The sequence below is a fragment of the Pseudobdellovibrionaceae bacterium genome (assembly GCA_023898385.1).
In the GTDB taxonomy this organism is placed as follows: Bacteria; Bdellovibrionota; Bdellovibrionia; order Bdellovibrionales; family UBA1609.
On record CP060220.1, the window covers coordinates 922,743 to 1,384,115 of the forward strand.

Consider the following 461,373-nt stretch of genomic DNA (forward strand, 5'->3'; position numbering starts at 1 on the left):
GGAACCATTCAATGGCAACCGACCCTGCCCCTTGTGGCCTATATCGTTTTTTCGTTCTGGAGCCGCGGCAAAATCAGCAATGTCTTCTCAAGAGCCCAGGATTTTGGTGAACACTTGCGACACCTTTCGCCCACCTTTGATTTTATTGAATCCCGCATGCATCATCCTTCGTTGAAACCGCTGGTTTCAAACATACAAAAAGCCAAGATCTCGCACCGATTGAAATCGCTGGATCGAATCAACGCGGCGTTAAGTGTGCAAGGGCATCCGTTAGCGTACATTGGTTTTAACCTTATTTTGCCGTGGGATTATATTTTCTCTTATAGACTTGAGCGGTGGCGCAAGACGTTTGCACAAGACCTTGATCTACTGATGGATGAACTCTTTGCCCTTGAAGCCAGCATTAGCCTCAGTGTATTTGCCCATTATCAACCAGTCGTGTTCCCTAAAATATCAGCATCCAAGCCGGCACTGTTTGAAACTCAAGGACTCTTTCATCCATTGATTCCAAGGGATCAGGTGGTGCCAAACGACTTCAGTATTCCCAATGATAAACGGCTGATCTTAATCACCGGATCGAATATGTCGGGTAAGTCCACGTTTATGCGCACGGTGGGACTGAATCAAAAACTGGCCATGATGGGGGCCCCCGTTTTTGCAAAGTCAATGACCACCTTTGTGGGAGACGTGAAAACCTGCTTACAAGTCACCGACAATCTAGAAGCTGGGTATTCTACTTTTTATTATGAAGTGAAAACCATCGCTGATTTATTGAAGCAAGCCGAAAATGGAGCCACCTTTATTTACCTTATTGATGAAATATTCCGCGGCACCAATAACCGGGAGCGTCTCATCGGCAGCGAAGCCGTCTTAAAAAGACTTATTTCCGCACAAAATGCCATTGGTTTTGTCTCCACTCACGATCTGGAGTTGGCGCATCTGGCCGATACCCATTCACCGATAAGCAATTGGCATTTTAGGGATGATGTGGAATCGGGTGAGCTTAAGTTCTCCTATAAAGTCCATCCCGGCCCCTGTCCCACCACAAACGCTTTAAAAATAATGGCCAAAGCAGGGCTACCTGTTCATTTACCCAGTTGACCCCCACTTATTTTTTTTCTATTCCAGCAGATATGGAAAATCTAAATAATCATGTACAAGTCACTACGTTTTACAAGTTTATCCCCCTCACTCAGGCCGAGGTCAGCCATCATCGCGATAGCCTTTTAAAGGCCGCAGAAGGTACGGACCTTAAAGGTCTATTTATTATGGGTAAAGAGGGCGTGAACTCCACCTATGCTGGCCCCAGAGAACAAGCTGAAAATTTAAAGCAGGTGATTGAAACTGTTTTTGGCACCTCTGACATCACGTACAAAGATAGCTTTTGTGACAGACAGCCATTTAATGATTTTAAAGTGAAAGTACGGGACGAAATCGTCACTATCGGTCGACCCGATTTGATCCCCCATGAAACAAGACACAATCACTTGTGTCCCGATGAATGGGACCGAGTTTTAAAAGAAGAAGATGTGGTCTGCATCGACACTCGTAACGATTACGAATTTGAGGTCGGACACTTTAAGGGCGCCCTCAATCCAGATATTAAACAATTTACAGATTTTCCGGACTACATCCGAAACGCCAACATACCGAAAGACAAAAAAGTACTGATCTATTGCACAGGCGGCATTCGCTGCGAAAAGGCTATTTTAGATATGGAGGACGCCGGATACACTAATGTGTTTCAACTAGAAGGCGGCATCCTCAACTACCTTAAATCGCACCCGCACCAAGAATGGGAGGGCGAATGTTTTGTTTTTGACTACAGGGTCGCCGTAGACCAAGAACTCAACCCGTCTCACATGTTCAAACTGTGCCCCCACTGTGGTCAGCCAGCCAAAGAAACCATACAGTGTTTACATTGCCATACGGAAGCGGTGGTCTGCGCACATTGTCTTGAAAAAGATGCAGAACTTTACAAAACCTGCTCCAAAAACTGCGCGCATCACTACCATATGGGTCACCGCTACAAAAAGCCCCACTTTGACGCCAAAATAAAACGAGGCGAACTACAAAATAAGTAAAAAGCATCTGTTGACACCCCGACAATTGCCCGATACTTTGCAGCACTCAAATCCAAACCCATGTCGCGGGGTGGAGCAGTCTGGTAGCTCGTCGGGCTCATAACCCGAAGTTTCGAGACTGCGGCAAAAGCTGCCTGCGGCAGGTTTTGATGCGGCTCGTGGCGAAGCCCAATGCTGAAAGCATTGTGACCTTCGGCACAAATTTAAAAACTGAATAGCAAACATGTCGCGGGGTGGAGCAGTCTGGTAGCTCGTCGGGCTCATAACCCGAAGGTCGTAGGTTCAAATCCTGCCCCCGCAACCAATCAACCCAAATTGGGTGATCTCAAAGAGGTCAGCCATTTTGGGTTTTTTGTTATGGGGGGCAGGATTTGAACCTACAACCTTCGGAGTTTTTGTCGAAGCCCCGCTCATAACCCGAAGTTTCGAGCCTGCGGCAAAGGCTGCCAGTGGCAGGCTTTGATGCAGCTCGTGCCGGAGGCTGCGGCGAAAGCCGCATGTTCAAATCCCTTTGTAAAATTCTTGGCAAAGTCCTTAATTAAACAGCCCCCAACATGATAAGACCCAACTCTGTCGGCATTACGGATTTCTACAAAACGAAACTACGGAACTATTTTATTATTAGGTACAACCAATCCGCCATCACCGACAATGAAACTCTTCCCCTAGTGGCCACTTCAACAATTTCCTGCCGAGCGAGCAATGACATGATGTAGCCACAAAAGGAAGCAGGTACCCTAACGCCGGCGTTGCTGCTGCCCGTACCAAAAGGGCATGGCCTGATCGCTGAGGGCTTCATCAGGGTACTCGACGGGAATTACTGAATTGATCTGATCCGGACGTCGAACATAGTCGCTTAAGACAAAGGCTCGCCCCACATCATACGCCGTTGGCTCACTGTAGACAAAACCATTGCTGTCACTTGAAAGCAGTGGGCGCACGAGCACTTTTTGCCCAGACACATGTTGAGCCTGCAGAAAATCCAAGGGGGTCTTAAAATCGCGCAACGATTTCACTCGCCTTGCCCCTTCTTCTGATACGATCAATAGGTCTTTGATTTTTATCCCTCGTTCTTTGAGAAAATTCGAAAAATTCACACGGCTCAACTGCAAAGACGTCATCAATCGGCCGTTGTAAGAAAAGGCTTTTGCCCCATCAAATTGAAACCCCTCTTGCGCCCAAAGTTCACGCCCGCGCCAGTCAGCCAAAGTGGTTATCTTTTTTAGCCCCAATTTGCGCGCCAATGCGTAACTTCGTTCATAAAACGGAAAGCGAATGCCCCGAGTTTCAGAAAAACCCTCGCGGGTCATCAACCCCTCAAACTCCAAAGCCAGATCGTTGGAAAGGTCATGCCAAACGGATCGAATACCGAAACCCACAAGGCCATTGGCACTGTAAAATGCCACCACAACCAAAATCTCATTTCTGGAGTGCTTTCGAAAAAAACCCAGTCGCGACTGCACGGGCAGACCTGAAGAATTCTGAAAACGAAAGTCGTGAAACAACATATAAGCTTCGTCAATAAATCGAGCCCCCGAAACAGGCAAACCTCGGTAGTCCACTTCTAATTTTTTTAAGTCATTAAAGAGCTTGATAAAATCGAGGCCCACCCACGGCAACGACGATATTTCACTGAGATCTTGTTCGCTAAGAAAACTTGGGCCCCAATGGCCCACTATCAGCTGTTGCTTACACCGGCTTTCGCGGCCCCAAGTTGTGGGACTCAATAACAAAAATACAACGACAAGGAACAAGACCTTTTTCAATCTGCTCTCCTGAAATTGGGGTGCGGGACATCCAAAAAGGAGAACTAGGTACGAGAAAATGGCCAAAGATTCAAATGGAATTATTGATGGGGGCCCCTTGTCATTTCAAACAACCAAACCCTGGCCCCCTGTTGAGCGGCACCTACTGCGAGAGACGACAAATAAGATCAAGCCCAATGTTTGGCGAAAACTCTCGCACTGGCATCTGACCAAATGGCACAACAAAAGCTTCAAAAGTCACCGCCACCACCGCCTCAAAGACATGGCCACCAAATACGGCAAAGTCACGATCGCCCAGCGAAGCATGAATATGTACATAGGGGTCGCCATTTTTCAAAGACACATTACCATGCATGGATATCAACTCATACTCATCAACAAAAGTCTTACGAATGTATTCTTTTTTCTCGGCATCGTAATATCCCAGCTCAACGTCCTTAAGGGCACCTATGGCATGTAGCTCCCCGCCTTTCCAGTTATATTCTTCCGCAGCTTGGGTCAGCTTCTCGGCCACCTTCTCTCCTTTTTCGAGCACAACAACAAATCGCCCCTGACTTTCAAAAACATGCATATTAGCTCCTCAGCGCCACTGAAATACAAAACAACAACATTAGGTGATCGCCTCGATTTACCGCAACAAATCCAGTGGAACAAGAGGATTTAATGAAGTCTTAATCAGAACACCCACAAATTGGATTCTCTAAAGAGTATAAATTCCGAACACTTCCTGCCGACGACAGTTCCTTTTCTGTCATTGTTGGTGGAGACATGTGAAATGGTAAAAAGTCGAAACTGTGCCCCAATCAGCCCTTACTGAGGAACCACTCATTACCAAATCAGCCATTGATCATTCAGCCTCGGCCGAGCTCAATCGAACAAAATCGATGGGGCTTACAATACCAATAAGTTTTTTTGTTCTTGGCTCCACCACCAAAACCCTTGGGTCTCGGGTTTTTTCAATTTTAGATATGGCCTTTAGCACGGTGTCGTCGTCTCGAACCACGGCACGAAAAGACTGCATCACTTCGCTCACTTTTTGCTTAGGGTGCTTTGAAGCTAAACGCTGCAACGTCTCACTCGTTAAAACTCCAAGGAGTTGCCGGTCGGCATTCACAACGGGGTAAATGGAGTGACCGTATTGAATAAGTTTATTTGACGCCTCCAATACGGTCATGGATTCATGGGCCAAATGCAACTCCGTAGTCATAATGTCGCGCACCAAGGTGATGGACATGACGTTAACTGAGATGTCATTTACAAATCGAATTCCCTTGCGTTTAAGCTTCAATGAATAAATCGAATCTTTTGAAATCGCCCAAGCCACCTGATCTGCAGCAACACACACAAACATCAATGGCAAAATGATTGAATAATCAAGGGTCATCTCAAAAAGTATAACTATGGCGGTAAATGTGGCCCGTCCTGTTGCTGAAAAAAGTGCCGCCATTCCGACCAAGGCATAACCTCCATAACCCCCAGTCATCCCAGGAAAGTACGAATTCACAAAATATCCAAAGGCCCCGCCCAACATAGCGCCAACAAAGAGCGACGGCGCAAATACGCCGCCAGACCCACCACTGGCTAAAGTTAAGCTGGTTGCAAAAATCTTCAAGAACACAAGCCCCAACATGAGTGGGAATGTGCTCTCTTGCTGAAGGACCGAAGATACCGTTTCATATCCAACGCCCAAGGTTTGTGGAAATATCAGGGCCACCGCAGCCAAGATAATTCCGCCCAGAAGAGGTTTAATCCAAAATGGCCATTTTAAACCCGCAAAGAAATCTTCAAAGCCATACACAGCCTTGATGAGAACGACTCCCACAATGCCAGCCAGAACACCCAGTACCAAATAGAAAATGAGTTCATTGGGGCCATTTAAGTGGTATTGCGGAACAAAAAACGCAGGTTCGTTACCTAAATGAAACCGCGACACTACGGTTGCAAACACAGAAGATATCACCAGAGGCACAAAAGATTTTGTCTTCAACTCTAACACAATAATTTCGATGGCAAAAATCACCCCCGCAATGGGCGCATTAAATGTAGCCGCGACGGCTCCGGCAGCACCACACCCCACGAGTGTTTTAAGTAATTTAGGGTCCAGCTTTAAAAATTGTCCGATCGCCGAACCCATGGCAGAACCAATCTGAACTATGGGACCTTCACGCCCCACAGATCCGCCAGTAGCAATGGTTATGCTCGACGCCAGCGCCTTGATCGCTACAATTCTCCCCCGCATCCGCCCGCTACGAGTCATCACCGCTTCAATGACCTCAGGCACACCATGACCTTTTGCTTCTGGAGCAAAAAACCGTGTCAATAACGTGGCCACCAACAACCCCATTGGAAGAATCAGCAACAACCATAGTCCTCGCACATGGTCCAAAGGCGATATCAAATGCCAGTCCATCTGGTGATGTAAAAATGTGTTCTGAAAGAAACCAATCAGATACCTAAAACCGATAGCCGCATATCCAGCAAATACACCGACTCCAATTGCAATCGTATTGAGATGAAACACCTCTTTGTTGGTCGTGGGCCTGATGTATGTACTACTCAAGCTTTGCCATGTCTTGGGAATCTCGCGAATAGCCGTTCTCGTGATTTTTGGTATGTCTATGATATTTTTCGATTTCATGGGACGTGCACCCTACACCCATTCTGATAAAAACATAAGCGTTGATATTTCAATCTTCAAAAAAAACGCCATCTCTTACATGTTTTAAAACCTGTGGATCGCCCTAACCTCTACCCGGACTCAATAGTAGCGCACCGATCCCACCTTTGACATCGCTCATTTGACACACACAACCCCGCAATTATAGGTCGACAATGGAGTTTCTATTGGCTATGAATGATCTCTCATTGCTCGAGAGGGAGGCGACCCGTGACTGACATAAAAAAGATTATGTTACTTGGATCGGGTGAACTAGGAAAAGAAGTGGCCATTGCCGCTCAAAGGCTCGGGCAAACTGTCATTGCTGTTGACCGCTACCCTCAGGCACCGGCCATGCAAGTGGCTGATCATTTTGAAGTGATCAGCATGCTAAATGGCGACGAACTCGCTCGCGTTGTAGAAAAGCATCGACCTGACATCATTGTCCCTGAGGTGGAGGCCATCCGCACAGAGAAATTAAAAGACTTTGAAGACAGCGGCCTATTTGTGGTTCCGACGGCCGAAGCGACCAACCTCACAATGAATCGCGATGCCATTCGCGAAGTGGCTTCTCGAGAACTCGGGTTACTCACAGCGCGCTTTGCCTATGCCTCAACCGAAGAAGAGCTCTTATTAAAAGCCATCGAGGTGGGATTTCCGTGTGTCATTAAACCTGTGATGTCGTCTTCGGGAAAAGGTCAGACCGTAGCCCACTCCCGAGATGAGATCTCCCACAGCTGGAGTGCGGCGCTATCCGGAGCGCGAGGCGATACAGTTAAAGTCATCGTGGAAGAATTTATCCCCTTTGACCTTGAAATCACTCTTTTAACAATCAAACAAAAACAGGGGCCCACTCTTTTTGTAAATCCCATTGGCCACCGACAAGAACGGGGCGACTATCAAGAATCTTGGATGCCCGCTGACATCTTGCAAGATCAATTGGATGAAGCCCAACAAATGGCAAAAGCCGTCACGGATCGACTGGGTGGCGCTGGAGTTTTTGGGGTGGAGTTTTTTATCACTAAAGACAGAGTGTATTTTTCTGAACTCTCCCCAAGACCGCACGACACGGGGATGGTCACTATGATTTCACAAAACTTCTCGGAATTTGATTTGCACGTCAGAGCTATATTGGGACTGCCCATTCCTGAGATTAAATATTTTGGGCCCGCAGCTTCGCAGGTCATTCTGGCAGACAAAGAAAACCCCATCCCGCCCAAAGTGACGGGCCTTGCTGAGGCTTTAAATGAACCCGGGGTGGACATTCGAATATTTGGCAAACCCAACTCACGCCCCTATCGCCGTATGGGCGTGTCGTTAGCTCTGGGCGATAACATTGACTCAGCTCGCGCCAAAGCTCGAAGAAGTGCCGCAAAGATACAGCTTGATTGATTCAATAAAAGTAGCCGATTCCCATTTGGAAATGGGCATGCTAACCTCTATCTCATGAAAAGCATTCCTGTAAAAAACAAGGTCACCTGGCAGGCACTGATAAAGCGAAGCAACCTCGTTATTCTGGGGCTGGGTTTTTCTGCAGGCATTCCCCTGCTTTTGATTTTTTCATCCCTGTCGCTTTGGTTGCGCGAAGCCGGCGTCGACCGAGGCGATGTGACGTTTTTCAGTTGGGCGGCACTAGGCTATTCCTTTAAATTTGTTTGGGCCCCACTTGTGGATTTGCTGCCGATCCCGATGCTGACCACCACTCTTGGACAAAGACGGGGCTGGCTTATACTTTCACAACTGGCCATCGCGGCCTCTATTTTAGCGATGGCGTTGATTGATCCCAGCGCTTCTGGACCCTATCAACTTATTAATATGGCCCTTGCGGCCGTGGCATTGGGATTTTCCGCAGCCACCCAAGACATAGTAATTGATGCGCTTCGCATTGAAATGGCTCCCCCCGAAGAACAAGCTCTTTTATCAGCCACCTATATTGCGGGCTACAGAATTGGAATGATCACTTCTGGTGCTGGCGCTCTTTTTATAGCCAGCGCTCTGGGGTCGACACTGGGTGCGTACTCTTACAAGGCCTGGATGCTCACTTATATGGCTATGGCATTGACTCTCCTCGTAGGGATCCTATCGGCTCTGGCTTGCCGCGAACCCGAAGTGCGCAAAAAAACCTCCACGCCCCACGCGACCGGCGAGTATTTGCGATTTATCGCCCTGTTCGCAATTGTGGCCGTCATTTTTGCTTTTTCGTTTTTCTCCTCAGGACCAATTATTAACTCGCTTATTGAAAACACTCTCCAAGTGTATAACGATCCCATTCTGGTGGGCTTTTTCTTCAGCGCCTCCAAACTAGTGGGAGCTGTGGCGGTAGCCGCACTCGCCGGCCACCTTCTGAGTCGCATTTCCCTATTTAAAACTGAAATGTTTTCGGCCGCCTACCTTGAACCCTTAAAAGAATTCTTTAGCCGCTATCCTTCTCGACTGGCTGTGTTGATTTTACTGGTCGTGGGTTTTTATCGTGTCTCTGATATTGTCTTGGGCGTGATCTCCAATGTCTTCTATCAAGATCTGGGTTTTAGCAAAGATCAAATCGCTGCCGTAGTTAAGACCTTCGGACTCATAATGACCATTGTCGGTGGTTTTCTAGGAGGCTTTCTCACTCTTCGCTTTGGCGTGATTCGAATTCTCTTACTCGGTGCTATTTTATCGGCTGGGACTAATTTACTATTTCTCGCTCTGGCGCAGATGGGCAACGACTTAAACATGCTCTACGTGGTGATCTCTGCAGACAACATGTCCGCTGGCCTTGCCAGTGCCGCCTTTGTGGCCTTCTTGTCTCGCCTGACCAATGTGTCTTTTACAGCCATGCAATATGCTGTTTTCAGCTCTCTGATGACGTTATTTCCAAAACTTCTTGGTGGATACTCTGGCAGCATCGTAGACACCTTAAGCTACAGTCACTTTTTTGTAATCACCACGCTATTGGGAGTGCCTGTGATACTGTTAGTGTGGTCAGTGCGAAATGCTGTTGATAATTAGGCGGTGTCGCGAAAGCGACCCGCCCAATTAGACCAGCTCAAGGTCGCCCTCAGGCAGTGAAACGCAAGTCAATACGTAGCCGTCTTCCACTTCTTTTCGAGTCAATCCTGAATCTGTAAAGGCTGTCACTTGACCCTTCACTCTACATTTACAAGACCCACAAACGCCCGAACGACAAGAATAGGGGATCTCCTGGCCCTGCTCTTCTAAAAATTCCAATAGGGTTTGTCGTCCATCGTACTGATAGCTTTGCCCTTGGTAAGAGATTAAAGCGCGGCGAGTGGGCAAACTCTGCGGGTCAAAACTTGCGGGCGATACAAATTTTTCAAACAAAATCTGTTCCTCTGAATAACCTTCATCTAACAACTCTTTCGTCAAACCCTCAATGAGCGGCAATGGCCCGCAAATAAAAAACTTCTCTTGCTTTGACAGAGGCACCTTACTTTTTACGAACTGCAAATCTATGTATCCACGCGCCCCACTCCATGACTCGTCATGGGACAAAATCGGTGTGTACGAAAACAACAAGTGGCGCTCACTCAGAGCGAGCAACAATGAATGATAGGCCAAGTCGCTTTGATTTCTCACTCCGTAAAACAAGTGCAGTTCATCGCTTAGACCCGCATCAATATGAGTGAGAATCATCGACAAAATCGGCGTGATGCCCACGCCACCCGCCACATACACTCGCCGCCCTGAACTCGCAGCAGGGTCAACGAAGTGGCCCCTGGGAGGATAGCCCCAAACCATATCACCCACTTTCAAACTATGAAACCAAGGCGAGCCTTTGCCGTCTTTTAAAGCCTTAACCGCCACCACTAGCGACGCGCGGCTTTCACTTGATGATGCAATCGAATAGGATCGAATTAATTTTTCATCCTCACCAATTTGAAAGCTGATGAATTGGCCGGGTAAAAACGAAGGCATGGGCTTATTACCCATGCGCCTTAGACGAAAGCTTTTAATGGTTTCACTTTCATTTACGATTTCCACAATGCGGAGTTGTTCTTTGTTATGCCAACCCTCTTCACTTTTTAATTCAAGAGCACTCTCACCCTGATTTCGACGAGACATCCCTCGTAAAACCAGCAACATGATAAAAAACAAGGATGCACCTGACACCAACATAAAAAGAGCTCGATATTGTTCTACGCCCATCACCGACTCACTTGGTTTGTTGGATTTAAGATTTTTTTAAACTCCAAAGCTTGGACCGGGCAAATATCGATACATCCACCACAGCCAATGCACGGACTATTTTGCAGGCCAAAGCTCGATTGTTTAGGGACTTTATTCTCATGAGCATAACTGGCCACATCAATACCCATGGGGCATTGTGTGGTGCACAAGTTAAGACCCTTACACTTGTCGTTGGCGACAACTTGAAACTTCGACTGCGAGTATTTACCATAAAGGCGCATCATCCCAGCCAGAGGGCAACCATACCGGCACCATATTCGAGTTCCCAAAAACGGGTAAGCTCCCACGCCGATAAGGGCACCAAACATCAAATCCACCGCCAAGTCCTGAAAGGCTCGCAAGGAGGCCACAAGGTCTGGAGCCAAAATCACTTTTGCACCATGCAACAGCAGCACAAGCCCAAAGACCACGGCAAATGCCAGAAACCCATACTGCATCCATTCTAGCTTTCTCGAAGTGGCCCCTCTTGGTGTTTGCTGTGTTACCCACTTATTGCCCCATGAGGTCACCCCAATGGCTTCGGCTAAATTTCCACAGGCGCAAAACCAGGAGCAATAGCGTTTACCAAAAAACCAAACCGACAACGGGACCACCACAAAAATATAGGCAAATCCACCCATGGACGTAAAACCGTTGTAAACATAAACGTAGGCATTTTTATTTAGCGGCGCGTAGGTGTCGGCAAAAAAAGCCTTCCCGCTCATTAAGTAGGGAAGGTAAAAGGGAACCAGGTAAAAAAATATGAGCTGAGCCAAGAAAATGCTCGTGAACTTTTTTTTCTGGTAAGGACTAAGGGGCTTGCGCTTGTCTTTTCCGTAGGGAGTCTTGCCGGTCAGAACAATTTTGCCGGCAATAAAGCAAACAATAAATGTGTAGACCGTGTTGTACCAAAAACTGGTGGACTTGCCGAACCAATAAAATGTGCTCGCCACGTCGGCTTCGGCTACAAACCAAGTGGGGTACTTATAGATTAAATAAAAAAGCACCACAGCTGGTAAAAAAAATAGGATAAACAGTTTTTCTGAAGTCGATCGCAAGTGGCCACCTCTAAAATATACGAAGCAAGAAACCTCTAAAGATTTTCAAGCCTTATCCTACTCCGCTAACCCTTTTAGTCTAAATATAATACGCCTCGTCAATCATGTGGTTTATAGCCCTCATTAGACTTTCGTATTGGCATGACAAAGCACAACATGGTACCCGATGCCCTAGGTTTTTATTCATTCACTAGGGGGGAACTATGCGTTCGTTTTTACTTGGTACAGCTGTATTATTTTTTATCCCAGGGGCCTTTGCCGAAATCAGCCCCATGGTGAAACCTCAATTTCGCAATATAGAAATTGAGCTCTTCACCTACCACGGCCTACAAGTTCTTAATGCCATGGCTCGATATGAAGGGGGCGGCGCCGTGATGGGCGAAGTTGACACCATAGACCTGACTGACGAACCGATGCCTCTTAAAATGTTCTATCTGACCGAACAGAAAGATCTGATCATCGTGGCCGATTGCACGGGCGACGACCAAGAAAACCCCTGCAGCCGACTGCACCTAGACTGGGTGTCTATGCCTTCAGAGGAAATCCAAATGACCTGTGATTTAGATCTCGTTCGAAAAACACCAACTCAATATGAGATGCTTGAGTCCTCCTCGTGCGACACAGACGTAGAGGTGATCCTCATCAATAACCCTTAAACCTCAGGTATAAGGCCTGAGCAATAACTTTAAAGTCAGGCCTTATCGTACTTCTTCTGGCAGCTTTTCAAGTTTAGAGCTATAATTATTAAGTTATGCTTTACGACCAGAAAACAAAGAAATTTAAAGAACTTTTAGAGGATGAACACGACTTCCCCGGCCCTTATATTTTCAAATTTATTGTGCCTGCCAGCCGCACAAATGAAGTGGAAGCTCTGTTTCCTGGAGAAAAAATTGAACTTCGGGCGTCTCGTAAGGGTAACTACGTGAGCGCCACCATTACTATTCATATGGAATCAAGCGATTTAGTGATCGCCATCTATGAACAAGCGTCCCGCATTCATGGTCTTATCGCTCTTTGAGAAGCCCACGAAATCCCCACACCAACAAGTAAACACTGCCCGCCACCAAAATAATACTGGCACCGGATGGCAGATTAAAGTGATACGACCCCCAAAGCCCCAGCATACAAAACAACAACCCAAAGACCATCGAGAGCCCCATCACGTGACGCAAACTTTGGGAAAATAACAACGCCACGGCCGCCGGCAAGGTCAACAGGGCTATGACCAGTATCAAACCCACCACCTGCACCAATACCACTACGGCAAGGGCCACTAGTATCAATAAAAAATAATTAAAAAACTGGGTAGGAATACCACGAAGCCTTGCAAACTCTTCGTCAAAGGCCACAGCCACAAAAGACTTGTAGAAAAAGCCAATGGACACTCCCACAAAGGCTCCCAAAAGCAACATCGACCCCAAAGACTCTCGGGGGATCATCAACACATTCCCAAAAAGATAACTCATAAGGTCTGCATTGTAGCCAGGAGACATGGAGATGAATAACACTCCCACAGCCATACCCACGGCCCAAAGGGCACCCACAGCCACATCGCGACCCTGTGCTGACCCTTTGCCCACAAACCCCACCACAATGGCAGCCAACACGGCAGAGATAAGGCCACCCACTAAAGGTGAAAATCCCACATAATAGGCCACACCCATACCACCTAACATCGTATGCGAAATACTTCCTGCCACATATCCAATGCGCTGAACCACTACAAAGGGGCCGATCATCCCACACACTAGACTGGCTAGCAGCAAACCAAAAATCGCATTCTGCAAAAACTCATATTCTGTGATGGCCTGAAAAAACACTTTACCTACCCCTAATGCCTATGTCCTGAATGAGAGCCATGTTCAATGGCTTCCACCTGAAACCCATAGAGGTTTCGAATCACCTCTCCTGTGAGTTCAGAAGTGTTGTGGCAAACAAGGGTTCTATTCACACAGGCCACTCGGCTTACATGCTCAGAAATAAATCCCACATCATGCGACACGATAATAACAGTGACACCTTGCTTGCGAAAATCACCCAACAGATCAAAAATGTTTTCTTCGCCCTTTGGATCCACACTGGCCGTGGGTTCATCAAGCACTAAAATTTTTGGATCGGAAACCATGGCCCTTGCCAAAAGCAGTCGCTGTAACTGCCCTCCTGAAAGTGAGGCCACGGGCTGATACTTGATTCGATCCAGATCGAGGCGCGATAACAACTGACTAACACGCTCGGGATGGACACCTAATCCCAGCTGCCCCATTTCCACGGCTTCAAGCAGCGAAATGGGAAACTCCCTTGGAAAAGCAGCAAACTGAGGCACATAACCCACGCTCCTAGCGCCGAGATGGGGTTCACGATTTAAGACCTTCACCACGCCCTTTTGCGGCCTCAACAACCCTAATATCAACTTCACCAATGTAGTCTTGCCGCTCCCGCTGGGACCGACCACACCGATAAATTCACCGGCTTGCACTGAAAGAGAAACATTTTCAAGAACCCAATCGCTTCTTCGATAAGAAAACCAAACGTCCTCTACACTAATGACTTGTGAAGCCTGATTCATCGTAAACCTTTTTTAATTGCCATTCCCGCCTGCCATAAATTTTCTGCGAAATTTTCAGCAAGAGGATCAAGGTCAACCAATTTGGCGCCCAGAGCATCGGCCACCGCCGAAGCCGATTTTTTCGAAAATTGTTTTTGTATAAAGATTGTGTCGACTTTCTTTTTTTTGGCCCACTCAATGGTGCTTACGAGGTCTTTTGGGCCTGGCTCTTTACCATGAGACTCTATGGCCACCTGGTTTAAACCATAGGCTTTTGCAAAATGACTCCAGGCCGGGTGATACACCACAAATGAGTTGCTGGGCCCCATTCCCGAAAACAACTGAGACAATTTATCATGCAGTTGCTGCATCTGCTGACTCCATGTGGCCGCACGACCCTCGAAGACGCTTGCGTTTTTTGGATCTCGAGACGACAAAACCTCGGCAACGATACGGCCGGCCCGGGCCATTTCCAAGGGGGACGTCCACCAATGGGGATCTAAATCAGGGTTTTGCACCCCAAGCGGCACAACTTGTAAGTTGGGCACTAGTTTTTGCAGTTTTGGGAGCCATGATTTTTCAAATGGAACACCTGCTGCAAAAAAAATCTTAGTTTTCTGCAAACGATTCATCTCGTGAGGAGTGGGCTCATAGGTTTCAGGACTGTGTCCCGGCTTTACCATAACCGACAGGGAACCGGATTCGCCCGCGATAAACTGAATCATCGACTTTAACGGCAACAGACTCACCGTCATATTAACCGGGGCCGAAGACTCAGCCATGGCCTTGAGAGGTGCTATACAGAAAATAACGGGGAGACAAAAAACTAGAAATTTCATAGCCGGCCAAGCTACCAGATTCTGCCCTCTTTTTGCACTGCAAAAACTTCACTGACGGATAAAAATGAGTCCAACTGGCTATTCCTGCGAGATCTTTGGCTCCCGCAGATACTGTCCACATGCGCCCTTCGCCGACGTTTCCCACCAAAAATCGACTTTCAAATTAAAAGCTGTTAATTCTAATAAAAGCCGACGACACGCTCATTAATATCAATGCGAATTGGAATTGCCAATACTGTTTAAAACCACGCGAATAAGCTCTTCAGGCTTAATGGGTTTACTCAAAAAGTCACTGCAACCGGCCTCTAAACAGCGATCCCTGTTTTCTTTTAGAGCATGAGCTGTAATGGCAATAATTGGCCCATTAAACCCTTTTTCACGAATTCTTTCCGTGGCCCGATATCCATCCAGAACGGGCATCTGAATGTCCATGAGAATCACATCAAAGGGCATGGCCTCAGCCATCTTTATAGCCGCCATCCCATCTTCAGCCACACTCACTTGAGCTCCCTCAGCCGCGAGAATTCTTTGGAGAAGATCCCTACTGTCAACATTATCCTCTACCAGCAGCAACTTCACATCCCTCAACTGAGACACATCGGAAACACCCCTCTCACTTGTACCGTTGTCTTTCCCATCACCGTTTACAAATAAACGCGTGGCCACGCACACCTGAAAGTGGCTGCCCCTACTGGGGCTACTTGAGATAAGGGTCACATCACCGCCAAGCACTTGAGCCAGCCCTCTTGAAAGATAAAGACCCAATCCAGCCCCACCCTCTTTACGGCTGGCGAAATCACCCACTTGAGAAAATGGTGCAAACAATTTTGAGACTTGTTCCTCATCCATCCCCACGCCCGAATCAATCAGGTCTATACAAACTTGATCACCAAGCGTTTTGACATTGATAGTGACTTTGCCACTTTCAGTAAACTTGATGGCATTACTTAAAAGGTTGAGCAGAATTTGTCGCATTCGCGTTTTATCGGTGTACAGTACCGCTATGAGATCTGCACCATCTTCTATCGCCACTTGCAGACCCTTATCTTTGGCGTTAACTTCAAGCATCTGAACGACCTCGCGAATCAACTCCAACAAATCAAAATGAGAGGGGATCGGCGCCACTTCATTAGCTTCAATTTTTGAAACATCAAGAATGCCATCTATGAGATCCATCAGATGGCCTGCATTTCGATGAATGATCTGGGTGGCATTTTGGATTTCACGAGCAGGTAGATCTCCAGATGAAATAAGCTCTGAGAATCCAACAATGACACCGGCTGGAGTTCGAATCTCGTGACTCATGGTAGCCAAAAAATTGCTCTTCGCCTGATTGGCTCGCTCCAGATCTCGTTCTTTTTGATGGTTCACTACGTAGAGATAGGTAAGAGCCGCTACAATTGTGGCTGCCGTTGAAAACACTATTGAATGAAAAATAATCTTAAGAACTAGTGGCGAGAATTCCACTAAGGGTCCTGTGGAGTTGCCCAGGACATTGATTGAAATGTAAAGTGCAACGGTAATCGCGAGACTTGCCACGATGTTTATTCTTTTGCCTGGTTCAAACAGTATGAACGGAAAACAAAGGATGGCTAAAAAATATAAAGCTATACCTGAGGCCTCGCCAATGACTACGGCGTATGACGAAACGGCAAGCCATCCCGCAGACAACATCACATACCGAGCTACCGTATAGTACCCCTTGGCGTTCACAAAAAGGACCAACAGGTATCCAAGAACCACAAACGTGACAAGTGCACCTAAAACAAAACTGCCTGCCAGACTAAAAATGAATATGTAAGGAGTCGTAATAAGTGCGATGGTAAAGGCCAGCTGATTGGTGATAACGATTCTTTTGGCCAAATGAGGGCAAACGGATTTCCTTAATCCCAATGAAGAGATGAACGACCACATTTGACGAAAACGTTCCATGCTTCATATCTAACATAGATCAGCTTTCGAATTCGAGCTCATCATATAAAACAGGACTCTAATCTCGATAAGCCTCGACTTTAATGACTCTCGCTAGACCTCTTAGCCACTAAAAACCCCATTTATTGATCAAAGTGGCCACTAAGGTACCCTCTTCAGCGGCATAGTTACGGCGTGATTCTTCATTAAAGTCGGCCTTGGCTTTAACGCCGGGGGCCCGCATCCAATAGGCTCGACCGGCTGAGCACGGGTCCCAGCGCACTGAGCACATATATGAGGCTGATTCTGTCACTGGCAGCATGGCCCCATGCACGCTTTCACCCTGACATATAGCAAATTGAATCTGTACTTTTTGTTGGTGCTTTAAGGTTACGCTTCCCACCATCACACTTTCTTCTTTTTGTCGAAGCTCCAACTCTTCAAATAACCCTTGATCATCCCACACTCGCATGACCACTTCTTCATCAGGGTATGGCATGGCCCCATCCAGCTCCACGCGCATGGTAATAGTATCGCCGTGAAACTTCGTAGAATCTACAAAGAGCGGATTGCCTTTTTTTGACATTACAACCACAACTCCCTTGAAAGATTCTTGTACGCCTTGGCCGCCTTGCTTTTGGGCGCATGATCCATCACCGGAAGATGATGATGATGAGCTTCTTCCACCGCAATATTATCTGGAATAAAATCATGAAAAACGCGGAGCCCGAACAAATTTTCAACCTCTTTGATCACATCTTTTACGATACGGCGATCGCGATAGCGCGTAATGACGATGCCGCGCACGTTCACTTTGTGACCCAGTCCAGAGCGAATGTTTTTTAAGGTATCTAGGATCAATTCAATCCCCTTCATCGAAAAATACTCTGGGCATATGGGGATAACAATATCTTGAGAGGCCATTAGGGCATTGACTGTAAGCAATCCTAAACTTGGCGAACAATCTATTATGATGGCGTCATATTCATGCCGAATATTGCTCAAACTGCGCTTTAAAAACTTTTCGCGACCAAACTGCGGAGCCAATTGAATGTCGATTCCACTCAGTAGAATTTCAGCGGGGATAACGTCAATGCCGAAAGTCTCTGAAAACTGCACCGCTTCGTTGGCCGGCACTCGGTTTACAATCACGTCATAAATGGTTTTATCGAAACTTTTATCCCCAAAAATAGCTTTGGTGGCCGATGACTGGGGATCTAGGTCTATCAACAAAACCTTTTTACCCATATCAGCCCACGCCGCCGCCACATTCACTGAAGTGGTGGTTTTAGCCACACCGCCTTTTTGATTGATCACAGACACAACACTCATAGATGCAATTTCCTCAGTTGTATGGTCTGATGAAAATTATAGGACTCAATGACAACGAGGTGCAAACAAATAACTCAGCACTGCATCTCGCATTTCATCAGCACATACTCCCAATTGCTGACCCTCAATGGAGTGACACATATCGTGGTTTAAACACTCCTGCGTGTAACTGTAGGCTGTGTGATCTTCGCCTGATCCACACCCGCCGCCACATCGCCCTCGACACCGCGTGGCGACATCGCCCACTGGAGCTAAGATCTGAACCAATTTACTGTTTGCAGAATATTGGGCCCACATTTCATGGCCAATAGCATCACAAATCATTGTCCAAGATTTGTGGTGCTTGCTTTCCTCGTGACTGGCCACATGAAAATCTGAAAAGTCTAACAACTGGAGGGGCAACACTTCCCCTTCGGGCACAAATTTAAGTACCACATCCACCAAAGCGTGTTTTGGTCCCGACAGATAGGGCAAGACTTGTTGCAAATAAGCCCTGTCGTTGTTATCTAAAGACACTCTCTGACCTTGCCGATCTTGAATCTGAATCACCTCTAGGATTTCAGCGTCTTCCGAATAGCGGCCCTGTAAGCATTTGTTTTTTTGGGGTAAGCAAACTGAAATAAATCCCGCAAAAGCCGGTGTGGCCAACATGAAAAAGGCCACCATGAATGATAAATTTCGCATAAAGCCCCCTCGCGATTAAGGATCTATTTTTGCCAATCAATCGACTCACTGACAAGAACTTGTTTCATTCTGCCGAAGGCCCACATCGCTATTGTGGGCTGCGCCTTGCGAAATTGGCACCTTTTCGTCTCCAATAAAAATTTTCTGAAAGTCCGGCCGCAGTGTGCCTTTCGGACACTGGGCGTGATTGAGTGAATTTTATTAGAGCTGACGTGTTGGCATGGATTTGCAGTTGCTTAGCCCCCATACATCGAATACTTTTGCGAAAGGCTCTATTTTGAAATCTGCTAAAAAGAAAAAACGACCCAATGTACCATCCAGGACCAGAGATATGAATGTCACTCACGCTATGCTAGTTGAGGTCAAAGGCGAACTGAGATCTGATATTTTACGCCTCGAGCATAAAACTGAAGCCCGATTTGACCGGATGGAAGCTCGGTTTAATGACATTGATGCACGATTCAAAACCATCGATGCACGGTTTAATGAAATCGACGCTAGATTCAACAAGATCGACGCTAGATTCAACAAGATCGACGCTAGATTTAAAGAGATCGACGCTAGATTTAAAGAGATCGACGCTAGATTCGACAAGGTAGATGCAAGATTCAAAGAAATCGACGCACGCTTCAATAGAGTCGATGCAAGATTGAATGAGATGGATTCAAAACTGCATGAGATCATGGTCGCTGTACACCGAATTCAACTCATTGTGGAAGAGCAAAACACCCGTAATAAAATTGCCCTGGACGGATACCATTTTATTTCAGCTCGTCAAGATGACTTCGAATATCGTTACAACGAATGGAAACAGCAGGTCGAAGCGATAATCACTGCCAGCTAGCATATAGGTTGTCTATCCCCGTTTTAGTGGAACTCCAAGCCAAAGACGATTCTCTTAGAGGTGATTTTACTTTCGCCTCTTTTTAGAGTGAGTTCGCGGCCACTAGGTTAGATGCGCGCCTCCGTATTCAGAATGGCCGATTGCCAAGACTCATTCAGTGCTTGATATAAACATCGACGGCTTCAGCGAAACTTGGACTCTGTGACAAGAACTTGGTATATTAAACTGCAAACAAACGCACACCAGGTGAATCCGATTTGCTGTGGCTTAAAAAAAACGCCGTTAATTTAATCCTGGCACTTGTCTTTGCCTACATATTATCACAGCGGACTCCTGGCTGGATGGCTTCATTTGATGCTGAAGGAGAACCTGCGCCTTCTTTTTCTGTTCTCGCGCTGGATGGTCAGCGCACCACTTTACCTTTGGCCACAGAGACACCGCAGATTCTGATTTTTTGGGCCACGTGGTGTGGACCTTGCAAAATTGAACTTAGCCGTTACAACGACGCCATCGCTGAAGGAACACTTCCTGCCCATCAAATTCTAGCTGTGAGTGTGGGCGAACCGTTAGACACAATCAAACAATACCTTGAATCGCACCCCTACAAATTTTCTGTCTTTGCAGACCCCGAAGCCGCTTCAGCAAGACTTTACCCCGTTTCGGCCACTCCCACCGTTGTTCACGTCACATCTGATAAAAAAATAGATTGGATCGGCACAGGAGTCAGCCCCTTAGGTCTATGGAGAGCGAGACGGTTTCTCCAAAAGGTATCGGATTACTTTTGGTAGCAATCGTGCGTCACCAAAGTGACGCGCCATTGCTACCAAAAGTAATCCGATACCTTTTGGAGTTCATTGCACCTCAATGGAACCCATATCGCAATATCCATTGGCCGGCCTTGGCTGACCCCTTTGATCCTCAGTGACAATACATGAACCCTGCGGAATCACGTCTTTGGCGGCGCTACCCGCATCAAGCATTAGATTTTTAGTTGGCCCGCCATTGAAGTCGGCTGTCCCCGTTGAAAAACCCGCAGACACGGCATTTGCTAGATCACCTGTGCCACTTAGTCCGCAGGTGTTGCCACCGACTTCCATGTTATACCCTTGAGACACGAATGCGCTGGTCGTAAGTTGACAGCCCGTGAGGGTGTTCATAATCACACCAAAACCTTTTACATCTGCGCTTGTGGCCGATATAGCCGCAGTTGTCGAGCTCTTAAATGTGACATGCTGCAAATTTAAACCAAGACTTGAGTGTTGAGTTGGCGAAAATACATCTATTACACTTGTCCCCCCTGAAGTATGGGCATCAAATGTTGAATTGATGATGTAAAAATCTTTCGGCATGGCCGAAGTAAAATAGTACCGAATCGCCGCCCCAGTACTATTAAACGTACTCTCATTCTCACTAAAATATGAGTCTTCTATTGTAACACTTGAGAACCCCGAATATATGGCGCCTGCATAGTAGGCGCTGTTTCCCACAAATGACGTCCCCCTAATAATATTTTCGCCCATACTGCCAAGCTCATAAATCAAGGCTCCGCCATAAAATCCTGTTGCTGAATTATTAATAAATTCGGAGTTCAAAATGGATGAACTATTGTTAGCTCCAAGGTTTAAATAAATAGCTCCTGCGCCGCCATCGGCCACATTGGATTCAAACGCGCAACCATCCACAAAAACATGACTGGCCTGCGCATTGATGGCACCCCCTTTTGCCCCTGAATTTGTCAGTTGATTATTAAAAAATCGACACGACTGAAGTTGAAGCGTATTAGGCAAACCCACTATGAAAATAGCTCCACCCCTCCCCGAATCGGTGGATCTCCCATTTCGAAACTCTATGTCCTTTATTTTCAATGTTCCATGTCGACCCATATCGCTGTAGTACAAGATTCGATCGGTACTGTTACCATCGAGAATCGTTGAGCCAACGCCGTCGCCCTTTAACTCAAAACTTGTCGTGGCCGTAATAACGCCTGAGCTTAGCACATAGGTATTTGATGGCGCATGAATGAACGAGAAAATATTAGGCTCAGCACTGGCCTGTTGAAAGGCCGCTCGCAGACTGCAGTCCCCTAAACCATCCAAACACTCACCATCGGCCGTCGACAAGTCATCTGTATCGTTTACCGTGTCTAAGACAAAATTTTGAGCAATACCAAGGTCAAAGTCTACGCTAGCTGACCCGAAAGCATTGGAGGCTGTGAGTGTATAAGCTTGAACTTCAGAAATTTCTCCTGGATTGCCGCTAATCACGCCCGTATGTGAGTCCACACTTAAACCTGAAGGCAAGGCAGGTGAAACCGAAAACTCAATCTCATCACCCACAACGGCAGGTGATGCCAGCACCATTCCCACATTTTTCGGGTACCACGCCTCTGTCACAGAAAATGTCAGCGCCGACGGGGGCGCTCCCGCTGGAAGTTCACCAATTGAATCACTCGCAATACGGCCACGAATACGATTGTCCGCCAACTGACAACTCGCGCCGAAAATAAAAAACAAAAGCAAAATGCGCATAAACCCCTCTATCTCCAAAAGGTATCGGATTACTTTTGGTAGCAATGGTGCGTCACTTTGGTGACGCACCATTGCTACCAAAAGTAATCCGATACCTTTTGGGTACCTTTTAACTTCACCAAATGAGAACATTGTTTTGAATCAAAGTTAAGGTGATTTTCAATGAACCATACACTTCCAGACGCACTCCCTTCTCCAAAAACCCTGATTCATCTAAGCGGGGAATTGCAGAAACTTTTAAATCAACACCTTTGGGCCAAAATTGTTTTTGGACTAGTATTGGGCTTGGGATTTGGCGTGATTATTGGTCCTGAGATGGGATGGGTTTCGCCCCAACTTTCCTCCACCATTGGCGAGTGGGTGGCGTTGCCGGGCCGCATATTCTTGGCCATTGTGCAGATGGTGGTTATGCCTCTTATCTTTGCCTCTGTTGTGCGAGGGTTGGCTAGTAGCGGCAGCCTTGAAAACTTGAAAAACTTAGGCCTTAAAGTGATTGTCTATTACACGGCCACCACGGTGACCGCTGTGACGGTGGGACTTCTTGTGGCTCAGTTGATTCAACCGGGGCACAGCATTGACCCTGAGAAAATGCAGAGTTTTTTGAATCATTCACAGTCTTCCGCTCAAACACCGCCGCCGGAGGGAAACCTCAACACAGGTTTGTCTATTAATCAAATCCCGAAGACTTTACCCTCTCTGCTTCCGAGCAATCCGCTAAACGCCATGGTGTCTGATCAGATGCTGCAGGTGGTTTTATTTGCCGTATTCATCGGTGTGGCGTTGATTACATTGAGCCCCTCTGTGGCCAACCCCCTCATCCAACTTCTTTATTCCATACAAGAAGTGTGTATGGTGGTCATTCGCTGGGCCATGCGACTCGCCCCCGTGGCAGTGTTTGGACTTATGACCCAACTCACTTCACAAGTGGGATTTGAAATCTTAACAGGGCTGAGTGTTTATATTGCCACCGTGTTACTGGGACTATTTGTCGTACTGTTGATTTACTTATCCATGGTCGCCCTTTTGGGGCGCACAAATCCTTTCGTATTTTTAAAAAGCATTCGAGAAGTGCAGCTGTTGGCGTTTTCTACCTCAAGCTCTGCGGCCGTGATGCCACTTTCGATCAAAACAGCCGAAGAAAAACTTCATGTTCGAACGGAGGTCTCGCGCTTTCTGGTGCCACTGGGAGCCACTATCAACATGGACGGAACCGCCCTTTACCAGGGGGTCGCTACTCTCTTTCTAGCACAGCTTTTTCACGTAGATCTTACGCTCACTCAACTGACCATGGTTGTGATCACGGCCACCATGGCTTCTATCGGAGCCCCAGGCACTCCGGGCGTCGGCATAGTGATACTCTCGATGATTCTGTCTAGTGTGGGCATCCCCACTTCAGGAATTATGCTTATAATGGGCGTTGATCGCCTTCTTGATATGAGTCGAACGGTGATCAATGTCAGTGGTGATATGACGGCCTGCCTTATCATGAATCGTCTCACCGAAAGCTCACCCTCAAAAACTTAAAGGTAAATTATGACCGCCGGAAAACAACACACTATTTTCAACCACTCCCTTGTCATCAAAGAGCACCATTTAGACACTTTTGGCCATGTCAATAACGCCACTTACCTGCAGATCTTCGAGCAGATTCGCTGGGATATCTTGGAGTCCAGAGGCTACGGATTGGGGCGCATACAAGAAACTGGTCTTGGTCCAACAATTTTAGAAATCAACATTCGATTCAAGCGAGAACTGAGAAACCGCGAAAAAATCAAAATTGAAACTCAATATAGCCACACAAAGGGCAAACTGTTTTTCATTGAGCAACAGATATACAATGAAAATAGTGAAATCTGCTGTTCAGCCACTTTCACTATGGGTCTGTTCGACATGAGAAAACGAAGCCTTGTCTCTCCGAGTGATGAGTGGATGCGAGCCATGTCAGACGGAGGAGTTTAAACGCCCTTTGGCACTTCCACCCGAGAGGAATAACCAAAGAGTTCTAATGTTTCTATGAGGGGCCCTCGCATACTGCCCTCCCCACGAAACACCTTGTCGGCATACTGCTGTGATGGTTCCACAAAGAGGTCATGCATGGGCTTTACATACTTTTCAAATTGCCGAGAAACCCCTTCTGGTGTTCGTCCGCGCTCGGCCACGTCGCGCGCAAGCCGCCTTTTAAAGCGTACTTCTTCAGTGGTCTTAATAAAAATACTATAATCTAATAGCTCCCTGATTTCGGGCCGGCTCAAAATAAGAATCCCATCGATTAATATAACTGGCTTTGGCACTTGCACTTGAAAGTCAGCCTTACGCGTGTGGGTGACAAAATCATAATCAGGGACCGGCACAGAGTGCCCCTGCCGCAAAAATTTTAAATGCTGAGCTAAAAGCGAAAACTCAATGGCATCTGGATGATCAAAGTTAATATCTTCGCCACATTTTACAACGAGCTTTCCATGATCCAAATAGTAGGAGTCCTGGTAAACAATGGCGCAAAGTTTTTCGCCAAGCACTCGTTTTAATTCACGGGCAAACGTGGTCTTCCCTGAAGCACTACCCCCAGATATCCCGACAATTAAATGTGTTTTTTGTAAATCCACGCTTCCCTCTTAAGGACCTCTTATGGGTCACAGTTTTTTTACCGACACAGGGCACTTCAGCTAGCCACCAGTGATATGAAATTCCACCCCTGGGTTCTCTTTGGTCAACCAGCGCAAATCCCACTCTCGCTCAAGAAGCACCACGGGTCGACCACTTACGTCTTGATAGATTTTTGCGTTGCCCTTTAAACCCTCTCGCACTGGCTCGCCATTTTCATCGCGAGGCCAACGCGCCACTGACAGCGGCAATTTTTCTAGTTTCACATCCAGTCGATATTCATCGTTAAGTCGATACAGCAAAACATCAAACTGCAATTCTCCGACCACCCCAAGCACGGGGTCTTGTTCACCAACCAAGGGGTCAATAAACACCTGAACGGCTCCCTCTTCTGAGAGCTCACGCACACCCTTTTGCAGCTGCTTTCTCTTTAATGGATCTTTAATAGACAGTCTTGCAAATACTTCAGGCGAAAACCGCGGCATCCCTGAGTATTCTATGTTCTTGCCATCAGTGATGGTGTCGCCAATTTGAAAATTTCCGGTGTCTACGAGGCCCACTATATCGCCTGCATAGGCCTCCTCTACGGTTTCCCGATCCTGGGCCATAAATTGATTGGCATAGGCCAGTCGCAATTCTCGCTTAAGCCGCATGTGCTTCACTTTCATGCCCCGGCGAAACTCCCCAGAGCACACTCTAACAAAAGCCACGCGGTCGCGGTGCTTTCGATCCATGTTGGCTTGAATTTTAAAAATAAACCCCGAAAACCCCTTGTCATGCGGATCAATAAGGCCATCTTGGCTGCGCCTAGCCACGGGCCCCGGCGCGTAGTCGGCAAAAAGATCTAAAAATAAGTCCACGCCCCAACTGAACTTGGCACTGCCAAAAGTCATGGGCGACACTTCACCAGCTAAAAACTCTTCAATTAAAAATGGTCCCAGCGCCCCCTCCAGAAGTTCTAAATCCTCTTGAAGTTTATTAAACAATTCATCACCCACAAGGTCTTTGATTTTTTTATCCTGCCAACCATCAACCGCCACCACTTCTGGCTCGATTTCACCTTTGGTGTAGAGGTACAATTTTTTATGAAGGCGGTGATATAGACCACGAAAACTCTCCCCCATTCCTATGGGCCAGGTGACAGGAAAACAGCGGATCCCCAATGTACTTTCCACATCGTCGATCAGCTCCATGGGCTCTTTTCCATCGCGATCCATTTTATTGGCAAAGGTAAATATAGGCATCTTTCGCAAGCTGCAAACTTCATAAAGTTTTCGGGTCTGAATCTCAACCCCTTTGGCGGCGTCTATAAGCATGGCCGCTGAATCGGCAGCCACCAACGTGCGGTAAGTATCTTCACCAAAGTCCTTATGGCCTGGAGTATCAAGAAGGTTAATGCGCAATCCACGATGATCAAATTGCATCACACTGGAGGTGATAGAAACGCCCCGCTCCTTTTCAAGAGCCATCCAATCGGAGGTGGCCGTCTTCTTGCCGGCCTTGGCTTTCACGTCTCCCGTTTCGCGAATCACACCACCGGCAAAGAGTATGCGCTCGGTGATTGTGGTTTTCCCCGCATCAGGGTGCGAAATAATCGCAAAAGTGCGGCGCCGGTCGATTTCTTGATCCACAGATAAAGTCACAAATTCCCCTTAATTTCTTCAAAAACAACCGCCAATTTGTAACCGGCATTGAGTCTAAGTTCAAGTTGAAGCTCTGCGAGCAACCCTTGAATATAAGTAGACTTTCAGATACCTTAGAAAGGGCGAGAAGGGGCCCTTTAACCCCCACCCACTCGCCAGGAGACTTGCGTGGCTGACAAAGATAACAAATACGACGAAAACACCCCGGGAAAGTACTATGTGGACAAAGAGTGCATTGCCTGCGACGCCTGCGTCATGACGGCCCCAGACAATTTCTCAATGGATGAAGACGACGGACATGCCTTTGTGGTCCATCAGCCAAAAAGCGAAGATGAAGAAGATCTTTGCCGGGAGGCTATGGAGGGGTGCCCCGTGGAAGCTATCGGAAATGACGGCGATTAATTCGCTAAAATAAGCCTTTGCCCCATTTTGACTGGGCCCAACTTCACCTGAGCCAGATCAACAGCCCCCTTGGGATACATCACAATCACAGTGCTCCCCATATTGAACACACCCAGCTCATCGCCCGCATTAACGGGCATTCCGTCTTCTCCGTATGTTTTACTCATCGGCTTTCGAAAGTGAGAAGTATTGGTTCGAATCTCAGGGTCGAAGGCCACGGTGATCTGACCAACATTTGTGGCCCCCACCATAACCACAGCCACTCTACCCAGTGATCCTTCTATCCAAATCACCACACGCTCATTGCGGGCAAACAGATCTGAAACCCGCTTCACACTATACCCATTGACGGGCCACAATTGGCCAGGAACATAATCGACACCCACAATGCGCCCCGAAACAGGGGCATGCACTCTGTGATAGTCCGTAGGACAAAGATAGTAGGTGAAATAACTCCCAGCCTCAAATTCTTGCGGCAATGCCGGGCGAGCGAGAAAATCGCTGGCCTGATAGAGTTTTTCCTTCGCCTGAATCATCAATCCGTTGTTTATAAGCCCTGAAACTGTGAGCTCAGAATCCGCAGGATGCACCAAAGGGCCTTCGATGGGTCGCACACCAGGTTTTAACTGGCGAGTGAATAAAGCATTGATCGTGTGGTATTGGTCAATGGGCAAAGCCGCCTCTAGCAAGTTAATTTTATACCGCTTGGCAAACCATCGCACAGACCATGGCCCCAAGGGCTTGGGCAGCTGAATCTTTGTGAGCTGACCCACCAAAAAACTCAAAATATTTTTGGGGATACATCTCAGTAATAGCAATAAAATGGGCTGTTTCATCTGTTTTTATCTATCAGGTCCCCGGCCGAAAAGGCACTTCTATTGCCAATCAATATTCACCGTGTCGAATCCTCTGCGTCCACTTTTGACCCTTTGAATAACAATCAAAATTGCACCACTAGACACATTAGAAAGGCTGCACTATCGTCGCCCTCATGCTAATTCGAACTCTACTTTTCGGGCTTTTGTCTCTTGCGAGTGCTCCTGTGGGAGCTATCGTTAACATTGAATCACTTCGGATGGAACCGAGTGCGCCCGTACAAGCCGAAGCCCTGGTTTCTATTGACGGAAAAGTGGGGAACTCACAAAAAAATGCTTACAGCTTTTCTGGACAAGTACGAACAGATTCGGGGCCATTTCAAAACTTAGGCCTGATAAAGTTTAAATATGAAACCAGTCAGACTATAAAAACCGCTGACCAATTACTAGCGCATTACCGCTGGAACTATAATATATGGCCAAACTCATCCATAGAATCCTATGTGCAGTGGGAGAGAGATGTATTTAAAAGACTGGCTTCACGATCTCTTGCCGGGGCCGGCCTAAGAACCGCTCTTTCAGAAAGTGAAAGCTTTCGTCTCTATTTGGGAGCGGGAGCCTTTTACTATGAAGAACGCTACGAAGTAGATTCTCAGAATCAGATTGCCGAAATCGAGCAACGTCTGAGGGGAAATTTCTATCTCTCATCAAAAATAGATGTGGCTGAATCCGTCGATTTCAAGACGACCCTTTATTACCAACCGCTTTTTGAGTCGCTTACGAACTCAAAAAACCCACAAGATTTTCGTCTACTCTGGCAAAACTATATGGAGTTTTTAGTCAACAGCCACCTATCGTGGGTTATTTCCTATCAATTGTTCCACGATAGCCAGCCGCCCGCGGGCGTGAAGACCACCGATCAAGAATACGGGACTTCACTGAAGCTTTCGTTTCGTTAGCACTCGGCCCCTCCCCCGAGAAAACAACCGCCTGTCGCCTGTGATCTATTCGGCTGGCCCCCGCCATTTCTATACCCATTCAACAATTTATATTATTTTTAAAGTGGGCCGTTAAAATGCCCCCGAAAGCCCCGCTTTGATCCAATGTTCAACTCATCGATGCCTTGCATCGTGATGGCAAAATTGATACCTTCGCAAAAAGTGGCAGGTGGTATTTGAGTCAAATTTTTCACAATATTAAGATCGGTCTTGATGAGGAGCTTGAAGACCATCTCCAGTGGATGGCCCCCAACTATTCGAGTTATCATATTTTGCGAAAATCCGTGGATGCCCGGCGCCGTCATTCACCGCAAATTGTGTTCTCTGTCGAGGTGTTTTCTGAAAATGAAGCTCCACCCAAAGTGGACTTTGACATTGATCGCGTGGCTTATTCTGGGGCGCCCGTTTTAATTATCGGGTCTGGACCCGCTGGCCTTTTTGCGGCCCTTCGCCTGCTTGAGCGAGGCATCCCTTGCATTGTCTTTGAACAAGGCTCGTCCACCGAACAAAGAATGAAACACATCAATCGATATTGGCGCTACGGAGAACTCAATTCAAGAAATAATGTTTGCTTTGGCGAAGGCGGAGCAGGGCTTTATTCTGATGGCAAACTGATCACACGAATCAAATCACCTCATATACCTTACGTGCTCCGACGGCTCGTGGATTTTGGCGCCCCAGAAGAAATTCTCTATTTGGCTAATCCCCATGTGGGGTCGGATCGATTGCGACGAATTATTCCCCATATTCGCAAACATATTTTATCAAGCGGGGGACAAATTTATTTTAACACTAAGGTGCAAAGCCTTCTATTAGAGCCCGACCGGGTGATCGGCGTACAAACAGAAGACGGCGCCAAGCATTTTAGCGACCACATTATCCTTGCCTGCGGCCATTCGGCCACGGACCTATTTGAACACCTCCAGCAACAAGGCGTGCATATAGAAGGCAAGTCTTTTGCTTTAGGGCTTCGCATAGAGCACCCTCAGAAGCTGATCGATCAAATTCAATATCGCGAATTTGCCGGCCATCCCAAATTGGGCGTAGCCAATTACAAAATCACACACCACGATGACAAAAATGACGTTGGGGTTTACAGCTTTTGCATGTGCCCGGGAGGATACGTTTTATCAAGCGGCACGGAGGCCGACGGCTTGGTTTCAAATGGCATGAGCAACTACAATAGAAACTCTCCCTATGCCAATGCCGCGGTAGTGGTCACGGTGGATCATGAAAAGAGTTTCGGCAATGATCTTTGGGGTGGCATGAAAATGCGGCGACAACTAGAACGTGAAGCCTTTCACCAGGTGCAAAAGGCCGGTGGCATCCGACAATTGCCCGTCCAAAAAATCACCGACTTCATTGATGGAAAACTTGGTAAGGCACTTAAAGGCTCGTGCCCCTCTGGGGTTTTGCCACTCCGCCTTGATGAGCTCCTCCCGCCCACAATCACCAACTACTTGCGAGAGGGGCTTGAGCGGTTCTCTAAAACCATGCCCGAATTTATCACAGACCAAGGACAATTTTACGGCGTTGAAACAAGAACCAGCTGCCCCCTGCGAATCACCCGAGACAAAACCACCCTACAATCCTTGAGTCACCAGGGACTCTACCCCACAGGTGAAGGTGCTGGCTACGCTGGAGGCATCACCAGCGCCGCCTGCGATGGCGTGAGAGTGGCTGATGCAATTTTTTAGATTCAAGATTGACCATAACGCCGATACAGAAAAAATCACTTTTCATTGAGCTTATCAGTTATTATTATGATTCATGGGCTTATATAAGTTAAATCCAGATAAAGAACTCAATGTTTGGGCAAAAAAAAGAAGCCCAAAACATTGTCGATTCTTTGGTTAAAAAGATCAAAGTCAGTGAAGTTTACCTTTTTGGCTCTGTGGCCTCGGACCAATTCACTAAAGACTCTGACATTGATCTGTTGCTGGTTTTTGAAAACCAAGACCTCTTAGAACACGCAAAAAAAATTATTTATGGAAAGCCTCTATCAACCGTGGGTGTTGACTACATACTTAAAACAAAAGAGGAGTTCGACAAACGTAAATCCATTGGTGGTGTTTGCTTTGAAGTTCTCCAGCACGGAGTACAACTCTTTGGCTGAGGACAAAAAGCGTCTTTACAAAAAAGAATACGCCGCTGAATCTGTATTGAAATGGGCTCAGGGTCTTTTAGAATCTTGATAGGTAAAGATTTACCCCTAAACTGGGTTACGGTTCACAATACAAAACCTCTGAGGCCGATGGTGTGGCGGCATATGTGGCACTTTGTAAGGTGGCCTGATCAATAAGTGTGTTGATATCTACATTGGATGTGGTTTCAACTGGTCCCGCACTTTCGTTTAACGTCAAAGTGGAGTCAGTTAAGGTGAAGTCCCACCACTCGGCGCAGTCGTATTGGGCAACGCTGCCATCAAAATTGATTTTAGTAATGAGTGCTCCTAAAGTCACTGAGTATCCAGCAAGCTTAATGGATTGATCTTCAGCCTCGGCGAGGTCGTAAAAAAATGAATCCCTGGACAAACTCTTACCCCATAGAAAACTGCCTGTATCGGACACGCTGATCACTACTGGCTGATTTGAAGAATTAAAACCCACGGCAAAATACTGGCCGTTACTCAACTGTCGAACCCTGTTAAGACCCACGCTGGTTTCCACGGGCCTCCATACCCAAATTATATTGCCGCTACCATCAACTTTTACAATCACCGGCTGCCCACTTATTTCTCCCAACAGAACAAAGTGACCGTCAATGGTTGATGAAATATCCAAAAAAGAACCCAATGTCCCTGGGCCGACATCAAAAACCTTGTTCACCAACGGCACGCCCGCATTTGTTAATTTCAAAAACCACAAATACCGGTCCCCTCCGCCCGTCTCCATGCTACCAACACCTAAAATGTCATCAGATGATCCTGACTGCGCAACCTTATACAGAGCACTATCCTTTGTTGAATCCCCATCGAACCGTTTCTGCCATTCAATAATTCCGGCCGCATTTGTATTTATGATCATGCCTCCATCGCTGCCAGACATTACATTTACTGATTCCCCTACAAGAGTAAGACCGCCATCGCCCATACCCACTGAGTCATAAACATACACTCGACTCCCAAACGTTGAATTAACAAAATCGCGAGCCCATAGCGGCTCCCCAGTATCTAAGTCCAATGCCAGCGCCATACCATAAAACGAGTTCTTTTTCCCGGCCACATAAACAGTAGATCCCATAACAGCGCCATTATCAAAAAAGTGCATCTTCAACGCCCGCTCCCAAACCAACTCTCCGGCGTTGGTTTCGCGACGAACATACACTCTGTTGCCACCGTCTATGTAATAACCCACATATATTTGATCGCTCGAGCCCGGCACGGGAATAATGCGAAATAAACCCGACGATGATCCAAGCGACAGGAACCGAATCGGATAAGGGTACCTCGTGTATTCCACGGTGATAGGATCTGGCAAACCATTGACTGAAATATTGGCCCCGCCAACATAGGAGATGGTCACCGAACCATAGCTCAAGGGTGTTAGAACTAACGTGTACTCGGAACCACTTCCAAGCACTTGTGTTATTGATGCGTTTTGCACATCAAAGTGAGTTTCACTTAATCCACTTACAGGACCAGAAAACTCAACCCGAACTTCTATGGTCGAGCTATAAGTTTTATCTGAAAACGACCCCACAAAAGAAATCTGCGCAGAAACCGCCTGATTTTTTATAGCGCCATTGATCTGGTTGTCCGCCAGCTGACAGGACACAAGAATACATAGAACTATTCCCCCACCCAACAGCTGACTTGTCGATTTCAACCAGTTCACGTCAAGACTCTCCCTAAAAAGAATTTCCAAATTCCATGGCTCCACTGTGATCACCTTTTCTACCCATGCCATGAATTCAGAACTCGGTACGATTAACGGTTTAATTGTCTCACACTTTTGGGCCACCCAACAATAGTGAAAGGTGCCATTTGTCAACATCGCCACCTATTACATCCTGCTGACCGACGGGGCGACGATCACCCCCTTTCTCAAATTTCAACGTCTTAAATTGAGAAAATTTGAGAACCCACCGATGGATTATAACCACGACAATTTCACACTAACTCAGTATGAACATTATTGGTTCTATTTTTTATCTACATGCGGCAGACACCCTAAGCCAATATCCACTTATCAAATCGATTGTGCCATTGGCGAATGTATTTAGGGTCCACAAAGGGCAAATAGGCGAGCGTCATGACCAAGGCAAAAAATGGTAAGCCCATAAAAAGACCAATAAACCCGTGCATGCCTATGCCGAGGAGTAGCCACCAGTATCTAATGCTTGATATCCACACCATCACCGGAAAATAGATTTCAAAAATCAAAGTGGTGAATGTTAAAAGCGCAACCAAAATGGGAGCATGCTGCAAAAAACTAAGATCAAACATCATGGTGTTCATATCACCAATCACATACCAAACAGCCGTGCCCTCCCACCATCCAAACCCCTTTAGCTTTTCAAGGCCCGTGTAGCCGTAAGCAATACACAGCTGCAGTTGGACAAGTCGAATCCCGACACTGCTCAAAATATCTGATTCGAGCAGCTCATGCTTTGCCACTTTCACCATGGGAGTGCGACGAAAAGCCGAACGCCACAGGTTACTGGCATTAAAATACTTGTTGTGATCAACAAAAGACAAAGCCAATAGCCAGAAAGTATTGAAGACGTCCGCTCCGTAGGCCACACCGTAATTTCGCTGCACAAACCCCACATGCAACAAAAGCACAAGCCACGTCAGGGCCCGGCCCACAAGCCCCAGAGCCAAGGCCAACAGCAGCGCTAAAAACAAAACATAGCTCCAATAAATACCCACATCTGACGAAAGAAACAGGGCCCAGGCTGGCCGAACCACTTCCGGAAACAACTTTAAAGCCATGCTGTGGTTTAGAAATCCGCTGTCGGTGTAAAACAATTCAATGTCTTGAAAGCGGATCAAATACATGAAGAACATTACAAAACCAAGCAGTGAGCGAAATAGCGAAACTTGAATAAGGTCTTGAGGCGCAAACCAAAACTGATCCCAAGTGCTAGTGAGGCGATGGAAAAATGCTTTCACAATAACCCCCGCTCACATTCATATTCACGAAAGGGGCCGGGAAACACCTCGTTGAGGTCATACACATCGCCCCTAAGATCTTGGGCCTTTTCAATGCCCACAATCTGCTGTCTGGTGATACGAACGGATAACTTGGTGGCTCCCGTATGCACCTGACATAACCAGGGCAACAAGAAATCTTTAAACTTGACCTCATCACTGGTTGTAAACATGCCGTAAGCCATACGGCGATTGTAGCCTTCTTTTGACAAATACTGAGGCCTTTTTGCCGGCGGAAACCGTAAGAGATCTGGGACTCCGTCACCGTCGCTATCTTGAGATTCTCCATCTTCATCAAGAACTTCGTACTCTACCCATGTGGTCACAGGTGCTGGCGAAAAAAACTGCCAGCTGGTATTTATGGTGAGCCAATTTAAATAAGAAGAATAGTAGGGGTACAGGGTGCGACCAAGCAGTGATCCGCCGTTGGGCCCCACCACCACCGCCATCAGATGGTACAGAATCAGGCCAGAAAGAACAATCTTGGCAACCTTTTTCATTAAAGATCCAGAGGCTTATCTCCGCCGGATCCTGGCTCACTAGGTTCTGGTGGATTTTCATCAAATACAGCAAGATCCTCTGCCAACTTTCCCATCATTTCTGATACCGAGCGAGAAGTGCCTGTTTGTTCCTTCGGGACGTCCTGTTCAGTGGCCGCCGAGGTGTCGCTCTCTGCTTGGGCCAATCTTGTCTTGTCAACCTCTGGTTGGGTATCCTCTTGCGATTCTGAAACTTCGGCTACTTTCACTTCTTCAGAAACTCCATCGCCAGACTCTGATGCTTTTGCGGTCACTTCTTCAGCCAATCGAGCTTCGTATTTTTCAAGCCACCGCTGGTCTTTGTCTTCGACAGGATCACCCATAACCAGAGCTTCACGAATATCCTGAGCCCGCTCGGCGTCTCGCCTTTCTTTTTGTCGGCGCTTTTCTTCTTCGAAAAATTCAGATGAAGTGGTGATGTCGGCCAATTGCTCAGTGATCTTACCTAGCTCTTCTTCACTCTCTGAATAACTCTCTCCCACCTCTTTTGACATGGAATGAGTCACATCTGAGAGAGTTTCCTTTTCGTCCTCAATGTCACCGATGCCTTCAGGGATCAGTTCATCAATTTCACTGAGACTTGGAAGTTCTTGCAGATTTCTTAAGCCGAAAATTTCTAAGAACTTTTTAGTCGTTGCATACAACATAGGCTTACCCGGAGCCTCACTTTTACCCGCAAAGGTAATAATGTTTTTCTCCATCAACCCACGCAAAAGGTGCCCAGACTCCACACCCCGCACCTCATCCACATCGTGTTTAATGCAAGGCTGCTTATAGGCCACTATAGACAACACCTCAAGGGCTGGACCTGAAAGTTTAAAAGGCCGCCCTTTGACTGAACCCTTAATGAAATTCATGTGATCTATTTTCGTTCGCAACTGGTATCCATGGGTGACTTCTTCAAGGGTCACACCACGATTGGGGCTAGCATATTCAATTTGCAATTTCTCAACGGCGCGACGAATATCTTTGGTTCTTATGTTGGTCCCCTTAAAGGGCGCCTTCAGTGCACCTAGTGATTGCGGCTTATCTGTTGCAAATAACAAACTTTCCACAATACCCATTAATGTGTCTTCGTCGACAAACTGGGTTTCTTCCACTTCCGCACTCTCAAAGTCTTCTAGCTCTGTGCCGTCAGCCACGCGAAGATCATCTTGGTCTTCAAGATCATCCGAGGCCTCCATCTCTTGGTCCCCGTCGGCATCGACCTCCGCCGTCATTAGACCCTCGTCATCAAAGCCTTCTTCAAGTTCACTGGGATCTAAAACCAATGTAGTGTCGTCATCAAACACTTCGTCAAACTCTTCTGAGTCACTCATACCATACCCTCGTTATTTTCAGAGCTTGGCCCTTCGCCACGATCGATCGCTTCAAATCGAGCCTCTTCAGCCAAAATATCGTCATCCGTTGCCGCATCCACGCCCACTTGTTCCGGCGGAATTTCTTCTTCAAAGTCATTCGCAGACCATTGCAATTGACCTTCCACGGGTGCCGCCGTTTCATTGGTTTCTTCAGCCGCCTCCAGCTCATACTCTTCAGGTGTGTCTAATAACTGGGCTTCGCCAGTGACTTCGTCCATATTGAGGTCGTCTTCGTGGTTATGAACATAGTCCTCCACGCGACTGATCGCATCGTTTTCGATTTCTTTTTTCGTTTCAATATGAATATCCGCGAAGTTTTCGCTTTGAAAAAGGGCGACAAAGCCTAACTTTGCAAGTTCTAGCAAAGACAAAAACGTGATCAGCACCTGTCCTGTGTATTTTTCACCGGGAGACTCTGTTATCAACTCAGAAAAACGCAAAGTTCGTCCAGCAATCAACCGGGCTTTGATTTCAAGCACCCGCTCACTGATAGACTGAAGCTCCGTACCCACCCGATGGATGGCTTTTTTCATATTTCGCACAGCAAAACGATAGGCCGAGATCAAAGAAAACAACGGATTTTCATCCACAACAATATTGTCTTCATCATTCACTGGCTCAAAAGTCTCGCGCACACCGCGAGAGAAAACATCTCGCCCCAACAGAGGTCGCTCATACAGTTGCTTTGAAACATCTTGAAATTTTTCATACTCAAGTAGTTTTTGAACCAGCTCTTTACGGGGATCGTGCGATTCGTCTTCTTCCCCGTCCTCGTTATATTGAGGCAGAAGCATTCGAGACTTAATATGGATCAGTGTGGCGGCCATGGCCACAAACTCGCCGGCCAACTCTAAGTTGAGCTGCTTCATGGCTTTAATATAGTCGAAATATTGCTTTGTGATTTGGTGGATATTGATATCAAAAATATCCATTTCTTCGCGCCGAATCAGGTGCAAAAGCAGGCCCAGCGGACCTTCAAATTTTTCTATTTGAACATGAATACTCAAAATCAACCCTCAAATTGAATGACCCAAAACCCGTTAAACGCCCACCTCTACGGGCCATTGAAACAATGGCGCCCCTTGATTTCAACAATTCTTTTGGGATTTATCAATCTTTTCATAGGGGTAGAGATCAGTCTCAATCCCCCCTTTGAAGACAAAGGCTTGTGGGAAAAGCCATTGAACTTTGTTGACGCGCAAAGTTAGGAGACTGTCATCACCAGATGAATCACCACATTCACAACACTTGAGTACAGCCAATGAATGGGCACCGCCAAATATCGAAATCCGCCCAGCACAAACATTAAAATAAGTCCCACTTGCAGAATCTGCTGCTGATCCTCTAAGAACTGATTGGCCGCCGGAGGCAAAAATCGAGCAATGACCTTTCCCCCATCAAGAGGGTGAAATGGCAAAAGGTTAAATACGGCCAAAATAAAGTTCAGATAAATAAAAGTATTAACAACCTCAATCCCCGCCCGCACGGCCGGCGCATCGGAATGCGACATCAACAATAAAAAAAGCGCAAGTGCCCCAACAAAGGCCAATAACACGTTTGAAAGTGGCCCCGCTAAAGCGATCCAAAACATATCCTCCTTGGGCCGACGGAGGTTTCGCGGGTTGACCGGCACAGGCTTTGCCCAGCCAAATAAAAATCCCCACTGCGAAGCAATGGCCAAAATGGGGAGGGCCACCGTACCCACAATATCCATGTGAGCCATAGGGTTCATGGTCAATCGCCCCATCATCTCGGCGGTGTTGTCGCCTTTGAGCTTCGCCACAAAGCCATGGGCGTACTCATGAAAACACAGGGCCAATAACAAAGCGGGCCATAAAGACGCCACCTTCCATGCCATCTCAAGTAAATTGAAATCTGCCATGGCATAAAGCTATACTATTTGCGCTATGAAGACAAAGTTATCCCTGATCTTGATTTTAATTTTTATAACTCACCCTTCGGTGGCCGCATTTTACAACTATAATTCGGTCATGATTGGCAGTCGGGCTGCGGGAATGGGCGGAGCGTTTACCGCTCTCACTGGTGATCCGGCGGCAGTTTCTTACTACAACCCGGCCAATCTCGCCCGCATGGAAGGCTCAAGCCTTTCTGCCGCCGTGAACCTTTATAATAAATATGAAACTCTTTTTGGTGAACAGCAGGACTTCACTGAGGCGCCGCTTCGAGTCAATCAAGGATCTATTGTGCCCGTCCCGGCAGCCAGCGGAAACGTGTACACCTTTCATAATTTTGGGCTCGGTCTTTCTATTATATCTCCTGATTTTGAAAACTACATTGGCGTGGTTGAAAGTGATGATCAATCCAGTAGCTTTCTGAACTTGAATGATTCTTCACTTTGGGTGGGCGGCAACTTGGCATTGAACCTCACTCACCAAACCAGCGTGGGCATCACCATTTATTACACTTCTCGCACATTTAACCGCTCGGTGACAGATCAACTCACCTCGGGATCCGATTCTGTGGTCACCAACGAAGAGAAAGTTTTAAAAGATAATTCGTTGGTCTACATGCTCGGCGGGTACCACCAACTGGGCAAAAACTGGTCCACAGGTATCAGCCTGCGATTTCCCTCGCTGCCGGTGAGCGGCAGCGCTGACTACTATCGATCCGTCATCAGCACCACATCTGGCGCCAGCACGCCGGTGAGCTTTAAGCATGTGAGGGCGCAAAGTTTAATCCCGGCAAAGGTGACCTGGGGGATAGGGTATGAAGAAAAAAAGAAAATGACTGTGGGTTTTGATTTAAGCTACTACGCCCCCCTCACCTACAGCGATGTGGAAGAAGAACTTGCCAGCGATACCTTTTATTTTCGTGACACTTGGAACATCAACGCCGGACTTGAGTACTATATTGAACCCTGGATCAGTCTGCGAGGTGGTTTTTTCACCAACCTCTCCTCACAGGTGAAAATCCCAGACAACCCCACTCGCCGCTTTGGGGACCACATTGATATGTTGGGCTTCACTACCAATATTGGTCTGCATACGAGTGATCTGACCACTGTCACCCTCGGTGGTTACTACAATGGGGGCCGCGGTTACTCCACCCAAGAAGTGGGACAACAATTTAAAAAGGTTGAAAAAAGTGTTCAGACCTTTTCTTTTTTAGTGGGCACTTCGTTTAATTTTTAGCGCAGATAGGGGTGGTTTATTTCGTCAAAAAACCAGATGGCCGGATCCCATGAGCCAAACACAGCACTGCTGGAGGAATAAAAATAGCTTGATTGCGGTACGCCTGTGCCGTGACTGAAATTCACTGCGGCACCACCACCTGTATTCTCATAGACTGAACTTTGATCGAAGGCCGAATTGACCACTGTTGCACCTACTGCAACCAACCCAACGATGGGGCCCACTTTATTTGAGGATGAAACACCAGACACATCGGCACGTGACCATGAATCTGAAACAATACCGCTTGAAAACTGATTGTACCCCACAACTCCACCCACTTGATCCCCTCCAGCACTCATGACCTGCCCCACTACATACACCCGCCGAATCTCGGCCCCTCCATTGTAACCCGCGACACCACCCACTTGATAATTATCTGACCAAACATATCCATCAAAAAAACTATCCGCAATCAGGGCTGCCGAGGAATTTTCACCGACTAGTCCGCCTGTGCGATACGACCCATTCACATAAGCATTCACAGCCGAGACCTGACGAATCTGACCACCCGAACTCTTCCCGGCCACTACGCCCACCGAAGTGTTTCCATAAATATTTGGATTTTTAAATCGCACATTTACCACTTCGCCACTAAGGCCTATACCGTGAAATAAACCCACGTAGTCCACACCCGGTGTCCCGACGTAGAGGTCTCTAATTTCGTGCCCCTCGCCATTGAGCTGGCCCACGAACATACTTCCGGTGCCGTGACCGAGAGGATTAATGACCCCCAGCGAAACCAGGTCTAAATCTTGTTTGAGCACATAGTGTTTTTGCAAAGACAGCTCATCTGCACCCATGGCCATCAACTGCGCGGGAGTGCAAATGGTGAAGGCATTGGCCTCTGAAAGCCCATCAATGCCTGCCTCGTTAGAGTTGGCAAAGGGACCGTTTGCTATTCTGGCCGCATCACAATAAGGGGCCGGGCCTCCCGCACTGCCGCCAGATGTATTATCCCCAATCGTTCCACCGCCATTCGGATCAGAAGGGTCAGCCGCGTTGTCATCACCACTTGGAATTTTATTAAATGCAAATATATCGAATTCTGGATCCACATTGGTACAAGCCACGTGGCTCATTCCAAACGCCAGAATAAAAAATAGAAAGGCTATTTTTTTGATCACTGAATTGTATCTTGAGCCCATGTCAGGCCCTCCTTTTTACGTTCCACATCTCCAACTCACTCAACGTCTAGTTTAGCATAAATTTCATGTCTCCCCAAAAAGGAGTCCCCGCCCGTGTATCAACTTGAGAATTCTGCAGCTTTTTTATTGAATATTCTCATTTTGAAACAATGTTCGATCCCCTCCCTATCGCTAAATTCTCAAGTCACCTTCTTTGCAAGCCGATAAATCCACTAATGGCAAAGCTGCAGAAGAAACTTATTTTTGACAACATCCACGGCCACATCACCCTAAATCGGGTGGAGGCCCGCATCCTAGAGACTCCGTACTACCAGCGCCTGCGTTGGATACGACAGTTGGGTTTTAGTTTCTATATTTTTCCAGGCGCCACCCACACTCGCCACGCCCATGCTTTGGGTGTTTTGCACACCATGGACAAAATCTTAAAGAGTATCGGTTTGGCCGTGCCCGAAGAAAAGCTGTTTAACCCCCGAGTGCAGGATGAAAAAACCATCTTTCACCGAACCATGCGGCTTGCAGCCATGTTGCACGACATCGGCACCTTTCCTTTTTCGCACACCATTGAACTGGCTTACATCAATCACTCAAGACAACAGAATCAACATGGCACTAAAAACGGTGTGGACGACCACGAAATCTTGGGCAGCCATATCATTTGCAACACCGACTTTGATGACGGCATCACTCGCATACTAAAAGAAGAAGGCATCGACCCCAAAGAACTTTCTCGAATTGTTAACGGACAGGCCAAGCGCCTGGTGGCCAACCAACTGATGCACTCGGATGTGGATGCAGACCGTATGGACTACCTTTTGCGAGACGCCCACCACACAGGCGTTAAACTTGGCCTCTACGACCAAGAATTCTTGATTCGCAACATGGTCATTCACGAAGATAAAGGTGAAGAAATATTATGTATCAGAGAAGACGCTATGAATGTGGCTGAGTCCTTTTTGATTAGTCGATATTTTTGGTATTCGCAGATCATCAGCGACGGCACAAGCTACAAGTTCGACCTTATAGCAGCAAAAATTTATCAGTATTTCTTAGAAAACGGACTTGCCCACTCGTTTGAGCACTTGATCAAACATGTAAGCCTGCACCCCAATGAATACTTCACGTTTAATGACTCTTACTTTATGGCCCTTTTACACGAGTATCTCGCGGGCCGAATTATGCATCCAATGATCCGAGAGCTTAGCGAAATGCTGGCTCGTCGCATACCTCCGGCTCAAATTAAAATTGATCCAGTCAAACCCACTCTCGTGCAAAGTGTTGAACATCGCAATGAACTTGTTCAAAAAACCACGAAGGCCGCCCATTGGCTAGAGGCCGAACTCAAATCTCTAGATCCCAATGCCTGGATTATTTTTGATATTCCCAGCAAAGATGTGATGTTCACCAAAAATCACGATGCCCTACTGCAAGACTATAAAAAATCGCAACAGCTGCTTGCACCTGATTCAGTGAAAATCCTTACTCGCCACAATGAGCCTAAGCTACTTATCGATGTATCGAATTCCCTGATGAGCGTCCTTAGCAACTACCGAAATTTCTTGCCTCGAATATACGTAAGCCCAAAAACCTATGAACTATTAGAGTCTAAAAAAGTTCTGCAAAAAATGAAGAGCTTAGTAGCATAAGTACCTGCTTCCTTTTGTTGCGACCATGCGTTAGGCGAGGCCCCCAAGCGGGCGCCACCGCTGGCCCGAGTGGCCGCATGTCGTCTTCGGATTGCGTCACTGCGTGCCGCAACCCGGATACGCCATGCACATCGGGATAGCGGTGGCGCCCGCTTGGGGGCCTCGCCTAACGCATGGTCGCAACAAAAGGAAGCAGGTACTTATGAAGGAAGCCGGGTGACCTAACGGGGGATCACACCGGGTTGACCCGGTCCCACGATCACGCCGTCACCGGGCGACGGACGCTTGGGATCAACCGGACGAATACCATCATAATCACCACTGTCGTCTGATGCCACTGACTCCACAAACTCACCGGGAGTTTTTGTAGAATATAAGACCAGTTCGTATTGAGAAAGCTTCGTGCCCCGAATGCGGTATTCAAGTTTCACACCTTCACCTGCGAGCATCAACGCCACATCAAGACTAAATGGTGATGCCATAGCCCCCTTACCCATAAGCGCGTAGGCTTTTGTGAAGGCTTTTGCATGTTGCGAATTCTTTTTCATTTGGGCTAATCCCGAGAACAAATTCAACACCCCTTTATAGGTCTGCTTTGGCAATACAGACCGACAATGCTCATAATCCCAGGCATAATCGTAACAAAGATCATAGGGATCAGTATCGTCCTTTAAATACTGTTCGACCAGGCGCCGCGCCTTCTTTGCCAAAGACACCGCACTGTGCTTTTCAGCCTCAACCATCATTCGGCGAGTTTGACTCTCACTTAACCAAAGCGACAACTTGGCATCAGTGTAGCGAAGGTTTTTATCTTCAGGAATATTCACCCGCACATAATCGTCAAATCCCGTACGGCGAACGATGTATTGAATGCCTCTTTGCAACTTCCAAGAGGAGGAGTGGTCCGCATCAAAAGACCAAGACATTTCACCAAACACACCTGATACGGGGCGCCCACCTTCTTTGGGTTTGGCCGTATAGTAAGCTCCATAGAAGTTTCCCACATTATTGTTGTGACTGGAGAAAGCGCGCCGCCGCTCTTCTTCTCTGAACAGACCGTAGCTCACGTCTATCTGTGTGCCATCAGACAACCGATCCTTTCTTGAAAAACCAGCAATCAAGCCCTTATTGATCTTCACATTCAAAAGAATAGGAATACCAAAAAAGAAATTGGTGAATTTGCCTTTTTCTACAATAGCTTCCGCATCAATGCTATTGACTTCAGGCACCTCAGGATTGGCACCAAACTCTTGAGCAATCTGTAAGTTTCCGTTGACGAGGTCAGAGTAGACTTTTCGGCCCACCTCTGTACCCAATTGAATCTCGAATGAGAACACTTCGCCTTCAGTACTGTATTGATATTGACCACCAGACACGATCACCGAGTGAATCTGCTGATACGATGTAGCGACCTCAAGACTTCGAACTGTCACCAGAGCCGAGTTTTCACTTTGTCTCTGCACTACCGTTTGCCATTTTCCTTCGTCCACCGCACTGGTGGAGCCACCCACCCAACCGAGGCCCAGTCCGGCCAAGTACATCATTCCGCCCGAAGACATATAGCTCACACTGTCTCCCACATTCCACTCGGCCAATTCATCAAGATCTTGTGGCGGCGTTGACAATGAGGGCAGGCTATCTGCAGACTCCAATGTGGGCGCATATCGAATGGATGTGAGTTCACTTCCAAATACGGGAATAAGACCCACGTAGGCCCATAATTTGTCGCGAAGTCCGTCGGCGTTTTTATAGTACCAACGCACTCTCGCCCCCACTCCGCCTTTAATTTCAAAGTGCTCCACCACATTGAAACCATCCCGATAGTCTTCGTAGACCAGCGTGCGAGAGCTTTCTGATTTCAATCCCTCATCAGACTGTTCGGTTTTATTAATAACCTTTTTATATCCGTCAAAATCCAAGTACAAAAGCGGTTCGATTTTAGCCTTTAGCTCGCGAGCCTGCTTTTTGTTTTGAGCTTCTTCCGTGGGGTTTTCGTCATCACCGGGATCTTCGCTGCCAGGGTCTTCATTTCCTGGGTCTTCATTACCAGGATCTTGGTTGCCGGGATCTTCATTGCCCGGGTCTTCGTTGCCTGGATCTTCAAATCCTCCGTCGCCGCCGCCACCGGTTCCGGGGTCACCACCTGTTCCAGGACCACCACCCGTTCCGGGATCACCACCTGCTCCAGGATCACCACCCGTTCCAGGATCACCACCCGTTCCAGGATCACCACCCGTTCCAGGATCACCACCCGTTCCAGGATCACCACCTGTTCCGGGATCACCACCTGTTCCGGGATCGCCACCTGTTCCTGGGTCACCACCACCAGGATTTTCAAATCCGCCGTCATCGCCACCCGAGCCGGGGTTGCCGCTGTCTCCAGGGTTTCCACCATTGCCGGGATCATCTATCACCGGCGGTTCAAAATCATCTATGAGTTGAGCATGTGCTAAAGGTAAACAAATATAAAAGGCTATGACTAAAAAAGAGAAATAAGTCCGCACAGAAATCCCCCCCGAATTATTTGTGTCACTGGACAAAACGCCGAGAACATAACTTAACTTGAAAGGACTGGCAAAAGCATTCGCCTACGATTCTGTCAGGATTTTGTTAATCACTTCGACAATCTGCTGCATCGCAGACCCGGGGCCAAAAACAGCACTCACGCCCAACTCTTGCAGATACTTCGCGTCATCATTAGGAATAATCCCGCCCACAAATACCGGCTTATTCACGCCAGAATCACCGAGCAACCGCAAAATTTCTTTCACTAAAGGAATGTGGGCCCCTGACAGAATAGACAAACCAATGATATCCACATCTTCTTGAATGGCCGCCGTGACTACCATTTCAGGAGTTTGATGGAGCCCCGTGTAGATCACTTCGAAACCGGCATCCCGCAGTCCCCGTGCGACCACCTTGGCCCCTCGATCGTGACCGTCTAACCCAGGCTTAGCTATTAATACTCGCCTAATCTTTTGCATTGACGTGAAGTTACACGGTCATTACCACTAAGGCAAGATCAGCGAGATGCGATTCTTTTTTAGCCGACTTTTTTTGCTTAAGTCTTAAGCGGGAGGACTTCATGAGCACCACACAACCAGCACTCACCACATTAAACGAAGATGAAATTGCTTTTCGCGATGCCATTCGCACTTTTGCTGAAGGCGAAATTCGGCCCCTCGTCAACAAAATGGATGAAGAAGCAAAGATGGACCCTAAACTGGTGCAAAAACTTTTTGAAATGGGTCTAATGGGCATTGAATCCCCCGAAAAATTCGGCGGAGCCGAGAGCACCTTCACCATGGCTTGCCTGGCTGTGGAAGAAATGGCCCGCATCGATGGCTCAGTGAGTGTGCTTGTGGATGTGCAAAACACACTGGTGACCAATGCGTTTTTACGTTGGGCCACAGAATCACAAAAAGATAAGTATCTGCCAAAACTGGCCAGTGAATGGGTGGGCGCCTATGCTCTCAGTGAAAGCTCCAGTGGTTCGGATGCCTTTGCACTTAAACTCAAAGCCGAAGATAAAGGCGACAAGTTTGTATTAAACGGACACAAACTTTGGATCACAAATGCTGGCGAAGCCCACGTGTTTTTAGTGTTTGCAAATATCAACCCCGAACAAGGGTACAAAGGCATCACAGGATTTATCGTAGAGCGCGACTTTAAGGGATTCACTGTGGGTAAAAAAGAAGACAAGATGGGCATTCGTGCCAGCTCCACCTGTGAACTTATTTTTGATAATTGCGAAGTACCAAAAGAAAATGTCATTGGCGAAGTGGGCAAGGGTTATAAAATTGCCATTGAAACACTCAACGAAGGTCGAATTGGCATTGGCGCGCAAATGCTTGGCATAGCACAAGGGGCTTATGAGGCCACTATCAACTATGTGAAAACTCGCGAGCAGTTCGGTCGACCAATCAGCTCCTTTCAGGGTTTGCAATTTCAGTTGGCTGAGATGCGCACATCTCTAGAGGCGGCACGGCTCATGGTCTACAATGCCGCCCGCCTCAAAGATGCCGGCCAGAATTTTGTCAAAGAAGCCGCCATGGCAAAATTGTACTCCTCAAGAGCTGCAGAAAAAATCACTTCCATGGCTGTGGACCTCTTTGGCGGAAACGGTTTCACGAAAGAATACCCAGTTGAGAAGTTCTATCGCGATGCTAAGATTGGCCAAATCTATGAAGGCACGTCAAATATGCAGCTGCAAACCATTGCAAAGATGGAATTGAGTGAGTGAACAAAAAGCCTGATCTCAAAGTGAAGGTGGCCATCATCGGTGCCGGGACAGCCGGCATGACCGCCTTTCGAGAAGTGCAAAAAGTCACTGACGACTGGGTAATGATTCACTCTGGACCCTTTGGTACCACCTGCGCTCGCGTGGGCTGTATGCCTTCAAAATTATTTATTCAAGCGGCCAATGACTTTCACCGCCGACACAAATGGAATGAACTCGGCCTCCATGGCGCCGATCAACTCTCTGTGGATTGGCCTGCCGTCATGAAAAGGGTCCAAACTTTCAGAGATCGCTTTGTGGGCGGCGTTTTAAAAACCATCGATAGCATTTCTAATAAAATCATTCATGGCACGGCTCAATTTGTTGAGCCACAGGTGCTTGACGTAGACGGACAGCGCATTACGGCTGATAAAATAATTATTGCCACGGGCTCAAGTCCCATTGTGCCAGTCCCATGGTTGTCGTTCAACGATCGTATTCTCACCACAGACGAATTCTTCGAACAAACCGAAATCATCGGACCCTATGCTGTAGTGGGTACTGGAGTCATTGGTTTAGAATTAGGACAAGCCCTATCTCGCCTAGGAATTGAAACTCATCTGTTTGGCGACATTCCTTTTATTGGTGGACTCACAGACCCTGTGGTCAACGATTATGCTCTTCAAACACTTAAAGAGGAACTTAACCTCCACCTTGGGCACCGCGCAGAGCTCTCAAAAAGCAAAAATACTATCGGTGTCACGGCTGGTCCGGTATCCACCGAAGTCCATCAGGTGCTCGCGGCCATGGGTCGCAAACCCAATTTAAAACCTTTAAACTTGCAGGCGGCTGGCGTGCCTTTAGACGAAAGGGGTCTACCCAAATTCAATCCCCACACAATGCAAGTTGAAGGCTTACCGCTATTTTTAGCCGGAGACATTAACGGTGATCGACCCATCCTCCATGAAGCCGCTGATGAAGGCCGAATTGCCGGATACAATGCTGTACGCGATGATGTGATCCGCTTTCAAAGGCGAACCCGGCTTGGAATTACCTTTTCAGACCCCAATCTGGCTTACGCCGGACAGTCGTTCGAGCAAATCAAAGACACCGACCATGTGGTGGGTGAAGTGCGTTTTGACGGACAAGGGCGATCCCTCGTGATGGCCAAGGCCAAGGGCATTCTGCGTGTTTATGTCGATAAAGAATCTGGCCTCCTTTTGGGCGCCGAAATGGTCGCTCCCGCCGGAGAACATTTGGCCCATTTACTCTCTTGGGCCATCCAAAAAAAGATGACCGTACACGAAGCCCTGGCCATGCCGTTTTATCATCCTGTTGTGGAAGAGGGACTAAGAACAGCCCTGCGCGAAGCCTCAAAACAAGTAAAAGCCCCACGCCCCCAGCTAGAAGTGCCTGAGTGCCACAAGTTGCCCCATGAGGATTGCAGCTAAAGCCCCCGATAACCTTTAAGAAATCACCACATTCCCGTGGCAAATCCCCCACAAAATGGCGTGGCGTTTGCAGCGTATTTTCTCTTTAAGGGTTATTGAAACGGTGGGGCCCAACGCTTGCAGTTGGGGGGCAGTTTGCAGGACAGACTGACACCACTTTTAACACCCACCATGTAAATTTGTAAAAATTTGCATGAATCAACACTAAACCACGCGGTGAAGGGGCAATAAAGGGAATGACTCAGCAAAAAGTTGTACGTGTATGGTGGTTGGCGAATTCGGGGTTCAGACAACAACTGACTTCTTGGAGCTTAAAGCGCCAACTGGGACGAAGACGCCTTCTCAGTGTCTTAATGAGTGGGATCGTCGCTCTGACGGGATTTCCCACCTATGCCACCCCCAAAGGGCCGGCCTCCCGGCTTCTGGAGCTGGAATCAGCGCACTCTCCCCAAGTTATTAGCGACATCAAACGCCACAATGCCGTGGCTGAAGCTCTTTACAGTCGAAATCTAAATGATATCCCTGAAAACATTATTGACCCGGTCCGGTTGCGTGGGCAGCTTCTCATCGATGAAACAGACAAGCATGTCTACCACCTTGGGGTGGCCAGCGAATACATCCCACCTATTGTTTATGATGGACTTCACTTTGAAGTAAAAGACGGCGGACTCGTCATCCAAGCCATCCGTGATGAACGCATTGTGGGTGTGCATGTTATCCCCAATCTCAATTTAAAATCAGTCATCCGCAGTAAAGAGCTTGTGGTCATGCTCACAGAAGAAGGACATATTGAAGTGATCGATATGGGCCTTGTGATTCTTTACGCCTTTGGCAAAACTCCAGGCCCACTGCCCGTTTTTAGAGCTTACACACGCTCAGAAACCTCTCTCATGGAGTTGCCTGTGCAAACAGACAACCTCAAGATCGCATTTTTGCATAGAGGCCTTAAGCCCTTTGTAGAACAAGAAGTGGCTTCTATTCTAGCTCACCCCGAGACAGCCACATCACGAAAAATCATACCTAGAGATAACAACGGACAACCCCTGATGGCCGCCTACGACGTGGTTGTTTATTCTGAACATGAAAACCACAGGGAATTTCATGGGCTGTTGAGCAAAAGAGCATTGGATCAAAGAGTGCTTGAAGGCCTCACCCATTTGGGCGTCATCACCATGGCGTTTGCTCAGGCGGGTCACGGGCAACGACTGGGTGAAAAGATAGCCAATATTCTGCAAGTGCATCAACAACCTGGAGAAGATGACCCTGTCGGACATCTACTAAAAAACTTAGCTGAACAAAATCAAAAGGCGAAGTCAGAAGAGCTCATACAAAAGCTCTTAACCGGCGACAATCTCACTCGCGAATATCTTGCCAATACCAGTCGCGAAGAGTTTAGAACTATCATCAACCGTCTAGTCACCGTAAAGGGTCGAATGGATCAGGCCAACAGCGGCCGCCCCCAAGATCTTTTCAATATGATGCAATGGATCTCTTCGTTTAAAGTCATCGAAGATCAGGCAAAAAAAGAGCAAGACGCCATCAAGCAGTCCGTTGCGGAAATCGATGCCCAACTGCAATCCATTGAAAAACACAGCTCCCTATTTAGCCGAAAAAAGAACGCTCTCCCGCTTAGAGAACAAAAAGAGGCTCTAGAACATCGGTCGGCTCAACTGGAGCAAGAATCTCAAGACCAACAGTACACGACGTCTTATCAGAGTCTTTTGCGAGATGCGCATAGTGATACGATTTCGTCCACTGTGAAAGAAGAAAAAGTGCGTTGGTATAAAAAATTAGCCAACAAGACCACCGCAAAAATTGCTGCCATCACGAGCAGCGCTGCTCTAGGTACCTGGGCCGCCTACCACACCTCTGATACCGTAGCCACTGAGATGACCCTCATGCTCAACTGGGCCTATCAGCATATTCCTGAAGTCTTACTTGAACCTTCATACGTCTGGCCAGGATTGGCCCTCGGCTTACCTTTGTTGGTTTTGGTGCCCGTGTACGTGCGCATGCTCGGCACCTATTCAATACCAGCGTTAAAGTACATTCAATTGGGAATAGCCAAAAGCCTGCCCATGGCCCATGGGCAATTTAAAGAACGCCTCCGAGTGGCATCAAGTCGTCTTAAAAAAATCGTCGATAAATACGGCTCTATGGACGTGTTAAGCCGACTTTCTACTTGGAACTTCCGGGCCCACGGTTTTGTAGCTGTCCCGCTGTACCATTCGCTGGCCCATATATTAAAGCAGCCCACGTTAGAGGCCATGCGAAAAGGTATTAATCCTTTCAAACGGGTTTATGGAAACTCCAAAGAAGGTGAGATTCTTGGTCTCGACGAAAATGAAAGTCTTGCTGTGGGCTTTAGAAACCCTGTCAAAAAGAGTGCTGAATCCAAGGCCAAGGATGCCAAACAAATGCGCGCTATTGAAGTTTTAGCTGCTGAACAAAGTCGTGCCCGAGTTTTATCTCGAAATCTGGCCGCCCTTGTTCTTTTGCACGAATCAAAAGCCGATAGCCAACACATTTTGGAGCTACTGAAAGGGGGCATTGATCTTTCTGACGTCATTAAGATCTATGACAACAAGTCTCTGCAAAAAAAGTGGGACGCCACCTCAACAGCTCTCGAATCTTACCTCCTCCATTTGCTTGAGACCGACGAAGGCTATGATTTTCGAAATCTATCAATGGATCAGGCGCAAGAGCTCATCCGACTCACTCAAGCTGTCGTTAAACAACCTAAAAGCGCCACTAGCGAACAGGTGAAACAGTTTAAAGTGCGGTGGTCTAATTTATCTCGATCCACACTTAAGGGCATTGGTAATTTTGGCCTCTATGAGTTCTTACTTTCACGAACCCTGACGGCCGACAAAACCATTGCAAAACAACAATGGGAAGAGTTTGTCTCGGACAACTTCCTCGTCGCTGTTGTTTACGCTCTCGTCGGCGAACGGGCTGATTTGAGCCGCCCCGAAGATTTAGCTCACCAGGCCGAATTCCCTTACGTGACGCCACCGCACTTGGCCGATGAAGCTCACAACTGGATTCTCCACTTTTTCATCGCAGGCCCGCGCCGACTGCTGACACTACAAGCGCCGCATGTTGAAAAAGAAAAGAACTACTCACCCATTGAACAGCTGTTGCTCGAGCAAACAGTGCGACCGGAGTCGTTTGGCGTGGGCATGTATCAATGGATTGTGGGATTGTTTCATTTCACGAAGACTAATATGGGAGCCTACTATATTCGGGATAGCTGGAAGCGAATAACCACGATTCAGGCTTATTTTATTTCCTCTGTGTTTTTCCGCCTGGCCTTAACTGACCAGAATTTTCACATGGCTAGTATGGCCTTTTTATTGGTCTTTGTTTGGGCCGAACTCGCCTACGGGTGGCCATGGACACCTATAGGTCGAGGCACCACCTACGAACAAGAGCGTGTGGGTGAAAACCGCCAAAACATGAAAGATCCCATAGATGATCTGGTGTACGCGTTGCGATCGGGCTCTGACGAAGAAATTAAGACCGAACTCCTTCGTGTTATTGAGCAACAAAGAGACATGGACGGCAAGGCTCGCAAAGACTTAAAAAATGAGTTAAACACAATCAACAGCTGGCTGAGTAAACCCAATGACCAAGCCCTTGATGCCTCAAATATAGTGAAAGCCCTGAAGGATGCGGAGCGATCACCTGTATTTGGCGCTCTTTCTGAATTGATGGCCGCCCAAAGGTCCGGAGACGAAGAACTCGCTAAACAAGCCTACTTGCGACTGCAAATTGCTGTGCAAGAGTCTAAGGATTCCGATGGGTTCAGAGCCTTAGTTGAAGAACTACGCCCGTATGCACTGGCGGCTGCAGACCAGGGGTTATTAACACCACCAAGAGCTAATGGCGCCAACGACAACATCTACAAAGTGGCCACCTGGGGATTTGGCGCATTTCTTACCACTTTCCTCTCGATCCCGTTGGCAGTAGCGTCGTTTGACGAGAAGTACCTCACCTGGGAGTATGTGGGTCTTGGGGTGCTGGCCACTTACGTGGTCTTTTTGCCCACAGTATTTGCCGTAACTGGCAAAACGCCCTGGGAAAAAGTGTACATTCCCAGCGCAAAAAAGGCAGCCGCTCAAATTAAGAAGAAAAAACAAGCTGTAGTGAGTTGGTGCTCGAGCCTACTTAAACAAAACAACAAAACTGAATAAAATACCCAAGGCCCACTTTAAAAAACCTTTAAGTGGGCGGTTTCGACTACATTGATCTACTGGTACAAATGCAACAGCCGCTCAATATCACGAGAACTCAGGCCGCCTTGTGTGGGGTTGATGGTTTTGTCAGTTTTAGATTTGAGAGTGATCAGATCCGGCGATTTGGCAAAGCCCGATGCGGGGTACAACATCACCGACTCGTAATCAAATTCAAATACCGACCCCACAAAGTCATGGACAAAACTATCTGGCGCCTCTTCAAATTGAATTTCTCGCCCCGGCTGAATGTTTTCCCAAAGCACCTCAACATACTCATCTCGCCCCTTACGAGCATGCTCATGCACAAATCCTAGGGCGTGCATGATTTCATGCAACACTTCTGTAAACCCGCACTGAGGGGCCAACAAAATGGGCTGATGCCCGCCCACGCTACCCAAATAAGAGTAGCAACCTTCGTCGTCTGGAACAAAGGCGATGGCATCTTCTTGCCCCGAAAAAGGCACTAACTGAACGGCCCCTAAGGAGTTGATGTACTCGACGGCGTCCCGAACCAATTGTTGCTGTTGAACCTCAGGATGAATAAAAAAAGGAATGTCCCGAGTCGCCCACAATCGACGAGGCGGCGGTTTAAAAATACCCACCTTGCCTTTAAACTCGGATTGAATCTTTCCCAGGATCATATCCCCACCGGTGATCGCAAGCCCGTCATCGCGCAGAGAAAAACTCACATGCCCGACCGGCAACGTCACACCGGTTTTTTTTGAAGTCGAAGTGGACGCCGATACCGGCGGCTTCACCGTATCCAGAACGGGTTGATTGGCCACAAGCAGGGATTTAACGGTAAGATCCTTCACAGGAACCGTTTCCACCTTTGCCGCCTTTGGCTTAACCTCCAAAACAGGAACATTCTCCGAACTGTCCACCGGCTCATCAGCATCTTCCAGAAACACGCCCCACAGCAGCCACCCCAACAAGGCAAACACAACCAACATTAACCAAAAATCTCGACTTTGACTCTTCATCAGGACCTCAATGTTAGTTGAAATACCAAAGCAAAACCAGTACGGTAAAATAAATGTGGCAGGACTCCGAGACGTAACCACAACGCATCAAAGAGGGGGGCGCCCGCTCCATCGGCGTCCTCCCGATGTGCATGGCGTATCCGGGTTGCGGCACGTAGTGACGCAATCCGAAGACGACATGCGGCCACTCGGGCCGGCGCCGATGGAGCGGGCGCCCCCCTCTTTGATGCGTTGTGGTTACGTCTCGGGCCCCGTTTTCCATCGAAGGATCTTGAATGACCACTCCCGTGATTGAACTTCAAAATGTCACCATCGAACTCGGTGGACAAATCATTCTTGAAGATATTAGTCTACAAGTGATGCCCGGCGAATGCCTGGTTGTGGTCGGCCCCAGCGGACAAGGCAAGACGGTTTTACTTAAGACCATTGTGGGCATTTATAAACCAAAAACCGGTCGTGTTTTCATCAATGGCCAAGATCTCAACTCCTTTACTCAAAGAGAAAAACGAGAACTCGCTCGTCGGGTAGGCATGCTGTTTCAACAGAATGCCCTTTTTGATTCATTGACCGCTGTTGAGAATGTGGCTTTCCCTATCCGTGAACACACTACGATGAGCGATGTGGATGTGGTGTTTAAGTCCGCTTATTTTCTAAAAGCCGTAGGCCTTGAGGATTCCGCGTTTAAGTATCCCCACGAATTAAGTGGAGGCATGCAGCGACGCCTGGGTATTGCCCGAGCCCTGGCTCTTGACCCAGACATTGTTCTTTACGATGACCCAACAGCAGGGCAAGATCCCATTCGCAGTGATAATATGGCGCAACTGATCTTGAAGTTAAAGCAAAGCAACAACGGTACCATTGTTGTGGTGACCAACGATATGTTTGTGGCCTACGAGATGGCCGACCGAATTATCATGGTGACCCAACGACAAATCATCGACACTGGCACAGTCGAGCAAACAAAATCCTGCCCCGAACCTCGAGTGCAGCAGTTTATTAACGGTCAACTCACTGGGCCTCTCACTGAAAACGGCACTTATGTTCTCTAAACGAAAACAAAAAAACAATGCCTGGACTTGGACGTTTCACCAACGGGAATACTCGGGCCTGAACATACTAGGAGCTTCCATTGCTGGCGTTCACACCTGCTTTATTATACCTGACCTCAAAGTGAGCTTTGATGTGGGACAAGGCCTTCCATTTGCTTTAAATATGCAGACTTTTTTGATTTCACATGGACATATGGATCATGCGGCCGGCATCCCCTACATCATCTCTCAAAAAGCCTTAACCAGTCAAAAACCGGGTCGCTTCTATATGCCCGAACACATGCTTGAACCCATGGACCACATCATGAAGTCATGGCAGCGCATGGAAGGGCATCATTATGAGTATGACTTTGTAGGGAACAAAGCCGAGACCTTCTACGACATCAATGCGATTTATGGATTTAAGATTTTCCCCACTTTTCACCGTATTCCCTCAAACGGCTACACCATTTTCAGAAAAAACAAAAAGTTAAAAAAAGAATTTGAATCACTCAACCGATTTGAACTTATCGAGCTCAGAAAAAAGGGCGTTGAACTTGAGGAACACATAACGAATCCCCTGATTTCGTTTACAGGCGACACAAAAATTGAATTCCTAGACGGATGCTCTTGGCTTAAAAAATCACAAACTCTGTTTCTAGAGGTCACTTACGCTGAGGGCAACAAAACCGTACAAGATGCCAGAGACTGGGGACACATCCATATCGACGAGGTCCTGCCTCGACTCCCCGATCTCGAATGCGAAAAGATTGTGCTCATCCATCTTTCCAGTCGCCATCGCCTAAAAGATGTGGATGATTTTCTATCTCGAAAGCTGGATCGGGAGATGCGAAGCCGCGTTGATATTTTTCCGGTGGAATCGTAAACCAACAATGGTCTAGCTATGAAACATAATAAAGCAAGCACCAAGCAGAACACCAAGGCCACACGAAAACTATAAAAAAAATAACTGAATTACAAATTTCTGCGATACTGTCCGCCCACCTCATACAGGGCTTGCGACATCTGATGAAGGGTGCAATATCTTGAAGCTCGCATTAGGGCCGCAAATACATTGCCGCCACCGATGGCCTCTTTTCTTAAGTGAGCCAATTCACGCTCAGCTTCTGTTTTATGAGCTTGTTGGAACTCTCGCGTGCGGTCAAGCTGCAGGTTTTTTTCTTCAAGGCTCGCTCTGGCTAGCTCAATTTTCGGAGGCACGTATCCATCTTCAAGGGTTTTCGGGTTTATAAAAGTATTCACCCCCACAATAGGTAAATCACCTGAGTGTTTTAAAGATTCATAGTAAAGCGACTCTTCTTGAATTTTACCACGTTGATATTGAGTTTCCATAGCACCTAAAACCCCACCTCGCTCGCTCAACCGTAGAAATTCATCTAGGACGGCTTCTTCCACTTCGTCTGTCAACCACTCTACAAAATAACTTCCCTGCATGGGATTTTCGTTTTTTGCCATTCCGAACTCGCGATTTATAATCATTTGAATGGCCTGAGCTCGGCGCACGGATTCTTCTGTGGGTGTGGTGATGGCCTCATCGTAGGCGTTGGTGTGAAGGGAGTTGCAATTGTCATTGATCGCAATCAAAGCCTGTAGCGTGGTTCTAATATCGTTAAAATCTATTTCTTGAGCATGTAAAGATCGACCGCTGGTTTGAATATGATACTTCAATTTCTGTGATCGCTCATTACCTTGATAAAGATCTCTAATGGCGATGGACCAGATCCTTCGCGCCACCCGTCCAATCACGGTGTATTCTGGATCAAGTCCATTACTAAAAAAGAACGACAAATTAGGGGCAAATTGATCAATATCCAAACCTCGGCTCAGGTAATACTCCACATAAGTGAACGCGTTACTCAAGGTGAGGGCCAGCTGGGTGATCGGATTGGCTCCGGCCTCTGCAATGTGATAACCCGAAATGCTAACCGAATAAAAGTTACGAATGTCATTGCCAACGAAATACTCTTGAATATCACCCATCATCTTAAGTGCAAAGTCGATTGAAAATATACACGTGTTCTGACCCTGATCTTCTTTTAAAATATCAGCCTGAACCGTGCCCCTCACCTGACTCATCGTGGATTTTTCAATGTCACTACGCTCACCCGGAGTGAGCTCTCGCCCCTGCTCGGCCTGTGCTTTTTCGACTTGCTGGTCTATGGCGGTGTTCATAAAAAAAGCAAGCATCATCGGCGCCGGACCATTAATAGTCATACTGACGCTGGTGCGAGGGTCGCACAGATCAAAACCCTGATAGAGCCTCTTCATGTCATCCAGGGTTGCTATGCTCACTCCACTTTCGCCCACTTTGCCGAAGATATCTGGCCGCTCATGGGGATCTTCCCCATACAAGGTCACGCTGTCAAAAGCCGTTGAGAGTCTTTTCACATCACTGTCTTTACTTAAAAAATGAAACCGTCTGTTGGTTCGCTCTGGCGGGCCCTCTCCGGCAAACTGTCGTGTGGGATCTTCGCCTTCCCGCCTTAATGGAAACACACCTGCCGTATAAGGAAATTCTCCCGGTACATTTTCTAGGCGCAAATAGCGCAACCGATCACCCCAGTCCGTTATTCTTGGCACAACCACGCGGGGGATGGGCAGACCCGATAAACTGAGCCGCGTAAGGGGTTGGCGTATTTCCTTTCCGCGGACATGATAGACCAAAGCATCACCCGAGTATTGCTCTTGCAACTTTGGAAATTGATCGAGATCTTCTAGATCTTTTTTTGAAAGTTTTGCCTCAACCTCAGATGTGTCTAATCCGAGCTTTTTGCGCGCTCCCAACTCACTAGCAACTTCCGCTTTTTCATTCACCTGCTTTTTGTATTGGCGCACGGAGTGCGTGATTTCAGCCAAATAGTTTTGTCGGTCCGCAGGAACAATAGTCTGTTTTTGGGAACCTCTAAACTCGGACCGAGCCAAATCCGAAAGTTTCCATCCGGGATCCACGGCCGACACTTGCTTTTTCACGCATTCAGACAGTTTTTCGCAGAGGCCAAAAAATAAATCATTAACGCCACTGTCATTAAAATTAGAGGCCTGTGTGAGAAAAACCGGGACCGTTTCTTCAGTATGAAAGAGCTTTCGAGATCTTTTATACTGCTTGATCACATCGCGGTGGGCATCTTGTGACCCCCGATGATCGGCCTTGTTAATGGCTATAAGGTCGGCATAGTCGATCATGTCGATTTTCTCAAGCTGACTTTGGGCACCAAACTCTGAAGTCATCACGTACAAACTGAGATCTGACACTTCGGTGATGGCCGAGCTGGCTTGTCCTATTCCCGAAGACTCTGCGATCAAAAGATCGAAATCTAGCGTTTTTAGAAAATCTAAAATCGGAGGCAAGGCTTTGGAGATTTCACTTCCTGACCCTCTTGATGCCACAGAACGCATAAAAGTACCTGCGCGACTCAGTGAATTCATTCGGATGCGATCGCCCAACAGCGAACCTCCTGTCCGCCTCTTTGTGGGATCCACGCACACAATCCCGACCTTCACTCCAGGCAAGGAGTTCAATAGTCTTTGCACCAACTCATCCACCAAACTGGATTTTCCAGCGCCCCCAGTTCCTGTGACACCTAAGACCAGTGGTGTTTTTTTATCTGATCGACGAAATGGACCCAATGCTGATTTAAAGCCCTCTAACGACTCCCCATTTTCAATCGCGCTGATGGCTAAGCCTAAATCTCGATGAGGAATGCTATTTCCCAAAAACTCCTTTGGCGCTGCTTTCACCGGATCAACGGATTTCGGAACAACGAAGTCACATTCACGAATAATCATTTCGATCATGCCCTCTAAACCAAGCCTGCGCCCATCGTCAGGATGAAAAATCTGCGCAATACCAAAGGCTTCTAGTTCCTGTTTTTCTTCGTGGATGATCACGCCGCCCCCACCACCGAAAATACGCACATAACCAGCTCCGCTTTGCTCGAGCAGGTCTTTCATGTATTTAAAGTACTCCATGTGGCCGCCCTGATAGGAACTCACGGCAATACCTTGAGCCCCCTCCTGCAGTGCCGTTGTCACCACATCAAAAACAGAGCGATTGTGGCCCAAATGAATAACCTCGGCGCCCATATCTTGAAGCACTCTACGCATGATGTTGATGCTGGCATCATGTCCATCAAATAACGAGGCGGCTGTGACAATTCGAACAGGATGTTTGGGCTTATAAGACATACCAACTACTTTCCCGCAAACTGAGGGGGACGCTTTTCAATAAAGGCTTGAATACCTTCGTTGTGATCTTCTGTAGAAAAAGTATCTGCAAACAATTGAGCTTCAAGCTTCAGTGCTTCAAACTGAACTTTGTCATACCCTTCATTGATCACTCGCTTAGCGAGACCCAAGGCCACCGGCCCCCTAGAGGCGATGGTCTTTGCAAGCTCCATGGCCGTAGGCAACACATCTTCTGGCTCCGTGAGTCTTGCAACCAATCCCCAATTCGAGGCCTCTTCTGCAGAAAACATATTTCCAGTGAGTGTCATCATACGAGCCACACCCTTACCTACAGAGCGAGCCAATCTCTGTGTTCCACCGTATCCAGGAATCAATCCCAAAGTCACCTCAGGCAAACCCATCTTGGCTTTACGACTGGCCACAATAAAATCACAAGCTAAGGCCAGCTCCAGTCCGCCCCCCAGCGCAAACCCATTCACCGCGGCGATGCTGGGGATTTTACAGTCTTCTATCAGCTCCATAACTTTTTGGCCGCGCTCGGCCATTTCTAAAGCTTGCTCCGATGTCATCTCGGCCATTTCTTTAATGTCAGCGCCAGCAACAAAAGCCTTGTCACCCGAGCCTGTAACAACAAAACAACGAATGCTTCCGTCGGCTTTTATTTTTTCAACGCACTCACCAATTTCACGAATCACTTCGGCATTTAAAGCATTCAAGGCCTCGGGCCTATTGACTCGAAGAACTCCTACATTTTCATGTCTTTCAAACAAGAGGGTTTTAAATTCCATACTTTCCTCACCACTTATGAATAACTGTAAAATCCACGTCCCGATTTACGCCCTAGCCACCCGGCCTCCACATATTTAACAAGCAGCGGGCACGGACGATACTTTGTATCCCCAAGCCCCTCGTGCAAAACCTGCATAATGGCTAAACAGGTGTCCAATCCAATAAAATCGGCCAACGTCAATGGTCCCATGGGCTGGTTGGTCCCCAAAGTCATTGCAGAATCAATACCCTCTGGCTCAGCCACTCCCTCGTAGAGAGCATAAACAGCTTCGTTGATCATCGGCATTAAAATGCGATTCACCACAAAGCCGGGCATATCTCTGGCCTCCACAAAGGTTTTACCTAAAGCTTCAGAAAAATCTTTCACTTTTTTAAAAGTGTCGTCTGAGGTTTGCAGGCCACGAATGCCTTCCACCAACTTCATCAGCGGAACTGGATTCATAAAGTGCATGCCAGCCACCTTCTCGGGATGCTTTGTGGCTGCTGCTATTTTGGTAATCGAAATAGACGAAGTGTTGCTGCACAAAATGGCTGAATTGCCGCAGACGGCATCCACCTCAGAAAAAATCTTAAGCTTTAAGTCTACATTTTCGGTGGCAGCTTCAATGACCAAATCGCAACTGGCAAAATCTGAAAGTTTCGTGGTTGTTTTTATGCGGGAGAGCAATTGAGATTTTTCGTCGCCCGACATCTTTTCTTTTTTAATCAAGCGATCACAACTTCCCGCAATGGTAGAAATTCCTTTTTCAAGGGCCGCCTCAGACACGTCCATCATTATCACGTTGACTCCACGGCCGGCCACGACTTGGGCGATGCCATTTCCCATTTGCCCTGCGCCTATGACGCCCACATTTTTAAAACTCATAAACACTCCTTACTAAGGGTAGCGAAGACGCCATCCCGCTTCGAGCCGATCATCAAAGAGATCATTCTGCTCATCCACGTATTTGCTTCCTACAATATAAACACTAGATAGACCATAGCTGCTGTGCCGGGCCAGACCTAGAGAAAAAACCTGCGCAAGGTCGTCCGTCACCAAATCTGAGGCATCAAAGGCCTGGTACCGAAAAAGACCTGTCCACGACTCTTGCGCCTTATAATCTATATCTACATGGGCGAGCCAAAACCCCTCCACGGGGTCTGGCGATTGAATCACTGCCCCCATGGTGCCGGCCATTACAATATCCCAGGACTTTGAATACCACCTCGCATAAGCCTGGCCCATTCGCCATTTGGACTCGGCATTGGGATTAAACCCCACACCCGACCATGAGCTTCCTGATGTAGACAATGGATTCGTCTGGCCCGTCTGTGCCGACACCCCCCACTCGAAATCAAAATTGTTGCGCCGCCCCCAGTGGGCTGTAAACCACAACAACTGGTCTGCATTGGTAAACCCTTCGCCATTGTGGACAATTAATTCTGTGTAATAACCTTGATGCGAAAACTCGAGACTCAACCCCATGTCTCTTAGGCCCATCAGGCCTTTTTCATAGAGCAACGTCCGTGGACGCAGGATTTCTGATTCTTTCTGCTTCCCTTCGTAACCAAAACCCAAGGGCAACAGCCCCATTCGAACCTTGCCGTAAAGCCCCACGTACTCGGCGTATCCTTCGACAAAACCAAGAGCCTCGTCTAAACCATTTTGAGTATAAAACCCAGGTCGACTACGAAGCTCTAGCTCACCTAAGACCACCTTTGCTAGGATCTGATCATCCCAATTGTAAGACACGCCCAGACTTGAATCGCCCACACCAAACTCAGCTTGCCGGCCTTCTTTTCCCTGCAGAGTCGCCCGCACGTGCAGCTCAGAAAGTGTAAACTCCCCCACCGACTCCCGAGCCCATGTCACCGAACTAAAACAAGCCCAAAGGGCCACGCCAACAACGACTATTTGATTCATACTTCACCAGCTTTAATCAATTTCTCACCCTTTTGAAACGCCTCTATCATTTCTTTTTGCACTTGATTTTGCAACTCCGTAAGATTTTCGGCCTTCAATCCTTTGGTGCTGACCGGGGACAAAAACTCTACCGACACAGTTCTTCTCCATTGCCCCCACATGGCAAACAAACGACCCTTTTCAAGCACTCCATGCGCCCCAACAATTACCACAGGCACTATGGGAAACTGCCCATTGATGGCAAATAAGAACGGCCCCACTTTGAATCGAGGACCTACCTCCGGCTTGGTGTGGCGAGTGCCTTCGGCCGCCAATATGAATTTCTCACCCTTTTTTACTCGAGAAATGGCCTCTTCGTAGACTTTAAAAACAGCCTTTTTATCGTGCCTCACAATAGGCAAAACACCGGCCACCCGCATGGCGTGACCAAAAATAGGGAACTTAAAAAGCTCAATTTTTGCTCCAAATCGCACGGTTTGCGGCATGACTGAATGAAAAATAGGAATATCAAAATGACTGGAGTGATTAAAAATATATAAGCAGCCTTCGTCAGGAAGATTCTCTAAACCCCGAACCACCACTTTTATATTGAACATCCACATCATGGATTGCGACCAGGTTCGCACAAAAAAATCGCCCACTTTTTGGCTTCGAGTGACTAAAACCGCAACGATCATACACAATCCGTAGACAGCAATGATCGTCAACGTGGCTATTGAGGCCGTAAAACTGCGCAGGTAACTGATCCACCGAATTAACCACGGCGGCTGCGCACCCGTTGCCATCACTCTTCCCTTTGTCCTGACTCAGCCCACGCAAGAGTTCTCTGCCTGGCCGCTTTTTTCTGGCGCGCTTTGTATTTGTCGTGTGAGGCTTTGCCACTCAAGTTTTCAAGATAGGTTTGATAATCGACAATTTGCACTTCAAAGGGATAAAAGAATGTAAATGCGGGGCCTTGCCCTCCGTCGTTTTTCACACGAATCATACGACGGGTGATAAATTTAATAAACCTGTACTCAAGACTTGAGAAAGAATTCAGTTTCAATAGGTATTTGGCGTCTTCACGATGTCTCTCTAAACGTGCCACCAATCGCTGATCAATTTCTTCGGGAGTGATCTTTTGATCGCCCGTTAAGTTTTCCATCTCCTGTAAAAACAGATTTGTTGGGTAAAGGGTGTTGTTAGACTGATCGGGCACATTGTGAGGAATACACACAATGTTTTTTTCAGATAGATATCGCATCACCCGAAAGGCATCAAACAAATGCTTGGTGATAAACCTCACCCCGACCTTATCGAGAAGACTAAAGGCCACCACGTCAGGCTTTGCCAGAAGTTTTGTTATAGAAGACGAGGAGGTTTTAAACGCCTTCACATCGAACTTTTTAAGCACAATGGATTCAGGGTCAGAGGCCGGCCCCAGGGTCACACCCCGCACAGGATCGTTATAAATATGAGCTTGAATGGGCCGCAAAATCTGCTCTTGAATGGGCGAAGAAAACTTGGTGAACAGGTCACTATCTAAGTGAACCAAAACGTGCATGACCTTAAGCAATGCACAAGCCCAAGACTGCAATGAAGGCTCACGCCCGCCACGCTGGCTGGCATAAACCAACAGGTTACCAAGGTCTCCTAATTTTTTCGGATCAGCCAAAACATCGGGGATCTTCTCGTCTTCTGTGAGAATTTCTGAGCGCATGTAGGTAACAGCTCGTGAGTGGTAGCCATAGACCTTCTGTCGATCTTCTTCATTTCGCAGATCAAAACCATAGGAACGTGCAAATTCATAGGCTTGATCAAGATCATGAACATTCAGTCGAGGGATGGACAGCGAATAAAGCCCCCCCACTAACGAATTGAGTGTGTCTGCATCAAAGTTGAAATTCATGGAAAAAAGTCTAACTCAGAAAAACCAAAGGTGCCAGGTCGTGAGTTTTAACTACGGTGTGTTAGAAAAGGACTCTGACTAAAATATTGGCATCTTTGCACAGCGCATTGACGCCCGCTTTATCATTTTAAGAATTATTTATTCGGCAACGAGTACCCATGATGGGTCGAAGAAATTAAACTGATTCGCAAAGGGGATTTGGTATATTGTGTTGGGCTTTCGCCCACCACCTATTGACATCGAAACAAGTTACAGGCGTTAACTTCAAACCGACCTAATGAGCCTTGAGCCGGCGTGCCGCCATTCCAGTGGGCTGTGTTTTTGTAGCTCACATCACCAGTGATCATTCCACCCGTGCTCAACATGCCATAAAAAGTGACTGTTCCGTAGTTATCACCCACGGTGATTTCCACTTGATTGCCGTTCACTCGCCCGGTGGCATTACCCAAAGGAATTTCCAAACCGTAGCCGCCGTTCTCTAAGGCCACCGAGTCAAAAATAATTAAATTGATTTGACCGCCACGGATTTCGCTATTGGTGTATCCATAGGGATTGAACGACCCATTTTGAAGGTTCAGCTGACCATTAAAATAAAGTCCTGTGCCTTGAATATCCACATAGCCTAGAACCTGAAGAGGATCATTTGTCGCAGAAATAAATCCATCCACTCGATCTTGGAATGTGCCACCGTAGCCGCCATTATTATATATGTATCCTAAAGTGGACATGGAAACTTGGCTACCTGGAGCGCCTGGACTCACCGGACCGCCAACACCCACTCGATCACCGCGATACATATCAATTCGAGTTTTGCTTTTCTTATCTGAGCAAGCCGTAAGGGCTAGGCCCAAAATAGCTATCAATAAAATGTTGAGCGTGTTTTTCATCACTCTTCTCCTCGCATAAGCGTTTCAACAAAGAGAAAGGCAAGGAGCAGGCCTAAAAAAAGGCCTCAAGCCCCGCATAGATTCGATCTGGCGGCCGGTGGGCCAAAAGCCCCTTGGCGCTGCCACAGAGAGGCATCGGGCTGTCCATTTTTTAGACAGCCTATGGCCCCTGTCCATAGATGCGCTAATTCATGGCGGGCCGGCCAAAATATTATTAAATTATTCACACTGTGCTCGCTACCATGCGACACCGAATACACGCTTCGCCCACCATCCTGCCATACCTCAATCTGAAATTTAATTTTCTACCCGGGCAGAATTTTGTTATTTGGCATTGGATTAAAAAAACACTTCGTCAACCATGTGTCCCGCCTGACAAAACCGGAGCTTCACGTCCATATTCAAAATTCGACCCAGAGTTTTGTGTGGCAGCCCACATAAATTTCGACAAAGGCCCGAAGTTGGGCGCGACGAACCACCTATGCACCCAGAACAACTGAGTTTTTTTGCAACACATGATCCTATACACCTTGCCGATAAAAAAGCTGTATTATCAATATATTACACTATATAATGTATAGGATATGGCAGACGAAAAACCCACCCAGTACAGCCTCGAACTCACAGTCAACGGCCACAACGTCGAAATAGTTCTGATCGGACGCCACTATCTTGAAAAGCACGGCAGCTATTTGAACGACCAAATCATCTTAGATCTTGTTATGGCACTTGACGGTGGAGACTTCCCCCCAGACTCCATAACCAACGGCCTTGAGTATTATGCAGCCGACATCGAGTGGGGTGAACCCGCCAAGATCTATCGCCTGATATGGCTGTTTGAAGGCGCGAAACTGGAAATACTAGGCGTGGTGAGCGTCTATCGTCGCAAGACGCGAAAGAAATAATGGGGAATGCATGAAAACAAAATCAAAGCTTGAGAGCTTAACCAAAAAACAAATTGCCGAGATAGAAAGAAGTGCTGAACAACGCACAGACATACCCCTTTTGAAGTCGACACAAGTGAATATGCGTCTTCAGAGTGATACTCTGTTAAAAGCCAAGAAGTTGGCTGAGGCCCAAGGAGTGCCCTATACTTCTTTTTTAAAAAAGCTCTTGAAAGAAGACATTGATCGACTCTGGAAAGTCTTTAAAAAAGCCGAATAAGGCCCGCACCGGCCAATAGCGCACCTTAGACCGGCAACAGGCAAACCAATTGATCCAAGTGCGTAGCCCTTAAACAGTAACCGGCGTTTGCCCTTCTACGGTCTCCACTGGCTTTGCGGCTTCCGCTACACCATTTACTGGTTTTCGATCGCCATAGAAACAGCGATTGGACTTTGCCAAGTTCACAAGTGGTTGCGCCGGACGAAAACGCTGACCCAGACGTTGCGCATAGACTTCAAGTTCTTGCACGATATACTCGCTACCAACGGAATCGGCGTATTTTAACAAGCCTCCTCGAAAGGGTGGAAACCCTGTGCCCATAATCATGGCCAGGTCCACTTCCTGAGGTGTGTTCACGATCTTGTCTTGGATCAAAGCCAAAGAGGCTTCGTTAATCATCTGAAACATCCCTCGCTCCAAACACTCTTTTTCTGTTAGAGGGTCTGTGGGCGCCTTCAGCCCAAGCTCTTGATATATGGAACCATCTACGCCGGTTTCTTTGCCTCTATCATCATAGATGTAAAAACCTTTTTTATTCTTTCGACCCAAACGGTCAGTGGCTGAGAGCTTTTCTGCTAACTCTGACACCTGAATGCGTTCGCCCAATGAGGCTTTAAATATTTTTAAAACCTTTATTCCAACATCCAGGCCCACTTCATCTAGCAAACGATAAGGACCCATGGGCATACCAAAGGTGTGAGTGTAAAAACGATCCACTTTCTCTACACTCATCCCCTCTTCCAATAGGAAAAGAGCTTCACCCATATAAGGTAGCAATAAGCGGTTAACCAAAAAACCGGGACCATCTTTAACCACCACGGGAGTTTTTCCCATTTTCTTTGATAGAGCAAAAATAGTCGCTACCGCACGGTCATTGGTCTGCTCGCCGCGAATCACCTCCACCAGAGGCATCTTATGAACAGGATTAAAGAAGTGCATACCAACAAAATTTTCAGGTCGCGGGTGGCCCTTTGCCATTTCTGTCACACTTAATGAAGATGTGTTAGTGGCAATAATGCAATCCTCAGGACAGTGTTTGGCTGTTTCGCCAATGACAGCTTGCTTGATTTTCATATCCTCGACAATGGCCTCAACCACGACTTGCATATGACCAAATCCTGCATAATCAAGACCACCACTGATATGACTCATTTTTTGCGCCAGCTCGTACTTATTCATCCGTCGCTGCTGCATTTTCTTTTCCCACAGGTCACGGGCCGATTTAAATCCAATGGCCAATGCCTCGTTAGAAATATCCTTCATGCGAACATCAATACCTTTGTCGGCGGCCACATAGGCAATGCCTCCGCCCATCACACCGGCCCCAAGCACGCCCATGTGCTCGACTTTTTCAGGCTTCACCGCTGTGTCAGACACTCCCGTTTGTTTTTTCACGTCTTCCATCATGAAAAACAAATCAATCAAATACTTGCTCACATCTGTGACGGCCACTTTGCAAAAACCCTCAGTCTCGATAGCCAAAGCTTTTTTGCGATTGCCCATTCCGTAGGTTTTTTTAATCACCTCAAGCGCCTTTAACGGGGCTGGGTAAAAACCTTTTGATTGTTTCATCACCGTCTTTTGCGCCTGCGAAAACACCACTGGTCGCCCAACCATAGAATGAAGAAACTTATCCATTGTGGTTTTTGGCTTAAACTGTTTACGCCGCTTGCCCCGCTGACCCGCCACAGCTTCACGGGCCATTTCCATGGCCCGACCTTCAAGGAGCGTTGTCGGGACCATTTCGTCGATCAGCCCCATTTTAGCAGCCTTAAGACTGGGCACAGTTTTACCAGCCAGAATGATATCTAAAGCATTGGGTAAACCAATAATCCGGGGCATGCGCACACACCCACCAAAACCAGGTATGATACCCAACTGCACTTCAGGTAAACCAATCTTTGTGGAGGCATCGTCTGACCCCAAACGATAATCGCAGGCCATGATCAACTCACAGCCGCCCCCCACGCAGGCCCCATGTACAGCGGCAATCACCGGCATAGGCAAATCTTCAAGCCGATTCAAGATGGCATGGGCCTTTTCAATAGATATCTTGAAGTCCTCTTCTTTGGTTATGTTTTTGATTTCATCAATATCGGCGCCCGCTATAAATATATTGGGCTTTCCTGATAACAACACCACAGCCTTACACGAGGACTTTTCAATCTCTGCCAACACTTCATCAAGCCGAACCATCACCGGCGAAGAGAGCTTATTGACTTTTTCGCCTATGAGATCAAACTCAACAACAGCCACACCGTCTTTTTCTGTCCACCGAATACTTTCTTGAATGCTCATGGCCTACGCCTCTCTTTCTACGATCATCGCACCGCCTTGCCCACCACCAATACATAAAGTGGCCAGACCAAACTGCTTATCACTTCTCATCATTTCACGAATCAATGTTAACACCAATCGAGTGCCCGTCGCTCCTACGGGATGTCCCAGTGCGATGGCTCCTCCATTCACATTAAGTTTGCTGGGGTCAATTTCACCAACGGCAGAACCCAAACCCAACTTCTCTTTGGCAAACTGATCGCTGGCAAACGCTTTTTCACAAGCCATCACCTGAGCCGCAAAGGCCTCGTTCAACTCTATGAGGTCCATGTCTTTAAGAGTTAATCCCGCTCGCTTCAATGCCAATGGCGTAGCATAAGCCGGCCCCAGCCCCATTCGCTCGGGCTCCAGCCCTGCAAAAGCATAGCTTCTGATTTTCGCAAGTGGCTTGTAGCCCAATTCATTAGCACGCTTTCGACTCATTAATAAAAGCATGGCTGCGCCGTCCGTAATAGGGCAAGCATTGCCCGCAGTGATGGTGCCGTATCTTTTATCAAAAAAAGGCTTTAGTTTACCCAATTGCTGCATGGACTGGCCTTTACGTGGCCCAACGTCATCAGCAACAATTTTTTTGTATTTGGGAGCCAAAAACACGGGCGTGATCTCGTCTTTTAAGCGCCCCTCTTCCATGGCCTTCACGGCCTTTAAATGACTCTCAACGGCAAACTGGTCTTGCATTTCACGGGTCAAACCAAATTCTTTAGCTAAAATCTCAGCGGTTTGCCCCATGTTGATTCCCACAAAGGGATCGGTCAAACCCTCCATCACCGAAATGCGAGGTTTGAGATAGTTCAGCTTCATTTTCTTTAAAGCACTAAGTTTTTGGCCCACCGTTTTTGCATAGACAAATTCACCAAACACATCGGCAAACTTTTTACTAAAAAGGAGCGGCAGCTGTGACATACTCTCTGTGCCACCCGCCACCACCGTGTCAACGGTTCCGGAACGAATTTTATCGTAGCCCGTGGCCACACTTTCAAGAGCTGATGCACAATTTCTGTGCACAGTGAAGGCTGAGGTTTTCTGCGGAATCCCCGAACGCAACGCAACAACACGCGAAATATTCACTGCATCCGACGGGTTACCGGTATTGCCGATAATGACCTCATCCACCTCAGATACATCCAAATCCGTACGAGCTAGAAGCTCTTTTAACGCCACCGACCCCAATTCTGCCGCATGGACATCCCGCAAGTCCGCACCTGCTTTGGCAAAGGGGGTTCTTACTCCATCGACGATCACCACATCACGTTCACTAGACATTAGGCACTCCTCTTTTTCCCTTTTTGAAGCCTGCCCCCACACACCCTCGTTGTCAATATTGACAGACATGGACACTCACTTCTAACTTAGCTCTACGACAAAGGACCCTTTATGCCAAAAAATTTAGACCGCGAAGCACTTGAATACCACGCCTCAGGAAAACCTGGAAAAGTTGACGTTCGATCCAGTAAAAAATGTGACACAGAGTATGATCTCTCATTGGCCTACTCTCCTGGTGTTGCCGCTCCCTGCCGAGCCATTGCAGAAGACCCGGCGCTCGTCAGCAAGTACACCACACGGGGCAATCTTGTAGCTGTGATCACAAATGGCACGGCCGTGCTCGGATTAGGTGACATCGGTCCCTATGCCGCAAAACCAGTGATGGAGGGTAAGGGCGTTTTATTTAAACAGTTTGCCGGTATTGACGTCTTTGATATCGAAATGGATGCAAAAGATCCCAAAGAGTTTATTGCCGCAGTGAAAGCACTAGAGCCTACCTTTGGCGGCATTAACCTTGAAGATATCGCAGCACCGGCTTGTTTTGAAATTGAAAAAACTTTGTCGGCAGAAATGAAAATTCCTATTTTTCATGATGATCAGCATGGGACGGCGATAATCAATGCCGCCGCCCTGATCAACGCCTGTGAATTGACCCATCGCGCGCTCAAAGAAACCCGTATTGTTTTTAACGGAGCTGGTGCTGCGGCCATCGCTTGCGCCCGACTGCTTGTTCGCATGGGCGCCACAAGAGAAAACATTCTCCTCTGCGACTCTAAAGGTGTTGTCTACGAGGGCCGAAAAGAGGGGATGAATATATATAAATCAGAATTCGCCGCACCCACTGAAAGGCGAACCTTGGCCGATGCCGTAGATGGCTCTGATGTGTTCATTGGCCTCAGTGTGGCCGGAGTAATGACCCCTGATATGCTTAAAACTATGGCACCCTCACCCATTGTTTTTGCCATGGCCAACCCCGACCCAGAGATAGACCCGACGTTAGCTAAAGAAACTCGAGATGATGTGATCATTGCCACGGGTCGCTCGGACTACCCTAACCAAGTAAACAATGTGCTGGGGTTTCCTTCGATTTTTCGGGGCGCCCTTGACGTGCAAGCCACCTGCATCAATGAAGACATGAAAATTGCAGCCGTCAATGCTTTAGCTCAACTGGCTCGTGAAGATGTGCCCGATAGTGTGTCGGCGGTATATGATAACAAGGCCTTTCATTTTGGGCCTGAGTATATTATCCCGAAACCCTTTGACCCGCGCGTATTGATGTATGTAGCTCCGGCTGTTGCAAAGGCCGCCATGGACTCAGGTGTCGCGCAAAACCCCATCAAAAATTTCAAAGCCTACCGGGAACAATTAGAAGCCCTAAACAGCTTTCGCCGCGGTTTTATTAGAACCACGATCAATCGAATTAAATCTCACTGCCGGCGAACGGGCTCTGATATCCCCACATTGATTTTTCCGGAAGGCCGCAGCTCAAAAATTTTAAAAGCCATTAACTCCATTGCTAAAGAAAAAATCTGCCACCCCATTTTACTCGGCTACGAAGACGAAGTGAGGCAGAAAATTGCCGAGATGGAACTTGATGAACTGTCAAACGTGCCGGTGTTTCATCCTTCCCGACATCCTAGATACAAAGAGTTTGTCAGTGCGTTTTATGAAAAACGAAAACGAAAAGGAATTATGTATTCTGAGGCTGAGCGTTTAATGGCCAACCCCTATTATTTTTCGGCCATGGCCGTAGAAATGGGCGAAGCCAATGGAGTGATTTCTGGCGCCACCCAAAATTACGCGGAATGTGTTAAACCCATTTTACAGATTATCGGCACTGGACGAGGGCAGGTGGCTTCGGGATTAAACGTGGTTCTTATTGATGATCGCATGTTGTTTTTTGCCGACACCACAGTGAACATTAGCCCGTCGGCAGAGGAAGTGGCCAATATTGCAATTAATGTTTCACGAGTGGCGAAGTATTTTGGCATTGAGCCGCGTATTGCCATGCTCAGCTACTCCAACTTTTCAGGACGCGGAGAGATTCCGTATAAAATGAAAAAAGCCGCACAAATCGTCAAAAACCTTAAGCCAAATTTGATCGTGGACGGCGAGATGCAGGCCGATACAGCCATTAACCCTGATATTGTGGATCGAATTTTTCCATTTTGTGACATCAAGGGAGGCGCCAACGTGCTTATATTCCCCACCTTAGAGGCCGGCAATATTTCTTACAAATTAGTGCAACAGCTCAGTGGCGGAGAGGTGTTGGGACCTTTTCTAATGGGAGTAAAAAAACCAGCTAACGTACTCCAACGCACTTGCACCGTGGATCATGTCATAAACACTATTGTGCTCACCGCACTTGAAACTCAAGCCTATACGCATGGCCAATAGTTTTTTGACTGAAACAAAAAAAGAAAAAACGTTAGTTGCTGGCATTGGCCTGAAACAAGATGATTTTTCCGAAATCAAAGAGAGTGTGGCCGAACTCGAAGACCTCGTCTATGCCGCCGGCGGCGAGGTGGTTGGGACCATTGTTCAAATTTTGCCCAGCTTCAACCCAAGTACTCTGATGGGATCTGGAAAAGTCACAGAAATCAAAGAAATGGCCGACACCACTACAGCAACGCTTTTGGTGGTTGACCATCAACTTTCGGGCAGCCAGATGCGAAATCTCGAAGCCGAGCTGGGGATTCGTGTCATTGATCGCAGTCAATTAATTTTGGACATCTTTGCCAGTCGCGCCCAAACCTATGAGGGAAAATTACAAGTGGAGCTAGCACAAATGCTCGATCAACTACCTCGAATGGTGGGCGGGTGGCATGGCTCTCTCTCAAGGCAGGCTGGAGGAATTGGCACTCGAGGCCCTGGAGAATCCGCCCTAGAGCTGGATCGCCGGCGCATCAACGAGCGCGTAAAAGTCATTCGCAAAAAACTTGAAGACGTAAAGAAAAATCGACAACAACATCGGGCCAAGCGAAAGCGACAAAATGTGCCCAGCTTTGCCTTGATCGGGTACACCAATAGTGGCAAGAGCACTTTATTAAATAAACTGACTCAATCGCAGGTTCTGGCAAAAGATCAACTGTTTGCCACCCTTGACCCCACAACTCGGCAAATCATGCTGCCTGATGTAGGACTGGCGGTACTCACTGACACTGTGGGCTTTATTCGAAAACTCCCCACCCAACTCATTGAAGCCTTTAAGGCCACCTTAGAAGAGTCGGCCGAGGCTGACATACTCATCCATGTCATCGACCTTTCAAGTCCGCAAATGGAAAGACAACAAGAGGTCGTTCAACAGTTGATGCGAGACTTAAAATGGGACGACAAACCCTTGATTCACGCCTTCAACAAAGTGGATGTGGCACCCCTTGAGAGGCAAATGAGTGTTAAAGCGTTTCCTCGCGTGTTTGTCAGCGCCGTTGAAGGACGTGGCCTTGAAAAACTCAAACACCTCATGGCCGAAGCGGCGAAAAACCTTCAACAAACAGTTGAACTCTATTTTTCAAAGAAAGACGAACATTTGATTTACGAACTAGGGAAAGACGGCCAGATCTTAAAAAGCGAAGCTAGCCCCCATGGTACAGTTTGTACGGTGGCACTCAACCCCACCCAAATATCCAGGTGGGAGTCTTATCTTACGCGGTGACAGGCTCTTCTTTTAGTCATTGTGGCTCATTGCGGGCCGGCTTTTTGCCCAACAAGATATCCAGTTCCTTGTAGATCAGATCCTCATCGAACTTCACAATATAACGTCCAAGTTGCTCATTCTCAATATCCCTTATCAATGCTGGATTTGATAGACTTGAGTTTATCAAAATAGGGATATCCCTGGCTGGCGGACGCTTTTTTAACTCTCGAATAAAGTCGATGCCATTCATAATGGGCATCTCCAGATCTGAAAAAATAAAATCAAACCGATAACTATGCTCTTCTAGCCTCTTCAGACCATCAGCTCCGTTGTCAGCCATAACCGTCTCAAGTCCGAGCTTCTCAAATAATAACTTGGTCTTTTTCTGAAACAACTTGGAGTCCTCGACCACAAGAGCCCGCAACCCCTGAAATCTAGGATGAACATCTTTAGCAATGGTGGATTTATCTAGCATGATATCTAAACTTTCTAAGATAGCCTCTATATCCAATGTATAAACGTATCCCTCACTGGTCTTAATTAATCCATTTACAAACGATGTATTGACTCTCGATATGGCCTCTGGGAGCGGCAAGTGCTCGGAGTTTCTTCGGTCTAAAATTCGCCCGGTACGGCCAATAAAGATGCCCAAATAATAACCCTGAATATCGCAGATTAAAACACGTTTCCTGGGGGCCTGAGCGTGATCATCCCCCACGAATCCAGCCACGTCTAAAACAGGAATAGCTGTGCCGCGCAGATCGATTATTGCAACAAATGGAGCATGCTGTGGCGGCAATGCTGTCATTGAGTATTCTTCTGTTACTTCTTTTATTTTTTGCACGTTAAACGCAAACCATGGTGCATCATCGTTACCAGTTACTTGGAAATGTAGAAATAAGTCCAATTCATCATATTCTAATTTCTTAATGGACCCGTATGCTGATGAGCTCATGCCGATATCTCCATCACTCTAATAAAATCTTCTGCTTTTAAAATCCGAACCGGCTCACCATGAATAGCCACCGTCGATTGATCATAAATCTCAGCAGTTGATATATTCACCTTACCCACATCTTCGGCCATTAAGCACAAACGAACTCCATTTCTGACTTCCACCACCACAAATCTATGAACATGATCATCAGATTTTTCAATAGCGACATCACCCAGAACGAGTCGAGGATCCACTACCGGAACGATACCCCCGCGCAGACTCACCACACCCCTATGGCCCGGAACTTCTACTGGATAACGCACGACTTGGTGACTCTCCACAATTTCAGCAACAAGCTCAACAGGCATAGCCATCACGTAATTTTTCCATGAGAAGTGAATATAGATCCCATTGTTACTTTCAGACTCACGCTGCCTCTGCATTTTGATACCCCTCACGAATTCCGCCTCGCCGCAACAATTCAAACAATCGCCCCATAGACATAACAAAAATAGGTCGTCCATCTGAAAGCACCGAAACACCATTTAAAAACGGTATATCTGGACTGGCTTTTGGAAGTGACTGCAGCACCAGTTCAGTGTTGCCAAACAGTTCAGAAACACAAAATGCTACATACTCATTGTTCTGACGAACCACACAGACCGGAATTTCATGCCTAACGACATCAAACACCCTGGTCTTGGCACAGACAAATTCCTGCTCTAAATCAAAGCAGGGAATAAATTTATCGCGGTACAACAAAAGTTGTTTGTGGCCAGAAACCTTAAACTCTTCCACTGAAAAACGTCTGGCCTCAGCCAAGTCATGAGTGTTTATGGCATAAGTTTGATCACCTATCCCGACCAAAATGACAGGCACCACAGATACACCTGTTGGAATTTGAATGCGAAAGGTCGTGCCCTCGCCAGGCTTTGTAGCCAAGTGAATCTCTCCACCAAGATCAGCTATTGCTGCTTTAACAGCATCCATACCAATACCACGTCCAGAAACATTGGTTACTTGAGCAGATGTAGAGAATCCAGCCGTAAAAATAAGATCTAGGGCTTCGGCTTCAGTACTAATGTTTTCGACATTGAGGCCCTTTTCGCGCGCTGACTGCAGGATATGTGCTGCATCTATCCCTTTACCATCGTCTTTTACCTCTATTAAAATTTCGTTACCAACAGTGTTGGCCTGCAAACGAATTTGCCCTATTGGTGATTTCCCCAAGCCACGACGAACAATACTTTCTTCAATGCCATGATCCATGGCGTTTCTAATCAAATGAACCAGGGGCTCCGCAAGAACATCAGTGATTTTTTTATCTAACTCCGTATCTTCGCCGGCCACATGAAAATCAATGGGTTCTCCACTTTCGTGGGCATACTGCTCCACTATCCTTCCCATTCTCGTAAACAAACCTTTTATAGGCACCATTCTCATGCTCATAGTTGTGCGTTCGAGCTCACCCACTGTGCGCCGAAGTGCCGTATCCAAGACTTCCCACTCTCGTAAGAAATCGTTGGCCCCCTCAAGTAACATTCGATGCCGGTCAACTAAATGTTTGATTTGGTTGCGTATCATAAACGCTTCAAGCACACCACTAAGCGTGTCATTGATTCGCCCTAACGGTACCCGCACAAATTCTTCACCAGTTCGCGCACTCTCAATAGAGACCTCAATATTTTCGGGCTCAACCTTTGGAAACAACATTCCCTCGAGACGGTCAATTTCTTTGCGGATTTGCAATATTATGACGTTATCAACTGGTGCAGGTTGACTTTTAATTTCTGCCAGCTGACTTTCAAGTTGATGGCACAGAGATTCTTCATTCGTCATCTGAAACATGCTAGCTGCGCCCTTTAGAGTGTGTACTCCTCGGAATATTTCAGCCCACGGCTCACTGGTGCCAGGCTGACCTTTTGCGCTATCAATGGCTTGATGAAGGCCATCGATAATATCTCTCGCTTCCTCTAGAAACTCTTGTACTAACTCGTCAAACTCGCCCATGAGTATTCCCTTATGCGGCTTCAGTGTGCTGCGAATTGTAATGACTCCACTGAGCGTCAATAGATCTTTGCAGCTTATCAGCCAGTTCGCGAACTCGATCACACTCACTTGCAACTTTAGCAATGGAGTTTCGGGCGTTCTCTGAAAGTTGACCCACTTCATCAGCGACCACAGCAAAACCTTTGCCCGCTTGACCTGCTCGCGCCGCTTCAATAGAGGCATTAAGCGCCAACAGATCTGTCTTATCGGCTATTTCTTTAACCACTTCTAGAGTTTTTTCTACTCGCGCTACAGTGTCCACCAACTCTTTAGCCGTCTTTTGGGTGGCGCGAGCACTTTGCATTGCCTCTTCTGAGGATAATAGTTGGTTTTTTTTGCCTATTGCAGACATTATCTTGCTCCTTTTTTACGATGCTAAATCACCGACACGTAAATCTTCAATCCAATCTAAAAATCGCTTTACATCCTGACCATGAAAAATACTGCCGTGTTGAGGACATATCATGTCAATGTCCAGCTTGCGCACCCGCCGCAACCATTCATCTCGAGCGTGATTTGAAGGCATCCAGCGTTTGTGGAATTTGGTCATATACTTCACATGTTCATCAAAGTCATCCACCACCATAGGAGCATCCGGCGGAACCAGTGCGGCCCCCATATCTCCAGAGAAAAGTATTTTTGCGTTGGGATCATACAAATGAAAATTTCCCGCCGAATGGCAGTGATGGGCTGGCACTAATATGAGTTGAGCTTGGCCGATACTCACCGTCATACCCTCATCGGGAACTAGCTCAAAGTTGTTTGCGTAGTCATTGCCAAAGTGGGCGACAAATCCTCCCCAAAGCCAAGAGAGGTAAATCTTCGCGTCAGGTGTCAAAGCCATCCATAGAGGAAGTGATGACATGATGTCTGGGTCCTGGTGACTGCACAAGTACGACTTCACATTCTTTAGATCAAACTGCTCAGCCATTTGACTCAAAATCACAGGAAACACCTCTGTGCCGCCAGGATCAAGGATCATTGCCTCTCCATTATTCATAATTACGTACTCATTTGTATCGATGATCGACTGGGCGCGCTGGGGGTCGCGGCCAAAAGCCATCCATGAATGATTGCCGTCATCAAATAGTTTTCTATGCTGCATGAAGCGCCTCCTGCTGTCCGCTAAACTCTTGTCCATGAAGGGCAACTTTTACTAAATTGGTTGCTGAAATAAGATCTGCAAGCTCGGCATCAAAAGTTTCAAGACCCTTATGGATAGCCTCAATTATTGGTAAAAACTGCGTTTCTTCATCGGGTCGCAAATTGCGACCCGCCATACGCAAATTCACCACCGTCACCCACATTCGTTTAGATAAATGCACTAGGCGGTGATGGACATGTTGAATGGCACGAATTTCTGTATACTCAGCTGAAACCATAGTTTGCAAAATATTGTTGCTTACATTGCCACGAGCCTCACGAACGAGGTCTTTATTGGGATTCTGGTCCATGTAGGACAACGCAAGGTCAAATTTTTCAAGCATCAATGTTTTGCTGAAGGCTCGCAGTAACTTATTTGTGGCCAAAGTGGTCTGCATCAACAATTCGGCCAATGTTTCGTCCATCTGTTCAGAATTGCTATTGATCTGGCGGGCTAACTCAGAAAACAGTCGCAAATCACTACCGATCTGTCCGGATGATATGCTCGAATTCATGGCCATTTCACGAAATAGGTCAACCTGTCGGCGCAATCGGTTGGCTCGGTCGCGCAATCGATGGCAATCAACAAAATAATCCAGAATCTGGTTTTGCTGCATACCTGATATATGTCGATTATTTTGACGTCTCTTCATAGAAGCTCTCCTCATGCTCCTTGTTCGGAAATTTACATGAAAAAACTTTAGAGTCTTATTTGGGCGCATTTAGCCCTAATCTTGATTTGGATAAAAAGACAACAAAACTAGCCTTAGATCGCAACTTGTGGAGGCTGCCCTAAAGTAAAAATGGCACTTGCCGATAACTCCTATGTACAAACTTTTTTATGAGGACGATGCATCATGTTTGACCAAAACATTAACATACTTTTAGTCGATGACATGAAAACCATGAGAGCGTTAGTCAAGAAAACCTGCATGAACTTGGGTTTCAAAAATTTCACTGAAGCAGTTGATGGTAAAGATGCCTGGGAAAAACTAACCACTCCTGGCTCCAAATTTGACTTGGTCCTATCTGATTGGAACATGCCAAATCTGCAAGGCATCGAACTCTTAAAGAAAGTTCGCGCAGAAGAGTCCACTAAAAACATCCCCTTTCTTTTGATCACAGCTGAGAACGAGGCCGGACAGGTCCAAGAAGCAATAGTGGCAGGCGTAGACAACTATTTGATTAAACCTTTTTCAGCCAATGATTTGAAGTCACGTCTTGAAGCCATTTACAAAAAACGCTATGGCTCTAATGCCGCCTAGGCACGATCAATGCCAACTTCGATATAAAGCGGCCCCACTTCAGAAGTGAAGGGTATAATAATCGCGGGGCTGTTTGTCATATGTGTCACCTTTAAGTCGTTGCCACGAATAACCGAGGGAATGGCCAAATCTAACCCATAGCCCCGCTCATTTAAGGCGGCCTTGGCTTGACCAAAAATTATGTTTAACAGCTCACCAGCACCGTCTTGCAACTCGTCGTCTATTTCAGTGAATTCTTCCATCAACATATTACTCATTATTCTTAGAAAAACCTGACTCGGAAAGCCCAAGGCTATCGATCCAGTAAATGATGGGCTTGTTAGGCCTATAATTGCCGCAATAGCCAATGGCTCTGACAAGCTCTCTTTCTTAAGGTACGGCTTGCCAGCTTGCACCTCAAAGGAACACTGAATCTTAAGGGTCTTCAATGCAGCATCAATAAATACGTTAATAAAGTCCACGTCTAAAACAGCGTCTTTTTTATTTGGCTTAGGCGCACCCAAACTTGATCGCAATGATCGAATAGATGGCGCAATTTTAATAGCTACATTCATTCCATAGTCTATTAAAAGTTTTTTGACCTCGCGAGGCACATTGACCAAGTAAAATGCGATTCCCATTTCTTTTAGGTCTTTAATTACCGGCATGGCCTGTCGAAAAAACGTATCATCAATTTGCCCTTGGCCGGCCAGATCCACGACGACGGTTTTAACTCCAACTTCCGGGGCCGTCTTAATGGCCTCTTTGAGGGCGTCAACCAGCACGCCCTGACTCTGCGGCACGATCTGCTGGTTAAAGGAAAATACCATCATTGAATCTATATTTGCTGTCCTAAACATTGTGACCTTGCCTTCTGCCATGATGTTATATCCTTCGTGTACTCACCAAATTGTCTGTCAATTTCTGACAAATTTGTACCCTGGACCCAAATAATTTTAGACCTAGGCTAATTCAATTCACAACTTCGTCTTTTCGCTGATCACTAGAAACCAATCTTTTTTGCACACACCAAATCTGACCTTTAGACCAGAACTAAAAACTCATCCGAACGCAATTCCAATTTTCATAGCGCACGCACTCTGCCAGCCAATCATTTTCAAGGACACTCGTTTAGAAGACCCACTCTGGGACGCCCAAACTTCCCGTGGGGATTTAAAAGCAAATGGCTAATCAACCAGACTGAACATCAAAATCCAACCCAGCGCGCGCAACAAAAAGGCCACAACACCTAGATTGCGGTGCAAAGACAAAGACCTGGCCGAACGCAGTGCCCCCCTAAAACGTCGATAACCCAATATGCCCACAGGAATATACAACAGTACCGCAAGGGTTGAAAAAACAACGTGTCCATACTGAAACACTGTCATCGTTTCGGTGAACACCGTATTTATAGCTGAACGTGAAAATTCTAGCGTCAATACAACACCAAAATCCAATGCTATACCTAATCCCATAAAGAGCACGTGCATCTGTTTTTTTGAGCGAACTATTAACCCTATTATTAAGAAACAAAAAGCCATCGTTGCCAAAGTCATGTAAAATGAACCGACTGAATAAACAGCCACACTAGAAACTACGGCCACAAGGGCCATTCCAACCGGGCCCACTTTTTCCGCCAATATCCTAAAAGACCTCGCCATACATCCCCTCAATACCTACATAAAAATTTCATTGAAACTCCAGCCACACTATATTGCCTGGAAAAATCGCTACAAAGAACGTCAATCGCATTTTTTACCTTTTCCCACTTCAATCACCAAAGCCCCTCAAATTAATTGAACTTGAATTTGGTTTTTTTAAAAACTCAGATCCGGCCCCTTCAGCAACCCCCAACAACAGATTTGAATTAGACCCCGGCCCAACAATTCGCTCCAAAATATACGCCTTGAATCTTTGGATTTGCCGCCCCGTAAAACATTAGACATACCGGCTTTTCGCAAGTTGTGTTAAAAAAATCACCACGAAAGATATTTATGATGCATAATTTGGAAGCGCCCCATTCCATTGGTGGCAACGACTATTTATTTCTTGATGACCCGACCTTTAATGGCCCCTACGTTGACTCTGTCCATCACGGCCGTATGCAATTTTTTGTGGAGGGCGTCAGTTGCACTCGATGTGTGCACCGCATTGAACAACTCCCCCAAGAAGTGGAAGGCATTGCTGCCATACGCCTAGAGTTTGGTAAAAACATTGCCACGGTTGACCTTGCCCCTGGCGGCCGGTTTTCTCAAGCCGCCCAAGCCTTGAAGGATCAGGGTTATACTCCTCACCCTATTAAATCCAACGACCAAGCCCAGCTGATACAAAAAAAAGAAAATCGGGAGCTTTTAAGCCGCTTGGGTGTGGCTGGCGCTTGCGCTGGAAATATTATGTTACTGACTATTTCGATTTATGCTGGAGCCGAAGGAGTGCTGGCTCGAATCTTTGAGGGGCTGAGTTTTGCCTTGTTTCTTCCTGTGGTCTTTTATAGTGCCGTGCCATTTTATAAAACTTCTTGGTCCGCCCTAAAAAACAAAAAAGCGTCCATAGACATACCTATTGTGGCAGCCCTCCTCGTTGGCGGGGCGTTGAGCACCTATCACACTGTCAAAGGCCAAGGCGATATCTATTTTGACTCACTGGCCACTTTAGTTTTTTTATTATTGGCGGCCCGCTATTTTCTAAAACGAGTGCAACAAAGTTACCTATCGAGCTCCTATCTGCAACCCTTTTTCACCTCTGAAGAAGTGGAAGCCTGGGATGATAGCGAAGGGGGATATGTCTTAAAATCTCCGGCCGCCCTGGTGCGAGAGAGTCGTATTCGCCTTAAAAAAGGGCAACGGCTGCCGGCTGACGGCATTCTCCTGTCAGCGCAAGCTCACATTAACACAGCGGTACTCACAGGAGAGTCTTACCCACAACAGGTGATAGCGGGACAACCCGTGTATGCCGGATGTCAGGTGGTTTCAGAGCAAGTGGAAATGACGGTTTCAGAGATGGGCCATCGTACCCGAGTAGGGCAAATTTTAGAAAAAATAGAATCTGAACTCAAAAATAAAACGCCGCTCACTTCGCTTGTGGATAAAGTGGCCCAATATTTCACAATCATTGTGCTTGCCGCCGGTTTTTTGTTCTTTGTGGGCTATAGCTTTGTGGATGCCAACGAAGCTGTACGACGAGCTTTGGCACTGGTTATTTTAGCCTGCCCGTGCGCTTTGGCCTTTGCTACACCTTTAACGCAAAGCCTTTCATTGATTAAAGCCGCCAAAAATTCTTATCTCATTAAAAATGCGGCTGTGCTGGAAAAACTTTCTCGAATCAAACTAGTGGCCTTTGATAAAACGGGCACCCTCACGCGGGGTGAGTTTAAATTTCTATGCTGGGACTATGGCGAGCCCAGTCTTGAGCAACAGCAAATCATTCATCAGCTAGAAGCTTCTTCGCAACACCCTATTGCCTTAGCCTTAAAAAAAGAACTGGCCCCCTTCGTGCAATCGCTCCCCGCCATAGCCCTTGAAGATTGGCAAGAAATCGAAGGTCGCGGTGTTTTTGCCACCATCAAAAGTCGCAGGTACTCGATGCAAGCGGCCCCTAGCCGCATACGACAGCGCCGCGAGTTTGACTTTTTTGTGACCCGAGTGGGGCTCTATGCTGACGATCAACTTGTTTGTGTGGCCGTTCTTGGTGATGAGCCCAAGGCCGACGCTGTTCGCACGCTGAGACACATTGAAGAGCTCGGCGCCACACCAATGATTCTCTCTGGCGATGCCAAAGAGGCGGTGCTTGGTTTAGCTAAAGAACTTTCACTTTCTGCTCGCCAGGCATTGGCAGACATGTCTCCAGAAGCCAAACATCAATGGGTTAAAGATCACCCGCAGACATTGATGGTGGGAGATGGCGCCAATGACTCTTTGGCTTTAGCCTCAGCTGATGTGAGTGTCGCCGTTCAAGGCAGCATGGAATCAAGTCTTGAAGCTGCAGACATTTACTTGGCCACTGGCGGAGTCACTCCCATTTGGCACCTTATTAAACTGGGCCAAGACACCATGCATGTGGTGCGACGAAATCTCTATATCTCAATTGTGTATAATCTTATAGGCGGCATTTCAGCCTTATTGGGGCTTATTAACCCCTTGGTGGCAGCGGTTCTGATGCCCATTAGTTCGGCCATTGTCGTCATGTCGTCTCTTTACGGCACTTACTTTTTACGCCGACTTTCGCGCAAAGGTTCTTACTGGCAGTCCAATTCTCTTCCAACACAAGAAATGGGTCGACATCGGGAGCAACTGGCGTGAATATACTGTTATTGATGATTCCAGTGACATTGCTTTTGGTGATTGGATTTGTCGTGGCTTTTTTGTGGGCCACGCGGGACGGTCAATTTGATGACCTAGAAACCCCCGCTCACCGCATATTAGCTGATGAAGTGAATTTGAATTTAAAAGAAAATAAAAGGGATAAACAAAGAAAGGACAGCAACTATGAGCCAAGCATCAACGGCTGAGACTCATTCTGGTCAACTGGAAGAGTTCAGCTATGACGACGTTATCGTCAAAAAATTTGTTTTGGCCACCATCGTGTGGGGAATTGTGGCTTTTTCGGCCGGCCTGTGGGCCGCACTGCAAATGGCATTTTGGCAGTTTAACTTTGACCTCGAGTGGGTCACTTTTGGGCGGCTCCGTCCATTACACACAAATGCCGCCATTTTTGCATTTGCTGGAAATACCATTTTTGCTGGTGTCTATCATTCAACCCAACGCCTGCTGAAAACACGGATGTTTTCAGACGCCTTAAGTAATCTTCACTTTTGGGGTTGGCAGCTTATTATCGTGAGCGCAGCGATCACCCTGCCTCTGGGCTTTTCGCAAAGCAAAGAGTATGCGGAACTAGAGTGGCCCATTGATATTGCCATTGCTTTGGTGTGGGTTATCTTTGCCATCAACTTTTTTGGAACTTTGGCAAAGCGCCGTGAAAAACACATCTATGTGGCCATTTGGTTTTACATTTCGACCATCATCACGGTGGCAGTACTTCATATTTTTAACTCACTCGAATACCCTGTGAGTTTCTTAAAAAGTTACCCTATCTATGCCGGCATCCAAGATGCCTTGGTGCAGTGGTGGTACGGTCACAATGCTGTGGCCTTCTTTTTAACCACGCCGTTTTTAGGATTGATGTATTATTATATCCCAAAGGCCGTAAATCGACCGGTCTACAGTTATCGACTTTCAATCATTCACTTTTGGGCCCTCATCTTTTTGTACATTTGGGCAGGCCCTCACCACCTATTGAATACGGCTTTGCCAGACTGGGCTCAAACTCTAGGAATGATTTTCAGTTTAATGCTTTGGGCTCCCAGCTGGGGTGGCATGATCAACGGGCTACTGACTTTACGTGGAGCTTGGGACAAGCTGCGCACCGATCCTGTGGTGAAATTCTTAGTGACAGCAGTGACCTTCTACGGGATGTCCACTTTTGAGGGACCGCTTCTTTCAATTAAATCAGTGAATTCTTTAGCCCACTACACAGACTGGATTATTGGCCACGTTCATGGTGGCGCTTTGGGCTGGAACGGCTTCTTAGCATTTGGTATGGTCTATTACCTAGTGCCAAAGCTTTGGAGAACAGAGCTCTACAGTAAAACCCTGGCCACTTATCATTTCTGGATCGGTCTCCTTGGAATTTTACTCTATTATATTTCTATGTGGGCTGCGGGAATCACACAGGGCTTGATGTGGCGAGCTTTTGAACCCAATGGACAACTCACCTACCCTGACTTTGTTGAAACCGTCATGAAAATTGTGCCGCTCTATCACGCACGTATTCTTGGTGGAACGCTGTTTGTAGTTGGTATGCTCATCATGATCTACAACATCGCAAAGACCATCAAAGGTGCGCCCAGCGACCAGCAGGATGAAAAGGCGAAAGCCTACTCGATTAACCTTGGCGCTAAAGATAAGAGTGACAAGGGTCACCGTTGGCTTGAAGGGGCTGTGACTCTGTTTAGCGTGCTCGCCTTTTTGGCCATCGTTGTGGGATCTATTGCTGAAAATATTCCCATGATGTCCATGAACAACTTTGTGGATCAAAGTAAGGCTTCAAGGCCCTATAAGCCCCTAGAGTTGGCAGGTCGTGATATCTACATTAGAGAGGGCTGTTACGTCTGCCACTCACAGATGATTCGAAAACTTTCTTTTGATGTGGCCCGATTTGGCGAAGCTTCAACCATTGAAGAATCTATGTATGATCGTCCGTTCCAATGGGGTTCAAAGCGAACCGGACCCGATTTGGCTCGCGAGGGTGAATCCCGCCCCGATTCCATGTGGCACTTTAAACATATGCGAAACCCAAGGGAAGTGGTGGAGAGCTCTCTAATGCCCAACTATCCGTGGCTGTACTCCAAATCCACAGATTTTATGAGTTTGCGAAAAAAGGTTTCAGTAATGAAAACCTTAGGCGTTCCTTATTCTGAGGCTGAAGTGGGAGATGCAGATAAGTTAGCCGAAGAACACGCTAAAGAACTTGCGGCAGAACTTGTAGAAAAAGGTGCTGATGGCGGAGCTGATCTCTACAAAAAAGAAATTGTAGCACTGATTGCTTACTTGAAGTCCCTCGGCACACGAGGAGGTCGGTAGTATGTTGCGCGAATCTTTGCGCCACCTTCCACCAGGGCTTTGGACCCTGGTGGGGCTACTGGTTACTTTCACTATTTTTTTAGGAATTATCTGGTGGGTGTATCGGAAACAACCCAAGAAACACTATGACCAAATGGCTCACTTGCCATTAACCAAGGATGAACAGCATGAGCGAGGATAAAACAAATATCGATGAAAAATTAATCGCTGGCCATGAATATGACGGCATTAAAGAGCTAGACAATCCCCTGCCTGATTGGTGGTTATTTATTTTTTACGCCACGATTATTTTTTCGGCCATCTACTTTTTTTATTATGAGATGGATGGTGGTGGAAAAAGCTCTGATGCCATTTTAGCTGAAGACATGGCCGTAGTACAACAGCAACAGGCTGAGGCCCAGTCTGAAGTGGCAGCCGCCCGGGCCGCCTTGCCGCAAAAAACCGACGCGGATTTAGCGAATTTAGGTCTAGACACCGAGCTTATGGCAAAAGCTGGTGACTCTTACGATAAGAATTGCAAAAGCTGCCACGGAGAACAGTTACAAGGGGGCATTGGTCCGAACCTCACGGACAAATACTGGATTCACACTGGCGGCACAGTCACGGGCATTGTGAATGTGATTCACAAAGGTGTCTTAGAAAAAGGCATGCCGCCTTGGGAGAATATAATTCCTGATGCTGAGATTGAAGGTCTTGCTGCCTATATCTATAAGATGAAAGGCACCAACCCTCCCAATGCCAAAAAAGACGAAGGCACGCTTTTCGACAACTACTAGGACTGCTGCATGGCCAAGAACAAGTTAGAACTTCCTGAAGACCGTCTCGCCTCCCTGGATAAAATGGGGGGGCGTCTTTTTATTTATCCCGCTCAAGTGAGAGGCTTTTTTAGAAAATGGCGAACAGTGACACAGATTATTCTCATTGCCATTTTTCTTCTCCTCCCGTGGATAAAAATCGGCGGCCAACAGGCGGTTCTACTGGATCTGCCGGGTCGCAAGTTTGCTCTTTTTGGTGTGACCTTTTGGGCGCATGATGCGCCCATGATCTTTTTTGTGTTGGCCATACTCACAATGAGCTTGGCACTGATGACCGCCCTGTGGGGGCGCGTTTGGTGTGGCTGGGCCTGCCCGCAGACAGTTTTTATCGATGGCGTTTTTCGGCGCATTGAAGAGTTAATTGAGGGCAATCATATTGAGCGGCGAAAACTCGATGATGCGCCCATGGATGCTAAAAAGTTTTTTAAACGCTCGTTAAAATGGATTCTTTTTACGGCAGTGACTCTGGTCATAACCCACAGCTTTCTAGCCTATTTTGTGGGCGCTGATCGCCTCGTGGAAATGGTTCAACATAAGCCTGCTGAAAATTGGACCAACTTTCTGATTATTCTGGTGACTTCCGGCATTATCTTGTTTGATTTTGCGTGGTTTCGTGAGCAGTTTTGCATTATTGCCTGCCCCTATGGGCGCTTTCAGTCTGTATTGATGGGGCCTCGATCGAAAAATGTGGTCTACGACTACAATCGCGGCGAACCGCGAAAAGGTAAAGCACCTAAAGGCGAAGAAGCCGACTGCGTGAACTGCTATCGTTGCGTTCAAGTTTGCCCAACCGGAGTGGACATTCGGCGGGGCACACAAATGGAGTGCATTGCCTGCACCGCCTGCATTGATGCTTGTGATGAGATCATGGAGAAGGTCAATAAACCCAAAGGCCTTATTCGGTACGACTCAGAACGCAACATCACCGAAAACAGAACCTCTGACGGCTTTGAGTTTCGACCGCGCATTGCTTTGTATGCAGTTTTGCTGGTAGCAGCTATTGCAGGTATGAGCTACTCGCTGAATACTCGTCAAAATTTTCACTTAGCCGTGATCCGCGGCGAGGAGCCATTTAGCCTCATCACCCAATCCGATGGAACTGAAATCGTCACCAATCATTTTAAAATACACCTTAACAATCAATCCTTTGATGATGTGAAGGTCGAGTTAACTCTACCCAAGCAATATGTTGATCAACAACTGGAGTTAGTGAGCCCCATTAACCCTGTGGATGTTCCAGCTGGTGGCGACATGGTGCGAACCCATATTTTTATAAAGTCGCCAAAGTCTTTCACTTTGGGCAAAGGCCAGGCCTATGCCGAAATTGAGATGACAATAAAAGAAAAAGATAAAACTGAAACTGTGATCAAACAAATTTCTTTGTTGGGACCCAACCAATAATTGAAATGACTGAGATATCGCCTCACTGGGAGTGGGGCGATAAAATCTACATTTCTTCTGGAGCTAACGGCTCAGTCAGTCCACTCTCCCAGCGCAGTGTACTGTCATACTCCTCTGGTGGCGCTTTTCGCATAACCAAGCTCGGAATCACACTGGCCACTACCGTGTATAACACCAATCCAGAAATCACACTTGATGGAATACTGAACTGCTCTCTTAGGATAGACGCAATAACCAAACCAAAAATCAACGTGGGCAAGAGCGATACAGAAATTTCATTTCGATCCTCCCAAGAATTGGGAAGAAACAACTTGATTGAAGCCACCACGGACAAATACCGCACAGGCAAGAATATCAACAAGAAGGCCAGCCCATAAAACACCCCTTCCAGCGTGAACATAGATTGAGTGATACTCAAGCCAGCCTTAAAAAAGTAGAACGGCACGAAAAACGAAAAGAACATGCCCACCGCATAGAGCAGCTTTTTTGACTTTTTGTGACTAATAAAATGGGTAAACCGTGCCGCAGTCACTCCCACTAAAAAAGCCCCCACAAGATAATAAGTCCCCAGGTTTCGGGTGATCACTCCACACAAAAGCGCAATAAGGATCAAAAACGCCACCTCTGAGTCAGGTGCAAAGGGGGCAATTCTTTTTAAGAAAAACCGAAAGACCACGGGTAACAAAAAGATCATCGCCAAAATCACAGCCAATGAAATAGAAAATTCGCTCACCGACTCACTCTGAAGAGTGAAAAACAGCAGGCCAAGAGCCACAATCTCCTTGGCAATGGCCGCGGACCGGATCCAATACTCTTGATTGGGTGTAAAATGAAAGCCTTTTAAAGAATTCAAAATAAATCCGGTAGATGGTGTAGTTAACCCTAAAGACAAAACCAGCGCCGCCCGAAAGGGCAGCCCCAAAGCCACATTCAAACCCCAGGCCGATAAAAATATAACGGTTAAACTCGTGTAAAGGTTTTTTAATAAAACATTGGCATCCCGTTTTAACTCATCAACGTCCACCTCAAGACCGGCAAATAAGAACAAAGATGTGATACCCAAAGTGGACAATAGGTAAAGAGTTTGATCCCCCTGAAACCAACCCAAAAAATGCGCTGTCAGCGCGCCAAAGGCCATGGCCGTAAGAGCCGTGGGAATTCCAAATCGTAATAGCATTTTGGGCACTAACAAAAGGGCAGCAAGGAGAATGAAGTACTGAACGTCCACTGATAATTCCATAAAGGAAAGCTACCAGCATCGCCATTACGAAGCAAGGCGTTAAGGCCTCTCGTGGCCCACCGGAACAGTCTTTTTGTGAGCTTTATCGATGTTGAATCCGAATAGCTCTGCGCTTTTTGGCCGCCTCATAGCGCCGCTTTTGCTCTTCGGTTTCGGCGATGACCGGCGGCACCAATACGGGCTTACCATCTACGCCCAGTGCAACAAATGTTAAATAAGCCGAGGCCGTATGAAAACACTGACCTGTAATTGGATTTTCCGCGTCTATTCGTACGCCAATTTCCATGGAGGTTTTATGCGCATAGTTAACACTGGCTTTGAGATTTACCACCCAGCCTTTATAGACAGGGGCCACAAAATTAAGGGCATCCACGCTGGCTGTGACCACGGGCAAAGAAGAATGCCGCTGCGCACAGATCGCAGCGGCGATATCCATCCACGACATAATAACACCACCGAAGATGCTATCGAGTGAATTGGTGTGACCAGGAAGCACCATCTCAGTCATAGTCACAATAGATTTTGAAACGGGCTTCCCATTCATAACAAACGATTGTTTTAACCTAAGTTCTTTTGGCTTAAATACCAAAAGAACCTGTGTTGTGTCCAGAGCCGAAGTTGTTGCCATTTCCAGGAGTGATCGTAGGAATGGTAGCAACACTTTCTGGCTGAGAAACAGTGGCATTGCCAGCAGGAATGCTATTCGCAGCAGGCGCCTGATTAACAACACCAGCATCACCTTGCTCTTTCTCAACAAATTGCATATGTGGCAAACACCATACAATCAACTGAGCGCGAGACTTCACATTCATTTTTTTATAAATGTTAGTCAGGTGAAACTTGACCGTCTTCTCCGTAACAAATAGTTGGTTTGCAACTTCCTTGTTTGACAGACCCTTAGTTACGAGTTCGGCCACTTCGGACTCGCGATTGGATAATCCCTTTTGGATAAGTATATCTCTGAGCATCCTTGCTCCCTCCCCAATATGGTTAACGTTAAACGGCCACAGTCTTTCTTCATAAAAAACTACGACAACCTATATAAAAGTCTGTCAGCTATTTGAAAGTCACGCAAGCCCAAAAACCGTGTCCAAACAAAAAACTGGACTGGATTTTTTGGCAGCGTGAAATAAGATGACTCCCCCATTTTTGGCCTGATTTTCAACCCCGAAGTCGAGCAAAAATACCCTGATTTTAAACGGTTACTGACTAAATGCGGGAGATTTCCCATTTTACTAACCGAAAAAACATTTGCTACTTGATGCGCCCTGTTTATAATATTTCACCGCACTAATCCTGTGTGCCCATCCGCCTGGCCCAAAATTTGGCTGCTAACCATAATTTGAGCGCCACCATATCAAGGAGGCTACCAAAAAAACCACTCAATGAGGGCTAAAACGATGAACACCAACTCCTGTAAAACACGCTGTAACGACTCGCCTGACGGTCACTATGCCAATCGTTTATATAACCCTGAAACTTTCTCACGGCCCCTTGCGAGTCGTAGAATTTGACCAACAACTGTAGTAGTGTCTCATCGTTAAATATTGATCCCGTAATACCAGGAGTCCCCGGATGCGAAAATCCCTCAAATTGTTTATCGCAACCCCCTTAGCCTTTGCCTCATTTCAACTCGCCTCGGCTGAGACTTGCCTCACTCAAAGTACAGCTGAAATCGCTGACCAGGCTGCTAGCATCTCGTTCGCCACACCTGAACAAAAGCAACTTTTCATTGAAATTCTTGAAAACGGCCGACTTTCTAAAATGCTGGATTGCACCTCCGACGGCATCGCCTTGACTCAAGAACAAGTCGAATATGCCATCGAGCGATTTGAAATTTCTCGAAAATCGGCTGTCAGTGCAGCAGAATCCATCATACTGATAAAACAAGATGAATTGCGAACAGCCAAAGGGAAAGAGCGGCAGACCCTTATCGATGTGATTGAACTGCACTCCAGAGAAATCGATAGGGTTAACTCACACTACGACGCTCTCATTGCCCTGGTTTCAAAATAGTTTTTTTATATTTTTAATAACGGTCTGGCCGAACCCGCCGAAATTTGCCTGGACAAAGAATGGTGTGAACATTACTTTGTCTACACAGTAAGAGTGGGATAGACGAGCTTGTTAAGGGTTTATCCAGTTTATTAACTTGCCGACTTTGGGCTCGTTAGCTTACTAGCTTACTAGCTTACTAGCTTACTAGCTTACTGGCTTACTGGTTTGCTGGATTATCAGTTCCTTTGATCATTTGCTCAACGACTCAACGACTCAACGACTCAACGACTCATCGGCTCAACGACTCATCGGCTTATCGGTTTATGGGTGCCAACTTAAACACAAATACATTTCAAAATTTTCTAAACCACTCGATTCGACATTTAAGTCTATACAACAAATAGCACTTTCTGCCCGGGCAGAAAATGGTGCCAGCATTGCTTCGTCTACACAACAAATGTGCGATAGACGAGCTTGTTAAGGGTCTATCTAGTTTATTGACTTGCCGACTTTGGGCTCGTTAGCTTACTGGCTTACTGGCTTACTGGCTTACTGGGTTACTGGGTTACTGGCTTACTAGCTTACTAGCTTATTGGCTTATTGGCTTATTGGTTTGCTGGATTATCAGTTCCTTTGATCATTTGCTCAACGACTCAACGACTTATCGGTTTATGGGTGCCAACTTAAAAACAAATACATTTCAAAATTTTCTAAACCACTCGACTCGACATTTAAGCCTATACAACAAATAGCACTTTCTGCCCGGGCAGAAATTGGTGCCAGCATTTCTTCGTCTATATTTTTAATAACGGTCTGGCCGAACCCGCCAAAATTTGCCCGGACAAAGAATGGTGTGAACATTACTTTGTCTACACAGTAAGAGTGCGATAGACGAGCTTGTTAAGGGTTTATCCAGTTTATTAACTTGCCGACTTTGGGCTCGTTAGCTTACTAGCTTATTGGCTTATTGGTTTGCTGGATTATCAGTTCCTTTGATCATTTGCTCAACGACTCAACGACTCAACGACTCAACGACTCAACGACTCAACGGCTTATCGGCTTATCGGCTTATCGGCTTATCGGCTTATCGGCTTATCGGCTTATCGGCTTATGGGTGCCAACTTAAACACAAATACATTTCAAAATTTTCTAAACCACTCGATTCGACATTTAAGCCTATACAACAAATAGCACTTTCTGCCCGGGCAGAAAATGGTGCCAGCATTGCTTCGTCTACACAACAAATGTGCGATAGACGAGCTTGTTAAGGGTCTATCTAGTTTATTGACTTGCCGACTTTGGGCTTGTTAGCTTACTGGCTTATTAGCTTACTGGCTTATTACCTTACTAGCTTACTAGCTTACTAGCTTACTAGCTTACTGGCTTACTGGTTTATTGGTTTATTGGTTTATTGGCTTATTGGTTTGCTGGATTATCAGTTCCTTTGATCATTTGCTCAACGGCTTATCGGCATATCGGTTTATGGGTGCCAACTTAAAAACAAATACATTTCAATTTTTTTAAACCACCCGATTCGACATTTAAGCCTATACAACAAACTGCACTTTCTGCCCGGGCAGAAAATGGTCGGAACAATATTTTGTCTACACATTTAATAACACTCTGGTAGAGGCTGTCGAAATTTGTTAGCTTGCCGGCAATTTCACCTGTATTAGCCTGGCGTCAAGACGAAATCTTTTTTTAAAATTATTTGACACCATTTTCGACCACCCTAATCGCCCCGTCACAAAGTTTAATCAGACGTAGATTCAAAAAAAGATCACAACCATAAAAACACACCTCTAATAGGCGTCCTCGTCACTCTGACTGAGGTTCACCGTTGCGTTTGACCTCCTTCGAAAACATCATTGCAAATACAGGGTGTATAAAGGTGCTCTATAAAACAAACCGCTTACTTTTACAGAAGGAGTGATCATGGGTTTTAAAAATCTTAGCGAAGCTAAACGCTCTTTGAGCACCAAAGAATTTCGTTCCATTCAAAAGCAAGCGGAAGCCGCAGTTTCCCATTTGCAGCAGTCAGAAATTAATCTTATTCAAACTCTTCAATTGGTTGAAGACAATATGGTTCATAGATGGTGTGGATATAATTCGCTATTTGAATACGCCGTACAATGCCTTCGCCTGAGTCGAGCCCAATCTTATATGTATGTGGGATTGGCAAAAGCCACCCGGCAGTATAAAAAATTGGAATCCGCTCTTGTTAACCAACGGGTGACGCCAAGTAAGGCCGCTCGGATTCTCTCAGTGATTACAACCGATAATGAGCAAGAGTGGGTTTTAAAGGCTGCCAGTCTACCAAAAACCCAGCTTGAAAAAGAAGTGGCAAAAATCAACCCGAAAAAGGTGCCTGGTGAACGCAGTCACTATCTCACTTCTAACGTGATCGAAATGAAAACGCCGGTGAGTGAAGATGTTTATAAAAAACTGGTGCAGGTTCAGGATTTGCTATCCAGCTCAACGGGACTGGCCGTATCTTTGGAAACTGTATTTGAAAAAATGGCCGACCTATTCCTGCAAAAGAATGATCCCGTTGAAAAAGCAAAAAGACGTCAAGATAAAGGCAAGCTATCCATACAGACTTCCTATCCCGCCATCACCGCCATGGGGGATCGTCTGCCCATACCAAAAGAAATCGAGCATCAAGTGAACTTAAGAGATCAACGCCAATGCCAGCACCGTTACCCATCCGGTGAAAAATGCAAATCTAGGAGATGGTTGCATTTGCATCATCGGGTGCCGGTGTCGCTCGGTGGCGAGCACAGTGCGAATAATTTAATGACGCTTTGCCCGGCCCATCATGAACTAGCGCATTTGTTATTGGAGGAACAAGGCCAGTTACCAAAAACCAAGTACGAATATTCTGCCCGGGCAGAAAGTGTTTTTTGAGATTTTTGGGATTATCACTAGATAGGTGAGAAGAGTCGAATTGAATTTGCTGTTGAGAGAGTTGGTCGATATCCCCGTTTTCTGCCCGGGCAGAAAATTAAATTTAGGAATGAGGCATGACAGGATGATGAGCGGCATAGATTTTATGTCGCAGGATGGTTGACATAGCGTGACTGGTATCGGGTGGCGACAAGGACCGCTTGGATCCGGCTTTGCAATGTGACGGGCACAGCATGGATTCGGTGTCGCCTGGTGTCCAATACAGCGCAGATAATTTGATAACACTTTGTCCGACTACACCGTGAACTGGCGCTATTTGCGCTGTCTTTTGGACGAATGGATCAACAATAAACTAGGCCAGTTTATACAAATTTTCTTCCCGGGCAGAAAATTAAACTTAGGAAAGAGGCATAACAGGATGATGAGCGCGGCAAGAATCCAGTGGCGCAGAATGATTGACATAGCGTGGCCAGTATCGCGTGGCGACAAGCAAAGTTTGGATCCGGTATGGCAATGTGACGAACACAGCGTGGACTTGGTATCGCAATATGACAAACACAACCTGGATCTGGTATCGCAATATGACGAGCACAACCTGGATTCGGTATCGCAATATGACAAACACAACCTGGATTCAGTATCACAATATGACAAACACAACCTGGATTCGGTATCACAATATGACAAACACAACCTGGATTCGGTATCGCAATATGACAAACACAACCTGGATCTGGTATCGCAATGTGACTAACACTAAGCTCTAATTGAATCCGGTATCGCAGAGTCGTCAGCACAGCGTGGACAATTTAACAAGACTTTATCTTGCTCACTTAAAATCCTTCATAAGGTCGGCAATCTCCGCCATCGACATCTATTATCTCAGACTTAGGCTCCCAGAAAGAAAAAACCAGCCCTTCTGTCTAATTTTTCATAGACAGTGTCTAGACTTTCGTCAGCGAACTTCAGTCAGCCACCTGCCATTTTCTGCTGGCCGGCCCAACAGTTGCAGTGTCATAATCACAGACGAATAGGCATTTTTGAGACTGGAGGGGGAATATGTCTCAGTTTAATACACTTTCGAAGCGATATCGAAATTTGACTCTGCTGATATTAAGCGTGGGCGCCATCGCATTGGCGTTTCAAAACTGTGCTGAACCACTACAGGCCCCCACTGATGGAAAACTGGATCAGGGCAGCCAGTCTAATAATAACGGCAACAACTCCTCCTCGGGATCATCAAATTCTGGCCCTCCTGTGATTGTTCAAGATCTGGGAGATAAAACCGCCGACAAAGACCGCGAATTGGTTTTGGAAATCGTGGCCAAGCGGGCCACGGGCACCGGCTCACTTGATTACCGCTGGTATAAAAATGGAGAGCAAATCAATGGTGCAACCAGTGCCATTTATAAAATTGACGTTGTGAAAACGGATGATGCCGGTGAATACCGCGTGGATGTGATTGACCCCTCGTCAGGTGAGTGGGTGCCAAGCGCATCCTCATTTGTCACCGTTTACAACCGATTTAGCTGGGATCCGCCAACTGACACCTCTACGTTCACGTGCAGCGGCAATGAATGCCGCATCACCTGTGGAGACGGACAAACAGAGGGTGAACTACAAAAGGGCGGGAAGGGATTTTGTCGAAAGCCTCGCCTTGATCTAGACCTCGCTGGATCGAACGCTACGCACACATTTAACGACTTTACTGGAGACAATCCCAGATCAATCACTTATGAAGCGCAGATCTTTGTGACCATTAATATGCCCCGATTATTTATTCAGGGATCCCCTCAATCTTTTAAATACGAGTGTGACGGCTACGGATCTGGAACAAACTACACTTTATCCATGTTTGTGCACCGATGTCGATACACAAATGGCTCTGGGGTCGTGTCCAATCATGACGTGGTTGCCAACAATGTGGCACCCATGCCTCCGGCGGGCGGACCTATCACGAAAATTGGCCTCTCAAAGGGAACATGGGCGGGGGCCAATTATGGCGTTGCCACGGTGACATCCACCCGCAATTTCAATGAAATCGCTGAGACTATGACTGTGATAGAAGTTTACGAACCGTAAACTTCTATCACACAACCAGATACTTTTTCCGAATGAGATCCAATACCGGCGACGATCCACCTGTATTGGCCACGCAAAAAACATCATCTATTTGCTGCCCCCAGGTGTGCACTCTGGCCCACTTCACTTGTAGGCCCTGTTCGAAAAGCGCGTATGCGGCGGCATACAATGCGCCTGATTGGTTTTTCCCACGAAAGCTAATGATCATCTCATCGGCAGTTTCACTCACTAACGAAATCTTATCAAAAACAACTTGCGGATCCGGGCGTTCTTCAATTTGTATTGATCTCAGAATTTTCTTTAGCTGATTAACATTTTTATTGGTTTTCACCTTAAACCAATCGTAGGCGCCATAGATATCAAAAGTCTGCACAGAAGACTCTCGGACGGCACACCCAGCCCCATACAACATCTGCACAAAGCGCAGAAACAACCCTGGCTCGTCTTTTCTCCGGTGCAGACGCACCCATATGTCGCCAGTCGCCCCCTTCACCACAAGCGGCTCCAGATCCCCCTTGCCTCGACGCAAATACTTGTAGTCGGCCAACAGGTATGACAATGGCAGTTCTTCCACCACCACAGGATCCATTCCTTTTAAGAAATCAGGACTTAGTTTTATTTTTTCCACCTTAGCCATAGCCAGAAGCCGCATAAACTTAGTGGCTCGCGGTGATTCAACGGCTTTTACTAGATCTGATAGCAGTCGCTCTTTCCATTCGTTCCAGGCATCCGGATTGGTGGCTTGAATATCAATGGCCGTAAAAACAGCTAAGCGCCGCAAACGCTTTCCTTTTACCCCTTTTTGATCTAGATCTCGCCACACTGAAGGCGAGTGAGGATTTTGCCGAAAAGCCGCACTCGACAACACAAGGTGATTTTCCACCATCCACTGCACTTCTTCAGTAATCTTCTCAGAAAACTGCCACTGTCGAAAAATCTTCCGTACAAGTTGTGCGCCTTTTTTCGAATGATTGCCACCACGACCCTTGGCTAAATCGTGAAACAGAGCTGCCCAAAGCAAAACTTTCCAATCCCAGTCGGACAAGCCTTTACTCACATGTTTTAGCTCTCTAAATGAAGTGGGGCGACGATACACCCGCACCACACCCTTCACCGCCTGCAGAATATGGGCATCCACAGTGAATCGATGATACTGATCGTGCTGCACAAGACCCTGCACCAACTTAAATTCTGGCAGACACTTGGCGATCACTTGCGATCGAAAAAGAGCCAGAAGCTCTTTTTCACTACAATCCACATGGTAATAACGATGGAGACACTGCCCCACTCGATGCGGATCTTTTTCGATACTGAAGCTACTGTTTCTTACCTTTTCTTGCATGAGAACCGATGAGTTTTGATGGAGAGCTGAAAAAGCATCGGCCAAGGATTGGATCTTCACCTTATCTAGGTTGTCTCGGGTGGCTTTACCAGATTTGGCCCATTCCACAGCCCAGTCGGCATAAAAACTCACTTCACTTAAGTGATTTTGCAGCTCACGCATAAAGTCTTTTACATTTTCAAAACCAAAGGCCTCGGCCAATGGTTTTTGTAATGGCCCCGTGAGTAACTCTTCTCCCCCAAGAACATGCAGCTGTTGTCTGATGGCCAGCAGCAAACTTTTACTGGCCGACAGCTGATGAAGAAATACCATCTTGTCTTTAAATTTTTTAACATCAAGCTCCCACACATAGAGGGCCTGTTGTAGATCGCGCAAACCACCCGGTCCATATTTTATATTGGGCTCTAAATAATTTGAAACAGAGTCATAGCGTTTACCACGACTTTTTCTTTCTTCACTCATGGCCGAACGCAAAGATCGCTTAAATTCAGCCGCCCATGCATGAATTCGCACTTGCTGTTCTTGCAGGGCTTTTGCCGCACTCTCAGAAAAGGGCCTCCCATGTAGGAGGGCTAACACATCAAATGGCGCCACACCCCTTGTCCAATCATTAATATCCTCAGGTATGCGACAACGAAGATTCAACCCCTCACTCAAAGCAGCAGCCGTGAATGCGGCTGCTTTTTTTTCATCTCCCACCAGCAACAAATCAATATCGGATTTTGGACAAAGCTCATTGCGGGCCCAAGAACCTAGGGCAATAGGACCGGCCTCCTTCCAGTGAGGGAGTTGACTCAAGTTTGCCTCGAGTGCTTGGCCCAACCACAAAGAAAATGCGGCACTTTCTTGAGCACCCCGCGGTGCTCGCTCTTTTGATTCAGCGACCTGAGACTTAGTTAAGAAAGTTCTTTTTGCCATTTTGCTATTTGATTTAAAGCCTCTAGGGGTGTGAGTTGTGGCAACGAGATTTCGCGAATCTCGTCAAGAAGCGGACTTGCCTCCGCCTCGGGGTAAGTGGCCCCATCGCCGGCATCAAGTAACGACATCTGGTCGGTATTGCTTGGAACCACACCGAACGACTCAAGGCCTGTTAGAATTCGTGCAGCTCGTTGGGTGACTTTTTTGGGGAGTCCTGCCAGTTGCGCCACCTGAATCCCGTAAGATCGATTGGCGGGCCCCTCTTTGAGCGTATGCAAAAAGGAAATATCCTGCCCCGCATGGGCCGATGATTCATCAATAGCCATGTGAGCATTTTTTATTTGAGGATACTTTCGGTCCAGTTGGGTGATTTCATGGTAGTGGGTCGCAAAGAACGTCATACAACCACATTCAGAAACCAAAAACTCCAATATAGCTTGCGCTAAACTCATGCCGTCGTAAGTGCTTGTTCCGCGACCGATTTCGTCTAACACCACTAGTGAATTTTCACTGGCGTCGCGAAGAATCTCCGCCGTCTCCTGCATCTCCACCATAAAAGTAGACAGACCTTCGGCAAGAAAATCACTCGCCCCAATGCGCGTAAAAATCTGATCGTAAATGGGCAACACGGCCGATCGCGCCGGCACATATGATCCCATCTGAGCCAATAAAACCGTGACGGCCACTTGCCGCATGATCGTACTCTTACCGGCCATATTAGGGCCCGTGAGCAAAAGACACTCACCCGCACCGAGCTTGATGTCATTCGGCACAAAGGGTTTTGAAACTTCCTGCTCGACGACAGGGTGTCGACTTCCATCGAGCTGCAAGGCTTGGATTTTTGAAAAGCTGGGACGTGTGTAGTTGTATTCAAGAGCTAACCAAGCCAAAGAACTGATCACATCAAGCTCGCTCCAATGCCTGGCTAAGTCCATTAGATCCACAGTGGCAGCTAGAATTTTTTGTCGAAGATCAGAAAAAATATTTTGCTCCATCTCCACCCGCTTACTGCGGCTTGAGAGGATTTTATCTTCTAATTCTTGAAGTTCTTGAGTCAAATATCGTTCGGCATTGGCTAAAGTTTGCTTCCTTTTATAATGGTCAGGAACTTTATCCTTATGCGTGTTGGTCACTTCAAGAAAATAACCAAAGACGTTGTTGTATTTAATTTTTAAACTGGATATGCCAGTGGATTCCCGTTCGCGCGCTTCTAAATCGATCAAAAGCTTTTGACTGTTTTCTGATAGCTCTATGAGTTCTTGCAGGTCTTTTCTAAAGTCCGCTCGAACAAAACCACCGTTTTTTGTTTGCACTGGCGGTTCATCAACAAGTGTTCGCTCAACATCATTCACTATACCTAAGGCGGTGTCAGCCTGGTGTCTTTCAAGCCCGGGACAGTAGCCACTCACCCTCAAGCCGGCCCTTAATGCTTGCGCCAACGCCAACACATCGTGAACATGGCAACTGGGATTTGCGATCTTTCCGATTCGCCTTTCTATATCGCCCATGCCTGAGAGAACCTGCCGAACTTCTTTAAGTTTTGGAAGACCCTCTACCCATTGTTGCACCCGATCCTGACGCTCCACAATTAGCTCCACATCGGTGAGCGGAAAGTTCAACCAACTCTTTAATAACCTGGCCCCAGCCGAAGTTTTTGTGCGGTTAATGGCATAAAACAAACTCCCCTTGTCTTCGCCCTTATAGGTTTTAAAAACTTCTAAGTGTCGCAAAACCGTGGGCCGCATCTCCATTCGCTTTTGCAGCTGCCGCTCATCGAAGGTCGAGAGAGTTTTTAACACTTCGGGGCCTTGCATGTACTGGGCATAGGCCACCAAGCGCTTGGCACTTTCTGGCAGCCGCTGAAACCTTTCAGGCACCTGTTCGAAATCATGCACTGTTATGGTCTTGGCTGCCGCCCCTATTTCTTTCAATAGTGTGGATTTCTGCTGGGACGATAGCACCACTTCGGCGGGGCTTAGTACGGCCTGGAGTTTTGTCACATCATCTTTTCGCCGAAGACGAAAATAGAACGCCTCCCCCGTGGAGGCTTCCAGAAAACTCATGGTTTTTTCATCGTAACTACAAAGGTAGTTGGCCGAGAGTTGATCAAGCGTATCTGGATCATACACCATGCCGGGACTCAAGATACGAGTCACGGCCCGTTTCACTATACCCACGGCCAGCTTTGGATCTTCAATCTGATCGCAAATGGCAACCTTGTGACCGGCGGCCAACAACTTCCCAATGGGGCCTGCCACGCTGTGATGGGGCATTCCACACATGGGCGTTTCATCCCCGGATTTTTTGTTTCGAGATGTGAGTGCAATGTTTAATAGGGGTGCAGCCGTTACGGCATCATCATAAAAAATTTCAAAAAAATCCCCCATACGAAACAGCAATATTTTATCTTGGTGCTGAGATTTAATCTCCCAATACTGCTCCATCAAGGGAGTGAGCTTTTTACCCATTGCAACCCCTCACGTTTTAGCGGCGCCCACCCTTTGGTAATGCGGCGCAAAGACAGTACAATGGCGGATCCAATATTGTCTAGCTCGGACGCGGGAGGCTACCCCGCAGATTTAGAACGAGAGGGGGCACTCGCCGGTGACAATTTCTGGGGCTCATGCTGAATATCTAACAGCCAAACCCATTCCAACGGGCGCTGACCCTGGCATGGGTTGTGCTTATTTGGCCCCCTATGAGGCCAATGATTTTAATAGCCATTTTGGTATCTATGTGGGGTCAGATTGCCTTTTCAGCAACTCCGCTCCCTTTTGGAGATGACCACATTCGCCTTTCGCAAGTGGCTACCGACTTCGTCTATCAAAAGCCGGCAGTGCCCCGACGCAATTTATGTAGGACCCTTCTGGCCCATTCGGCTTCTGTTCCTGGCTCGAATGGGACAATGATCTATTCGGCGCCAGACCTTTCTGCTTTCTTTTCCAATCACCGCGATTTTATCGAACCTCAAGATTTAAACACCCTTCGCAGTTATTTCGATCGAAATGATTTCACAAACATCAAAGTAGATGCCGGAGTCCATCACTTAAAATTTGCCATAGTGCCGTTTAAAAATCGACTTATACAGATGGTGACCACGAGCGTGGAGTCGGAATTTCGCGGTGACAACAAAGACTCCTCTCAAAGAATTATGAAAGTGCTGGATCTTCGCGTGGTCTCCATGGACGATCCAAAGCAAGCAAAAAAAATTCGCTACTTCTTTGACCTCATGTATGAAAATCTAAAAGTTCGATTCACAGAGACCCACGCCACCCGCCCTCACTTTTCAAGCTCTTCGACGACGGGTCTTCCGTTTGAACGGGGCCGCGACAGTCACTATCACCAACTTTTTATTGTGGAACCATCTTCGGCCTTTTCCCAAGAGTATTTGTCTATTAACGGTAGTGCCCTGTTGCGCATTCGCCACACGCTGGGCATTTCCAACTCCGACCTGCGCGCCGCATTTTCAGACTACCAAGCCAAAAACCCAGATGGCGCCGCCTTTACGGTGCAAAGCGAATCCAACAGCGGACGAATCACCTATTGGTTTTTAAAAGAAATCAACGGCGAAGTTTATAAAATTTTGCTCGGTGAAAAACCGAGAGTCCGATCCTCCGTGAACCAGCACTGGAAAATCATCGACATCATGCCCGCAAGCCTAAAAGCCCTGCTGCAATTCGAAGCCACCCGACCGTAAAAAAAGTCATCTCAACCTTCAGAACTAGACAGCAAAGTTCCTTCACAGATTCAAACTACGCACATTTTTTATATATTTCGAAACCACGACAGAAAATCTCTCCAATGCAAACAAGTCACAGAGCCTGACTTAAGTGCCTGCTTGTCATTTGAGACATAGAAAATTGATTTTAGGTTTTTTACGATCTCAATTAAATCTGTTGGGTTTCTAGACAAGCGTTCCTCAAGATCGGGATCAAGAGGGTCAAGAATCACTCCGTTGTTGCCTAAAAACTGATCCCTGACAAAGGTGGACTTACCCGCCCCTCTCGCTCCGAACAAAAAAAGCTTCGTGATTTTGATGGGTTAGCTAGTCTCTTGACCATACTCCCAAATTCTATGGGATTTTGGGAGTATGGATTGGGTCGCCTCATTTCGAGACAACCACGAATTATTGGGGCCACACCATCACGATCGTAATTCGCATCGTATTCGTTTTAGCTGTTTTTCGGAACGCCAAAATCCCGAAAGTAAGCCCTTAAAATAACTCGCAACTCTCATTTTGAGGCAATTTGTAACCACAGTTTGTTAACGCACTTCGAGGCGCCCCAAATAAATTTAAAAGTGCGATTTTTTTGCCTTTGGATACTTCAGAAACTGGACCTTTCCGCCGATAGGAATTCATCTTTATTATGAATGGCGTTTTTCCGGGAGATGCATGAGAAAGCTACACCTTTTATTTATTTTTCTAACAAGTGTAATGGTGACATGGACCACGGGTTGTCAGCTTGCGGATAATCGCATCAACGGGCAGTTCAAAGACAACTCAACGACGCCACCGCTTCCACCATCTCCGCCCGCAATCACACCCGACAACTACGCGGGTTCAGACCCCACATTTTTTGGTCATGGTACAGAATCTGACCCGTACGTTCTAGTAACGGCCGCGCAACTAGATGCCTTGGGTGCAGACAACTCCCTTTGGGACAAATTCTTTGTATTAGGGCGCGATATTGACTTGGGCGATTTAGGAGCCAGTACATTTCATCGCATCGGCAATGACACCACTGCTTTTACTGGCCAACTCAATGGCCAAGACTTTTCCATTAAAAACTATGTACTGACAATTGACGGGACTGACAACGTCGGCCTTTTCGGCAAAACCTCAGGCGCCACTTTACAAAACATTCATATCGAAGACTTCACCATCGATGCTGGAGGTGGCAATGTAGTCGGTGCCCTTGTTGGGTTGGCCGACACAGGCTCCAGTCTTATCCGCATTCAACTCAGCGGAGTACATATCACCGGTAGTGGCGACGACTACGGAGGAATGGTCGGCATCATTGATGGAAATGTGTTTAATTCACAAATCGATAGTACAAGCTCAGTGACAAGTACGGGTGATCGAATCGGGGGCCTTGTCGGTTACGGGAAGCCCACGTGTGGCAAGTTTTTCTATGTTTCTGAGGGAGTGTCGTATGCCACGGTGTCTGGAGGTGATGGTGTTGGAGGATTGATCGGGCGGGCCGGATACTATTGCGCTAGCAGCGGTTACGATTACCATGTCACGCTCTCTGCGGCCCATGGCCCCGTAACTGCCACATCAACGGCTGGAGGACTTGTCGGCAATAGCAATGATGCTTTAATAGCAAATAGTCATGCTACGGGCGACGTGACATCTTCGGGTGCCAATGTGGGTGGATTGCTTGGATATGGACAACGGCCGTGGGTGGGTACAACAGTATATGCTTCGTGGGCCACGGGCAATGTGAGTGGAACTGTACAAGTAGGCGGCCTTGTGGGCTATGCCGATGGTTATATTCGCTATTCTTACTCCACAGGGGATGTGGAAGGCGATGAGTATGTGGGTGGCGTGATTGGGCATTCCTCTCTAGATGGACTCATTTATGTGTACGCGCTGGGCACAGTCACAAACCACGTGAATCGGGCCGGTGGTATCGCCGGATACGTCGCAAACGCTACTATTCGGGACAGTTTTTTCGCCGGGCAAACCAATTTTACCGGAGCCGAACAAGGCGGCATCGCCGGCGGGCACTTTAGCTCAGGAGTCATTGAACGCACATTTTGGGATAAAGAATTAAGTGGCATCACCAATATGTGCGGCTTTGCCACAGCCTCTTGTATTAATACTTTTGGTAAAACCACATCTGAAATGAAAACATCTACAACTTTTAGCGGCCCCTACCCCAATGAATGGGCCTTTGCCTCAGTGGTTGGCGACAATCAAGCGTTCTGGCGCATTGATGCGAGTGAGTATCCACGGTTTGCCTGGGTTGATTTCAATCCGTTTGCTGGAGGATCCGGCACCACCAATGACCCGTACTTAATTGCAACAGCTGATCAGTTTAACAGTGTTGGAACAAATATTTTATTTAATGGCATGAATTTTAGAATCACTGCGGACATTGATTTCACATTGCTTTCTGAGCCCTATCTGCCATGGGAAGGATTCAATGGTTCCGTGGATGGACAAAACCATATTTTGAGCCACCTCACTCATGTTACCATAGGCAACAACGCCCTCATTGGCTCATCCAGTACCTACGTCAGAAACAAACCCATGTTTGTAAAAGATTTGAACGTTGAAAACTTCAACCTCTCAGGTGCAACCGGTGGTTCTCACGCCGGTGCTGTCTTTGGTCAAAATGGTGGCGGCCCCGTTCGGTTATTCAACGTGCACCTTCGCAACTCCTCTATTGCGGGCGGAAACTACGTGGGAGGCCTATGTGGATCCTGCATCACCGTTATGGACAGCTCGGTAGAAAACACTTCTATCTCTGGCTCAAATATTGTAGGTGGAGCCGCTGGGCACTCCGCAGAAATTCATCGAGTTACAGTGGATTCAACCAGTACCGTCACGGGGAGCTTCGCGGCCGTCGGCGGAATCCTTGGCCAGAATGGGTTTCTCAATCAAAACTATAATTTTCTCGAAAAAGCTGGCGTCCATCAATCTCGTGCTGAAGCCGATGTCTCAGGAGACAGCCAGGTGGGTGGCCTTGTTGGTAGCCTTGCCTCATTTGCCACAATAATCGCATCCGCATCGAGTGCTACAGGCAGCGTGACGGCGACCACGTCGACGGCTGGAGGCCTTGTGGGTGTCGCCAGAGGTCCCATCGAAAACTGTTTTGCCACAGGAAATGTCAGCAGCCCCAATAAAGCCGGTGGACTCATCGGTGACCTCAATGCGGCACTGACGCTGACGAACACATATTCCTTGGGCGTGGTCACGGGCGCGGGATCCAAAGGTGGATTGATCGGAGCAGAAAGTGGCCAAACCGCCACTTATTCAAGCAACTATTGGAACAACGAAGATAACCCTTCACTGAACGACCGCAGCGAAGGCGATCTAGGTAATACGGCGCAAATCGCGAAAAAGGCCAAGGCTGAACTTAAACAGCAATCCACATTTGTGAACTGGAACTTTATAGACATTTGGTCGATTAATGAAACTGTCAGTTATCCGGAGTTGCGATGAGAATACGAAGTAGCCTCGTGGCGAAAACTCTTTTGCTGATTTTTCTCACAGGTATGACAAACTGCCAGCTTGCGGATAATTCAATAAAAGGCAGCATTCAACAGACTTCCCATCTGCCCCATGTTGTCAATCACGCGCCGGTTTTAGATCCCATCGGTGATGTTCTTGGTCAAGTGGTGGGCACTGCCATCCCTGTCATTGATGCTGCAAGTTCGGGTTATGACGTGGACTCCGACGGCGACGCGCTCACCTACTCGTGTTTTTATGACATGGTCGTTGATGGTGTTGTCTCAAATACGAATTCCTGCTCAGATATTATTGGGTTTTCCTTTGACACCGCAACCGGAGTAATTGACTGGGTTCCTGGATTTTCCATGGTGGGCGACATTGAGCTTAAGATCATTGCCTCTGATGGTGAACTTGATGATTCAGAAGTTTTTAAAGTGGAAGTGGCCAACACGGTGCAGGCATTTACTAGCACCTGGCAGATCGCCACAAATGGTGAAACATTAACTATCCCACTGGTTGATGGTTTTAACTACGATTTCGAAATTGATTGGGGTGATTTGAGTCAGGACCATATCACTGCGTGGGATGATCCGGCTATGTCGCACGTCTACGCTACTTCAGGTGTGTATACCGTAACCATCAAAGGCATAGTGGAGGCGTGGCGACTTCTAGGTGCCGCCCACAGAACTAAACTGTTGACCGTGCCTGAGCTGGGGGCCGTGGGGTGGCGAAACCTAAGCCATGCATTTGCAGACTGTACTAATTTGACCTCCTTCAACGGGGGCGAAACGTCAATGGTGACCAGTATGTCGGGTATGTTTTTCAATTCTGCCTCTGTGACACCCGACACATCTACCTGGGACACCAGTCAAGTGACGGACATGTCAGGTATGTTCGAATATGCAACGGCGGCAAACCCCGACACATCGGGTTGGGATACGAGCCAAGTGACAAGCATGGTAACAATGTTTAGGTTCGCGTCCAACGCGACCCCAGACACTACGAATTGGGACACTTCAAATGTGGAGTCCATGTCCTATATGTTTTCTTATGCCTTTCTGTCCACACCCAACACGGCAAACTGGAACACATCCAAAGTTACATTGATGAACTACATGTTTGACAACACCACGAACGCCAACCCTGTGACTACCAACTGGGACACTTCGCAGGTGACGAATATGCGCGGAATGTTTCAATACGCTGCATCCGCAAATCCTGACACCAGCAGCTGGAATACTTCAAACGTAAACGATATGTCCCGAATGTTTTATGGAGCCACCGTCGCCATCCCTGATACAAGCCAATGGGATACTTCTGGTGTCAGCAACATGGATAGTATGTTCTATTTCGCATCAGCGGCCAATCCTGATACCAGTAACTGGAATACTGCAAATGTAACGACGATGTTTAGAATGTTCCGTTTATCACCGAACGTAGATCCAATTTTCACTTCGTGGGATTTCACCAAAGTTGTAGACTACACTCAATTTCTGAATGCAACCACAATTTCCACCACCAACTACTCAAACCTTCTCATTCGCATTGAAGCCACAAGCCCCTACAACAGCATTATTCTCGACGGCGGCGGGGCCAAATACAACACGTCTGCTGCCACCGCGCGGGCCAATCTCATTGGCCGCGGCTGGACCATCACGGATGGAGGCGCTGAATGACCGGGTGGCCAAAATTCATTACCAAATTATTGTCATTCAAAAACCAAATCTTCCCCCGGTTGTTAAGCCTTCTCTGGATCGCTCTCACAGTACCTTTTATCTTTGGTTGCCAACTTGCCGATAATCGAATCGCCGGAAAAATCAACCCCTCTCAAACTCCACCGGGATTCTCCCCGGTCCCGGCCGTACAATCCATTGCCGATCAGATTTTTTATCGCGGTGATGCTGTCAATCTCACACCCACAGTATTAGGAGAGGTCCATTCATATGCGCTCACACCGGATAACTTACCAACAGGACTTAGCTTTGACACCCGCACTGGAGTTATTTCAGGCACTCCCACTGCGGCGACCACTGCCCTCACCTATTCACTAGAGGCCATGGGTCCGGGAGGTTTTGCCAGCACCCCATTTGCACTGGAAGTCGGCTATCGACTAGTTGTGGACTCAACCGGTGATACGCTACCCAATGCCAACGATGTCGCCTTAGGTGATGAGGCTTGCTTGGACGCTGACAACCAATGTTCCCTGCGGGCCGCCCTGCAGGAGGCCGTAGCGCTCAGTCCATACACCGTGGAAGTTTCAGTTCCCGCAAACACTTACACTCTCACGAGCTCCATTCAATTGAACTCTATCTCAAATAAAATTTTTGTCCGGGGTGTTAATTCATCCTCCACTGTCATCGATGGGGCCAACTCGACAAAATTGTTTTACTTGTCTGCTGTGAATACAAACGCACAAGTATCATATTTCGATATGGCTTTTAAAAACGGTAATGGGTTGGGTAACGGCGGCGCGTTCTACCTGTCGGACGGTTCCTACGAATTCACGCGGTGCCTGTTCGAAAGTAACCTTGTCACCTCGGGCCGTGGGGGAGCCATCTGGGCCGATCCGACAAATCCTGTTGTTATCACGACAGAGCAAAGTCAATTTATCAGCAACTCGGCTAGCAGCATCTCCAACTCAAATGGCGGCGCCATTCATGTGGGTCGCGATGATCACGTTTTGACTGTTATCGACAGCTACTTCTCTGGAAATACCGTGGGTGAATTTTGGGCTGGTGGCTCCATCGGAGGATACGACCAGCCCGGGTCAGAGATACATATTGAAGGCTCCACATTTATTGATAACGGCAAAATCGGCGGCGGAGGAATAGCCTTGCTCGGTTACTGCACGAAAGACCTTACCAAGAATTGCTCTATTAAAAACTCAACTTTTGTAGCTTCCGCTCAAGACAATCATTTAGTTCTACTTAGCTATGTAGCGCCTTTTGGCTCTCCACAAAACACCTGGCGTTTAGAAAACAACACATTTTTGTCTTCGGGCACTCTCTCAATGTTATACAGCGAAGGTGCGGCTAAAATAGATCTTCTAGCCAACGTGTTTCATAATCCACTGAGTTCGAATGCATGCGAAACAACGGTGGGCCTGACAAGCCTTGGGTACAATATCGATCATGCGAACACCTGTGGTTTAAATCATTCCACAGATCTAGCCTCAACAGATCCACTGCTTGACCCAGCAGGCCTGGTCGACAACGGCGGTTATACACCCACAGTTTTGCTGCAATTCGGGAGCCCAGCCAAAGACATCATCCCTTCTGACCAATGTGGCACACTCACCGACCAACGGGGCCTCCCGCGGCCCATCGGATCCGGCTGTGACGCTGGGGCCGTCGAGATGCAACAATAGCCTGATAACCCTTGGGACTCCCACATTTGAAATTCATCCGAATAGAATTGGAGCATTCAAACCCATTTCGTCGCGAAGGCCAATACACAGGTCCATCTAGAACCGCAACAACCCTAATGATCCATCTCAAAATGAGCCGCCAGCTGAAACCAAACCGCGGGTGAATATTATATCCTGGCTAAAGTTTGACCCTTTTTATTTTTCCCCTATCATATATGTAATACAGCATTGAGGTACCTAAATATTTCGTAAATTAGTGCCGTTTAAATTATTTGTTGTCCTGGGGATTTTCATGCACGTATATTTTAGATCGTCTTTGTTTTTTATATTTGCCTTCTTCATGTTACTTTCAACTTCCTGCAAGTTGGGTTCGGCGACCATTAGTGGACGAGTTGTTGATAATAGTGGTGGCAATAACTCTAATCCACCAGACAACAATACCCCTCCTCCTCCACCACCAACACCTCCAGCGCCACCTGCCGGTTTTGACTATGTGTGCGCGGGCACGCCGACTACTTTTACTACTGGAATGAATGCCAACGTCGTTGTTGGACAAGCTGATTTTCTGTCCGCTGCGGCTAATGCGGGTTCAACACCTACGGCGGCGACATTGAATACGCCCGATGGTGTATTTGCCGATCAATCGCGTCTTCTTATTGGTGATAAGAATAACAATCGAGTTTTGATATTTGACACCATTCCCTCGATGGATGGAGCCAGCGCCAACCTGGTGCTGGGTCAGCCTGACTTCGTATCGAACACTGCAAACAATGGTGGACTTGGGCCTTCATCACTAAAAAATCCACGACGGGCCGTGTATGACGGTACTTATTTTGCCGTTGCCGACAATAACAATGCCCGGGTGTTGATTTGGAATGGTCTCCCGAGTACCAATGCCGAAGCCGCCGACACCGTCTTAGGGCAGCCGGATTTTGTTACAAACACAGCCAATAACGGTGGCGTCAGTGCTACCAGTCAGCATTCTGGCTACCCCACTTTGTTTGCTATTCCTGGCGAAGCGCTCGTATTTGCTGATGTATGGAACTACCGGGTCCTATTTTACGAGCATCCGCTGACGGATCAACAGGCGGCCAATCGAGTTGTTTGCCAAAACAATTTTACTTCTGCAAGCTGGGGTGCCACGGCTTCAACCTGTGATGAGCCGGCTGGCGTATGGACGGACGGGACCCGCCTACTAATTGCTGATCGCTACAACCACCGCGTGCTCGTCTATAATAGTTTTCCAACAACTGATGGTGCCGCCGCTGATTTTGTAATTGATCAACCCGACTTGACTTCTCACAGCAGCAATCAGGGTGGCAGCGTTGCTGCCAACACGCTCAGTCAACCTCATGGCGTGGCGTCTGATGGCACGCGAATTTTCATCGCCGACTCCAATAACCATAGAGTTTTGATTTACAACCAATTCCCGACGGCCGATAACGCCAACGCCGACACTGTAATTGGCCAAGCCAATTTTATCTCTAATTCTATCAACCAAGGCGGCGGCGCAGGAGCGCAAACTTTGCGAAAACCGACGGACGTTTATTTCGATGGCTGCCACCTTTTTGTGGCCGATCAACAGAATCATCGGGTGATGATTTATTAAAAAGGACTTTCTTCTCAAGAGAGTCGGCTTAAAAGTTTTCCGTAAATGCCTCCGAAAGCGCCGTTGCTCATAAGGAGAATAACATCGGTTGGCTTTGCGGTAACGCCCAAGTATTCAACGATCTCATCCGCACTTTGAAACACCTTTGATGGCACACCTGCACCCATGAGGCTTGTGACCAAATCACCTGATGAAAACCGATCCTCTTCTTTAATTTTACTTTGATCAAAGGGCTCAGACAAAATCACTTCATCGGCTTGCTTGAAAGCCTCAATGTAGTCTTGTTGAAATACTTTTCTTCGTGAGGTGGCCGATCGGGGCTCGAAAACGGCAAAAACTTTCCGCTTAGGGTAAACCTCTTTCATTGTAGCCAGAGTCAACTTTACCGCCGTTGGATGATGAGCAAAATCTTCAATAACTGTAATTCCATTGGGTTCACCAATGATTTCCTGGCGCCGCTTGACCCCTTTAAACGTGGCCAATCCCTGCAGCACCTCCCCTAAAGGCCAACCCAACTCGCGGGTTAAAGCAAACACGGACAGTGCATTTAATGTATTATGGGGACCAAACTGCTTAATAGCGAGATCGGCCACACGCCCCTCTTTGGTTTTTACAGCAAATTGATTGCGGCCGACCATCACCGCTCGGTCTGCAGCTTGATAATCGCCGCCATTTATACCATAAGTGACAACCCGGCACTTGGCCGAAGTAACAACATCCATGACATTTTTATCATCCGCATTGGCCACAATTAAGCCTGTGGGAGGCACTAGTTCGACCAGCTGGCGAAAGGCCTTTTTAATATCTTCAAGGTTGTTATAAATATCAGCATGATCAAACTCGAGACTTGATACAATCACGTACTCCGGCTTGTAATGAATAAACTTCGGCACTTTATCAAAAAATGCTGTGTCGTATTCGTCACCTTCGATGACAAACCATTCCCCCCGCGGTTTTCGAAATGACTTTTCAAAATTTTCAGGAATGCCGCCAATCAAAAACCCCGGATCTCTGCCACAGACTTCAGCCACCCAGGCCATCATCGACGTGGTTGTTGTCTTGCCGTGAGTACCAGACACCACAAGCGAATGCCGACCTGATATGACCACCTCACCCATGGCCTTTGGCAAACTGGTGTAAGGGATCTCTGAGGCCAAAAGCGCCTCCGCTTCTGGCATGGTACGACTAATCACATTGCCCACAATGACTAAATCAGGCTTCGGCTCAAGGTTTTCTTTTTTGTACCCTTGCATGATCGCTATACCCAATTTCTCTAGCTGAGTGGACATGGGTGGATACACATTCTGGTCACTTCCTGTAACTTTGTAGCCCATCTCTTGCAGGATGCCAGCCAGACTCGCCATGGCTGTGCCGCAAATTCCCATCAAGTGAACATGACTGCCTGGATTCAAATTTTTAAAAACATCGCTCATCGCATAGACTCCCGCACCACTTCCCAAGAAAAATCGTGTATTTTCGGACGAAGCTCAATAAATTTTTTATTCTCGCGACTAGGGCACACTCGATTAGACAAAATCACCACCATAAAATCTCGCCTCGGATCAAACCAAAATGAAGTGCCCGTAAAGCCAGTGTGACCAAAAGACGAGGACGAAAAGTACTGACCGGCAGAGGAACGACCTTCCGTGGGCTTCATAAACCCTAAACCCCAATCCCCGGCACACCTTCTTGTAAACCGACGAACCGTACCACTTCGCGCTAGCTTGGAGCCCCTTGAAGAATAATAACTTTTGCGAAGCTCGAGCCCCCACTTCTCAACATCGGCAATGGGTCCAAATAATCCAGCATGGGGTGCCACCCCACCCAGCGCCCAGGCATTGTCATCGTGAACTTCCCCACGCAAAGATCTGTTGCGCCACGAGCATGACTCGGTGGGAGCATAAAGACTGCGCTCATATCTGGGTTTGTTGCAGTAGTTGAAGTGCGTTTGACCCAAACCCAGGCGGACGGCTTGGTCTTCCCAAAGCTCCTTTAAGGTCTGACCTGTCACCGCCTCTAATACAAATCCTAACAACAAAAAATCAAGATCCGAATACAGGGGTTCAGTTTCAATACAAGGGGTTTGCTTTGCAAGCTCTCCCTTTAAACTGGCCCATCGCTGCGAAGGTTTAGTCCTTCTATTGATCGTTTTATAAAATGGTTTCCACCAAGTGAGGCCCGCAGTATGACTTAAAAGATGGGTGACCGTCACGTTTTGGTGCCGCCACCATGGCAATAAGCCTGATACCGATTGCTTCAAGTTAAAACCGTCATCCACCAGTCGCATCACTGCGCTGACGGTGAAAATCACCTTCGTCAAAGAAGCCAGATCGTAAAACTCATAGTCGGGCCCCATTTTTAAATTGATTTTTTTTCGCCCCTCGAAAAAACCACTTACCTGAAGACTTGGAGTGTACTCTTGCCAATGGTCACCTGTAAATTCAATGATTTTTTGTTCCAGCTGTTTTGTCCACTCATTCATGCCAGGGCCCCAGAGGCCACAACTAGTTTTGGCTTAGCGCCGAGAGTGAGGCAAGCTGGAGTGAGAAAAGGTACGGGCCGCTGTACGGCTCCATGACCGGCCTTCACCCCCCGCAAAACCGGAAACTTCACACTAGAGGCAAATCGCTCGACCGCCTTATTGGTGAGTGAACGGCCATTGGGCTCTTTACCACCGACAATGTCACCAAAGACCACGGCCTTAATACGATCAAAGTGACCGGATTGTTTTAAATGCTCAAGCATTCGATCAATTCTGTAACCACGCTCACTCACTTCTTCAAAAAATAAAATACCACCTGCGGTTTTGGCCTGCCATGGTGTGCCCATAAGGCTTTGTGCCACAACGAGATTTCCACCCACCACTGTGGAAGAAATCAATCGGCTCTTACGGGCTAAAGCATTCAAGGGGCGCAAGCCTGAAAAGGTGATCTCAGGCGACTGACCAAAAAGAAGACTCTGTAGCTCTCGCCGTTCTTTTATTGGCAGATCCGGCGCACCCATTCGGGCGAGCAAGGGTCCATGAATCGTGGACCAGTGCCATTTTTGATTTAAAAAATGATGAAGTGTGGTCACATCGCTGTAACCAATAAAAAGTTTTGAAGCCTTTGGTTTTTTCAATTTTTCTAGCTGGGGCAATAACCGAATGGCTCCATACCCACCACGCAAACACCAAACGGCTTTAGAATCACGGGCATACAGTGCTTGCTTCAAGAACTGGAATCGCTTTTCGTCAGTATTCGAACAAAAAACATCTCGACCAAACAACTTCGCTGGGTAGCGAGGCACGAGGCCCCAAGACTTTAAAAACTGAACGGCGCCTTTTAGCTCTGACGGAGTGCAAGCGGAACCCGGCGCCACAATATCAACGATATCGCCGGACTCTAGCGGCATCCACCGGTGAGCAGATGCCAGTTTCTCCATTAAATTTAACTCTGAAATCAAAGATTGCACGGCCATTTTTTCATGATCCCTCGACAAGGGTCCGTTGTCAAAGATGGGTCTGGTGAAGTGAACACCAAGATGCGAACTCTAGGTTAAACAAAAAGCCGGTAAGAAGCCAGAGTCGCATCCACAAAACGGAGATTCAAACCTGAAAATCCAACCAAAAAGACATTAATCAAGAGACCTGAACAACAAAATCCATAGCAAACACTAGCGCAAGGAAAACACAAAACCAAACTAAGTGAAAAAACAAAATCCGAGTCAAACAGGGGAGGCCAAAGGCGACACATCCCCCTTTCTCTCCGCTTCACGATGTGCATGGCGCATTGATTTGATGTAGAGGCAACCGAAGGTGCCGAACAGCAAATCAATGAACTCAAGTTCGAGCGCTGATGCGTCCGTGCTAATTGCACGGCGCAGGAGGGCACGAACATTCCTTAGAAGGGTTGCGGCACGACAGTGACGCAATCCGAAGACGACATGCGGCCACTCGTGCCGGCGGAGAGAAAGGGGGATGTGTCGCCTTTGGCCTCCCCTGTTTGACGCGTTATGTACACAAATCCCTTGAAACATCCATTTGGCAATACCAATCTCACCAGTCCATGTTAGCATTTTATTAAAAGACCCATTCAACAGGAGATTCACGGATGAAACACTTGGGTGCTATTTTACTTTGCCTACTTTTTACTGCCTGCACCGACAACTCAAAATCAAATGGGGACGGAACCACGGCCCCCAGTGGCAAACTGGTTTCTGGCCTCTCTTTGCTAAAATCCCAATACTCATCAGCTAAACTCAGCTGCCAACTTAAACTGACCGTTGATGACAACCTCGGCAACATAGACAAAGCCACTCGCATTGTGGATGTTGAGCTTCTCGATGATCCACAGTCCTGGCCCAGCATGGCCGGTCTGTCGGCTCATGTGGATCACATGGTGGGCACTTTTGGTGTGGATGACGTCAAGATTGAACTTTTCGAGTGGGTTGATGCAAACAAAGTGGCTCACCAAACACCAGTTGTTGAAATTACGGGAAACGCCGTTGGCAACTGGGCTTATCTTGATACAAAAACAGGTTTTGATCGCCCCATTTATTGGGAGCTTTTCCCCGAAGACCCCAATCAACTCGAGCGGCACTTTCGCCATGAATACTCTTACACAAAAGAAAATGGGCCAGCCGTGATCAACTACTACGATGCCCATTGTCGGCTGTCACTTAAAAGCCTCTCCGAGCAATAGTCTTTCGCAAGAAAGGGCTTTCTAATCTTTTGATGTATTGGTGCTTTCAAATATCTTGTCAGCACTCTGCGCGATAAAACCTGTGTACTCGCTCCCGTTAATTGGAAACCGCTGTGCAAATTCGTAATAACACGATGGAATTTCACGCTCGCCGTCACTAAACTTCACCACCACATGATTGGCCAATGTGGAGGATTGAACTAGACCCTCTTCGGGAGTGCCTTTTATTTTTCCGCCCGAGGAATTGAGACTAACTCCGTGCTCTTCCAAGAAGTCGTTCACTGCCTGAATACTCGGTAGCGTTTTTAATGCGTTTACGTACACCGTAAAATGGTTTGGCCGATACCCAAAGGCCGCAAGCCAAGCGGCATACTCACTTTCACTGAGCAAGGCTTGATAATCCGCGTACGAAAGCGTCCATGGGCGACCCGACATTACAAAGTGAGAGTCTAAAAGAGTTGACTCATCGATCTGATCTACAAAGTGAGCCACCTTGTCTTGCAATCCTTTCGAAAAAGTCTCCACTTTTAACTCACTTATAAACACTTTGGGCGCTCGAGTATCTTTTGCCTCATAGTGTTTGGCGTTGAGTTTTTTTGCCTCAAAGGAATACTGGCCTTTTTCTTCATAACCATTTTCAACAAATACTTTTGCCAACCGATCCATATTCACCTTGGGTAAGTTAAATGTGCGAAGAGCGATGTGATCATTAACCACAGCCTCCCCTCGTTCCGTAAAAAGGCGGTACACCTTCTGCGCCAAAGGGTTGAGCTTTAAATAATCATCCCACATATCACCAAACAGTTGTTCCATAGACGAACCTCCACCCCAAAAGGTATCCCTTTCCTTTTTGCGTTGCAAGCCGGCAAATCACCCCGTCCCCACTCTACAGATACATTAAACATCCCCCCCGTTTATGCGATGAGGACCTGGACGAAGTAATCGAACAACGGGACCTCCCATATCGAAAAGTAAGAATGACCAAAATTAAACCGCGAAAGGCGATGATCAAACCCACTAATGCATCCAAAAATCTAAATAAGGACTGCCCCTAAAAAACCGAATGACCACCCGCAACGCAAAAAGGGAAGGGATACCTTTTGATTAGTCTAGGCCGAATAGGTCTGTGGGGTAGTTGCCGTCGAAGCAGGCGGCGCAATAGCCTGTGCGTTCGCCGCCTACGGCTTGCATGAGGCCCTCGCGACTCAAGTAACTGAGTGTGTCGGCGTTGACGAACTGGCGGATTTCATCCGTACTATGGGTGGCGGCAATGAGTTTTGACCGCTTTGGAGTGTCCACGCCGTAGTAACAGGCCCCCGTTGTGGGAGGTGATGCAATTCGAAAGTGCACTTCTTTGGCTCCGGCCTGCCTGATGAGCCCGATCAGCTTTTGACTAGTGGTCCCTCGCACCAATGAGTCATCCACCACCACCACTCGTTTGCCTTCAAGTACGCGGCGCTGAGGATTGTGTTTGATCTTTACTCCAAAGCTGCGAATAGATTGGCTGGGTTGAATAAATGTACGCCCAATATAGTGATTGCGAATAATACCCAACTCAAATGGAATGCCGCTTTCTTCGCTGTAACCAAGGGCGGCGGGCACGCCACTGTCGGGCACGGGCATAACAATATCTGCTTCTATAGGATGCTCTTTTGCCAAAATACGGCCCATGTTTTTTCTGTTCTCATAAACACTGGTGCCGAAAACCACAGAGTCCGGTCTTGAAAAATAAACGTGTTCAAAAACGCAACAGGCCGTTTTTTCAGGAAGGTCTGCAAAACGCTCGGAATGCTCGCCATCTTGATCCACCCAAAACACTTCGCCAGGTTCTATCTCTCGAACGTAGCGGGCTCCAATGAGATCAAAGGCACAGGTTTCTGAGGCGATCACGTAAGACTCACTACCACCGTCAAGCTTTCGAATTCCCAACACCAATGGCCGAAAACCCCTGGGATCACGCATGGCCACCATTCGATCTTTATTCAAGACCACTGTACTGTATGCCCCCTCAAGTCGTTGGGCCGCATGCTTAAGGCAGGCTATTAAATCGTTGCTCGGGTTTCTTGCCACAAGGTGCAGCAACACCTCGGTGTCATTGGTGCCCTGAAAAATAGCCCCTTCTGCTTTTAGCTGCTCGCGAACGAAGTGGGCATTCACAATATTCCCGTTGTGAGCAATGGCCACAGGACCGTTAAACAACTGGGCCGTTAGGGGCTGGGCATTGGTGAGCTGATTCACTCCCGTTGTGGAGTACCGATTGTGCCCGATGGCCGCAAAACCAGATAAGCGCTCTAAATCATCTTCTTGAAAAACCTCACCCACGTGCCCCAGGCCTTTGTGATGAATGTGTTTTCCCTCACTCAGGCTCACAATACCTGCGGATTCTTGGCCACGATGTTGTTGAGCGTAAAGGCCAAGATAAACCATTCGACTGGCTTCAGGATCACCCCAAACGCCCATGACTGCACATTCTTCACGCCAAGTTCGCAAAATGTTTCTCCCAAGACCCCATATAGGCCTTTTTTAAATCCTCAATGGGACACTCTAAAACACTATTCACCTTTAACTGAGAACCCGCAACAAAACCCAGTTCCGTAGACGTCCAAATATCTAGAGGTGGAAGAGGCTCCTTGCCTGTGACTACAACTTCGTAAAGACGTTCTTCTGCCAAAGGTAAGCTGGTGTTAACCTCACATCCCCATCCGCCTAGACACATGCGAGATAACGCATAGCCAAGACCAAACTTACCCACTACACGGCTTGCTGAAATGGTCCCCTTAAGCACCAACTGTCGCAGCTCGTCCACGGCATCGGCCAGCTGGCTTGCGTTTAATTGACCAAAACCCTGCAAGGCATCGCCTTTATTCTCTGCACGAAGACCATTCAGCGTGAGTTGATTCAGTTGCAGTAAATACACCTTGTCGCCCTCGTTTACGAATTGATCTCTAGGAATATCGCTCACTGAATCACATAAACCCACCACACCCGTGGATGGTGTGGATGTGATATTTTCGCCCAAAGTTTCGTTGTACAAACTCACGTTACCACTGATCACTGGTGCATTAAGAGCTCTACATTGCTCGCTCATTGCCTCAACAGCAGCCACAAACTCACCCATAACATGAGGTTTTTCTGGGTTTCCAAAATTCAAACAATCCGTTACGGCTAATGGCAAAAAGCCCTTTGCTGCGAGCTCTAAAGCCGGATACGCCACGGCATCTTGTCCACCCACTTCAGCATCAAACCGCATCACGTGAGGACGACAGCCCAACACAACGCCAAGGGCTCGGCCTGAGTCGGGCAAGCGAATCACTCCAACAGAAGATTCCGCATCACGAACTGTTTTACCACCCACACGCTGATCATATTGTTGAAAAACCCAATTTCGACCACCGCCCATGGCACTGTTTAAAACCTCTAACAGTTCGCTGCTGTTTTTGTAGGTCTTGTGAGGCCAACTCGCTGGGGAGTCCACCCGATTTTTTGGTGTCCATTCTACAAAAGGACGCTCATAAACAGGAGCCTCATCAACCACTTTTTGAGGTGCAATTTCGGCAAGCTTTTCATTGTGCCAGTGCATTTCAATTACAGGGTTTGCAATCACCTCACCGATGACCTCCGCGTCTAGATCCCAGTGATGAAATCTCGCCTGTAGGGCCGAATAGTTTTCTGGTTTGCATATCAAGAGCATTCGCTCTTGGCTTTCTGACAGCAAAATCTCTTCCGGCGTGATGGAAGAATCGCGCACCGGCACCTTATCTAGATGCAGCTGAAATCCCACGCGGCCCTTGGCCGCCATTTCAAAACTAGAACTGGTCAGCCCTGCCGCTCCCATATCCTGAATACCTTCTACAAGCCCGGCATTCATCACTTCAATACAACTTTCTATGAGGAGCTTTTCAAAAAATGGATCGCCCTTTTGAATGGTGGGTTTTTTACTCTCACTGTCTTCGTCAAAAGACTCACTGGCCATGCTGGCTCCATGCACACCATCTTTACCTGTTTTAGCTCCCACATACACCACGTAGTTGCCTACTCCACTGGCCGACGCCGTAAACACTTTCTCTCCCTGCCGAAATAAACCCAACGCAAACGCATTCACCAGGATATTGCCATTGTAGGAAGAGTGAAATTCTGTTTGTCCTGTAATCGTGGGTACACCCACACAGTTGCCGTATCCACCAATGCCACGGACGACGCCATCAACAAGAGCCTCCATACGGTCCGCCGAAGGCTCGCCGAAACAAAGATAGTTGGCCAGTGCCACCGGCCTGGCTCCCATGGTGAAAATATCTCGAAGTATGCCACCCACTCCAGTGGCGGCACCTTCATAGGGCTCAATGAAACTGGGATGATTATGGCTTTCCATCTTAAAGGCGACTCTTTCGCCTTCACCCAAATCAATAACACCGGCGTTTTCCCCAAAACTTTCAAGAACTCTGTCGTTTTTAGAAAAAAACTTTTTTAAGTGAACCTTAGAACTTTTGTAGCTGCAATGCTCACTCCAAAGGGCTGAGAACACAGGCCATTCTAGACCCTCTGGGGGACGACCCAATATTTTTTCAATTTGCGCATATTCTTGCTCGTTGATTCTGTAATGCTGCAATTTTTCCGAAAGATTCAAAATTCACCTCGCCTTAAACCAAAGTGCTAAAAAACTGCAAACCCGCTTTGCTTCCCATCCAATCCGCAACCGCTCGCTCGGGATGAGGCATTAAACCGGCCACAGTTTTTGTTTTATCCATGACACCGGCAATATCATGGATCGAGCCATTGGGGTTTTCCGTATAAGTCCACCATACCTGTTCATCATCAAACAATTTTTTCAGCTGATCTTCTTCAACATAATACCGGCCCTCACCATGGGCCACAGGCAATCGTAGTTCATCAGCCATTGTAGCGCCCGCCCAATGAGAACATCTATTCACTTGACGAAGCCCCACCCAGCGATCCACAAACCGCAAACTTTCATTACGCACCAAGGCGCCAGGCAACAGACCGGAATCACACAAAATCTGAAAGCCATTACAAATACCCAAAATCGGAACGCCTTGATGGGCCGCCTGCCGCACCGAACTCATCACTGGCGCCTTCGCGGCCAATGCCCCACAACGGAGATAGTCGCCATAACTAAATCCTCCAGGAATGACCAAGCCGGAATAGTTTTTGGCATCAAATTGATCTTGGTACCAAAGCCACTCGGGTTGAAGCCCAGCTAACTCTGCGGCCTGCCAAATATCGCGATCGCAATTGGTTCCTAAAAATCGAACTATCCCCAATCGCTTCTTCATGACAATACTTCCAGCTCGTAAGACTCTATGAGTGGGTTGTAGAGCACAAATTCCGCAACCTCTTTTGCTTTTTCTAGCGCGGCCTCTTCGGTGGGGGCATCGATATCAAGTTGCACGTATTTTCCCACCCGGACCGACTCGAGGGACTTTCCATGATGGGCCAACGTCCGCTCCACTGCCCGCCCCTGTGAATCCAAAACTTCATTCCGTGGCAAAATCTTTACACCTATTCGCATCTGCTCTTACTCCCAACATGCCTTTAAGCGATTTAAAACTTCTTGGTATGTCTCTGCAACATTCCCCAAATCTCTACGAAAACGATCTTTATCCATACGTTCACCACTCACCTTGTCCCAAAGGCGGCAAGTGTCTGGCGTGATTTCATCTCCGAGCACCATTTCACCATTGGCGCTCCAACCGAACTCTAGCTTAAAGTCCACAAGGTCAAGCCCAGCGCTGGCGAAGAAATTCAACAAGATTTTATTGATCCGTCTTGTTCGATCTTTAAGTTCATTTAAGCTTTTTTGCTCAGAAACAGCTTTCAGCATTAACGCCTGATCATCACTGACAAAAGGATCCTGCAAATCATCGTTTTTGTAGTAAAATTCCACAAGGGGTTGCTCTAAGGGAGACCCTTCTTTAATGCCAAACTTTTTCGCCGTTGACCCCGCCAGCCGATTTCTCACCACCACCTCAAGGGGAATGATCTTTAATTTGTCGCCGATCATTTCGGTTTCTGAAACTTGCTCTACAAAGTGGCTGGGCACATCATTTTCTTTCAAAACCTTAAAAGCCAAAGCAGTGATCTGACAATTGATTGCTCCTTTTTTGGCAAAGCTTCCTGTTTTTTGCCCGTTAAAAGCGGTAAGGCTGTCTTTAAATTCTAGCCACAGCTTACCTTCGTCTTCTTTCACTAAGTAAGCGCGCTTGGCCTTGCCCTCATATTGAAACTCACCCTTTGTCCAAGTCACGTCTGGCCTCCTGCAGTCACATTTTGAATCAGTTTCTTAATCTGCTGTTTATGGGCCTTGCCCGAAAAGACCTCATCAATCTCACTTTTAGAAAGCAGATCTCGCACTTCTTTATCGGCATATAACTGATCGCGCAGATGGTCTCCTGGCTGCAAGGCATGGCTTAACCGTTGAACCATTTTGTAAGCTTCTTCCCGAGAAAGACCTTTCTTCACGAGCAACAACAACACGTGAGATGAAAAGAGCTGTCCCTGCGACAAATCCATATTTTTTAGCATACGATCTTTATCGACCACGATATTTTCAATAACGCCAGCCATTCGGTCTAGAGCATAATCACACAAAATAAAGGCATCTGGAAACACCACTCTCTCTACAGAGGAGTGACTGATATCTCGTTCATGCCAAAGTGCTACGTTTTCCATGGCGGCCTGAGCATAGGAGCGAAGCAGCCTGGCCGCGCCCGTCAAGTTTTCACTACTGATGGGATTTTTTTTGTGAGGCATCGCACTGGACCCTTTTTGACCCCTACTAAATCCCTCCGTCACCTCATAAACTTCTGTGCGTTGTAAATGTCGAAGCTCCACGGACACTCTTTCCAGGCCGGCCCCCATTAAGGCGATGGCATTCATGAGTTCGGCATGTCGATCACGGGGGATCACTTGTGTGGCGATGGTTTCTGGTTTTAACTTTAATTTTTTGCAGACTTTTTTCTCAACATTCATGCCGAGGGCTGAGTAGGTACCCACTGCCCCGCTGAGCTTTCCAATCAATATCCCTTCTACGGCACGATCCAAACGGGCTTTGTTGCGTTGGAATTCTGCCAAAAACCCAGCCAGCTTTAGACCAAACGTGGTGGGCTCCGCGTGCATGCCGTGGGTTCGGCCAGAGCATAGGGTGTCTGCATATTTTTTGCTCTGGCGATTTAAGGCCTTTTCATAGCGTTGCATGGACTTTTTCAAAACAGAATAGGCATCGCGTATTTGCAAACTCAGTGCGGTATCAATAACATCTGATGAGGTGAGCCCATAGTGTATATAACGCCCGTGTGGCCCAACGTTTTCAGCTAAGTTACTGACAAAGGCGATCACATCATGTTTCGTCGTTTTCTCAATCTCGGCAATTCTCTCTACAGAAAATTGAGCTTTCTTTTTAATTGCCTGTGCTGCCGCCTTAGGTATCATGCCTAGCTCCGCTTCTACTTCCGCCACGGCAATCTCGACTTGCATCATAGTTTGAAACTTGTGTTCCAAGTCCCAAATATCTCCCATTTCTTTTCGCGTGTACCTATCAATCACAGGCTCGCCTCCTTTGAGGTTTCTTGGGCGGACTTTGCAGAGGCTTTTTCTTTTCGGACTCGCCAGTCAATAATCTGTGACAGCACTTTATCTTGATGGGAAAACTGGCCTGTCCAATCCAAAAGCTCCCACAGCTCAGGACCATCAAAATACAAGTTAGAAGCTACAGTTCGAGAGATATTCTTTATATCCTCTGGCTCATACACGGGAAACCGCGGCGGGCCTAACTCCGAAGAGTCGTATTTGTAATCTTGAGGCATCTCAGAAACTTCAGGCGAAGACCCCGGCAGTCTTTCAGAAAACTGTCGCACCAGTTCATCACCAATGTTACTGAGATACTCTTTTTGAAATCGATGATTTGTGGGCACTCTGACCCAGCAATCAAAATCTCGAGCACTCACAGATTTTTGCACCACACTCAAGTTGGCATGAGACCACGGCAAACAAAGGTCATTAATAAGCACAAAATAACCCGGCATACTGTCAAGGTAAGGCCCTTCTTGTACCCGAAGTCGAAAACGCATCCATCCCCACTTAGGACTGACAAATCCTTTCGGAAAAAGCTGCGCCGTTAAGTTAGAATGACAATGAGCGGTTTCTTCTCCTGTCAGCATCCACACAAAGTTTTCGCCACCTACAAAGCCCGAATGTTTACCTTGAATCTCCACTCCCTGCATCAGCCGACCTTGGATGTTTAAGTCCACCGCCTCTGCATCGCGGTGGACCGTTACGCCAATACTCTCTAGCCAGTCCAAAGATTTTTCTCGACCACGACGAGTCACACGACGGACAAACAAAGGAGAAAATAAAGGTAACGGCCGACCACGAGTCACAGATTGAGCACTAGAGATAAACACAGGACTGGCCAGGTTGTGAGCTAATTGCGCCAACCACGTGGATTGAAAGGGCCTATCTTGAAACATCTGCCGCCATTGGCTCTTTGCTGATTCATTGGCCGAGTCAAAATCCATCAAATAGTGACGAAGCTCATCACTGACATCGAGGCGATCTAACATAAATCCCGTCAAGGGGCCAGTTAGCTCCAATGGCCCCTGCTTCAACCAGACGGCAAAACCCCGGTCCATGGCATCTTGATAATCCTCTTCAATCAATCGTGAAAACTGAGACGGCCGCAACGATTCAGATCGAAAAAGACCAAATGGACCTTCCCAATCTTCCGGAGCCCAACGGCCCATGGACCCTGATAGATCAATTAATGTGACAGAAAAACCTTCATTCTTTAACTCTGCGGCCAACCAATTTCCGCGGCCAAAAACCGACACAAGTACCACATCTGGCTTATGCCCTAGAGTTGCCATTGTTTCTCCTGTCCTGGTGAGGCCACCACCTCTCCAAGGTCAAAACTGGAAAAACCGGAACGGCGCAGAGACTGATGAATGGCGCTGGCCTGAGATGGCGAAACCACCAAGATCATACCAACGCCGCAGTTGAAAGTTTTTAAAAGCTGTTCCTGGCTTAACTGCGCCCGCTCTTGCACCACCTTAAAAGGTTTTGGAATATCCCACGGGCGAAGTATTGCCGAAAACCCATCGGGCAACACGCGCAAAAGATTATCCATACCGCCGCCGGTAATATGTGCCACCGCATGCACTTGATCAGAAACACTCAACACCTCATGCAAGGCCTTCACATACAGTGCAGTGGGTTTTAACAATTCATCTACCCACTCGCTTCGATCCTCTACAAACACCTGGCGCAAGAGCGAATATCCATTACTATGAAACCCCGAACTAGGCACGCCCACAAGGACATCACCTTCTTGTACGCGATGGGCACCAAGAACTTTATCCTCATCCACTACGCCCACCGCAAATCCTGCACAATCAAAATCTTTCCCTTGATACACACCGGGCATCTCAGCGGTTTCGCCACCAATGAGTGCGCAGTCTGATTCCACACAAGCATTGCGTAAGCCCGAGAGAAACACCTTGGCTCGATTCAAATCCAGTTGGCCAACGGCATAATAATCAAGAAAGAAAAGTGGCCGAGCCCCACAGCAAATAAGATCGTTCACACACATGGCCACAAGGTCCTGCCCAATACCCTCATAGCGATCAAACTCAACAGCTAATTTTAACTTGGTTCCCACGCCATCGGTGGCACTGACTAAACACGGTTTTTTCATTTCCGGAAACTGCGCTCGAAACAGCGCTGCAAATCCACCAATACCTGAGACCAAACGCTCTTGATGGGGCTGTGAACCTTGGGATTCTGATTTAAGCCAATCAACCAATGCTTCGCCGGCAGCTATATCTACGCCAGCTTTTTTATAATCAAGGGCCACCCCGCGCTCCTCTTCGAAGGCAAAAAACCTTCACTAAGATCGATGCAGTTCGCCGACAGGATGAGGTCCTCAGCGGAACACCCGCCCAAAACTCATCTCACGATGTGCATGGCGTATCCGGGTTGCGGCAACCTTTGGTTGACGCAATCCGAAGACGACATGCGGCCACTCGTGCCAGATGGGTTTTGGGCGGGTGTCCCGCTGAGGACCTCATCCTGTCGGTGAGCTGCACCTAGTCTGGCCCTCTAACTAACAGGATTGATTTGGGTTTTCAATCAATTAACGGTGTGCTCAATCCATAGGCAAAGTGCACTGGTTCAAGCACCCTGTAGGGATTGTCTGAATACTCAATGAGATACTCTAAGGGCTTTATGTTTTTCTGAAAGACCCTGTCAATATAGCTTTGCCCTGGGTAAAATCCACCCTCCCACATACTGGAGGGGTCCAGTTCGAAGGTGAAACCAATAATGCCGTGCTCCCCGTAGGCCCAATCAACGGTGTCACCGCTAGTCAGGTAGAGGTCGGAACTCTGTTGAGGCGTGTAGTTGTTCCATCCCGCCATGGTTTGAGCCATGGTTTGAAATAGCTCTCGGTCTTTAATATTAGCCACATCATCGTAGGTGTGACCCCAGGGGTAAAGTATGAGTTCTGAAAAGCTATGAAAAGTTAATAGTGTGGTGATATTTGGGCGGGCATCGATAAAATCTCTTACGGCCTTGGTTTCTGGCTCACTAAAAGCTGACGGCCCCCGGTAAGTGTCACTGCGGGGATTGGGGCTTGACCCTACAGTTCCCCATAGATAGCCATAGTTGCGATTCAAATCCACACCGTAGCTGCCCCCCTTGTCTCGAGATCGATTCTTACGCCACATACAGTAACGCGAACAAGACTCAATATCGTACTCCGCGCCATCTGGATTAACTAGCGGTATGATGTACACAATTCGGTTTTGAACCCATGACGCCACCTTGGTATTTCCGTTGCGGTATTCTGACACCAAATACTTAGCTAGGTTCAAAGGTGTTTCTACCGAAAGATGTTCTCTGGCGTGATGGCCTCCCATGAATAGGGCGGCCGGTTTATCCGCACTGTCATCCATCCCAATACGGATAACCCAAATATCACGCCCCTCATGGCTTTTCCCTATGGATTGCATACTAAAAATACTTGGATTTTGATCGCTGAGAGTTTTTATTTCAGAAACTAACTCCGAATAATTGTGAAACTCTTCATCATCACTGGGAAAATCTAAAAAAGATTCGTCCATGGGCTGGACTGAAATCAAAAGACCTTGCTTTCTTATCTGTTCCACCTCGGATTCAATAGCAAAGCCGGTGACCGCTTCATCTCCGACACCCTCAATAGACAAACCCATATTAGACAATTGCGTTCGCTCATATTTATTGGCGGCTTTTGCCTTTACCCAAAAAAGCGAAGGGAGTGGATCGCCGTTGGCCTGGCCTTGCCCAAAAAAAGTCATTGCTATGACTATACAAATCCCGCGTATCATAGGCCCTCCTTGGCTGAAACGTCGAATCTGGATTTCGCACTATCTATTGAACTGCCCTTAGGTGCAGATTGTCAAGTTGGCTTGAAATCAGACCAGACCCAAAAGCCGCCTTCTGGTTTAATTCTTTAAGATTTTCAAGTATCTGTGGTGCCAATCTTAAAGTTTATTGATATGGATAAACCTAGAATGCTTATGTGATGAAAAGCCTTATGTCGGAGGTTAACCATGCCATTACAGAGAATTAAAGAAATTCCCGTCGAAGAGTACAGCACACCCAGTCCCATTTCAGTGAAACCAGACACGATGGTGGGTGAAATTCTGGATATCATGAGAACAGAAGGGATTCGACACGTGCCCGTGATCGACGGCAATCAACCTGTGGGCATAATCAGTGATGGTGATCTTAAGCTAGCAGCCACATTTAAAGAAGCCGGCCGCCTACGGGCCGGAGACATTATGACTGGTGAAGTGTATATTGTAGACCCCAATGTTTCTTTGGATGAGGTGGTTTTTAAAATGTCAGAAAAGAAACTTGGCAGCGCCATCGTACTAGATCCAGAAAATGACTATATGGGAATCTTCACCGTCACTGACGCCCTGAATGCTCTCATCGAAGTTCTAAGGGGCTTTGACAATAATTAACCTAGGCGCACCTCGACCAAAGCAGAGGGTCAACAGCCCAGTATCGCATAAATATGATGCGAGTTCTTACCTGATCTTGCTAACATAAGGACACAAGGGGTTGAATTGCCATGGTCCTAATGAAAAACCGTTTGTTTGCAGCGTTGTTGCTCTTTTTCACTGTGTTGGTCTTTAGCCAAACTTCTTTGGCCTCTTACCGCGCCCTCGGCAACTATGAATTTGCCCAAGCCGAAGTGGACGCCTACGACCCGTTTATTGATTACAGCGAGTTTGACGAAGCCACAGAAGAAGAGGCTGACATCAATTTCTTTCGGCACGGTCGTTTTTTCACAATAGGATTTACCGGCGGCATGCGAATGATGACCGGCGAGTGGCAACAGTTTTTTCAAAACTCCATGACCTTTGGTGTTTTTCTCAGTTACTTCTTTGATCTGCGGTTTGCCTTTCAACTTGGCTATCAAACCGGCAGCAATCATACGGTAAGCTATCAAATTCCCAATAGCAGCACACCCACCATCACTGGCTCAGCCTCTATTTCGGCAATAAGCCTATCGTTGAAGTACTACTTAAACACGCAGAACGTGACCCGCGGTCTTGCCATATTGAATCCCTACTTAGTGGGTGGAGTCTCTCAAGTATCAAGAAAGTCATTTATTGACGGAGCCACTAATTTTGGTGAAGACAAAGCCACTGGGTTTGATGTGGGACTGGGAATTGAGCTACCGCTCATGCGAAGAAAAATGTATCTGGGCCTACAGGGAACCTATCAACTGGTTAACTTTCCGGATGAAGGAACTAATGCTGTCTTAGACACCAACGAACCATTGGGAATCAAATTGGCTGGTGACTTCATGAATGCCAGTGTTATTCTTGGTGTTAATTTCTAAAAAGATGAACAGCCTGTAAACTTAACGACACAATAATAACAGCGGGAACAATCCACTTTAAAGCAAAGCGCCAATGCGAATAAAGTCGTGCCGACACTGGACTTTGCGCATCCACAAATTCTTGGCGTCGCACTTTATCACTCATCCAATAACTCACCAACAGGCTCACTACTAACCCTAGCAGAGGCAAAATCCAGTTGATCAAAGCCGCATCCAACAATTCTAAAAACCCTCGACCTCGATATGTCACCTCACTCAGTGCCGTGGATGACAATGCCGGGAATAAGGCCACTATAAAACAGATCAACCCCATCATCCACGCGGCTTTTGGACGCGGAATACGGTAACAGTCATTTAAATTGGCCACGACTGTTTCTAATAGACCTATACTGGCGCCCAATGAGGCTAAATAGAGACAAAGAAAAAATGCAAGACCTAACCAATCACCACCCGGTATCTGGGCAAAAAAGGTGGGCACAGTTTTAAAAAGCATCTCCGGCCCATCCACTTGCTCAGAAATAGAAAAGACCAAAGGGAAAATCAATAAACAGGCAAATATGGAAATAAAAGAATCTAATGTCGCCACTCGAAACCCGGCAATGGGAATGGAAGACTCTTTTCTTAAGTAACTGCCAAAAGTCACCATTGTCCCAAAACCCAGACTTAAAGCAAAAAACACGTGACCGACGGCATGTCCCAAAGAGGACAGGGTCAACTTTGAAAAATCAGGATACAGCAAAAACCGAAGAGCCACCGTGTTCGTCTCTAAAGTTAAAGACTTGGCAATAAGAGCCAATAACAACACCACAAAGAGCGGCATCATATATCCCACCCATCGCTCAATACCCTCTTCCACATCGCGGGCCACCACCACTATCACCACTAGCAGATGAACGCTAGCCAACAACACCTGCAACCAACCCTTGGATTTTAAAAGATTCAATGCCTCACTGCTTTCCATGGCAATCAGCCCTGGCCAAGCCATCAAGTATTTCATAAAAAAATACAGCACCCACCCACTCACCACGGCGTAATAAGACAACACCACAAGACAAAGAAATAAACTGAGCCGACTCGCATGGGTCACCGCTTTTGAAAGCCACCGGTCCAACGGCTCACCCGAAGGCGGGCGAAAAGCGCCGCCTGGACGATCCCCTTGGGTTTGTCTGGCAGCGGGTACCAAACTTTGCCGAGACAACTTACCGATTAATAACTCGCCCACGATCAATGGGAGTCCAATCAGAAACACCAGGGCCGCGTACAACAAAATAAATGCCGCACCCCCATTTTCTGCAACCACGTAGGGAAATCGCCATAGACTGCCAAGCCCGAAGGCCGACCCAATCGCTGCAAGGTAAAACCCAAGACGGGTGCCCCAATAGCTTCGCCTCATGCCCCACTCTTCATAATAAACATGCGCACAGGAACGCCCTGGAGGCTCCAACGTTCTTTGATTTTGTTGGTCAAAAACCGTCTATAGGCTGGAGTCACTCCTTGCGGATGATTGGCAAATGCAATAAAGCTTGGCGGCTTCTGCTCGGTTTGAGTCAAGTAGTAAAACTTCACGTTTCTTGTGCCCCATACGGGAGCCGGAGCCTGGCGAATCGTCTCATAAAAAAAGTTGTTTAACTCTGAGGTTGATATCTTAAGTTGAATTTTGCTCCACACACTATCAACGCAGGCAAATAAATCTTTCACCCCAGTGCCCGACAAGGCACTTGTAAACACCACCTGGATATCAGGAAAGAAATGAAACTGCTCAGCCACTTTTAGACGGAACCACTTTTTCGGCTCAGGACGAATCTCTCGAGCTAAATCAATTTTATTAGCCACCATGATAATAGGCTTATGTTTTTCGTTGGCATATTGAACAATTTTTGCATCTTGATCCGAAGGCCCTTCAGTTGCATCCACTAAGAGCAAAACTATGTCCGCTCTTTCAATGGCCTCTTGTGACTTAAAAGCAGATAGGATCTCAACTCCATCATCCGTGTTCTTACGTCGAGCTGAACGCCTCAAACCGGCCGTATCTACTAAAATATAATCTCGATCTGCATAGGTGAATTGGGTCTCCACCGCATCCACTGTTGTTCCAGCTTGATCTGAGACCAGAGATCTCTTTTGCTGAAGCAAATAATTACAAAGTGAACTTTTACCCACATTCGGCTTACCCACCACGGCCAGGCGAACACCCTGGCGCACTGTGCTTTCAGAAGCTTCTGCAGAATGACTTTTGATCCATTCAACGATCTCGTCGACCCCAAGCCGTTGCTCAAATGAACAGGGTATCAAATCAATACCAAACTCGTAAAACTCGGAAAGCCTTAGCTGCGCCTCGTGCATCTGATCTATCTTATTAACTGCGACTATAAATGGCTTTCCACTTTCTTTTGCTATACGAACGATATCTCGATCCTCGGGCAGCAGTCCTGTCCGCCCGTCCATTATCACTACAACGAGATCTACACCTTCAAGCGTTGCTAAAACTTGTTCTTTTATGAGCGGAGAAAATACATCGGTAGCATCTGTAATCCCGCCCGTATCGAACACATCAAAACAATTCCCCCACCAGTCGGCGGGCTCAATAAGAACATCACGAGTCACACCAGGCTGATCTTTCACGACCGCTTTTCGACTGCGAGTGAGAATATTGAACAGACTTGATTTACCTACGTTGGGGCGCCCAATCAATGCAACTTGTGTGACGCGACCTGAATTACTGTGCGACATATCCCAACTCCATCATTGTACGTTCGTCAGACACCCAGCCTTTTTTCACTCTCACGTGCAAGTCTAAAAACACTTTTCGGCCCAAAACTTTTTCAAGTTCTTTTCGAGAAGCCGTACCAATTCTACGCAACGAAGTTCCGCCAGAGCCCACAACCATGGGGCGATGATTTTCTTTATTCAGTAAAATCTCTGCAAAGATCTTTACAGTTGGCCCTTCATTTTCAACAAACTTTATTATCTTAACCGCAAGCCCGTAGGGTATTTCTTGATGCAAACTTAAAAAACATTTTTCACGAATAATTTCTGAAGCATATTCTCGCATATTTTGAGTGGTGTAGATTTCTTTATCAAAAAGCGGCGCTTTGGTTTCTGGCAATCTCTCATTTAACGCTTCAAACAGCGGATCCTTAAACCGATCAACCTTTTTTGCTGACCCCGTAAACACAGGCACATTGAGCGCCGACAATTTGTCTTTTATGATCTGCACTCTATGCCGGTACTGAGACATATCCACTTTGTTGATTAACGCCACCCAGGGCTTTTTACTGGCAACCACCATTTCGATCATGTCGTCTATCTTTTCAGGCGACTTCTCGTCCACGCTCACGACCAACAACAAAACATCTGAATCAGAAATAACAGTTTCTAGCTCTTGCTTCAGGAACAAGTTCAGGCCGCTATCTGCCTGCACTTTACCTGGAGCATCCACAAACACAGCTTGCATCTTTTCGTCTGTGTAAACACCTAAAACCTTTTGCCGTGTGGTTTGTGGTTTTCTTGTGACAATACCTACTTTTTCACCAATTAAATAATTAACCAGGGTGCTTTTGCCGGCGTTAGGACGACCGACTAGACCTACAAATCCTGCTTTATAACTCATACAACCACCTTTAGCGCTTCACACGCAGCCGCCTGTTCGGCAGATTTTTTACTATTTCCTGAGCCCGTCGCCAAAACTCGGTCCCCCACTCGGACCTGGGCCACAAACATTTTTTGATGATCCGGGCCACTTTCATCAATCACACTATACTCGGGTGTCATCTGCAGCTGTTGCTGCAAAGACTCTTGCAGGCGCGTTTTGTAGTCTGACGAATAGAGAGTCCTCACCCGATCATCATCTAAATAAGGGGTAAATAACCGCACCACCAGAGCCTGAGCAGGATAGTAGCCCGCATCCAAAAACACACTACCCACCACCGCCTCAAAAGCGGAAGCCAAAAGACGAGGTTTTTTAGCGCCGCCCGATCTAATTTCACCTTTTCCCAACTTCAGAAGTTCATCAAATTGAAACCCACCGGCCATTTCAGCCAAAGTATTTTCATTGACCAAGCTCGCTCGTAGTTTTGACAGCTCCCCTTCTTGAAAATCGGGGAACTTCTCCATCAGATACTGGCTCAAACAAAGATCTATCACGGCATCGCCTAAGAACTCGAGGCGCTCGTTGTGGCCCACTGAATTCTCTCGATTTTCATTGTGATAGCTTTTATGGGTGAGTGCCTGCTCGAGAAGTTCGGAGCGAGCAAATTGATACTGCAATTGCTGTTCTAAGGTCATCATGGGTCCTCTCTATCAATGCCAATATTGATAAGCCCAATAGGGAGAGAATTTCTCTCTCAAATACTAAAAATAATTACGGGCCTTGTTACCAATTTATACGCCTGGCGTCAATCATCGGCGATCAAGGCCTGAAAGATTTCTCAAGATCCGCGCACAGCGCGGATCAGGCCCCTTTTCAGGACTCTGAAACCTCTTGATAGAGGGCTTTCATGTGTTGAAAAAGCACTTCGTGGCGCTTTTTGAAGGCCTCGTGATGGGTGGACTGATGTTGATGACGCTGGCCCTCTTCATCGTGGGCACGGACTAGCTCTCCGGCGGTCTCGCCACTCTCTGTGCCCACCAACATGGCATTTTCATGGCCCCTGATATGAGCTTCATGCTTGATCATTGCCTCTTCATGGTCCTCTAGCAGAGACTCGTAGGTGCGAACTGCGTTTTCAATCTCAACAAGCATTCGCTGCATTTCAAAATGATCCGACCGCCATTGTCCAATGTCTCGCTTCCACATTTCGTGGTCGGCCTTCCACTGTGCATGCTCTTCTTCCATCTGTCGATCTGCTTCGTTTTTCATATTATCGTCTCCTCAATAAACAACTTCACCACTTAAGCACCCCTCAGATCGCGACGCCGAGGAATAGTCATATCCCCTTATCTTCACCGACAATTCTTGTCCAGGCTCCACGTCAGAAGCCTCAAACGCCACAGGCCAATAGTCACGGGCCAATCCCGTTGCGCCATAGGAAGGACTTTTTAAAACCAGAACCTGCTTCATCGATCCCACTTGTAACAGAGCCTTTTCGGCATATCGCCCGTCGCTCAGTTCTCGAAGGCGCTGGGCTCGTTTTAATATTTCGTGGCGAGGCACTGGGTTTTCTAAGCGGGCCGCATAAGTGCCTGGCCTCGGGCTATAGGGGAATACATGAATCCGCGTCCACGGCAACTCACTGAAACAATCGTAGGTCTCCTGAAATTCAGACTCCGTCTCACCAGGGAAACCAACAATCACATCCATGCCCACAAACGCCTCTGGATAGCGATTATATATTTGCATCAGACTGTTTTTGACTTCGACTTGACCGTAGTTTCGCTTCATATCCTTAAGGACTCTTGTCTGCGCACTTTGCATACTCATGTGAAAATGCCGGCACATACGATCATCAGCATACAAATCTAACAGTCTTGGAGTCAGTTCAATGGGCTCAAGACTAGACACCCGAAATCGAGGCATTTTTGTGTTTTTGAGCATCTGCTCAATGAGATCTTCTAAACGGTTTGAGCGGCCACCAGCGTCGTCCTCATAATCCCCAATATGGACTCCCGTGATCACCACTTCGTTGACACCTTGAGTGTGCAACTCGTTCACCTTGGCCACAAGTTGATTTACAGGAATGCTTCGACTTTTTCCGCGAGCAAAGGGAATCACACAAAATGTGCAAAAACTATTACATCCATCTTGGATCTTTAAAAAACTGCGCGTGTGTTGATGTTCTTGTCCCCCGCCAGCCTCTAAATCTTCTTTTTTAAAAATATTTGATTTAAAAACCTTCTGCTCACTGTGTCCGTTGAGGTGATTGAAAATGATTTCGTGCAAATCACCTTTATGACTGTTGGCCACAACCAGATCGGCTTCAGAGAGCTGCTCAAATTGGTCGGTGTCCACTTGTGCGGCACAGCCAGTGACCACCACCAAGGTATTCGGTGATTTTCTTTTAATTCGGCGCACTTCCCTCACGGCTTCTTTTGTCGCTTCGGCGGTCACAGCACAGGTATTTAAAATATATATGGGGCGTTCATAACCCTCAAGCGGCTTGAGTCTTTGTTGCAACAAACCTGTGTCGTAGGAGTTCACCTTGCAACCGTATGTTTTGATGGGGAGAGTTATCTGATCCATCCACCACCTACAAGTTGTTCACCCCGATAAAAAACTGCGGCCTGACCTGGGGTAATGGCCCGCTGGGGTTCTTCAAACTCAATATGAAACGACCCTTTTTGGTTTTTTGTAGTGATATGGGCCCACGAGCCACCGTGGTGAAATCGAATCTTCACTTTAAGGCGCTCACCCTCTTCGACTTCATCCAAAAGATTAGTGTCAAAAATATCGAGTTCTCGGCTGTAGAGACTTTCATCGCGACCTAACCATACCGTAGCTGTGTCTGCATCGATCTTTACAACATAGAGGGGCTCCGAATCTGATACACCAAGACCTTTTCTCTGACCATAGGTGAACCGATGAATTCCGCTGTGTTCACCCAGGATCTCACCTTGGGGATACCGGCGCAAAAGACCCGGCTTGATCGAGTCTGTGGCCAGATGGCGCTCCACAAAATCTGCATAGTTGGTTTTTCCGATAAAACAGATTCCCGTGGAATCTTTTTTGTTCGCCACCGGCAAACCGTGCTCTTCAGCGTACTCACGCAATCGGGGCTTTTCCCAATCCCCAACGGGAAACAACAGGTGCGGAATAATCTCAGGATTTAAAGTAAACAAAAAGTAAGTTTGGTCTTTCCAAGTATCTGCACTGGTCACGATGGCCGGTCGACCTGATACAGGGCTTGGTTGAACTTTGGCGTAATGACCTGTCGCCAAGTAATCACAACCCAACTCACGCATTTTTTGATAGAGATGATCAAACTTTAAATACGTGTTGCAGTTGACACATGGAATTGGCGTACGACCCTGGCTGTAGGATTCAACAAAATCGTCTATCACTTTGTGTTTAAACTTGGCCTCACAGTTAACGACATAAAAAGGTATTTTAAGGTGGTCTGCCACGGCCCGGGCATCATCAACATCAATACTTGAACAACAGGTCCCATGACCTTCTTCCATGGAACACTCGCTTTGAGAGTAATCCCACACTTGCATGGTCACGCCCACAACTTCGTACCCTTGCTCGACAAGCAAGGCCGCCGCCACAGAACTATCCACTCCACCACTCATGGCCACCAGCACTCGCTTTTTTTCAGCCATTGGAAGACTCCTCTGTTCCACCGACAAACGACCGCAGTCGTTCCACGACACTGACCAACGCCTCTACAAAACGCTTAATCTCGCCCTCGGTTGTGCCCCATCCCAGGCTCAAACGCAACGAGGATTGTGCTTCATCTCGACTCAATCCCATAGCCAAAAGCACCGGGCTCGGCTCTGGATTGCCTGAACTGCACGCGGCCCCCGTGCTCACAGAAAACCCAAGGATATCGAGGTTCATCAGAAGACTTTCTCCATCCACACCGGCAATCATCAGGCTCGACGTATTGCCCATTCGCTTGCCTTCGCGGCCGGCAACGGTCACATCAGAAATACTTTCTAAGATAGAATCTTCCATTTGATCCCGGAGTGCTGCCAGCCGCTCTCTTTGACTTGAGACATGCGAGCCCCAATGCTCTACCACGTAACCTAAAGAAGCTATGGCCACGGTGTTTTCTGTTCCCGCTCGCCGCCGTCGCTCCTGGCCCCCACCGTGAATCAGTGACGGCAAATTTAAACCTTTTCGAATGTACAAGAAGCCACAGCCCTTTAATGCATAAAACTTGTGGCCGGAAAAACTGGCCATATCAACTCCCCAACGCTTCACATCCACTGCCGCCTTACCCAGGGCCTGCACGCCATCGCAGTGAAATAAAGCCCCCGCCTGTTCCCGCACCAATTTTGAGATTTTAGCGATGGGAAAACAATGTCCAGTCTCGTTGTTTGCGTACATCACCGAGACCAGAGCTGTCTTTTCGTTAACTACAGAGGTGAGGAATTCAAAATCAAGCTCTCCGTTCCGAGACACCGGCACCCGGTGAACCACTATGCCCCACTCTTGCAACGACTCAGCGGCCTTTACAATACTGGGGTGCTCCACCGCACTGATCACAAGTTCTCGTCTCGGAGGTGTTTCGCCCGAGAGCATTTTTTGCAAAATAGGAAAGAAAACACCCTTCAAAGCCATGTTATTGGCTTCACTGCCCCCACTGGTAAATACAATTTCTAATGAATTCGCACCCACAAATTGAGCCACCGCCTGCCGACTGTTTCTTAGCAGCGCTTTGGGCTCGCGACCCGACCAATGTATGGAACTGGGATTTCCCCACTTCTCCAGCCACTGGGGCATGGCATCGACTATGCCGTGGGCCAACGGGGTCGTTGCATTGTGATCGAGATAGACTCGTTGGGGCTCAGACAAGAGCTTGATGGGGGTTGTCATATCGAGGCAAGCTACCATAACCCGACCTTGGCCTCAAGTTGGGGTGAAAATTCCTCCCACCATATTAAGGTTTCTCGAGGAAATACCGAAGGATAGTTGTATGAAGATGTTAAAGCCATGGGTTGAGCCACTTAAGGTTTCTCCAGAAAAATATGATCAATGGATCCAGGCCACGCCTAAAGGCGTTTCTGTAACCTTCTGGGCTCTGAGCGAGAAGAAGCTGTCCCTGGATCATTATTTGAATTGGGCTCGGGATTTCTACGAAATTCCTAGCGCGGCTAATGAATACTTTCTGCATACTCCTAGCGTAGAGCTTTGGAATACCATTCAATCTGTGGCAAATTGGTCGGCCCAAATGGTGCCGGTGGATCAATGGGATGGTGTGGTGTTTGTTGCCTGTACGGAACCCCCAAAAGAGGTGAATTGGAGCTTTCCTGTACGCTACATCTTAGCCTCACCCCATGCGCTGTCTGATTATTGGAACCGACTCCATGAAGAAATTGAAAAAACAAAAACCATGACGCGCTCCCAGATGCAGGCTCACCAACAAACGGTAACGAAAGCACAAGTTTCTGAATCGGACCTCGATCTCAATGCCATTGATGACAACTCGTTTGAGGGCGTTGAAACTTCTGAGTACACCGAAGTGGAAGCCACTATGGCTGACACTCCTTCCCGCGAATCACAAGTAACCACTAACTCCACGAACAGTGATCCTGCAGCCCTATTTGATCAAGAAATTGAAGCCACTCAAAATCAAATTGAAGTCATGGACGGGCTTGATCTTGGCACCGTCGGCGAGGCTAATTTAGAATTAGCTCCCCAGGGCATGGGCACACCTGATATGAGCCCATCTGCCGCCACGATTGAAGAACTAGAGCCTGAAGGCCTTTCGATTATAAAAACCCGGCTAGATCAGTCAGGGCTGGGTGAATTCTCCCAGTCTGAAACCCATAAACAAAAGGCAAGGCCTGAAGCTGCTGCGGCCCCTGAACCTACCCCCGCGCAAAAGAAACCCGCGCCTGCCGCCACCCTATCCCGAGAAAATTCCCTTGTGGGAATTCCAAACCCAGAGTCAGCCGATGCCGCCAATAACGAGAATGAAGTGGCCTTGTATTTCTTTAACAAGCTTCATAAAAATTTTATAGCCGCGCAAATTCTTGTCTACAACGGAGAAAATCTCAATCTTTGGAAGTGGGACCCCCAGCTGCAGCCCGCCAGCGACGAGGCCTTTCAGCCCGTTGATTTAAGTCGACCTAGCGTTTTCAGAATCGTTCATCGCACGGGTATGCCCTATCATGGTCATATGGCAAAGAGTGCCGCAAACAATCAGTACTTTCAAAATTGGGGTTTTGCCGAATTGCCTGAGAGTTTGACTTTGGTTCCGCTTAAATCTGGAGCCCATATGATTGGAATGCTTTTGTGCATCGGCACAAAAGAAAGTTTCACCAATCAAGTTCTGATTGAAACTGAAAAAATGGCGGCCCACCTTCTAGAAACTATTCAAAATAAATTGGTGAACGCGGCCTAAGCGAAGTGCCTGACCTGCAATATGCGAGTGTCTCCGACTTTTCGATCTGCAATAATCTGAACTTCTACAACAGGCCATTGCGGCGGAAACATATTTTTATCAATGCGATCAGCCCACTCGACCAGTATGTAACCATGATCTTTTTCAAATAGATCCCAAAATCCCATGCTCTCTAAGTCCATCTCATCGCCCAAGCGATAAAGGTCAACATGATCTATAGTCGTGTCTGGCAACACGTACTCATTATGCAAGGCAAAACTTGGCGAACTCACATCGAGCACTCCCAGGGCCCCAGCGAAATAACGCACAAACTGTGTTTTACCCGCCCCCAAGGGCCCACTGAGTAACACCAGCGCATGGGGGCCAATGCGGCCAACAAACTCGCCAACATAGGCTTCAAGGTCCGAAAGCGATGCAATGGATACTGTTTCTTCTTTGTGTAATGTTCGCATAACTACCTAAATCAGTGTTCCGTCAACCATTCGACCCATCAAGAGGGGAAGTTGGTCTCGTAAATCAGAAGCCGTCAATGCGGCCTGATGCTTACCCACTCTCACCCACTCATCGGCCATTCGACCGTGCAAATAGGTGGCTGTAGCCGTTCCCTGAACGGGCTCTAACCCCTGCGCCAATAGGCCCCCGATCATACCTGTAAGCACGTCTCCGGTTCCGGCTGTGGCCAACGCCGCATTACCAGCCGTGATCACCATGTAACGATCTTGATAAGCTAAAATACTTCTATATCCCTTTAACAATACATGGGCGCCACTTTTTTTATGTCCTAGCAACGCCGCATGGTAACGATCTTTTTCAATTTCAGAAGTCTCCATGCCAATAACTCGGGCCAATTCACCAGCATGAGGCGTCAACACCCAAGACTCCGGAAGTGGGAACAAGTTGAAATTCACACAAGCCGTGATCGCATCGGCATCCAAAACCACCTGAGCTTTTGACTGCTTTAACCATTTAATGACTTTGGCCGTCTCCTCATTGATGCCCAACCCTGGCCCCACAGCCACAGCTTGGAAGTGATTACTTTTAACCAACTCTTCACTAATGACGTCTGTGAGTATTTCAGGGGCATCAACGATCTGCCGATGGGGGGAATCAAAACTCGCCCAAGTCACAAGACCGGCACCCACGCGATAAGCCGCTCCGGCTGCTAGTACGCCGGCTCCCCAATGCCCCTCTGAGCCAGCCAACACCAACAACCGACCGTGATCCGTTTTGTTAGACCGCTCACCGTAGCGGGGTAAATATCGTCTGGCTAATTTTTCGGTAAATGCAAAATGAGAAGTGGCCACACCTCTTAAACACTCAAAAGGATATCCGATGGGTAACACCCGAAGGCGTCCCACGTTGTGCGGTCCATCGGCCGTAAAAAATCCCGGCCTGGCTAAACCAAAAGCCAATGTCATATCGGCCTTCGCGACGGCCCCCAACACCACACCGCGGTCACAATCCAAACCCGACGGCGCATCTAATGCCACAAGCGGAGCCCGCACAGAGTTCATTAGGTCTACTAACTGCAACCACTCGCCTTCTAAGGGACGCGACAATCCAATGCCAAAAAGAGCATCTATAAGTAGCGATGAACTTTTGATCTGCTCTAGTTTTTCAGGACTCGCTTGCACATCCACCACGCGCAACCCGTGCAGCTCCGCCCGATGCAGTTGCACTTTAAATAACTCAGAGCGCTGCCCCTCAGGAGCCAAGACAAAGGCTACCACATCTCGATGCCCTGCCGAGTGCAGGTGCCTTGCCAGCACCAAACCATCGCCTCCGTTGTTTCCAGGTCCACATACTATACTGGTGAGGCCCCTTTGCAGTTCGGGGTAGAAAGATTGGTCGATTTCACGCGCCGCCAGTGCACCTGCGGACTCCATTAGAACCTCGCCGCTTAAACCATAAACCTCCATGGCCATTCGATCCACTTCGCGACACTGGCTCACCGTGGCTAATCGCATGCAAAACTCCCCTATCTAATCCGCTAAATGTTTTTGCAGAAAAGAGGCAATCTCTTCAGCATATTGGCTGATCAATCGTTTATCAGGCCCCTCGACGAGCACGCGGACCACGGGTTCTGTACCTGAAAATCGAACAAACACGCGGCCAGCCCCGGCTAGTTTATTTTCAACATCAACAATCAGTTGGTTATATCCGGGCAAGTCGCTCAATTCACGCCGATGACCCACACGCGTATTGATCAATACTTGGGGCAAATCGACCATCAGCTCATTGAGCTCAGCCAATGTTTTATTTTCAGCTTGCATCACAGCAAGCACATTAAGTGCGGCCACACATCCATCACCCGTCGTGCTGTGTTCTAAAAATATAATGTGACCCGATTGCTCTCCGCCCAGCACATAACCATTTCGGCGCATTTCATCCACAACATACTTATCACCCACAGAGGTTCGCACCACTTTCACGCCATATTGTTTGAGAAGATTATCCAAGCCAATGTTGCTCATTTGCGTGGCGACGATTGTCTCTTTTGGCAATTTGTTTTTCTTCGCCAAATGAATCGCAGCAATAGCTAGGATATGATCTCCATTCACGAGATGACCTTTGTTATCCACCATAATCACTCGGTCTGCATCACCATCAAGACTGATGCCCACATCGGCCCGATATTTTAATACAGCCTGGGCCGTTTTATCTGGGTATAGCGCTCCAGTTTTATCATTGATATTGAAACCATTGGGATCATTGCCCAGAACGATCACTTCAGCACCCAATTCTTCAAAAATAGCTGGAGCCACTCGATAAGCACTGCCATTTGCGCAATCCAAAACAATTCTCAAACCATCAAGACTCAAATTTAGGGGAAACGCATTTTTGGCATACACAATGTATCGACCAGCCGCATCTTCTATTCGGCGACTGCGACCAATCTCATCTGGATCAGCCAGCATACCATTGAGATCCACTTCAAACACAAGCCGCTCAATTTCACGCTCCATCTCATCTGGAATTTTAAAACCATCAGGTCCAAATATCTTAATGCCGTTGTCATAATAAGCATTATGGGATGCGGAAATCACAATCCCTGCATCAGCTCGCATATTTTGCGCAACAAACCCAATTCCCGGCGTGGGCAGTGGACCGGTCAGCTGCACGCGCACTCCCATGGAGTTGAGGCCGCTGGCCAATGCCTGCTCAATCATATAGCCCGACAATCGAGTGTCTTTACCAATCAGCACCGTACGAGCCCCACCACCTCGACGACTGGGGTTTTGTCGCAAAAGGTATCCCATGGCCTGGCCGACCTTTACCACCACCTCGGGTGTCATGGGGAAACGGCCCGATGTCCCGCGAATACCATCGGTACCAAAAAGCCTCGGACGTTGTCCGGTGGTAGGTTTATTGGGGACCAACGAATTAGATGTCTTTTTCTTTGAATTACTTTTTGACTCACTCATGCTCTACACTCTCTGTTTGCGGCCCATGCAAGGGCACGCCGATGCTTTCAATAGTTCTCTCATTGATTCGACCGACCAACACGGCTAGCCAAACAATAAAAGCCAATACGAAGGCAATCAATTTATATTGCCAGCTCTCAAACAACCAATGCAACGCTCCCGTTTCTCTGGGTTTCATGAACTCCCCCGCGCCTCTGAGCCCGGCACCATGCCATAAATTTCGTAAAGAAAAGTGCGTAATCCACTATGGTCCAATTCCGTGCTGAGTTTTCCCGACTGAACCCCACTCACTGATTTATTTTCCTCACTCACCACTAATACGACAGCATCGGTCTCTTCTGTGAGACCAATAGCCGCTCGATGCCGGGTTCCTAAATTTTTATCCAAGGCTGGGTTTTTGCTTAACGGCAAAAAGTTGCCGGCTGATAGAATGCGGCCGTTACGCACGATCATCGCACCATCATGTAATGGACTTGCCGGATGAAACAAAGAATTGATCACTGGCGCTCGCACTTCCCCATCAATGGTGGTTCCTGGCTCCACGAAATAATCTAAGGCAATTTCCCGCTCGATCACAATCAAAGCCCCCCAACCCTTCTGAGCCAATTGAATGGACCCTTGCGCCAGTTCCTCTATGACATGAGAGGCTTGAATAGAGGTTTGCCCCCCCATAAACGGTCGACTGCCTATTTGTGCCAACGCCCGCCGGATCTCGCCTTGAAACAAAATAACGGCAACAAGAAAGAGGTTTGAAAAAAACATCTCAAGTATAAGATGAAGTGTGTGGAGTTCAAGCCAACCACTGAGTTTGAATCCCAATGCCAAGACCGCAATCCCCGTGAGGATTTGTATCGCTCCTGAATGCCGAATCAGCAGCAAAACCCGGTAAAACACCAGCCACACCAAAAACAAGTCCAACACGTCCATTAAATGTAACGTTCGACCGATGGTCTCTAGCTGCTCAAACCAAGTTTCTAGCCCCAATGTTTCCCTATGCTGTTATTGGCCCTGGATTTCCCATGGGGTCTCGTCCCCCTTGTGGGTCTTCTTTCTTAGATTTTTCAAGTCGCTCTTGTTGTTCTGCTTTTTCAGCGGCTTCTTTTTGCTCAGCAGCCATCTTTTCTTTAAGGTGGCCCCGTCGCTTTGACATTTCCTCTAGACTCATACCTTCAATAAGAGAATTTACTTCTTCGCCGTCAATGGTTTCATGCTCCAGCAAAGCTTTTGCCAAGTTATGAAGCACATCTACATTTTCCCGAAGAATTTGCTTGGCCTTTTCATGACCCTCTGTCACCAATCGATAAACCTCTTTGTCGATTTCCTCAGCCTTTGAATCCGAATACTCTTTGGACTGGCTTGATTGCATGCCTAAAAAGACCGGTCCTTCTCGACGCTCAAGGGCTAGTGGTCCGATTTTCTCACTCATACCCCACTCGCAAACCATGCTTCGTGCCAAGTCAGTGGCCCGCTCAATATCGTTACCCGCACCTGTGGTGTAATCTTCAAATATAATTTCCTCAGCTGCTCTCCCCCCAAACAAAAACGCAATGGTATTTGTCGCCTTGCTTTTCGTCAGATTGAGAGTGTCTTCTTTCGGAAGTGTCTGAGTCACACCCAACGCCATGCCACGGGGTATGATAGATACCTTGTGAATGGGATCCATGCCCGGAAGCTTCTTGCCCACCAGTGTGTGGCCCGCTTCATGATAGGCGGTGATACGCTTATCTTCCTCGCTAATGACCATTGATCGGCGTTCTGAACCCATCAAGACCTTGTCTTTGGCTTTTTCGAAGTCATGCATGGTCACTTTATGTTTATCTTCACGGGCGGCAATCAAGGCCGCTTCATTCACTAGATTTTCAAGATCGGCACCACTAAACCCAGGTGTCCCGCGAGCCACTTTTTCAAGATCAACATCAGAAGCCAAAGGTGTTTTTCTCACATGCACACCGAGAATCTTCTCGCGCCCGACAAGATCTGGCTTATTCACCACGACTCGTCGATCAAAACGGCCTGGTCGCAACAACGCCGGGTCAAGGACATCAGGGCGGTTTGTCGCCGCAATGAGGATCACACCTTCATTACTTTCAAAACCATCCATTTCTACAAGAAGCTGATTCAGTGTTTGTTCGCGTTCATCGTGGCCACCGCCCATACCCGCACCACGGTGTCTTCCCACAGCGTCGATTTCATCGATAAAAATCAAACAGGGTGCATTCTTTTTTCCTTGCTCGAACAAATCTCGCACTCGGCTTGCACCCACGCCCACAAACATTTCTACGAAGTCGGATCCAGAGATTGTGAAAAAGGGAACATTGGCTTCACCAGCCACCGCGCGAGCCAACAATGTTTTACCTGTTCCTGGGGGCCCCACCAACAACACACCCTTGGGAATTCGTCCACCTAAGCGGGTGAACTTTTTAGGTTCCTTTAGGAACTGAACGATTTCTGCAAGCTCTTCTTTTGCCTCTTCCACACCGGCAACATCTTTAAAAGTCACTTTGTTTTTGTTTTCGGTGAGTAGTCGCGCTCGACTTTTGCCAAAACTCATTGCCTTCCCACCACCAGCCTGCAATTGACGGAACAAGAAAATAAACAAACCGAAAATTAAAATAAGGGGCAGCCAATTTAAAAACACGGAGGTCAAAAGCGAGTTATCAGCTCTTTCATAATTGGGAATGTATCCGTTATCTTTTAAAAGCTTGTACCCACCATCGGTTTCGGTATTCCCAACAATTTGAAAGCGTTTACCGCGGTAGCCTTCCAAGAACGGCGCATCAATTTCGCCAAGAATCTCACCATCGCGAAAGACAATGCTGCCTTCTTTGATTTCTTTATTCTTAACCGCTTGCTCAAACTTTGAGTAATTGAAGTCACGGATTATTTCACGGTTTTGCACTTCATACATTTGATACAAAAGCACAATGACCACGGCAAATATAGCCCACATAGCTAGAGTTTTCTGTGATGTTCGCATATTGACCTTCCCTTTTAAAGTGGCCGTATCTTAGGCCTCTTTAGAATAACACGGCCGCCGAAATGAGCTCAAACTTGTTGTCATTAACTGTACTGGACTCAACGCTGTATAGGCGTGACTGTCACTGTTGTTGGACTCACTTTCCAACTATATTTAAGTAGTGAAAATGTGAAGTCTTTCTGACTTTTGTCAAGGCGCTTTAAAACTTCTTCGATATGGCTTTGCGAGTAATTTTTCATCCCCTGTTGACGCATGAATCGAGCCAATAGCCGTTTTTGCCCACTCACACTCAATTCTAGGTAGAACTGGCGACTGAAACTCGGTCCTGAAAAAACACCCTCTGCCCATGACTCCTCAGCGTTCGGCCCCGCCTCAGACAGTGCTTGCAAGGATTGTCCGAGGCGTTGCACAGCCCCTGGTTGTCGACTCTCCAATTCAGGTAACCATTTATGACGCATCCAGTTGCGAAGGGGCTCCAAATTTTTTCATTTGAGATCATCCAACCCTTAAACCCTGAACGGCGTACTCAAAAGAGTTCCTGGATAATGTCAGTAGAGGTCTTAAAATTTTCCCATCGTAATTCACCATGGCCTGAACCCCTTGCGGACCCACACCGCGAATCAGTCGCATCATACGGGTTTCTAATAAGTCATCCGCATGATGAGCTAAGGTCAGCAGGGGATTTCCTGAAGGGGGCGCCTTTTTCATCGCTTCCTCAAACACTTTAAAACGAATCTCCCGCAGCTCCCCTTCCGCCCGCAGGGGGGCTTCAGGTATTAAAGTCCAAGTACCAGGTGGTTGAAAATTACTATGAAATGGGACTTGATACTCTTTACAGAGAGACTTCACAAAATCATAACTGCCACGCCGGAACTCTTCTTGAGTAGCTGACCCCCTCCCGTGGTGCACGTGAATAACAGCCATCTGACAATCTAAATATGGCACCAATCGATGCATAATATGCATCATCGCCACAGAGTCCAACCCACCGGAAACACCCAAAAACAGCGTTCTCTGAGAAAGCGCCAAAGGCATTAGTGATCTGAGAATAGAATACTCAAAGGCCTCTAGAGGTCTTTTTTCGTTATGACGAGCGCCGTGTTCCATGGGAGTTTTCCTATCACTCCCATGGAGGGAGATCAAAAGTTACCTCTCGCACCTGGCCCCTGGTCAGCCGACCAACAAAATTTGTCACACAAAGCCTATTGGCCCTCATCTCCAATTGGTTTGATCTGGGGTGAGTCAACTAGGCCAATCCATTGCAATACTCTAAAACAACATGTTTGTTTTTTTTAGATTTTTAATATCCCCCATCCCCCTAATTATCGGGCTGGCAGTAGTACTGCCGGCCCTCCCCCTTCTTTCCGCGCAAGGGGCCGTTATGAATAAATCTGACCTAATCAAAGACCTCACCCAAATTAAAACTCGGCACCTGGAACGACTTCACAATATTGAAAAAGAAATCACCTCAACCCTCGCTGCAACAGAAAACACAGCCCCGCCGGAGGCCAAGGTCTTTGACGATTCGCGCTCCGCTCAATTCGTCAACGCTCAAGTTCTAAACCTCAGGACGCTGCTCTTAGAAGAAAAATACCGCCTTCAATTTATCGATCAGCTTATTTTTCAATGCGACAGCCACTATGAGGGACAAGAGCTCTCTGGCTTTTTCCACATCACCCTTCAAAAGATGGCCAAGGTGAGTGCCACGGCAGAACAAGCTCAGGCCTGGAAATTTATCCATCAAACAGCAATGGCCATGAAAAGCCTCTCTGAACGGCGGGAAAATCCGCTTGAGTTTATTTCTGGATACCTCAATACATCGCCTTTTTTAGAGCCGGTAGAAATCAGCCAATACTTAAAACGCCGTGACTACACGAATGCCCATGAAAACTACACGGCTCAGACCATTTCAAAAGAACGAGTCGGCAACTCTGTGCGTGAGCCTCTATCCCAATAACGGGCGCCTCTTTTTTTGAATTAAAGAAAGATCTGAAAGGTCTCAAGAAAAGACAAAATCATTGAGACCATCAGCACAGCAGACATCAATCCCCAGGCGAGGATTCTGTAGTATCGCTCTATTTTCAAAGCTCGCTTTGAAAAATTCGGGACCGACACCAAAACAGCAGGCCGCACAACGGCGCGAGCCAGTTGATGACTACACAGACAAAATAAAATCACTGATGCCAATGAGAGCAGAAAAGAACCCATAACTCTATTTCGGCAAAACAGAGTCAATTCTTATGGTAGTAAAATAGAATCCCTACCCTAGTCCAGCCTTAACCGTAAAGTTCTGCCACTCGTTTGTGATAACTGCTCATCATATTGGGCAGGTTCACATTGACCAAGGCTTTGGCCACTGGACCTGGCACGAACAGATTAAATTTTGCCTCGACCGAATACGTGGCCCGACATTTTCCCGCTTCATCTTCCAGCTCCCAATACCCCTGCAGAGACTTAAATATATCGCCCGACTCAAATGACCAGCTGACTTTTTTGTTTACTTCTTCAGTCATAGCCAAACGGTACGAGAAATTTTTAATCATGGAAACATCATACTCTACTACTTTTTGACCGTTTTCTTCACCCACGACGCGGCACTGCTTCACCTCTGACAAAAACTCCGGATAATTCTCGTAATCTGTAATAATCGCATAAAATTGTTCCACCGTGCATGGGAACACCTCAGTGGTTTTTGCACTTGCCATTATGCCTCCTGTTTTTTCAAAAAAACTTTTTTCAATGCTACAACGCGCCCGCTGGCGGCTCCCCCGTTAATGCTTTTCGAAATTCATCATCTAAGAATTCAGCATCGCTTTTATAGTACTGAGAAAACTCTGTTAAGTAACCGCTTTCTTCATACCACTTTTGTTTTGTGGCCGGGGCGAGTTCATCCAACTCTGACTCAGCTTGATTGAGTTCATCCTGGAGTTGTTCTAATAACTTTGTTAACCTTTGAACGTAATTGAGGTTTACAAAATCAAATTCTCCGATCCGATCTAAATACACTTCTAGGGCAGAAAAATCGCGGTCATACCAATGATCCCATTGCCCCTCACAAGTGGGCCACGTATCAATAAATTGATAAAGAAATTCACTAAGTGCGTTTGCATGACTATCAATAGCCTCAACGGCCTCGGTCCATGCACGCAAAGACTCTCCCAGATTGGTTTTTCCCTTTAAAGTGTGGGGCCAGCCTCCCACCACCGTGGCCACCTGCAAAACATACTGAGCCACTACGGCATCCCCTTGCTTTTTTAATTCAGCATAGAGAGCGGGGACTTCCTCTATATTTTCGCAGTGCAACTCAGTCACCACTTCTGGCATTTGGGGCAGGGGTAAAATTTGAACCACAGGATCGGCATGGGCCACTGCCAGCCACAGCCCATAAAACACAACAGCTTGAAAAATTCGAATTGTACTTTTCAACTTATCCCCTCCCCGATCAAAGTGGAGTTACTCCGATAAAATAGCCGAGTCCAACGAATAAATCTACATCTTGAGGATTTCTTGCACTAGACTTAACCCATGAAGAATCGGTTCCGAGCCACGGCCATATGCATCGAAAAAGAAAGTTTACTTCTCGTTCGTTTACTTGATCATGTCAGTATGAACTATTTTTGGATCCCTCCAGGAGGCGAGATTCAGCCAGGCGAATCACCAGCCACTGCTGCTGCGCGAGAAACCTTTGAAGAAACTGGCTACCAAATAGAAGTGTATGAAAATATCCACGTACAAAAAAGCCACCCCTTTTTTTGGGAAGGCGAAGAGTATTTTTCAACGACCGACTACTTTTTTGCTAAATTGAAGAGTAATACTCCCGACGAAAAACAAATGGACCAACGAGAGCCTTATATTATCGAACACACTTGGTTTCCTATTGCCCAAGGCATAGGCACTCTCACTGTTCATCCTGACATTCGAAGTGCAGCCATTGAAATCTTAACGCAAGCCAAAGACAACGACTGCATCTAGCTTAAAAGCGGCAATAATTTGTCTACTAGAACACTGTCGCTCGTCAGAAAAAGCACCTTCTGCGGCGTTTATCAGGCAAATTATTGTCGCTTTCAGGCTCGCCCTATCGCTCAACGATAAATTCCACCCGACGGTTTTTAGCTCGCCCCTGCCAATTCGTATTGTCAGCTATGGGATGCTCTTCACCACGCCCCACGGCAAAGACTTTTTCTTTCGGAAGTCCAAAATCTTTGATCAAAACATTCCTTGCAGCCATAGCCCGGCGCTCACTTAAATCTTGGTTGTAAGCCGCGGGACCTGTAGAATCTGTATGCCCTTCAATAGTTAACTTTTTAAATACTGGTTCTTTCGATACGTATTCAGCCAGCTGCCCAAGCACCTTCGCAAATTCTGGTTTGACGTCGGCGGAGTCAAATTCAAACAACACATTGCGTGCCACAAAACGTTGTATTCCCAGCTGAGGTGTTTGATTGAATGCTGGTACTGCAGACCCAAAATACCCGTACTCAAGCTGACCTGCCTTGTCTTTGCGATAGAGTGTTGTCTCTTTTGATCGGACCAACATATCAGTGACCCAATTCAGACCGGCATAGATTCGCCAATCTGCAGTTGAGGATCCATGCAGCAACTCTGTTCCGCCACCGGCATGTAAGGCCAAGCTCTCATAGAGATCGTGTTTAATGCCGCCGACGAGTTCCACCGAGGAGAGCTCCCGATCCGAGGCGGTCGCCGATGACTGCGCCGGAAAACCGGCATACACCTCGGTGATAAACTTACTGCGCCAAGATTCAATCATACGACTCACAGCAAACGAAACAATGTACTGATCTTTAAACGGTTCGATTTCTGCCACCACAGACGTGCCGGGGTTTCGCATTCGATAGCCGGCATTTACGCCCACTGCATTTTGCCCCATGGTGGTGTCGTAAATGAGCTGCAAGTTATACGTGGGGCCAGCTCCTTGCCCAGCAAACGGGTTATCAATGATTTGATTAAAATTAACACCACCGGCTATGGCCACGCCGCCCGACTCGTCAGCTCCCCATAGACGATATTTACTATTAAGCCTCAACTCTGTAAGGCCCGTCTGGGCAATTTCTCCGCGAACCACGTCATTTTCATCTTTACTAGATTGCAACAACACCTGGGGGATACTTAAGCCAAAGTCCCAGCGGCCTAAGATTCCCACTCCCATGTTAAAGTCCATACCGGTCAAGCTATCTTGAAATCGGGTGCGCTCTTGGGTGGTGGTGTTTTCGTAGTTCGGCAACACGTTCACTGCGTAATTGAGAAATAGACCTAAATTGATCACGCCAGGCTCAAGAGTTTCAGAGGACTCCACCGTGACAAAATCAAGACCATTTGTTGTAGGATTGAAATTTTGAATGTCCGATCCCACCACATTGGCTTGGGCCCCGCTCGTCATAAGCAGCAAAGCCATTCCTATCCATCGTAACATTCTGTGCCCCCCTGGTTGCTTTCCTTAGTTGTTCTTCTTAAATAATGCCTCAGCCGCTGCCTTTAACTCATCTTGTTTATTTTTCCCTTGCTGATGGCCACCGGGTTCAAAATAATCGCAAAAATTAGCGCGCTCTTTTTCTCGAACCACATCAGCTGAAGGTTCTTTACATTCATTGTAAGAGCCCGTGTCGTAAAACCGACAGTTTTTGCACACATGCACGTCGGCCCCACAGCTGGCACACTCTTCTCTTCGACCCACCACACCGTCCACGGATATTTCAGCGCCGCAGTTAAAGCATTTAATTATATTCGCCATAGCAAGTTCTCCATCGACTTAGGAGTAAGAGGCCTTCACGTTAAAGTTATGTTCCGCCTCCACATGGCGAATGGTTCCGGTTTTTGAACGCATCACCACTGAGTGTGTGGACGCCCGGTTGTTCGGCAACGTCCTCACTCCTTTTAAAAGAGGCCCGTCTGTCACACCCGTCGCACAAAACATCACATCACCAGCCGCCAACTCGTCGAGCGAATAGATCCTATCAAAGTCTTCAATGCCCATTTTACGAGCCCGCTCCTTTTGATCATCCCTATGAAAAACCAATCGCCCCTGAAAATCACCGCCCAAACACTTAAGCGCTGCTGCGGTAATCACCCCTTCTGGTGCTCCGCCGATACCCAACAGCAAATCAATTCCAGAACCCTTCCAACAAGAGGCTATTCCCGCTGAGACATCGCCGTCTCCAATGAGTCGAATGCGCGCACCCAAGCGCCGAACCCGCTCGATCAGCTCTTCATGCCGAGGACGACGAAGGATAACAACCGTCACATCCTCCACCGGCTTATTTAGAGCCTCACTTACAATTCGAATATTCTCTTCCGGCGATTTATCTAGGCCGATCAAACCCTTTACCTGCGGCGGACCAGCAATCTTATCCATATACACATCAGGTGCATGCAAAAAGTTTCCTTTTTCAGCCACAGCAATCACCGATGTGGCACCGTCACTGCCCTCAGCACAAATGGTTGTTCCTTCAAGAGGGTCCAAGGCTATATCTATAGCCGGACAGTCCGCATTCTTTCGCCCCACCTTTTCGCCAATATACAACATGGGAGCTTCGTCGCGCTCGCCTTCTCCGATGACGACGGTCCCTTCAATATCTACAGAATCAAACGCTTTTCGCATCGCATCGACCGCGGCTTGATCAGCGGCTTTTTCATCGCCACGCCCCATAAATCGAGACGAGGCTAAGGCGGCCGCCTCAGTGATACGCACAAATTCTAGGGCCAAATTTCTATCCATGTTTTCCTCCAGAGATGAGTCACTCATCGCAAGCTAAGTGCTAGTGGCCTCTTTATAACGATCTTCAATATAGGAGCGCATTTTAATAGCCACTCTTTGTAGAACCACTTCCAATCCGAAACTCACAAAAAATTTAGGAACGGGCAACTCCTTATATCGATAATCAGCCACCAAAGATACTTCCGTATTCTTTCGACCCACCTCACTAAATCTGACGACCCCGGTCATTCCGGTAAAAACACCCCTACGAATGACAAAGCGAATATCACTCCCCTTTTCGCTTTCACGCAAATCCACTTGCAACCACATTTGTGCCTCATACCCCAACGCAGAAGTGACTAAGTGGAGCATGTTTCGGTGAGTGTCAAATTTGGCCACCTGGATGGTGGAGCTGACTTTTGGCAGGTCTTCGAAGTTTTTAGCCACGTTAAAGGCAAACCCGCGAGACGCACGAATATGCCCGGCCCCTTGCATCAATAATTTACTCGGATTTTTCATGTCTCCTAAATTTTCATCAGACTTGACGAGGACCACCACAGCTCTTTCGTCTTTGATTTTTCGGTAAACGTTTTTCTTCTGCTTCCAAAAGGGAGAAACTTCTGGCTCCACCGAAACAAAACTCGACGCCTGGGAGGCGGCCCGCTCAGGGAGTCCTTTCACATCGGCCACCTGCCGTTCTGCGGCAAACGATGGGCCGAAAAATGCTTGGGTCAACAGAGCGCCTGCAAGAGCTAATTTACGTCCGTGGCTTCTATGATTAATCGTGTGACTTCCTTGTTACGCACCCATATATTGATTGCTTAGATTTTCATACCGGCCCGCCAAGGAGTCAACTTTGCAAAACATCCCGCCATGGAAAAAGCAATTGCCCATGATTGCGACCTACGCTCGCATTTTAATGGCGCCGGTGCTTGTGGCGATTTTGATGTCGCCGCTGCCTCATGCCGGCCTGATTGCCGCAGTGATTTTTATACTCACATCAATCACTGATTGGCTTGACGGCTACTGGGCCCGTCTTTATCAAGCAGAAAGTGCCATGGGCAAATTCATGGACCCGATCGCCGATAAAATACTCGTGTTGACTGTGCTCATCTTGTTGCTTGATGCCCATAAAGTGGATCCCATTATGGTCATTTTATTGTTGGCGCGAGATATTTTTATTGGTGGGTTGCGCTCAGTGGCCGCCAGCAACAATGTGATTATTGCTGCAAAACCCTTTGGCAAATGGAAGACGGGATTTCAAATGGCCGCTATCCCCTGCTTACTTGTCTCGGACGAACTGTTTAAGGATCTCTCATTGCATGATATCGGCTATTACGGCCTATGGATCAGCGTCGTATTAAGTCTAATTTCGGGGGTGGAATACACATGGGGATACTACAAAAATCGACCAGCACTCAACAGGTGACCAGGCTCTAGTATGGAATTTGTAAAACGAAATCTTTGGGAGATTGAGCGGTCTTGGGCGCTTCGGTACTTGGGGGCGGTGCTCGCCATCAGCCATGTTATCTCTGGAGTGACGTGGATCTACACGTCGCCATCCATTTTTAGTTGGACCCGCGGGCCTCAAGTTTGTTGGAGCTTTTTTTCGGGCTGTATGCCTTTACAATATTTATTTCTGCCAGATGCGGCTCCTGTCCTTTGGATCTATATGGGGCTTGCTGTCCTGGCCACATTGGCGTTTTTATTTAACCGTGGCCTTACGTTGGCCTGGTGGATGAGCCTTATTAGTTTTTTACTTCTTGTGGTCTTCATCTTGGGCGACAAACGCCTGGCTAGCAACACTCACACGCTCTTGTTATTTCTAAACACGAGCTTTCTACTGTTCCCAAGTAAACCTCATCTTATGGGTGGTTTGATCGCAGCCTATTATGTGAGCGATGGTGTGTTGAAGTCCAATCTGGATTGGCTCAGCGGATATTGGTTTAAGGACGTTTATTCACTCTCTCATAAAGCTCTTGAGTGGATGGCTGCAGCCTTTGTCATGGCAGAAATCATTGCCGCCCCCATGATCATGTCTCGATCGGGACAAAGACTTTCCGGGGCCATCGTCACCCTGATTGTGGTGAATATGGTTCAATGGAGTATTGGAAAGCCCTTTGGGCCCTTGGTGCTTAACCTTCTCATTTTGTTTTTCATATTTTATTTCATTGAGCGACGCCGCTTTGAACGGGAAACTCTTTACCAGTCTTATGTGCGTCCGGAACCCACAAAAATATGGGTGCCCATTTGGATAGCTCTCTTTGTCGCCGCCCAATCCCTACCCCTATGGGGTTCATACAATAAATCCTTGCGCACCCCAGTGACAATGAATCAGCTCACCATACCGGCTGATTGCCAGCAGTATGGGTATGCCATTTTTGAAAATGGCATTCGGGCGCTGCCCGAAGATTTGTTTAGACCAGAAGGAGACACCTCCCATTGCAACGTTGACCTGCGCCTGCTACATGCCGGAAAGCTCTGCCAACAGCTAGAATCAGAACCTGGGTTTTCCACCCTGGCGACGGTGTTATTAAAACGCGGCTACTCGGAGGCTCAGTATTCTGTGATTTATACCAGTCAAGACGTGTGTCAAAAGCGGGAGGCCCTATGAACCCTCAACCTAGCCGCTTTGGAGTTCTGGTAACTATTTTTTATTTTGCTTACGCTGCAGGCATTGTAGCCTTTGTGTTTTCAAAAAACACCGTGCTTCTAAAAGACGAGGCGTTGTTTACTGAAATGCAGAATTACAAAGACACAACTCCGCAGGCGTGGAAAATCCCACACCGCGAATTTACCCAAAGCGAACCTCCTCCCCATGACCCCAGTGACACGGCCACTTTTGATCACCGCTATTATCGGGAAAATGCCACTATGTGGCCACAACCTCTAAAGGAAACACCCGTAGAGAAACAGTGGCTGTTCTCGTATCCCCACACGCTTTCACTTCTTGATGCTGGGCAAACCTTGCAGCTTGCAAACCTTGTGGGCGAACCTCTTTGGTACTTCAAAACCGCTGACGATTCAGAAAAGATACCGGGGCTTCCTGCGGTGGACTCGAAGCTCGTCATCGTCACAACAACTCAGGGAAGAATCTTTGCTCTTCAAAGGTGGAGTGGAGATGTGGTTTGGATGTTGCCCACCCCTTACGAATTTTTTGGACGCCCCCTCCTCAAAGGAGACACCCTTTTTGCCACGTCTTTTACCCCCGATAGCGGAGCTGATGAATTCTCTTTACTGGCCATTGATGCCGCATCCGGTGCCATTAAAATGGTTTCAAACAGCGTTAAACATGTGCTGAACACCAGCATTGCTGGCAATAAAAAAGGCGACGTCATTGTTGCGGGGACAAAAACCGGGCAAGTTGTAGCGTTGAACGGAAACAATGGCGATGTGCTGTGGGCCTTCAATGCCGAGTCGAAGGGCGTTGGTGACCTCTTAGTCTACGACGGCTTGGTGGTTTTTGCCGACGACTCCGGACAAAGCTATGGGCTAAACCTTTCCACTGGAGAGTTGCGCTGGACATACACGCTTAAATCGGGAACCCAATCTCCATTTGTGGTCATCCCCGAAAGCACCAAAGGAGCCATTCGCACGGATTCGGGTTACTTGCAGGTCATCGATCTAAAAACAGGAGATGGGCACTGGAGATACAACACCAACGACCCCCGCCCTGAGCAAGTGCCACTGCTTGTACCGCTGAGCAAATCCTCAGCCGCCAAGTTTAAAATGCTACCTCAACAAAAGGGCTGGTCTTTATGGAGCCCCTGCTCTGAAAACCGAATTTGCATTAATAACCCTGAAACGGGCCAGCTGCTCTGGCGCATTCGCCTAAAGGGCGAAATCGCCTCGCATTTACATATGGACCCGGTGAACGCCCTTATCTATGCCTTGGTGAAAGACGAAGAAAGCACACCACCGGGAGCACTCTCCATGGCCGCTTACACCAAATACGAAGCGCCAAAGCCCGTCTCACCACAACCAAAATCGGAAACCCAAACAAAGGATCCCTTTGAAATTGATGAAGAATTTGACTGATGGCGTTGCGCAAAAACTAAGTGGGCGATTCGTTGACAACCCATCAGGCGCCCTTTAAAACGATGGGCTCTTGTGTTCAAAGACTGCGGGTGTAGCTCAGCTGGCTAGAGCGCAACCTTGCCAAGGTTGAGGCCGTGGGTTCGAATCCCATCACCCGCTCCATTAATTTCTTTGGCTCTTCTGGCTCTTCTCTCACTTAATTGTTGGTAACCCCAAAAAACTAATTATTATTTCCTTTCCACGGGTCACCATTTAATAGGGGCATAAACTTTTCGTTTAAGAGTTTAAAACCTGTTTCCATATCGTACAGATGACCCTGGCGAAGTAGTGGTTTTATGTCATTTAAGAATGGAGTTGAAGATTTCTTTAAATGTAAATTCTCTTCGAACTGTGCCCTGGAAATAGTTAAATCTTGTTTCGATATGTATTCACCAAAACATTTTATTATTTTTTCTGGATCTACGTTTAATGTGGCGTGAGCAATATCCAGGTCGAAGAGATCACGGCCTTTCTTACGCTGGTACAGTGCGCGTAGTTTTGTCCCGAGAAGTTCGTTTACATCAAATGTTTTAATTTTAGTTTTTCCATAAAACCAAGGGTTTTCAACTTCAAAATCATGCTCTTTGATGCCAAGTATATTGAAATGCTCTTGTGTGCTGATTTCTACTTTCAATTTAAGCTTTTGCACTGGCGGTATCTCTGATTCAAAGTTAAAGCGTAAAATTATCCTTGTAGGTTTTGTATCTACTTGTGGCTTCCCAAGCCAAGGAGATAGAGTGGAGTGGAGCGCAGTGCATCTATTATTGGTCCGTAGTCTTGATCTTCGGTAACTACAAAGTCAATGTCCTCTGAATAGCGACTCTTATCATCAATAAAAAGCTTATGAAGTGCAGTGCCGCCTCTAAAAGCCAGTTGTTGATTTAAAAAGTCCTGATTAAATATTTCAACCAGTGCTCTGGAGATAACAAGGTCTTGCTCAACCTGCGCATCGCTTGGCCAGGGCACAACACTTCTCCAGCTGATGATATGTGCCTGTGGGATCATACGTCGGCCTCCACTACTTCATTAACTTTAATTTTCCATTTTTCATTCATTTTGCCATCTTTTTGTTTTGAGTAGATTGCAAGTGGTATGAACTGTGGCTCTCGTCTTTCTACTTCTTCGTGTATAAAGCGAGTGAGTTCATCCTCTCCGCTATAGGTGTCAATGAGATATCCTAATCTCTGCAATACAGTGGTTTCAAAATGCTTTGAAACTGAGCCTAATTTCCTGGCTCGCAAATCTTTTGAAATTTCAATTATGGTATTTACAACATTGTCTAAATACCCAGATTTTTCGACATATTTTACTAGGTCACAAACAGTGACTTCTTTGGTCGATACATTCATGAAGCCAGTTTTGGTTTTTATTTTTTCTGTAGGAATGTCTGAAATATTCTTCTTGGAGGAAAACAAAATTCTTATTCCATTTAGCTCTATATTTCTGAGGGGGCCTTTGGTGATAACTTGAAACTCCATGGGCTGTTGGTGAGCGGCCCCATGAATTGCTGCTGCTGATAGGCAGCCCACATAGTAAGTCTTATTCAAATGATTCATCAGTTGGTCAATATAGTGCTCAGGTGGGAGGGGGCGGTCTTTATATTCTGGGGGTACAATGGCATAAAATTCCTTTTTAGGGCTTAATAGCATCCCCTTTTTAGAAAGCTCCCTCAGGGCTGCTTGGAAGCTAGAATTACTCATCTGACAGGCTTTTAGCGCCTCAGATCGAATAAAATGAGACCTTCCATTTTTTTGTAAATCAGAAATGTAGTTTTCAAGGTTTATTTTAGACATTTTAGCTAGTTACACTCCAACTTGTGAAATATCCTGTTTTCATTAGTATATAGTATTCATATATTAATGCAAATTAAATATTTTACTCTAATCTATGTTCATGCTAAACGTCTCAGCATGAGGCGTTTAGCATGAGGGCTTATAATCGAGGAAACCGTATTTTAAATACGGACGAAGCTCCAACTTCAGTATCCTCTCCGTGAGCAATAAGCACGGCCGCCGTGCATTTTACGGAGTAAAATGCACACCCACACAATGTTTTTGTTTAAAGGGCCACAACTTAAGCCTGTTCACATGGCCGTGACCCGATTCAGGCGCCCTCTCCTATGCGCTGACGCACTCAATATTGAGACCAAAATACGATACTGTTGCAACGGTGCGCTTCACCTCTTCTTTTTCTCATTTTGATTCAATCACTGCCTAAAAAATTCGCTCACTGACAAAATCAACCGAAGCCTAAAATTTCTGACCGAAATGTAGACTGCGGTTGATGGTGTCAGTGACTTAGGCTGCCTTCATGGTTGTCTCACTTTGGGTATCGGCAGCCAATAATTTTTCTTTAGCCCCGGGTTTTAGCACTTGAGGGTACTGCAAGAGGTACTCGTTAGCAGACTTCCATCCGAGAGCTTTTCGGAGCCGCCAAGAGTTTTTCCATTGGCAATACTGTTCGAGGTATTCATTAAGCTGTTCGATGTTTTGCGGTCTTGCTCGATGGAACAACTCTTCATCGTCCATGCGGTGTGAACGCTCTACAAGCCCGTTAAGCTCTTTTTCTCCTGGAGGTATGAGTCTGTGCCTGATGCCGTGTTCATCGCATAGTTCATCCAAAATATGCGGCAAAGGATCGTCGATTCGTGAGACAAATTTATTCGTAAATTCCACGCCATTGTCTGTCTGAGTGCTGGTTATCCAAAAAGGCACTGCTCTTAGTAGTTCAATCATAAAGCGTTCAGTCTCCCAGTGACCATAACCTTCATAGGCCCTCTTAAACTCCCACCTCGATGCGTGATCAACGAAGTTATAGACGTAACACTTCTTGCCGTTTTCAAGGAGCGTTGTTTGCCAATTAACATCGATCTGCGTGTGCACTCCTGGCAACTCTACCTTCACAACGGTGGTGTGGCTAGACGCCGGCTTTGCACGCCTCTTAGAGCCCACAAGGCCCGCGTTCTTCAAAAACCGATGGATACGATACAGTGACAGCTCCACTCCAAGGTAACGTTTGAGGTGGGCTTGTATCACCTCAGCGCCCCAACCACAGAGTTTGCGCCATCGCCTGATGTGATAAGCCGTCCAGCCAGTGATGTCCTGTGCTTGTCGCCCTGGTGCCTTTCTTGGCGTTAGTTTTCTGTGTCCACCCTCGAGGTAACTCTTTCTCCAGCGATAAACAGTACGGCCAGATTTACCGATTTCCAGACCCACAAGTTCATAGTCTAAGTCCGAAAGGTTGCCAGAATGTTCCCTTTTAGCTAGCTCTATCAACGCAAGTAGTCTCAAAGTGAGAATCTTATCTTTTTTTCGAAATTTCTTGGCTTCTCTTCGCAGTTTATCTAAATTAAGACGCATTGCTAACTCCTTGTTCTTCTTGGTGTTTCTTAATTTGAGACTTTAAATTTCACCAAGAAGACTTGGAGTTTTTCAAGTAAAATCAACGTTTCCCGCCATTTCACTGACAAAATCAACCGAAGCCTAAAATTTCTGACCGAAAGGCCTAAAGATCTTAGCGCTTCTGCCGATAAAGAAAAGTAAACCATTAGCCTTTAAAGCGGAGAGTGTTATGTACGTACCTTTTCAATTCTTATCTTTCATAACAGGGTTTGGCCTCTTGCTCTTTCTAAATATGGGACTCACTGCCTGCAAACTTGGAGAAACAGCCGTTTCAGGGAAATTTAACCCAGACTCATCAAATCCATTGCCAGCCCCCCCTCCGACTCCACCAGTTGAATCAACTCCACTATGTATCATTGCCACAGCCCCAATGATTAACACTACCCTCAATGCAAGTGGTTCATCTGGACAAAGTATTTATGTCAGCGACTCTCATGCCTACTTTGGCACCACTGGAGTTACAACTGGAGTGCAAATCATTGATGTCAGCATGCCAGGCACCCCTGTCAACAAGGGTTATATTGCAACCAACACAGGTCCAGGACAAATTGATCCCTCAGGCAATGATATCCTAGACATCTTTGTAGACAACTCGACTCTCTTTGCAAGTACCTATTCGGGAGGGCTCTTGGTCGCAGATGCTAGTGACCCCCTAACGCCTACCGTTCTCGGAACATTAAATCTTTCCGGCGAAACCTGGTCAGTTGCTGCAAGGGGCCAGTACGCTTATGTTGGCAGTAGTAGTGCCGGCCTCTATGTAATTGATATATCTAATCCCAGTGCCCCTACCATTACAAACACCTTAGGTGGCGCCAACCTGAGACATATTCAAATAGATGGCGATACAATCATCGGAGCCTCAGCCACAGAACTCTTTGTAATCAGTATTTCAGATCCAGTGAACCCAGCTGTTCTTGGCAGCCTCACCGTGCCCAATATTTCAGCCTACGAGATCTATTCCACCAATGGATACTTGTATGGCATTGACAAGGTTATAAAAGTGCTGAACACCTATGATATTTCAGACCCCGGCAATATCACTATCGTGCATACCACTTCGCCCGGCACTTACGATTATCGCTCTATCGATGGCTTCGCAGAAAAACTATTTATTGGTACGGGATCTGGAACCGGTGGCGAGGTACTGACCTTTGATATATCTGATCCTGCCCAACCTTCTCCACTTACGACAACGACCTTGAGTAACAGGTCTTATGAAATTCACTTCTCTGAGGGTTACGTTTTTTCTGCAAACAATGATGGCAATATGGAAATTGTTGAGGTTTGTCCGTGATTTATGGACTCAAAAAAAGATACTAGGTGGAAAAAAGTATTTCACGCTACAGTTCTTCCAGTGCTTCTCTCGAAGTTTACTGAATTCAATGTATTTAGCGGGCACGAAATTATGTTTTTATTGCAAACAAAAATTACCGGCAGAAAACGTTTCAAAATGGGAAGTCACCCTTTTGCATAGAAATTTACTCGCTCGACCTGCGTTTCAAACAAAGAGATCCTTTGAGGCTCTAACTCTGGCCTTTTTTCTATTCAACCCCAGTTTTGGCAGTCAATCTTATGTCACACAACATGCTATGGTGCCGACGGGAGACAGTGAAATAAAGCGGTGCTGAATTAAGAAAGGAGAAAGTGCCCTCTCCAGCACGAGAGTCGGCGAGCCTCGGGGCCATCGGTAGATTTCAAGGACTTGAGACGTATATTAACGAGCACTAGGGTTTAAAACGAAGGACGGCCACATGCTGCAGCTGTACAGCTTCGCATGCCGTGTCCCAGAAGTCCCTAGCTGAACGCTCCCGCCAGCAGAGTTGAGAGCTGCTGCTATGATAAAAAACCAAGAGTAAAAGTGTTAAGTCCCGCATCAGATAAGTCGGGCCGAAGTAGCTCATGGCAACCTAGGGTTTGGCAATTTCAGCGAGTAAATTTCTAAACGGACCGGTTTTTTTCAATCTGCAAAGGGGAGAATAACTCTTTTTTTTAACGACGTTTCAAACTCATGACAGTTATCGGAAATATGTTTCTGAAAATGGATCTGAGGAATTTCACTATGCACCTCTAGTGACTGGCTCTGCCTATTGCAAAGCAAATAAACTTCTCATTCAGTGGACGATCACTACGACGAGCAGTGACAATGGTGAACTTGATGTCGATCGTATTTTAACAACAATATCTGTCGTAAAGTAATCCTTCAGAGGAAGGCGCACGGAAAAAGAATGTTACTGAGTGGAAATTCTGATTTGTGGTCCAAATTGATTTATGGATTTACTCATCTAATTCAGTAGTGGCAGATTTCCAGCTTCAATCTAGCTTCTGGGCCCTTGTTACACAGCCAATTTCCCCTGGAATAACAATGTACATAGTTCGCGCTCTTCGGTCATTCAAAACGATCTCGAGCCTAACCGTACCACTTTTATTCATTGAAAAATGGGTGATCGTATTGGGTAAATCTAATCTATCAGGGATACTATCTGACAAACATTGAGAAACACTCTTGCCAAAATCGTCGATACTGCAAAACTGATCTTTCAACACATGCGTGTATTCTGAGGGACAATCAAACCTCATGGTCGCATTTTGAGACACCAGATTAAGACTAGACAGCTCCACCGCCCACGCGGCACTCGAAAAACTGACGAGTGCGTAAAAAATCAAAGCTATTTTCACAAAAACCCCCTTGCTTAAAGGCTACCAAAAAAAAACACACCTGGGCTGCCTATTGCACGGTCAAAGCACCAAAAACAAGCAGAAATTGGCAAACCATTGCAAAAAAACATCTGGAACCCGCTTTAATCTTTATAGAAAATCATTTTTTGAAATATTTTCTGAACAGATAAACTGTACCTTATTGACTCTACAGAAATACTTAATTGGGTACAAATCAGTCACGTGGACAAGGATAAATCGGGAAAGATCATCACGAAAAAAATGGTCTACCAAAATCATTTCATCGAAAATTATTCGGCGGCACCTAATGTTTTGCTCATTTCTTTCAGTTCATAACCGCAGAAAAAAGAGTGGCAAAAGCTCGATTGTAGAAAAAAAATATGTCTATTTAGTTTTAAGAAATAAATCTATTTACCACTAAATCGAAATCAATTGAATAAAAAAAAGGGTGTCCACGATCAGGCACCCTTTTATCAATATCAATTACTCGTCGCTGCCAGAGTCAGATTCGCTGCTGTCAGAGTCGTAGTCACTGCTTGAGTCACTGTCATAGTCTGAGCTTGAATCAGAATCGTGTGAATCCATAGTGCTATGATCAGAGTCACTGTGTGACTTATCTTTGTGATCGCCGGCATTTGCCAAGCCCATCATTGATACAAAGGCAATTGTGGCGACTAAAATTTTTGATAATTTCATGATTCCCTCCTTAGTTGGGATCGTTAATTAGTTTGCTTTAGTTTTTTGATTTTTCTTTGTCTGTTGCTTATGAGCCTTCTTCGCTTTGGCCTTGGCTTTTTTCTGAGCTTTTTTAGCCGTTTTAGCGTTGTTGGCGACCTTAGCTTTTGCCTTCGGGGCCGCTGCCTTCTTAGCCTTAGCCGGTGCAGGAGCCGCTTTTTTCACTTCAGCCTTCGCCTTAGGTGCTTCAGCCGGAGCCGCTTCTTTCTTCATTTCTGCAGGCTCGTCATTCATATCTTCCATCATCACTTCATCGCCGCCAAAATCGTCGGCAAAGTCTTCGCCGTCTTGCGCCCACGATGGAGTTCCGCCCAGAATCAATGCTGTTAGTAAAAGGTATTTTATCATCTCATTCCCCCTATGGTTTTATGTGTGCTTCAAAACGAAAAACTTTAAAATACTTGTCGTCATCAACTTCATAGATCGTGCCGAATAAAACCATGGTCCTTTGAACATGGTCATACAGCTGCCGGCTCACATCATTGTCTTCAAGGGTGAAGTCAATCTCGCCCGGTGTACACACCTGCAGTTGCGTCGGATTACCCGCCTCATCCCAATCGCAGGGACTAATAATTCCGGCCACCCTCGTTAAACCTTGAACCATACCCTCTCTCTCAAGTGTTACCCCTTCTCTAAGGGCAATTTCTGCGCCAGCTCCAAACGAAATTCGAAGGATCTGGAGACAAAAAACAGGAACCAAAAGTTCTTAAGAGAACCCCCTGTTCCTCCTCTAAAGAATGCAATAGGACTCCACCGTCACCATTAACCCAAAGCACTCAAAACTCACTTCACCATTAATTCGCACTTTTTGCCCCGCCGCTCGCAACAAGGCTTCACCCTTTGGATTGTCCGCCACCAATAGCTTCATGCCATTGTTCAAAACCAGCTCAACAGCCAGGACTGAGCCATCAAGGTCATGGGCGGCCACTTCAAGTTTGCCTGTGAGTTCTTGCTGACCAGCTGCTAAATTGGACATGATTTCGATATTCCCCACCTCAGCTATCGACCTACAGCGTTAAAAAAACTAGCGATGTAACCCGTCGTATTGTCATATGAATTGCAAACAACGTTCCCAAGTGAAAACGCAGTAGAATCCATTTGGCGCACCCTATCGGAACTACCAGATCTTGTTTCTAAAATGCTGTTTTTGCTATCTGGGCTAAAAAGATTTTGGCATACTGCTATCCACATATTGGCTTTGTGGAGTGTTTTCATTGCGACATCTTTTGTTAATCTCATCCGTCACTGAACCATGGAGTCCTCTTGATGAGGATCTGGGCCCCGGCTATCAAATTACCAGGGTGTCCTCTTTGAATGCGGCCCAGAGCCTCCTGCGTGAAAAGCGTTTTGACATGGCGTTCATAGAATTGGCGTTACTTCAGGCAGGCCCCGTTCAGGGCGTTGAAACATTTAAGAACACCTTGAATGAACTGTTGGCTCCCCATGTGGAAACACCAACAGTCATCATCACACCCGATCACCTTGTCCCCTTTGCCGTGGAACTCGCATCAGAAACTGTCTCGGGCTATCTCACTTTGCCCGTAGAAGCTTCTGAACTTAAGCTCATGGCCGATCGACTCTTCGAATCTCGGCTAAAAGAAGCCGAGATTCGATATTTGCGCGATCAATTTTGGAGCCAGGACTACGACAATGTAGTAGCAACCACCTGCCCGCAGATGAAAATCGTATTGGATCGTGTGCAAGATGTGGCCCCCACAAAATCCACTGTACTTTTGAACGGTGAAACAGGCGTTGGAAAATCTTTGTTCGCCCAACTCATTCACCAACACAGCTCTCGAAAGAACAAACAATTCATTAAAGTGCATTGTGGAGCCATATCTGAGTCTCTCATTGAAAGTGAACTATTTGGTCATGAAAAGGGCGCCTTCACCGGGGCCTTGAGGCGAAAATTAGGCAAATTTGAACTGGCCCATGGAGGCACAATATTTCTTGATGAAATCTCTACTCTCTCTCCATCAGCCCAAATCAAATTATTACAGGTGATTCAAGATTCTACTTTTCAACGGGTGGGAGGCGAAACTGATGTTGAGGTGGATATTCGCATCATCGTCGCCACCAACGAGAATTTAAAACTTCTCTCCGATGAAAAGAAATTTCGGCAAGATCTTTACTATCGTCTCAACGTTTTTCCCATTTCGATTCCACCACTTCGAAATCGTATGGCGGATCTCCCCACTATTATGCAGTCGCTCATTGAAAAGCTCAATCGCACCCATCAAAAGCATATCATTGGAGCCGATCCAGAAGCACTTAACGCGTTAATGAGCTACCTGTGGCCCGGCAACGTCAGAGAACTAGAAAACGTGATTGAGCGGGCGTACATTTTAGAACGAAGTAAAAAGATCTCTTTACAAAATCTACCGCTTGAAATTGCGCAAGTGGACCAATCCTCCACAGTTTTGCCCATTGACACCACTCTGCCACTGGCCGAAGCCCGACAAAAATTGGTGAGCCAATTTGAGCGGGCCTACCTGCAAGAACTGCTGACCAGTACCCATGGAAAAATAAACAAGGCCGCAGAAACAGCAGGCATCAGCACCCGACAACTCAACAAGTTGATGAACCGATACAAACTGGCCACCAAAGACTTTAAATGGTCCAAGCTGTCACCCTCGCCGGCGGCCAATTTCGAAAGCTAAGAACCTAAATTTAGATTTTTCGGCAAGCGGGATGGTTTTGGACGACGTCTTCGCTTTGTCTTCTCTGGAACCATGTCCTTCATAAGTTCAAGCTTTCCAAAACAGAGTAAGCGGTCTTCGGGTTCAAGCACCCGCTCGTGTTTGGGATTGGGGATCACCTTGCCACCGCGATAGAGCGTTAAAACATTAATGTCACGATCTCTCAATCCGGCTTCTAATATGGTCTGCCCAATATATTTAGACCCTTTTGGCAAATAGAGCTCTGTCACGCCATAGCCCTTACTCACCGTTAGCCGCTGTCGAATATCTATTTCTGGAAAATCCACTTGCGCCGCAATGTATTCAATAATGGAGCCTGCCACATCCAGCTTCGTGCACCGTTCAATACCCTCTAAACCAGGTGAGGAATTGATCTCCATAATTTGAGGACCCGCCGCACTTTCAAGCATATCCACACCGGCCACTCGAAGACCCATAATCTGTGCCGCCCTTACTGCCGCTTCGGTGTATTTCTCGTCCAATGTCACGGCCTCGGTTCGTCCACCTCGATGCACATTGCTTCTGAATTCTTGCCCTTGCGCCACCCGACGCATAGCCGCCACCACTTGATCACCCACCACAATAGCGCGAATGTCTCGCCCCTTGCTTTCCGCAACAAACTTTTGAATCAACACATTTTGTTTTTGGCTTTGAAAAACTTCAATCATAGAGATCGCAGTCTCTCTAGACTCAGCCAACATCACTCCTATACCTTGAGTGCCCTCAATGAGTTTAATAATAACGGGAACTCCACCCACCCGCTCGATGGACGGAAGTATATCTGACTTATCGCGCACAAATGCTGTCCGCGGAATGCCAATGTTGTGACGACTGAGCGTTTGCAGACTTCGCAGTTTATCTCGGGAAACGATAATTCCATCGGCCGTGTTAGCGCAATACACATTCATTTGTTGAAACTGTCGAACAATGGCCGTGCCGAAATAAGTGACCGAGGCTCCGATTCGCGGCAATACAGCATCAAAATAAGTGATCTGTTTGTTTTTATAGTAAAGGTCGGGATGGCCTTCGTCCAAATCGATAGCGAATTTAAAGACATCCAGAACGTTTACTTTGTAGCCACGCTCAACGGCAGCCTGCTTTAATCGCATTGTACTATAACACTTAGGGCTGCGTGATAAGATTGCCAGTTTCATCTCTCCTCCAGTTCATTACTAAACATCGCTTAAACCCTCGCTCGCTTTTTCACCGCTGGTTTTCCACCACAATAGGAGCGCCCCACATCAACAACAAAACGCCCTCGAAACGACTGCCTCCCCAACAACATTCGAAAGCCCATATTTGCTCGATTGGTCAAAGTCACCTCAATGGGCCAACGCTGCCCCATCATCACAATATCCGTAACAATTACCGGACGTCGCTCCACCTGACCATTAGAACTTTTCACATGGCGATATTCTAATACGGGCACCCGGTTAATTACGCTGCCCAAGGTTCCCCGCTGCTCTGGGTGAACCTCAAATTCAACATAATCACGCCCACGCCGAGTAAACAAATGCATTCTCACTGCGTGCAAACTAGATGTCTGCGCCCCAGTGTCCACCTTGACCTTGATGTGCGGGACATGCAACAAAGGTAACTCCGCCCACTCTCGCCAACCAATTGCATCTAGAGGTTTTTTTCTTATCATCTTATTCCCATTAACTTTTAACTTTTCGCAACAAAACCCAAGCTATGTCGTCGTACTTTTTCCAACCCTCGGGGTCCTGCGCCTGGCTGGTCTCAAGTAAGCTATTGAACGCTCCGTCGAAATCTCCCTTAGCCACAGTATCTTTTAATGCTTCATGGGAAATATTATCAAAAAGCCCATCAGTACCAATAAGCACCGTGTGCCCCTTTTTCATTTCTATGCCACTAGAACCTTCCATTCTGATGTAAGAATCGCCCATAAGATTTGTCACAATATGGCGCTCGGGATCGTCCAAAGACTGCTCTTGCTCAATCAACCCCGCCTCCACACCAAATCCCACTGTGGAGTGAGGGATATTAGAAAAAACCTCATTACCAACAGAGTTCCAATAGACCACTTCCGAATCACCCACTGAAAAACTCCGAAACCAACTGTCATGAATCGTATAAAAGGCCAAAGTGCACCGGGCGCCGGCCTTTAGCGCCAAAACTTGGTCATTGGCCTTCTCCATGACCCGAAAGGGGTTAAGTTCACTATTTTTAAAAAGCTTTGGTTCATTAACTACTGAATCCACAGCCGCCAAGGCCGCGTCTCGTCCCCGTGGATGTCCACCGGCCCCATCGGCCACACCTATGATGATGGCCCCATCTTTCTCTAACAGAAACAGGACATCTTCATTGGCCTTATCATAGGATTTACTTTTTGCGGTGAAGTACCCCACCCGAAAATCACCAAGATCAAACAGCTCGTGCTTGGGCTTATCTGAATTGATAACTTCTTTAAACGGCATCCGACCAATCCATCATCTCTAAATAGGTTCGTAGTGCAGAAATTGATCGGAATCGGTTCAGAATAAGGCTGCGCTTAAGCCCACAAACGATGTATTTAATCGAAGGCGACATTTTATGATAGTGAGCTTGGCCACCTAAAATGTCATAGAAAATCCGGATGATTTTCACTACATCCTCGTCACGATTGTCCTTTTTAGAGTCACCCCAATGATGAAGATCAAATATTTTAACGTCAAACTCTAAACCGAACCGCCGAATCATAATATTATCGACGTGCAAATCACCATGATACTCGCCTTTTTGATGAATAGACTCCACCCCGCGCACGATAGAATATAACAAATGAATGGCCGGAAAAATCCCAAGCCGCTTTCCCTTTTGCCGATTCACAAACTGACTGAGCGGTTCTCCGATAATCAACTCTGAAGTGAGACAGGCCACACGCTGGCCCTTTAGCCAGATCACTTCATGGGACAAATAATCAATAACAATGGGACTGGAGCGAAGCTTATCAAGCTTATTGGCATATCGAATGCTGACTTTAAAGCCCTTGTTTCGATGAGGATAAAAAAGCTTAATTGCACGTTCTTTATTGGTGTAGCTTTCTGATACCTTATAAACTTCACCCTCAAACCCCGATCCTAAGAGTTCAAGGACCTCATAACGCCCACCCACGATGCGTCCCGGTTCAAGGGCAAACTTTTCCAACTTGGCGTCCAAACGTCATACTCCTCTTTGTCCACAGCAATTGACGCCTCATAGTAACCCGGGGCTGCGGACAGAGTCATCATCTATTCGAAAATTAAAGGCTCTCAGTGAGCCGGCGAGGACTCACTTCGGCGACTTTCCGAAGAAATCACGAAGGACATCCTGCTCCACACGCCCCTTACTAAAGCTCGGCACAGGCATTCGCACAACCAAATCCACTTTGCCAGCTTCTGGAAAATGCCAGGCCACGCGGGGCTCGGCCTTTGGGATATCAACGCCCCGTTTTTTAGCCATGGAGCTGAGGCTCTTTGTCGCATCACCCAGATAATCTCGGGACACCCGGTTGGCCGAATCAAGTAAACGTTGACTCGCCTGCCGCCAATCCTGCTCCATATCCATGGGTACGGTGAACGTGTGCAATACATACTTTTGCCGGGAAGTTTCGTTGATCACCGGCGTGGATAAAAATAAACTGTTCGGCACTTCTATAATGCGACCGGTGTATTGGTGAATGCGGCGACCAGGCCCGATCTCATGAAGCGTGGTGGTGAACATATTGGTGTCTACCACATCGCCTCTAAGGTCACCAATTTCAATGCGATCTCCCACTTCAAAGGGGCGAGTACTTCCTTTAAGTACGCCACCCATAAAGCACAAAATCAGCTCTTTCGTGGCAATCACAAGGGCTGCCGCCACCGCCACCATAGAAATGGCCACGGCTTGAATTTGCTCGGCCCAAATCGCAATCAAACCCAGAAATAACAGAGCCAGAAATACATTTCTGGTGAGACGCTCCCATTGGCGCAACACACTTTGACTGGGTGGCTTCGCCCGGCGCACTCGCCGAATGGCCAACCAGCGACCCAGCACAACCAGCGCCACAAGCACGAAGGTTTCAAAGAGGTTCATTAAAAAAGGCGAATTAACATCCCATTCGACCACTGGTATTCTCCACATCGGTCCATCCTTATAACACCATTTGATCTTCGAAGGCAGCCAACGCCGCTTTTGCCCCTTCGCCCATGGAAATCACTATCTGTTTATACGGGACGGTTGTCACGTCACCTGCTGCATACACACCTTCTACATTGGTCCGGCATTTCTCATCAACAATAATTTCACCATATTTCGTAAGCTCAACTACCCCTTTTAGAAAACCACTGTTGGGTATCAAACCAATTTGTACGAAGACTCCATCCAGATCAATTAACTTAATCTCTTCTGTGCTTCGATCCTCATAACTGAGCCCAACGACTTTGTCGCCGTCGCCTCGAACTTCAGTGGTGCGGGCCATGGTGATGATATCCACATTAGGTAACGATTTCAGTTTTTTCACTAAAACCTCATCGGCCTTCAATTTTTCACCAAACTCAACCATGACCACAGACTTCACGATGCCAGCCAAATCAATAGCGGCCTCAACGCCAGAGTTTCCACCGCCCACAACAGCCACGCGCTTACCCTTATAAAAGGGCCCGTCGCAATGGGGGCAGTAAGCCACACCTCGACCCAGATAGTCCTTTTCACCCGGCACACCGAGTTCTCGCCACTTGGCACCTGTGGCCACAATCACAGAACGAGCATCCAAAAACTCACCACTGGTTAAAGAAATCTTTCGTGTCTCACCGGCTTCCATTTTTTCAACTCGCCTATGTTCTAAAACTTGGATTTCGTATTCGGCCATGTGTTTTGCCATTTGCGCTGAAAGCTGTGGACCTTCCGTATATGGAACAGATATGAGATTCTCAATACCTTTCGTATCTTGCACCTGTCCACCCACCCGCTCAGCTAAGACCACAGTCTTTAGCCCCTTTCGAGCTGAATAAATGGCCGCTGACACTCCTGCCGGGCCGGCCCCAATTACGGCCACATCATAGTGCCCAAGGTCTTTTGGCGTTGATATTTGTTGTTTGTCCGTACCGAAAGTCTCTTCTAATATTTCAAGCAACTCCAAAAAACCCGCCTTACCCACACTGATGGCTTTATCACCAGCAACTACCGTGGGGACGGCTTGAATTTTTAATTTTTCTACATCTTCAGTGGCAACGCCACCGTCAACCATTTCATGACGAAAATCAGGATGCACCAATGCCATTTGGTTAAGCGCTTGCACAACGTCGGGGCAATTTTCGCAGGTCAATGAGATAAAGGTTTTTATGTCCACAGGGCCTTTTAAGCTTTTAACTCGATTTAAAAGCATTTCGTCTGGCCACTTACCCAGTCCATCTGCATTCAAAACAGATAGAACCAAAGACGTGAATTCATGCCCACTGGGCACACCACGAAAAGCCACTCCCGTGTCTTGTCCATTATGCGTGAGTCGTACCCCTGGAGAAGGGCTTAACTCAGTGGTTTTCACCACTTCAATATTTGGAGAAGTCTCTGCCAGCTCGCTTAACATTTGCAGTAAATCTGACTGTTTTGCATGCTGACTTTCGCTGACGATGAGCTGTATCTTACCTTTAAGTTTTGCAAAAACAGCTTTTAATTGTTCTTTCATTTGTGAATCGATCATCGCCATTTTCGCCTCCCTTTTGCACGACATCGAGTTTGAGAGGAGATCTCTCCTCTCAACTCCGACTATCTACTTATAGATTAAATTTTACCCACTAGATCTAACCCTGGTTTTAGAGTTTCCTCTCCGGGTTGCCACTTGGCCGGGCACACTTCGTTGGGGTGCTTAGCGATAAATTGAGCTGCTTGCACCTTTCGCATCAACTCATCGGCGTTTCGTCCGATTCCGTTGTCATGAATTTCAGCAATTTTAATCTGCCCCTCAGGACTGATTAAGAAAGTTCCACGGTAAGCCAGACCTTCTTCTTCAATGTAAACGCCGAAAGCTCGTGATAGGTGACCGGTGGGGTCAGCCAGCATGGGGTACTTGATTTTCTTAATGGTCTCAGAAGTGTCATGCCATGCCTTGTGAGTGAAATGAGTGTCTGTACTGACCGAGTACACTTCCACGCCCATTTTTTGAAATTCTGCATAGTGGTCAGCCATGTCCCCTAGCTCCGTAGGACAAACAAAAGTAAAGTCTGCGGGATAAAAGAAAAGGATGGACCATTTGCCGGCAAGACTATCTTGAGTCACCGTCTTAAAGTCTTCGTTGTGATAGGCCTGAGCTTTAAACTCGGGTAATTTCTTGTTAATGAGAGTTTCCATGTATCCTCCTAGTTATATTGATGGAATATTCTTTCTATACATTTTTTACAGTAAATCAAATGATGGATTCTCGCTAATATTTAGATCCAATGGCTCCATAGGCTGTGCCTATTAAAGTACAGTGCGTTAATAGGTTTGATTTGATTTCCATGAGGTGGGCTGCCGACAACTCTGACGCCCTAGTAAATATCCACAACCTCAACTTCTTGACGTTTCAATGATTTAATGGACTTAGGAAGCTGACTCAAAATGAGAGATTCCATGGCTTCTATAATGTTTTCCTTTAGAAAACTGCGACTGTGCACCAAGCTCACTTCGCGAGTGGGAACTGGTTTTTTAAATCGACGAACATGGGCCTGAATTTCTTGTGCGCTGAGTTGATCCACAGCCAACTGAGGCAGCAATGTGTATCCCACATTTTTTTTGATGAGGTTCATTAAAGTTTCTAGATTTCCGCTCGCAAACTCCACATTTTTTAAGACTTTGTGTGAGGGCTCAAGAGAACACACCTTCAGCACCTGCTCACGAAAACAATGTCCCTCTTCTAGCAGCCACAAATCGTGGTCTTCAATATCCCCCTCAGTGACCCACTTTTTTTTCGCAAGCCTATGGTTCTCTGATGCGTACACAGAAAAGGGTTCGAAAAACAAATGTCGTTCAATAATTCGATCGTCGCCCAAGGGTGTCACTAATAAACCCACATCGATTTCGTCTTCAAGCAGGAGTCGCACAATGTCGTCGGTTTTGTATTCATTGATTTTCAATTTCACTTTCGGATATCGACTGGCAAACTCTCCTAAAAACAGCGGCAGCACGTAGGGGGCCAATGTGGGAATCACCGCCAAGTGAAAGGGCCCTCGGGGCTCACCTCCAGCCTCATGGGCCACATCCGATAGCTTGCGATGCTCGGCTATCACTTTCTTAGCCTGATCGATGATTTCTTGGCCAACAGACGTGGTGAGAATAGGTTTTTGGGACCTGTCGAAAACCACCACTCCCAACTCTTCTTCCAGCTTTTGAATTTGCGCTGACAGCGAGGGCTGGGATACATGACAGGCCTTTGCGGCATTGCCAAAATGCCTCTCCCGGTCGACGGCCAATAAATATTCGAGCTGGGTGATTGATGGCACAAGGACTCCTTTTTCAGTTCCATCACTGTGTCGGGGCCATCTTATTAAGACGGCCATAAGTATGGCAACATATTCGCCCAACCTGCTTAAAACCTAGGCAGCCCTGGGCCGGTTAATTGATGACATTTCTCCACCACATCCCTACGATGAATGTCATGAGCAAATATTCGGCATTAAAATCAATTGTGGCCTGTCTCGTGTTAGGGCTCGTCGCTGGCTGTGCCTCTGGACGAGTTCGAGAAAACTGCCAAGAACACAATTGGCAGAAGCGCGGCGGTGATCTTGCCCAGCAGGGCAAAATGATCAACGAAGATTTTTTCACAAAAAAATGTGAGTCTGCCCAGGGCTTTGTTGACTACGCCGCTTTGGATCGGGGATTTAAAGCGGTTCGGGATGACGTTTGTGATCCCAAAAAAGCTCATGCGCTTGGCAAAGAAGGACAAAATTTTAGTTTTCCCATCTGTCGCGACCACAATTACTCTAAGATGGAAAAAGCTTATGAATCCGGGCTCGCCTCGTTCTGCTCCCCGGAAAACGGCATGACTGTGGGGCTTTCTGGTAACCCCTATCAAGGCCATTGCCCCCCAACCAGCGAGGCTGGTTTTTTAACCTCTTACAATCAAGGCCGTAAAACCTATTTAAGTCGGCAGTTGAAAATAAAAAAAGATTTGCTCACAGACCAGACTGAAAGACTCGCCCAAAAACAGAGCCACAAACAACACCTATTGAATCAAATGAAGTTTCGAAAAAGACCCGAGTTAAAGTCTGAACTTGAGTCTATAAATTGGGACATAAGCCATATTTCATCTGAAAAAAACAAAACCGAATTTGAAGTACAAAAAATTTCTGAAGAACTTTCTAAGCTCTGATTTGGGCGGCTAAAAATCTTTCCATCTCGGCCTCAAGGATACCATCTCTCAGGCTAAATGAAGTGGTATACACTTTCTTGCACCCTAAAACTTTTAGAATTTCATCGAGCAACACACAGCCGGCCAATATAAGGTCCACTCGCTTCGCCTCAAGACCCGGCAACAGCAGCAACTGCTCCCGCGACATGGGCAGCATTTCTTCAATCAGCGTGGCAAGACTACTGCGCTTGAATGGGTCAATGGGAACGTCTTTTTTTCTTAAGATTTTGGCAATGGCCCTAATTGTACCGCTGGATCCGATCACAACCTCAATGGATGGCCAGTTTTTCTTTTGCACAAGAGGCGCCACTTGCTCATTTACATAAGCGCGCAAAGCCTCAACCGGTGATTCTCCTGAAGGCAACTTCTGCGGCGGCACTGTATGCAAAAACATTTGCTGTAGGCGATTGGCACCAAGATCAAAACTAAACGAGTCAATCACCGACTTTTTGTGACAAATACTCACTTCTGTACTGCCACCGCCAATATCAATGAGCGCCACCAGACTGGCCGGTAACACCTCATTACTGAGAATGCCTTTGGCAATAAACTCGGCCTCGGTTTTACCGTCAATGACTTCCATATTAAACCCTGTGAGCTTTTTAATCTGACGAACAAAGGCCTTAGAGTTTTTTGCCTGGCGCATTGCACTTGTGGCAAACCCTACAACCCGATCCACGCCTTCGGCTTCGATGAGGTGCTTAAAATCTAACAGCGCTTGAAGTGTCCGCTGCTTAGCCTCTGGCAAAAGTTCAGATGTTTCAAATACGCCATCGCCTAGTCGCACCATCACTTTGTTTCGATAAATTCGTCTTACGGCGTGACCGGCGGCTGATAATTCATAGACATCTAGACGCAGAGAGTTTGTACCAAGATCGATAATGGCCACCTTCATCGGTGCCCACCATGAATTTTTTCGCACAACCTTCGAAGTGTTTTTGGCTGCATCAAGCATTGGAAATGCGCCCGCCCTGGTTTGAGTTGACCGTCAAAATCAAGAACTACAATGGCTCCCTTTTTAATATCAAACATGGGCCTCACCTGACCGGTCAAGAGATAACCCACCAAGTCTCCCAGATGAGGCTGATGACCCACAAGCAAAAGGCAACGGTTGTTTTCTTGCTCTGAAAGCATTGACACTGTTTTTACCGGATCCACCGTTGGCTTTAATAGCGGCGAGGGTTCCATGGGAACATTTTTATAGAATTTTATTAGAATTTCGGCTGTTTGTTGAGCGCGCCGCAACGGGCTTACAAGAAATTGATCCGCTTCCGGAAACAAAGCATGCATGGCCGCTGCGTGATCCGCCATTTTTTCCATGCCCTCCTTTGTAAGAGGCCTCGCCTCGTCACTTTCACCGGTGGCCATAAATGAATCGCGCGACTCGGCGATGGCATGTCTGACAATTAGCAGCCTCACCGTGAACCCCGCTTTTTCTTTTGTTTTTCAGAGCGTTTTTTGTACCTGGCTATAAAACGATCATGCACCCCCAACAAACCCTCTTCCCGCACCGGCGCCGGCGGATGATAGGTTCCGTCTTCAAGAAGCTGCCAAGTCTGTTGCTGATCCTCCAACATATAGGTCAGAATTTTCCAACATTCTTTTTTATTTTTCAAATCTGTCACCGGCAAAATGGTTTCAATTCGGTTGTTTAAGTTGCGATACATCCAATCAGCTGAGCCCATTAAAAACAAACCTTCCAAGGGGTCAGATTTTCCGGATTGAAAATAAAAAATTCGTGAGTGCTCTAAAAAGCGCCCGATAGCGGATCGCACTTGAATGTTCTCACTCAAACCCTTCACCCCTGGCCTAATGGTGCAAAACCCGCGCACAATTAAATCGATTTTTACTCCCGCTTGCGAGGCCTCATAGAGCGCATCACAAATACGCTGGTCTTCAAGGCTATTCATTTTTGCCATGATCCGCGCCGGCCGGCTGTTTTTAGCCTGTTCGGCCTCTGCTTGAATTAAATCTAAAAATCGCTTTTCCATATTTAAAGGGGCGACTAGAAATTTTTTATAGTTTTTCTTTAAGGACAACCCTGTGAGAAAATTAAAAATATCAATCATCTCCGATGTCACTTGCGGATCACAAGTAAAAAGACCGATATCTGTATAGAACCTTGCCGTATCGGCATTGTAGTTTCCTGTGCCAACATGTCCATACATACGGTAGTCTTGACCCTCTCGGCGAATCACTAAAATGATCTTACTGTGAACCTTCTTTCCCACCATACCGTAGGCCACGTGAACGCCGGCTTTCTCTAGCATTTCAGCCCAATAGATATTTCTGGCTTCATCAAATCGGGCCTTCAATTCTACCACTACAACCACTTGCTTGCCTTTTTCGGCAGCCTCAATGAGCAAGGGGATAATGGGAGAATTTTCACCCGCCCGATATAGGGTCATTTTTATCGCTAGCACGTGAGGATCATTCACGGCTTCTTCAATAAATCGCAACACACTGGCATTAAAACTCTCATAGGGGTGATGCACCAACACGTCACGCTCGGCTAGAGACTTAAAAATCGTCACCCCTTCATCATGCAAAGCAGCCGGCACCACCGGATGGTGGGGCGGGTATTTCAATTGCGGCAGCGGCAATGCGGCTATTTCATTCAAAGCATAGTGGTTGAGCTCACCACTCCCCTGATAAATGTCTGCTGGAGTGATCTCAAGTTCTTCTTGCAGCATCTCAAGAATCGGTGTGTCGGTTTGATCGGCGCATTCTAGTCGCACCACTGAGGCCACACGACGCTGCCTGAGCTCTTCTTCGACCACGTCAACAAGGTCTTCAACATCATCACTCAACAGGTCGATGTCGGCATTTCGGGTCACCCGAAAGGGCATGACGTTGAGAATCTCCATTTCGGGAAATAACTCATCGAGGTTATGTGTTATGAGATCCACTAAACTTAAAAGTCGAAAAGTGGGTGGAGAGGTCTCGCCTTCAATTAGCACCCACTGCGGTATCACACTAGGCACCTTGATTCGGGCAAACATGTGGTCTTTTCGCTGAGGGTGTTGCAAACGCACACCCAAAGACACCGATAAATTCGATAAAAACGGAAAGGGATGGGCAGGATCCACGGCAAGTGGAGTCAATATGGGAAACACTTTTTGCCTTGAATAATCTTGAGCGGCTTGTTTTTCTGACTCAGACAGATCTTTCCAGCTCAAAAACACCACGCCCTGCTCTGCCAAGGCGGGCACAATCTCATCGTAAAAACAGTGAGTCCTCACTTCGAGAAGGGCGTGAACCTTTTCGCGAATCAGCCTCTCAAGCTCAATTGGATTTGAACCCTCATGGCCCACCTGCAATAGCCCTCGGCCAATGACCCGCTTTAAGTACCCCACCCGTTTCATAAAAAACTCATCTAGGTTTGAGGTGAATATCGACAAAAACCGGACTCGTTCTAATAGCGGTGTTTGGGGATCGCGAGCCTGGTGCAAGACTCTCTCATTAAAATTTAGCCAACTCAGTTCGCGATTAAAATATCTGATAAATGGGTGTTCTTCGGACATAGCGGGGATATTGTAGCTCCCCGCCTGTCATTGGACAAGAAAGTCGTGTTAAGATGCGCGGTAGCGAGCCACCATCTCGTTAAACACTTCTTCTATTTGATACTTCAAGCTCTCAAGAGCCACGATGGCTACCAGATGGGGCACCTTGCCTGGGTCAAGGCGGGCAATCACATCGTCAATTCGATCAAACACCCGTTCGATTTTACTAAGCACCTTTTCCACGGCCACGTCGATTTTCGTTTCAAACTGATCGAGGTGATCGAGAAGTTCCTGCATGCGGGCAATAGCCTCAGCATGAATGGGTAGCGCCGGATTTAAGCGAGCCATTTGTGCTAAGATTTTCTCTCTCGCCATATGGATTTTGTCTTTGACCACGCCCAGGTTGTCAAAAAGCAGACCAAACACACGCTCGATCACGCCTTTTAATCCCGAAGCACTGCCTGAGGTGGCCGAACCTGGAGATAACTGGTCCACATTCTGTAGGGCATCCAGTGCCTCTTTTAATGAATTGTTTACCAGATCGGCATCAGCTGCGGTAATCCCGAGCTCCAACTCCTTTGCTAACGCATCATCTTCTATCCGACTGGCTGAATTGACCAAAGACTCTTCAGCCTGAAACCCTTGACTGCAGCCCACCGCAGTCACCATTGTTAGCGCCACCATGAGGTGTGCGCACTTATTTATTAGTTGAGTTATTTTCATAACGTCCCTCCCACATTTTTTAAGCCCAAATCCTTTTGACGCGTTAAACGCCTGGGGATTCATGCCTTTAAATTGCAAGAGGTCCTCCAAACCAGATCAAAATAAGCCAGTGGAATGTTGAAGATTTTGTGTTAAGCCCTTGGCCCTGTAAAAACTTAAGGCCTTTTTTTGACAACACGTCACAGGATGTCATGTTCACAATGAAACAAACTTGTCTCAAAAAAATTCAATCACTCTAAGATAGACCTTTATCGAGGGCCTGTTGACTCAGTAAATGCAACTGAAACGCAAAACTTGTAAACAATATTTCAGCTCTCGTGCCGTCACCAGCACTGTCACGACAACATTCATTTGGACCCTCATACTCGCCCCAAATGGCGCTTTGCTTACGAGCCATGGCGTCTTGAGCCAGGTCAATGACCGAATCGCGACCGGGCTTGATCCTTAAATTGTTTCAGGCGATTTAATACGGCTGACGATCCGTTGAGTTGCCCAGCTGGAGACCCAAAGCCACAGCTATCTTGGCAAACATGGCTGCATGTTGAAAATCAGAATCGCTATCTACGATATCTCGCACAGAGTGGATTTTTCGATTGAACGTCTGCAAGCTGGCTTCAAAGGGCAACAACGTCGGATATCCCTGCCGGTACCAAGACACATGGTCACTGCAGCCATATCCACATCGCCCTTCAAGCACGCGAGCCTTAATGTAGTGGCGATTGAGCTCACCAAAATATTCACGAAGCCAACTGCTTGTGTAATCTGTCATTGAACTCATGGTGAACCGCCCCTCGCCGGCCACCATGGTCATATCTAGCTGCAATACTGCCACCACATCTTTGTTGGTCGCGTTGTACTCGCGAGCTATTTCACCTGAGCCAACAAGTCCTGTCTCTTCGCCGGCATACCAAAAAAATTCTATGGTGCGATCAAGCGGCCCATGGGCCAAAATCACTCGCAGGGCCTCCACAAGGTCAGCAGACCCTGAAGCATTATCATCAGCTCCCGGCGCTAAATCCCCCCAACTTTGATTGATCGAATCCAGATGCCCACCGAGCACGATAATTTCTTGAGACCTTTGCAGCCCGGGGATGCGCACCCGAATGGAGTCTTGGCGGGTGGATGAATGGCTGATGCGCTCCACGTCCACATTAAAATCTAAACCTTGCACCATTTGATTGAGTCGCTGAACAAAAGGGTCGATGTGCCTATTTGGAGTACTGCTGAGGTGGTAACGAGTTTCGAATGAAGACAACCACTCCACTGTTTCTTTAATTTTAGTAAAGTCCACCTGCGAAACAGCCTCGGCCACGTCAGCGCTGTAATCCAGAGTCACAGATGAGTTAAATAGTCGAAATCGTTTTTCATAGGCTTTGTTTTTTTGATTATGATCAATGAGGCTTGCAAATAAGGAGGGCGAAGACATGGCCATCCCTTGCATTTTTTGTTGACGGCTTAGAAATAATTTTTCATAGCCACCGCATCGACCATCTGCATGCGCCACTTGCGATATCATTTTTTGCTGATCACTTGTGGCTAAAGCCATTCCCAGGCCCAACTCATTTGATACCGCTTTTGGAGCCACACCGACTTTTTCTAGCATGGATAAATCGGCAACGATCGCCTCGCGCGGCCCTGCATTTTCTAAACTGTGAGCCCAGCTAGTAAAAACTATCACCCCTATGAAAACAGCTAACCGATTTCTCAAAGACACCCCCGCATGCCTTTCACCCTGCACCCCCTGGTTTCAACTGTCACATGAAAACTTCTGTCAAATGCCCTTTATCAGCCCACCAGAGAAACCTAGACTTCTGTCTGGGCTGGGTTTTGGTTTGCGTCTTGACCATAAGCGACTTAGACTTTGTCTGTAATATTAGATTTGCCCACTTTAGTAACTTCAACACTTTCAGGAGGACCTCCATGAAAAAACTATTACACATCAGCGCGTTGGCGCTCACGGTAGCCATTATGGGCTTTACCGCTGAACAAAGCGAAGCCTATATGGGCTTTCATTTTAACCCTGCATTCAACTACCAACAGCAAGCTACTTCGGGTGACTGGGGCAGCGCTGACTCCAACACGCTGGAATACTCGTTAAAGCTGGGATACGGTTTACCCTCAGGGTTGTATCTTGGCGCCATCATGGATGGACACTCGAATACGGTTAACGATCAACCCGTTGGCCCCACAGGGTATGGAGTTTCTATTGGATACCACAGCGGTGGTTTTTTTCTCCAAGCTCACTACTTTCTCAGTGCCACATATCAAACAGGAGCTAGTAACGATTATTCAGGCACAGGCATAGGCGTTGATTTTGGCTACTACTTTATGGTGGCTAGCAACTTTGCCCTTGGCCCCCAGTTGGACTACCGCACTTGGACCTACACTGAAGACGAAAATAATAACACGTTTAACAATGGCCTCTCTGCCCTTCAGCCAAAAATTGGCCTAGCGTTCATCTTCTAATTGAACCGTTAATGGATAAGGCCCGGCCGCAAGCGGCTGGGCTTTTTTTTTGCTTACTTGGACATAAAAATTGAATAAAGAACTGGAAGTTTTTCCTGTTAACATTCAAAATCTGTATCGTCTTGAAGGTATTCTCCCTTTTGCCATTTACGTGCGCCTCATCAATGGCCAAATTCAACGAGTCCTCGGCCCGAAAGCAAAACTAGATGCCTCTTTGGTCGACGATTATATTATGAAAGGCCTTAAAGAGTTTTACGTATTGGAAAGCGATCGCCACGCTCTTCTCACCACTCTCGATCAACAGGTTGTCAAAAAACAATCCGAACGCCCCATAGACTTGCCCACGCTGAAGGGCCTCGTGGATGAGCTCTCAACGCAAACACTAAAAGAGGTCTACGCCACCGGCAACATGACGCCGGCCCATCTTGAACAGTCAAAACATGTGGTAGAAACCTACGTCGCTCTCTCACTGGAACAGGCGGGCAACCTTCCGGTATTTCTAGAGCTTGCCAAGAGCAAGGGATTTTATCTTCGTCATTCTATGATGACGGCCATTTTTTCGATTTTACTAGCCCGCACTATCTTCGGTGAGGCCCGCGACACATTGACTCAGGCTGGTCTCGCTGGCCTCTTGCATGATGTGGGTATGGCCCGCCTGCCGGAGCAGATCTTTGAGTTCGACAAGAGCCTTTCCCACTCGCAAATGCAAGTTCTCACTCAACACCCCGCCTTGGGCGTCGATATCGTCAAGAATCTTTCGAATATTCCACAAGACGTTGTCGATGCGATCTTGCAACATCATGAAGCGTGGGACGGGTCGGGCTACCCCAGCGGCCTCAGGGGGGCTGACATCAATCACCTCGCCCGCATTGTGGCTGTGGCCGACTATTTTGGCAGCATGATCACCCAGTGGGGCAACCACATGGCGCTCACACCACAACTGGCTGGCCTGATGCTCGACCGAAACACTCAGCTCGACCCGCAATTGGTAATGGCATTTAAGACGCTCTTGAATCTCGGCTAAGGCCAATAGCGCGTCTTGATCGAATGATGACGACCTCACGATGCTTCACTCCAAAGAACTAACGTTCAACAAGTTTGAGTGTGTATCAGCAAATTGAAATCAAATCAATAAAGATTATGTAATATGGCCGCCCTCACAAATCCATGTCTACAACACAGACCAATTGAGCTTGCTCAATGAGGGGATCTTGAGGTGGCTTATAAGTTAAACGAGCCTCATAAATTTTCTTCGAGCCCGCGATGGGCCGAAAACCCGCAACCACAGTGGTGTAAGCTGCATTTCTCAGATCATATATCATCAGGTTCACAGCTTGCTTGGGCAGATAGTACATATCCACTAAAAACGAAATCTCTTCTGTCTTGGCGTCGAGAAAATCTTTATCGTAGCTAGCCACATCTAGCGTCAATTTCTCGTAGCTGCCATCCACATAGCTCACAAAACCTACGCACGTTAACTGGTCACGATCCACTGGCGGAGCTTCCATCGCCAAAGCCTGTGCTCCAAACGCTAGAACCAAACTCCACAACACCCAAAACCCTGTTTTAATACTTCGAATTTCACTCACCCCGTAACTCCTCAATTTTTTTCTCTAAGTCTTTATCGACAATTTTTGCTTTTCGAATAATTTCGTCAGTCGCCTTTAAACGCACCACTAAACTTTCTAAAATCGAGGCTGCCCAATCAGGAAGTGTTTCCAGCAGAGACTTGTAACCTTCCGCTGCAATTTTAATACACACTACATCTGTCAGGGCCTGGGCAGTGGCTGAACGAGGTTCTTCAAGCAACAGTGCAAACTCTCCAATGGCCTGGCCGTCGTCCACAACAGCCAGAGGGATTTTGCTCCCCTCATCGTCTGTCATGAAAATTTCAACTTTTCCTGATTTAATGATGTAAAAAAACTGCGTCTCATCACCTTCAATAAAAAGGTAATCGCCTTTTTGAAAATGAAGTTCGTCTATAAAGTCTTCTACCGATTCGAATCCCACAGGTTCATGGTCTCCAATCCTTTAACTTGATGCAATATTTTTCCGCAAAAGGTCTAGGCATCGACGAGCCACGGGCCCCACCACTCCAGCTCCCACGGCCTTTCCTGCAAACTCCACCACTGGCAAAACATCAAGGGTCGTTCCGATTAACATCATCTCTTTGGCATTTTCTATATCTTGCATGGAAATGGAAGCTTCTCTAACAGCCACAAGCTCTCCTGATTTCACAAGTTCGGCGGCTAACAACTCAAGCCTTTTTAACGTGGTCCCTTGCAAAGTATGATCAAAACTCGGGAACAAAAGCTCGTCATCTTCAGACACTAAAGCAATATTCTCTGTGGATCCCTCACCAAGAAGCCCCTCTTGAGTGAACGAAACTGTAAAGTCAAAACCCTTATCCACAGCTTCTTTTTTCATCATCACATTAGGAAGATAATTGCAACTCTTCACCTTGGCCATCCAACCGTCTTTGATTGGCACATCACTTCGCCCCACGCGCACCCCTTTTTCATATTTTTCTGTAACCACTGGTTGATAGCGTGTGGCCACAATATAAATCTGACTGGCCACACACTCATAGGGGTTGGTTGAAAACCCTCCAGGGCCGCGCGAGACATAGAGCCGAAACAGCACGTCTTTTGGGCCGGCAGCCGCATAGACTTGCTTAATCACATCCACCAACGAATTTCGATCCATAGGTAATTCCATTTGAATCGCTTTTGATGATCGCTCCAATCTGTCAAGATGCTCCTTGAGTAAAAAATAATTTCCATTAAGCACCTTAAACGCCTCAAATACGCCATCACCGCGATGAACCAAATGATCATCTATTGGCACCCACATAAAAGCCGGCGATTTCACAATTCCACCCAGCCATGAAGAGTACATGGCCAAATAATTTTTTTGATTGTCGTGGGTCAAGGCCATCATTTTCTGGGTGGCTTCAGATTTAGAAAGTACAGGGACGGACGCCATTATTTCACTCCTGGGCTTCAACTACAGAGTTTGCATATAGAGAATAAGATCCCGCTTATCTTGGGTTGATAATATCTCCTTTCCATTTTTAATAAAGATATTTTCATCATGCCCAATCGAACTCATCCCCGCGCGAGCCGTGTCGTAGAAAGCCTCACTTCGCTGTTTCCAGTGGGCCGGTACATTTTCGGCCAACGGATAACCATTGCACTCCTTATCAAAATCAGTGCCGGGATCATTGGCCGGCCCCGGCCAGTAAGCCTTGGGCCGCTCTTCACTGCGGGTGAGTACCGCACAAAGACTCGGCATGGAATTATTATGCATATAAGGCCACCTTGCCCAAATCCCTACCAGCGGTGGCGGCACGTAGCCTTTTTGTGCTTTAATCACTGTTCCGTGTTTACTAGATATGGCCAATTGATTCAATGCCAGCAACGACCGCATTCCCTGCCACCGAAGCGGATCCGTACCCACATTTTTCACCGGGGTCCGCTCAAGATAGTGCACTTGAACGGTTGTTAGCTGCTCTTCAAGTGACCCACTCTCCGACCCCGGCTGATGGTAACCCTTTTCATACTCCCCGTGGCATTTTGAACAGCGACGAACATAGATTCGCTCACCCCTTTGAACACGATCGAGATCAAAATGTTCGACTGGAAAAAAATCGGTAAATTTTGGAGCTTCTGCACTAAACACGGCCGTTGTCAGCTCTTCTACTATTTCTTCATTCTCACCTAACCAACTTTCTAGCTCGTACAGGTCAGCACCCCGACCTATTTCGTTCCATAAAAAATTCGTGAACACCGGATTGCCTGAGACCACGGATCCATCGGACAAATATCGATTCTTATATTTCACGTTCCACCACACCGCAGGTTTGCTATCAGCAGGCACCTCAGCTAGTGGCTCTGACCGAGGATTTGTGGCATATTCCTCGCTGAACGTGAGATACTCATCTGGGTTTCGGTGGGCCACGGACAAGGCCACTTGCGCTAGTGAAGTGTCAAGGCCCAGCACCTGCGGCTTTCGACTTCCAATAAACTGACTGCGGTACTTGCTTCGTTCAAACATTTCTATTTCGCCATCAGTGGCCCCTGTGGCCATGCGAAACATAAACGAAGAGGCTTGAGTCAACGTCTTGGTGCCAGCCACAAAAAACTCATTGGCCCGTGGAAACCGAGTGGTTAACCCCAAAATAGGTCGCCCAAATAACTTTTCAGCGTGGCACCCCGCGCAGCTGACGGTGAAAGCTGTGTCCGAACCTATCTCTCTCAAGGTTATGCCCATGCGGTAGCTGGGCTTTCCCTCCCTCTCGGGGTAAGGAATGTAATAGGCTCCATCCCCTTCTGATTCAGGATAGTGATAAAGGCCCAAGGCCTTTGCCATTTGATCAAAACTTTTAAATTGCGCCACCCACGGCATTAACTTTCGAAGCCACCGCCTTAATAGATTTTCATCGTTAGATTCATAAAAGTTTTTAAGAGCCTCATAGGGTAACAACAAGCCTGTTGGTCCCACTGGATATCGCAGTCCATGACCACGTCCGGCACTGATGCCTTCAGGAAGTTCTGATTCGGCCAAACCAAAAGGGTTACTTACCCCACCTGAGGGAATTTTTCGCCGCTCAGACCAATCAGCGGCATCACTGAAGTTTGACGAAGTAAGTGCCAGAATGAAAACACCTATGGCTAATGCTGACCGTCCCATTTGCCCCCCAATCAGCGCCAAATGAAAATCCGTCGGCGCGGCTTCTGTGACAGTCTATTGAAGCATGGAATTGGGGAGACAAAAACAAAGGCCCCGACGGAGGTCGAGGCCAGAGTTTAAAAGTTCAAATGATTCTAAAAAATGAGACGAGTAGAAAAACCTAGAGCCGACTGATTAGGGCCTCTAGGGCGTTTGACACAGTGAAAATTCCCACTGGCTTGTTGTTCGCACCCACAACGACGGCACTTCCAAATCGGTGTTTATTCATCTCTTCCGCAACGACCTTTAACGGTGTGTCCGGAGAAACCGAATAGGGATCTTCTGTCATAGCCTCACTCACAGGCAACTCTTCTGAGTTTGAAAAAGTGGAAACCAACTTAATGTCACGATCACTCAATATTCCCACAACTTTTCCGCCATGCAAAACCGGCAAATGCCGACAGCCATATTCGTGCATCATTTCCATGGCTTTTTTAAGCGATAGGTCTTCATTGATTGTGTGAGGCATTTCTGTCATGAAATCTTTAACTGTAGGCGTAGACATATTTTTACTCCTTTAACGAAATTTATTTTGACGCTTGTGCGATCCACACAGGAATTTCACTGCTTCGCAAAACCTGCTGAGCCACGCTTCCCAATAGCACAGAGCTCACTGGTCCCGACTGAGTGGGCAGCACGATCACGTCCATTTTTTGTTGATTTGCAAATTGCACGATGGAATCCGATACGGCCTGCATTTTATCCTCAATCATGACTTTTGCAGGTACACCAGCAGCCTTGGCCAAATCTTGAAGCCTTTTCATTTTCGCGCCAAAGAGCTTTTTCTGACGTTTTGCGTATTCTTTTGCCATCACTTCCCCGCTAGGTGATCGAAATTGTTCGTACTCCGATATGGGAATTAACGGGAATTCCACTTGATGCAAGATTGTCACCTTGCCGCGCATTTTTTTTACCATTGGCAAAATGTTTTTAAACGAATTCACTGATGGCTCTGAGAAATCTGTAGCAAACAAGATGTTTTTAAATTCCGAAGGACTGGCTGTCTTTGGATTCACTACCAAAATCGGAACTGTGGAACTCTGACAAAGAGTTTCAGCAAAACTTCCTAAGAACAATTTAGATAGACCTTTTCGCGAATGGGATCCCACCACAATCATGCTGGCCTTTTGCTTTTTCGCAAAATCCACAAGTTTCTTGACTGCATTTCTTCGGCCCGAATCTTTTGAAGTGAGAACCACCGGTGCTTTGATGTTTTTTAGCTTTAATTTTTTGATTAAAGCCATCACCATGTCGGGGATGGCTGATTCGTAACTCCAAAGTTCAGCCCGCTCCAACATATGAACCAAAAGTTCATTCTGCCGTTCGGTAATCACCGTTACAGGCTTGATCTCCAGGCCCGTTTGCGAGGCCAAAGTTTCAAGCGCGCCGGCCACCTTTTGATTCACCTTTGGGTCTTCGGCCGCCGGGTCCACAGCCCAAATGATCGATCCCGCTGTCAGCTGTTTTTGTTTTGCCATTTCTCAAGCCACCTTTCGACAATTACAAATACAAATTAAACTTCCACCTTTATCGATGAAACTTCTGCCGGGTCACTTCGGCCAAGGCTTGCAAAGAATCAATCACAGTGAAAATTCCAACCAGTTTGTTGTTATCTACAACAAGAGCACTTCCAAATTTCTTTTCAGCCATAATTTCGGCCACTTCATCAATGGTTGCCGCTGGCTCTACGGTGAATACTTCATCTTCACACACATCACCCACTTTTACCTTGGCCGGGTCGGTTCCCGCAAATGCCAACACAGACTTGACGTCTTTATCGCTGAGAAGACCCACAAGCTTTCCGGCTCGAGTCACCGGCAAATGGCGAATGTTGTTTTCTCGCATAAGGGTCTCTGCCTTATCGATGGTTTGCTCATAGTCTACAGTGTGAGGAACCACGGTCATGTACTTACTAATTTGAGGGATTTGTTTCATATTTATGTCCTTTCAATGATTTCACGATGATTAATGACAGTATTGGCAGCCAAAATCAAATTAAACCCCACCCAATGAGCGAAAAACCGCTGGCTTTTGAGTCGGAGTCGGGCCTCATTGCCGCTCCTCAGCAACCACCTAACCTTGTCTTCTATCTACGTCCGCCCTATTCTAACAAAAAAGGGGAATGTTTCTATGAGATACACCGTCTTCCATTGGATTTTTCGACTCGTGATACCCGTTCTACTTTTAACTGTGGTGGCTCGTTGCAGCTCTAAAAGCTCGTCTCCTGATATCCCTGACAGCTCTTGGCAAAGCAACATGCATGGCCTCTCTTCTACGCTCATGGAAATCTACCCACTCGTAGTCAGCAAAGACCAGTTTGAGCAACCTGAAAATTTTCATCGTATAGAAAAGTCCACTGATCGATTGCTAAAGCTTGCTCGAGACTTGAATGAAAACCATGAAAAAGCGGCAGCTATCGATAAAGATCCAAGCCTTAAACTCATTGCAGCAAGCTTTGAAAGAGAGCTCTCGACAGCCGCTGAAGGTTTGCGCTTGGGCAAGCGAAGCTACTCGCGATATGTCCTCAAGAATGCCACCAATTACTGCATTCAGTGTCACACACGTGGCACCTGGGGACCTGAAGTGGCCACCTGGAAAGAAGATCCGCGACTTAAATTGCTTGAACCCAACGAAAAAGCCGAGATCATGTTGGCTGTTCGTGACTTTAACGGTGCACTAGAAGTTTACAAAAATGTCCTGAACGACCCTCGATCCTACGAGAAAACCCCCTTTGCATGGGAACAGGCCGCAAGAAATGCATTGAACTTGGCAATTAGGGTTAAAAAAGACCCTGATCTGGCATTAGCCCTCACCGATCAGATTTTATCTACGCCCAAACGCGCCTTATTTTTAAAAAACGATGCCCGTAGTTGGCGCCGACAAATTGTAAAATGGAAGTTTGATGAAAAAAGACTGAAAAATTTAAAAGACAAAGACAAGCTGGCTGTAGCTAAGAAAATTTTAGACGAAGCTCACAAAAAACAAACCCTAGTGAATCAAGGCTTGTCTTACATTCACTTTTTACGGGCCTCAGGCCTGCTTCATGAATTTCTTCGAAGCCAGCCGAGCAAGTCCCAAGCGGCCGAAGCGTACTTCTTGCTAGGTCAAGCCTATGAAGGTCAAAAATCCGATCGCCTCTCTGCACTGGATGAGTATTACTACAAAGCTTGTATCAACCAACTTCCCCATAGCGAACTTTCCATGAAGTGCTACACCCGCTATGAAGAAATCATGTATTTCGACTTCTCAGGAAGCGGCGGACTAGCCATGCCCCCAAGCGCCCTCACATATCTCAACTACCTAAGGGAGCTAGCCGCACCGAAAAAAGCGGAATAAGGAAAAGGTATCCTCCAAAAGGTATCGGATTACTTTTGGTAGCAATGGTGCGTCACTTTGGTGACGCGCTATTGCTACCAAAAGTAATCCGATACCTTTTGGAGGATACCTTTCCGCTACTTTATGAAAAAGTAATTCATATAGGGGTAGTCTTCTTTAAACTCTGTGGTGGGGATTAAATCCCCTCTTCGATTTAACATATGGGCCATAAAGCCACGATCAGAAAACCACACTAGTATTTCTTGGGCAGAGGTGCCCGCTTGCTTTAAGTTGGGCTCGTTGAGTTCCACACAAAATACGCGAGAGCCCGGCGCCTCAGTAATGGCTACAGCTCCTTGCAACACATGAAGTTCGTGCCCCTCCACATCAATTTTAATCAAGTCGGGAAGTTGATGACCCAGAACTCCTTCATTCCAAAGAGAATCCAGGGTTTTGGCCTGGCACTTTATAGTCTCGCCCTGCCCTCTTTGTTCACCCTCAGAAACTACCTGTCCCCAGCCCGACTCGGACTCACCAAAAGAGGCAAAACTCACCTCCCCTTCTTGATCAGACAAACAGTAGGGAAAGATCTCGTAATGACTGAACTGATTGAGTTCCATGTTGCCGGCAAATTCTTTTCTGTTATTCGGCATGGGCTCGAAGGCCAATATTTGAATTTGTGGGTTCTCACTGGCGGCTAAGGCGCTGAAATATCCAATGTTCGCACCTATGTCGAAAAACACCTGACTTTTTTTGGCCAGTGGTCGAAAGGCCACTTCGGTTTCAGGTTCATGGTTTCCTTTTATGAACATACGACGCTGAATGCGATCCTTGAGGCGAAGATTCAAACGAAAACCAGGTCGCATGGTCTGCGTGACAAAGGCGGATGTCGGGGGGCTTAACTTAAGTAAGGCTCCCCCTAAAAAAAGCTTGCCCGGAAACTGAGGTAACCGGGCATACCACGATAGGTTCATGTTGAACTAAAATTTAAATGAAAGTTTCGCTGTGTACTTGGTGCTATCAAGAACCTGCCCCACTTCAGCCGCCAATCGGAACAACAAAAGATTCAATTGGGCACCCACGAAGTATTGCATGCCTGACTTCGATGCTGAGGCACTTGTTCCGCTGGTCAAACTGGGATCAAAAAAGTCGGCAACAGCAAGAGCATTTGTCAAACTCACGTCACCACTGGCCGAAATAAATCCAAGGCCGGCATAGGGCTCAATTACAACAAAACTGCGGCTCGCCACGGCAGTCAAACCATACGAAGTACTGGCGTATTCCACATCCGTCGCCACTGAGTTAACAGTTTGCGAAAATTTAAGCTCACTATTGGTGTAGTGAAGCCGCAACGCCAAGTCCAGAGGCAAACTCAAAATAGAATCGGTCATCGTCCACTTCACCGCTAAACCCAAGTTGCTCATATTAAAATCACCAGAGTCCATACTTGGAAAATAATTGATTTCGCCTGTGATTCCCATGGGCACTGATACAGCCGCTAGAAGATTCAAGTGAGGAATCCCGGCGATGTCTGCATTGGGATCCACTTGCTTGGCTAAATCATTCACACCCGGTGTTTGAGATAAACCCGCGAGTACACCCACTTCCACGCCAAATACAGTGCCAAGACTGGACGCCGGAGACACCGACGTGAATGCAAAGTTCGATGTGAAATCTCCAACTATTTTTTCAAGATCACTTCCATCAATACTAGTAAACGATGGTGCCGCAGCAAAACTCACCGCAGAATAAATCAGGCCAGCCAAAAACACGAGTAACCGCTTCATATATACCCCCTCATAAAGATTAAAGAATTTTAATATTGCAAATAACGTTGATGCAAGAGATCCGTCACACCCTGCAGCGCAAAAAAACTTCGTCCACGCACTCTATGATTGGCCGAGTAAAATAAAAAATCCAGCGGCAAACAGGGTAAAGGCCCCTAGCAAATACCGACTGGGCCATTCTTTTCGATAAACGCACTCAACAATGGCCGCAAACATAGGACCCGTAATACCTATAGCTGCCACACTGGCCAAATGCCCGCCTTTAATGGCCTCAAGATAAAGCAACAAAGCCAAAAAAGTGCCCGCAAAACTGGCAACCACAATCAACGATTGTTGTTTTTTTGACCACCGATAGAGATTTTTGAAGAGCCCCAAGGGATAAAATTGACTAAATATGAAAAAACCCAACACGGCACTTAAACAGCGATAAAAGTGGCCCTCAATAGCCCCAATGTGAGGAGCGTTATCAAACCCGTATCGACTTAAAAGAACGCCGGCAGAATCAATCAACACCGCCACCAGTGCAAACAATAACCCTTTGATTTCCCAGCGAGCGGTTTTTTTAAAGTTCTCTAGCGAAAACAAAAACAAACAGCCGAGCAAAAACACAATGGCCACAAGTTTACTGGCGTCCATTTCTTGCCCTAGCCACAAATAACCAAAAAATCCTAAAAATACGGGCTGAAAACCAAATAACACCAAGCTGCGAGTGACCCCGAGGCGCACAAAGGCACTGAGCAGGAAAAGATCTCCCACAGCCAGTCCAATAAATCCACTGAGCAAAAAGGCCCCGAGTGAGTTTAAGGCGAGATCATTAAACCCGCCCATCATCAATACGGCAAAGAAGCTGGCTATCAATGCGACAAAAGCTTTAAAGGCATTCATCCAGTAGGCCGACACCTGCCTGGAGAAAGTCATGTAAACCAAAGAGGCCACAGAAAAACTGATATTGGCCCCTAGGGCGAACAAATAGCTGGACATTCTTGTTTACCATTTCGAAAGGTAATCCCCCACTTGGGGGTACCGCGAAATCCTATTTGAAAAGCCTATTTGTTCAGACCAAAAAGCTCACGGATTTTTTTCCGCCGATATGAAAAAATATTCTTCACATCGGACCGCACAAAGGACGAAGCCCCCAGTTGACCCAGGTAGCCAAGGGGCACTTTAAAACTCACTCGGTCCACCAGTAACGTGCCACCAGCCAAATCCTCAAACGAATGCGTGTGATGCCAAAAACGGTAAGGCCCCTTTGTCTGCTCGTCCACAAAACGATCTTCCGGTTGCCACTGACTGATCACTGACTGCCAACGGGCCGGCACGCCGTGAATCTTCAATCGGTAATCAATCAAGGTGCCCTCTTCAATGGCGGACGTGCTTTTACCGATCACATGAAAACTCAAATTGGGTGGAGTAATGGTCTGCAAGTTGTTTTCATCGGCAAAAAATGGAAACACAGTTTCACGTGTTTTATTGACCCACTGTTGAAACTCCAAAACCTGTGCCCCATCGTGGGGGTATAATTCTGAAAGGGCTTCCTCTAATGAAGAGTATCGAAAATCAAAGCCGGCCAATAATGCTTTTTCTGGGGCACACCTTTGACTTCCAAGTAGTACATTGGCCATTTCTCCTTTCAAGAACCGCAACATCATTTGAGGCACAGGCAAAAATGTCCAGCTGTTAAAACGAGCGTTCAATGCCTTAGTAAAATCAAGATTCGAAACCGGATGAGGCGCAACCCCGTTAATCACTCCCCGCACGTCAGAATTCTCCATGGCAAAAACAAAAAGGCGTGCGACATCATCCAGGTGCACCCAACTGATCCACTGCTTGCCACTTCCCAGAGCCCCCAAAACCTGGTTTCGAGCCAAGGGATCGAGCTGAGTTAAGGCTCCGCCGCCATGACCTAGCACCACACCAATGCGGACACTCACCCACCGCGTAGAAGTTTGTGTGAACCCTCGCTCAACTTCGCCCTCCCACGCCTCACACACCTCGGACAAAAATCCATCACCTCGCGCGGTTTCTTCAGCGAGAATTTCATCACCCCGGTCCCCATAAAAACCAATTGCTGAGGCAGACACAAACGCTTTGGGCTCCACACTAAAAGCCTTTAAGGACTGAATGAGATCTTTTGTACCCTGAACTCGCGACTGATGAATCTCAGATTTGACTTTCTCCGACCAGCGCTTATCCGCCACAGGCTCTCCGGCTAAATGAATCACAGCTTCAACATTTTGAACGGCCGCCTCAGGCAACGGGCCTTGCCCCGCCCATTCGTGAACTTCACAGGGCAGATCAAATCGGTCGCTGAAATTCTTCGAAGACCGCGTGAGCACCACCAGACTGTGACCGTTTTTCAGCAAATAATAGGCAATACGTCGCCCCAAAAAACCTGTGGCCCCGGTCATCAATACCCGCATAAAAGTCTCCTTGTACCATTCATTTTGATCCTACGAGCCAATATCGAGTTTTGTCAAATTAACTTAGACAACTATTTGACACCCATGCAGGCGAAAAATAGACTGCCTTTTATGGACAACAAAGCCATGGGTCTATTGACCGTAAACACAGTTTCTCGACTAGCCAATATCTCAGCCCACTCGCTGCGCGCCTGGGAGCGTCGTTATAATGCGGTCACCCCCCAGCGTTCACCTTCAGGTCGACGCTCTTATACAGTGAAAGACGTGGAGCGCCTGCGGATTTTAAAAAATCTTGTGGACCATGGGTTCACCATCGGTCGAATCGCCAACCTCCCCGATAGTGAATTGCTCACCTTAGTGACCCAAATCCAACGAACACCCGAAGCCACCAAGACAAATTCGTCAACCCCATTGACCCTTCCCGCGCCCCGGCAATTAAGTCTAAGTGCTCAGGCCGAGCAATCACCATGGATCAGAGAACTACTGCAAGACCTTCTCGACTACAAACTCACACAGGTGGCCCAACATTTATTTCGTGCGAGAAATCAAATGGCGGCCCGCTCCTTTGTTGTGGAATTTATCTCGCCCTTACTAGCTGAAGTAGGGCACTTGTCTTCAATTGGTGAGCTGTCCGTCTCGCAGGAACACGCCCTCTCAGCTATCTTGCGTGACCAAATTTCACAACTGCATGTGAACTTGGTCGCTGCAAACTTCGATGGCGCATCCGTTAAAATGGCCCTCGCCACCAGAGAGGGTGACCTTCATGAGTTTGGTATCATTTTGTCAAATGTGCTGCTTCGTCATCACGGCATTAGCACTCATTACTTTGGCGCCAATCTTCCAGCCTCGGCACTAGCGGACGCCATGAATGCCCTAAAAATCACGCATGTGGTGTTAGGCAACACGCCTCTTCCTCCTGAGTTAGAAAAGGTTACATTAGGTGAGTACATCCGTGAACTCGTGCATTTGGTGAAACATCCCTTTCAAATTTGGGTGGGCGGAAAAAACACTCAACTTAATTTATATGGCCCCGCGAGCGACCAAGTGGTACTTGTCCCTAGCCTTACTGATCTTGACCAGATGGCCGATGAATTAGTAGCAACACGCCTTAGGACTGCAGGACCCACTTGATGGCATCAAAAAAAATCTCTCGATTAAAAACCGGTGTATTCTCGCGGCAGATGAAACTTGCCAAAATGATTGTCCAATCGGGAGCCCAGGCGGCCGCCACCTCCTTTGATGTTTGGATGAATCAAGACAACAGGGAAAGTCTCACTGAAGAATATCTAAAAAAACAAGCCCGACTTTGGGCTGACGAATTGGGGCAACTCAAAGGCAGCGCAATGAAAGTGGGACAGATGCTTTCTGTTTACGGCGAGCACTTTTTGCCTCCAAAGGCCAATGAGTTTTTGCGCACTCTACAAAAAGATTCACCCGCTGTGGACTGGGCAGTGATGAAAAAGCAACTTCACCAAGAATTGGGAAGCCAACTTGAGGCCCTGGTTGTAGACCCAACACCCATAGGTACCGCATCCATCGGTCAAGTCCACAAAGCCCAACACAAATCCAGTGGCCAGTGGTTGGCGTTGAAGATTCAATATCCCGGAGTCGACAAAGCCGTGCACAGTGATTTGAAAGCACTTAAAACCATGTTGCAACTGGCAAAGCTGTTGCCTAAATCTGAGCGCACCGACTCTTTGTTCGCGGAAGTGAACGAAATGTTAAATCAAGAGATGGATTACACTTGCGAACTCCGCCTCATGGAGCAATATCGGTCGCATTTGGCAGGCAACGAAGACTATCTCATTCCAAAAACCTTTCCTGAGTTTTGTTCTCAGCGAGTGCTCGCCACTGAGTACATCGAAGGGGTCAGCGTGACCAGCCCTGAATTGGGCCAATGGCCGCAAGAGCGCCGCAACAAAGTGGCTGAGATATATCTTAAACTGTACCTTGAAGAACTTTTTTCTTGGGCCTTGGTGCAAACCGACCCCCATGTGGGCAATTACCTAATCAAACCAGGCCCCCACCGTGACCAACTGGTTTTATTTGATTTTGGTGCCACTCGAAATGTGGAACCTGAATTTATAGAACCCTATCGACAGCTGGTTTTATCGGCCGCAAGAAAAGACCGGTCTCAGCTCATGGAAGCCTCAGAGAAAATTGGTTTTGTGCTGCCTGAAGATTCTGATGTTTTACGCCAACACTACATAGATCTTTGTGATTTGATCGTCGAGCCCTTTATGGATGACATCATCTACGATTTTTCAGACTCTGACTTACCTAAACGAGTGGTGCAAAAAGGCCGTGATTTGATCTCTGCGTTTCACCTGCGCGTACCTCCCCACCAAACTATGTTTTTAGATCGAAAACTAGGCGGTTCCTTTACGTTTTTATCTCTGCTCGGCGCTAAGATTGCCCCAAGAAAGTGGCTTGAGCCCTACCTTTAGTTGAGCTCATGCACACTGATATCAAAGGGAAATACTCCGGGATTTGCGTCGCAGGCTTTCATGGATTTCACCCAAATGCGACGACCGGCATCCCATCGAAATCCCATCTTTTTTGCCTCTTCGCGCTCGTCATAGGTCACATGAGACACCACTTCCACATTGGGACTCTTTTGCCGCACCAACACCTCATCAAAATCAAACTGAGACAATAGCTGTAGCATGGTGATCACATCAAAAAGTGCCCGGTGGGAATAGGGATTAAACACACCATAATCGGCAGCCACATGGGTGAGTTTTCTGGATGACACCCGATTCGAAAAAGGAAGATCATACAAAGTGTCGATCCATGGTTTTGATGGATCAGCCACAAATCCACAACGCATCAACTCGTTTTCATAAAAGGACCGATCAAAACTCACATTGTGAGCCACCACATAGTCACATTGACTCACCAAATCCTGCAAACGAGAAAAAGCCGCCACCCCGTCTTCACCAAAGCGGTCTATATCTTCTTGGGTGATCCCTGTCACTTCTGTGATTTCAGGCGGGAGTTGAATATGGGGTTCGGGCTTAATCAATTCTGAAAAAAGCTGCACAGGTCTTCGTCGATCGGTATCCCAAACCACGGCACCGATTTCGATCACGCGATTCTCAGTGGCATCAAGACCGGTGGTCTCAAAATCTAGGCCTAGTATTAACATGAATCCCCCTTTACGCTTAATCAGGCAGATCCTTTTTCTAATGACAAATTCTTCACAATTCAAGATTGAAATTGGTCTTGCACTTCTTGAGGTGGGGCCGAGGGCTTTGACCAAATGTAAACAAGCACTGACACAATCACAGAAACATAGCCCCATCGCGCCCACAACGGCAACGGCACCCAATACAGTGTGCCCGCTGACCCAGCAACAATCACCACGGAGGCCAACACCTTGGCCCGCAACCGGATGACTTTATATTGCTCCCAATCTCGGAGCATTGGCCCTACACGGGGCCGCGTTAAAAGCCAGTGATGCCAGCGGGGCGAGCTTTTTGAAAAAAAGAACGCCGCCACCAGTAAAAAAGGAACCGTGGGCATCACTGGAAGCACGGCGCCAACTAACCCTAAGCCCACAAACAAAAAACCCAAGGCCTTAAAAATATTTCTCTGTATTCTCTTTGTCACCACTGCTAGGAGTATAAATTAAATTCTGTTACGAATCCACTTCGGAGATTAAATGGAATTTCTTCCCATTGGGCATATTGAATCCTGTTTTAAAGAAAAATTTGGCACTCCGAGACAACCTGGTTTAGTGCCTTCGGCCCCTGCCCAGTTGATTTTGCATCCTGATCGATGCCCTGAGGGCATATTAAGCGGGCTTGATGATTTCTCTCATCTTTGGATTATTTTTGTTTTTCATCTTAACTCAAATAAAAATGTTAAGGGCAAAATTGCACCCCCCCGACTCAATGGAGAACGCGTCGGCGTCTTTGCTTCTCGAAGCCCACTTCGGCCCAACCCCATTGGTCTTTCGCTGGCAAAGATAGAAAAAGTCTGTGAAGATAAAATTATCTTAAGCGGAGTTGACATCGTAGACCAAACGCCCGTGCTGGATATCAAACCCTACCTTCCCGAAACAGACGCCCCCCTAAAGGCCCAGGCGGGCTGGACGCGGGTTATTCGTCCGAAGCAATGGCCCGTTCAATTTGGCACCGAGGCGCAAGCCCAACTTGAAAGACTGCAGACGCTCAATCCATCTGTGGACTGGCAAAGTCTCATCACAGAAACCATTCAACAAGATCCAAGGCCACGCATTTACCGAAACACCCACTCCGACGAAAGTCGATACAAGCAAGACTTTGGTGTACAGCTTTTTGACATAAATGTTCGCTTTCGTCTGTACAACAATGAGTGGCACGTCCTGTCCATATCTGGCATGCGCTAATGGCGACTTCCGTCTAGTTTTCACAAATTGTTAAAGTCTTCTCCTAGACCTGTCGAAGAGTTGGGTAAGTTGGAGAAGTTGATGGAAAAAGAACACCATAAACCTGACAGGGAAAATGAGCGAAAGAAAGTGACGTTGCGTGATGACGAACATCAACGCAAACGCATGGGATTTAGCGAATTTTTCAATATCGTTCGCCTGCAGAGAAAGTATATTTACTTGATGGTGGCCATCACTACATTGGGCACCCTCATTGGCCACTTACTGAATCTTCCTGAATTTAAAGCACAAGCCACATTAGTAGTAGAGCCGCCAAAAGGGCCACAAGTTGTAGACATAATGAACCTGCAACGCATGGGCGCCCCTTCTGCCAGCGAACGCATTGATAGCTATTTACACCACCTACAATCAGATACTTTTTTATATAATATTGCGCACCAATTAAAGTTTGACACCAGCTTTGAAAAAATCAACCTGATTGCACCTAAAGACGTCAGTCTGCTCAAACGAAAATACTGGGGTCATTTTATAACCCATGTTATACACAAAAATGTGAAGCTTCCTTGGGATCAATCTCAAGAAAAGATCTACGTTCCCGTAGAAGCCATCGTCAGCTACTTAAAAAGTGTAGTTGAATATGAAACTGACTTTAACAATTTGATTTTTATCAAAGTCACAACACTTGACTCATACACCTCGCAAAAAATTGCCAATACCATTGCAGAAGACATCGTACAGTCATCACAAGAACGCAGCAGCGGCGAAATCACACGACTTGAAGAATATCTCACCCAAAAGATTTCTGACACCACTGCCCGACTGAAAAAATCAGAGTTGGACCTTGTGCAGTTTAAAAAGAAGCACAATATTATTTCTTCGACCCAACAAGCTGACGGCCTTGCCGCTCTCTTGCACCAAAATGAAACCCAGTTAAAAGGTGCTCGACTCCAAATTGAAGAGAACAATAAACTGATCGACTACTTCAGAAAAGAAAGAAAAAACTATTTAAGCAAACTGGCTTCTAGTGGTTCTCAGGCCACATCACTCACTGCTGGCGCTCACATCCCCCTACTTGAAAAGAAGATTGGTGATCTCAAGCGTGAACGAGATTTGATGATTCAACAAGAATACAAAGAAGACCACTGGCGCATCGTTGAAATAGACAAAGAAATTGATCGACATTCTGAAGAATTGGGACGAACTATGCGCGAAGCTCAACGCTCAGGATCAGGCGCCAATTCATTGGCCGCCTCAGAGCAAACTGATGTGGACCCCGAGGAAGCTTTACTTAAAATTAAAGATTTTAAAGAAAAAAACCGCGAACTTGAAGCGCGAATTTCCACTTTAAAAACAGAGCTGGGTCACACCCGTCGCCGCATTGAAACTTTGCCCCGCCTCGAACAGGAATACATGCAACTTGACCAAGCCGTACAGCTTGAATACAGCATCTTCACTGAGCTTAAGAAAAAACTCAGCGATCTTGAAATACAAAGAGCTTCACAGGTGGGCGACATCCGCGCCGAACAGATGGCGTCCCTCCCCGGGGCCACTCCGCAGAAATCACTGATTGTTAAACTGATTTTCTCAGTTTTACTTGGCGTGTTTTTCGGAACAGCCGTTATCACAGCCATTGAGCTGCTTGATCCGTCGGTAAAATCAAGAGACGACGTGGAAGACTGCGGATTTCACTATATGGGCGAAGTTCCCTACATGAGTAAAACAGATATCGTTGGGCATCGGCATGTAAAAGTGGGTTCGCCAAACCTCCTCGTATGCAACAATCGCCCTGAGTCACTGGAAGCCATGGCTTTTAAATATATCCGGGCGCAACTGGAGTCCATTGTAAAACATGGCAACGCGGCAAAAGTATTCACTATTTCAAGTCCCAACCAGGGTGAAGGAAAGTCTTTTGTTTGCAGCAATTTGGCCGTGTGTATTTCCCAACTGGGCAAAAAAACCCTGTTGATCGACTGTGACTTGAGACAACCGGCCGTGGGTCCTTACTTTGACCTGACGGCTCACTTGGGCGTAGCAGATCTACTCAAGTTCAACACCCCTATTAATGAAATTTTAGTCTCAAATGTATTTCCAAACCTCGATGTAATCACTGCAGGATTTGACTTGAGTAAATCCACCGAACTTTTAAGCAGCGATAAATTTCGCCTGCTCATTGAGCACTTCCGTGGTCAATACGACTACATCGTACTTGACGGACCACCGGCCAACGCCGTTGTGGACTCCGCTATTCTTGCGAGTATTTCAGACTTTGGGCTTATGGTTTCCAGTTACCGAAAAACCACGAAAAAACAACTTGTGGATGCCCATAATAAAATCCTGCAACTCGCCTACAAACGCATTTATGGTATCGTAAATAACGTGAAAGCCTCTGAATACATTGTGCCGTATTATGTTCGCCCCTACCACCGCGGATATCATGACCAGGGCCCCACCAACAACGGACATCGCCCTGGCGCTGATCCCGAATTGGCTGACTTTCTTAGCAACATTAAAAACTCAAAAACAGGTTAACTTTTCATGAAGCGGCTGATTGCAATTTTCTTAAGTTTTCTATTTCCAATCAGCCAAGCCTATGCTGCTGACCTCACCACAGGCTTTTCGTTGTCTGATGATATTATTACCGCAAACCAAGGCAGTGAATTTATCTCCGGTCGACGAAAAGGCGCTGTACTGATGAAGGTGAATCTTTGGGGCGCTGTTCGCAGACCCGGCATTCACCACGTGCCTGTGCGCACAGATCTTGTTAATCTATTATCTTATGCTGGTGGCCCCACCTCAGAGGCGCTACTCTCTGATGTAGTGATCAAACGAAAAACTGGCGGGCAAGAAAAAAGAATTGAAGTGGATTTGAATGATATCATTAGTGGTTCAAACACCAACTATTACTCTCTCGAAGCCAATGACATTATCGTTGTTCCCGAAGAAAAAATGTGGATCAACAACAATACTGTGGTCGTTGTGGGTGTCATCAGTACGGTACTCACCATGGCGCTGACTGCTATCTATATCTCAAATCAGGGTAACTAAGCTTTTTCTGCCACAACAAAGACATTATCCGAAAAACGTTGCCCCCCCAACAAACCAAAGGATGCCGTCTGCCAGGTGATGTTTGTGAATTTTGGTAAGACTCCTGATTCGGAGTAATACGTTTGAATATTTTTAAATCCCGCTTCTTTCAATACTCGCTGCAGATCTTGACCTAACAGAGCTGTAATATGGGCTGGATAATCGCGATCTGAAAAGGACACAAAATGCCCCCTTAAAAAAAGAGCCAGCAAAGACCGGAGGCTTTCGTTATTTGGCGTACTCATAATTAAATGCCCACCGGGTCGCAACATCTCAAACCATTGCCGAGCCACAAGCCTCGGATTCTCTAGGTGTTCAATGACTTCCAGTGCAACTACCACATCAAAAGCTTCTGAGGGCAGCCCAGTTTCATTATTTAGATCAAGATGCAGCCACTGAATACTTTCAGGCAATTGACTGGGTCTGGGTAGCAAGTCGGCCCCAGTGACCTTTTGAAATTTTTGTGATTGCCAAAGAACCTCCGAAAAGGCTCCACGCCCGGCACCAAAGTCGAGGGCCTCTCCAGAAAAATCATGCTGTTTTATCAACTGCAGACAACGTTGGTAGATCACATCGTGGCTTCGGCCGTCGCTCATCTCGGACGCCTTCACCCTTTGCTCAGTTAATGTACTGCTCGAACTCACCGGCCTGTTCCTTTTTCTAATCAGGGCAAATCCCAGTTGGGGTGTGAGTTTTTATTTTCAAACACAATGTGACGTTCGTCAATCACTGCAAATTGACTCACGCTCTTTGCAAATCTACTCTTGATAGGTGAGATAAAAAAGTGGAGGCCCCTATCGACCGCAGCGCCAGCTCCGATTCTGTTAAAAAAATATCTATTCTCTATGTGGTCCCCAACTCTGGAGTTGGCGGCGTTGAAACGTTTCTTAAATCCACTTGGAAACACCATGATCCTCAAAAGTTTTCACCTTCTTATGCTGTTTTTCGACCAGGACCCCTCACTGAATGGCTCAGACAGAATAAAGCTCCTGTGTATCAATGCCCCTTTATCCCCCGACTCCGCCGCCCGGATCATTATATAAAAACTGTTTTGTGGTTAAAAACGGTGGCAGAAAAAACGGGGGCCGATCTGGTGCACTCCAGTATGGCCTATGCGGCGTTATTTGCTGGACCTGCGACGTCACTGACAAAGGTCCATCATATTTGGTTTCAACATGGTCCCGTGGGTGGGTGGATGGATCAATTGGCGGCCACCCTTCCCCATAAGTTGCTGTTGGTTAACTCTCAACACACACTTAAAGAACAACAGCGTGTGGAACGAACAATATCTGTTTTTATACCCTCTGGACGGCAAGTAAAGGTCCTCGCTCTTGGAAGCGATGACCCGAGGGACACGCTTTATTTGGCTGATGTGGAGCAAATGAAAAAGACGCTTCAAATCAGCGAAGATGACTTTGTGGTGGGTATGCTCTGTCGCCTGCAACCCTGGAAAGGTGTACATCTTCTTATTGAAGCCCTAAAACACATAAAAAAAACAAAGCCCACTTTGAAAATCGTTGCCGTCATTTGGGGCGAGCCCTTAGATACGCCCTACGCCCAACAACTCATAGCTGAATCTGAATCCTGCGGGCTCAACGTTAAGTGGCCCGGCTTCACGGCCCAATCGTCAACGGCCCTCGCCAACCTCCATGTACTTGTGAATGCCTCCACCACGCCCGAGCCCTTTGGCCTCACTCTAACTGAGGCCATGGCCCTGGGCAAACCCGTTATTGCTCCGAAATCAGGCGGCCCCTTAGACATTGTGAAAGCCCCTGATACGGGTTTATTGTTTGAACCAGGTGACGCCCATGATTTGAGTGAAAAGTTGGTTTTACTGGCAAGCTCCCCCGAACGGCGCAAAGAAATGGGACACCAAGCTCAGCTGCGAGCGCAAAAACTATTTTCTGCCGCACGCATGATGAATGATTTAGAAAATTTATGCCTTGAAACCCTGGCGCAAGGGAAAAAATAAAAACACTGCCGTTACTATGGGTATAACTAGAGTGGTGACCGCGGCCCCCATTGCCCCCATTTGAGGGATTAAATAAGCGTTACCCAAGACATTTAAAATCAATTGAACTATATTAAGGCCTGCCAAAAAATGCGTCTTATTGAGTCGAAATAACATTAAGGTCAATGGGTTAAGAAAAAAACCAAAGGCAAATTGAAAAACTAAAATCTGAAATACAATCACCGAACTCTCGTATCGGACCCCTAATATGACCTCGATAATCCATGGGGCCAACATGGCCACAATAAGCCCGCCAAACAAAACAATAGGTAGTAAGACAAATAGTTTTTTGACATAGTTTTTCATTTCAGAAGTATTTTTGTAGGCACTCACCACAGGAAAAAGCACCGTCATCACGCCTGCGTTGATCACCGGAAAGACCGCCGCCAGTCGCTGCCCCCCCACATAACGAGCCACTTCGTCAACGGAGGACAAAGCTTTTAACATAAGAATATCGGCTTGTGAGAACAAAACATTGGCTACCATGGAAATCATCACCCAAAAAATTAACACCCAATGACCAGAGAACGTTTGAAGCAGTGGCGATCGATATCGCAAAAAGGTATGACTATTGACGACCCCGCCTAAAACCAAACTCACAAGTGGCACCATCATAAACGCCACAAATGCCCAACGAAAATCCAATTGAAAAAAACCTAGTGCCATAACGAGAACAGCGAATTTCATTACAGTCGGCACCACTTTTAAAATGGATAAGTGCCGAAATCTTTTTTCTGACTGAAGTTTAGTGGCATAAAAGCTCGCCACAATCGAAGCCACCCCAGCTACCAAAGTCAAACGAATCCACATCGTATGGGCGGCAAGTCCCTCAAAAAAATAGGAGTTCACGAAAGGGGCAAAAATCCATCCAAAAAGCAAAACAACGAAACTCAGTAATAACTTAATCTGAAAAAAACCATTATAAAGCTTTTGCGATCCTTTATGGTCAGAGAGGATTTTCGGTGAGACAATAGCAATAAACGAGCCCGAAAGCCCCAAATCACCAAACTGAGTGGCAATCATCAACAAACTGACTAAGGGATAAAGCAAAGCGATACTTTCGGTGTCGAGATTTTTTAGTACAACAATAGAAATCGCAAAGCCAAGACCAGCCCGTAAAAAATCAGCCGATATGATCATTGAAACGGCTTTCAGTAAACGTGACCTTGCCACTTCATTGAGCGTGGCCTTGAATCCACTGAACTTCACCGAACCACCTCAATAAATAAGTCTCGATATTGCCTAGCCACTTTCTCAGCTGAGAATACTTTGGCTCTCTCCAATCCACATTCGACAAATTGGTTTCTTGTTTCAACCTGCCTCAATGATCTCTCAAGTGCCGCAGCCCAAGCCTCCACATCGCTTTCTGGAACCACTTGCCCACAATTGCCAATCACAAAGGGGATCTCTCCCGAGTTGCTTCCAATCACTGAAACGCCCGATGCGAAAGCCTCAACCAGCATGCGGCCAAATTGCTCTCGCCAGTTTTTTCTTGTTTGACTAGGGACCATCAGCACATCCACTGCCGGCAATCGCGCGGGCACTTCATCATGCTTCAATAACTCCAGACGCAAACGAGAGGCCCAACCCCGCCGCGCGACCCAATCCTTCAGAGTCTTTTCATAAGGCCCCGTGCCCATAATATACAAACTCCAAGGCAGGTCCTTGGGGAGCTTTTCAATGGCCCCCATCAAGATCTCACATCCTTTGTCTTCAGTCAGACGCCCCAAAAACCCTATCACTGGTGCCTTAAGACCTAACTGTGCTTGCAGGTCTTGTTTTTTCGAAGGGGAAAGTGGCAAAAATAAATCTGTGTCCACCGCCAGTGGGATTTCATATCCTTTCGATTGTGGCATGCCCTTTTTCACCATTTCAGAAAATACCAAGTTGCCACAGGCCACCCATGCAGAACACCAGTTCCACACTTTTTTCTCAAAAAAACTAAAGGGTGGCGGATATTTTTTCACAATGTTCTGAGCGGTCCATGCCACAAAGGGAATATTTTTTTGCCTAAAGTAGCGAGCCAGTTGGTAACCTGAAAAAATATATGGCTCTTCCCACACATGGACCACGTCGAATTCTTGTTGCTCCAAAAGCCAATCTAAAAGGCTCAAATCATAGCGAAATAGATGTATTTTTCCACTCCACTGGACCGGGATGCCAACAATATTTAAACTCGACCCCTTGGGCTCGGGTTCTAAATACAAAGATCTCAGCGAGCCGTGAAAGAACTGCGGAGCCACCACAGTGACAGATAAGCTCGGGTCTGCCGCCATAGCCCGCATCACAGATCGGTTGACGGAAACCACATAAGAATGGCCAATGCTTAAGACTCTGAGTTTTTTTTCCAAAACTTATCCGATGAAATCTAGTGTTCAAAGTTCAATCATACCGATATAATTAAACTTCAACCAGGGAGAACTTTTGTCTGAAGCAACTGGCAAGCCCCATCGCATAGCTGTGGTCATCCACGATCTCAACTTAAAAGGGGGACAAGACCGCTGCACGCTTGAGATTGCAAAGCACTTAAGCCATCAGGTACCGGTGGATATTTTCGCCTACACCTTTACCGACTTTCGTCCTGAGCAGTGGGGCACGGTGAGTTTCCATCCTATTAAACCTTTAATCCGAAGACCCCTGCCGATAAAAGACCTTTGGTTTCAGCAAAAAACGGGATGGTTAAAATCCACATTAGCACCCCATACGCAAGTACACGCGGCTGGCGCCTGCACCACGCAGTCAGATGTTATACATGTCCATTTTGTGCAATCCGCATGGAACGAGACACAGGCAAGCCCCTATCATCAGATGCTTAGAAAATACAAAGTGGCCATGGAAAGGGCCATTTTTACCAACGACAAAAAATTCATAGCCATTTCAAGCAACATTAAAGATGAACTGATTCACCACCTCGACATCAAAGCTGAAAACATCGCGGTTATTCCCCATGGCGTGAACAATATTGAATTTCAGCCTCAAGAATTAGCTGACCCCAATGGTCACGAGCGACAGCAGTGGCGTCACCAACACTCCATTGATGAAAAAGACTTTCACGTGCTGTTTGCAGGAGCTCTCAATGAGCGAAAAGGTTTAAGCTTGTTACTACGAGCCTTAGCCCTTTTTCATAACCCTAAAATTAAACTTTCTGTGGTTGGCGGCGGAAACCCTCAAAGTTTTAAAAAGCTAAGTCGTGAACTGGAACTTTCTGATCGGGTGAATTTTTTGGGGCCGCAGTCCACAATGGCCCCCATCTACCGCAGCGCTGATGCGGTGGTCATGCCATCCATGTATGAACCGTTTGGACTTGTGGGCCTGGAAGCCTTGGCATGTGGAGTGCCCCTTGTGGTTTCTGAAAATGCCGGCGTCTGCGACATCCTCACCAATCAGTCAGACAGCCTCTTTCTTCCACAAAATCCTCAACCTCAAAACATTCATGAAATACTTCAAGAACTTTTTGAAAACCCTGAAAAAGCATTATCCTTAAGAAATGAAGGCCTCAAAACAGCCAGTGCCCGACCCTGGTCACTGGTTGCTAAAGAATATCTCCATGCATTTTGATTGTAATATTTAAAGCCAAAGAGTTCGTGCTACTCTCAACTGATATCTTATCCCGCAATAATGACTCAGTCGTCGCTGGATAACCTCATCAAAACACCCGAGAAAAACCAAAAGAAACTAGACTCAGGGTTATAGAGAACGCCTTCGGCTCCGTATAAACCTACAACGCTAGCTGTTAATGCCGACAATATGGCAAGCTGCAAGGATCGCTTTTGTGGGTCTTTTTGATCTCTCAAACTAAAAAATCCTCGAATGAGAATTCCAAACAAGATAAATGTTAAAAGCAACATACCGGGAAACCCTAGCTCCACCAATGAGGCAATCCAAAAATTATCAGCAAAAAAATGATCGGCTGAAAAATAGGGATCGCGGTTTCTTAACTTCTCAAAAGCACCACCGGCAGCCCCCACACGCGCAAGACCCGCCCCAAAAGGAACCTCTACTAAATACTTGGTGAACCGCTCCCACGCTCCCCTTCTGGCATGGCTCATGGAATCATATTCAAAGGTGGTCAACGACCGCTTCACCGCTCGAACGTTCTCAGCGTAGGAGTCTTCGGCGTAGTTGGTCAGCTGTGGTAAAAAGTAAAAGGTTGATCCCACCAATAGACTTGTGAGGGCAAAGTTATATGCGGCCCTTCGCCACGACAGCCGACCTATGCGCACAAGATTGCCCAGGTAATACATACTTACCCCAAAAAGGGTTTTGAAAATAGCCGAGCGCACTTGGCACAGAACAAGTGTTAGTCCCAAAAATGGAGCCGCTAAGATCATCAACACACGCATGAGCTTCGAGCGATTGTTAAAAATCATATATACGACTAGGGGTGTGACTAAGAAAATCCATACGGCGGGAGCCCCGGGCAAATTAGTCAAACCAAAAGGGCGAAAGGCTTGATCGGCAAACTTTGAAAGCTGAACACTGTACCTAGAGTGTAGAGCCAAAACACTGTCTGGCCCGGTTAGCCCCTGATAAACACCAGTAAATGTATGGACCAACGTGATCCCTATCCAGGGCCAAATAAAAAAGTGTACATCTTTAACCGATTTCACCAAGTAAAAGCCAAAAAAGTAGAGAGTAAACATGGACACATACACTTTAGCGCCCGCCACCGATGAAAATAAGCTCAATGAATAGGGGTGAAAAATATTAATCAGCACCCAAAAAAAGTGGAAGGCAAATAGAAGTGTAAAGGGAGGCAGTCGCTCTGGCTTTCTTCGATACAGATAGTTTTCAATAAGGGCCTTTGCGCAAAGGGCCACCACCAGGATATCGGCCCCCACATGCACGAAGGGGTGATAATTTGAAATCACCTTAAAAAAGCCGTCAAATCCTATATAGAGAAATACAACAAATGTTGCGACTTTGAGCGGTAAAAAAAAAAGCGGCGAGCCCCGAAGCCGCCAGTCCAATCATGGACCAGGATTTGAGATCGAGATAATTAAAAGACAGACCGAGCACAAAAACAATAAATGAAGCTGCGGCAAAAATGTACTGCTGACGTAGATTCATAGGTTTATTCTGCCACAACCGCTCACTATTGAAACTCTCCTAGAGAATTTCTGGACCCTTTTTCTTTTTTAAGAAATAATTGCTGTATATTATGGCAAAACCTTTTCGTCTTCTGATCACAGCCTTCGACTATCGTCCCCGCCTGGGCGGAGTGGCCACCTGCGCCGACCACCTGGCGGAGGCCCTCGCCCGCCGGGATGACATGGACGTTTTAGTCTTAGCCCCTCATCATCCCGACGAAAAGCATCACGACCAAGGTCGACCTTTTCCGGTAAAGAGAGTCACCCTTCCGGACGAGGCGTTTTTAGCTGTCACTCCTTTTTCATGGAGAATTCGACGGGCCGCTAAAGAGTTTAAGCCGAATGCCATACTCAACACCCTGTGGCTGCCCGATGCTCTGGCCACTGCCGCGGCAAATTCACTATGGGGCATTGCCACCCCCTATTACATTTTAACCCACGCCGTTGAAGTTTTAGAATCTAACCGCACACTTAAAAAAAGAATAAGGCAGTCCCTACAGGGCTTGAAATATCGCTGCTTTAGAGGAGCAAAAAAAATTTTTGCCGTGAGTGATTACACAAAACATCTTGTGCATCAAAACACCCAATCACCCCTTGAGAAAATCGTCACTGTATTTAACGGAGTAGATACAAAAGAATTCTATCCCGAAAATGCCTCCAAAAACCTCATAGAGAAACACCAACTGCAGGGAAAAACTGTTTTATTGACCATTTCCCGCCTGGTGCCCAACAAGGGAGTCGATCAAGTCCTGGCGGCGCTGGCAAAGCTCTCTCCCCTTTCTCACTACATGAAGTATTTGATTTGTGGCACAGGTCCAGATGAAAACCGACTGAGACAGCTCAGTTCTAATTATAAACTGGACCGCGTGGTGGAGTTTGTTGGCGCCGTACATCCACAAGATCTCCGAGACTATTACAATGTTTGCGACGTATTTTTGCTAGTCTCAAGAGAGGATCTCAACTTACCGGCCACGGAAGGTTTTGGAATCGTATTTTTAGAAGCGGCTGCCTGTGGCAAACCATCAATTGGAGGAGATAGCGGCGGCATTCCCGATGCTATCAAAAACGGAGTGACCGGCTGGCTTGTGCCCCCCTCAAATCCAGATCAACTAGCCAATACATTAAAGTCAGTGCTGCTTGACCCCGTTGAGCGAAAAAAACGCGGAGATGCGGCCCTGCTGCGGGTGCGGTCTGAATTCACCTGGGATCACATTGCCGAGAAATTCGCCCGCCAGTTTATAGAGGATCAACTGTGAAAGTGGCGTTTTATACCATAGCCACCCATCTAGGCGGCGCCGAACGAAGCCTACTTGATATTGTGACCCGACTGGATCGGCAATCAAATGGCCGTTACACGCCCTGGGTAATTCTCCCGCAATCGGGCGGCCCCATGGTGGAGGTATTAGAAAAAAATAAAATCGAATTTGAAGTACTGCCCTTTCCCGATCAATTTTTAAAGGTGTCGAGACAAAACTTTTTGAATGACACGCTAAAGGCACTCCCTCAGCTCCCCCACATCACTCAATATGTTAATCAGCTGACAAAACTATTAAAAACTTCGTCTCCCCATCTTGTGCATACTTCGGGAATTAAGTGCCATTTGTTGGCCGGCCAAACTTTGCCGTGGCATAAAACGCCTGTGCTTTGCCACCTGCGCGACATCTTGCCGCAGGGTCTGACCTTAAAGCTGCTGCGTGCAATGGCCCGACAAAAAAACTTTCACCTCGTGGCCAACTCGAAAAGCACGGCCCACACTCTCGCCCCACATCCTGCCCATGTGGTTTATAACGGCATTGATGTTCATCGATTTATACCTAAAAAAGGCTCCACATTTAGAGACCACCTCAAGCTTGATGAGTCCACTCCCCTGGTGGGAATCGTGGCCGTTCTAGCTCAATGGAAGGGTCAAATGCAGTTTATCGAAATGACCAAACAACTGGTTAACGAGGGGTCCACGGCTCATTTCATTATTGTGGGTGACCCTATTTATGACACCAGCTCCGACGAAAATTACAAAGACCAACTGACGGCCCAAATTAAATCCCTGGGGCTACAACAACGGGTGCATCTGGTTGGATACATTGATCCACCAGAAGTGGCCATGCAAGGTTTAGATATTGTCGTTCACGCCTCCACAAAACCAGAAGCCTTTGGCCGCGTGATTATAGAGGCCATGGCCTGCGAACGCCCCGTTGTGGCTGCCAATCAGGGTGGTCCCACAGAAATTATTGATCCCGGTGTTACCGGCCTGCTGTACCCCATGGGTGATGTGGATGCCATGGCAAAAAGTGTAAAGCATCTTTTGGACAATCCTGAACGGCGTGAAAAAATAGGTCAAGTAGCGAGGGCTGCAGTGTCGCAAAGGTTTTCCGTTGAAGCTATGGTCGATGGAATTATCAAGGTTTATGATCAAATTGAGCCGTACTAAGTTTTACATGCTAGGTTTTAAAAACTGTAATCTCTTTGATGGGCACCTTATTTTTGCTTATCGACCCAATCTTGCATCAGCTTCTTGATCATTGTCTGGTATTTTACATTATGCAGCTCAGCTTTTTTGCGAAATACTTCTAATAACCTTTCGTCGACCTTTAGGCTGATGAGTTTTGATTTCGAGGGTTTTGTGTGTAGCTTGCGATAGTCTTCCAAAAACCTAAGAATTTCTCTCGGTTTCATTTTTCGACACTGCTCAAGATACTCTTTACTGAAGTACTGGACGGTTTTCATTTCAACGCCTCCAATGCTTTAATATCTTCAAGATCTTGCTTACGGCCCGATTTCTTTTTCATTTTGATGAGGTCGTCAACAGCGAGCACGGGCAAACTCTCAGGGCCCACCTTGACGTTTTTTACACTTAACTTTTTCAAATCTTCAGTCAAAATGATATCTACGATTTTGGACGGATCTTTGTAGTCTATGAATGACCACGCTATTAGGTTTCGATTTTTAATGTACTCCTCACGGAATTGGTAGACTTCCCGCCCAGACACTGGCAGTCGGGGCGTGAGCCCAAGAGATTTCAACGCGGCTTCAGCCTTAACAAATTGTGCCTCTGAAATTTGAATGATTACATCTATATCAACGGTTCCCCGCACAGCTCCATGCAGAGCCACTGCGTACCCCCCAACTATAGCGTAACGAACTTTTTTAGCTTTCAAAGCCCGACAAACCTCGACCAAAAACATGCCTTAAGTATATACTAGTATATACTTATTACTAGCAAAAAAAAATAGCGTAATTCGACAATTATCAAGGCGGCTCTAACAAGGTCAAGCCTGCAAACAGCCCCCTGTCAAATCTGTCTGCGCAACAAATCGCAATACTACTTTGATTTCTGTTCCTAATGGAGTGGAGCCCTAACTGACCTGGCGTAAATCGTTGATCTTTTGTTGTTCTGATAAGCTTTCAAATAGCGCCAAATAACTATTTATCATCTCTGCGGATTGAAACTGCGATTCAAACCGCAGACGCGCGGCTTTCCCCATTTTTGATCGCATTAAATCATCAGATAATAATTTACCAATAGCATGGGCGAGCAGCTTGGCGTTATTGGGTGGCACCTGCAATCCCGTTTCACCATCTGCATTCACAAAGCGCACTCCCGATTCGAGCGATGTTGAAACAACAGGCTTTCCACAAGCCATCGCCTCAACCATAGACATACCAAATGCTTCGCTCTTGTCTATTGAAGGTAAAACGAGTAATTCACAGCCATGTAAAAGTGAAGCAAATTCATTGCTGTCCTCTACCCGTCCTAAAAATTCGATTCGATCGTCGATGCCTAATTCTTTGGCATAGGCCATAAGCGCTGGCTTCTCTGGGCCTCGGCCAACGATAACTAATTTCTGTTCAATGTGTTGCATAGCCTCAAACAAAATATGTAACCCCTTATAGGGCACAAGCCTTCCGACAAAAAGCAAAAATGATCCGAAGCGGTTTTTGTTGTCTTCGAGCAGCTGCTGACCTTGTTCGTTCAGTATCAACGCATCTTCTCGAATACCAAATGGAATGATATCGCACTTGTGGGCATAATCTTTTAGGGTATGACTGTACTCCACATGATACTGGGTGGCCGCTACGATTCTTTGAGATTTATTCAACGCCCGTTTTAGAAATGGCCTATAAAAGGGCAAAAGCCATTTCTGCCTGACAACGTCGCAGTGGTAGGTTGTGACCAAAATGCCACGAAGCTTCATTATACCGAGTGCTAATTCGGCCAAAGGATTTGGCGAGTGCAAGTGAATCACGTCAAAGTCATTTGCAATTTCAATCAGGCGTTTCACGAATGATAGGCTTAATGGTTGGGATGCCAATACCCCCATATGAGACATTCGCTCCACGTGAACACCATTTATTGTTTCTTTATCTGACCGGCCATCTTCCGAATAACACAAGACTGTGACATCATGCCCATGGGCCACCAAGCCCTCAGACAGATCTCGAGTCACCGTCTCAATGCCGCCGAGATGGGGGTAATAATATTTGCCCACGTGTAAAATACGCATAGAAACTTATCGGCAAAATTTTGTTTGGTTTTAACCGCTAAGCGCCGTTTCTCAAAAAAATCAAAGAATAGGCACACACCGACTTTAGACTGTAGTCTCTGTCTTTTAAAAAGCTATAAATTCGACTGGGCGCTTCGGGATGACTCAATGTATATTCGTGATCCTCAACCACCACGACTTTTGGCCTGTAGGATTGCCAATCCATAGACTGCAAAACTTCAAGATCAAAGTTTTCCACATCTACAGACAGAAAATCGATTTCACGACCTTTGGGCACATGAGTATGAAGCAAGTCCCTTAATGGGGCCACATTCACCTCAAGTTTTTGTTGAACTTCTACTCCTCTAGCCTGACAAACTTGCACGTATTCTTGGGAGAACGTATTACATAGGGGATCCTGCATTTTGTAGTAAACAAGTCGAGAAATCTCTGCCCCCACCCCACAATTGAGGTTTGTGTCTCGAGGCCGCATCCGTCGAAATAGTGAAATCACATCCGGATTTGGCTCAATGTTTATCCCTTGAAATTTACGACGACGATAGAAAAAGTAGGTGTTTGAATAATGCCGTGGGTGAAATGCCCCCACATCCACAAAAAACCCTCCGTACTTGTTGTCTAAGAGATAATTGATAATGATGTCCTCACCAAATTGTGAATAATGTAAGCTGGCCCAACCACTGACGTAGTCGTTCCAGGCTTCATACAGTCGCCGGTGATATTTATCTGGCACCATACCTTTTACAATATCTCGAATCATGACATTTTCCCCGCTGCCGGTTTGAGATATCAGTATAACGCTTCCTTTGACCTGAGTCCGGTCCAGTTTATAATGTTTTTATGATAAAAAACGACTCTCTCCACAGTTACTTTCCCATGCTCGATGGCATTCGGGCTATTAGTATCATTTGGGTGGTGTTGCACCACCTCCCCGTCTCGGTTCCGCCATGGCTTGAGGCCATACGACTTCGCGGGGACCTCGGAGTTGAGTTGTTTTTTGCCGTGAGCGGATTTCTGGTGACGCGAAGCCTTTGGCAATGTGTAGAAAGAGCCCCTGAGAACTCTAAAAGAACTGTGCTCTATGATTTCTTCATTCGTCGAACCAGTCGAATTTTCCCACCCTATTATCTCACCCTTTTGGGACTGACGGTGGTGGCTCTCGTTGCCGACAAGTCCCTTTATGCAAAACTTCAATCTGTTTCTGACATTATCTGGTCTTGGCCATTGTATCTATACAATTATGCGAAGTTTCACACCGCTGGCGACATACCCGGCGCACTTAACGTGATGTGGTCTCTCGCATTTGAAGAGCAGTTTTATATATTTATTATGTTAGGATTTGCCCTCTTCAACAAAAATCTTAAAGGCCTCTTGCTTATGACAGCCCTAGGCTCGATTGCTTGGAGAGGAACGCTGGCATTCGCTTCTCCTGAATCCATCACTCCTGCGCAATTGCAGGTTTATAGCCACTTAAGAATGGATGCCATCATTTGGGGATGCCTAGGGTGGATGTATTTCAGTCATATGGCTGCATGGAAATGGGTTCGAAAACCACTCACTCTTTGGCTGTCTCTAGCTGCCGCTCTGCTCACTGCGGGATTGCACCATCTTAATGAAGATGTGTTCTATTGGTCTTTTATTTATACCCTGATTGCACCGGCATTTACCTTTTTTGTGTTGTTGTTGGCACTCAATAGGGACCATAAATTAAGCCGGTGGCTGTCAAATAAAATTCTAGTTGCTGTTGGTGTCGTGTCATATGAAATCTATCTTGTTCACCAAGTTTTTGTCGGCGCGTATGTTCGGTTTGGATTTAGCAAACACCCTTGGCTCTACATTTTGATAGTTATTATTTCAGCAATTTTGGCAGCCCTTCTGTTTCACCGATTGTTTAGCAAACCCGTGCAAAAATTTATCCGTAAGAAATATAGCTCTTAGCCAGTATGTCCCATGAAAAATGCGCATCATAGAACTGCACAATGGGCTCCACGCCCTGCTTCTTTTGTTTTAGTGGCCACCCTTGCTTTAATGCATGAGTCATCTGAATTGAGAACAATTTCGGCTCATGATGCAATAGAGTCATAAAGTTTAAACCCTTAAACAACTCATCTCCTCGGGCCTCTGTTGTCGACAGCACCGGCACACCATGCTGAAGTGCTGCCAACATTGATGCTCGTCGAGTGGTGGCGCCGTCAATGAAGTAAGCCACAAAGCCGTCCATGATTTGTAAAGTATGACTCACCTCCTCGATACTTAAAAATCCCGTACCCACAACAAACTTTTTTGCCGACGCCTGTAACATGGTTGGCAGGTTTTTTAATATATCTTCTGTGGTTGCGCCGACAAAGACCAGCTTTAATGCCGCTCCGCCGGACGCCAAAAAATCAGACAGAGTCTGAATAATGAGTGGATAGTTTTTTGAAGGGTGAAAGGTGCCAAAACACCCCAAAATCATCTCGCCATGGGGAGCGATTTTTTTTCGCCGCTCATTTTTTTCTGCTTCTGAGATTGGGCTCACAGTGACATTAGAGCCCACAGGTAGATGGAAAACCTTGCGCTTTAGTCCAAAAAACAATTTCTTTAAAAACCGCGTGTTATAAGCCGTAGATCCGTAGAGCTGATTCGCCGCACCCCCACTGCCGACCAACATTAGAATGTGGGCTGAGAAAATCACCAGGGACTTCAAATCACCCAACAGCGGATAATGCAACTCATGATACATCACTTGCAATTTTACCCGTTGAATCCAACGCAAATACCAAAGAAAAAAAATAAAAGAAAAGTTAATCCCGCCCCAGGGCCCGTACATGGTGGGGACATACTGCACTAGAACTCTCTCAGGTTTAGATTTTTTAGAAAGAGTCTTAAAACACTGCCTTAAATGCCAAAATTTCCATTTACCAACAATGGGGAAAATCCCCTCCCACGACTTTGTCGCCTCAAAGATCTGGTCATTGTTGCTGGTGAGCACCTGAACAGAGCCTTCCGGAAGCTCGCGCTTAAGAGCTTCAAAAAACTCATAGGTGTAACGACCCAGTCCATCTTCAATGGGAAAAAACTTAGGTGACAAAATCAAGGTGTACGGACGCATATTTTAATACAATACCAGGGCTCACTATCATTTAGGTACTTTGTTCCAATATCAGTAGCCCAAGGTTTCGCGCCGCACCAATGTCGTCAATTACCCAAATGTCCAAGGAAAATGGGCCAAACTCGGGCTATTCAGGTGGTATTTCTAAAAAGTCGGCGACCATGTTAATAACTGTGACCTCTCAAGTGGATACCACCAATGCCAAACCCCTAATCGCGACTCAAAGTGTCGGAGGGCCGTTTCCTGCCCGCGAACTTGCTGGGCCTGTGATTTACGCAAGAGCTGCACTTTTTGGGACGCAATATCCACCGTGCCTTGCCAGCCAAACATTTCTGAATACAAAAATTTGTGTCGGGGCAGAAAAACGATAAAAGTTAACTGGTCAACAAGACAAGAACCATAATTTTATGCTCAGGTACAATATTCTTGCAAGTTTCCTTGCTCATCCCGCCAATTCTAAATCCTAAAATTTTGCCCGGGCAGACAGTCGATGATAAATTGCTGACCAACAAGCCCAGAAACATAATTTTCTGCTCAGGCACAATATTCTTGCAAGTTTCCTTGCTCATCCCGCCAATTCTAAATCCTAAAATTTTGCCCGGGCAGACAGTCGATGATAAATTGCTGACCAACAAGCCCAGAAACATAATTTTCTGCTCAGGCACAATATTCTCGCAAGCTTACTTGCCCATTCCACCAACTCTAAACCCTAAATTTCTGCCCGGGCAGAATATTCAAACAAAGATCCTTCATTTCGATTTTTCTCCTCCATCAAAAGGTGCGCTAGTTCATGGTGAGCTGGACACAGCGTAATCAAATTTTCAACACTGAGCTCACCTCCTTGCAATACTGGTACACGGTGATGCAAATGCAACCAGCGTTTAAATGGGCATTTTTGTCCTGATGGGTAACGATGCTGACATTGACGTTGGTCCCTCAGATTAACCTGATGTTCAATTTCTTTTGGAATAGCAAGGCGATCTCCATTAGCACTGATCGCCGGACGAGAAATTTGCGGGGATAACCCTGCTATATGTTGACGTCTTTTTGCCATTTCGACGGGATCATTTTTTTGCAAGAACAGGTCGGCCATTTTTTCAAATACAGTTTCCATGGATTCGGCCTGACCCGTTGAACTTGATATTAGGTCTTGAACTCTTACCAGCTTTTTATAAACGTCTTCACTCACTGGAGTATTCATTTCGATCACGTCAGAAGTAAGGTAGTGACTTCGTTCACCAGGCACTTTTTTCGGGTTGATCTTTGCCACCTCTTTTTCTAGTTCGGCTTTGGGTAGAGCGGCAGCCTTCAAAACCCACTGTTGCTCACTATCTGCCGGGATCACAAAAAGGACTCGAGCGGCTTTGCTTGGTGTAACCCTCTTCTCTACGAGGGCCGACTCTAGCATACTATATTTACGAGTGGCTTTTGCCAATCCCACATACATATAAGCTTGGGACCGACTCAAACGAAGACACTGAACCGCGTATTCAAATAACGAATTGTACCCACACCATCTATGCACCATATTGTCCTCGACCAGCTGCAGAGTTTTGATGAGATTAATTTCAGAACTTTGTAAATCAGATACAGCGGCTTCGGCTTTCTTTTGGATACGGCGAAATTCTTTGATGTTCAGAGATCGCTTAGCTTCGCGAAGATTCTTAAAGCCCATAATCACTCCCTTTTATAGTTTAGGTTGTTTTTTACGAATTCCTTTATACACCTAATTTTCGCAGCGATTTTTTCAAGAGGGATCATCCTGCAAAGAGAACACCTATTAAAGCGACGAAGTGCCCTTTTAGGGGTGCTTTTGGGCACCATATTCTTTTTTTGAACGTTCGACTGATTATACTTTATGGCAGGCCATTTAGGATCGTCGAAAAAGCTGTCAAATATTTTTGTTAAAAAGTATCTAACTTAACGCCAATGCGCCAAAAGGTGAGTGGCCCCCTGATTCAAAATTTGTGACTCACAGAATCTTGGGCAAATCGCTCGGGTATCAACCTCTGAATCATAGAACTAAAAACTTCCTGATTTCATTTTCTGCCCGGGCAGAAAATGTATCTCTTGTTTCATTTTTTTATCCGAATTCGATCGACCAAGACCTGTTCTGTTCGTGTGGATATTAACTATTGATTTTGCCATGGCCATTGCCTTTATCCAAAACGAACATCGCAGAAAACCCCCATCGGCAAATAAGAGAGGTGACGAAAAATCGATTTGCATTCCCACGGCAGCTGGCTTTTTAAGCCCTTTTTCATGGCAACCAATGAAATCACTTTAAGCTGGACACCAAAGTAAGCCTGTGAATAAACCGTTGCCCAGCTTCCAACTCATTTTGAGAGTCGAGTTAAGATTGATTTCATGTGGTTTTGATGGAACTTGCCTCTCAGTATTTGGTCGCTTAGACTTTCCCTATTCGGGAGGTGTGAGTGGATAAACTGAAACCATATTTTGTTTACTCAATAATTGGCGGAGGAGTGATGCTAGCTGCATTGCTTGTTGGCGAGGAGCTACATGGCCCTATTTTCAACGACTTTCTACACAAACCTTATCTTTGGATTTTTGCGTTTTTAGAAACCCTTTTCTGGGTAATCCCGTTGACCTGGATAGCTTCTGTTTTCATTGATAAGTTTCCAGAAATCAAAGGGGCCTATCTTGCTGGTCTGTCTATAGTTTATTGGGTCGCTCTATCCGTAGGTATTTTTTTAATGTATCAAGTGGTTATTGTAAACACAAGACTACCTCTTTGGAGTGAAGCCAATTTGGGCCTTCCCTATCTATTTGGCTGGTACATCCCAGGGGTGATCACAATATTTTTATTTTCCGCACTGTCACCATTTGTCTTTGAGCGAAAGAAAAATAAATAGTTCTATTATTTTTCTTTTTCCTGCCTGACCCGACGGCCTCGCACAAGTCCAAATTCACATTCCCCACTAACACATCGAGTCGCAGGCCGAAACAAGGTTCCTAAACTCCTCAGAATTCGTTAACTTTTAGAGCTCAAAAAAACAGGAGAATCATTAATGGCCCATGGTAAGTCCTTTCGACCCTCAGATTTTCAAGCCCCTTTGCCAATGGATAAACTCATCGTTAAAAATCCAACGCTCAGTGATGAAGCTGTCCCGTTGGATGTTGTGTTTGTGGGTGCTGGACCGGCCGGGCTTTGTGGCGCCATCGAGTTAGCTCGCCTTGTAAAAGCAGATAATGAATCTGGCGGTGGCCTTGGCGAAATTGAAATTGGAGTACTTGAAAAGGCTGAAAGTTTGGGTGGCCACACTCTCTCTGGTGCCGTGATGAATCCAAAGGTTCTTCAAGATCTTTTCCCCGAAAAACCGCTTAATGAGCTGCCCCTGCGGGGAGCCGTTCAAGGCGACAATGTTTTTATGCTCACGGAAACAGGCAAAGTTCCCCTTCCCACCCCTCCTACAATGAACAATCACGGCAACCAAGTGGCCTCACTTTGTGAAGTGGTTCGTTGGCTGGGACAAGAGGCTGAAAATTTGGGTGTGAATATGTTTACTAGTTTTCCCGCCGACTCGCTGCTCATGCAAGGCGGCCAAGTTGTTGGCGTTCGCACCACAGCTGCCGGCCTGAACCGCGAAGGCAAGGAGACAGATCAGTACATGCCGCCTACAGATATTGCCGCGCAAATCACCGTACTCACTGAAGGAACCCGCGGACCACTGACTCAAGCTTACTTAGCGGAGCAAAAAATCACATCCCCTGCCCCTCAGATCTTTGCTTTGGGCGTGAAAGAGGTTTGGCGAACAAAGAAAGTTCCTAAAAACGTAACCCATACCCTGGGATGGCCTTTACCAAAATCTGCATTTGGCGGAAGCTGGATGTACCCTATGGGTGAAGATCTTGTATCTATTGGACTGGTTGTGGGACTTGACTACAAAGAACACAACCTTGACGTACACCAGATGTTGCAGTCTCTTAAAAAACATCCCCTATTTAGTGAATACCTTGAAGGTGGTGAACTGGTCGAGTGGGGCGCAAAAACTATCCCCGAGGGTGGACTAAACGCTTTTCCAGAAAAACTTCATGGCGATGGATTGATCATGGCCGGTGACTGCGTGGGCATGGTGAATGTGCCCGCCCTTAAAGGTATTCACTATGCCATGCACTCTGGGGTTCTCGCCGCCCGCGCCGCATTTAAAGCATTAAAGGCTAGCGATACCTCCGGCAAAACTTTGAGCAGTTATGATAAATCAGTAAAAGACAGTTTTATATGGAAAGACCTTCATAAGGTCAGAAACATGCGGCATGCTTTTAAATCAGGATTCTATTTGGGAGGCCTAAAGGCCGCCCTCATGACGGCCACTGGCGGAGCCTTCCCCGGGGGTGGGCATGACCATTTGAGCGACGGTGATGAAAAAAAAATATTCAGTACAAATCCTGATGAAAAAAATATTGGGCTCAGTAAAGTGGATGCTGTTTATCAATCAGGAAATAAAACCAGAGATGATATTCCTCAGCACCTAATTGTAGGAAAAGACATCTCTCCGGAACTGGCAGATTTTTATTCTCACATGTGCCCCGCCGGCGTTTACGAGCGAAAGGGGGATCAACTTGTAGTTAATGCCCCCAATTGCGTGGACTGCAAAGCCACTGATGTGCTTGGCCCCCGATGGCTACCCAGAGAAGGTGGCAGCGGGCCAAGCTACACTCTCATGTAATTCACTCGGCCATGGCCTCGAGTAAGACTTCAAAATAGTCTTGCGAGGGCCAGCGGCCAGACTGATACCGACTGAGAGTATCAACTCCCAACTCAAGAACGGCTTTTGACACTCCCGAGCCGTCGACCCCTTCTTGCCCAGACAAATAGGCCATGGCCAACTGAATGTCTTCCTCGCTCGTGGCATCTAGAATTTGCCCCGCCTTCAAACCGCCTATTACTTTCGACGCGATGGAGGCCTCATTGAGGGCTAGATATCTGACTCCAGTGGTTGTATCCACATAGATGTATTCATCAAGATTTCGGCCATCTTGTGGCAATGCTCTTAAAACTCGCAAAGACCGCAGCAAGTGCCGCACTTCTGTAGACACTTTCTCTGATTTGCCCAGAGCCTTGAGCTCTCGGATCACTTGACTACTAAAGTCCACCCGACCCGAAGGCAGCCCAAAGAATTTCGACACGCTTTCTGACAGTGGCTCAGGAATTTCATGGGCTACCGACAACTGATACTCACCCTTGAGCGAAAACCCTTCACCCTCTTTTGTCGCAAAATGAATCACGCCTTGGATTCGATCAAGGACGACTGACTCTACGACGTCCGCAATCTCGCTTTTCAACTCGGGCATTTGCAGGTAAGTATCTTCGTATTTATCCAAAGTGGTGTTGCCAAATGACGTGCCTAGGAGAAATCTTGTAGCCAAAAGTTTATCTATCCAAATTCCTCGCACATCAATCTGATCCACATAGGGATTAATACTATTGGGGTCTTTTTTCGATTGAAACCAACGCCCCCCTTGCCCGATCACACTGTAGCCCGGTGCCAATTGCACGTTTTCAGAATCAAAACAACTCACCGCCTGCGCCGATAAGGCTTGAAGTGGTGCTGAAAACACTTGGTTTTGAGCGGACTGATGAACCACGGCACAGGTCAAATTAGGAGTTTTTATCACCTCAGTGAAAAATTTTGCAGAAAGCAAAGTGGCCTGCTTGAGATCTTTCAGAAATTCATACTGCTCCCACACCGGCGAGTTATCCGGCAAGCTAAACATATTCTTCACTGTTTCATATCTTTCAAACATCATCCTCAAGTTCATAAATTGTCCATAGACAGAACCTGCATGGGAGGCATCTTGATAGAGACTGAAATGGCGTCGTTCATTTCGCATATAAGCTCTGGCGTATCTTTTGTCGTAGCTTTTGATGTAGTGGGCTGCAATTTCTACTAAGCTGGTCCCCTCGTCAAATCGATTGCAATTGGGGTTGGCACCTACGTGCTCATCGGTGCAGTACTGATAGCCCTTAATATCTCCAACATCACCGGCCTTCCACTTTTCAACACTGACATATTGTTCGTCTTTAAGTTGCACCTCTTCTTTATAGGCATATCGAAGGGCTGCCACATCGTACTTTCCTAAAATCGGAAGTTCATTTATTGACGAATAAGCATAGTCCATAATTGAACTGTACTTAAACTCGGATTTAAAACCGTAGTCACTAAGTTCTCTGGCTGAATAAAAATTGTCTTTGTCTTCAGATCCAGCAAAATTATGTCTCAACCCCAGATTGTGGCCAAACTCATGCACTAATGTTGGCACCCAAACATGGGGGAGCAGCCGTTCAATAACTAACTCTTGCTCATCATCTGAAAGGTCTTTCCATGTTTTAAGTCCCACTTTAGCGATTACCTCGTCAATGCCACCATCAATAGCATGATGAAAATTAAAAAGCTCTGCCGGATAGTTCGACGTTCTTGACAAAAACTCAATCCGGTCTTTTAGATCAACTTTATTTTCTTTATAAGAAAGAGCGTCGGTGGCCACAGCTTTGAGCTTTCTCTCGTCGAGATTCGACTCTACGAAATCTCTCTTGTTTGATGACCAACCCTTAAATGATGGCGGCCCTGTTCGTGAAGAATCGCCTTGAGGATGATTGACCGCTGAGGACGACGCCATTAGAGATTGAGTGTTTTGTGCGTTTTTGATTTCGTTGATCCGCTCAAGAATGATATCATTATAGGTGTACTTAATGTACTTTTTGATTGTGCCAAGATACATGACAGTGCGTGCATGAACAATTTCTCCAGTCATTGGGTTTGAAGCATGTGGACCGTACCCGATAACTCCACTAGCCTGTGGATCTTCTACTAGCACAATAGAATTAAACCGGATATCTCCTGGGTCGACATTCGAATCATGATCTCTTAACTCGATCTGAATCTCAGCTCCTGCCTTGACCAGTGCGGCATTGATTGTCTGAATTGCACTTTTGGTGGCTGTCTTAATGTTTTCATATTTTGGATCGGTGAACGCACTGCTCAGGTAATAGACCACGCTTCTTTTTGGATTCCATCGATCCATATATTGTTTTTCACCATCAATAACATCATTATTGTCTACACCTAGCGTGCGCTTTTTTGTTGAGAAAAATCCGAAGGTTCTCTCATCAACGGAAGTGTATTCATAGGGCTTGTAATTTTTCGAAGCCAGCGCGGACAATTTCGCAAATGAGTAATGATATTGAACTTTAAATGTTAAATCCGACAAACTTTCTAAACCGTCAGAAGCACAGTCAATGGACGTTTTAAATGTCTTTTCAATTTTAATGTTTAGAGAATCTTGATCAATTTTCATATCGGCATCAGAAAATTGAGAATCCACTTCATTATAACATGAGCTAAAAAGGTTCTTTAATGTGACGGGAAGAAAGTTTATCTCTTTAAGAGCTAATTTAGCTGGCTCCAGCTTGAAGAAATTGCGTTGTTCCCAGGTTAGAGCACTATTTTGCTCTTCTTGATGTGTGCATTTTCCGTAGGCATCTTCGCGACACCGATAGTCCACATGCTGAATAGGGATAGACAATACAGGTTTTGCATTAAGATTGTTGGCTTGAAAGCGATCGTCCGCTTCGACTTCAATCACGTTAAGTGCATCTTCAGAAAACACAAACCGCACCCGCTTTGCATCTCCCATCCAATAGGGACGAGAGGCCGCTGACGTGCGTGTGGTGTTAACGGTGCTCGGCACATACAAGTAGTCCACTTCTGTATCAATCATTGATTTTGACACATCATCAAACTTGTCTTCAACGGATTGATAGGGAAGCTCTTTTGTACATCCGACGATGAACAGGAAAAAGGCCCCTACTAATTGTGTTTTACCCACGCCCCCTGACATACTATCCTCCCCTATTTTGGATAATCTCTAGAACCTTTTCGATATAGCCCCATAGTATTGTGCTGAATACTGGTCGTACCATTTGATGGTATTGCGAGACCCACTGGCATCTAAGGCGTTGCCACCACTTGATAACCCTATGGCAACTTTTGTATTTGAATCCGGCGCAAAGGCCATACTTTGTCCGGCTGAATACTGAGAATGAAAGCTCCCCTGATAGCTCACTCCAGATATATACTCGAAACTCAATTCCATTTCCCAACGCTTGCTGAACTTGTAGGCTAGAGATAAGCTTTCGGCGGCCGAATATTCAATATTACCTATTCCCTGTGACGAACGATCATACAAGTGCCAGTTTTTTTGAGCTTGAGCCGCTACAGAGGCCGCCCACCGGCCTTTTTGATAAGAAACTGTGGGCACATACGCGATGCCCCCTCGGTACGAACTTTCATCATATTGCTTTTTGTAAGTGGGCAATGTCACACTGAAGCCATGTGTGAGTTTTGCTGTTCCTATCACCTTTTTTGATTTTGTTTTGACCCCCAATACGGCATTTGAGATGTGATATTCATCAAAGCCGCCAAACTGCTGAATCATTGAGGCCACAGCATAGACATCCATTTTGTCGCCTCCTCGCATTAGCGACAAAGAAAGCTTACCGGACCCCTCATGATCCTGTGACTGCCACTCGTAGGCATTGGACATGGCCAAAACTGTGGCCGTCACAGACCATTTCGACTTTTTCAACTTCGCCCCAGTACCCATGGCGCTACCCAAGTCCCCCAACCCTGTGGCCGGACAAAATAACACCACGTAACTCGTGAGCAGAACAAATAAAAAACACTCTTTCCCCTCCCCCAAACGCATAGTGATGAAATCCTCCCCTTCGGACACGGACCTTGTAACAAGGTCGCAAAGGGGACTTATTCAATTAAAGTGCCAAAAAATCGGTGACAAAATGGCGCCACCAAAAGGTATCGGATTACATTTGGTAGCGACCAGGCGTCATTTTTCGTAAACTGGTAGCTATTCACGACGATTGAGACAGAGACGATTGTTATTGTTGATGACTGAACTTCAAAATTTGCCACCAAAAGGTGTCAAAAGGTATCGGATTCTCTTCGGTAGCGACTCGGTATCATTTTTCGTGAACTAGTGATTGTTCACGATGATCGAGATAGAGACGATAGTTATTAATAATGCCTGAACTTCAAAACTTGTAAAAAAGTTCCTAACACACAAGATTCAATACCTAATTTTTGCCTAGAATTGCCAACATGGCATCGTTTATAAAAGTCGATGATCCCTTTGCAGGCATTTCAATACCCCAATCAACTCTACCAATCATAACACATACTTGCTACCAACGGGAATCCGATACCTTTTGGCAATACCCCAATCAACTCTGCTGATCATGACGCATACTTGCTACCAAATGTAATCCGATACCTTTTGGTATTCGGCTTTGGTGTCGATGTCGAATAGCTCGGGAAGATGAATGATGTGTCCTTGGGGGCGGAGGAGTTCTTCTAGCTCTTTTCTTGTGTGCTCGTAGCTGTAGGTGACACCCGTCCAAATTTCCTGAGCCACTGGTTTTGAGGCGGCAAAGAGATAATACCCGCCGTCCTCTGCGGGGCCGATGACAAAATTCTCTCCTGATGGGGACAAGCTCTTTGCGGCATCCGAAAGTGTATTTGTTGGCATATGCGGGCAATCGGCTCCGATTAAAACAACTCCATCATGAGTATTAATCAGATCAGAAAATATTTTGTATTGGCGCTCCCCTAGCCCACCCATCCCTTGATATATAGTTGGGAACTCTTTCCAAAGGGGATGATCACATCCGCTTTCTTCCGCCACCGCCCAAAACGGAAACACATCAGGCTGAGATTCTGCAAACTTTTTCACCTTCATCGCCGTTGTGGCCACACTTTGAAGGTAAAACTCAGCCGCCTTTTGTGCGCCAATACCCTTAGCTAAGCGAGTTTTAATATCCGAAAGCCCTGGCGTTTTCACAAAGATGGCCACTGCAATTCTCATGGGCGTCGCACTTTCTCTTTAATAAGATCCAGCACGTGGGGAGTGGCTTGCTCCACGGTCAGTCGCACATGATTCCATGTGGTGTGGGCCCAGCCAGAACGAGTGTATTTTCTTGCGCTCGTCTTGATAAATACGCCCACCGATCGAACTTGGATCCCACCTTTATGAGCCTGCCAAATCAAGTGATGGTCTTCAGCACAACTCACGCCTTCATCGTATCCGCCTAATTTCCAAAAAATGTGTTTCGGCAAACAAAAAGCCTGATCACCAAATGGCATTCTCAACACTCTTGAGCGAAACATCACGCCCCAATTATTGAGTTTCATGAGCTTAGGACCATCATCACCAAAATGAAGGTCAAAATAACAAAGTGAAATGGGATCTTCGATCAAGGCCCGACTTAAACCAGACAATGCCTCTGCCCCAAACCGAGTGTCAGAATGGACAAACCAAAGGTAATTATTCTTTGCCATTTTCGCAGCGGCATTCATCTGCTTGGCTCGCCCCTTTTCTGAGACGACCCAATGAATTGATGCCTTCAATTTGCCTCTGACTCGATTCAACAAATCTTCATTGGGCTGCTCTGGGCTTGCGATCAAAATTTCACTTTCTGCCGGTAGATCCCGCAAGTCCAATAGCAAACGAGTCCACAGATTTTCAGCCGGCGCCACCGGCACAATCACCGAAACTTGCTTTAGCACCTCATCTCTCACGCCAAGGCTCCACCGCACGAACTCCCCGAGCCGGCAGCACATCCATAGCAATGATCGCCCAACGCGATGGGCTTATCTATGATCTCAGTGAGCGATTGAATATCCCAAATAGATTGTTTTTCAAAAGCCAGCGGAAGATCTAACATTTGGTTGAAATCACAATCATAAAGCTGCCCGTCCCATCCCACGGACACTAAATTTCGACACATCACTTCCTCTGCCGCCTGTGGATTAAAATTATCTAAGAGAAGCTGCATGTAGTCTTCAAGGCGATTTTGCCTTTCAAGATCATGCAAAAATCTTTTGATCGGCATATTCGTGATGGTAAAAAGGTTGTTAAATTCGATATCAAAATGATCTTTCAGTTGCTGTTTATAATCTTGTTCGAGTTTTTTTTGCTCTGGAGGCAAAAAAGCACCTCCAGGGTTGTAGACCAGATTTAACAACAAACCGGTGCCGGATTTTCCGTAACCCAAACTATTAAGCCATTGCAAGGCTCGGATGCTTTTATCAAACACACCTCGTCCGCGCTGCTTCTCCACATTTTCCTGTGAGTAGCAAGGCAGTGACGCTACAACTTGCACACGGTGTTCTCGTAAAAATCCCGCCGTGTCCTCTTGCCCTGGCTCAAAAAGAACAGTGAGGTTACAACGGTCGATCACCTCCTTACCCATCGCCCTCACAGCAGCCACAAACTCGAAAAAATGGGGGTTCAACTCCGGCGCCCCACCCGTAAGATCCACAGTGTGAATGGAATCTGAGCCTCGCAAAAGTTCAAGCAGTCGATCAAAGGTGGGTTTTTCCATCACTTCCGTGCGCTTTGGACCCGCCTCCACATGACAATGTAAACAGGCTTGATTACACAACTTACCCACATTGATTTGAAGTATTTCAATGGGTCGACGACCCAACGACACCCCGTGTTTTTTGGCGGTCACTGCAAAAGCTGGCAATCCATCAACTAACCGATCCACAAACACCCCATTTGCTAAAGATAAACGTTCACCATTATGAAATAACCCAAACACAAATAAAACAATAGTTTAAGATTTATTAAGGTGGGCATAAATAAAGAATTGACTCCCCAACGGCTTGCCGTAACGGCGTGTCAAGAGGCTGGACAGAGCTCCATCAGCAGAGAAAACCACCTCATCACTCAAAATCTCCTGAACCGATTGAACTATTGCGATACAGGCTCTTCAGGAAATAGAAATTGCCGGTACTTGTCCTGGTGACTAAATAGATCCCCTTGCGTGGCAATAGACGTCAGGTAATTGCTCAAATCTACAAGACTATCGAGGGCTGCTTCTGCCGCTTGCTGACGAATCACTTGACTAGGATCTTTCAAAGAAAACCCCAACGTAGACAAAGCTTCTGGAGGGGCCGCAGCATCCGCAGAAGTGTCCTCAAAAGAAAACATGGTCACAAGCTCCGTGGCCAAATCAGTGATCTCACTGTCTAAATTGGCCGCTTCTTTTTCATCCAAACGATGTCCAAGAGGCAAACGATCTATCCAAGCGTGCCAACGCTGCTTTCGAGACTCCAACCAGTCTAAATCCGCCGGTTTTCCCCACTTATGAGGGGCTGTGTCCACAAAAACAGGCTTTAGCACATCATCAAAGTAAAAATCCACGGCCTGATGAATAAAGGGTAACACGCCATCCGGCAGCTCGGCTATTCGATTAAAACCCTCATCATTAAATAGCTCCTCAACAACTTGAGCGTATCCTTTTTGGTATTCGTCATTACGTTGAGCTATATACTTTTCAAACTCATCGTACACACTCTTCTTCCACCAAGACTCAAACCCACCTTGCATTTCTTTTTCATCGATCTCGTAGAATAACGCTTCCACGATACCATCGTACTGACGAGTCCCTTCGCGATTAGAAATATTGTGATACAGGTTGTAGGCCGCGGTGGGCGGAATTTTATCACTCAAACCCACTTCACTGAACTCGCTGGCATCCACATAACCCTTTAGATCGCGACAAAGTTCATCACCCGATCTTAAAGGAAGCCTCGGCACCTCATAACCATCAGACAGCCACCAACTCCACTTAAAACCGGCGTTCTCATTGACTGATGGCCCACAAATGGATTGGGTTAATATATAATGAGTCATATTTTCCATCGGCATGCCATTGACTTCGTCCGGATGCCATCTCATGTCCACGCCAAATTTTTGAAATACGTTGGAAAATGAGGCGAGAAATTTCTGCCCTGGACCGAGGGATTTTGGAGCCACAATCAATTGACCATCCGCTTCTTCCACTCCAAACATATGAGGGTTTTCCGAACCAGCGCCCAAAAACGGACCTTCTGGATGGAAATACACTTTCGTGGAAAGCACTTTTGCATTGATCGCATGAGCCGAACAAAACGACCCTTGCTGACACGATTTTGCCTCTAACTCACGACGTAGTTCAGAAACAGCTTGAAGAGACTTCTCTAAGTCAGCCCGGCTCACCAAGTTTGCAAATCTTCGAGCAAACTGAATGTCTGCTTTGGTCCAAGTGATTTTTTCATCTTCACCTGGCGCACGCGGCACAAGACCTCGCACCTTCAAAAGCTGCAGTCCGCGCACGGTCTCTTTATCCAGTTTTCCTGGCAAAAGGGTGGCATAAACCCACAACCCTAGTTTTTGTAAAAACCGAAGCTGTTTTTCATTTAAATCGATATCTTCAGATTGACCAGGGTCCGCCGAATAATTCACAAGGCCATTATCGTTTAAAGTGATCTCCGAAAAACTGTCTTGCTCCAGCCCATCTAATCCCGTTTTCACAGCAAATAGGGGATGCGAACGAAAGAGTGGTTCATTGGCATCTTTATTAGCCAACAAAGTCTTCGCAGAAAAATGTCCAAATGAGTCCTTTCCCACCACTAATGGCTCACTCACGGCTTTTTTTCTTCGAGAAAACACCTGATCGGCAAGACTCCAGTAAAGTAAATCAGCGGCCATCATTTTATTGACGGCTCCATAGGTTTTTTCTTGCCAAGACTTTAACATGGCATCCAGAGGCTGAATTCGGTAGCCGATCCATGTCTTTGCCCCTTTGAGAGACTGCGGAATCGACTCCGCATAAATCTGCATGGGATCACAATCAGTGCAGTTTGTATCTGGTTCCCACTGCTTGCGCCTTAAACTCATAATCTGCTCGCGAATAGCCTGCTGACTATCACGCCAGTCCTCGCTGTAATTTTTTGAGTAGCGTACATGATCTATGCCCATGCGCACCACCTCCGACACTACTAAAAACGCTGCCAGATAGCCCGAAGTTATTAAAAGAGCCCGGCCATTCCAAACAAATCGAGATTTTTCTAACAATGAAGTGACATCCACACTGGGGCGAGCCGTTGGCATCTGGCCAGACACCCGCTGGCGCACATCCCCTGCCTTCTCAAGCAAAGCCGGTAAAGCATTGATCAATCCTACGGCAACCAATGGCACCACAGTGGCCCACACACCTTCAACAACAAACTCTTGAAAACCTTGATCGCATACTTGCCCCAATCGCTCTCGCTCGTAAGGACTCATGGGTCGGTCCACGACTTTTGATTGAAATGCGGAGACATGTTCCGTAGGTTGGGCGAGTTGATTGATACGTGCATACTCTCTGGTCAAATCCACACAGGCATTGAGGTACGTACCCATCTGATAAACTGTGTAAGCAGAAATAGCGCCAGCCCCGAAAGACCAAAAATTGATACCTCTCATACTGCTTTGTAAAATTTGATTGTACGCCTGGGGACTATAAGCTTTAAGCTTTTCTCCGCTATGACTAGCCAGTTGGTAGACCATGCGGACGTTGTCATTCAACATTTTCGCCTGCAGATGATCTGCCCCTGACTTACCAGCTAAGAATGATGCAAATGCCAAGTGGTACGTGGGTTCGGCAAATAATTTTATATTCTTCTCAAAATGCAATGGATCTCTGTCATAGGCCGTGGTCATCTGATAGGCCGACCACGCAGACAACAACGCCATAAAGCCAGCCGACACGGCCCCAAAGGACATGGCGCCGCCTCCCACCTTCTTTAATAGCTCCGACGGTTTTTCGTCCGAGGGCACATGGGGGGCTCGCAAATACAAATCCTGCTTTTGGCCGGATTCACTGAAATACTGAAGTCGCACTTTTCCGTTTTTGTTGGCTTTCCAAGTTTTTAAAGACATCAACCGAGGGGTGGATACTACCAATCGACCCTGAGGCGCTTTATACTCCAATCGAGCATGGGGATCGCGAAGGGCTAAAGCCGCTTGATTTCTGAGATCAAGAGCCTGTTTGCCAAAGTCACCTTGATATTTTGCAATCACCTGAAAGTGAGCCCTTAAAGACAGTCGCAGGGACTCTTCACTCACGGCCATACGCTCACGGGCATTTTTACCAGCATGGCCAACGCCTGTTTGTTGTTTTAACAAGGAATTGTAGGCCTTCTCAACTTCGCCGCCCTGCCCTGATAAATTGAGACCGGAGGCCTTTTCTAGCAAATAAAGAGATGAACCTGCATCGCGGTACAGTTGCTGGAACCGGGACGACTCTATGGGCTCAGCCAACATTTTTTGAAACTCTGCAGATTGAGAAAAACCACTCTGCAAAAGGGCTTTCGGATTTCGTCGTAGCGAGTCGTTTACGACCTTGTCTGCATCACCCGGTCGAAGTCCGAGTGCGCGATAATAATCAAGAGAGTTTCCATTTGCTGATACACCTGATTGGTACTGAAAATCATGGGGCTCTGAGACCACAGCAACGCCCATAGTGGGCCACACCAATAGTGACTCCACCACTAGCATTATTGAAAGGCTAAAACTCCAGAGCCGACGAGTGATCACTCGGATACCCCTTCTTGTAAACGCGGGGATACATCCATGCGAACAAACTGAAGCTCATCATCAACAATCACCAATCGATAAATGTAACCTTCTACAACCTCACCGGCGTCCTTGGCATCATGTAAAACTTCACTCACTATTTGATCTAAATTTTCAACGGCTCCCCGAGCACTTTGTCCCTCTCGAAGAAATACTCGATTTGTTAGGTATTCAAACACCTCATCAGAAACACTAACTTCAATATTTGCGGCCTCAAACTCATCAAACAATGATCCGCCTTTTCTAAATTGAAGCTGAACCAACTGCGCAGTTTCTTGGGCATCAAGGCCTCTATAGTGAAAGATCGCCGTCATTCGATCCAAGAATGGGTCAGTGAGTTCATGCGCTCCCTCAGCCAATCCACGGGCCTGCTCCGCCTTAACTGCATCTTTTAATATTTGTTTTCGTTCTTCCATTCTCAAATCATAGAATCCAGGGGGAGGTGTCCAATCTTTGAGCGTATTGGCCGTAGCCATCATCATTGCTTGATCGGTAATCATCTCGGGATCAATTTGCCGAGGCGATTGCAAGCGACCTGATTGAATCCAATCCAACAAAAAGTTCTGCAATGATGGATGGCCCTTTTCCACCTCGTCCAATAAAAGAATACTACGTGAGTTCTTAGCAAATGCATTGTAAAGCTTAGAACCTTCTTCATAACCCACAAAACTAGGGGCCGATCCTCGAAGCATTGTGACATCAGATTCACTAACAAAGTCACTACCTCGCTCTAAAACTTCTTTGGCACCTATTACATCAATAAACTGCCTCACGGTTTCTGTTTTCCCCGTACCGGGCACACCTAAAAACAAAAACGATGGCACTTTATTTCTGGCTCGCCCCGATCTCCATATTCTTGAAACCTGTGACCAAAGCTCATCAATGGCGACGCGATGCCCAATGATTCGACTTTTATGCTCTGCCTTTAAGGCCTCAATTTCGTCTTTTGAGATAGACTTCATCACATCTGATTTCTTCACATTAAATTGTTTAACCAGCACGTCTGCCAAATCAGATTTAGTGAAATCAAGTAGATCTTCGGTGGTATATCCAGAGGCTTTCACCAACCCATCTATTTGCTGGCGAAGGGCCTCTTTCTCTGCCGATATCACTGTCCCGACAATACTATCACCGGCGCCGCCCACGGAGCCCGCGCCCTCTTTCTCGGCACCTATATATTTTTTAAGAAGCTCCACCTGTTCAGCGAGCGCTTTTCGACGCTTTTCCAATAACTCCACTCGGTCAGAGGCTATTTTATGCTTTTTCTCAAAATAGGGTCGAGACTCACCCGTGTCTGGATCTTTAAGCCGACTCGATTCAAAATCCAAAACTCCACGAGCGTCGCTAATTTCATCGTCCAAATCTTTGAGCATTAACTCTGGGTGCTGCAACTTCGTTCGTCGGCCCACCATACCGGCTTCTAATAACCACAATGCCCACCCTGGCTGAGGCTTTCCAGCTAAAAACCGATCACTGAGATCCACCACATCAAGCAACATCTCATCACTCACCTTCACCTGGTGCTTGGTTTCAAAAGCAGAGAGTTTGTCTTTAAGAACGCTGTAAATATCTCCCTTTTTTAGAGATTTCAATGTGACGCTAGCAAAGGAATTGGTATTCTTACCCGAAAGCTCCAAAATCATTTTTGGATTCTCTGTTCGAAAAACCACCTTTCCGCCGCTGGATTGAATCATCTCAAAAGCTTCCATGGCCATTGATTTCTGGTGTTCAGGCAAACGGGCTAAAGTATCAATGGAGTCCACATAAAAAATCGTATTCTCCACGTTCTTTTGCATGGCCTCAGCCATAGCTTTGATAAAAGTATTGAATTTTGAAAGGTCTTGCAGACCGGCGGCAAAGTTCACCTTGTGAATTCGGCGTCCATTGAGCCATGGATCAAGCAATTGTTTATCAGCTAAATCCTTCGCCAAGTGTTGGACCAAAGAGTTTCGGCCCGCCTTATCGCCGCCGACCAACATAATAAATGGATACCTATCATCCACAAGTTTTTCGAGAAGCTGCCGATAGGGCTCAGACTGTCCCACAACACGACTGTAACTTTGCGCTTGTGTCGTCATATCCATCATATAGTGCTGAACAAAAGTATCATTAACCACATTGCGCAAACCATCCACTTTGTTCAACGTGGTCGCGCCATGGAGAGGTTTATCCAACCCAAACTTGTTTTTCTTGGCTCCGGGCAGCCAACTGCCAAATGACTCTGTCAATTCTTTCAACCCGGCACTGGCAGAGCCTGAATAAAAATTCACTCCCGACGCTAGTGCAAGACTTGCCGCAAAGATTAATATTTTTCTTTTATTGTGTGGCATGATTCCACTCTCCCTGAGACATTGGTGCCAATCGTGAATCCACATCACCTTCGTTCAGGTGTTGATTCACTGGCTCTTCATTAAATTTTATTTTATTTTTAGATTTCAATTCAGAGTTCATCGACACCCCCGGACCCAATTTCTTAAATTGTGACCAACGGTTTTTCGCAAGGCTCACTAAATCGGTCACTCCACTGCCCGCACCGTACAACAACACTTCCCAAGCCATGCTATCGCCGAGCCCATAAAGATCTGTGACTGTTCTCAATAAATCTCGATATTCTACCGATGCCGCCACTTGCTTAAAGGCCTGATGATAGCGGCCTGATGTGATGGTCAAAAAGGTAGAGTTAGCTCCTATGCCCGTCAACAAACCTATAGCCACACGGCCCACCGGCGTTTTACTCACCAGCCGTCCACTACCAATAGATACGCCCACCACTGCACCAACAAGAGATAAGTCTCCAAACATTTCATATTTTTTGTATCTGGCCAGCAAATCAGACATGAGACCGATCGCCCGATCTTCGGCATAATTCGGGCCCACAATTTGGGCAAATGTTTCAACCTGCGGTGTAAAGGCCAAAAGTAAAAATAAATCTGCATCACTGGTACCATCAAAGAGGTTTGAGAAGAGTTTCTCCTGCATTTTCAAAGAAGAAGCCAGCGCTTCAGCCAAAGAAAGGTAAAGCGAATCATCCAGTTCACTTGCGCCCTTTTCAGGGCGAAACCAAAAAAAGTAAGGATTCTCATTAAACACAGAAAGGTAGGCCTCAAACATTTGCTTTTGAAAAAGGTCCTTTCGCGCAAAAGCCGCATTTTTGGCGTAAAACAAAATACGCCCTTTTAACTCCTTAACTTCTTTGCCATTCACCCACAAGGAAGGGGCCTGTGGAGTCGTATTCGCCCCGCGCTGATCGGTCCACCGAGTCTCCTGCTCGAGCACTAGATCATCCACATACTTTTGAAAAGCCGCCTGGGCCGCCGCGGTCTCTAAGAGTGAAAGTGGATCCATCTTCGGAATACCTGGCAAGTCACCAAAAAGATCCACCGCCCACCGATCAAAAAAGTGCTGGGGATGGGAGTGAAACTGCGTTCTGGCATCTTTCATCATCAACTGCGCACTTTCAGCCCGAAACTGGGGCCGAGCCAAACTGAGAGCCACACGCATTTTTGAATACTGGCTGAGAATTTCAGGCATTTTTTCGGCCCATTTATGACAATCTGACCCCCAGGAGCGCCACTCACCATCTTGTAAGCACTTAATTTCATTGCGTAAATCAAAGGTGCTGGACTGGTGCAGGCCGCGAAGATGCTCGCGAAATTCCATGAGAAACTGGCGCTCCTCATCGCTGAGTTCGAGGACCATTTGGGCCGCCACTTTCACCACCATATCCTGACCAGAAGAGCCCGCCTGGGCCAAAGAAGCCCCCATGAGCCAAGACATCAACGTCATCAGCATCAAAAAATTTCGAAATTTCCAGCAGTTAGCGGTCATATTTCACCCTTCTCCAACTCTAGAAATAGCAAGAACGATACCACCAGAATCAATTAAATAAGGTTTCAACCCCGCCATTGACCCCTTCCATGAATCCCTGGCCCAAATCTGTCACCGCTCTGGCAAAAAAAAAGCCACCCATTAAGGTGGCTTTCTTCAAACTCACGCCCGCGAGGAGGGGCGAGCGTCGTCTTTTTTTCAACTCTTATTTTCCAGCACATGCTGAAGCAATGCGAGTGGCGTTCTTCAACAAGCCCATTTTGTCTAAAGCATAAATCGTGGCGGTGGCCGTATCATGACCAGCCTGACGATAGCTGCTAAAGTGAGTGAAGAGTTCTTTTGCAACCTGCCGAGTCTCGCTATCTAAAGTGAAAACCTCGTTGCCTGTAGCTAGTGAGTACAATGCTAAGGATGCATTTTTCTTGTCTTCTTTTGAAATTTCAGAGGCCAATAAGTCTTTCAATCCATAGCTGGCATCGATATAGGTGCCGAATCGCCCAGCATCTACAGCTTGAAACTGAACCTGACCATCCAAGGTACGAACACTCTTAACTGAGGGAAGATCGTACATGTACCCGATGGCTTCAAGTTGAGCTGAGAAGAGGGCGTTCATCTCTGCATCATCAGCCGTGTTGGAATCGCTATTAATTTCTTTCATTTTATCAGTGATTTTAGAAATCACATTAGAAACTCGAGCGTCGCTTTGAGAAGCTACGACTTTATTGAGGTTATCAAGAGTTTTAGTCATATCGCCGGCACCAAAAACACCAACCGCTTTAGGGCTACGAATATAATCCGCCAACTTGGTTACAGTGGCACTGGGTCGAACCGATTGTACAGGTGAAACACCAGGTTTAACTTCAACACGTGCGGCTGGACGGGCCATGGCCACGCTTCCCGCGAATGCAGTAATAGCAGCAGTAAGGACTACCAACATTTTCATCTTTCTTCCTCCTCGATGACGATGTCATTTGTATATATCACCGAAGTCCGCGTTTCTACGGTAAACTCTTCGGCGAGAAAAAATTACAGTTCAATAAGCCGTAGCTCGAAAACACCTATTCATGCTCTGTGCCAACTCAATTTAGCAGGCCCGACCTTCTATCTGGGGATTGATGCGGCTTTCCGTGTCAATGGACTGTACAGCCATGACAAATATTGCAACGCACGTGTAAAAAAGGGGCCCCGTCGGCCCGATTCCCTTTTTAACGAGTCCCAGAAAATGGGCGGTTTATTGGGATTCGGAATGAGTGGGGTTTAGGTTTGGGCACTCCTTATAGCCTGTTGACGCTATTAGAAGTATAGCTAAAAGATTAGGCACTGACGCTTTCGGATACGTGGTGAAGGCCTGTGACATCGACATCACTGAAAACCGCAAGGTGTACTGCCGTATGATTAACCATAGAAAGCCGGTGAAAACATGACCGCCAATACAGACAACTTTTTGCAGGACCCAAATCCCTTTAATATTTTAACTCAATGGATGAATGAGGCCGCCAATTGTGGCCTAAAAGAGTCCACCGCAATGACCTTAGCGACAGTTAGTTCCCAAGGTCACCCATCTACCCGAGTTGTATTACTCAAAGAGATTCGACCTGACGGTGTGGTATTTTACACCAACTACCTAAGCCACAAGGGAAAAGATCTTGAAGGCCAACCCTGGGCTGCCGCTACACTTTATTGGGATCCTTTATTTAGACAGATCAACCTTAAAGGTCGCACTGAAAAGCTCCCAAGGAGCGAATCACAGAGCTACTGGAAACTACGGGCCCGCGAAAGTCAGATCAGCCAAACAGCCTCAAAGCAGTCGCAGCCGGTAGACAGCCGAGCCACCCTTGATACAGCCTACGATACTGTGGAACAGAAATTTGCCGATCAAGAGATCCCCTGCCCCGATCACTGGGGTGGCTACTTGCTAAAGGTCGAGGATTTTGAGTTTTGGATTGGGCGTCCCCACCGTTTCCATGACCGCTTTCACTACTGGCTAGACCAGGGACTTTGGAAAAATGAGCGGCTTTACCCCTGACCTTTAAACAACAACCATTGTCACCCCGTAAACCAGATGCAATAATATTGAAGGGTTGAAGCCAGTCTTCCGAGCTTTGAGACCGGCCAGAACCCCGCGCCCATGGGTCGACACGAGTGGCCGCATGTCGTCTTCGGATTGCGTCACTTCGTGCCGCAACCCGGATACGCCATGCACATCGTGAGACCCATGGGCGCGGGGTTCTGGCCGGTCTCAAAGCTCGGAAGACTGGCTTCATCGGAATTACTCCCGGGGGGATACCATAGCTAACATCGTTTTGATCGAGCCGGATGCTAAAGTCCGCCGCGAAATGATTCAATACTTGAAAGAGCTGGAGGAACCTCACACGGTGCGGGAGTTTAGCTCCTATGACACTTTTAAAGAGCTCTATTATGTATTAGACCGAACACCATCCCGGTCAACTGACGATATCTCTTCTGAAGATGCCACTGAACCCGTTGATGCTAAGGTCGACGAAGTGGAAGATGAAGATGACGGGGCTTTAAAAAAATTAAGTAACATTGACCTTATCATCTTTCGAAATGACGGCATTCGTGACACCCCCGCCTGGGCCATGGAACTTGAAAAAAACCTAAAAACATACAACCTGTGGCCCGAAGAAGGGTTCACTAAGCTTGTGGCTACCAAGTACGAAGACGACGGCACGGTAAAGGGCAAACTGGTTAGCCCTCTGATCAACGACCTCATCTGTCTGCCGATCGATCGCCTGATTTTCTTGCAAAAAATGGAAATCGTTTTAGCTCTGCCCAAACAAATTTCACCAAGTTTTTTGTTTACACAAAAAGTAGATGCTGAAATTGAGATCTCAAAAAAAACCAAGATTGTGAAACTCTCTGACCTCGGTTTTGTGGTGGACAATGCCGTGCCACTGACAAATGGTGTGGGCAGCCATTTTTACTTTAGGTTCCCTGGACACGAAGAAACCATCGAAGTCTATGCCAAATCCATTGCCTCAAAACCCAATCCTGACACTAAAGGCCGTTACTGGGTTTACTTTATGTTCTTCGGAATTCATCGACATGCATTGACGATGATTCGAAAATACTTAGCCGAAGATCGTTTTTTCAAACCTCTCAAAAACCAAAATGCCGAGGATTTTGAATTTAATCCAGACAATCTATTTATTTCGGACGAAGATCGCCGACCTCGAAACATTGCCATCATCGAAGTGGAAGAGCGCACAGCCGAAAGTATCAGTCAGTCCATTTTAAAAGAAATTGGTCCCGTACAGGTTTTCGTGGAAGATTCCTACTACATGTTCTTAAAGCGGTACTTGAATCCGAAACGAGCCAGCGCAGATTTTGAATCAGCTAACGAACTGATGCAGGCTGAAGATATCTATAGTGACATTCTCAGCTGGACAATCAATAAGGACACTCGAGAGCTGATCACTCTATTGACTCCCCCAGACTCTAAAGAAAAAAAATCTGATACAGAACCTGTAGATACCCCAACAGTTTGTGGGCATGCCGTCGAGGATTTATTTAATTCTTCACGGGGTTGGATGGAACTGTTTGCCAATTCCGAAGCTGAAACACTGCTTGAGGAAATATTCAAAACTCTTTCGGTCAACAAAAAATCAGCTAGAAACATCGGGCTTCAATATGCTGATAAGTCCGCGCGAATAGGGCAAGTGGAAATTTCTGAACTTGAAGACCATGAATCTTTACAAATAAACATTAAGCTGCCGAATCAAGCCGAAATTGAGGCCTATTCTACCTATCACGAGGCCACATCGATAGACATGATCGTGGTCAATCATGTTTTTCTGCCAGAGAATGTTGATTCGTGGATCGACAACGTGAATGAACTTGCGGGCAAAGCTGGCCTACTGCCGCCTTCTGGAAAAATCAAGGTCGTTGTCATCGCTCAAGAAGCTGAAAGCTTTCCTGTTCGTCGATATATCGACAGCAAAGCCTACGGCTTGCTATTCAAACCTGTGGTGAACTCACGCCTGCTGTTTCACATTTCTACGGCCCTCAATGCTTCTTTCACACTTTACAACTTTACGAATATCGGATGGAAAGAGACTTCTATCGTGGCCTATGCCGCAAAACCTGTGCAATTAGAAAGTCTCTCTGAGTATGGCGCCACAATAAAACACCCCAGGCCATTTTCTGATGGCACATTTCTGTACTTGCATGGCAGTATTTTCGAAAAGGCTCCTGATCAGAACCTCTGCGCTAGGGCCTATAAAAGCCAAAAAGATGAGAACAGCAAAAACAGCTATCACTGTTCATTTTTATATTTTGGCATCAACGAGTCATTTTTAAAATACACGCGAAGTTGGATTCGCGAACTTTATGCTTCATCTAAAGAATAACATTAAAAAGGCCAGGTCTGTGAAACGTATTCTTTAAGTTCGGACACCACTTGCCGCTCTCCATTTAGTAGTGCACTAATCACGTGCAAAACGGAAATAAAACCCACCAGTTCGCCCGTTCGCTCTATGACTGGCAAATGTCGAATTTGCTTACTGTTCATTAAACTCAAGCAGTCTTCCACCGATGTTTCTGACGTTACGCTCACCACCGGCGCTGACATGATTTCATGGACAAGAATTTTAGATGACTGTTTGTTTTCAAGCGCTACTTTTCTCGTGTAATCCCGCTCTGAGAGAATTCCTAAAACCTTGCCGCCTTCTACAACGGGTAGAGCCCCACTATCAATCCGAGCTAAGATTTCAATTGCTTCGTACACAGTGGTATCTGGTGAGAGTGTTCTTACCTTCGGCATGTCCAAAGGCAGCAGATCTTTTACCAATAATGCCATTAACGTCCCCCTTTATTTATATTCCCGCCCCAACGGGAAGTTCCCTTCCGATAGGATAGCGCACCCCGACAAATTCCCAAAGTATTCTCAGTCATTAGACTCAAATTGAGATTTCAGCTAAGGGTAGAGTGCTAAATCGAAAAACCCAGGTAGGGCCCCAATGAATGATAAAAAACCAGAAAAAAGTCTTCAAGAAACCTATGCCCCCAATAGTATTTGTTTTGGCTGCGGACCTGCCAATACTAAGGGACTAAAAATTCGAAGTTTTTGTCATGATGACAACACTGTTGCTGAATGGTTGCCAGAGTCTCACCATGAAGCCTTCCCTGGCATGTTGAACGGCGGCATTATTGGTTCGCTTCTAGATTGCCATAGCAACTGGACGGCCGCCATTAAACTAATGAAAGAAAATAATTTAGAGCAACCACCCTGTACTGTGACCGCCGAATATTCAATTAAACTTTTAAAACCCACACCCTCAGACAAAAAGATTCGATTGAAAGCGCGGCCTGTGGAGGCCACCGACAAGAAGGTCGTTGTGGAGGGTGAGCTATATTCGGGTGATGACCTTTGTGCTACCTGTAGGGGTACATTTGTGGCCGTAAAACCGGGGCATCCGGCCTATCATCGCTGGGGATAGAATATCCGAGATTGGAAGCGTTGTTTTGATGCCTCAATGAACCCTAAAAAGGCCACACTCTTTTTAAGCAGCTTCTTCTGTGATTTCTGGCAACTTCGCACCGCAGTTGCCGCAGAAATTTTGACCAGCCTCAAAGGGCGAGTTGCACTCAAGACACTTGGGTTTCTTTTTGACTTTTCTAAGAGTTACATCCTCTTTCATGTCAATAAACCCTTTGTCATTCCACTTATCTATTTCGTAAATGATTTGCCAATAGGAGTGCAGGCGTTGGAACTCTTCGCGGTCAAATGACATAAATACACCCTCTTCACGACTTTTGCGCTTAATAAACAATCCTTTTTTCTCAAGGACGTTAAGGTGGGTGTCTTTAATTTCTATGGCATACTCCTCTTTAAGATCAGAAAGGAGTTTCGTATACTCTAACTCGACGGCGCCATTTCGGTCTGGCTCTGCGCCATCGGAGAGCTCCACAAAGGCCGCTGCCACCTGCACAGCCAAGGGGTCAACATAAATCACCTCGGCTCGGCCGGCTTTGAACAAGTTGTGCTGATAAAACTCACCGAAGAGTTCGATGATCTCCATATTGTGAATTCTAATTTCAGTGATTTCCTCTTCGAGGTCTTCTTCCAGTTTTTCATGTTTCAATGTAAGATAACCAAGCTTTGACAAGATCATCAGGACATTTTCCATTCTCTGATGCGACTCTAAAAACATACGACTTGTATAAATTTTAAGACTGTTCCAGCCCACAATGATATCGTTTTCAGTAAATCGACTGGTGTCGATATTAGACTCCTCTTTGGGTTTGCCAGGAGTGAACCCCTTTGGCTTTTCCACTTCTGGAGATTTGCCCATTCGGTGGGCCACTAAATTTAAGGTAGCAAACAATCGCGGAATAAACCGTTGCGGGCAAGGGCGCGGATCTTGATCCATCTTAAATGACCGAATGGTGTTCCTCCCCCGCCGAATTTCATCAGACATGGCCTTAGATAACAATTTAATGGCTGCGGGAATCTTGTGCGCTTGCGCCTTCAGTACGGCCACAGGGATTTCAAGGGTTTTTGCCTCTGTGGACACCACGGCAGTGAATGGCATTTTAGCATTACCAAAAACAGCAGCTTCACCCAGAATTTGGGAGTTCGCCACTTGATCTAGCTCAATGTTTTTACCGCCACGCTCAATAAGAAGTGTGATGCGGCCTGACTGAATAAAATAAACTTTATCCAGAACATCGCCTTCTTTAAAAAGGATATCGCCCTTTTTAAACACCTTTATGCTGTCGCTCACCCGTAATCCCCTTTTCTACTCAACCCTTGAATCGGCAGAACCTAGAAATTAATTGAGTCCGAATCCACATTTCACTAATGAAACTCAACGTTTTAAGGAAGAATAATACTTCTCCAAGACCTTCGTCCGCAAAACAATACGTGGGCCCAGGCAACCTGACTGTGGCACAGTGAACTAATGAGCTCAGGGCCCCGACTAAAGGTAAAAGACCCCTGAATGACCTGAATTATTTGGAATAGGCTCGCTCAATCCATTGAATACTTCTTGAGACCATTTTGCTGCACAAATCTTGGTGTTGAATGCCAAACTCGACGAAATCTGTAAATTTCGGCTCTAGGGCAATACAAAATTCGAAAAGGGCCTCAAATTCTCCCAAAGACATCCCGCCCTCCACAGGAAATGCTGAAAACTTGAAGTCGGTAGGGTCAATTACATCTACGTCTACGCTGAGGTAAAATGGATTGGCTTCGATAAAATCTCTAATTCTAGATTTCACCTCGTCAAGATTTTCACCACAAGCAACATACTTTACCTTTTTATTCATTTTTTCCGGCTCATGCCGTAAACCCAAGATGAGAACTTCAACCTCATGCATATGCACCAGCCAATCAATGAAACTGTAATGGGAAAGGTGCTGATTAGTATAGGCATCATGATGGGCATCAAACACCACCAACTTCAACTTCTTTGGTGAAAGAAGCGACTTAAAGTATAAAAATGAATAGTAGGTAAGCAGATGTTCACCGCCCACCATCACTTTCGGCTGTTCAATTCCCATAAGCGCCTGAAAAAATTGATCGAATGTTCCGGGATTTGAACCTTTCAAATTCACAACCTTCGCTGACAGCAACGACTGTTTTTTAAACAAATCATACATCAGAATACAAGACCGAGCTGAAATTTGTTTTTTCGAAGTCCCGTCAAAGGGCACGAATAAAACGGACATCAATTAACCCTTTCGAAGACGAGTATCATACGCCACGATTTTTCATCATCTAAAGGGGCCTTTTCAAAGTTGCCATAAACATGCTTAAGGCTCAGGCCACCGCCCACGCTTTCTGCAAAATCCTCGAGTGTGTGAACTCTTGCGTTAAATGTTTCACTAACTACTGAAGTCTTTCCGTTTCGTACAATTTTCATTGACACCAAGGCGTTGTAGCTCTGGTGCAACGACGAGGGAGTGTCTAGGGCCATCCATTTAAATGTCACATTGAAATCTTCTTTTCCCATGGTCCACTCGCTCATGGTCGTATCAACAAGGTCTAAACTTTTAGGATGGGCCGCCTCCACTACGTACAACCCACCTTTTGAAAGGTGATTCGAAACTGCTGCCAAGTGCAACTTCAAGTCGTTCAGTTCATGAATATGACTTACGGAATCCACCATGTTTATTATCAAGTCGTACTTTTTATCCAGTGAGAACCGAACCATATCTGCCAAATGGTAATTAATTTTTAACCCATTTTCTGAAAACACCTTTGTTGCATATTGAGCCATTTGAGTAGACAAATCTAACCCCTCAACTTCGAGTCCTCTTTGAGCCAGCTGAAGCCCATGACTCGCCGGACCAGCCGCTACCTCAAGAGCGTTTTTAGGCATCTTACCCGAAAAAAGGCTCAACACAAAATCCACCTCGGATTCATAATTTCGATAGCTAAACGCAAGATCATAAGCCTCAGGGAAATCGTAAAGTGATTTAGTAGATTCCATTCTTGTAACTCTCCAAGTAGGCAATATAGTCACCTGTTGCGTTTTTACTAAGGTTGCAGTGCAATTCATCTGGCGAACTGGCATCGCCATGGAGCAAATAGGCATTAGACCGACAGCCACCTCGACAGTCACGAGCCGCCGGACAAATATTAATATTTTTGCACTGAACTCCGCGGTACTTTTCAAATATACTTCCGTTTTCCCAAACATACTTCAATCCTTTACTGACAACATTATCGGATGAAAAACTGCTGCCTTCCGCAGGGGTCATTGTCGGGCAAATAACAGCTTCACCATTATACTTAATGTACATATAGAAACTGCCAACGCCACAATGAGGTGCAAGATGACTCATTTGAATGGGGGAGTCGCAAACTTTGGTCACCGCACTTTGGTTGCCAAAATTTTCAACAACAAATTTATAGAACTCCTGATTTGAGAGTGACCATTCTCTATCTACCAGCGCACGGCCAGCCGGAATCAGCCTATCCAAACCGTAGCCAACGCCGATCTCTCTACTCAAAAACTCAGTAAGGCCCTTGATCTCATGTTGATTTTTTTTGTTTACAACAATGTTTACCTTTAAATTTTTGACTCGATTCTTCAATAACTTAAGACCTCTAACCGATTTTTCAAAAGCGCCTTTTGATTGGCGAAACGCATCGTGAGTCTCAGCAGAGTTCCCATCTAGTGAAATTTGCACAAACTGAATTCCAGCCTCCACAATCTTATCGGCAACCTCTTGACTCAATAGGGTTCCATTGGTGAACAGACTCACAAAAATTCCTTTGGATCTGATATATTTGGCAATCTGAAACAGGTCCTTTCGAAGCAACGGCTCGCCTCCAGTCAAATCGATAGCCAGAACACCCATCCCATGAGCCGCATCAATGATATCTTTGATTTGTTCAAAGGGTAATCCCTTGTTCTGACCCGGTCCAGACTGTGAATAACAGTGCAGGCATTTCAAGTTGCAATTGACATTCAGTTCAATCTGTAACCGCTGTAAGTGATATTTTGACTTGACGACGTTCAAACTCCGTGGCGGGGAAGCATTTATTTTTTTTATGCAACTAGCAGTGTCCCCTTGCGTGAACGACCCGTCAGAATTCAAAATATATCCGACACCTTTTGCGTTGTGAAAAATAAATCGAGGAAATCCCATTATGCCACTCTCTTTGACACTACAAAAACATTCTTGTTGACCACTTGATCGACTGAAAGCCTGTTACCATAGTCATCAAACAATCCCCAAATTTTAAAGCCCTGAGAGCTCAATTGTTTCTGTAAATTATTATAGCTCCAGCGTCGCTGGTTGAACTGAAACGATTTAACTGCCTGTTGGCCGTCAGGCTTTTCTATTTCGGCTTTTAGCTCCTCTTGAGTCAGATGATTATCTATAGGCGACACCGTCCATGAAACATTTACTTTTGTCAGTGTCTGAGTTTTTTTGCTCCGCAAATTGACAGACCAACTTCTTGTTTCATCAAGATTTCCACCTTCATTCATAAAACCGAGGTGAATAAGAAGATCACCCCCCACCCTCAAATTGTTTTTTGCTTTTTCTAAAAACAAATACACCTCGTTGTTTGACAGCAGGTGTCTAAATGTGTTGTTTAGGGTTAATAGTGCATCAAAGTTTGCATTTGACTCTTTGCTTGGACTGCACATGCTGCCCACAAAATACACAGAATTTGCATGTGAGTGTTTTGCTTGTGCGTATCGAATTGCGGTTGAGTTAATATCATAAGCTAGGACTTTAAATCCGGATTCAGCCAACAGGTTTGAAAACTTACCCGTGCCACAGCCTGGGTAAATAACACGGCCCCGCTTCCCAAGAATAGCTGCCACCGCTTTCAAATACACATCGTAGTTGTGACAGAGCAATAGCTCATATAGATCGGGCTTTGAGAAAAGCTCGTGTGACGCCCATTGTTCTGAATCTAAATTTAAACCTTTCACAGACACTCCTTCAAGTTTAGGCCTAACGCAAATTAGGCCTAAATGGGCTTGTTCGATTGAATTAGTACGGCATAGTGCTCGGGGGGCAACGGCCAGCCAGTGTTGTCAGTTCAACATTGGCTTCGCCGAAATACTCGCCGTCCTTGATGAACTCAGCGACATCGCCGCCCTCTTTGATCTTAACCAGCATTTCACCATCATCCATAGCCTGGATTTCAATAGCGAATCCTGCGTCGGCTATTTGTGAAACAGTCTTTGCCAAATCTACCGTCGACACCTTGTAGATTGCTGAATCCGTTTTGGCTTCAACGACCTGACCCACGGTCAACGTAGCAAGAAATGCCAATAGCTTTTTATTTGTTTTTTTCATATTCAACTCCTTTTTGTTGATAGTAGGAGCCACATCTTGCAGTATCCGTACCACGGACAAATCCCACAAAAAAACCTGTTAGTTGAATAGATTTCATTTGAGCACCTACATGTCCGAAATGTGAGACTAAGTCTTAGAAATGAGACCGACATCAGGACCCACCAATAGCCTCCTATTTGCCGGAGGAACTGTCGTCCGAGGTCAGTTCAGACCTCAAGGTCTTCTTTTTTGACACACAGTTTTGCGAGCTTCATGACGGCCAAAATATAGAGTCCCCTTTTCTTGATTCATCAGGGTGACGAAGTGAAAAACGGGCGGCAGCCTGGAGCCCCACGAGAAATAGTGGCCCAGCGACTTCGGCTCTTCGTTTAGATTGGCTAATGAAACGAGGCGTTAGGGTGGTGGAAATCTGAGCCCCAGGCCCTTTGTCTATGTTATACAAAGGGGTCGAGGTGGCCAGTGCCCTGAAAGACTATTGAAAGCACTGGGGAATTTGTTAACTTTTGGATAATGAGTATGCAGATTGCTGTTGTAGGCATTTCTTTTGTGGTGGGGTTTTCGGCCATGTGGCTGATACGGTATTTTGTCCGCAGGAACGTGCGCCGGGTGGCGGAGCGTGAGGCCCAGGATATTTTAGAAACAGCTCAGTGGACGGCTGATCAGTTTATGGCGGAAGCCAAAAAGAATGTGGAGGAGTACGAAGAGGAAATTCGGGGGCAGGCCGAAGAAGAACTTGAATCTCGTCAGCATCAAGTGAGTCAAATTCAAGACCGCATTCAAGATCAGCAAGACGCCCTAGAGCATGATCTTAAGATTAAACAAGACCAATACTCCCAACGTAAACAAAGAGTGGATCAATACGACAAAAAAGTCAGTGATCAACAGTCTCAATATCAAATGTTGAAAGAACGCCTCCGGGAGCTGCAAAGTTCACTGAAGTCAAAACTTGAAACCAAAGCCGACACGCCGGCTGATCACCTCAAAGCGGAGCTCATTGAAAAAATTCAAAGTCAGGCCATCATTCGATCGAGCAAAATGAGTCAACAGATGGTGGATGAAGCTCAGCAGTCTGCTGAAAGGCGGGCCAAGCAGGTTTTAACTACGGCCTTGAATCGATTTGCAAGACCCTATTGCCCAGAACGAGGAACTGGTCACGTACCTTTGTCTGACGACAAACAACGATCGAATGTGATCGGCCCAGAAAGATCTCACCTCAAGGCCATCGAAATGGCGTGTGGCGTGGATCTAGTGTTTGACGAAGAACATAGCACCGTGTCGGTTTCTGGCTTTGACCCTGTTCGCCGTGAATTGGGACGTTTATCGGTGGAGCGCATTTCTCGAGAAAAGAAAATGCGCATCGAAGATATTCCAAGAATTGTTCAAAAAATTAAATCCGAATTGTTCTCAAAAATTCGCAAAGACGGAAATCAAATTGCCAAAGAGTTGGGACTCAAAGATCTGCATGCTGAGATTCGCAACATGATGGGTGCACTTCGGTATCGCTATTCTTTCACTCAGAATCAGTATTTTCATTGTGGCGAAGTGGGTTTTTTGTGTGGCTTACTTAATAGCGAACTCGGTCTGGACCAAAAAGACGGACGACGAGCGGGCATGCTTCACGACATAGGAAAATCCATGGATCACAGTCGCGATGGAGGACACGCAGTTATCGGTGCTGATTTTATCGAGCAACACGGCGAAGCAGAACATATCGTTCATGCTGTACGAGCGCACCACTATGACGAAACGCCCAGTACAGACCTGGCCCATTTGGTCATCGCGGCCGATGCCATTTCGGGAGCTCGCCCTGGAGCTCGTCGATCAACGGTGGTTTCATACGCCCAAAAAATGCAAGACTTGCAGAATATTGCCAGCAGCTTTGAAGGCGTTGTGGACGCTCATGTGGTCAGTGCCGGACGCGAAGTGAGAGTGTTTGTGGACGGACGCAAGGTTGACGATTGGGCGGCGTTGAAGCTCAGCTCAAATGTGGCCGAAAAAATTGAAAACGAGATGGCCTACCCTGGCCAAATTAAAGTCACTGTGGTGAGAGAAACTCAGGCTGTGGAGTACGCCAAATAGGACGCACCCCGAAGGATGCGATTAAACCATCATCTTTAATTGAGCCACGGCCTTCGGGACTACAGCTTCGCCCTCTCCGAGACTCTCTAGTTCAGAGAACAATTGATAAGTGGCTTCTTCATAAGAGATTCCATCATACCCATCATCATGCAACAAATAGAGCACATAGCGCACGGCCCGGTCGATGAGCTTTCCGTTATTTGGATACACCCAGGTCATGAGGTTATTGATATACCGGCCCATGCGCCCCATCACTAATGTTGAGTGAATATTTAAGTGAGTCTTTAAAAGCAGATGCTCTGTCAACGGTGCCCATCCAAGGGATAAAGGCAACTCGGCCTTGATGTCATCAAGTTCAAGCTGAATCCCCCCGCTTTCTTTTTTGATACGAAAGGGCACCTGCATTCGATCCTTAAGTCGCCTCTGCCGAGCCGGTATTCCCGACTGGCCAAAATCAAAACTGGATAGGTAACTCGGCGAGGTCATCGCATTCACTCCAGACCAGTCCAAGGGTCGCGGGGACCTATTGAGTAAACGGTGCCACGCTTCGTTTCGATCACGAGCTGTGGGCAATACTATATAGGACAACGATGGTGTTCGATTGGATAGCTCGTTTTCAAAAGGCATCAAGCTAAAAGTGGGCGCCCGCTCAGTGGTGTCAGTAAAAACCGTAATGGCGTAGTCGTGAGCCTGATACAAAACATTCTCACCCCGCAAATACAAATCTGATTCTTTTTTAATAAAATCACATAAGTATTCTACATTGGCTTGCCCTATGGCCCGCTTTGTTTGTTCCATGGTTTCACTTAAAGTAGATTCATTTTCACTCAACACGGCTAAACCCACAGCCAATTGCAGCACTGTGGAGGCTTGCATGCGCGTGCTGCCCGCCAGTGCCATTGGCCCCACGCAGAGATTTATTTTTTCTATCTTTGGATTTTCAATAACTCGACGAGAACGCTCAACGGTATTGACCAAAACCTCATCAGGATTGCAATAGAGAAAATACGGTTTATACCGAGAAATCTCAGCTGCTTTTTCGGCTGCACCAATCACGTAAGGTGTTTCTCCACCTTCAGTGGTACAAATTAAAAGGTCATTGTCTGTAAATCCCATTTGCATAAGGTGCTTGGCGCCGTACTCTGGAAAATCCTCAAAGCCTTCAATAGAGTGAACAAGAGCCACATCGCCACCCGCCATAAACGCCTGTACCCGTTCATCTCCGGGGTTTTGTTCACGCCAAAGATATTCAAGAGTCAACGACAACCGTCCGGTAGCCCCACAACCACAGAGAAAAACGCGCCCGCCAGAGGCCATGACACTAGAAACTTTTAAATGCATGTGTGATATTTCAGCTAACTTGTTTTCGACCACCTGCAACGCTTCAACATCCAGCTCTTTTAGAACCTCAACGGCGCGCTGCAGATTGGTACTGGCCCACAAAGATAGGCTTTGCGTTTTTTCATGGGGCTGCTCTGTCACAAGAGAACCCAATTTATATTTGCTCGCCTCCGATAAAAACTGATCCGCTCGCTGCCTAAAACTTAGATTTTTTGCTGCCATAGTAGAAACTCCCCAATCTACAATTGTAGGCCCAATGTTTCTTTAAACAAACAAAATGGTGACTTAAAGGCGCTTTCCCTTCATGATTGGCATTTTGTGCAAGCGACAATGCTGTTGAATGTTCGATGGATCATGACCTTGGTCGGGTCACAAGCACTCTTTAGCGTTTGTTCACACACATGTACTGACAATTCATCTTCCAGGAGACCTTTATGAACCCACGAAAAGTTGCCGTAGTTGGCGGTACCCGTATTCCATTTTCCCGGTCTATGTCAGCCTATATGGGCGTTTCTAATGAAGATCTAATGACGGCTGCCCTGCAGGGGTTGGTCGCCAAGTTTTCACTTAAGGGGATGACTCTCGGTGAAGTGTCGTTGGGTGCTGTGATGAAACACTCAAAAGACTGGAACCTCGCAAGAGAAGTGACTTTAAGTTCAGGGTTGTCTGCTCACACTCCCGCCTATGATGTTCAACAAGCCTGCGGCACAAGCCTAGAGACGTCTATTCTTGTGGCCAACAAAATAGCGTTAGGACAAATTGATGCGGGTATCGCCGGCGGCACAGACACCAATAGCGACCTTCCCATTGTGTTCAGCCAACGCTTTGCTCACACCATGCTAAAAAGTTTTAAAGCTCGATCGGCCTTGGAGAAAATGAAGGTCTTCATGAGCCTTCGCCCAAAGGATTTGATCCCCGTTGCCCCTGGTGTGGTCGAGCCTCGAACGGGTTTAAGCATGGGCCAAAGTTGTGAGAAAATGGCTCAGCAATGGAAGATCACAAGAGAAGATCAAGATCAACTGGCACTTGATAGTCACCTCAAGGCGGCAAAAGCCTATGAAGAAGGTTTTTACGATGACCTCATCACTCCGTTTCACGGATTGAGCAAAGACAACAATGTGCGAGGCGACTCCACCCAAGAAAAACTCGCCAAACTAAAACCCGCATTTGATCGAAGTGAGCGCGGCACATTGACTGCCGGCAACAGCACTCCTTTAACTGATGGCGCGTCATGCGTTTTACTGGCCTCAGAGAAGTGGGCGAAAGAACGAAGTCTTCCCATTCAAGCCTATCTGACATTTGCTCAGACGGCTGCTGTGGATTTTGTTGGAGACGAAGGGTTACTCATGGCGCCCGCCTATGCCGTTCCTAAACTATTGGATCAAGCTGGATTGAAACTTCAAGACTTTGATTTTTATGAAATTCACGAAGCCTTTGCGGCACAAGTTTTATGCACTTTAAAGGCATGGGAGTCTGCTGAATTTTGCCGAGAAAAATTGGGCCGTACAGAACCACTGGGACAAATTGATCGCTCCAAATTAAATGTTAAGGGTGGCAGCGTGGCCTTGGGTCACCCTTTTGCGGCCACGGGCACACGAATTGTGGCAAGCCTATCAAAGCTTCTTGCGCAAAAAGGCAGCGGTCGTGGACTGATTTCAATTTGCACGGCGGGCGGAATGGGTGTTACTGCGATACTGGAGCGCCCTTAAGGCGACTGCCTACCAGCACGGCTAATACAATCAATATCATTCCCAAGAAGCTTAACCATTGCACTGGCTCGTCAAAGGCCAGCCAGCCAATGGCCAACGCAAAGACAATGCCTAGATATTTAACGATAACCACATTGGATAGCGGCGCCGCCTGGTAGGCCTTTGTCATATACACTTGTGAAATCTGCGTGCATAGACCGATGGCCAACACCCAGGGCCATTCACTCCATGTGGGCGGGACCCAATAGTACAGGGTCACCGGAGTTATGAGTGGCAATGTCACTAGTGGAAAGTAAAACACCACCACAAGAGCATCTTCATAATCTTTAAGCATGCGCACAAAATTATAGGCCAAAGCTGAAAATGCGGCAGCCATCACCCCCACAACCACTTCGCCCATGCTCACGCGGGCATCAAACCCCTTCACAAACAGCACACCTAAAAACGCGAGAACCAAAGCCAACCATTGCCACTTGCTGGTTTTTTCTTTGAGCAAAAAACCAGCAAACACCAATGCAAATACTGGAGAAAGATGTTGTAAGGTGACCGCCGTCGCCAGCGGCATTTTTTGTAATGTAAAAAAGTACAAGGTTAATGCAACAGCTCCTGCCGCACCTCGTGCCAACAACAAAGGGTAGTGGTTGCCTCGCAGGCTTTTTCTGCGCCATTTTAAAATCGCTGCAGAGACTACAAAGGTGATCAAAGCCCGAAAAAATACCAATTCAAAAAAAGGAATACGCGTGAGGTGCTTCACGCTAGCATGCACGACAGCAAAAAACAGCACTGCCGTCAGCATGTAGCCGGTGGCCCGACTTTTATGAATCGTATTTACATCCAACGGATTTGAGTCTTACTTGCGACCGTATTTCTTACGGAATTTCTCTGCTCGTCCTTCAGCATCGACTACACGTTGTTGACCTGTATAGAACGGGTGAGAGTGGCTTGAGATGTCCATCTTGATTAAGGGATATTCGTTTCCGTCTTCCCATTTGATGGTGTCTTTTGCCTTCAAAGTGGACTTTGTCAAAATAGCAAAGTCACTGGAAAGATCCTTAAAAACCACTGGTCTAAATTCAGGATGGGTGTCAGTTTTCATCGCTCAGGCCCTTTTTCTCAACTTGGAGCTAAAAATAATGGGGAAATATCCCTAACAGGTCGAGCACCTTAACACCATTTTGTGGCCATAGCAATATTTAGATAGAAATTTGGTGCCGGCAAAAAAGCCAGATATTTCAGTCGGTTACCGTGGGCGAGGCTAGTACGAGAAAAAGTGAAAGGAGGGGTAGGCAATAATATCTTTTGGTTTTTCAAGGTTAAACAGGGCAATCACTTCTGTTCGTTGCCCGGTGGCCACATTGAAAACCACAAGATTGGAGTTCTCTACGATTTGGTGAAGTCCCCGTCCAGCGCCGCCTTTTTCTACATTCAACGCCCCGGCTCGACCACCATAACAGCTATCCAGATAATTGAGAATTGTTTGGCCGGTCAATGCGCCAAAGGGGTCAGACACTGAAACGGCCATCAGATTTCCGTCGCAGGCATAACGCAGCAACCCCTGTTCTTCTTTCGGCAAGTGTATCTCTTCTTGCCTGGATAGATGATTATATTTTGCTTTTCCGTTTGCATCCACTGGCGCATCGTAGATGGCATTCATCAACAGTTCTTCTAAAACCGTACGACACTTATCGCGCAATGAGGACCGCAGGCCCAATGATGTGAAGTAATCATCCGCTGCAGTAATCAAGTTTCGCCGACTTTCACTTGAAACCACCGGGTGCTCGTGAACTTCGACACCCCATGAAAGATACTTTTCGAGTCCAAAAATATCCCGGCTCATTAATTTTGACACTGTGGTTACAATATTCTTCACTGTGAATCGTCGGTCATTGGCGTCTCTGGATACCAGGTTTGGCAATGTTTTTTGCCTTTTCAAATCTGGTAAATAATTAGGAATCTCTTCAGATGTCATAAAGACACACTTTGTACTCGGGTTGCTGGCTAAAGCGGCGTCCACCAAAGACAACATAGTTCGATCTACAAATACAATGTTATAACTGTTCTCAGCCAGTTTGGCCTGGCCTTCCTTTAAGGTGCTAACAATATCGAGTTCTGCTCCGGTTCCGCCCAGGGCCAATTTTGCAACGACTTGATCTTTGCGGCTGGGTTCAGCCAAAAGGACACGGGTGTGCTCCATAGCCATTTCACTATTATAGAGGTCAGTGATTGGCTCTAGTAGGCGAGTCACTTCGTCGACTTCTTTTAGGATTTTTTGAAAACCAGGCAAGGCATGGGTGTCTGCTGTTCCCATCATACCGTTGAGTGCAACCTTCAGGGGGCGCAAGTGGTCTTCAAGTAATTCTTCAAGCTTTTTGAATGTGGACTTGCGGGTGCTATAAAGTTCTTCAATTTTATTGTGACTGGCCGTAAGGGCCGCGTTTTGCTGTTCAAGTTTTTGATAGGAGGCCAGCAATGCCTCTGTTTTTTTCTGTAAATCTTTAGTTCGCTTTTCGACCTTTTTTTCTAAAAGCTCATTGGCTTGCTCTAGTTGATCTTTTGTCACATTCAGCTCAGCCATTGTCTCTTCAAGGGCCTTTGCCTTTTGATTGGTGATTCTCAGTTTATCAATGAGAATGGTGGCAAATACGCGATAGAGAATATATTGAACCTTTTCGGCTTTGTCTGGAGTCGTGTTTAAAAATTCTTTTGAGTCAATGGTGATCATTTCCACAGGTGTTTTTGCAATAATTGTGGCTGCGACGGGCTGGTCTGTGATCACTGACATTTCGCCAATGAGGTCGCCAAGCCGACTTAAATTGGCCACTCGACCACCATCAACGAACACTTCCAAATTGCCTGACACTAGAAAGTAGAGCGTGTCGTTTTTTTCGCCTTGATGCAAAACCTCTGTACCCTCAGGCACTCGAACCACTTTCGCCACGCGCTTAAGATGAAGCAGAACATCTTCTGGAAACTCGTCAAATGAACCCAAATCCTCTATGGAAATAGAGCCATAACCTGAATTGATTTTTTTTGCGGCTGAGCCGTCTGACATAAGTAAATACCTAAGGTTAGGGTTCACTGTCTCATCGGAGATACAGTGCCCCTGCCTTAATAGTATTCACTATTCTGGACATTGAGCCAGGCGAATTGCGCCCTACTTAGCTGCAGATGGATCCCGTACATAGGGCTTGGCTGTGGTGGCCGTATAGGCATCCCAGTTAAAGTCATCCACTTGAATGGCATCCCAACGCAATTTTTCAGCTTCAAGCAACTGGGCTTTCTCTTCTTGGCTAATGACACCTTGTGTGGCGGCCATCTCCAACCATTCAGCACCTCGCCCTTTGGCTAGCTTCTTTGCCTTCACTGCTTTTCTGAGTTTTTTCTCTAAACCTTCAGCCTTTTTCACCGCGTGAAAGGCGGCTTCAATGCGGCCCATACCGGTAGAAGTATCCTCGGGCACATAAATACCAGAAGTGAATCGGTCTCGTTGATCGGTATCTGCCAACATCGATGAAACCACCGCCTGACCCAGGCTATCTTTGGGTGCAATACCTATTGTATTTAACCCCGACCACCAGCGAATGGGGCCCTTAAAAAACCAACCCAATAGGGGCACATCAAAATTATCAAAAATACCGTCGAATGACCTTTGAATTTCAGAAAACGCCACTTGCAGAGAATACTCAGCAAAGGGGCGATCTTCTTCCCGGCAACCTTCGGCTTTAAACCGTCTTAATACCGCAGTGGCAATAAACATCCACGAAAGAATATCTGCAAATCGGCCCGTTAGTTTTTCTTTCACTTTTAGTTTTCCACCCAAAAGGCCCATAGCAAAATCGGCCATGATGGCAAAACTTGCCGATGCCCACACTAACTTTTGGAAATAGCGCCCCATACCCTGCCCGTAACCCCGCGAAGCAAACATACCGCGAGTGAGACTTAACACAAATGAACGCGCCGAATTTCGAGTGACATGACCAATGTGCCCCCAAAAGGCCTTATCAAAAGCGTCGGCATTTCCGCTAATGACCGCATCCACTTCACTGAAGGCATAAGGGTGCGCTCGCAATGCCCCTTGTCCAAATACAATCAAGGTTCGAGTCAGAATATTGGCTCCCTCAACTGTCACCGCTACGGGCATCCCGAAGTAAGGAATAGACATCACGTTTCGCGGCCCCATGGAAAGCCCCTGGCCTCCGAGTACATCCATCGCATCTGTGGCTGCCCGTCGACCAAATTCAGTGGCATTATATTTTGTCATGGCCGTAACCACGGGGGGTTTCACTCCCTGATCTAATGCGCTGATCGTGTATTTTCGCAGAGCTTCAATGTAGTAAACCATACCGCCCACGCGAGACAATGGCTCTTCCACGCCTTCGAATTTGCCGATGGGCACTCCGAATTGCTTTCTGGTATTGGCATGGGCCGACAGAACTCGGTAGGCCAACTTCACACCGCCAGTACCCTGTGCGGGCAATGAAATGCCTCGCCCGGCCGCCAAGGACTCCATCAACATCGTCCAGCCCTTGCCGGCATTGGCCACACCACCAATGATGGCGTCCTCAGCTTTCACTACAACATCTTGGCCTTCTGTGGGACCGTTGTTAAATGGTAATCCCATGGGATCATGCCGGTGACCCACCCAAACTCCGGGCGTATGGGAAGGAATTAATGCACAAGTGATTCCTACATCAACGCCTTTACCAAGGATGTTTTCAGGGTCTTTTAAGCGAAAGGCCAACCCAATTAAAGTAGAAATGGGCGACAACGTGATCCAACGTTTTTGCCAATTCAGTTTAAGGTAAACTTCGCCGTCGTCCCCTTTATATAAGACTCCAGTGGACGTGATAGCTCCGGCATCGCTACCAGCCATGGGCTCAGTCAAACCAAAACAAGGGATCTCTTCACCCGTTGCCAATTTTCTTAAGTATCTATCTTTTTGAGCCTGGGTTCCATAGTGGATCAAAAGCTCTGCGGGCCCTAATGAGTTGGGCACCATAACTGTTATACCCGCGGTGATTGAATGGCTTGAAAGTTTTTGTACAACTTCTGAATTACAAAGTGCTGAAAATCCCAACCCACCGTACTCTTTGGGAATAATCATCCCTAAAAATTTCTCTTTTTTGATGTAGTCCATGGCCTCGTCAGAAAGAGTTCTCTCTTTCCAGACCTTCCAATCATCGATCAATTCGCAAAGCCGGTTCACGGGTCCATCAATGAAGGCTTGCTCCTCAACCGTAAGTTCTGGATAGGGTTCATCCATCAGTTTTTGCATATCTGGTTTTCCGGAAAACAAATCAGCTTCACGCCACACCACGCCCGCTTCTAACGCGGTTCTTTCCGTTTCAGAAATCTTTGGCATGATGGGCTTCATGGCCTTCAGCAACGCACCGGAAACCATGGATTTTCTCAGTGGTCGAACGTTAAAAATCACTGCAACGACTGCAAAAGTCAGTGTCAGCCAAAATGGTGCTGAAAAGCCCAACAGCACCGCAAAAATAGCTATGGTCCAAACCAAAAATGGCATGCCCAGGTAAGCAATGGCCACAAATGCCACCACAGCTGCTAAAACACTCCACGACACGTTTGTGCCTAATAAAAATCCACTGACCTGATCCAAAAGTTCCACGATGTCCTCCTACGGGCGGCTTTTTCTGCTTTTTTTTAACATATGTTAAAATTCGCTAAAAATTGAGTCAAAATGTGAGACAATACGAATATGTTCAACATTGGTATTGACACGTACAGGCATGCAAAAGTCCTAATGGTCGCAACACTTCTCGTCCTCGGCGCAGGAGTCAAGGCCAATGCGGACGACGCGCCACCGGTTCAAGAATGGACCTTTGGCTCGAAGCTTGATTTCTTCAAAGTTCAAAATGGCGAGTACGGACCCCAGCTGGGTAAGTCCACCGTAGACCTTGGCACTTTTTCATCATTTGCACCTTTTTTCGGCAAAGAGTTTGCCGATGCCTGTGAGGGTCTCCCCGAGAGACCGGATCTTTCGGTTCGCGCCAAGTCCTTTAATAGAACCATCAAGCGTCATTTTTATATAGAGAAAAAAATCATCAGCAACGGCACCAACTGCCTGACCCTGACCGGGGACGGGATCTATTATATCCCCCTGCATAGGAATTGGTTGTTGAAAAACCAAAAACATCAAATCAACTTAGGCGATCGATTTGTCATTCAAATGCAGGGCCGGCCGCTCCTGGATTTCAAAAAGATCGAGGGCGAATGGCGAAGTCAAGATCCGCAGTTTTCGGTGAACTGGGATTATTTCGTCAATTTTGAAAATGCGATTCAGCAGTACACCCCGGATGTTTATATTCACCCCGCAATCCTCAACGATCCTGACTCTCGAGCCCACGACAACAGTCGATTCACATTGCGAACGGCTGATAAGGAATACAAATTTTATCGAATTACAGATAAACAATGGGTCGTTCAGCGGCCTGGTACGGAATGGCTTGAAGGCACCAATGCCTGGTCTATGTTTCTTGATATGAGTTTGGCCCAATGGCGCGATAGCTATTTTGTGCAGTTAAAAACCATTCGTGATAAAGCTTTAGAATCTGACAAACGCATTGAGGCCATTTCTGAGCTGGGCTCGGCCTGGGGGCTGAGCATCAAGCATGCCATGCAAGAGTTAGTACTTGATCCTGAGGAAAACAACACAGTGAAAATACGCGCCGCTCAGACTTTGCGCCAACACCCCAGTGATGACAACATGAAGGCCCTGGTTGCCGGACTAGAGAAAACCAATAGTATTGAAGTGCAAAACTATTTAACAACGGCCTTGCGCGTGCGAAATCCAAAAGGGCCCATTATCAACGAAGACGACTCCGATGAAGAGCGACAACCAAAACTCCAAGCCTGGAAAGACTGGGCAAAATCACTGGGCGCAAAGAAATAATCGCCAAATTTTAGCCTGGTCGCTCTACGACTTTGCCAACTCGGCGTTTGCCACAACGGTGATGGCAGCCTTTTTCCCTGTGTTTTTTAAAGAATATTGGCGCTCGGGTGTAGAGGTCACACAAAGCACATTTGAACTTGGTATGGGCAACTCAGTGGCTAGTCTTTGCATTGCTGTGAGCGCACCTATATTGGGAGCCATGGCTGATGCCGGCCGCAGAAAGAAAAGATTTCTTGGATTATTCACTGCCCTTGGCGTATTAACCACAGCCGGCCTATTCTTCGCCCCGGCATCGGATTGGCAATGGGCCTTAGCTTTTTATGCCCTCGCGGCCATGGGATTTGCGGGAAGCAATATTTTTTATGACTCTCTTCTTGTCTCTGTATCGGGTCGTCAGAAGATGGATTTTGTTTCAGGCCTCGGCTATGCGCTCGGTTATCTGGGTGGCAGCCTTTTGCTGGTGGTGAATGTGCTGATGGCTACAAAACCCGAATGGTTTGGTTTTTCTTCGGCTGCCGAAGGTATCCGCTATTCATTTTTAACGGTCTCTTTGTGGTGGGCGATTTTTTCATTGCCCCTATTTTTTATGGTGCAGGAGGACGGCGCCGCATCAACGCTGTCCTATGGGCAGTTGATTGCTAAGAGCTATCGACAACTGGCCCTCACCATTCGATCGGTGGGTCAACATAAAGCCCTACTGCTTTTTCTGATTGCTTACATCTTTTATATAGATGGTGTTAATACCATGATCAAAATGGCTGTGGACTATGGTAAAGCACTGGGTTTTCCCACTGACAATCTAATCACGGCACTCCTTATCACCAACTTTGTGGCGTTTCCAGCAACGGTGGCCTTTGGATTTTTTGGCGAACGTTTTGGGGCGCGAAAAGGCATTTATCTAGCGCTGGCCATCTATATTGTCGCCACCTCGTGGGGTCACTACATGCAACAAGTGTATGAATTTTATTTTTTGGCAGGAGCCATCGGCCTTGTACAAGGAGGTATTCAGTCGCTCAGTCGATCCTACTATGCACAGATGGTTCCGGAGGGCCAAGAGGCTGAGTACTTTGGTTTCTTTAATACCGTAGGAAAATTTTCTGCCATATTCGGCCCCGTGCTTGTGGGCTATGTGAGTCAGGCCACGAACAACCCGCGATCATCAATATTAGTGATTCTCGCTTTTTTTGCTGTGGGCATTATTCTCTTAAGATTCCACTCAAAGACATTAAACCAACTCCCTGAAAAAACGCCCTAGGACCACCTGGGCCGCAGTTTTCTGGGAATCTGGTATAACCGTTGCAATCCCTTCGATAAGGTCGGACTCACCGCGTTTTGAGAAATGGATCCTATGAAATTTATTCAGCAAACGATTATTTTTGGAACACTTTTTCTACTATCATGCTCCGCATACGGATGGGGTTCTATCAAACTTGGCGACGAAAATGGAACCGTGCCAAAGGAAAAACCCTATTTTGATGTGTATGTAATCACACCTATTGAGGCTCGATGCGGAGACCTCTTAAAAGCCGATGAAAGTGGAATGGGCATTTCCTATTCTGTATATGCCGGTGAACATGTGGACGATAGCTCGTTAAAAGGGATCACGGCCAACCACCATATCGACCAGATCAAGGCCTACGTTGACCAACTGACCGCTTCACCGCCTGATCCATCGGGGGTGACAGTGGATTCGGTCAATGAAAAATTGGCGAAAATCCTCAAAGCTGGCGAATCTGAGAAAGTTTTAAAAACGGGAAAAATATTAATTTTTGAGACGATTAACGAGAAACGAACATTGATCGTGGCCACCACGGCTTTTATTGCCACAGTACGAGATCTTGACCACTCTTATGGCATAGAACTCGAAGCTCCGGAGACGGCCACCCCCCTTTATATCAATGGATCTGTCAGCCCTGAATATTTACATGAACGCCTTCTCACTCTTTCACAGGCCATTCGATTTATAGATCCTGACCGCGCCAAAGACGGCGTTAAAGATCATTACTTTTACTACACGGCTAAAAAAGGCGACGTCGGCACTGAGGTGGTTTTTGTTTTTGATAATTCTGAGGGGCACTAAAGAACGTTGGAGCTGGGGGTAGCAAATAAAAACTGTTTCATCAGAATCCATCTAGCACCTCGACGAATACCTATCTGCAAAATCAACCCCATGAACTCTATATACAAAAAAGTGGTGTCTTTTTTAAAGGCAGCTGCTTGCGGCGCCGTCAATTTCATAGAGATAACTGAAACTAAATTCAACCGATGAGAATCTGAGTGACTATTCTGAATAGAGAATCCTTACGGCCAACGATGGTCGAGCCCGATTAATAAGGCGTATACATTCAAAGACATACGTGTCGCCCAAATAATTCGGGTTACCCAAATGACTCATTTTGAGATTCTTTCGGTGCCTGTTGTTGAGGCTTGGGCTTGTCGTTCGCAGGAGCTTGTCTTGACACCGCTTTTTTTAAAAAAATTGTGGGGTTTTTAGGCCTCGTGGCTTAAAATAACATTGAACGAAAACATTGGAATTCACCGTCTATTTTGACGTGTATTTAGGTTGATTTGCCATGCTTGTGAACGTCATAAAATCTTTGAAGCTATTAATGAGGCCCGTTCTAGCAGGTGGCTTTGTTCTTTTGGTGGCTATTTTTCTTTCTGCATGCCAACTTGCAGACAACAGAATATCAGGACGAGTGCGAAATACCGCCAGCCCCTCAGCCTTTCCGTTAGCCGTGCCCGGAGTGCCGGCTTTAGTCAATCAACCTATTACGTTGGCACCCACGGGCGGTGTGCCACCCTACCAGTTTGCCATTGCCTCTGGGCCCGGGTCCGTTAACATAACGACCGGTGTCTATACACCGAATTTTTCTAACGGCGATGTGGTGATTGTTGTTACCGACAGCTTGGGCGAAACCGTAGATGTCACGTTTAAGCGGGGAGCTGCCAAAGTGACGTCAAATTCCGCCGCCCAGGGCACAGCATCGATGATTACGCCTTCGGTCGGGTCCTCTATATGTGATCATGGACTGCTATTTACCCAAGACCGAGAGAGTTTAGGGTTTGAACATTTGTATTACATGGATTTTTTTGGTTCTGAAATACGAAAGGTTTCACCGGAAACCCTGATTTCGCCGGGTACAGTTTATGAAATCGTTAGTCACAACCGGATTATTTATCAGGCAAGTATAGCGAGTAAAAGTCATCCCGTCATTTACGTCACGGACTTGAGTGATTTTTCATCAATTATCGTTTCACCTGACCTTCCAGCAGGGCGATCACTTTACCTTCAAAAAGTTTCGGATAATGGCCAAACAATTTTTTTTCGAGCTAATATCGATGATGAAGATATTAGCGATCTTTATTCTGTGCATATTGATGGCTCAACCTTAACAAATTTGTCACAAGGCATGAGTTGCAGTGCAAGTAAAGTATTGTCGAACTCTACAACGGTGATTGCCAGTTGCGCACCCTACCCCCCTGGTAATAGTAGTGAGCTCTACAGATTTGAGGCTGGTACCGCAGGCGGAGTTCGAATCAGTAACGCAGTCACTCCGCCAAATGAATACATTGACGAATTTCACCTCACCCCAGATGAGACTGCCATTGTATATACCCATAGCATGGCGGCGAGTGTCCGAGACTTGTATTCAGTAAACATTGCAGCCCCAAGCCCAGTAAAACTGAATACCAATGTTGCTGGTGTTGGCTACAGGCCAGCATCTGCAAAAATTAGCGCTGACTCCACCCAGGTGATATACTTCACAAACCCTAGTGCCCAGCCCTACATAGATGCTGCCAGTGCCATTATTGGCAGCGCTGCGAGTGAGACACTGCTGAGTAATTCCTCTGCGGGCAGCGTTTACGGCTATCTTTCTTACCTAGAAGTCGGCAACAAAATTTTCTATGCAGCCGATCAGCAGGGCGATTTTAAAATTCACTTGTATACCGCCCAGGCGGGTGTAGCCACCAGCGCTGTGAGACAAAATGACATAACAGCTGCAACCCTTTATCTGTATTTTACGCAAATCAATCCAGCGACCATAATTTATTATGACAACGGAGTTTTTAATAGCTCTACAATCGGCGTTACAGGGGGAACACCCTTAGACCCCGGCAGTACCGGGTATACGTTTCAAAACTACGGCGGCATCCAAGACCCCACAAAAGTTACACTAAAGTCAAATAGCGCCGGCGGCGGGTACCAACTTTATTTCTGGGATATTATTGCCAACTCTATCTCTGGGCCACTGAACCCACCATTTGTCTCTGGTGGAAACATTTATCATATCACGGGCCCAAAACAAGATGGTGATCTTATTTTTTATCTCGCCGATGCCCACATAGATGAGCTCTTTGAACTGTTTTGGGCCAATACATCGAGTCTCACCTATGGCCAAATCAACGACACCACCTATCAGTCCATTGCCATATTAGGTACGACAGACACGCCTAACGGCAAGTTTCTCTTTTACACGGCCGATGACGACAACGATGGCATCAAGGATGTTTTTGCCTATGGGTATTAAGGTGTATCACGACATGGTCGGCTTTTTTTATGGCCGCCCTCCTCTTGCTTGCATTTTCACAAGATTTATCGAGCTCTCATAATTCAATAAATAATAAGCTGGGTCCATCTAAATAAAGTGAGCTGAAGTGAACGCATCTAGCGGCGCTTGGTGACCAGGCCCATTTCCACACCCAGTGGCGCGAATATTTTGTTTAAGGTTGATATGGTGGGGTTGCCTCTTCCCAGTTCAAAGTCACTGATGATTTTTTTACTTACACCCACCATTTGAGCGTATTCGAGCTGGCTTTTACCTAAGACTTTTCGCAACAAAATGAGCGCTTCTGGCAGCTCCAGTTCGCCACTTTGAACACCTTGATTTAACTCTTCTCGCAATTGTTTTCTTGTGGTTTTTTTTGATTTCACAGCGAATCCAGATAAGTTTGAAAAGCAGTCATAAATTCATCATATTTTTTTGTAACAAAACTTAAGGTCTCTTTGTTTACGCCTTTTTTGTGAAGGAGATTCGGTACATTGCCGATTTTTTCGTGCAGCTCTTTAAAAAAGGCCACTACCATATTTTTTTGCACGCCCAGCTCTACCAGTTTGCCCTCAATGCTTTGAAAATTAGGAATGTGGTAAACTTCGTCCTGCCACTTAGATACCCTCGGAATCCCGCTGTCATCTAAAACCATAGGTGCAAAATCAAATAGAGGCGAAAGTTCAATACCCTTTTCTGTTTTGATAAAAGCCGTGTTTCTGCCGTGATTGTCCGTATTACCCATGACTATGTTTAAAAAATCTCTAAACACATACTCTTTCATGTCGTCCACAGGGTTTGTGGAGAATTTCTTGATCACTTCCAAATATTCTTCATTCTTTTTTGAGACTCCAAACTCGGCCACCCCCATAGCTGAAACCAAGCTTTCAAGACCAAATCTAATCACCTGCTTGCTGTCGTTTTTGCCACGATCAAAGCGCGGGATAAACAAAGTGTCTCTATCCCAGATCAAGGGACCAAAAACTCTCACCCCTAGTTCTGTGGCCACTTCATAGTAGATCTGTTCAAGTCTTAGAATTTCATAGTCTCTTTGTTTTTTTCCCCGCGGAAACTTGATTAACCAACTTTTTACAATGGATTCGTCTTTGATGGCTCCATCGCCATGCCACTTGCCGTTTTTGTCCTCTACCAACAAGAATTTTGGAGCCTCCCCTTGTGCGCCACTTGTTCCAGAAACGATCGCCCCCATATTTTCAGCGTACTCAATAAAATCAACGCCTCGACCCACAACCTCTTCATAGTCAAAACCACTGTGGCTGTTAGTTCGAGCAAAAGGATTGTCTTCTGGTTTTACTCGAATGTTTCCTGGAGGATTAATGGCGCCTTTGGCTAGCAGTTCGAAATCAGCTTCAGGTCCATCGTTAAGATTTAACCGCTTGAGCCAATTGAGTCTGGCTACACCCGTTGGAATAAGATCTAGCAAAAATGCCGGCCAATGGGGCTCTGTGATAAATCCGTAATTCAGAGGGTATCTTACACTGGCCGCATAAAGGCCGATGCTATGAAGTTGGTCGATAAACCGATCTAAATAATCCAAGCTGTATTGCAGCTGACCTTTTTCTCTGTAGCTCTTTACAGAAAAAGGCTTTGAGACCTCTACTTCAGCGAGGTCCCACCACTGTCCGTTAACAAAAATTTCTAATTCGATGGTTTTTTCCATAGACTACTTTATTATGCCAAAATTTGTGATTGAGTCAAATTTAGACTACTTAACTAGTCTATTGGTCGGCAAGCTTGGATTGAAAATTAGACCATTAAAATAGTCCAAAAATACTGTTTTTGGCGCAAATGGGCTAATTAAGTAGTCTAAAATAGCCTTTTTTAAGGAATTGACCCCATTTGCTTTTTTTCGGAAGCGCCCTAAACCGACACAATCACTTTATTACGTCCGGCCTCTTTCGCCTGATACAAGGCTGCATCCGCTTGGCGCACCAAAGACCGAGCATCTAAATCTTCCTCGCCAGGAATAGAGAGGGCCACCCCCACACTGATAGTCAGATCAATGGTGTGCTGGCCTTCACGAAAAGTATGACTTTCAACCACTTTTCGAAGGCGCTCGGCAAAGGCCACGGCCCCTTCTTCGCCGGTGTCCGTGAGTACAATTAAGTATTCATCACCGCCATAGCGAGCGGCCAAATCCACTTCTCGCATGGTGGCTGCTATCAATCGACCCATGGCTTTGAGCACGTGACTACCAAACAAATGATCATGCTCGTCATTTACTCTTTTGAAATGATCCATATCCAGCATGATTGCCGCCACTTGCGACTTTTGCCGACGGGCTCGCTTTAACTCGTAGTCAATTTTGTCATACATGGACCGCATATTAAACAGGCCGGTGAGATAATCATGATCAACCATGTCGTGCAATTTTTGATTGGCCTCTAAAAGTTCGCCATGCACCTCGTTGAGACGCAAGCTACATTCGATGCGCGCGATTAACTCTTCAAACCTAAAGGGTTTTCTAATGTAGTCATTGGCACCGGCCCGTAAGGCATCAACTACATAGTTGGTGTCGGTTCTACCGCTAACAAAAATAACGCTGACATAGTTTTTTTGACTCCGAAACTCTTTGAGCATTTGTAGCCCCGTCATTCCTGGCATGTCATTGTCTGTCACTACAAGATGGGGTTTAAAGGATTTAACCACTTCCAAGGCATCTTTGGCCCGATCCACCATTTTCGTGTGATATCCGGCTGCAGAGATGGCTTCGTTCATCAATTCCAGCAAGTTTTCATCGTCTTCAACGATGAGGATCCGAGCCGATGAAGCATCATTTGCATTTACTTTTTCAGATAGGTTCTCTTCATGTTCCACTTTGGTAGAATAACTGCCTCCCCACCAAAAAGGCAACGTCTGCTTTACTCCTTTTGACTAGGTCAGATGGACCTAGGTCTAACGCAAGGAATCTTTATTATGTCCTGGATTTTAGATCCTGTCTGAGAACGCCGAAAAGAGACTGTGGATCGCTATCTCATTTCGGGCGGACTCGCCCTACTTTTATTTGAAGTTTTCATCTTGCTGGCTGACTTGGGCATGCTGCCCACCCCTCTTTTGCCTGAAGGACAACACATATCCACGACCGGCCAGGTCATTGGAAACATCCATGTCACCCACCAACAGGTGCGACGGCGATCACAAAATTCAATGCTATGGCAAAACTCCCAACAAGGTGACCAGGTGCGCGGGTTTGATTCGGTGTTAACACTTGATGGAAGCTCTGCTCAGCTTAACCTTGATGGTAACATCAAAATCCAGCTTCATGAAAACACCCTCATTGTGGTTGAGCCTCTACCAGAAAAAGACACCGGAGAATTTCGATTGAAGTTTGCAAGGGGTGACCTGAGGTCCCGATCAAAAAGAAGTTTTCAACTTTCCACTGAAGACTGGACGCTAAAAGCCCAAGCTGGTTCTGATTTAAGTTTGCGAAGTCGCATTGACGGAAAATTAGAGCTCGAAGTGAGTAAGGGCCATGTTGCAATGGCTAATAAAACTCAACCCGAAAAATCCCAAGTTTTTCACGAGGGGCAACGAGTCACAGTCAACGAAGAGGCCGTGGAACAAACCCAATCCTTGAGTGAAGATCTCAAATGGTTGCCGCCATTAGAGAGTCGAGTTTACACTCATGCCGACTCTGCAACTGTGCATCTGACATGGTCTGGGTCGCCCAGTAAAATCCGCCATGTCTTTGCAAACAAATTGCAACCAAATATTATCGTTGGACCGCAGCACCATGAGGTCGACATGGAGTTAGCTAGAGGCACTCACCATCTGTCTCTAGAAAATGACACCGGTGTGAGTCGCACACTGACCGTTCACGTTTGGCTAGCTGAAAAACTTGTGTATTTCTCACCGCTGCCCAGGCACCGTGCCGATCTCAAATTAGAAACTCTTTTCTCGTGGAGTCCCATTAAACAAGCCGAAAGCTACCGCATCGAAATCGCCCAGGATAGTGAATTTAAAACTCTAGTTCATAGCCAAACCCAAAATGGCAATCATTACTCTTTGCGACTCACTCAAGAGGGTTTGCACTTTTGGCGCGTCATCGGTATTGATGACGAGCAATCTGCCATACCTCCTCTTTACAACAGTCGCCTGTACTCTGTTTCTAACCCATTAGACGCACCAATTCTCCGAGAGCCCGCGCAGGCCACACCAAGCCCGAAAAACGAAAACCCTCCCAAGGTAAAAAAATCTCCCCCACCCCAAAGTCGCCAGCAAATCAATCGTCTGCCTGTCTTCGCTCATTGGATATGGACGCAGATTTTACCCGTGGCCAACGCCACCTCTTCTGTTGAGGCCACGCGCTCTGTGATTTTTCGATGGGATACCGTCGCGGGAGCCGATTACTATGCCATTGAGATTTCATCCACCCCTGAGTTTTTCAACCCCGAAGTGGTGACGGAAGTTTTAGGCAATGAGTTTTTATGGCGCGGATTTAAACCGGGCATCTATTATTGGCGAGTGGCCGGGGGCGAGAAAAATGGGAGAATGGGCCTCTTTAGCCAACCCGAAAAAGTGGACCTAACAAAACCTGAAAATCTACATCTTGACGATGAACCCTCTGCACCGACGGCTCCCCCACAAAAAAGCCTTTTACCTGCAATTGCCACCGACAAACCGCCGGCCGCTGAAGCCATGTTAGTGTCACAAGAGGCGCCCCTTCAAATCCTTGGGTTTATTCGATGGCATTGGCCTCACCTCGTTTATGACTATAGGGCACCGGACAATGTAAATACAAAACTAAGCGGATTCACCTCTCCGGCTTTGACCGCGGCGGTTCAATGGCCCCTTCGAGATCAACACTTCATAGAAACTCGATTGGATTATGCTGAATTCAATTGGAAACCAACCACCCCCAGTGATTTGCCTTTTCAGTCAAATTTGGTTTCGTGGACATTCAATGGCGATTTCTTTTACCAAGATAAAACATCCTCGTGGTCTTGGGGATTGACCTTGAATCACTTACCTCTGGTTCAGAGACAGGGGTTAGAAAGTGTTCACCTCACTGACATTTGGACCTACGGAGTGGGATCACGCACCACAATAGAATTTGAAAAACCCCTTCACTCGGAACACACCTTAAGCCTCAACTACGGTCACCAGTACTGGCACCCTAGAGTAAATAACAACATCTATTACAACCTTGGCATTTGGAAGAAAACACCTTTGTACTTGGGCCTGCTGATAGATATAGACTTCTTATTCGGCCCCGATAGCTCAACGGCCTTCTTGGGACGCTCCAGCGCGTTTTTACAATGGAACTGGTAAACCTGTTTCATGTGGGTGCTTAGAGATGCAAAAGCGGATGCACATCATCCCTAAACCATGTAGTTAAACTCCATCGAGATACTTTTGTCAGCCGCACTTCGTGTACCAACCGACTGTCAAACACCACCAAACGACGCGGACTGGGGTCAAGTGACACGGACGGCCTCCCATCAGAAAGGTACAGCACGAGCTCACCGTCTTGACCATTTTTCCAATCACCCAAATACAAAACTGAACTTAAAACCCGACTGGGATTGGTCTCATGCCGATCGACGTGCTTTAAATAACGAGTACCAACAGCATAATAGGCTAAATGCGACTCGTATCTTTTTATAGGCAAATACAGGCCCCGCTTGGCAAAGGTCAAAAGCTGCTCATACAATTCTTGGCAATAGGTCAGCGCCGGATCGTCCCATTTTTCAATCCAATAGATAAGATCTCCCCGAATCTCTTTGACACGTTTTTTTTGGGCCCCTTTACCAATCTTTGCCGGAATGAATTCACCTTTTTGAAAATGGAACTTAGCGGCTTCCAGCAATGAGGCCTGAGTCTCTTTAGAAATGGCGTCATCCACTACCCAAAACTGGTTATTTTCCATACTTGAAACAAAATCTTCGAAGCGAAAATTCGGAAGGTCTATCACCACGAAAAATCAGTTTTTTGGTTAAACCCTATCTTGGCCACCATTAACTGCCCCCAACTAAGATTCACGATATCACCCTATTGAGACTAACACGTAGCTAAAAGTGGGGTGTGCATTTATTAAGGTGGCTATAATTGGTTCTTGGCCGCCAACCTGATCGACTGAAAGGGTGGGTGATCATGCCTTTTGAGATAAGAAATCGATATCCAAAAAACGAAGCGTCAACAACAACATGAGCGGAAAGATCAAAAAGAAAACCCATCCTATGGGAGGAGGCTGGTCATTGTGAATAGATCCACAACCTGTTGTAAAAGAAAAATCCTCCCGCATGTATCCATTGTAAGTGACGCTTAAGCCGCTCAGGGTCAACGGTGTGGTATCGTCCGTATTATTGACCAAAAGCCGAAACTTCATAAACCGTGTGCGCGGCACCGCATCGATGAAGCTGGAGGCCGCCTGCCAACCCGTGAATGATTCTTCGGCCGTTGATGCCGAAAATGCCAACTCAAAATCCACACTGCCATTGACTGAATTTTCTGAAACGAGAGACGCCGCGGTCACTTCAGGTTGTGTATTTAATAAATCAATGGCGCCCGATATGACCTGATAATCAACGCCCGTCTCATATTTTATTTCGCCAGGTAGATTCAACTGCGTGATGGGTGTTTCAAGGTTACCCGAGGGCACATCCTTATCTTGCACCCAGGTTCGACCATAAGATCCGCGACCACCATCACCACCATTACTGACTCCGCCGTTCCCATGGAGAGCCGATACCGAACCTAAAATGTTTATGTCTCCTGCAGCGAATAGAATTATTGAGCCACCCGCTCCACCGCCGCCACCGCCCGCTTTCAGTGTGCCCAGCGTACCACCTCCGGTGCCTCCATTGGCCAGCACCGACCCGGTGGCTGAAATGAGAATGTTCCCCCCCGAGGCTATGTATATCAATCCGCCTCCGGCTCCGCCGCCACCCCCACTTGAATGATTGGCGGGATCTCCAAGGTCGGTGAATGCACTTCCACCACCGCCGCCGGATCCACCCGACCACGGGGCAATGGCAAAACCATCGTCGCGAAACTGCGTGCCTGCAACCCCACCGGCTCCGCCCGTTGAATCATCACCCTCCACGGCGTCTTCGGCCAAACCAGCCTTTGTGTAGCCACCACCGCCGCCGCCGCCTTGGCCGCCGGTGGCCAACCCGGCTGGGCCCCACTCGCCGCCTGAAACATTCGCACCGCCCGCACTGCCTGCTGTGGGGATCACAATATCAGAACCCCCGTCGCCGCCACGAGCGCCAGCACATCGACCTTCGCCTCCGGAATTAATTTGCGTTTTATTACTTGAAATATCTTCGCCACTCTCGCCACTGCAATTAATGGTGCCTGAAATGACCACGTCACCCTGCACACGGATCACAAGTGGTGAGGCTCCCGTGGGTTGCAAAACCCAACCGGCGGCAAGATCAAAGGTTGTAAAATGCAAACTCGGAAAGGTGTCAGTATTTATGCGAATCACTTGACCTGATAAATCACCCGACTCACTAAATTGAGCGTAAGTATTTATAGAAAATTCCCCGTGGTCGCCGTCACCCACATCGACGGAAGTACTTTGAACTCCACCGCCGTCGTCCCAATCTTTCACGATAATTGGAGGATGCAGAATTTGTTGTTGTTGATTCCATACAAGTTCGGATGAACCAAAATGTTGCCGAGAAGAAAAATCTTCGGTGACCTCCAGAGCCAACACCTCATACGGAGAGGCACAAATAAACAGCAAAGCAAAAATTGCAATGGCAAAAGGTTGATAGAACTGAATGAGTTTAGCCAACCTTTTCACTGTTCTTGTCCTGTTCCCAACCCATTACCGACCATAATTTTTCTTTTAACAGATGAAGTCGAAAGGGTTTAAGAATATAGGCACTGACCTGCCACCGAGCGGCTTGCGTGACTTTAAATCTTTCCATTGAACGCTGGCTTGTGACCATGATAAATCGTAAACGCCGACGCAATGGATTTTTTCGAATGGCTTTTAATAGGGTTAAACCATCGACCTGTGGCATTTCCCAGTCAGAAAGCACCAGCTCCACTTTGAACTCTGGATCTTGCAGTAATTTTAATGCATGAGTAGAATTTCTAGCTTGAGTAATGTTTGTCATCCCCAACTCTTTAAGATAATCCACTAGCACATCCATAACCATAGCATCATCGTCAACTACCAGGATTGCCGTATCGCACTTGACCTTACCCATGTTGTCCCTCCTCAATCGCCCTCTTTGGGATGCGCATGACTATTTCTAAACCTTTTGTTTCATGATTTCTTAAAATGAATTGCCCTTGATGATCTATCTCGATGATTTCCTTACAAATGGCCAATCCAAGCCCTGTACCGTTTTTTCCTTTGGTTGTAAAAAATGGTTCAGTGGCTTTTGGAAGAATGTCTTTAGGTATCCCCGGCCCATAGTCGCGAATTCGTATTTCTGCCATGTCGCCATCATCGATGATGCTGTAGTCAATCTGACCTGACTTGTTCATTGCGTGAATGGAATTAATAGAAAGATTGACGATGGCCTGCAATATGCCAGTGGAATTAACCTCGGCCTCGACCCGGTCATTTTTGATTCTACAAACCTTCACATTGTTTGACCGAAATTGGTGCTCCAGTAGTTCAATGGCTTCATCCAAAATTTTGTGCAAAAGCTCAACTTTTTTATGGGCCTCTTCTTCGCCAGTTTCAGACAGATCCTTAAATCGGTCCAGAATATCGCCAGCACGCGTGCAGGCGTCTAAAATCTTATCCAATGCCTTTTTCATTTGCTCCGGCGGCTTACTGCGCGCCACTTCAGCCTGCCCCATAATTTGCATTAAAATATTTCCGAATTCGTGTCCTACTCCACGCGCCACTGTTGCCACAGATGTCATTCGTTCGGCATTGAGCAGACGACGTTGCGCCTCATCCATGTCTTGCTGATGAAGGCGCTTCTCTTCTCGCAAATTCCATAGACTGACAAAGTTTCTGGCCTTTTGCAGAATCTCGCCCGCGGTAAATGGTTTGTTGAGATAATCCCAATGGTCCACGCGATCTATCCCTAGAAATTGATTGATCGAATCAATGCTGCGATCATTGTAAGCCGTTACAAAAACGGCAAAGAACTTGGGGTCAATTTCTTGAACTTTTTTAAAGAGTTCATAGCCATCCATACCCTCACCCAGTTTCACATCGAAGAATCCCATGGCAAAGGGCCGCCCTTCGCCCATGGCCTTTTGCACCTCATTAAATGCCACTTCTCCGCTGTGGCATATGGTCAATTCAAACTGAAAGGGGTTTTCAAGTTGTCCGCCTGTCCCAGAAGGAGCTTTTGCAGTTTCAGACTTCTGCGCCCGTCGACTGGAGCGTGCCATCGATACAACATTGTCAGCGGAAGTGGACACTAAAATTTCTTCGTACCCGGCAGTGATCCCCGGCTCATCATCCACAATGAGAATTCGCTGATTCCAGACCCCGCCAGGCTTTCTTGCTGGAGGAGAGCTCATTGGTCGAAGAATTTTTTTGGCTGGCTGGCTCATGCAGACAACCTCTCTTCTCCAACAGTGGCAAGGGGCAAGGTGATGAGAAATACGGCACCTCGTCCCTGCACCGAAGACTCCAGTGTTAGGTCTCCTCGAAATGCGCGAGTCAATCGGCGACTTATATTCAATCCAATGCCCGTACCTTGCGACTTGGGTTTTGTTGAAAACTGCGCCTTAAATAGTTTATTTTGGTTTTCCGTAGAAATCCCGGCACCATTGTCAATCACACGAATGAACAACTGTTCCTCCGAGTTGGTCATTCTTATAATCACCTTTGGCTGCTCAGTTTTTTCCCAGATTTTTTCATCCATGCTTTGAATGGAGTTTCGTATGAGATTTGTCATAACCTGGATGAACTCGTCTTCGTCCACCATCGCCAAATTGGCCTTGGCTAGATTCTCCACAGCTATTTCAATGCCCTTTTGCTGAGCCAAGTCTTCCATAATCGCTACGGACTGTTGACACAGCGGAAACACAGGAACTTTTACCAAATCACCCTTTATCGCGCTCATCGAACGCATAGAGTTAACAATGCGGCTGATGCGCTGACTTTCTTGCAAAACAAAACCCGTATCATCCACAAGGCTTTTCATAGTACTTTCAAGATTGGCTTCAACGACCTGTAAGTTTGCGAGATCTTCTTCGAGCAAGCTTGCGCCGGTTTTTACCGTAGATTCTTGCTTCCAAGATTGCATGAGCTTTTCAATGCCGCCGGAACTGTAATCATCCCGCCATGCCGAACATATTTCAGAAAGCAATGATATCTCTGCGCTCACATCTTCTTGAAGTTTTCTGCTTACACGAACAGTGCGATTGATTATACTGGTTAGCGGATTTAAAACTTCATGGGCGGCCTGCCCGGCCACTTCACCCACGGCAGCCAGGCGAGTGCTCTTTAACAAAGCCTCTTGCGCTTCTTTTACGGCGCGATTTCTATCCTCAAGATCTTTGGTGCGATCCTTCACTTTCCTTTCAAGATCCCTATTGACTTCTTCAAGCTCTCGACGAGAACTCTCCAGATCAATAATCATCAAATTGAAAGAGTCAGCAAGGCTTGCAATTTCGTCTTGGCTTTTCACTGAGATTCGAGTGGTCAAATCTCCTTGCGAAACTTTTTTCATCCCAGCCACCAACCGCTCAATGGGCTTGGTGAGGGAGCGCGAGAACAAGATGGCCGCAAGAAACGCCAGGGTCACAACAATGGACGCAAATATCATCGACCTATAAACAAGCCTATCGACCACAGCAAAGGCTTGGGCACTTGCAATTGTTGAAAGAACAATCATCTGCCCGCCTCGCGCCCGGGCAAAGGCTCCCAAGTGCCGTTGCCCGTCTGCTGCAAGGTAATCCTGCACTCCCTTTTGCACCGGACTTTTTTGAGATATGGCTAATAGTTCAGATTGAAAGGGTCGTGCCCCCGACATAGTCTGGCTGTCTGCATGGACCAGGACTTGTCCATCGGAGGCAACAATTGCCACTTCATTTTGTTTTTCATCTTGCACCGATTGCAATAATTGATCGGCGTGTACATAAACGATCACTGCAAACTGAGCCACAGGCTGGCCCTTTTCGTTTTCTTCAATGACGTTTTTTCCAAACCCAATGAGGGGTGCCCCGTCTGGTAATGTGGCGGCCCAAACGGCTTCGCCCTTCTCCTGAAGCCGAAGGTAGGGAATGGGCCTTTTTTCTATTAACCCTTTTTTGAAAAAATCTTCGCCTAGGCCATAGGTTTTTAAAAAAGGCTGATCCACATAAAATTCTTTGTCCAAAGAGCTGAAGTCACTGCTCGCGGCCACGTAAACCATGTGCGAGTTTTTTTTCAGAAGATCTTCGATCAATGGCCGCGCCTGCCGGTGCTCCTCGCGAAAAAAGTAAGCCGTAAGGCGCGCCTTGTCTGTCACGCCCTGAAAGAGTGTGTCCACATCAGTGGCCAGGTTCGAAACAAGGCTGCGATGATAGTCGAAAACAAACTCGTTTTTGTCGGATTTGTAGATTTCAGTGGCCAGTATCAGATAAATCCCCACACAAAAAACCAATAGCACTGTGGTCACTGCCAGAAATTTATATCGAATTGAAAACCGAGGTCCTTGCTTCATCATGAATCCAAAAAAACCCGCCCTAAAATCAGGCTTAAAAAGTGTTGCTATTTATATAGAAGTATCGGCAGGAGGCTTTGGAAGACTTTAACTTCAATGGATAATTCAGCAGATCCCCTTCAATGGTCGAGGAGGCGGTGTTTCAATGGGCGTTTAAGAGTTTGACGAAGTTTTTAAAAATCTATTTTTGACAGATGGCTACACTCAACCCCGCCTGCCGCCAATGGCGAGAACTAAAATGGTATTCAGAGGCTTCTGTAGGCGGTTGAGCAAATAGATTCACTATCTCGTCTGGACTTCGGTAGGTGTTGGACGACGCCACCGAATGACCGGCAACTTCTGATTTTTTGCGGTTGGCCCGCTTCCTGAAGCCACCGACCAGGTGTCGCAGATTTAAAAAATCCCAATCAAACAAGAGCTGTGACAAACCCTGCCTTTGACGAAACTGCCCCAACATCGTGACATTTGAAAACTCTTGCTCCAGCGCTTTTTTCAATTCAACAGATCGAAAATTATTAATGTGAAATTCTGGCACCACGACGCCACTTTTTAAAACCACATCGTGATTGGGCGTAGACAGCAATAGCTTTCCCCCAGGTTTCAAAACCGACTTTAAACTGTTGAGAAACAAAGAGGTTTTTTCATGAGGAATATGCTCAATAACTTCAAAAGCTGTGATCGCGTCAAAACTCTCCCCTAGCTTCGACAGGGTAAACACATCCTGACTTTGAAAGGTAAGATTTTCACGGGTAAATACCCGCCGGGCCATTTGAAGAGATTCTTCATTGAGGTCAACCCCCACCACCTGACTGGCCGCCCCCGACAAAATGTACGTGCCATAGCCCTTGCCGCAGGCGCAGTCCAACACCCTCAGGCCCTTGACCTGTTCTGCCGCCCACCAATAACGCGCCACGTGATCAAGAAAAAATGGGGATTCTGGGTCTAAATCCAAGGAATCAGCTTCAAAAGTCTGATATTTATATGCCATGCCCTAGAGGGTATCATGGGGGTTCGGCACCGACCAGGCCAGTTCCATGGCCTTTCTCAGGTCGCTTTGTTGTATGTATTTGATTGGGCAAAAGGATTTGCAGTTTCAGGGGTTTCTTAGTATACGCCTTAAGCTTAATGAACTGGCGAATGACTAATAAGAATTGAGTAGGAAGACTTATGAAAAAACCAGGTAAAGTGGCCCGTTTTAGAATTCAACGCCGATTTGGCACAGAACTCCCAGGACTTGGAAAACCGGGCGCTCTTGATCGTCGTCCTTACCCCCCCGGAGAGAATGGCAACAAACGACGTAAGTTCTCTGATTACGCATTGCGATTGGAAGAAAAGCAAAAAATCCGCTTTCACTATGGATTAAAAGAAGAGCAACTCCGACGCTTTATTCGTAATTCAAAAAAAGGTGCTGGTGCCAACTGGGTGAATAAACTGGTGGGATTACTTGAGCGTCGCTTAGACAATTTGGTTTTTCGCTTAGGATTTGCTCCAAGCATTCGTTCGGCCCGTCAACTTGTGAGCCATGGACATGTTCTTGTTGACGGCAAGCCCGTGAACATCTCTTCGTTTGTTGTGACACCAGGGTCAAAGGTATCACTGAAAGAAAAAGCCTACGAAAACCAGATTGTTTTGCGCGCTCAACAAAATCCACGCCTTGAAGTGCCTGATTTTCTTCGCAAAGAGCAAGAAAACGGCAAAGACGTGGGTATCGTGCACGCTGTGCCTGGTGCCGAGCATGTGCCCTTTTCGTTTGATGCGGGCTTATTCACAGAATATTACGCCGCTAGAAAAGCTTAATCTCACTCTAATTACATTGGCTTCCACTAATTGGAAGCCATCCCCAGCAATTGCTGTCTAAACTCTTTTGAGATGGGCTGTTTATCGTTAATGAACAGTCCCAAAAGATTCTTACTAAATCCCGATGACATGACTTTTCCGGCCTTCGCATTGGGACCTGTTGTAACCACACTCACTTGATCCTCTAAAAATGTCACAGTCATCTTGTTGCCTTTTCGAACATTCACCATCAATCGATTGAACTCCGACAATTGGGTTTTATACACTTGGCAATCCTGTTCAATGCAATTTCCCATGAGCCCCTTTTGCCAGGCATTGACCAAACTTTCGCGATCCACACTTCGCAAAAACTCCATGACTATTTGTTTGGGGCCGCTCATTTTTACGATCTCTGCGGAGTCAGCACTTTTTTGGGGCAGATACAAACCACCCACATAGACTTTGATTGGGATTCCAAACTTATAGACCTTTCTTAAAGCCATTCCGTTTAGAACTAGATTTACTCCCGCCACTGAATCTGAGTCTGACATTTTCACACCATTAAGCTCCCCTGCCCCTGCTATGGTCGGCAAAAAAGCCCACATGAAAACTAAAATTCTAGTCATGGTATCTCCTTTCGCGAAGACAAAGTATAAAACTGAGTGTGGTGGCGCTGCCAGTTGTCTAATTTTAAGTCTGACAACGTCTCTTCTCCGATCAATGAACGACAATCGCGGCAGACCAACACGGTTTGCGCGCCCAACTCCCAGGGCCCCAACTTGAGGTAGGGCAAAGTGACTTTCCTGGCTGATTTCTGACCGTCTAGTGTACTCACCTCAACCACCGCGGCATCCTCAGGAATAGTTAGACGATTTTCAATGACGATATCTTCATCCACTAACGTGTAGGCTTCTTTCGGGGATAAAACAAAAAACCGTGGACGCCCCTGCTCTTTCAATTGCACCGGCACATAGTGATAACGACGATCCAATGAGGGCACATGATAAATGGTCTTTGCCTCATCAGATACAATGGGCTTGCTGTAGAGGCGAGCTAAAAGGTTGTTCCAATGTCCCGAGCCTTCGGGCTTGCCGCTTGTGAGTGAACCTATGAGGCTTGTCGCTTCATAGGGGCGACCGTCGTCAACAAGTTCATGAAAGAGTTCTTTAGCTGAAGATTCATACTCGGAGTTCTGCACCAGCGAGTAATAGAGCCAATCACGACCCCGGTCCAACTCACCTAGATCTCGCAAACTTTTTGCGTACCAATACATCACATCAAATCCTGAGCCCCCCAAAGAAAAATAGGCTTCAAAGTGCGGCTGTGCCTTTTCAGATTTTTCAGTTTGCACATAATTAATGGCAAGATTTGCTAGAGCCGTACGGTCCATGGGATTTTGCTCAACCAATTGAGTAAATATTTTCACTGCGCAGTCGTGCTTTTTTAAAGAATTACAAATGGCCCCGCGTTCAAGTCGATTCTCTCTGGTTTCTTGCCCTAAAAGCATTCGCCCTTGTAAGTAGGTCACTTCAAAGGCATGTGGTCCCCACAACACCAACTGCACGGCCAACACCACCAACACGAAAACAAGTCCCACTATCGCTGACCAACGGCCCACCCGCGCAAGAATCTCCATGGCGGAGTACAGTGACTGCACTTCACTCTCCATCCAACCACAAGAAAGGCACACCACAGACCCATAAGGGTTTTCATTAGAAAGTGATTTTTTGCCACATACCGGACACTGTCGCTCTAACATTTCAAAGCACCTATGCTGAGACAAAAGTCTTGTGATCTATTTTTGCATAGATTATTTGCAGAATACAGAAAATGGTGAAGGAGCCAGTGATGCAAAATGCCACCAAGCCCAATGCAAATCGTGTGGATAAATTGAGCAAACAACATCGTGTGTTTATTGAACGGCAGAATAACTGCGCTCTATGCAGCACTCAGCTTGAGATTTCAGTGGTCACCTACCTTGAAGATTACACTTTAAGAGAAGAGGCCAAGTGCCCTCACTGCAACCTAATCACCCGCGTCAAAGATCATAAAATGCATTAATTCCGTCACCATTTTGGCGGTCAAGCCGCCAAAATGCCAACGCCTCTTCACGTACAAATGGGTCGCAATATGGTCTTCATGTGCCGGGGATACAGTTTAGGCTGTGGATGATCTGTGTTTTTCATCAAACTGTCATTTTCATAGCTCGCCTCTTCTTCGGGTGAAGCCGCCCCAATAGCTGATTGGTATTCATCCTTAAGCCCTAACAGATGTGAAAACTCGTGCGTGATCAAAACGGCTCGTTCAACAAAATCAAAATCCCGGTTCACACCCCAATACACACTCTTCATGTGATATCCGGTGTTACGCCGAATGTAGACCACAAAGCTGTCTTTTTTCGGGGTGTTGTATGAATTTCTGGACGAGCCATCGAAATAAGCATGGTCAAAGGTGATCTGAAGATCAAAGCCGTAAGGAGCATAGTAATCTTGAATCCACTGGCGGGTTTGCTCCATAATGCCTCGAGCTTCTTCAAGCTCTTCAGCAGAAAAATAATGGGAATATCGAAGTTGCACAGTGGCTCGGATCACCCATATCCCGTCTTGCCGACCCAACTCATAGGCCTCGCCACTTTCGCCCGATCGGGTAAACGGGATATTGGGATCCGTAGGGCATACCGCCTGGGCCTCACCGTAGAAAAGAGCCAAATTTAAGAGAACAATTGAAACCACAGCTCGCATAGAGCCCAAAAAAGCCTTAGACGCCCCCATAATCCCCCCCAGATTCTGTAACGTGTTGATTGTTCTACAAACTTAAAGGGGCAATAAAAGTGTGTAAACCCCGTTGTTCATTGAAAATGAAAAAAGGCGCCAGGGGCGCCGTTTAGAGAAAAATTGCAAAAATGTAATTAAGCAATTTGATGTTATCGTTGATATTTTACAGCCACACTGTCGCCAGGCTGCAATGCCACACTGGAGTCAATCACTATCGCATAAGGTTTTGATCGAACCACTGAAAACAATGTTTCGCTCAAGACTTTCTTATTGAGATAAACCATCAGGTGATGCTCTTCACTGGGCTTGTCAGACAGCAAAAACTTGAAGTTGTCATTCGTCAAATAGCTAATATGAAGATTTGTTCCCACTAGCTCCATGGGCGCCGGCAAGAGGAAGTTCATACCGTCGACAGTTGTTAAGTCCATGCCTCGCACATTAAATGAATTGTCCTGCGACCTCACACGAACGGTATTTAACACAGCCTCACCTGGCCATGACACTGAAAAATTATCCGAAGCAAAGCTTGAGTACGAAACGGACACTGAGAAATCTTCCGCCCCCGGTACAATCTGCGGACAATCCAGCAACTTAATGGCGTCAGTGAATACATCATAACAAACACCTTCGGCAACCAAGGCATTGTTGAAATAAACACCTTTAATTTGGTGGAGGTCAGGCAAGGGGATAATCAATCCCTGCATCGCCTGAGGATCCGTGGCATACTTCACCCGCACTTCACTATCTGGTAGATAGGCCACCACAGAGTGGTCCACGATGACCTTATTGTCACCAGGGATAAACGTGTATACCGAAGAATCCAGCTGTGTGCTGCCAAGCCACACACTTACGTCTTCTGCTTGTAAGGCGGCCACTGTGTCTAAGCGAACCTCGAGTTTAGATGGAATACCCACCACTTGGAAACGCCATGGGCCACCCATCCAGTCGCTCACGCAAGAGGATAAACCATAAACCACTTCCGCCATACCGCCGCCTGAAACAGCAGCACACGCCCCTTGATCTACCGAATTCACCGTCACATTGATCGGTACGTGGGTGGCTGATATTTGATTTAATTGAGAGGCCTTTACAAAATTAACAATTACTTTTTTGCCCACGGAATCGATTTTGCCTAAACCTGACTCCGTCAAAGACACACTAGTGAGGGATGTAGACAAGTTATAGTCTGTGCCTTCAACTAACTCGGGACCATTTTCAATCATCACCCTTACACTTTGGGCCACCACTGGCTCTGTTGCCAAGTCTAAAGCTCCAAGCAGACTTACTTTTAACTTAATGTCATTGGCGAATTCAGCTAAATTTGAGGCCAAACTGTTTGAGAAGGCATAGGTTTTGCCGTTAGTCGCCTCAGAAATATCTCTCAACACGTTACCCGTTGGCAAATGCACCACCGAAAAGGTCATGATACCAGATGCGTTTAATTGATTGATGTACGTGGTTTTTGTGGTGTTATTAATGTCAGTACTTCCTGCATCGCCCACATTGCGTTCATCTTCATCGGTTATGGCAAACAAGAATTTTAAAGAATCCTGTCTGAAACAACTGGGTGTATGATCCGCATAAGTCTTAATCCCAAAGTAGATGGGACTTTCACCGTTGACGTTGGTCGGAATACCATCAATGAAGGTTTGAGCTTCAGCAACTACGGCATCACGAGCTGCCACATCAAGCTGTTTGTTTAAATCATAGCAGCCACTAAAGAACGGCTCTTCAGCCACCCGACCGTAAACCACCATCACCCGCAGGTTTAACTGGTCAGTTAAAGTGCTGATAAATGTACTTAACTGCGTTTTTAATTCTTGAATTTCATCCGACATGGAGCCGGAGCTATCAACAGAAATGACTATATCTACATCGGTATATCCCATCAGGGCATTTTCACCTGTGGACTCAGTGGATATAGCATTGGTGACAATCGTCGTATCCAGTATGGTAGAAGATGAAACCAATACGGATTTTTCAGCCGTATCTCGCATGACCGTGGCGGCTTGATCGCTCGCCATGACTCCACGAGACAGAGACTTGCCCTGAACAGAAAACTCTTCGATTCTGTCATTAAACCCCAAACCACCATATTCAGATGGCTTTTCGTATTCTTGAAACGAAACATCACTACAATTATTAAACATGAGTCCCGTTGCGGCGACCGCTAACAACAGTGTCAATACATGCGTTTTGGACATACGGCTCCCCCCGATATTCACATTTATATTGTGCAATCAATATGCCGGCTAATCACGTTATAGTTTCGTATAAAAGCCAGCCGCATGTCTAAGTATAAGACATTGTTGATTCCCTAATCAGGATTATTTTTGACTTTGTCTCATTCTGAAACGCTAATTTTACTTAAAGCTATATTCTAATTTCATCAGAAATCATCAGCGTTACTTTGCCTTTTTTAGCCAGCTCCGCCACTGGCAAAGCTTCACTCGAACCAGTCAGTATCTTTTGAATGATCTCTGTTTTTGCCTCTCCCCTTGCCAATACCAAAACAGCGTTAGTTTTGATAAAATGACCTACCCCGTAGGTGAGCCCCCAGACTGGACCCTGCATATGAAGGTGGGCTTTTGTTTTTTCCGCCAAAGGCACACAACCATAGTTAAAGTTCAGCGGTATATGTGGCTCGTGAAAGGCAATGTGCCCGTTAAGGCCCACACCCAAAATAGCCACCTGGGAGGCCAAGGGCTCATCCCCGAGCGGATGAAATTGTTCTCCATACGAGGGCAGACTCTTTTGAAAAAATCGTTGAAACAGGCCCTTTTGAGAACCGGTAACAATGTCGTCCACCTGCTGAAACCGGGCCTTATTTAAAAATTCTGGTCTATGCTCATCCCATTCAGCGTAGAGGGATGCCGGCGTGTCTCCCGCCGGGAGATGAACAAGTGGCGAATCAAAAGAGGCCATGTGGGCTTCAACCCATTCGTTAATTTGCTTTATCCAGTGTGATTCGTTTTTAGCCCTGAGCACGTCCATAAAATTATACTAGTCGAGCCCGCGACTCCATGTCGACTTCCCATGAACAATCAAGACCTGGCCTTGCTGAACCGCTCGGCCCGTGAAAAGATACCTTTAGGATGGCCATTCAACCCTACAATCTCATTGTCACAGCTCACCCCGATGACGAGGCTTTGTTTTTTTCTGGCCTGATTCTTCAAAACCGAACCCGACCCTGGACTGTGGTCTGTGTCACTGATGGCAATGCGGACGGACGTGGCAGTGAACGCACCGAAGAACTCAAATCGGCCTGTGAGCAATTGGGTGTGACGGATCTTCAACAGTGGCGTTTTCCTGACCTCTTTGAAAAACGCCTTTCAACTTCAGACCTCGAAGCCAAACTTGAAAGCCTTTCCCGCCCGGAAGCCGTTTACACCCACGGCATTCTCGGTGAATATGGCCATCCCCACCACCAAGATGTGAGCTATTCTGTTCATCAAACTTTTTCGAACATCACAACAGTACGGAGCCTCGCGTACAATATCTTTCCTGATTTATCTATCGCACTGACTGAACACCAATTTCAGAAAAAATCAAAGATCATCACTGAAATTTACCAAAAAGAAACACTTCGGTTTTTAAACTTCATACCGATCTTGGCCGTAGAAGGCTTTTGCAATGTGAACCTTTCTGAGGTGACTCATATATACGATTTTTTCACTGGAAAATGTGAACTGAACCTGTCTTGTTTGGAAAAATACAACCATCTTGGCCCCTATTTGCAGCAACAAAAACAGATCTTAAATCGACGGCCGTTTTAACCTAGATTTTCCACTCACTAAATAAACTAGAAGAAAATAGCTCTTTATTCATACAAAATAGTCAACCCGCAAATCAACTTGTGATCGTGGTGCCGTGGAGATGCAGTAGGCACTTGTTCTTTTAAGCCTCTCTCGTAAGGCTTAAATGTTGATGCCGTAGCAAAATGAGATTTCTCATAAAAAGTTGCGCCTCATCTTGAGACAACTACCTGTTTTTTCTAAATAAAATTCACCCCTCTGAGATAAAATAATAAGAGTTGTAGTGGTCCGTTTTTTAAGGGGGTTAACTGATGTTTGACGCAAAAAACACACAACAGCATTTATTCGTTTTAATACTGGCGGCCTTTTTGTTTGTGGGCTGCAAGCCTAAGCCGGCCAATGAAGACTATTTTGCCAGTGAAAGCCAAATCACAATCAGCGGACGTGCTGCACTTGGCCCCATTCAAAATGGATATGTCAACGTGTATCTTCTTAATGCGGATGGCAGCCGAGATCTAAAAATTGGAAATGGTCGAACCTACAGCGATGGTTCTTTTTCTGTAGAACTGTCGTACCCTCAAGGCGTGAGTCGCCACACCTCACCCGTGGAATTGGCTGTCTATGGCGGAAGCTATCGTGATGAAAACTCCAATCTTATGCGAGGCATGGGGGCCAACGAAGAAATTCGAAGCTGGCTTCCGGGAGTTGGCGACTATCACCGAAATGACCTAGGCGTGACGATCATCACCGAAATGGCCGCACAAAGTGCTGCCGCTAAACTATCCATTGAAGGAGCCTCCAGCTCTGCCAATTTGCGTGACAATATACAAGGGGCCAATGCTCTTTTTAGTGCAGCCTTTGATGTGGATATTTCAAGAGCGCCAGGCAACATTTTCAGTGGTGGATTTGATGCGTCTACTGATGCCGGAAAAATGGCCAGTGCTCTTGCAGGACTTGCCGTGGCAGCAGCCGACCTAGATATGGACCATGCCAGTTTGGCGTCTATCTATGCTTCTGACTCGTTAGATGGATCTTTTAATGGACAGGTCTTTGATGAAATCATTGTGGTGGCAGCTTCAGGCGTTGATGTGAGTTTTGCCGATAGCCAGCACTCACCCATGGATATTGTGGACCATAGCATTCGCAAATTCTGGAATAAACCTCACGCGCCCATAAATGCCAGCTACTCTGACTTTTCTTATTCGTTTAATCCAGCGCCGACAGGTGGCAGCCTCTATCAGGTGGATGATAGCACCTCTGCTTTTAGCGATTGGAAAACTGATTTTTCACAACAAAGTATAGGAATCGACCTTGATGCAGCCTACAGTGGTGGCTCAACCGATGATCTGGGAATTTTCTACGACGCAAATGATAGTGGCGCCGTGGCCCCTACTTACCCCAATGGCTGCGATCCTTCCAACTTTGACCTAAGCACATGCCAAAGCAGCATTGATAATATCGGTGGCGCCAGTGGCGGCGGCGGCAGCCCCGCACTCTTGTATGTTACGGGCGGTGGCTTTGCTGACTTCGGCACCGTCAACATTGGCAGTCTCGGGCTCACCCAAGTGACCATTACTAATGTGGGTGGAGAAACAGCAACGGGTATTATGGCTTCGGCGTTGGCCACCCCATTTAGTTTTAACGGAGGCAGCTATCCCGGAAACATGGGAACTTGCACATCAAATTTAGCTGCTGGCGCAAGCTGCACCATTGACCTCACATTTAATCCCATTTTGGCAGGATCAGCCACTGACTTTATTCATGTGGACTACAATGACGGATCAGTGATTTCGGTATTAACGATTGATGTGGTGGGTGTGGGTCAATAAACTCTCACTTTGAATAATTTTTATTTTTATTTTTTAAAAAAATACGGGTGCCCGACAACTAACAGGGCACCTATCACATGGACCGCCGGCCCCAAAAGAAGGGCCGTGGTTAAGGAGAAGTTCTCTGTAAGAACTCCCGCCACAAAATGCATGGCCACAATAAACAAAGCACTCAATGACATACAGTAGGCCAAAGCCGCCACAGCTTTTTTGTGGAAAATCTCTGACACAAAATCCATGGCAATGCCAAAGATGGGCGCCATACCAAGGGCACTTAAACTCAAAAACCACGGCGAGTAAAAGAGGCCCGCGAGCATGGATGCACTTGAAATCAAAAAACCACCGGCCATAATCTTGGTGTTACTCAAATGCCTAAAATGCACAAAAGTAAACAGCAATCGCCCCGCAAGGAGAAACGCAAAGAAAGCGGCCAAATAAAAGGGCGCGTTCACAGCTGACACCTCATGCACCCGCCGCACAAACAACACAAGCCTTGAGGATATCAATAGCTCACCCACCATGTAGGCGGAAAACATAAGCGCCACGTACAAAAAATGCCGCCGCTGATCTGGATCATCGGTGGACGCAGCACTTTTCGATGGCGCGTGAGGAAGAGTCTTTAGCGGAACCGTGTAGACCAAAGCCAATAGTCCCACACCAGCAAATACAAAAAAACTAAAACGCCACCCCATACCCCACTTCACCATAGGGCCCACCACCAAGGGTGCTATCACAGATGAAAACGCATACATACTATGAAGACCTGAAAACAGTCGCCTGCGATGTTCTGGCTTTGCACCCTCTTGAATCGCAACATTCTGGGCCACATTAACCACGCCCAAACCAAAACCAAAGACGGCACAAAACAACAAGAAACTCGCAAAATTAAATGCCATGCCGATTGCAGCAAAACCTCCGGCTAAAAGCAATAGTCCGCCTCTTAACGTCCAGAGCGTGCCCATTTTAAAAATAAAATGCTGAGTCAAGTGGCTGCCGAGAAAAGAAACCAGAGAAGGAACGGCAAAAAACAGTGAAGCCTTCGTGTCAGACAACTGTAGGTCCTCAATGAGGTCGGGGAAAAAGGGGCCCCTGGCATTGTCCATCATACCTAAAGCAAAAAGGCATAAATAACCGGCAGAAATATACGGCCAATAGGTTTTTGATTCTAACTTTGACACTGAGGACACCAATAACTTGACCGGCCACTTTGTGTGGTCTTTCGAATAGGGGTTTTACACTGCTGGCAAGGTTCACCCTGCCGACCATATACGGCCAATTTGTTTTGAAAGTACCCTTCGCTACCGCCAGCTTGTCGAAAATCGCGCAGGGTTGTGCCGCCACACTTTATAGCATTTTTAAGCACATGAGTGATGGCTTTTGCTAATGAATCGTAACGAGACTTAGAAACTTTGCCAGCGGCAACGGCCGGGCGAACTCCTGCCCTGTATAAGGCTTCTGAAGCGTATATGTTTCCAACGCCTACAACTACAGCTTGATCCATTATGAAGTTTTTCACAGCCCCTGTACGCCCCATGGATTTGTTTTTTAAGTAGGTCCCAGAAAACGCCTTCGCATCTAAAGGCTCTGGACCCAGATGCCCCAACCATCGACTTGATACGACCTTATTGTGAGGCAGCCAATCCACATAGCCAAAACGCCTGGGATCATTAAACGCCAACCGAAGTCCGCTTTGCAAATAAATATAAATATGATCGTGGCGGCGCTCATCACCCACCGGAGCCTCACGCCAGGTTCCTGTCATTCCCAAATGATTGAGAAATACACCATCCGGGGTTTCAAACAAGAGGTATTTGGCCCTTCGCTTGATCGCTGTGATTGGCAAGCCCTTAAGTGAACCCGCAAGCTTTGGTGGCACGGGGAACCTCAGGTCAAATCGCCGCACCTCCACTTTTTGAATATGCGCTTGCCGGCCAATAATCTGCTCTAGTCCACTTCGTACAGTTTCTACTTCGGGGAGTTCGGGCATTTGTCCTCTAACTTATTGTAATTATTAACTTTTAATATGGGTGAAACTCCAAATACTCACCCATACTCACCTTTTAAGACTCTGTACCATTTTTATAGCGAAGAAGCGAGACAACATTAGCTGTGTCATGCTCACCTTTTTGCTTTCTAATATGTTCCATCACCTTAATGGCCACTTCCTTTTGATCGTCTTCATCACATTTTGAATAATGATCAGCAAGCTTAATATCTTTATGTCCTGTCATTGCAATAACAGCATCAAGTCCACCTCCCACTTTACGTGCTAGCTTGGCCATACCGTGCCTAAGAATGTGGGTTCCGCTATAAGGAACACCACTTTTTCTTTGGGCCTCTCGGTAATTTACTTGCACAGTACAGTAGTTAATGGGGGAGCCTTCAACATGAAAAACAAAATCATTTTTGGGCATTTTAAAGGCTTTTCTACGAATTAAGATTTCCAGTATTTCGTCTGTAATATAACAGACTCTTGGTTCTTTGTTCTTAGGAAAAGGTTTTAACTCCAAATAGGTTTTATTCGTCATGTCCCAGATACAAGTATGCTTGATGATCATACGACGATTTTTAAGATCAATATTTGACCATTGTAGTCCCGCAATTTCTCCAACTCTGCCTGCCGTATAAAATTGCATCATCGCTAAATCTCGGTACAAAGGTTTTAAGTATTCAAAAAATAAAAAGGCATCTTCCAGATTGATCTGCTTTTTTTTATCAGGCACGGGCTTTATAAATCCTAATTTTTTGTGTTTTCTTTTAATAGGACAAGTAAGTAAAACGGCTTCTTTTTCAAACTGTTCACTTTCTTTGTACCAATTAAAAATAGTGACAAAAAGATTAAGTTCATTGTTGAGGTTGCAACGTCCAGCTTTTCCTCTGCCTGAGCTTTGATAAAAATCAGATTTATAGTGTTCAACTAAATTGTTCACCCATGAAGTGATTCGGGATGGAGTGAGGCGGTCCATGGGCAAATGCTCAATGGATTGCCAAGGTTCGTATCTTCTCTTCCAAATGGCCTTAGTGCTTGTGGCCAATGTAGGAAAATGAACCTTTTGCATAGTCTCCCAAACTTGTTTAAGAGTTGAGTAATCAGATACTCCTTCTTCGAGTGCTACACCATTAAAACGTTTTCTCCATTTTTTGGCTTCAAAAAGTGAAGAAAAAGTCTCTTGAACAACTTTACCGTCAATCTTTTTTCTGGCCATAAAGTTACCAGTGGCAATATGCTTATAAATTCCAGAAACGCCTTGTAGTTTTCTATAACCTTTTATACTCATTTTCGTTCTCCTTTAATCCAATAAAGGATTTCACTAGGAACAAAAAAGAGCTTTCTTCCACATTTTCTATAAGGGATTGATCCTTCACTTACTAAGTTATAGATCGTTCCTCTTTTGTATGTCGTAAACTGACATACTTCTTCTATCGTCCATATTAACTTGTCAAAGAGCACATTACGGTGATGAGTTTCTTCACCGCTCTGTTGTTTAATATCTATCATTTTAACCTCTAAATCAAGTAAAAATTATAAGTTAACTATTTGTAATTCTTTACTTTTTAGACTCCATGGGGGCGTCGCAAAGGGCCTTGTTTAAACTGTTCTGAGGGCGGCTACTTTTTGTTTTACGCTGTTTTTTTACTTTTCGAGAGCCACTTTGAGCTGTTTTTACAAGTTCATCAAAATTGATTTCAGAGCCGTTCTTCTCTGCTTCTAAAAACTTTTGATAAATCCACTTTGCCTTTTGCTTTCCCGTTAATTTTTCTTTTTTAATTTTATCTAAAATTGATGGAGCTAGAATTTCATCTAGCTCCTCCAAGAGAAAATTTAAAAGATCATTTCGTTTAATATTAACCATGCCATGAAATTCTTGTTTGATTTGACTCATCCAGTTTTCAGTCATTTGTTGAGCTTTTCTTGATAAGCTTAATCGGCTGCTATCCTGAACTCTTCTCTTTTTAGGTCTTGTCGTCTCGTCACTCATTTCTGACTCCATGTACTTTGTTCTTCAATGACATACTCCCAATGGCCTCGAATAAATCTCTTGCCCTGAATTTTGTCCTCAACCCATACTCTTTTAATTTTAGGGCGAGTTAAAAGAGGAATAGTTTCTTTAGAGCTTGTTAAAAGCTTTTGTTTTTGTTCTTTGGCTTTTTTGTTTTTGTTAGTTTTATAGGCTAAGTACCCAATGCCAGCTCCTAAAGCTGCACCAATAAGTAATCCTTTATTTGTATTTTTGTGACGTTCATGGCCTCTGCTATGTGCGTTTCCCATAAGCCCACCACTGGCAGCGCCAACTGCTGCACCAGTGATCAAACTATCCTTCAATGAGGCGCACCCTGGAAGAAGTGATAATAGGGTTAGTAGTATAATTAAATTTTTCATGATTTCTCCGTTAATTGATTTGTTGATTTAGATGTGGAATTGAAAAATTCTCCACCAAAGATTCTTACCCCCAAGTAATAAAGGTAAGCTTTTGCTTTTTTTAAGAGTTTAAATAAAGAGTTGTCACGATCTTCATTGATAGCAATGAACATATTTTTTAAAAATATTTGATCAGCTATTTTTCGATACTCTTTTACTTCTCCTAGTGAATACATATAGTCGTGAATATTACAAACTTTGGTAATATTTGTTCCTAGTAAGGAATCAGGAACTAGGTCACCAATAAGTCCTTTTGATCCACAACCATTTGTCTGTTTAGATTTAGACGAGTTGTTCCAATAACTATAGGGAGCAAGGTAGCTTCCATTTTGAGTGATTCTGTTGGGTAATGATGAAATATACATAATAATCCTTATTCAGTGGCAGTTTTGAGATGTTGGTTTAATACCAATGTTTCTCTGTCATTTCGGTAACGTAAGCGATCATTTAGCATGAGTTTGTGTGTATCTTGATACAGGGGTTGTACATGGTTGATACCGGCTTTGTTATAAATGAGATCAGCAATTGTAGTATCTGCATTAGGGCCATAGACAACCTTGCTTTGCCATCCTTGTTTAAAATAATCCTTTAGCATGACCATGTTATGAACTTTATTTTTATCAATGGCCTTTTCTATAGTGGAAGAAAGCCTTCTTTGGAGCCCTTTACCTTCAAGTATCCATAAAACTAAAAAGTTAAGCTTGAACTCAGAGTAAAAGTCTACAAGCTTTTCTAATTGAGCAGTTGTTTTACGACTTTTTTCTAATTCAATGGCAATAGTGGTTTTATGTTCTCCATTGGTCATTCTCATGTAGCCATCAGGTCTATGAGCTTCAGGATTGGGGACCCATGCCGGTAGATCTTCAATATGATAGCGTCTTAGCTGCTGCTCTGTAATGATTTGAACGTTTTTAGGTTGTTCAATTAAAAATTCTCCAAGGTGAATGGCTGAACACCAAAGGTCGTGTCTTATATTTTCTGACCTATACCCCGACTCTTTAAGCTCTGGAAGAAAGTCAATAATGGCTATAAAACCTTTTTTATCCAACATCCAAACCGGGTTCTTGCCATGTATGTCTGTTCTTACCTGTAAAAAGCCGTGTTTTCTAAGCCTATTCAGGCGATTGTAAGCGACTTCTGACTTTACGTTATGAAAATATTTATAGTACAGGCTGGCAGTAGAGGCCACCTTCCACTTCCATAGGTGGATGAGCATGGGGATGTCTCGATGGTCATTTAAAATCAATCGTCCTTTCATTTGTATCTCCCTAAATCTTAAAGCCCGTGTTCGCTGTCAGTGTTAATGTCTTGAGTGCGCTGAGTTTGAGTTGATTTCCCTTTTACCTTTTTGTAGTGCTGAGAAAGCAATTGAACAGCTTGATCTTCGCTAAAGAAGGGAGTTTGAATTTCAAATTGATCCGAACTATTCTGCCAAATGGCACGTCCTTTAATATTTGGAAGTTCAGCAGCTCTTTTGCTATCCATAACTGTCATGCTTGAGGCATTGTTAGGCAGGCGAAAACAAACTTTTCCAGTGAGGTTGGACTTCGTCTGCGGATCTAAGGCAAAACGGTCAGGACGTTGGGTGGCAATAATAATATGCACACCAACAGCTCTCCCTTGTGCCGCAATTTTTGAGGAATGTCTTCTTGCTTTTTTGACATCTTCTTGAGTCGCATGAGCACCAACCATAAATAAATCAAAAGCTTCATCCACGACAATTACATGACGGTCAAAATTGACTGAGAGATAGCGATCTGATGGATATTGGATGTCATTTTTATCAAGTTTTTTGAAGGCAGCGATGTCTTTACAACCATTGAGTTTTAATAACTCCATTCTTTCCTCAATAGTTTTTTCAGCAAGATTTTTTAAAACACCCAAGGAAGATTTCACATTGCATTTTACTTTCACTCTAGGGAGGTTTTCAAAAATTTGAAACTCAAGTCCACCTTTAAGATCTATCAAATCAAGTGAGTAATTCTTGTTCTTCAAATATAAGGATGTGATCAATTGACGTAAAAAGGTTGATTTCCCCATGCCGGTTTGACCAGCAATAAGAAGGTGAGGTGTATCCTCCAGTTTGGCAAATAATTGTTTTGACCTGCCTTTACCCACCAAAAAAGAATCCGAATGAATTTGATCAAAGTCTTTAAGATTAAATAGCTCTTCTAACTGAGAGTGTGAGTAAATAATATCAATGGTGCCATTTTTTCTGTTTTCAGTAATCTCGTCGATAAAAACTTGTAATCCACTTTCAAGATCACTTTTTGAACCCTCAAACTTTTGTAGACTTTGTCCGGCTTTTGAAAGACGCATTCGCCTTGTAAATTTATCAATCGGCCTATCAAAAATAAAACTCGGGAGCTTTCCTGTAAGGCTTTTAAGCCCCGAGTTGGTGAAAATCTCCGTGAGTTGTTTGATAAGCCTAAATTTTAAAACCACTTGGTAGGTACCCCATGCCCATAAAGGAAAAAAAGTTATAATCATACGATAAATAAGCGCTGAGCCTTCACTTGGGTATAGAGCTTCTAAATCAAGTCTTTGATATATGAAAAGATCTAATCGAAAGATTAGGCCCATTTGTAAGACTAAGCTTGCAAGTAAGCAGTGAAATATGGGGGTTCTTTTAGACTTAATTCCATCTACTGTTTCTAACAATGGCTGAAGAAATATGAAACTAATTGCCTTCCACAGCCTGTGAAAATCAATATTTTGAAAATTATTTTGTGTTTTGGATTTTGTCATTTATTATCCTTTGCTAAATACAACAATGATTTCAGTACCTTTTTTAACTTCAATGATTGTCTGTTTGTTTTTAAGTTCTTCTAGTTCTTGTTCGGCCATACCAAGTGCAGCCGTAGAGGCTCCATTCATCAAGGCATTCTCCAATGAGGGCTTTTTGACCGCTACGCCACCAATATTTTGATTGCTTTGCATGGTCTGAAGTGCTCCAGCGACACCAAGGCCAGCACCTGCTAAAAGTTTTTTAGAGGTTCTACCAATAATGGAGCCTTTTAAGCCTAAAATTTCATCATCTTGATCATAGGCATTGGCAAGAATATCTTTACTTACACCATCACTTAATACAGCTTTGCTAAAAATAACAATAAGTCTTTCATCAGTGGAAGCTCCTTTGCCCCAAATGATACTTCCTTCAGGGAGATAAACTTCACCGTTAAAGCTGAGGTCTTCAATAAGTTTGGCCTTTACAGGTCCATTTGTTCCGCCTGTAATCAATTTAGCTCTTGCTTGTGCTCCTAAAGGGATTTTAAGCTTTTCATCTCTTGAAACAATCGAAAGCTTTTCAATTTTCATTTTTTTCTTTTTGTTAGTTGTTTTTGCTTTCTTTTTAATTTCACTGTAAGACTCCAGTTCGATAGTGACAGAGGCATTAATCTCACTTGGCGGTTTAATAGTATTACTTTTTTTAGGAACAACTGTGGGGTCTTCTTGAAAAAGTAAAACAAGGGTAGTTAGTATAAAAAGCGTGGCGATACCGTACTTAGTGTATTCGCTTTTAAAAACCAGCTTATTTCCCTCTTGCCGATAGAAGATGCCTTTGGCCCATTGGGTTTTATATCCATTGTCTTTAGTGACTTTAACTTCACTTTCATTATTCGACATATTTGGCCTCAACTGTTTTTTCTTTTGGATAGAGAACGACCACAATATCGTCGGAATGGGAGGTTGTAGTGATGAGCTTAAAGGCACAACGCTTTTTTCCAAGATAGACAAAGAAATTGGCCCATCCATTTGATTTCAGGGCCTTTATACCGATGTCCTTATCAATGTATTGAAAATCAAAGTCATTTTTCCCAGGCAACGAGTGTTTTGGTTTCTCGGGAAATTGCATGATCATCACATTGTTGAAAGGAACTCGAATGGTTTTTGGATATTTCTGGGGACAAGTAATGTATCGTGCTTTTCCAAAAGAAGGACTTGCAAATCCCAAACTAAAAAACATTAAGATCAGTAGTGTCTTCACTATTTGTCTCCTTTCTTTTTAGGTTTGATTTCTTCTATTTTTGTTAAAATAAGCCCATAAGGATTAGTTTCTGTGCGTGGTTTTGACTCAAGTTTGATTAAGAGCTTTGTTGGAAATGCAGAGCGAACATTTTTTACTGAGTACAGTCTGTCTAAATCAACAACAATTTTATTGTCATTGAAACTTGTGTTTTGAACGACAACAGTTTGCGTAATATCTTTTTCTGACAATAGTCTTTGCTCAGACTCCCTACTTTTTAACTCTTCAGGTGTAAGAAAACCTTCTATGGGCATTGTATTTGAATTCAGCCTTTGTCTTAAGGCCAGTTCAACAAAGGTGATCATTTCCTGTCTTGTGGCTTTGGCAGAAGCTAAATCAAGTGATTTGGAGTAACAGCCACGCTCAATTACAAGTGGTTCAGCAAGAGAAAGTTTCACCAAAGAAAAGCCTAAAAAGAGTGTACAGACCGCTAGTGTTAACAAGGCGACTTTCAAATTAACATTTTGTTTGGCCACTTGGGCCCATGCTTGGGTAAACTTCATAATTTTATCCTTTTTTATTGTTCTTTCGTTTAGCTATAGTGCTGGGTAGTTTATTAGGCATATACTTAAGATAGGGTGATCGCCGTATTGCGCTCTTGTCCATCTTAGCGTATTGCTTATTTACTTTGTTTTGTTCAGCCACATAGCTTGGTAGTTTTTCGGGCGTTTTCGTTAAGCCTGGATTTTCTCGAATGGCCTGATTATCAGCTCGTGTTCTTCTTATGCTGTTAAGTCTTTGCAGAGCCTGTCCAGGTGTAGCTCGTGCACTTTGATTCAGTTTTTTCACAGGAGCAGATGCCGCTATCTTTGAAGCTCCTAACATGACAGCACCTGTTGCAGCTCCGCCGACTTTGGAGGCGGCATTGGCAAAACCGCCGCTAAAGAGCATATTGGAAATAATGGGAGTAAAAAGTAATGAACCTGCTAACATAAGGTTAAACAAGATAATCGTGAGGAAATCCACATTTTGACCGAGCTTTTCCAAATCCATTAAAGCTGCACTCCATAGAAGGGTGGCAAGAACACTCCAAATGATTTTCCATGAGGCCACCTTTAGAATCGAGGTGTAAACCCCCTTTGCGGCCCTTTCTGTTTGGGGAAGAACAAAAAGAGCAAAGCAAAGGGGGGAGAAAATATAAAGGAGGGTCCAGGAGTAAAAATAAATGGCTTCAGAGACATAAACTGAGATATAGAGTACGAAAAATGCTAAAAATGAAATTACAACTATGGACATTTGTTTTACTGAAGTCCAAGACCATGTAAGAGTATCTAGTCGATCTCCCATTTTTTCTAAAACGAATTTAAATTCATTAAGCTGGCCAATTTGCCCGCTCAAAGAGTCTGTAACATCTCCCACTATATTTAAAAACTCAGGAAAGGAGGCCAACATTATTGCTGCAATAAATGAGCGTCCAATAAGTGGACCCACTGACGGAAAACCTCCAATTGAGCTTTTAAAAAACTCTAAAAAAACTCCTATACAAATTAACAAGCTCACTGTGGCGTAAAACATATTTTGAAAAATTAAATGAATGGACTTTGCCTCTGTGGATAACCAACTAAAATCTTGCATCTTAAAACCTCGGTGTTTTGTATTGGGGTTTATATTGCTTCATATTGGCTTTAAGCTTTTTTGCAGAGTCTAGGAAAAAACGAGTTTCCTCCTTGTCTTTTTTATTTTTTAAAGCACTATTTTGCGCTTGCAGCTTTAATATCGCCGATTGAGTTCTTAAGTTTTGGTTTTGAACATGAAGCCCAACTCCAACACCTTGGGCGGTCAGTCTTGCAGCTCCCTTGGGGGAGGCCCTTAAACTTTGTGATTTGATGCTTTCGCCAATACGGTCAATATGCTTGGAGTGTTTAGCAAGCTTGTTATACATGATGATCGCCTCCACAATACTCCGATCTAAATGACCTTGTGCCATCGCATCTTTCGAGTTTACGGCATGGCCATAAATCTCTTCTGCTTTCCTAAAGGCCTGTTGGTAGTTGTTCCAATCTTTGTAAATTTCCAGCTCTGTATCGGGATACACCGTTCTGACGAGATTAAGAACTTCAGTAAGCCCTCTATTAATATCTCGAATTAGACCCAGATTACTTCTTGCCGTTCCCACTATTTCTTTGAGGCGAATGAGTTGTTGAATGGCATTGGACAAAATTTGGGTAAGTACTACAACATCGCCACCAAATAAATCAGCTTTGGCAGACTTTGGAGAGGGGATTATTGTAAGTGAAAGAACCAGGATGAATGTTGTTGTCTTTTTTATTACTTTCATGATGATGCCCCCTGTGGATAGCTCTCTGCCAAAGTAAAAATCAAATCCATTTGATCAATTTCGCCGAGTTCTTGCTTTTTATTTTCCATGAGTGTTAGATCTTTAGGGTCTGTGGTAGCAAGCCAATACTCTTCAGGTGTACTTTCAATGGCCACTACTGATTTTTGATCTTCACACATTAAAAAGGCTTCAGAATAAACACCTTTTTCTTGGTGTAGAGATGAGATTAGACCAACTTCAGCATCATTAAGCTCTAAAACACTTCGGAGTCTTTCCTTGTCAGCTCCTTTTTGTCTTAAAATCCACTTAATAGAGGAGTTCGTCATAATGGCGGAAGAAACAGAGCTTTTGGCAAAGTCATCAATATTTTGTGATATGGCAATACAGCTCATAAAATATTTACGACAAGTTCTAAAAATAGAGCCAATAAAGCTCGCACCTTCACCCTCAAGTAAGGCCCAACATTCATCAAAAACCAAAAACTTCATTCTCGATCTCTCTTTTTGAGAGCTTCTAAGAACCATATCTGATATGATGAGCAAACAAGACTTTTGAAGATCTGGATAGGCTTCAAGCCCTTTAAGATCAAAACATACAATTGAACGGTTGAAATCGACATTGGTTGGACGATCTAGCAATCTTCCATAGGGAGTGTTTCCACACCATGTGGATAAGATTTTTCCTAATCTGACAATTTCTTTGTTGTTATGTTTGAGTAATAGATCTCTTAAATGTGAGAGTTTTGGCTGTTCAAAGTTTTCGTAAACATCTAAAATTGTCTCTTCTAACTCTGATCTCTCAAGCTTTTTTAAATTGTTGTCAGTTTCTTCCTTGGTCATGCTCTCAATAAGAGCTAATAGGAACTTAACTTTTTCACTAGAAGGCGTCACCTCTCCCGGCAAAAGATCAAAAGGATTAATCGCCAAGTCTGAATCTACACCTAAAGGAATGTATTGCCCTGATAAATTGTCACAGGTTTTTTTATAAGAACCACCAATATCCACAATAAAAACAAGTGGGTCTTCTTTTAGCATTTGAATAAGCAATAGATTGGTTAAGAAACTTTTCCCTGAGCCTGACCCTCCCGAAACAATTTGATTGGCATTGGTTAGAGCTCTAGAAAAGGGGTTAAACTTTACTAAGCTTCCCACCCGAGATCTTAAAAGAATCTTGGCCTCCTGGTGGCCTGTCCAAGGTCCATAAAGTGGCAATAAATCAGCAAGATTAGAGCTTTTAATCCTCTTTGTGCGCTCCTTTACATTGGCATTTGGAAATGCGAGTTCTGAATAAATATCAAAGGCCGCAATGGTTTCTTCCATGGCCTCAGCACCACTTAGCTCCCGAATGGTCATAAGAGTTTGAGCGACTTGATCTTCCAGATCATCTAATGAAGTTGAACGCAGAACCACATTCAGTCCGAAATGAAATATTTTTTCACCTTGAGAAATCAGTTCAGAAACTAACCCTTCTAAATCTTCAAGCTTTGCCTCACTTTCAATGTCTGAAACGCCACTTTGTTTTCCATAAACCATAGAAAAGGCAAGCCGCCTTTGAGTTTGGAGACTTTCTATTTCCTTTTGCTGATCTGGCACTTGAATTGAAACGTACAGCTTTGAATCAAAAGGCAATGATCTTAAACAACTGGACATGGTTGAGAAAGTTTGACCAGGCAAAGTTTTTAAAGACAAAACCTTATAATGCATTTTACCCAAAGAGAAATGATCTACGGCTACAACTACATCTGTAAATAATATTGAGTTTCTAATGTCAGATGGGTCATAAGATTCAAATTCAACTTTTCTTAGGGGGTTCCATTCATCATAAAGATACCTAACTACTTCTTTTGATTTAAAACTTTCTACCTGAAAGCCTAGGTTTAAAAACGAAGCCATTAAATCATCTTTAATTCGAACACATTTTTTAATTTCAATTTGCAAGTTGTTTTCAGTTAAATTTGGAAATTCATTTGTTTTTGAAAACAAACCTGTTTTTGAAATTAAATTGGATGATAGTTTTTTTCGCACTATAACTTTAAGTCTATGAACGGGAAGTTGCCCCTTAGAATCAAGAACCTCTAGATTTTCACTTCTTCTTAAAGCTAAATTGCGAATATTTTTATCTTCACATTTTAATGCGAGGTTTTTGTTTTCTAGAATCACTCTATCATTCCCGGACTCAATACACTGAATGAACTGTAGATTTATCCCTGATGGGAGTGCATTTAAAAGCCCCGTTACTCTTTCATGAATATCGTTAAGTCCTCCCTCATCAAAACAACTCACATCTAAAGGTATCAGTTCAAGACAGAATCCCAGACTTCCATCCTTAAAAATGATAAAGTCATCTTCCATGCCCCAAACTTGTAGTTTATCGGCTAGTGCCATACTCATAAAACCTCCTGCGACAATTTGGGCGGAAAGGGGTTCGTCTTTGGCTCTTCAAAGGCAGAATAGATGCCTGGTGCGAACTGAAATCTTAACCAGTGGACAATAAAATTTTCGGGTTTACCTTTTTTCCCGTATCTTAAAAGTAGTGCAAGTAGTGTTGGTGGAAGCCAAACCAAGAGTAATTTCTGATCTGTTTTTCCAAAAAATAAATTCAAGACGGCAAGAAGAATAAAAACTAAAAGTATATCGCCCATTTCAAATCCGAAAATCTTTGTTTTTTTATCTAAACATTTGCTGACAGATGTTGTCGTTAAACTCATTAAATATCCTCCTTTAGTTAACAAGACCTCTAATAAAGCTCACAATAGAAGGGGCTCCAAAGCCGACAATGGCACCAATGATCGCTAGAGTAAGATGTTGTCTGGCATTTTGATTCCCCATGAGAAAACTAAAACCCGCGATGATAAGACCTATAATTGCCAGTACAGGTAATATAGTTCCTATAAACTTCTGTTGAATGGCATTGAGCGTGGATTCAACACTAGCAAGGGCCAATTCCGGGAAGATGAGTGCCATTAAAATTAGTACTGTAGGTAAAATATATTTTTTATTTTTCATTAATTTATCTCCTTTTGATTCTTAGCTATTGCTTTTAAATAATTGGTAAGCTTGACAATTTTTTTAGTTTTTCCACGAAGTCTATTATTTTTTTGACGTTCCTTTTTGGAAACGACTTCAACAAGGTCTTCCAGATGTTTTATAAGAATTATCCGTGATGTGTTTTCCATTACAACCTCGCTTCCAAGGCCAAAAGATGACCTTCAATGATGGCAAAAAGATCAATCAATTTTTCATTTGAAGTGATTTCATCTATTGAAAGTGTGGCAAACCAATCTCGAACTAATTCTTTTATTTTTCGAATTTCCATAAATATTTCTCCTTACAAAAAATAATTAGGGTATTGATAAAAATGTTTGTTAAAGGCTTCTCTTTTAAGCCGTTCGATTTCTTTTTGGCGGATGTAGTGATCCACTTCTTTTGGCTTAAAGAGTGCTTTAAATTTTTTGATGAGTTTTAAAATTTTCATTCGACCTCCTTCAGGTTCATGTGGAGGTACTAAAGCCAAAACCAGACCAAACTTCGCATCTAGGTAAGTTTATGAATTTAAAGAGGAATTTTGTTTTGACGAGGGATCGTCTAAATTGAAATTAAGAAAAAACGACGATTGTTCATCAAAAAAATGAAGTTCTTGTTTAATTTTGATGGTTTAGGTGGTGATGAAAGTTCGACAGTTAAAAACTTTATGTTTTTTAATTTGAGTCTCTATGACACCTTTTTATCTTATCTACTTTAATGCATTTTATTGGCTGTGAGTTTAATTTGTTTCTAACAATTTTCGCGGCTTTCATACCATACTCATCAGCCTCTCTATCTTCCTCATCTCCTTGCCAGACAGTTTCATATCCCCAGCTAAGGAGATTGTCTCTTACTGAAGAGTTAAACAAGATTCCGCGGGAAAAATAATTCCAAAAATGATAAGTAGTACCCGGAGCATCGTAAGTGTTTTCAATAACAGGTTTGACTCTGCTGGCTAACATAGAAGCTCCTGGCCGATCAATCTGGGATTCCCAAGATGACATTAGAGAGATTATTCCTAGTGCGGTCCAAGCATCGCCATAAATTTTATAGGCCAGATCGAATAATTCTATTTGAGTTAAAGAAGAGCGAGGTAATTTAGCTAACTCTAAAAAAAGTGGTGTAGCTAAATGTGTGTAATGATAACCATACTTCAGTATCTCGGTGTTACCAAAAGCTCCTCCGGCAATTGTGCCTGGGGAGCTAGCTCCATAACTGTCTATAATACGTTTTTTACAATTGTTACGTGGAATCTCTAAATTTTCTACTTTCTCTAAATACGGAGTTATTAAATCAATCAGGCTATCTTCACTCAAGTCAACAAGATTCAAAGGAATATCACCACAGTAACCATCTTTAACATCATCTCTTAGTAGACCGACTTCTTTACCCTTCCAGAGGTATGCTCCATATAAGTTTTCTACTGAAGTGGGCGGATTTAAATCTTCCGGAATAAAGGGAATTTGTGTCCAGTAATCAGTTTTTCGAATAATTGGGTTGTCTTGAAGTTTTTCAAAAACAGGTAGTATGGGTACTGAGTTTAGTCTTTGTTGCATTATTTTTGCTTTATCTTCATAAGTCTGATTATTGAGTTCTCGCCCTAAATATTCCCCGACATGCTTTGCAAAAGTATGAACATCAAACTCCTGTGAAAAGGCCTTTGCTGTCCAGAACATTAATGTTATTGTAATAACTAACCAAATTTTATTCATTTTTTCCTCGTCTCAAAGTGAGACAGTTGTCAAAATTCTATACATCAACAATTCGTAAAAACCTCTTATAATCAAGGATATACAAGGGGCATTCCGAACAAATTCAACATATTGGATTACGATGCAAAAACAGAACCAATTTTCATAGTGATTTATAGTAAATTGATCTACTAGCTTCAGGGGTGGATAGCCAATGATCTTCCAGTCGTTCAAATCCAGAATCAATAAACTCTTCAGTAAGACCTGGCCACAATACGGCATCACCATGTTTTTCGAGGGCAGTTTTATCAAAAGGATAACCCTCAATACCAGACCAGCCTAGCTTTCTTCCATAATCAGATAATGCTTTTAAAATTTCAACGGTACGATTCTGACCTCTATGCTTTGGGAACGTGTTAAAACACATAATGCCAGCAGTGCTTTCAGCTTTTTCACCAAGCTTTAAAATTCTTTTCCATGCCCAAAAAAATTGAGGTATTGGGCCAACTGAGATCCACGCGATTGGATCGTCGTTCTCATAGGCGATTACCCCTACATGAAACCCATTTTCAACTTTAGATAAAATGCAATTGCGAAATTTTTCTGGGTTCTTCTTTTTTTCTTCATCGTATTTTTCCATGCTTTCTGGCTTAATATGCCACCAAGAGCAATAACATGGCTTTTCCTTGTCTAGAGTTGTGACAGTTTCATAATCAGAAAAATTATTTTTATCTAAGCGTTTAATTTCGATTCCCATTATAGCGTCCTCATTTTCATAAACTCATGCTTCAGTGATCCAAATAATATTTCGTTTTCAGGTTTTCCATTGATTATGTAGTGCTCTCTCAGCAATCCTTCTCTTCTAAATCCAATCTTATCTAATATTTTACAAGAAGGGATATTTTTATCATGTACATAGGCCATAAGTTTTCTGATTGGTGTTTTCTCAAAAACCATTTCAACAAGACTTTCGACGATTATAGATCCATAGCCTTGTCCTTGAAACTCTTCCCCAACCCCGTAGCCAATTTCAGCATAATTCATCATTAAGTTGATGTTTTTTAAACTTGCATTGCCTACTAGAATTTTGTTTTTTAAAGCAATCCAACGATAAGAAGACTTTTCATTTAAGTTTGAAAGATCACTTTCTTCTCTATTTATATGAATTTTAAGCTCTTCTAGGCTGAAGTTTTTGACTGGATTATGCTTAATCGTTGATGGCTGCCGTCTCCAGCGTAATACAGTTCCAGCATGTTCTTCTTGGATAGGGTGAAGTTCAATCATTTATGCCCCCATTGTGATCCGACGGGTGATTAACTCCATCTTTTACAGGTATTTCCCCCAGCTCAAAAGGGTTAATTCCTTCAAGGCAAGCTACATTAAATGCAAACTGATGAGGATTTGATCTTCTTTGATGATGGGTATAAATACCACACTTTGAGCAAAAGTAGTGTTTGGCAGTCATGGTATTAAATTTGTAAAGGCTCAAACAATCTTCACCTTTAATGACCTTTAAGTTTTCAAGCAATACTGATGCTACAATAGCACCTCTGCGGCGGCACATAGAACAACTGCAACGTCTAAGATCCTCAAGGCCATCAGGTAGAGTTAGCTCTAACTCTACTGAGCCACAATGACAGGTTGATTTATGAATAGGTTTAATTTCCATAATACTTCTATATTCCCATCTTTTTAATAATCTTTTCAGAAATCTTTCTAGCGGTTCTACCCCAAGCTTTCTCTTTGCCAGAAATATTTGTTACAAATACGTACTCTTTGCTTTCATTTTTGTAGTATCCAACAAACCACCCCCAAATTATATTTTTTCCGTCATAATCTGAGCCTGTTTTTCCGCTTATGGCTTTTCCATCTATATTTTTTTTAATTATTATTTCTCGAACAATTTTAATATTTCTTTTTGAAAATGGAAGTTGGTTTTTGTAAAGTCGCTCAATGAAGTCCAATTGTTCGTAAGCATTAATTTTGAGAGGTCCATCTAGCCAAAACCTATCAACAACATTTCCTATGTTGGAGTTTCCGTACCCTGTTTTTTTAACAAGGTCTTGCATTCGAATTGTGCCAACTCGTCTTGCTAATTCTTGATAGTAAGGAACAGCAGATACTCGAATAGCCGACTTTAAAGAATGGTCTTTTTCCCAAGCCTTAAAAGGTTGTTTTTTACCATCCCAAGGGATAACGAAATTTTTATCTTTAATAACTTTTGTCTCTAAACCAATGAGTGAGTTTAAAATTTTGAATGTGGAATTTGGAGTCCATCTTTTTTGACATTGTTCTCGATTATATGACTTTATCTCCTTAGACCCGACTTCCTTAATCAAAAAACATCCAGAATAAGGTCCAAATATCTTATCTAAATCTTTAGGAAGATTATAGGATGCATTTCCCCATATTGAGATTGGACAAAGAAAGATCAAAATATAGAGTGTGCTTCTTAATCTCATTTAATACCTCTTTCTTTTAAGGTCGAAAATATTTTTTCCAAAATATGAGGTGGGCCACAAACTGTGTTCAGAGGTTGGAAGAAGGGTGGCATTAATTCACCTCCCAAGTTGGTTCTAACAGTACGAATCTTCCTGTCATGTGGATCAGGTCATTCGAAACATTTGCCTTTTCTCTTAGTGAAGGAACAATGTTTTTTGAATATTCATCATGGAGTTTTTGTTCAGTCCAAAGTGTAGTAACAATAAATCTATCTTCACAAGGAGATCTATTAAAATTACCACCGATCATTCCTTTGGCCTTTGCCATTTCAGGTATCCAAATTTCACGTTGAACAGCTACAAAGTGGTCAACGTGATCTGGCTTTACTTTACAATCTGCAACTCGCAGATATTTTCCATCACACAAAGAAGTTACTAAATTACTATGTAATCCAGGCATATCTAAAACTGTATCAAACAAGCCTACAGAAATACTCTCGTATGTATTTTCTTGAGAGTTTGTTTCAAAAACATTGTCATGGACATGGTTCATAAACTGATCGTAAGACTCTTTATCCTTCCATAGCCCTAATATACAGGCGTCACCACTATTTTTTAGATCCCATCCCCCAAATTGAGCGATAAAGCCATCCACATCTGATAGTTCCTGCCATGCCTCTTGCGCTTTTGAGAAGCTAGTACGATGTTCTGGTATTACTTTGCAAACGATCCATTTAATTAGCATCTATCGTCCTGAGCTGAATAAGTTGAAAAAGTGGCAAAAAATAGTTCATACAGCCTGAAACCCCATTTTTTTGTAAATAGACAGTGCCGGTTCATTGCCATCAGTTACAAATAACAAACATTTTTTGTATCCCAAATCTTTAAGCCTCATAAGAGCCTCTTTAATCAATTTTTTAGAAAATCCTTTTCCCTTAAATTTAGCTTTCGTCATTGCAAAGGTTATCATTGGTAGGCCACTTTTCTCTAAAATATTACAAACTATAGCCGATGCAATTTCATCTTCAACTTTAGTTTGCAAACAAGCCTCATTGATAATTTTTCCGTATTTTCCCTCAAGTGTTCCATTTACTTCTTCTATAGCTTCCTCTATAGATTCACCACTATAATCAATTGTGCCCAAGTAGGCTTCGTACATCACATGGCCAAGTTCAACATGATCAGCGAGGAGAATTTCTTGCACATTCTCGTCTCTCTCAAAAGAAATTTCTTGTAATTCAAGTGCCATTTTTAATTTTTCCATAGATAGGTCCTTATTGGTTTTACTCTCTTACTTTTAGTAATGGTACAATAGCTTCTACAATATGAGGTGATCCACAAACAGCACTTAGGGGGCTTTGAGGTGATTGGTTTCCTTCTATATCTAAGTAAACCGCCCCTGCCTCCTCAGTGATTATTTTTAGAGGTACGGAATCCCAAACATGAAATGCTGGGTCTATCATCAGGTCAATTTTTCCTCTAGCGACGAGGCAATATCCGTAACAGTCGCCCCAAGTACGTGTGAACTTAAATTTTCCGTTTAAACTATCGTAGATATGTTGTTTTTCATGCATTTTAAAATATTCTTCTCCAGAAAGACAGAAGACAGCCTCACTCATATTACTTGTTTTTGATGCTTGGCACCTTACAAAGCTTTGTGAAATTGGGCTTTTCCAGTATGCTCCCTTGCTTCTTATGGCATAGATTGTTTCATTAAGTGCATGATACTTGATAATACCAAAAATAGGCTGTCCATCATGAATTAGTCCAATCATAGATCCAAAAAAAGGTACTCCATGAACAAAAGCCCTTGTTCCATCAATCGGGTCAATAGTCCAGGTAAAGTTTGAATTTTCTTTGTTTTCATCGGGAAATTCTTCTCCGATAATTCCGTCATCACTAAAAAGATTTTTAATTTTATTTCTAAAATCCCTTTCAGTATTTCTATCAGCCTCAGTTACTTCAGAGTTATTTGATTTTAAATCATAAGTGGATTGATTATAATAAACATCCAAAATGGTAGGAGTGATAGTCTCTATCCATTCCTTTGCAAATTGAATTCTTTTTTCTATTTCATTCATAACTTCGTTCCATAGCACTCTTTTGATGTTTTAAGTGAATACTCTAACAGAGGAAGTTTGCGATCTTCCCTTACAGGCGATTGATATGTTCCAGTTTGTTTGCAGCCAACCTTTAAGTAAAAATTTTCAGCAGCATATGGGTCAGCAACAATTTTAAAAGATTGCCAGTTATTATTCTTAGCAAATGTTAATGAGTGACTCCAAAGTTTTAGACCAATCCCTTTGCCAATATATTCAGGTTCAACAAAAAGACAGATCATTTCAGGAAATTCAGCTTTAGAATCAAATCCATAATAGCCAATAGGCTTGTCATTTTCTTCATAAACATAAACCATTCCTGCTTTTATATGATCTGGATTTAAAGAAAGGTCATCTTTACAATCTTGAATGAACTTTTCATCATATGGCCAATAAGATTTAGACCTCACAGCAAGATCAGATAATATTTTTGCTTCATGCTCTTTGGCAGGTCTAATCACGAAAGCTCCTTTCCACGCCACCAACTAAGAGAATAATTTGTTTCGCTTTTCTTGAATCCTACGGACTCATAAATTCTTGCGGCATGGTATTCAGGGTCAGCTTCAATGACAAGATAGTTTACATCATAATCTCTAAAGGCAATATTTCCAGCTTCATAAACAAGTGTACCGCAGATACCTTTTTTTCTATATTCTGGGTGAGTGCCCACATTTTGATACCGTCCAATGTCGTTTTCATAAAATATCCCAAGGTCACCCACAAGCTTTTCACCTAAGTATGCCCCAAACCAGTTCCCCAATCCATCTTCTGACATTTTTCTATATTGTTTCATTTGTTCAGTTTTAAATGCTTCATAGTAGTCATTAATATATTTAGGATTTGAGCAGAGCATTTGAAGTTTTAAGACATCACTCCATTCTTCATCAGATTCAATTTTTTTAATAAAAATATCATTATTTGGGTATGGAGGGGAATTAAGCGTGGATGTTGTTAAGACAACTCCTGAGTCTAGTTCAAAGCCATTATCAATAAACTCTTGTACGTCATTACAGTGGTTGTTATCACAATCCCAAGTAAATGTATAATGGTGTGGTTCTGAATAATAAGTAAATTCACTATTAAATAACTTTTTCCAGTTTTTTAGATCACCGCCCTGAGGTGGGCGATCAAATATAATGTAATTGCCCCAATGATATCCTGGATTTGAAGGAGTCTTAACTAGCGTATAGAAGCCCTTATCTTCTACAGTTCCTGAGAATCTTGCAAAAATTAAATCTGTTTTTCTCCCTAGAGATCTAATATTCACAGTTTATCCTCTTGTATGATTTCTATAAACTCAATTCTATGACCAAAAGGATCTTCTGTTTCAAGGCGTAACATCCCTGGGAGCTGTACTTGCTTTTTTACGGGGCAATTACTTTCAATAAGGCTTTTTTCCAGAGCCTCTATGTTATCTACAACATAAGCTAGGTGAGCCTTAGTCTTAGCTGGGTCAATGCCTTCTTTTTTCTCATAGCTTAAGTGAATTTGAGCGTTACTTAGTTGCAACCAGAGTCCTCCATTTGATTTTAGGACATCTGGTTTTTCAATCTCGCTAAAGCCTAAAAGATTACAATAAAAATTTCTGGCACTATCCTCAGCACCATTTGGAATAATGATGTCAGCATGGTGTAGAGCTTTAATCATTCTTTTTCCTCACAATACCGTTACCGGCGATTACTTGCCCAGATTTTGCCTCACGATATGTCATAAAAATATTGTTTTCAATTCCTAACTCTTTGCTCAAGGTGCTGGCAGCAATTTCTAATACTTTTTCAATTACTTGTGGACTTTTACCTTCAAAGCAAATGAGTTCACAAATTGGAGGGTGAGTATTTTTTGATTGAATTGAAGCTTCATTTTCACCTTCCACATACCAACCTGGAGTTACTTCATCCCAAGTAGCCCAAACATTGGATGGCGAGCACCCGTAGATCTCACTGATCGCCACAGTAGTCCTTTTAAGGGCGGGCCCTATTCTAGCAGACTCACTTTGTGGCAAGGCTTTTATGTGCAATATAGGCATACTCTCTCCATTTTACGTTTTCTGTATTTCTAACATAGGAATCACAGTTTTGGGGATCAATTTTACGCCAAAATCCTCACAAAACCGTTGAACTTCCCAATCATCAAAGTTATTTGTCACCATGTATATGGACTCTTTATTTTCAATTTTAGAGGCAATATTGAGCCCATTCATGGTATGTTTTCCTAAGTCATAATCTATTAGATAAATCGAATTTTCTGGCAGATTTTCTTTATTAAGTAGCCTTTCACCGGACTCGTGGCCAAAAAAACCAATATTGTTACCTGTTAATATCTTCTTCTTCCACTGGTTAACCACTGAAGGGTCATCGTCGATGGCAACAATATTAGCAATACTTTTGATTGAAATTGAATCAGTGGCCCAGAAGGGCGTTTTATGTATAGGAAGGTTTATAGATATGCTAGTTCCTAATTGGTGTTGAGATTCAACTTTTAAATCGCCACTCCATTCCGTAATTCTTTCTTTGGCCCATGAAATACCTAGCCCTGATCCATTGCTTTTAAGTGTGTAACCCTTAGTTCCAATATTAGGAAGGTGCTCAGGCTTTATACCAATACCATTATCAGTGATTTTGATAGATAAGTTGCTTTCTTGGGCTTGAAAAGTGACATCAATTTTTTTGTTTTTAGATTTCTTCTGATTTATGGCTTCAATAGAGTTATCCAGAAGATTTGAAATAATTCTTTTAAAGTGAAGCTCGTCAATGTCCAAATAAGCCGAAAGAGCTTTTTGGTTGTGAGAAAAATTGATTTTTATGTCCGACTGATCAAAAAGAGCTGACTTTTCAGTAATGATATCATGAAGGGCTGTATAAATATGGATAAGAGCCTCTTTTTGGACCTCTACCTTTTTATCGACAAGATTTATATTTTGTTTGCGAGATTCTGCAATCATACCCTCAAGTCGTTTAGTGGCGGATTTCAAAGTGCACAACTCTAATTCATCAAGATTTTTAGATGAGTCAATGACCGCCTTTATAGCTTGTATGGCCCCCCTTGAGTCATGTTTAATTTGTCGTTGAACCTCTCGCACAGCCGTAACCTTTGATGCCATGGATTCTTGTTCAAAATTCCTAATTATGAGCTTTTTATAGCCTCGGGCTATCGGTAATAAAAAAACAACAAATAAGGCCCAAAAAAGAGTGGCAGTGGGAATAGATTTATAAGGATTAATGGAAAAACGAAGAGTTCCAAATTTTACGTTTTGTTTTTTATCAAAATAAAGATCAATTTCAAAAGTGAGGTATCTAAGACTATCCAAAAAGCTTTGGTTTCTAAAATAAGAGGGGTCAACAGTGGGTGGGAATGTCACAGACCTTGTTCCATCAGACTTGTAGTAACTTATGGCCTTAAACTCATCAATTCGCGCGGAGGATAGAGTTTTCATTACTTCTCGTAGTTGATTTGACTTTAAATTTTCTTCGACAATGTGGGCAATTGTTTCGGCAATGGCCACTTTGTTTTGGTAGTTGTTTAGAGCGATAAAAAAGACTGAGACCAAAAATAGGGCCACCAATACCAAAGCATAAATGGTGTTGAATTTTTTCAATATTTTTTCTAGCTCTTTATTCATCTCTATCCAATACAATGAGGTGTGGGGTTTATTTTCTCATTTTCAACATTTTGGTTTGTAAACTGTTTTAGTCTTCTAAAATTAATTTTATCTTCATGAGTCTCACCATAAAACATAGGCTGAGATTCATTGGAAATTGATCTCATCACAACAAGAGGTAAGTCTTGAAAAAGTGGATTATCCGACTTCATCTCATTAAACTGAGTATCAAATTCCGAGATAGGAGTTTTATCTGGATTTACATTTTCTATTAGTTCAAGAATGTCGTTTTTATATTTTGGTGTTAAAAATAACTTTTTATGGTCAAGTGGTGTTGTTAAAGTGTTTGTTTCTATGTTTTCATTCTTACCTTCATATATATAAGCCACAGTGGATTCTAGACATTCTAGAAACGCTTTATCTAAAGAGCACTGCAGATTGTCAGAGTAGCCTAAGCCTATGATTGAAGAGAAATTGTGATTGTTATTTATTGGTGTCGCCAAGCAAACAACTCCATTCTCATTGGGGGGCGTTTTCATTTGAAGAGCTGTAATTTTGATATTGTTTTCCTTGAGCTTTTCGATGGCTAAGTCAAAACTATGGATTTCTAATTTTCTTACAAAAGGAAAATTTGTTAAGTAATGGCATAAAAAAGCATCTCTTTCCTTAAGCTCATTAGCTGCATGTGTTTTAGCTCCCTCAATATCAGTAAAAGCAGCAACTCCGTTAGTGTGGATACCATTTTCAATACAGTAAGCTCGCTCTATAGCTTCAGCAGCTGATTTAACAAAAGCGAGATCTTGAGATTTGGCCAATCCATGACCTAGAATATTTTGGCTGCCAATTTTAATATTGGAATGAAGGCTGTAATAGCCGGGAACCCAATCCTTTGTCCATGTGGCCTCTTGGACTTTTAAGTTAAGATCATCGGCGTGAGAAAGAACCCACTTAGCAAAGGGAGTGTTTCTCATTTTTTTACCACCGGCCATAAGGGATTATTGGCATATATTTGTGACAACTCAATTGTCCACGGCTTTCTAGCTAAGGCTACATAAGGGGCACTAACAAGAGGGACAATAATGACATCTTTTAGAGTTTTTAAGTGAAGGTCTTTCAGCCTTTTGAGACGCTCATTTTTATCTAGAACATTCATATAATCAGCCAGCCACTTGCTGCCCTGGTTGCGGTCCATTTTAAAAAACCCAGCGTATATAGAATATGAAATCAAACTTATGTCTTCGGTAAAACCTGTATCTGGTCCACCAATAAAGCAATCGGGCATTTCATCTTCATTTTTATATTTAGTAAATGCCGGAGCGTTATTTCCTTCAATTAGTTTTACATCAGGGAAAGCATCTTTTATTGGCTTTTCAAATTGTTTAAACTCACCAAGCCTTACAATAGAAACAAATAAATCCTTTATGGCGACGTCCTCAGAATCTTCATATATTTTTTGAATTTCTGTATTTTCACTGTCAGCCAGTGAGCCATCTCCCAAAGCTGGAAAAAATTGATTTGTTTTTTCATATCCAGAGGTGTTTTCATACATCTTGTGAAATACGGAACGCATCTTTTTACCGATGGCCAAGCGTTCCCTATGGTTGTATTTTTTAAGTCCTTTGTCTGTGAACGTTAAAATAAAGGTTCTAATGTTCATGGTAGAATGTAGTGTTTGGCCAGACTCTTTAGAATAGGCAATAACTTTTTCAGGGTTAAGTTTGTCAATGGTAGTGATAAAGTCTACTTTGTTCTCTTTGAAAAGAGTGATTGAATCTTTAGCTCCATCAATTCCACTTGGAACCAGTTCGATTTCTTGTGGAACATTTTTTGAATAATTATAATGATGCTTATTGGCCAGAAGTTTGATCATTCCATTGCCATTATCATTTTCAACATAATAGGGGCCTGAAGTGTTGCGGTAATCAGTGATCTTAAGAGTTTTTGGGTCAACAGATGATTTTGGCAAAATGGCAAAGTCTATCGATGATAGCATGGCCAATAGAAAGGCCTTTTCACCATTAGACTTTAAGATAACAGTATTACCATCCACAGAAATACCAGAGCAGGCACTTTCTATGGACTCTAGTGTTTCAACGGGGCAGATCAAATCTTTAAAGTTGCCGTGGGTGTTTTCTGATAAAATCAGTAAACGCTTTAATGAAAACTCCACATCTTGTGCCGTGATCTTGATACCATCAACAGTTTGAAGATTTTCCCTAATTTGAAGGTGGAGTTCTCCATCTTTCCATTCAAAACTTTGGGCCACTCCAGCAATGGGAGTTCCATTTTCTTTAGAAAGTTCAACCAAGGGACTATAGACGTTTTCTAAAAATATGTACTCGGGTGCCAAGTGGATTTTGGTTGGTTCATAAGCACTTACAGGTCGATTATATGGAAAAGCTACTCTTAAAGTCATATTACCATCCCGTTTTTTGTTGCTTGTTAGCCAAAAAATGGTCATTCCTAGAAGGACCATTGGCACTGCCAAGAGTACATACTTTTTTAACATTGTGCTTCCCCTTACTTAGAGACATATTGTTCGGTCTCCCATCACTTCGATTTGTTCAAAAATGCCTTTGTCTTTAAGCTCTTCAATGAGTGAGGCTGTATCCTCACTCAGTTCTAGTTTTCCGTCCTCAGAAAAACTCAATATTCCTGATTGGTAAAGCTGCAGAATTTGTCTTTGTGTTTCAAGCTTTGTAGCTTCCTCTTGAATTAATTTATCAGTTGCTTTGTCATTTTTTGTGCATTCATCATGAGCAAAGCTGTTAAACGTGAGAAGTGTTAAAATAGCTGTAAGAATTTCTGCTTTCATAACGACTATCCTCCTTTTTACCCCCTAAGAGGTTGTTTAATATTAATTCCATCATGGTGCCCTTTTTACCTTGCAGTCCCAGGGCCTTTAATTTTGATGAGAGAGTGGTTCGGCTCACTCCTAAAATCCTTCCGGCCTTGGCCACATTATAATTACTTAACTTCATAGCCTTAATGATAAGGGCCATTTGTTGGTTTTTATGCATGAGTTCTAAATCTTCCAATGTAATCAAATCATCATCGCTAGAGCTATAATAGGAAAATGATTTTTGCTCTAAAATATGTTTTGGAAGATCACTTTCTTTTATAATTGATTTATCAACCACTACATAAAGTCGTTCAATTTCTCCGATAAGCTCTCTGACATTACCTGGCCAATTGTAGCTGACTAGTTTATCTAGTGTAGGCTTCATAATTTTTTTATAAATACCTTTGTTTGCTTCAATTTTGTTTTGGGTGTAGGCAATGGTGGGAAGAATGTCCTCGGGTCTTTCTCTTAAAGGTAAAATTGTGAGATCTAGGTGTTTAATTCTAAAATACAAATCAGGCAAAAACTCGCCATTTTCTGAAAGCTCTCTTAAGTTTGGCTTTCCTGCGACAATCAATCTAAAATCAACAGGTATTGGATTTTTACCTCCTACTGGCTGCACTTGTTTTTCTTGAAGCACTCGAAGAAGTGAAGCTTGTTGCTCTAGGTTTAGGTGATGAATTTCATCCAAAAAAATGGTTCCTCCATCAGCTTGTCTAAATTTCCCAGGCTTATCTTCTTTTGCATCAGTAAAAGATCCTTTTACATGGCCAAAAAGTTCACTTTCAAAAAGAGTATTAGTAATGGCTGCGCAATTAACAACAACGAATGCTCTTGAAGCCCGTTGAGAGTTATCGTGAATGGCTCTGGCAATGAGTTCCTTACCTGTTCCTGTTTCTCCTAAGATGAGAGCTGGTTGGTCACAAGAAGCATATTTAATAGCAAGTTTTGAAACCTGCTTAATATTTTCAGACTTTCCCGCAAGCCCAACAAGCTTTTGCTCCTTAGAGGTGTATTTATTAGTTTGTTCTTCAAGTAGGTTGTGATTGTAGGACTCGATAGCATTTTCAGAAATGGCCCGAATCACTTCATTGGAGAGAGGCTTAAATAAAAATTTATCTACACCTGAGCCAAGCCAATCTTTAAGAGCCTCTTGTGAATCTTCACCAGACATGATGATTGTTGTTACACAAGGGTTGATGTCTTTAAGCTTTTTGGCCAAAAGATGTCCAACAGCATGAATTTCATTTTTTTCTTCAAACTGATAATCAATAAAGGCTACACAGTAGTTAAATGGATCAGCTTTAAATTTTTCTATGGCCTCATCATAGCTAAAGGCAAATTCAAACTCGGCCATGCTTTCAACTTCTGATCCGCGGTAGGCCAAAAGAAAGCTGCCATGCACAGACTGCTCATCATCCACGATTAAAATTTTTGGTTTCATAAAAGTTCCCCCTTTAGAAAACGCTTAACCTGCAAAGGGCTATCGCAAAGGGAGTGCCAATGTGGTAACTATGTGGATTGCTTAGACTTCGGTGACTATCTCCCCCTATGATGCAGCATGAGATAAACAAAAAGAAGTGAAAAAGTCAAAGCTAGCGACGAGAATTCGTCGTTTAAAGTGGGAGCTTACAAATTACCAATAGTAAGTCCTTAAGATTCTTAGGGAAAGTTCCTTTAAATGAAATTTGAACGAGCGACGAAGGATCGTCGTATTTTTTTAATTTTCAATTTAACTGCCTAATTTTATTGCACAATAAGAACAGCGAGTTTTCGTCGTCTTATATTGATTTTGTAATATTTTTAGGAAAAAGTGGCCAAAACTAGAGCTGAAAGGGCTTTTAAGGAGTTAGTTATTCTTTTCAGATGTGCTTCCATTTCTCTCATCGGCTCCGGAATCGTGCCCACATCTTAGAATATCCTCCAAAATCTCTAATTCTTCGCCAATTTTCTTAATGAGTAGACCAACTCCATAAAGCTCACCATCCTCAAAAACTGTATCTCGGTTTCCCTGTGTGAAAAGGCCACCGAGACCCCTAAGGGAACCATGGGCATGCCACAGCCTATTGCAAACTACATCAAGTTTTTTCTGGGTTAGATGTTCCATATTGACCTCTTTTATATAATATAATACATGTAATATAAAACTAATAACAAAGTCAATGGAGCATAGTATTCTCTTTTGCATGTCAAAAGAGAAAGAGGCTTGGCTAAAAAATTTAGCTAAAAATATTAAATCACTGCGTAAAGAAAAGGGAATGTCGCAACAGGCCCTTGCTGAAAAATCGCGGTTATCTATTGCTACAATTGCAAAGATAGAAATCTGTGCTGTTGAAAATCCAACATTGGACACGATTGTATCTTTGGGGCGAGCTCTAGGAGTGAAAGATAGTCTTTTACTCTTGCGGTAGTTTTTTTGAATCTAAATAGGAGTTGAAAATGTCAAATGATTCATCGTTAAAGATAAGCAACTTTCTTGATTCTCCACTTGAGTCAGGCGTGCAAATTTTAGCAGCGGAATACTATATACCTGTTTTTTGGCTGGCAATGTTCACCACAGAGGATTTAAAAACTTTTTGGGATATAGATAACGAAGTGGAAGTGCCATACTTAGCCACCACTGTTTCTCGCGCTATAAAAACTTTTGAACATAGAGTTTCAAATCTAAAAAAGATGTTCACAAATATCGACGACTACATACCTGAGTGGACTCAACTACAGAAAAAAATGACTATGAATTATGTGTTGGTAGATTTAGATGATGTTCTAGAAATGGATGAGGATGGTAGAGAGCAACTTTTGCCGGCACTTAAGGCCATAGACGAGCCTGATGTTGACAGTATGGTTGCTTTTGCGAAGCTGACATGTTTTTCAGATATCTTTGATCAATCCTCAGGGACACTCAATGAAGTACATAATCGGCCATCTGTAAAAGAGTATCTTTGTGGATTTGAAAGGTAATCGAAGTCTTATTGCTACTTATCTTCGCTTTTTGTTAGTGTTTTACCAACTCTTAGGGGGGCGTGAAATTAAAAATCATAAGTTTATTTATTACTTTATTCTACTCATTATTTGGTTTTGCAGGAGAGATAAGTATTACAATAGATGATCCAAATCAAACCTTTAAGTGGGATCTTTTTTCAAAGCCTGAAAGAGATAAAATGATACGTGCGGCGCTCTCAAGGTTTCAAGTCAAAGCTGCACTTTTTGTATGCGGAATGCGCGTAGACACTCCCCAAGGAAAAAAACTTTTAGAGGAATGGGACAGGGAGGGCCACCTTATTGCGAATCACACTTACTCACATAAAAACTATCATGGTGTGAGTTATGATTTTTTTAAAAACGATATCCTAGCTGTTGAGCCGTTATTAACAGGGCTTAAAAATTATGAGCGTTATTTTAGGTTTCCACAATTAAAAGCAGGAAACTCTAAGGAGAAAAGAGACAGAATAAGGTCTTTTTTCGATTCTAACGGTTTTAAAAACGGGTATGTAACTGTAGATGCGTCAGATTGGTATATTGATTATCGACTTAGAAATAAAATAAATAAAGACCCAAAATTTGATATTCAAAAATTTAAAAATTATTACTTAAAGCATATTTGGGAAAGAACAAAATACTATGATCAACTTGCAAAAAAACTCACTGGTAGGAGTATAAGGCATACACTTTTAATTCATCACAATTCAATAAATGCATTGTTTCTTGAAGATATACTAAAAATGTATACATCAAAAGGTTGGAAAGTCATTGATGCTAAAGACGCATTTCAAGACCAAGTATTTTTAGTACGACCAAATGTAGTTCCTGCTGGAGAAAGTATTATTTGGTCTATGGCCAAGGAGAAGGGCTTTTCTGACCTGAGATATCCTGCTGAAGATGCTCGTTATGAAAAACCTGAAATGGATAGGCTTGGTTTGTAATAATTATTTGTTTTTAAGGTTATGAAAGGGTCATATTGTCTAATGAAACTTTTTGGAAATATATTATTTGTCCTCTCAATAGTACTAACCGTAGCAACTATTTATACGGCACAAGTTTCTTCGAACGGTTGTGATAATGTAGCCATGTTGAGTTTATTATTATTTTTGGCTATATTCTTTGCGACTATAGGAGCTGTATTTTTGTTTAAGTCCAGTAAAAAAAACTTGAGTCAGCGAATGGCTAAAGTTCTGCTCGTGGTTTTATTAGCTTCCTGGATGGGGGAAGGTGTTCAAATTTACCACCTTTCATCTGCAGCTATTGGGGATTGTTATGAATAATATTTATTACTCTATTGAAAGGATTTTTGTAATGAAAAGAGTATTGTTTTTGTTCTTTGTTATTTTGCTATCATCTTGTGCCACTTCTACAAATAAGACATATGAGCAGGTTAAAATGCCTGAACATGATGGGCTTAGAATTATAATGTACCGAAAACCTGGTGCTTGGGGTTATGCAAATGAAACTTACCTAAGGTTAAATCAAAAGGATGTAGCTCATATTACTAATGGCATGTATACTGTAGTAGATCTTCCAAAGGGAGGAAAATATATTATGGCGATTGCCAATATTCATGAATCTCTTTATGACAAAGGAAGTATTGAAATTAAGGAGAAAAATACGATTTATTTGAGAATCAAGCACAGCTCTGTTTCTCGGCAAATGGAATTTTCAGACTGGCAGACAGTATGGTTAGGCTCCGCTTTTAGTCCTAATAAAGGTAAGAATGTTTACCAAGCAGAAAAAATTAAAGATGGATATGCTTTTTACAACTATGATGTAGTTGCTCCCTCTGCGGCCTTAAATGAAATACGTTCCTTAAAGTTGAAGTACAGTAAACCTAAGTTAGATCCGATACCTGTAAAACTTTAGACCTTTTTTATTTTCTTTTTGGCTTTGCCCAAGACTCTTGAACTCCAGTTAATGCCCTCGAATATGCTCCGTAGCTAGTGAGTCCTTTTTTGTGAGCTTGGGCAGCTTTTTCAGCCATATTTCTAACTGAACAGCCGTTTTGTATAATTGCGAATATAGATAAAATCATCAATCCTTTAAACATATCAGTAATGATACTCATTTTTGCCCCCTAATTTTAAGCTGATTCCAGCTTTACATCATATTTATAGCCCGCTTTTTTTACTGAATCTGATAAGGCCAATTCAATAAAAGCCGCTGGCGGATACCCCAATTTTTTCGCCATCTTCCCTGCTAAAGAGGGAGAGGGGATTCTTTTAGCAGTAATATAATCATGTAAAGACTGAGGGCTCATCCCAAGCTTTTTGGCGCAGGCAGCCCTGCTATCAAAATCCGTCTCAATAACTGCTTCCAAGTGGCTAGCAAAGGTCACTTTTCCAAACTTTTTTGAAAGCTTGTCATAGGCTGGTGTTTTTTTCTTTTTAGTACTCATGTTTATGTACCTCCATAGCTTCAATATGAATTTCTTTTTCAATCTCCTGGTAAATCAAACGATAAGCTTTACTGAGCCTTATGGATCTTTGTCCAGATCGTTTTCCTTTAAGAGGCTCATCGTGATAACCAGGTTTTTTTCTCACTTCTCTAATTCCAAAGCCTTCCACCGTTTTTACCCAAAACAGAGCTTTTTGCTGAATGGCTTTAGGGCATCTTGATAACTGTTTTTCAAATAACTTTGTGTAGCCCACTCGTGTCGACATATCCTACCTCCATTTATAAGGCAAAATGCCTTATGTTGCAAGTTCTTTTTAAGGCAAAATGCCTTATTTTTAAAAATGTGCCGTGAAAAGTTAATAGGTCAATAGAAGAGAGGATGATTTCTAACTGAGTGAGTTCGGGCAAAGACCTATACTCACCATACTCACTTTACTCACCTTTTTTGTGAACTATCATGAAAAAGGATGAATGAAAGTGAAATTGAAAAATGTCTGAAAGCCCTTTAAATACTGCTATCTAGCGGAAACCCTTAGGTTTTTAAAAATCGTTAAATATGCCTCGGGTAGTTCGGGCATTTTCGGTCGGTCCTGCTGCAATTGGGTAGTTTTAAATTGGAAAAATCAAGTGGGCCCACTCGCGGCCCCATTTTTGATGTGCTGAACTATAAACCGGCATTAAGCAATCTTTTTCTTCAAGGCCTTAATTTCCTTCTCCAACTTATCCAAACGGCTCTCCTCTGCCTTTTTTCTAATGAGGGCCTCTTTGAGTAACTTATTTAAAAGAGTTTGATATGGCGCACCGGTGATATTGGGATTTAAAATTCGGCAGCGTCTGGATGCGGATATACTCAGTGAGAGTACATCCACCAGATAATAAAAATGCTGGTCAGGTGATGCACCATTTGATCTAAACCAAAAGCATTCCAGTAGCCCGGCTTAGATTTGTCGTCAAAACGCCCGAGATAGCGGGGCCCAGATTTGATTCGGTCCATAATAAAATGCACCACAAAATCCACTAGGCTCAACCACCACAAGTGCGGCGTGTAGTACAACAATATGGCCAGGGCTAATAATCCATGCACGGCACAGTGAACCGTGAGAGGGAGAAAAAAATCCCAACCCGGCAACACTTTTTTAAGCATGTATTCACGCTGTAGAGGAAAATCACCTACAAAGTGTTTTATTTGAAATAGAATTAAGAGTAAAAACAAGGTCTCAATGCTGATCGTCATGAATCCATCCCGTTCATTTTTTTATTGTCCCCCGATGCTGCCGTCTGGCACAAATAAAATTGTTAGATTTCAAGACTTTGTGCTTGGAAGTCGAACAAACAACCAAAGGCCCACACAACAATGAAAACCACAAACCAGCGCGAAAACCCCTTTATCAATCTGCTTTTTAATATAGTTTTGCCTGTGGCTTTACTTAACCAACTGACCAAACGCCTGGGGGAAGATGGTCCGTTGATTGCCCTCCTTGTGGCTCTTGCTTTTCCCATAGGCTATGGCGCCTACGACTATTTAACGCGTCACAAAAAGAACTACATCTCCCTCCTTGGAGTGATTAACGTGCTGTTCACTGGTGGATTGGCACTGATGAGCCTTGAAGGCATTTGGTTTGCGGTGAAAGAAGCGGCCTTCCCCTTGATTTTGGGAATTGGAGTCTACTTGTCCGCCTACACCCGCCGACCGTTTATGCGATTTATGGTGACCAATGAAAACGTGATGAATTTTGACTTGGTCACAGCCCGCCTTGAAGAAAAAAACCACCAACCGCAGTTTGATCAACACATCCGAACTTCAACTAAACTCTTAGCCACTTCATTTTTTCTCAGCAGCCTGCTTAACTTTTTTTTGGCTCGGTCTATCTTTGTCGATATTGATCCCGCCTTGTCGACCCTTGAGAGAAGTACCGTACTTAACGAGCAAATCGCCGATATGACTTGGCGAAGTTTTATTGTGATCGTGTTGCCACTGATGGTGTTTATGGCCTTTGTGGGGTGGCATTTGATATCGGGAATTAAGAAACTCACCGACCTTGAAATTGATGACATCATGCCGCATGTGGCCGAGAAAAAGCCCACAGCATAGGTCCCAGACTATTGGCCCCCAGAATCAAGGCCCACTTCTGCGTCTTCAGGAATTCTTTTAGCCGTCCTTTTAAGCTTTTCAACATAGTCCCGGTTTTTCACATACTGCTTTCTGGCTTTTTCAAACTCTTTTTCCTGCTGGAGCTTTTTCTGCTCAAACTCTTTTGCACTTTGTATGACCGGCTTAGGGCGGACAAACTGCCGCCGGGCCTCATCCCTCTCCTTTTCTAGCTTCTCCCGCCATCGACGCTGTTCATCAGCCGCTTGTTGGAGCTCAAACCGCTGACGCTTTAGGTCCATCTGCCGTTGGTAAAAATCCCCATAGCGATCATCCAGATCGCGAATCTGATCCATAAGTTCTGGGTCACGGGCGGCATCCACCTGGGATGTCGGCATCAAAATCCCAATAGCTAGAAATAGGGAAACAAATGTTTTCATGAAATCATTTTCTCGCAAAAAAACCCATATGTGAATTTTTCTGTGCCTCACCCCCGTTTTTGCTCGACCAAAATCTCAACTTTCCTTATGGTATCTCCTTATTTAGCGTTAAAAGGAGATCCCATGGACCAGCTGCTCGAAATAGCCGTCTTTGCCGGAAAGATAATTTTGATCGTAGTTGGTGTTGCGGCCATCGCGGGCATCATCGCCAGCCAAGCCATGCGTTTTCGCACTGACAATCGGTTGATCGTTGAGCACCTCAATAAAAAATATGACGCTTTTGCCAATGCCCTTCGCTCTTACATGCTGGATAAAAAAACTTTTAAAGGTCTAACGAAAAAACAAAAAAAATCCTCTAAATCGAAGAAAAAAGAACCTAAAAATCGACGAAACATTTTCGTTGTGGACTTTCACGGCGACATCAAGGCCTCCGCCGTAGACTACCTTCGCGACGAAATCACTGCTGTACTGAGTGTGGCCGAAAAAGGCGATGAGGTGGTAGTTCGACTTGAGAGCCCTGGCGGCATGGTCCATAGCTACGGCTTGGCAGCCTCGCAATTGGCTCGAATTAAAGAACATAAACTTCACCTCACCGTTTGCGTCGACAAAGTGGCCGCCAGCGGAGGTTACATGATGGCTTGTACGGGAAATAAAATTATTGCTGCCCCGTTTGCAGTCCTAGGATCTATTGGTGTCTTAGCGCAAGTGCCAAACTTTCATAAACTTTTGAAAAAACATGATGTGGATTATGAGGAATTCACGGCGGGCGAGTACAAGCGCACCCTCACTCTGCTTGGCGAAATCACTGACAAGAAAAAAGAGAAATTTGTTTCTCAGATTGAAGACACGCACACCCTTTTTAAAGACTTTGTCAGCACTCATAGGCCCCAGCTGGATATGGCCACCGTGGCCACAGGTGAGCACTGGTACGGGACACGAGCCAAAGGCCTTGGCCTTCTTGACGAAATCATGACTAGCGACGAGTACTTGTTCTCGCACAAAGACACCGCAGATATCTATGCCCTTAAAATGGAGCATAAGAAAAAAGCTGTGGAAAAAATATCAGAAGCTTTCAGCAAGGCCATCAGTGAGGGCGTTGAGAAAGCCATTGATTCCGCTCGGGGATGGAAAATCTTCAGTTGATATTGTCGTTGGCCGATTCTCCATCGCCGGGGTCTTTTTCAGGATGAGTCGGCTGGCCTTCCGGACTTTGCCCTACGGGTAAAAGTTTTTTTGCCGTTTCCACCACAGTTTCTTTAATGAGATCGAACCGTGAGCCTTTTTGATTGGCCAGTATTTCTGTCACAAACTCTTGTTTGAGTTGATCCGTAACTGACAGTGACAAATTTCTTTTTGGTTCTTTTTTGGCCAGCGTCTTAAACATTTTTAGACTGGGCAATAACACTGGTTTTTCTGCCTCGCCTGACAAATTCCAGGTGAGCAACTTTAGATGGGGGAAATCGACGGTGACCTCTCCTTCAAGAGCCCCATGGTTCCATTCTCCTTGAGAGGAAAACACTACGGATTTATTCAAACCATTGGCCGAAAGCTTCGACCACTGACCTTTTTGCCTCTCTACCTTGATCGTGCCGTTGATATCAGAAAACGACGTCTCAGGACCAAGACGTTCATAATCTAAAAACAGTGGGCGAATCACTTTTTGGTAAGGATTGTCTTCTCTTAATGTCAACTGACCCACTTGAACCTTTGCCGCAAGAATATCTTCTTTAAAGTCCGTCTTCACCTTCACTGTATCTAAATGCCATTGGTCGTTCTCAATAGTCTTAAAACCAAAGTTGCCTTGCCACAAACTAAACTCCCCAGCTGAAACTACTGCTTTTCCGTACAACTCCATGGGGGCGAGACGTCCCTCCACCAATAAATTTTGAATTGATGGATGGAGTTCAAGCGCCGAAATTTTTGCCTGCACTTCTCCATCAAGAAATTTTTCATCCAAATCAAATGACAAGACCCCATTGAACTGTCCTGACTCCAACTCAACTTCATCAATAATCCCTAAATACCGACCATGTAACCAATGAATTTGCCCATGTACACGGGATACATGTTGGCGGCCTCTCACACCCTTATTGATAAAAAACATCTCTAGGTCATTCACAGCCCCCGTGAAACTCATATCCTGTGTTGATCGAACGGACACTTCGCCGTTTAGCTCTCCAAACTGGCTGAGCGCCCCTCGTGGACCCTGACGTCCTAATGCGTCCACTATTTTTTTGATTTTTAATCCTGAGATTGTCACTAGAAAGGGATCAAACCTTTTGTTCGTCATAGGATACAGTCGCAAATCCTTGGCCACTATTTTGCCCGCATCGCCATTCACCACACAATCTGACAATGTCAAATCGGCCGCCTCCCAGGCAACAAGCTGCCCAGAATAAACGCCAGAACACGATAACCATAAATAGTTCGGGCTCCAGCCCCACTCGGTCAAATTTCGATAACGGGCTACTTGCATAAGGGCATTGACTGGTAAGTTTTTTGCCGAAAAACGACTGGAAAAGAATCCTGATTCAAAATTGTAACTGGCACTGGTTTCAAGATTCCCTTCTCTCACCTGCGCGGTCAGGGATAACTCCAAAGTTTGGGGCGACACCAACCCTTCAAAACGCAAATGATCAAAGGTGGATTCGGGCAACCATGATGGAACAGAGGCAATTTCTGAACGTAATGTCAATATGGGGCTTTCTTCAGGCAAAGTCAGGCGCGTGGATTGAAGTTGCAGAACGAGCGTGTCAGCCCCATCCTGGTGCTCAAACCACTCCAAACTTTCAATAGAGACCCGCGGCAAAATCTGGCGCAAATCCTCTCGATGGGAGCCCCAATTTTTTGAAAAATACCGACGCAATTCATTGGACTTCTGCGTCCACAACTCATGATCTTTCACCACCGTGGAGGATTTTGGTTGCTCTGAAGGTGCCGGCGTTTCCACCGGGGATGGCGATGTCTCTTGAGCCTCACAAGAGCCCCGCCAAGTGGGCTGATAGACTTGGGCATTTGAAATTTCCGCACGGGAAAGACCCACATAGCCTTGAAACAACTGGGCGAGTGCTATTGGAAAATAAACCTTAGAGATTTTTATCTGCAGAGGCTTTTGGCAAGAACCCGGCAGATCAATTTGTACTCCGCCCACCTCAAGCGCAATAGCTGGTTTAATCCCGTCGGCCAAACTCAATCGGATCTGATTCATCTTAATGGGTACAGGAATTTTTTGAAAAGCCGCTGAAGCTTCTATTTTCTCACGAATATGTCCACTTGAAAAAATGAACCGGACGGTACCACCCAGCAACGCGCCAACAATAAGTGAAGCTAAAAATACATACCATCCGCGCTGTGGATTTACTTTCTGGTCCATTCCCCCTCATCACTTAAAGACGAAATTCAAAACCTCATACTCTTTATCGCCTTTAGGACTGCTAAACTCTATCAGATCACCCTTTGATTTTCCAATCATCGCGCGAGATAAGGGCGAAAAAATGGAAATCTTCCCGGCCTTCACATCGGCTTCGTCTTCGCCAACGATCTGATAAGTCACAGTGCCGCCGGATTCTTGGTCTTCCAATGTGACCGTGGCACCGAAAATGATTTTGTCTGACTTTAATTTACTGGGATCCACCACATCGGCAGCGGCCAATTTAGCCTGCAGGTCATTGATACGAGATTCACAAAAGGCCTGACGCTCTTTGGCGGCATCGTAGTCAGCATTTTCACTCAGATCACCGTGTCCGCGAGCCTCTTCGATGGCTCGCACCACTTCAGGGCGTTCCACTTGAAGGAGGTGCTTTAACTCCGCTTCCAGTCGAGCTTTTCCTGTAATCGTCATTGGATGTCTATCGCTAGTCATAGAAATCTCCGCCTATCTAGGGTATAAAAGCGCAGTATTATTATTTAATTCTTTGACCCAGACAACTGCAAAGGCGAATATATAGAAAATATTGGTAAGTCCTTTAAATAATTGGTTATTTATGAAGCTGAATCCGTCTAACATCGGCATTATCAAGCGATTATTGGTGGGCCGAAACAACCGACCCCTGCGATCCATCCTTAATCGCCTGGAACCGGCGGACATTGCCTCACTGTTTAACACGCTCAATCAAAGGGAGCAGAAGCAACTTATCCACGCCCTGATCACCCTCGGTAAATCCAGTGAAGTGCTGGTGGAGCTCCCTGAAACACGCCTAGAAGACCTTTTAGAATCTCTGGACATCACCACCTTTGAACAAATACTTGAAGAAGCTCCCATTGATGATGCCGCTTATTTTGTGGGACTGACGGCTGAGGAAAAACACGAATCTCTGTTAAACCTTTTACCTATCAAAAAGCAGACGAAAATTCGGCAGTACCTGGCCTACCCCGAAGACTCTGCCGGCCGAATTATGCAAACAAAGGTCTTTAGTTTGCCAGTTCGACTCAACGCCAGTGAGGGTTTGGCGGAGTTAAGAAGCCGCGCCCAAGAGGAATCGATCTATTATATCTATTGTGTAGACGAAGATGAACGCCTTGTGGGTGTGGTATCGCTTCGGGCCATGGCCACCGCACCTTCAGAAAAGCCTCTGGTGGAGTTGATTAAAAAAGATGTGATTACGGTTTCACCCATGGATGATGCTGAGGACGTGGCAAAGATGGTGGCCCACTATGACTTTATTGCCCTTCCTGTTTTGGATAAACAACATCGACTGCTCGGCATTGTCACCGTGGATGATGTGGTCGACATCATTCAAGAGTTAGCCACAGCCAACATTTATGCCCAAGCCGGTCTACAAGAGGACGACCGCGTTTACACACCCGCCTTACAAAGTATTAAAAACCGAATTCCTTGGATGTTTTTAAACCTTTTCTTGGCTGGCCTAGCCAGTGCGGTAATTGACTCTTATGAAGAGACCATGAAGCACCTCATTGTACTGGCCACAGTAAAAAACATTGTGCCTGCTCTTGGCGGAAATACGGCCATTCAAACCTTAACCGTAGTCACTCGAGGTCTGGCCACCGGGGACTTCAGCTTTATCAGCTATGCTAAAGCGGTGACGAAGGAAGCCACTGTGGGCCTCACCATTGGTGTATTTACAGGACTGGGCGCTGGCACATTACTTTATTTATGGAAAGGCGACACCCTTGTCTCTGTGGTCATTTTCATTGCCATGGTTCTTAACTCGTTTTTGGCAGCCATTGCGGGGTCTATTGTGCCCATTCTGCTTAAGCGCTTTAACCTTGACCCAGCCACGGGGAGCGGTGTGCTTGTAACAATGATCACCGACATTTTTGGTTTCTTTGCCTTTTTAGGAATTGCCACACTTGGCCTAAAATACATGAGCTAGCCGAAAATGAAAATCTCACCCAAAGAATTAAATTTTACTTTTTCAAAAAGCTCGGGTGCCGGCGGACAAAACGTAAATAAGGTCAACACCAAGGTCACATTGCGCTGGAATATCTTTGAATCCTCTAGTGTTTCACAAAAAGTGATTGACCGATTTTGCGAGCTCTTTCCCAATAAGATCCTTGATGACGGCACAGTGCAGATTTCAAGCCAGCGCTATCGCCTGCAAGCTCGCAACATTGCCGACTGCGTAGAAAAATTGCACGTCATGATAGAGAAAGCCGCGCGCCCCAAAAAGCCGCGAAGGCCCACCAAACCCACAACCTCTTCTGTGGAAAAGCGGCTCAAAGGAAAACGATTACAAAGCGATAAGAAACGCCAACGACAAGGACGAGACGACTAGCTCCTGGATAATTTGGTTTTGGCAAATCCAGCGAGTAAATTTCATTATTTTGGATAAATTTGTCAAAAAATGTTACATATTGACATGTTTGTCCTTTCCGATTACCATGGGACAAACATGTCAGAAATCATAAAGGGGTGACAATATTGTCATTTAGAGAGTTGAAGTCTATCTTAGAAAAAGAGTTGGTCATTAGTGCAAAAGATGCTTCCACAGTTTTAGGGGACCGGAAAAGAGTCTATGCTTTGCAGGACAAAGGTGACCTTAAAAGATGTGGCACGGGTCTTTATACCTTGCCTGGGATAGAAGAAGGAACTGCACAATTTGCTGCCCTAAATAAATACTTTCCAAAGTGTGTAGTTTCCGGAGTGACGGCCCTCTCTCTTTGTGGGTTGGGCCAAGAGTATCTGGATAAGATACACGTGGATATTCCTAATACTACGAATTTATCTAACTCTCTACTCGAAGTTCACCGAGTGACTGCAAAGCGGATAAGTCATGTAGAAAACAGAAAATTTGAAGAAAAAGGCATACCCTTTAAGATTAAAGTCTACTCACCTGAGCGGACACTGTTTGAGGCCTACAAGTACTATGGCGTTGGGACAGATGCATTTATACGGGCCATTAAAAACTATCGAAATCTTTATTTAAATAAAAAATCACCTGGCAAACAGTACGATGTTATTTTGAGTATAGACAAAGAAGTGGGAAGGGAACTGGTTAATTTTTTGAGCATGGGAGATATCAATGGATGAGACCTCTCTTTTATCTCAATTTGAGAAATGGAAGAAGGAGCACGATCAACATGGTCGCATGGCCTTCTCTCGCTTTATCATGCTGACTTTTTTAGACGGCCTCGAAAAAGTCAGCGACGACTTCATTTTTAAGGGAGGAAATCTTCTGTGGCACTACATTCAAACACCGAGAGCTACGGTAGATCTCGATCTATCGACCATAACTTTAAAATCTCATTTGGAGATTAAGCAATGCCTTGAACAGTCCTTTGCTATTCACAAAGAAATTCAATTTTCTATAAAAGAGTTTAGAACCATTCATGATGAGGAAGAAATTGGTGCGGCCATTACTATCACTTATCAGACATATCATGGACAAAAAAATCAATTTGAAATAGATATCGTTTATACATTGCCAACAGATTTGGTCAAAATAAAATCGACTGTTAGTGATAGAAGTTTAACTTCGGCAAGTATAGAAAATATTATTGCTGATAAAGTCAATGCGGCCCACAGATTCGCGGGTGGCAACACCCGCATGAAAGATTTTGATGATTTGTGGAGAATTTCAAAATCAGATATTAGAATTAATAAAAGTAAGGTCAATAGGCTTTTCAAAAAAAGAGTGATTCCTTTCTCATTGGAGGGAACTTGGGTAGAAAATTTAAATCATGCCTGGAAAGGACATGTGAAAAGGTACAAAGACTTGCCAAGTGACATTTTAGTAATATTCGAAGATATCAATTCTTGGCTAAAAGGCTTAAAGAAATGAAGGTTGGGCAGCGATTGCAAAGCGATAAGAAACGCCAACGACAAGGACGTGATTACTGGTCTAGGCCTTTGGCGAATTGAATCGCTTTTGTGAACAGAAAATCGCCGCCGCACGTCAGGTGTCTTGCCCAATAGACCCATGCCACAGCAAAACCCTTAAACTCCACTTCAATGACCTTCGTCTTGTTTATGTTTTTGTTGTATAATCCGATAAGTGAGCACAGAGGTCATCAGAGAATGGACAGTCGGTACCTTAAAAATTTAGAATTGCGACGATTGGTTGAGAAAATCGAAACCGCTTCGTCTATTCTTCTCACCACCCACAAACAGTGTGACGGTGATGGTTTAGGTGCCATGCTCGGGCTCTATCATGCCCTTAGAAAGTTAGATAAGAAGGTTCGGGTTATCACGGTTGACGGAGTTCCGGCTAAATATCGATTTCTGCAACCGGAACTGCACTTACAAAATTTTGACAAACCTCACGACCCCATTGAACCCACAGACCTTTGCCTTATCTTCGACACAAATGACAGGCGCCTTGTGGATCCCTTATTTTTCGAGCTTGAGAAACAATGCAAGCAGATTGCCTTCGTCGACCATCACCCAGTTTTAAATAAAGGCCCTGAACCCACTCCTGGATCGTACATAGATACATCAGCCGCAAGCACCGGCGAAATCGCCTTTTTTATAATAAAAGCCTTAGGCATTCGAATGGATCAAATGATTGCCCGCGCCCTCTACACGAGCATCGCCTTTGACACGCAAATATTTAGGTATGTTAAAAACTCTCCCTCGAGCCATTTGATTGCAGCAGAACTGCTTGAACATGAGAAAAATGCTTATTCGGTACATCGATTTTTATTTGCGACTTACACACAAGAAAAAATCGCCTTTCTTGGTAAAGTGCTCAGCGAAGTGGAGTACTTTGCCGAGGGTCAAGTGGCTGTGGTCAAAGTGAGCCTCTCTGACTTGAAAGATCATGACTTAGATATGGATGATTCTCGTGACGTTATTGATATGATTATGAACATCAACGCCTTGCAAGTGGCGGCCTTATTTCGTGAAGATGCCCCGAATGAGTACAAACTCAGCTTACGCAGTAAAGGCAGCATTGAAGTTTTAGGCATTGCTGAAAGCTTTGGCGGTGGTGGTCATATGTTTGCTTCTGGAGCTCCCCTACAGGGACAATATGAAGACTTAAAACTGAAGCTTGTGAACCAATTTTTAAAACGTCTTAACGGTACCACCAAAGCTAAAAGCTAAGTATGAACCGCTCAGGCCATAACAACAAAAAAGACCCCATTATTTGCTCCTGCAACTTTGTGAAGCAATCCACCATAGAAAAAGCTATCACTGAAGGATGTGACACTTTAAATAAAATTTATGATGAGACCGCAGCCGGTATCGGACCTTGCGGCGGCAGTTGCCGAGTCATGCTTCAGTACATGCTCGACACCTTTAAAACCACAGGCCAGTTTCCCGAAAATCCTCGAATCAAGCGGAGGCGAAAACCACCACCCCGCAGAGGTTAACTCGAAACACGGCCCCCGTCAGTATGGCCCGAATTCACATGAATTGTTTTTCGCAATCGGAACCAAGTTTCCATCTGAATCCCGCCTATTAAAACGGCAACACAGTTACCCTTTTGATTTGGAGCAAAAATAAAAATTTCGTACACGCGAACTATCTACGGGTATCGGAATTCGGTCACTTTTGACTAATCAGCCCAACTTTTCTGTTGGGAGGCCCAACTTGTGCAGGGGCGGCCACCGCCATCGTCGTACTGTTCTGAAGTACACACTCGAAACTTCGCACCATACAAGGAAATATCAAGGTAGGCGGTTCCAACTCCCGCGCTGGCAACTCCTACATTTTGGGGAAAATAACCGCTTTCACCTTTTTTAAACTTGTGTTGCCCACAAGTGGCCAAATAAATGTTTGGAATAGGACTGCAACCTGAATACTTGGGCCATCCATTTTCAACAATCGCAAAATACTTAAAAGATCCTGACTCAAACGTGATTGACCTCCCATTGAGGTAACTCGGGTAGGGTCCCGCACCTGGCGCGAGCCCTTGTTGGTCTGGTTTAGTGTCACCAGGCTTGGTACGGGTCGATGTGCAAATGGGCTCACCACTGGCCGTGTAACCTTCAAGCGTCTCATTTTTCTTACAAGTTGGCAGGACAGAAAATAGCGGAGCGCAAAGACTCTGCCCCTTGGCGTCTATTCCCGTCATGATCTGCCCCTGTGGGCATTGGCCTGCTGCTGATTTGGTAGGCAGGGTGCATGACTTTTCGCTACCATCCCACTTGCCTCCTAAGGCCAAACACGTTTGTCGCATAGCTGAGTTGATAGTTTTAGAAAGCGAACATTTGTTTTTGATAGGGTCATAATCCCCGCCGAGAGAGCGGCAGGTCTCCTTCACCTGGCTTGGCAAGTCGCAAGTTTGTGTGGCATCGTTGAATCGCCCACCTGCAGCTTCACAACTGGTTTTGACGTCATTCGGCAGTTGGCATTTACCTGAGGCATCGTCAAAGGTACCGCCAATGGCGACACAGCTAGCATCAAGGGATAGTCCTGTGCCGGGCTTGTGAATTTCAAAATCATAACGGCTAATGTTAAAAGGCACTTTATTGGAACTCATTTCATATTCAAAGTTCACCTGAACTTTTACAGCTGGACGCTTACACGAAGCTTGATCACAACCACCCAAATCCGTATCGGGCAACCAAGTCACTTTGACGCCAATAGGACATTTGTCACTAACACCAAACTCGGAGCATGATTCACCAGTTCGGGTGAACCCTTTTTTGGCGTCAGTGAAATCAAATTTAACATTTCCTTTAGCGTCTTTGACCTGCAACAGTTTGACTTTTTTGGCATCGCCACCTGCTTCGACGAGCGATTTACAATTAAAGTCGCCAGATAAATCTGTCAGGCAGGTGCCATCTATGGATTGATACCAGGACTCTTCGGCAGTGAGGTAAGAGCGAATGCTGTCACTGATGTTCTGCACTGTCATTCTAAGTTCAACGACATTTTGAGACTTTAGCATTTGGGTCATCATACCTGCTGTACCGGCAACGACAATCCCTAAAATGCCAACGGCCACTAAGACTTCAACAATAGTCATCCCGCGATGATTTATATGTTTCATCGGAATCCCCCAAAAATTCGCCCTGCGAATATACTCCCCACACCTCAAAATTCTAGCATAGATTTTCAACCATCGACGAATCAAATACACTGAGGCCCATAGATTTGATCTGACGTCTCAAAATGATACCCCCGCGTCCCGATCACCGTCGATGGTGATTGATGTACTGAGATTGATCGCACTAATTCCCCAATCGGTAATTGATTATCTCTCGCACATCAGGGCGACAAGTGCCACATGCCGTGCTGGCTGATGTCTGTCGGCTCACTTCTTCTGGAGTGTGGGCTCCGGTGATGATGGCCATATCCACCACACGGGCTGGAACCGCTCGACAGTGACAGAGTTCTTCTTCTGCAAATGGAAAATTCCACTTCCCTTGTGCTTTTAATACCACTTCACGCATCAGTATGGCGGCGGCAGAAACCCCTTGGGGCACTTCTAGTTTTGCCAAAGATCCAGTGAATTTAGGCCGCCAGTCTTCCAGCGCCTGCAATAACTCAGGTCCACCAACACCGGTAAGACGTGAACTCTTAATAACATCGCCACCATCTAGCTTAAGATTTAAATGAATTTCTTCTCGCCCAGGCAGGCCAACACTTATATCTAAGGAATCCATGCCACTCCTCAACTAAAAAAACCAGCGACAATACTCGCCGCCAACTGAATATTTGCTTCTAAGAGTATACCTGATTTTGCCCTGGGTTTGAAACTGTGATCACCGTCGGGCAAATATTCAACGGAAATATGGGCTGAAAGGTCGTAACCCTGCACTTCTTCGGCCCCGCCGAAGGGATCTCGCTCCCCCTGCAGTATCAAGGTGGAGGTTTTGAGGCTTTTTAAGTGTTCCACCCTCAGAGTGCCTGGACGACCTGGCGGATGAAAAGGATATCCCAAGCACAACAAGCCCCTGACCGATAACGAATCAGTAATCATACTGGCCACTCTTCCCCCCATGGATTTGCCGCCGATGATCAGATCTTCAGGCCCACCAACGGCGTCTATAGCCTGCAAAAAACTTGATCGCAACACCGGCATGCGATCAGGAGATCTTCTTGTCCCCCCATTGCGACGTTGACTCATATAGGGAAATTCAAATCGAACCACTTGGAAGTCAAATGCCGCCAGCTCACCGGCAATGTCGTTCATAAAGTCGCTGTCCATAGGGGCGCCTGCGCCATGTGCAAGTAAAATTTTTCGAGTGGATTTCGCAGGCCCATCAATTAAAAAATTCATATTCTCCCAATCAATGCAATTTGGCTTCAATAAACAGCGGTTCGTGATCGGAGCTGTCTACATAATCAAGAATGTGGGAACGTTTTACATCCAACCCCCGCACAAAAATATGATCCAACTCAAAAAAACGATGATCCCTCGGCCACGTCACATGCACTAAGTCCTGTGATTGAGTCATTTTAACTAAAAACTTTCGCCTATCCGCATTCCAGGTGTTAAAATCTCCACCCAACAATATCGGCCCTCTGTGTTGGGCGAGTTCGTTAAACAATTGGCGAATCTGCTTTTTAAAATCTGAATTGGCCACAAAGTTAATCCCGTGAATATTGGCCACCAAAAGGGGTTCTCTTTCGCCTTCAATGGGATACTCCGCAAGCAGCACCATTTTTGGCGTATTAATAATCGGCTCCCTTGGTTCACTTCGTAAAAATTTGAGAGAAGAAATAGCAAATCGAGACCCTGTGGAGACACCCGTTCCTACTTTTTCGTCAAAAAAACTAATGGCCGAATGCCAAGCCATACCGTTCACTCTGTTAAATGCATTTGTGAAAGAAGTGCTGGTCAATGTCTCTTGCAGCAGAACAAAATCACTGGCTTCAGAATAGACCTGTAAGTCCGGCAACAGTCGGTCGCGTTGGCCCTTGTACACATTCCAAACAAAAATTTTTAAACTCGCGCTTTTTTCAAGAAGTTGCGCCACAGCGGGGCCGTCTTCACGCAACACCTCTTCATCCGGTGGGATATCATAAAAAAACCCCAACGGGTCGGCCGCATCCACCACTCCCTGGGGCCACACCGAAGTGGCCTGTACCGGTCCGCCAACACTTAAAATCCACCCAATAATCCAAACAATAATCCACCTTAGGTTCATCCCACCCCTCCCTGGTACTGGAACTAAAAATCAGATCCTTTATTCAAGATCAGTCTTGTAAAAAATGAAACCCATTTTACTTTTGCACCGGGTTATTTTCTGTGGCAGAAGAGAGGGGTGACTCGCCTTAGCGTAAATGTGAACAAAATCGCCACGCTGCGAAATGCGCGCGGACATGATCTTCCCCATCTCGAAACCGTGGCTCGTGATATCGTGGGCTTTGGTGCGGGGGGAATTACCGTTCATCCTCGTCCAGACGAGCGACATATTCGCTATGAAGATGTTTACGTTTTATCGAAAATGCTCCACACCATTAACTTGCAAAACCATGGCCACTCGCTGGTGGAGTATAATATTGAAGGCTACCCGAGCCCGAAGTTTATGCAATTGATGGCAGAAGTGAAGCCCACCCAATGCACGCTGGTGCCCGACCCTCCTGATGCGATCACCTCCAACGCGGGGTGGAACGTAAAAAAGGACAGGGATATGCTCACTGAGGTGATCAGTGAACTCTCTAAAAACGGCATTCGGAGTTCTTTGTTTGTGGATCCTAATGACATTGATACGCAACAAGTAGAAGCCTTGCTGCAAGTGAAACCCGATCGGGTCGAGCTCTATACAGAAGCGTATGCCAATGCCTTTGGCACAGAGTCTGAAGAATCGGTCACCGAACTTTATAACCGAGTGGCTATTGAACTCTATGATCTTGGAATTGGCATCAATGCCGGCCACGACCTAAACCTACAAAACGTTGGCCCTCTTGTAAAAACCATACCCGTTATCGACGAAGTGTCTATTGGCCACGCTCTTATTTCTGAGGCGCTATATTTGGGGCTTGAAGAAACCATCAAACGATACCTGCAAAGACTCGGCCCCAGCACCCCTTCTACTTAGAGAGCATGGCCATGGACGTGCATCTGCTCCCCGCATTTAAAGATAACTATATCTACCTCGTTCACGATCCCCTTAAACATATAAATATCGTGGTGGACCCTGGCGATTCCGACGTGGTGAAAATGTTTTTATCGGATCGACAATGGGACCTCCATGCCATACTCATCACTCATCACCATTGGGATCATATTGATGGTGTCGAAGAACTTCAAAACTCCTTTAAATGCCAGGTCATTGGCTCGGTATATGATCAATCTCGCCTGCCGCCCCTCACTCAGAGGGTCCAAGGAGGTGACTGCCTTGAAATAGGCTCTGCGTCCATACAGGTTTTGTTTGTGCCAGGTCATACCACTGGACACATCGCCTACTATTTTTCTGATCAACAGTGGCTGTTTGTGGGCGACACTTTGTTTTCTATGGGATGTGGTCGCATTTTTGAGGGCACACCGGAGATGCTGTTTAATAGTCTGCAACAGCTTTTGCTTTTGCCTGATTCTGGAAAAGTCTTCTGCACCCACGAGTACACGCTCACAAATGCCAAATTCGCACTTCAGTTTGAGCCAAACAATCCAGATTTGCTTTTAAGAATAAAGCAGGCCGAGGCTTTGCGCGCAAACCACCAGCCCACTCTACCGACGACAATCATGCAAGAAAAGGCGACCAATCCCTTTTTGCGACTTAAAAGCCCTGCAATCAGGCAAAGTTTAAACATGGCTACGGCCACAGACCTTGAAGTTTTCACCCGACTTAGAGAGCTTCGAAATCAATTTTAAAGATCTGTGTACTTTTCAAATCGGCCTTTTGATTTTTCAATGGGGTACTTGGCTGTATTTTTTTGCAATTTATCATAGAAAGCTTGAGTTAAATCAAACTTGTTTCTTTGCGAGAACCGGAGCAAGAAAAACAAAATATCTGCCAACTCTTCACCCACCGCTTCTCGCTTATCAGAATCTTGCAGGAGGTCTTGTGCCCGCTGTTCGTCCAGAAATCGAAAATGCTGTAGAAGTTCGCTTGATTCTGTAACAAGGCCAATAGCCAGATCTTTCGGACCATGAAATTGGTCCCAGTCTCGATCGGTGCAAAATTGAACCACAGATTCAGTCATTTCTTGTAGAGTTTTTTCCATAGCTGGGCACCATAGTCGGGTACAAGCTAGAAGGCAATCCCGGCGTGGCAAGATGCACGACTTCGGTCTTACGACTCGGCGGCAGTCTAGATTTCAAACAGCCTCCTAAAACCTATTACGTTTTAAACACTTGCTACCGATAGAGACTATGAACCTGGAGGAACTCATGCGTCGAAATATTGTTCGCCTAGTAATAGCCATGTGCATATCAGCAGCCGGCTTTTTTGGCACCCATGTGTGGTATGAAAACGGCCGTGTGGCACCTCTTGTGGATCGAAATCAAGCCGTTCTGGCCCGTCTTGTAGAGCACGTAAACGAAGTGGAACGACGCCCACTTTCGCAACTGATGTGGGAAGTTATCGGCCAAAACGAAAACCTCCACGCCGGTGAATCCATTCGAACCACATCTAACTCTGAAGCCCGCATTATGTTTTTAAGCACGGGCGCTGTTATTGAACTTGAACCCGACTCAGAAGTTATTATTGAAGAAAGTGCCGACGGTATCGCCCTTGATTTCTTAAAAGGTAACCTTTTTGTAAAAAGCGGCACCAAAGGTCAAGATACTGGCAAAGGCATTACCCTCAAGTCAGGAAATAGTAAAATTGCTCTTAACAAAGCAGATATCAGTCTTTCAAAAGCAAAAGAAAGCAACAAAGTGGATCTTCAGGTTTTTGGCGGAACAGCTGCCGTAACCCAAGGAGATAAAACCATTCAATTGGACGAAACCAAAGCTGGTACTCTCACCACCACAGGCGTTAAAGAAACTGAGGAGATCATTAATATTCTTGCTCCAACACCTGGTGAGCCTGTTTATTTTGATCCAGACAAAAAAGAAACTGTGACCTTCACTTGGGAAAAATTGCCTAAGGGCTACACAGTAGCTCTATTGGGTGGAGCTCGGCGCACAAAACTTAAAGAAATCAACAATGTTACTGCAAACGGCGAAACCGGAACTCTTTCATTCTTACCTAAAAAAGTGGGCAAGTTTTATTGGCAGTTAGTGGCAAAGTCGTCCCAGCAAGATCTGCCAGAACGAAAATCTAAAACTCTTCCCATCGAACTTGTCGCGAAAACGGCGCCAGTGCCTCTCTCACCCGCACCCAATGAAAAATTAGCTCTTGAGGTGGAACAGCCCAACGTGGAATTCAACTGGACATCTCCCATGCCTTTTGAAAACTACTTTATTGAAATCGCCACAGACTCACAACTTAAAGAACAAGTGGCCAAACAGTCTATTGAAAAGACTGTGACTTCGTTTTCTTTTAAGCCCAACAAATCGGGCAAGTACTTCTGGCGAATCACCGGATATATGAAAATAAAAGGACAGCCCGCTGGTATTTCTAGCGGCATTCAATCGTTCACAGCTCAAGTGGGCATTAAACTGCTGCCTCCTGAGTTGCGCTCGCCCGTGGCTGACCAGGCACTGCCATTTCAACAGGTGCAAGCTAAGGGTATCACTTTCTCTTGGGACTCTGCTGCCGGAGCTGAAAAGTATCGCGTTGCTGTCCAGACCGTAACAAAAGAAGGTCTCTCTCAACCCGAAGTGAAAGAATTTTTCACATCTCCTGGCAAATGGGAGTCAATGAAACCCGGCACTTATAGATGGACCGTAACTAGCCTTGGTGCAAAAAATAAAATTTCTGATCCCTCGCCGGCCCGCCAGTTTACAGTGAACACCCTACCTAAAGTCAATTGGGTGGGCGGCCCAGAACCCAGTGAATTTTTGTACTTTACAAACAAACCCTACTTGCAGGCCCGCTGGATTCCTGATGTAAAAGGAGCAAAAGCCTGGCGCGTTCGATTTGCAGTATCTGGCTTTCTTGATGAAGAAGGCAAGTGGATTAAGACCGACAAACCCTACATCCGAAAATACGTCAATGGCAACGGCACCTTTGATGTGGAAGTCGAAGCTTTAGATGACAATGGACAAGTGATTGCAAGAAGTAGTGTGAAACAAATTGTTGTTAAAGAAAAGCCCCTACTGCCACCACCCAGCTTTGCTAAAAATATCCCCGAAGTTATTAAATCAGATAAAAGCGGTAACTTAGATGTTCAGTGGCTGCCTGTGGACGGGGCTGAATCCTACCAAGTGATTTTGCAATCACCCGATGGCAAAGTGCTGCAAGAAAAAAAGGTCACGAGAAGCTTAGCCTCGCTGAACAAATTAAAACCCGGTAATTATAAGGTCTCTGTAAAAGCCATTGATAAACACAACCGACCCAGTAAGGCCGGAGACACAAAAGAAGTGAATGTGCCAAAGGTCAGTAACATTGCGGCACCAAAGATTAGAAATATTAAGGTTAAATAGTTGAAAACATACAGTGCATATGTATTGACATTAATTTTAGGGATTGGGTTAGCGATGCTGTCGCTGAGTCCTGCCCATGCCGCAAAGGCCCGTCGCTATGTGAACTTAGAGTGGGAACCTGTGGAAGATGCCACACAATATGAAGTGACAATCACCCGCATTCGCAAGGGCGGCGAGCGAGCTAAGCCCAGCACTTTTAAAGTGGGCGAAGCCAAGTGGCGAGGGCAAATTAACCCTGGCAAATACGAAATGCTATTACGCTCCTATGATGACCGCGGGGTGCCTGGCGGCTGGAGCGAGCCGGTCTTGTTTTTGGTAAAAAATCCGCCACCCGCACGCATTTACCCCACACCTGATCTCGTGATTGAAACTAAAGAGGCTTCCACATTCGATGTGGAATTTCAATGGCAATCAGAAGAAAATGACAGCGGCTTTCGTTTAGATATTGAGTCCACCACGGGCGACTTTAAGAAATCTTATAAAGTATCTGGCACCTCTAAGGAAGTGGATTTGCCTGTGGCTAACACATACAAGTGGCGAGTGACCGCTCTAATGGATGCCGATGAAGAAGTGGGCGAAATGAGTGAAGCCATGGACTCTTTCACTCTAAAAGGTCAAAGTCTTGATAAACCCACAATTAAAACTCCCATGTCCTCTATCGTTGAAACACTCAGCTGGAAGCGCCCTGAACACGCCGAACACTACTCTTATGTTTTAAGTACAAAAAAGCCAGACGGCAAATGGAGCGTGGTTGATAAAAATGAATCTTACCAGCTGAACAATCTCCCTTTTGATTTGTCTCGTCCAGCCGGCGAATACCGACTAAAAGTGATGGCGCACGCCCATAATCGGGAGACCTCGTCGGATTCTATAGAGTTTACCTCTGCCGGCAACTTAAGAAACCCTGCCGCCATTGAAGCGGCCAAACTTAAAGAGTCTTTAAATAAACCGACACCCTTTTATTTTATTGCCAGTTACTTTTTAACAAATATGGCCTACCGCGGAGCTAACTTTCAAGAATCCAGCGGCCCGACGGATTTCAGCGCTATTGGCGGAACTGGGCGTTTAGGGATGGGCTATATCCATCCCCGCTCATCTTGGGGTCTATTTGCCATTGCCGACATGAGTGGCTTCACCGTTGTGGGTGAAACATACACCTTTTTATCAACAGAAGTTCATGGGACATGGACAAAAGATCTTCCCGGCGCCAATCGTCTGCAAGTCACTGGTGGGTTCTACTCTAAAGATCTTCCTGAGGCCATTGGGACCGCCTCAATCGGTTCAAGCCAAGGGACATTCAGTAAAATGAACACCCTCACCGCCTACGGTGCCCATGGCGGTGTGATTTACCAACGGCCCATATCGTCTCGCCTAGGAATAGAACTCAATGCCCGGGTATATCTACCCATCGAAGGTGACAACCCGAACGGAGTCACCCCCGAGTCAACGCTCTCTTACCAATTGGGTATATTAGGATCATTAAAACTGAATGACAGAACTACGGGTTATGCTGGATACTCAAGACGCCTCGACACACACTACTATCGAGCCCAATCTACGGGCAGCAACCCCGTCACTGAAGGCACCAATAACGAAGTTGAGATAGAGGGCAACTACCTCAACTTAAAACTGGAATACTCGTTCTAAATCAAATTCACACAGGAACGGCTCAACGTTAGTAAAACCGCACGCGGTTAGGTGATGGATAATTAAGAGGCGCATCTAATACACCCAACTGCCCCTGGCTATTAGAGCCCCAGCAGCGAACACCTAGGTTGACAATAGCACACGTGTGCTCAGAACCCGATGCAAAGCCATTCATTGGCCCAAGGCCACCCACCAATTCCGGGTACAAGGATCGATGGTCATAGCCTCCGAGCTGGCCTCGGCTGTTATTTCCAAAGCAGTACAGGCTGTTGCCACCACCTTCTGCACGACTGATGCAGGTGTGGTTGCGCCCCAAGCTTAGATCATTTGCATTCATTACAGGTGTTTTTGAAATGGCATCCAAAACATTCACGGGTTGGTCAGACTGATTGTCGTTTCCATTGCCCAGCTGCCCATCCCAACCGGCACCCCAGCATTGTACACTTCCATTACTAAGCTGCGCGCAGGTGTGATAATCGCCGGTTTCGACATTAGATGCCGAAGTCATCACATGTTGAGCGTACAATTCATCCATATTGTTATTAACAATGCCTAGCTGGCCATTCTCGTTACCGCCCCAGCAGTAGAGGTTACTACTTTCATCTAAAGCACAGGTGTAATTGGAGCCGGCGGATATTTTTGTGATTTGTTCGAGCTCCACAAATCCACTATCTTGGGCCCAATACGTACCGGGGTATTGTTCCCAATAATCATTCCCCATTCCGTTGGCAAAACGCCCTTGACGCTGCTGGCCCCAGCAGGTGACGCCTCTATCAAGGGTGGGAAATCCCCAAGCTCGGTCGGCCACCAAACAGGTGTGATCACGACCAACGGCAATGTCCTGAACATCCGTAAACGGCTCCCCGCTGGAATTTCGCACTAATCTTGGTGGCGACCACTCGTTTTCGTTGGCGCCACCAATAGATAAATTTTGGAAGTGGTAATATCCGTCATATTGTACGCTGACTAAATCGTCATTGGGCCCGACAGCGACGGCATCCTGGGTCGACATGGATACGGAGTAATAAATGGGTGAGGGTTCGATGTTTTGGAAAACTCCCCCTGACCCCAGCGTCAACTTAAATATTTCACCGCCAGACGAATAGTAATTCAAAATATCTTTGATGCCATTTTTATCAATATCGACAAGCTCAATGGTTCCCGAATTAGAGCCAAGCTCAATGTCTCCGCGAAATATCAGATTTGCGCCATCAAAATTGTACATTTTGGCTCGGCGCTGGGAGTACTCATTAGTTTCCGCAATTATCTCGATGACGCCATCACCATCTAAATCATTGGCAAACACTTTGCTGATCGTGCCCCCCAAATCATCCAGATACGTGCCGACAACATCTACTCCGCTTGATGCGTTGTCGATTCGATAAATTCTCAATTGATAACCAGACGAGTGATATATGGCTGCCACGTTGAGCTTTCCATCTCGATCAAAATCAGACATTACCATCCCGTCAAGATGCCCGCCGCCGCCACCGCCAAGGTCAATGTTCAGTATATTATTGCCACTTGACCCAAAATATCCGGTCCCGTCATTTTCCTGAATGGATATATAATTTGACTGATTAAACACGAAATCCAAATCGCCGTCAGAATCAATATCGCCAACTTGATGAAGGCCGCCACTACTAACGCCACTAGAAGTAGCTGCGCCAAAAGTCCCATCACCATTTCCCGTGACCAATTTGAAGTTCGAGCCCGCTATTGCAGCAATATCATCAACCCCATCATTATTGAAGTCACCCACATGAAAATCCATCACTGAAGAGCCAAAAGCTACAGGTATGGATGAACCCAAATTCGAAAAAGGTGCCAATTTGACATAGGAACCCGAAATCCACGCGACATTTGGATTTCCATCTAACGTGATCGATCGATAAAAGTTCCCACCCGATTGAGGAATGGCCCCGCCAGAGGGATAGATTCCATAATTTCCGACACCCAGAATGCGATTATTGTTGTAGCCCCAGCAATAGGCTTCTTTTGTACCAAAATTATTTGTAATAGCGCAGCCATGATCATAGCCGAGATCCAGCTTCTCCACATTGCCGGGCACTGATCCCACGACCACTGGAGCTGTGGGATTATCTGCATTGTTTTGCAGAGGTGAATGACTCATACCTTGGCCCCAGCACACAATTTCAGAATTTAAGGTCGCTGATTGATATTTCGCCACACAACCGCCATTATCATTGGCTGCCACTTTTGATAATATCTCGCCCGGATTCAATAGGGCTGGCAGCTCGCGATCAGGGTTTCGGTATTCTTTCACGGCCCGACTTCCTACCTGCCCCTCGGTGTCACTGCCCCAGCAGACAACACCTTGGCTTTCACTGACAGCACAGGCAAAGTCAGAGCCCACAGCTAAATGAGTGGCGTCATATAAACCCACAACGAGTTTCGGAAACTTTTGATTTTGGCCATCGGTATGGCCTCGGCCCAATTGGCCACTCCAATTGGCCCCCCAGCAGTAAACTTCGCCTGAGGATTTTCTTGCACAAGAGAAATTTTCGCCCGACGCCACTTGGACTGCGCCCTTAAACTCAGTGCTATTTTCTTCTTTCAGAGCCGTGGCGTACAACTGATGGTTTGAGGACATGGTCGACAGAACCACAGCCGTTGGCCCGGCTGAATACATCTCCCCGGATTGGCTGTTTTCATTGGCGCCCCAGCACAAAATACCAGAGTCTTGCGCTAGCGCACAGGTGTGACGGCCGCCGGCAGAGAAGCTCACTATTCCAGTCAAATTGACGAGATCGTTGTCTTGAACGGCACGAGGAATATAATCTTCGCTGCCATATCCCCCGTCACCAAATTGCCCCTCATAGTTTCCACCCCAGCACTTCACTGAGCTATCTTGAGCCATGAGTGCGCAAATATGCGAGTCACCCACCGCAACCTTTAAGGCTTTTCCTGACAAAGAGTTCACTTTCTCAGGCACCCCGTGACTGGCCCAATTAGATGTATCTTGAGAATACAAGTAGCCCCAGCAATACACATCGCCCGACTCGTCCACCGCGCAACTGGCCTTATCACCCACATCTAAAGATATGACCCGTTCTAGACCTGCCACTTTTACCGGCTTGGAATATCGATCTGGAAGCGTGGCTTGACCTACCTCACCACTGCCACTTTCGCCCCAACAGAAAATTTCTTTTGTATCGGTCAGCGCGCAAACATGGTGTTCGCCAATACTGATCTGACTCACTCCTAGTGTGTTTAGAGTTTGTAGCGGAGCTAGCTCTACTGGCTCAGAGGAGTAATCGCTCAATTTATCATTGTGGCGACCGATGATTTCACCCCAGTTAGATCCCCAACAGTAGGCCATTCGGTCTTCGGTCACCACGCAAGCCGTTCGGTCACCCGCCACCAGAGACTTCACTTTCACGGATTGAGAGAACTGGGTCCCAAAGGTTGGAACCACATTCTCGCAGGCGCCAAAAAGAAGCGGCGCTAACAGCATCCCAAAAAGACGGGCAAAGTATTTTTTATTCACGATGATAACCTCTTGTTCATAAGTTCAAATCACGTACTCACTCAACATTTTTGACCCCGATGTGATTGCTAGTTGTACGCACTTTGGCCTAGATACTTGTCGGCTACTCACTCATCAACTTTAGTCTTAGGGATGAAAATCCAGAAAAAATGACGCGCTCGAATTGATTTCGAGCCAATTTGAGACAAAGGGTCTCAGTCCGACACATGCCGACATGCATTGAGCACATTCTCGCAACATCTGGGTTGTTTTAATTTGATACGGGAGGTTTAAAGCTTTAAATACTTTTTCAACTTTGCCTTAACAGCGATTTGGTCTTTTTTTTCTAAGTGGCCCACCTTTTTTTTGATGAGACCCTCGTCCAAGGTGAAGAGCTTCATTCTCACCTTACATGGCACGTAGAGACCTGATTTCTCCAAGTCAGAGATGGGTACGTCAAATTTCCAAGTGGCGTTGACTGCACTGGTGATCATGGCCAGTGTTCTTGTCTTCTGATCAGACTCTGATATCACCAATGCCGGTCGATTTTTTGTCTCGCGTTTGTCTGTGAAAGGAAATGGGACCACGACAATATCAAATATTTTGTAAGTGCTCAAAGGCTTCCTCGTCTTCCTGTGAGTTCCACTCATCTAGCAGATCTGATACAGCCGAATGCCACTGCAGGTCCAGGCCTTGAGCCTTTCGAACCACCACTTTGTCGTTCTCAATCTCATACACAATGGAATCCCCTGGACCCACAGCCAGAAATTCTCGAATTTCTTTAGGCACGCTCGCTTGATTTTTTGAAGTCAGCTTAACAGGTTTCATTTGGCCATGGTATTACAGTATTACTGTAATGTCAATCCAGCCCATTTAAAAAGAAGATATTTATGAAGCCACTTTCACTTTATCGGCGGATTCGGCTTCGTAATCAGAGTACTCCGTTTGCACTCGAACTTCTTCGCCGTTTTCGATATAGCCGCGAACTTTAAATAGCGTGAGAGGCTTACTTTTACCCTTCACTTCGGCAGATCCTGCCTTTTCTAAAATAAACTCTTCGTGGACGGTGTCGGCAATTTCATCGCTCAAAAGTAAATCCGCACCAAAAGCTTTTGTTGAGGCTTCAATACGGGCCGCCTGGTTCACGGCATCCCCGATCACCGTGTACTCCATGCGCTCATCAGAGCCAATGGTACCAGAAATTACATACCCCGTGTGAAGACCCATACCGATTTTCAATGGCACTTCGCCTCGAGCGGTTCTAATTTTATTCAGCTCACCAAGGGCTCTTCGCATTTCTACACAGGCCCTAACGGCATTGTAAGAGTCTCGATCTGTGGGCTCTGGAGCGCCCCAAACAGCCATGATGGCATCACCCACAAACTTGTCCACCACACCCTTATGACGGTTAATAATTCCCACCATGATTTGGAAATACTCGTTTAACATTTCCACAACTTGTTCTGGAGTGTGACCTTCACTGAATTTTGTAAAGTCACGAATATCACTAAAAAACACGGTCACTTTCTTTCGGCTTCCACCCAGTTGTAAATCACCTTTTAACATATCTTCAGCTACACTGGAGCCATGGAACTTATTTAGAACGTTTTTCATCTTGTCCCGCTCTTGCAGACCCAAGACCATCTCGTCAAATGCAGAAGACAACTGCCCTACTTCATCCCAAGAACGCACATTTGACTGCACAGAAAAGTCCCCTTGGGCTACTTTCTTGGCCGCATCCACTAGCCGCTCAATGGGTGATGTCAGCGTCAGCGAAAAAACGAAAATCACGAAAATCGCCGCCGACAAACCCCAGCCAGTAAACTTAATAGACGACCGCTTCACACTGCGGGCCACTGCGAGAAAGCTATCTTTTGAAGCCTGCACCACCACGATTGGACCAATAGCCGTTCGTGAATAAGCCGCTGTGTATTCTTTGCCCTCTTCTTCGATATCTTGTTGCTGAGATTTTGCCTCGGGATTTTTAAGGGCACGAGCCACCACACCCACTTCAGCCATGGACTTCATATCAAAAACCCACTCCTCTTCAGGGTGAGCCAACAATCGGCCGTCTTTGTCGACCAAATAACTCCAACGAACATCTTTTTTTCGAAACACCTTTTGTAGGCCATCCATACGAATGTTGGCCACAGCAATATGACTCACGTTATTGTAATCATCTTTTATAAAGGGGATGCCCACTGTAAATAACGGAGCACCATTTTTTAACGAAGCATTGCGAATCTCAATGGAGCCAGCAAACACGGCCGCTTCATGGAACGTCTTATATTGTTTCTGGTAGGCCTTGATTTGATCTATATAGTTAGCGCCCAAATTATAACGCTTAAGGAATTCTTCATTCACCACTCGAACAGGATCTTTACCATCTTTAGTAATAACCTCCACCGAAACCAAGTCATTGTCCCGACGAAACGTAAGGTCGAGGGCCTCAGATGACTTCTTACCCGATGTGGCCATTTGCTGCACCAGGGTGGCAATCACCTTTATTTTATCCACATAACTGACAAACAAGCGCTCCACATCGTCAGCGCGAGCCCCGGCCTGAGCAATATTGGTCTGTTTTTGCGACTGCACAAACTCGGCCTCAAACTGCTGCACCGATTTTAGTGCAATGGGCACAGCCACTGCGGCCACGATCGCCATGGTTAGAGTGATTAACTTAAACGAAATTGGAATGTTGATATGCGCTTTGTGTTTCACAAGCCTTTGTTCGGACGGCCACACCCACAGCCTGAGGCCAGTTATTGAGATTTAGACCTATGATGAGTCTGGATTTAACAGCCATCTAATTTGACTCGACTTAAGTTATGGCCTTTAATGGGAAAAGCTTAGCATTTGGAGGGCCAATGAGATATTCCGCCAGTAAATTAAGTAAGATCTTCTCTGCCTCTGAAAATCTCCTTTCCGCTGAAGAAATCCTAGAAGCCGTGAAAAACAACGGGCTCCCCATGCCGCCTGCAGGCAGCAAATCCTGGACGGTAGATCAGGTACCTCGCCTTGGTGAAAAACTGGGCTATCTCCACCGCCCCCTTCGCCCCCAAGTATTTTGCTTTTTCGTAACCAAGGGAGGGGTTCTTAAAAGTTCTCTCACCTTAAACTTCGCCCGAATTTTAGCACTTCATAATATTAAGACCTGTGTGGTGGGTCTTGATATGCAAGGGGACATCACCACATCCTTGGGTTACGACTTAAATCTTGAAAGCGATCTCGACCTTGAAGAAGCCCTTCAGCGTATCGGCAGCGTACGAGGCCTGCCCGACCTATTTTATGGTAACGTTGAGCTCAATGAGATAGTGCTACCCACAGAGCTGCCCTCTTTATATTTTATTCCTGAAACACCTGAGTTAGTTTCACTAGAAAGAAATCTCACTTACAGAAACCGGCGGGAGTTCTGGCTAAAAGACTTTGTTGTAGACCCGCTTAAAGAACAATTCGACGTGATTCTTTTAGACGGCCCACCCAACTGGAACCAACTGATCACAAATGCTTTGGTGAGCTGTGACCACTTGATTTCGCCCCTTGAGTGTAAAATCAATAACTTCCGTAATTTCAAAATGTTCGAGACCTTTATTAAAGATTTCCAAAGGGATCTCAAGCTTCAACTAAACCATATGTTTATACCCACTCGACTCAACCCCAATCGAAAATTGAGCCGCGAAATCAATGATTGGTACCACGATAATCTTACTGGTTGTGTTGTTGGCGCTATTCGCGAGAGCACCCAAGGCGAGGAGGCGACAGCCATGCACCTGTCTGTTGCTGAATACGCCCCTTCCTCACAGGCCGCCCTTGAGATGAAGGACATCGTTGCACAGGTTTGGAAGTCAGCTGAGGCAACCATAAATGGCCTAGACAAAACTTTGCAATCTCACTCGCACCCGTCGCAACAAGAACAGACCAATACTATTGAAGGAGGTCTATAGTGGCGTTGGGATTAAATGACTTAAATCGCGGCAAAAAAAATAAGACCGCCGACCCGAAAAAATCATCAAAGAATCAAAGTTCAACCCGTAAGGCGGAGTCTTCGACTGCGGGTGAACTAAAAAAAGTTGTGACCACTAAAAACTCGGCGGGCCCATATGCACCCCCACCCAGCCCCACCTCCCATGAGCCCCGTGCTGCGGCCAGAGAAATGAAAAAACCCTGGCAAAACCCTGAACCAGATACCCACATTGAAATGACAATGCCCGAGGCCAACGACCCCGCCTCTAAAGCAGCGGCTTCGCCCGACCTGCAAGATGCGGCGGAGTCGGTGATCGATGAGCTCATCGCTGAGGGCGTAATGGCCCTCACCAAGGGGTTTTTGGGATTCGGACAGTGGATTCACTCCATTGAAGTGCAACCGCGCCTGAGGATTCCCGTACCGCCAGTATTTACGCAAAGAGAAGTTACGCGCCCCTCCAAAAACAGCAAAAAGTAGAAACACTTGACTTGGAGCAGTAATTTGCTGATAAACACAACCTCGCCGCAAGGCTGGTTTTGGAGGATTTGGAATGGCTAAGAAAAAAGGCAAAATCAGAATTATCACCCTAGAATGCACAGAGGCTCGAAAAGAAGGCAAGCCGCCAAGCCGCTACACCACAAAGAAGAACACTCAAACTCATCCTGAGCGTTTAGAAAAGAAGAAATACAATCCCTTTCTTCGAAAACACACTCTTCACCGCGAAATCAAGTAAGCTTTCTTTGTCTTGATCGCGGGAAATGCCGCTCTTATTTAGAGGCAGCGGCTTTCGTGTCCCACGCCAAACACTGTTACCTCCCAAAGTAGCTCAGCTGCTGGGGCCGCTGTTCGCGTGAGGGGATCAATCGCCAGTCGATCCGTACTCACCGCCTGCAACGTGAGTGCACCATCTCGGTATTCGCCCTTGGGGCCCGGATGATTTCGCTTCACACAAGCGGGGTCCACATTAATCACCTCACCTTTATTTAAAGCATCGGGCAAAAACAAAACACTTAGTTTTTTTAGCGGGATTTCACCTGGTTTTGGCGAGTCACTCATCGTAAAAATGGGTACGCCTTGCAGACTTGAGCGATTAAGAGCCTTGAGCTTACTTGCATAATCTCTGGCAAAATGAATGCGCCCATTGATTTCCAGCATGGCCCCAGGTGAGTGTTCTTCGTTGGCCACCAAAAGCACAAACGACTTTGGTGTTTTCCATTGATGGGGTGTCAGCGCCGTTAAACCCTCTTCGACTCCAAGAATATCCACAGAACTTCGGTCAAGAAGACTATCAAAGCCCGCCAGATGCCTCAGCACCTCGCCGCTGCTGTAATCAAAAACTCGGTCCGCCACCGTCAGGTCCAATCGCCCCTGTTTCGGTATAGTCTCACTATCTAGTCTTGCCGACGTTTCACTCTCCTCTGCCTTGGCTTGCGCTGCCCCCGCCTCTGACAACAAAGCACTGGTACTATCTGGTCTAATAAAAAAACCAAAACCACCACAGCCTTGATGTATAAAGGGAAAGGACAGAACGACAAATAACCAAGGTAGAGACCACGTACGAAAGTACGCCACCATAAATCCCTCCTCGTTTTCAAACCTATATTTGTGCAAGGGTTAGGCCCGCCAAAGCCCGCTTTTTGCGTTAAAATTCTGGTCCAAGTGTCAATTGGCCACATTCTATACAAAAAATGACCCATTGCGACATACGATTCTGTGCCAGGCCCTAAATCGGGTCACAGGGCGTCAAGATGGCGACATCCAAGGAGAGCGGCGATGCCAGCATCACGATGTGCATGGCGCATTGATTTGATGTAGAGACAACAGAGGTTGTCGAACAGCAAATCAATGAACTCAAGTTCGAGCGCTGGTGCGTCCGTGCCAATTGCACGGCGCAGAAGGGTTCGAACATTCCTTATATGGGGTTGCGGCACGAAAGTGACGCAATCCGAAGACGACATGCGGCCACTCGTGCCGCTGGCATCGCCGCGCTCCTTGGATGTCGCCACCTTGACGCCCTGTGACCCGATTTAGGACCTGGTACCGAAAAGCTCAACCTATTGGCCCCTTTTTCCGATCAAGAGCGCGAAGGGGACTGCTTTAAATTTCAAGAGACCCCGTTACGGCAAAAAACCGTTGAAAGGTTAAACTTTGAGTTTTTACTTAAGGCACTTATTTATTTTTGTAGCCAGTGTGGCCATCCCGTTCAGTATTATGGCTGAAGCGAGCGAGGTGCGGCCCTTGCGATCTGCTGGCACTGATGCCACGCGGAGCCCCGATAGTGAAGCTGAAGGGGGGAGGCCCTTACGGTCCATTGCCACTGAAGATTTGCTGCCTCAATGGACGCCCGCCCCCGTGTTTCCTGCTTTTGAGAAAACCATACCCGCACCGCCAACACCAATTCCATCAAGACAGCGTCGTTTGTTCACAGACAAGCTCATGACCGAGATACAAGAGCGACACGAAGAATTTTTTGGACACAGCTCCACCACTCACCTGAACTTGGAATTTCCTGATTACAGTGATTTTGAATTTGGACATGAAAGTCGCCTTTATCACGGTCGCTTTATTTACGAAAATGAACGCACCCAAGAGTTTGGCACTTACTTGGCGCGACGAGTGGTGGAGTATGAGGCCGATATATTTCTACAAAGCCAATCTCACTTGCGCCCCATTTATAGAATCAAACGAGAAGCCACAAAAGTGGAAATGCAACTCACTGAAGATGTAGGCATCAAAGCTCAGTACTCAGTAGCCGGTCATTTTATTGTTCTCGACGTGGTAAACCCTTGGGTTACATCTTATGTTACCTGGGAGTTTACCGTCAGTGAGATTTCTGAAATCCTTTACACTGTCAAAAAACCCCTTCCCAACAACTATTCAGCAGAGCTAAAGGTGAAGCAAAAAGACGGAATTTTCGCTCTTGTTGGGAAAAAGGCCTTTTCTTCAAACCTTGAGGGCGTGTTGACCGCATCCACTTACTTTGAGCCCACAGGAACAACTGAAAGGGATCGGGTTCTACTTACCGGGATAAATTGGATTTTTTAAACACGCGGTAAAACTTACGTCGATATCGTCGATCCCGCTGATAGGATTTATAGGCAATCACCAATACCAGGGTCAAAAAAGCCAGCAAAAATACCAGACTTCCCAACCCAGCCGCATCACCAATTTCTTTAGGAAAACTATCTAAAATCATTAACCTACACCAATAACAAAAATCTTATGTAACACCTTTTCATCACTAATGATGCAAAAAGTCAAGGTCGATTGTAGCGCAAAAAAAAAACATTCAAGGCCGGGCAAATTTTCACCGATAGGAACTGTGAGTGGAACGAATCATATGAAGGGGCACTAAACCATGTCTATGCTGAGTCGATACAAAAAAGCGGGGGGCTTTGTCCAATTACTAAACCTGATTGAGACCCGCGGGCCAGAAAAGAGAGAAAAGTTCTTACAGATCATCGAAGAAGAAAGCCCCTACTGGGCCGAAGCCATTCGAGAAAAGCTTCTCTCCATCGACCGAATAATGACTTGGGATGAAAACACGCTGGGTGAAATTGCCGTACGACTGCCCGAACTAACTTTGGCTACTTTTTTACATGGCATACAAGAAGAACACCGCGAGAAAATTTTGTCCACGTTCACCCATACCCAGCGCAGGCATATTGATGATTTTTTCGATTCCAAAACCCCAAGCGCTGGGGAGATCAATGCCACGTTGGTTAAGCTCCTCGAGCTCACACGACACATGATCACTGAGGGCGAAATCAAGCTCGACCGAGTAGACCCAGGCCTTGCCATTCATGAAGACATTGAAGAAGAACTAATCAAAAAAGACAACGAAGCAAAAAAAGGCGATGAAGACACGGCTCACTTAGCCAGTATAGATTTGCCTGATGTGGCCTCTGGCCAGAGTGGACCAGGCAACACTATTGATTTGACGAAAATCAAACAAAAGCTGACTCAGCTAAGTAAAGAAAACCACACGCTTAAGCAAGAAAACCGAGTGCTCCAAGAAAAGATCGCGCAAATTCGAAAAATTGTTTAGATGACCCTAAACACCCGGCAGGGCATCTAATGGATCGGGACCTTCTGCGTTCCGACTAGAAAGTCCCGTATGAATCCGGCGCGACAAGCTCCATAGAGATTTAATTCGGCTTGCGATACCCTCCTCATCTATGCGGTCACTTTGAATCCCCTCACTGCAGAATACTTCAATTTCAGAGGCCAATTGACTGACTAGAGGATACCCATAACCACTACCGGCACCTTTAAGCTGATGCGCCACTGACTTGAGCTCCAACCAGTCATGGTTCAATAAAGCTTTATCCAAAGCATTCAGCCGTTTCGGAAGATTGGAAACAAATTTCGGCAAGATGGTCGAAATCACTTCATCTTCAGAATATTCTGACAGCAAGGGCTCTGCTGGATTTGATGGCATTAAAACGCCTCCTCCTGAAGATGCATTTAGTCCATTGTCTTTCGAGACAACAGTCAAGGGATAGGATGACGTTCGGCGCTCTTTGCGCACATGTTTTGCTATGGTTTTTGCGAGATTCATGGGTTTGACAGGTTTACTCAAGTAGTCAGTAAATCCCAGTTGCAGACACCGCCCTTTTTCTCCTTCCATAGCATGAGCGGTCAGCGCGATGATGGGCAGGTGGCAGTGGGCGGACCGCAGCATTTTTGTGGCATCATAACCATTGATCACTGGCATTTGAATATCCATTAGGATCACATCAAAATCTGCTTCTAAATCCAGTGCTTTTGATACAGCTTCGCCACCGTTGCTGGCCACATCCACCTCTGCCCCTTCACGCTCCAGAATCGCTCGCATCAAGGCTTGGTTATCTTCGAAATCTTCTGCAAGCAACACGCGAACATCTGTCAATAAGCGCCCTGGAGAAGGGGCTTTTGGACTTGATGATGGTACCGCAGCCACATGTTCTATGGGACTCGCGAGAGATTCCACGCGAAGTGTGGTTGTGCGAGCTCCGGGATCTAACACCAATGAGAAGGTCGTACCCCGTCCTGGTCGACTCTCTTTGAGGTAGAGATCGCCACCCAGGTGTCTGGCTAGCCTTCGGCTGAGAGCTAATCCTAACCCGGTTCCACCATATTTACGCGATATCGAACTGTCAGCCTGAGTGAAGGGTTCGAAAAGCTTTTTTTGTTGGCTCAGGGTCATTCCAACACCCGTATCTGATACTTCAAAATAGACAAAGGGATATTTTCTGGCGCCACCAGCATCATCTAAACGCACCAATATTCTAATCTCACCTTCATCTGTAAATTTGATGGAATTGCTGATGACGTTGGCCAAAATCTGCTTGAGTCGAACTGAATCGGTGTGAATGAACGTCGGAATCTCACCTTCAATATCGAGCTTTATATTTAAATCCTTATCCCGGGCTTTTAAGCTAAGTTCTGCGATCAGTCCCTTTAAGAAATCCGGAAAATCAAGCTTTCGCATATCTATAAACAGATATCCTGATTCCACTTTTGACAGATCTAAAATGTCATTGATCAAAGCCAATAAATTCTGGCCGTTTCTGCGAATAATATCTATGTACTTGTTGCGTTTTTCATCCATTAACTCTGGATCTAACAGCAAGTCAGAATAGCCAAGCAACACACCCAATGGAGTTCGAATCTCATGGCTCATGGTCGCAAGAAACGTGGTCTTTGCCTTATTTGCTGTATCAGCGGATTCTTTTAGTCGAATCAATTCTTCTTCATATCTTTTAGATTCTGTAATATCGCGGGCAATGCCAGAATAATATTCCACCTGGCCCGCTGCATTTTTATGGGCCAAAATCAATTGGGATACTGCTACTTCTCGCCCTCGCCGACTGAGCAGCGCCATCTCACCGTGCCAGACACCTTCTCGCTGAGCCTTTGGCAATGCCTCTTCATCTAAAATGTTACAGGCCCATTTGGGATAAATGTCGGCAACGGAAAGATCCGACAGCTCATGTGAGTCCTCAAGATCGAGCAGATCTCGTCCAGCTTTGTTGATAAACATACATCGGCCCCTCTCATCCATGAGAAACACCACGTCTGTGGTGGCCTGAAGGATGGCCGCCATTCGGTTTTTCATTTCAATAACGCTGCTTTTGCTTTCTTTTTCTTGGCTCAAGGCTTCCATAGTTGCCGTCAACTCTTGCGTTCGTTCGTCCACAGCCACTTCAAGACTGGCATATGCCGTCTTCAGATCTTCTTCGGCCCGTTTTCTAACATCAATATCAAGCCAGTACCCAACCATCTCTACCGGTTGACCATTTTCATCGTGCACCACTCGTAAACTGTCACGCATCCATCTGTATGATCCGTCTTTGTATTTGTATCGATACTCGTCTGTGTGCTCTCCCTTATCAAATAAAGTCTTCAGCCCCCCTTTCACTCGCAACAAATCATCAGGGTGCACTCGAGACTCCCAAAAATCGGGGTCATTCAAAAAGTCATTGGCATCATATCCCATAATGTCTTTAATATTGGGGCTAATAAACGCGGGCTTAATGGTTTTACCTACGCTCAAAGTGTAAATCACGGCTGGACTATTGGTAATCAGGTATCGAAATCTCTCATCAGAAGAGCGCAGCGCCCGTTCTTGCTTTTTGATGTCCGTTCGATCAAGCACAAAGGCAACGCCCTTTGTTTGTGCAGCATCAATAAACCGCGCTCCAGCCACCACATCAAAAAAACTACCGTCAGCCCGACGGCAAATCTGTTCACAGGGATTAAGTTGCCCATCATTCATCTGCAGCTTAAGATCTTCTATTGACTCAATCCAAATGAGATTGGGCCAAGATACTCCTCCTGCCAATAGATCATCTCGTGTGAATCCGAACATCTCAAGAAAGCTATCATTGGCATCCAACACCTTTCCGTCAGCGGACCATACACAAGAGCCAATAATATTGGCGTCTATTAATTGCCGCGAAAGCTCCACGCTCTCTCGAAGGTCTTTTTCTACTCGCTTTAGATCTGTGATGTCATGACCCACCGACTGGAATTCAATCACCTCACCCATCTCATTGGTGATCGCCGTGTCAGTCCACTGTTGCCAGCCCAGATGGCCGTCAGGATAAGTCACCTGGTGCTCAGCCGTTCTCTGCCCCGGATTGATTTTTAACTGCTCAATTAATCGCCTGAGGCCCGGCCGATCTTTTTTAGGAATAAGTTCAATGACGTTTGAGCCAATCAATTCTTCCCGGGATTTCGAGAAAAATCGGCAAAACGCATCATTCACGTAAGTAATATGTGCTTCGGGGCTATATCGACAAATAAGCTGTTGCTGTGCTTCTAAGATGGTTCGATAGCGTTCTTCAAGTAGACTCATCCTTTGCTCGAGGCGACGCCGGGCCGTCATGGCAATGACCACTGCCAGTGACATCATACACACCATCAACAAAAACACCTGTAAACCCAATGAGCTTTCCACTGGATTGAGAGAGTTGTCTAAGACCGCATGCACGCCAGTGAGTTGATCAACCACAGCCACAAGCACCACAAGAGCTAGTCCTGTAGTACCTCCTCGCTCACCAAAGCGAAAGATTGACCAGAGAACCAAGGGCACCAACAGGTAAGGCCAGCTCAAGTCGGCCAATAACCAGTCACTCACAACCCATGCCGATACCAAGAAAAATACCAACAGAAGGATCATGGCTTCAACAAGGCCCCAGCGCCGCCACTCCGAGCGTTTGGCTTGGCTCCAAACTAGAACCAGAGGAGTAAACACCAATATACCCAAGCTGGTCCCAAATGTTCTCGATACAACGGATATCAAAAAAGAATCTGGCAAAAACTGGGGATTCAACGCAGCCACCTTCAATGTCCCCGTATAGATGGCCCAAACAACACTCACGCCCAATGTAAACAGCAACAGCCTAGAGTACTCACGCAAGCTGGTGATCAATTCCCTGGCTGCCGTGGCCCCAAATTGATGACCCAGCCAAGAGATAATGCCCGTAAAGCCCACAGCCCATAAAAGTGATACCGAACCAATTAACCACCAAACAGCATCTGAGTTGGCCCAATAAAAAAAGTACGCAGCACTGACAAAGCTACCCAGGAAAAGTCCCAAAATCACTCGACGCCCAAATAACAACGACGCAGCTAATGCCATCCCAAAACCCGGATAAATGGCCGACGAACCCACATTGGGCATATACAAATAGGTACAAAGATAACCCGACAACCCCAAAGCTAAAGCTAAAAACAAATTAATTTGAAGATTCACCCGAATTGAACTTATCGATAGAGATTTAAGAAATCGACTCAATTTAGCCCCCGACTAGAAAAACGCATTTCTATGGATGAACCCAAGTGCAAACCCCAGTCCAACTGCGGGTGACAAGGAACACGGCTGGGACATCGGCTCTATCGTTTAACTTGTATCTGAATATGAAGAATGTTCACTTTCAGAACCGCACCGAAGCCAAACACACTCTCCCCTTCTGCAACACCCAGATACACCATGTAACACCCTGAACCAGCACGGGGCGATCAAGAGGCTTTCCTTTCGCCCACAGGTTTTTTTGCACTGGCAAAAAGATTGCCTCTCAAAGGTGGTGATGTATAAAACCAAGTACTACTTGTTGATTGCTTAAAAAGGTCGTCAAATGGAACGTGTGTTGCAGACCAAAAAAATCTGGGTGCCCCGGGTAAGAGACCTCTTTGTATTTTTGGCATTACTCTTACCACTTAAAACTCATGGCACTCCGATCCCGAGTCCGAAGGAGATCATCTGTTCGGCTCTGTTGAGCGGAGATGAGTCTCCTGAGCGAGCTCGATTCTTGAATGCCTACGAAGAACTCTTTCCGCAAATTAATGAATACAATCGAATTTTGCAGAATCAACGATATCTCACCTATGAACTCGCCGTCGCCTCTGTGGCCGCCCGCCCAAAAAACTGGATGGCGATGCTATCCCGAATTTCAGATAAAAATCCAAATATCAAAAAATTAAAAAATCGCATTCATCGAAGCGCCCAACTCCTTGAGCGGGCGCGGCCATTTGTAAACTCTACGGAACAGCAAATTCAAAACATCGTGTCGACCTGGCTGATGGAGGATGTTCCGGACTTTCGATCAAACCACTGGAATATCAAACACCTCTCCTACCTCAGCGAAAAAACATTGGCACTTTCTGAAAAATTGAATCGTGTCTCTAAACACGCCTCCAATGTCTTAAAAAAAATGCCATTGATGAACTTACCTGAGATTCGCCTTTCTGAGGAACATCAGGAACGCCTATCTACAACCCAATCTCATTTTGTTCGGCTGTTAACCATTGCAGAAAAAAAAGGGGCCCACAATATCGAGACTGAAGAACTAGTCGAGTATTTGGAGCAAACCCTATGGAGCCTCGAAGGGCTCAGCGAAGAACTCATGCTCGGGGTGAGAACTAATTCTCCGGGAGAGTCCTATAGCCGGATTCGAAGCGTCACCATTGGCCTGCAGTTTTTACAACAACAAGCCGATCAGCTTCTGGGTGAATTAAACCAATCCATTGAAAAACTAAACCAAAAGCAACAGAAATTTCTGTGTGCCACCCTAGAGCTGTGCGCTGATTACGCTCCTTCATTGAAATAACAGCCATTATCGTTTAGGCTCAACCCTTCACATACAATGGAGGTTTCGTTTGAGCTTTAGTCACGATGTTACCAGCCAAAACTTTGACCAACTGGTTATTGAAAAATCTTTTGAAACACCTGTTTTAGTGGATTTTTGGGCCGAATGGTGTGCGCCCTGCAGGATGCTCAAACCCACTCTTGAAAAACTCGCCGAAGACTACCAAGGTGGGTTTATTCTGGCCAAGGTCAACACCGAGGACAATCCCAGCCTGGCTCAAAAATTTCAAATACGAGGCATTCCCGATGTGCGTCTTTTTAAAGATGGCAAAGTGGTTGATAGCTTCTCGGGTGTTCAAGGGGAGGCGGCCATTAGAGCTCTCCTCGATGCGTATGTGTCTTCACCCGTTGATGAATTTATAACCGCAGCTAAATCCAATAAGGATGTGTTGGCTGCCTTGCTAAAGGGTTATGCTGTACACAAAGAAAATAGTAAATTTTTGTTATCTTTGGCTCAGGAACAACTTCGCCAAAATCAACTGCATGAAGCTATTAACACTTCCCGCCTTATTCCGGCCCATGATGATCTCTACCAGGATGCCAAAGATGTGGAAGTGCTAGCTGACTTTTTGAGTTCCACTCAGAGTTTAGAGAAAGGCACTCAAGCCAGTGCCCATTTCAAAGAAGCGGCAGCGGCCTACGAACGCGGTCAAATTGACGCGGCCATGGACAGCATCTTGGACCATATGAAGCAAGAAGGTGGGCAAACGGCCCCACAGGCCCGCAATGCCATGCTGGCACTCCTTAGGCAGTGTTCAGATCCCGTTAAAACGCGAAAATACCGCCAACAATTTGCAGCTATTATTAATTCCTGATCTATGTTAAAGATTGCCCGTTAGCAATGGCAGGCAATCGCCTGATCTCTCGGGATCAGGAGGAAAGTCCGGACTCCGCATGGCAACACAGGGGGTAACGCCCCTCCACCGTAAGGTGAGGACCAGTGGAACAGAAAGAATGTCCAGAGCTATGATCCTTTAGCCGGGAACGGGAGGCTTTAGGGGAGCTGCTGGAGTGAAAACAGCTAAACTCTGTGTGGAGCAAGATCAAATAGGAAAGTGCTTGAGTGCGGCCAGCACAAGCTTTCGGGTAGATCGCTAAAGACATCAGGCAACTGAGGTCGTAGAGGAATGATTGCCCCAATCTCAAGATTCTCCAGGGCTTGAGATTGAGACAGAATCCGGCTTACAGCCACTGCTAATATACTGGTTTTGTGGGGGCTTGTTCAAAAGGCAGGCCCCCATCTTTTTTGTGAATGGTCACCTTCAGACTTATTTCGATTCATTAAAATAAAGATTTTATCGCTGTCTGTCTAAACGAACTCTCTGTGGAAAACCGGCTGACAAGCTTAAGCCCCAAATCCCCACGAAGGCATCAAGGCTATATACTATCGATCAACTGACTCTCTAAGTTGTCTAATTAGACTTCTTGACGAGGCAAAGTGAGTAGCCACAACGGCGTGCGGAATGAAACGCCCTTGCTGCCGCTCCATATGAACGGCCACCACCACATAGACTTGGCTCATATGACCATTGCCTGATGGGCCAAAATAAAAGTCTTTAGCCACTAACAACTGATAAATCTCTCTATTTCCATTTTTCTGCCGACTGATCACTCGAGCCACAGGAAGATGGCTTGAGAGAGTGTATTTTCTTTGCGTGGGCAAATAGCCTGTAAATAGCTCGAGCTCCTCGGCTAAAAGTCGGTTCATTTCAGCAACGGCATTGATCTGAGCCAACACTCGTGGGTTGTTAGAGGGTGTGGTGATGAGCTTTGGTTTTCCTTTCAAAATCGCAGCCCTTAAATTGATGAGTGGCAAATGGGGCGGCCATATTTTGGACTGATGGATGGTCCCTACGTGCCGGGCCTCGAGCTGGCCCTTTAAGGATCGCACTTCAATGATTTCTATGGTCTCAGGATCAATAAAAATAAAATTATGGTTTAGTGGTTTTTCTTGAAAAGACGATGTTGATTCGCTTCCTGCATAAAATACGCTCACCTGATCCGGCAGGGCGATCGGATGGTTTGAGTCTTCTAACAGGGCAAGCTGTTCATTATTTGCCTTTACTACCTGCGAGCAATCGACGAAGCGGCCAACGTAAAAGCTCTCAGCCTCCGCCCTAAACCGCGCCACTTCCGAAGCACTGATCAGATCGGCACGCCCAATGACAGAAAAAGAGAGGAAAACCCACAATAATGCGATGTATTTCATAAATATGTGAATATTTCTGCAAATTCTGTACAAGAAATTTTTTGGAATTTCTAGTACTGATAGCACTTATATTGGACGTGAACCTTTGTTCCTGCCGGAAGGGCCGGTTCGAAGAACAATTTTTGTCCCTCAAGGCGGTAGGTGATACTACTTCCCGGATTGGGGTCTATCAGCACGACGGGCTCAACCACGGGCGGGCAATCGAGCGGGACGGCATCAAGCGAGCGCTCAGTGACTTGTCCCATGACCGTCAGCTGGTTGGCGTAGCTGGCTGCACAGATATCGCCTGTGACCCCACCAGTGGACTGTGCTAACTCGGCGTGAAAGAACCCGTAGAATGCCGGATCCTGGCTGTCTTGAATATCATAGCAGGCCTTATCCCCAGGTCGAATCACTATAGAATGGTTGGTGTACAGTTTTTCTGGGAACTGCTGACTCACAACCTGCAACAGATGGCCTGGATAGTTCTCGTCCAAAAGGGTCTTACATTGACCCAACTGCCGATCTTGAGTGTAAAGAGATTTATCACACTCACCACCGCTTCGCTCGTCTTCATCGGTGACTATAATCGTAGTCAAAGCCGCGTCGTCTCGAAAGCAATCTGCATTGGTGGATTCCTTTACAGCAAGGCCGATGGCTCGAATGGGTTGCTCATCACCACTGGACTGAGTGTTTTGAATATTCTGTGCTGTAGCTCGAAAAATTTCAGACCGATTGGCGTCGGTCGACCTAAATACTTTGCTACCCAGCTGTTCCCAGGCCATGGCTCGGCCCTTTTGCCCATTCACATTGGAAGTGGTGTAACACATTTGCCAGTCAATTCCGGCTGAATCTAAAATATTAGTGAAATTATCAAAGCGATCGCCAAGCTCCTTATTTTCATCGGACATAGACCCTGAGTTATCGAAAACAATAAATATGTCGACCACATTTGAACTTAAATTAATCTCATAGCTAAGAGTCTTATCTATGATGATTCTATCGTTATTTACAGGAGGCAGCGGATCTCCCGATCTTCGCACGGGCGCACCCAAGGACGAAAACTCAACATCCGAACACGAGTTAAATACCATACCCAGCGCTAAGGCTGCGCTAGCAATACTCCATATAATCGATTTTTTTGCACTTGGTCTGATAGGCATAGTTTCCCCCATTGCTTACCCACATTGTTGTTATTTCAAATTCAAGGCCACCTCAGATGCATCCTGAGGGTTGCCAACCCCAGACTGTGATCAGAAGTTTCACACTTGTGCAAAGATTGAGGGAATTCTCTGAGGGTGCCAACTGGTGTTGGCAGTGATGTCACAGTTGGAACATAGATCCATCGAACGCAAGACTAGGCACATTCACTTAGAAATATGTTCATTAAAATTGGTCGTCCATGGACAACCCACATTGATAGGTATAGGGCTACGTCAATATATGCCCAGGAGGAAAAAATGATGCCACGACTCCTTTTATTATTTTTGCTAGCCTTCCCCACTTTCACCTATGCGGGCGATTCTGAACAGGCCTCGCTTGATGAACTTTATGAACGCAGCCATGTACTAGGTCAGTCGGCTCAACAGTCTCTGCATAAAGCCTATGATGAGTACAACGAGTTCTTGTCGGTGAATGCGAAAATTGCAGAAATAAAAGCCAAGCAGGCCAAAGAAGATCTTGATGAGGCCGCAACGAAACAACGTGAACAGTGGGATACTCAAATTAAAGAAACGCAACAACAAGTGGATGAAGGACTCGCCAAACTCAGCCGAGCCTGGGACGCATTCACAAAAGAATTAAACAAATAGACACACTGTATTTTATCTCATCCTGAGATGTTTTAATCACTAACCCTTCGCAAGCAAAAAATTGCCTTTTTTCTCAAATCTATGAGATAGAGCATCGCCATCTCATTTTGAGCAGCTCTACATAAACCAAAAATATTTTTTTAGAATTAGCGATCGAGCCTCAAGTCTTGGCTACCTTTGCCGATAGGTCTTTGAGCATAACTTTCACCTATTCCACCTTTAGGAGGTCTATAATGTACGTGATCGAAAAATTGTCTTTGCCCGCGATAATGATCGCAGCCCTAGTTTTTACAGGTTGCTTACCGAAAGAAGCTGAAGATGCCGCCAGTGGCGGTGGCGCAGCCATACCCACACTGTCCATTTCATGTGCTTCTCCCCCTTGCTCGGGTGGGCATGACGGAAGCCAGGCCTATTTTGGTTTAATTGATATGAGCTGCGCACAGTTTATGTCGGCACAAAATGGCCCTGTTATTGTGTCATCAGGAATTGCGGCCTGTGACAGCATGAACGGATGCTCAGCATCGTCTATGGCATGGGAGGTGGAGTCGACCCATGAGTCTGTTTCGTCTCTGCCAGCTGGAGTGGTTGGACAGGTCGGATTTATTGACTTTGATGATCAAGACGGCGACGGTCCTCAGCCGGGTGACTACCTCTGCTGCGATGATGCCGTGACTGGGCAGCTTTCAAACTGTGATCTGGTTGGACCGTAATTAAGATTTTAATTAGTTTTTACGTAATAAAAAAGCGCAGGCTTCATTGCTTGCGCTTTTTTTGAGTTGGTTGTCTAATAAGAGCAGGTTTGTGAATCTACTTTCCCTGACCTATGATTTCACCACATGAACCTTTAAGAATTCCCAACATGTGCGATACCGCCTGATGCTGGATGACCAACTTGGAGTCAACAGTATTTGCCAATTTTTCTGCAAGCTTGGTTTCAAGCCTGACCACTTCTTCGATCACCACTGGTAACACGGAAACACTGTTTTCTTCTGGGTACACACCAAAAGAGTGAGCCCCAGCGCGGCGACCTTCTCTGACTAAGAAATCGGGAATTGGCAGTTTTTCGTTGTTTTTTTGATAGCTCCTCATGGCCTCAACTTCCTTCAGGGGAACATAGGCAATGGGGCGCTTAACGATTCGTATCCTTTTTTGATCGTGCCACGGCATAGGAGACGCTGTTATTGCCACTTTTTCAGTATTGACCAAATAGGCTTTAGCTGTCGTCGAGGTGATTTCAAACTTAATGTATGCATCTTCATTGGGCTCGGCAATTTGGATCATTCCGCTATCGGGCTTATCCACGGCTATTCGCTTGGCTACGTCAAAACCCAACTCTGAAAGTCGAACAAGGAGTACTTTAACAACTTTTTTTGCCGCCACTAGTTTGGATGGCCGTGACTTTACTAACTCGAGTATGTCTGAATGATCTTTGTACACATCCTCGTGATTCATTTCACTGAGTGCTTCATCTAAGCTATCAAATTGGAGGTAGGCCGAAGAATAGTTTCCCACCACATAGAAGTCTTTTTTATCGCCAGTCACCTGAAGAATGAGTGGCTCTCCCGCTCGTTGCTTGACGAAATCTTCAAAGCTTCGCTGACGATCTGGAGTGTTCATTCCCCAATAGAGATTATCAATTCCACCACTTAACATAGCCTTTTTAATGAAATCGGGAACTTGACTGGCATCTTTCGGGAGCAAATAAAAAAGCCAAGGCTGTGGCTTTACCCAGTAGGCACCCATAGCTTCGGGATGTGCCGCAAGCGCCTGATACAGACCCTTTATAGTTACAAACTGGGCGGTCTGACCGTTTTGATGAATGTAAGCGTTTCCATCAGCCCCTTTTTCTACTTTGGGAGGATAGGCCGCTCGAGCCGATTGGGCCGAAGTTAAGGCCAGAGTTGAGCCCAACACTAAGGCTGAAGCCGCAACTCCAAAATATCGAGAACAACGGTCTCTGTTATTTGATCGTATATTCAAAATAGATCTCCTCAGATGCCCCACGGGGCGGCCATTAAACCCTGAAAACTAAAACTGGGTTTTTTCCTAACATAGCAGCAAAATAGGGTCCAATGAGACCAGGGACAATGAAAAGGAATTACTTGGGTTTATGGATTTAAATCAGACAACACGAACCTCCCCACGAAATCAGCGCCCCTATTTGTCATCCGTTCGTGTGAACCCTATTCACAACAGACAAACAAAGTGCAAAGCCAAAAGGTGACGGCCGGATTTGAACCTCTCGAGAACGCGTCAAAAAGCCAAAGGCTTTTTGACGTGGCCCGTGGTCGAGAGAACGAAGCGAGCCTTGCGAGCGCAGGGCTCGGAAACCAACAGGGTTCGGCTCCTGTCGAACCCTCCAAATAAAAATGGCCCCAATGGGGCCGCTTGAGTTTGTCCTAACCTCCCTGAAAAGCCGTAAACGGCATCGTGGGGCAACGAATATCCCTCAGCTCTACTTTCGCCTCAAGGCAAGCAAAGAGCCTAATCTGCCCACAATCAGAAGAGTTGTCTTTAATTGTTCAAGCCCTTAAGGACAGCCTCAAAATAACGCCTTGACAATCGTACCAATATAAGGGTACACTGATCTCGTGAAATTAGAGGCCCGATTTTTTCAGACATCATCAGGAGCCGAGCCCACTCGCACTTTCTTAAAGAAGTTAGCGAAGAAAGACCGTGCTCAAGTAGGAGCATTGATTCGCAAGCTTCAAGTAGAGCATTATTTGGAGGCCCCTCACGGAAAAAATCTTGGTGGTGGCCTTTGGGAAATTCGAGCTATAACAGAAGGCGGAAAAATCCGGGTCTTTTATTGTTTTGTTGGTAAGAAATATGTGGTGTTGCTTCACGCAATTTTAAAGAAGACTCCGAAGACACCCAAAAAAGACATGGATCTTGCTCGTAAACGAAAAAAAATAGTGGAGGATGACTATGGCAACAAAAAATAAAAAATCGCCTTTGGGTTCTTCATTCGATGAATGGTTAGATGACGAACTTAAAGACGAAGAATTTCAAGAGCACTTTGACAGTTATAAGGGGCAGCTTGATCTTGGCAATAAGCTTAAAAGCATTGCAGAAGAGCAAGGCTACTCTGTCCGAGGGCTTGCAAAAGCAATGGGCACAAGCCCCTCTCAAGTGCAAAGAATGTTTTCTATCACAGCAACGAAATGTACCCTTGAAACCTTAATGAAGTTTTCTGTGATTACAGGCGTTGACCTTCATCAAATTTTAAAGACTAAGAAAGCTTCTTAGAACCGTATAGATCAAAAAAAAAAGGGGGGGGTACCAACAGTTAAGTGAGAATAGCCTTTATTTGGAGGCGGCGGCCGGATTTGACCCTCTCGAGAACGCGGCAAAAAGCCAAAGGCTTTTTGACGTGGCTCGTGGTCGAGAGAACGAAGCGAGCCTTGCGAGCGCCGGGCTCGGAGACCAACAGGGTTCGACTCCTGTCGAACCCTCCAAATAAAAATGGCCCCAATGGGGCCCTTTTTTATTTGGAGGTGAGGTAGCAAGTCCAATTATTACCACTACTTGCCAGCCTCATCCACCACGAATCCGCCAGGCAGGTCATTTTTGACTCCTATTGAAGAGTTCAACGACCCGTCCCATAGTTTCCTTTCCACTGAGGAGCTTGAGGCCCTTGGTGGCTCCCTGAACCTCGATCCCAGCCAACCTGATATATCGCTGCATGGTCTTGAGATCCTTCCAACCACAGATTTTCATAACTACGGCTGGAGCTACTCCATCCCGAATGAGCTGGGTGGCAAAGCAGGCTCTCAGGGTGTGAAATTTCACTGAAGGGATACCAGCTCCTTCACAAAATTTGCGAAGAATCTGCGCTTGCCTGCCGTCTTTCCAAGACTGATACCTGGGGAGAACAAACTCCCCATGCCTCCGTTTGGTTTTCAGCTCCTTGAGCAAACCTAAAACTTGGCTGCCATCAATGGGAACAGTTCGCCAGTATCTCCCCTTGGTTGGGCCAAAGCCATCCTTGTTTGTCCAATTTCGATGGACATAAATGACGTTGTTGTCAAAATCCACTTGGTTCCATTGAAGAGCGTAGAGTTCGCCACTTCTCATCCCAGTGAACAAGGCAACAGCCCAAACGGGATACCAGCCATGATTGATTTTGAAGGCATACTCCAAGAGGGTTCTAATCTCGGTGAGGTTCAAAATCTCAGGGAGTTTTTCCTCTTCTTTTCGAGTGGACTTGTATCCATCGGTAGGAATGTAACTGATTCCTTTTACAGTTCCTGAAAGAATGGCCCACTTGAACACAGAATCAATAGCTGTTCGCAATCGCTTGCGGCGACTCACTGAAATTTCACGCTCCACTTCATCAAGAGCTGACCAGGCATCTGCCTTGTCAATTTCCTTCACTGGCTTTTCTGCCCAGTGACCAACAAAGCGAGTGAGCACGGACCTGTATTCCTCAATCGTACCCTCTGAAATAGACCTTGAGTGCAGCCTGTCCTCTCTCGCTGACAATTCCCAACGGCCAACAAGATCCTTCCACAGAACACCTCGATGTTCTAATCTCGATACTTCTTGCTGAGCCGTTCTCAAAAGCTGCTTGCTAATGCGTTTGGCATCTTGCTTAGTTTTTATTCCTGATCTTGACCGTTCAATACGAATCGTAGGATCGTATTGGCTGCGAACTGACTCACGCACTTGATATAATTTTTGACCTTGTTTTTCATATTCTCTAATCATCGAAAACCTCCATTTCGTGAGGCTTCAATCAGTCGGTCAAGATCGACACGTTTGAAAAGTAACTTACGTCCACTTCTGTATTGAGGTAGATCGCCACGGCGAGCTTTGGCCCGAACACTGGCAACCGTTGACCTCATATATACTGCGGCTTCAGTGGCAGTAAGATACTTTTGGTTACTGATTAAGTTGTCAAAGAGCACTGCTGATTTCAGCTCTCTTCTTTTACTACGAACTCTTTGTAAATCATTGTTTTTTTTCATTGGAACCTCTCTTTTCACTTTTTTTATTTTTTACTCCTGGGAATCCATAGGACAGTCCTCTTGAGCCACTGATGATCCGAGTCCTCTTGGGACGTTCTGGATCGAGAAATGCCAAGAGAAAGTTGCGGTCAAAAAAGTAGCCGAGCAGCCCTTCCAAATCCTGAGCCACCTCGAACCGTTCTGGGAACACCAAGGTTTCTTGAGGGCCAAGCTGCCGAGCCTTCTTTCTGAACAGCCCAAAGGCTTCCTCTTGAATCAGATAGTGGACGTGAGGGGTGGCACATCTTTCACCAATGCCTATGGTTCTGATGTACTTGCCGATCTTCCCAGACATCGCCTTACTAAGCACAGGGGAGTACCTCAGTAACTTTCCCCAAGGATTTTCACCATCCTGAAGCGGCCAACTCACAATGCAGTGGACATTGATTTCGTACTTTTCAGCAAAGCGAACCCCACTGTTGATGAAGTGGTTACGCCTGCGAAAACGACAGGACGGACAGGTCATGCGTTTACATGGCCAGTTGTCACTGCACCTCAATGGTCGGCGTAGAATTTGTCTGGAATTAAGCGTACTCCCCTCCCTAAAATGGGTAGGGGAGTTTTTCGTTGGGACTTGGGGAGCATTGTTAGGCACAGCTTCCCCCTTCCTCGGTGGTGTTTTCCGAATTAGGCCAGCCCTCACCAAGCCCCAGCGTCGTTGCAAATTGCTGAATCTCCTCTTCAGAAATTTGTGTGCGGCCTGCAACTATATTCACCAGGCGGTCATAACTCAGATTGTAGTGCTGTGATGCCTGCCACAGGCTTCCGAACTGAAATATGAGCTGCCTGCGTAGCTCTGGCAGTTTTGTGCTTCTTTGTTCTCTCATTGTACCTCCTTCAAAAGTAAATTTTCTGAAGAAGAGATACAGCCAACAGGTAGCGATTGTAATGTTCTCGAAATCGCTCTTTCTCGCCTTTTGGGAACAAATTAGCTTAGCAGAAGAAGTATTTGCTCAAGCCTTTTAAGTTGTACGAATCCATCCAGGCCGAAGCCATGCAAAGGGTCACTGTGTTTCTTATAATTTTGGATTTTACGATTCCAGTCCAGATTTACACCAAGGCGACCCAATAATTTTTCACAAAACTCTTTGGCTTGACCTGCACTATCAAAGCATTTTTTTTCATAGAGTGCCTTCAACAGAAATAGGGATGGAATCATTTTCAGTTTTTTGATGTTTCCTTTTTTGCCATACTCCAAAGCTAACCCACCTTCTTCATAGAGGCTTAACAAGATTGATGATAAATAATCAGCAACGTCGTTAACTTGCTTCCCGAGGTGCGAAGATTTATTGAAGTGAGCGTCTAACTCCGTCCGATCTCCCTGAAGAGTAAAAACAAGGATGTCCTGCTCTAAATCAACCACCTTTGTAAACTGTCTAATTCTATCAAGGGCTGGTCTGAACTCGACGAGTCTCATACCTTTGTCTTTACCAACCTTAACACCCATTTCCTTTAGCTTCGCTCCAATGGCGGAGACTGCTTGATTCAGATCAAAATCGACAGCCATGTGTGCAATCAGATAGTACTGGATTAGAGCAAAACGGCTTGAGTCTATAGGCCAAATTTGTCTTAGATCAAATGTTGAAAGTTTACCCTCTAATTCTTTCAAATCGACGACTGAATCTTCCATACTTAGTCTTGGGTGCATTGCAAGTAACTCCTCAGCAGCTTCTGATAGCTTGGACTTTGTAACAGCAACATCCAGATTCAATGGTTGCCCCATTGAGGTGTGCATTAGCCTTTCTGAAACAGCTTTTAGGAGGTCAGCCACATCACTTACAGTTGGTGCTGCCTTCTTTATGACTCCAAAGAGAGCCTTAGAAAGATCAGTCTCAATATGGTCCAAATATGGAATGTCTGGTTTTCTCATGGTCTTTTATCGGTAAAACGGCCTGAAGATAAAATGTCGATCTCTGCGTAAAAAATTGGTACGTTGAGGTATGGCGAGACCGACAAAATATCAGCCTATTTACTGCGAAAAAGTTGTAAAGCACTGTGCTAAGGGTCACAGCTTCGAGACCTTCGCTACCTCAATAGGAGTTTCGAGCCGTACAGTAAGGAACTGGGCAACAAACTTTCCAGAGTTTTCTGAAGCCTGCGAAAATGCCAAAGTGGCAGCCTTATATTTTTTTGAAAAACAACTCCTTTCTGGTATCAGTGGTCGGTCCAAGAAAAATGCGGCATTGCTGATCTTTACTTTGAAAACCAGATTCCACGAAGTCTATGGGCAACCCAAATTAGAGATTGAGGCACAGGTAGGTATTGACCCTCCAGGTACGTTCGAGTTCAAGGGCAGAAAAGTAACTGGGGCTGAGCTTGGCGTTGAAGAGCTTGAAGAAGCCACTCAAGACCTCAAGGATCAAATCAAGGAAAAGGAAGCAAAAATCTATGCCCTTGAAAATGACCCCGATCCACTTACTGAATGTGAGTCCTCTTTTTTATAAGCGGAAAAAACTCCAGGGAAGAGGTTTTTGGGGGAAATGATAAATTAGAAATAGGCGATGCCTATTTCTTAAAAGCCATCATAGGACTGTCAAGCAGGCTAAATGATAGAGGGCTTGACTCTTTCCCTGGAAAAATCAGACTCTTTGCGTCCTCGCCCAACCTATAAACCAGGTGTACGGGTTCTTTTTTGTTTTTCCACACCCCAGCGAAGGACTCGCAATTTGCCTTAGCCTTTTCAAGGTTACTGTAAAAGTCATAGGGCAATTTTTTATCTTTTGGGAGCTCAGTGTTTTCAACCTCACTGCTCAGATAAACAAGTTCCGATTTCAAATTCGCCAGCCTCAGGTATCTATTCGAAGAATCGCCAAGCAATGTGTTGCGTTCTACCAAAATTGTATCTTGAACAGTTGCAGTAACCTTCAACGTACATTCACCTCTACCTACAGAAAACTGTGTACACTCTTTCTTACCGTCGTCATGCTCGTAGCAATCACAGTGTTCGGCATTTGCTGGGCAGCTTTGGACCTCTTCAGAAACGTAGTACTCAAAAAACTCTTTACTAAATTCAAAAGTCAGGCTTTTGGACTCTTGCTCCAGGGACATATATGATTTGCCACACCTTTGCCCAAACACCAGACGAGTGATTTTGTCAGAGGGTTTCCCTGTGAAATAATCATGACAATAGCCTTCCCACTCACCAGTTAGTTTAGGGGTTTCTTCAGCAGTTGTGACAGTTGTCTTTTCTTTTGGGCTAAAATCAGGGGCAATAGGCTTGTCAAAAGTAGGTCCACACGCCATCAAAAGAGAGCAAGTCAAAATCCCCAAGAAAATTTGATTTCGGTTTACACTCATTTAAGACTCACCATTCACTATGACGAAGCAAGCAGGATGCCTCTATTGCAACCTTTTTCTTTCCATCATCACTTGTACAATTTGTCGAAATCTGTAGAGCAGCACCCTTACGATCAATCGTATGGATACAGTTAGTCACATCCTCCGCAAATGTGCCACCCTCAGATTTGACTCCAACTCTTGCCTTGGAATTAGAATTTACCGATTTTTGGGGTCCATTCAGGTCAAGGTTGACGCCGCTAAACGTGATAGACACATAGTCACGGCTCGAATCACTCCCCACAGAATCTCCATCAACCTCAAGGATCATATAGTAAAACTGAAGTTTATCTTCGTTGTTTAGCGAACAATTGATCGAATCATGCAACCCTTCCTGCTCATAGTTTGTTCGACCAGCAACTGTTTTGTCGATTTCAAGATTAGCAAGCCCTTCACGTTCAACACTGGCCTTAATACTCTGCTTGAAGGTCAGTGATTGGGCTGTTTTGGTTGCCAACTTGCTCTCGTTGATACGCTTAAACACATGCTTAACCCCTTGGGGGCTATTCCCCTCAGAAAGAAATTCAAGGGTCAGAGAATTGCTTGAGTAGCTATGAACAACAAAGTCGGTCATTGAGAAATTTTCTTCGTCTATCGTGATAACCTTATTGCCTTCAACTTTGTATGGTAGCTGTGGCTCTGAGAAATGAACAAAATCAGTGCTGATAAGAGTAAGTGTTTTTTCGTCGATTTGGAGCTGAGTCCACTCTGAAACATTTCTATCAGCATAAGGATTGTTGGGGTCGGGGCGATTTGGCTTCATGGATTGACCATTGAAAAACATGGAGTCAATTTCCCAAGCACCAATAATTGCCTTGAAAATCCCAGCCTTACTGTTTCCCGATCCACCTTTTCCGCCGCAACCCACGGCAAGAATCGCTGTGAGGGCTATAAGTATTTTTTTCATGCTTGCCTCCAATTTTGGCATAGGACTCACCCTGTACTGCTAATACAGTCCACTTTGATGAATACTCTTAATTCTAAGTGCTTAAATAGCAAAGGGTGTGCCTGATGACCAGGGCAAAACCTTTCCGCCAACTCTCCACCAGAAATCCGCCATTTTGATTTATGGTGAGTGATGTTCAGTAATGTAAAGTACGTGTCGATCCGACTAACTGATTGAAACCATTTGTTTATAATTTTAGTGATTTACCATTTTTTGAGCCTCGGCCAGGCTGTAAATTACCGAGTAGCCGAGGCAGCTGGCATTACCACCAGCCCCTCAGCCCTCACCGAACCGTACGTACGCGTTCACGTATACGGCTCTCCCAGATTAAAGCAAGCTACCTTGCTTGTGGTCGAGATGATTGGGTATCACACCTATAGGCTTTATAGGTCTCCATATGGTCTTGGCTACCTTCGTCAGTTTGCGCCACGGCACCGGGCGACCGCCTCTCCGGTACTTCCGCTTGAGGTACTGGTAGATTTGGCGGCGTACGGAATGGAGTTCTCGGTAAATGATGCTGTTGCCGTTCGAATACCGAAAGTAATTGCACCAGCCTCGCCATACCGATTGCACCACATCCCGCGCCTCATTCATTGTAAGATGAACGTGGAGCTTCTCCTTGAGACTGGCCTTCAAACTGCGACGGGCCTTTTCTGATGGTTGCCTAGCAATCCAAAATCGCTCAGGGTTATCAGTGAAGGCCCGAAGGTGAATCTTAAACCCCAGAAAATCAAACTTCGATTGATGGCTACGCCGTTCATTGGTCATATCCACCTCTCGAGTCTTACTCTCTTTGAGACTAAGTTCTCCCTCGCGCATCCATATGTATAAAAATCTTCGAGCCGTCTTGAGTTCAGCCTGCGTTTTTGCTGTAATCACAAAATCATCAGCATAACGGAATAGCTTCACCCTAGAGCTTTGCCCATAGACTTCCATAAATCTTTCATCAAGCACATGGTGGAGGTAAACGTTGGCTAGCAATGGCGACAGCGGCCCCCCTTGCGGGGTCCCTTTACCACTGGGCTGCCAAGGCTTACCGGGCTCCTGAAAACCTGACTTAAGCATCTGGCTGATCAACCGGAGAATTCGGGGATCACAGATCTCTCTTGTCAGCATTTTTAAGAGTTTATTGTGACTGACTTGATCGAAGAACTTCTCGATGTCAGCCTCCAAGATGTGTCGATGGCGGTAGACTTGTTGAGCCACTTTGGCTACACAATCTACCGCTTTCCTATGCGGCCGAAACCCATAGGAACAATCATGAAACCTTTGCTCGTAAACCACCTCCAATAGCAGTACGAGCACCCGTTGGACCACGCGGTCCTCCAGGTTAGGAATACCCAAAGGCCTTTGCTCCCCATTGCTTTTGGGGATGTAAGTGCGTTTGACCGGACCCGGTTGATAAGTCCTCACTCTGAGTCGCTCACTCAGATCTTTCACGAAATCCCATTCCTTGCCCTTAACCGACACTACGGTAACTTGGTCAAGACCCGCGCTACCGCGGTTCTTAATCACCAACTCTAGCGCATCAGCCAGGAGGTATGGGTCTGTAAGATAGCGATATAGATCCCACTGCTTACGACCTTTCTTTGCATGCTCGGCCACCCGGATCCGAATGTGTCTTGTTTGTGGGCTAAGGGACATGTACTTCCTAGCCCCGGTTGGATGTTGGTTCATCTCAAGATCCTCATTACATACACAATTGCAAATCCAAGTTCCTTCTGGACCTGACAACCCCTTCCTCTGACTTCGTCCGTTGAGTCTCGACAGGTTTCCTTGTCTTCGTGAGTACTATGGGTGTCTCTGACTTCTTTTACGACACCTGATTGGAGCTTATTGACTTCACTCCTTTGGTTGTGAAGGCTTCAACCTCCTCCACTGTCTTAAAAGATCTCTCCGGTTAACTTCTATGACTCTCATTCACCCGCCCCCAGCCAGTGACAAGGATGCTGCCGTGAGGGCAAACCCAGAGTTCTCCCGCACAGTCTTGCCTTCTACGTCGCCAACCGCTTGGGCCTAGCATCGTCTTCCCAGCGAGATGAGAGCTTCGAAGGAGCGAGGCTCATCGAAGCCGCCTTATTAGCTGTTCACTTGTGTTGAGGCTGATGAATGTTACTTGCGCACAGTACCTCGTGCCGCTTTTCGCCTGCTACTTAACTCCCGTGGGTCACCCCAACCGAAAGCCGCAGGAGGTTTTAGTCGGCGGGTCTGGGCCCTTCCGACACCACTTGCCACAGCGAACGATCTTCGACAAATCGGCTGCGCCGATGTTCGACTCCCGAAGGGGCTTACATCTCGGAACGACTGTGAGTGGTAAAGTCATAGAGTCATCTTCGGACGAAATGGAGGTGGCGGCCGGATTTGAACCGGCGTACACGGATTTGCAGTCCACTGCCTAGCCACTCACAGGGCTTAAATTGAAAAAATCAAAGATTTAAAGGATTGCTAATTTAAGATTTCAACAACATTATATTGTTGTAATATTTACCTTATTTTAGCAATTTTGAGCAAAATAATCCACTTTTAGCTGTTAAATTATCAAATAAATGCTAATGTTATTTTAAATTGTTCCGATAGGTTGTTCTAAAAGGAGATTTGCGTGAAGAACCTCAGCGAAGTCGAAAAGAGCCTCCACGAAATTGTGGCCAACACCCACCCTGATCTAAGGGAGAGTCTGGAGTTCATTCTGAGACACCTTATGGACCGTAAGCGACATAGAGAGACCACCAATGTTCCACAGCTCTATTTCAAGCTAAAAGCTCAAGACGAGCCGAATTTGCCCCCTCTATGGCACTTCAAAGAAGTCTTTAGTCTCTTGGCAGAGGTTGGCGTGGGAAAACTGGATGAAACCACTCGTGATATGCGTTTTATGTTTCTCTATGAAGTTCAGTCCGTCGGGGCCTGTGGCCTGGGAAAAGGACACCTAAAACTAACGCCGAACCAAGCCTCTGATGAAAATACTCAGCCCGAAGAGGAGTTGAGCCCCATGGCTTTGGTCCACAGAACTCTTTCTGTTGAAGTCCCTTTAAAAAACGATCGAAAAGCAAAGCTTACCCTTCCATTGGATCTAACCAATAGTGAATGGAAGAAGATCTATCAAATTGCGAGCAAAGCAAGGGAGAGCCGGATTAAGAATTGACAGCTGTACCACTTTAAAGACTCCAAAAATGAATCAAACCTTTGCACGTTAAAAAAAGAAAATTGCATAGATACAAGGCTATTCTGTGAGAGCTTTAGCTGAAGCAGTGGGGACCAGTCTTTCTCAGGTACAAAGAATGTTTTCAAGCACAGCAACCAAATGCACGCTAGAAACACTTATGAAGTTTTCGGTGATTACTGGAGTGGATCTCCATAGAATTCTTAAAATAAACAAGGCATCTTAAGCCTCAACTCTTTTTATCTCCGCACTCCTCGAATTTATTTCACAGGGGAACTCTTCTGAGCCCTGACGAAACAAAGTTCAAGGGCCTTGGAGGTAAAAATGAAACACTTAATTCTTCTCTTAACACTTACCATTCTGACAGGTTGTGGATCCAAGGAAAATTCACCACCATCAGCTCCACCTGTTGGCATCGAACCTTGTGTTGATTGCATTCCTGAAGATGACCCATTGGGGCGAATAACTAAGACTGATTACACTCTTAATGACCTCTGGCAAGAGGGATTTCCGAAAGACAATCTTGATGCTGAACATCACACATACTTAAAAGGTAATGGTTTTGAGATTGCTCCTATTAAAAACGACCTGTATGGCAGAGCTTTTTACTTAGAAAAAGTTCATTGTGGTGGAATTACTGACCAAAGAACCTATGTTGGCTTCACTGATGAATACACCAAAAACTCACAAATTCTTATTAGAATTACGGGAAATAGGATTGAGCAATTCTCCTACCGGACAACTATTAATTCCAATCCATCAGCCTATGCGCAAGTTGAGAAAATTTCCGAAGAGACTTGGGATTGCGTAGAGGGAGTTTTACATCGACCTGGGGATGTCAATTATGGAACTCCGGACAGCGACAACTATTTGGCTTTGGGATCTATTGCTGTTGGTAAAATAGGAACCTGGTTTGTATTGGCATTTCAAGATAACTCAATCAATCCGACACTTCCTGGCACCACAGAATACTATCAGGTTCTTTATAAAAGTGGTTTTCTACAACCGACAAATAACCAAGAGATTACAATTGGCAAAAATAACCCAGCAAAGCTTATCTACTACGACAACGGATTTATACAGTGTGAATACACAGCGAACTCAAACATTTTTAGCCAAATCATCTCAGGTAATATAAATACAAGAATTTTTACTGCGCACAGCGGGATCCAACAAGAGAAAGCTCACTTTATTCAAATCAAGAATCTTTCCGACAAAAATAATCAACCAAAAGAATGCATTTACGGGAATTTTTCAGAAGATTTAAACACAAAATTTATTGATCTCGTCATGGCTTGCAAATAAGGAGTGTGCAATGTTTTTAGCTAAGCTTATTTATTTTTTATTACTTTTAAGTGAAATAATTCTAACTGCAATAAAAATTCTCACCTTGATAGCCTTCACATTATTCCTAACATCTGTTCCCACTATTGGAGTCGGTCTATTTCTTGACCGAATTCCTTGGCCAGTAGACTTTCCTTTGCTTCTCATAATTGGGGCAGTAGCAACGGCCATGGCACTTTTTAAATTTACAATTGGTCAAGTGCGCAAGACAAAGAACCTTCTAATTGCCATCATATATAATAGAGAAGACTGTTTGATGAAAATTCAAAATCTATTTGAGCGAGATCAAAAACTTAGGGCTTCAATTGAATGCCTAGAAAATGAATTCCAAGCCAAAAAGGTCAAACTCGATGAACAATTGAAAAAGCAAGAGCTGGCCATAAAAGAAGCCAATATTAAAATGGCTCAAAATATAGAGAAGCATAATAACCATATCATAAAGCTAAAAAACAACGTCGATCAGGAACTCCATGCTTATGCACTTAAAAAAGCCATAGAGCGTTTTGCCGGAGATAAGGCAATTGAAAAAGCGGCTCTGAAGAAAACTGGAAACGACTGGGATCATTAGTGGGCATTGATCCAAATAGCAGCGTCGTCAATATGGGGCCAGAGCGGTCGAATTTTGACAATTTTTGTCATTCCAGTCTGGCATTTTTTGTACTTATGATTTGATTGCCTTCAAAATCTTCTTCAGAACAAAAATATCAGCCTCTTAGACGATCTAAACTAGGAATGGAATTTGTAATTACTGCAAGCGTAAATAAAATTGACACGTTTTTGGAGAAAACAATGAAAAAGCTAATTCTTGCAGGAAGTTTAATAGCCTTATCCTCAATATGGGTGGCATGTGATTCTAAATTTGTAGAATCCTCCCCTGATTCTGTCCAGCTCAGTGGTATAACACTTGATGAGCGATTAACTCAAAAGGCTGAGATTGATGAGAGAATCAATCAAATTGACCAAGGAGTTGAAAAGGTAAAAAGAATCATTGATCTGTTTAAAAAGATTCAAAACCCTGATCAAGCACAAGATGTTTATACCCCGATAGATTTTGTACTTGATGTCAATGCAGAACTAAAAGCTAAAATCCCTGAAAACCGAGACGGTCGCCTTGTCCGATATAGCAAAATTGAACTTCCTCTCACAGTATTGTCTGAAGAATGCAGAACACTCCATACCTCCCTCGAATCAAGCGTCATCTACGAAGAGTCCGATGAGGAATCAACTACTGAGTCTACAGAGAAAAAAGCCATCGGTGAGAAACTGACTTATTCTTTTCGTTCATGCGCTTCAGAAGAAAAGTACCTCGTTGCTGTTGAGGCTAACTGGATCGGTTCAAACTTAGAGATTAAGTTGAACAATGAAAATTTAGAAACAATTTTCAAAGACATCGTAGTTAACGAGGTTTTAAAAGATTCCGCATGTAGAATCACTCAAGACTCCGAGAAAATTATCGACACCATTCACTGCTCAAACATTAAGGTTCAACTTTCAAACAGTGAAGATGCCATGGTTAATGATATGATTTTCAATAATTCCGGTGAAGTTCGATTTGAAGCTAATGCCGATATTTTTGAGAATGCTCGCAAAAAAGCAACTTCAGAAATCACAGTCCTTGCGAATGGCGAAGTTAAATTCGATTTAAATAAAATTGAAGAAAATGCCAGTGAGAGCCAGTAAAATGAAAAAGTTGATTACCGCATCCCTTTTAGCTGTAGCTTGCATTGTAATAAATGCTTGCGCCAAGAACGACACTCAGAATAAAAAAGAAGATGTGGTTCTCAAATCTTACCGTCTCATTGACGAGCAAAGAACTGATGAAGCCATCGAATTACTTGAATCAGAATTAGCCAGCGATCCAGATAACTATGAATACAAGATAACTTTGGCTTCAGCCTACGCCCACAAGGGTGGAATGAAAGTTCAAAAATTTGTACCAGCAGTTAGTAAAGCTGATAAAATGAAAGATCTAAAACTTTCTCTAGAAGATGTTGACGACAAAGCCAGCGTAAGTAATCAGGTTAACACCACGGCAATCAATGTTGCTCGTCTCTTAACTCAGTTTGCACAATTTTTTGAAGTCTATGCTGTTATTCCAGTTATCAATTCTGATCAAGCAACCTACATCAAGCATGCCATTTATCTCCTGAACGAGACAGACGACAGATTAAAACCTGAGGATGCTCTCTATCGAGCAATCCTTGGTATCATCATGTTTAAACACATACTAGCAGAAGGTCTAATTGGGGAGTTTGTAAAACCTGAGGGATCAGAAACTTGTCGTTTTGACCTTGGAAATGTGAATGATACCTTTGTTGAGCTAGGTAAAACGCTAATTGGTGTCTTAAATGATATCGGATATGCAAATGATGACCAAGCCAAAGACCTAAAAACTACTAGTGATGAGGTCGCTGACACCGTCTCTAACTTGACTTTAGCCACAACGTCATTGATGGTTATAGATGAAGCTTCGAGCATGTTTTTACAACAAGCGGTAATACAGCATGGATTTGGAAAACTCATTAAATGTGGTGGAGATCAGTAGCTCTATTCTTATCTGTTTCATCAGGAATTTTTTCCACCTCTCCAGCTCTAGCCCAATCCCTAGCCTTTAGTCGCAATCCGCGAACTTTTGAAACTGTTCAGTCTAGTCTTTTCATTAAAGGAATGGCCCATTCCTGCTTGGCTATAAAAAACATCCCCGATGGTATGCCTTGTAATCCAGCCAATGTACCTCTTCAGAAAAAGCCCAAACTTGGGATTGAGCTCTTACTGTCCAACGGGTACTCCTCATTAAATAATGTGAGAAAGTTAATAAAAGGAGAGGTGTCTGATGAGTTGGTGGACACACTTTTCTCTGAAGGAAAAATTATTCAAATAGAGGCCAACGCTGAGCTTGATTTTCAATCAAACCTTTTAAATGCCCGCTATACCCCTTTAACTGTTAAAGGGCTTTCCGTTGTAAGAAATGAAGCCAATCCCGACGTGGAACTCTCTGTCATGGAAGAAAAGGGATTTATGTTCCAAACAGGTATAGAAACCTTTGATAATCTATTTTTAGGTGTACAAGCAAGGTTTGTTGAAAGAAAGTTTATCCGCCAACAATTTAAACTTATTTCTCTTGGCACCACAGCTGGTCGAGATGCTTTAAAAGCTAAAGAGCAAACAGCTACATATATAGAGCCTGGTGCCACATGGATTCTAGCAAAAAAATGGCAACCACGTGTTTCACTGCTAGTCGCCAATTTAGGCTCGGTCTCGCAAGAGTATGACGAACTAAAAGTGCCTGTTGATGTGCAATTTGGTTTTGGTATCAGTCCCCCAGTGAAATGGGGAGAGTTAGAAATTTCTCTTGAGTACAAGAGTTTATCCTACGAAGAAGAAACGGATTTCGAGAAGCTCAGATTTGGTGGTTCTTATAATTTTGGAGCAATGAACCTAGTCGCAGGATTAGATGCCAATGGTATTTCTGGTGGAATTTTCTATGCTCTCGATCAAATTGATGCAGGTGTTTTATTTTCAACAACAAAACTAACAAATGAGGACGAAGATTTCTTTACTCAAACTGTCTACGTACAGCTTGGCTGGCGTATTTAGATCAGCCACTTTTTTTATTCTCTTAGCTTTTTCTGTGCAGGCTATTGCTTTAGAGGAAGTGGAAGTTAATAAAGAGAGAATTTATTGGAAAGACTTTTCCAAAGAGGTGCGCCTATTGAAAGAGGCCGATTATCGCAATGGGCTGAGCTATATCATCAGCGGGACAATAGCTTTAGCGGGAGGTATCTGGGGCGAAAGCATTACCGACGATCCAGCCGAAAAGGGAATTTACACAGTTTTCCAAACAATCGGGATAGCATCGGTTGGTTATGGAGCTTACCAGTGGAAAATTGGAGGAGAGGAACGAGCCCTCTACGATGCCCTCCGATACACTCGTGGCCTATCACCAAAAGACAAGTCTCTTTTCCTGCGAACTTATTATCATCAAAAAAAGCTGAGAGATAAAAGAGAAAGGGTGATTAAAGCTATTACTCATGGACTGGTCGCAGCTCTTAATATTTACAGTGCGACTCAGCAAGATCAAAGTGGAGTTAAAAACGCTCTGTTTTTTGTTGGCGGTGTCAATCTTTTAGCCTCAGCCTCCTACACATTTGAGTTTTAAATAGTTCCTGCAAGAACCATCTTTTTTAACTTTTGCCATTGTCGGTGTGAATTACCTTTTGCCGTCTTTACCTCGTAAAAATTAAAGAAATCAGAGAATAAATCAGTATAAAGATCCCCAAAATTCAAATCGAAAACTGTTTGCAAATGCTTTTTTAAGTAAGATCGGTTCATAACTCGCAATTCGACTCGAAAAACCTTATTGAGGTCCGTCTCTTTTCCGTAAATGTGTTTATAATATTGGTATTTTCCGTCAGAACGATTCTTATTTTCCTCAACCTCAACACCTTTATTATATATATTTAGAAATCTAACTGCGCTTCCTACATATAAGCTTGATAGTTGTGGCTCACCCGATTTGCCAATGCTGTAAAACTTTGAAGCCCTGCACTTTCCCCTCTTCGGTTTAAATGTCATTCCATCCTTAAAATTGAAGACTTCAGAAAGTGAAGAGGAATTGGCTAAGACGTCCATGCAGATATCTACACGGGTTAGTGAGGTCAACTCGGGGAAATTGAACGTGAAATTGTTAATATACGCGTTCAATAATTTCTTATGTCTCGACAGGGTGTAGAATTCACCTTTGAAAGTGGTTTCGACCCCTCGATTGGCCATGAGAACATGAATTCCTTTGCGAGTAAATATCTCCCCATAAATATTGTGCTTACTCTGACCAGAGTTATTCATATCGAAAAGCCTCCGAAAATGTGAATCCCTTGGGATATCTGAGTCCGTTTTTCTTGGCAACCTTTGGTTAATTTTAACCAGATCAAGTCGTCTGGAGAGTACAATCATTTGATCCGCCTGGGGGCATAGAAAAAGCTATCAATTTGATTGGACTGAACTCTTCCTTGCCCTGGCATTTTTAATGAATAGTAATGTTCATCGGAGCCAAAAGCATTTTTATAAGCTTCGAGCTCCTTAACATAAAATGTCAGAACAATAGGAATCATTGCTCTATGAATAGGTGTTGATGCTGATAATTCTTGAATCTTCAATTGTTGTGAAGCGAGAAATGCAAAAACCTGAGAAGATCGACCTATTCGTAGAACTTGAGCAAGAACTCTGAACAGATCCATGGCCTCCTTATCTTTGTTAGCTTTGAACTCTTCGAGGCAGTATCCGATTTCATCAACCACAAAAACTACTTTTTGGGGCGATTCGGGGAACTCCTCTGCTTTTGCTATTGTTTTAAGCATTAGCGTCTTCAATGCATTTAACTGTGTTGCTTCTGTTATATGGAAATATTTATCGCAACAATTTATAAGAGCGTCTTTTTTTGGGCTTGCGTAATATATTTTATACTCAGGACTTTTGCCTTTAATCTGTCGTATAAGATTTTCCATCATTTGAGTTTTTCCCATACCAGTCATGCCAGCCATATAAATACTCTGTATAGGTGAGGAAACCTTTTCCCCAAATTCATTATGGCCGCAATAAAGCTCTCCGACCTTCAACTTAGAAAGTGGCATATCGTAGGGTCGGCAGTTTCGGATTTGTCGTAAAATAATCTGAAATTTTTTTGAACTCCGCTTAGTGTCTTCAACTTTATATCCGTCGGGAGCAAAGGAGTTTATCCTATTCTTGTTAATTTCAAATTCATTGGCTTTAGGATGGGGATGTTTGACTTCGATAATGATCCTCGAAAATCGTTTCTTTAGATTTACCTTAGACTGTTCCATTGCAATATTTAAAATAAATAGATTTTCTATGATCCATATTTTAAGCATCTTTCTCTTAATTAAATTGAAAACTACTATCGTAGCAAAAACCCCGCAGACAATTTCCACGGGGTGATCTTTTAGAAAAGTAAGATTACTTACCAGTCTTTCCATCTCTAACTTCCTTTAAGCCGACAATGGCACCAATTCCTATGCCTTGAAAATTGTTATCTCCCCAAGAAACCTCAATGTCGTAGGTGGCATTCTCTTTAATGTCAGACAAAGAAGTTCTGAATATCCCAGGCAAGTTGGTCGTACTTCCATTTGGCATGACCACAATTTGATACCCAGCCACTTCAAAAGGCTCTTTTCTCTCTTTCTGCTTCTGCTTGAAATAGTCTTCCTGCTCCTGTTTTGTGAATGATCGAACTGACTGTACGAAAAAATTATTAACTGTTTTTTTAAAAATCATTTTATCCTCCTTGATTTTTATTGCGTTGGTTTATCCAACTTTTTTTAAATGGATTTTTAAAAACGTATTTAGAGGCTTTTTTTAAAAAAATTTCTTTGGGTGGTAGATTTTGTTGTAATACGCTATTAGTGTAAGCGTATTACAAACACTTGTTATCAGATCATTCAGGTGGCACTAGCACCGTTGGTGCGTGCCACCAATGCGAAAAAAACACAAACAATATTAGCCGCATACAAAGATTGCCAAATTAGATGAGATTCCGTTTTTTTATCAAACCCCATTGATTCTCTTTTGCGCTAAAAATGCGGATTCTCCTCTTCTTTTGATAACTTCATCAACCCCAGATCTTTGCGACGGGTTGACAGAATTTACCCAAAACAAAGGAGATTAACATGAGCGAAAAGAAAAATGATTCTTCAGAAAAAAGAGGGAATCTTATTTCGATCACCGGCAAACACTTGAGTCGAAACGGTGAATGGTTAGTGATTCGTATAGCAGACAACGCTATACTTTTAAAAGTTAGTGAGCTTAAAGAGCTTTTCTCGAGAAGAGAGAAGGAGTCTAAGCAAAAGGGCGCGTAATGCGCCCCTTATTCTGAAAAATGTTTTTTATAACAGTTTTCCTTGGTTTCCATATCATCTGGGAAGCCAAGGTTTTCTTCTAAATATTCTAATAAATCTTTCTCATAATTCGATAATGGTTCTTCGTTCTTTTCTTTTGATTTCTTTTTAAGAAAAAAATAAAAATTACCCAGAGCATAACGATATCGAGACACCACTGCCTGCAATCCACCAATTTCTTTTTCTAAATCCTTTTTACATTTCATTTTAATGTACCAAAAGAGTAGCTTTCGTTAATTTCAGTCTTTAGTTCTTCAATTGTTGCCTCTTGAAAGTATAGATCTCTCTCGATAAAAATACCTTTCCGCCTTAGTTCTTCAAACTCATCGAGCGAGAAGTATCCCCACTCAAGAAAATCACCCGCAACTAAACCAAAAAACATATTGGTTTCAGCATTAAACTCTGTTGCGTACCAAGTCCAATGGCCACAGGCGTGAAAGTATTTTGCGACAACGATGACTTCTTCGTCAGGTAATCCATCTTGACATCCAATTTTTCTAAATCTTTTTTTTATCGTTTTTGTTAACAGCTTCATTTTTTTCCTCCTAGTTTAAATTAAATGGAAGAATAAAGACGGACTCGATGCCTTTTATGCGAACAAAAATTGATTGTTTTGATTTGTAAATGGTTTTTTCAATTAACAAATAAAAAATAATTTCGGAAAAACGCTTAAAACTTTCTTTAAGGGGTATCTCAAAGGCAACTATGGAGGTACTCTAATGAGTCATAAAATTAAGGTTTTAAGTTTATTTTCAGGAGCAGGTGGGCTCGAGCTAGGTTTAGATGATAGATTTGAAGTAGTTGGCTTTTCAGAAGTCAGCAGGAATTCTTCATCAGTTCTTAGGAAAAATTATCCAGAGATTTCAAATTATGGTGATATAAATAAAATCAAGGTTAAAGATCTTCCTCAATTTGATTTTCTTGTGGGTGGGAGTCCTTGTCAAAATCTATCAATGGCAGGAAACAGATTAGGCCTAAAAGGGAAAAAGTCGTCTCTCTTTTATGAATACCTTAGAATTTTGAAAGAAGCCAATCCATCTTACTTTCTTTGGGAAAATGTAAAAGGGACTCTGTCATCAAATGGTGGGAAGGACTTCATAGAAGTTCTCAAAAAGTTTTCTTCTTTGGGTTATAATTTACAGTGGCAAGTTTTGAACTGTAAAGATTTTGGATCAGCCCAGTCTAGGAATAGAATTTTTGTTTTTGGGTCCAAAAATTTGCAACAATTGCCAGGCTTGCTGTCAATTCAAAGGCAGGACTACAGAACTTCAAAATTAAAGCTGAAGCAATTTTGTGGAAACCTTGTTAAAGAGGGTTATGTTAATACTATTACAGCAAGCTATGGGGTGAAAAGTGGTGATGGAAGTAAGGTTTGTAGTTTTGATCCCACCCTGGAAAACTTAAAAAAATTTAGAAACAATGAAATTGATGGGTTTATCAGACCTCTCAGCCCCTTAGAGTGTGAAAGACTCATGGGTTGGCCAGAAGGCTATACCAGAGTTGGGATTGATAAAAGAGGCAACCACAAAATTCTTTCCAACAATGCCAGGTATAAAATTTGTGGCAATGGTATTGCTCCTAAATGTGTAGAGGCTCTTTTACAAAATTTTGGAAATAAAAAAATGTTCTCAGTTTGTAATGATAAAAAAATGTCATTTAAAGTTTCTGATGGGAGTAAAACTTCAAGAGTTTTTTCAATTAATAATATTACAAGTGATCATTCAAAGGTAGTAGCACCTAAGGAGGGGGTTTTATCTAAAAAAGGTCATCTTCTTGTTGATGAAAAACCCATAATACACCAAAGCACATATGGAAAGGTTTTACTCTCTCAATTCCTTGAAGAGAGGACCAGTGATTTATCTGCTTCTGATATAGAGTATCTTTTTGAAAGGGTTTCTTGATCAAATGAAATTTGAAGTTCAATTCCCTGTGGAAGCTTTTTAGCTCCCTTTTTTTATTTTACTATCAATCAACTGAATAGACTCAGGGGTGAGTTCATAGCCCAAATAAAATTCTTGGCATACTTGCACAGAATTTCCCATAGACTGGGAAATGAGGGAAATACTGACCCCATGATTTAAAAGTCTTATTCCATAACCATGACGCAAATCGTGCAACTTTAAACCAGATTTTTTAGCCCCAAACACTCTCTGACAACTTCGTCGAAAGCGTGCGGAAACCGCTGTTCTGGATATATCTATTTTTTTCTTGTCCTCATTCCATTTCTCTAAGGCTGCAATTCCTTCAGAAAAAATATAGGCTGGACGAGATGAACCCCACTTTGGTTCTGCTTTCTTTCCATCATCCGTCATTTGATAGTTGATTTGGACAAACTTTTTGCATGGAGAGAGGTCAGCAGTCGAAAGGTGAAAGGCTTCCCCAAGTCTTGCCCCTGTATAAAAACAAACTTTATAAAGAGTTTTTATTTCTTCTCGCTTTTCGTCTTCTAGAACTTTCGCGAACTCACTGACTGTAAGGTAATTGACAGATTTTCTAACTTTTTTAGGAAGCCTGAGTTTGACATCCTCGCGTTGCAGAAATTTTAAAATTTGATTTAAGCGTGCAACAATTCTTCTTTGCTTTGGATTATCAAAGTCAGAATTATAAATGGCTGATTCAATTTGCTCCTTAGTCGCACTAACAATGCTCAATGGACCAAGCGCATCTATAGCCCTTCGCAGATCATGACGAGCAGAGTGTTTGGAATTATTTTTTATAGGTCTGTGCTCGTAATTCTTTTCCCAATATTTGGTCAAAACTTTGTCATTAGTGGCATTGCCAGTATAGTGGGTGTATTGCCCAATGTTTGCATTGAGACGATTGCGTAGTTGCTCAACTTCTTTTCTGGCCTCATCCCAAGTCAGAGTTTTTTCACAATACTTTTTATTGATCGCTATGAGATCTAGATTGTCAGTTAAAGCACTTGTCTTCGTGGAGCCGTCGTCTTGGGGAGTCGCGAGAAAGATGGAGAAAGTTTTTCGCTTTCCCTTACCTCTCGACTTACTTGGATTTTTTATGTGATATCTGGCGCTCACGTTTACCTTCTCGCATTTCAATAACTTGTCGGTAAACTTCTAGCGTAGATAAAGTGGTGCTTTCAACCTTTTTGACGATCTCAGTTATGCCTTTGGCTTGTTTATAGGCTTTAAGGTCAATGGCTTTATCCAAGAGACACTCCTGGATTTAAGTGGAGGTGGTGGAGGAAATCGAATCCCCGTACACAGATTTGCAGTCTGCTGCCTAACCACTCGGCCACACCACCATTGAATTTAAAAAAATTAACTCGACTAAAGAGTGGTAAAAAGATAGCCACTATTTTTAAGTCGCTAGCCACCCAGTTTTTAGTCCAGTTAAATTTATTACTCATTTCAATCCTTTATAATTAACAATCTCACCCTGAGCCATCTCTAAGGAGATTTGCAGTCCGCTGGATAGCCGCTCTCCCACGCCACCGACTATCAATTTAAAGAAGTCTGATACAACCAAAATCCCCGTAAGAATTCAACTGGTTGTTAAACGCCTCTACTTTTGACGGAACGCACTATTTTATCCGTCCTCTCATAAAAACAAACGATTCAATGAATGAAAAGACGTTAAGGTAAAGAGCTTGGCTTCTTCTAGATGCTTACTTTTAATGCTAGGGCTATGATCCAAGTCAGCTAGGCTACGGGCCACCCGCAGCAGTGCGCGAAGCCGGCGCCGAGAACCGGAGGTGTCTGGCATCAAGTGATCTCTCACAAAGGGTTCCACTTGCCCCAATAGGTCGTCCACCTGCAACTCGGCGTTCAAAACAGTTTGCCCCCGATCTGTCCTGGCGAAATCTTGTGCGGCTTTCACTTTTTCGAAGATTTCCTTGAGCGGCACGTCTCCGTCCGGTTTCCACTGGTCGCTGAATGACAGCACATCGAATCGATCAAGGATAGGACCACTGAGTCGATCAATATACGAACGACAACGAACTAAGCTCTTTTGGCATTGCATCGCCTTTCCCGGCACGAGATCTCCACAGGGACACAAATTTGTCGTGGCAATCAATTGAAACTTCGACGGGAACGTCTGGCGACGCCCGACCCGAGCCACATTGATTTCCCCTTTTTCTAGGGGCTCTCGAAGGGCTTCTTTGACTCGACTGGGAAATTCTAAAAATTCATCCAACACGAGCACTCCGCCGTGGGCCCGGGTGATTTCGCCCGGCACAGGTGGAGATCCACCCCCAATCATGGCCATGGCCGTGGTTGTGTGATGGGGAGCCACCATGGGCCGCCACGATATGGGTCTCCCTAGAAGCTTTGCAATTTGCTGACTGGTTCTGAATTCTTCAGGGTTCGGGTCACTCAACAATAAGTGTACGGCATCGGCCAATGTGGTTTTGCCTGACCCGGCCGGGCCGGCAAGCAAGGTGGGATGCTCGCCTGTGGCCATGACCGCAATTAGGCGCCCGGCCTTTTTACAAAATGACAAATCCTTTATCGGCGGCCTTTTCATTTTGTATTTAAAATTCGTCCCCTCAATAAACTGCGGATGATGCAAGTCGCGCAGCTGATTCATTGCAAAAATATCGTACCCCAATTCATGCTTGGGCAGCCCTGAATAAATGGGCCAATCTCTGGGGTGAGCCAGCAGAGCATCAATGTCATCTGGAACCGTCACCGCGCCCTCTAATCCCAGCTCGCCATAAATAAACAGTGGCCCTTGCCGGGCCGGCAGCGGCACTTGCTCCGTCTTCCAAAGGTAGGCACATGCTATAGCCAGATCCAAACCCCGACTGCTTTTCTTCATGTAAGCGGGTTTTAAGTTCACCAAGATCTGCTGACGCTTTGGCAGCTGAAACCCCTGATGCTTTAACGCCGATCTCACTCGCAGCTGGCTTTCTTTAATGGCTGCATCTGGCAAACCCATGAGCTGAAGTGTGGGCAACCCGGGCATCAAACTGAGTTCAACTTCCACCGGCTGCAATTCAATGCCGTTTCGAATAAAAGAATATATTTTCATGGGCGTTTGTCACTGCAAACGGGAATGCCAATACAGGCAGCCATTCAGCGCGGTACTGCGTCCGAGACGTTCAGTGAACCGACCCCTTTTGTCCGTGACCGGACGACGAATTGCGCGGCGCATACAAAGAGGACGTAGGCTTATAAGTTGTTCAAGCTACAACTCACAGACTTGACAGTGTTTCTAAAGGCGCGATAGGCCAGGGACCTATCACAAATTCATATTAGGGGTAAGTTCATTGCGCGCAGGGGTGTTATTCGTCGCAATTTGTTGGGGTGTTTTTTCGGTTTCTGAGGTTTTCGCGAGCTCGCGCTGTGCTCTCGCTATTTTGCCTTTTGAAAGCGCTCACTTCAGTGTGGAAGATTCACTGATGCAGGTGGAAGACACCGGCAATGAAATCCTGCGGTTGCTCAATGAAAATAAATTTAAACATGATGTTAACGAAAAAATTCACCAATCCGTGGATAAGCTCACTCATGGCATCGACCATATCATGGAACTTTATATTCATAATCAGCAGGAGTGGACATCCCATCTCCACAAGAAACTCATCGGTTTGGCCAATGAAGCGGCCCACATAAAAGATCACGTGGAGCTTCTCATCAGAAGAAAAAGTGCGAAGCGATACTCCCAAATAGAGGATGAGCCTCTACTGGCTCGGGCCGACTTTGAGTACCTCGTAAACTCTGAGCCCACTGAGTTTCGCATCGCTTTTAACAAAGACATTGTAGAAAAAGTGCTCTGGTACAACACCACCGATGAAGAGCGTCGGGCTCGCGCGTTTTTAAAAGCCGTCCATAAAACTCATGCCGGTGGCATCAAAGCCCTTCGAAATAGCCCTGAGGTCAAAGAACTTCGCCTCGTGTGTAAACACCATGGCAATTGTCGAATCCTCGGGTACATGTACCATTCTACTTTTTTTGCCACGGTGTTTATGGATTCCCACAATCGCCTACGAGACCTGAACGACGGCGCAAAACTTGTGAAAAAAGCCATGCCCACCCATTTGAGCCACGATTAGATCTGGTTAGACGTCCATCTGAGATAAGGGATGATGCTCATCGATTTCTTCTTGCATCTTTTTCGACGACACTGACGTGTAAATTTGCGTGGTCTGAATGCTTGAATGCCCAAGTAACATCTGTATGGATCGCAAGTCAGCGCCACCTTCTAACAACGACGTGGCACAGCCGTGCCGAAACTGGTGGGGACTCACCGTTTCTTCAAATCCGGCCCGTTGCGACCATGCATTCAGCCATCGCCAGATGTCTACACGACTGGGTCTTCGCCCCCGGTCGTTAATTAGGATCGAGTCTGTGGAGTCCACCACCAAATGACCCCGCACGTGAATCAAATAATCTTTAAGCTCTCGCAGAAGCCGTGTGGTCAGAGGTACTAAGCGTTCTTTGTTGCCCTTACCTAAGATTTTTAGCCAACCCTCTGTTTCGTTAAAATCTTTCTGATTCAACTGAATGAGTTCGCTCACCCGGCATCCCAAACCAAATAGCAAAAGCAACGTGATTTGATTTCGCGCCGTACGATAGGCATTGTCTGTGGCACAGGCCTTAAAAAGTTGCTCAAAGTCTTCAACAGAAATGGCCTGCGGCAACTTGGCTTTCACCTTTGGCGGACGCAGTTGACGCAGCTCGGGCACCTTTTGCCCCTGAGCTTCGCAGAACCGAAAATAGGTGCGAAGACTACTAATGACTCGCGCCTGAGAACGAGTGCTTAATTTTTTTCTCTTTAGAAACTCAAAAAACCGACCGATATCTGAACCCGTTTGAGCAAATTCAGCATATAATTCTAAGTCACGACGGTAAGCCATCACCGTGTTCTTAGATCGCCCCCGCACATGCTCCAAATCATCGAAAAATTCCACCCAATATGTCAAAGCCATAGGCGGTAGTTTAGCAAATGAATGCTATCGTTTATCAAGGTATTTAAACGCTTTACGCTACGCTTCTAGATAGGGCTCACTGGTTTTTGCGATCAGTTACCAAAACCAGCAAGGGTGGAGAACTTTCCGATTTCTTCTTGAAAGCCATCTGTATGAACCAATTCCACTTTTAATTGGATATTTCCCGCCAGCTCATCCGCGTACAGATCAGATACATCAAAAGATCGCAATAGAATATGGGCGCCATTGTCTCCGAGCATTTCAACCACAAAGTCGTGATCGGAAAACTGCCCTGGTTGAGCTGAGCGAAAGAAAATCTTTGATGAGGCCAGACCATCGACACTTTGCAATTCGACCATCAATGCAAAGTCTCGCACACCGCTGTCATCGAACCCATCTAAGAAAACCACTCGCGCAAATTTTAGATCATAAGGAGTGTATTCGTAAGGCAATCCAAAGGGACTGAGGTCAATCACCGACACCACACTTTGGGGAGTACCAAACTCGCCATTGGTGTCGGCGTAAAAAATATTTGTATTTGCTCTGCCTAGCAATCCGAGAAACACACTGGCCGCGCTGCCGGAGGCGCCGCTAGCGGCCTCTTTTAAGTTCACATCAAACAAGGTGTTAGTGTCGATGTTGTGGTCCACTTCCCGCCACTGATAAGAGCAGGCCGAAAGCCACAGCCCGCCCAGTATGATGATCCAATTTAAAAAGTGACGCCGTTTCATGACCTGTTCTCCCCTTAGAAGCACGCTGGTTGTGCGCCATACTCTTGCGACATAACTGTCACTGGTACGCCACAGTAGCCGCCGGAGCCAAAGCCTGGGTAACCGTAGGCTGAGTTGTTTGTGCCTGTTTGCTCGATATTAAGCCCGGCAACCAGTTCGTCATAATCAATATTGCTATTGTCACATGCTCGCAGTTTTGGCAGTCGAGATTTAATGGTGCCATTACTCATGCTGACAACCATGCGGCTAGGACCGTTGGCATTTTTCGCCTCAAATACGAGTCCGTTAATCATGTCAATGCCATTGAGTACACCTGGCTGCAACACGCCTGTCACGTTGTAGCGGCCTGGCTCCAGCCCGCAGGGTAGTCCCTGACTGACAAAGACACTGCCTGATACGAACACGCTTTGTCCGGCACCTGCATAGCCCGCACCAGGATAGCCTGATTGGTCTGTGAAAAACTCTAAGGCCACTTGCACTCCGGGATACTCAAATGCGTTACCGAGGGCAAACCCTATGCGAAATGACTCGTTAGGATAGTTCACACAATTGGTTGCCAAACACTGAGGTCCTGGTCCAACCACGCCGCCTCGGCTTTTTGAGTCATCACCACAACCTGAAAGACTGAGTACACTCACGAAAAACAACGAAAACAACGCCATTTTTCCGATTTTGTTTTTATTTATTCTTAAGGCTTTCATTTTAAAACCCCTTGTTTCCTTCCTTTAAAATTCAATTCCATTAAAAGCTTCTGATAAACTTAAGTCCGTAAACTCGCCCAACTTTACATACCCAGCATCTGGGTTCACCGCGCGCTGAGTGGCTAATCCATCGCCACTCTTCCATGCTCGACAATCATAAGGACCAGCATATACAAACCAGCAGCTTGTGGGAGATAGCGGTGAATATTGAAACTCAAAGTTCTTATACCAAACAGAGCCACCCACTAAATCCGATGGTCCTTGACCATCACCTTGATCTTCAATCTGGTCGATCACTAAAACAATGGCTCCAGTCACTTGGCCAGGTGTTTGATAATAGATCGATGGACGCTCATCTTCGAAAAATCCATGCCACACCACTTCGCCGTTGGCTGGGTTTGAAAACCAAATATTATATTGGTTGTTCACATTATTGTTGTCGACGCGCGATCCTGATCGCACCAACGATGTGAATTGCCCAGCGTACGACTGACCGCGATCTGTATAAGTGATTTTCACTTTACCGCCCCAGCCATTGCCGTACTTATTTAAGTTTAAAGAGATTTTGATATCTTGTGGATCATACATAGGCCGTCCGGTGTAGTCTGAAAACGTCGATAAACTCTGAACTGTTAGTTCCGCCGAAGCGCTATCGCCCCAATCGAAAATGGAGGTGCCACTGCCACTGCCACTGCCATCAGGAACAGTATCCGTGCCATCTGTATCCACCGCATTTTGTGGAGCCGGTGTACTCTCAGAAGCACAACCCACCGCCAACAGGGCCGACAAGACCACACTTAACATTAGGTTTTTCTTTTCTAAAAAGCTCATGGCTCTTATCCTTTCTTGCCCCAACCGGGGATGCTCTCACCCTTGTACATAAGCGAGCCATGTGCCAGGCCCAGGAAAATCACCTAAGATACTGTTTTTATTGACTTTTATTGGATTTTTGCCTAGCCTGTGGGCAAATTGAAAAGATGTCAAACTTAGCTGACAGTGCCCATTTTTGTCGTTTTTTAGCCGCCTTTTAAGCCGTTCTGGGGGGCTATCGTATCCCCTGTTGCCAGAACTTGTGACCATTTATTGACAACTTGCCGCTCGTTTCCTCAGATCACCCGGCTCCTTCCACCAATGAGCCTAATATTTGTCGTTGAACCTTGCTTGACGTTACCAGTTGCGAATCCCCACCTATACAAATAGACTCGAGCTAATGAATTTTGATCTTTTGTGGATTGCCAAAACAAAATCTAGGACTTTCACGTGACCTCACCAAATGATAATTTTCCCCAAAATTCACTTCCTGAGGTGGGTTTTCCTTCCGAACAATCGCAGTTTTTTAAAGCCTTCTTTAAACAGTCACCCATCGGCCTTAATCTCTGCCGGATGGACGGTCACTGGGTTGAGTCTAATCCGGCATTTTTGAAAATTATTGGATACTCGGCTGAAGAAGCCGACAATGACAATTTGACTTACTGGCAACTCACTCCTGAAAAATATGCTGAGGATGAACTGGTCCAATTAGAAAGCCTAAAGTCGCGCAAGGTTTATGGCCCGTACGAAAAAGAATTTATTCGAAAAGACGGAAGCCTAGTTCCGGTCCGCCTGAATGGTTTTATTATCAGTAAAGACGGCGAAGATTACATTTGGTCAATGATTGAAGATCTCTCTGCAGAAAAATCTCTCAAACTGCAACTTGAAAAAACGTCCAATTTTTTTGAAGCGACCTTGGCCAATCTGCCGGTAGCCGTGTTTGCCAAGGACAGCCAAGATGACTGGAGATTTATCATCTGGAATAAGCAAAGTGAAAATGTATTTGGCCTTCATCAATCTGCAGTCCTCGGCAAAACAGATTATGATCTTTTCCCCAAAGAACAGGCCGACTTTTTTCGAAAAAAAGATACTGAAACCCTTGCGTCTTTGCAAACTGTGCGCATTGAAGAGGAACCGGTTACTCCGACTGGCAAACAGACCCTATGGTTACGCACTTATAAATTGGCTCTAGCTGACGCAGACGGAACTCCCCGATATTTGCTCGGAATCACCCAAGACATCACTGATGAACGGAATGCCGCAATTGAACTTAAAGACAGCAATACCAGGCTCCGTGATGCCATTGATGTGGCCAACAAAGCTCTGCACGCTCGGTCTACTTTTTTGTCAAATGTGAGTCACGAAATTCGAACTCCGCTAAATTCAATTATTGGCTTTGCCGATCTCCTTTTGAGCACTGATCCGACAGAACAGCAAAATGAGTATTTGCGAATTCTCAACCATGGGGCCCACAGACTGCTTGAAATCGTCAATGACATTCTAGATATGCAAAAAATTGAATCTGGCCTACTCAAACCCAGCTTCGAATGGGAAAACCCCGCCGACGTCATCCTGGCACCCCTTGATTTATTGAAGTCTACAGCCAAAAAGAAAGCCATCCACTTTGACTATGAAATCGAAATGCCATCGAAGTCTCAGATAAAAGTAGACCGCAAATTTATTGATCAAATTCTCACAAATCTTGTTGGCAATGCCATTAAGTTTACTCCAACCGGCGGCACTGTTCAGATTTTGGCGACCGTGAAGTCCAAAGAAAACACTTTGAAAATCGTAGTTAAAGACTCCGGCATTGGAATAGCCGCTGACAAACGAGAGCATATTTTTGAACCCTTTGAGCAACTTGACACATCCACGAGAAAAACCTACGGGGGCACGGGTCTTGGACTGGCCATTGTAAAAGGGCTTGTTCAGGAACTTTCTGGCACGATTGAATTGGCAAGCGAAGAGGGACAAGGAACCACGTTTGAAGTGCAAATTCCTGTGGAAGTTCGACCTATCCGCTGAGCCAAATGCACCTGAATAAGACGGAACGAAGAATTCGAATACACAATTTTATCGACTATCCAACCGTCGATAAAACTCTTCCATAATTCTGTCGTAGAGTGCCTCGCCTAAAAAAGCATCTTCCACACCAGCATCAACATTAGGATTGTCGTTGACTTCGATGACGTAAACTTGACCGTCTTTCTCTTTAAGATCCACTCCGTACAGACCGTCACCTATACTGGAGGCCGCATTGACTGCTGCCTTTACAATTTTTTTAGGTGCCTTATGAACACCAATGTCTTGTGAGTCTCCACTCTTAGTCCCCTTGTTTCCGTGCCTATAAATTTGCCAATGCCCCTTTGACATAAAGTACTGGCATACAAAAAGTGGCTTTTTATTTAATACTCCTACTCGCCAGTCATAGGGTGTGTACATAAACTCTTGGGCCAACACCAACACCGAGTTTTGAAAAAGTTCTTTGCACCGTTCGACAAGTTCTTTCTCGTCTTTCACGAGATACACGCCTTTTGAGAACGAACCATCAGGAATTTTCAAAACGGCAGGAAACCCTAATTGTGTTGTGAGTTCGCTATTGAGATCTTGTCCCGCGTGCAACAAAATAGTTTTAGGCGTCTTTAGTTTCGAGGCTAACAGTGTTTCATGTAAAAACACTTTGTTGGCGCAGCGAAGAATTGAAGTGGGATCATCGATAACAACTAATCCCTCGCTCTCTGCTTTGCGAGAAAAAGCATAGGTGTAATGGTTGATCGCAGTGGTTTCACGAATAAACAAAGCATCATACTCCCCAAGGCGAGAGTATTCTTTTTTTGTAATGGTCTCTGCGAATATGTTGTATCTCTTCGCTGCTTTTCTAAAGTTATCTAGCGCCCGCTTGTTTGATGGGGGCATTTGCTCGTCTGGGTTCACCAAAATAGCCAGATCGTACTTGAAGGTTTTTTTTGATCTCGGCTTTCTCCAAACACGAGCGTTAAATTTTTCTAAACTGGCCGCAAACAAATCTTCTTCTTTGTCGCTGAGATTTTTAATCGAACCCGATTTAATAGACGCCAGATGCCACGAAGAAGAAAACTCAAAGGTTACATTCAAAATAGGAAAGGGAAAGGCTTCAAATATCTTTCGTCCTATATCTGAGAACTCTTCCTCAGCCGTTTGCCCAAAACAAATGGTGAGAGAAAAACCTGTCCCCAGTTTTTGCTTTGATTTTTTTAAAAGCTTATCAAAAGCCTCGTCCAATTCGTCAGTTTGTATGCCATAAATGGCTTTTCGACTGAGATCATTAATGGCCTTTACACTTGGAATAACCTTGTGCCCTCGAGCCTCCGCCAAAAGCGATGTGTAATACCCTTTGGACAGATACTTATAGTTGCGACACAAATTGATTACAATATTCTGCTTAGCTTGAGGCGCTTTAAACTCTAGGTAGTCTCCAAAGTTGACGACAGTCGAACTTGGATAATAGGGGCCCCAGTCTGATTTATCTTCTATTACTGCATAAACGTTTGCCATGAAACAAGCTTCTCGAGTAAATTCAATTTAATATGAGTTTAAATTTTCGCATTGCACGCCTTAGTGACGTCCCACCTCTGATCGAACTTGAAAACCAATCGTTTAAGACCGACCGCCTGTCAGTATCCAGCTTTCGCCACTTTGTTCGCTCGGATAAGTCTGATTTAGTGGTGGCTATAAGTCAACGGAAGGTTTTGGGATACTACCTGTTGCTCTATCGACAAGGCACTGCATTGGCTCGACTTTACTCCCTAGCGATCAGTTCGAAGGTTCGCGGACGCGGTTATGGCCGACGTCTTATGGAACACGCTGTCGAACAAGCAGCTTTGCGAAAAAAATCAGTGCTCAGGCTTGAAGTGCGCCCAGACAACAAACGAGCGATCAACTTGTATCAATCGCTCGGATTTTATAAAATGGCTATTAAACCACATTTTTATGAAGACGGGTCTGAAGCTCTCATTTTTGAAAAGAGATTGATTCCCCGCCAATTGGGCATGAAATTTAAAGTCCCTTATTATTCACAGGGAACTGATTTTACCTGTGGACCCGCCTCACTATTAATGGCCATGGGTGCTCTTTCAAAAAAAGTCCGGCCAAACCTTAAAGCTGAATTGCAGATCTGGCGTGAGTCCACCACGATATTTATGACATCAGGACATGGCGGCTGTGGCCCCAGCGGGTTAGCACTGGCCGCCCATAGGCGTGGTTTTCAACCGGAAATTTGGCTTTCTGAGGATACTGCTCAGTTCATTGAAGGCGTTCGAACGGAGGCAAAAAAGGATATCTTGAAATTGGTTCAAGAAGATTTTCGAAGCCAAGTACGAACAAATCGAATTCCGGTACGCACAAAGCGCCTGAAGATTGGTGATCTCGAGAAGGTCGCCCGGCGCGGCGGCGTCCCGATCATTTTAATCAGTTCCTACAAGATTACTGGCACAAAGGCACCTCACTGGGTGGTGCTCGCGGGTTTTGATGAAAGCTATTATTACATTCACGATCCTGATTTAGATACCGATATTCCCCGAGATGCCTTTGAAGCTGCTATGTCTGTTCCTGATATGGCATTCATTCCCGTAAAGAAAAGTGATTTCCTAAAAATGGCAAAGTTTGGAAAACAGCGGGCCCAAATGGTCGTGAATATTTTTAAGGCTTAGAGGTGCGAGATTCTCACTAGATTTGTCCTACGGTAAATAGCTCCGACGGATAGGTTTTGATTTTAAAAATGCTATGTTTTGCCAATAGTACGCTGACTCTCCGATAAAAACGGGAAAACAGGATTCGCCCTCGTAAAAAATAGTTTGCCCTTCGTAATTCAAAAACAGGGGGTCGCCCTTTTTTAGCTCTTTATAATCTTGCCCCCATAAACTGGGATGTATTCTCGCGGTCTTTTCTTCTTTTTGTGTGGGGTAAAAAACGGTTTCGTGTTCTAGGTATCCGGATAACTCAATCTTACTACCCGATACGGGAAGCAATAATTTCTCGAGCAACAAAAGGACAACCCGTTCCATTTCGTCAATGATGGGGCTGAATTCCACACCCTGAGCCACGGGACCCATCTCCACCAACACGCCATGAGGCGCTAAGCTATCTACAAACCGGCAATCACTGTCTTGGTCTGAATTAAATAACAATCGAATAGACGGCATATCTTCAGTGGCTTTGGCCACTGCATGGGCCGACAGGTAGTCATTTTTAGAAAGCACCAGTGTGGCGCCCATATTAGTTGTTGTGGTGTGCAAGTCTATTAAAAAATAGGGCTCCCCTTGCGCCCAATTCACCAAATCCCCTCGAACCTCTTTGGATCGGGCGGCCTCATACCCCGTGGCCAATTCTCCACCCGGACCAAAACTCCGGTTAAGGTCTGAGTCAACAAATCTCACATTAGCCGCCGTTGCTCTTGGGTTGGCTAACAGGAATTTATATTGGTGACCACTTGGCAATAACTCTGGATGACGTTGCCATTTATTTAAAAGCCAAATTCCGGTTCGCTCATTTCCATGGGTCCCCGCGCAGATGACTACTTTCATAAATGCCTTTCAACATCAGACAGTGGTAAATGATATTCTTGACCAGCCACCTTTAATTTCAACTTGCTATTAATTGAAAGCAATCTCTGCTCAAGCTCTTCCGCCGTTGGGGCTGTGAAAATAATGTGCCCCAACTCCTCCCTCACCGATTCACGTCCGGCCAGCTGTTGTCCGCCGAGTGATTTCATTTTTAGTTTACTCACCCATGGCTGAGATTTTAATTCTTCAACACCGCTGATTTCCTCCAGCACCCCTGGCCCCGGATGCACAATATAAACTCCTGCATGAGTGACCGATTTTTTTGGAAAAATAAAATCTATCCCCAATTCCACAGCTATAAAGGCCTCCCAAGCATTAAAACCGTAGGCCATCGATATCAAATCCATGATGTAACCACCCGGAGGCCGAAGAGCTATTTCACCAAACAGATGCCCCTCTGCGGATCGATAAAACTCAAGGTGAGTTTGTCCCCATTGAATCTTAAGTGCCTTCACCACTGATTCATTCAATTCTAGGATTTGCTGGCACTCTGTATCTGGGTAAGGGGCCGGAACGATATTCACGTGCGTTTTTGAACGATATTGCGTGATGTTTGTAAATTGAATTTGGCCATTTTGAATGAATGATTCAATACTGCCCTCGGGAGCATTTACCATTTTCTCGTAGATACGGGTGACATGCATGGCTGATTTCAGCTCATCAATGGTTTTTGCAAATACCAGCCCTCGCCCGCCGGATTGATCTCGATCTTTAACAACCACAGGAAAACCCAATTTCTCAACAATCGTCTCCACACTGATCGCCCTTGATCCGTCAATAAACCGCGTCATCGGTATATCAAAGTACCGAAGATACTGTTTCATTAAGATCTTGTCCCGACAGTGCAACACCATGGTTTTTTCTGAAAGCCTCGCGTGCACAATTCGGCGTGCTAGTGATGCGGGATACACGGCGCCCTCAGTGGTGGCGATAACATGGCTAAAAGATTGGCTGGGCCAATGGGTTTTTATGAATTTCCGAAGTTCTTCGCGATCCGAATGCATGGGGGCCACAGCTGTTCCCAAGGGCGCCTTCAGCTTGGTCTCTTGATCCGCCCACAGGGCATAGGCGATACCTTTTTTATCCAACTCACTCAATACGGATTTTCGAAGGCCCATGACTAAAACGTTCATAGAATGCCATCATAACAAGATCGAAATGAATTTGTAAGTTTCGAATGCGGGTAAAACCGCCCCTACCTGCATCGTGTTAGAACTTACGCTCGAACTAACGGGCAAGGCGATGCGGCCTCACCATTTCAAGGGACCCGCATTTTCCTGGTTAGATTGAAGCATTCAGAAAAACTTAAAGGAGACTTTGGGCCCCCCTCAAGTACGTACTTTGGCTGAGTGGCCCCCGTTTTTTTTAGTGGGAGTAACTCACAGTGACGATTACGCCAGCGGCTGGTGCTTCGACAAACCGCAAAACCTGACCGTCCACTTCCCACGGAATTTGTGAGCCGTCAGAAAGGACCACTTCCACGGACTCCGGACGAGGCACTTGATCAAGACGGAATTCTTTGTCACGCGATAATTTTTCTACGTCTTCAGCCATTGTATCAAAAAGTGTTTCAAAAGAATTTTCGCAAATGCTGATGCTTGACCCGCCAGTTGACCGTACAAAGGCATCTATTTTTTCAGCGTAAGCGGTAGCAGGCTCAGTGAAGCTTCCACGCTGTTGGTCATAACATCGTTCATCGCCAGGCTGAACATAAACCCCATAGGCTCTCAGGGCCAAGTTCTCTCGTCGAACCGCCATTTGATAGGCGGCAATGACGTCGGCTCCGGTGGCTTCCACATTGTCTTTACCTAAAGTCTCATCTGCGTCAGTGATATACACCACAGCCAATTGAGCGCCGAAGCGATGAAAGCCCTGGTTGGCACTGCCCAATTTACCGATGGCGTCGACGGATGCACTTAGCGGCCGCTCATCGGCAAGTGTGCAGGGATTCTGAATCCAACCCAAAGTGTCGCTGTCATTACATTGAAGCATAGACAGGTGGTCGTCTATCAACTGCACTCGCTTTGAATCTGTGGATCGAATGATAGTTTGGTTACTCATTGGCAACTGGGCAAGTGATCCGTTTAAAGCATGTCCTACGCCCCGATTTGTGGTTGTCATACCCAATTGCCAGTCAACACCTTGTAGTCGGTCAGAAAGAGTGCGAAAACGCTGCCCCATGGTCCATCTATCAGAATGCATTGAAACAGAAGTGTCTTGAACAACTAATATATCTAGTTTTCCGTTACCCGCCGCCTGCGTGAAAGTCTCCACTAATAAAGGCGGTGATGGCTCAATGGGAAGTATGACAATAGGTGGTCCTGGCTCTGGCATCGGCAGAGTCGGAGGCTCAAAGCTGATTGGATCTCCAATTTCTCCGTCGTGTGACATTTTTGAGTCAAAGTGAACGTCGGCAAATTTCACATCACTACAGGCAGTGGCTGCCAACATTAAACCCACTAATCCCGTCCATGCGATAAGATTTTTCATGGTTAATTCCCCCACATTATTTTTTGTTTAGCCCTTCCAACGTCTAGCTAGAGCAAAGTCGGGGCCAGAATCCGCCACCAGCAAAGGTTTTGTCGCGTCGCATGAAGTGCGTGAAATTTTTAAGAGAGTTTCATTGTCGTTTTGATATGAGATTGATGAAAACTGTTTAAGTCGATGAGTTGTCGAAAGAGTTAACAGATCTGAGGATTTTTTTGTGTGCGTTTCACCGGTGCCGTGGAACAGCTACCACCGCCCCATTCAACGAATCGTTTCATTTCGTGAATAGGCTACTTCTTTTGAATCCTCGAAAACGCCAACTGCCGTGGTCACTGCCAACGTGAGTGGGCACTCCTCTGCCCACCGCGGTTGGCGTCTCAAAATAGGACTTCAATAATTTCAACACATTAGGCATTGGCACCAAACCAGCAATAGTTAAGGGTGTGCGCCGCTTGAAGGCGCCAGGGCTGCAAGGAAGTATTTTAATAGTTTTTTAGAATTTTTAACGAACAATCCCCCATATCCCCAATTCACTCCCTAGCCGGTCTCCCCAAGACCGGCTTTTTTTTCTGCGCACTTTTTTGACGCCAGCAGTCTATGACCGCAGTTCTTATTCCACGACTTCTGGTTCAACATTCCTGGCACTTCGAAACCCCTTCTTCAATTGCATTGCCCTGTTGATCAGCTATCATGAACAAATGAGCTTATCCGAAAAGGTTAAACAGTTTTTTAAAGACAGACCAGAAGTTAGCTTAGTCATTCTCTATGGTTCGCAGGCTAAGGGGGACGCTACAAGCACCAGTGATGTGGATGTGGCTGTCGCTGGCGAAGGACCCCTTGATGCCGAGAATCTTGTTCGGTTCAATGTAGAGCTTACAAATATATTAAGGAAGGAAGTAGATATTCTTGATCTAACCCAATCCACGGGAACAATTCTTGAAGAGGCCTTGGCTGGAGGACAACTCTTGCTCAACAAAAACCCCGGCATATACGCCGAGCTCATCAAAAAACTTATTTATGATAAAACCGACTTCCGCCCCTACTACGATCGAATTTTGGCTGAACGACGGAAAAGGTATTTTGGATGAAAAACAACGTCATCAATGAAAAAATAGAATCTTTACGCAAATGTCTGGTACGGCTAGAAGATAAAAAACCCGACGATATTGCTATTTTACGAACGGACATCGATCGACAAGATATTATCTCCGTCAACCTTGAACGTGCTATTCAGATTTGTGTGGATATCGCCTCTTATATAATTTCCAGCCAAAATCTCCCGGCCCCTACAACCATGAGCGAGTCGATTGCGGCTCTAGAAAAGGTTGCATTAATCTCTACAAAAACATCATTAAGTTTGCAAAAAGCAGTTGGATTTAGAAATATTTCGGTACACGCCTATAAGAAAATTGACTGGGACATCGTTTTTAGTATCCTTCATAATCACCTCAATGACTTCAAAGCCTTTGTTCGCGAAATCGAAGAAAACAGAAAAACCTAAGAAAGCGCATTGATGGCAACTCTAGGCCTTGGACGATTAATCAACTACAAAAACAATTGCGCAATGCCATTTGTCCTGATGATTTAAGGCGCCTGCTATGATTCGAGTTTTTACAACTTTGTATGTGGTCATTTCCATTTCAGCCTGTGCCACCATCAAAGACACTCATCAACTTATTAAAGTCCCTACTGATGTGGATGGCGCGATGGCCTACTATCAAGGCGCAAAACTGGGGCCGGCGCCCAATTTTTATAAAGTGCGAAGGCACAAAGCGGCCACCCTGGCTCTGCGCCACCAAGATAAATTCATCGAACAAAAACTTACACCGAAGTACCGATGGGGTGAGAGTTTTGGCAGTAATATGTTGATGGGGCTATTTTTTGGCAACCTGGCTATTGGAGCTGTTGGCGTTGCTGCAGATATGGTTTCTGGTACCGCCTACGACTTTTCCCCTATTGAGCCGTTTGTTTTTTATCCTGACAGAACTCGCCTGAGAGCACCTCGATCCATTGCGGTGGCTCCTCCAAAGTATTCAGACGAATTTATTTCTGACCAGCTCGCATTAAGAGTGAACTCTTTTCTTGAAACCGAATATCCTCAAAAGAGTCTTATCACCTATGCCGAAAATGAAAGAATATTTTTCTCGTATGGGTACACTCATGACCAATGGGCGTCTCCCGTGGTGAGAGATCGGCTCTATCAAACTCTCGGCACGACTCACTTAGCAGAAACTATTGTGAGCGAGGAGCAAGACAGCTTTTCTCTTGAGATCAAGATCACAGATGTCATCACTAATCTTCCCTTTGCTACCCACACCGTCAGCATCAAAAAAAATGAGTTGAGCGCCTTCAACATGGGGCGGGTTTCTAGGTGGTTTCGAAAACTGGCAATAGAAATGGTGCCCAATGCTGCGGGCATTGAAAACCTAAAAGCCTCTTTTAGTATTTCGGGCGATCAAGAAGATGCGCCATTGGACGCTTATTATTTTCTGAATTCCGGTTCACCTGTTGGACTCCTCGGATCAAACCTTTCTGTCACAATGTCAAATCTGCGTCCCGCAAATCGACGAGGAAACTTTGACGGGGTGGTTCGTCTTCAATCTAAGTTTTCGTTTCAATACCAACCGTTTTATGTGGAAGACTTGTTTGGCGATAAGGTCTTTGATTTTGACTGGTGGAATGTGGGGTATGGACTAGGCCCAGAAGTGGGTCTTGATACGATGATTGGCTACCTCTACCTTAACGTTTTATTAACCCCGACTATGCACCATATTAGTTTTGGTTCGCCCGTTCCCGGAAAAGACATTTCTCGAATGTACATGGATGGCCAGGCTGAATTTGGTTTCAGCACTTTTCTCGCTACCCATTGGCACATGCGATTTTTTGTAAGAACTCGAAATCACTCTCCAGAAATGTGGCATGAAATTCTTAACCAAGGCGCGGATGTCCCCCGTGGCAGTGAACCCGATGTGGCACCATTCTACAACTACTCCGGAATTGGAATTGAATACTACCTTCCCCGAGCCCGCAAGGAAGCCAAACGCTGGCTCAATCCATAGGGTTCCAGGTCCTAAATCGGCTCACGGCGTGTTAACTTAATGCCTTCGTTTTTTCTAGATGATTATTTCATCCAACACGCATTGAGCTTGATGCTGCTGCTTCACTCTCATCGAATTCATTCATCCCATCCTTTGGATCTAATAAGGCAGTTGCCCACCGAAAAACTCTCAAATCGAGTCATTTGGACCGCCGAAATAACTCGGACAAATTAATGACCGGAAAACCCTGCAATGATCTCTGACTAAACCGTAGATTTTTTATCTGATGAATAAAATTTTCTAGAAACACCGATACTTCTGCGATAACACAGCGTGACCAGGTTTAGGACCTGGTACCTTATATTATGAAATATATTTTTTTTAGTTTGTTGTTGCTGTTTTCTTTTCCTCTCCTTGCCCAAGATGGTGCCAATGAGTATCTATGGCGACTTTTATGTGTGGGCCAAGAGAATAATTTGTTCTTTAAGGGCCATGCTATTGAATTAGAAGTTCGTGATACTGGCTTTATTCACCTAAAAATAGCTGGACAGGATTATCAGACCTCAGGTCCGATGATTTTTGATGAAGTTCTCTTTTCTCACTACCAGGGATCAGTGAAAGAAGACGGCATTTTCTTTTCTGTGGTTCGAAAAACTGGGGCACAAGGGCCGGTCATGCAGTATGAAGGTGAACTCAGTATCGATGCAAAAGTTGAGTTTGCCGGGGAGTACCGGCTGTCTTGCGATTACCACCCGTATATCTGCAAATACAATCCGCACTAAATCACGTAGACGTACCACCCATTTTACGAATAGAGAAATAGAATCGCTGTGATATTTTTGACGCAATATTTCTTGCGGCGCCGAAGTCGGGTCAAACCTTTTGGTCTGCAAACACGAGAATGTGTTACTATAAAAGGTATCCCTTTCCTTTCTGCGTTGCTCTGCAACGCAGAAAGGAAAGGGATACCTTTTAGGGGATGTACTCACTTAGATAGTCCATCCACCTGAGTTTTGGGGTGTCCACCCCTTCGTCTATTCGCCAGATTTCGTAGAAATCCCAGCCGACAAAAGTGGAGCGTTGCATGAGTTCGGCCATAGATTTGGCTTCGCCGTCAGTATTGGTGCAGTTCGGGGTACAGGTGGCTGTGTCTAGCACAAACACAGGGCCATTCGAGAGTGATGGAGGCCGGGAAAATACCGGGCCGACATGTACTGGAGGGGCCGTGGCCGTGACGTTGGCAAGTGAATAGGTATAACGTGGCTGCGCGAAAACGTGCGAGGCAATGCCGCCCACATCATCAACCCCTGTCACCGTCCCAGTGAAATAGCTGTCGCGTGGTGCGACCCAGTTTCCTATTCCAGCAGCGTCATCCAAAACTCCCGTGGAAACCACGTCTGCATCACTCGTACAATATTTACAGCTGTCCCCGGCTGTACCCCGAATGATACCATAGGCGGCGTGTCCCCCTGTAACAGTGCCGTATGTCGCGACATTGTAGACATCACCGCCGCCTAGTCCATAGGCATCACTCTGTGCCACTACATCTCCTGAAAACACGGAATAGTAGATGTTCGGGGCACCATGACCGACGATACCACCAGCATTATTAAACGGAGCCTCCACCCGACCCGATACGTATACATGCCGAATCTCTCCACCCTGCGACCAACCTACGACGCCTCCTGCCGGATCGCTGGGCGACCTAAAGTTCACATTGGTCATCCGAACGTTCGAAATAATGGCGATAGTAGAACCAAAAAGACTGGCATAACTACAATTTGTGCAATCAAGACCATCTATGGTATGTCCATTACCATCAAATACGCCTTGAAAATTATTTGTCCCATCCCCAATGGGCGTCCAATTGTTCGAACCAGAGGCTGATATGTTCTGATCAAGGATGTAAAATTGAGTAGCATCATTAGCCGCCATTGTTTGTAGTGTGGCTAAGTCAGACACCAATGTGGGCGGATTGGCCTGTAAAGTTTTGTAGATCCACGTTCGCTTTGGTTGAAGCGTACTTTGTTTGGCATAAAAATGAATTGTATTCGCCACGGCTGTAGCCGAGAGGTACGGTGCGGTAGTGTCGTAGTTGTAGTTTACGCTAAAAGTCCCGCCCCCCGTTGCCAAACACGGTGTTGTCACTAGAGTGGCCGTGGGGCTGGTGATCGTCACATCGCCCAAGGACACATCGCAGTTTCCGGTGAGCTGCCACCCCGGGTCATCCGTCTCAATAACAATACGAGAGGCAATACTTGCAGAAGGTGCCGAGTTCCCCGTGAACGATAACCGAGGATCCACCACTGAAAATGTAGATTGGGTTGAAGACAGCGGTTCTCCGCCCAACAATGCAGATACAGTTTTTGCAGAACCCGTTGTCTCATTGAAAAAATCAATCACATATGTGCCATCGCCGTTGTCGATCAACTCGTTCAGCCATCCTTCCGCTGTGCCCCCAGAGACCGAAATATCAACAACAAAAGACGGATCGTAATAAAGATTTCCATATTGATCGCGAGTCGACACCGTGATCTGCATCGGCGTGTTTTTTATACCCGTGCCGTTGGCCACCTGGAAATCGCTATTAGCAAAACTAAATACCGGAGGAGCTGGTGGCTCGATGGGACCGGATGACTCTACAGACTTGATTTGGCCATTAATCCGATTGTCTGCCAGCTGGCATCGACCCACTGATATTATCAATAATAGGCAAGCCGTCGCAGCCGGGAATATCCGTCCTACACGCCCAGAATTATTCACACCTTGATTTAAATCACAGGCTATAGCCCGCAGAGATTTTAGCATTTCAGTCCTTTGCCAATTGGTCTATTTTCCTATCGGCAGGATTCAATATTTTTTTAGATTTTTAAATCGTATTGTTTAAATCGTATTTATATGAGAATTCACACAAATCCCGTGCCCTTTTACCTCTGACTTAACCTGGAAGTCTTAAAGTGAGTGGGTTTTAACCGGTGTGGTGTGGTGTGGTGAATCTTATCTGATGGTTTTTTGTGCCGCCCCCATTGTTTCTCAAAACCTCCAACTCTCGACATTAACTCCCTATTTTAATTGGCAACTCTCATTCCGAGGCGAAGCGCACAGTCTCAACATGAGACACCGCCAACAAAAGTTTGCAAAATGTAGACTGCGGTTGATGGTGTCAGTGACTTAGGCTGCCTTCATGGTTGTCTCACTTTGGGTATCGGCAGCCAATAATTTTTCTTTAGCCCCGGGTTTTAGCACTTGAGGGTACTGCAAGAGGTACTCGTTAGCAGACTTCCATCCGAGAGCTTTTCGGAGCCGCCAAGAGTTTTTCCATTGGCAATACTGTTCGAGGTATTCATTAAGCTGTTCGATGTTTTGCGGTCTTGCTCGATGGAACAACTCTTCATCGTCCATGCGGTGTGAACGCTCTACAAGCCCGTTAAGCTCTTTTTCTCCTGGAGGTATGAGTCTGTGCCTGATGCCGTGTTCATCGCATAGTTCATCCAAAATATGCGGCAAAGGATCGTCGATTCGTGAGACAAATTTATTCGTAAATTCCACGCCATTGTCTGTCTGAGTGCTGGTTATCCAAAAAGGCACTGCTCTTAGTAGTTCAATCATAAAGCGTTCAGTCTCCCAGTGACCATAACCTTCATAGGCCCTCTTAAACTCCCACCTCGATGCGTGATCAACGAAGTTATAGACGTAACACTTCTTGCCGTTTTCAAGGAGCGTTGTTTGCCAATTAACATCGATCTGCGTGTGCACTCCTGGCAACTCTACCTTCACAACGGTGGTGTGGCTAGACGCCGGCTTTGCACGCCTCTTAGAGCCCACAAGGCCCGCGTTCTTCAAAAACCGATGGATACGATACAGTGACAGCTCCACTCCAAGGTAACGTTTGAGGTGGGCTTGTATCACCTCAGCGCCCCAACCACAGAGTTTGCGCCATCGCCTGATGTGATAAGCCGTCCAGCCAGTGATGTCCTGTGCTTGTCGCCCTGGTGCCTTTCTTGGCGTTAGTTTTCTGTGTCCACCCTCGAGGTAACTCTTTCTCCAGCGATAAACAGTACGGCCAGATTTACCGATTTCCAGACCCACAAGTTCATAGTCTAAGTCCGAAAGGTTGCCAGAATGTTCCCTTTTAGCTAGCTCTATCAACGCAAGTAGTCTCAAAGTGAGAATCTTATCTTTTTTTCGAAATTTCTTGGCTTCTCTTCGCAGTTTATCTAAATTAAGACGCATTGCTAACTCCTTGTTCTTCTTGGTGTTTCTTAATTTGAGACTTTAAATTTCACCAAGAAGACTTGGAGTTTTTCAAGTAAAATCAACGTTTCCCGCCATTTCACTGACAAAATCAACCGAAGCCTAAAAAAAGTTTGCAAAAGGGCTAAAGTTTCTGGGCTTTTGTCCGATAGGGTATGCATGATTGAAAATGCTGAACTTCTGCAGCTTCTAAACCAAATTTCTGCTGATGTTTTCGACCGTGAAAAATCAGATGAGCTCGTAGAACGCATTCTAAAAGTGGCCTTGAAACTGACTGAGTCAGACCGGGGCACGGTTTTTCTTGTGAAACCTGCACGACTAGGAAGCCACGAAAAAGTTCTCAACTCTCTTTTTGCCACAGGTCTTAATGGCGAAAAAATCCATATGAATGCGGATCGTGGTATTGCTGGAAAAGTATTTAGAACAGGAGAGCCTGTCATAATCAATGATGTGAGCACGAGTTCTGATTTTTTCCCTGCGATTGATAAACAAACGGGATATCAAACCGAAAATATTCTAGCCGCGCCACTTAAATCACCAAAACACGAAACTTTGGGTGTGATTGAAATTCTGAATAAGAAATCAGGCGACTACAATGAAAAAGATCTGCAGATCGTGCAAGTGTTATCAATATTTGCTGGCATCGCCCTTGAGCATAAATTTGACGTGGAAAATCTCGTCGAATCAAAAGAAAAACTAAAACAAGTGAACTACTCGTGGCTTAAAAAGGCCGAGTTCTTATTACATCAATCGCTTAATCCAAACCTCCAAGCCATCTATGAAAAAATAGAAGACTATGCCATGAGCGATAGCGCCGTCCTTATACAAGGCGAAAGCGGCACCGGCAAAGAGGGAATGACTCAACTTATTCACATAAAAAGCCAAAGAAAAAATCAACCCTTTGTTGCGGTAAACTGTGCCGCCATCCCAGAGAGTCTATTTGAAGCAGAACTTTTTGGAGTGGCCAAGGGGGCCGCCACTGGCACTGCCGAGCGCCGTGGAAAGGTTGAGCTAGCTCATGGAGGCACACTATTTTTAGATGAAGTGGGTGAGCTTCCTTTAAAAGAGCAGGCCAAACTTCTTCGTGTGCTACAAGATCATAGCGTGACGAGAGTGGGATCTGAAGAAGAACCCACTCACGTAGATTTTCGACTTGTTTGTGCCACAAACCGCGATCTTCGCGACATGGTGAACGAAGGTCAATTTCGTGAGGACCTTTTTTATCGATTGAATGTGATTCATTTGAAAATCCCTCCTCTGCGCGATCGACAAGAAGATATTCCAAGCCTTGCCGTTTCTATTTTGAATCAACTCTCAAGAAAATCCGCCTACTTTCGAGATAAGAAACTCAGCGACAAAGCCATTGAGTACTTAAAGACTTACGACTGGCCGGGTAATATCAGAGAACTGCAAAACAAAATAGAAAATGCAGGTATTGTCAGTCGAGATCGCTCGTTGATTGAGCCAAAAGATTTTCAACTCACCCCAACCCAGCGCGCTCCAAAAGTAGATGAAGATAGCCCTACTGCTATCGTGCTCAACCTGCATGAGGCTAAGGCCCAAGCCGAGCAAAGAGTGATTGAACAGGCACTTAGGATAGCTGACGGCAACAAAACCAAAGCTGCAGAAATTCTGGGGATCTCTCGTGAAGGCCTACGCAAGGCTTTAAAGAAGGCGGGTTAATATCTTTTTTTCGCCGTAATAGTGTTGCAGAATTTGCCGGTACGATTGGCCCCGTTTTGCCAAATACTTAGCCCCATATTGACAAAGACCTACGCCATGCCCGTGACCCCGTCCCTCCACAAAGAGTTCTGCCTCTGACAATTGAACTTTAAAATAGGCACTTTTCACTTTGTTAAATCCCAAAACTTCACGAAACACTTGGGCTGACAGCTGGTGATTTTCGCCATTTGCAAAACTCACTTTCAGCTGATCCACCCGACCCGAACCCGTGTGTCCAGCAACGGTTAGATCTTTAATTTTTAAATCTTTGGCGAGCCCCAGGTACCCATTCAACTCCCTACGCAGTTGGCCCCGATCCATGTGCCACTTCCATGAACCATTGGGACTAAAGGAACTGTGAGAATCTTTCACCATGACCCCGCCAGGCTCAGAAGAATTCCAGACGCTTTTTGGCAACTCTGTCTGTCCGCCACAATCGGCGTGATAATAGGCTTTCAAAGTGTGCCCTTCATTGTCCTTGAGATACTCACCTCGAGTTTCTTCAATGGCTTTTAAGATTTTATTTTTGGTCCCCTGGTCGGCATTTAGGTGATTGGAAAGGTTGTAGACTTGATCTTCAACACTCGACTCAAGATGAAAGGGCCGCCCCCGTCGATCCTCTAGCATAGACATGGCATAAGAACGAGACGCCACAGCCTGAGCCTTCAGCGCCTCTAGTGGCCAAGACGCCGGCATTTCAGAGGGAATCACTCCCTCAAGATACTTTTCAAGTGGCAACAGGGCAATCGCATCCATCCGCAATCGAGAAGAGGCGTTGATGCTAAATTCAATGTTCTCCGGCACCAGTTGCCCATTCAAATGCATCATCTCACCTGATACAACAACCTTAAATCCTAAATTCAACAAAGGTTCAGGTAGATCTTTAGAGTAGACAGACAAACCGTTTTCGGAAGGTACCAAATGGAGCGCCATACGTTTAGGCAAGTGACTGAGGCGAGTCTTTTGGCCTTTCAGCGAGACCGCCAAATCAAAACCCGCTAAAGTCACCTGATCGATATTTCGTTTGATACGTACTCGCACCTGATCCTGGCCAAAAACTGGCCAAGATAAAAACAAGCTCAGAATGATCCCCCCCAAAAGTCTCATCAGTCTCCTTTAAACAGAAATGGCTTTATCAAGTCGATGGGCAAAGGCAGTATCACTGTGGTTTTACCCTCACCACTCACTTCTTTAAGCGCTTGTAAATAGGCCAACTGGAGAGCCGATGGAGATTCAGCTAACTTTAAAGAAGCGTCTTTTAACAGCTCTGAACGCTGCTTTTCACCTTCAGCACTGATGACCTTCGCTCGTCGCTCCCGCTCGGCCTCGGCCTCTTTGGCCATGGCTCTTTGCATTTCTTTCGGTAAATCTATATGCTTCACCTCAACCACAGTGACTTTAATTCCCCATGGCTCAGTGGCTTTATCGAGAATCTCTTGCAAAGAATGGTTGATCTTATCCCGGTTGCTCAACAAATCATCCATCACATATTGGCCTAACACCGACCTTAAGGTGGTCTGTGCCAACTGGCTTGTGGCAAAGTAGTAGTTTTCTACTTTTGTCACGGCCATTTCTGGATTCATCACTCGAAAGTAAATAACAGCGTTAACTTTCATACTGACGTTATCTTTTGTGATTACATCTTGGGGCTGAATATCCATAGTGATGGTACGAGTATCGATCCGAATAATTCTTTCAATCCCGGGAATTAAGATAATTAAACCCGGCCCACGCACGCCGATACTTCGGCCAAGGCGTAGCACAACGCCTCTCTCCCACTCGGGTAAAACTTTGACCACAGAGGCGATCAGCACAAACAGGATGACGCCAATAACTATATAACTAAAAGGGGGCATATTTTTCTCCTTGTCAATTAAGTGTCAGATTTCAATTTCACATTTAAGGTGAGTCCCTTATGTCCAATAACCTCGACCAAGTCGCCCTCTTTCAGAGCGTGATCGCACTTCACTTTCCAAATTTCTCCCACCGTCTCTACCAATATTTCTTCGTGGGGCTCCGTTTTTACTTCGACTACACGGCCTTCTTGGCCGATCATGTCACTAAACTCACCGCGCTTTTTCACACCCAGTGTTTTGTAGGCCAAATACGACAATCCCATCATAATCAACCCCACAATGGCCGTTGTCACAATCAATAAATCCATAGGCAGAGCCACCCCGGAATGACTTGGATCAAACAAAAACACACCTCCTAAAAAGAAAGCGGCTATTCCACCAATGCCTAAAATCCCAAAACTAGGAACAAAGGCTTCGGCGATCATTAAAACAACCCCAAGGAGCATCAAGGCGAGCCCTCCCCAGGTGACGTTGAGTTTGTGCAATGAAACCATAGAAATTACTAATCCCACTCCACCAATCACGCCTGGCACCAGGGTGCCAGGGTGAGTGATTTCAAAATACAATAATGCGAGGCTTGCCATCAAAAGCAGATAGGCTATTTGTGGATCCGTGAAAAAAGCCACCACCTTGTGCCTCATATCTGGGGCAAAGGTCTTCAATGCTCCAATGGAAACGGCCTCCACTTGGTCACCAGGCATTTTGACTTGTCGGCCATCGGCGAAATCTAAAAACGCCTTCTTGGTTTCAGCCACGTGGTCAATGGCATTGATTTTTAACGCTTCTTCAGCCGATACCGCTTTGGCTTCTGTCACAATATCTCGGCCAAATTGCTGATCGCGCCCACGAAGTGTCGTGAGTCCATCAATCCAGCTGACCGTATCGTTAATTAATTTTTTTCTCAAATCCTCAGGAATCTGCTGTCCCCCACCTGCGATGGGAGTGGCCGCCCCTATGTTGGTTGCCACCATCGCTCCGTTTACATGACAAGCCTGCATGATAATGGCACCAGCGCTTCCCGCATGGGCTCCTGAGGGATAAATTAAACATAATACCGGACGAGGTGATTGCAGAATTTCTTCCACGAGCATACGAGTGGTTTGTAAGCTCCCGCCGGGCGTGTTGATCAAAAGTAGGAGTGAACCGCAATTTTCAGCGGCGGCTTTTTTATTGGCCCGTTCAAATAAATCTAGTGTGGCGGGTCCAATGGCTCCATCAATACCGACTTCCAATGTACACGTATCGGAAACCGGGCTTGTTTTTTGCGCGCCCGCTTGAAAAACCGCCATCGCACTGACCACAAAGAAACCCAGGTAAAGGCTCAGTCGAAATACCTTCTTCATTGCACCCACTCCTGCATTAAATGTTTCAGATGGTTCCAAGTCACCTGCTTGTGACCCCTCACTTGTTCAAAGTCGCCAGTGAGCATGGACTCAATACTGTGAGTTACCAACCAGCGAACACCGGACACCTCTACAATTCGCCCAAATAGGTCTGAATACTCATATCCATCAACGCCCAATAACAAATAGGCCTCCTCACCAAAGGCGATACCAAAAGGAGGTGTGGCTCCGGCCAACTCACCTCGCAACTGTTGTTGCCGCTCTATGGAAGAGTGTTCCCTTGCCCTGCCCGGGTCATACTTCAGCGTGAGGACTTGGTCTTGATGAACGGCTTTTAGCATTTTTTTTAGTAAACTAAGAGCTTCAAAGCTGAGATGGTTGGGGATTAACACGGCCAATTGCACCTGCGTCACCGGGTATTGTGTTTCGGGATTTGCCACGCCTTTTTCACTAACGGCCCGGCCACCGTCCCTCACCCGAGGTCCAGCTGAGGCTTCAGGCAAAAGCACCTCAGAAATCCCTAAGACGTCTATAAGATAATGCAATTGTTCGTAACCACACTCAGCCATAACCACTCTTTCTCTGCCGTTTAAAACTAGTTAAATCAGAGCGTTGGGTCATGCACTTTCGAAAAACCGCAATGCGTTATTTGAGAGATGAGTGTTCGGCAAAATTTTCCTCGATCCAAAGACCAATTTTCAAGGATTTTTTGGGCAATGTCTCAAGTTGAGACAGGGGTCTCCGATAGAGGTCATAGAACTTCAAAAGGAGTAATTAGCGATGGATCGCACAAAAGAGAACAAGGATGTTCAACATCTTGAAGGGGCTCAGGATGGGCCTCAGGTCATAGCCGAAATCCGCATAGTGCCACCACGGAACCGCCATGAAGAAATACTCGAGGAGTACAATCACTGCGCCCTTTGCGGAACAGAATTGCTTTTCACCCACGTCACTAACTTTGTCTATATGAGTGTGGACGAAGAGGCGCACTGCCCCTCTTGTAGCGTTCGCACCATTAAACAAGAGCACAAATTACACTAGACATCGGGCTTTGTGCCCGGCTCGTGCTCCCGTTGAGATGCCGCCACTGATGTATTGCGACACACAGGTGCGGCACTAGCTTCGCTTCAAACCAAAAAAGCCAGATAAAAATAGCCCAATCCGGCTTCGCAGGTTGTCAATCTCTCCTAATATTATTAGTGTGCGTACCTTAAAAAAGGGGCACCAAATATGAGCAACAAAAATGGTCATCTCGAACTGCGTAACGCCACTGTCAAAGACATCGATCAAATTGTCTCTCTCGCCACTCAAGTTTACGGCCCGTTAAGCTCCTACAAACCGGGCATGATTCGAGGTCAAATTTCTTCTTTTCCAGAGGGATGCTTTGTTGTCACATTGGATGAAAAAGTCGTGGCCTATTCGGCAAGCCTTTTGATTGAAGAAGAAAAGGCCCTGGCCCCGCACAGCTGGAGAGAGATCACCGGCAACGGCTATGGCGCCACCCACTTTCCCGATGGAGACATTCTCTATGGATATGAAACATTTGTCGACCCCGATCTTCGAGGCCATCGCATTGGTCAGCGGCTTTACAATGCCCGCCGCCGCCTAGTCACATTTCAACACCTCAAGGGAATCGTATTTGGCGGAAGAGTTCCCCTATTTAGAAAACGCCAAAACAAAGTGAAGGATATTCAGGACTACATTGAAAAGGTTCGCAACAAAGACATCAAAGACCCTGCCCTTGGGTTTCACCTGCGAAACGATTTTCAAGTGATCGGCGTTTTAGAAAACTATCTCCCCCATGACACAGAGAGCATGGGCTTTGCCGTTCACCTTAAGTGGAATAATCCTGAGTATTCCGAAGGCCGCAGCACAAAAAGTCCTGCATTAAGACCTAATTCTGTTCGCATAGCTACAGTACAATATGAATTGCGGCCGCTGAAAGATTTTGAAGAGTTCTCAAGAATTGTTGAATACTATGTGGACGTGGCCGGAGATTACAAAGCTGATTTTCTGCTTTTTCCTGAGCTTTTTACCATGCAGCTGTTATCCATTCGCAATGAAGAAGTGGCTCCCGATGTGGCTATTCAGCAAATGACTGAATACACTGAAGACGTAAAAAATCTGTTTCAAAAGCTGGCTGTAAAATACAACGTGAATATTATCGCAGGCTCCCACCCCACGATGACAGGAAATACCGTAAGAAACATTTCGTATGTGTGTCTGCGCGACGGTACTGTTCACGAACAGGCCAAAATTCACCCCACACCTGATGAAAGGTATTGGTGGAAGATCGAGGGTGGCGATGAGGTGAATGTCATTGACACTGATTGTGGCCCCATTGGCGTACTTATTTGTTATGACAGTGAGTTTCCGGAGTTGACCAGACACTTGGTCAATCAGGGCATCTACTTTTTGTTTGTGCCATTTTTAACAGACAATCGCCAGGCCTATTGCCGAGTCAAATACTGCTGCCAGGCTCGCGCCGTAGAAAACCAGATTTATGTGGCCATGGCTGGCAATGTGGGTAATTTACCGAAAGTCAAAAATATCGACGTGCAGTATGCTCAAAGTTGTATCCTCACTCCCTGTGATTTTCCATTTGCCAAAGATGGAATTGCTGCTGAAACCAGCCCCAACGTGGAAACTGTAGCCATTGCCGATTTGCGCATTGATAGTCTACTTGAGGCCCGGGCCAATGGAGCCGTTCGAAACCTCAAAGATCGAAGGCACGATCTGTACTCTGTCGTATGGAATAAATAACGTCTATGAAGTCTTTGGCTGCAACGACGAAAGGTCGCCGCCTTTTATTTTTTCTGCTCTATATTAGCGAAGGTGCCCCCATCGGATTTATCTGGTGGACTTTACCGACTCTTATGAAAACAGCTGGCGTTGATACGGCTGACATTGCTGAGCTGTCGGCTCTGCTTGTGATACCATGGACGCTTAAAATTTTCTGGGCTCCGGCGGTGGACGTTCTGCAGTTTAAAAAATGGAATCTACGAATGACCATTGCCGTATGCCAAATAATCATGGGGCTTACTATTTTGCCTCTGGCATTTATGGACCTTGGCACCCAACTCGGATGGGTGAAAATCATTCTCTTGGTGCATGCGCTTTTTGCCGCTACCCAGGACGTGGCTATCGATGCGTGGGCCATTAAGACTACAGACCCCAGCGAGCACGGTCGAATTAACGGTTACATGCAAATGGGCATGCTTACAGGACGATGGATTTTTGCGTCCGGCTTTTTGCTACTTTCGTCGGTGCTCTCCACAACACTAGTGGTATTTTCTTTGGCCTCAGTGATTTGGCTTTTGGTTTTGGTTGTTTTATTTAATCCAGACCCCAGCCTCACCGTGGCATTGCCTCGCAGTTTTAAAGATCGGTTTTTTGATTTTCATAAAAACATTTGGCAAGTGTTTACACGAAAACGCACATGGGCTGGATTGGCGTTTGCTGGTGTTGCTGGCACCGGGCTTCATGCCACCACAGCGGTACTTGGCCCCTACTTTATGGAAAAAGGTTTAGCCGAAACGGCACTGAGCCATTTTTTTACATTTAATTTGGTCACGTTGTTCATTGGATCTTACCTAGGTGGTATTGCCGCAGACCGCTTCGGCCACCGAAAAAGCACCGGTTATTTTTTGGTATTAATTGCCGCCATTGCATTTGTCATCTCAGGCGCTGATCACTTCATAAAAGCTGGCGATTCGCAACTATATTTACTATATGGCCTGTTTCAACTCATGCACTTCGCTATCGGGCTATTTACAGCTTCCTCCTATGCCATGCTCATGGATTTAACCGACAAAGACGTGAGTGCCACGCAGTATTCGGCCTATATGGGTGCTGTGAATGCGTGCGAGTCATGGACGGGCTATTCTTTTGCGGCTGCCTATCGCAGCACAAGTTCTTATGCCTTTAGCTTTTCCCTATTTGCGGCATTGTCATTGCTGGGGCTTCTGATATTGCCGATCCTGCGGCGGTTAAAGGCAAATCGCTAACGCCCTGTCGCCGCAAAAGGAAGCAGGTACCTGGTGTTGAGGGTTGTTGTTCCGGCCTCTACGTTTTGGGTGAGTAGCAGTTCATCCACATTAGCTTTTGAATCTAGCGTGATCATGAAACTACTTCCGCTAAACGCGCTGGGAGTTGATTTTTCACTGCGATCAAAAACCCAATACAGCACTTGGTAGGCTACCTGTTCTTTTTTGTTGGGTCCTATTTTTTTAACCACTAGATGGACATAGAACTCTTTATGTATGCCTCGGTCATTTTTGCATTCCACCAGCCAGTCATCGTTAGCCTTCGGAGACCGATCGAAATCACAGGGCATCTCCCAAGAACCATCTTCTGAGGCGTAGGTAAAATCGAATGGCTTTCCGATGGGTGCGACAGCGGGTTTTGCAGCTCGTGCGACAGTTGAAAAAAGCATCATACATGCCATTAACAGGACCAGCGTATCAGCTTGTATTTGTCTAACCATCGTCACAGTATCACTTCCGTTCTTTTTTTGTTTTTTGCTCCACTTCTCGCAAATAAACAGCTCGGTCTGCTGTAATGGGGTGACTGGACAGTATGCCGAGCATTCTATGAGTTTCTTGATTCTCATTTTTGCCTTTAGCGTGAAACTCTTCCATTTTATTAAGAGCCGAAATGAGTAAGTCTACGGACAGGCCTTCTTCGGCTAATTTTTTTGCCGCAAACACATCCGCCTCTTTCTCGTGGTCGCGAGAGTACGAAGCGGACATCAAAACCAACGGAATGTTGCTAAAATCACTAGCGCCCACAATAAGCGACAAAAACACCATAAGGCCCGTCTGCTGAATCACCATTTGCAGTCCATGCCGATGCTGCACATGCCCCACTTCGTGCAATAAAACCGCATACACCTCATCAGGATTGTTTTTACAAACATTGAGCAAGTCCGTTGTGATATAGATGGTTCCCGCAGGCAGAGCAAAGGCATTTGGCCCGATTCGCTCAGACTGTATGGGCCTAATATTCACTTTCTTGTCTTTGTACTTCTCTTCAACCTTCTTAAATAATGCGGGCGCCCACGGCCATTCAGCCAATGAAACCTCCTCAGATGTGAGGCCAAAAAACTGTTTTATTGATTTATTCGTGCCCTCTTCCACAAACTCGGCCCACTCTTGCGGCACCATATGGGCCGCAAACTTCGCAGCCCATGGCAACCCTTCCTTGTAGAGCATCCATGACAAGATCAAGACAACAATAGTGGCCAATATGGCCCACCCTAGCTGGGATTCGATTTTGTGAATCAATGACCACAGGTTTTGCGGCGGAAACAGTGTCTCCATGGCAGAAAGTTCTCGGGATTCAAAACGCGATCCATCGGGAAGATCCACAGTGCGGGCCACCTGGGCCAGGGGTTCGGACACGTTCACCTGCTTAAGCGGAAAAACTCTTAGCGCCCCGTCCACTTCAACATGCACCTGCCCCGCCCGCACAGAGATTTGTGCAGACACACGATTCGAAGTCTGTCCATCATAGAGCCAACCAGAAACAACCATTAAAATCCCAGATCAATATCCCAAAAATCAACGGCCGCATCAGCCACGCTGCCTTCGGCGGCTTGAGCATCGCCGGTGATTTGTTGAAGATAGTTGCCGTTCGGCGCTATGAGTTCCAGGTGTTCAATGCGGTATTTTCTTGTTCGATGCAAGGCCCATGGAGTGGCAAGACCAAACGAGGAGATCACAGCCAATAAGTTGACAAAATAAATGCCCGCCATGGCCCTGGCCTCAAGCTTTCCACGAAATTTCACATCGCCAATACTCAAATCACGAGCCATTAAATTAGTCAGACTCGCTTTTAAAATGCCCGACGCCACCGCCATACCGCCGTAAATGAACACCGGAGCAATAACCATCGTCAGTGGGCCCAACACTGAATTTAACAGGCCAACAATCGCCACCCCAACAACTGAAAATAAAACAATTATCCCGATGGACAAATAGATTGCCCCAAACCAAGGCCCGGGCCGCCCTGCATATTTGCCAGAGGCTTTTCCATAGCTTACGTGATTCATAATAAAATCAGTGTGGCGATAAAGACCGTAGGGATAAGCCAAACCCAACGAGAGTAAACTCACAAAAAAACTCTCCAGATAGGTCAAGTAGGATTTCTTGTAGTCTTTTTGAAAGTTAAAGCGCAAATTTCGATAGGAAGTGTTTCGAAAGTTGAAGATCGCACCACGCACCACAATCCACGGAAATAACAGGGCAAAAAGAAGGCCCGCGGCAATTCCAATAAATGGATTAAACTGGGGCCCCACAGAATAAGCCAAAAACAGGATGCCTAAAATAATCCGCCCCTTTAAAATCTTGATGGGGTCGGCGTGATAGTCCAAACTGGCGCCATCGAGTATCGTATTTTTATAAAAGTACTTTCTAGTTCTGACTTTGGCCCACGCGGAGTAAATGCCCAATGTGACTACTGTCAAAAGTACATTTACGATCCAAATTTTAAAATATTCGCCGGCTTTGCCACGAAATTCCAGGGAATAGGTCTTTTCTTGCATCAAACTGGGGTCACTAGAATCAATGGGTGAATCACTCATGGGGCCGCTCCGCTTGTTGAGGTACCGAGTTCTGTGGACAGTTAATAAGGATGGTACTTGAAACAAACCCTCATCTCAAGAAATGCCCCGTGAATTTATCCTCGTGCAGACTCGAGTCCAGCCTGAAAATGACAGTCATTGACGGCACTAAAACGGCTTCAGCGTTCATGCTAGCCTTGTGGACAGTACTCATTTAATGAAATCCTGTGCACAATAAAAAACATGATTATTCGAAAACTCTCCCTCACTGCATCGATCGCCCTTTCACTTTTAGCTACCTTCGCGCCAGCACAAGAATATGCGGCCAGCTCCCCAGGGGGCGGAGGAGGGTTTTCCGCCTCGCTGGGCCTTTACCAAGCAGATAGCAAAGTGCAAAGCCCTAGTGGCAGCGAAGACTCTGACCCCTACTCCGTGGGGATAGCCATTGGATACGATTTCGACTTCTATTGGGGTCATCTTTTCTCGCCTCAGCTGGGTTATATTCAACACGCCGTGAATTCAGAAGACGATTACGGCAGTTATAAAATGACCACCATTTATGTGTTGTATGATTTTGTCTATAAACCCAGCTGGTTTGCGCAAAATATGTCCGTAAGATATGGCGTTGGCAATTTCATTAAAAAAATTGACGGCGATGGCGGCACCGTCACTGTGCCCAACGGATCGGGCACCGCCACAGCCTATCGACCCGAGTCCTCCACTAGTCATTCAGGAACCTTTAATCTCGGATTGCAGTGGGATTTTGGGGCCATTCAAAAAACCTGGGGAGTTCGATTTTATGCTTTTGCATTTGATGTTTTGGATTCAAAAAAAATGCAACTTGCCTATCAACTTAATGGCACCTATTACTTTTAAAGGACGGTCACTTTGAAACTCACAACCCTTTTTTCGCTTGTTGTTTTGTTTCCCCATTTCGCCAGCGCCTTCATTCTTGTTGACCCTGACTACCACCTCTCTAAACCCGATGATACGGTGATCAATCTTGCCAGTGGCGCTTGTCGGGCCAATGGCGTCGCTGACAGTGAATTGCGCTCTGCCATTAGTGATGCGATCAATCGTTACTGGAACACGGTGCCTGAAAGTCGGTTGAAGTTTAAGCTAGGGTCCGAGGTTTCAAGACTCATCACCGACGTGGCCGAACCCGGCGAGGTACTTGTGGGCTGCCAAGACCTCGGCGGACTCAGTGGTCCCTCTGGAGTGACTGTGCCAAACAATGGCAATGGCTCTGCCACTGTTTCTCTAAATAAAGACATGTTCGTGCCCAGTGGCTACCTTTATGAGGGCATGGTCTACGTATTGGCCCATGAACTCGGTCACGCCGTGGGCCTGGCCCACTCTGACGACACCGCTTCCGTTATGACGTACAACTCTCACGAGTGGCAACTCCCCGCTAAGTACCTTTCTCAAGATGACAAAGATGGCGTGGTCTACCTGTATCCGAACAGCGCCTTTATGGGGGCCTTCGGAGGCTGCTCCGCTGTGGCGGCTACTCCCCACAGCAACGACCCTACCCCTCAGCCCGAATGGGCCTGGTTCTTGTTCCTACTGCTCCCTTTAGGAATTCGATATCTACTGAATTACGATCTACGCAAAATATATTCGATGCTCAAATGAGTTTCTTCAAACCCACCGCGGCCCCACTGAAAGTTCTTTTGCAGACTCAACAGAAAGTGGCTGTATGCGACCTTCATCGTGAGCTTTTGTGGCTTATCCAACAAAAGCTCTGACGCTGATGTCCTCATCCAGCTTGGGCCAGTGAACCCCATACCCACTGGGCGAAATTTCAAATTCTGCAATTTCTTCAGAGCTTGCGGACATCAAACGGGGAAACCAAGCAATAGGAATAGACACGATTCTTCCATCGCTAATCTCGGCAGTTAGCTGATCATCTCCCACCTTGAGTGAAATAAATGAAAGCTCATCAATCGAAACTTTTCTAGCTGTCTGACTCATGCCATTGCCTCCAACTATCCAACAAAAACGCTTTGTTTTCATTAACGATTTCAACAACATTCTTTTGGTCTTTTGACTTAAGATTGTAAACTTTAGAAACGGAAACAGGGTCCAACCAGACCTTCATTTCGCCATTTCTGCCAATCACGTGAATATGAGCAGGCTCATTCCCCTCTCGAGAGTAAAAGAAAAATCTAAATCCATTTTTTCTCAAAACAGTTGGAATGACCCACTCCTTTTTTACTTCTAACACTTCAAAACTAACCAATCTTTCAGGCTTGGTCAGTAAATACGAGAGACCAAGGCCCTTTTTTTCGGGTCGGCGCATCATGGATCATTCTAACTTGATATCTTTTGAATTTGAGAAAGAACCTTTTTTGCCAATGATTCATTAAATCCGGGAAGCTCTGCCAAATCACTGGCCGTAGCACTTTTAATGGCGTCCACTGATGAAAAGTATTGCAACAAAGTTTTTTTGCGCTTTTCACCGAGCCCCGCAACCAGGTCCAACTCACTTTCAAAACTCACTTCGTCTCGCAATTTCCGATGATAAGTGATGGCAAAACGGTGCGCCTCATCTCGAAGACTCACCAAAATCTGAAGTCCTGACGAATGGTTCGAAAACATCACCGGATTTTGCCGGCCGGGAAGAAAAAACCGTTCTCGCGATGACGCCACATCTGAGTCGCTAAACTCCCCCTGAGTTCTAGCCTTGGCCAGGCCCACCACCGGCACATCTTCTCTGCCAATGTCTTTAAGCGCCTGCAACGCCATTTTCAGTTGGCCTTTGCCGCCATCGATGACCACTAACTGTGGATCATCATATTCCGTGTGTTTAAAACGACGAGAAAGCACTTCTTTCATACTCGCAAAATCGTTGCTCCCCGTCACGGTTCGGATTTTATAACGACGGTAGTCTTCTTTTTTAGGCAGCCCTTCTTCGAAAACCACTTGGCTGCCTACACTTTCTAATCCTTGGAAATTGGAAATATCATAGCATTCGATTCTTTGGGGCAACTCTGGAAGCTTGAGCTTACTTTGAATCTCTTCCAATGCCACTAGCCGGTTGTCTCGCTTAGTGGTGTGGTCTTTAAAGTGGCTTTCCGCATTAGCCTGGGCAATTTCCATCAGCTTCAACTCACCTTCGTCATGGGCATGGACGAGAAGGGGCTCCTTGCCCTGCCGCTCTCTAAATACAGCAGTGAGAAGCTTTCTGATATCGCTGCCCAAGTCTACTGGTAGAATGATTTCATCGGGAATAATGTTATCGCTATAGTATTGGTTTAAAAATGACGTCATCCACTCTTTTGGGTCTTCATCCTGCGAGGCTACATTGAGCCGAGGGATAAAATGCGGACGATTGCCGATCATACGACCTGCGCGTATATGCACAGTTTCAATAAGCGTTCCCGAGGTGTCTCCGAAAAAGGCAATCACGTCTTGATCTTTATCGAGGGCCGTACTCACGACCGATTGTTTTTCCCAAATCGCTTTCACAGCCTCAATACTGTCGCGCAATTTGGCCGCCGCCTCAAAACGCTCTTCTTTGGCCGCTGTTTTCATTCGCCGCTCTAATTGTTTGACTACTTTTTTATCATGGCCTCGTAAAAATTCTAAAGAATCGGCCACGTCATCTTTATACTCTTGAGAGGTGACATAATTAACACAAGGAGCCGTACACCGACCAATTTGATAGGTCATACAGGGTCGTTTTCTATTTTTCATATACGCATCTGAACAGTCACGAATCTTAAAAGTGCGATTCAAAAAACGGATGGAATCGCGAACGGCCAGACCGCTTGTATAGGGGCCAAAATAAATGGACCCGTCACGAACCACTCGTCTTGCTAAATAAAAACGCGGAAAATCCTGCTGCATAGTGCACTTAATATACGGATAGGCCCTATCGTCTTTGAGACGAATATTGTACCGAGGCCTATACTTTTTAATCAAACTGGCCTCAAGTAAAAAGGCTTCCACTTCTGTTTTTGTTAGCAAATAGTCGACGTGATCAATCTGCTTCACCAAATGCAGAGTCTTAACACTGTGGCCTTTGCTATTTGTAAAATAGGAACTCACTCGGGCGCGCAGACTTTTGGCCTTGCCCACATATATGACCTTGCCGCCCAGGTTTTTCATCAAGTAAACCCCGGGGGACTTTGGGAAATCCTTAACTTGGTCTCTTATGTCATCAATTTTTTTCTGGCTCACTATCGCCGTCCATCACATGGTGACTTATATCTTCCACTTCACCTGACAACATTCCAAGCTCAATGAGCTCAAGCCGTTTGATCTCATCTCTTAGCTTAGCCGCCTCTTCAAACTCTAAATTGTCAGAGGCCTTTTTCATTTTTCGACGAAGCTTGACCACTTCTTTTTTCAAACCCTTCGGGTCTGACTCATATTTTTCAATGGTCGATGCCACAACGGAGTAATTTTTCTCTGATGTCACCTCAAGAAGTTCGTATCCGAACACCTCGTCCAAAGACCCTCTGATTTGTTTTATCACTGTTTTTGGCGTGATTCCATGAAGCTTATTGTGTTCTTCTTGAAGAGCTCTTCGCCGTAGGGTTTCTCCGATGGCTTTTTCCATAGATTGGGTTCTATGATCCGCATAGAGGATGACTTTTCCCTCGGCATTTCGAGCTGCCCTCCCGATGGTCTGAATTAAACTTCGCTCAGAGCGCAAAAAACCTTCTTTATCTGCATCGGTAATGGCCACCAAACTCACCTCAGGTAAATCGAGTCCCTCTCGCAGCAGGTTGATCCCAATGAGCACATCAAAGACTCCCAAACGCAAATCGCGCAAAATTTCTGTGCGCTCCACAGTCTTAATATCGCTATGAAGGTACTTCACCTTAATACCCAGGCCCTCATAATATTCAGTGAGGTCTTCGGCACTCCGCTTGGTCAGTGTGGTGATCAGCACTCGCTCATTTTTTGCCACCCGCTTTCGAATTTCACCCAGAAGATCATCCACCTGAAACTTCGCCGGCCTCACTTCCACCTGTGGATCAAGTAGACCTGTGGGGCGAATGATCTGCTCCACAACGAGGCCGCCGCTTTTTTTCATTTCATACTCACCGGGCGTTGCTGACACGTAGACCACCTTGTCCACATACCGCTCAAATTCTTGAAAATTCAAAGGCCGGTTATCAAGAGCTGAAGGAAGTCTAAAACCATGTTCCACGAGGGTCAGTTTTCTCGCCCGATCGCCTCGGTACATGCCTCCAATTTGCGGAACTGTCACATGGCTTTCATCAATAAATGTTAAAAAGTCTTGAGGGAAATATTCTAAAAGCGTAGGTGGCGGCTCGCCGGGCTGCCGTCCTGTGAGATGGCGCGAATAGTTTTCAATGCCCGGACAAAAACCCATCTCACTTAAGATTTCAAGATCATACAAAGTCCGCTGCTCAATCCGTTCTGCTTCTTTATACATCACTTCATTTTTATAGTGTTGTATTCTATCGCGAAGTTCATCCCGTATGGTCTCAATGGCCATGGCCACTCGTCCCTCACCCGTTACGTAGTGACTTCCGGGATATATGGAAACCTCAGTGAGACCCTGCACAGTTTTACCAAGAAGTGGATCAACCCATGAAATGCGATCGACAAAATCACCGAAAAACTCAATGCGAACCACGCGATCTTCTTCGTAAGCAGGATAGACTTCGACAACATCTCCGCGCACCCGAAAAGTACCTCGATGAAAGTCAACGTCGTTTCGACGGTATTGGATCTTTACAAGGTCTTTTAACAGGTGATCGCGCCGCAATTCGCTATTGGCCTGTACATGGATCACCATGTTTTCATACTCTTCCGCACTGCCAAGACCATAAATGCATGAAACACTACTCACTATGATCACATCCCGCCGCTCAAACAACGACCGTGTGGCCGAATGCCGCATGCGATCGATTTGCTCGTTGATGGCAGAGTCCTTTTCAATGAATGTATCCGTAGATGGCACGTAGGCTTCGGGCTGGTAGTAATCATAATAAGAGACAAAATACTCAACAGCATTATAGGGAAACAGTTCTTTGAACTCTGCATAAAGTTGGGCCGCAAGCGTTTTATTCGGCGCCAGCACCAATGCGGGCAGGTTGAGCTCTGCTATGGTGTTAGCCATAGTAAAGGTTTTCCCCGAGCCGGTCACACCCAACAACACCTGGTGATACTCGCCTTTGTTGATGTTATCGACCAGGCTGGCAATAGCCCTTGGCTGATCTCCGGAGGGACTATGATTTGATACCAGCTTGAATTTGTCGTCGGCCTTCATGCTTCCTATTTTGCCACTTCCCAGCGGCTGCCGTCGACCCCATCTTGTACATTAATGCCCATTTCGACCAATTGGTCGCGAATTTCGTCAGATTTTTTAAAATCCTTCTGCAAACGAGCCTCCGATCGGTCCGCCACCAACTGGTCCACTTCAGATCGACTCAGGCCCTTTTGCCGCAACAACATGTCATCCAATATTTGTAGATACGCCGCAGGCGGCTCTTGAAAGAGCGCCAACACCTTTGATTTGTCACGCAACCAATGAAAATACGCCTCGGCCACTGCTTTTTGCTCGGGCCGAATTTTACCAGGCTTTCGGCAAAAACTGTTAAAGGCGCGAGTGACCTCAAAAAGACGAGCCATTAACTCAGGCGTGTTGAAATCATCGTTCATGGCTTTTTCAACACCCTCTTCGGCCTCGCTTAACAGTCGCTCGAACTCTTCCGGCACAGGAGCTAGCGGCGCTTCCGTCTGCATCAGGTTTTCTGCAAAGGCCAGAGCCGAATAAATTCGCGCCAACTGCGCCACCGCCTGATGAATCTGCTCCTCACTGAAGTCGATCAGGCTTCGATAGTGCACCGAGAGCATCATGTATTTTAAAATTTCACCGTTATACTCTTCAAGAAATGATCGTCCCGTTCGAATATTACCCAAAGATTTGGACATTTTTTGATTACCAAACTCGAGCATATTATTGTGCATCCAGTATTTTACATAGGGATGCCCTGTACAACCTTCGCTTTGGGCAATTTCATTTTCATGATGGGGAAACACCAGATCGATACCCCCGCCATGAATGTCCAGGCTATCTCCCAGTAAAGCCCGAGACATGGCCGAGCACTCAATGTGCCATCCCGGCCGTCCCTTGCCCCAAGGTGAAGACCACGCTGGCTCGCCCGGCTTGGCACTTTTCCAAAGCGCAAAATCCGCAGGATTCTTTTTTCGTTCATCGGCGGATATGCGAACTCCGGAGGCTAGATCTTCCACATTTTTGTTACTGAGCTTCCCATAGTCGGAAAAAGTACTGACATCGTAGTAGACATCGCTATCCACAACATAGGCATGCCCCTTTTCTTTCAGACTTGAAATAAAATCTATGATGTTTTGCATATACTCTGTCACACGGGGATTGCTCGTGTGCGGTCGCAAGTGAAGACGTGCATAGTCTTTTTGAAATTCATCAATATAGCGCTCAGCCAAGGCCTGTGGATCCTCCCCCAGCTCGTTGGCCCGGTTGATGATTTTATCATCCACATCGGTGTAGTTATAAACGTAGTTAACCTCGTAGCCTGATTTTTCAAGCCAATTGCGAACGGCATTAAAAAAAATGGCGCCGCGAAAGTTACCCACATGCAAAAAATCATATACCGTGGGACCACACACATACATCTTTACTTTGTTTGGCTCTAAAGTAACAAAGGGCTCTTTCTTTTTGGTCTGAGTATTGTAAATTTCTAAACTCACTGAGAACTCCTTAAAAGGCCAATGCCTGGTCCGCACGAGAAACAAGGGTAGATTTATCTAGTAAGGGTACTAAAATTTTTAGCTCAGCCCCATGGGGCTTGCCAATCACGGCCACACGAATGGGCATAAACAAAAACTTACCCTTAACTCCACAAGCCTCTTTCACCTCGTCTTGGATTCGCGAAAAATCATCTTCACTGAGATAGTCTCCGGTGAACGATTGGACCTTTTCACGCCAGGCCTGAACCACCAATTTCGAGCTTTCCCAATTCATGGTTTCTTTTGCCGAATCATCAAAACTTAAAGCTTGACTGGAAACGGGCCTAAAAAGCTCAACAGCGTCGACTAAAGTTTCCATTGCGGTTTTAAAAACACTCAGTGCTCGGCTCTGCCAATCTGGATCTTTTGGCAAAATCAGTCCCGCTTCGTTTAAGAATGGTTCTACTCGGCGCCAAAGCTCACCATGATCCAAAGCCCGCAAATGTGTGGCATTCACCCACTTCATCTTATCTTCGTCAAAAACAGCCGGAGCATGGTGCAGACGATCTAGGTCAAATTGCTCCTGCAACTCTTGCATGGACAGAATTTCTTGCCCCTCAGGAGAGCTCCATCCCAAAAGGGCCATAAAATTGTTAAAGGCCTCGGGCAAGAAACCACGTTCTCTGTAGTCATTCACACTGGTCGCCCCATGCCGTTTGCTCAATTTTTGACGATCGGAGCCCAAGATGATCGACATGTGACCAAACTGAGGTTTTTCAAATCCAAGAGCCTCATAAATCATCATCTGGCGAACCGTGTTGCTTAAGTGCTCTTCGGCCCGTAAAACATGAGTGATTTTCATTAACGCATCATCCACTACACAACAAAAATTATAAACCGGCATCCCCGTGGATCGCAGAAGGACAAAATCCCCCACCATATCGGAAGGAAACGTCACTTCACCGCGGACCAAATCATTTAACACATATTGCCGGTCCACTTTGTCCACTTTAAATCGCACCACGGCCTGATCACCGGCCGCCATTCGAGCCCGCGCCTCTTCTATGGACATATCTCTATATGGACTGTCCACTTGCGGAGGGCGCCCTTCGGCTTTTGCCTGGTCGCGCTGTTTTTCAATTTCTTCATCTGTTAAAAAACAATAATAGGCCTTACCACTGGCCACGAGTTTTTCTGCGTACTCAGCATAAATATCAAGGCGCCGAGACTGGCGGTAGGGACCGTAGGGCCCGTGGTCTTCTAGCTCAGGAAAACTCAAACCCTCATCCCAGTGAAGGCCCAGCCAATTGAGATCTGCCATTTGCTGCCGCATACTCTCATCTGTGCTGCGCTCAAGATCTGTGTCTTCAATACGAAGAATGAATTGCCCACCGGTTTTTTTTGCATAGAGGTAACAATACAATGCGGTACGGGCTCCGCCCACATGCAAATAACCCGTGGGACTCGGAGCAAAACGGACGCGAACAGTAGATGAGTTAGACATGGTTCTCTTCCTGTATGTTGTGTGCGAGCGTGGCGGAAAGGAGCAGTGAACGACTCTCTAGCCTCTATGCTCAAAAAATACTCCGCTCCGAACGCACGAGTCTTCGATTATTAGAGGCTGATTGTAGGTTTGACTAGAGAAATCAAAAAAAATGCCGCTTTTTGAGCGGCATTTCAAATCAACATTTAAAGCAGAACTTAAAGTTCGAAGATATCAGCCATTTCAGCACTGGCTTTAAGCTCTTCTGGTCCCTTTGCCAACGAGAGCTCTCGCAACAACAAGGTGCGGGCTGTGTCGAGCATTCGTCGCTCACCAAAACTGAGTTCTTTATCGACTTTTAACAAATAGAGGTCGCGCAAAACTTCAGCAATTTCATACACTGAACCCGTTTTAATCTTTTCCATGTACTCACGATAGCGACGATTCCAGGTTTGGTTGTCTACTTTGACTTCTGTTTCCTTCAAAATAGCAATCACCTTGTCCGCTTCTTCGTTGCTAATAATAGGACGCAAGCCCACCGACGCAACATTGTTTTTTGGCACCATAATCTTCATGCCTGTCTCTATGATTTCGATGGAATAAAAAGTTTGCTTGCTTCCAAGAATTTCTTTTGTTTCGATAGCTTTAACCTGGCCCACACCGTGTCCTGGATAAACGGCGTTATCGCCCACACTAAATTCAGCCATTCCTGCCATGCATTTCCTCCAAAGACCCAAGCACTAGGGATTTCACGAATTTGAAAATCGATGGCAAAGTTATAGCATTTATGACACAACTTATCAAATATAATGGTTACAATAAAACTTACAAAACATGGCGAAATCACAGTCTCAACGCCAATACGTCATATTGACGGGCCCCAATGGGAGATTGGCCGCACCCGCCAGCAAACGGGGGCGACCCTGCTGGCTCCAACGCCCGCAATTTGGCGCAATGAATCAAGAATTTTGGTGAAGAGCCCTTAAGCGCTGATTAAATTTGTCACTGAAGTTTTTTTGAGACTGAAAAAAAATCTGAGATTTACCGTGTAGATTTAACAAGGGCCCCTGTGGGGCCCCTGCCGATTGATACTCTTAGCGAGATACTACGAGTGCAAAGGGAAGGACGCCGTCACGCCCTTGTGGAATATTCACACCGCGAACAACCACTTCAGAAATCTCACCTTGTTGAGCCACGATTTGCTCGGAGTTATTCAAGGTGCTGGTACTCTTTAAGATGCGACCATCGTTCATTTTAACCTCAAGATCGAGATTGTTGACCAAGGCCTTTGCCGAAGCACTGGATCCGGGGGCATCCGTGTACACTAAAGTTACCTTGTGAATGCCACCCGATACGGCATAGGACACACTCTCACCCTGAGCTACACCGGGAGCATCCAACACCATGGTGTAGTATTGGTTGGCTAGTGGCGAAGTGGCGGTTTCCATATTTACACGACCATATCCTTGATCCACGTTAGGCCCAGGGACAAGCAGTTCTTGTCCGTTTTGGCGACCAATTTCACCGTATTGACCTGGATAGAGATCATCCGCCGAGTGCATCAACACTGCTTTAACGAGAGCGGCTGATGGCTCATTCATTTTGTGTTCATTAGCCAAGTACTCTCTTACCACAGCGGCCGCTCCAGCCACGAGTGGCGTGGACATAGATGTGCCACCTGAGTAGCAATAATCTTGGTTGTAGTTGCCCCATAGTGGGCTTGCGCCTTCCACTTGCGAACAGTTACTCACAATGTTTGTTCCGGGAGCCACAACATCTGGCTTTAAACGTCCATCTGCTGTTGGACCGCGAGAACTAAAAGCCGCAATACCATTAGCATTGTCAGACAAGCGATCGCCGGCCAATGGCTCCACCGACCATGCATCGCCGCCTTTAAGTTCACCCAATTTTCTTTGAATACCACCCTCAAGAAGATAGTTTTCAGAGGCACCTACCGTAAGCACATTCTTGGCTGAGGCCGGTGATCCCATAGATAGCTCATCTATACGACCATCTTTGTTTTCATCAACACCACTGTTGCCGGCTGCAAACACCAACAACATGTCAGGATGTTGCCACATGTACTCGTCAGCCTGCTGGGCAAAGTTATCATAGGCTCCGGCTGCGTCTTTACCCCAAGAATTGGTGTGAACGCGAGCTCCATTCTCATAGCCATGCTTGAACAGGCGCTCTAGCTGAGGGGGAACAGTGAGGCCTTTAAGCATTTTTGACCACATGCCCTGAGCCACCATTTTAGCATTGTAGGCTCCACCCAGAAATAATCCACCAGAGGCTGTGCCGTTGCTCAACACCGAACCCGCTACGTGAGTCCCGTGTCCCATGGGGTCTTCCCATGAATCTGTGAATAGACCAAAGGCAAAACCTGTGAAAAAGGGAATAAGAAAATCGGAATGCAGAGTCTTCGTGTCGCCACTGTCGAGACCTGTATCAGCCATGGCCACCTTTTGCCCTTGACCCGTGTATCCACGATCCCAGGCTGCTTCAAAGTTCATAACCTTAGTGCCGGTTTCATAGCCACTGGTCTTGTCGTAGCCACGCTCTTCGGCCAGAGCTGACATTTGCAACTCATCAAGTGGCATATCCATCAACTTGACTTGTCCCAGGGGTTGCACCCACTCCACACCATCAAGCTTGGCTAACGCCTCCACTGCAGACAACAGGGTCTCTGCGTAGATCACTTTGCCGCCCGCATCGAGCACTTCTACTCCAGAGATGTTCTCAATGGCTGACAAAGTGGCCTCTAGGTCTTTTTCAGCAAACAACTTAATAGATACTTTGGCTCTTTTAAATTGCGAGAACACACTGGCTGGCTCCAGGTCTTCACTCATTCGAAAGCCGTGTAAGTAAGGTATCACTGCTCGTACTGACTTATTCTCTTCTTGCCAGTGAGCCACGGATTCTGGTGACGCTTTCACGATCAAAGCGTCTTCAGGAATGTAGCGCAGAATTTCTGCACCCTTTTCAGCAATAAATGCTTTATCCGCTTCAGTAATCACTTCTGAAAACTGCACGATAAAGTACTTAGTGCTCATTGCTTCTTGTAGGGTCATCTGAGATGGCATGACCTTATTAATAGATTCGGTGTGCGTTGGATCCACACTTCCCCGCTTGAGGTGGATCATTTCGCCCGCTGTAGCCAAACTTCCTATGAGCCACAAAGTTGCGCTTACGGCCCCCACCATATAGCGCTGTATCATCCTTAATTTCATGGTTCCCCCTTGGTGATGAGAAATAGTGAACCATGAGCTTTTTACATATCAAAGTAAAAAATTCACATGCGCCCGCGAAAGGCTTATGTGAAGCGGAATCCAGCGCCTCAGGAACCCTGGCAGAAATTTTAGGAAACGCGTATATGCCCGCAAAACGGGCAAGCTAACTGATTTCAGGGCCGACTTAAAACCCAATATCAGGTTGATATTTCTGTTGAATCTGTCTTGGCATCTGCAGGGGGGGGCGAATATCTGTCACACCCTTACAGTTTTTGGGGTTTTACGCGCAGTGCTTCATGCTTTTGGAAGGTATAAGAAAAAATTGCAACTATCCGATGATAGCTGTGCGTGTGAGCTCCAGATCTTGCCGTACTTTTTCATGTTCAGGTTGAGTCAACTGAGGATCTTTTTGGATCAACGCAAAGGCGGCCTGACGAGCATCCTGCAGAATCTTAACGTCACGAACCAGATTGGCCATTTTAAAACCAGGCAAACCAGACTGTCTTGTTCCCAAAAACTCGCCGGGGCCTCTCATTTCCAAATCCGCTTCCGCAATTTTGAAACCGTCTGTACTCTGCTCCATAATTTCAGCCCGCTTGGTGCCATCTTCAGATACAGCATAGCCCAAAAGCAGCACACAATAACTTTTGTGCTGGCCTCGGCCCACTCGCCCCCGCAATTGATGCAATTGGGAGAGCCCGAACCGTTCGGCATGTTCAATCACCATGATGTTAGCGTTGGGTACGTCCACTCCCACTTCAATCACGGTTGTGGCCACCAACATGTCGATGTTGCCGTCACGAAACTCCCGCATGACGGCCTCTTTTTCAGCCGGTTTCATCTTTCCGTGCAAAAGCCCCAGTCGATATTCAGGGAATTCGGCCTGCAAATTTTCATATTCAGTGACCGCATTCTTCAGATCCATTTTGTCTGATTCTTCAACAAGTGGATACACCACATAGGCCTGACGACCCGCTTTCAGTTGGTCACGCACAAAGGCCATCACCTTAGGTCGTTTATTTTCAAAAGCCTTTCTGGTGAGTATGGGCTGTCGGCCAGGAGGCAACTCGTCGATGATCGACACATCAAGATCACCATACACCGTCATCGCCAAGGTGCGTGGAATGGGTGTGGCCGTCATCACTAAAAAATGGGATGCCCCTTTTGCTTTGAGTTCCTGGCGTTGGGCCACACCAAAGCGATGTTGCTCATCCACAATAACCAATCCCAAATTTTTGAAGTCCACTTCCTTTTGAATCAATGCATGGGTCCCCACGCAGATTTGAATTTCGCCCGAGGCTAACTGCTCACAGACCTGTCGATGCTCTGAGAGTTTCAACTGGCCAGTGAGAAGACCTACTTTAATGCCCAGCGACTTTAAAAACTTCTGCGCATTTTTAAAGTGCTGTTCTGCTAAAATCTCGGTGGGCACCATCAATGCCACTTGATATCCGTTTTCTACGGCGTAAACAGCAGACATCAACGCCACCATTGTTTTTCCGCTCCCCACATCACCCTGCACCAGGCGATGCATCGGATGGGGTCGCTGCAAATCAGATGCAATATCAAAAAAAGCCCGCTGTTGTGCCCCTGTCAGCTGAAAAGGCAGCTGACTTAAAAGGCGATCCACGTAGCTCTGCTTTTTCGAAAACGCCGGTGCGGCTTCTTGCTTCACACCGGCCCTCACCGAGGCCAGATGCAATTCGAGCCAAAAAAATTCTTCAAATATAATGCGCTTTTGAGCCGGAGCCTTGAACTCAATGTACTCATTTCCGCTATGAGGTGGCGGCTGGTGGATGAGTTTGAGGGCCTCTTTTCTGGGGATCAAATTGTATTTTTGCAAAATCCACTGAGGCAAAGTTTCATCAATTTGAGACTCTGGTTTTTCCGGATGCAAAATCACCTTGTCAATGGCCGCCCCGATAATTCGACGCAACTTTCCTGGACGAAGCCCCTCGGTTTCGGTGTAAAGGGGTATGAGTTCGTCTTCTTGCTCTTCGTTTTCGCCGACCAAAACGATATCCGGATGATGCAACTCCAGTCGCCCTCGATAAAGTTGTGCCTTGCCCGACACCCTTACTTCTTGGTGGGGCTGAAACCGCTCGAAATAGCCTTTATAGGGCACGCGAAAATATTTGCAGGAAACTCGACCCGAGCCGTCGGCCACGACCACTTCATAAATTTTCCGGTGACTTCGCCCCAAGTTGAGTGATCGCACCTGCACAATGCGGGCTAAAAAGCTGACTATTTGCCCTGGCTCCAAGGTAGAAATGCTGCGAGCGGCCCGGCGATCTTCATAGGCCCGAGGAAACCACGACAGCAAGTCACCCACGGTGGACACCCCCCGCTTGCGCAGGGCCTCGCCCAACTTTGGTCCTACTCCTTTTAAATATTGTACTTGGGTATCAATATTCACAATCTCAACCTTTTGTCTCAGTTGCCCAAGTCCAACCTTATTGGCCTTGGACACTAAAAAAAATCATGGCAAAATTAGTTTTATGGCAGAAAACCAAGCAGAGCAATACATCAAGATTCGCCTTAAGTCTCTACACCCATCATCACCCGTACCTTTTGATGTCTACGTGCTGATTAATGGTCGCCACATCCACTATTTGCGAGCCGGTGACAGCTTAACAGCCGAAAAACTTCTGAGTTTCGAGGAAAAGGCGCCAGATAATTTCTACCTCAAATTTGAAGACAGGCCGCATTATAAGAAACATGTGGCCCTATTGCTCAACGATGACAAATTGAGCAGTTTCGATAAGGCCACCGTGCTTCGTGAAAGTTCATTGGCCTTGGTTGAGGAGCTTTTTGAAAGTCCCGATGTGGAAAAAGCCCTGAATGAGTCCAAAGTGCTGATCAATCAGTTTTTGGATCTCATGGAAACAGAACCCGATGCCATGTCTCATCTGATTGGTTTGTCGAGCCATGACTTTTACACCTACACCCACTCACTGGATGTGGGGATCTACAGCTTAGGATTAGCCCAAACTGTAGGATACAAAGGCCACGACCTCCATGAGATGGGCCAAGGGGCTTTGTTTCACGACATCGGCAAACGCAATGTGAGTGTGGATATTATTTGTAAAGATGGTCCACTGGATGACCTTGAGTGGGCTCAAATGCAAAAACACCCTGAATATGGTTTAATGATTCTTGAAGAACACGATGTGTCCGATGCCATTAAGGCCTGTTGCTTTGAACATCATGAAAGTGCTCTTGGCAACGGTTACCCACAACAACTAGATGCCAATGAAATTCACCCCATGGCCCGCATTGTGGCCTTGACCGATACCTTTGATGCGCTCACCACCCAACGTTCTTACAACAAACCCATGCAGCCTCGAGAAGCTTTGGATTTTATGAAAGAACGACTTGCGGGCCGTTACGACAAAGACCTTTTGAATGCCATGTATGAGGTTTTATTTAAAATGGAAAAAGCTCTAGGGGCCTGATCTACAGCCCACACTCCACTTGCAGTGCGTCTTTTATAAACGCCATGGGAATAGCCTGCTTCTGCCCGTCGGGTACGGGCTCTGAAGAATCATTAAATAACCGCGGGCGGCGCCCATGATGGACTCCCACAACAGTGCCGTTGGCATCAATGATAGGTGAACCACTTAGGCCGTTAAAAGTTTTAAACTCATAGTTAAATGAGGGACGCAGTTCATGATCGTAATCTTCCTTAGCGACAAGCCCCCGCCCCACATAAAATGGCGTGTCTGAAAAAGCATTCAATACGGCAAGCAAGCTCACTGATTCGCCCTGTTGAGGGATTCGGCTAGCAAGAGTGACTTTCGGATTATACCAACGCCTCGACGTTGATCTTTTAAGCCACCGAAAAGACAACACCACAGCATCCAAGGGTTCCGAATAGTCGACAATAGATTGAACCACTAACTCATCTCCCAAAGCATTGCGGGCCGACAGACTGGGACATGGCTCACCGGATTGTTCACAATGGTAGAAGTGACGAGCCACCACGTGGTAACTTGTGATGAGATTATGACATTCATCCGATGGCACCAGCCCCTGTCCCAAAAGCTGCATGCCATTATCAATGGCAAACACACTGGCCGTAAGGGGATAAGTCAAAGGCAGGCGGCTTTTTTGTCGATGCCGGGCTTCCACTCGGGTTAAGGCTTCACCGCCCAATGGAAACAATAACACCCCAACTTCGATTACTAAAAAAGACAACCATAATCCGAGCTTCACCGAAGTCGCGGTTGATTTCTTAATTTTTGGCAATAACTCTAGTGGCAACCTTAGAACCCAAACATTTTAAAGGGCATACTCATCATCTGCATCGGCATGGACATGGCATCCATGGAGTTACCCATTTGACCCATTTGGCGATTTACATTGTACATGTTGTAGTTCATCGAAGCCATTTGACGATTCATGGTGGCTAGCTGGGTGCGATTCAATTCCGCAACCTGAATGTTCATACCTTCCATTTCAGTTTTTAGGCTTTCCATTTGGTTTCGCATGGTGTTGATATCCACAGCCATCATGTCCATGGTCCCCGCCATCTTGTGAACGTCCTGTCTAAACGATCGAAGAGTTAGATTGTATTCTTCAAGAAGGGCTTTCACTGTGGGTCCATACTCCACTGCCACATAGACCGCACCAATAGTGCCCAGTCCGACCACTGAAGAAATAAAATAAAGGAGTGGAACGGCAATTTCATCTTCTGGGTTAACCATGTCGAATTCTTCTTTTTGTAAAAACACGGCATAGGATTCGACGCCTTCGTTAGTTAAACTGAAGGTCAATCGCATGGACCCGGTAAATCCGTCGGGATTAATAATTCCTGTTCCCATAACCGTTTCGGGTTGGGCCAGTCCAGTTAGTAATTCAGTTAGGGAAGACTCATCGATGAGACAAACATCTGAATTGAGATTTTTTGCGCGCACCTGACTTTGGGCATCCACAAAGTTTTTACACGGCCCCTCTACCGCAAAACCCGTTGCACTCACGCATAGAAGCACCACCAGCGTTAAAACCTTAGTCATTCGCATTCCTTACCCCCACTAAAAAGAATCATCGACCCTGTTTGGATTTTTTCTGAATGGGAGGATTATGTCGTTGGCCAGCTTTAAACCTCAATAATTTTTAAATTTTATGACTTTTTTTCAGAAGCTGTGGGAGGAAACATATTGGGTGGTCTGTGAGAGGAGAATATCATTGCCGCAGAGCGCACAAGGGGCACGCTCGTGGCCATCCCCGGCTCCCCGAAATGGGGGTCAGCCGAGTCTATTATTTAATTAAAACTCATCCGCCTGGCGACGGGTTCTTAAGCGAAGGGGCTCACTTAAGCTCATAATTCCGTTTCGCTCTGACATACCTTGCACATCATAAAGTGTGTTGGGTCGAAGGCCCGTAGCCATATCCACGTGGGATAGAACCAGGTTGGTATCTAAAAGCGTATATGTGACTTCGCCAGTATCCACATTAGTGATTTGCAGCTGTGTGGTGGATTCTTTATCCGTTTCCCAGGCAAATGAAGCCGTGTTACCGGTGATTTCTAGGATTCTAAAGTCAGAGATCACCACAGGAGCATCGGCAGGCTCTTCGCCGACGTCGCCACCGCCATCACCATTACCATTGTCGCCGTCATCGACATTTCCGTCGTCACCATTATCCGATCCGCCATCATCCCCGTTACCTGGGTCACCGGGCTCTTCCACTCGTTTTGCACAATAGGAAATGCGAATTTCAGAATTTTCTACACCCGCATATCCGGTTAAATGCACTTCATTGACATCGGCATTGTAATTGTGATCTGCGGGTTCACCATCAACCAGCACTTGAAGTGAACTCATATCGAAATCCAATCTCGACAACGGAAACTCTGTTTTCAAATTTAACTTTTTTGTGGCGAGTAGTCCAATTTGATCTAAACCTTGGTGAATATGATTTCCGGCTAAATCAATGGCGACGCCATTAGCCATGCGGATCATTTCTAAATAACCATAGCCAATCTCATTTTCTCCCACTGCTGGAAAATCAGACTGCTCATGATAAATGATTCCGGCCACCACTGAGGGGCGCTCGCCTTGATGCGCTCGCACCTGAGCTAAAACTGACTCGGGAGTGATATTGGCGCAATACCTATTAAATGCGGGAATCTCTTTATTATTAGGATCCACCACGGGAACAACGCCTTGCGGGTAGCGCGCACAAATGTCGTTTTCATCGGCCACAAATACCACGGCCAATGCGGCATCTTCTCTAAAAAAACCATGCCCCACTGACTCTAACAAGTTGGCTTCTGAAAAGGCCTCGTTCAGCGAGTAAAGGCCGGCTTCGCCACCGTCAGTTTCGTTTTCTGTGGCGACAAGGCGCATGCGATCTCGCAATATCGTGCGAAGCTCTTCAGATGAGTGATTGGCTGCATTTAATACATAGGGCTTGTCGCTGTATCTCCGATAAAGACGTCCTGATCTCGAGCCCACGTGGGCCAACATGACTCCAAACTGAGCGTCCACATCTGCGGGAAGAGCGCCAAGGAGAGCGTCGACGCCGTCACCAATTTCATCTCTTTCTTCTACGAGCGAACCGGAGGTATCTACGACAAATAGGACGTCGATTTTTTTAGTGATTTCCGCATCTGGCTGAAGTTGCATTTCAGAATAACAAAAGGGGCCATCTGGCGGATAACTCAGATTAGGCGGCCCACTTACCGGCGGATTCAATGTGCGGTCAATGGCCTGATTCTCTTCATCAGTCAACTCACACCCGGTGGTTAAAAAACCAACCAGTGCCACAGCTAACCCTATTTTATATGTCTCTTGCCAACGCATGTAATCACCCTCCGGGAAAATCCCGTTTATTTTTGAAATCTAATAATTAATTGAACGATAAAAATCGCCAGGCACCTCGGTGCCGTAATCAGATCGATATGGAAATTACATACTTTGGTCTGGTCTCTATGCCATTAGGCTACCAGATAACCCTAAGTTCCCCAAATTTTTAATAAAATGCCGTCTCAACGTGAGAATTTAAATTTTTTTGCCGATGTTGTTTACACTATCGAATGCGGTATTGTGTTGTTGAGTGTCTCGTTTTGAGACGGAGGCGAATGGCTGTGTTATTTGGCAGCGATTCTGTCTCTTTAACTTTGCAGCGATTTTGTCTCCCCCTAGAAATTAGGCCAGGTAAAGCATCCCAAAGGGATTTTGGGAGGAGCTGCCATGGAGGAGATTTTAGTGTCAAAACGACACGGAGGCGAATGGGCATTATGTGGCATAGGTTTGAATAGCGTTTACAACACCAACTTCCTGTTGGAGTGTTAAGCCAGGGCTCTCTCAGTTAAGAATAGTTTTGTAGCAATTCTGTCAACCTACCCCCAATAATCCACACTTAGCCTCTTGGTCTATCGACAACATTTTAAACCCTACAAAGACCCAACGATATCACCCTTATGTCCAATTTGCCGCGCATTCCACAATTGCTCAGGACCAGGCAACAAAAATTCTATCGCTTATTCGAGAAAAACCAAATAGTCAAAAGTCAGCCTATTTGCTATGGATCTTAAAAAAACAACCTTCTTTAGAACTATCTCCAGACGACAAAAAACTCATTGAAGGCGAAATATCCGTTTATGAGTGTCGCCAGACCGACATAGGATCCTATCATTGTGGTAGCCGCTAGGTGAAAACAGACAATACTCAGATACCATTAAATGGATAGGTACGATATCGCAACGCTTAGCTTTGTCGGAACAACTTTTTCAGACCACCCTGTTCGATTGGCCAATCGCCTTAATAATCTTGCCTGAAGAACCCTATTCCTTCGCCTCGAATTAATCAAAAACACTGACCCTCTCAGGGGGTCTTGTCGTGTCAAAGTTCAATTCTCAAACCTTCTCAACTCACGGAAGCCAGGATATTGACAACACTCGGATACCATTAAATGGATAGGTACGATATCGCAACACTTTAGCTTTGTCGGAACAACTTTTTCAGACCACCCTGTTCGATTGGCCAATCGCCTTAATAATCTTGCTTGAAGAACCCTATTCCTTCGCCTCGAATTAATCGAAAACACTGACCCTCTCAGGGGGTCTTGTCGTGTCAAAGTTCAATTCTCAACCACGGAAGCCAGGATAGCGAAAAATCTTTATGTCATCCGGGCAAGTCTGCAAGAAAAAACTATTCTCCGCCCCTTCGATGGCTTAATTCAGAAAAGCTAAATAAAACGGCAAATCCTCCCCCTCCCTCGGATCGCCTATGCGCATCATCAAAGAAGTATTTTACCGCCCATATTTTGACTTTTCATCTCTCTTAAAATAAACTCGCGTCACACTTTGCGAGTTTTTAAATGTTACTATACTGAGGGACACAATGATTATCGAAAATTTAAGCGACCATCAGCTGCATCAGAATTTGTTAGCTCTTAAATCAAAAGAATCTCGCATTGTTGCCAGCATTATTTCTCATCTTGAAGAAGTTTATCGGCGCCGATTATTTGCCCACTACAAATGCACTTCTATATATGATTACTGTATTCGCAATTTGGGTTATTCAAATGGCGACGCCCATAAAAAGATCAGTGCTTGTAAGCTGGCCTCGCATTGTCAGGGAATCAAAGAGGCCATTGCTTGTGGTGAGCTTAGCCTGTCAAATGCTGCCGCAGTCCAAGTGTTCTTGAATAAAAGTGCAAAACTTCAGAGTACCGGTGAAAAACTATGTCCGAAGAAGATGGACACAAGTTCTGCAGAAGTCGACACAAATACACTTTTGGGTTCGGACACTAATACAGGGTCAAATACAGGGTCAAATACAGGTATAGGTACAGGTATAGGTACAGGTATAGGCACAGGTATAGGCACAGGTACAAAATTAGGATTAGGTTCGGATTCTGGCACAAATGCAAAAACAAATTCAAATGCAAATACGAATTCAAATACATGTAGTAATTCGAGTGCAGATGGCTGTCCGCCGACAGCAAGAAATCCAATGCCGACGCATCCCCAATTTCCATCTGGGACACTTAACCCTAAGGCCATCATCGATCGAGTCAAAAACAAAAGCACAAGAGAGTGTGAGATAGAGCTCGAAAAGATTGCCAGAGAAAATGCCTTGAAATTGCCGGAAACAAAATCCAGCGCACGAAGGTATGGCGACAAAACGATGCTTAAGATTTTTATAGATAGTGAAAAACTCTATCTACTCAAATCGCGATTAAACATGGACTCCGAACAAGAATTATTGCAGCTCCTTGTTGAAGAAAAACTCAAAGCTACAGAGCCCGACACCGCGACAAAACTGAAGGCGAGAGCAATGCCAAGTCGTAACGCTCGCAGCATTAGCCCAGGAAAACGAGCCATTGTGATCAAAAAAGCCCAAAACCAATGTGAAAATTGCGGATCGAAACAAAATTTACAGATTGATCATAAATTAAGTGTGGCTCAGGGCGGAAGTAACCACATTGAAAACCTAAGGCTCTTATGCCGCTCGTGTAATCAGCGGGCGGCCATTGAGCAATTTGGATTCAAATTTATGGACAAATTTATTAACAAAAAACTCACCCTCTCAGAAGGTCATGTCGTGTCATAGGTGGATGCTTGCTTCACTACGGAGATTCAATAGCGTACAGGAGTAACGGCCCCACATCATTTGAAATACACTATTTTTTATTCTTAAATTGGCGAAATGAATTGGCCGTGCTTATTTCGCATTGTTGTAATTAATGAACCTGGCGGGATACCTTTTGACTCATTGAAGGCGAAATATCCGTTTATGAGTGTCGCCAGGCCGACATCGGATCCTATAATTGTGGTAGCCTCTAGCCAAAAACTGACACCACTCAGGTACCATTAGATGGATAGGCATACATTTGAACCCCGGTGACGGTGCCATTTTGAAAGTTGCAAGTGCCGTTAGCCAGATAGTCGCCATGCCCCTGATAAACGCCAAAGTTAGGTGAATAAATGCATGCCTCGTTGCTTTCGCAAAGGCCATCGTCGTCTCCCACACCATCAAAGAAGATCTCCTGTGCGTTCACAAGAAATGTATTGGGCGCCGAATGTTGATCGGTCATGGTGTAATTGCCGTTCACAGCCATGGGGCATGTGGCGCCAGCGACGAAGGGTTGGTTTTGGTTTTCGCCGTCGTTGGTTGTGTTGCGAAATACAGTGTCTGTGGCCTTAAGTTGAAAATCCATGATCTCAAGCCCACCGCCGTCATTCACCCAGATGCGATAGGGGTTTTCAAAATTAAATACCTGTGAGGCATCACTGGTGTCTGGAGGATTTGGCAAAACCACAGGATTGACAGAGTCCGAGGTCACCGCTCCGACAAAAGAATTGTCAAAGTTCAAATTTGTGACGTGGTTTGCATTACTAATGCCCTGGTTGTTACAACTCGCATCGAGTCCGTGGTTCGCAGTGGCAGAACCCACTGTGCAGTTGGCCGCCAAGGACAATAAAAGGTTGTCCGTAAACCAAATCCCATTACCGCCTCCTGCAAAGTAACTCGAAATCGCCACTTGAGAAAAATAACTATCAACACTTGCTCCAATCATATTTGGCCCACCAGTTTTCCATACGGCGTTGACATAAGTCATATCTTCCGCCGTCCAATCATCAAGGCCATTGGGATGCACAAGATTCAAGAACGTCACCTTTCGTGTGCCCGAAGAAATGTAGCTTGGAGACGCATTTACCGCAATGGTATCAATCAACGTCGTTTCATCCATCGAAACAGCATGAATTGGACGCCCAGTGTGAGTGATGCGTGTTCTTAAAAAAGTGTTACGCCACCCGCCCGCATGCATGCCTTTACCAGAAAAAGCGATCTTCGTGTCGACAAAAAGACTATACATCGGACTCGGCGTCCCGTACATTCTGAGGCCCGTGGTGGCATTTGATATTTGAATTTTTTCAAACAGAGAATATTGAGTGTCAGACAAACGGACACCAACATCGCCACCATTAGAGCGCAAATCACTGATATGTACATAGTCGCCATCGCTCAAATAAAAGTTCGTGCCCGTGTTTGAACTATTATCAATTTCAATATCCTGATAAACCATATAGTCGCCACCAGTTAATACAATCAAACCGTAAGTGCTCGGCTGCTCAAGGCGGAGATGGCGGATCTGAGAGTGGGTTGTCAAAGCCATCCATATCACTGCGGTGTCGGCCGACGCACCAAAACGACCTTCTATCCACAGGTTACCTACCATATTGGGCCGAAGCCCCGACGCACCTGATGAGTACACGGCCTCCCCAAGAGTAACAAAAGAGATCTTCGATGCCGTGATGGCATGGCCCAGATCCGTGCGGGATTCATTGAGAACATATACAGCACCCAATTGATCGAGGTCTGCATTGCCGGTGGGCAAAGAGATCACGGAGTTGTTCCACCAAACCGCCGCCGATGAAGCATGCGTGGCCACGCCGTTTCGGTAAATTATCAGCCGCAGGGACTTAAAGCTGTTCGGCTCTAGCACGTCTGCCAAACGTCTATCGGCTTTGAGGCCGCTGGAATAAATTTTCACCGGCGAACTGCTGTCGTCGCAAACCCAGTTAAAGGCGCCCGCCGAGTCTTCGGCCGTCACACCCGCGCAGTCATTAAACATTGTGGGTGCCGTGAACTTTCTAATTTCACCGCTGTGAATACATAGATTCAAAAGTAAATCACCGGTTCCCGAGCATGCCGTGTCGCTAGCATCAAAGGCATTGCTTCCATCACGGTCCACATAGTCGTTCCAATTGGGGTTATTTGGATAGGCGGCCGTGCCCGTAACTTCTTTTAGTGTGGTCAAGGAGAAACTCCCCTCAGCGGCGACCCCTACGCTGCATACCAATAGGCTGTATTGGGTATCAGGATTCAAGCCGGATAGATCCACGCTGTTTGTGGAAACGCTGACTTCTGATACCCCAGGCGCACTTGCACAGCTTCCAGGCGCTTCGCTTCCTTCGCGGTAGTAGACTGTATAACCACTGGACCCGGGGACATCGGTCCAAATAAGATTCGTGGCATCGTTGTATATGTGAGTGGCGCTGACAGTCTCTATCGAAAAACTACTCGCCTTGTATTTACCACTGATACGATTGTCACCCAGCTGGCACCCCAATACGGAGGCACCGAGCAAAACACTCAGAGTCAATCGCCAAACCTGAGGTAACGTTCCATTTTTGTAGGGCGACATTTTGCCTCCATATTAAGCACTCCATTAAAATTGATATACTTAGTATCGTCTGATGCGGTGAATAACTTTAGTTATTTTTGCTGTACTGCTCGTTTTTTATGCATCAATTTGAGAATAGCTGCGCCATTGTTGTGGGTCGAAGCTTAAGCCCAATTGGGCGTCTCAAACAGCGACAGTTTTTATGAATTCACCGTAACTGTTGAATAGTGCTAGAGTATTTTTGAGTTTTACACCTTATTGTCTGGATTGAAGTGATGACTAAGACAGCCCGTCTAAAACAACTACGTGAGTTGCGAAGAATAGCAAGAACTCGCGGTGGTCGGTTATTAACAAAAGAGTATGCAAACGGTCGAACAAAGATGTTATGGCGGTGCGAGGCTCGTCATGAGTGGTTGGCGACACCAGAGAACATTAAGCAAGGCAGTTGGTGTAGGCGATGTTATTTTAAGCGTCGTGGTGAGGAGCTTCGAGGCGACATTACAATACAAAGGGCTCGGGCCAAGGCACATAAAGGGCTTTGTTTATCTAGAATCTACATCGATGCCCATACGATGCTTAAGTGGAAGTGTTTATGGGGTCACATGTTTTTTATGACCCCAGCCAATGTTAGCCAAGGCAAGTGGTGTCCCATCTGTCGAAGGCGAGAGGGGGCTTTAAAAAGAAAGGCCACAGTCAAGGAGATCAGAAAGCTTGCCAAAGATCACAATGCCAAGCTTTTATCAAAGTCCTACGAGCATATAGACGCGCCACTTGATTGGCAGTGTTTAAAGTGTAAGTGCAAGTGGCAAAGAAGTCTTCACAATGCCAAGCGAACGAAATGGTGTCCTCGGTGTTTAAAAGAACACCAAGCTCAGTTGAAAGCTCCATCGAGTCGTCGAAGAAAGGTTGTTCGCAAGAGTGATAAGTGGTGGCGTTGAGAAGATAAAAATGATCTCCTTGTTGATGCTCGACTAAAAACAAACAACAAGGAGACCACCAAATGATTGAGCAAATATTGTCTTTAAAAGTGGGCGCAAGTCTATCAGAAAATGAATTTACTTTAGACGAGCTACTCTTAGCGTCAAAAGAGTTATTTGAGCGCGAGGGTATACCCGGGTTTTTGCAGGTGTTGTTAAGGCTACTTGACGACATGGTCTACAAGAAAGTGCTGGGGGTGGGTCGCCACGACTGTTGCAAGAAGTCACATCTTGTTGTCACAAGACGAGAAGAAAAAAAGACGGTTCGAACGGGTGTGGGTACAGTGACGGTGCTATGGACCCGGCTCAAATGCAAAAGCTGCCATAAGACGACGATCCCACTGAGAACTTTTTTAGGACTCGATCGGTATCAGAAAAAATCCGTAGAGTTAGAGAAGACTGTTGTGGAGCTTCTCAGTGAGCAGAGCTATCGTCGAGGTGAGGTTCACTTAAAAAGCATTGGATCGATTGAGATCCCCCACACGACTCTTCATCGGTGGGTTATGGCAAGTTGTTGTGACGAAATCCCTCTTAAGGGCCGCTGTGATACGTTAGTTGCCGATGGCACTGGTTATAAGAAAAAGCCAGAGTACGAGTCGAATCGCGGAGAGGTGAAGGTTGTAGTTGGTGTGGATCGAGATGGAGGCGTCCGTCCATATGGCGCTTGGACAGATGAGAGTTGGCAAAGCATTGGGCAAATGATCAAAGCCGCTAACCATCCTAATGAGCGAGTAAAATTTAAAGCCATAGCTAATGTGCTGGTCTCAGATGGCGAGGCCGGACTGATACATGGTCTTAAGAAGTTGACGCTCGATCATCAACGATGTCACTGGCACATCGTAAAGGATATCTATCAGCCTTTACGCATAGAAGGAGGTGCTTCAATAGAAGAAACAAGATCGTTCCAGGGTGAATTAGCTGCAGCGATTGAATTACATATACCTGAAGAAGACTTCGATCAGGTCAGCGCAGAGGAAAAGCTAGGTCTTGAGAAAAAAATTTGGATGGCAGAAAAAGGCGTTCAAGACTTAATCGATGAATTAATTACGAAGGGTTACGGAGATGCCGCGAGGTACTTGATACGAGCCAAAAAAGGGATGTTTGCTTACTTACGCACGTGGCTTCATATGGGATTAAAGAATCCCCGAGTGAGTTCAATGATAGAGAGAATGATGCGCGAAATCGGCCGCCGCATAAAAAAGATCGGGTTCGGTTGGAGTAAAAAAGGCGCCGAAAAGATGACAAAAATCATCATAAAACGCATAACAAGTGCCGGCGAGTGGGAAGAATATTGGAAAAACCGACTTAATATTACAGGAAATGTCAGACTAACGTTTTTGGGCTGCGAAATAATGGAACCGTCCTAAGGAAATGGAACGTTACCAAACCTGAGGTAACGTTCTAATTAAGCAAAACGACATTTATCCTCCGTACATAGAATGTACCGTTGATAAATATCTATCGGCAGATTTGGGAAATAACTTTAACTAAAACGGGTCGTCATAGCCAGTAAATCCGACCCCCGAAAATCTCAAATTGGGTCATTTGGAAAACCCATTTGGATAACCTGAATCACCTTTGCAACAATTTTGAGTCATCCAAATCCGTTGGGAACCAATTCCATAAAGAGACAATAGACTAAAGAATACCTCTATTGCTGAGTCCGACTAAGCGCAACGCAAAAAGGAAAGGGATACCTTTAGAATCTTTGCGTGTAATCAGCGGGCGGCCATTGAGCAATTTGGATTCAAATTTATGGACGAATATATTAACAAAAAAACTCACCCCCTCAGAGGGTCAATCTAAGTCCCAACAGGAAATTGAGATCTAATATCCATCGCGGTAAAATTTGGCCGGGTATCGCAAATAGTGCATCTTTTATCCATGAGCCTGCCAGAACAACAGGTCATGCGGGATCGCCCATAGGTAACGTGGTCATAGACGACGGCAAGTTATATGCCCCAGGCAATGGAATTTTTGCCCAAGAAAAAGTAAGCACCTTCTTTTGCTGAGCCCGACTAAGCGCAACGCAAAAAGGAAAGGGATACCTTTTTCTTAAATTGGCGAAATGAATTGGCCGTGCTTATCCGGGATTAGATCGTACGCCTTCACCACGGCATTGAGATTTATCGGTCCATAAATGTGCGGGTACATTTCAGAACCTCCTTCCAGGTTTTCATACTGAATAGGAGCAACAACACTGTCAGTATTAATTTCAAGCAATACCAAATCCCCTCTGCCTGAAAAAAAATGGTTTGCGATGGTTAGATATTGTGTATCCGTAGAGCAATGAATGAAGCCCTCTGACTGAAGAGACGAGCAACAATACTCACCGACCTCAGGGGCTCCCAGCCATGTTTGAACTTCGGCAATGTGGTATATGTATGGCGGATTATTTTTAGACTTCATAATCGACAGAGTACCCTAATTTGAATAAGTAGGTGCCGCTAGATTGTTTGACGAAGCACAGCGACATCCAAATGTTGCTGTGCTTCTTTCGAAAAGTCTGCTGGTGGCGATCGCCCATTCGGCTTAACATTTAGATCAGCTTATTTTCATAAAACTAAAGACTTTCAATAAGTTGGAGTGGGGCGCCCCAGTGAATTTTGATGTCTTTTTGAATATTTTTGCAACTTTTTGCGCTTTTGGCTGTTTCTTCAAAGAGGCCTGCAATGACTGACGACCAGCTGATGAGTCGCATCGCTAAAGGAGATAGCAAGGCGTTTCAGAAGCTGTTTGATCGGCACAGTGGCTTGGTTTTTGGTTATGCCATGCAATTACTCAATCGACGCGAGCAAGCCGAAGACCTCTCGCAGGAGATTTGGATGAAAGTGCTTAGACAATCCCCACACTACCAACCGCAGGGTCATTTTGTGGCCTGGCTTCGCACGCTCACCCGTAATGCGGCCTTCAATAAAATTCGCAACCAAAAGCGATGGACTCTCCCCACAGATTCAGCTGATCAAGAACTGTTAAACTTGCCTAGCAAACAAGATCTCGAAATCGAACTTATTCAACACTCAGAAGTGGAGCGACTTCAGGTGAAAATCAATGAACTCCCTGAAATGCAGAGAGTGGCCTTGGTGACCTGGCTCAGTGAAGATTTGTCTTATGACGACCTGGCTTCTCATCTTGATATTTCTGTGTCGGCCCTTAAATCTCTTTTGTTTCGAGCCCGAAAGTTTTTGGTTGATGAAATGAGTGAGGATGCTTCATGAGTAGGAAAACCTGGAAAGACATTCAGAACCAACCTGTCAGTGAAACCCACCGGCAGACTGTGTTCTCTGCCGCCGAATTGGAGCTTCAAAGTTTACGGCAGCCTCACAAGTCACCCGGCAGCTGGTTGTTTGCCCTGGGCGCACTTACCACGGCGCTGTTTGCTTTTGGTGGATACCAGCTTTTGCTGCAAAACACAGACAGTGACGCGCCTGAAGCCTTGACCATGGTTTTAAACGAGGATTTTTCTTTGTTGGCGCAAATGGAACTGCTCGAAGACCTAGAGGTTTTAGAAGAGCTCGATGAATTAGACAAAGAGGCCAGCCTATGAGTGAGAAAAAAGATAACCTGCTTTTAGAAGATGAATCTCTGATGATTGAAAACTTAGACCTATTAATGAATATGGATGTGGTCGGCGCTGAAAACGACTGGTCCGCCTTCGATGAGATGGATACTCGTTCCAACGGAGCTGACGATGAAATCTAGTAGACGCATTTTTCTCACTCAATCTGCCTCACTGCTTGCCGCCATCACCCTCACCGGCTGGTCCTTTGGGGTCGAAGCGCAAACGGCAAGCAGTGATCACACTTCGCTTGCGGCAAAAGAACGCTGGCAAAACCTCTCCCCTGCTGAAAAAGAAAAGATTCGCGAACGATGGCAGAAATTTAAACAGCTCCCGCCTGAAGAAAAAAACCGACTTCGAGAAGCCCACAAACGATTTCAAACGCTGCCAGAAGATCGACGACAAAAATTAAGGGATAACTTTAAAAAATGGCAAAATTTACCACCTGAAAAGAAAGAACGTATGAGAAATCGCCTTAAAAAGTTTCGCAGTCTCTCTCCAGATAAACGCCGTGAACTTCGCGATCGCGCCAAACAACGTATTGAACGGCGCCAACACCTGCGCAGAGATCGTCGGCAACGGATGGGCCAGTAAATGAGCTTCCGCCCATTCTCAGGCCTGTATTTTTTAAAGCTCTTGCGCCAGATATTTTTATTGTATGTCTGTGTCGCTTCACTTGCTGCCATCGCAGGTAAACACAGTGCCTCGGTTGGTATTGGCGGTGACAACTTTGACGGTCGTAGCTACAGCCTTGGACTTAACTACGAGGTTTCGAGCAAAGGAGATCTTCTTGTTTCTTTTTCTTCGGCAAAAAGTTTAGACTCTAGCGATGAAGTGCAGACCACCCGCACGATTAACTTGGGGTACGCTCATAAATTTACCAGTGAATGGAAGGGCGGCCTCTTTGGAACATACTGGGGCACTCGTGATGCTCTTGAAGCTCGAGGTATAAAAGGGTCACTTAATTACGCAAAAGAAAATTGGGGTGCGGCCTTGATCCCTCATTTTAGATCCATAGAGTTTTCCACAGCCGACCTGCCTGCCCGATGGCAGAGGCAAGCTTTAGTCACGAGCATGGGTTGGGGTCTACAATTTAATTATACATTCTTTAAGGACTGGTCACTTGTTGGTGGCGCTGATAGTTACAGTTATTCCCGAGACCTCGCTGTTTTGGGAAATCAGTTTGCCAGCAATATTTTCAGCGACACCACACTAAACTTAACATCCTCGCTGATCACGCGCTCTGCCTATATGGAGATCGGATATGATTTTGTGCTTTTCTATTTAGGCGCAGAGGTGTTTCAATCTGTGGCCGCCGTTGATGGGTCCGTATCTCGTGGTGCTGCCCTTCGGTCTAGCTTTGACCTCACTGATAGCTGGTCAATGGACACCTTAATAGGCGCCTCACAAACCACCCTGACAACAAACTCACAACAATCAGACCCTTCTGCCTATTTAAACGCCGGCTTTGTCTATTTTTGGGAATAGATATTTTTTTTGCAACTTTTTACCCCCTGAAGGGTTACCCTATTAAAACCAAGAGGAGAAACCTATGACCTTTCAAAAATTAAGCCTTATTTTAGCATCAACACTTATCTCAACTTTGGCCTTTGCTGAAGCCGGAGACAATCTTAAGGATCGCGCGGATCAAGTTCGCGAACGGCATCAGCAGCGAGCTGAAAATGTGGAGCAGCGCCTTGACGAAAGAGGCGATCGCCGGCAAGAACACCTTGATCAACGGGGTGATCGAATCAATGAGCGACTGGACAAACGCGGTGAGCGAATCGCCGAGAAACTCGACAACGAACGGGGCGAAAAGATCCAAGAAAGATTAGACCAGCGCGGTGATCGCATCAACGAACGGCTCGACGCCAAAGGAGAGCGCATCAACCAACGGCTTGATAAGAAGGGTGAAAACAGAAAAGCACGCATAGAAAACCGCGGCGACCGACGAGCCGATCGCATGGAAAATCGCGCGAAACGCCGGCACCAGAAGCAAGAGCGACGACAACACCGTCGAGGCCAAGGGCGCGGATAATCGACTTGATTCAAAAAAAATATTGATAATCTAAAGATATACTAAAGGGGCCGGTTCTTCCCGCCCCACTATTTAAGCTCTTGGTACCCACCGGCAAAATTCACTGAATTAGTAAATCCCATAGCCAATAAAGCCATCGTGGCGGTCGCCGACCTCACACCTTGATTGCTAATTAATATCAATCTGTCTGAAGGCTTAATGCCAATGCCACTGAGCTGGTCCACTAACTGCAGATTAGGGCGACCGTGGTTGGTTAAGAATTCCGTCCAAGGAATGTGAACGGCCTGTATATCCGGCTGAGAGTACCCCATACCGAGACCTTGTTTAGCAAAATACTCGCGCTCACTGCGAACATCCAAAATTCGTGTACGAGTTCCACCTTCCGCTGCAGCCGTGATCACACTGAGTAGCTCTTCTTTGCTGGCCGAGAGAGGGTGAGACGTCTTCACTTCCCAAAAGGGAACATTTTTTCTTGGAGGTTCAATCTTATTAGATAACGGCAATTTCTTAAAGTAGGCAAAATCCACAAACTGAACTTTTCGCACACCCATAGAGGCCAGGGTCCATGCCATCCGGCCCTCACCGCCTTCACCTTGGGCACCGTACCCGACCACTACCACATCTGATTCTGGCGATATGCCTAACAGAGCTAACCGTCTGGCCTCATCGTTTAGATCTTGCTTGAGGCGCCCTTTAAAGCGACCGTTTCTATCAGAAAAATCTTCCCAATTTAAATTCACTGACCCAGGAATATGCGCCAACGTGTAATCAAAGGGCTTTCGCACATCCACAACCACGGTTTTATTTGTGAGTTGAATGGGGCGCTCTGCCGCTGACTGCATAGCTGCAAAATCTAAATCCAAGGATTCGCGCACTTTCGTGGGCGTGGTCTGACAGCCGACAACCAACACTGAGAAGAAAAGTCCTAAGATGAGGCGCATAGAAACCCCTATTACTTATGCCGCATAGTTGGAAAAAATATAATATCCCGAATACTGGGTTGATCCGTCAAGATCATCACAATTCGCTCTATGCCAATTCCGACGCCGCCCGTAGGTGGCATGCCCACATCAATGGCATGCACAAAATCCTCGTCCATGGGCTGAGCTTCTTCATCCACCACCCGCTTGGCTTCTTGCTCTGCCAATCGGGCTCGCTGATCTACAGGATCATTCAACTCGGTGTACGCGTTGCCTATCTCCATGCAAGCGGCCATGGGTTCAAATCTTTCAACCAGACCCTTTTTGCTGCGATGGTTTTTGGTCAGTGGTGAAATTTCTACGGGGAAATCATAAATAAACACCGGTTGCCAAAGGTGCTCTTCCACTTTTAATTCAAAAATCTCCATAATCATTTCACCGCGACTGGCAGGCTTTTTTATATCCGACCCTGCCTTCTTGGCGGCTTCAAACAAGTCGGCATCGGACATATTTTCTACATCCAGCCCCGCGTATTCTTTGATGCCATCATAAACGGTGAGACGACGCCACGGTGGCGTGAAATCAACTTCTTGACCTTGATACACAACTTTTGTGCCACCTGTGACATTCTTAGCCACACTTGCAATAAGCTCTTCAAACTGCCGCATTTGGTATTCGTAGTCCGTGTACGCTTCGTAGAATTCAAGCATGGTGAATTCAGGGTTATGCGATCGATCAATCCCTTCGTTACGAAAGTTTTTTCCGATTTCGTAAACCTTGTCGTAGCCACCGACGATTAATCTTTTTAAATACAACTCCGGACTAATTTTCAAGAACAACTGCATATCAAGAGCCCGGTGGTGAGTGGCAAAGGGATGTGCCGAGGCCCCACCGTATATCGGCTGCAAAACGGGGGTCTCCACTTCTAGAAACCCGCGATCATCCAAAAACCTACGAAATTCTTTTATGATCTTTGAACGAGTCACAAATACATTTCGTGATTCGGCATTCATAATGAGGTCCAAAGATCGGTACCTGTATTTTAGCTCTACATCGGTAAGACCGTGATACTTCTCGGGGAGCGGCTCCAAAGTTTTACAGAGCATTTTAAACTCTTGGCAGTGAACAGAAAGTTCACCTTTTCTCGTTTTAAAAACAAAGCCTTTAATGCCCACTATATCGCCAATATCAAGATGCTTAAAAGCCTTGCGGTCAGCTTCGGGCAACTCTTCCAGTCGCACATAGCCTTGCATGGTGCCCTTAGAGTCTTGAATATTAAAAAACGAAGCCTTCCCCATATCTCGTCGGGTCATCAATCGGCCAGCCATAGAAACCACCGCGGACTCTTGCTTGTCGCCAGCGTCCATTTGATCAAACTGGTTGTGTACAACGTCTGACAAATGGGTGCGTTCGTAGTTGTGCGGAAAGGGGTCTATTCCCAAGGTTTTTAGTTCATCAAGCTTTCTTCGCTTTTCTTGGCGTAGAGGGTTTTCCCTTTCAACAACGGGCGACTTTTGTGACTCTGTGGTTTCCATGGCTATTTGAAATCCTTTACTTCAAGTTGGCTTGACCAGCGAACGTATCCATAACTTTTTGCAGTAACTCAACCGCCTCAGCCTTCGGTCTTTGAAAAGCGTTTCGCCCCATAATACTGCCGAAGGCTCCGCCGCGGGCCAATTCTTCCACTTCTTTTAACACGCTGCCTGTGTCTTTAGCGGCCCCACCGCTGCAAATCACAATGCGCCGACCATTAAAACAGGAGTCTACAATGTGTCGGGTGCGATCTGCTAAGGTGTCGACCTTAATGTTGTTCGCTGCAAAAACTTTTTTGGCTTCAGGTTGTTCAACGTGACTTGTGGTGGGCTTCACTTTCACAATGTGGGCACCCAGTTGACAGGCAATCTGGGCTGCATATCCCACCACATCCACAGCTGTCTCACCGTCTTTTGACAGCTCGGCGCCTCGTGGATAAGACCAAATCACCACAGCTAAACCCGCGTCTTTTGCCTGGCGAGTGGCTTCAGCGATTTCTTCATACATCTGTTTGCGCATTTGACTGCCCGGGTAAATGGTAAAGCCAATGGCCGCACAGCCCAAGCGCAAAGCATCGTCCACATAAGATGTCACCGCAGAAATGGGAGCCTCTGGAAACGAAGCCAGACTGTCGGAATTATTGATTTTCAAAATTAAAGGAATTTCGCCGGCATATTCGCGAGCACAAGCCTCGATAAATCCCAAGGGCGCGGCATAGGCGTTGCATCCGGATTCAATCGCCAATTGAAAATGATATTCGGGATCATAGGCATCGGGGTTCATGGCAAAACTTCGCGCCGGCCCATGTTCAAAACCTTGGTCCACGGGAAGAATGACCATTTTTCCGGTTCCTGCTAGGCGGCCATGGTTCATAATGCGGGCAAGATTGGTTAGCGTTCCTGGATTGTCTGCACCATACCAGCTCAAAATTTCTCTTACTCTTGGTGTCATAGGGCCTCACTTGGTAGAAAATATTCACCCACAAGCCTTGTGGGTTATTCCAGCAAAGGTACTTGGTACCCTTTTCTGATTGGGGACGCAATGGTGCTGAAAGCCCCTTTGGCTTTTCCATCCCACCGCGTCGTATGACTCACTGTTAAGGCGACCATAGGCAAGGGGCAATGCGTGCTTATTAAATAATCAACGAAGCAACCACGACAAGATGGGTGACTTTGATTTTGAGGACAATCCGAACAGGTGTTGCAACGAAAATTTGCCGGGCCCCGCGAGGAATAGAGTCACAAAAATAATCAAATACAAAATTGCCATTTCTTGCTTAGCAAACGGATCGTTCGCGTGGTGTACAAACGCGGCCACGGCCATAGTGATGCTGGCCGGAATGGCGCCCAAGCGAGTGAGCAAACCGGCTGCGATAAAAAGTGGCGCCACCACTTCACCAAAAATCGCCAAACTCAAGCTCAGCTGAGAGCCTAAGCCTATGGGATCTGGAAACTGATCTTTAAGAAATGAGAACTTTTCAATTTTTGGCCAGCCGTGGGTAAAAGCCATAATCAACGGGGCCGTGACTCGCAAAAACAACAGTCCTAAATCTTGGGCCATGATTTTATCTCCTTCGGTGAAGTCCCCATCATATCGAGAAAATTGGGGGTGGCAATGAGTGGTTCGCAAAACAGAATATTTGTCTGAATCTGTAAAACTCTATAGGCTAAGAGTTCATTATGTGGAATTTTATTAAAAATCGACTTAGCCCGTTTCAACACGTAGCCTTTCGCCGGTTTTTCTTTGTGCAAGCTGTTTCGCAAGTGGGCACCTGGTCCCACGATTTGGCCCGCGCTTGGATTGTACTTGAAATCATGGGTACGGCCAGCGCGTTAGGGTCACTGATGCTTGCCAGCGCTATACCGACTTTTTTGCTGATCTTGCACGGCGGGGTTTTGGTCGACCGCATTGATGCAAAAAAAGTCATGATAGGAACCAAGGCCATCTTGGCCGTGTCGGCTTTGATCTTGAGTTTTGTTGTGGAGTTTGCCCACATACAAATGTGGCATCTTTTTGTGTTTGGAATTATCGAAGGGTTGGTTTTAGCCTTTGATTCTCCGGCGTACCAAACACTCACGGTGCGCCTTGTCCCTCGCCAGGATTTTCAGCAGGCGATGGCCATCAATTCAACAAATTTTCATACGGGCCGAATGCTCGGCCCGGCCGTGGCCGGTCTATTAATGGCATGGCATGGCCCCTCGGCTGTTTTTCTATTCGATGCCCTTAGCTATATTGGGTTGATTTTTGTCCTTGGAAAAATCGATTTGCGAGCGGCCCAAAGAACGTCTACTGAGATCCCAAAAAAACAGCTCCATGCGCTGTATGAGGGATTAAAATACATGTTCACAAACTCTCGAATGCGCTACATGCTGTTGCAGCTTCTTCTCACCATCACCATGATGTTTCCCGTATTGATTGTGGTGTTTCGCACCTACATCAAAGAAAAGTTCAGTCTCGACGCCGACAGCTTTGGCTATGTGTTTGCTTTTCCCGCACTTGGCGCCATGCTCGGCGCTTTAGTCTTTACCGGACTCAAACCACAAAATCCCATGCGAGTGCTGGTGGTCTCTGTCCCCACCATGGTGGGTTTACTGATTGGCCTGACCTACGCCGACGACATTATGACGGCCTCGATCATTATGGGGTTTTCGGGTTTGTTTTCTTACCTCAACTTTGCCCCAGTAACCATGTCAATGCACCTTGATGTGGTTGAGGATTACCGGGGTCGCATGGGTTCACTGATTGGCATGTGTTTTTTAAGCATTGGCCCTATTATGAGTTTTCCCATTGGAGCCTACTCGGACCATGTGGGGTACGAAGAAGCCATTCGCTCAATTTCGTTGCTGTACTTTTCAGCGTCGTTGTTGCTTGCGGTGTTTCGGCTCAGGAACAGGGGGTAAGATTTTATTAAAACTCAAAAGTGCTTGAAAAAAGATGGATACCTAGCTTGGGGTTTATAACGCTTGATGACCTTCTGGGAGGGTGGAGGATTTTATTAAGACAGCCATAAGTAAGGCAACATTTTCGCAGCCCCACGCCTAAGTTTTCTCACACTTGATCCTGTTAAAATGCGCTTAAGCTTTTTCTCACAAATAAATCACCGATCTCTTTGAAGCATTGGCCCCCCGACTTGACTCAGATCAGAATTTCGCGTTAAAATTCTGAATATGATTCAGAGATTATGTAAGCCTTCGAAATCAAATAGTTTTTTCTTGTTTGGGGCTCGTGGAACCGGCAAAACCACTCTTCTTCACGACTATTTTTCTCCTGAAGAGACCCTATTCATAAACCTTCTTGACCCAGATGTGTACGATCAGCTTCTGTTGGATATTGGACGATTTCTGCCAATGATAAATCAAAAGGGAAATGAAAAAAAGCGTGTGGTTATAGACGAAATCCAACGCCTACCTCGCTTACTTGATCTGGTCCACCTGGAGATTCAGAAAACCAAAAAGCAATTTGTTTTAACGGGATCTAGCAGTCGTCGATTAAAGCAAAAGGGAACCAACCTTCTTGCTGGCCGGGCTTGGGTGTACAATCTTTTTCCATTTACAACTTTGGAACTTGATAAAGAGTTTGATCTCATTCGGGCACTTGAGTGGGGCACTCTGCCGGATGCAGCACTGGTAAACGACGAGCAGAACGCGAGGGAGTATCTCAATGCCTATGTCGGAACCTATTTGCAGAAAGAAATACAAGAAGAACAATGGGTGAGAAAGCTTGCACCATTCAGGAGTTTTTTGGCTATTGCCGCACAAATGAATGGAAAAATTGTAAACAAATCTAAAATTGCAAAAGAAGTCGGTGTGGATGATGTGACCATCAGCAACTATTTCGAGATCCTTGAGGACACGTTGCTCGGATTTACTTTGCCAGCATTCCACAAGTCGGTGCGCAAAGGCCAGAGGCTTTCGCCAAAATTTTACTTTATTGATACAGGAATCAAGAGGGCTCTAGACAAAACACTATCCGTTCGACTTTTACCTCAAACGTTTGCCTATGGAGACGCGTTTGAACATTGGGTGATTCTTGAGTTCATCAAGAATGCCAGCTACTCACGGCTGGACTGGACATTTTCGTATCTTCGCACAAAGGATGATCTAGAAATCGATTTAATTATACAAAGGCCTGGCGAACCTTACCTTATGGTAGAGATTAAGTCTAAAGATCGCGTTGATATTGAAGACGCCAAAGCTTTGGAATTACTAGGACCAGACATCGATCGAAAAGGAGAAAGATGGCTTCTCTCAAATGATCCTCTAGGGCGAAACCTTGAAGGGACTCGCGCAATACACTGGAAAGACGCCATTCAAGAGTTGTTTTCGTAAGCGAACAATTATTTCCGGCCGGCCCGGCATTGATCTGGCTGACCTTTCAAACCATTCCGTTCATTGGGTCATCCGTGAGGCCTTTAGCACTATTCAGTCTGGCTTAGGAACTGGAGCCTTTGCGTATAAATTTATGGACGGTACCGATATCCAAAAATCGGCGCCTAGCTTGCGGCTTATAACGCATGATGACCTTCTGGGAGGGTGGAAGCTCTGAATTACAGGCAGTCCTGGCCGTCGGGAAGAGGAACGATTATTAACCTGGGTTGCGCGGTTGCCGCCCCCCATCTATGGTTGGCAGCTCCCCTCTCCCCGTACATCGGCAGACCCTCGTTCCCCGCACATCGGCTAACCCTCTCTCCCCGCACATCGACTGACCCCCTCTCCCGCGCATCGGCAGACCCTCTCCCCGCGCATCAACTGCCCCTCTCTCCCCGCACATCGACTGACCCCCTCTCCCGCGCATCGGCAGACCCTCTCCCCGCGCATCGACTGCCCCTCTCTCCCCGCACATCGGCTAACCCTCTCTCCCCGCGCATCGGCCGACCTCCTCTCCGTGCAGCCCGGCCAACCGGCGTGAGCAGCCTCTTTCCACGTAGAGTGATCCCATTTAGGACCTGGCGCCCATGTCCAACGACTATTTCTTGTTGGGCACCTGTGGAGCTGGATAAATCGCTTTTGGTTGCGAATATTTTTCTCCTGAATAGGCCCTGTTCACTCTCTTTCTCGGTCCTCGTGGAGATGAACAGCTTCTGTTTGATATTGGCTATCCAAACTGGCATTTATTTGGCATAAAAAGGCCTTATTTGCCCAAGCCTACAACCAAAGCTGATTTCATCCCGTATGAGGCCAGATGAGAGGACGTTTTATGACAGATAGTGTTCAGGTTTTTTACGAAGCCACACCCAACCCTCAGAGTATGAAGTTTGTGATTGATCGTGATATTTCTCCTGAAACCGTTCAATTTTCTGACCCAAAGGAGGCACAACGCGCTCCTCTAGCGGCTAAAATATTCGGGTTCCCATGGACTTCTGGTGTTTTTTTGGGAAGTAACTTTGTCACCGTCACAAAACAAGATTGGGTGGACTGGGAAACTCTGGCCGAACCCTTAAGTCACCTGATTGCCGAGCACCTTGACCGCCAAGAGCCGGTGATTTTTCCAAAAGACAGTCTTGAAGAAACCACTGATGACGACCCCACGGTTCGCAAAATCAAAGAGATTTTAAATAACGAAATCCGGCCGGCCGTAGCTATGGACGGTGGCGATATTGTGTTTGATCGCTATGAAGAGGGTGTTGTTTTTGTTTATATGCAAGGCGCTTGTTCGGGCTGTCCTAGTTCATCGCTTACATTGAAATCTGGCATTGAAGCTCGATTGAAAGAGGCCATTCCTGAAATCATCGAAGTGGTGGCGTTATAGCATGAAACTATTCGTGTGGCTCACAATGTCTCTTTTTAGTTGGGGTTTTGCAAACCCACGGGCGCTGGCTCAAGAGGCCGGTGCCTTAGGGCCTGCGCTGATTGACGAACTTGAAGTCAGTTTGCGGCAAAGTGATTCTGCAGCTCCGCTGGCCCTCGACTTGTTAGCCCGTCAAATTAATGAGCCCGTGAATAGCAACACGCAAAATGATGGCGTCTACTTTCTACGCGAGCGGTCTGCCTATATACTTTATGAAGCCTTCGACAGAGGATGGAGCATTGAGTATTTGAAACCTGAACATGCTCAAGCCCTATTTCAATTTTCCGTTCACTCCCAGAATCAATCTTTGCGTTACAACAATGTGCCAAATTATCGAGTGCGACAATCGGTCACCAGTTTTTTACATAACCAATTTTCTCTAGAGGAACTTCTGGAAGTGGCCAAAGTAAAACCATGGAGTGAAGCCGCTATTTATTTTTATACAATGAGCGAAAGCCCCCAACTCCTCAATCGCGCCGATCGCTTTATTTTTAAATCCTTGTTGTTTGAAAAACTCGAGCAGATCAAAAGAGAGTTTGCTGACAATAATAAAAATTCTGACCCTTTTGAGTACTTGACCTTGGAGGCTGAGAATCTGGTAAAGCTCTATGTAGACCTGCTGGTCACAGCCAGTGCCTCTGGCGTTTACCCAAGTCATATTTTCATTGAATTGCGTCCGTATATAGAAACCAGCGCGCTGGTGCGCTCCGCCCTCAGCCACTCTTTAGTGAGCCGCGTGGTCCGGCCCGTAAATGAAGCCCACCATCGATCCTTTCGCGCAATGCCCCTATTTAAGCGTGTAAACATCTATGCACCTTGGCTTTTGAAATCAAAAACGAACGCATGGATGAATCAGTTAAAACAATTATTGGTCCCGCTCTCAGGCCATAACTGGATCAAAGAAGCCAGCCACCTTCTTGAAAACTCCGGTCTTCTTTTAACCTTGCAATCCGTTGAGCAATTTAATGAATCACTGCTACCCAGCAACGACTCGCACTCCAAATACCTTCGTGACATGGGGAGTTGGGCGAGAAACGTGCTCTATCAGCTGGGCTATATTGACGACGCTTCAGGAAACGGGGGCGGCCGTGGTGGCAAGCGATGCGCAGATCTTCTTCACCGGCAGCAGCAGGAAGAAATGACTCCGGTGCCGGTTCCCGTTAAGAAAAAATAAAGCCATATAGGATTTGGCTCTGTTTTTATATTTGCAGTCTCGGACGTTCACTCTTCTCGATTGTTCTTCGAAAAAAACTCGGAGCCAAATAATGCTACCAAAATCAGAATTTAACCGAAAAACGTGTTGAGTACCAAAAGCAATTCGCAACTACTAATCGCCTACAGTACAAACCATTAATTTTCGATCTTCAGTGTACTCATCAAAAATAACCAAGATAGCCTTTTTGCCGTAATCGATAAGTTTGATGTCTTTAATTTCTCCGGCACCCGCGCACTGATAAAGGTAGGTGTTGTCATCAACTAATCTACCTTCACAATTTACATAATTAATAGCATTCCAATGTTTATTGGGTTTAAGCACGATTCGACCTTGCTTCTTGCCATTTCGCTCAACAACCTGAAGGGCAACTGATGTCGTGTCATCAGATTGGCAGGTTTTCAATGTTTGAATTTTTTCTTTTGAATAAGCGGTGGCGGGTAAAATGAACAATAAACCGAAGAACACATACACGTTTTTAAACACAAAACATCTCCCTGTATTTTTTTGAGCCCCTTTTAAACACGGGATGCCCGGGCGGCTCAAGCCCAATAAGGAGTTTGTAGAATCTATATTGGTGAAATCGAGGGACCTATACAACCTTGGTTTTTTCTACGTAGAGATCATCGCTGGTCACTGTAGCATCGGGGTTCGGGGATATTAGCGATGACGCTGCTGTGACGGGTGTGGGTACTCGCAACAAAGTGGCTAGCGTGGAGACCTGGTGGCCTAGATTGAGTTGGCCCAGGGGCTTTCCGGTGGCCGTGTTGGTCGACGCTCCCTTGCCCCAAGCACCGGGGTGTAACACGTCTCCGGAATCTTTTAAGAGATTTCCCACAACCAGTGGGCCTTGAATTGCACCTGAATAATACACCACTGACTTACCTTCCCAGCCGTGATCAGAACCGCCCGGAACATTCTTCGGGTTTCTATTAAACTCGCTAAATACCTCGACCACCGTTTCGTTAAATATGCCTTTGTCCTTTAACCGGTCAATAAAACCCAGTAGACACGCCGACAGAGCTCGGTAGTACATGCTATTGAGGTAAAGGCTTGGCATTTTTCCGGTACTATGTTCGTCAAATATGGGGTTTAACCGCGTAAAATTAATTCCCGCAAAATTGCGAGGTGAAATCACCACCGAGTGACTCAGGTCATTTTCCAAAATGTACTCAGCAACAGCAAAATGCTCCACTATATTTAGTATTCGAGTGGTTGGACGCATTAAATCTCGAATGTCATCATGTGCAACAACTTCTCCGCTACCGCCACCGGTAGCCAACTGATAGTGGTTGTTTCGCTCACCCACAACACCAATGGGTTTATCATTGATAAACGGTATAGGTTCCGACTGGTGCAAAGTGCGATTCACAAGATCTAAATACGGCGCCTTCTTTTCTGCCCATACAGCGTCTAAATCACCAGTCACTTGTTTAAACATCTCACCGGCACTTTTTCTTGAAACATTTAGCGCTTTGCCTGCCGGGTGCCGTTCGGCCAACTGAGCATCTAGGGCCGACACGGCTCCGTCGACCAGATCTTGAACGCGAGCGGCTTGCTTGCGGGCCTTGTTTTCTGGATCCACGGTAAAAGGATCAAGAAGCGTTTTCACCAAGTTGCCGCCATTTTCTTTTGCCATTAACTGTACGGGTGATTTGTTCGCCAGTGACAAAAACGAATACATATCGGCATCCACATTCACCGCCGGAATCAATGCTGCTGATCGATCAGCCACCATCGCTGGCTGAGTCACACTGGCCCCCAACGGACGAAAATGCAGAGCGGCTGCCCCACTGTGATCGGGGTTTCCGCAGTTAATCCCCTGAAGGGCCAACATATTGTCTAAGAGGTCACGCATAGGCCTTGTACCACCGCCCCGTTTGGCCACGTCATACTTCCACAAGAAGGGAGCATTAATGCCCTTTATCTTCGCGGTCTCATATACAGTATTTGTCAGTCGCCCACCGGACTCTGTATAACGGGTGCCTAAATTCGCATTTTTTGGATCAAACGTCGCAGGGTCGCCGTAAGGATTTAAGAAAAGGTCATACATCCATCTTGGGGGGGCGCCGAACAATTGCACACTAACATAACGACGAGGCAATACCCCAGATGACTCAGCCAATGCCTTTTGCACCATACCTGAAATAATGCTGTCAAAAATCATGGCTACGGGACTTGTCATTAAACCCAGTGCCATTGAATGCTCTAAGAGCTCTCGACGAGTCAATTTTTGTTTTTTACTCATGAGTAGCTCCCAGGTCTAAGCCAAAATCTGATTTTTTATAATTTGGATCTCGCAAAATGGATTCTACTAAGTTTCGCAAACGCTGATGAGTCTTTAATTCTGTCGCTAACTTTTTAACTCGACCTAATATTTCTTGATCTTTGGCCGTTAATGGCACTCTGTCGGGGTCGCCATGGTCAGCCACTTCCACATCAATACCAGTAAAATAACTGTAATACCGTTTGGCTGTACACAAATAGAAATCATCCAAATCAGCAAGAGTCTGCCCCAACTCCTCGGGGCCATTGACATACTGATTAATTAATTGCCCCGAGCTTGTACGGTAAAAGAAATTGCCTGATCCGGGGCGCTTCCAAAACTTAGCTTCAGGCTTCACTCTCCAGTTTTCCGTCTCTGCGGCCTCTGTGGGTTCGACATACTCCATAAAATGGGCACCACGCAAATAGTCGGCATTGCCCAATCCGATGGAGTTGTATTTGAAATTTCGAATCACCGCAGACATGCGGTCCATTGAGGCATGGCACTGGGCACAGCTTCTGGCTGTACGAAATCCCGGTACACTGGGGTCGTTGACGTCACCATTATAAAACTCAGGAGAAACATCTCCCCGTCGAATCACCGGCAGCTCTCGACAGAGTAAATCACTAAATACTGACTTCGCCCATTTACGAGGCATGCGCTCGGCACCGTTGCTAAAAAATCCTTGAACCTCTTGAAAGTTTGCCCGCAAATAAACGGGGTTAGTTAAAAGGCCACCGCCAACACTTTTATTGACCTCCACCTGGCCCGTCACCATTGCATTACTTAGGTTTAAATATTCGTAGTTGTAAGCCATAACGCCAGGATTTCTTGCCCCGAGCAGATCGCCGATGGCAGCAAATGGAGGAGGATCATTCACGTAAATATATTTGTCTTTTGTCATTTGAGAGCGAGCGCTCCTTACTGGATTTTGATTGGATCGAATAAATCTGTAGTTCTGTTTGCCCTTTACAATGTCTGCCACTTGCATTTTTGGATGAAACAGCGCCCTGGTGTAATAAAGTGCCGGTGTGCTGATATCGTAGATATCCTCCGTACCGTGAAGCAAACCGGTGTTTCCGGCTGACGGCATAGTCTTCACGCGAAACCAAGTGAAGTGAAATGAATGAAAAGTGCGCAGAACTTTTTTAGCCAAATCGTCATTCACATCTACAATCTGTGTGTTGTTTTCTCCGACAAAAGCGGCCCGGTCTAATATCTTAAGGCACTCGGTGATGGGATCTACTTCGCCTCGAGCCAGTTTGACTCGCAAGTCCTGCGACAGGGGCTGGCGGGCTTGTGTGATTTGGGAAGTGCAGCGCTGATACAGTTCGACCTCACCCAGCTCTCTAGCTGAAACTTCTAACGCAAAAATACTAAATGCAATCGCTAGCAACCCGAATAATTTCATAGAGTATCTAGACCTCCATGAATACAAAGAGGGTACATTGTCACACGCCATGAACCAATGTTACCAAGACCATCGGCTTTGGCTCCATGAAACACGTTCTCCAGAGAAGAAATCACGTCATTGGTGGGGGTTCTTCCCTTAAAAAAGTGATCATACAATCGGGCCACGTTGACATTGTTAGCGGCTTCAAGTTCGCTTATGCCAGCCTTAGACAGCGCATTGCTAACCGCCAAATTGTCACTTAAAAGCATCTCGCAAGCTTTGGTTGTATAACCCTTTCGCAAGATATTGCTCGTCGGGCTCACTAGGGAAGAGGCGTTGGCGGGGGCTTCTGCAAACTCACCCTGGCAGTCCGAGTCGTAAATGGTACATGGTCCACCCAAACTCGTTTTTTGGCTTTGAACATTGTCGTTGATAATCTGAACAAGGGCCGAGTCCGCACCTGCCGGTGAACGGTCGAGCACAAAGATTTCAACCAATGCGCTTTCCATGTAACTGCGGGTCCCCAAGGGCAGCTGGTAGCTCACAATGGTCAGAGCATTTGGATCTTTGCCGTCATCTCCTGGACCTGCCTCTAGATATACTGCGATGGCGGATTTTTCTTCATCTGACAGAGATGACAGGTATTGCATTGTGGGGGTTGACTGAATTTTTTCATTGATCAAATTAAGTGGCGCACCCCAAACCGGAAAATTATTTCCGTGACAGGATAAACAGTGGTTTTTAAACAGGGCCTCGCCATTAAATTGCTCTTTAGTGATGGGGGCATCGTGAGACACTGGAACCATGGGCTCACCGCAGGCGGCCAAAAATAAACTGAATGTGAAAATGACCCAAAGGCCTCGATGTGTTGTCAAAATCCCCCCAATGACACCCTACACCAGTGCAAAATAGCCGCCGGATTTACAAAAACATAAGGGATTTTAAGTGCCTAGGCCCATTTCACCTGTCATTTTTGTTGACATAAACGCTCAGAACCCAATTAATGTCTCTTGGGGGAATGGGGGAGATGTTAAAATTTTTAACGATCATTTTGGGTTTGATTTCAGCTGGGGCAATGGCACAGGGGCCATCTGAGCCACAGCATGCGCCTGAGTACATCTGTGCCAACCAAGATGAAGATTCACACTTACTGCAAGTTCGCATCTACAAGAGTCAATGGGGTGATAGATCGGCCTATGAAGCCCACGTGATTTTTGCCCCTCCCTACGCCCACCGAAACTTCATAAAATCCGTCTATCAAAGTACTTCGCGTGAGGGAAAGAGGATCATTTATACTGGCTCCTCCTTCTGGGTGAAGATCAATCTGCATCAAACAGATCCCCTGGGGCGGTACATGGCTAATGTACGTATCCCGAGCTATCAGGTTCATTCCAAAAATTGGGTTTGTAAATCATCCAAGACCTGGGGGGGCTTCCTTGACAGCAAATAACCAATTGGCCATAAACCACCCTATCCAAAAAAATTTAAAGAGTCTGGTGTTGATTTTTTTCCGATGGGGGCGACGCCTCTTTCTTTCAAGCGGGTTGCTATTTTTGTTTTTGTCGCCAACTCAAGCGACACCGTGGATTATGAAAGAAATGACCTGGCTTTCAACCTACGAAGACGAGATCTTGGGGCGCGCACCCTGGCTCAGCCAAAAACCTGATTTTGCAAAAAACCACGGCAAGTCCTTAGATGAAAACACAGAAGAATTTCGACAAGAAACCATCAAACACATTTTTCGGGTGATTACATTGAGCGTGCATCTGGCGCACACAGTGTCAGACAATCCGCTTCTTCCGTATATTGTATTTGCAAAAGCCGTTCAGCATGACCGAGAAAAAGTCGACTTTTCAAGAGAATACAAAAAACGGCATGGTTACCTCCCCGAAGAAAGTATTCTAGAACGTCTGGCTCGATTTAATAATCTTTCCTTGGACGAGCTGCCTGACACAAATAACGTCGCTCAAATCAGTCGGAAAAACCTAAAGTTGCTCATTGCCACGTTTAATCAAATGGGCGCCAGAGACCTTTCAAAGCTGGACGGCTACTTTAAAGAACGCCTCGGCGATCGATACACAGACGAACTCATGCACATTTCCACCGAGCTTGTGAATGTGGCCGATAAGGTCGACACCTACCTTGTGAGGCAAGAAGAGTTCAACCGACCCATGCTAGCTGCCAGCCAGTGGTTTTCAGACCCTGCAAAGGCGCGACTGGCACAATTTCTTGAGGACGAGGGACAACACTTTTGGGTGCTCTCTGAAGGCCTTCAATTGCATCGGTATTTTGCCCAGTTGCAGGTTAATGACGAGGGTTTTCACTTGCCACCAGTCAAACAAATCCATTCGCCCTGCCGAGAAACCTTGCTCGTGGCCGACGCCGTGGAGTGAAGACCTTGTTTCAACTTGATGAAGTGTCGATAACCTGAAAGGGATAGCCATTCGACCTACATTCTCGGTGACATTTGCATCCATAACACACCTCCTGACAAAGCGACAACTTTCTAGAAATATTGGAGCGCCGTACGCGCAGACGAAGCCCATCTGAATAATAATTGCAGTTCATTTTCGAGGAGAGGCTACGGAATGCACCCGGTAAATTATTATCAGCTAGTTGTCTAACGCTCCCTCATCGATCCACTGGCGAAGGGCCGCCAACTCTTCCTCGGTTAAACGATCCGTTCCCAGCGGCATGGCCCCACTGGTGCACTCTTTGTACATCTCGCTGCCTGCGGCATTGCCGGGCACAATTTTGCCTGTATTAATGGACGCCTCGTAGGTGGAGTAATCTTCGCGAGGCCGAGTTCCTGTGGGACTATGACAACCGGCACATTTTGGCAAAAGAACTAATTGGTGAATGGATTGAAATGTGGGCTCCAAACCCACGGGCTCCGGCAATGGAGAGGGTTCGCCACTGGCCAACAGCGCATCTGCCCAATTGGAAATCTCACCTTCTAAAGCTAGAGCCAAACTGGATGAAAACCCTTGGTGTCCCGCTTGAACTTTCTGAACAATCCTCGATGCGCTAGGGTTAGTTAAATTCACTAAGCCAAAATTTATAAGAGCATTGTGTGATGTTGTCGCATCACCAGCAATGAATGCCGGCTGTTGCGCCTTACCATGGCAACTTGCGCAATTTTGCTGAAGAAGAGGCATCAGCGTCACCGAATAGGCTTCGATGCTGGTGGCTACCGAACCAGGTCCCAAATCACTAAAACCCGTGGATTCAAAATCCCCGGCCTCGTGATAAGGCTCACAATTCTGAAATGCCAATAGCAATGTAGCTAAAAAAACAAAGATTGTCCCAAACTGATACACTTATCCCCCAATCCCATTTACCCAATTACACTATTCATAAGCAATATTTGTGCATAGTATTCCCCGCCCTTCTTGCCGCTCGCCGACTACATAATTAACTATGGCCAAGTGTTTGACAGCATCCAAGAACTTTCCTACTACCCTTCTATTCCCAAAATACAGAACGCCGGTGGGGGATCAGCGCTCATAACTAACACCCGATGAGGACCATATTTATGTTTCAATGGAGCCCGTGTTTATTAGTGCTCGCATTAACCACAATCAGCATCAGTGCATGTGCCACAACTTCTGAAGAAACGGAGTGCAAATCGATGATTCACGAGCCCGCTGAAGACCTGTTCCTCGAAGAGATTCACGGTGATCGCGCCCTTCAATGGGTAAAAGACCACAACGCAAGGTCTTTGGATCGACTTCAGTCGGATCCCCGATTTGAACCTATCAAATCGCAAACTTTGAAAATTTTAAACAGCCCAGATAAACTATTGCAAGTTACCTTTCGCGAAGACTACGCCTACAATTTTTGGCGAGATGCTAAAAACCAACGCGGCCTTTGGCGCCGAACAAAAATAAAAGATTTCCTGAAGAAAAAGCCTAAATGGGAAACTCTCATTGATTTTGATAAATTGGCCGAAACCGAGAAAGAAAACTGGGTTTACGGCGGAGTCGTTGCATTCAAAAATCGAGCCCTTGTGTCCTTATCCCGAGGCGGAAAAGACGCAAAAGTGGTTCGCGAGTTTGACACGGAGACAAAGCAATTTATCACTGATGGCTTTAGCCTTCCCGAAAGTAAAAGCCGCCTAGCTTGGATCGACGAAGACACAATATTCGTGGCTCCCGCTATTGATGCCGATGACTTAACAGACTCCGGTTACCCACGAAAAGTGTTTGTGCTCAAACGTGGGCAGTCCCTTGAGCAAGGTACCCTTGTTTTTGAAGGCGATAAAAGCAATGTCAGCGTGGGTGGATCTACGGTTCGTGATGAGGAATCTGGGCCCGCCAAGCATCGCTTGGTGTATCGAAGCCTTGATTTTTTCAATAATGAGTACTACTTGCTCCGCAATGGGCAGACCTTAAAACTCCCCGTACCAACCACAGCCGAACCCAGTTTTGACGAAGACTCGCTCTACGTAGAGCTTAAAGAAGAGTGGTCCAGAGGTGATGCCACCTACACAGCTGGTTCACTGCTAAGATTCAACTTAGAAGACTTATTGGCTGACGGAAACGCTCCGGCAGAACTTCTTTTTAAGCCCTCACACGAAAAGATATTATCTTCATTCTTTGTTCACCGAGGCCGTCGATTTTTATTACTTAGCGAACATGTTACGCTTCACCTTTATGAACTTATAGGTGACAAGCTGAAACCCATTCAAATAGCAGACAATGCTTCTATTGGGCTATCATCTTATTCAAAAAGCCAAAACCTCTTAATTGTTTCAGCAGAGGGTTTCTTAAAGCCGGAGACCCGGTTTGTCTTTGACCTAACGAAAAATACAATTTCTGAATTTGATCAACAGCCAGCGCGCTTTGATGCCACTCCCTACGAGGTCAATCAGCATTTTGCCACAAGCCCCGATGGGACGCGAGTGCCCTACTACGTGGTCGGCAAAAAGAATTCTTCAAGGGGCCCCCGCCCAGCAATCATCCATGCCTATGGTGGATTTGAAGTTTCACAGCGCCCGCATTACAGCGCCTCCATAGAACTGGGATGGCTAAAAAACGACGGCGTTTGGGTGTTGGCCAATATTCGCGGAGGTGGCGAATACGGGCCTGACTGGCATCGAGCCGCACTTAAAGAAAAACGACAAAAGGCTTTTGATGATTTTCATGCCGTAGCTGAAGATTTGATCCAACGAAAAATCACAACGGCCCAGCAGCTTGGAATAGTGGGCGGATCAAATGGCGGTTTATTAACTGGTGTGGCTTTCACGCAAAGACCAGATCTGTACGAAGCTGCTGCGGTACAAGTGCCACTACTTGATATGATGAGATACCACTTGCTACTGGCCGGTGCGAGTTGGATGGGTGAATACGGTAACCCAGAGGACCCTGTTATACGAGAGGCCATTCTCAAATACTCGCCCTATCAAAATGTGAAAGCAGACGTGAATTATCCTGAAGTGTTTTTTATGACCTCGACGGCGGATGACCGCGTTCATCCGGGGCATGCGCGCCGAATGGCTGCAAAAATGGAACGGCAAGGTCATCCTTTTTTGTATTACGAAAATATCGAAGGTGGGCACGGTGGTGCGGCTAATTATGAACAAACTGCACTTTGGGTGGCTCTGGAGTAT

At 45.8% G+C, this 461,373-nt stretch carries 432 protein-coding genes, 3 tRNA genes, 1 other RNA gene and 1 pseudogene (2 of these 437 running past the window's edge); 154 read left to right on the forward strand and 283 right to left on the reverse strand.

All coding sequences use genetic code 11. From position 1 onward, the window contains the following. The 3 genes from H6626_03950 to H6626_03960 all read left to right on the forward strand — a co-directional run. Positions 1-1,101, forward strand: the 3' portion of a protein-coding gene (locus H6626_03950; GenBank protein USN48252.1) for a hypothetical protein. The gene continues 690 nt to the left of window position 1, outside the view; only the last 1,101 of its 1,791 coding nucleotides appear in the window; its start codon lies beyond the left edge, outside the window; it ends in the stop codon at positions 1,099-1,101. A 32-nt stretch (positions 1,102-1,133) separates the two neighbouring features. Then, positions 1,134-2,084 (forward strand): hypothetical protein, encoded by a 951-nt coding sequence (locus H6626_03955; GenBank protein USN48253.1) that lies wholly within the window; start codon positions 1,134-1,136, stop codon positions 2,082-2,084. 227 nt (positions 2,085-2,311) lie between these two features. Further along, positions 2,312-2,388, forward strand: a tRNA-Met gene (locus H6626_03960). A gap of 433 nt (positions 2,389-2,821) precedes the next feature. Here the strand turns inward: H6626_03960 and H6626_03965 are convergent. The 3 genes from H6626_03965 to H6626_03975 all read right to left on the reverse strand — a co-directional run bounded on the left by H6626_03965 (position 2,822) and on the right by H6626_03975 (position 6,488). Then, the gene (locus H6626_03965) at positions 2,822-3,850 is read right to left on the reverse strand and encodes a hypothetical protein (GenBank protein USN48254.1); all 1,029 of its coding nucleotides are present in this window, start codon (positions 3,848-3,850) and stop codon (positions 2,822-2,824) included. 142 nt (positions 3,851-3,992) lie between these two features. Continuing rightward, entirely contained in the window at positions 3,993-4,421 is a 429-nt protein-coding gene (locus H6626_03970; protein USN48255.1) for a DNA-binding protein, read from the reverse strand. Between the two features lie 276 nt (positions 4,422-4,697). Further along, complete coding sequence (locus tag H6626_03975; protein USN48256.1) at positions 4,698-6,488, reverse strand: chloride channel protein; 1,791 nt, start codon at positions 6,486-6,488, stop codon at positions 4,698-4,700. 216 nt (positions 6,489-6,704) lie between these two features. Between H6626_03975 and purT the strand changes: the two genes are divergently transcribed. Both purT and H6626_03985 read left to right on the forward strand, forming a co-directional pair. After that, the gene (purT, locus tag H6626_03980) at positions 6,705-7,898 is read left to right on the forward strand and encodes a formate-dependent phosphoribosylglycinamide formyltransferase (GenBank protein ID USN48257.1); all 1,194 of its coding nucleotides are present in this window, start codon (positions 6,705-6,707) and stop codon (positions 7,896-7,898) included. Positions 7,899-7,952: 54 nt separating this feature from the next. Further along, positions 7,953-9,497, forward strand: a complete 1,545-nt coding sequence (locus H6626_03985) for an MFS transporter (protein ID USN48258.1) — start codon at positions 7,953-7,955, stop codon at positions 9,495-9,497. Positions 9,498-9,524: 27 nt separating this feature from the next. On the opposite strand, the gene H6626_03990 is transcribed toward H6626_03985, so the two are convergent. Both H6626_03990 and H6626_03995 read right to left on the reverse strand, forming a co-directional pair. Next, entirely contained in the window at positions 9,525-10,655 is a 1,131-nt protein-coding gene (locus tag H6626_03990; protein USN48259.1) for a 2Fe-2S iron-sulfur cluster binding domain-containing protein, read from the reverse strand. Beyond that, positions 10,655-11,734: a 4Fe-4S binding protein gene (locus H6626_03995; protein USN48260.1), complete on the reverse strand. Its 1,080-nt coding sequence runs from the start codon at positions 11,732-11,734 to the stop codon at positions 10,655-10,657. Before H6626_03995 ends, H6626_03990 begins: the two co-directional genes overlap by 1 nt. A gap of 203 nt (positions 11,735-11,937) precedes the next feature. Between H6626_03995 and H6626_04000 the strand changes: the two genes are divergently transcribed. Together H6626_04000 and H6626_04005 are read left to right on the forward strand one after the other, a co-directional pair. After that, positions 11,938-12,390, forward strand: coding sequence for a hypothetical protein (locus tag H6626_04000; GenBank protein USN48261.1), 453 nt, complete (start codon positions 11,938-11,940; stop codon positions 12,388-12,390). 95 nt (positions 12,391-12,485) lie between these two features. Then, entirely contained in the window at positions 12,486-12,752 is a 267-nt protein-coding gene (locus H6626_04005) for a DUF493 domain-containing protein (protein USN48262.1), read from the forward strand. Here the strand turns inward: H6626_04005 and H6626_04010 are convergent. From H6626_04010 to H6626_04040, 7 genes are all read right to left on the reverse strand, one after another. Then, positions 12,739-13,554, reverse strand: coding sequence for a metal ABC transporter permease (locus tag H6626_04010; protein USN48263.1), 816 nt, complete (start codon positions 13,552-13,554; stop codon positions 12,739-12,741). The genes H6626_04005 and H6626_04010 overlap by 14 nt on opposite strands. A gap of 11 nt (positions 13,555-13,565) precedes the next feature. Then, complete coding sequence (locus tag H6626_04015) at positions 13,566-14,300, reverse strand: metal ABC transporter ATP-binding protein (GenBank protein ID USN48264.1); 735 nt, start codon at positions 14,298-14,300, stop codon at positions 13,566-13,568. After that, complete coding sequence (locus H6626_04020; GenBank protein USN48265.1) at positions 14,297-15,118, reverse strand: zinc ABC transporter substrate-binding protein; 822 nt, start codon at positions 15,116-15,118, stop codon at positions 14,297-14,299. The genes H6626_04015 and H6626_04020 overlap by 4 nt, the downstream gene beginning before the upstream one ends. A gap of 210 nt (positions 15,119-15,328) precedes the next feature. After that, on the reverse strand, positions 15,329-17,050 hold the full coding sequence (locus tag H6626_04025; GenBank protein ID USN48266.1) for a response regulator: 1,722 nt from the start codon (positions 17,048-17,050) through the stop codon (positions 15,329-15,331). Positions 17,051-17,159: 109 nt separating this feature from the next. Continuing rightward, positions 17,160-17,615 (reverse strand): hypothetical protein, encoded by a 456-nt coding sequence (locus H6626_04030; protein USN48267.1) that lies wholly within the window; start codon positions 17,613-17,615, stop codon positions 17,160-17,162. After that, the gene (locus H6626_04035) at positions 17,615-18,361 is read right to left on the reverse strand and encodes a ParA family protein (protein USN48268.1); all 747 of its coding nucleotides are present in this window, start codon (positions 18,359-18,361) and stop codon (positions 17,615-17,617) included. The genes H6626_04030 and H6626_04035 overlap by 1 nt, the downstream gene beginning before the upstream one ends. Positions 18,362-18,406: 45 nt before the next feature. Next, positions 18,407-19,045 (reverse strand): hypothetical protein, encoded by a 639-nt coding sequence (locus H6626_04040; GenBank protein USN48269.1) that lies wholly within the window; start codon positions 19,043-19,045, stop codon positions 18,407-18,409. Between the two features lie 277 nt (positions 19,046-19,322). Between H6626_04040 and H6626_04045 the strand changes: the two genes are divergently transcribed. After that, positions 19,323-19,889 (forward strand): hypothetical protein, encoded by a 567-nt coding sequence (locus H6626_04045; protein USN48270.1) that lies wholly within the window; start codon positions 19,323-19,325, stop codon positions 19,887-19,889. 257 nt (positions 19,890-20,146) lie between these two features. Next, positions 20,147-20,677: a TlpA family protein disulfide reductase gene (locus H6626_04050; protein ID USN48271.1), complete on the forward strand. Its 531-nt coding sequence runs from the start codon at positions 20,147-20,149 to the stop codon at positions 20,675-20,677. A gap of 63 nt (positions 20,678-20,740) precedes the next feature. Here H6626_04050 and H6626_04055 read toward each other — a convergent pair whose 3' ends face one another. After that, positions 20,741-22,417: a putative Ig domain-containing protein gene (locus tag H6626_04055; GenBank protein USN48272.1), complete on the reverse strand. Its 1,677-nt coding sequence runs from the start codon at positions 22,415-22,417 to the stop codon at positions 20,741-20,743. Between the two features lie 162 nt (positions 22,418-22,579). Between H6626_04055 and H6626_04060 the strand changes: the two genes are divergently transcribed. Then, entirely contained in the window at positions 22,580-23,941 is a 1,362-nt protein-coding gene (locus H6626_04060) for a dicarboxylate/amino acid:cation symporter (GenBank protein USN48273.1), read from the forward strand. 9 nt (positions 23,942-23,950) lie between these two features. Continuing rightward, positions 23,951-24,376 carry an acyl-CoA thioesterase gene (locus H6626_04065; protein ID USN48274.1) on the forward strand — a complete coding sequence of 142 codons (426 nt, stop codon included), beginning with the start codon at positions 23,951-23,953 and terminating at the stop codon, positions 24,374-24,376. On the opposite strand, the gene udk is transcribed toward H6626_04065, so the two are convergent. Together udk and H6626_04075 are read right to left on the reverse strand one after the other, a co-directional pair. Further along, positions 24,373-25,020, reverse strand: coding sequence for a uridine kinase (gene udk, locus H6626_04070; protein USN48275.1), 648 nt, complete (start codon positions 25,018-25,020; stop codon positions 24,373-24,375). The two genes, H6626_04065 and udk, sit on opposite strands and share 4 nt — an antisense overlap. Positions 25,021-25,080: 60 nt before the next feature. Next, on the reverse strand, positions 25,081-26,661 hold the full coding sequence (locus H6626_04075; protein USN48276.1) for a peptide chain release factor 3: 1,581 nt from the start codon (positions 26,659-26,661) through the stop codon (positions 25,081-25,083). Positions 26,662-26,829: 168 nt separating this feature from the next. Between H6626_04075 and H6626_04080 the strand changes: the two genes are divergently transcribed. Next, a complete protein-coding gene (locus H6626_04080) occupies positions 26,830-27,063 on the forward strand; it encodes a ferredoxin (protein USN48277.1) in 234 nt (77 codons plus the stop codon). Here H6626_04080 and psd read toward each other — a convergent pair. Then, positions 27,060-27,899, reverse strand: coding sequence for a phosphatidylserine decarboxylase (gene psd, locus H6626_04085; GenBank protein USN48278.1), 840 nt, complete (start codon positions 27,897-27,899; stop codon positions 27,060-27,062). The genes H6626_04080 and psd overlap by 4 nt on opposite strands. Positions 27,900-28,105: 206 nt before the next feature. Between psd and H6626_04090 the strand changes: the two genes are divergently transcribed. The 3 genes from H6626_04090 to H6626_04100 all read left to right on the forward strand — a co-directional run bounded on the left by H6626_04090 (position 28,106) and on the right by H6626_04100 (position 30,992). Further along, positions 28,106-28,837: a DUF481 domain-containing protein gene (locus H6626_04090; GenBank protein ID USN48279.1), complete on the forward strand. Its 732-nt coding sequence runs from the start codon at positions 28,106-28,108 to the stop codon at positions 28,835-28,837. Positions 28,838-29,052: 215 nt separating this feature from the next. Next, positions 29,053-30,573 carry an FAD-binding protein gene (locus H6626_04095; GenBank protein ID USN48280.1) on the forward strand — a complete coding sequence of 507 codons (1,521 nt, stop codon included), beginning with the start codon at positions 29,053-29,055 and terminating at the stop codon, positions 30,571-30,573. Positions 30,574-30,683: 110 nt separating this feature from the next. Next, positions 30,684-30,992, forward strand: a complete 309-nt coding sequence (locus H6626_04100) for a nucleotidyltransferase domain-containing protein (protein USN48281.1) — start codon at positions 30,684-30,686, stop codon at positions 30,990-30,992. Between the two features lie 106 nt (positions 30,993-31,098). Here H6626_04100 and H6626_04105 read toward each other — a convergent pair whose 3' ends face one another. The 6 genes from H6626_04105 to H6626_04130 all read right to left on the reverse strand — a co-directional run bounded on the left by H6626_04105 (position 31,099) and on the right by H6626_04130 (position 37,789). Then, the gene (locus tag H6626_04105; GenBank protein USN48282.1) at positions 31,099-32,877 is read right to left on the reverse strand and encodes a PQQ-like beta-propeller repeat protein; all 1,779 of its coding nucleotides are present in this window, start codon (positions 32,875-32,877) and stop codon (positions 31,099-31,101) included. Positions 32,878-33,047: 170 nt separating this feature from the next. Further along, positions 33,048-33,992, reverse strand: coding sequence for a hypothetical protein (locus H6626_04110; GenBank protein ID USN48283.1), 945 nt, complete (start codon positions 33,990-33,992; stop codon positions 33,048-33,050). Next, on the reverse strand, positions 33,989-34,531 hold the full coding sequence (locus H6626_04115; protein USN48284.1) for a hypothetical protein: 543 nt from the start codon (positions 34,529-34,531) through the stop codon (positions 33,989-33,991). The genes H6626_04110 and H6626_04115 overlap by 4 nt, the downstream gene beginning before the upstream one ends. Next, positions 34,531-35,889 (reverse strand): SMC-Scp complex subunit ScpB, encoded by a 1,359-nt coding sequence (gene scpB / locus H6626_04120; GenBank protein ID USN48285.1) that lies wholly within the window; start codon positions 35,887-35,889, stop codon positions 34,531-34,533. The genes H6626_04115 and scpB overlap by 1 nt, the downstream gene beginning before the upstream one ends. Further along, the gene (locus H6626_04125) at positions 35,886-36,938 is read right to left on the reverse strand and encodes a segregation/condensation protein A (GenBank protein USN48286.1); all 1,053 of its coding nucleotides are present in this window, start codon (positions 36,936-36,938) and stop codon (positions 35,886-35,888) included. Before H6626_04125 ends, scpB begins: the two co-directional genes overlap by 4 nt. Positions 36,939-37,135: 197 nt before the next feature. Beyond that, the gene (locus tag H6626_04130; protein USN48948.1) at positions 37,136-37,789 is read right to left on the reverse strand and encodes a site-2 protease family protein; all 654 of its coding nucleotides are present in this window, start codon (positions 37,787-37,789) and stop codon (positions 37,136-37,138) included. Positions 37,790-37,838: 49 nt separating this feature from the next. Between H6626_04130 and H6626_04135 the strand changes: the two genes are divergently transcribed. Beyond that, positions 37,839-39,083, forward strand: a complete 1,245-nt coding sequence (locus H6626_04135; protein ID USN48287.1) for an outer membrane protein transport protein — start codon at positions 37,839-37,841, stop codon at positions 39,081-39,083. On the opposite strand, the gene H6626_04140 is transcribed toward H6626_04135, so the two are convergent. Then, entirely contained in the window at positions 39,080-40,270 is a 1,191-nt protein-coding gene (locus tag H6626_04140) for a hypothetical protein (GenBank protein USN48288.1), read from the reverse strand. The two genes, H6626_04135 and H6626_04140, sit on opposite strands and share 4 nt — an antisense overlap. Before the next feature lie 215 nt (positions 40,271-40,485). On the opposite strand from H6626_04140, the gene H6626_04145 reads away from it, so the two are divergent. Beyond that, positions 40,486-41,913, forward strand: a complete 1,428-nt coding sequence (locus H6626_04145) for an HD domain-containing protein (protein USN48289.1) — start codon at positions 40,486-40,488, stop codon at positions 41,911-41,913. Between the two features lie 221 nt (positions 41,914-42,134). Here the strand turns inward: H6626_04145 and H6626_04150 are convergent, their stop codons facing one another. Beyond that, positions 42,135-44,417, reverse strand: coding sequence for a hypothetical protein (locus H6626_04150; protein ID USN48290.1), 2,283 nt, complete (start codon positions 44,415-44,417; stop codon positions 42,135-42,137). Between the two features lie 84 nt (positions 44,418-44,501). Then, positions 44,502-44,897, reverse strand: coding sequence for a cobalamin B12-binding domain-containing protein (locus H6626_04155; protein USN48291.1), 396 nt, complete (start codon positions 44,895-44,897; stop codon positions 44,502-44,504). A gap of 101 nt (positions 44,898-44,998) precedes the next feature. On the opposite strand from H6626_04155, the gene H6626_04160 reads away from it, so the two are divergent. The 3 genes from H6626_04160 (at position 44,999) to H6626_04170 (ending at position 51,779) form a co-directional block, all read left to right on the forward strand. Next, a complete protein-coding gene (locus H6626_04160; GenBank protein USN48292.1) occupies positions 44,999-46,156 on the forward strand; it encodes an acyl-CoA dehydrogenase in 1,158 nt (385 codons plus the stop codon). Positions 46,157-46,212: 56 nt separating this feature from the next. Continuing rightward, positions 46,213-47,583 carry a dihydrolipoyl dehydrogenase gene (locus H6626_04165; protein ID USN48949.1) on the forward strand — a complete coding sequence of 457 codons (1,371 nt, stop codon included), beginning with the start codon at positions 46,213-46,215 and terminating at the stop codon, positions 47,581-47,583. Between the two features lie 236 nt (positions 47,584-47,819). Then, positions 47,820-51,779, forward strand: a complete 3,960-nt coding sequence (locus tag H6626_04170; GenBank protein ID USN48293.1) for a hypothetical protein — start codon at positions 47,820-47,822, stop codon at positions 51,777-51,779. A gap of 56 nt (positions 51,780-51,835) precedes the next feature. Here H6626_04170 and H6626_04175 read toward each other — a convergent pair whose 3' ends face one another. Further along, the gene (locus H6626_04175) at positions 51,836-52,804 is read right to left on the reverse strand and encodes a hypothetical protein (protein ID USN48294.1); all 969 of its coding nucleotides are present in this window, start codon (positions 52,802-52,804) and stop codon (positions 51,836-51,838) included. 275 nt (positions 52,805-53,079) lie between these two features. Between H6626_04175 and H6626_04180 the strand changes: the two genes are divergently transcribed. Continuing rightward, entirely contained in the window at positions 53,080-53,853 is a 774-nt protein-coding gene (locus H6626_04180) for an ATP-binding cassette domain-containing protein (protein ID USN48295.1), read from the forward strand. Further along, a complete protein-coding gene (locus H6626_04185; GenBank protein USN48296.1) occupies positions 53,843-54,718 on the forward strand; it encodes an MBL fold metallo-hydrolase in 876 nt (291 codons plus the stop codon). Before H6626_04180 ends, H6626_04185 begins: the two co-directional genes overlap by 11 nt. 89 nt (positions 54,719-54,807) lie before the next feature. On the opposite strand, the gene H6626_04190 is transcribed toward H6626_04185, so the two are convergent. From H6626_04190 to H6626_04220, 7 genes are all read right to left on the reverse strand, one after another. Continuing rightward, complete coding sequence (locus tag H6626_04190; protein USN48297.1) at positions 54,808-58,038, reverse strand: cobalamin B12-binding domain-containing protein; 3,231 nt, start codon at positions 58,036-58,038, stop codon at positions 54,808-54,810. A 5-nt stretch (positions 58,039-58,043) separates the two neighbouring features. Next, the gene (locus H6626_04195) at positions 58,044-58,826 is read right to left on the reverse strand and encodes an enoyl-CoA hydratase/isomerase family protein (protein USN48298.1); all 783 of its coding nucleotides are present in this window, start codon (positions 58,824-58,826) and stop codon (positions 58,044-58,046) included. A gap of 14 nt (positions 58,827-58,840) precedes the next feature. Continuing rightward, on the reverse strand, positions 58,841-59,692 hold the full coding sequence (locus H6626_04200) for a 3-hydroxybutyryl-CoA dehydrogenase (protein USN48299.1): 852 nt from the start codon (positions 59,690-59,692) through the stop codon (positions 58,841-58,843). Between the two features lie 12 nt (positions 59,693-59,704). Then, the gene (locus H6626_04205; protein ID USN48300.1) at positions 59,705-60,730 is read right to left on the reverse strand and encodes a hypothetical protein; all 1,026 of its coding nucleotides are present in this window, start codon (positions 60,728-60,730) and stop codon (positions 59,705-59,707) included. Next, positions 60,727-61,515 carry a 1-acyl-sn-glycerol-3-phosphate acyltransferase gene (locus H6626_04210; GenBank protein ID USN48301.1) on the reverse strand — a complete coding sequence of 263 codons (789 nt, stop codon included), beginning with the start codon at positions 61,513-61,515 and terminating at the stop codon, positions 60,727-60,729. Before H6626_04210 ends, H6626_04205 begins: the two co-directional genes overlap by 4 nt. Next, positions 61,515-62,618 (reverse strand): TIGR04552 family protein, encoded by a 1,104-nt coding sequence (locus H6626_04215; protein ID USN48302.1) that lies wholly within the window; start codon positions 62,616-62,618, stop codon positions 61,515-61,517. The genes H6626_04210 and H6626_04215 overlap by 1 nt, the downstream gene beginning before the upstream one ends. 230 nt (positions 62,619-62,848) lie before the next feature. After that, positions 62,849-63,505, reverse strand: coding sequence for a hypothetical protein (locus H6626_04220; GenBank protein USN48303.1), 657 nt, complete (start codon positions 63,503-63,505; stop codon positions 62,849-62,851). Positions 63,506-64,089: 584 nt separating this feature from the next. Here H6626_04220 and H6626_04225 point away from each other — a divergent pair. After that, complete coding sequence (locus H6626_04225; GenBank protein ID USN48304.1) at positions 64,090-64,410, forward strand: hypothetical protein; 321 nt, start codon at positions 64,090-64,092, stop codon at positions 64,408-64,410. A 10-nt stretch (positions 64,411-64,420) separates the two neighbouring features. Continuing rightward, positions 64,421-64,669, forward strand: a complete 249-nt coding sequence (locus H6626_04230) for a hypothetical protein (protein USN48305.1) — start codon at positions 64,421-64,423, stop codon at positions 64,667-64,669. 69 nt (positions 64,670-64,738) lie between these two features. Here H6626_04230 and H6626_04235 read toward each other — a convergent pair whose 3' ends face one another. Together H6626_04235 and H6626_04240 are read right to left on the reverse strand one after the other, a co-directional pair. Next, positions 64,739-66,967 carry an enoyl-CoA hydratase/isomerase family protein gene (locus H6626_04235; GenBank protein USN48306.1) on the reverse strand — a complete coding sequence of 743 codons (2,229 nt, stop codon included), beginning with the start codon at positions 66,965-66,967 and terminating at the stop codon, positions 64,739-64,741. A 3-nt stretch (positions 66,968-66,970) separates the two neighbouring features. Beyond that, the gene (locus H6626_04240) at positions 66,971-68,269 is read right to left on the reverse strand and encodes a thiolase family protein (protein ID USN48307.1); all 1,299 of its coding nucleotides are present in this window, start codon (positions 68,267-68,269) and stop codon (positions 66,971-66,973) included. A 111-nt stretch (positions 68,270-68,380) separates the two neighbouring features. Here H6626_04240 and H6626_04245 point away from each other — a divergent pair, with 111 nt between their 5' ends. Next, positions 68,381-70,666 carry an NADP-dependent malic enzyme gene (locus H6626_04245; protein ID USN48308.1) on the forward strand — a complete coding sequence of 762 codons (2,286 nt, stop codon included), beginning with the start codon at positions 68,381-68,383 and terminating at the stop codon, positions 70,664-70,666. Then, a complete protein-coding gene (gene hflX, locus H6626_04250) occupies positions 70,656-71,924 on the forward strand; it encodes a GTPase HflX (GenBank protein ID USN48309.1) in 1,269 nt (422 codons plus the stop codon). Before H6626_04245 ends, hflX begins: the two co-directional genes overlap by 11 nt. A gap of 16 nt (positions 71,925-71,940) precedes the next feature. Here the strand turns inward: hflX and H6626_04255 are convergent, their stop codons facing one another. Genes H6626_04255 through H6626_04280 form a run of 6 tightly spaced genes read right to left on the reverse strand, consistent with a single transcriptional unit; the run spans position 71,941 to position 76,688 of the window. Continuing rightward, positions 71,941-72,861, reverse strand: coding sequence for a response regulator (locus tag H6626_04255; protein USN48310.1), 921 nt, complete (start codon positions 72,859-72,861; stop codon positions 71,941-71,943). Beyond that, positions 72,858-73,286 carry a chemotaxis protein CheW gene (locus tag H6626_04260; GenBank protein USN48311.1) on the reverse strand — a complete coding sequence of 143 codons (429 nt, stop codon included), beginning with the start codon at positions 73,284-73,286 and terminating at the stop codon, positions 72,858-72,860. Before H6626_04260 ends, H6626_04255 begins: the two co-directional genes overlap by 4 nt. Next, entirely contained in the window at positions 73,270-74,853 is a 1,584-nt protein-coding gene (locus H6626_04265; protein USN48312.1) for an Hpt domain-containing protein, read from the reverse strand. The genes H6626_04260 and H6626_04265 overlap by 17 nt, the downstream gene beginning before the upstream one ends. Before the next feature lie 10 nt (positions 74,854-74,863). Continuing rightward, positions 74,864-75,244 (reverse strand): hypothetical protein, encoded by a 381-nt coding sequence (locus tag H6626_04270; GenBank protein ID USN48313.1) that lies wholly within the window; start codon positions 75,242-75,244, stop codon positions 74,864-74,866. A gap of 15 nt (positions 75,245-75,259) precedes the next feature. Beyond that, positions 75,260-75,997, reverse strand: a complete 738-nt coding sequence (locus tag H6626_04275) for an MBL fold metallo-hydrolase (protein ID USN48314.1) — start codon at positions 75,995-75,997, stop codon at positions 75,260-75,262. Then, positions 75,987-76,688 carry a hypothetical protein gene (locus H6626_04280; protein USN48315.1) on the reverse strand — a complete coding sequence of 234 codons (702 nt, stop codon included), beginning with the start codon at positions 76,686-76,688 and terminating at the stop codon, positions 75,987-75,989. Before H6626_04280 ends, H6626_04275 begins: the two co-directional genes overlap by 11 nt. A gap of 204 nt (positions 76,689-76,892) precedes the next feature. Between H6626_04280 and H6626_04285 the strand changes: the two genes are divergently transcribed. Then, positions 76,893-77,300 carry a response regulator gene (locus tag H6626_04285; protein ID USN48316.1) on the forward strand — a complete coding sequence of 136 codons (408 nt, stop codon included), beginning with the start codon at positions 76,893-76,895 and terminating at the stop codon, positions 77,298-77,300. On the opposite strand, the gene H6626_04290 is transcribed toward H6626_04285, so the two are convergent. Further along, on the reverse strand, positions 77,297-78,139 hold the full coding sequence (locus tag H6626_04290; protein USN48317.1) for a chemotaxis protein CheX: 843 nt from the start codon (positions 78,137-78,139) through the stop codon (positions 77,297-77,299). The genes H6626_04285 and H6626_04290 overlap by 4 nt on opposite strands. A 327-nt stretch (positions 78,140-78,466) precedes the next feature. After that, entirely contained in the window at positions 78,467-78,940 is a 474-nt protein-coding gene (locus H6626_04295) for a hypothetical protein (GenBank protein ID USN48318.1), read from the reverse strand. Between the two features lie 333 nt (positions 78,941-79,273). Between H6626_04295 and H6626_04300 the strand changes: the two genes are divergently transcribed. From H6626_04300 to ccoG, 6 genes are read left to right on the forward strand one after another with little or no spacing between them, the layout of a single operon-like run. Beyond that, positions 79,274-81,577 carry a heavy metal translocating P-type ATPase gene (locus tag H6626_04300; GenBank protein USN48319.1) on the forward strand — a complete coding sequence of 768 codons (2,304 nt, stop codon included), beginning with the start codon at positions 79,274-79,276 and terminating at the stop codon, positions 81,575-81,577. After that, positions 81,574-81,786 (forward strand): cbb3-type cytochrome oxidase assembly protein CcoS, encoded by a 213-nt coding sequence (ccoS, locus tag H6626_04305; GenBank protein USN48320.1) that lies wholly within the window; start codon positions 81,574-81,576, stop codon positions 81,784-81,786. Before H6626_04300 ends, ccoS begins: the two co-directional genes overlap by 4 nt. Then, the gene (gene ccoN / locus H6626_04310; protein ID USN48321.1) at positions 81,764-83,917 is read left to right on the forward strand and encodes a cytochrome-c oxidase, cbb3-type subunit I; all 2,154 of its coding nucleotides are present in this window, start codon (positions 81,764-81,766) and stop codon (positions 83,915-83,917) included. Before ccoS ends, ccoN begins: the two co-directional genes overlap by 23 nt. A gap of 1 nt (position 83,918) precedes the next feature. Then, complete coding sequence (locus H6626_04315; protein ID USN48322.1) at positions 83,919-84,098, forward strand: cbb3-type cytochrome c oxidase subunit 3; 180 nt, start codon at positions 83,919-83,921, stop codon at positions 84,096-84,098. Then, the gene (locus H6626_04320) at positions 84,085-84,693 is read left to right on the forward strand and encodes a c-type cytochrome (protein USN48323.1); all 609 of its coding nucleotides are present in this window, start codon (positions 84,085-84,087) and stop codon (positions 84,691-84,693) included. The genes H6626_04315 and H6626_04320 overlap by 14 nt, the downstream gene beginning before the upstream one ends. A 9-nt stretch (positions 84,694-84,702) precedes the next feature. After that, positions 84,703-86,133 (forward strand): cytochrome c oxidase accessory protein CcoG, encoded by a 1,431-nt coding sequence (gene ccoG, locus H6626_04325; GenBank protein USN48324.1) that lies wholly within the window; start codon positions 84,703-84,705, stop codon positions 86,131-86,133. Between the two features lie 46 nt (positions 86,134-86,179). Here the strand turns inward: ccoG and H6626_04330 are convergent, their stop codons facing one another. The 3 genes and pseudogenes from H6626_04330 to H6626_04340 form a co-directional block, all read right to left on the reverse strand. Then, a complete protein-coding gene (locus H6626_04330) occupies positions 86,180-87,373 on the reverse strand; it encodes a cation:proton antiporter (protein USN48325.1) in 1,194 nt (397 codons plus the stop codon). Between the two features lie 82 nt (positions 87,374-87,455). Continuing rightward, on the reverse strand, positions 87,456-87,881 hold the full coding sequence (locus H6626_04335) for an acyl-CoA thioesterase (GenBank protein ID USN48950.1): 426 nt from the start codon (positions 87,879-87,881) through the stop codon (positions 87,456-87,458). A gap of 241 nt (positions 87,882-88,122) precedes the next feature. Then, a pseudogene (locus H6626_04340) lies at positions 88,123-88,341 on the reverse strand (response regulator transcription factor). Positions 88,342-88,948: 607 nt separating this feature from the next. Between H6626_04340 and H6626_04345 the strand changes: the two are divergent. The 4 genes from H6626_04345 (at position 88,949) to H6626_04360 (ending at position 94,360) form a co-directional block, all read left to right on the forward strand. Continuing rightward, a complete protein-coding gene (locus H6626_04345) occupies positions 88,949-89,389 on the forward strand; it encodes a hypothetical protein (protein USN48326.1) in 441 nt (146 codons plus the stop codon). Between the two features lie 1,917 nt (positions 89,390-91,306). Further along, a complete protein-coding gene (locus H6626_04350) occupies positions 91,307-92,278 on the forward strand; it encodes an HNH endonuclease (GenBank protein USN48327.1) in 972 nt (323 codons plus the stop codon). A gap of 451 nt (positions 92,279-92,729) precedes the next feature. Then, a complete protein-coding gene (locus H6626_04355) occupies positions 92,730-93,032 on the forward strand; it encodes a hypothetical protein (protein ID USN48328.1) in 303 nt (100 codons plus the stop codon). A gap of 305 nt (positions 93,033-93,337) precedes the next feature. Next, entirely contained in the window at positions 93,338-94,360 is a 1,023-nt protein-coding gene (locus H6626_04360; protein USN48329.1) for a hypothetical protein, read from the forward strand. Positions 94,361-94,367: 7 nt separating this feature from the next. On the opposite strand, the gene H6626_04365 is transcribed toward H6626_04360, so the two are convergent. Then, a complete protein-coding gene (locus H6626_04365) occupies positions 94,368-96,620 on the reverse strand; it encodes an HD domain-containing protein (GenBank protein ID USN48330.1) in 2,253 nt (750 codons plus the stop codon). Further along, complete coding sequence (mutS, locus tag H6626_04370; GenBank protein ID USN48951.1) at positions 96,599-99,064, reverse strand: DNA mismatch repair protein MutS; 2,466 nt, start codon at positions 99,062-99,064, stop codon at positions 96,599-96,601. The genes H6626_04365 and mutS overlap by 22 nt, the downstream gene beginning before the upstream one ends. A gap of 263 nt (positions 99,065-99,327) precedes the next feature. Between mutS and H6626_04375 the strand changes: the two genes are divergently transcribed. Beyond that, on the forward strand, positions 99,328-100,317 hold the full coding sequence (locus tag H6626_04375) for a hypothetical protein (protein USN48331.1): 990 nt from the start codon (positions 99,328-99,330) through the stop codon (positions 100,315-100,317). Between the two features lie 68 nt (positions 100,318-100,385). On the opposite strand, the gene H6626_04380 is transcribed toward H6626_04375, so the two are convergent. Continuing rightward, complete coding sequence (locus tag H6626_04380; protein USN48332.1) at positions 100,386-100,637, reverse strand: hypothetical protein; 252 nt, start codon at positions 100,635-100,637, stop codon at positions 100,386-100,388. A gap of 376 nt (positions 100,638-101,013) precedes the next feature. Between H6626_04380 and H6626_04385 the strand changes: the two genes are divergently transcribed. The 4 genes from H6626_04385 (at position 101,014) to H6626_04400 (ending at position 108,776) form a co-directional block, all read left to right on the forward strand. After that, positions 101,014-103,791 (forward strand): hypothetical protein, encoded by a 2,778-nt coding sequence (locus tag H6626_04385; GenBank protein USN48333.1) that lies wholly within the window; start codon positions 101,014-101,016, stop codon positions 103,789-103,791. Beyond that, positions 103,788-105,476 carry a DUF285 domain-containing protein gene (locus H6626_04390; protein USN48334.1) on the forward strand — a complete coding sequence of 563 codons (1,689 nt, stop codon included), beginning with the start codon at positions 103,788-103,790 and terminating at the stop codon, positions 105,474-105,476. The genes H6626_04385 and H6626_04390 overlap by 4 nt, the downstream gene beginning before the upstream one ends. Then, positions 105,473-107,167, forward strand: a complete 1,695-nt coding sequence (locus H6626_04395) for a putative Ig domain-containing protein (protein USN48335.1) — start codon at positions 105,473-105,475, stop codon at positions 107,165-107,167. Before H6626_04390 ends, H6626_04395 begins: the two co-directional genes overlap by 4 nt. A gap of 292 nt (positions 107,168-107,459) precedes the next feature. Further along, positions 107,460-108,776 carry a hypothetical protein gene (locus H6626_04400; protein USN48336.1) on the forward strand — a complete coding sequence of 439 codons (1,317 nt, stop codon included), beginning with the start codon at positions 107,460-107,462 and terminating at the stop codon, positions 108,774-108,776. Between the two features lie 14 nt (positions 108,777-108,790). Here H6626_04400 and mpl read toward each other — a convergent pair whose 3' ends face one another. Genes mpl through H6626_04415 form a run of 3 tightly spaced genes read right to left on the reverse strand, consistent with a single transcriptional unit; the run spans position 108,791 to position 112,235 of the window. Continuing rightward, a complete protein-coding gene (mpl, locus tag H6626_04405) occupies positions 108,791-110,209 on the reverse strand; it encodes a UDP-N-acetylmuramate:L-alanyl-gamma-D-glutamyl-meso-diaminopimelate ligase (GenBank protein ID USN48337.1) in 1,419 nt (472 codons plus the stop codon). Next, entirely contained in the window at positions 110,206-111,258 is a 1,053-nt protein-coding gene (locus H6626_04410) for a beta-lactamase family protein (GenBank protein USN48338.1), read from the reverse strand. The genes mpl and H6626_04410 overlap by 4 nt, the downstream gene beginning before the upstream one ends. Next, complete coding sequence (locus H6626_04415; GenBank protein USN48339.1) at positions 111,255-112,235, reverse strand: LD-carboxypeptidase; 981 nt, start codon at positions 112,233-112,235, stop codon at positions 111,255-111,257. The genes H6626_04410 and H6626_04415 overlap by 4 nt, the downstream gene beginning before the upstream one ends. A 632-nt stretch (positions 112,236-112,867) precedes the next feature. Between H6626_04415 and H6626_04420 the strand changes: the two genes are divergently transcribed. Beyond that, positions 112,868-113,458, forward strand: coding sequence for a hypothetical protein (locus tag H6626_04420; GenBank protein USN48340.1), 591 nt, complete (start codon positions 112,868-112,870; stop codon positions 113,456-113,458). A 21-nt stretch (positions 113,459-113,479) separates the two neighbouring features. On the opposite strand, the gene H6626_04425 is transcribed toward H6626_04420, so the two are convergent. The 10 genes from H6626_04425 to H6626_04470 all read right to left on the reverse strand — a co-directional run bounded on the left by H6626_04425 (position 113,480) and on the right by H6626_04470 (position 124,833). Continuing rightward, positions 113,480-114,271, reverse strand: coding sequence for a DUF1338 domain-containing protein (locus H6626_04425; GenBank protein USN48341.1), 792 nt, complete (start codon positions 114,269-114,271; stop codon positions 113,480-113,482). A gap of 291 nt (positions 114,272-114,562) precedes the next feature. After that, positions 114,563-115,951 carry an amidophosphoribosyltransferase gene (locus H6626_04430; protein ID USN48952.1) on the reverse strand — a complete coding sequence of 463 codons (1,389 nt, stop codon included), beginning with the start codon at positions 115,949-115,951 and terminating at the stop codon, positions 114,563-114,565. Further along, complete coding sequence (purL, locus tag H6626_04435; GenBank protein USN48342.1) at positions 115,932-118,082, reverse strand: phosphoribosylformylglycinamidine synthase subunit PurL; 2,151 nt, start codon at positions 118,080-118,082, stop codon at positions 115,932-115,934. The genes H6626_04430 and purL overlap by 20 nt, the downstream gene beginning before the upstream one ends. Before the next feature lie 13 nt (positions 118,083-118,095). Then, a complete protein-coding gene (gene purQ / locus H6626_04440; protein ID USN48343.1) occupies positions 118,096-118,749 on the reverse strand; it encodes a phosphoribosylformylglycinamidine synthase subunit PurQ in 654 nt (217 codons plus the stop codon). After that, complete coding sequence (purS, locus tag H6626_04445) at positions 118,746-118,985, reverse strand: phosphoribosylformylglycinamidine synthase subunit PurS (protein USN48344.1); 240 nt, start codon at positions 118,983-118,985, stop codon at positions 118,746-118,748. Before purS ends, purQ begins: the two co-directional genes overlap by 4 nt. Positions 118,986-118,991: 6 nt before the next feature. Next, entirely contained in the window at positions 118,992-119,720 is a 729-nt protein-coding gene (locus H6626_04450) for a phosphoribosylaminoimidazolesuccinocarboxamide synthase (protein ID USN48345.1), read from the reverse strand. Further along, complete coding sequence (locus H6626_04455) at positions 119,717-121,018, reverse strand: adenylosuccinate lyase (GenBank protein ID USN48346.1); 1,302 nt, start codon at positions 121,016-121,018, stop codon at positions 119,717-119,719. The genes H6626_04450 and H6626_04455 overlap by 4 nt, the downstream gene beginning before the upstream one ends. Then, on the reverse strand, positions 121,015-122,337 hold the full coding sequence (locus H6626_04460) for a hypothetical protein (protein ID USN48347.1): 1,323 nt from the start codon (positions 122,335-122,337) through the stop codon (positions 121,015-121,017). Before H6626_04460 ends, H6626_04455 begins: the two co-directional genes overlap by 4 nt. After that, the gene (locus tag H6626_04465; protein ID USN48348.1) at positions 122,325-123,323 is read right to left on the reverse strand and encodes a phosphoribosylformylglycinamidine cyclo-ligase; all 999 of its coding nucleotides are present in this window, start codon (positions 123,321-123,323) and stop codon (positions 122,325-122,327) included. Before H6626_04465 ends, H6626_04460 begins: the two co-directional genes overlap by 13 nt. A gap of 271 nt (positions 123,324-123,594) precedes the next feature. Further along, the gene (locus tag H6626_04470) at positions 123,595-124,833 is read right to left on the reverse strand and encodes a zinc carboxypeptidase (protein USN48349.1); all 1,239 of its coding nucleotides are present in this window, start codon (positions 124,831-124,833) and stop codon (positions 123,595-123,597) included. Between the two features lie 225 nt (positions 124,834-125,058). On the opposite strand from H6626_04470, the gene H6626_04475 reads away from it, so the two are divergent. Then, a complete protein-coding gene (locus tag H6626_04475; protein USN48350.1) occupies positions 125,059-125,475 on the forward strand; it encodes a CBS domain-containing protein in 417 nt (138 codons plus the stop codon). Between the two features lie 110 nt (positions 125,476-125,585). Further along, the gene (locus tag H6626_04480) at positions 125,586-126,362 is read left to right on the forward strand and encodes an outer membrane beta-barrel protein (protein ID USN48351.1); all 777 of its coding nucleotides are present in this window, start codon (positions 125,586-125,588) and stop codon (positions 126,360-126,362) included. Here the strand turns inward: H6626_04480 and H6626_04485 are convergent. The 8 genes from H6626_04485 to H6626_04520 form a co-directional block, all read right to left on the reverse strand. Further along, positions 126,352-127,755, reverse strand: a complete 1,404-nt coding sequence (locus H6626_04485; protein USN48352.1) for a sodium-dependent transporter — start codon at positions 127,753-127,755, stop codon at positions 126,352-126,354. The genes H6626_04480 and H6626_04485 overlap by 11 nt on opposite strands. Further along, entirely contained in the window at positions 127,752-129,092 is a 1,341-nt protein-coding gene (der, locus tag H6626_04490) for a ribosome biogenesis GTPase Der (protein ID USN48353.1), read from the reverse strand. Before der ends, H6626_04485 begins: the two co-directional genes overlap by 4 nt. Next, the gene (gene era, locus H6626_04495; GenBank protein USN48354.1) at positions 129,079-129,972 is read right to left on the reverse strand and encodes a GTPase Era; all 894 of its coding nucleotides are present in this window, start codon (positions 129,970-129,972) and stop codon (positions 129,079-129,081) included. The genes der and era overlap by 14 nt, the downstream gene beginning before the upstream one ends. Beyond that, positions 129,969-130,649 (reverse strand): ribonuclease III, encoded by a 681-nt coding sequence (rnc, locus tag H6626_04500; protein ID USN48355.1) that lies wholly within the window; start codon positions 130,647-130,649, stop codon positions 129,969-129,971. Before rnc ends, era begins: the two co-directional genes overlap by 4 nt. A gap of 175 nt (positions 130,650-130,824) precedes the next feature. Continuing rightward, positions 130,825-131,220, reverse strand: coding sequence for a hypothetical protein (locus H6626_04505; protein ID USN48356.1), 396 nt, complete (start codon positions 131,218-131,220; stop codon positions 130,825-130,827). A 12-nt stretch (positions 131,221-131,232) separates the two neighbouring features. Then, a complete protein-coding gene (gene mtaB, locus H6626_04510) occupies positions 131,233-132,540 on the reverse strand; it encodes a tRNA (N(6)-L-threonylcarbamoyladenosine(37)-C(2))-methylthiotransferase MtaB (protein USN48357.1) in 1,308 nt (435 codons plus the stop codon). After that, positions 132,528-133,619, reverse strand: coding sequence for a tRNA 2-thiouridine(34) synthase MnmA (mnmA, locus tag H6626_04515; GenBank protein USN48358.1), 1,092 nt, complete (start codon positions 133,617-133,619; stop codon positions 132,528-132,530). The genes mtaB and mnmA overlap by 13 nt, the downstream gene beginning before the upstream one ends. Continuing rightward, positions 133,612-134,838, reverse strand: a complete 1,227-nt coding sequence (locus H6626_04520; protein ID USN48359.1) for a cysteine desulfurase — start codon at positions 134,836-134,838, stop codon at positions 133,612-133,614. The genes mnmA and H6626_04520 overlap by 8 nt, the downstream gene beginning before the upstream one ends. Before the next feature lie 100 nt (positions 134,839-134,938). On the opposite strand from H6626_04520, the gene H6626_04525 reads away from it, so the two are divergent. Next, complete coding sequence (locus H6626_04525; GenBank protein ID USN48360.1) at positions 134,939-136,369, forward strand: hypothetical protein; 1,431 nt, start codon at positions 134,939-134,941, stop codon at positions 136,367-136,369. On the opposite strand, the gene tsaE is transcribed toward H6626_04525, so the two are convergent. The 8 genes from tsaE to tilS all read right to left on the reverse strand — a co-directional run bounded on the left by tsaE (position 136,366) and on the right by tilS (position 143,878). Continuing rightward, a complete protein-coding gene (gene tsaE / locus H6626_04530) occupies positions 136,366-136,821 on the reverse strand; it encodes a tRNA (adenosine(37)-N6)-threonylcarbamoyltransferase complex ATPase subunit type 1 TsaE (protein ID USN48361.1) in 456 nt (151 codons plus the stop codon). The genes H6626_04525 and tsaE overlap by 4 nt on opposite strands. A 6-nt stretch (positions 136,822-136,827) precedes the next feature. Then, the gene (locus H6626_04535) at positions 136,828-138,336 is read right to left on the reverse strand and encodes an NAD(P)H-hydrate dehydratase (protein USN48362.1); all 1,509 of its coding nucleotides are present in this window, start codon (positions 138,334-138,336) and stop codon (positions 136,828-136,830) included. 15 nt (positions 138,337-138,351) lie between these two features. Next, the gene (locus tag H6626_04540; protein ID USN48363.1) at positions 138,352-139,794 is read right to left on the reverse strand and encodes a phosphoglucosamine mutase; all 1,443 of its coding nucleotides are present in this window, start codon (positions 139,792-139,794) and stop codon (positions 138,352-138,354) included. Next, positions 139,787-139,972 carry a hypothetical protein gene (locus H6626_04545; GenBank protein ID USN48364.1) on the reverse strand — a complete coding sequence of 62 codons (186 nt, stop codon included), beginning with the start codon at positions 139,970-139,972 and terminating at the stop codon, positions 139,787-139,789. The genes H6626_04540 and H6626_04545 overlap by 8 nt, the downstream gene beginning before the upstream one ends. Further along, a complete protein-coding gene (locus H6626_04550) occupies positions 139,969-140,721 on the reverse strand; it encodes a TIGR00159 family protein (GenBank protein ID USN48953.1) in 753 nt (250 codons plus the stop codon). The genes H6626_04545 and H6626_04550 overlap by 4 nt, the downstream gene beginning before the upstream one ends. Before the next feature lie 64 nt (positions 140,722-140,785). Beyond that, positions 140,786-142,771 (reverse strand): ATP-dependent metallopeptidase FtsH/Yme1/Tma family protein, encoded by a 1,986-nt coding sequence (locus tag H6626_04555; GenBank protein USN48365.1) that lies wholly within the window; start codon positions 142,769-142,771, stop codon positions 140,786-140,788. Between the two features lie 98 nt (positions 142,772-142,869). Further along, positions 142,870-143,229 (reverse strand): hypothetical protein, encoded by a 360-nt coding sequence (locus H6626_04560; protein ID USN48366.1) that lies wholly within the window; start codon positions 143,227-143,229, stop codon positions 142,870-142,872. Between the two features lie 37 nt (positions 143,230-143,266). Beyond that, on the reverse strand, positions 143,267-143,878 hold the full coding sequence (gene tilS, locus H6626_04565; GenBank protein ID USN48367.1) for a tRNA lysidine(34) synthetase TilS: 612 nt from the start codon (positions 143,876-143,878) through the stop codon (positions 143,267-143,269). A 274-nt stretch (positions 143,879-144,152) separates the two neighbouring features. Here tilS and H6626_04570 point away from each other — a divergent pair, with 274 nt between their 5' ends. Next, positions 144,153-144,728: a hypothetical protein gene (locus tag H6626_04570; GenBank protein USN48368.1), complete on the forward strand. Its 576-nt coding sequence runs from the start codon at positions 144,153-144,155 to the stop codon at positions 144,726-144,728. 319 nt (positions 144,729-145,047) lie between these two features. Here the strand turns inward: H6626_04570 and H6626_04575 are convergent, their stop codons facing one another. Continuing rightward, positions 145,048-145,476 carry an SRPBCC family protein gene (locus tag H6626_04575; GenBank protein ID USN48369.1) on the reverse strand — a complete coding sequence of 143 codons (429 nt, stop codon included), beginning with the start codon at positions 145,474-145,476 and terminating at the stop codon, positions 145,048-145,050. A 37-nt stretch (positions 145,477-145,513) separates the two neighbouring features. Beyond that, positions 145,514-146,197 carry a hypothetical protein gene (locus H6626_04580; GenBank protein ID USN48370.1) on the reverse strand — a complete coding sequence of 228 codons (684 nt, stop codon included), beginning with the start codon at positions 146,195-146,197 and terminating at the stop codon, positions 145,514-145,516. Positions 146,198-146,296: 99 nt separating this feature from the next. Here H6626_04580 and H6626_04585 point away from each other — a divergent pair, with 99 nt between their 5' ends. Then, positions 146,297-146,743 (forward strand): NUDIX hydrolase, encoded by a 447-nt coding sequence (locus H6626_04585; protein ID USN48371.1) that lies wholly within the window; start codon positions 146,297-146,299, stop codon positions 146,741-146,743. Positions 146,744-146,846: 103 nt separating this feature from the next. Here the strand turns inward: H6626_04585 and H6626_04590 are convergent, their stop codons facing one another. Genes H6626_04590 through H6626_04605 form a run of 4 tightly spaced genes read right to left on the reverse strand, consistent with a single transcriptional unit; the run spans position 146,847 to position 150,218 of the window. Beyond that, positions 146,847-148,202, reverse strand: a complete 1,356-nt coding sequence (locus H6626_04590; GenBank protein ID USN48372.1) for an OmpA family protein — start codon at positions 148,200-148,202, stop codon at positions 146,847-146,849. A gap of 24 nt (positions 148,203-148,226) precedes the next feature. Then, a complete protein-coding gene (locus tag H6626_04595; GenBank protein ID USN48373.1) occupies positions 148,227-148,520 on the reverse strand; it encodes a hypothetical protein in 294 nt (97 codons plus the stop codon). An 18-nt stretch (positions 148,521-148,538) separates the two neighbouring features. Beyond that, the gene (gene glpX / locus H6626_04600) at positions 148,539-149,504 is read right to left on the reverse strand and encodes a class II fructose-bisphosphatase (GenBank protein ID USN48374.1); all 966 of its coding nucleotides are present in this window, start codon (positions 149,502-149,504) and stop codon (positions 148,539-148,541) included. A 33-nt stretch (positions 149,505-149,537) separates the two neighbouring features. Further along, positions 149,538-150,218, reverse strand: a complete 681-nt coding sequence (locus H6626_04605; GenBank protein ID USN48375.1) for a hypothetical protein — start codon at positions 150,216-150,218, stop codon at positions 149,538-149,540. Between the two features lie 157 nt (positions 150,219-150,375). Between H6626_04605 and pgsA the strand changes: the two genes are divergently transcribed. From pgsA to H6626_04625, 4 genes are all read left to right on the forward strand, one after another. Further along, on the forward strand, positions 150,376-150,912 hold the full coding sequence (gene pgsA, locus H6626_04610; GenBank protein USN48954.1) for a CDP-diacylglycerol--glycerol-3-phosphate 3-phosphatidyltransferase: 537 nt from the start codon (positions 150,376-150,378) through the stop codon (positions 150,910-150,912). Positions 150,913-150,924: 12 nt separating this feature from the next. After that, on the forward strand, positions 150,925-152,097 hold the full coding sequence (locus tag H6626_04615; GenBank protein USN48376.1) for a hypothetical protein: 1,173 nt from the start codon (positions 150,925-150,927) through the stop codon (positions 152,095-152,097). After that, positions 152,094-153,521: a PQQ-like beta-propeller repeat protein gene (locus H6626_04620; protein USN48377.1), complete on the forward strand. Its 1,428-nt coding sequence runs from the start codon at positions 152,094-152,096 to the stop codon at positions 153,519-153,521. The genes H6626_04615 and H6626_04620 overlap by 4 nt, the downstream gene beginning before the upstream one ends. A gap of 85 nt (positions 153,522-153,606) precedes the next feature. Then, positions 153,607-153,683 (forward strand) — tRNA-Gly (locus H6626_04625). Positions 153,684-153,741: 58 nt separating this feature from the next. Here H6626_04625 and H6626_04630 read toward each other — a convergent pair. From H6626_04630 to H6626_04645, 4 genes are all read right to left on the reverse strand, one after another. Continuing rightward, positions 153,742-154,209 (reverse strand): nucleotidyl transferase AbiEii/AbiGii toxin family protein, encoded by a 468-nt coding sequence (locus H6626_04630; protein ID USN48378.1) that lies wholly within the window; start codon positions 154,207-154,209, stop codon positions 153,742-153,744. Between the two features lie 56 nt (positions 154,210-154,265). Then, complete coding sequence (locus tag H6626_04635; GenBank protein USN48379.1) at positions 154,266-154,565, reverse strand: nucleotidyl transferase AbiEii/AbiGii toxin family protein; 300 nt, start codon at positions 154,563-154,565, stop codon at positions 154,266-154,268. After that, positions 154,562-155,353: a type IV toxin-antitoxin system AbiEi family antitoxin gene (locus H6626_04640; protein ID USN48380.1), complete on the reverse strand. Its 792-nt coding sequence runs from the start codon at positions 155,351-155,353 to the stop codon at positions 154,562-154,564. The genes H6626_04635 and H6626_04640 overlap by 4 nt, the downstream gene beginning before the upstream one ends. A gap of 504 nt (positions 155,354-155,857) precedes the next feature. Then, on the reverse strand, positions 155,858-156,919 hold the full coding sequence (locus tag H6626_04645) for a DDE-type integrase/transposase/recombinase (protein USN48381.1): 1,062 nt from the start codon (positions 156,917-156,919) through the stop codon (positions 155,858-155,860). A gap of 412 nt (positions 156,920-157,331) precedes the next feature. Between H6626_04645 and H6626_04650 the strand changes: the two genes are divergently transcribed. Beyond that, the gene (locus tag H6626_04650) at positions 157,332-158,255 is read left to right on the forward strand and encodes a hypothetical protein (protein ID USN48382.1); all 924 of its coding nucleotides are present in this window, start codon (positions 157,332-157,334) and stop codon (positions 158,253-158,255) included. Positions 158,256-159,271: 1,016 nt separating this feature from the next. Here H6626_04650 and H6626_04655 read toward each other — a convergent pair. The 5 genes from H6626_04655 to H6626_04675 all read right to left on the reverse strand — a co-directional run bounded on the left by H6626_04655 (position 159,272) and on the right by H6626_04675 (position 161,348). Beyond that, a complete protein-coding gene (locus tag H6626_04655) occupies positions 159,272-159,637 on the reverse strand; it encodes a hypothetical protein (protein ID USN48383.1) in 366 nt (121 codons plus the stop codon). A 483-nt stretch (positions 159,638-160,120) separates the two neighbouring features. After that, positions 160,121-160,333 (reverse strand): hypothetical protein, encoded by a 213-nt coding sequence (locus H6626_04660; protein USN48384.1) that lies wholly within the window; start codon positions 160,331-160,333, stop codon positions 160,121-160,123. 27 nt (positions 160,334-160,360) lie between these two features. Further along, a complete protein-coding gene (locus tag H6626_04665) occupies positions 160,361-160,720 on the reverse strand; it encodes a hypothetical protein (GenBank protein ID USN48385.1) in 360 nt (119 codons plus the stop codon). A gap of 10 nt (positions 160,721-160,730) precedes the next feature. Further along, positions 160,731-160,976, reverse strand: a complete 246-nt coding sequence (locus H6626_04670; GenBank protein ID USN48386.1) for a hypothetical protein — start codon at positions 160,974-160,976, stop codon at positions 160,731-160,733. 126 nt (positions 160,977-161,102) lie between these two features. Continuing rightward, positions 161,103-161,348: a hypothetical protein gene (locus H6626_04675; GenBank protein USN48387.1), complete on the reverse strand. Its 246-nt coding sequence runs from the start codon at positions 161,346-161,348 to the stop codon at positions 161,103-161,105. A gap of 238 nt (positions 161,349-161,586) precedes the next feature. On the opposite strand from H6626_04675, the gene H6626_04680 reads away from it, so the two are divergent. Then, entirely contained in the window at positions 161,587-163,032 is a 1,446-nt protein-coding gene (locus tag H6626_04680) for a sigma-54-dependent Fis family transcriptional regulator (GenBank protein USN48388.1), read from the forward strand. Here the strand turns inward: H6626_04680 and H6626_04685 are convergent. The 8 genes from H6626_04685 to H6626_04720 form a co-directional block, all read right to left on the reverse strand. Further along, on the reverse strand, positions 163,029-164,225 hold the full coding sequence (locus H6626_04685; GenBank protein ID USN48389.1) for a RimK family alpha-L-glutamate ligase: 1,197 nt from the start codon (positions 164,223-164,225) through the stop codon (positions 163,029-163,031). The two genes, H6626_04680 and H6626_04685, sit on opposite strands and share 4 nt — an antisense overlap. A gap of 29 nt (positions 164,226-164,254) precedes the next feature. Next, the gene (locus H6626_04690; GenBank protein USN48390.1) at positions 164,255-164,719 is read right to left on the reverse strand and encodes an ATP-dependent zinc protease; all 465 of its coding nucleotides are present in this window, start codon (positions 164,717-164,719) and stop codon (positions 164,255-164,257) included. Positions 164,720-164,729: 10 nt separating this feature from the next. After that, the gene (locus H6626_04695; protein USN48391.1) at positions 164,730-165,509 is read right to left on the reverse strand and encodes a protein phosphatase 2C domain-containing protein; all 780 of its coding nucleotides are present in this window, start codon (positions 165,507-165,509) and stop codon (positions 164,730-164,732) included. After that, positions 165,499-166,230: a protein kinase gene (locus H6626_04700; protein ID USN48392.1), complete on the reverse strand. Its 732-nt coding sequence runs from the start codon at positions 166,228-166,230 to the stop codon at positions 165,499-165,501. The genes H6626_04695 and H6626_04700 overlap by 11 nt, the downstream gene beginning before the upstream one ends. 111 nt (positions 166,231-166,341) lie before the next feature. After that, a complete protein-coding gene (locus H6626_04705; GenBank protein USN48393.1) occupies positions 166,342-167,175 on the reverse strand; it encodes a mechanosensitive ion channel in 834 nt (277 codons plus the stop codon). Positions 167,176-167,185: 10 nt separating this feature from the next. Next, on the reverse strand, positions 167,186-168,733 hold the full coding sequence (gene ahpF, locus H6626_04710) for an alkyl hydroperoxide reductase subunit F (protein USN48955.1): 1,548 nt from the start codon (positions 168,731-168,733) through the stop codon (positions 167,186-167,188). A gap of 80 nt (positions 168,734-168,813) precedes the next feature. After that, positions 168,814-169,380 carry a peroxiredoxin gene (gene ahpC / locus H6626_04715; GenBank protein USN48394.1) on the reverse strand — a complete coding sequence of 189 codons (567 nt, stop codon included), beginning with the start codon at positions 169,378-169,380 and terminating at the stop codon, positions 168,814-168,816. 179 nt (positions 169,381-169,559) lie between these two features. Then, entirely contained in the window at positions 169,560-170,567 is a 1,008-nt protein-coding gene (locus H6626_04720) for a LysR family transcriptional regulator (protein USN48395.1), read from the reverse strand. A 98-nt stretch (positions 170,568-170,665) separates the two neighbouring features. On the opposite strand from H6626_04720, the gene H6626_04725 reads away from it, so the two are divergent. After that, positions 170,666-171,379: a DUF2799 domain-containing protein gene (locus H6626_04725; protein USN48396.1), complete on the forward strand. Its 714-nt coding sequence runs from the start codon at positions 170,666-170,668 to the stop codon at positions 171,377-171,379. On the opposite strand, the gene H6626_04730 is transcribed toward H6626_04725, so the two are convergent. From H6626_04730 to H6626_04755, 6 genes are all read right to left on the reverse strand, one after another. Further along, positions 171,369-172,313 carry a Ppx/GppA family phosphatase gene (locus H6626_04730; protein USN48397.1) on the reverse strand — a complete coding sequence of 315 codons (945 nt, stop codon included), beginning with the start codon at positions 172,311-172,313 and terminating at the stop codon, positions 171,369-171,371. The genes H6626_04725 and H6626_04730 overlap by 11 nt on opposite strands. Continuing rightward, the gene (sixA, locus tag H6626_04735; protein USN48398.1) at positions 172,310-172,837 is read right to left on the reverse strand and encodes a phosphohistidine phosphatase SixA; all 528 of its coding nucleotides are present in this window, start codon (positions 172,835-172,837) and stop codon (positions 172,310-172,312) included. Before sixA ends, H6626_04730 begins: the two co-directional genes overlap by 4 nt. After that, positions 172,834-174,942, reverse strand: a complete 2,109-nt coding sequence (ppk1, locus tag H6626_04740; GenBank protein ID USN48399.1) for a polyphosphate kinase 1 — start codon at positions 174,940-174,942, stop codon at positions 172,834-172,836. Before ppk1 ends, sixA begins: the two co-directional genes overlap by 4 nt. Before the next feature lie 48 nt (positions 174,943-174,990). Next, a complete protein-coding gene (locus H6626_04745; GenBank protein ID USN48400.1) occupies positions 174,991-175,644 on the reverse strand; it encodes a hypothetical protein in 654 nt (217 codons plus the stop codon). A 235-nt stretch (positions 175,645-175,879) separates the two neighbouring features. Further along, entirely contained in the window at positions 175,880-176,041 is a 162-nt protein-coding gene (locus H6626_04750) for a hypothetical protein (protein ID USN48401.1), read from the reverse strand. Between the two features lie 66 nt (positions 176,042-176,107). Further along, positions 176,108-177,352, reverse strand: coding sequence for a M28 family peptidase (locus tag H6626_04755; protein ID USN48402.1), 1,245 nt, complete (start codon positions 177,350-177,352; stop codon positions 176,108-176,110). Positions 177,353-177,564: 212 nt separating this feature from the next. Between H6626_04755 and H6626_04760 the strand changes: the two genes are divergently transcribed. Continuing rightward, complete coding sequence (locus tag H6626_04760) at positions 177,565-178,110, forward strand: hypothetical protein (GenBank protein USN48403.1); 546 nt, start codon at positions 177,565-177,567, stop codon at positions 178,108-178,110. 70 nt (positions 178,111-178,180) lie between these two features. After that, positions 178,181-179,134 (forward strand): HD domain-containing protein, encoded by a 954-nt coding sequence (locus H6626_04765; GenBank protein USN48404.1) that lies wholly within the window; start codon positions 178,181-178,183, stop codon positions 179,132-179,134. A 133-nt stretch (positions 179,135-179,267) separates the two neighbouring features. Here the strand turns inward: H6626_04765 and H6626_04770 are convergent, their stop codons facing one another. From H6626_04770 to H6626_04800, 7 genes are all read right to left on the reverse strand, one after another. Next, on the reverse strand, positions 179,268-179,699 hold the full coding sequence (locus H6626_04770) for a hypothetical protein (GenBank protein ID USN48405.1): 432 nt from the start codon (positions 179,697-179,699) through the stop codon (positions 179,268-179,270). Continuing rightward, positions 179,692-180,093: a cyclic nucleotide-binding domain-containing protein gene (locus H6626_04775; GenBank protein USN48956.1), complete on the reverse strand. Its 402-nt coding sequence runs from the start codon at positions 180,091-180,093 to the stop codon at positions 179,692-179,694. The genes H6626_04770 and H6626_04775 overlap by 8 nt, the downstream gene beginning before the upstream one ends. A 48-nt stretch (positions 180,094-180,141) precedes the next feature. Further along, entirely contained in the window at positions 180,142-181,095 is a 954-nt protein-coding gene (locus H6626_04780) for an aminotransferase class IV (protein USN48406.1), read from the reverse strand. A gap of 21 nt (positions 181,096-181,116) precedes the next feature. Beyond that, positions 181,117-182,802 carry a hypothetical protein gene (locus H6626_04785; GenBank protein USN48407.1) on the reverse strand — a complete coding sequence of 562 codons (1,686 nt, stop codon included), beginning with the start codon at positions 182,800-182,802 and terminating at the stop codon, positions 181,117-181,119. Positions 182,803-182,962: 160 nt separating this feature from the next. Beyond that, positions 182,963-183,346, reverse strand: coding sequence for a CBS domain-containing protein (locus H6626_04790; GenBank protein ID USN48408.1), 384 nt, complete (start codon positions 183,344-183,346; stop codon positions 182,963-182,965). 22 nt (positions 183,347-183,368) lie between these two features. Continuing rightward, entirely contained in the window at positions 183,369-184,319 is a 951-nt protein-coding gene (locus tag H6626_04795) for a universal stress protein (protein ID USN48409.1), read from the reverse strand. 49 nt (positions 184,320-184,368) lie between these two features. Further along, positions 184,369-184,776 carry a CBS domain-containing protein gene (locus H6626_04800; protein USN48410.1) on the reverse strand — a complete coding sequence of 136 codons (408 nt, stop codon included), beginning with the start codon at positions 184,774-184,776 and terminating at the stop codon, positions 184,369-184,371. A 195-nt stretch (positions 184,777-184,971) separates the two neighbouring features. Here H6626_04800 and H6626_04805 point away from each other — a divergent pair, with 195 nt between their 5' ends. Further along, positions 184,972-186,177: a hypothetical protein gene (locus tag H6626_04805; GenBank protein ID USN48411.1), complete on the forward strand. Its 1,206-nt coding sequence runs from the start codon at positions 184,972-184,974 to the stop codon at positions 186,175-186,177. Between the two features lie 116 nt (positions 186,178-186,293). Here the strand turns inward: H6626_04805 and H6626_04810 are convergent, their stop codons facing one another. From H6626_04810 to H6626_04825, 4 genes are all read right to left on the reverse strand, one after another. Continuing rightward, entirely contained in the window at positions 186,294-187,130 is an 837-nt protein-coding gene (locus tag H6626_04810; GenBank protein ID USN48412.1) for an FkbM family methyltransferase, read from the reverse strand. Between the two features lie 6 nt (positions 187,131-187,136). Beyond that, positions 187,137-187,943 carry a hypothetical protein gene (locus H6626_04815; protein ID USN48413.1) on the reverse strand — a complete coding sequence of 269 codons (807 nt, stop codon included), beginning with the start codon at positions 187,941-187,943 and terminating at the stop codon, positions 187,137-187,139. A 102-nt stretch (positions 187,944-188,045) separates the two neighbouring features. Continuing rightward, on the reverse strand, positions 188,046-188,924 hold the full coding sequence (locus H6626_04820; protein ID USN48414.1) for a DMT family transporter: 879 nt from the start codon (positions 188,922-188,924) through the stop codon (positions 188,046-188,048). A 65-nt stretch (positions 188,925-188,989) separates the two neighbouring features. Further along, positions 188,990-190,363, reverse strand: coding sequence for a TIGR01777 family protein (locus tag H6626_04825; GenBank protein USN48415.1), 1,374 nt, complete (start codon positions 190,361-190,363; stop codon positions 188,990-188,992). 111 nt (positions 190,364-190,474) lie between these two features. On the opposite strand from H6626_04825, the gene H6626_04830 reads away from it, so the two are divergent. Both H6626_04830 and H6626_04835 read left to right on the forward strand, forming a co-directional pair. Continuing rightward, positions 190,475-191,494, forward strand: a complete 1,020-nt coding sequence (locus tag H6626_04830) for a MerR family transcriptional regulator (GenBank protein USN48416.1) — start codon at positions 190,475-190,477, stop codon at positions 191,492-191,494. Continuing rightward, positions 191,494-192,810, forward strand: coding sequence for an AarF/ABC1/UbiB kinase family protein (locus H6626_04835; GenBank protein USN48417.1), 1,317 nt, complete (start codon positions 191,494-191,496; stop codon positions 192,808-192,810). Before H6626_04830 ends, H6626_04835 begins: the two co-directional genes overlap by 1 nt. On the opposite strand, the gene H6626_04840 is transcribed toward H6626_04835, so the two are convergent. Together H6626_04840 and H6626_04845 are read right to left on the reverse strand one after the other, a co-directional pair. After that, positions 192,807-193,511 (reverse strand): 3'-5' exonuclease, encoded by a 705-nt coding sequence (locus H6626_04840; GenBank protein USN48418.1) that lies wholly within the window; start codon positions 193,509-193,511, stop codon positions 192,807-192,809. The two genes, H6626_04835 and H6626_04840, sit on opposite strands and share 4 nt — an antisense overlap. Before the next feature lie 59 nt (positions 193,512-193,570). Continuing rightward, entirely contained in the window at positions 193,571-193,975 is a 405-nt protein-coding gene (locus H6626_04845) for a YbaN family protein (GenBank protein ID USN48419.1), read from the reverse strand. Positions 193,976-194,027: 52 nt separating this feature from the next. Here H6626_04845 and tsaA point away from each other — a divergent pair, with 52 nt between their 5' ends. From tsaA to H6626_04860, 3 genes are all read left to right on the forward strand, one after another. Next, entirely contained in the window at positions 194,028-194,735 is a 708-nt protein-coding gene (tsaA, locus tag H6626_04850; GenBank protein USN48420.1) for a tRNA (N6-threonylcarbamoyladenosine(37)-N6)-methyltransferase TrmO, read from the forward strand. A gap of 81 nt (positions 194,736-194,816) precedes the next feature. Then, positions 194,817-197,264, forward strand: coding sequence for a polysaccharide biosynthesis tyrosine autokinase (locus tag H6626_04855; protein USN48421.1), 2,448 nt, complete (start codon positions 194,817-194,819; stop codon positions 197,262-197,264). Between the two features lie 6 nt (positions 197,265-197,270). Then, the gene (locus H6626_04860) at positions 197,271-197,780 is read left to right on the forward strand and encodes an SLBB domain-containing protein (protein ID USN48422.1); all 510 of its coding nucleotides are present in this window, start codon (positions 197,271-197,273) and stop codon (positions 197,778-197,780) included. Here H6626_04860 and H6626_04865 read toward each other — a convergent pair. Continuing rightward, complete coding sequence (locus H6626_04865; protein USN48423.1) at positions 197,777-198,415, reverse strand: methyltransferase domain-containing protein; 639 nt, start codon at positions 198,413-198,415, stop codon at positions 197,777-197,779. The genes H6626_04860 and H6626_04865 overlap by 4 nt on opposite strands. Positions 198,416-198,603: 188 nt before the next feature. Between H6626_04865 and H6626_04870 the strand changes: the two genes are divergently transcribed. After that, the gene (locus tag H6626_04870; GenBank protein USN48424.1) at positions 198,604-199,791 is read left to right on the forward strand and encodes a glycosyltransferase family 4 protein; all 1,188 of its coding nucleotides are present in this window, start codon (positions 198,604-198,606) and stop codon (positions 199,789-199,791) included. On the opposite strand, the gene H6626_04875 is transcribed toward H6626_04870, so the two are convergent. Beyond that, the gene (locus H6626_04875) at positions 199,756-201,039 is read right to left on the reverse strand and encodes an oligosaccharide flippase family protein (GenBank protein USN48425.1); all 1,284 of its coding nucleotides are present in this window, start codon (positions 201,037-201,039) and stop codon (positions 199,756-199,758) included. The genes H6626_04870 and H6626_04875 overlap by 36 nt on opposite strands. Next, positions 201,036-202,181 (reverse strand): glycosyltransferase, encoded by a 1,146-nt coding sequence (locus H6626_04880; GenBank protein USN48426.1) that lies wholly within the window; start codon positions 202,179-202,181, stop codon positions 201,036-201,038. The genes H6626_04875 and H6626_04880 overlap by 4 nt, the downstream gene beginning before the upstream one ends. A 73-nt stretch (positions 202,182-202,254) precedes the next feature. Between H6626_04880 and H6626_04885 the strand changes: the two genes are divergently transcribed. Continuing rightward, positions 202,255-203,388, forward strand: coding sequence for a glycosyltransferase family 4 protein (locus H6626_04885; GenBank protein ID USN48427.1), 1,134 nt, complete (start codon positions 202,255-202,257; stop codon positions 203,386-203,388). A gap of 65 nt (positions 203,389-203,453) precedes the next feature. Here the strand turns inward: H6626_04885 and H6626_04890 are convergent, their stop codons facing one another. Then, positions 203,454-204,701 (reverse strand): hypothetical protein, encoded by a 1,248-nt coding sequence (locus H6626_04890; GenBank protein USN48428.1) that lies wholly within the window; start codon positions 204,699-204,701, stop codon positions 203,454-203,456. A gap of 290 nt (positions 204,702-204,991) precedes the next feature. On the opposite strand from H6626_04890, the gene H6626_04895 reads away from it, so the two are divergent. Together H6626_04895 and H6626_04900 are read left to right on the forward strand one after the other, a co-directional pair. Next, the gene (locus tag H6626_04895; GenBank protein ID USN48429.1) at positions 204,992-206,176 is read left to right on the forward strand and encodes a glycosyltransferase family 4 protein; all 1,185 of its coding nucleotides are present in this window, start codon (positions 204,992-204,994) and stop codon (positions 206,174-206,176) included. Then, positions 206,173-207,348: a glycosyltransferase family 4 protein gene (locus H6626_04900; protein ID USN48430.1), complete on the forward strand. Its 1,176-nt coding sequence runs from the start codon at positions 206,173-206,175 to the stop codon at positions 207,346-207,348. Before H6626_04895 ends, H6626_04900 begins: the two co-directional genes overlap by 4 nt. 47 nt (positions 207,349-207,395) lie before the next feature. Here the strand turns inward: H6626_04900 and H6626_04905 are convergent, their stop codons facing one another. The 4 genes from H6626_04905 to H6626_04920 all read right to left on the reverse strand — a co-directional run bounded on the left by H6626_04905 (position 207,396) and on the right by H6626_04920 (position 210,179). After that, positions 207,396-207,644: a hypothetical protein gene (locus H6626_04905; GenBank protein ID USN48431.1), complete on the reverse strand. Its 249-nt coding sequence runs from the start codon at positions 207,642-207,644 to the stop codon at positions 207,396-207,398. After that, positions 207,641-208,030, reverse strand: a complete 390-nt coding sequence (locus tag H6626_04910; protein ID USN48432.1) for a hypothetical protein — start codon at positions 208,028-208,030, stop codon at positions 207,641-207,643. The genes H6626_04905 and H6626_04910 overlap by 4 nt, the downstream gene beginning before the upstream one ends. Positions 208,031-208,273: 243 nt before the next feature. Then, positions 208,274-209,422 carry a glycosyltransferase gene (locus H6626_04915; GenBank protein ID USN48433.1) on the reverse strand — a complete coding sequence of 383 codons (1,149 nt, stop codon included), beginning with the start codon at positions 209,420-209,422 and terminating at the stop codon, positions 208,274-208,276. Positions 209,423-209,459: 37 nt separating this feature from the next. Beyond that, the gene (locus H6626_04920; protein ID USN48434.1) at positions 209,460-210,179 is read right to left on the reverse strand and encodes an FkbM family methyltransferase; all 720 of its coding nucleotides are present in this window, start codon (positions 210,177-210,179) and stop codon (positions 209,460-209,462) included. 80 nt (positions 210,180-210,259) lie between these two features. Here H6626_04920 and H6626_04925 point away from each other — a divergent pair, with 80 nt between their 5' ends. After that, positions 210,260-211,357, forward strand: coding sequence for an acyltransferase (locus tag H6626_04925; protein USN48435.1), 1,098 nt, complete (start codon positions 210,260-210,262; stop codon positions 211,355-211,357). On the opposite strand, the gene H6626_04930 is transcribed toward H6626_04925, so the two are convergent. The 3 genes from H6626_04930 to H6626_04940 form a co-directional block, all read right to left on the reverse strand. Continuing rightward, positions 211,332-212,510 (reverse strand): glycosyltransferase, encoded by a 1,179-nt coding sequence (locus H6626_04930; GenBank protein USN48436.1) that lies wholly within the window; start codon positions 212,508-212,510, stop codon positions 211,332-211,334. The two genes, H6626_04925 and H6626_04930, sit on opposite strands and share 26 nt — an antisense overlap. Before the next feature lie 374 nt (positions 212,511-212,884). Continuing rightward, entirely contained in the window at positions 212,885-213,175 is a 291-nt protein-coding gene (locus H6626_04935) for a hypothetical protein (GenBank protein USN48437.1), read from the reverse strand. 44 nt (positions 213,176-213,219) lie between these two features. After that, a complete protein-coding gene (locus H6626_04940; GenBank protein USN48438.1) occupies positions 213,220-214,185 on the reverse strand; it encodes an HNH endonuclease in 966 nt (321 codons plus the stop codon). Positions 214,186-214,945: 760 nt separating this feature from the next. Between H6626_04940 and H6626_04945 the strand changes: the two genes are divergently transcribed. Further along, positions 214,946-215,383: a hypothetical protein gene (locus H6626_04945; GenBank protein ID USN48439.1), complete on the forward strand. Its 438-nt coding sequence runs from the start codon at positions 214,946-214,948 to the stop codon at positions 215,381-215,383. A 156-nt stretch (positions 215,384-215,539) separates the two neighbouring features. Further along, positions 215,540-217,198: a 4Fe-4S dicluster domain-containing protein gene (locus H6626_04950; GenBank protein ID USN48440.1), complete on the forward strand. Its 1,659-nt coding sequence runs from the start codon at positions 215,540-215,542 to the stop codon at positions 217,196-217,198. 1 nt (position 217,199) lies between these two features. On the opposite strand, the gene H6626_04955 is transcribed toward H6626_04950, so the two are convergent. The 9 genes from H6626_04955 to H6626_04995 form a co-directional block, all read right to left on the reverse strand. Beyond that, positions 217,200-220,358, reverse strand: coding sequence for a zinc-dependent metalloprotease (locus H6626_04955; GenBank protein ID USN48441.1), 3,159 nt, complete (start codon positions 220,356-220,358; stop codon positions 217,200-217,202). Between the two features lie 39 nt (positions 220,359-220,397). Further along, the gene (locus tag H6626_04960) at positions 220,398-221,237 is read right to left on the reverse strand and encodes a hypothetical protein (protein ID USN48442.1); all 840 of its coding nucleotides are present in this window, start codon (positions 221,235-221,237) and stop codon (positions 220,398-220,400) included. Between the two features lie 561 nt (positions 221,238-221,798). Then, positions 221,799-222,410 (reverse strand): glycosyltransferase, encoded by a 612-nt coding sequence (locus H6626_04965; protein ID USN48443.1) that lies wholly within the window; start codon positions 222,408-222,410, stop codon positions 221,799-221,801. Then, complete coding sequence (locus H6626_04970) at positions 222,407-223,141, reverse strand: glycosyltransferase (GenBank protein ID USN48444.1); 735 nt, start codon at positions 223,139-223,141, stop codon at positions 222,407-222,409. The genes H6626_04965 and H6626_04970 overlap by 4 nt, the downstream gene beginning before the upstream one ends. After that, positions 223,120-224,034 carry an arsenosugar biosynthesis radical SAM protein ArsS gene (gene arsS, locus H6626_04975; GenBank protein ID USN48957.1) on the reverse strand — a complete coding sequence of 305 codons (915 nt, stop codon included), beginning with the start codon at positions 224,032-224,034 and terminating at the stop codon, positions 223,120-223,122. Before arsS ends, H6626_04970 begins: the two co-directional genes overlap by 22 nt. Before the next feature lie 269 nt (positions 224,035-224,303). Then, positions 224,304-227,954, reverse strand: a complete 3,651-nt coding sequence (locus H6626_04980; GenBank protein USN48445.1) for a hypothetical protein — start codon at positions 227,952-227,954, stop codon at positions 224,304-224,306. Continuing rightward, a complete protein-coding gene (locus H6626_04985) occupies positions 227,951-230,323 on the reverse strand; it encodes an ATP-dependent Clp protease ATP-binding subunit (GenBank protein ID USN48446.1) in 2,373 nt (790 codons plus the stop codon). The genes H6626_04980 and H6626_04985 overlap by 4 nt, the downstream gene beginning before the upstream one ends. Then, positions 230,310-231,821 (reverse strand): hypothetical protein, encoded by a 1,512-nt coding sequence (locus tag H6626_04990; protein ID USN48447.1) that lies wholly within the window; start codon positions 231,819-231,821, stop codon positions 230,310-230,312. The genes H6626_04985 and H6626_04990 overlap by 14 nt, the downstream gene beginning before the upstream one ends. 205 nt (positions 231,822-232,026) lie before the next feature. Next, positions 232,027-232,764: a hypothetical protein gene (locus H6626_04995; GenBank protein ID USN48448.1), complete on the reverse strand. Its 738-nt coding sequence runs from the start codon at positions 232,762-232,764 to the stop codon at positions 232,027-232,029. A gap of 477 nt (positions 232,765-233,241) precedes the next feature. Here H6626_04995 and pdxH point away from each other — a divergent pair, with 477 nt between their 5' ends. Both pdxH and H6626_05005 read left to right on the forward strand, forming a co-directional pair. Next, positions 233,242-233,847: a pyridoxamine 5'-phosphate oxidase gene (gene pdxH / locus H6626_05000; GenBank protein USN48449.1), complete on the forward strand. Its 606-nt coding sequence runs from the start codon at positions 233,242-233,244 to the stop codon at positions 233,845-233,847. Positions 233,848-234,157: 310 nt separating this feature from the next. Further along, on the forward strand, positions 234,158-236,191 hold the full coding sequence (locus tag H6626_05005; GenBank protein USN48450.1) for a hypothetical protein: 2,034 nt from the start codon (positions 234,158-234,160) through the stop codon (positions 236,189-236,191). Between the two features lie 2 nt (positions 236,192-236,193). On the opposite strand, the gene H6626_05010 is transcribed toward H6626_05005, so the two are convergent. Further along, the gene (locus tag H6626_05010; GenBank protein ID USN48451.1) at positions 236,194-236,640 is read right to left on the reverse strand and encodes a CBS domain-containing protein; all 447 of its coding nucleotides are present in this window, start codon (positions 236,638-236,640) and stop codon (positions 236,194-236,196) included. 160 nt (positions 236,641-236,800) lie between these two features. On the opposite strand from H6626_05010, the gene H6626_05015 reads away from it, so the two are divergent. Then, on the forward strand, positions 236,801-237,280 hold the full coding sequence (locus tag H6626_05015) for a PaaI family thioesterase (protein USN48452.1): 480 nt from the start codon (positions 236,801-236,803) through the stop codon (positions 237,278-237,280). A 63-nt stretch (positions 237,281-237,343) separates the two neighbouring features. Here the strand turns inward: H6626_05015 and H6626_05020 are convergent, their stop codons facing one another. The 6 genes from H6626_05020 to H6626_05045 all read right to left on the reverse strand — a co-directional run bounded on the left by H6626_05020 (position 237,344) and on the right by H6626_05045 (position 242,609). Beyond that, positions 237,344-238,567 (reverse strand): cyclic nucleotide-binding domain-containing protein, encoded by a 1,224-nt coding sequence (locus tag H6626_05020; GenBank protein ID USN48453.1) that lies wholly within the window; start codon positions 238,565-238,567, stop codon positions 237,344-237,346. Positions 238,568-238,793: 226 nt separating this feature from the next. Beyond that, positions 238,794-239,513 carry an arginase family protein gene (locus H6626_05025; GenBank protein ID USN48454.1) on the reverse strand — a complete coding sequence of 240 codons (720 nt, stop codon included), beginning with the start codon at positions 239,511-239,513 and terminating at the stop codon, positions 238,794-238,796. After that, positions 239,513-240,277, reverse strand: a complete 765-nt coding sequence (locus tag H6626_05030; GenBank protein USN48455.1) for a class I SAM-dependent methyltransferase — start codon at positions 240,275-240,277, stop codon at positions 239,513-239,515. The genes H6626_05025 and H6626_05030 overlap by 1 nt, the downstream gene beginning before the upstream one ends. Then, positions 240,264-241,442 carry a radical SAM protein gene (locus H6626_05035; protein ID USN48456.1) on the reverse strand — a complete coding sequence of 393 codons (1,179 nt, stop codon included), beginning with the start codon at positions 241,440-241,442 and terminating at the stop codon, positions 240,264-240,266. The genes H6626_05030 and H6626_05035 overlap by 14 nt, the downstream gene beginning before the upstream one ends. Further along, on the reverse strand, positions 241,442-242,239 hold the full coding sequence (locus H6626_05040) for a class I SAM-dependent methyltransferase (protein USN48457.1): 798 nt from the start codon (positions 242,237-242,239) through the stop codon (positions 241,442-241,444). The genes H6626_05035 and H6626_05040 overlap by 1 nt, the downstream gene beginning before the upstream one ends. Before the next feature lie 61 nt (positions 242,240-242,300). Continuing rightward, positions 242,301-242,609, reverse strand: coding sequence for a hypothetical protein (locus tag H6626_05045; protein USN48458.1), 309 nt, complete (start codon positions 242,607-242,609; stop codon positions 242,301-242,303). 516 nt (positions 242,610-243,125) lie between these two features. Here H6626_05045 and H6626_05050 point away from each other — a divergent pair. After that, the gene (locus H6626_05050; protein ID USN48459.1) at positions 243,126-244,688 is read left to right on the forward strand and encodes a DUF3552 domain-containing protein; all 1,563 of its coding nucleotides are present in this window, start codon (positions 243,126-243,128) and stop codon (positions 244,686-244,688) included. Positions 244,689-244,709: 21 nt separating this feature from the next. On the opposite strand, the gene H6626_05055 is transcribed toward H6626_05050, so the two are convergent. Beyond that, positions 244,710-246,251: a hypothetical protein gene (locus H6626_05055; protein USN48460.1), complete on the reverse strand. Its 1,542-nt coding sequence runs from the start codon at positions 246,249-246,251 to the stop codon at positions 244,710-244,712. Between the two features lie 212 nt (positions 246,252-246,463). On the opposite strand from H6626_05055, the gene H6626_05060 reads away from it, so the two are divergent. Next, positions 246,464-247,738: an acetyl-CoA C-acetyltransferase gene (locus H6626_05060; protein ID USN48461.1), complete on the forward strand. Its 1,275-nt coding sequence runs from the start codon at positions 246,464-246,466 to the stop codon at positions 247,736-247,738. Here H6626_05060 and H6626_05065 read toward each other — a convergent pair. The 4 genes from H6626_05065 to H6626_05080 all read right to left on the reverse strand — a co-directional run bounded on the left by H6626_05065 (position 247,713) and on the right by H6626_05080 (position 253,367). Further along, positions 247,713-248,576, reverse strand: a complete 864-nt coding sequence (locus H6626_05065; GenBank protein USN48462.1) for a DMT family transporter — start codon at positions 248,574-248,576, stop codon at positions 247,713-247,715. The genes H6626_05060 and H6626_05065 overlap by 26 nt on opposite strands. Positions 248,577-248,588: 12 nt before the next feature. Continuing rightward, positions 248,589-248,834, reverse strand: a complete 246-nt coding sequence (locus H6626_05070) for a type B 50S ribosomal protein L31 (GenBank protein ID USN48463.1) — start codon at positions 248,832-248,834, stop codon at positions 248,589-248,591. 159 nt (positions 248,835-248,993) lie between these two features. Further along, positions 248,994-250,790 (reverse strand): cyclic nucleotide-binding domain-containing protein, encoded by a 1,797-nt coding sequence (locus H6626_05075; protein ID USN48464.1) that lies wholly within the window; start codon positions 250,788-250,790, stop codon positions 248,994-248,996. Positions 250,791-250,892: 102 nt separating this feature from the next. Beyond that, positions 250,893-253,367, reverse strand: coding sequence for an acyl-CoA dehydrogenase (locus H6626_05080; GenBank protein USN48465.1), 2,475 nt, complete (start codon positions 253,365-253,367; stop codon positions 250,893-250,895). Positions 253,368-253,502: 135 nt separating this feature from the next. On the opposite strand from H6626_05080, the gene H6626_05085 reads away from it, so the two are divergent. The 4 genes from H6626_05085 to H6626_05100 all read left to right on the forward strand — a co-directional run bounded on the left by H6626_05085 (position 253,503) and on the right by H6626_05100 (position 259,183). Continuing rightward, positions 253,503-254,651 carry a hypothetical protein gene (locus tag H6626_05085; protein USN48466.1) on the forward strand — a complete coding sequence of 383 codons (1,149 nt, stop codon included), beginning with the start codon at positions 253,503-253,505 and terminating at the stop codon, positions 254,649-254,651. Further along, positions 254,584-255,906: an MFS transporter gene (locus tag H6626_05090; GenBank protein USN48467.1), complete on the forward strand. Its 1,323-nt coding sequence runs from the start codon at positions 254,584-254,586 to the stop codon at positions 255,904-255,906. Before H6626_05085 ends, H6626_05090 begins: the two co-directional genes overlap by 68 nt. A 93-nt stretch (positions 255,907-255,999) precedes the next feature. Further along, a complete protein-coding gene (locus tag H6626_05095) occupies positions 256,000-256,731 on the forward strand; it encodes a hypothetical protein (GenBank protein ID USN48468.1) in 732 nt (243 codons plus the stop codon). Positions 256,732-257,260: 529 nt separating this feature from the next. After that, entirely contained in the window at positions 257,261-259,183 is a 1,923-nt protein-coding gene (locus tag H6626_05100) for a hypothetical protein (protein ID USN48469.1), read from the forward strand. Positions 259,184-259,320: 137 nt separating this feature from the next. On the opposite strand, the gene H6626_05105 is transcribed toward H6626_05100, so the two are convergent. The 3 genes from H6626_05105 to H6626_05115 all read right to left on the reverse strand — a co-directional run bounded on the left by H6626_05105 (position 259,321) and on the right by H6626_05115 (position 262,075). Next, a complete protein-coding gene (locus tag H6626_05105) occupies positions 259,321-259,587 on the reverse strand; it encodes a helix-turn-helix transcriptional regulator (protein ID USN48470.1) in 267 nt (88 codons plus the stop codon). Continuing rightward, positions 259,584-260,882: a HipA domain-containing protein gene (locus H6626_05110; GenBank protein USN48471.1), complete on the reverse strand. Its 1,299-nt coding sequence runs from the start codon at positions 260,880-260,882 to the stop codon at positions 259,584-259,586. The genes H6626_05105 and H6626_05110 overlap by 4 nt, the downstream gene beginning before the upstream one ends. A 200-nt stretch (positions 260,883-261,082) precedes the next feature. Beyond that, on the reverse strand, positions 261,083-262,075 hold the full coding sequence (locus tag H6626_05115; GenBank protein ID USN48472.1) for a diguanylate cyclase: 993 nt from the start codon (positions 262,073-262,075) through the stop codon (positions 261,083-261,085). 108 nt (positions 262,076-262,183) lie between these two features. Between H6626_05115 and H6626_05120 the strand changes: the two genes are divergently transcribed. Continuing rightward, positions 262,184-264,493, forward strand: coding sequence for a hypothetical protein (locus H6626_05120; protein USN48473.1), 2,310 nt, complete (start codon positions 262,184-262,186; stop codon positions 264,491-264,493). Positions 264,494-264,512: 19 nt separating this feature from the next. Here the strand turns inward: H6626_05120 and H6626_05125 are convergent, their stop codons facing one another. The 6 genes from H6626_05125 to H6626_05150 all read right to left on the reverse strand — a co-directional run bounded on the left by H6626_05125 (position 264,513) and on the right by H6626_05150 (position 271,789). After that, a complete protein-coding gene (locus H6626_05125; GenBank protein USN48474.1) occupies positions 264,513-265,091 on the reverse strand; it encodes a 2OG-Fe(II) oxygenase in 579 nt (192 codons plus the stop codon). Positions 265,092-265,313: 222 nt separating this feature from the next. Next, the gene (locus H6626_05130; GenBank protein ID USN48475.1) at positions 265,314-266,975 is read right to left on the reverse strand and encodes a hypothetical protein; all 1,662 of its coding nucleotides are present in this window, start codon (positions 266,973-266,975) and stop codon (positions 265,314-265,316) included. Then, complete coding sequence (locus H6626_05135; GenBank protein ID USN48476.1) at positions 266,959-267,387, reverse strand: response regulator; 429 nt, start codon at positions 267,385-267,387, stop codon at positions 266,959-266,961. The genes H6626_05130 and H6626_05135 overlap by 17 nt, the downstream gene beginning before the upstream one ends. Next, on the reverse strand, positions 267,380-268,702 hold the full coding sequence (locus H6626_05140) for a hypothetical protein (GenBank protein ID USN48477.1): 1,323 nt from the start codon (positions 268,700-268,702) through the stop codon (positions 267,380-267,382). The genes H6626_05135 and H6626_05140 overlap by 8 nt, the downstream gene beginning before the upstream one ends. After that, entirely contained in the window at positions 268,699-270,804 is a 2,106-nt protein-coding gene (locus tag H6626_05145) for a HAMP domain-containing protein (protein USN48478.1), read from the reverse strand. Before H6626_05145 ends, H6626_05140 begins: the two co-directional genes overlap by 4 nt. A 178-nt stretch (positions 270,805-270,982) precedes the next feature. Next, on the reverse strand, positions 270,983-271,789 hold the full coding sequence (locus H6626_05150) for a class I SAM-dependent methyltransferase (protein ID USN48479.1): 807 nt from the start codon (positions 271,787-271,789) through the stop codon (positions 270,983-270,985). A 179-nt stretch (positions 271,790-271,968) separates the two neighbouring features. On the opposite strand from H6626_05150, the gene rpsD reads away from it, so the two are divergent. Continuing rightward, entirely contained in the window at positions 271,969-272,598 is a 630-nt protein-coding gene (rpsD, locus tag H6626_05155) for a 30S ribosomal protein S4 (protein ID USN48480.1), read from the forward strand. Positions 272,599-272,624: 26 nt separating this feature from the next. Here rpsD and H6626_05160 read toward each other — a convergent pair whose 3' ends face one another. Together H6626_05160 and H6626_05165 are read right to left on the reverse strand one after the other, a co-directional pair. Further along, entirely contained in the window at positions 272,625-273,203 is a 579-nt protein-coding gene (locus tag H6626_05160) for a chalcone isomerase family protein (protein ID USN48481.1), read from the reverse strand. Then, on the reverse strand, positions 273,200-274,336 hold the full coding sequence (locus H6626_05165) for a hypothetical protein (GenBank protein ID USN48482.1): 1,137 nt from the start codon (positions 274,334-274,336) through the stop codon (positions 273,200-273,202). The genes H6626_05160 and H6626_05165 overlap by 4 nt, the downstream gene beginning before the upstream one ends. Positions 274,337-274,425: 89 nt before the next feature. Here H6626_05165 and H6626_05170 point away from each other — a divergent pair, with 89 nt between their 5' ends. Then, positions 274,426-274,638: a hypothetical protein gene (locus H6626_05170; protein ID USN48483.1), complete on the forward strand. Its 213-nt coding sequence runs from the start codon at positions 274,426-274,428 to the stop codon at positions 274,636-274,638. Positions 274,639-274,685: 47 nt separating this feature from the next. Here H6626_05170 and H6626_05175 read toward each other — a convergent pair whose 3' ends face one another. The 3 genes from H6626_05175 to H6626_05185 form a co-directional block, all read right to left on the reverse strand. Further along, positions 274,686-275,348 carry a hypothetical protein gene (locus H6626_05175; GenBank protein USN48484.1) on the reverse strand — a complete coding sequence of 221 codons (663 nt, stop codon included), beginning with the start codon at positions 275,346-275,348 and terminating at the stop codon, positions 274,686-274,688. 152 nt (positions 275,349-275,500) lie between these two features. Further along, on the reverse strand, positions 275,501-277,555 hold the full coding sequence (locus H6626_05180; GenBank protein ID USN48485.1) for a VWA domain-containing protein: 2,055 nt from the start codon (positions 277,553-277,555) through the stop codon (positions 275,501-275,503). A gap of 169 nt (positions 277,556-277,724) precedes the next feature. Beyond that, positions 277,725-278,345, reverse strand: coding sequence for a 6-phosphogluconolactonase (locus tag H6626_05185; GenBank protein USN48486.1), 621 nt, complete (start codon positions 278,343-278,345; stop codon positions 277,725-277,727). A gap of 101 nt (positions 278,346-278,446) precedes the next feature. Between H6626_05185 and H6626_05190 the strand changes: the two genes are divergently transcribed. Both H6626_05190 and H6626_05195 read left to right on the forward strand, forming a co-directional pair. Next, positions 278,447-279,127 (forward strand): PIG-L family deacetylase, encoded by a 681-nt coding sequence (locus tag H6626_05190; GenBank protein USN48487.1) that lies wholly within the window; start codon positions 278,447-278,449, stop codon positions 279,125-279,127. 290 nt (positions 279,128-279,417) lie between these two features. Beyond that, positions 279,418-280,935: a hypothetical protein gene (locus tag H6626_05195; protein USN48488.1), complete on the forward strand. Its 1,518-nt coding sequence runs from the start codon at positions 279,418-279,420 to the stop codon at positions 280,933-280,935. Positions 280,936-280,961: 26 nt separating this feature from the next. On the opposite strand, the gene H6626_05200 is transcribed toward H6626_05195, so the two are convergent. The 38 genes from H6626_05200 to H6626_05385 form a co-directional block, all read right to left on the reverse strand. Then, positions 280,962-282,113 (reverse strand): MFS transporter, encoded by a 1,152-nt coding sequence (locus H6626_05200; protein ID USN48489.1) that lies wholly within the window; start codon positions 282,111-282,113, stop codon positions 280,962-280,964. Then, positions 282,101-282,922, reverse strand: coding sequence for a bifunctional DNA-formamidopyrimidine glycosylase/DNA-(apurinic or apyrimidinic site) lyase (gene mutM / locus H6626_05205; GenBank protein ID USN48490.1), 822 nt, complete (start codon positions 282,920-282,922; stop codon positions 282,101-282,103). Before mutM ends, H6626_05200 begins: the two co-directional genes overlap by 13 nt. A gap of 73 nt (positions 282,923-282,995) precedes the next feature. Beyond that, entirely contained in the window at positions 282,996-284,213 is a 1,218-nt protein-coding gene (locus H6626_05210; GenBank protein USN48491.1) for a site-specific integrase, read from the reverse strand. Then, positions 284,210-284,434: a helix-turn-helix domain-containing protein gene (locus H6626_05215; protein USN48492.1), complete on the reverse strand. Its 225-nt coding sequence runs from the start codon at positions 284,432-284,434 to the stop codon at positions 284,210-284,212. Before H6626_05215 ends, H6626_05210 begins: the two co-directional genes overlap by 4 nt. Before the next feature lie 49 nt (positions 284,435-284,483). Beyond that, positions 284,484-284,915, reverse strand: coding sequence for a hypothetical protein (locus H6626_05220; protein USN48493.1), 432 nt, complete (start codon positions 284,913-284,915; stop codon positions 284,484-284,486). Beyond that, positions 284,912-285,316 (reverse strand): hypothetical protein, encoded by a 405-nt coding sequence (locus tag H6626_05225; GenBank protein USN48494.1) that lies wholly within the window; start codon positions 285,314-285,316, stop codon positions 284,912-284,914. Before H6626_05225 ends, H6626_05220 begins: the two co-directional genes overlap by 4 nt. Next, a complete protein-coding gene (locus tag H6626_05230) occupies positions 285,313-285,720 on the reverse strand; it encodes a hypothetical protein (GenBank protein USN48495.1) in 408 nt (135 codons plus the stop codon). Before H6626_05230 ends, H6626_05225 begins: the two co-directional genes overlap by 4 nt. A gap of 8 nt (positions 285,721-285,728) precedes the next feature. Next, complete coding sequence (locus H6626_05235; GenBank protein ID USN48496.1) at positions 285,729-286,613, reverse strand: hypothetical protein; 885 nt, start codon at positions 286,611-286,613, stop codon at positions 285,729-285,731. Positions 286,614-286,630: 17 nt separating this feature from the next. After that, a complete protein-coding gene (locus H6626_05240) occupies positions 286,631-288,103 on the reverse strand; it encodes a DUF87 domain-containing protein (protein ID USN48497.1) in 1,473 nt (490 codons plus the stop codon). A 3-nt stretch (positions 288,104-288,106) separates the two neighbouring features. Further along, a complete protein-coding gene (locus H6626_05245) occupies positions 288,107-288,982 on the reverse strand; it encodes a TrbI/VirB10 family protein (protein ID USN48498.1) in 876 nt (291 codons plus the stop codon). After that, complete coding sequence (locus H6626_05250) at positions 288,972-289,343, reverse strand: hypothetical protein (protein USN48499.1); 372 nt, start codon at positions 289,341-289,343, stop codon at positions 288,972-288,974. The genes H6626_05245 and H6626_05250 overlap by 11 nt, the downstream gene beginning before the upstream one ends. After that, complete coding sequence (locus H6626_05255) at positions 289,343-289,885, reverse strand: hypothetical protein (GenBank protein USN48500.1); 543 nt, start codon at positions 289,883-289,885, stop codon at positions 289,343-289,345. Before H6626_05255 ends, H6626_05250 begins: the two co-directional genes overlap by 1 nt. 4 nt (positions 289,886-289,889) lie before the next feature. After that, positions 289,890-290,813 carry a hypothetical protein gene (locus tag H6626_05260; GenBank protein ID USN48501.1) on the reverse strand — a complete coding sequence of 308 codons (924 nt, stop codon included), beginning with the start codon at positions 290,811-290,813 and terminating at the stop codon, positions 289,890-289,892. Between the two features lie 145 nt (positions 290,814-290,958). Next, positions 290,959-291,660, reverse strand: a complete 702-nt coding sequence (locus tag H6626_05265; GenBank protein USN48502.1) for a hypothetical protein — start codon at positions 291,658-291,660, stop codon at positions 290,959-290,961. Next, positions 291,657-294,050 (reverse strand): ATP-binding protein, encoded by a 2,394-nt coding sequence (locus tag H6626_05270; GenBank protein USN48503.1) that lies wholly within the window; start codon positions 294,048-294,050, stop codon positions 291,657-291,659. The genes H6626_05265 and H6626_05270 overlap by 4 nt, the downstream gene beginning before the upstream one ends. After that, a complete protein-coding gene (locus tag H6626_05275; GenBank protein ID USN48504.1) occupies positions 294,047-294,367 on the reverse strand; it encodes a hypothetical protein in 321 nt (106 codons plus the stop codon). Before H6626_05275 ends, H6626_05270 begins: the two co-directional genes overlap by 4 nt. Before the next feature lie 13 nt (positions 294,368-294,380). Continuing rightward, on the reverse strand, positions 294,381-294,665 hold the full coding sequence (locus H6626_05280) for a TrbC/VirB2 family protein (protein USN48505.1): 285 nt from the start codon (positions 294,663-294,665) through the stop codon (positions 294,381-294,383). Continuing rightward, positions 294,665-294,835 carry a hypothetical protein gene (locus H6626_05285; GenBank protein ID USN48506.1) on the reverse strand — a complete coding sequence of 57 codons (171 nt, stop codon included), beginning with the start codon at positions 294,833-294,835 and terminating at the stop codon, positions 294,665-294,667. Before H6626_05285 ends, H6626_05280 begins: the two co-directional genes overlap by 1 nt. Continuing rightward, positions 294,835-294,975, reverse strand: coding sequence for a hypothetical protein (locus tag H6626_05290; protein ID USN48507.1), 141 nt, complete (start codon positions 294,973-294,975; stop codon positions 294,835-294,837). Before H6626_05290 ends, H6626_05285 begins: the two co-directional genes overlap by 1 nt. Positions 294,976-294,987: 12 nt before the next feature. Further along, positions 294,988-295,134 (reverse strand): hypothetical protein, encoded by a 147-nt coding sequence (locus tag H6626_05295; GenBank protein USN48508.1) that lies wholly within the window; start codon positions 295,132-295,134, stop codon positions 294,988-294,990. 223 nt (positions 295,135-295,357) lie between these two features. Further along, positions 295,358-296,395 carry a hypothetical protein gene (locus H6626_05300; protein ID USN48509.1) on the reverse strand — a complete coding sequence of 346 codons (1,038 nt, stop codon included), beginning with the start codon at positions 296,393-296,395 and terminating at the stop codon, positions 295,358-295,360. A 142-nt stretch (positions 296,396-296,537) separates the two neighbouring features. Beyond that, positions 296,538-297,131 carry a hypothetical protein gene (locus H6626_05305; protein ID USN48510.1) on the reverse strand — a complete coding sequence of 198 codons (594 nt, stop codon included), beginning with the start codon at positions 297,129-297,131 and terminating at the stop codon, positions 296,538-296,540. Then, positions 297,131-297,658, reverse strand: coding sequence for a GNAT family N-acetyltransferase (locus tag H6626_05310; GenBank protein USN48511.1), 528 nt, complete (start codon positions 297,656-297,658; stop codon positions 297,131-297,133). The genes H6626_05305 and H6626_05310 overlap by 1 nt, the downstream gene beginning before the upstream one ends. Continuing rightward, the gene (locus H6626_05315) at positions 297,651-298,043 is read right to left on the reverse strand and encodes a GFA family protein (protein USN48512.1); all 393 of its coding nucleotides are present in this window, start codon (positions 298,041-298,043) and stop codon (positions 297,651-297,653) included. Before H6626_05315 ends, H6626_05310 begins: the two co-directional genes overlap by 8 nt. Positions 298,044-298,050: 7 nt before the next feature. Next, entirely contained in the window at positions 298,051-298,836 is a 786-nt protein-coding gene (gene blaOXA / locus H6626_05320) for a class D beta-lactamase (protein ID USN48513.1), read from the reverse strand. A 91-nt stretch (positions 298,837-298,927) separates the two neighbouring features. Continuing rightward, positions 298,928-299,560, reverse strand: a complete 633-nt coding sequence (locus H6626_05325) for a YdbC family protein (GenBank protein ID USN48514.1) — start codon at positions 299,558-299,560, stop codon at positions 298,928-298,930. 45 nt (positions 299,561-299,605) lie between these two features. After that, a complete protein-coding gene (locus H6626_05330; GenBank protein USN48515.1) occupies positions 299,606-300,079 on the reverse strand; it encodes a GNAT family N-acetyltransferase in 474 nt (157 codons plus the stop codon). Positions 300,080-300,098: 19 nt separating this feature from the next. Next, a complete protein-coding gene (locus tag H6626_05335; GenBank protein USN48516.1) occupies positions 300,099-300,896 on the reverse strand; it encodes a hypothetical protein in 798 nt (265 codons plus the stop codon). Continuing rightward, positions 300,893-301,375, reverse strand: a complete 483-nt coding sequence (locus tag H6626_05340) for a GNAT family N-acetyltransferase (protein USN48517.1) — start codon at positions 301,373-301,375, stop codon at positions 300,893-300,895. The genes H6626_05335 and H6626_05340 overlap by 4 nt, the downstream gene beginning before the upstream one ends. After that, positions 301,372-302,181, reverse strand: coding sequence for a GNAT family N-acetyltransferase (locus H6626_05345; protein ID USN48518.1), 810 nt, complete (start codon positions 302,179-302,181; stop codon positions 301,372-301,374). Before H6626_05345 ends, H6626_05340 begins: the two co-directional genes overlap by 4 nt. Next, the gene (locus tag H6626_05350; GenBank protein ID USN48519.1) at positions 302,178-302,561 is read right to left on the reverse strand and encodes a VOC family protein; all 384 of its coding nucleotides are present in this window, start codon (positions 302,559-302,561) and stop codon (positions 302,178-302,180) included. The genes H6626_05345 and H6626_05350 overlap by 4 nt, the downstream gene beginning before the upstream one ends. After that, positions 302,554-302,865, reverse strand: coding sequence for a hypothetical protein (locus tag H6626_05355; GenBank protein USN48520.1), 312 nt, complete (start codon positions 302,863-302,865; stop codon positions 302,554-302,556). The genes H6626_05350 and H6626_05355 overlap by 8 nt, the downstream gene beginning before the upstream one ends. 87 nt (positions 302,866-302,952) lie before the next feature. Continuing rightward, complete coding sequence (locus H6626_05360; protein USN48521.1) at positions 302,953-304,533, reverse strand: GHKL domain-containing protein; 1,581 nt, start codon at positions 304,531-304,533, stop codon at positions 302,953-302,955. A 2-nt stretch (positions 304,534-304,535) separates the two neighbouring features. Next, positions 304,536-305,501 (reverse strand): YcaO-like family protein, encoded by a 966-nt coding sequence (locus H6626_05365; GenBank protein ID USN48522.1) that lies wholly within the window; start codon positions 305,499-305,501, stop codon positions 304,536-304,538. After that, the gene (locus H6626_05370; GenBank protein USN48523.1) at positions 305,480-307,021 is read right to left on the reverse strand and encodes a hypothetical protein; all 1,542 of its coding nucleotides are present in this window, start codon (positions 307,019-307,021) and stop codon (positions 305,480-305,482) included. The genes H6626_05365 and H6626_05370 overlap by 22 nt, the downstream gene beginning before the upstream one ends. A 15-nt stretch (positions 307,022-307,036) precedes the next feature. Then, entirely contained in the window at positions 307,037-307,327 is a 291-nt protein-coding gene (locus H6626_05375) for a hypothetical protein (protein ID USN48524.1), read from the reverse strand. Further along, positions 307,281-308,798, reverse strand: coding sequence for a sigma-54-dependent Fis family transcriptional regulator (locus H6626_05380; protein USN48525.1), 1,518 nt, complete (start codon positions 308,796-308,798; stop codon positions 307,281-307,283). The genes H6626_05375 and H6626_05380 overlap by 47 nt, the downstream gene beginning before the upstream one ends. A 405-nt stretch (positions 308,799-309,203) precedes the next feature. Next, positions 309,204-309,461 (reverse strand): hypothetical protein, encoded by a 258-nt coding sequence (locus tag H6626_05385; protein ID USN48526.1) that lies wholly within the window; start codon positions 309,459-309,461, stop codon positions 309,204-309,206. 79 nt (positions 309,462-309,540) lie between these two features. Here H6626_05385 and H6626_05390 point away from each other — a divergent pair, with 79 nt between their 5' ends. The 5 genes from H6626_05390 (at position 309,541) to H6626_05410 (ending at position 312,208) form a co-directional block, all read left to right on the forward strand. Further along, positions 309,541-309,765, forward strand: a complete 225-nt coding sequence (locus H6626_05390) for a helix-turn-helix transcriptional regulator (GenBank protein USN48527.1) — start codon at positions 309,541-309,543, stop codon at positions 309,763-309,765. A gap of 28 nt (positions 309,766-309,793) precedes the next feature. Further along, entirely contained in the window at positions 309,794-310,315 is a 522-nt protein-coding gene (locus H6626_05395) for a hypothetical protein (GenBank protein ID USN48528.1), read from the forward strand. A gap of 62 nt (positions 310,316-310,377) precedes the next feature. After that, complete coding sequence (locus H6626_05400; protein ID USN48529.1) at positions 310,378-311,277, forward strand: polysaccharide deacetylase family protein; 900 nt, start codon at positions 310,378-310,380, stop codon at positions 311,275-311,277. A gap of 42 nt (positions 311,278-311,319) precedes the next feature. After that, positions 311,320-311,616: a hypothetical protein gene (locus H6626_05405; GenBank protein USN48530.1), complete on the forward strand. Its 297-nt coding sequence runs from the start codon at positions 311,320-311,322 to the stop codon at positions 311,614-311,616. Beyond that, a complete protein-coding gene (locus H6626_05410) occupies positions 311,609-312,208 on the forward strand; it encodes a hypothetical protein (protein ID USN48531.1) in 600 nt (199 codons plus the stop codon). Before H6626_05405 ends, H6626_05410 begins: the two co-directional genes overlap by 8 nt. A gap of 7 nt (positions 312,209-312,215) precedes the next feature. Here the strand turns inward: H6626_05410 and H6626_05415 are convergent, their stop codons facing one another. From H6626_05415 to H6626_05430, 4 genes are all read right to left on the reverse strand, one after another. Beyond that, on the reverse strand, positions 312,216-312,410 hold the full coding sequence (locus tag H6626_05415; GenBank protein USN48532.1) for a hypothetical protein: 195 nt from the start codon (positions 312,408-312,410) through the stop codon (positions 312,216-312,218). A gap of 15 nt (positions 312,411-312,425) precedes the next feature. Continuing rightward, on the reverse strand, positions 312,426-312,740 hold the full coding sequence (locus H6626_05420) for a helix-turn-helix transcriptional regulator (GenBank protein USN48533.1): 315 nt from the start codon (positions 312,738-312,740) through the stop codon (positions 312,426-312,428). Then, positions 312,730-313,005, reverse strand: a complete 276-nt coding sequence (locus H6626_05425) for a hypothetical protein (protein USN48534.1) — start codon at positions 313,003-313,005, stop codon at positions 312,730-312,732. The genes H6626_05420 and H6626_05425 overlap by 11 nt, the downstream gene beginning before the upstream one ends. Positions 313,006-313,589: 584 nt before the next feature. Next, entirely contained in the window at positions 313,590-313,973 is a 384-nt protein-coding gene (locus H6626_05430; GenBank protein ID USN48535.1) for a DUF3307 domain-containing protein, read from the reverse strand. 120 nt (positions 313,974-314,093) lie between these two features. Here H6626_05430 and H6626_05435 point away from each other — a divergent pair, with 120 nt between their 5' ends. After that, the gene (locus H6626_05435) at positions 314,094-314,831 is read left to right on the forward strand and encodes a hypothetical protein (GenBank protein USN48536.1); all 738 of its coding nucleotides are present in this window, start codon (positions 314,094-314,096) and stop codon (positions 314,829-314,831) included. Positions 314,832-314,839: 8 nt separating this feature from the next. On the opposite strand, the gene H6626_05440 is transcribed toward H6626_05435, so the two are convergent. Further along, positions 314,840-315,268: a hypothetical protein gene (locus H6626_05440; GenBank protein USN48537.1), complete on the reverse strand. Its 429-nt coding sequence runs from the start codon at positions 315,266-315,268 to the stop codon at positions 314,840-314,842. Between the two features lie 123 nt (positions 315,269-315,391). Between H6626_05440 and sohB the strand changes: the two genes are divergently transcribed. Continuing rightward, positions 315,392-316,411: a protease SohB gene (sohB, locus tag H6626_05445; GenBank protein ID USN48538.1), complete on the forward strand. Its 1,020-nt coding sequence runs from the start codon at positions 315,392-315,394 to the stop codon at positions 316,409-316,411. On the opposite strand, the gene H6626_05450 is transcribed toward sohB, so the two are convergent. Together H6626_05450 and greA are read right to left on the reverse strand one after the other, a co-directional pair. Further along, the gene (locus tag H6626_05450; GenBank protein ID USN48539.1) at positions 316,404-318,641 is read right to left on the reverse strand and encodes a hypothetical protein; all 2,238 of its coding nucleotides are present in this window, start codon (positions 318,639-318,641) and stop codon (positions 316,404-316,406) included. The genes sohB and H6626_05450 overlap by 8 nt on opposite strands. A gap of 9 nt (positions 318,642-318,650) precedes the next feature. Then, positions 318,651-319,130 carry a transcription elongation factor GreA gene (greA, locus tag H6626_05455; GenBank protein ID USN48540.1) on the reverse strand — a complete coding sequence of 160 codons (480 nt, stop codon included), beginning with the start codon at positions 319,128-319,130 and terminating at the stop codon, positions 318,651-318,653. 121 nt (positions 319,131-319,251) lie between these two features. Between greA and mgtE the strand changes: the two genes are divergently transcribed. The 6 genes from mgtE (at position 319,252) to H6626_05485 (ending at position 324,040) form a co-directional block, all read left to right on the forward strand. Next, a complete protein-coding gene (gene mgtE, locus H6626_05460) occupies positions 319,252-320,601 on the forward strand; it encodes a magnesium transporter (GenBank protein USN48541.1) in 1,350 nt (449 codons plus the stop codon). A 6-nt stretch (positions 320,602-320,607) separates the two neighbouring features. Then, positions 320,608-321,003 (forward strand): aminoacyl-tRNA hydrolase, encoded by a 396-nt coding sequence (arfB, locus tag H6626_05465; protein ID USN48542.1) that lies wholly within the window; start codon positions 320,608-320,610, stop codon positions 321,001-321,003. Positions 321,004-321,149: 146 nt separating this feature from the next. Further along, positions 321,150-321,758 (forward strand): hypothetical protein, encoded by a 609-nt coding sequence (locus H6626_05470; protein USN48543.1) that lies wholly within the window; start codon positions 321,150-321,152, stop codon positions 321,756-321,758. After that, positions 321,751-322,509: a nucleotidyl transferase AbiEii/AbiGii toxin family protein gene (locus tag H6626_05475; protein ID USN48544.1), complete on the forward strand. Its 759-nt coding sequence runs from the start codon at positions 321,751-321,753 to the stop codon at positions 322,507-322,509. The genes H6626_05470 and H6626_05475 overlap by 8 nt, the downstream gene beginning before the upstream one ends. Positions 322,510-322,745: 236 nt before the next feature. Then, the gene (locus tag H6626_05480; GenBank protein ID USN48545.1) at positions 322,746-323,771 is read left to right on the forward strand and encodes a bifunctional oligoribonuclease/PAP phosphatase NrnA; all 1,026 of its coding nucleotides are present in this window, start codon (positions 322,746-322,748) and stop codon (positions 323,769-323,771) included. A gap of 2 nt (positions 323,772-323,773) precedes the next feature. Next, positions 323,774-324,040 (forward strand): (2Fe-2S)-binding protein, encoded by a 267-nt coding sequence (locus H6626_05485; protein USN48546.1) that lies wholly within the window; start codon positions 323,774-323,776, stop codon positions 324,038-324,040. Positions 324,041-324,225: 185 nt separating this feature from the next. Here the strand turns inward: H6626_05485 and H6626_05490 are convergent, their stop codons facing one another. The 4 genes from H6626_05490 to H6626_05505 form a co-directional block, all read right to left on the reverse strand. Further along, positions 324,226-325,665 carry a type II secretion system protein gene (locus tag H6626_05490; GenBank protein USN48547.1) on the reverse strand — a complete coding sequence of 480 codons (1,440 nt, stop codon included), beginning with the start codon at positions 325,663-325,665 and terminating at the stop codon, positions 324,226-324,228. A gap of 181 nt (positions 325,666-325,846) precedes the next feature. Beyond that, positions 325,847-326,281 (reverse strand): (2Fe-2S)-binding protein, encoded by a 435-nt coding sequence (locus H6626_05495; GenBank protein USN48548.1) that lies wholly within the window; start codon positions 326,279-326,281, stop codon positions 325,847-325,849. Between the two features lie 8 nt (positions 326,282-326,289). Then, positions 326,290-326,898 carry an alpha/beta hydrolase gene (locus tag H6626_05500; protein ID USN48549.1) on the reverse strand — a complete coding sequence of 203 codons (609 nt, stop codon included), beginning with the start codon at positions 326,896-326,898 and terminating at the stop codon, positions 326,290-326,292. A 10-nt stretch (positions 326,899-326,908) separates the two neighbouring features. Then, positions 326,909-327,769 carry an endonuclease/exonuclease/phosphatase family protein gene (locus H6626_05505; GenBank protein USN48550.1) on the reverse strand — a complete coding sequence of 287 codons (861 nt, stop codon included), beginning with the start codon at positions 327,767-327,769 and terminating at the stop codon, positions 326,909-326,911. Positions 327,770-327,886: 117 nt separating this feature from the next. Here H6626_05505 and H6626_05510 point away from each other — a divergent pair, with 117 nt between their 5' ends. Both H6626_05510 and gloB read left to right on the forward strand, forming a co-directional pair. Continuing rightward, the gene (locus tag H6626_05510; protein ID USN48551.1) at positions 327,887-328,663 is read left to right on the forward strand and encodes a pyridoxine 5'-phosphate synthase; all 777 of its coding nucleotides are present in this window, start codon (positions 327,887-327,889) and stop codon (positions 328,661-328,663) included. 11 nt (positions 328,664-328,674) lie between these two features. Next, positions 328,675-329,436, forward strand: coding sequence for a hydroxyacylglutathione hydrolase (gene gloB / locus H6626_05515; GenBank protein ID USN48552.1), 762 nt, complete (start codon positions 328,675-328,677; stop codon positions 329,434-329,436). On the opposite strand, the gene H6626_05520 is transcribed toward gloB, so the two are convergent. Further along, positions 329,433-329,789, reverse strand: coding sequence for a nucleotide pyrophosphohydrolase (locus tag H6626_05520; GenBank protein ID USN48553.1), 357 nt, complete (start codon positions 329,787-329,789; stop codon positions 329,433-329,435). The genes gloB and H6626_05520 overlap by 4 nt on opposite strands. A gap of 166 nt (positions 329,790-329,955) precedes the next feature. Between H6626_05520 and H6626_05525 the strand changes: the two genes are divergently transcribed. Together H6626_05525 and H6626_05530 are read left to right on the forward strand one after the other, a co-directional pair. After that, complete coding sequence (locus H6626_05525; GenBank protein ID USN48554.1) at positions 329,956-332,097, forward strand: hypothetical protein; 2,142 nt, start codon at positions 329,956-329,958, stop codon at positions 332,095-332,097. Beyond that, positions 332,098-333,744, forward strand: a complete 1,647-nt coding sequence (locus H6626_05530; GenBank protein ID USN48555.1) for a hypothetical protein — start codon at positions 332,098-332,100, stop codon at positions 333,742-333,744. Between the two features lie 28 nt (positions 333,745-333,772). Here the strand turns inward: H6626_05530 and H6626_05535 are convergent, their stop codons facing one another. From H6626_05535 to H6626_05550, 4 genes are all read right to left on the reverse strand, one after another. Beyond that, on the reverse strand, positions 333,773-337,255 hold the full coding sequence (locus H6626_05535; GenBank protein ID USN48556.1) for a VCBS repeat-containing protein: 3,483 nt from the start codon (positions 337,253-337,255) through the stop codon (positions 333,773-333,775). A 269-nt stretch (positions 337,256-337,524) separates the two neighbouring features. Then, the gene (locus H6626_05540; protein USN48557.1) at positions 337,525-337,884 is read right to left on the reverse strand and encodes a type II toxin-antitoxin system PemK/MazF family toxin; all 360 of its coding nucleotides are present in this window, start codon (positions 337,882-337,884) and stop codon (positions 337,525-337,527) included. Further along, positions 337,829-338,062, reverse strand: coding sequence for an AbrB family transcriptional regulator (locus H6626_05545; GenBank protein ID USN48558.1), 234 nt, complete (start codon positions 338,060-338,062; stop codon positions 337,829-337,831). The genes H6626_05540 and H6626_05545 overlap by 56 nt, the downstream gene beginning before the upstream one ends. 60 nt (positions 338,063-338,122) lie before the next feature. Continuing rightward, the gene (locus H6626_05550) at positions 338,123-339,955 is read right to left on the reverse strand and encodes a HAMP domain-containing protein (GenBank protein ID USN48559.1); all 1,833 of its coding nucleotides are present in this window, start codon (positions 339,953-339,955) and stop codon (positions 338,123-338,125) included. A 146-nt stretch (positions 339,956-340,101) separates the two neighbouring features. On the opposite strand from H6626_05550, the gene H6626_05555 reads away from it, so the two are divergent. The 3 genes from H6626_05555 to rpmG all read left to right on the forward strand — a co-directional run bounded on the left by H6626_05555 (position 340,102) and on the right by rpmG (position 341,931). Further along, complete coding sequence (locus tag H6626_05555; GenBank protein USN48560.1) at positions 340,102-341,178, forward strand: ParA family protein; 1,077 nt, start codon at positions 340,102-340,104, stop codon at positions 341,176-341,178. Beyond that, the gene (locus H6626_05560; protein USN48561.1) at positions 341,178-341,675 is read left to right on the forward strand and encodes a hypothetical protein; all 498 of its coding nucleotides are present in this window, start codon (positions 341,178-341,180) and stop codon (positions 341,673-341,675) included. Before H6626_05555 ends, H6626_05560 begins: the two co-directional genes overlap by 1 nt. Positions 341,676-341,748: 73 nt before the next feature. Next, positions 341,749-341,931, forward strand: a complete 183-nt coding sequence (rpmG, locus tag H6626_05565) for a 50S ribosomal protein L33 (protein USN48562.1) — start codon at positions 341,749-341,751, stop codon at positions 341,929-341,931. Positions 341,932-341,969: 38 nt separating this feature from the next. On the opposite strand, the gene H6626_05570 is transcribed toward rpmG, so the two are convergent. Next, on the reverse strand, positions 341,970-342,773 hold the full coding sequence (locus H6626_05570; GenBank protein ID USN48563.1) for a hypothetical protein: 804 nt from the start codon (positions 342,771-342,773) through the stop codon (positions 341,970-341,972). A 573-nt stretch (positions 342,774-343,346) separates the two neighbouring features. On the opposite strand from H6626_05570, the gene H6626_05575 reads away from it, so the two are divergent. Further along, positions 343,347-344,243, forward strand: a complete 897-nt coding sequence (locus tag H6626_05575; protein USN48564.1) for a hypothetical protein — start codon at positions 343,347-343,349, stop codon at positions 344,241-344,243. Here H6626_05575 and H6626_05580 read toward each other — a convergent pair. Beyond that, complete coding sequence (locus tag H6626_05580) at positions 344,218-344,394, reverse strand: hypothetical protein (protein USN48565.1); 177 nt, start codon at positions 344,392-344,394, stop codon at positions 344,218-344,220. The genes H6626_05575 and H6626_05580 overlap by 26 nt on opposite strands. Positions 344,395-344,556: 162 nt before the next feature. On the opposite strand from H6626_05580, the gene H6626_05585 reads away from it, so the two are divergent. After that, positions 344,557-345,246, forward strand: a complete 690-nt coding sequence (locus tag H6626_05585; protein USN48566.1) for a hypothetical protein — start codon at positions 344,557-344,559, stop codon at positions 345,244-345,246. A gap of 6 nt (positions 345,247-345,252) precedes the next feature. Here the strand turns inward: H6626_05585 and H6626_05590 are convergent, their stop codons facing one another. Further along, positions 345,253-349,482, reverse strand: coding sequence for a PAS domain S-box protein (locus H6626_05590; protein ID USN48567.1), 4,230 nt, complete (start codon positions 349,480-349,482; stop codon positions 345,253-345,255). Between the two features lie 403 nt (positions 349,483-349,885). Here H6626_05590 and H6626_05595 point away from each other — a divergent pair, with 403 nt between their 5' ends. The 3 genes from H6626_05595 (at position 349,886) to rnpB (ending at position 352,033) form a co-directional block, all read left to right on the forward strand. Then, positions 349,886-350,794, forward strand: coding sequence for a hypothetical protein (locus H6626_05595; GenBank protein USN48568.1), 909 nt, complete (start codon positions 349,886-349,888; stop codon positions 350,792-350,794). 49 nt (positions 350,795-350,843) lie between these two features. Beyond that, positions 350,844-351,647: a thioredoxin gene (gene trxA / locus H6626_05600; GenBank protein ID USN48569.1), complete on the forward strand. Its 804-nt coding sequence runs from the start codon at positions 350,844-350,846 to the stop codon at positions 351,645-351,647. 21 nt (positions 351,648-351,668) lie between these two features. Continuing rightward, positions 351,669-352,033, forward strand: an RNA gene (gene rnpB, locus H6626_05605) — RNase P RNA component class A. A 183-nt stretch (positions 352,034-352,216) separates the two neighbouring features. Here the strand turns inward: rnpB and H6626_05610 are convergent. Next, positions 352,217-353,041, reverse strand: coding sequence for a hypothetical protein (locus H6626_05610; GenBank protein ID USN48570.1), 825 nt, complete (start codon positions 353,039-353,041; stop codon positions 352,217-352,219). A gap of 50 nt (positions 353,042-353,091) precedes the next feature. Next, positions 353,092-354,183 carry a hypothetical protein gene (locus H6626_05615; protein USN48571.1) on the reverse strand — a complete coding sequence of 364 codons (1,092 nt, stop codon included), beginning with the start codon at positions 354,181-354,183 and terminating at the stop codon, positions 353,092-353,094. A 297-nt stretch (positions 354,184-354,480) separates the two neighbouring features. On the opposite strand from H6626_05615, the gene H6626_05620 reads away from it, so the two are divergent. Both H6626_05620 and H6626_05625 read left to right on the forward strand, forming a co-directional pair. Next, positions 354,481-354,831 carry a hypothetical protein gene (locus H6626_05620; GenBank protein ID USN48572.1) on the forward strand — a complete coding sequence of 117 codons (351 nt, stop codon included), beginning with the start codon at positions 354,481-354,483 and terminating at the stop codon, positions 354,829-354,831. A 233-nt stretch (positions 354,832-355,064) separates the two neighbouring features. Continuing rightward, a complete protein-coding gene (locus tag H6626_05625; GenBank protein USN48573.1) occupies positions 355,065-355,541 on the forward strand; it encodes a hypothetical protein in 477 nt (158 codons plus the stop codon). Positions 355,542-355,638: 97 nt separating this feature from the next. Here H6626_05625 and H6626_05630 read toward each other — a convergent pair whose 3' ends face one another. Next, positions 355,639-356,811, reverse strand: a complete 1,173-nt coding sequence (locus tag H6626_05630) for a hypothetical protein (protein ID USN48574.1) — start codon at positions 356,809-356,811, stop codon at positions 355,639-355,641. Positions 356,812-357,422: 611 nt separating this feature from the next. On the opposite strand from H6626_05630, the gene H6626_05635 reads away from it, so the two are divergent. Then, on the forward strand, positions 357,423-357,776 hold the full coding sequence (locus H6626_05635) for a type II toxin-antitoxin system RelE/ParE family toxin (GenBank protein ID USN48575.1): 354 nt from the start codon (positions 357,423-357,425) through the stop codon (positions 357,774-357,776). Beyond that, positions 357,760-358,080, forward strand: coding sequence for a helix-turn-helix transcriptional regulator (locus tag H6626_05640; GenBank protein USN48576.1), 321 nt, complete (start codon positions 357,760-357,762; stop codon positions 358,078-358,080). Before H6626_05635 ends, H6626_05640 begins: the two co-directional genes overlap by 17 nt. A gap of 315 nt (positions 358,081-358,395) precedes the next feature. Here the strand turns inward: H6626_05640 and H6626_05645 are convergent, their stop codons facing one another. From H6626_05645 to H6626_05665, 5 genes are all read right to left on the reverse strand, one after another. Then, on the reverse strand, positions 358,396-359,541 hold the full coding sequence (locus tag H6626_05645; protein ID USN48577.1) for a site-specific integrase: 1,146 nt from the start codon (positions 359,539-359,541) through the stop codon (positions 358,396-358,398). Next, the gene (locus tag H6626_05650) at positions 359,538-359,801 is read right to left on the reverse strand and encodes a helix-turn-helix domain-containing protein (protein USN48578.1); all 264 of its coding nucleotides are present in this window, start codon (positions 359,799-359,801) and stop codon (positions 359,538-359,540) included. The genes H6626_05645 and H6626_05650 overlap by 4 nt, the downstream gene beginning before the upstream one ends. After that, positions 359,785-360,150 carry a hypothetical protein gene (locus H6626_05655; protein USN48579.1) on the reverse strand — a complete coding sequence of 122 codons (366 nt, stop codon included), beginning with the start codon at positions 360,148-360,150 and terminating at the stop codon, positions 359,785-359,787. The genes H6626_05650 and H6626_05655 overlap by 17 nt, the downstream gene beginning before the upstream one ends. Positions 360,151-360,427: 277 nt before the next feature. Next, positions 360,428-360,667, reverse strand: a complete 240-nt coding sequence (locus tag H6626_05660; GenBank protein ID USN48580.1) for a hypothetical protein — start codon at positions 360,665-360,667, stop codon at positions 360,428-360,430. A gap of 101 nt (positions 360,668-360,768) precedes the next feature. After that, positions 360,769-361,710 (reverse strand): hypothetical protein, encoded by a 942-nt coding sequence (locus H6626_05665; protein USN48581.1) that lies wholly within the window; start codon positions 361,708-361,710, stop codon positions 360,769-360,771. 241 nt (positions 361,711-361,951) lie between these two features. On the opposite strand from H6626_05665, the gene H6626_05670 reads away from it, so the two are divergent. After that, positions 361,952-362,284: a hypothetical protein gene (locus H6626_05670; GenBank protein USN48582.1), complete on the forward strand. Its 333-nt coding sequence runs from the start codon at positions 361,952-361,954 to the stop codon at positions 362,282-362,284. Positions 362,285-362,345: 61 nt separating this feature from the next. On the opposite strand, the gene H6626_05675 is transcribed toward H6626_05670, so the two are convergent. The 3 genes from H6626_05675 to ltrA form a co-directional block, all read right to left on the reverse strand. Continuing rightward, positions 362,346-363,137 carry a hypothetical protein gene (locus H6626_05675; protein ID USN48583.1) on the reverse strand — a complete coding sequence of 264 codons (792 nt, stop codon included), beginning with the start codon at positions 363,135-363,137 and terminating at the stop codon, positions 362,346-362,348. Between the two features lie 7 nt (positions 363,138-363,144). After that, positions 363,145-364,083 carry a hypothetical protein gene (locus H6626_05680; protein USN48584.1) on the reverse strand — a complete coding sequence of 313 codons (939 nt, stop codon included), beginning with the start codon at positions 364,081-364,083 and terminating at the stop codon, positions 363,145-363,147. Between the two features lie 366 nt (positions 364,084-364,449). Beyond that, complete coding sequence (gene ltrA / locus H6626_05685) at positions 364,450-365,799, reverse strand: group II intron reverse transcriptase/maturase (protein ID USN48585.1); 1,350 nt, start codon at positions 365,797-365,799, stop codon at positions 364,450-364,452. A 922-nt stretch (positions 365,800-366,721) separates the two neighbouring features. Between ltrA and H6626_05690 the strand changes: the two genes are divergently transcribed. The 8 genes from H6626_05690 (at position 366,722) to H6626_05725 (ending at position 372,782) form a co-directional block, all read left to right on the forward strand. Beyond that, positions 366,722-367,261 carry a hypothetical protein gene (locus H6626_05690; GenBank protein ID USN48586.1) on the forward strand — a complete coding sequence of 180 codons (540 nt, stop codon included), beginning with the start codon at positions 366,722-366,724 and terminating at the stop codon, positions 367,259-367,261. A gap of 85 nt (positions 367,262-367,346) precedes the next feature. Further along, positions 367,347-367,505, forward strand: a complete 159-nt coding sequence (locus H6626_05695; protein USN48587.1) for a helix-turn-helix domain-containing protein — start codon at positions 367,347-367,349, stop codon at positions 367,503-367,505. Between the two features lie 98 nt (positions 367,506-367,603). Beyond that, positions 367,604-368,584 (forward strand): hypothetical protein, encoded by a 981-nt coding sequence (locus H6626_05700; GenBank protein USN48588.1) that lies wholly within the window; start codon positions 367,604-367,606, stop codon positions 368,582-368,584. 10 nt (positions 368,585-368,594) lie between these two features. Next, entirely contained in the window at positions 368,595-369,191 is a 597-nt protein-coding gene (locus H6626_05705) for a hypothetical protein (GenBank protein USN48589.1), read from the forward strand. Positions 369,192-369,412: 221 nt separating this feature from the next. Continuing rightward, entirely contained in the window at positions 369,413-370,303 is an 891-nt protein-coding gene (locus tag H6626_05710) for a hypothetical protein (protein USN48590.1), read from the forward strand. Between the two features lies 1 nt (position 370,304). Beyond that, positions 370,305-371,168 carry a tetratricopeptide repeat protein gene (locus tag H6626_05715; protein USN48591.1) on the forward strand — a complete coding sequence of 288 codons (864 nt, stop codon included), beginning with the start codon at positions 370,305-370,307 and terminating at the stop codon, positions 371,166-371,168. After that, positions 371,150-372,220: a hypothetical protein gene (locus tag H6626_05720; GenBank protein USN48592.1), complete on the forward strand. Its 1,071-nt coding sequence runs from the start codon at positions 371,150-371,152 to the stop codon at positions 372,218-372,220. The genes H6626_05715 and H6626_05720 overlap by 19 nt, the downstream gene beginning before the upstream one ends. A 58-nt stretch (positions 372,221-372,278) precedes the next feature. Continuing rightward, positions 372,279-372,782: a hypothetical protein gene (locus tag H6626_05725; protein USN48593.1), complete on the forward strand. Its 504-nt coding sequence runs from the start codon at positions 372,279-372,281 to the stop codon at positions 372,780-372,782. Here H6626_05725 and H6626_05730 read toward each other — a convergent pair. The 3 genes from H6626_05730 to H6626_05740 form a co-directional block, all read right to left on the reverse strand. Beyond that, positions 372,779-373,468: a hypothetical protein gene (locus tag H6626_05730; GenBank protein USN48594.1), complete on the reverse strand. Its 690-nt coding sequence runs from the start codon at positions 373,466-373,468 to the stop codon at positions 372,779-372,781. The genes H6626_05725 and H6626_05730 overlap by 4 nt on opposite strands. 104 nt (positions 373,469-373,572) lie before the next feature. Continuing rightward, positions 373,573-374,616 carry a hypothetical protein gene (locus H6626_05735; GenBank protein USN48595.1) on the reverse strand — a complete coding sequence of 348 codons (1,044 nt, stop codon included), beginning with the start codon at positions 374,614-374,616 and terminating at the stop codon, positions 373,573-373,575. Then, the gene (locus H6626_05740; GenBank protein USN48596.1) at positions 374,597-374,914 is read right to left on the reverse strand and encodes a hypothetical protein; all 318 of its coding nucleotides are present in this window, start codon (positions 374,912-374,914) and stop codon (positions 374,597-374,599) included. Before H6626_05740 ends, H6626_05735 begins: the two co-directional genes overlap by 20 nt. Positions 374,915-375,306: 392 nt before the next feature. Here H6626_05740 and H6626_05745 point away from each other — a divergent pair, with 392 nt between their 5' ends. Beyond that, entirely contained in the window at positions 375,307-375,495 is a 189-nt protein-coding gene (locus tag H6626_05745; protein ID USN48597.1) for a hypothetical protein, read from the forward strand. Between the two features lie 8 nt (positions 375,496-375,503). Here H6626_05745 and H6626_05750 read toward each other — a convergent pair whose 3' ends face one another. Beyond that, complete coding sequence (locus H6626_05750) at positions 375,504-375,740, reverse strand: hypothetical protein (GenBank protein ID USN48598.1); 237 nt, start codon at positions 375,738-375,740, stop codon at positions 375,504-375,506. After that, positions 375,737-376,069, reverse strand: coding sequence for a DUF2958 domain-containing protein (locus tag H6626_05755; protein USN48599.1), 333 nt, complete (start codon positions 376,067-376,069; stop codon positions 375,737-375,739). Before H6626_05755 ends, H6626_05750 begins: the two co-directional genes overlap by 4 nt. A gap of 184 nt (positions 376,070-376,253) precedes the next feature. On the opposite strand from H6626_05755, the gene H6626_05760 reads away from it, so the two are divergent. Continuing rightward, on the forward strand, positions 376,254-377,435 hold the full coding sequence (locus H6626_05760) for a DNA cytosine methyltransferase (GenBank protein USN48600.1): 1,182 nt from the start codon (positions 376,254-376,256) through the stop codon (positions 377,433-377,435). Between the two features lie 39 nt (positions 377,436-377,474). Here the strand turns inward: H6626_05760 and H6626_05765 are convergent, their stop codons facing one another. From H6626_05765 to H6626_05780, 4 genes are all read right to left on the reverse strand, one after another. Next, positions 377,475-378,569: a tyrosine-type recombinase/integrase gene (locus tag H6626_05765; protein ID USN48601.1), complete on the reverse strand. Its 1,095-nt coding sequence runs from the start codon at positions 378,567-378,569 to the stop codon at positions 377,475-377,477. After that, positions 378,535-378,702, reverse strand: a complete 168-nt coding sequence (locus H6626_05770; GenBank protein USN48602.1) for a hypothetical protein — start codon at positions 378,700-378,702, stop codon at positions 378,535-378,537. The genes H6626_05765 and H6626_05770 overlap by 35 nt, the downstream gene beginning before the upstream one ends. 20 nt (positions 378,703-378,722) lie before the next feature. Beyond that, positions 378,723-378,796 (reverse strand) — tRNA-Cys (locus tag H6626_05775). Positions 378,797-379,092: 296 nt separating this feature from the next. Beyond that, positions 379,093-380,526 carry an ATP-binding protein gene (locus H6626_05780; GenBank protein ID USN48603.1) on the reverse strand — a complete coding sequence of 478 codons (1,434 nt, stop codon included), beginning with the start codon at positions 380,524-380,526 and terminating at the stop codon, positions 379,093-379,095. Between the two features lie 355 nt (positions 380,527-380,881). On the opposite strand from H6626_05780, the gene H6626_05785 reads away from it, so the two are divergent. Further along, the gene (locus H6626_05785; protein USN48604.1) at positions 380,882-381,547 is read left to right on the forward strand and encodes a hypothetical protein; all 666 of its coding nucleotides are present in this window, start codon (positions 380,882-380,884) and stop codon (positions 381,545-381,547) included. Positions 381,548-381,553: 6 nt separating this feature from the next. Here H6626_05785 and H6626_05790 read toward each other — a convergent pair whose 3' ends face one another. From H6626_05790 to H6626_05805, 4 genes are all read right to left on the reverse strand, one after another. Then, positions 381,554-382,423: a tyrosine-type recombinase/integrase gene (locus H6626_05790; protein ID USN48605.1), complete on the reverse strand. Its 870-nt coding sequence runs from the start codon at positions 382,421-382,423 to the stop codon at positions 381,554-381,556. Between the two features lie 92 nt (positions 382,424-382,515). Beyond that, positions 382,516-383,154 carry a hypothetical protein gene (locus H6626_05795; protein USN48606.1) on the reverse strand — a complete coding sequence of 213 codons (639 nt, stop codon included), beginning with the start codon at positions 383,152-383,154 and terminating at the stop codon, positions 382,516-382,518. A 14-nt stretch (positions 383,155-383,168) separates the two neighbouring features. Further along, on the reverse strand, positions 383,169-383,855 hold the full coding sequence (locus tag H6626_05800) for a hypothetical protein (GenBank protein USN48607.1): 687 nt from the start codon (positions 383,853-383,855) through the stop codon (positions 383,169-383,171). 24 nt (positions 383,856-383,879) lie between these two features. Continuing rightward, the gene (locus H6626_05805) at positions 383,880-384,686 is read right to left on the reverse strand and encodes a hypothetical protein (GenBank protein USN48608.1); all 807 of its coding nucleotides are present in this window, start codon (positions 384,684-384,686) and stop codon (positions 383,880-383,882) included. 429 nt (positions 384,687-385,115) lie between these two features. Here H6626_05805 and H6626_05810 point away from each other — a divergent pair, with 429 nt between their 5' ends. Then, positions 385,116-386,690 (forward strand): PAS domain-containing sensor histidine kinase, encoded by a 1,575-nt coding sequence (locus H6626_05810; GenBank protein USN48609.1) that lies wholly within the window; start codon positions 385,116-385,118, stop codon positions 386,688-386,690. A gap of 48 nt (positions 386,691-386,738) precedes the next feature. Here the strand turns inward: H6626_05810 and H6626_05815 are convergent, their stop codons facing one another. Next, positions 386,739-388,199: a RimK family protein gene (locus H6626_05815; GenBank protein ID USN48610.1), complete on the reverse strand. Its 1,461-nt coding sequence runs from the start codon at positions 388,197-388,199 to the stop codon at positions 386,739-386,741. A gap of 32 nt (positions 388,200-388,231) precedes the next feature. Between H6626_05815 and H6626_05820 the strand changes: the two genes are divergently transcribed. Then, complete coding sequence (locus tag H6626_05820) at positions 388,232-389,353, forward strand: GNAT family N-acetyltransferase/peptidase C39 family protein (GenBank protein ID USN48611.1); 1,122 nt, start codon at positions 388,232-388,234, stop codon at positions 389,351-389,353. Between the two features lie 27 nt (positions 389,354-389,380). On the opposite strand, the gene H6626_05825 is transcribed toward H6626_05820, so the two are convergent. The 3 genes from H6626_05825 to H6626_05835 form a co-directional block, all read right to left on the reverse strand. Continuing rightward, a complete protein-coding gene (locus H6626_05825; GenBank protein USN48612.1) occupies positions 389,381-390,226 on the reverse strand; it encodes an aspartoacylase in 846 nt (281 codons plus the stop codon). After that, complete coding sequence (locus H6626_05830) at positions 390,223-391,398, reverse strand: ATP-grasp domain-containing protein (GenBank protein ID USN48613.1); 1,176 nt, start codon at positions 391,396-391,398, stop codon at positions 390,223-390,225. Before H6626_05830 ends, H6626_05825 begins: the two co-directional genes overlap by 4 nt. A gap of 232 nt (positions 391,399-391,630) precedes the next feature. Continuing rightward, positions 391,631-392,755, reverse strand: a complete 1,125-nt coding sequence (locus H6626_05835) for a hypothetical protein (protein ID USN48614.1) — start codon at positions 392,753-392,755, stop codon at positions 391,631-391,633. A gap of 695 nt (positions 392,756-393,450) precedes the next feature. Between H6626_05835 and H6626_05840 the strand changes: the two genes are divergently transcribed. The 4 genes from H6626_05840 to H6626_05855 all read left to right on the forward strand — a co-directional run bounded on the left by H6626_05840 (position 393,451) and on the right by H6626_05855 (position 396,572). After that, the gene (locus tag H6626_05840; protein ID USN48615.1) at positions 393,451-393,840 is read left to right on the forward strand and encodes a nucleotidyltransferase domain-containing protein; all 390 of its coding nucleotides are present in this window, start codon (positions 393,451-393,453) and stop codon (positions 393,838-393,840) included. Next, the gene (locus H6626_05845; GenBank protein USN48616.1) at positions 393,837-394,253 is read left to right on the forward strand and encodes a DUF86 domain-containing protein; all 417 of its coding nucleotides are present in this window, start codon (positions 393,837-393,839) and stop codon (positions 394,251-394,253) included. The genes H6626_05840 and H6626_05845 overlap by 4 nt, the downstream gene beginning before the upstream one ends. A 97-nt stretch (positions 394,254-394,350) precedes the next feature. Then, positions 394,351-395,811, forward strand: a complete 1,461-nt coding sequence (locus H6626_05850) for a hypothetical protein (GenBank protein ID USN48617.1) — start codon at positions 394,351-394,353, stop codon at positions 395,809-395,811. Positions 395,812-396,155: 344 nt separating this feature from the next. Next, complete coding sequence (locus tag H6626_05855) at positions 396,156-396,572, forward strand: hypothetical protein (protein ID USN48618.1); 417 nt, start codon at positions 396,156-396,158, stop codon at positions 396,570-396,572. Positions 396,573-396,762: 190 nt separating this feature from the next. Here H6626_05855 and H6626_05860 read toward each other — a convergent pair whose 3' ends face one another. Continuing rightward, positions 396,763-398,598, reverse strand: coding sequence for a hypothetical protein (locus H6626_05860; GenBank protein ID USN48619.1), 1,836 nt, complete (start codon positions 398,596-398,598; stop codon positions 396,763-396,765). A gap of 363 nt (positions 398,599-398,961) precedes the next feature. Continuing rightward, the gene (locus H6626_05865) at positions 398,962-400,023 is read right to left on the reverse strand and encodes a DDE-type integrase/transposase/recombinase (GenBank protein ID USN48620.1); all 1,062 of its coding nucleotides are present in this window, start codon (positions 400,021-400,023) and stop codon (positions 398,962-398,964) included. 180 nt (positions 400,024-400,203) lie between these two features. On the opposite strand from H6626_05865, the gene H6626_05870 reads away from it, so the two are divergent. Beyond that, positions 400,204-401,727, forward strand: coding sequence for a sigma 54-interacting transcriptional regulator (locus tag H6626_05870; protein ID USN48621.1), 1,524 nt, complete (start codon positions 400,204-400,206; stop codon positions 401,725-401,727). Here the strand turns inward: H6626_05870 and H6626_05875 are convergent. From H6626_05875 to H6626_05890, 4 genes are read right to left on the reverse strand one after another with little or no spacing between them, the layout of a single operon-like run. Beyond that, complete coding sequence (locus H6626_05875) at positions 401,710-402,843, reverse strand: SpoIID/LytB domain-containing protein (protein USN48622.1); 1,134 nt, start codon at positions 402,841-402,843, stop codon at positions 401,710-401,712. The two genes, H6626_05870 and H6626_05875, sit on opposite strands and share 18 nt — an antisense overlap. Before the next feature lie 29 nt (positions 402,844-402,872). Continuing rightward, a complete protein-coding gene (locus tag H6626_05880) occupies positions 402,873-403,622 on the reverse strand; it encodes a slipin family protein (GenBank protein ID USN48623.1) in 750 nt (249 codons plus the stop codon). Between the two features lie 17 nt (positions 403,623-403,639). Next, positions 403,640-404,911 carry a nodulation protein NfeD gene (locus H6626_05885; protein ID USN48958.1) on the reverse strand — a complete coding sequence of 424 codons (1,272 nt, stop codon included), beginning with the start codon at positions 404,909-404,911 and terminating at the stop codon, positions 403,640-403,642. Positions 404,912-404,961: 50 nt separating this feature from the next. Beyond that, positions 404,962-405,534, reverse strand: a complete 573-nt coding sequence (locus H6626_05890; protein USN48624.1) for a hypothetical protein — start codon at positions 405,532-405,534, stop codon at positions 404,962-404,964. Positions 405,535-405,745: 211 nt separating this feature from the next. Here H6626_05890 and H6626_05895 point away from each other — a divergent pair, with 211 nt between their 5' ends. The 3 genes from H6626_05895 to H6626_05905 all read left to right on the forward strand — a co-directional run bounded on the left by H6626_05895 (position 405,746) and on the right by H6626_05905 (position 408,972). Continuing rightward, positions 405,746-406,006, forward strand: coding sequence for a hypothetical protein (locus H6626_05895; protein USN48625.1), 261 nt, complete (start codon positions 405,746-405,748; stop codon positions 406,004-406,006). Positions 406,007-406,195: 189 nt separating this feature from the next. Beyond that, on the forward strand, positions 406,196-407,728 hold the full coding sequence (locus tag H6626_05900) for a carbon-nitrogen hydrolase family protein (GenBank protein ID USN48626.1): 1,533 nt from the start codon (positions 406,196-406,198) through the stop codon (positions 407,726-407,728). 5 nt (positions 407,729-407,733) lie between these two features. Continuing rightward, positions 407,734-408,972: a hypothetical protein gene (locus H6626_05905; protein USN48627.1), complete on the forward strand. Its 1,239-nt coding sequence runs from the start codon at positions 407,734-407,736 to the stop codon at positions 408,970-408,972. On the opposite strand, the gene H6626_05910 is transcribed toward H6626_05905, so the two are convergent. From H6626_05910 to H6626_05920, 3 genes are read right to left on the reverse strand one after another with little or no spacing between them, the layout of a single operon-like run. Beyond that, on the reverse strand, positions 408,969-409,457 hold the full coding sequence (locus tag H6626_05910) for a hypothetical protein (protein ID USN48628.1): 489 nt from the start codon (positions 409,455-409,457) through the stop codon (positions 408,969-408,971). The genes H6626_05905 and H6626_05910 overlap by 4 nt on opposite strands. A 4-nt stretch (positions 409,458-409,461) precedes the next feature. Further along, on the reverse strand, positions 409,462-410,499 hold the full coding sequence (locus H6626_05915; protein USN48629.1) for a M48 family metallopeptidase: 1,038 nt from the start codon (positions 410,497-410,499) through the stop codon (positions 409,462-409,464). Continuing rightward, the gene (locus tag H6626_05920; protein ID USN48630.1) at positions 410,499-411,548 is read right to left on the reverse strand and encodes a DUF898 domain-containing protein; all 1,050 of its coding nucleotides are present in this window, start codon (positions 411,546-411,548) and stop codon (positions 410,499-410,501) included. Before H6626_05920 ends, H6626_05915 begins: the two co-directional genes overlap by 1 nt. Before the next feature lie 222 nt (positions 411,549-411,770). On the opposite strand from H6626_05920, the gene H6626_05925 reads away from it, so the two are divergent. Both H6626_05925 and H6626_05930 read left to right on the forward strand, forming a co-directional pair. Continuing rightward, entirely contained in the window at positions 411,771-412,403 is a 633-nt protein-coding gene (locus H6626_05925) for a hypothetical protein (GenBank protein ID USN48631.1), read from the forward strand. Positions 412,404-412,415: 12 nt separating this feature from the next. Continuing rightward, positions 412,416-413,162 (forward strand): matrixin family metalloprotease, encoded by a 747-nt coding sequence (locus H6626_05930; protein ID USN48632.1) that lies wholly within the window; start codon positions 412,416-412,418, stop codon positions 413,160-413,162. Between the two features lie 93 nt (positions 413,163-413,255). Here H6626_05930 and H6626_05935 read toward each other — a convergent pair whose 3' ends face one another. The 9 genes from H6626_05935 to recG all read right to left on the reverse strand — a co-directional run bounded on the left by H6626_05935 (position 413,256) and on the right by recG (position 426,354). After that, positions 413,256-413,501, reverse strand: a complete 246-nt coding sequence (locus H6626_05935; protein USN48633.1) for a DUF2442 domain-containing protein — start codon at positions 413,499-413,501, stop codon at positions 413,256-413,258. Beyond that, positions 413,485-413,727 (reverse strand): DUF4160 domain-containing protein, encoded by a 243-nt coding sequence (locus tag H6626_05940; protein ID USN48959.1) that lies wholly within the window; start codon positions 413,725-413,727, stop codon positions 413,485-413,487. The genes H6626_05935 and H6626_05940 overlap by 17 nt, the downstream gene beginning before the upstream one ends. Before the next feature lie 113 nt (positions 413,728-413,840). After that, positions 413,841-415,712: an excinuclease ABC subunit UvrC gene (gene uvrC, locus H6626_05945; protein ID USN48634.1), complete on the reverse strand. Its 1,872-nt coding sequence runs from the start codon at positions 415,710-415,712 to the stop codon at positions 413,841-413,843. Continuing rightward, positions 415,693-417,780 (reverse strand): excinuclease ABC subunit UvrB, encoded by a 2,088-nt coding sequence (gene uvrB, locus H6626_05950; GenBank protein USN48635.1) that lies wholly within the window; start codon positions 417,778-417,780, stop codon positions 415,693-415,695. The genes uvrC and uvrB overlap by 20 nt, the downstream gene beginning before the upstream one ends. 5 nt (positions 417,781-417,785) lie before the next feature. Further along, positions 417,786-419,243, reverse strand: a complete 1,458-nt coding sequence (locus H6626_05955; protein USN48636.1) for a cysteine--tRNA ligase — start codon at positions 419,241-419,243, stop codon at positions 417,786-417,788. Between the two features lie 10 nt (positions 419,244-419,253). Then, a complete protein-coding gene (locus tag H6626_05960) occupies positions 419,254-420,726 on the reverse strand; it encodes a glutamate--tRNA ligase (protein USN48637.1) in 1,473 nt (490 codons plus the stop codon). Positions 420,727-420,923: 197 nt separating this feature from the next. Then, on the reverse strand, positions 420,924-421,412 hold the full coding sequence (locus tag H6626_05965; protein USN48960.1) for a CarD family transcriptional regulator: 489 nt from the start codon (positions 421,410-421,412) through the stop codon (positions 420,924-420,926). 387 nt (positions 421,413-421,799) lie between these two features. Next, positions 421,800-423,935, reverse strand: coding sequence for a S8 family serine peptidase (locus H6626_05970; GenBank protein ID USN48638.1), 2,136 nt, complete (start codon positions 423,933-423,935; stop codon positions 421,800-421,802). Between the two features lie 328 nt (positions 423,936-424,263). Further along, positions 424,264-426,354 carry an ATP-dependent DNA helicase RecG gene (recG, locus tag H6626_05975; protein USN48961.1) on the reverse strand — a complete coding sequence of 697 codons (2,091 nt, stop codon included), beginning with the start codon at positions 426,352-426,354 and terminating at the stop codon, positions 424,264-424,266. A gap of 79 nt (positions 426,355-426,433) precedes the next feature. On the opposite strand from recG, the gene H6626_05980 reads away from it, so the two are divergent. Continuing rightward, the gene (locus H6626_05980; GenBank protein ID USN48639.1) at positions 426,434-427,390 is read left to right on the forward strand and encodes an HD domain-containing protein; all 957 of its coding nucleotides are present in this window, start codon (positions 426,434-426,436) and stop codon (positions 427,388-427,390) included. Between the two features lies 1 nt (position 427,391). Here H6626_05980 and H6626_05985 read toward each other — a convergent pair whose 3' ends face one another. The 3 genes from H6626_05985 to H6626_05995 all read right to left on the reverse strand — a co-directional run bounded on the left by H6626_05985 (position 427,392) and on the right by H6626_05995 (position 430,741). Next, positions 427,392-428,132, reverse strand: coding sequence for a trypsin-like peptidase domain-containing protein (locus H6626_05985; protein USN48640.1), 741 nt, complete (start codon positions 428,130-428,132; stop codon positions 427,392-427,394). 68 nt (positions 428,133-428,200) lie between these two features. After that, the gene (locus tag H6626_05990; protein ID USN48641.1) at positions 428,201-428,950 is read right to left on the reverse strand and encodes a hypothetical protein; all 750 of its coding nucleotides are present in this window, start codon (positions 428,948-428,950) and stop codon (positions 428,201-428,203) included. A 252-nt stretch (positions 428,951-429,202) separates the two neighbouring features. Further along, positions 429,203-430,741: a hypothetical protein gene (locus tag H6626_05995; protein ID USN48642.1), complete on the reverse strand. Its 1,539-nt coding sequence runs from the start codon at positions 430,739-430,741 to the stop codon at positions 429,203-429,205. Between the two features lie 1,542 nt (positions 430,742-432,283). Here H6626_05995 and H6626_06000 point away from each other — a divergent pair. Then, entirely contained in the window at positions 432,284-433,498 is a 1,215-nt protein-coding gene (locus H6626_06000; protein USN48643.1) for an HNH endonuclease, read from the forward strand. 250 nt (positions 433,499-433,748) lie between these two features. Here the strand turns inward: H6626_06000 and H6626_06005 are convergent, their stop codons facing one another. After that, positions 433,749-436,097, reverse strand: a complete 2,349-nt coding sequence (locus tag H6626_06005) for a fibronectin type III domain-containing protein (GenBank protein ID USN48644.1) — start codon at positions 436,095-436,097, stop codon at positions 433,749-433,751. A 254-nt stretch (positions 436,098-436,351) separates the two neighbouring features. Between H6626_06005 and H6626_06010 the strand changes: the two genes are divergently transcribed. After that, positions 436,352-437,014: a hypothetical protein gene (locus H6626_06010; protein ID USN48645.1), complete on the forward strand. Its 663-nt coding sequence runs from the start codon at positions 436,352-436,354 to the stop codon at positions 437,012-437,014. 62 nt (positions 437,015-437,076) lie between these two features. Next, a complete protein-coding gene (locus H6626_06015; protein USN48646.1) occupies positions 437,077-438,420 on the forward strand; it encodes a hypothetical protein in 1,344 nt (447 codons plus the stop codon). Between the two features lie 688 nt (positions 438,421-439,108). On the opposite strand, the gene H6626_06020 is transcribed toward H6626_06015, so the two are convergent. After that, positions 439,109-439,462: a DUF952 domain-containing protein gene (locus tag H6626_06020; GenBank protein ID USN48647.1), complete on the reverse strand. Its 354-nt coding sequence runs from the start codon at positions 439,460-439,462 to the stop codon at positions 439,109-439,111. A gap of 263 nt (positions 439,463-439,725) precedes the next feature. Here H6626_06020 and H6626_06025 point away from each other — a divergent pair, with 263 nt between their 5' ends. The 6 genes from H6626_06025 to H6626_06050 all read left to right on the forward strand — a co-directional run bounded on the left by H6626_06025 (position 439,726) and on the right by H6626_06050 (position 442,650). Next, the gene (locus tag H6626_06025; GenBank protein USN48648.1) at positions 439,726-440,271 is read left to right on the forward strand and encodes an RNA polymerase sigma factor; all 546 of its coding nucleotides are present in this window, start codon (positions 439,726-439,728) and stop codon (positions 440,269-440,271) included. After that, positions 440,268-440,600: a hypothetical protein gene (locus H6626_06030; GenBank protein USN48649.1), complete on the forward strand. Its 333-nt coding sequence runs from the start codon at positions 440,268-440,270 to the stop codon at positions 440,598-440,600. Before H6626_06025 ends, H6626_06030 begins: the two co-directional genes overlap by 4 nt. After that, on the forward strand, positions 440,597-440,755 hold the full coding sequence (locus H6626_06035; GenBank protein USN48650.1) for a hypothetical protein: 159 nt from the start codon (positions 440,597-440,599) through the stop codon (positions 440,753-440,755). The genes H6626_06030 and H6626_06035 overlap by 4 nt, the downstream gene beginning before the upstream one ends. Then, positions 440,745-441,206, forward strand: coding sequence for a DUF3106 domain-containing protein (locus H6626_06040; GenBank protein USN48651.1), 462 nt, complete (start codon positions 440,745-440,747; stop codon positions 441,204-441,206). Before H6626_06035 ends, H6626_06040 begins: the two co-directional genes overlap by 11 nt. Continuing rightward, positions 441,207-442,100 (forward strand): hypothetical protein, encoded by an 894-nt coding sequence (locus H6626_06045; protein ID USN48652.1) that lies wholly within the window; start codon positions 441,207-441,209, stop codon positions 442,098-442,100. 64 nt (positions 442,101-442,164) lie between these two features. Next, positions 442,165-442,650 carry a hypothetical protein gene (locus H6626_06050; protein ID USN48653.1) on the forward strand — a complete coding sequence of 162 codons (486 nt, stop codon included), beginning with the start codon at positions 442,165-442,167 and terminating at the stop codon, positions 442,648-442,650. A gap of 68 nt (positions 442,651-442,718) precedes the next feature. Here the strand turns inward: H6626_06050 and H6626_06055 are convergent, their stop codons facing one another. From H6626_06055 to H6626_06070, 4 genes are all read right to left on the reverse strand, one after another. Further along, positions 442,719-443,591, reverse strand: coding sequence for a hypothetical protein (locus H6626_06055; protein USN48654.1), 873 nt, complete (start codon positions 443,589-443,591; stop codon positions 442,719-442,721). Between the two features lie 11 nt (positions 443,592-443,602). Continuing rightward, complete coding sequence (gene lysS, locus H6626_06060) at positions 443,603-445,105, reverse strand: lysine--tRNA ligase (protein USN48655.1); 1,503 nt, start codon at positions 445,103-445,105, stop codon at positions 443,603-443,605. Positions 445,106-445,121: 16 nt separating this feature from the next. Beyond that, positions 445,122-446,054: a class I fructose-bisphosphate aldolase gene (locus H6626_06065; protein ID USN48656.1), complete on the reverse strand. Its 933-nt coding sequence runs from the start codon at positions 446,052-446,054 to the stop codon at positions 445,122-445,124. Positions 446,055-446,243: 189 nt separating this feature from the next. Beyond that, on the reverse strand, positions 446,244-446,663 hold the full coding sequence (locus tag H6626_06070; protein ID USN48657.1) for a DoxX family protein: 420 nt from the start codon (positions 446,661-446,663) through the stop codon (positions 446,244-446,246). Between the two features lie 119 nt (positions 446,664-446,782). On the opposite strand from H6626_06070, the gene H6626_06075 reads away from it, so the two are divergent. The 4 genes from H6626_06075 to H6626_06090 all read left to right on the forward strand — a co-directional run bounded on the left by H6626_06075 (position 446,783) and on the right by H6626_06090 (position 452,064). After that, positions 446,783-448,003, forward strand: a complete 1,221-nt coding sequence (locus H6626_06075; GenBank protein ID USN48658.1) for an MFS transporter — start codon at positions 446,783-446,785, stop codon at positions 448,001-448,003. 267 nt (positions 448,004-448,270) lie between these two features. Continuing rightward, positions 448,271-449,431: an ATP-binding protein gene (locus tag H6626_06080; protein USN48659.1), complete on the forward strand. Its 1,161-nt coding sequence runs from the start codon at positions 448,271-448,273 to the stop codon at positions 449,429-449,431. Between the two features lie 868 nt (positions 449,432-450,299). Further along, the gene (locus tag H6626_06085) at positions 450,300-450,851 is read left to right on the forward strand and encodes a NifU family protein (protein ID USN48962.1); all 552 of its coding nucleotides are present in this window, start codon (positions 450,300-450,302) and stop codon (positions 450,849-450,851) included. Positions 450,852-450,876: 25 nt separating this feature from the next. Then, complete coding sequence (locus H6626_06090) at positions 450,877-452,064, forward strand: hypothetical protein (GenBank protein USN48660.1); 1,188 nt, start codon at positions 450,877-450,879, stop codon at positions 452,062-452,064. A gap of 153 nt (positions 452,065-452,217) precedes the next feature. Here the strand turns inward: H6626_06090 and H6626_06095 are convergent, their stop codons facing one another. The 4 genes from H6626_06095 to H6626_06110 form a co-directional block, all read right to left on the reverse strand. Beyond that, positions 452,218-452,589, reverse strand: coding sequence for a hypothetical protein (locus H6626_06095; GenBank protein USN48661.1), 372 nt, complete (start codon positions 452,587-452,589; stop codon positions 452,218-452,220). 106 nt (positions 452,590-452,695) lie between these two features. After that, complete coding sequence (locus tag H6626_06100; GenBank protein USN48662.1) at positions 452,696-454,351, reverse strand: DUF1501 domain-containing protein; 1,656 nt, start codon at positions 454,349-454,351, stop codon at positions 452,696-452,698. Then, positions 454,344-455,780 carry a hypothetical protein gene (locus H6626_06105; protein ID USN48663.1) on the reverse strand — a complete coding sequence of 479 codons (1,437 nt, stop codon included), beginning with the start codon at positions 455,778-455,780 and terminating at the stop codon, positions 454,344-454,346. The genes H6626_06100 and H6626_06105 overlap by 8 nt, the downstream gene beginning before the upstream one ends. Continuing rightward, positions 455,777-456,637: a cytochrome c gene (locus H6626_06110; protein USN48664.1), complete on the reverse strand. Its 861-nt coding sequence runs from the start codon at positions 456,635-456,637 to the stop codon at positions 455,777-455,779. The genes H6626_06105 and H6626_06110 overlap by 4 nt, the downstream gene beginning before the upstream one ends. A gap of 152 nt (positions 456,638-456,789) precedes the next feature. Between H6626_06110 and H6626_06115 the strand changes: the two genes are divergently transcribed. Together H6626_06115 and H6626_06120 are read left to right on the forward strand one after the other, a co-directional pair. After that, positions 456,790-457,212, forward strand: a complete 423-nt coding sequence (locus tag H6626_06115; GenBank protein USN48665.1) for a hypothetical protein — start codon at positions 456,790-456,792, stop codon at positions 457,210-457,212. A gap of 148 nt (positions 457,213-457,360) precedes the next feature. Beyond that, positions 457,361-458,155 carry a hypothetical protein gene (locus H6626_06120; GenBank protein USN48666.1) on the forward strand — a complete coding sequence of 265 codons (795 nt, stop codon included), beginning with the start codon at positions 457,361-457,363 and terminating at the stop codon, positions 458,153-458,155. 219 nt (positions 458,156-458,374) lie between these two features. Here the strand turns inward: H6626_06120 and H6626_06125 are convergent, their stop codons facing one another. After that, on the reverse strand, positions 458,375-459,082 hold the full coding sequence (locus H6626_06125) for a hypothetical protein (protein ID USN48667.1): 708 nt from the start codon (positions 459,080-459,082) through the stop codon (positions 458,375-458,377). 215 nt (positions 459,083-459,297) lie between these two features. Here H6626_06125 and H6626_06130 point away from each other — a divergent pair, with 215 nt between their 5' ends. Next, positions 459,298-461,373 carry the 5' portion of a S9 family peptidase gene (locus H6626_06130; protein USN48668.1) on the forward strand. 36 nt of this gene lie beyond the right edge of the window, so only the first 2,076 of its 2,112 coding nucleotides appear in the window; its start codon is at positions 459,298-459,300; its stop codon lies off the right edge, out of view.

Excerpts from the sequence above, each read along its gene's own strand:
- H6626_04185 (USN48296.1), top strand. The coding sequence starts at position 53,843 with ATGTTCTCTAAACGAAAACAAAAAAACAATGCCTGGACTTGGACGTTT.
- H6626_05580 (USN48565.1), bottom strand. The coding sequence starts at position 344,394 with ATGATTTTAGATAGTTTTCCTAAAGAAATTGGTGATGCGGCTGGGTTG.
- H6626_04825 (USN48415.1), bottom strand. The coding sequence starts at position 190,363 with ATGCGGGTATTGATGACCGGGGCCACAGGTTTTTTGGGGCGACGTATT.
- H6626_04615 (USN48376.1), top strand. The coding sequence starts at position 150,925 with ATGGAATTTGTAAAACGAAATCTTTGGGAGATTGAGCGGTCTTGGGCG.
- H6626_04920 (USN48434.1), bottom strand. The coding sequence starts at position 210,179 with ATGATTCGAGATATTGTAAAAGGTATGGTGCCAGATAAATATCACCGG.
- H6626_05300 (USN48509.1), bottom strand. The coding sequence starts at position 296,395 with ATGAATAAAATTTGGTTAGTTATTACAATAACATTAATGTTCTGGACA.
- H6626_04685 (USN48389.1), bottom strand. The coding sequence starts at position 164,225 with ATGAAACTGGCAATCTTATCACGCAGCCCTAAGTGTTATAGTACAATG.
- H6626_05730 (USN48594.1), bottom strand. The coding sequence starts at position 373,468 with ATGAATAACTCTGGTCAGAGTAAGCACAATATTTATGGGGAGATATTT.
- H6626_04225 (USN48304.1), top strand. The coding sequence starts at position 64,090 with ATGGCAGACGAAAAACCCACCCAGTACAGCCTCGAACTCACAGTCAAC.
- H6626_05410 (USN48531.1), top strand. The coding sequence starts at position 311,609 with ATGAATAATATTTATTACTCTATTGAAAGGATTTTTGTAATGAAAAGA.
- H6626_04400 (USN48336.1), top strand. The coding sequence starts at position 107,460 with ATGCACGTATATTTTAGATCGTCTTTGTTTTTTATATTTGCCTTCTTC.
- H6626_04730 (USN48397.1), bottom strand. The coding sequence starts at position 172,313 with ATGAAGGTGGCCATTATCGATCTTGGTACAAACTCTCTGCGTCTAGAT.
- H6626_05680 (USN48584.1), bottom strand. The coding sequence starts at position 364,083 with ATGAAAAAAATACTTATAGCCCTCACAGCGATTCTTGCCGTGGGTTGC.
- H6626_05710 (USN48590.1), top strand. The coding sequence starts at position 369,413 with ATGAAAAAGCTAATTCTTGCAGGAAGTTTAATAGCCTTATCCTCAATA.
- H6626_04140 (USN48288.1), bottom strand. The coding sequence starts at position 40,270 with ATGGGCTCAAGATACAATTCAGTGATCAAAAAAATAGCCTTTCTATTT.
- H6626_05090 (USN48467.1), top strand. The coding sequence starts at position 254,584 with ATGAAGAGCGACAACCAAAACTCCAAGCCTGGAAAGACTGGGCAAAAT.
- H6626_04645 (USN48381.1), bottom strand. The coding sequence starts at position 156,919 with ATGCGTCTTAATTTAGATAAACTGCGAAGAGAAGCCAAGAAATTTCGA.
- H6626_05650 (USN48578.1), bottom strand. The coding sequence starts at position 359,801 with ATGAAAAAAAACAATGATTTACAAAGAGTTCGTAGTAAAAGAAGAGAG.
- H6626_05055 (USN48460.1), bottom strand. The coding sequence starts at position 246,251 with ATGGCAGCAAAAAATCTAAGTTTTAGGCAGCGAGCGGATCAGTTTTTA.
- H6626_05100 (USN48469.1), top strand. The coding sequence starts at position 257,261 with ATGAGGCCCGTTCTAGCAGGTGGCTTTGTTCTTTTGGTGGCTATTTTT.
- H6626_04425 (USN48341.1), bottom strand. The coding sequence starts at position 114,271 with ATGGAACAACTGTTTGGTGATATGTGGGATGATTATTTAAAGCTCAAC.
- H6626_04915 (USN48433.1), bottom strand. The coding sequence starts at position 209,422 with ATGCGTATTTTACACGTGGGCAAATATTATTACCCCCATCTCGGCGGC.
- H6626_05285 (USN48506.1), bottom strand. The coding sequence starts at position 294,835 with ATGGAAAACACATCACGGATAATTCTTATAAAACATCTGGAAGACCTT.
- H6626_05625 (USN48573.1), top strand. The coding sequence starts at position 355,065 with ATGTACGTGATCGAAAAATTGTCTTTGCCCGCGATAATGATCGCAGCC.
- H6626_05895 (USN48625.1), top strand. The coding sequence starts at position 405,746 with ATGGATCGCACAAAAGAGAACAAGGATGTTCAACATCTTGAAGGGGCT.
- H6626_04215 (USN48302.1), bottom strand. The coding sequence starts at position 62,618 with ATGAATTTCAACTTTGATGCAGACACACTCAATTCGTTAGTGGGGGGG.
- H6626_05190 (USN48487.1), top strand. The coding sequence starts at position 278,447 with ATGGCCATTCAACCCTACAATCTCATTGTCACAGCTCACCCCGATGAC.
- H6626_05475 (USN48544.1), top strand. The coding sequence starts at position 321,751 with ATGGATGAGACCTCTCTTTTATCTCAATTTGAGAAATGGAAGAAGGAG.
- ccoN (USN48321.1), top strand. The coding sequence starts at position 81,764 with ATGAGCCAAGCATCAACGGCTGAGACTCATTCTGGTCAACTGGAAGAG.
- H6626_04030 (USN48267.1), bottom strand. The coding sequence starts at position 17,615 with ATGTCAAAAAAAGGCAATCCGCTCTTTGTAGATTCTACGAAGTTTCAC.
- H6626_05405 (USN48530.1), top strand. The coding sequence starts at position 311,320 with ATGAAACTTTTTGGAAATATATTATTTGTCCTCTCAATAGTACTAACC.
- H6626_05265 (USN48502.1), bottom strand. The coding sequence starts at position 291,660 with ATGAAAGTAATAAAAAAGACAACAACATTCATCCTGGTTCTTTCACTT.
- H6626_06000 (USN48643.1), top strand. The coding sequence starts at position 432,284 with ATGATTATCGAAAATTTAAGCGACCATCAGCTGCATCAGAATTTGTTA.
- H6626_04365 (USN48330.1), bottom strand. The coding sequence starts at position 96,620 with ATGGCAAAAAGAACTTTCTTAACTAAGTCTCAGGTCGCTGAATCAAAA.
- H6626_05275 (USN48504.1), bottom strand. The coding sequence starts at position 294,367 with ATGAGTTTAACGACAACATCTGTCAGCAAATGTTTAGATAAAAAAACA.
- H6626_04800 (USN48410.1), bottom strand. The coding sequence starts at position 184,776 with ATGAAACAAATCCCTCAAATTAGTAAGTACATGACCGTGGTTCCTCAC.
- scpB (USN48285.1), bottom strand. The coding sequence starts at position 35,889 with ATGAGTGACTCAGAAGAGTTTGACGAAGTGTTTGATGACGACACTACA.
- H6626_04895 (USN48429.1), top strand. The coding sequence starts at position 204,992 with ATGGCAAAACCTTTTCGTCTTCTGATCACAGCCTTCGACTATCGTCCC.
- H6626_05905 (USN48627.1), top strand. The coding sequence starts at position 407,734 with ATGAAGTCTTTGGCTGCAACGACGAAAGGTCGCCGCCTTTTATTTTTT.
- purS (USN48344.1), bottom strand. The coding sequence starts at position 118,985 with ATGCGAATAGGTGTAAAGATTTTGCCACGGAATGAAGTTTTGGATTCA.
- H6626_05370 (USN48523.1), bottom strand. The coding sequence starts at position 307,021 with ATGTTAAAAAAGTATGTACTCTTGGCAGTGCCAATGGTCCTTCTAGGA.
- H6626_05490 (USN48547.1), bottom strand. The coding sequence starts at position 325,665 with ATGAAACATATAAATCATCGCGGGATGACTATTGTTGAAGTCTTAGTG.
- H6626_06120 (USN48666.1), top strand. The coding sequence starts at position 457,361 with ATGACCTGGCTTTCAACCTACGAAGACGAGATCTTGGGGCGCGCACCC.
- H6626_06015 (USN48646.1), top strand. The coding sequence starts at position 437,077 with ATGATTGAGCAAATATTGTCTTTAAAAGTGGGCGCAAGTCTATCAGAA.
- H6626_05735 (USN48595.1), bottom strand. The coding sequence starts at position 374,616 with ATGGAAAGACTGGTAAGTAATCTTACTTTTCTAAAAGATCACCCCGTG.
- H6626_06005 (USN48644.1), bottom strand. The coding sequence starts at position 436,097 with ATGTCGCCCTACAAAAATGGAACGTTACCTCAGGTTTGGCGATTGACT.
- H6626_05310 (USN48511.1), bottom strand. The coding sequence starts at position 297,658 with ATGATTGAACTTCACCCTATCCAAGAAGAACATGCTGGAACTGTATTA.
- mgtE (USN48541.1), top strand. The coding sequence starts at position 319,252 with ATGAAGCTGAATCCGTCTAACATCGGCATTATCAAGCGATTATTGGTG.
- H6626_05010 (USN48451.1), bottom strand. The coding sequence starts at position 236,640 with ATGGCATTATTGGTAAAAGATCTGCTGCCTTTGGACATGCCGAAGGTA.
- H6626_04315 (USN48322.1), top strand. The coding sequence starts at position 83,919 with ATGTTGCGCGAATCTTTGCGCCACCTTCCACCAGGGCTTTGGACCCTG.
- H6626_05645 (USN48577.1), bottom strand. The coding sequence starts at position 359,541 with ATGATTAGAGAATATGAAAAACAAGGTCAAAAATTATATCAAGTGCGT.
- H6626_05615 (USN48571.1), bottom strand. The coding sequence starts at position 354,183 with ATGCCTATCAGACCAAGTGCAAAAAAATCGATTATATGGAGTATTGCT.
- H6626_04275 (USN48314.1), bottom strand. The coding sequence starts at position 75,997 with ATGCAGCATAGAAAACTATTTGATGACGGCAATCATTCATGGATGGCT.
- H6626_04285 (USN48316.1), top strand. The coding sequence starts at position 76,893 with ATGTTTGACCAAAACATTAACATACTTTTAGTCGATGACATGAAAACC.
- H6626_05380 (USN48525.1), bottom strand. The coding sequence starts at position 308,798 with ATGAAACCAAAAATTTTAATCGTGGATGATGAGCAGTCTGTGCATGGC.
- H6626_05145 (USN48478.1), bottom strand. The coding sequence starts at position 270,804 with ATGATGAAGCAAGGACCTCGGTTTTCAATTCGATATAAATTTCTGGCA.
- H6626_04470 (USN48349.1), bottom strand. The coding sequence starts at position 124,833 with ATGATACGCGGGATTTGTATAGTCATAGCAATGACTTTTTTTGGGCAA.
- H6626_04940 (USN48438.1), bottom strand. The coding sequence starts at position 214,185 with ATGGGCTTTAAGAATCTTCGCGAAGCTAAGCGATCTCTGAACATCAAA.
- H6626_04555 (USN48365.1), bottom strand. The coding sequence starts at position 142,771 with ATGCGAACATCACAGAAAACTCTAGCTATGTGGGCTATATTTGCCGTG.
- H6626_05025 (USN48454.1), bottom strand. The coding sequence starts at position 239,513 with ATGTCCGTTTTATTCGTGCCCTTTGACGGGACTTCGAAAAAACAAATT.
- H6626_05700 (USN48588.1), top strand. The coding sequence starts at position 367,604 with ATGAAACACTTAATTCTTCTCTTAACACTTACCATTCTGACAGGTTGT.
- H6626_06090 (USN48660.1), top strand. The coding sequence starts at position 450,877 with ATGTCTCTTTTTAGTTGGGGTTTTGCAAACCCACGGGCGCTGGCTCAA.
- H6626_04295 (USN48318.1), bottom strand. The coding sequence starts at position 78,940 with ATGGCGAGGTCTTTTAGGATATTGGCGGAAAAAGTGGGCCCGGTTGGA.
- H6626_04830 (USN48416.1), top strand. The coding sequence starts at position 190,475 with ATGGACAACAAAGCCATGGGTCTATTGACCGTAAACACAGTTTCTCGA.
- H6626_04025 (USN48266.1), bottom strand. The coding sequence starts at position 17,050 with ATGGAACGTTTTCGTCAAATGTGGTCGTTCATCTCTTCATTGGGATTA.
- ahpF (USN48955.1), bottom strand. The coding sequence starts at position 168,733 with ATGATCGATTCACAAATGAAAGAACAATTAAAAGCTGTTTTTGCAAAA.
- H6626_04650 (USN48382.1), top strand. The coding sequence starts at position 157,332 with ATGATTAACACTACCCTCAATGCAAGTGGTTCATCTGGACAAAGTATT.
- H6626_04130 (USN48948.1), bottom strand. The coding sequence starts at position 37,789 with ATGGCATGGAAGGTGGCGTCTTTATGGCCCGCTTTGTTATTGGCCCTG.
- H6626_05995 (USN48642.1), bottom strand. The coding sequence starts at position 430,741 with ATGCGTTGGCAAGAGACATATAAAATAGGGTTAGCTGTGGCACTGGTT.
- H6626_06070 (USN48657.1), bottom strand. The coding sequence starts at position 446,663 with ATGGCCCAAGATTTAGGACTGTTGTTTTTGCGAGTCACGGCCCCGTTG.
- H6626_04720 (USN48395.1), bottom strand. The coding sequence starts at position 170,567 with ATGGCCGTCTTAATAAGATGGCCCCGACACAGTGATGGAACTGAAAAA.
- H6626_05750 (USN48598.1), bottom strand. The coding sequence starts at position 375,740 with ATGAAATGTAAAAAGGATTTAGAAAAAGAAATTGGTGGATTGCAGGCA.
- H6626_05855 (USN48618.1), top strand. The coding sequence starts at position 396,156 with ATGAAATATATTTTTTTTAGTTTGTTGTTGCTGTTTTCTTTTCCTCTC.
- H6626_05240 (USN48497.1), bottom strand. The coding sequence starts at position 288,103 with ATGACAAAATCCAAAACACAAAATAATTTTCAAAATATTGATTTTCAC.
- H6626_05660 (USN48580.1), bottom strand. The coding sequence starts at position 360,667 with ATGAGAGAACAAAGAAGCACAAAACTGCCAGAGCTACGCAGGCAGCTC.
- H6626_05125 (USN48474.1), bottom strand. The coding sequence starts at position 265,091 with ATGGAAAATAACCAGTTTTGGGTAGTGGATGACGCCATTTCTAAAGAG.
- H6626_04220 (USN48303.1), bottom strand. The coding sequence starts at position 63,505 with ATGAAAAACACGCTCAACATTTTATTGATAGCTATTTTGGGCCTAGCC.
- H6626_04475 (USN48350.1), top strand. The coding sequence starts at position 125,059 with ATGCCATTACAGAGAATTAAAGAAATTCCCGTCGAAGAGTACAGCACA.
- H6626_04165 (USN48949.1), top strand. The coding sequence starts at position 46,213 with ATGACCGCCTTTCGAGAAGTGCAAAAAGTCACTGACGACTGGGTAATG.
- H6626_04300 (USN48319.1), top strand. The coding sequence starts at position 79,274 with ATGATGCATAATTTGGAAGCGCCCCATTCCATTGGTGGCAACGACTAT.
- H6626_04115 (USN48284.1), bottom strand. The coding sequence starts at position 34,531 with ATGAAAAAGGTTGCCAAGATTGTTCTTTCTGGCCTGATTCTGTACCAT.
- H6626_05795 (USN48606.1), bottom strand. The coding sequence starts at position 383,154 with ATGAAACGGCGTCACTTTTTAAATTGGATCATCATACTGGGCGGGCTG.
- H6626_04780 (USN48406.1), bottom strand. The coding sequence starts at position 181,095 with ATGGCGTCCGTCCCTGTACTTTCTAAATCTGAAGCCACCCAGAAAATG.
- H6626_05110 (USN48471.1), bottom strand. The coding sequence starts at position 260,882 with ATGGAAAAAACCATCGAATTAGAAATTTTTGTTAACGGACAGTGGTGG.
- H6626_04180 (USN48295.1), top strand. The coding sequence starts at position 53,080 with ATGACCACTCCCGTGATTGAACTTCAAAATGTCACCATCGAACTCGGT.
- H6626_03970 (USN48255.1), bottom strand. The coding sequence starts at position 4,421 with ATGCATGTTTTTGAAAGTCAGGGGCGATTTGTTGTTGTGCTCGAAAAA.
- H6626_05920 (USN48630.1), bottom strand. The coding sequence starts at position 411,548 with ATGAGTGATTCACCCATTGATTCTAGTGACCCCAGTTTGATGCAAGAA.
- H6626_04745 (USN48400.1), bottom strand. The coding sequence starts at position 175,644 with ATGAAAATAACTCAACTAATAAATAAGTGCGCACACCTCATGGTGGCG.
- H6626_04005 (USN48262.1), top strand. The coding sequence starts at position 12,486 with ATGCTTTACGACCAGAAAACAAAGAAATTTAAAGAACTTTTAGAGGAT.
- H6626_05330 (USN48515.1), bottom strand. The coding sequence starts at position 300,079 with ATGGAAAAATTAAAAATGGCACTTGAATTACAAGAAATTTCTTTTGAG.
- H6626_04960 (USN48442.1), bottom strand. The coding sequence starts at position 221,237 with ATGCGTTTGGGGGAGGGGAAAGAGTGTTTTTTATTTGTTCTGCTCACG.
- H6626_05570 (USN48563.1), bottom strand. The coding sequence starts at position 342,773 with ATGGTGGCGTACTTTCGTACGTGGTCTCTACCTTGGTTATTTGTCGTT.
- H6626_04675 (USN48387.1), bottom strand. The coding sequence starts at position 161,348 with ATGTCCAATTTAGCAGCTGGTCAGCAAGAACTCACAGGCAAACTTGAA.
- H6626_04865 (USN48423.1), bottom strand. The coding sequence starts at position 198,415 with ATGAGCGACGGCCGAAGCCACGATGTGATCTACCAACGTTGTCTGCAG.
- H6626_04335 (USN48950.1), bottom strand. The coding sequence starts at position 87,881 with ATGACTGAGATGGTGCTTCCTGGTCACACCAATTCACTCGATAGCATC.
- H6626_05555 (USN48560.1), top strand. The coding sequence starts at position 340,102 with ATGAGATATTCCGCCAGTAAATTAAGTAAGATCTTCTCTGCCTCTGAA.
- H6626_05620 (USN48572.1), top strand. The coding sequence starts at position 354,481 with ATGATGCCACGACTCCTTTTATTATTTTTGCTAGCCTTCCCCACTTTC.
- mpl (USN48337.1), bottom strand. The coding sequence starts at position 110,209 with ATGAGCGATGTTTTTAAAAATTTGAATCCAGGCAGTCATGTTCACTTG.
- H6626_04750 (USN48401.1), bottom strand. The coding sequence starts at position 176,041 with ATGGCTCGTAAGCAAAGCGCCATTTGGGGCGAGTATGAGGGTCCAAAT.
- H6626_04385 (USN48333.1), top strand. The coding sequence starts at position 101,014 with ATGAGAAAGCTACACCTTTTATTTATTTTTCTAACAAGTGTAATGGTG.
- H6626_04035 (USN48268.1), bottom strand. The coding sequence starts at position 18,361 with ATGAGTGTTGTGTCTGTGATCAATCAAAAAGGCGGTGTGGCTAAAACC.
- H6626_06045 (USN48652.1), top strand. The coding sequence starts at position 441,207 with ATGAGCTTCCGCCCATTCTCAGGCCTGTATTTTTTAAAGCTCTTGCGC.
- H6626_04230 (USN48305.1), top strand. The coding sequence starts at position 64,421 with ATGAAAACAAAATCAAAGCTTGAGAGCTTAACCAAAAAACAAATTGCC.
- H6626_04280 (USN48315.1), bottom strand. The coding sequence starts at position 76,688 with ATGAAGAGACGTCAAAATAATCGACATATATCAGGTATGCAGCAAAAC.
- H6626_04695 (USN48391.1), bottom strand. The coding sequence starts at position 165,509 with ATGCCGTTTAAAGAAGTTATCAATTCAGATAAGCCCAAGCACGAGCTG.
- rpsD (USN48480.1), top strand. The coding sequence starts at position 271,969 with ATGAAAAAACCAGGTAAAGTGGCCCGTTTTAGAATTCAACGCCGATTT.
- H6626_05270 (USN48503.1), bottom strand. The coding sequence starts at position 294,050 with ATGAGTATGGCACTAGCCGATAAACTACAAGTTTGGGGCATGGAAGAT.
- H6626_04670 (USN48386.1), bottom strand. The coding sequence starts at position 160,976 with ATGGTTCAAGGTTTAACGAGGGTGGCCGGAATTATTAGTCCCTGCGAT.
- H6626_04240 (USN48307.1), bottom strand. The coding sequence starts at position 68,269 with ATGTCTAGTGAACGTGATGTGGTGATCGTCGATGGAGTAAGAACCCCC.
- der (USN48353.1), bottom strand. The coding sequence starts at position 129,092 with ATGTCGCACAGTAATTCAGGTCGCGTCACACAAGTTGCATTGATTGGG.
- H6626_05720 (USN48592.1), top strand. The coding sequence starts at position 371,150 with ATGTGGTGGAGATCAGTAGCTCTATTCTTATCTGTTTCATCAGGAATT.
- blaOXA (USN48513.1), bottom strand. The coding sequence starts at position 298,836 with ATGAGATTAAGAAGCACACTCTATATTTTGATCTTTCTTTGTCCAATC.
- H6626_05095 (USN48468.1), top strand. The coding sequence starts at position 256,000 with ATGAAATTTATTCAGCAAACGATTATTTTTGGAACACTTTTTCTACTA.
- H6626_04375 (USN48331.1), top strand. The coding sequence starts at position 99,328 with ATGATTTTAATAGCCATTTTGGTATCTATGTGGGGTCAGATTGCCTTT.
- tilS (USN48367.1), bottom strand. The coding sequence starts at position 143,878 with ATGGAACACGGCGCTCGTCATAACGAAAAAAGACCTCTAGAGGCCTTT.
- H6626_04905 (USN48431.1), bottom strand. The coding sequence starts at position 207,644 with ATGAAAACCGTCCAGTACTTCAGTAAAGAGTATCTTGAGCAGTGTCGA.
- H6626_05280 (USN48505.1), bottom strand. The coding sequence starts at position 294,665 with ATGAAAAATAAAAAATATATTTTACCTACAGTACTAATTTTAATGGCA.
- H6626_05915 (USN48629.1), bottom strand. The coding sequence starts at position 410,499 with ATGGTTGTTTCTGGTTGGCTCTATGATGGACAGACTTCGAATCGTGTG.
- H6626_04480 (USN48351.1), top strand. The coding sequence starts at position 125,586 with ATGGTCCTAATGAAAAACCGTTTGTTTGCAGCGTTGTTGCTCTTTTTC.
- H6626_05780 (USN48603.1), bottom strand. The coding sequence starts at position 380,526 with ATGAAAATATATTCTTTTATTCGAAACGGCATTGAATTGCAGCCGGTG.
- H6626_05840 (USN48615.1), top strand. The coding sequence starts at position 393,451 with ATGAGCTTATCCGAAAAGGTTAAACAGTTTTTTAAAGACAGACCAGAA.
- H6626_05495 (USN48548.1), bottom strand. The coding sequence starts at position 326,281 with ATGGATTCCTTAGATATAAGTGTTGGCCTGCCTGGGCGAGAAGAAATT.
- H6626_04235 (USN48306.1), bottom strand. The coding sequence starts at position 66,967 with ATGAGCATTCAAGAAAGTATTCGGTGGACAGAAAAAGACGGTGTGGCT.
- H6626_04855 (USN48421.1), top strand. The coding sequence starts at position 194,817 with ATGGAAAAAGAACACCATAAACCTGACAGGGAAAATGAGCGAAAGAAA.
- H6626_04690 (USN48390.1), bottom strand. The coding sequence starts at position 164,719 with ATGATAAGAAAAAAACCTCTAGATGCAATTGGTTGGCGAGAGTGGGCG.
- H6626_05880 (USN48623.1), bottom strand. The coding sequence starts at position 403,622 with ATGCCCCCTTTTAGTTATATAGTTATTGGCGTCATCCTGTTTGTGCTG.
- H6626_05230 (USN48495.1), bottom strand. The coding sequence starts at position 285,720 with ATGTATATTTCATCATTACCCAACAGAATCACTCAAAATGGAAGCTAC.
- H6626_05480 (USN48545.1), top strand. The coding sequence starts at position 322,746 with ATGGACAGTCGGTACCTTAAAAATTTAGAATTGCGACGATTGGTTGAG.
- ltrA (USN48585.1), bottom strand. The coding sequence starts at position 365,799 with ATGAACCAACATCCAACCGGGGCTAGGAAGTACATGTCCCTTAGCCCA.
- H6626_05035 (USN48456.1), bottom strand. The coding sequence starts at position 241,442 with ATGGGATTTCCTCGATTTATTTTTCACAACGCAAAAGGTGTCGGATAT.
- H6626_05415 (USN48532.1), bottom strand. The coding sequence starts at position 312,410 with ATGAGTATCATTACTGATATGTTTAAAGGATTGATGATTTTATCTATA.
- H6626_04560 (USN48366.1), bottom strand. The coding sequence starts at position 143,229 with ATGCGTCATAAATGGTTACCTGAATTGGAGAGTCGACAACCAGGGGCT.
- ahpC (USN48394.1), bottom strand. The coding sequence starts at position 169,380 with ATGGAAACTCTCATTAACAAGAAATTACCCGAGTTTAAAGCTCAGGCC.
- H6626_05375 (USN48524.1), bottom strand. The coding sequence starts at position 307,327 with ATGAAAGCAGAAATTCTTACAGCTATTTTAACACTTCTCACGTTTAAC.
- H6626_05315 (USN48512.1), bottom strand. The coding sequence starts at position 298,043 with ATGGAAATTAAACCTATTCATAAATCAACCTGTCATTGTGGCTCAGTA.
- mutS (USN48951.1), bottom strand. The coding sequence starts at position 99,064 with ATGGAGCAGTATTGGGAGATTAAATCTCAGCACCAAGATAAAATATTG.
- H6626_04160 (USN48292.1), top strand. The coding sequence starts at position 44,999 with ATGAGCACCACACAACCAGCACTCACCACATTAAACGAAGATGAAATT.
- H6626_04055 (USN48272.1), bottom strand. The coding sequence starts at position 22,417 with ATGCGCATTTTGCTTTTGTTTTTTATTTTCGGCGCGAGTTGTCAGTTG.
- H6626_05585 (USN48566.1), top strand. The coding sequence starts at position 344,557 with ATGTCTATGCTGAGTCGATACAAAAAAGCGGGGGGCTTTGTCCAATTA.
- H6626_04020 (USN48265.1), bottom strand. The coding sequence starts at position 15,118 with ATGAAATTTCTAGTTTTTTGTCTCCCCGTTATTTTCTGTATAGCACCT.
- H6626_05070 (USN48463.1), bottom strand. The coding sequence starts at position 248,834 with ATGAAAACTGACACCCATCCTGAATTTAGACCAGTGGTTTTTAAGGAT.
- H6626_05705 (USN48589.1), top strand. The coding sequence starts at position 368,595 with ATGTTTTTAGCTAAGCTTATTTATTTTTTATTACTTTTAAGTGAAATA.
- H6626_06115 (USN48665.1), top strand. The coding sequence starts at position 456,790 with ATGTTAAAATTTTTAACGATCATTTTGGGTTTGATTTCAGCTGGGGCA.
- H6626_05005 (USN48450.1), top strand. The coding sequence starts at position 234,158 with ATGATTCAATACTTGAAAGAGCTGGAGGAACCTCACACGGTGCGGGAG.
- H6626_05965 (USN48960.1), bottom strand. The coding sequence starts at position 421,412 with ATGGCTGAATTTAGTGTGGGCGATAACGCCGTTTATCCAGGACACGGT.
- H6626_04550 (USN48953.1), bottom strand. The coding sequence starts at position 140,721 with ATGGACGTGTTGGACTTGTTTTTGGTGTGGCTGGTGTTTTACCGGGTT.
- H6626_04570 (USN48368.1), top strand. The coding sequence starts at position 144,153 with ATGAATAAATCTGACCTAATCAAAGACCTCACCCAAATTAAAACTCGG.
- H6626_05545 (USN48558.1), bottom strand. The coding sequence starts at position 338,062 with ATGAAACCTGTTAAGCTGACTTCAAAAAATCAAGCGAGCGTGCCTAAA.
- H6626_04795 (USN48409.1), bottom strand. The coding sequence starts at position 184,319 with ATGGCAAAACAAAAACAGCTGACAGCGGGATCGATCATTTGGGCTGTG.
- H6626_05520 (USN48553.1), bottom strand. The coding sequence starts at position 329,789 with ATGGAAAAAACTCTACAAGAAATGACTGAATCTGTGGTTCAATTTTGC.
- H6626_05180 (USN48485.1), bottom strand. The coding sequence starts at position 277,555 with ATGTCCAAAACGCATGTATTGACACTGTTGTTAGCGGTCGCCGCAACG.
- H6626_04205 (USN48300.1), bottom strand. The coding sequence starts at position 60,730 with ATGAATCAAATAGTCGTTGTTGGCGTGGCCCTTTGGGCTTGTTTTAGT.
- H6626_05850 (USN48617.1), top strand. The coding sequence starts at position 394,351 with ATGATTCGAGTTTTTACAACTTTGTATGTGGTCATTTCCATTTCAGCC.
- gloB (USN48552.1), top strand. The coding sequence starts at position 328,675 with ATGGACGTGCATCTGCTCCCCGCATTTAAAGATAACTATATCTACCTC.
- H6626_05085 (USN48466.1), top strand. The coding sequence starts at position 253,503 with ATGGTCGCAACACTTCTCGTCCTCGGCGCAGGAGTCAAGGCCAATGCG.
- H6626_04805 (USN48411.1), top strand. The coding sequence starts at position 184,972 with ATGAGATACACCGTCTTCCATTGGATTTTTCGACTCGTGATACCCGTT.
- H6626_06055 (USN48654.1), bottom strand. The coding sequence starts at position 443,591 with ATGCGCCTCATCTTAGGACTTTTCTTCTCAGTGTTGGTTGTCGGCTGT.
- uvrB (USN48635.1), bottom strand. The coding sequence starts at position 417,780 with ATGAAGGCCGACGACAAATTCAAGCTGGTATCAAATCATAGTCCCTCC.
- H6626_05640 (USN48576.1), top strand. The coding sequence starts at position 357,760 with ATGGCAACAAAAAATAAAAAATCGCCTTTGGGTTCTTCATTCGATGAA.
- H6626_05865 (USN48620.1), bottom strand. The coding sequence starts at position 400,023 with ATGCGTCTTAATTTAGATAAACTGCGAAGAGAAGCCAAGAAATTTCGA.
- lysS (USN48655.1), bottom strand. The coding sequence starts at position 445,105 with ATGGAAACCACAGAGTCACAAAAGTCGCCCGTTGTTGAAAGGGAAAAC.
- H6626_04640 (USN48380.1), bottom strand. The coding sequence starts at position 155,353 with ATGTCTAAAATAAACCTTGAAAACTACATTTCTGATTTACAAAAAAAT.
- H6626_06080 (USN48659.1), top strand. The coding sequence starts at position 448,271 with ATGATTCAGAGATTATGTAAGCCTTCGAAATCAAATAGTTTTTTCTTG.
- H6626_05800 (USN48607.1), bottom strand. The coding sequence starts at position 383,855 with ATGAAAGCCTTAAGAATAAATAAAAACAAAATCGGAAAAATGGCGTTG.
- H6626_04545 (USN48364.1), bottom strand. The coding sequence starts at position 139,972 with ATGAAACCCAGAGAAACGGGAGCGTTGCATTGGTTGTTTGAGAGCTGG.
- H6626_03975 (USN48256.1), bottom strand. The coding sequence starts at position 6,488 with ATGAAATCGAAAAATATCATAGACATACCAAAAATCACGAGAACGGCT.
- H6626_04835 (USN48417.1), top strand. The coding sequence starts at position 191,494 with ATGGCATCAAAAAAAATCTCTCGATTAAAAACCGGTGTATTCTCGCGG.
- H6626_04100 (USN48281.1), top strand. The coding sequence starts at position 30,684 with ATGTTTGGGCAAAAAAAAGAAGCCCAAAACATTGTCGATTCTTTGGTT.
- H6626_05825 (USN48612.1), bottom strand. The coding sequence starts at position 390,226 with ATGAAAGTAGTCATCTGCGCGGGGACCCATGGAAATGAGCGAACCGGA.
- H6626_05360 (USN48521.1), bottom strand. The coding sequence starts at position 304,533 with ATGAATAAAGAGCTAGAAAAAATATTGAAAAAATTCAACACCATTTAT.
- H6626_05430 (USN48535.1), bottom strand. The coding sequence starts at position 313,973 with ATGACGATCAGCATTGAGACCTTGTTTTTACTCTTAATTCTATTTCAA.
- H6626_05845 (USN48616.1), top strand. The coding sequence starts at position 393,837 with ATGAAAAACAACGTCATCAATGAAAAAATAGAATCTTTACGCAAATGT.
- H6626_04420 (USN48340.1), top strand. The coding sequence starts at position 112,868 with ATGAAACACTTGGGTGCTATTTTACTTTGCCTACTTTTTACTGCCTGC.
- H6626_06105 (USN48663.1), bottom strand. The coding sequence starts at position 455,780 with ATGAAATTATTCGGGTTGCTAGCGATTGCATTTAGTATTTTTGCGTTA.
- H6626_05790 (USN48605.1), bottom strand. The coding sequence starts at position 382,423 with ATGGCTTTGACATATTGGGTGGAATTTTTCGATGATTTGGAGCATGTG.
- purQ (USN48343.1), bottom strand. The coding sequence starts at position 118,749 with ATGAAGAAGCGATTGGGGATAGTTCGATTTTTAGGAACCAATTGCGAT.
- H6626_04270 (USN48313.1), bottom strand. The coding sequence starts at position 75,244 with ATGTCTGCAATAGGCAAAAAAAACCAACTATTATCCTCAGAAGAGGCA.
- H6626_05970 (USN48638.1), bottom strand. The coding sequence starts at position 423,935 with ATGAAATTAAGGATGATACAGCGCTATATGGTGGGGGCCGTAAGCGCA.
- H6626_04820 (USN48414.1), bottom strand. The coding sequence starts at position 188,924 with ATGTCCAGCTATTTGTTCGCCCTAGGGGCCAATATCAGTTTTTCTGTG.
- ccoG (USN48324.1), top strand. The coding sequence starts at position 84,703 with ATGGCCAAGAACAAGTTAGAACTTCCTGAAGACCGTCTCGCCTCCCTG.
- H6626_04000 (USN48261.1), top strand. The coding sequence starts at position 11,938 with ATGCGTTCGTTTTTACTTGGTACAGCTGTATTATTTTTTATCCCAGGG.
- H6626_04620 (USN48377.1), top strand. The coding sequence starts at position 152,094 with ATGAACCCTCAACCTAGCCGCTTTGGAGTTCTGGTAACTATTTTTTAT.
- H6626_06050 (USN48653.1), top strand. The coding sequence starts at position 442,165 with ATGACCTTTCAAAAATTAAGCCTTATTTTAGCATCAACACTTATCTCA.
- H6626_04410 (USN48338.1), bottom strand. The coding sequence starts at position 111,258 with ATGAATGAGTGGACAAAACAGCTGGAACAAAAAATCATTGAATTTACA.
- H6626_04200 (USN48299.1), bottom strand. The coding sequence starts at position 59,692 with ATGAGTTTTAAAAATGTGGGCGTCATAGGCGCAGGGCAAATGGGAAAT.
- H6626_05980 (USN48639.1), top strand. The coding sequence starts at position 426,434 with ATGGCAGAAAACCAAGCAGAGCAATACATCAAGATTCGCCTTAAGTCT.
- H6626_04525 (USN48360.1), top strand. The coding sequence starts at position 134,939 with ATGAAGATGTTAAAGCCATGGGTTGAGCCACTTAAGGTTTCTCCAGAA.
- pgsA (USN48954.1), top strand. The coding sequence starts at position 150,376 with ATGATTGCGACCTACGCTCGCATTTTAATGGCGCCGGTGCTTGTGGCG.
- H6626_04260 (USN48311.1), bottom strand. The coding sequence starts at position 73,286 with ATGCAGAGGCAGCGTGAGTCTGAAAGTAACAATGGGATCTATATTCAC.
- H6626_05665 (USN48581.1), bottom strand. The coding sequence starts at position 361,710 with ATGAGAAAACCAGACATTCCATATTTGGACCATATTGAGACTGATCTT.
- H6626_04135 (USN48287.1), top strand. The coding sequence starts at position 37,839 with ATGAAGACAAAGTTATCCCTGATCTTGATTTTAATTTTTATAACTCAC.
- H6626_04350 (USN48327.1), top strand. The coding sequence starts at position 91,307 with ATGGGTTTTAAAAATCTTAGCGAAGCTAAACGCTCTTTGAGCACCAAA.
- H6626_05745 (USN48597.1), top strand. The coding sequence starts at position 375,307 with ATGAGCGAAAAGAAAAATGATTCTTCAGAAAAAAGAGGGAATCTTATT.
- H6626_04965 (USN48443.1), bottom strand. The coding sequence starts at position 222,410 with ATGAGAATTGCAGTGGCCATCTTTGTGAAAACGCCAGGGCTTTCGGAT.
- ppk1 (USN48399.1), bottom strand. The coding sequence starts at position 174,942 with ATGTCCGAAGAACACCCATTTATCAGATATTTTAATCGCGAACTGAGT.
- H6626_04415 (USN48339.1), bottom strand. The coding sequence starts at position 112,235 with ATGGCCGTGCAATCTTTGATTTCAGAGTTAAATTTAATGGAGAAACTG.
- H6626_05045 (USN48458.1), bottom strand. The coding sequence starts at position 242,609 with ATGAAAAAAACAAATAAAAAGCTATTGGCATTTCTTGCTACGTTGACC.
- H6626_05610 (USN48570.1), bottom strand. The coding sequence starts at position 353,041 with ATGAAATACATCGCATTATTGTGGGTTTTCCTCTCTTTTTCTGTCATT.
- H6626_04930 (USN48436.1), bottom strand. The coding sequence starts at position 212,510 with ATGCGTCCGTACACCTTGATTTTGTCACCTAAGTTTTTTCCCATTGAA.
- H6626_04320 (USN48323.1), top strand. The coding sequence starts at position 84,085 with ATGAGCGAGGATAAAACAAATATCGATGAAAAATTAATCGCTGGCCAT.
- H6626_05900 (USN48626.1), top strand. The coding sequence starts at position 406,196 with ATGAGCAACAAAAATGGTCATCTCGAACTGCGTAACGCCACTGTCAAA.
- H6626_04390 (USN48334.1), top strand. The coding sequence starts at position 103,788 with ATGAGAATACGAAGTAGCCTCGTGGCGAAAACTCTTTTGCTGATTTTT.
- H6626_04255 (USN48310.1), bottom strand. The coding sequence starts at position 72,861 with ATGAGCTCATCAGCATACGGGTCCATTAAGAAATTAGAATATGATGAA.
- H6626_05675 (USN48583.1), bottom strand. The coding sequence starts at position 363,137 with ATGAGTGTAAACCGAAATCAAATTTTCTTGGGGATTTTGACTTGCTCT.
- H6626_05835 (USN48614.1), bottom strand. The coding sequence starts at position 392,755 with ATGAAAAATCTTATCGCATGGACGGGATTAGTGGGTTTAATGTTGGCA.
- H6626_04535 (USN48362.1), bottom strand. The coding sequence starts at position 138,336 with ATGCGATTAGCCACGGTGAGCCAGTGTCGCGAAGTGGATCGAATGGCC.
- H6626_04760 (USN48403.1), top strand. The coding sequence starts at position 177,565 with ATGAAAAAACTATTACACATCAGCGCGTTGGCGCTCACGGTAGCCATT.
- H6626_06010 (USN48645.1), top strand. The coding sequence starts at position 436,352 with ATGACTAAGACAGCCCGTCTAAAACAACTACGTGAGTTGCGAAGAATA.
- H6626_05395 (USN48528.1), top strand. The coding sequence starts at position 309,794 with ATGTCAAATGATTCATCGTTAAAGATAAGCAACTTTCTTGATTCTCCA.
- H6626_05210 (USN48491.1), bottom strand. The coding sequence starts at position 284,213 with ATGAGTATAAAAGGTTATAGAAAACTACAAGGCGTTTCTGGAATTTAT.
- H6626_04505 (USN48356.1), bottom strand. The coding sequence starts at position 131,220 with ATGAAAAACGAAGCAGATCGACAGATGGAAGAAGAGCATGCACAGTGG.
- H6626_04330 (USN48325.1), bottom strand. The coding sequence starts at position 87,373 with ATGGAATTATCAGTGGACGTTCAGTACTTCATTCTCCTTGCTGCCCTT.
- H6626_05505 (USN48550.1), bottom strand. The coding sequence starts at position 327,769 with ATGAACCTAAGGTGGATTATTGTTTGGATTATTGGGTGGATTTTAAGT.
- H6626_05715 (USN48591.1), top strand. The coding sequence starts at position 370,305 with ATGAAAAAGTTGATTACCGCATCCCTTTTAGCTGTAGCTTGCATTGTA.
- mtaB (USN48357.1), bottom strand. The coding sequence starts at position 132,540 with ATGGATCAGATAACTCTCCCCATCAAAACATACGGTTGCAAGGTGAAC.
- H6626_05450 (USN48539.1), bottom strand. The coding sequence starts at position 318,641 with ATGGACCAGAAAGTAAATCCACAGCGCGGATGGTATGTATTTTTAGCT.
- H6626_04195 (USN48298.1), bottom strand. The coding sequence starts at position 58,826 with ATGGAATTTAAAACCCTCTTGTTTGAAAGACATGAAAATGTAGGAGTT.
- glpX (USN48374.1), bottom strand. The coding sequence starts at position 149,504 with ATGGATAGAAATTTGGCCCTAGAATTTGTGCGTATCACTGAGGCGGCC.
- H6626_04395 (USN48335.1), top strand. The coding sequence starts at position 105,473 with ATGACCGGGTGGCCAAAATTCATTACCAAATTATTGTCATTCAAAAAC.
- mutM (USN48490.1), bottom strand. The coding sequence starts at position 282,922 with ATGCCCGAACTCCCCGAAGTAGAAACTGTACGAAGTGGACTAGAGCAG.
- H6626_06020 (USN48647.1), bottom strand. The coding sequence starts at position 439,462 with ATGAAGTCTAAAAATAATCCGCCATACATATACCACATTGCCGAAGTT.
- H6626_05500 (USN48549.1), bottom strand. The coding sequence starts at position 326,898 with ATGAATTTTTTAATTGATGGGCCTGCGAAATCCACTCGAAAAATTTTA.
- H6626_04460 (USN48347.1), bottom strand. The coding sequence starts at position 122,337 with ATGGCAACTCTAGGGCATAAGCCAGATGTGGTACTTGTGTCGGTTTTT.
- H6626_04485 (USN48352.1), bottom strand. The coding sequence starts at position 127,755 with ATGAGGCGAAGCTATTGGGGCACCCGTCTTGGGTTTTACCTTGCAGCG.
- H6626_05540 (USN48557.1), bottom strand. The coding sequence starts at position 337,884 with ATGAGTGGAACTCACAGGAAGACGAGGAAGCCTTTGAGCACTTACAAA.
- H6626_05990 (USN48641.1), bottom strand. The coding sequence starts at position 428,950 with ATGACTAAGGTTTTAACGCTGGTGGTGCTTCTATGCGTGAGTGCAACG.
- H6626_04015 (USN48264.1), bottom strand. The coding sequence starts at position 14,300 with ATGAATCAGGCTTCACAAGTCATTAGTGTAGAGGACGTTTGGTTTTCT.
- H6626_05860 (USN48619.1), bottom strand. The coding sequence starts at position 398,598 with ATGCTAAAATCTCTGCGGGCTATAGCCTGTGATTTAAATCAAGGTGTG.
- sohB (USN48538.1), top strand. The coding sequence starts at position 315,392 with ATGGACCAGCTGCTCGAAATAGCCGTCTTTGCCGGAAAGATAATTTTG.
- H6626_05255 (USN48500.1), bottom strand. The coding sequence starts at position 289,885 with ATGAAGTTTACCCAAGCATGGGCCCAAGTGGCCAAACAAAATGTTAAT.
- H6626_04725 (USN48396.1), top strand. The coding sequence starts at position 170,666 with ATGAGCAAATATTCGGCATTAAAATCAATTGTGGCCTGTCTCGTGTTA.
- H6626_05150 (USN48479.1), bottom strand. The coding sequence starts at position 271,789 with ATGGCATATAAATATCAGACTTTTGAAGCTGATTCCTTGGATTTAGAC.
- H6626_04860 (USN48422.1), top strand. The coding sequence starts at position 197,271 with ATGAAGCGGCTGATTGCAATTTTCTTAAGTTTTCTATTTCCAATCAGC.
- H6626_06040 (USN48651.1), top strand. The coding sequence starts at position 440,745 with ATGAAATCTAGTAGACGCATTTTTCTCACTCAATCTGCCTCACTGCTT.
- H6626_04290 (USN48317.1), bottom strand. The coding sequence starts at position 78,139 with ATGTTTAGGACAGCAAATATAGATTCAATGATGGTATTTTCCTTTAAC.
- H6626_05060 (USN48461.1), top strand. The coding sequence starts at position 246,464 with ATGAACCCACGAAAAGTTGCCGTAGTTGGCGGTACCCGTATTCCATTT.
- H6626_05175 (USN48484.1), bottom strand. The coding sequence starts at position 275,348 with ATGGGGGCGTCTAAGGCTTTTTTGGGCTCTATGCGAGCTGTGGTTTCA.
- H6626_05245 (USN48498.1), bottom strand. The coding sequence starts at position 288,982 with ATGTCGAATAATGAAAGTGAAGTTAAAGTCACTAAAGACAATGGATAT.
- H6626_05830 (USN48613.1), bottom strand. The coding sequence starts at position 391,398 with ATGAACGTTTTAGTCATGGGCCTTCGAAAATCCGTATTGAGTGAGTTG.
- H6626_04585 (USN48371.1), top strand. The coding sequence starts at position 146,297 with ATGAAGAATCGGTTCCGAGCCACGGCCATATGCATCGAAAAAGAAAGT.
- H6626_05185 (USN48486.1), bottom strand. The coding sequence starts at position 278,345 with ATGGACGTGCTCAGGGCTAAAAACGAATCACACTGGATAAAGCAAATT.
- H6626_04995 (USN48448.1), bottom strand. The coding sequence starts at position 232,764 with ATGAAAATGTTGGTAGTCCTTACTGCTGCTATTACTGCATTCGCGGGA.
- H6626_05925 (USN48631.1), top strand. The coding sequence starts at position 411,771 with ATGATTATTCGAAAACTCTCCCTCACTGCATCGATCGCCCTTTCACTT.
- H6626_04355 (USN48328.1), top strand. The coding sequence starts at position 92,730 with ATGATTGACATAGCGTGGCCAGTATCGCGTGGCGACAAGCAAAGTTTG.
- H6626_05890 (USN48624.1), bottom strand. The coding sequence starts at position 405,534 with ATGGCTGAGTGTGGTTACGAACAATTGCATTATCTTATAGACGTCTTA.
- tsaA (USN48420.1), top strand. The coding sequence starts at position 194,028 with ATGGAATTTCTTCCCATTGGGCATATTGAATCCTGTTTTAAAGAAAAA.
- H6626_04815 (USN48413.1), bottom strand. The coding sequence starts at position 187,943 with ATGAAGCGGTTACTCGTGTTTTTGGCTGGCCTGATTTATTCTGCGGTG.
- mnmA (USN48358.1), bottom strand. The coding sequence starts at position 133,619 with ATGGCTGAAAAAAAGCGAGTGCTGGTGGCCATGAGTGGTGGAGTGGAT.
- H6626_06085 (USN48962.1), top strand. The coding sequence starts at position 450,300 with ATGACAGATAGTGTTCAGGTTTTTTACGAAGCCACACCCAACCCTCAG.
- H6626_05385 (USN48526.1), bottom strand. The coding sequence starts at position 309,461 with ATGGAACATCTAACCCAGAAAAAACTTGATGTAGTTTGCAATAGGCTG.
- H6626_04840 (USN48418.1), bottom strand. The coding sequence starts at position 193,511 with ATGTTAATACTAGGCCTAGATTTTGAGACCACCGGTCTTGATGCCACT.
- H6626_03985 (USN48258.1), top strand. The coding sequence starts at position 7,953 with ATGAAAAGCATTCCTGTAAAAAACAAGGTCACCTGGCAGGCACTGATA.
- H6626_04660 (USN48384.1), bottom strand. The coding sequence starts at position 160,333 with ATGAAATTATCAAAAATTTTAGTCGCCACAATTGCCTTTGTATCAATG.
- H6626_05755 (USN48599.1), bottom strand. The coding sequence starts at position 376,069 with ATGAAGCTGTTAACAAAAACGATAAAAAAAAGATTTAGAAAAATTGGA.
- H6626_05870 (USN48621.1), top strand. The coding sequence starts at position 400,204 with ATGATTGAAAATGCTGAACTTCTGCAGCTTCTAAACCAAATTTCTGCT.
- H6626_04575 (USN48369.1), bottom strand. The coding sequence starts at position 145,476 with ATGGCAAGTGCAAAAACCACTGAGGTGTTCCCATGCACGGTGGAACAA.
- H6626_05220 (USN48493.1), bottom strand. The coding sequence starts at position 284,915 with ATGAGTGACGAGACGACAAGACCTAAAAAGAGAAGAGTTCAGGATAGC.
- H6626_05485 (USN48546.1), top strand. The coding sequence starts at position 323,774 with ATGAACCGCTCAGGCCATAACAACAAAAAAGACCCCATTATTTGCTCC.
- H6626_04145 (USN48289.1), top strand. The coding sequence starts at position 40,486 with ATGGCAAAGCTGCAGAAGAAACTTATTTTTGACAACATCCACGGCCAC.
- H6626_04210 (USN48301.1), bottom strand. The coding sequence starts at position 61,515 with ATGGCAACGGGTGCGCAGCCGCCGTGGTTAATTCGGTGGATCAGTTAC.
- H6626_04990 (USN48447.1), bottom strand. The coding sequence starts at position 231,821 with ATGACCGCTAACTGCTGGAAATTTCGAAATTTTTTGATGCTGATGACG.
- H6626_05170 (USN48483.1), top strand. The coding sequence starts at position 274,426 with ATGCAAAATGCCACCAAGCCCAATGCAAATCGTGTGGATAAATTGAGC.
- H6626_05295 (USN48508.1), bottom strand. The coding sequence starts at position 295,134 with ATGAAAATTTTAAAACTCATCAAAAAATTTAAAGCACTCTTTAAGCCA.
- rpmG (USN48562.1), top strand. The coding sequence starts at position 341,749 with ATGGCTAAGAAAAAAGGCAAAATCAGAATTATCACCCTAGAATGCACA.
- H6626_04065 (USN48274.1), top strand. The coding sequence starts at position 23,951 with ATGACCGCCGGAAAACAACACACTATTTTCAACCACTCCCTTGTCATC.
- era (USN48354.1), bottom strand. The coding sequence starts at position 129,972 with ATGAGTTATAAAGCAGGATTTGTAGGTCTAGTCGGTCGTCCTAACGCC.
- H6626_03955 (USN48253.1), top strand. The coding sequence starts at position 1,134 with ATGGAAAATCTAAATAATCATGTACAAGTCACTACGTTTTACAAGTTT.
- tsaE (USN48361.1), bottom strand. The coding sequence starts at position 136,821 with ATGCGAACATTACACAAAGAAGAAACAGTATCCATTGCATCGCTTTCG.
- H6626_05420 (USN48533.1), bottom strand. The coding sequence starts at position 312,740 with ATGAGTACTAAAAAGAAAAAAACACCAGCCTATGACAAGCTTTCAAAA.
- H6626_06025 (USN48648.1), top strand. The coding sequence starts at position 439,726 with ATGACTGACGACCAGCTGATGAGTCGCATCGCTAAAGGAGATAGCAAG.
- H6626_05305 (USN48510.1), bottom strand. The coding sequence starts at position 297,131 with ATGGGAATCGAAATTAAACGCTTAGATAAAAATAATTTTTCTGATTAT.
- psd (USN48278.1), bottom strand. The coding sequence starts at position 27,899 with ATGAAACAGCCCATTTTATTGCTATTACTGAGATGTATCCCCAAAAAT.
- H6626_05885 (USN48958.1), bottom strand. The coding sequence starts at position 404,911 with ATGGCGGTTTTTCAAGCGGGCGCGCAAAAAACAAGCCCGGTTTCCGAT.
- H6626_05350 (USN48519.1), bottom strand. The coding sequence starts at position 302,561 with ATGATTAAAGCTCTACACCATGCTGACATCATTATTCCAAATGGTGCT.
- H6626_05215 (USN48492.1), bottom strand. The coding sequence starts at position 284,434 with ATGATAGATATTAAACAACAGAGCGGTGAAGAAACTCATCACCGTAAT.
- H6626_04155 (USN48291.1), bottom strand. The coding sequence starts at position 44,897 with ATGCAAAAGATTAGGCGAGTATTAATAGCTAAGCCTGGGTTAGACGGT.
- H6626_05225 (USN48494.1), bottom strand. The coding sequence starts at position 285,316 with ATGAAAAATTTAATTATACTACTAACCCTATTATCACTTCTTCCAGGG.
- H6626_04540 (USN48363.1), bottom strand. The coding sequence starts at position 139,794 with ATGAGTGAGTCAAAAAGTAATTCAAAGAAAAAGACATCTAATTCGTTG.
- H6626_05425 (USN48534.1), bottom strand. The coding sequence starts at position 313,005 with ATGTCGACACGAGTGGGCTACACAAAGTTATTTGAAAAACAGTTATCA.
- H6626_04925 (USN48435.1), top strand. The coding sequence starts at position 210,260 with ATGATAAAAAACGACTCTCTCCACAGTTACTTTCCCATGCTCGATGGC.
- H6626_05015 (USN48452.1), top strand. The coding sequence starts at position 236,801 with ATGAATGATAAAAAACCAGAAAAAAGTCTTCAAGAAACCTATGCCCCC.
- H6626_05290 (USN48507.1), bottom strand. The coding sequence starts at position 294,975 with ATGGAAATTCGAAAAATAAAAGAATTAGTTCGAGATTGGTTTGCCACA.
- H6626_04950 (USN48440.1), top strand. The coding sequence starts at position 215,540 with ATGGCCCATGGTAAGTCCTTTCGACCCTCAGATTTTCAAGCCCCTTTG.
- H6626_04985 (USN48446.1), bottom strand. The coding sequence starts at position 230,323 with ATGCCACACAATAAAAGAAAAATATTAATCTTTGCGGCAAGTCTTGCA.
- H6626_05525 (USN48554.1), top strand. The coding sequence starts at position 329,956 with ATGCGTCGAAATATTGTTCGCCTAGTAATAGCCATGTGCATATCAGCA.
- H6626_05390 (USN48527.1), top strand. The coding sequence starts at position 309,541 with ATGTCAAAAGAGAAAGAGGCTTGGCTAAAAAATTTAGCTAAAAATATT.
- H6626_05030 (USN48455.1), bottom strand. The coding sequence starts at position 240,277 with ATGGAATCTACTAAATCACTTTACGATTTCCCTGAGGCTTATGATCTT.
- H6626_04175 (USN48294.1), bottom strand. The coding sequence starts at position 52,804 with ATGAAGAGTCAAAGTCGAGATTTTTGGTTAATGTTGGTTGTGTTTGCC.
- rnc (USN48355.1), bottom strand. The coding sequence starts at position 130,649 with ATGATGACCTTAGAACAGCAATTGCAGTATCAATTTGCTCGCTCCGAA.
- H6626_05075 (USN48464.1), bottom strand. The coding sequence starts at position 250,790 with ATGTCAGACGGCTCAGCCGCAAAAAAAATCAATTCAGGTTATGGCTCT.
- H6626_06065 (USN48656.1), bottom strand. The coding sequence starts at position 446,054 with ATGACACCAAGAGTAAGAGAAATTTTGAGCTGGTATGGTGCAGACAAT.
- H6626_05050 (USN48459.1), top strand. The coding sequence starts at position 243,126 with ATGCAGATTGCTGTTGTAGGCATTTCTTTTGTGGTGGGGTTTTCGGCC.
- H6626_05235 (USN48496.1), bottom strand. The coding sequence starts at position 286,613 with ATGAAAGGACGATTGATTTTAAATGACCATCGAGACATCCCCATGCTC.
- H6626_05195 (USN48488.1), top strand. The coding sequence starts at position 279,418 with ATGTTTGACGCAAAAAACACACAACAGCATTTATTCGTTTTAATACTG.
- H6626_05140 (USN48477.1), bottom strand. The coding sequence starts at position 268,702 with ATGAGCCAGCCAGCCAAAAAAATTCTTCGACCAATGAGCTCTCCTCCA.
- arfB (USN48542.1), top strand. The coding sequence starts at position 320,608 with ATGAAAATCTCACCCAAAGAATTAAATTTTACTTTTTCAAAAAGCTCG.
- hflX (USN48309.1), top strand. The coding sequence starts at position 70,656 with ATGGCCAATAGTTTTTTGACTGAAACAAAAAAAGAAAAAACGTTAGTT.
- H6626_05740 (USN48596.1), bottom strand. The coding sequence starts at position 374,914 with ATGATTTTTAAAAAAACAGTTAATAATTTTTTCGTACAGTCAGTTCGA.
- H6626_04170 (USN48293.1), top strand. The coding sequence starts at position 47,820 with ATGACTCAGCAAAAAGTTGTACGTGTATGGTGGTTGGCGAATTCGGGG.
- H6626_05760 (USN48600.1), top strand. The coding sequence starts at position 376,254 with ATGAGTCATAAAATTAAGGTTTTAAGTTTATTTTCAGGAGCAGGTGGG.
- H6626_05960 (USN48637.1), bottom strand. The coding sequence starts at position 420,726 with ATGTCTAACTCATCTACTGTTCGCGTCCGTTTTGCTCCGAGTCCCACG.
- greA (USN48540.1), bottom strand. The coding sequence starts at position 319,130 with ATGACTAGCGATAGACATCCAATGACGATTACAGGAAAAGCTCGACTG.
- H6626_05935 (USN48633.1), bottom strand. The coding sequence starts at position 413,501 with ATGAGTCAGACAGCTAGAAAAGTTTCGATTGATGAGCTTTCATTTATT.
- H6626_04265 (USN48312.1), bottom strand. The coding sequence starts at position 74,853 with ATGGGCGAGTTTGACGAGTTAGTACAAGAGTTTCTAGAGGAAGCGAGA.
- H6626_05805 (USN48608.1), bottom strand. The coding sequence starts at position 384,686 with ATGAGCTTTTTAGAAAAGAAAAACCTAATGTTAAGTGTGGTCTTGTCG.
- H6626_05820 (USN48611.1), top strand. The coding sequence starts at position 388,232 with ATGAGTTTAAATTTTCGCATTGCACGCCTTAGTGACGTCCCACCTCTG.
- H6626_04040 (USN48269.1), bottom strand. The coding sequence starts at position 19,045 with ATGCGAAATTTATCATTCATGGTGGCCTTTTTCATGTTGGCCACACCG.
- H6626_04665 (USN48385.1), bottom strand. The coding sequence starts at position 160,720 with ATGATAAAATACCTTTTACTAACAGCATTGATTCTGGGCGGAACTCCA.
- H6626_05365 (USN48522.1), bottom strand. The coding sequence starts at position 305,501 with ATGGCCGGTGGTAAAAAAATGAGAAACACTCCCTTTGCTAAGTGGGTT.
- H6626_05435 (USN48536.1), top strand. The coding sequence starts at position 314,094 with ATGAAAACCACAAACCAGCGCGAAAACCCCTTTATCAATCTGCTTTTT.
- H6626_04595 (USN48373.1), bottom strand. The coding sequence starts at position 148,520 with ATGGCGAATATAATTAAATGCTTTAACTGCGGCGCTGAAATATCCGTG.
- H6626_05165 (USN48482.1), bottom strand. The coding sequence starts at position 274,336 with ATGTTAGAGCGACAGTGTCCGGTATGTGGCAAAAAATCACTTTCTAAT.
- H6626_06030 (USN48649.1), top strand. The coding sequence starts at position 440,268 with ATGAGTAGGAAAACCTGGAAAGACATTCAGAACCAACCTGTCAGTGAA.
- H6626_06035 (USN48650.1), top strand. The coding sequence starts at position 440,597 with ATGAGTGAGAAAAAAGATAACCTGCTTTTAGAAGATGAATCTCTGATG.
- H6626_04520 (USN48359.1), bottom strand. The coding sequence starts at position 134,838 with ATGACAACCCCCATCAAGCTCTTGTCTGAGCCCCAACGAGTCTATCTC.
- H6626_04345 (USN48326.1), top strand. The coding sequence starts at position 88,949 with ATGCGAAAATCCCTCAAATTGTTTATCGCAACCCCCTTAGCCTTTGCC.
- H6626_05160 (USN48481.1), bottom strand. The coding sequence starts at position 273,203 with ATGACTAGAATTTTAGTTTTCATGTGGGCTTTTTTGCCGACCATAGCA.
- H6626_04790 (USN48408.1), bottom strand. The coding sequence starts at position 183,346 with ATGTCTACGCCTACAGTTAAAGATTTCATGACAGAAATGCCTCACACA.
- H6626_04060 (USN48273.1), top strand. The coding sequence starts at position 22,580 with ATGAACCATACACTTCCAGACGCACTCCCTTCTCCAAAAACCCTGATT.
- H6626_04590 (USN48372.1), bottom strand. The coding sequence starts at position 148,202 with ATGTTACGATGGATAGGAATGGCTTTGCTGCTTATGACGAGCGGGGCC.
- H6626_05325 (USN48514.1), bottom strand. The coding sequence starts at position 299,560 with ATGCTAATTAAATGGATCGTTTGCAAAGTAATACCAGAACATCGTACT.
- H6626_04635 (USN48379.1), bottom strand. The coding sequence starts at position 154,565 with ATGATCCCACAGGCACATATCATCAGCTGGAGAAGTGTTGTGCCCTGG.
- H6626_05135 (USN48476.1), bottom strand. The coding sequence starts at position 267,387 with ATGGGTAAGGTCAAGTGCGATACGGCAATCCTGGTAGTTGACGATGAT.
- H6626_04360 (USN48329.1), top strand. The coding sequence starts at position 93,338 with ATGTCTCAGTTTAATACACTTTCGAAGCGATATCGAAATTTGACTCTG.
- pdxH (USN48449.1), top strand. The coding sequence starts at position 233,242 with ATGACCGCCAATACAGACAACTTTTTGCAGGACCCAAATCCCTTTAAT.
- H6626_04190 (USN48297.1), bottom strand. The coding sequence starts at position 58,038 with ATGTCTTATAAGCCCAAACATCCTGTTCGAATTGTCACAGCCGCCTCG.
- H6626_04810 (USN48412.1), bottom strand. The coding sequence starts at position 187,130 with ATGAACCTATCGTGGTATGCCCGGTTACCTCAGTTTCCGGGCAAGCTT.
- H6626_04245 (USN48308.1), top strand. The coding sequence starts at position 68,381 with ATGCCAAAAAATTTAGACCGCGAAGCACTTGAATACCACGCCTCAGGA.
- H6626_05815 (USN48610.1), bottom strand. The coding sequence starts at position 388,199 with ATGGCAAACGTTTATGCAGTAATAGAAGATAAATCAGACTGGGGCCCC.
- H6626_04785 (USN48407.1), bottom strand. The coding sequence starts at position 182,802 with ATGGGACGGTCAGCATTAGCCATAGGTGTTTTCATTCTGGCACTTACT.
- purT (USN48257.1), top strand. The coding sequence starts at position 6,705 with ATGATCTCTCATTGCTCGAGAGGGAGGCGACCCGTGACTGACATAAAA.
- H6626_06075 (USN48658.1), top strand. The coding sequence starts at position 446,783 with ATGTGGAATTTTATTAAAAATCGACTTAGCCCGTTTCAACACGTAGCC.
- H6626_03990 (USN48259.1), bottom strand. The coding sequence starts at position 10,655 with ATGGGCGTAGAACAATATCGAGCTCTTTTTATGTTGGTGTCAGGTGCA.
- H6626_05335 (USN48516.1), bottom strand. The coding sequence starts at position 300,896 with ATGAATGAAATAGAAAAAAGAATTCAATTTGCAAAGGAATGGATAGAG.
- H6626_04705 (USN48393.1), bottom strand. The coding sequence starts at position 167,175 with ATGTGGAGAATACCAGTGGTCGAATGGGATGTTAATTCGCCTTTTTTA.
- H6626_05440 (USN48537.1), bottom strand. The coding sequence starts at position 315,268 with ATGAAAACATTTGTTTCCCTATTTCTAGCTATTGGGATTTTGATGCCG.
- H6626_06100 (USN48662.1), bottom strand. The coding sequence starts at position 454,351 with ATGAGTAAAAAACAAAAATTGACTCGTCGAGAGCTCTTAGAGCATTCA.